Annotated in this window: 428 protein-coding genes, 2 tRNA genes, 3 other RNA genes, 2 pseudogenes and 1 other annotated feature (2 of these 436 cut by a window edge); of the genes and pseudogenes, 221 read left to right on the forward strand and 214 right to left on the reverse strand. The window is 55.5% G+C overall.

Features of this window, described 5'->3' with window-relative positions; translation table 11 throughout:
• From rsxB to ydgT, 4 genes are all read right to left on the reverse strand, one after another.
• On the reverse strand, window positions 1-169 hold the 5' end (the start) of the coding sequence (rsxB, locus tag GVJ63_RS02985) for an electron transport complex subunit RsxB (protein ID WP_010245386.1). Its footprint begins 410 nt before the window's first position; only the first 169 of its 579 coding nucleotides appear in the window; its start codon is at window positions 167-169; the stop codon falls past the left edge of the window.
• Window positions 169-750 carry an electron transport complex subunit RsxA gene (gene rsxA, locus GVJ63_RS02990; protein ID WP_003853423.1) on the reverse strand — a complete coding sequence of 194 codons (582 nt, stop codon included), beginning with the start codon at window positions 748-750 and terminating at the stop codon, window positions 169-171. The genes rsxB and rsxA overlap by 1 nt, the downstream gene beginning before the upstream one ends.
• Before the next feature lie 123 nt (window positions 751-873).
• Complete coding sequence (locus GVJ63_RS02995; RefSeq protein WP_010245382.1) at window positions 874-1,317, reverse strand: DUF2569 domain-containing protein; 444 nt, start codon at window positions 1,315-1,317, stop codon at window positions 874-876.
• Window positions 1,318-1,427: 110 nt separating this feature from the next.
• Window positions 1,428-1,643: a transcription modulator YdgT gene (gene ydgT, locus GVJ63_RS03000; protein ID WP_003853427.1), complete on the reverse strand. Its 216-nt coding sequence runs from the start codon at window positions 1,641-1,643 to the stop codon at window positions 1,428-1,430.
• A 685-nt stretch (window positions 1,644-2,328) separates the two neighbouring features.
• Here ydgT and ytfQ point away from each other — a divergent pair.
• The 4 genes from ytfQ (at window position 2,329) to yjfF (ending at window position 6,874) form a co-directional block, all read left to right on the forward strand.
• The gene (gene ytfQ / locus GVJ63_RS03005) at window positions 2,329-3,285 is read left to right on the forward strand and encodes a galactofuranose ABC transporter, galactofuranose-binding protein YtfQ (RefSeq protein ID WP_010245380.1); all 957 of its coding nucleotides are present in this window, start codon (window positions 2,329-2,331) and stop codon (window positions 3,283-3,285) included.
• A gap of 76 nt (window positions 3,286-3,361) precedes the next feature.
• Entirely contained in the window at window positions 3,362-4,882 is a 1,521-nt protein-coding gene (locus GVJ63_RS03010; protein ID WP_010245377.1) for a sugar ABC transporter ATP-binding protein, read from the forward strand.
• A complete protein-coding gene (ytfT, locus tag GVJ63_RS03015; RefSeq protein ID WP_010245375.1) occupies window positions 4,875-5,891 on the forward strand; it encodes a galactofuranose ABC transporter, ATP-binding protein YtfT in 1,017 nt (338 codons plus the stop codon). Before GVJ63_RS03010 ends, ytfT begins: the two co-directional genes overlap by 8 nt.
• Entirely contained in the window at window positions 5,888-6,874 is a 987-nt protein-coding gene (gene yjfF / locus GVJ63_RS03020) for a galactofuranose ABC transporter, permease protein YjfF (RefSeq protein WP_010670080.1), read from the forward strand. Before ytfT ends, yjfF begins: the two co-directional genes overlap by 4 nt.
• Window positions 6,875-6,918: 44 nt before the next feature.
• Here the strand turns inward: yjfF and GVJ63_RS03025 are convergent, their stop codons facing one another.
• The 3 genes from GVJ63_RS03025 to GVJ63_RS03035 form a co-directional block, all read right to left on the reverse strand.
• Window positions 6,919-7,386 (reverse strand): GNAT family N-acetyltransferase, encoded by a 468-nt coding sequence (locus GVJ63_RS03025; protein WP_159226398.1) that lies wholly within the window; start codon window positions 7,384-7,386, stop codon window positions 6,919-6,921.
• Window positions 7,387-8,413: 1,027 nt separating this feature from the next.
• Window positions 8,414-9,913, reverse strand: a complete 1,500-nt coding sequence (gene araA, locus GVJ63_RS03030; RefSeq protein WP_010670082.1) for an L-arabinose isomerase — start codon at window positions 9,911-9,913, stop codon at window positions 8,414-8,416.
• A 202-nt stretch (window positions 9,914-10,115) separates the two neighbouring features.
• Window positions 10,116-11,819: a ribulokinase gene (locus GVJ63_RS03035; RefSeq protein WP_061703991.1), complete on the reverse strand. Its 1,704-nt coding sequence runs from the start codon at window positions 11,817-11,819 to the stop codon at window positions 10,116-10,118.
• A gap of 365 nt (window positions 11,820-12,184) precedes the next feature.
• On the opposite strand from GVJ63_RS03035, the gene GVJ63_RS03040 reads away from it, so the two are divergent.
• The 5 genes from GVJ63_RS03040 (at window position 12,185) to GVJ63_RS03060 (ending at window position 17,927) form a co-directional block, all read left to right on the forward strand.
• Window positions 12,185-13,168, forward strand: coding sequence for an arabinose ABC transporter substrate-binding protein (locus GVJ63_RS03040; RefSeq protein ID WP_010245365.1), 984 nt, complete (start codon window positions 12,185-12,187; stop codon window positions 13,166-13,168).
• 99 nt (window positions 13,169-13,267) lie between these two features.
• Complete coding sequence (gene araG, locus GVJ63_RS03045; protein ID WP_010245364.1) at window positions 13,268-14,788, forward strand: L-arabinose ABC transporter ATP-binding protein AraG; 1,521 nt, start codon at window positions 13,268-13,270, stop codon at window positions 14,786-14,788.
• Between the two features lie 12 nt (window positions 14,789-14,800).
• Complete coding sequence (araH, locus tag GVJ63_RS03050; protein ID WP_010245363.1) at window positions 14,801-15,784, forward strand: L-arabinose ABC transporter permease AraH; 984 nt, start codon at window positions 14,801-14,803, stop codon at window positions 15,782-15,784.
• Between the two features lie 76 nt (window positions 15,785-15,860).
• Window positions 15,861-16,778: an arabinose operon transcriptional regulator AraC gene (gene araC, locus GVJ63_RS03055; RefSeq protein ID WP_003853440.1), complete on the forward strand. Its 918-nt coding sequence runs from the start codon at window positions 15,861-15,863 to the stop codon at window positions 16,776-16,778.
• Between the two features lie 102 nt (window positions 16,779-16,880).
• Window positions 16,881-17,927: an oxidoreductase gene (locus tag GVJ63_RS03060; protein ID WP_010670085.1), complete on the forward strand. Its 1,047-nt coding sequence runs from the start codon at window positions 16,881-16,883 to the stop codon at window positions 17,925-17,927.
• Between the two features lie 82 nt (window positions 17,928-18,009).
• On the opposite strand, the gene add is transcribed toward GVJ63_RS03060, so the two are convergent.
• From add to malX, 3 genes are all read right to left on the reverse strand, one after another.
• A complete protein-coding gene (add, locus tag GVJ63_RS03065; RefSeq protein WP_064691285.1) occupies window positions 18,010-19,005 on the reverse strand; it encodes an adenosine deaminase in 996 nt (331 codons plus the stop codon).
• Between the two features lie 143 nt (window positions 19,006-19,148).
• Entirely contained in the window at window positions 19,149-20,321 is a 1,173-nt protein-coding gene (locus GVJ63_RS03070; RefSeq protein ID WP_159226399.1) for a MalY/PatB family protein, read from the reverse strand.
• Window positions 20,322-20,337: 16 nt separating this feature from the next.
• Complete coding sequence (gene malX / locus GVJ63_RS03075) at window positions 20,338-21,927, reverse strand: maltose/glucose-specific PTS transporter subunit IIBC (RefSeq protein WP_159226400.1); 1,590 nt, start codon at window positions 21,925-21,927, stop codon at window positions 20,338-20,340.
• Window positions 21,928-22,101: 174 nt separating this feature from the next.
• On the opposite strand from malX, the gene malI reads away from it, so the two are divergent.
• Window positions 22,102-23,127: a Mal regulon transcriptional regulator MalI gene (malI, locus tag GVJ63_RS03080; RefSeq protein ID WP_010245345.1), complete on the forward strand. Its 1,026-nt coding sequence runs from the start codon at window positions 22,102-22,104 to the stop codon at window positions 23,125-23,127.
• A 42-nt stretch (window positions 23,128-23,169) separates the two neighbouring features.
• Here the strand turns inward: malI and GVJ63_RS03085 are convergent, their stop codons facing one another.
• Together GVJ63_RS03085 and manA are read right to left on the reverse strand one after the other, a co-directional pair.
• On the reverse strand, window positions 23,170-24,669 hold the full coding sequence (locus GVJ63_RS03085) for a YdgA family protein (protein ID WP_010245343.1): 1,500 nt from the start codon (window positions 24,667-24,669) through the stop codon (window positions 23,170-23,172).
• A gap of 132 nt (window positions 24,670-24,801) precedes the next feature.
• Window positions 24,802-25,977: a mannose-6-phosphate isomerase gene (gene manA, locus GVJ63_RS03090; protein WP_159226401.1), complete on the reverse strand. Its 1,176-nt coding sequence runs from the start codon at window positions 25,975-25,977 to the stop codon at window positions 24,802-24,804.
• A gap of 199 nt (window positions 25,978-26,176) precedes the next feature.
• On the opposite strand from manA, the gene fumC reads away from it, so the two are divergent.
• A complete protein-coding gene (gene fumC / locus GVJ63_RS03095; RefSeq protein WP_010670092.1) occupies window positions 26,177-27,574 on the forward strand; it encodes a class II fumarate hydratase in 1,398 nt (465 codons plus the stop codon).
• A gap of 43 nt (window positions 27,575-27,617) precedes the next feature.
• Here fumC and tus read toward each other — a convergent pair whose 3' ends face one another.
• Entirely contained in the window at window positions 27,618-28,547 is a 930-nt protein-coding gene (gene tus / locus GVJ63_RS03100; protein ID WP_159226402.1) for a DNA replication terminus site-binding protein, read from the reverse strand.
• 202 nt (window positions 28,548-28,749) lie between these two features.
• Here tus and GVJ63_RS03105 point away from each other — a divergent pair, with 202 nt between their 5' ends.
• The 4 genes from GVJ63_RS03105 (at window position 28,750) to GVJ63_RS03120 (ending at window position 32,027) form a co-directional block, all read left to right on the forward strand.
• Window positions 28,750-29,934, forward strand: a complete 1,185-nt coding sequence (locus GVJ63_RS03105; RefSeq protein WP_010245326.1) for an MFS transporter — start codon at window positions 28,750-28,752, stop codon at window positions 29,932-29,934.
• A 207-nt stretch (window positions 29,935-30,141) separates the two neighbouring features.
• The gene (locus GVJ63_RS03110) at window positions 30,142-30,636 is read left to right on the forward strand and encodes an Rrf2 family transcriptional regulator (RefSeq protein ID WP_010245324.1); all 495 of its coding nucleotides are present in this window, start codon (window positions 30,142-30,144) and stop codon (window positions 30,634-30,636) included.
• 270 nt (window positions 30,637-30,906) lie between these two features.
• Entirely contained in the window at window positions 30,907-31,725 is an 819-nt protein-coding gene (locus GVJ63_RS03115; protein ID WP_010670095.1) for an RNase A-like domain-containing protein, read from the forward strand.
• A gap of 8 nt (window positions 31,726-31,733) precedes the next feature.
• The gene (locus tag GVJ63_RS03120; protein ID WP_045140382.1) at window positions 31,734-32,027 is read left to right on the forward strand and encodes a contact-dependent growth inhibition system immunity protein; all 294 of its coding nucleotides are present in this window, start codon (window positions 31,734-31,736) and stop codon (window positions 32,025-32,027) included.
• A gap of 362 nt (window positions 32,028-32,389) precedes the next feature.
• On the opposite strand, the gene oqxB is transcribed toward GVJ63_RS03120, so the two are convergent.
• On the reverse strand, window positions 32,390-35,542 hold the full coding sequence (gene oqxB / locus GVJ63_RS03125; RefSeq protein ID WP_159226403.1) for a multidrug efflux RND transporter permease subunit OqxB: 3,153 nt from the start codon (window positions 35,540-35,542) through the stop codon (window positions 32,390-32,392).
• 12 nt (window positions 35,543-35,554) lie between these two features.
• A complete protein-coding gene (locus GVJ63_RS03130) occupies window positions 35,555-36,709 on the reverse strand; it encodes an efflux RND transporter periplasmic adaptor subunit (protein ID WP_010245312.1) in 1,155 nt (384 codons plus the stop codon).
• Window positions 36,710-37,011: 302 nt separating this feature from the next.
• Here GVJ63_RS03130 and GVJ63_RS03135 point away from each other — a divergent pair, with 302 nt between their 5' ends.
• The 3 genes from GVJ63_RS03135 (at window position 37,012) to GVJ63_RS03145 (ending at window position 38,140) form a co-directional block, all read left to right on the forward strand.
• The gene (locus GVJ63_RS03135; protein WP_009090299.1) at window positions 37,012-37,353 is read left to right on the forward strand and encodes a helix-turn-helix domain-containing protein; all 342 of its coding nucleotides are present in this window, start codon (window positions 37,012-37,014) and stop codon (window positions 37,351-37,353) included.
• An 86-nt stretch (window positions 37,354-37,439) separates the two neighbouring features.
• The gene (locus tag GVJ63_RS03140; RefSeq protein WP_010670098.1) at window positions 37,440-37,874 is read left to right on the forward strand and encodes a ribonuclease domain-containing protein; all 435 of its coding nucleotides are present in this window, start codon (window positions 37,440-37,442) and stop codon (window positions 37,872-37,874) included.
• 2 nt (window positions 37,875-37,876) lie between these two features.
• The gene (locus tag GVJ63_RS03145; RefSeq protein WP_010670099.1) at window positions 37,877-38,140 is read left to right on the forward strand and encodes a barstar family protein; all 264 of its coding nucleotides are present in this window, start codon (window positions 37,877-37,879) and stop codon (window positions 38,138-38,140) included.
• Here GVJ63_RS03145 and GVJ63_RS03150 read toward each other — a convergent pair.
• The 4 genes from GVJ63_RS03150 to GVJ63_RS03165 form a co-directional block, all read right to left on the reverse strand.
• Window positions 38,137-40,503 (reverse strand): virulence factor SrfC family protein, encoded by a 2,367-nt coding sequence (locus tag GVJ63_RS03150; RefSeq protein ID WP_159226404.1) that lies wholly within the window; start codon window positions 40,501-40,503, stop codon window positions 38,137-38,139. The two genes, GVJ63_RS03145 and GVJ63_RS03150, sit on opposite strands and share 4 nt — an antisense overlap.
• The gene (locus GVJ63_RS03155; protein WP_010670101.1) at window positions 40,500-43,463 is read right to left on the reverse strand and encodes a virulence factor SrfB; all 2,964 of its coding nucleotides are present in this window, start codon (window positions 43,461-43,463) and stop codon (window positions 40,500-40,502) included. The genes GVJ63_RS03150 and GVJ63_RS03155 overlap by 4 nt, the downstream gene beginning before the upstream one ends.
• Before the next feature lie 2 nt (window positions 43,464-43,465).
• Window positions 43,466-44,833, reverse strand: a complete 1,368-nt coding sequence (locus tag GVJ63_RS03160) for an SrfA family protein (RefSeq protein WP_159226405.1) — start codon at window positions 44,831-44,833, stop codon at window positions 43,466-43,468.
• A gap of 172 nt (window positions 44,834-45,005) precedes the next feature.
• Entirely contained in the window at window positions 45,006-46,217 is a 1,212-nt protein-coding gene (locus GVJ63_RS03165) for a benzoate/H(+) symporter BenE family transporter (RefSeq protein ID WP_159226406.1), read from the reverse strand.
• Between the two features lie 84 nt (window positions 46,218-46,301).
• Here GVJ63_RS03165 and GVJ63_RS03170 point away from each other — a divergent pair, with 84 nt between their 5' ends.
• From GVJ63_RS03170 to GVJ63_RS03180, 3 genes are all read left to right on the forward strand, one after another.
• On the forward strand, window positions 46,302-46,859 hold the full coding sequence (locus tag GVJ63_RS03170; RefSeq protein WP_045140377.1) for a helix-turn-helix domain-containing protein: 558 nt from the start codon (window positions 46,302-46,304) through the stop codon (window positions 46,857-46,859).
• Window positions 46,860-46,925: 66 nt separating this feature from the next.
• The gene (locus GVJ63_RS03175) at window positions 46,926-47,351 is read left to right on the forward strand and encodes a MarR family winged helix-turn-helix transcriptional regulator (protein ID WP_010670105.1); all 426 of its coding nucleotides are present in this window, start codon (window positions 46,926-46,928) and stop codon (window positions 47,349-47,351) included.
• 15 nt (window positions 47,352-47,366) lie between these two features.
• Window positions 47,367-47,927: an isochorismatase family protein gene (locus GVJ63_RS03180; RefSeq protein ID WP_010245270.1), complete on the forward strand. Its 561-nt coding sequence runs from the start codon at window positions 47,367-47,369 to the stop codon at window positions 47,925-47,927.
• 13 nt (window positions 47,928-47,940) lie between these two features.
• Here the strand turns inward: GVJ63_RS03180 and GVJ63_RS03185 are convergent, their stop codons facing one another.
• From GVJ63_RS03185 to pqqU, 3 genes are all read right to left on the reverse strand, one after another.
• Window positions 47,941-48,282, reverse strand: a complete 342-nt coding sequence (locus tag GVJ63_RS03185; RefSeq protein WP_132498585.1) for a contact-dependent growth inhibition system immunity protein — start codon at window positions 48,280-48,282, stop codon at window positions 47,941-47,943.
• Window positions 48,251-49,075, reverse strand: coding sequence for an RNase A-like domain-containing protein (locus tag GVJ63_RS03190; protein ID WP_010245254.1), 825 nt, complete (start codon window positions 49,073-49,075; stop codon window positions 48,251-48,253). Before GVJ63_RS03190 ends, GVJ63_RS03185 begins: the two co-directional genes overlap by 32 nt.
• Before the next feature lie 91 nt (window positions 49,076-49,166).
• Window positions 49,167-51,287, reverse strand: coding sequence for a TonB-dependent receptor PqqU (pqqU, locus tag GVJ63_RS03195; protein ID WP_200843102.1), 2,121 nt, complete (start codon window positions 51,285-51,287; stop codon window positions 49,167-49,169).
• Window positions 51,288-51,453: 166 nt separating this feature from the next.
• Here pqqU and GVJ63_RS03200 point away from each other — a divergent pair, with 166 nt between their 5' ends.
• Together GVJ63_RS03200 and GVJ63_RS03205 are read left to right on the forward strand one after the other, a co-directional pair.
• Complete coding sequence (locus GVJ63_RS03200) at window positions 51,454-52,344, forward strand: NAD(P)-dependent oxidoreductase (protein WP_158131716.1); 891 nt, start codon at window positions 51,454-51,456, stop codon at window positions 52,342-52,344.
• A complete protein-coding gene (locus tag GVJ63_RS03205) occupies window positions 52,341-53,120 on the forward strand; it encodes a helix-turn-helix domain-containing protein (RefSeq protein WP_033771733.1) in 780 nt (259 codons plus the stop codon). The genes GVJ63_RS03200 and GVJ63_RS03205 overlap by 4 nt, the downstream gene beginning before the upstream one ends.
• On the opposite strand, the gene leuA is transcribed toward GVJ63_RS03205, so the two are convergent.
• Complete coding sequence (gene leuA / locus GVJ63_RS03210; RefSeq protein ID WP_159226407.1) at window positions 53,041-54,756, reverse strand: 2-isopropylmalate synthase; 1,716 nt, start codon at window positions 54,754-54,756, stop codon at window positions 53,041-53,043. The two genes, GVJ63_RS03205 and leuA, sit on opposite strands and share 80 nt — an antisense overlap.
• Before the next feature lie 213 nt (window positions 54,757-54,969).
• On the opposite strand from leuA, the gene GVJ63_RS03215 reads away from it, so the two are divergent.
• The 18 genes from GVJ63_RS03215 (at window position 54,970) to GVJ63_RS03300 (ending at window position 70,179) form a co-directional block, all read left to right on the forward strand.
• Complete coding sequence (locus GVJ63_RS03215) at window positions 54,970-55,986, forward strand: dipeptidase (RefSeq protein WP_159226408.1); 1,017 nt, start codon at window positions 54,970-54,972, stop codon at window positions 55,984-55,986.
• Window positions 55,987-56,129: 143 nt separating this feature from the next.
• Window positions 56,130-56,201 (forward strand): pyrroloquinoline quinone precursor peptide PqqA, encoded by a 72-nt coding sequence (gene pqqA, locus GVJ63_RS03220; RefSeq protein WP_010245082.1) that lies wholly within the window; start codon window positions 56,130-56,132, stop codon window positions 56,199-56,201.
• Between the two features lie 54 nt (window positions 56,202-56,255).
• The gene (gene pqqB / locus GVJ63_RS03225; protein WP_159226409.1) at window positions 56,256-57,173 is read left to right on the forward strand and encodes a pyrroloquinoline quinone biosynthesis protein PqqB; all 918 of its coding nucleotides are present in this window, start codon (window positions 56,256-56,258) and stop codon (window positions 57,171-57,173) included.
• Window positions 57,174-57,176: 3 nt separating this feature from the next.
• Window positions 57,177-57,932: a pyrroloquinoline-quinone synthase PqqC gene (gene pqqC / locus GVJ63_RS03230; RefSeq protein ID WP_010245074.1), complete on the forward strand. Its 756-nt coding sequence runs from the start codon at window positions 57,177-57,179 to the stop codon at window positions 57,930-57,932.
• A 3-nt stretch (window positions 57,933-57,935) separates the two neighbouring features.
• Entirely contained in the window at window positions 57,936-58,214 is a 279-nt protein-coding gene (gene pqqD, locus GVJ63_RS03235) for a pyrroloquinoline quinone biosynthesis peptide chaperone PqqD (RefSeq protein WP_010245072.1), read from the forward strand.
• Window positions 58,177-59,343, forward strand: coding sequence for a pyrroloquinoline quinone biosynthesis protein PqqE (pqqE, locus tag GVJ63_RS03240; RefSeq protein WP_165588085.1), 1,167 nt, complete (start codon window positions 58,177-58,179; stop codon window positions 59,341-59,343). Before pqqD ends, pqqE begins: the two co-directional genes overlap by 38 nt.
• Window positions 59,343-61,619 (forward strand): pyrroloquinoline quinone biosynthesis protein PqqF, encoded by a 2,277-nt coding sequence (gene pqqF, locus GVJ63_RS03245; RefSeq protein ID WP_159226410.1) that lies wholly within the window; start codon window positions 59,343-59,345, stop codon window positions 61,617-61,619. Before pqqE ends, pqqF begins: the two co-directional genes overlap by 1 nt.
• Window positions 61,620-61,733: 114 nt before the next feature.
• Window positions 61,734-62,318, forward strand: a complete 585-nt coding sequence (locus GVJ63_RS03250) for a YceI family protein (RefSeq protein ID WP_010245067.1) — start codon at window positions 61,734-61,736, stop codon at window positions 62,316-62,318.
• Between the two features lie 457 nt (window positions 62,319-62,775).
• Entirely contained in the window at window positions 62,776-63,756 is a 981-nt protein-coding gene (locus tag GVJ63_RS03255) for a 6-phosphofructokinase (protein ID WP_159226411.1), read from the forward strand.
• Between the two features lie 10 nt (window positions 63,757-63,766).
• On the forward strand, window positions 63,767-64,081 hold the full coding sequence (locus GVJ63_RS03260) for a PTS sugar transporter subunit IIB (protein ID WP_010245062.1): 315 nt from the start codon (window positions 63,767-63,769) through the stop codon (window positions 64,079-64,081).
• Window positions 64,074-65,441: a PTS sugar transporter subunit IIC gene (locus GVJ63_RS03265; protein ID WP_008925155.1), complete on the forward strand. Its 1,368-nt coding sequence runs from the start codon at window positions 64,074-64,076 to the stop codon at window positions 65,439-65,441. The genes GVJ63_RS03260 and GVJ63_RS03265 overlap by 8 nt, the downstream gene beginning before the upstream one ends.
• Window positions 65,428-66,270: a class II fructose-bisphosphate aldolase gene (locus GVJ63_RS03270; RefSeq protein WP_010670115.1), complete on the forward strand. Its 843-nt coding sequence runs from the start codon at window positions 65,428-65,430 to the stop codon at window positions 66,268-66,270. The genes GVJ63_RS03265 and GVJ63_RS03270 overlap by 14 nt, the downstream gene beginning before the upstream one ends.
• A 95-nt stretch (window positions 66,271-66,365) precedes the next feature.
• Entirely contained in the window at window positions 66,366-66,635 is a 270-nt protein-coding gene (locus GVJ63_RS03275) for a hypothetical protein (protein WP_010245053.1), read from the forward strand.
• Window positions 66,636-66,644: 9 nt separating this feature from the next.
• On the forward strand, window positions 66,645-67,082 hold the full coding sequence (locus GVJ63_RS03280) for a PTS sugar transporter subunit IIA (RefSeq protein ID WP_010245049.1): 438 nt from the start codon (window positions 66,645-66,647) through the stop codon (window positions 67,080-67,082).
• On the forward strand, window positions 67,079-67,702 hold the full coding sequence (locus GVJ63_RS03285; RefSeq protein ID WP_159226412.1) for a glucokinase: 624 nt from the start codon (window positions 67,079-67,081) through the stop codon (window positions 67,700-67,702). The genes GVJ63_RS03280 and GVJ63_RS03285 overlap by 4 nt, the downstream gene beginning before the upstream one ends.
• Window positions 67,671-68,123 carry a thiol-disulfide oxidoreductase DCC family protein gene (locus tag GVJ63_RS03290; protein WP_159226413.1) on the forward strand — a complete coding sequence of 151 codons (453 nt, stop codon included), beginning with the start codon at window positions 67,671-67,673 and terminating at the stop codon, window positions 68,121-68,123. The genes GVJ63_RS03285 and GVJ63_RS03290 overlap by 32 nt, the downstream gene beginning before the upstream one ends.
• A 463-nt stretch (window positions 68,124-68,586) precedes the next feature.
• On the forward strand, window positions 68,587-68,922 hold the full coding sequence (locus GVJ63_RS03295) for a hypothetical protein (protein ID WP_159061595.1): 336 nt from the start codon (window positions 68,587-68,589) through the stop codon (window positions 68,920-68,922).
• A 357-nt stretch (window positions 68,923-69,279) separates the two neighbouring features.
• Window positions 69,280-70,179 carry a LysR family transcriptional regulator gene (locus GVJ63_RS03300; RefSeq protein ID WP_033767197.1) on the forward strand — a complete coding sequence of 300 codons (900 nt, stop codon included), beginning with the start codon at window positions 69,280-69,282 and terminating at the stop codon, window positions 70,177-70,179.
• Here the strand turns inward: GVJ63_RS03300 and GVJ63_RS03305 are convergent.
• The 5 genes from GVJ63_RS03305 to GVJ63_RS03325 form a co-directional block, all read right to left on the reverse strand.
• Entirely contained in the window at window positions 70,154-70,963 is an 810-nt protein-coding gene (locus GVJ63_RS03305) for a substrate-binding domain-containing protein (protein WP_159226414.1), read from the reverse strand. The genes GVJ63_RS03300 and GVJ63_RS03305 overlap by 26 nt on opposite strands.
• Window positions 70,964-70,973: 10 nt before the next feature.
• Complete coding sequence (locus tag GVJ63_RS03310; protein WP_122458509.1) at window positions 70,974-72,281, reverse strand: MFS transporter; 1,308 nt, start codon at window positions 72,279-72,281, stop codon at window positions 70,974-70,976.
• A gap of 323 nt (window positions 72,282-72,604) precedes the next feature.
• Entirely contained in the window at window positions 72,605-73,315 is a 711-nt protein-coding gene (locus GVJ63_RS03315; protein ID WP_159226415.1) for a helix-turn-helix transcriptional regulator, read from the reverse strand.
• Window positions 73,316-73,319: 4 nt separating this feature from the next.
• Window positions 73,320-73,703 carry an amino acid-binding protein gene (locus GVJ63_RS03320; protein ID WP_159226416.1) on the reverse strand — a complete coding sequence of 128 codons (384 nt, stop codon included), beginning with the start codon at window positions 73,701-73,703 and terminating at the stop codon, window positions 73,320-73,322.
• 1 nt (window position 73,704) lies between these two features.
• Window positions 73,705-74,019, reverse strand: coding sequence for an antibiotic biosynthesis monooxygenase (locus GVJ63_RS03325; RefSeq protein ID WP_010245030.1), 315 nt, complete (start codon window positions 74,017-74,019; stop codon window positions 73,705-73,707).
• A 125-nt stretch (window positions 74,020-74,144) separates the two neighbouring features.
• On the opposite strand from GVJ63_RS03325, the gene GVJ63_RS03330 reads away from it, so the two are divergent.
• A complete protein-coding gene (locus GVJ63_RS03330; RefSeq protein ID WP_159226417.1) occupies window positions 74,145-75,038 on the forward strand; it encodes a dihydrodipicolinate synthase family protein in 894 nt (297 codons plus the stop codon).
• 19 nt (window positions 75,039-75,057) lie between these two features.
• On the opposite strand, the gene GVJ63_RS03335 is transcribed toward GVJ63_RS03330, so the two are convergent.
• The 3 genes from GVJ63_RS03335 to GVJ63_RS03345 all read right to left on the reverse strand — a co-directional run bounded on the left by GVJ63_RS03335 (window position 75,058) and on the right by GVJ63_RS03345 (window position 76,710).
• Window positions 75,058-75,552 (reverse strand): ATP-binding protein, encoded by a 495-nt coding sequence (locus GVJ63_RS03335; protein WP_061901454.1) that lies wholly within the window; start codon window positions 75,550-75,552, stop codon window positions 75,058-75,060.
• Between the two features lie 322 nt (window positions 75,553-75,874).
• A complete protein-coding gene (locus tag GVJ63_RS03340) occupies window positions 75,875-76,114 on the reverse strand; it encodes a hypothetical protein (RefSeq protein ID WP_064691309.1) in 240 nt (79 codons plus the stop codon).
• 266 nt (window positions 76,115-76,380) lie between these two features.
• The gene (locus GVJ63_RS03345; RefSeq protein ID WP_159226418.1) at window positions 76,381-76,710 is read right to left on the reverse strand and encodes a cupin domain-containing protein; all 330 of its coding nucleotides are present in this window, start codon (window positions 76,708-76,710) and stop codon (window positions 76,381-76,383) included.
• A 139-nt stretch (window positions 76,711-76,849) separates the two neighbouring features.
• Between GVJ63_RS03345 and GVJ63_RS03350 the strand changes: the two genes are divergently transcribed.
• Entirely contained in the window at window positions 76,850-77,488 is a 639-nt protein-coding gene (locus GVJ63_RS03350; protein WP_033767204.1) for an RpiB/LacA/LacB family sugar-phosphate isomerase, read from the forward strand.
• 70 nt (window positions 77,489-77,558) lie between these two features.
• Here GVJ63_RS03350 and GVJ63_RS03355 read toward each other — a convergent pair whose 3' ends face one another.
• The 6 genes from GVJ63_RS03355 to GVJ63_RS03380 all read right to left on the reverse strand — a co-directional run bounded on the left by GVJ63_RS03355 (window position 77,559) and on the right by GVJ63_RS03380 (window position 84,010).
• Window positions 77,559-78,323 (reverse strand): ABC transporter ATP-binding protein, encoded by a 765-nt coding sequence (locus GVJ63_RS03355; RefSeq protein WP_010245009.1) that lies wholly within the window; start codon window positions 78,321-78,323, stop codon window positions 77,559-77,561.
• Between the two features lie 9 nt (window positions 78,324-78,332).
• Complete coding sequence (locus tag GVJ63_RS03360) at window positions 78,333-79,199, reverse strand: ABC transporter ATP-binding protein (protein ID WP_159226610.1); 867 nt, start codon at window positions 79,197-79,199, stop codon at window positions 78,333-78,335.
• A complete protein-coding gene (locus GVJ63_RS03365; RefSeq protein ID WP_159226419.1) occupies window positions 79,171-80,076 on the reverse strand; it encodes an ABC transporter permease in 906 nt (301 codons plus the stop codon). Before GVJ63_RS03365 ends, GVJ63_RS03360 begins: the two co-directional genes overlap by 29 nt.
• A complete protein-coding gene (locus GVJ63_RS03370; protein ID WP_159226420.1) occupies window positions 80,073-81,104 on the reverse strand; it encodes an ABC transporter permease in 1,032 nt (343 codons plus the stop codon). Before GVJ63_RS03370 ends, GVJ63_RS03365 begins: the two co-directional genes overlap by 4 nt.
• Window positions 81,101-82,732 (reverse strand): ABC transporter substrate-binding protein, encoded by a 1,632-nt coding sequence (locus GVJ63_RS03375; RefSeq protein ID WP_159226421.1) that lies wholly within the window; start codon window positions 82,730-82,732, stop codon window positions 81,101-81,103. The genes GVJ63_RS03370 and GVJ63_RS03375 overlap by 4 nt, the downstream gene beginning before the upstream one ends.
• Window positions 82,733-82,855: 123 nt before the next feature.
• Window positions 82,856-84,010 carry a mandelate racemase family protein gene (locus GVJ63_RS03380; RefSeq protein ID WP_010244993.1) on the reverse strand — a complete coding sequence of 385 codons (1,155 nt, stop codon included), beginning with the start codon at window positions 84,008-84,010 and terminating at the stop codon, window positions 82,856-82,858.
• A gap of 346 nt (window positions 84,011-84,356) precedes the next feature.
• Here GVJ63_RS03380 and GVJ63_RS03385 point away from each other — a divergent pair, with 346 nt between their 5' ends.
• The 4 genes from GVJ63_RS03385 to GVJ63_RS03400 all read left to right on the forward strand — a co-directional run bounded on the left by GVJ63_RS03385 (window position 84,357) and on the right by GVJ63_RS03400 (window position 88,618).
• Window positions 84,357-85,472, forward strand: coding sequence for an ABC transporter substrate-binding protein (locus GVJ63_RS03385; RefSeq protein WP_022625670.1), 1,116 nt, complete (start codon window positions 84,357-84,359; stop codon window positions 85,470-85,472).
• Window positions 85,473-85,637: 165 nt separating this feature from the next.
• Window positions 85,638-86,045, forward strand: a complete 408-nt coding sequence (locus tag GVJ63_RS03390; RefSeq protein WP_010244987.1) for a hypothetical protein — start codon at window positions 85,638-85,640, stop codon at window positions 86,043-86,045.
• A 12-nt stretch (window positions 86,046-86,057) separates the two neighbouring features.
• The gene (locus tag GVJ63_RS03395; protein ID WP_010670132.1) at window positions 86,058-87,359 is read left to right on the forward strand and encodes a sorbosone dehydrogenase family protein; all 1,302 of its coding nucleotides are present in this window, start codon (window positions 86,058-86,060) and stop codon (window positions 87,357-87,359) included.
• A gap of 626 nt (window positions 87,360-87,985) precedes the next feature.
• A complete protein-coding gene (locus GVJ63_RS03400) occupies window positions 87,986-88,618 on the forward strand; it encodes a DapH/DapD/GlmU-related protein (protein ID WP_010244979.1) in 633 nt (210 codons plus the stop codon).
• A gap of 16 nt (window positions 88,619-88,634) precedes the next feature.
• On the opposite strand, the gene GVJ63_RS03405 is transcribed toward GVJ63_RS03400, so the two are convergent.
• Complete coding sequence (locus tag GVJ63_RS03405) at window positions 88,635-89,519, reverse strand: EamA family transporter (RefSeq protein ID WP_159226422.1); 885 nt, start codon at window positions 89,517-89,519, stop codon at window positions 88,635-88,637.
• Window positions 89,516-90,727 (reverse strand): MFS transporter, encoded by a 1,212-nt coding sequence (locus GVJ63_RS03410; RefSeq protein ID WP_159226423.1) that lies wholly within the window; start codon window positions 90,725-90,727, stop codon window positions 89,516-89,518. Before GVJ63_RS03410 ends, GVJ63_RS03405 begins: the two co-directional genes overlap by 4 nt.
• Before the next feature lie 129 nt (window positions 90,728-90,856).
• Between GVJ63_RS03410 and GVJ63_RS03415 the strand changes: the two genes are divergently transcribed.
• Together GVJ63_RS03415 and GVJ63_RS03420 are read left to right on the forward strand one after the other, a co-directional pair.
• Complete coding sequence (locus GVJ63_RS03415) at window positions 90,857-91,312, forward strand: helix-turn-helix domain-containing protein (RefSeq protein WP_159226424.1); 456 nt, start codon at window positions 90,857-90,859, stop codon at window positions 91,310-91,312.
• 356 nt (window positions 91,313-91,668) lie between these two features.
• Entirely contained in the window at window positions 91,669-93,099 is a 1,431-nt protein-coding gene (locus GVJ63_RS03420) for a cytosine permease (RefSeq protein ID WP_158131705.1), read from the forward strand.
• Between the two features lie 92 nt (window positions 93,100-93,191).
• On the opposite strand, the gene GVJ63_RS03425 is transcribed toward GVJ63_RS03420, so the two are convergent.
• On the reverse strand, window positions 93,192-94,514 hold the full coding sequence (locus tag GVJ63_RS03425) for an MFS transporter (RefSeq protein ID WP_010670137.1): 1,323 nt from the start codon (window positions 94,512-94,514) through the stop codon (window positions 93,192-93,194).
• A 191-nt stretch (window positions 94,515-94,705) separates the two neighbouring features.
• Window positions 94,706-95,719, reverse strand: coding sequence for a GT-D fold domain-containing glycosyltransferase (locus GVJ63_RS03430; RefSeq protein WP_159226425.1), 1,014 nt, complete (start codon window positions 95,717-95,719; stop codon window positions 94,706-94,708).
• 668 nt (window positions 95,720-96,387) lie between these two features.
• Between GVJ63_RS03430 and GVJ63_RS03435 the strand changes: the two genes are divergently transcribed.
• The 7 genes from GVJ63_RS03435 to GVJ63_RS03465 all read left to right on the forward strand — a co-directional run bounded on the left by GVJ63_RS03435 (window position 96,388) and on the right by GVJ63_RS03465 (window position 105,372).
• Window positions 96,388-98,745 carry a membrane-bound PQQ-dependent dehydrogenase, glucose/quinate/shikimate family gene (locus GVJ63_RS03435; RefSeq protein WP_010670139.1) on the forward strand — a complete coding sequence of 786 codons (2,358 nt, stop codon included), beginning with the start codon at window positions 96,388-96,390 and terminating at the stop codon, window positions 98,743-98,745.
• A 307-nt stretch (window positions 98,746-99,052) separates the two neighbouring features.
• Window positions 99,053-100,033: a TIM barrel protein gene (locus tag GVJ63_RS03440; protein WP_022625661.1), complete on the forward strand. Its 981-nt coding sequence runs from the start codon at window positions 99,053-99,055 to the stop codon at window positions 100,031-100,033.
• Between the two features lie 55 nt (window positions 100,034-100,088).
• The gene (locus GVJ63_RS03445; RefSeq protein ID WP_033767235.1) at window positions 100,089-101,129 is read left to right on the forward strand and encodes a substrate-binding domain-containing protein; all 1,041 of its coding nucleotides are present in this window, start codon (window positions 100,089-100,091) and stop codon (window positions 101,127-101,129) included.
• Window positions 101,130-101,145: 16 nt separating this feature from the next.
• Window positions 101,146-102,648: a sugar ABC transporter ATP-binding protein gene (locus GVJ63_RS03450; protein ID WP_010244949.1), complete on the forward strand. Its 1,503-nt coding sequence runs from the start codon at window positions 101,146-101,148 to the stop codon at window positions 102,646-102,648.
• A 32-nt stretch (window positions 102,649-102,680) separates the two neighbouring features.
• Window positions 102,681-103,652, forward strand: coding sequence for an ABC transporter permease (locus GVJ63_RS03455; RefSeq protein ID WP_010244946.1), 972 nt, complete (start codon window positions 102,681-102,683; stop codon window positions 103,650-103,652).
• The gene (locus tag GVJ63_RS03460; RefSeq protein ID WP_033787869.1) at window positions 103,652-104,509 is read left to right on the forward strand and encodes a MurR/RpiR family transcriptional regulator; all 858 of its coding nucleotides are present in this window, start codon (window positions 103,652-103,654) and stop codon (window positions 104,507-104,509) included. The genes GVJ63_RS03455 and GVJ63_RS03460 overlap by 1 nt, the downstream gene beginning before the upstream one ends.
• A gap of 2 nt (window positions 104,510-104,511) precedes the next feature.
• Complete coding sequence (locus GVJ63_RS03465) at window positions 104,512-105,372, forward strand: PfkB family carbohydrate kinase (protein WP_124889969.1); 861 nt, start codon at window positions 104,512-104,514, stop codon at window positions 105,370-105,372.
• Window positions 105,373-105,413: 41 nt separating this feature from the next.
• On the opposite strand, the gene GVJ63_RS03470 is transcribed toward GVJ63_RS03465, so the two are convergent.
• Window positions 105,414-106,445: an NADP-dependent oxidoreductase gene (locus GVJ63_RS03470; protein ID WP_010244937.1), complete on the reverse strand. Its 1,032-nt coding sequence runs from the start codon at window positions 106,443-106,445 to the stop codon at window positions 105,414-105,416.
• 319 nt (window positions 106,446-106,764) lie between these two features.
• Between GVJ63_RS03470 and GVJ63_RS03475 the strand changes: the two genes are divergently transcribed.
• Together GVJ63_RS03475 and GVJ63_RS03480 are read left to right on the forward strand one after the other, a co-directional pair.
• Window positions 106,765-107,163: a VOC family protein gene (locus GVJ63_RS03475; protein WP_010244934.1), complete on the forward strand. Its 399-nt coding sequence runs from the start codon at window positions 106,765-106,767 to the stop codon at window positions 107,161-107,163.
• Between the two features lie 120 nt (window positions 107,164-107,283).
• A complete protein-coding gene (locus GVJ63_RS03480) occupies window positions 107,284-107,802 on the forward strand; it encodes a hypothetical protein (protein WP_060680204.1) in 519 nt (172 codons plus the stop codon).
• Here the strand turns inward: GVJ63_RS03480 and GVJ63_RS03485 are convergent.
• Window positions 107,795-108,544, reverse strand: a complete 750-nt coding sequence (locus GVJ63_RS03485) for a DeoR/GlpR family DNA-binding transcription regulator (RefSeq protein WP_033771771.1) — start codon at window positions 108,542-108,544, stop codon at window positions 107,795-107,797. The two genes, GVJ63_RS03480 and GVJ63_RS03485, sit on opposite strands and share 8 nt — an antisense overlap.
• Window positions 108,545-108,627: 83 nt before the next feature.
• Here GVJ63_RS03485 and GVJ63_RS03490 point away from each other — a divergent pair, with 83 nt between their 5' ends.
• Window positions 108,628-109,212, forward strand: coding sequence for an NUDIX domain-containing protein (locus GVJ63_RS03490; RefSeq protein ID WP_022625654.1), 585 nt, complete (start codon window positions 108,628-108,630; stop codon window positions 109,210-109,212).
• 45 nt (window positions 109,213-109,257) lie between these two features.
• Here the strand turns inward: GVJ63_RS03490 and GVJ63_RS03495 are convergent, their stop codons facing one another.
• Together GVJ63_RS03495 and GVJ63_RS03500 are read right to left on the reverse strand one after the other, a co-directional pair.
• A complete protein-coding gene (locus GVJ63_RS03495; RefSeq protein ID WP_010670145.1) occupies window positions 109,258-110,358 on the reverse strand; it encodes an NADH:flavin oxidoreductase/NADH oxidase in 1,101 nt (366 codons plus the stop codon).
• A 263-nt stretch (window positions 110,359-110,621) separates the two neighbouring features.
• Window positions 110,622-111,371: a glucose 1-dehydrogenase gene (locus GVJ63_RS03500; protein WP_033787857.1), complete on the reverse strand. Its 750-nt coding sequence runs from the start codon at window positions 111,369-111,371 to the stop codon at window positions 110,622-110,624.
• A gap of 152 nt (window positions 111,372-111,523) precedes the next feature.
• Between GVJ63_RS03500 and GVJ63_RS03505 the strand changes: the two genes are divergently transcribed.
• A complete protein-coding gene (locus tag GVJ63_RS03505; RefSeq protein WP_033757648.1) occupies window positions 111,524-112,447 on the forward strand; it encodes a LysR family transcriptional regulator in 924 nt (307 codons plus the stop codon).
• Window positions 112,448-112,461: 14 nt separating this feature from the next.
• Here GVJ63_RS03505 and uraH read toward each other — a convergent pair whose 3' ends face one another.
• Window positions 112,462-112,884, reverse strand: coding sequence for a hydroxyisourate hydrolase (gene uraH, locus GVJ63_RS03510; protein WP_010244915.1), 423 nt, complete (start codon window positions 112,882-112,884; stop codon window positions 112,462-112,464).
• Between the two features lie 759 nt (window positions 112,885-113,643).
• On the opposite strand from uraH, the gene GVJ63_RS03515 reads away from it, so the two are divergent.
• The 8 genes from GVJ63_RS03515 to GVJ63_RS03550 all read left to right on the forward strand — a co-directional run bounded on the left by GVJ63_RS03515 (window position 113,644) and on the right by GVJ63_RS03550 (window position 123,393).
• Window positions 113,644-114,663: an alpha/beta hydrolase gene (locus GVJ63_RS03515; protein ID WP_159226426.1), complete on the forward strand. Its 1,020-nt coding sequence runs from the start codon at window positions 113,644-113,646 to the stop codon at window positions 114,661-114,663.
• 1,736 nt (window positions 114,664-116,399) lie between these two features.
• Window positions 116,400-116,918: a LuxR family transcriptional regulator gene (locus tag GVJ63_RS22300; RefSeq protein WP_227028290.1), complete on the forward strand. Its 519-nt coding sequence runs from the start codon at window positions 116,400-116,402 to the stop codon at window positions 116,916-116,918.
• A 20-nt stretch (window positions 116,919-116,938) separates the two neighbouring features.
• Window positions 116,939-117,484 (forward strand): fimbrial protein, encoded by a 546-nt coding sequence (locus GVJ63_RS03525; protein WP_010670150.1) that lies wholly within the window; start codon window positions 116,939-116,941, stop codon window positions 117,482-117,484.
• A 57-nt stretch (window positions 117,485-117,541) separates the two neighbouring features.
• Window positions 117,542-118,288, forward strand: a complete 747-nt coding sequence (locus GVJ63_RS03530) for a fimbria/pilus periplasmic chaperone (protein WP_159226427.1) — start codon at window positions 117,542-117,544, stop codon at window positions 118,286-118,288.
• Window positions 118,260-120,821, forward strand: coding sequence for a fimbrial outer membrane usher protein (locus GVJ63_RS03535; RefSeq protein WP_235038330.1), 2,562 nt, complete (start codon window positions 118,260-118,262; stop codon window positions 120,819-120,821). The genes GVJ63_RS03530 and GVJ63_RS03535 overlap by 29 nt, the downstream gene beginning before the upstream one ends.
• Window positions 120,799-122,151 (forward strand): fimbrial usher protein StbD, encoded by a 1,353-nt coding sequence (stbD, locus tag GVJ63_RS03540; RefSeq protein WP_050498533.1) that lies wholly within the window; start codon window positions 120,799-120,801, stop codon window positions 122,149-122,151. The genes GVJ63_RS03535 and stbD overlap by 23 nt, the downstream gene beginning before the upstream one ends.
• Window positions 122,117-122,833, forward strand: coding sequence for a fimbrial assembly chaperone (locus GVJ63_RS03545; protein ID WP_159226612.1), 717 nt, complete (start codon window positions 122,117-122,119; stop codon window positions 122,831-122,833). The genes stbD and GVJ63_RS03545 overlap by 35 nt, the downstream gene beginning before the upstream one ends.
• A 224-nt stretch (window positions 122,834-123,057) precedes the next feature.
• Window positions 123,058-123,393, forward strand: coding sequence for a gamma-glutamylcyclotransferase family protein (locus tag GVJ63_RS03550; protein ID WP_022625647.1), 336 nt, complete (start codon window positions 123,058-123,060; stop codon window positions 123,391-123,393).
• A gap of 232 nt (window positions 123,394-123,625) precedes the next feature.
• On the opposite strand, the gene GVJ63_RS03555 is transcribed toward GVJ63_RS03550, so the two are convergent.
• The 5 genes from GVJ63_RS03555 to hipB all read right to left on the reverse strand — a co-directional run bounded on the left by GVJ63_RS03555 (window position 123,626) and on the right by hipB (window position 129,212).
• Window positions 123,626-125,671 (reverse strand): FUSC family protein, encoded by a 2,046-nt coding sequence (locus GVJ63_RS03555; RefSeq protein ID WP_159226428.1) that lies wholly within the window; start codon window positions 125,669-125,671, stop codon window positions 123,626-123,628.
• Window positions 125,672-125,746: 75 nt separating this feature from the next.
• Complete coding sequence (locus GVJ63_RS03560; RefSeq protein ID WP_159226429.1) at window positions 125,747-127,168, reverse strand: Xaa-Pro peptidase family protein; 1,422 nt, start codon at window positions 127,166-127,168, stop codon at window positions 125,747-125,749.
• Window positions 127,169-127,339: 171 nt separating this feature from the next.
• Window positions 127,340-127,546 carry a type II toxin-antitoxin system MqsA family antitoxin gene (locus GVJ63_RS03565; RefSeq protein WP_010244885.1) on the reverse strand — a complete coding sequence of 69 codons (207 nt, stop codon included), beginning with the start codon at window positions 127,544-127,546 and terminating at the stop codon, window positions 127,340-127,342.
• 104 nt (window positions 127,547-127,650) lie between these two features.
• Window positions 127,651-128,964 carry a type II toxin-antitoxin system HipA family toxin gene (locus GVJ63_RS03570; RefSeq protein WP_159226430.1) on the reverse strand — a complete coding sequence of 438 codons (1,314 nt, stop codon included), beginning with the start codon at window positions 128,962-128,964 and terminating at the stop codon, window positions 127,651-127,653.
• The gene (gene hipB, locus GVJ63_RS03575) at window positions 128,964-129,212 is read right to left on the reverse strand and encodes a type II toxin-antitoxin system antitoxin HipB (protein ID WP_010670157.1); all 249 of its coding nucleotides are present in this window, start codon (window positions 129,210-129,212) and stop codon (window positions 128,964-128,966) included. Before hipB ends, GVJ63_RS03570 begins: the two co-directional genes overlap by 1 nt.
• A 180-nt stretch (window positions 129,213-129,392) precedes the next feature.
• Here hipB and GVJ63_RS03580 point away from each other — a divergent pair, with 180 nt between their 5' ends.
• Complete coding sequence (locus GVJ63_RS03580) at window positions 129,393-129,830, forward strand: GNAT family N-acetyltransferase (RefSeq protein WP_033787851.1); 438 nt, start codon at window positions 129,393-129,395, stop codon at window positions 129,828-129,830.
• A 33-nt stretch (window positions 129,831-129,863) separates the two neighbouring features.
• Here the strand turns inward: GVJ63_RS03580 and GVJ63_RS03585 are convergent, their stop codons facing one another.
• The 4 genes from GVJ63_RS03585 to GVJ63_RS03600 form a co-directional block, all read right to left on the reverse strand.
• Window positions 129,864-130,658: an inositol monophosphatase family protein gene (locus tag GVJ63_RS03585; RefSeq protein ID WP_159226431.1), complete on the reverse strand. Its 795-nt coding sequence runs from the start codon at window positions 130,656-130,658 to the stop codon at window positions 129,864-129,866.
• A 23-nt stretch (window positions 130,659-130,681) separates the two neighbouring features.
• On the reverse strand, window positions 130,682-131,743 hold the full coding sequence (locus tag GVJ63_RS03590) for an ABC transporter ATP-binding protein (RefSeq protein ID WP_061901438.1): 1,062 nt from the start codon (window positions 131,741-131,743) through the stop codon (window positions 130,682-130,684).
• Entirely contained in the window at window positions 131,740-133,965 is a 2,226-nt protein-coding gene (locus GVJ63_RS03595; RefSeq protein ID WP_159226432.1) for an iron ABC transporter permease, read from the reverse strand. Before GVJ63_RS03595 ends, GVJ63_RS03590 begins: the two co-directional genes overlap by 4 nt.
• Window positions 133,966-134,053: 88 nt before the next feature.
• Complete coding sequence (locus tag GVJ63_RS03600; RefSeq protein WP_022625639.1) at window positions 134,054-135,079, reverse strand: ABC transporter substrate-binding protein; 1,026 nt, start codon at window positions 135,077-135,079, stop codon at window positions 134,054-134,056.
• Between the two features lie 221 nt (window positions 135,080-135,300).
• Between GVJ63_RS03600 and GVJ63_RS03605 the strand changes: the two genes are divergently transcribed.
• The 3 genes from GVJ63_RS03605 (at window position 135,301) to GVJ63_RS03615 (ending at window position 139,410) form a co-directional block, all read left to right on the forward strand.
• Window positions 135,301-136,335 (forward strand): LacI family DNA-binding transcriptional regulator, encoded by a 1,035-nt coding sequence (locus GVJ63_RS03605; protein WP_159226433.1) that lies wholly within the window; start codon window positions 135,301-135,303, stop codon window positions 136,333-136,335.
• Between the two features lie 264 nt (window positions 136,336-136,599).
• Window positions 136,600-137,493 (forward strand): SDR family oxidoreductase, encoded by an 894-nt coding sequence (locus GVJ63_RS03610; RefSeq protein ID WP_010670164.1) that lies wholly within the window; start codon window positions 136,600-136,602, stop codon window positions 137,491-137,493.
• 93 nt (window positions 137,494-137,586) lie between these two features.
• Entirely contained in the window at window positions 137,587-139,410 is a 1,824-nt protein-coding gene (locus GVJ63_RS03615) for a glycoside hydrolase family 15 protein (RefSeq protein WP_033767271.1), read from the forward strand.
• Window positions 139,411-139,450: 40 nt separating this feature from the next.
• Here the strand turns inward: GVJ63_RS03615 and GVJ63_RS03620 are convergent, their stop codons facing one another.
• From GVJ63_RS03620 to GVJ63_RS03640, 5 genes are all read right to left on the reverse strand, one after another.
• On the reverse strand, window positions 139,451-139,921 hold the full coding sequence (locus tag GVJ63_RS03620) for an RES family NAD+ phosphorylase (protein WP_010244853.1): 471 nt from the start codon (window positions 139,919-139,921) through the stop codon (window positions 139,451-139,453).
• The gene (locus GVJ63_RS03625) at window positions 139,921-140,373 is read right to left on the reverse strand and encodes an antitoxin Xre/MbcA/ParS toxin-binding domain-containing protein (RefSeq protein WP_010244850.1); all 453 of its coding nucleotides are present in this window, start codon (window positions 140,371-140,373) and stop codon (window positions 139,921-139,923) included. The genes GVJ63_RS03620 and GVJ63_RS03625 overlap by 1 nt, the downstream gene beginning before the upstream one ends.
• Before the next feature lie 89 nt (window positions 140,374-140,462).
• Window positions 140,463-141,617 (reverse strand): class C beta-lactamase, encoded by a 1,155-nt coding sequence (gene ampC / locus GVJ63_RS03630; protein WP_159226434.1) that lies wholly within the window; start codon window positions 141,615-141,617, stop codon window positions 140,463-140,465.
• Between the two features lie 31 nt (window positions 141,618-141,648).
• Window positions 141,649-141,894 (reverse strand): hypothetical protein, encoded by a 246-nt coding sequence (locus GVJ63_RS03635; RefSeq protein WP_010670167.1) that lies wholly within the window; start codon window positions 141,892-141,894, stop codon window positions 141,649-141,651.
• A 67-nt stretch (window positions 141,895-141,961) separates the two neighbouring features.
• Entirely contained in the window at window positions 141,962-143,143 is a 1,182-nt protein-coding gene (locus tag GVJ63_RS03640; protein ID WP_159226435.1) for a glycosyltransferase family 4 protein, read from the reverse strand.
• 619 nt (window positions 143,144-143,762) lie between these two features.
• Here GVJ63_RS03640 and hpxO point away from each other — a divergent pair.
• Window positions 143,763-144,920, forward strand: a complete 1,158-nt coding sequence (hpxO, locus tag GVJ63_RS03645; protein WP_033779156.1) for an FAD-dependent urate hydroxylase HpxO — start codon at window positions 143,763-143,765, stop codon at window positions 144,918-144,920.
• Window positions 144,921-144,971: 51 nt separating this feature from the next.
• On the opposite strand, the gene dcp is transcribed toward hpxO, so the two are convergent.
• The 5 genes from dcp to guaD all read right to left on the reverse strand — a co-directional run bounded on the left by dcp (window position 144,972) and on the right by guaD (window position 152,965).
• Entirely contained in the window at window positions 144,972-147,017 is a 2,046-nt protein-coding gene (dcp, locus tag GVJ63_RS03650; protein WP_158131688.1) for a peptidyl-dipeptidase Dcp, read from the reverse strand.
• A 61-nt stretch (window positions 147,018-147,078) separates the two neighbouring features.
• Window positions 147,079-147,855 carry a xanthine dehydrogenase accessory protein XdhC gene (gene xdhC, locus GVJ63_RS03655; RefSeq protein WP_159226436.1) on the reverse strand — a complete coding sequence of 259 codons (777 nt, stop codon included), beginning with the start codon at window positions 147,853-147,855 and terminating at the stop codon, window positions 147,079-147,081.
• A complete protein-coding gene (xdhB, locus tag GVJ63_RS03660; RefSeq protein ID WP_159226437.1) occupies window positions 147,842-150,208 on the reverse strand; it encodes a xanthine dehydrogenase molybdopterin binding subunit in 2,367 nt (788 codons plus the stop codon). Before xdhB ends, xdhC begins: the two co-directional genes overlap by 14 nt.
• On the reverse strand, window positions 150,198-151,640 hold the full coding sequence (gene xdhA / locus GVJ63_RS03665; RefSeq protein WP_159226438.1) for a xanthine dehydrogenase small subunit: 1,443 nt from the start codon (window positions 151,638-151,640) through the stop codon (window positions 150,198-150,200). The genes xdhB and xdhA overlap by 11 nt, the downstream gene beginning before the upstream one ends.
• Window positions 151,637-152,965, reverse strand: coding sequence for a guanine deaminase (gene guaD / locus GVJ63_RS03670; protein ID WP_159226439.1), 1,329 nt, complete (start codon window positions 152,963-152,965; stop codon window positions 151,637-151,639). The genes xdhA and guaD overlap by 4 nt, the downstream gene beginning before the upstream one ends.
• Before the next feature lie 401 nt (window positions 152,966-153,366).
• On the opposite strand from guaD, the gene ydfG reads away from it, so the two are divergent.
• Complete coding sequence (ydfG, locus tag GVJ63_RS03675; RefSeq protein ID WP_033757999.1) at window positions 153,367-154,113, forward strand: bifunctional NADP-dependent 3-hydroxy acid dehydrogenase/3-hydroxypropionate dehydrogenase YdfG; 747 nt, start codon at window positions 153,367-153,369, stop codon at window positions 154,111-154,113.
• A gap of 31 nt (window positions 154,114-154,144) precedes the next feature.
• Here ydfG and GVJ63_RS03680 read toward each other — a convergent pair whose 3' ends face one another.
• Window positions 154,145-154,471 carry a YnfA family protein gene (locus tag GVJ63_RS03680; RefSeq protein WP_159226613.1) on the reverse strand — a complete coding sequence of 109 codons (327 nt, stop codon included), beginning with the start codon at window positions 154,469-154,471 and terminating at the stop codon, window positions 154,145-154,147.
• Between the two features lie 280 nt (window positions 154,472-154,751).
• Here GVJ63_RS03680 and GVJ63_RS03685 point away from each other — a divergent pair, with 280 nt between their 5' ends.
• Together GVJ63_RS03685 and GVJ63_RS03690 are read left to right on the forward strand one after the other, a co-directional pair.
• Window positions 154,752-155,075: a DUF1283 family protein gene (locus GVJ63_RS03685; protein ID WP_010244816.1), complete on the forward strand. Its 324-nt coding sequence runs from the start codon at window positions 154,752-154,754 to the stop codon at window positions 155,073-155,075.
• A 44-nt stretch (window positions 155,076-155,119) separates the two neighbouring features.
• Window positions 155,120-155,416: a DUF1161 domain-containing protein gene (locus GVJ63_RS03690; RefSeq protein WP_010244813.1), complete on the forward strand. Its 297-nt coding sequence runs from the start codon at window positions 155,120-155,122 to the stop codon at window positions 155,414-155,416.
• 39 nt (window positions 155,417-155,455) lie between these two features.
• Here the strand turns inward: GVJ63_RS03690 and GVJ63_RS03695 are convergent, their stop codons facing one another.
• The gene (locus tag GVJ63_RS03695) at window positions 155,456-156,922 is read right to left on the reverse strand and encodes an MDR family MFS transporter (RefSeq protein ID WP_159226440.1); all 1,467 of its coding nucleotides are present in this window, start codon (window positions 156,920-156,922) and stop codon (window positions 155,456-155,458) included.
• Between the two features lie 392 nt (window positions 156,923-157,314).
• Here GVJ63_RS03695 and GVJ63_RS03700 point away from each other — a divergent pair, with 392 nt between their 5' ends.
• The 4 genes from GVJ63_RS03700 to osmV are packed head-to-tail and all read left to right on the forward strand — an operon-like array spanning window position 157,315 to window position 160,753.
• Window positions 157,315-158,031: an ABC transporter permease gene (locus GVJ63_RS03700; RefSeq protein WP_010244807.1), complete on the forward strand. Its 717-nt coding sequence runs from the start codon at window positions 157,315-157,317 to the stop codon at window positions 158,029-158,031.
• 17 nt (window positions 158,032-158,048) lie between these two features.
• Window positions 158,049-158,960, forward strand: coding sequence for a glycine betaine ABC transporter substrate-binding protein (locus GVJ63_RS03705; protein ID WP_010670177.1), 912 nt, complete (start codon window positions 158,049-158,051; stop codon window positions 158,958-158,960).
• 9 nt (window positions 158,961-158,969) lie between these two features.
• Window positions 158,970-159,617 carry an osmoprotectant ABC transporter permease OsmW gene (osmW, locus tag GVJ63_RS03710; protein WP_010244802.1) on the forward strand — a complete coding sequence of 216 codons (648 nt, stop codon included), beginning with the start codon at window positions 158,970-158,972 and terminating at the stop codon, window positions 159,615-159,617.
• Entirely contained in the window at window positions 159,617-160,753 is a 1,137-nt protein-coding gene (gene osmV / locus GVJ63_RS03715) for an osmoprotectant ABC transporter ATP-binding protein OsmV (protein ID WP_010244799.1), read from the forward strand. Before osmW ends, osmV begins: the two co-directional genes overlap by 1 nt.
• Window positions 160,754-161,261: 508 nt before the next feature.
• Here the strand turns inward: osmV and GVJ63_RS03720 are convergent.
• The 4 genes from GVJ63_RS03720 to GVJ63_RS03735 all read right to left on the reverse strand — a co-directional run bounded on the left by GVJ63_RS03720 (window position 161,262) and on the right by GVJ63_RS03735 (window position 165,872).
• The gene (locus GVJ63_RS03720) at window positions 161,262-162,638 is read right to left on the reverse strand and encodes a nucleobase:cation symporter-2 family protein (protein ID WP_064691330.1); all 1,377 of its coding nucleotides are present in this window, start codon (window positions 162,636-162,638) and stop codon (window positions 161,262-161,264) included.
• Window positions 162,639-162,818: 180 nt separating this feature from the next.
• Window positions 162,819-163,517 carry a dethiobiotin synthase gene (gene bioD, locus GVJ63_RS03725; RefSeq protein ID WP_010670179.1) on the reverse strand — a complete coding sequence of 233 codons (699 nt, stop codon included), beginning with the start codon at window positions 163,515-163,517 and terminating at the stop codon, window positions 162,819-162,821.
• 113 nt (window positions 163,518-163,630) lie between these two features.
• Complete coding sequence (locus GVJ63_RS03730) at window positions 163,631-164,848, reverse strand: ROK family transcriptional regulator (RefSeq protein WP_010244790.1); 1,218 nt, start codon at window positions 164,846-164,848, stop codon at window positions 163,631-163,633.
• A 130-nt stretch (window positions 164,849-164,978) separates the two neighbouring features.
• Window positions 164,979-165,872, reverse strand: coding sequence for a LysR family transcriptional regulator (locus GVJ63_RS03735; RefSeq protein WP_033771811.1), 894 nt, complete (start codon window positions 165,870-165,872; stop codon window positions 164,979-164,981).
• Between the two features lie 95 nt (window positions 165,873-165,967).
• Between GVJ63_RS03735 and GVJ63_RS03740 the strand changes: the two genes are divergently transcribed.
• The 4 genes from GVJ63_RS03740 (at window position 165,968) to GVJ63_RS03755 (ending at window position 169,665) form a co-directional block, all read left to right on the forward strand.
• The gene (locus tag GVJ63_RS03740; RefSeq protein ID WP_033771812.1) at window positions 165,968-167,221 is read left to right on the forward strand and encodes an MFS transporter; all 1,254 of its coding nucleotides are present in this window, start codon (window positions 165,968-165,970) and stop codon (window positions 167,219-167,221) included.
• Window positions 167,222-167,388: 167 nt separating this feature from the next.
• On the forward strand, window positions 167,389-167,649 hold the full coding sequence (locus GVJ63_RS03745; RefSeq protein ID WP_010244780.1) for a hypothetical protein: 261 nt from the start codon (window positions 167,389-167,391) through the stop codon (window positions 167,647-167,649).
• 114 nt (window positions 167,650-167,763) lie between these two features.
• Complete coding sequence (cybB, locus tag GVJ63_RS03750; RefSeq protein ID WP_010244777.1) at window positions 167,764-168,306, forward strand: cytochrome b561; 543 nt, start codon at window positions 167,764-167,766, stop codon at window positions 168,304-168,306.
• A gap of 174 nt (window positions 168,307-168,480) precedes the next feature.
• The gene (locus GVJ63_RS03755) at window positions 168,481-169,665 is read left to right on the forward strand and encodes a sugar transporter (protein WP_010244774.1); all 1,185 of its coding nucleotides are present in this window, start codon (window positions 168,481-168,483) and stop codon (window positions 169,663-169,665) included.
• A gap of 61 nt (window positions 169,666-169,726) precedes the next feature.
• Here GVJ63_RS03755 and GVJ63_RS03760 read toward each other — a convergent pair whose 3' ends face one another.
• Window positions 169,727-169,984, reverse strand: a complete 258-nt coding sequence (locus GVJ63_RS03760; protein ID WP_010670183.1) for a YdgH/BhsA/McbA-like domain containing protein — start codon at window positions 169,982-169,984, stop codon at window positions 169,727-169,729.
• A 39-nt stretch (window positions 169,985-170,023) separates the two neighbouring features.
• Entirely contained in the window at window positions 170,024-170,281 is a 258-nt protein-coding gene (locus tag GVJ63_RS03765) for a DUF1471 domain-containing protein (protein WP_010244768.1), read from the reverse strand.
• Between the two features lie 307 nt (window positions 170,282-170,588).
• Here GVJ63_RS03765 and GVJ63_RS03770 point away from each other — a divergent pair, with 307 nt between their 5' ends.
• Window positions 170,589-171,239: a TetR/AcrR family transcriptional regulator gene (locus GVJ63_RS03770; protein ID WP_159226441.1), complete on the forward strand. Its 651-nt coding sequence runs from the start codon at window positions 170,589-170,591 to the stop codon at window positions 171,237-171,239.
• A gap of 47 nt (window positions 171,240-171,286) precedes the next feature.
• On the opposite strand, the gene rhaM is transcribed toward GVJ63_RS03770, so the two are convergent.
• Genes rhaM through rhaB form a run of 4 tightly spaced genes read right to left on the reverse strand, consistent with a single transcriptional unit; the run spans window position 171,287 to window position 175,165 of the window.
• A complete protein-coding gene (gene rhaM, locus GVJ63_RS03775) occupies window positions 171,287-171,601 on the reverse strand; it encodes an L-rhamnose mutarotase (RefSeq protein ID WP_033767307.1) in 315 nt (104 codons plus the stop codon).
• The gene (gene rhaD / locus GVJ63_RS03780; protein WP_045140329.1) at window positions 171,591-172,433 is read right to left on the reverse strand and encodes a rhamnulose-1-phosphate aldolase; all 843 of its coding nucleotides are present in this window, start codon (window positions 172,431-172,433) and stop codon (window positions 171,591-171,593) included. The genes rhaM and rhaD overlap by 11 nt, the downstream gene beginning before the upstream one ends.
• 10 nt (window positions 172,434-172,443) lie before the next feature.
• Window positions 172,444-173,700 (reverse strand): L-rhamnose isomerase, encoded by a 1,257-nt coding sequence (locus tag GVJ63_RS03785; protein ID WP_159226442.1) that lies wholly within the window; start codon window positions 173,698-173,700, stop codon window positions 172,444-172,446.
• Window positions 173,693-175,165 (reverse strand): rhamnulokinase, encoded by a 1,473-nt coding sequence (rhaB, locus tag GVJ63_RS03790; RefSeq protein ID WP_159226443.1) that lies wholly within the window; start codon window positions 175,163-175,165, stop codon window positions 173,693-173,695. Before rhaB ends, GVJ63_RS03785 begins: the two co-directional genes overlap by 8 nt.
• 291 nt (window positions 175,166-175,456) lie before the next feature.
• Between rhaB and rhaS the strand changes: the two genes are divergently transcribed.
• Window positions 175,457-176,278 carry an HTH-type transcriptional activator RhaS gene (gene rhaS / locus GVJ63_RS03795; RefSeq protein WP_029519526.1) on the forward strand — a complete coding sequence of 274 codons (822 nt, stop codon included), beginning with the start codon at window positions 175,457-175,459 and terminating at the stop codon, window positions 176,276-176,278.
• A gap of 11 nt (window positions 176,279-176,289) precedes the next feature.
• Window positions 176,290-177,153, forward strand: a complete 864-nt coding sequence (gene rhaR, locus GVJ63_RS03800; protein ID WP_062757684.1) for an HTH-type transcriptional activator RhaR — start codon at window positions 176,290-176,292, stop codon at window positions 177,151-177,153.
• A gap of 347 nt (window positions 177,154-177,500) precedes the next feature.
• On the opposite strand, the gene rhaT is transcribed toward rhaR, so the two are convergent.
• A complete protein-coding gene (rhaT, locus tag GVJ63_RS03805) occupies window positions 177,501-178,535 on the reverse strand; it encodes an L-rhamnose/proton symporter RhaT (protein ID WP_010670192.1) in 1,035 nt (344 codons plus the stop codon).
• 359 nt (window positions 178,536-178,894) lie between these two features.
• On the opposite strand from rhaT, the gene GVJ63_RS03810 reads away from it, so the two are divergent.
• Entirely contained in the window at window positions 178,895-179,218 is a 324-nt protein-coding gene (locus tag GVJ63_RS03810; protein WP_010244743.1) for a hypothetical protein, read from the forward strand.
• Between the two features lie 43 nt (window positions 179,219-179,261).
• Window positions 179,262-179,360, forward strand: a complete 99-nt coding sequence (locus tag GVJ63_RS03815) for a YoaK family small membrane protein (protein ID WP_008925225.1) — start codon at window positions 179,262-179,264, stop codon at window positions 179,358-179,360.
• 3 nt (window positions 179,361-179,363) lie between these two features.
• Here GVJ63_RS03815 and GVJ63_RS03820 read toward each other — a convergent pair whose 3' ends face one another.
• Window positions 179,364-179,630, reverse strand: a complete 267-nt coding sequence (locus GVJ63_RS03820; protein WP_010244737.1) for a DksA/TraR family C4-type zinc finger protein — start codon at window positions 179,628-179,630, stop codon at window positions 179,364-179,366.
• Window positions 179,631-179,826: 196 nt separating this feature from the next.
• Between GVJ63_RS03820 and aldA the strand changes: the two genes are divergently transcribed.
• A complete protein-coding gene (aldA, locus tag GVJ63_RS03825) occupies window positions 179,827-181,263 on the forward strand; it encodes an aldehyde dehydrogenase (RefSeq protein ID WP_010244734.1) in 1,437 nt (478 codons plus the stop codon).
• Window positions 181,264-181,338: 75 nt separating this feature from the next.
• Here aldA and GVJ63_RS03830 read toward each other — a convergent pair whose 3' ends face one another.
• Both GVJ63_RS03830 and GVJ63_RS03835 read right to left on the reverse strand, forming a co-directional pair.
• Window positions 181,339-182,607: an MFS transporter gene (locus GVJ63_RS03830; protein WP_159226444.1), complete on the reverse strand. Its 1,269-nt coding sequence runs from the start codon at window positions 182,605-182,607 to the stop codon at window positions 181,339-181,341.
• Window positions 182,604-184,025 carry a M20 family metallopeptidase gene (locus tag GVJ63_RS03835; protein ID WP_129062942.1) on the reverse strand — a complete coding sequence of 474 codons (1,422 nt, stop codon included), beginning with the start codon at window positions 184,023-184,025 and terminating at the stop codon, window positions 182,604-182,606. The genes GVJ63_RS03830 and GVJ63_RS03835 overlap by 4 nt, the downstream gene beginning before the upstream one ends.
• A 140-nt stretch (window positions 184,026-184,165) precedes the next feature.
• Here GVJ63_RS03835 and GVJ63_RS03840 point away from each other — a divergent pair, with 140 nt between their 5' ends.
• Window positions 184,166-185,080, forward strand: coding sequence for a LysR family transcriptional regulator (locus GVJ63_RS03840; protein WP_010670195.1), 915 nt, complete (start codon window positions 184,166-184,168; stop codon window positions 185,078-185,080).
• A 348-nt stretch (window positions 185,081-185,428) separates the two neighbouring features.
• On the opposite strand, the gene GVJ63_RS03845 is transcribed toward GVJ63_RS03840, so the two are convergent.
• Window positions 185,429-187,024: an ABC transporter substrate-binding protein gene (locus GVJ63_RS03845; RefSeq protein WP_083067978.1), complete on the reverse strand. Its 1,596-nt coding sequence runs from the start codon at window positions 187,022-187,024 to the stop codon at window positions 185,429-185,431.
• Window positions 187,025-187,151: 127 nt separating this feature from the next.
• On the opposite strand from GVJ63_RS03845, the gene pepT reads away from it, so the two are divergent.
• Window positions 187,152-188,378 (forward strand): peptidase T, encoded by a 1,227-nt coding sequence (pepT, locus tag GVJ63_RS03850; protein ID WP_159226445.1) that lies wholly within the window; start codon window positions 187,152-187,154, stop codon window positions 188,376-188,378.
• Between the two features lie 36 nt (window positions 188,379-188,414).
• Here the strand turns inward: pepT and GVJ63_RS03855 are convergent, their stop codons facing one another.
• The gene (locus tag GVJ63_RS03855; protein ID WP_010670199.1) at window positions 188,415-189,191 is read right to left on the reverse strand and encodes a transporter substrate-binding domain-containing protein; all 777 of its coding nucleotides are present in this window, start codon (window positions 189,189-189,191) and stop codon (window positions 188,415-188,417) included.
• A 65-nt stretch (window positions 189,192-189,256) separates the two neighbouring features.
• Complete coding sequence (locus GVJ63_RS03860; RefSeq protein WP_159226446.1) at window positions 189,257-190,423, reverse strand: methionine aminotransferase; 1,167 nt, start codon at window positions 190,421-190,423, stop codon at window positions 189,257-189,259.
• 125 nt (window positions 190,424-190,548) lie between these two features.
• On the opposite strand from GVJ63_RS03860, the gene GVJ63_RS03865 reads away from it, so the two are divergent.
• Window positions 190,549-191,430, forward strand: coding sequence for a LysR substrate-binding domain-containing protein (locus GVJ63_RS03865; RefSeq protein ID WP_159226447.1), 882 nt, complete (start codon window positions 190,549-190,551; stop codon window positions 191,428-191,430).
• Here the strand turns inward: GVJ63_RS03865 and GVJ63_RS03870 are convergent.
• The 4 genes from GVJ63_RS03870 to GVJ63_RS03885 all read right to left on the reverse strand — a co-directional run bounded on the left by GVJ63_RS03870 (window position 191,388) and on the right by GVJ63_RS03885 (window position 197,967).
• Window positions 191,388-193,052 carry a methyl-accepting chemotaxis protein gene (locus tag GVJ63_RS03870; RefSeq protein ID WP_010244706.1) on the reverse strand — a complete coding sequence of 555 codons (1,665 nt, stop codon included), beginning with the start codon at window positions 193,050-193,052 and terminating at the stop codon, window positions 191,388-191,390. The two genes, GVJ63_RS03865 and GVJ63_RS03870, sit on opposite strands and share 43 nt — an antisense overlap.
• Window positions 193,053-193,269: 217 nt before the next feature.
• The gene (locus tag GVJ63_RS03875; protein WP_033787790.1) at window positions 193,270-194,790 is read right to left on the reverse strand and encodes a carboxylesterase/lipase family protein; all 1,521 of its coding nucleotides are present in this window, start codon (window positions 194,788-194,790) and stop codon (window positions 193,270-193,272) included.
• 431 nt (window positions 194,791-195,221) lie between these two features.
• Window positions 195,222-196,565: a VOC family protein gene (locus GVJ63_RS03880; protein ID WP_159226448.1), complete on the reverse strand. Its 1,344-nt coding sequence runs from the start codon at window positions 196,563-196,565 to the stop codon at window positions 195,222-195,224.
• 67 nt (window positions 196,566-196,632) lie between these two features.
• Entirely contained in the window at window positions 196,633-197,967 is a 1,335-nt protein-coding gene (locus GVJ63_RS03885; protein WP_159226449.1) for an aromatic acid/H+ symport family MFS transporter, read from the reverse strand.
• Between the two features lie 322 nt (window positions 197,968-198,289).
• Here GVJ63_RS03885 and GVJ63_RS03890 point away from each other — a divergent pair, with 322 nt between their 5' ends.
• Entirely contained in the window at window positions 198,290-199,210 is a 921-nt protein-coding gene (locus GVJ63_RS03890; protein ID WP_010670205.1) for a LysR substrate-binding domain-containing protein, read from the forward strand.
• On the opposite strand, the gene smrA is transcribed toward GVJ63_RS03890, so the two are convergent.
• Window positions 199,207-199,773, reverse strand: coding sequence for a DNA endonuclease SmrA (gene smrA, locus GVJ63_RS03895; protein WP_159226450.1), 567 nt, complete (start codon window positions 199,771-199,773; stop codon window positions 199,207-199,209). The two genes, GVJ63_RS03890 and smrA, sit on opposite strands and share 4 nt — an antisense overlap.
• A 317-nt stretch (window positions 199,774-200,090) precedes the next feature.
• On the opposite strand from smrA, the gene GVJ63_RS03900 reads away from it, so the two are divergent.
• Window positions 200,091-200,843, forward strand: a complete 753-nt coding sequence (locus GVJ63_RS03900; RefSeq protein ID WP_010244686.1) for an FNR family transcription factor — start codon at window positions 200,091-200,093, stop codon at window positions 200,841-200,843.
• Between the two features lie 117 nt (window positions 200,844-200,960).
• The gene (gene uspE / locus GVJ63_RS03905) at window positions 200,961-201,917 is read left to right on the forward strand and encodes a universal stress protein UspE (protein WP_010244683.1); all 957 of its coding nucleotides are present in this window, start codon (window positions 200,961-200,963) and stop codon (window positions 201,915-201,917) included.
• A gap of 625 nt (window positions 201,918-202,542) precedes the next feature.
• Here the strand turns inward: uspE and pntB are convergent.
• Window positions 202,543-203,931 (reverse strand): Re/Si-specific NAD(P)(+) transhydrogenase subunit beta, encoded by a 1,389-nt coding sequence (gene pntB / locus GVJ63_RS03910; protein ID WP_010670206.1) that lies wholly within the window; start codon window positions 203,929-203,931, stop codon window positions 202,543-202,545.
• A 3-nt stretch (window positions 203,932-203,934) separates the two neighbouring features.
• Entirely contained in the window at window positions 203,935-205,467 is a 1,533-nt protein-coding gene (gene pntA / locus GVJ63_RS03915) for a Re/Si-specific NAD(P)(+) transhydrogenase subunit alpha (RefSeq protein ID WP_010670207.1), read from the reverse strand.
• 540 nt (window positions 205,468-206,007) lie between these two features.
• Between pntA and ydgH the strand changes: the two genes are divergently transcribed.
• Both ydgH and GVJ63_RS03925 read left to right on the forward strand, forming a co-directional pair.
• Window positions 206,008-206,961, forward strand: a complete 954-nt coding sequence (gene ydgH, locus GVJ63_RS03920; RefSeq protein WP_010244673.1) for a DUF1471 family protein YdgH — start codon at window positions 206,008-206,010, stop codon at window positions 206,959-206,961.
• Between the two features lie 206 nt (window positions 206,962-207,167).
• On the forward strand, window positions 207,168-208,559 hold the full coding sequence (locus GVJ63_RS03925) for a basic amino acid/polyamine antiporter (protein ID WP_159226451.1): 1,392 nt from the start codon (window positions 207,168-207,170) through the stop codon (window positions 208,557-208,559).
• Window positions 208,560-208,686: 127 nt separating this feature from the next.
• Here GVJ63_RS03925 and GVJ63_RS03930 read toward each other — a convergent pair whose 3' ends face one another.
• Window positions 208,687-209,100, reverse strand: a complete 414-nt coding sequence (locus tag GVJ63_RS03930) for a hypothetical protein (protein WP_010244668.1) — start codon at window positions 209,098-209,100, stop codon at window positions 208,687-208,689.
• Window positions 209,101-209,278: 178 nt separating this feature from the next.
• On the opposite strand from GVJ63_RS03930, the gene rstA reads away from it, so the two are divergent.
• The 5 genes from rstA to GVJ63_RS03955 all read left to right on the forward strand — a co-directional run bounded on the left by rstA (window position 209,279) and on the right by GVJ63_RS03955 (window position 214,583).
• Complete coding sequence (rstA, locus tag GVJ63_RS03935; RefSeq protein ID WP_010244666.1) at window positions 209,279-210,004, forward strand: two-component system response regulator RstA; 726 nt, start codon at window positions 209,279-209,281, stop codon at window positions 210,002-210,004.
• Entirely contained in the window at window positions 210,001-211,302 is a 1,302-nt protein-coding gene (gene rstB / locus GVJ63_RS03940) for a two-component system sensor histidine kinase RstB (RefSeq protein ID WP_031594283.1), read from the forward strand. The genes rstA and rstB overlap by 4 nt, the downstream gene beginning before the upstream one ends.
• 19 nt (window positions 211,303-211,321) lie before the next feature.
• The gene (locus GVJ63_RS03945; protein ID WP_159226452.1) at window positions 211,322-212,809 is read left to right on the forward strand and encodes a carboxypeptidase M32; all 1,488 of its coding nucleotides are present in this window, start codon (window positions 211,322-211,324) and stop codon (window positions 212,807-212,809) included.
• A gap of 159 nt (window positions 212,810-212,968) precedes the next feature.
• On the forward strand, window positions 212,969-213,496 hold the full coding sequence (gene asr / locus GVJ63_RS03950) for an acid resistance repetitive basic protein Asr (protein ID WP_072014592.1): 528 nt from the start codon (window positions 212,969-212,971) through the stop codon (window positions 213,494-213,496).
• Between the two features lie 277 nt (window positions 213,497-213,773).
• Complete coding sequence (locus GVJ63_RS03955; RefSeq protein ID WP_010670211.1) at window positions 213,774-214,583, forward strand: serine protease; 810 nt, start codon at window positions 213,774-213,776, stop codon at window positions 214,581-214,583.
• 58 nt (window positions 214,584-214,641) lie between these two features.
• On the opposite strand, the gene hrpA is transcribed toward GVJ63_RS03955, so the two are convergent.
• A complete protein-coding gene (gene hrpA / locus GVJ63_RS03960; RefSeq protein ID WP_033767334.1) occupies window positions 214,642-218,544 on the reverse strand; it encodes an ATP-dependent RNA helicase HrpA in 3,903 nt (1,300 codons plus the stop codon).
• 257 nt (window positions 218,545-218,801) lie between these two features.
• On the opposite strand from hrpA, the gene azoR reads away from it, so the two are divergent.
• Window positions 218,802-219,401, forward strand: a complete 600-nt coding sequence (gene azoR, locus GVJ63_RS03965) for an FMN-dependent NADH-azoreductase (RefSeq protein ID WP_010244651.1) — start codon at window positions 218,802-218,804, stop codon at window positions 219,399-219,401.
• A 64-nt stretch (window positions 219,402-219,465) separates the two neighbouring features.
• Here the strand turns inward: azoR and GVJ63_RS03970 are convergent, their stop codons facing one another.
• Genes GVJ63_RS03970 through GVJ63_RS03980 form a run of 3 tightly spaced genes read right to left on the reverse strand, consistent with a single transcriptional unit; the run spans window position 219,466 to window position 222,631 of the window.
• Complete coding sequence (locus GVJ63_RS03970; RefSeq protein WP_033767337.1) at window positions 219,466-219,804, reverse strand: YdbL family protein; 339 nt, start codon at window positions 219,802-219,804, stop codon at window positions 219,466-219,468.
• Window positions 219,805-219,815: 11 nt separating this feature from the next.
• A complete protein-coding gene (locus GVJ63_RS03975) occupies window positions 219,816-220,004 on the reverse strand; it encodes a YnbE family lipoprotein (RefSeq protein ID WP_009090058.1) in 189 nt (62 codons plus the stop codon).
• Complete coding sequence (locus tag GVJ63_RS03980) at window positions 220,001-222,631, reverse strand: YdbH family protein (protein ID WP_159226453.1); 2,631 nt, start codon at window positions 222,629-222,631, stop codon at window positions 220,001-220,003. The genes GVJ63_RS03975 and GVJ63_RS03980 overlap by 4 nt, the downstream gene beginning before the upstream one ends.
• Window positions 222,632-222,777: 146 nt before the next feature.
• Between GVJ63_RS03980 and GVJ63_RS03985 the strand changes: the two genes are divergently transcribed.
• Complete coding sequence (locus GVJ63_RS03985) at window positions 222,778-223,770, forward strand: 2-hydroxyacid dehydrogenase (protein ID WP_010244644.1); 993 nt, start codon at window positions 222,778-222,780, stop codon at window positions 223,768-223,770.
• Between the two features lie 31 nt (window positions 223,771-223,801).
• Here the strand turns inward: GVJ63_RS03985 and GVJ63_RS03990 are convergent, their stop codons facing one another.
• Window positions 223,802-224,077, reverse strand: coding sequence for a DUF333 domain-containing protein (locus GVJ63_RS03990; RefSeq protein ID WP_003853763.1), 276 nt, complete (start codon window positions 224,075-224,077; stop codon window positions 223,802-223,804).
• Window positions 224,078-224,261: 184 nt separating this feature from the next.
• Here GVJ63_RS03990 and GVJ63_RS03995 point away from each other — a divergent pair, with 184 nt between their 5' ends.
• From GVJ63_RS03995 to ttcA, 3 genes are all read left to right on the forward strand, one after another.
• Window positions 224,262-224,918 (forward strand): MgtC/SapB family protein, encoded by a 657-nt coding sequence (locus tag GVJ63_RS03995; protein ID WP_010244641.1) that lies wholly within the window; start codon window positions 224,262-224,264, stop codon window positions 224,916-224,918.
• Window positions 224,919-225,131: 213 nt separating this feature from the next.
• A complete protein-coding gene (locus GVJ63_RS04000; RefSeq protein WP_022625602.1) occupies window positions 225,132-225,392 on the forward strand; it encodes a hypothetical protein in 261 nt (86 codons plus the stop codon).
• 1,154 nt (window positions 225,393-226,546) lie between these two features.
• Window positions 226,547-227,482, forward strand: coding sequence for a tRNA 2-thiocytidine(32) synthetase TtcA (ttcA, locus tag GVJ63_RS04005; protein WP_022625601.1), 936 nt, complete (start codon window positions 226,547-226,549; stop codon window positions 227,480-227,482).
• Window positions 227,483-227,968: 486 nt separating this feature from the next.
• Here the strand turns inward: ttcA and zntB are convergent, their stop codons facing one another.
• Both zntB and GVJ63_RS04015 read right to left on the reverse strand, forming a co-directional pair.
• A complete protein-coding gene (zntB, locus tag GVJ63_RS04010; protein WP_010244630.1) occupies window positions 227,969-228,952 on the reverse strand; it encodes a zinc transporter ZntB in 984 nt (327 codons plus the stop codon).
• Window positions 228,953-229,069: 117 nt separating this feature from the next.
• Complete coding sequence (locus GVJ63_RS04015) at window positions 229,070-230,689, reverse strand: ABC transporter substrate-binding protein (RefSeq protein ID WP_159226454.1); 1,620 nt, start codon at window positions 230,687-230,689, stop codon at window positions 229,070-229,072.
• A 152-nt stretch (window positions 230,690-230,841) separates the two neighbouring features.
• On the opposite strand from GVJ63_RS04015, the gene mpaA reads away from it, so the two are divergent.
• Entirely contained in the window at window positions 230,842-231,549 is a 708-nt protein-coding gene (gene mpaA, locus GVJ63_RS04020) for a murein tripeptide amidase MpaA (protein WP_033757784.1), read from the forward strand.
• Here mpaA and ycjG read toward each other — a convergent pair.
• Window positions 231,524-232,507 carry an L-Ala-D/L-Glu epimerase gene (ycjG, locus tag GVJ63_RS04025; protein ID WP_062757722.1) on the reverse strand — a complete coding sequence of 328 codons (984 nt, stop codon included), beginning with the start codon at window positions 232,505-232,507 and terminating at the stop codon, window positions 231,524-231,526. The genes mpaA and ycjG overlap by 26 nt on opposite strands.
• Window positions 232,508-232,653: 146 nt before the next feature.
• Between ycjG and tpx the strand changes: the two genes are divergently transcribed.
• Entirely contained in the window at window positions 232,654-233,157 is a 504-nt protein-coding gene (gene tpx, locus GVJ63_RS04030) for a thiol peroxidase (RefSeq protein WP_010244619.1), read from the forward strand.
• Window positions 233,158-233,447: 290 nt separating this feature from the next.
• Here tpx and tyrR read toward each other — a convergent pair whose 3' ends face one another.
• On the reverse strand, window positions 233,448-235,013 hold the full coding sequence (tyrR, locus tag GVJ63_RS04035) for a transcriptional regulator TyrR (protein WP_010244616.1): 1,566 nt from the start codon (window positions 235,011-235,013) through the stop codon (window positions 233,448-233,450).
• A gap of 80 nt (window positions 235,014-235,093) precedes the next feature.
• Here tyrR and GVJ63_RS04040 point away from each other — a divergent pair, with 80 nt between their 5' ends.
• Window positions 235,094-235,306: a hypothetical protein gene (locus GVJ63_RS04040; protein WP_153020891.1), complete on the forward strand. Its 213-nt coding sequence runs from the start codon at window positions 235,094-235,096 to the stop codon at window positions 235,304-235,306.
• Window positions 235,307-235,349: 43 nt separating this feature from the next.
• Here GVJ63_RS04040 and GVJ63_RS04045 read toward each other — a convergent pair whose 3' ends face one another.
• The 6 genes from GVJ63_RS04045 to pspA all read right to left on the reverse strand — a co-directional run bounded on the left by GVJ63_RS04045 (window position 235,350) and on the right by pspA (window position 239,371).
• Window positions 235,350-236,411 (reverse strand): YcjF family protein, encoded by a 1,062-nt coding sequence (locus GVJ63_RS04045; protein ID WP_033787738.1) that lies wholly within the window; start codon window positions 236,409-236,411, stop codon window positions 235,350-235,352.
• Window positions 236,408-237,805, reverse strand: a complete 1,398-nt coding sequence (locus GVJ63_RS04050; protein WP_010244602.1) for a YcjX family protein — start codon at window positions 237,803-237,805, stop codon at window positions 236,408-236,410. Before GVJ63_RS04050 ends, GVJ63_RS04045 begins: the two co-directional genes overlap by 4 nt.
• Window positions 237,786-238,034: a phage shock protein PspD gene (pspD, locus tag GVJ63_RS04055; RefSeq protein WP_010670225.1), complete on the reverse strand. Its 249-nt coding sequence runs from the start codon at window positions 238,032-238,034 to the stop codon at window positions 237,786-237,788. Before pspD ends, GVJ63_RS04050 begins: the two co-directional genes overlap by 20 nt.
• 61 nt (window positions 238,035-238,095) lie before the next feature.
• The gene (gene pspC, locus GVJ63_RS04060) at window positions 238,096-238,446 is read right to left on the reverse strand and encodes an envelope stress response membrane protein PspC (RefSeq protein WP_010244595.1); all 351 of its coding nucleotides are present in this window, start codon (window positions 238,444-238,446) and stop codon (window positions 238,096-238,098) included.
• The gene (pspB, locus tag GVJ63_RS04065; RefSeq protein ID WP_010244592.1) at window positions 238,443-238,670 is read right to left on the reverse strand and encodes an envelope stress response membrane protein PspB; all 228 of its coding nucleotides are present in this window, start codon (window positions 238,668-238,670) and stop codon (window positions 238,443-238,445) included. Before pspB ends, pspC begins: the two co-directional genes overlap by 4 nt.
• Window positions 238,671-238,705: 35 nt before the next feature.
• Window positions 238,706-239,371: a phage shock protein PspA gene (gene pspA / locus GVJ63_RS04070; RefSeq protein ID WP_010244588.1), complete on the reverse strand. Its 666-nt coding sequence runs from the start codon at window positions 239,369-239,371 to the stop codon at window positions 238,706-238,708.
• A gap of 164 nt (window positions 239,372-239,535) precedes the next feature.
• On the opposite strand from pspA, the gene pspF reads away from it, so the two are divergent.
• A complete protein-coding gene (pspF, locus tag GVJ63_RS04075; protein ID WP_010670227.1) occupies window positions 239,536-240,537 on the forward strand; it encodes a phage shock protein operon transcriptional activator in 1,002 nt (333 codons plus the stop codon).
• A gap of 92 nt (window positions 240,538-240,629) precedes the next feature.
• Here the strand turns inward: pspF and GVJ63_RS04080 are convergent, their stop codons facing one another.
• Window positions 240,630-241,865, reverse strand: a complete 1,236-nt coding sequence (locus tag GVJ63_RS04080) for an MFS transporter (RefSeq protein ID WP_033757793.1) — start codon at window positions 241,863-241,865, stop codon at window positions 240,630-240,632.
• A 424-nt stretch (window positions 241,866-242,289) separates the two neighbouring features.
• Here GVJ63_RS04080 and GVJ63_RS04085 point away from each other — a divergent pair, with 424 nt between their 5' ends.
• From GVJ63_RS04085 to GVJ63_RS04095, 3 genes are read left to right on the forward strand one after another with little or no spacing between them, the layout of a single operon-like run.
• Complete coding sequence (locus GVJ63_RS04085) at window positions 242,290-242,775, forward strand: Hcp family type VI secretion system effector (protein ID WP_033757795.1); 486 nt, start codon at window positions 242,290-242,292, stop codon at window positions 242,773-242,775.
• Window positions 242,776-242,778: 3 nt separating this feature from the next.
• Entirely contained in the window at window positions 242,779-243,195 is a 417-nt protein-coding gene (locus GVJ63_RS04090; protein ID WP_072101287.1) for a polymorphic toxin type 44 domain-containing protein, read from the forward strand.
• Complete coding sequence (locus tag GVJ63_RS04095) at window positions 243,173-243,601, forward strand: hypothetical protein (RefSeq protein WP_159226455.1); 429 nt, start codon at window positions 243,173-243,175, stop codon at window positions 243,599-243,601. The genes GVJ63_RS04090 and GVJ63_RS04095 overlap by 23 nt, the downstream gene beginning before the upstream one ends.
• On the opposite strand, the gene GVJ63_RS04100 is transcribed toward GVJ63_RS04095, so the two are convergent.
• Window positions 243,598-243,765: a hypothetical protein gene (locus GVJ63_RS04100; RefSeq protein WP_187496263.1), complete on the reverse strand. Its 168-nt coding sequence runs from the start codon at window positions 243,763-243,765 to the stop codon at window positions 243,598-243,600. The genes GVJ63_RS04095 and GVJ63_RS04100 overlap by 4 nt on opposite strands.
• Window positions 243,766-243,936: 171 nt before the next feature.
• On the opposite strand from GVJ63_RS04100, the gene sapA reads away from it, so the two are divergent.
• From sapA to GVJ63_RS04120, 4 genes are all read left to right on the forward strand, one after another.
• A complete protein-coding gene (sapA, locus tag GVJ63_RS04105) occupies window positions 243,937-245,559 on the forward strand; it encodes an ABC transporter substrate-binding protein SapA (protein ID WP_159226457.1) in 1,623 nt (540 codons plus the stop codon).
• A complete protein-coding gene (sapB, locus tag GVJ63_RS04110; RefSeq protein WP_159226458.1) occupies window positions 245,560-246,525 on the forward strand; it encodes a putrescine export ABC transporter permease SapB in 966 nt (321 codons plus the stop codon).
• Window positions 246,526-246,676: 151 nt separating this feature from the next.
• Entirely contained in the window at window positions 246,677-246,883 is a 207-nt protein-coding gene (locus GVJ63_RS04115; RefSeq protein WP_010244571.1) for a hypothetical protein, read from the forward strand.
• Window positions 246,884-247,178: 295 nt separating this feature from the next.
• Window positions 247,179-248,069: a hypothetical protein gene (locus GVJ63_RS04120; protein WP_159226459.1), complete on the forward strand. Its 891-nt coding sequence runs from the start codon at window positions 247,179-247,181 to the stop codon at window positions 248,067-248,069.
• Window positions 248,070-248,274: 205 nt separating this feature from the next.
• Here the strand turns inward: GVJ63_RS04120 and GVJ63_RS04125 are convergent, their stop codons facing one another.
• A complete protein-coding gene (locus tag GVJ63_RS04125) occupies window positions 248,275-248,685 on the reverse strand; it encodes a helix-turn-helix domain-containing protein (protein ID WP_064691356.1) in 411 nt (136 codons plus the stop codon).
• 304 nt (window positions 248,686-248,989) lie between these two features.
• A complete protein-coding gene (locus tag GVJ63_RS22465) occupies window positions 248,990-249,112 on the reverse strand; it encodes a hypothetical protein (RefSeq protein WP_255265339.1) in 123 nt (40 codons plus the stop codon).
• Window positions 249,113-249,268: 156 nt separating this feature from the next.
• On the opposite strand from GVJ63_RS22465, the gene GVJ63_RS04130 reads away from it, so the two are divergent.
• Complete coding sequence (locus GVJ63_RS04130) at window positions 249,269-249,472, forward strand: hypothetical protein (RefSeq protein ID WP_010244562.1); 204 nt, start codon at window positions 249,269-249,271, stop codon at window positions 249,470-249,472.
• Between the two features lie 68 nt (window positions 249,473-249,540).
• Here GVJ63_RS04130 and GVJ63_RS04135 read toward each other — a convergent pair.
• Window positions 249,541-249,830 (reverse strand): annotated as a pseudogene (locus tag GVJ63_RS04135) (Arm DNA-binding domain-containing protein); the annotation flags it as partial.
• Between the two features lie 173 nt (window positions 249,831-250,003).
• On the opposite strand from GVJ63_RS04135, the gene sapC reads away from it, so the two are divergent.
• From sapC to GVJ63_RS04160, 5 genes are all read left to right on the forward strand, one after another.
• On the forward strand, window positions 250,004-250,894 hold the full coding sequence (gene sapC, locus GVJ63_RS04140) for a putrescine export ABC transporter permease SapC (RefSeq protein WP_010670235.1): 891 nt from the start codon (window positions 250,004-250,006) through the stop codon (window positions 250,892-250,894).
• Complete coding sequence (gene sapD / locus GVJ63_RS04145) at window positions 250,895-251,890, forward strand: putrescine export ABC transporter ATP-binding protein SapD (RefSeq protein ID WP_159226460.1); 996 nt, start codon at window positions 250,895-250,897, stop codon at window positions 251,888-251,890. It begins immediately after the preceding gene.
• A gap of 1 nt (window position 251,891) precedes the next feature.
• Window positions 251,892-252,695, forward strand: coding sequence for a putrescine export ABC transporter ATP-binding protein SapF (gene sapF, locus GVJ63_RS04150; RefSeq protein ID WP_010244550.1), 804 nt, complete (start codon window positions 251,892-251,894; stop codon window positions 252,693-252,695).
• Window positions 252,696-252,836: 141 nt separating this feature from the next.
• A complete protein-coding gene (fabI, locus tag GVJ63_RS04155) occupies window positions 252,837-253,625 on the forward strand; it encodes an enoyl-ACP reductase FabI (RefSeq protein WP_010244547.1) in 789 nt (262 codons plus the stop codon).
• A gap of 217 nt (window positions 253,626-253,842) precedes the next feature.
• Window positions 253,843-254,955 (forward strand): oxidoreductase, encoded by a 1,113-nt coding sequence (locus GVJ63_RS04160; RefSeq protein ID WP_159226461.1) that lies wholly within the window; start codon window positions 253,843-253,845, stop codon window positions 254,953-254,955.
• A gap of 5 nt (window positions 254,956-254,960) precedes the next feature.
• On the opposite strand, the gene GVJ63_RS04165 is transcribed toward GVJ63_RS04160, so the two are convergent.
• The 4 genes from GVJ63_RS04165 to GVJ63_RS04180 form a co-directional block, all read right to left on the reverse strand.
• Window positions 254,961-255,857, reverse strand: coding sequence for a LysR family transcriptional regulator (locus GVJ63_RS04165; RefSeq protein WP_029519092.1), 897 nt, complete (start codon window positions 255,855-255,857; stop codon window positions 254,961-254,963).
• A 191-nt stretch (window positions 255,858-256,048) separates the two neighbouring features.
• The gene (locus GVJ63_RS04170) at window positions 256,049-256,780 is read right to left on the reverse strand and encodes a YoaK family protein (protein ID WP_033779094.1); all 732 of its coding nucleotides are present in this window, start codon (window positions 256,778-256,780) and stop codon (window positions 256,049-256,051) included.
• 151 nt (window positions 256,781-256,931) lie between these two features.
• Window positions 256,932-258,476, reverse strand: a complete 1,545-nt coding sequence (locus GVJ63_RS04175) for a methyl-accepting chemotaxis protein (RefSeq protein ID WP_033757823.1) — start codon at window positions 258,474-258,476, stop codon at window positions 256,932-256,934.
• Window positions 258,477-258,662: 186 nt separating this feature from the next.
• Window positions 258,663-260,249, reverse strand: coding sequence for a PTS transporter subunit EIIC (locus GVJ63_RS04180; RefSeq protein ID WP_010244533.1), 1,587 nt, complete (start codon window positions 260,247-260,249; stop codon window positions 258,663-258,665).
• 260 nt (window positions 260,250-260,509) lie between these two features.
• Here GVJ63_RS04180 and GVJ63_RS04185 point away from each other — a divergent pair, with 260 nt between their 5' ends.
• The 5 genes from GVJ63_RS04185 to pdeR all read left to right on the forward strand — a co-directional run bounded on the left by GVJ63_RS04185 (window position 260,510) and on the right by pdeR (window position 269,559).
• Complete coding sequence (locus GVJ63_RS04185; protein ID WP_159226462.1) at window positions 260,510-262,813, forward strand: FdhF/YdeP family oxidoreductase; 2,304 nt, start codon at window positions 260,510-260,512, stop codon at window positions 262,811-262,813.
• Window positions 262,814-262,925: 112 nt separating this feature from the next.
• Complete coding sequence (locus GVJ63_RS04190; RefSeq protein ID WP_124890010.1) at window positions 262,926-264,860, forward strand: exoribonuclease II; 1,935 nt, start codon at window positions 262,926-262,928, stop codon at window positions 264,858-264,860.
• Window positions 264,861-265,061: 201 nt separating this feature from the next.
• Entirely contained in the window at window positions 265,062-267,131 is a 2,070-nt protein-coding gene (locus GVJ63_RS04195) for a carbon starvation CstA family protein (RefSeq protein WP_010244523.1), read from the forward strand.
• The gene (locus GVJ63_RS04200) at window positions 267,124-267,414 is read left to right on the forward strand and encodes a YbdD/YjiX family protein (protein ID WP_159226463.1); all 291 of its coding nucleotides are present in this window, start codon (window positions 267,124-267,126) and stop codon (window positions 267,412-267,414) included. Before GVJ63_RS04195 ends, GVJ63_RS04200 begins: the two co-directional genes overlap by 8 nt.
• A gap of 159 nt (window positions 267,415-267,573) precedes the next feature.
• On the forward strand, window positions 267,574-269,559 hold the full coding sequence (pdeR, locus tag GVJ63_RS04205; protein WP_010244518.1) for a cyclic di-GMP phosphodiesterase: 1,986 nt from the start codon (window positions 267,574-267,576) through the stop codon (window positions 269,557-269,559).
• Window positions 269,560-269,571: 12 nt separating this feature from the next.
• On the opposite strand, the gene GVJ63_RS04210 is transcribed toward pdeR, so the two are convergent.
• The 3 genes from GVJ63_RS04210 to araD form a co-directional block, all read right to left on the reverse strand.
• A complete protein-coding gene (locus GVJ63_RS04210; protein ID WP_003853843.1) occupies window positions 269,572-270,438 on the reverse strand; it encodes a crotonase/enoyl-CoA hydratase family protein in 867 nt (288 codons plus the stop codon).
• Between the two features lie 144 nt (window positions 270,439-270,582).
• The gene (kdgT, locus tag GVJ63_RS04215; protein ID WP_010244511.1) at window positions 270,583-271,566 is read right to left on the reverse strand and encodes a 2-keto-3-deoxygluconate transporter; all 984 of its coding nucleotides are present in this window, start codon (window positions 271,564-271,566) and stop codon (window positions 270,583-270,585) included.
• Between the two features lie 218 nt (window positions 271,567-271,784).
• On the reverse strand, window positions 271,785-272,483 hold the full coding sequence (gene araD, locus GVJ63_RS04220; RefSeq protein WP_010244508.1) for an L-ribulose-5-phosphate 4-epimerase: 699 nt from the start codon (window positions 272,481-272,483) through the stop codon (window positions 271,785-271,787).
• Window positions 272,484-272,830: 347 nt separating this feature from the next.
• On the opposite strand from araD, the gene osmB reads away from it, so the two are divergent.
• On the forward strand, window positions 272,831-273,046 hold the full coding sequence (osmB, locus tag GVJ63_RS04225) for an osmotically-inducible lipoprotein OsmB (protein ID WP_159226464.1): 216 nt from the start codon (window positions 272,831-272,833) through the stop codon (window positions 273,044-273,046).
• A gap of 77 nt (window positions 273,047-273,123) precedes the next feature.
• Here osmB and yciH read toward each other — a convergent pair whose 3' ends face one another.
• From yciH to pgpB, 5 genes are all read right to left on the reverse strand, one after another.
• A complete protein-coding gene (gene yciH / locus GVJ63_RS04230) occupies window positions 273,124-273,447 on the reverse strand; it encodes a stress response translation initiation inhibitor YciH (RefSeq protein ID WP_010244495.1) in 324 nt (107 codons plus the stop codon).
• On the reverse strand, window positions 273,447-274,166 hold the full coding sequence (pyrF, locus tag GVJ63_RS04235; RefSeq protein ID WP_022625580.1) for an orotidine-5'-phosphate decarboxylase: 720 nt from the start codon (window positions 274,164-274,166) through the stop codon (window positions 273,447-273,449). Before pyrF ends, yciH begins: the two co-directional genes overlap by 1 nt.
• A 198-nt stretch (window positions 274,167-274,364) precedes the next feature.
• Window positions 274,365-275,534, reverse strand: coding sequence for a lipopolysaccharide assembly protein LapB (gene lapB, locus GVJ63_RS04240; RefSeq protein WP_010244490.1), 1,170 nt, complete (start codon window positions 275,532-275,534; stop codon window positions 274,365-274,367).
• A 6-nt stretch (window positions 275,535-275,540) separates the two neighbouring features.
• A complete protein-coding gene (locus tag GVJ63_RS04245) occupies window positions 275,541-275,849 on the reverse strand; it encodes a LapA family protein (RefSeq protein ID WP_010244487.1) in 309 nt (102 codons plus the stop codon).
• Window positions 275,850-275,983: 134 nt separating this feature from the next.
• Window positions 275,984-276,742, reverse strand: coding sequence for a phosphatidylglycerophosphatase B (pgpB, locus tag GVJ63_RS04250; RefSeq protein ID WP_159226465.1), 759 nt, complete (start codon window positions 276,740-276,742; stop codon window positions 275,984-275,986).
• 227 nt (window positions 276,743-276,969) lie between these two features.
• Between pgpB and ribA the strand changes: the two genes are divergently transcribed.
• Window positions 276,970-277,563 carry a GTP cyclohydrolase II gene (gene ribA / locus GVJ63_RS04255; RefSeq protein WP_010244482.1) on the forward strand — a complete coding sequence of 198 codons (594 nt, stop codon included), beginning with the start codon at window positions 276,970-276,972 and terminating at the stop codon, window positions 277,561-277,563.
• A 344-nt stretch (window positions 277,564-277,907) separates the two neighbouring features.
• On the opposite strand, the gene acnA is transcribed toward ribA, so the two are convergent.
• The 4 genes from acnA to topA form a co-directional block, all read right to left on the reverse strand.
• Complete coding sequence (gene acnA / locus GVJ63_RS04260; RefSeq protein ID WP_010670248.1) at window positions 277,908-280,589, reverse strand: aconitate hydratase AcnA; 2,682 nt, start codon at window positions 280,587-280,589, stop codon at window positions 277,908-277,910.
• A gap of 601 nt (window positions 280,590-281,190) precedes the next feature.
• On the reverse strand, window positions 281,191-281,349 hold the full coding sequence (locus GVJ63_RS04265) for a YmiA family putative membrane protein (RefSeq protein ID WP_071778593.1): 159 nt from the start codon (window positions 281,347-281,349) through the stop codon (window positions 281,191-281,193).
• Window positions 281,350-281,845: 496 nt separating this feature from the next.
• A complete protein-coding gene (gene cysB, locus GVJ63_RS04270) occupies window positions 281,846-282,820 on the reverse strand; it encodes an HTH-type transcriptional regulator CysB (RefSeq protein ID WP_003853865.1) in 975 nt (324 codons plus the stop codon).
• A gap of 184 nt (window positions 282,821-283,004) precedes the next feature.
• Window positions 283,005-285,629: a type I DNA topoisomerase gene (gene topA / locus GVJ63_RS04275; RefSeq protein ID WP_010244475.1), complete on the reverse strand. Its 2,625-nt coding sequence runs from the start codon at window positions 285,627-285,629 to the stop codon at window positions 283,005-283,007.
• 371 nt (window positions 285,630-286,000) lie between these two features.
• On the opposite strand from topA, the gene GVJ63_RS04280 reads away from it, so the two are divergent.
• Window positions 286,001-286,249, forward strand: coding sequence for a YciN family protein (locus tag GVJ63_RS04280; RefSeq protein ID WP_033757844.1), 249 nt, complete (start codon window positions 286,001-286,003; stop codon window positions 286,247-286,249).
• A gap of 39 nt (window positions 286,250-286,288) precedes the next feature.
• Here the strand turns inward: GVJ63_RS04280 and sohB are convergent, their stop codons facing one another.
• Window positions 286,289-287,335, reverse strand: coding sequence for a protease SohB (gene sohB, locus GVJ63_RS04285; protein ID WP_010244469.1), 1,047 nt, complete (start codon window positions 287,333-287,335; stop codon window positions 286,289-286,291).
• 173 nt (window positions 287,336-287,508) lie between these two features.
• Here sohB and GVJ63_RS04290 point away from each other — a divergent pair, with 173 nt between their 5' ends.
• Both GVJ63_RS04290 and cobO read left to right on the forward strand, forming a co-directional pair.
• Window positions 287,509-288,270, forward strand: a complete 762-nt coding sequence (locus tag GVJ63_RS04290) for a YciK family oxidoreductase (RefSeq protein ID WP_010670249.1) — start codon at window positions 287,509-287,511, stop codon at window positions 288,268-288,270.
• Window positions 288,270-288,860 (forward strand): cob(I)yrinic acid a,c-diamide adenosyltransferase, encoded by a 591-nt coding sequence (gene cobO, locus GVJ63_RS04295; RefSeq protein WP_010670250.1) that lies wholly within the window; start codon window positions 288,270-288,272, stop codon window positions 288,858-288,860. Before GVJ63_RS04290 ends, cobO begins: the two co-directional genes overlap by 1 nt.
• Before the next feature lie 53 nt (window positions 288,861-288,913).
• On the opposite strand, the gene rluB is transcribed toward cobO, so the two are convergent.
• A complete protein-coding gene (gene rluB, locus GVJ63_RS04300) occupies window positions 288,914-289,804 on the reverse strand; it encodes a 23S rRNA pseudouridine(2605) synthase RluB (RefSeq protein ID WP_010670251.1) in 891 nt (296 codons plus the stop codon).
• A gap of 779 nt (window positions 289,805-290,583) precedes the next feature.
• Here rluB and GVJ63_RS04305 point away from each other — a divergent pair.
• A complete protein-coding gene (locus GVJ63_RS04305; protein ID WP_010244455.1) occupies window positions 290,584-291,231 on the forward strand; it encodes a hypothetical protein in 648 nt (215 codons plus the stop codon).
• Between the two features lie 10 nt (window positions 291,232-291,241).
• On the opposite strand, the gene GVJ63_RS04310 is transcribed toward GVJ63_RS04305, so the two are convergent.
• Complete coding sequence (locus GVJ63_RS04310) at window positions 291,242-291,862, reverse strand: L-threonylcarbamoyladenylate synthase (protein WP_003853883.1); 621 nt, start codon at window positions 291,860-291,862, stop codon at window positions 291,242-291,244.
• A 12-nt stretch (window positions 291,863-291,874) separates the two neighbouring features.
• Window positions 291,875-292,792, reverse strand: coding sequence for a PHP domain-containing protein (locus GVJ63_RS04315; protein ID WP_191919374.1), 918 nt, complete (start codon window positions 292,790-292,792; stop codon window positions 291,875-291,877).
• A gap of 120 nt (window positions 292,793-292,912) precedes the next feature.
• Window positions 292,913-293,014: a sequence feature (Trp leader region), on the forward strand.
• A gap of 23 nt (window positions 293,015-293,037) precedes the next feature.
• Between GVJ63_RS04315 and GVJ63_RS04320 the strand changes: the two genes are divergently transcribed.
• From GVJ63_RS04320 to GVJ63_RS04350, 6 genes and pseudogenes are all read left to right on the forward strand, one after another.
• Window positions 293,038-294,603, forward strand: a complete 1,566-nt coding sequence (locus tag GVJ63_RS04320; RefSeq protein WP_159226467.1) for an anthranilate synthase component 1 — start codon at window positions 293,038-293,040, stop codon at window positions 294,601-294,603.
• A pseudogene (gene trpD / locus GVJ63_RS22305) lies at window positions 294,603-296,197 on the forward strand (bifunctional anthranilate synthase glutamate amidotransferase component TrpG/anthranilate phosphoribosyltransferase TrpD). The gene GVJ63_RS04320 and the pseudogene trpD overlap by 1 nt, the downstream one beginning before the upstream one ends.
• A gap of 2 nt (window positions 296,198-296,199) precedes the next feature.
• A complete protein-coding gene (gene trpCF, locus GVJ63_RS04335) occupies window positions 296,200-297,561 on the forward strand; it encodes a bifunctional indole-3-glycerol-phosphate synthase TrpC/phosphoribosylanthranilate isomerase TrpF (protein ID WP_124890014.1) in 1,362 nt (453 codons plus the stop codon).
• A gap of 46 nt (window positions 297,562-297,607) precedes the next feature.
• Window positions 297,608-298,798, forward strand: a complete 1,191-nt coding sequence (trpB, locus tag GVJ63_RS04340; protein WP_010244436.1) for a tryptophan synthase subunit beta — start codon at window positions 297,608-297,610, stop codon at window positions 298,796-298,798.
• Window positions 298,798-299,601: a tryptophan synthase subunit alpha gene (gene trpA / locus GVJ63_RS04345; protein WP_159226468.1), complete on the forward strand. Its 804-nt coding sequence runs from the start codon at window positions 298,798-298,800 to the stop codon at window positions 299,599-299,601. Before trpB ends, trpA begins: the two co-directional genes overlap by 1 nt.
• Before the next feature lie 149 nt (window positions 299,602-299,750).
• Window positions 299,751-300,065 (forward strand): BON domain-containing protein, encoded by a 315-nt coding sequence (locus tag GVJ63_RS04350; protein ID WP_010244430.1) that lies wholly within the window; start codon window positions 299,751-299,753, stop codon window positions 300,063-300,065.
• Between the two features lie 56 nt (window positions 300,066-300,121).
• Here GVJ63_RS04350 and ompW read toward each other — a convergent pair whose 3' ends face one another.
• Window positions 300,122-300,793 carry an outer membrane protein OmpW gene (ompW, locus tag GVJ63_RS04355; RefSeq protein ID WP_108912490.1) on the reverse strand — a complete coding sequence of 224 codons (672 nt, stop codon included), beginning with the start codon at window positions 300,791-300,793 and terminating at the stop codon, window positions 300,122-300,124.
• Between the two features lie 213 nt (window positions 300,794-301,006).
• Here ompW and GVJ63_RS04360 point away from each other — a divergent pair, with 213 nt between their 5' ends.
• The 4 genes from GVJ63_RS04360 to yciA are packed head-to-tail and all read left to right on the forward strand — an operon-like array spanning window position 301,007 to window position 303,257.
• Window positions 301,007-301,423: a YkgJ family cysteine cluster protein gene (locus GVJ63_RS04360; protein ID WP_010244424.1), complete on the forward strand. Its 417-nt coding sequence runs from the start codon at window positions 301,007-301,009 to the stop codon at window positions 301,421-301,423.
• A 27-nt stretch (window positions 301,424-301,450) separates the two neighbouring features.
• On the forward strand, window positions 301,451-302,185 hold the full coding sequence (locus GVJ63_RS04365; protein ID WP_010244420.1) for a YciC family protein: 735 nt from the start codon (window positions 301,451-301,453) through the stop codon (window positions 302,183-302,185).
• Between the two features lie 51 nt (window positions 302,186-302,236).
• A complete protein-coding gene (locus GVJ63_RS04370; RefSeq protein ID WP_010244416.1) occupies window positions 302,237-302,776 on the forward strand; it encodes a septation protein A in 540 nt (179 codons plus the stop codon).
• 58 nt (window positions 302,777-302,834) lie between these two features.
• Window positions 302,835-303,257 carry an acyl-CoA thioester hydrolase YciA gene (gene yciA / locus GVJ63_RS04375; protein WP_010244413.1) on the forward strand — a complete coding sequence of 141 codons (423 nt, stop codon included), beginning with the start codon at window positions 302,835-302,837 and terminating at the stop codon, window positions 303,255-303,257.
• Between the two features lie 36 nt (window positions 303,258-303,293).
• Here the strand turns inward: yciA and tonB are convergent, their stop codons facing one another.
• Entirely contained in the window at window positions 303,294-304,049 is a 756-nt protein-coding gene (tonB, locus tag GVJ63_RS04380) for a TonB system transport protein TonB (protein ID WP_159226469.1), read from the reverse strand.
• Window positions 304,050-304,246: 197 nt separating this feature from the next.
• Here tonB and GVJ63_RS04385 point away from each other — a divergent pair, with 197 nt between their 5' ends.
• Window positions 304,247-304,543, forward strand: a complete 297-nt coding sequence (locus tag GVJ63_RS04385) for a YciI family protein (protein WP_010244407.1) — start codon at window positions 304,247-304,249, stop codon at window positions 304,541-304,543.
• Between the two features lie 77 nt (window positions 304,544-304,620).
• The gene (locus GVJ63_RS04390) at window positions 304,621-304,806 is read left to right on the forward strand and encodes a hypothetical protein (protein WP_010670260.1); all 186 of its coding nucleotides are present in this window, start codon (window positions 304,621-304,623) and stop codon (window positions 304,804-304,806) included.
• Window positions 304,807-305,031: 225 nt separating this feature from the next.
• Here the strand turns inward: GVJ63_RS04390 and ycgZ are convergent, their stop codons facing one another.
• Complete coding sequence (gene ycgZ, locus GVJ63_RS04395; protein WP_010244401.1) at window positions 305,032-305,274, reverse strand: regulatory protein YcgZ; 243 nt, start codon at window positions 305,272-305,274, stop codon at window positions 305,032-305,034.
• A 448-nt stretch (window positions 305,275-305,722) separates the two neighbouring features.
• Here ycgZ and GVJ63_RS22310 point away from each other — a divergent pair, with 448 nt between their 5' ends.
• Window positions 305,723-305,950, forward strand: coding sequence for a hypothetical protein (locus GVJ63_RS22310; RefSeq protein ID WP_223565405.1), 228 nt, complete (start codon window positions 305,723-305,725; stop codon window positions 305,948-305,950).
• Between the two features lie 54 nt (window positions 305,951-306,004).
• Here the strand turns inward: GVJ63_RS22310 and GVJ63_RS04400 are convergent, their stop codons facing one another.
• Window positions 306,005-306,178, reverse strand: coding sequence for a YciY family protein (locus tag GVJ63_RS04400; RefSeq protein ID WP_003853917.1), 174 nt, complete (start codon window positions 306,176-306,178; stop codon window positions 306,005-306,007).
• Window positions 306,179-306,348: 170 nt separating this feature from the next.
• Between GVJ63_RS04400 and cls the strand changes: the two genes are divergently transcribed.
• Both cls and GVJ63_RS04410 read left to right on the forward strand, forming a co-directional pair.
• Entirely contained in the window at window positions 306,349-307,809 is a 1,461-nt protein-coding gene (gene cls, locus GVJ63_RS04405) for a cardiolipin synthase (RefSeq protein ID WP_010244396.1), read from the forward strand.
• 45 nt (window positions 307,810-307,854) lie between these two features.
• Window positions 307,855-308,178 carry an HI1450 family dsDNA-mimic protein gene (locus GVJ63_RS04410; RefSeq protein ID WP_003853921.1) on the forward strand — a complete coding sequence of 108 codons (324 nt, stop codon included), beginning with the start codon at window positions 307,855-307,857 and terminating at the stop codon, window positions 308,176-308,178.
• Between the two features lie 48 nt (window positions 308,179-308,226).
• Here the strand turns inward: GVJ63_RS04410 and oppF are convergent, their stop codons facing one another.
• The 7 genes from oppF to GVJ63_RS04445 all read right to left on the reverse strand — a co-directional run bounded on the left by oppF (window position 308,227) and on the right by GVJ63_RS04445 (window position 316,838).
• The gene (gene oppF / locus GVJ63_RS04415; protein WP_010244389.1) at window positions 308,227-309,228 is read right to left on the reverse strand and encodes a murein tripeptide/oligopeptide ABC transporter ATP binding protein OppF; all 1,002 of its coding nucleotides are present in this window, start codon (window positions 309,226-309,228) and stop codon (window positions 308,227-308,229) included.
• Window positions 309,225-310,238 carry an ABC transporter ATP-binding protein gene (locus GVJ63_RS04420; protein WP_010244386.1) on the reverse strand — a complete coding sequence of 338 codons (1,014 nt, stop codon included), beginning with the start codon at window positions 310,236-310,238 and terminating at the stop codon, window positions 309,225-309,227. The genes oppF and GVJ63_RS04420 overlap by 4 nt, the downstream gene beginning before the upstream one ends.
• 11 nt (window positions 310,239-310,249) lie before the next feature.
• Window positions 310,250-311,158 carry an oligopeptide ABC transporter permease OppC gene (gene oppC / locus GVJ63_RS04425; protein ID WP_010244382.1) on the reverse strand — a complete coding sequence of 303 codons (909 nt, stop codon included), beginning with the start codon at window positions 311,156-311,158 and terminating at the stop codon, window positions 310,250-310,252.
• A gap of 14 nt (window positions 311,159-311,172) precedes the next feature.
• Window positions 311,173-312,093, reverse strand: coding sequence for an oligopeptide ABC transporter permease OppB (oppB, locus tag GVJ63_RS04430; RefSeq protein WP_010244379.1), 921 nt, complete (start codon window positions 312,091-312,093; stop codon window positions 311,173-311,175).
• Between the two features lie 92 nt (window positions 312,094-312,185).
• Entirely contained in the window at window positions 312,186-313,826 is a 1,641-nt protein-coding gene (oppA, locus tag GVJ63_RS04435; protein ID WP_010244375.1) for an oligopeptide ABC transporter substrate-binding protein OppA, read from the reverse strand.
• Window positions 313,827-313,982: 156 nt separating this feature from the next.
• On the reverse strand, window positions 313,983-315,608 hold the full coding sequence (locus tag GVJ63_RS04440; protein ID WP_159226470.1) for an ABC transporter substrate-binding protein: 1,626 nt from the start codon (window positions 315,606-315,608) through the stop codon (window positions 313,983-313,985).
• Window positions 315,609-316,190: 582 nt separating this feature from the next.
• Entirely contained in the window at window positions 316,191-316,838 is a 648-nt protein-coding gene (locus GVJ63_RS04445; protein ID WP_010244367.1) for a YchE family NAAT transporter, read from the reverse strand.
• A 460-nt stretch (window positions 316,839-317,298) separates the two neighbouring features.
• Between GVJ63_RS04445 and adhE the strand changes: the two genes are divergently transcribed.
• Complete coding sequence (adhE, locus tag GVJ63_RS04450; RefSeq protein ID WP_010670264.1) at window positions 317,299-319,986, forward strand: bifunctional acetaldehyde-CoA/alcohol dehydrogenase; 2,688 nt, start codon at window positions 317,299-317,301, stop codon at window positions 319,984-319,986.
• 68 nt (window positions 319,987-320,054) lie between these two features.
• Here adhE and tdk read toward each other — a convergent pair whose 3' ends face one another.
• Window positions 320,055-320,675 carry a thymidine kinase gene (gene tdk / locus GVJ63_RS04455; RefSeq protein WP_010244362.1) on the reverse strand — a complete coding sequence of 207 codons (621 nt, stop codon included), beginning with the start codon at window positions 320,673-320,675 and terminating at the stop codon, window positions 320,055-320,057.
• Between the two features lie 409 nt (window positions 320,676-321,084).
• Here tdk and hns point away from each other — a divergent pair, with 409 nt between their 5' ends.
• Window positions 321,085-321,492 (forward strand): histone-like nucleoid-structuring protein H-NS, encoded by a 408-nt coding sequence (hns, locus tag GVJ63_RS04460; protein ID WP_010244359.1) that lies wholly within the window; start codon window positions 321,085-321,087, stop codon window positions 321,490-321,492.
• A gap of 86 nt (window positions 321,493-321,578) precedes the next feature.
• Here hns and GVJ63_RS04465 read toward each other — a convergent pair whose 3' ends face one another.
• The 5 genes from GVJ63_RS04465 to rssA form a co-directional block, all read right to left on the reverse strand.
• On the reverse strand, window positions 321,579-322,586 hold the full coding sequence (locus GVJ63_RS04465) for an NAD-dependent epimerase (protein ID WP_010244357.1): 1,008 nt from the start codon (window positions 322,584-322,586) through the stop codon (window positions 321,579-321,581).
• Window positions 322,587-322,600: 14 nt separating this feature from the next.
• Window positions 322,601-323,941: a UDP-glucose/GDP-mannose dehydrogenase family protein gene (locus GVJ63_RS04470; protein ID WP_159226471.1), complete on the reverse strand. Its 1,341-nt coding sequence runs from the start codon at window positions 323,939-323,941 to the stop codon at window positions 322,601-322,603.
• 22 nt (window positions 323,942-323,963) lie between these two features.
• Window positions 323,964-324,872 carry a UTP--glucose-1-phosphate uridylyltransferase GalU gene (galU, locus tag GVJ63_RS04475; RefSeq protein ID WP_008925296.1) on the reverse strand — a complete coding sequence of 303 codons (909 nt, stop codon included), beginning with the start codon at window positions 324,870-324,872 and terminating at the stop codon, window positions 323,964-323,966.
• Window positions 324,873-325,065: 193 nt separating this feature from the next.
• Window positions 325,066-326,082, reverse strand: a complete 1,017-nt coding sequence (gene rssB / locus GVJ63_RS04480) for a two-component system response regulator RssB (protein WP_010244345.1) — start codon at window positions 326,080-326,082, stop codon at window positions 325,066-325,068.
• A gap of 99 nt (window positions 326,083-326,181) precedes the next feature.
• Window positions 326,182-327,087 carry a patatin-like phospholipase RssA gene (gene rssA / locus GVJ63_RS04485; RefSeq protein WP_159226472.1) on the reverse strand — a complete coding sequence of 302 codons (906 nt, stop codon included), beginning with the start codon at window positions 327,085-327,087 and terminating at the stop codon, window positions 326,182-326,184.
• A 96-nt stretch (window positions 327,088-327,183) separates the two neighbouring features.
• Between rssA and GVJ63_RS04490 the strand changes: the two genes are divergently transcribed.
• The 8 genes from GVJ63_RS04490 (at window position 327,184) to xthA (ending at window position 330,369) form a co-directional block, all read left to right on the forward strand.
• Window positions 327,184-327,639, forward strand: coding sequence for a YchJ family protein (locus tag GVJ63_RS04490; RefSeq protein ID WP_159226473.1), 456 nt, complete (start codon window positions 327,184-327,186; stop codon window positions 327,637-327,639).
• A gap of 56 nt (window positions 327,640-327,695) precedes the next feature.
• Complete coding sequence (gene purU, locus GVJ63_RS04495) at window positions 327,696-328,544, forward strand: formyltetrahydrofolate deformylase (RefSeq protein ID WP_003852258.1); 849 nt, start codon at window positions 327,696-327,698, stop codon at window positions 328,542-328,544.
• Between the two features lie 144 nt (window positions 328,545-328,688).
• Window positions 328,689-328,773, forward strand: a tRNA-Tyr gene (locus GVJ63_RS04500).
• 38 nt (window positions 328,774-328,811) lie between these two features.
• Window positions 328,812-328,896 (forward strand) — tRNA-Tyr (locus GVJ63_RS04505).
• Window positions 328,897-328,937: 41 nt separating this feature from the next.
• A non-coding RNA gene (locus tag GVJ63_RS04510) (RtT sRNA) lies at window positions 328,938-329,065 on the forward strand.
• Window positions 329,066-329,106: 41 nt separating this feature from the next.
• Window positions 329,107-329,234: non-coding RNA, RtT sRNA (locus GVJ63_RS04515), on the forward strand.
• A gap of 41 nt (window positions 329,235-329,275) precedes the next feature.
• Window positions 329,276-329,403, forward strand: a non-coding RNA gene (locus tag GVJ63_RS04520) — RtT sRNA.
• A 159-nt stretch (window positions 329,404-329,562) separates the two neighbouring features.
• A complete protein-coding gene (xthA, locus tag GVJ63_RS04525) occupies window positions 329,563-330,369 on the forward strand; it encodes an exodeoxyribonuclease III (RefSeq protein ID WP_033779071.1) in 807 nt (268 codons plus the stop codon).
• A 33-nt stretch (window positions 330,370-330,402) separates the two neighbouring features.
• Here xthA and GVJ63_RS04530 read toward each other — a convergent pair whose 3' ends face one another.
• The 3 genes from GVJ63_RS04530 to GVJ63_RS04540 all read right to left on the reverse strand — a co-directional run bounded on the left by GVJ63_RS04530 (window position 330,403) and on the right by GVJ63_RS04540 (window position 333,376).
• The gene (locus GVJ63_RS04530) at window positions 330,403-330,714 is read right to left on the reverse strand and encodes a DUF1496 domain-containing protein (protein ID WP_010260638.1); all 312 of its coding nucleotides are present in this window, start codon (window positions 330,712-330,714) and stop codon (window positions 330,403-330,405) included.
• Window positions 330,711-332,627: a DNA topoisomerase III gene (locus GVJ63_RS04535; protein ID WP_010260636.1), complete on the reverse strand. Its 1,917-nt coding sequence runs from the start codon at window positions 332,625-332,627 to the stop codon at window positions 330,711-330,713. The genes GVJ63_RS04530 and GVJ63_RS04535 overlap by 4 nt, the downstream gene beginning before the upstream one ends.
• A 197-nt stretch (window positions 332,628-332,824) precedes the next feature.
• Window positions 332,825-333,376 carry an NAD(P)H nitroreductase gene (locus GVJ63_RS04540; RefSeq protein WP_010260634.1) on the reverse strand — a complete coding sequence of 184 codons (552 nt, stop codon included), beginning with the start codon at window positions 333,374-333,376 and terminating at the stop codon, window positions 332,825-332,827.
• A gap of 173 nt (window positions 333,377-333,549) precedes the next feature.
• On the opposite strand from GVJ63_RS04540, the gene sppA reads away from it, so the two are divergent.
• The 3 genes from sppA (at window position 333,550) to pncA (ending at window position 337,136) form a co-directional block, all read left to right on the forward strand.
• Window positions 333,550-335,412 (forward strand): signal peptide peptidase SppA, encoded by a 1,863-nt coding sequence (sppA, locus tag GVJ63_RS04545; RefSeq protein WP_010260631.1) that lies wholly within the window; start codon window positions 333,550-333,552, stop codon window positions 335,410-335,412.
• Window positions 335,413-335,497: 85 nt separating this feature from the next.
• Entirely contained in the window at window positions 335,498-336,511 is a 1,014-nt protein-coding gene (gene ansA, locus GVJ63_RS04550; RefSeq protein ID WP_010260629.1) for an asparaginase, read from the forward strand.
• Between the two features lie 16 nt (window positions 336,512-336,527).
• On the forward strand, window positions 336,528-337,136 hold the full coding sequence (gene pncA, locus GVJ63_RS04555; protein WP_010670268.1) for a bifunctional nicotinamidase/pyrazinamidase: 609 nt from the start codon (window positions 336,528-336,530) through the stop codon (window positions 337,134-337,136).
• 29 nt (window positions 337,137-337,165) lie between these two features.
• Here pncA and GVJ63_RS04560 read toward each other — a convergent pair whose 3' ends face one another.
• Window positions 337,166-337,447, reverse strand: coding sequence for a YeaC family protein (locus GVJ63_RS04560; protein WP_003852750.1), 282 nt, complete (start codon window positions 337,445-337,447; stop codon window positions 337,166-337,168).
• Between the two features lie 5 nt (window positions 337,448-337,452).
• Window positions 337,453-337,863: a peptide-methionine (R)-S-oxide reductase MsrB gene (gene msrB / locus GVJ63_RS04565; RefSeq protein WP_010670269.1), complete on the reverse strand. Its 411-nt coding sequence runs from the start codon at window positions 337,861-337,863 to the stop codon at window positions 337,453-337,455.
• Between the two features lie 342 nt (window positions 337,864-338,205).
• On the opposite strand from msrB, the gene gapA reads away from it, so the two are divergent.
• Both gapA and GVJ63_RS04575 read left to right on the forward strand, forming a co-directional pair.
• The gene (gene gapA / locus GVJ63_RS04570) at window positions 338,206-339,204 is read left to right on the forward strand and encodes a glyceraldehyde-3-phosphate dehydrogenase (RefSeq protein WP_003852747.1); all 999 of its coding nucleotides are present in this window, start codon (window positions 338,206-338,208) and stop codon (window positions 339,202-339,204) included.
• A gap of 74 nt (window positions 339,205-339,278) precedes the next feature.
• Window positions 339,279-340,178, forward strand: a complete 900-nt coding sequence (locus GVJ63_RS04575) for a D-hexose-6-phosphate mutarotase (protein ID WP_045140301.1) — start codon at window positions 339,279-339,281, stop codon at window positions 340,176-340,178.
• Here GVJ63_RS04575 and GVJ63_RS04580 read toward each other — a convergent pair.
• Together GVJ63_RS04580 and GVJ63_RS04585 are read right to left on the reverse strand one after the other, a co-directional pair.
• Window positions 340,175-341,026, reverse strand: a complete 852-nt coding sequence (locus tag GVJ63_RS04580; RefSeq protein WP_159226474.1) for an aldo/keto reductase — start codon at window positions 341,024-341,026, stop codon at window positions 340,175-340,177. The genes GVJ63_RS04575 and GVJ63_RS04580 overlap by 4 nt on opposite strands.
• A 72-nt stretch (window positions 341,027-341,098) precedes the next feature.
• The gene (locus GVJ63_RS04585) at window positions 341,099-341,848 is read right to left on the reverse strand and encodes a MipA/OmpV family protein (RefSeq protein ID WP_010260609.1); all 750 of its coding nucleotides are present in this window, start codon (window positions 341,846-341,848) and stop codon (window positions 341,099-341,101) included.
• Between the two features lie 419 nt (window positions 341,849-342,267).
• Between GVJ63_RS04585 and yeaG the strand changes: the two genes are divergently transcribed.
• The 6 genes from yeaG (at window position 342,268) to GVJ63_RS04615 (ending at window position 351,019) form a co-directional block, all read left to right on the forward strand.
• A complete protein-coding gene (gene yeaG / locus GVJ63_RS04590) occupies window positions 342,268-344,202 on the forward strand; it encodes a protein kinase YeaG (RefSeq protein WP_010260606.1) in 1,935 nt (644 codons plus the stop codon).
• Between the two features lie 89 nt (window positions 344,203-344,291).
• Window positions 344,292-345,566 (forward strand): YeaH/YhbH family protein, encoded by a 1,275-nt coding sequence (locus GVJ63_RS04595; protein WP_010260603.1) that lies wholly within the window; start codon window positions 344,292-344,294, stop codon window positions 345,564-345,566.
• Window positions 345,567-345,814: 248 nt separating this feature from the next.
• Window positions 345,815-347,542, forward strand: a complete 1,728-nt coding sequence (locus GVJ63_RS04600; RefSeq protein ID WP_010670274.1) for a potassium/proton antiporter — start codon at window positions 345,815-345,817, stop codon at window positions 347,540-347,542.
• Between the two features lie 78 nt (window positions 347,543-347,620).
• The gene (locus GVJ63_RS04605) at window positions 347,621-347,854 is read left to right on the forward strand and encodes a DUF1480 family protein (protein ID WP_010260598.1); all 234 of its coding nucleotides are present in this window, start codon (window positions 347,621-347,623) and stop codon (window positions 347,852-347,854) included.
• A gap of 377 nt (window positions 347,855-348,231) precedes the next feature.
• Entirely contained in the window at window positions 348,232-349,698 is a 1,467-nt protein-coding gene (wbaP, locus tag GVJ63_RS04610) for an undecaprenyl-phosphate galactose phosphotransferase WbaP (RefSeq protein ID WP_029519111.1), read from the forward strand.
• A gap of 127 nt (window positions 349,699-349,825) precedes the next feature.
• Window positions 349,826-351,019 carry a multidrug effflux MFS transporter gene (locus GVJ63_RS04615; protein ID WP_159226475.1) on the forward strand — a complete coding sequence of 398 codons (1,194 nt, stop codon included), beginning with the start codon at window positions 349,826-349,828 and terminating at the stop codon, window positions 351,017-351,019.
• Here the strand turns inward: GVJ63_RS04615 and dadX are convergent.
• Together dadX and GVJ63_RS04625 are read right to left on the reverse strand one after the other, a co-directional pair.
• Complete coding sequence (gene dadX / locus GVJ63_RS04620) at window positions 351,012-352,082, reverse strand: catabolic alanine racemase DadX (RefSeq protein ID WP_010670275.1); 1,071 nt, start codon at window positions 352,080-352,082, stop codon at window positions 351,012-351,014. The genes GVJ63_RS04615 and dadX overlap by 8 nt on opposite strands.
• A gap of 19 nt (window positions 352,083-352,101) precedes the next feature.
• Window positions 352,102-353,403 (reverse strand): D-amino acid dehydrogenase, encoded by a 1,302-nt coding sequence (locus GVJ63_RS04625; protein ID WP_010260588.1) that lies wholly within the window; start codon window positions 353,401-353,403, stop codon window positions 352,102-352,104.
• A gap of 504 nt (window positions 353,404-353,907) precedes the next feature.
• Here GVJ63_RS04625 and GVJ63_RS04630 point away from each other — a divergent pair.
• Window positions 353,908-355,443 (forward strand): SpoVR family protein, encoded by a 1,536-nt coding sequence (locus tag GVJ63_RS04630; protein ID WP_159226476.1) that lies wholly within the window; start codon window positions 353,908-353,910, stop codon window positions 355,441-355,443.
• 41 nt (window positions 355,444-355,484) lie between these two features.
• Here GVJ63_RS04630 and fadR read toward each other — a convergent pair whose 3' ends face one another.
• Entirely contained in the window at window positions 355,485-356,204 is a 720-nt protein-coding gene (fadR, locus tag GVJ63_RS04635) for a fatty acid metabolism transcriptional regulator FadR (RefSeq protein WP_010670276.1), read from the reverse strand.
• 483 nt (window positions 356,205-356,687) lie between these two features.
• On the opposite strand from fadR, the gene dsbB reads away from it, so the two are divergent.
• Window positions 356,688-357,218 carry a disulfide bond formation protein DsbB gene (gene dsbB / locus GVJ63_RS04640; protein ID WP_045140298.1) on the forward strand — a complete coding sequence of 177 codons (531 nt, stop codon included), beginning with the start codon at window positions 356,688-356,690 and terminating at the stop codon, window positions 357,216-357,218.
• 632 nt (window positions 357,219-357,850) lie between these two features.
• On the opposite strand, the gene GVJ63_RS04645 is transcribed toward dsbB, so the two are convergent.
• From GVJ63_RS04645 to GVJ63_RS04655, 3 genes are all read right to left on the reverse strand, one after another.
• Window positions 357,851-358,297: a YcgN family cysteine cluster protein gene (locus GVJ63_RS04645; RefSeq protein WP_010260578.1), complete on the reverse strand. Its 447-nt coding sequence runs from the start codon at window positions 358,295-358,297 to the stop codon at window positions 357,851-357,853.
• Between the two features lie 65 nt (window positions 358,298-358,362).
• Entirely contained in the window at window positions 358,363-359,022 is a 660-nt protein-coding gene (locus tag GVJ63_RS04650; RefSeq protein ID WP_033757876.1) for a fumarylacetoacetate hydrolase family protein, read from the reverse strand.
• Between the two features lie 316 nt (window positions 359,023-359,338).
• Window positions 359,339-359,614, reverse strand: coding sequence for a YcgL domain-containing protein (locus GVJ63_RS04655; RefSeq protein WP_010260572.1), 276 nt, complete (start codon window positions 359,612-359,614; stop codon window positions 359,339-359,341).
• Window positions 359,615-359,769: 155 nt separating this feature from the next.
• Between GVJ63_RS04655 and minC the strand changes: the two genes are divergently transcribed.
• From minC to minE, 3 genes are read left to right on the forward strand one after another with little or no spacing between them, the layout of a single operon-like run.
• The gene (gene minC, locus GVJ63_RS04660) at window positions 359,770-360,477 is read left to right on the forward strand and encodes a septum site-determining protein MinC (protein ID WP_010260571.1); all 708 of its coding nucleotides are present in this window, start codon (window positions 359,770-359,772) and stop codon (window positions 360,475-360,477) included.
• Between the two features lie 33 nt (window positions 360,478-360,510).
• Window positions 360,511-361,323: a septum site-determining protein MinD gene (gene minD, locus GVJ63_RS04665; protein ID WP_010260569.1), complete on the forward strand. Its 813-nt coding sequence runs from the start codon at window positions 360,511-360,513 to the stop codon at window positions 361,321-361,323.
• 3 nt (window positions 361,324-361,326) lie between these two features.
• Window positions 361,327-361,596 (forward strand): cell division topological specificity factor MinE, encoded by a 270-nt coding sequence (gene minE, locus GVJ63_RS04670; protein ID WP_008925314.1) that lies wholly within the window; start codon window positions 361,327-361,329, stop codon window positions 361,594-361,596.
• Between the two features lie 53 nt (window positions 361,597-361,649).
• Here the strand turns inward: minE and rnd are convergent, their stop codons facing one another.
• From rnd to GVJ63_RS04700, 6 genes are all read right to left on the reverse strand, one after another.
• Window positions 361,650-362,771, reverse strand: a complete 1,122-nt coding sequence (gene rnd / locus GVJ63_RS04675; RefSeq protein ID WP_159226477.1) for a ribonuclease D — start codon at window positions 362,769-362,771, stop codon at window positions 361,650-361,652.
• 98 nt (window positions 362,772-362,869) lie between these two features.
• A complete protein-coding gene (gene fadD, locus GVJ63_RS04680) occupies window positions 362,870-364,546 on the reverse strand; it encodes a long-chain-fatty-acid--CoA ligase FadD (RefSeq protein WP_159226478.1) in 1,677 nt (558 codons plus the stop codon).
• A gap of 209 nt (window positions 364,547-364,755) precedes the next feature.
• Window positions 364,756-365,352, reverse strand: coding sequence for a Slp family lipoprotein (locus GVJ63_RS04685; RefSeq protein ID WP_010260563.1), 597 nt, complete (start codon window positions 365,350-365,352; stop codon window positions 364,756-364,758).
• Window positions 365,353-365,412: 60 nt separating this feature from the next.
• A complete protein-coding gene (tsaB, locus tag GVJ63_RS04690) occupies window positions 365,413-366,111 on the reverse strand; it encodes a tRNA (adenosine(37)-N6)-threonylcarbamoyltransferase complex dimerization subunit type 1 TsaB (RefSeq protein WP_033779043.1) in 699 nt (232 codons plus the stop codon).
• Between the two features lie 44 nt (window positions 366,112-366,155).
• The gene (locus GVJ63_RS04695) at window positions 366,156-368,072 is read right to left on the reverse strand and encodes an ATP-dependent DNA helicase (RefSeq protein WP_010260556.1); all 1,917 of its coding nucleotides are present in this window, start codon (window positions 368,070-368,072) and stop codon (window positions 366,156-366,158) included.
• A gap of 243 nt (window positions 368,073-368,315) precedes the next feature.
• Complete coding sequence (locus GVJ63_RS04700; RefSeq protein ID WP_033771955.1) at window positions 368,316-369,053, reverse strand: carbonic anhydrase; 738 nt, start codon at window positions 369,051-369,053, stop codon at window positions 368,316-368,318.
• A 1,856-nt stretch (window positions 369,054-370,909) separates the two neighbouring features.
• On the opposite strand from GVJ63_RS04700, the gene GVJ63_RS04705 reads away from it, so the two are divergent.
• Complete coding sequence (locus GVJ63_RS04705) at window positions 370,910-371,584, forward strand: ATP-dependent Clp protease proteolytic subunit (RefSeq protein ID WP_010670761.1); 675 nt, start codon at window positions 370,910-370,912, stop codon at window positions 371,582-371,584.
• A gap of 381 nt (window positions 371,585-371,965) precedes the next feature.
• Here GVJ63_RS04705 and GVJ63_RS22170 read toward each other — a convergent pair whose 3' ends face one another.
• Complete coding sequence (locus GVJ63_RS22170) at window positions 371,966-372,133, reverse strand: hypothetical protein (protein WP_167432858.1); 168 nt, start codon at window positions 372,131-372,133, stop codon at window positions 371,966-371,968.
• A gap of 350 nt (window positions 372,134-372,483) precedes the next feature.
• On the opposite strand from GVJ63_RS22170, the gene GVJ63_RS04710 reads away from it, so the two are divergent.
• Both GVJ63_RS04710 and GVJ63_RS04715 read left to right on the forward strand, forming a co-directional pair.
• Entirely contained in the window at window positions 372,484-372,843 is a 360-nt protein-coding gene (locus tag GVJ63_RS04710) for a hypothetical protein (RefSeq protein ID WP_010260549.1), read from the forward strand.
• Between the two features lie 67 nt (window positions 372,844-372,910).
• Window positions 372,911-373,255, forward strand: coding sequence for a RidA family protein (locus tag GVJ63_RS04715; RefSeq protein WP_003852699.1), 345 nt, complete (start codon window positions 372,911-372,913; stop codon window positions 373,253-373,255).
• An 11-nt stretch (window positions 373,256-373,266) separates the two neighbouring features.
• On the opposite strand, the gene GVJ63_RS04720 is transcribed toward GVJ63_RS04715, so the two are convergent.
• Window positions 373,267-373,461 carry a YoaH family protein gene (locus tag GVJ63_RS04720; protein WP_010260545.1) on the reverse strand — a complete coding sequence of 65 codons (195 nt, stop codon included), beginning with the start codon at window positions 373,459-373,461 and terminating at the stop codon, window positions 373,267-373,269.
• A 110-nt stretch (window positions 373,462-373,571) separates the two neighbouring features.
• On the opposite strand from GVJ63_RS04720, the gene pabB reads away from it, so the two are divergent.
• From pabB to GVJ63_RS04740, 4 genes are all read left to right on the forward strand, one after another.
• Window positions 373,572-374,951, forward strand: coding sequence for an aminodeoxychorismate synthase component 1 (gene pabB, locus GVJ63_RS04725; RefSeq protein WP_159226479.1), 1,380 nt, complete (start codon window positions 373,572-373,574; stop codon window positions 374,949-374,951).
• Entirely contained in the window at window positions 374,935-375,498 is a 564-nt protein-coding gene (locus tag GVJ63_RS04730) for a CoA pyrophosphatase (protein WP_159226480.1), read from the forward strand. The genes pabB and GVJ63_RS04730 overlap by 17 nt, the downstream gene beginning before the upstream one ends.
• 184 nt (window positions 375,499-375,682) lie before the next feature.
• The gene (locus GVJ63_RS04735; protein WP_010260538.1) at window positions 375,683-377,047 is read left to right on the forward strand and encodes an L-serine ammonia-lyase; all 1,365 of its coding nucleotides are present in this window, start codon (window positions 375,683-375,685) and stop codon (window positions 377,045-377,047) included.
• Window positions 377,048-377,272: 225 nt separating this feature from the next.
• Entirely contained in the window at window positions 377,273-378,835 is a 1,563-nt protein-coding gene (locus GVJ63_RS04740; protein ID WP_159226481.1) for an EAL domain-containing protein, read from the forward strand.
• 140 nt (window positions 378,836-378,975) lie between these two features.
• On the opposite strand, the gene GVJ63_RS04745 is transcribed toward GVJ63_RS04740, so the two are convergent.
• Window positions 378,976-380,556, reverse strand: a complete 1,581-nt coding sequence (locus GVJ63_RS04745) for a TerC family protein (protein ID WP_010260533.1) — start codon at window positions 380,554-380,556, stop codon at window positions 378,976-378,978.
• 507 nt (window positions 380,557-381,063) lie between these two features.
• Between GVJ63_RS04745 and manX the strand changes: the two genes are divergently transcribed.
• The 4 genes from manX to GVJ63_RS04765 all read left to right on the forward strand — a co-directional run bounded on the left by manX (window position 381,064) and on the right by GVJ63_RS04765 (window position 384,301).
• On the forward strand, window positions 381,064-382,026 hold the full coding sequence (manX, locus tag GVJ63_RS04750) for a PTS mannose transporter subunit IIAB (RefSeq protein WP_159226482.1): 963 nt from the start codon (window positions 381,064-381,066) through the stop codon (window positions 382,024-382,026).
• 63 nt (window positions 382,027-382,089) lie between these two features.
• Complete coding sequence (locus GVJ63_RS04755; protein WP_010670765.1) at window positions 382,090-382,890, forward strand: PTS mannose/fructose/sorbose transporter subunit IIC; 801 nt, start codon at window positions 382,090-382,092, stop codon at window positions 382,888-382,890.
• A 15-nt stretch (window positions 382,891-382,905) separates the two neighbouring features.
• A complete protein-coding gene (locus GVJ63_RS04760; RefSeq protein WP_010260523.1) occupies window positions 382,906-383,751 on the forward strand; it encodes a PTS mannose transporter subunit IID in 846 nt (281 codons plus the stop codon).
• Between the two features lie 91 nt (window positions 383,752-383,842).
• Window positions 383,843-384,301, forward strand: a complete 459-nt coding sequence (locus GVJ63_RS04765; protein WP_022625541.1) for a DUF986 family protein — start codon at window positions 383,843-383,845, stop codon at window positions 384,299-384,301.
• Here GVJ63_RS04765 and rlmA read toward each other — a convergent pair.
• The 4 genes from rlmA to GVJ63_RS04790 all read right to left on the reverse strand — a co-directional run bounded on the left by rlmA (window position 384,298) and on the right by GVJ63_RS04790 (window position 387,412).
• Window positions 384,298-385,107 (reverse strand): 23S rRNA (guanine(745)-N(1))-methyltransferase, encoded by an 810-nt coding sequence (gene rlmA, locus GVJ63_RS04770; protein WP_159226483.1) that lies wholly within the window; start codon window positions 385,105-385,107, stop codon window positions 384,298-384,300. The two genes, GVJ63_RS04765 and rlmA, sit on opposite strands and share 4 nt — an antisense overlap.
• 137 nt (window positions 385,108-385,244) lie before the next feature.
• A complete protein-coding gene (gene cspE, locus GVJ63_RS04775; protein ID WP_003852684.1) occupies window positions 385,245-385,454 on the reverse strand; it encodes a transcription antiterminator/RNA stability regulator CspE in 210 nt (69 codons plus the stop codon).
• A gap of 656 nt (window positions 385,455-386,110) precedes the next feature.
• A complete protein-coding gene (locus GVJ63_RS04785) occupies window positions 386,111-387,121 on the reverse strand; it encodes an MBL fold metallo-hydrolase (RefSeq protein ID WP_154210022.1) in 1,011 nt (336 codons plus the stop codon).
• An 18-nt stretch (window positions 387,122-387,139) separates the two neighbouring features.
• Window positions 387,140-387,412 carry a YebO family protein gene (locus GVJ63_RS04790; RefSeq protein WP_010258793.1) on the reverse strand — a complete coding sequence of 91 codons (273 nt, stop codon included), beginning with the start codon at window positions 387,410-387,412 and terminating at the stop codon, window positions 387,140-387,142.
• 212 nt (window positions 387,413-387,624) lie between these two features.
• Between GVJ63_RS04790 and GVJ63_RS04795 the strand changes: the two genes are divergently transcribed.
• The gene (locus GVJ63_RS04795; RefSeq protein ID WP_010258788.1) at window positions 387,625-387,861 is read left to right on the forward strand and encodes a YobH family protein; all 237 of its coding nucleotides are present in this window, start codon (window positions 387,625-387,627) and stop codon (window positions 387,859-387,861) included.
• Window positions 387,862-387,891: 30 nt separating this feature from the next.
• Here the strand turns inward: GVJ63_RS04795 and kdgR are convergent, their stop codons facing one another.
• Complete coding sequence (gene kdgR / locus GVJ63_RS04800) at window positions 387,892-388,683, reverse strand: DNA-binding transcriptional regulator KdgR (RefSeq protein ID WP_010670769.1); 792 nt, start codon at window positions 388,681-388,683, stop codon at window positions 387,892-387,894.
• A 187-nt stretch (window positions 388,684-388,870) separates the two neighbouring features.
• Between kdgR and GVJ63_RS04805 the strand changes: the two genes are divergently transcribed.
• Complete coding sequence (locus tag GVJ63_RS04805; RefSeq protein ID WP_022625538.1) at window positions 388,871-390,241, forward strand: MFS transporter; 1,371 nt, start codon at window positions 388,871-388,873, stop codon at window positions 390,239-390,241.
• A gap of 586 nt (window positions 390,242-390,827) precedes the next feature.
• Here the strand turns inward: GVJ63_RS04805 and htpX are convergent.
• The 4 genes from htpX to GVJ63_RS04825 all read right to left on the reverse strand — a co-directional run bounded on the left by htpX (window position 390,828) and on the right by GVJ63_RS04825 (window position 395,311).
• A complete protein-coding gene (gene htpX / locus GVJ63_RS04810) occupies window positions 390,828-391,709 on the reverse strand; it encodes a protease HtpX (RefSeq protein ID WP_003852678.1) in 882 nt (293 codons plus the stop codon).
• Window positions 391,710-391,953: 244 nt separating this feature from the next.
• A complete protein-coding gene (prc, locus tag GVJ63_RS04815) occupies window positions 391,954-393,993 on the reverse strand; it encodes a carboxy terminal-processing peptidase (RefSeq protein ID WP_159226484.1) in 2,040 nt (679 codons plus the stop codon).
• A 19-nt stretch (window positions 393,994-394,012) separates the two neighbouring features.
• Window positions 394,013-394,714, reverse strand: a complete 702-nt coding sequence (proQ, locus tag GVJ63_RS04820) for an RNA chaperone ProQ (RefSeq protein ID WP_010258776.1) — start codon at window positions 394,712-394,714, stop codon at window positions 394,013-394,015.
• Between the two features lie 96 nt (window positions 394,715-394,810).
• Entirely contained in the window at window positions 394,811-395,311 is a 501-nt protein-coding gene (locus GVJ63_RS04825; protein WP_010258773.1) for a GAF domain-containing protein, read from the reverse strand.
• A 214-nt stretch (window positions 395,312-395,525) separates the two neighbouring features.
• On the opposite strand from GVJ63_RS04825, the gene yebS reads away from it, so the two are divergent.
• From yebS to rsmF, 3 genes are all read left to right on the forward strand, one after another.
• Entirely contained in the window at window positions 395,526-396,770 is a 1,245-nt protein-coding gene (yebS, locus tag GVJ63_RS04830) for a membrane integrity lipid transport subunit YebS (protein WP_031591392.1), read from the forward strand.
• Entirely contained in the window at window positions 396,739-399,372 is a 2,634-nt protein-coding gene (locus GVJ63_RS04835; protein ID WP_010258767.1) for a PqiB family protein, read from the forward strand. The genes yebS and GVJ63_RS04835 overlap by 32 nt, the downstream gene beginning before the upstream one ends.
• A 162-nt stretch (window positions 399,373-399,534) precedes the next feature.
• Window positions 399,535-400,962 (forward strand): 16S rRNA (cytosine(1407)-C(5))-methyltransferase RsmF, encoded by a 1,428-nt coding sequence (rsmF, locus tag GVJ63_RS04840; RefSeq protein WP_200843103.1) that lies wholly within the window; start codon window positions 399,535-399,537, stop codon window positions 400,960-400,962.
• 1 nt (window position 400,963) lies between these two features.
• Here rsmF and GVJ63_RS04845 read toward each other — a convergent pair whose 3' ends face one another.
• From GVJ63_RS04845 to GVJ63_RS04860, 4 genes are all read right to left on the reverse strand, one after another.
• Window positions 400,964-401,611, reverse strand: coding sequence for a metallophosphoesterase (locus tag GVJ63_RS04845; protein WP_045139898.1), 648 nt, complete (start codon window positions 401,609-401,611; stop codon window positions 400,964-400,966).
• Between the two features lie 297 nt (window positions 401,612-401,908).
• Complete coding sequence (locus GVJ63_RS04850; protein WP_010258758.1) at window positions 401,909-402,121, reverse strand: DUF1272 domain-containing protein; 213 nt, start codon at window positions 402,119-402,121, stop codon at window positions 401,909-401,911.
• A gap of 135 nt (window positions 402,122-402,256) precedes the next feature.
• Window positions 402,257-403,606 carry an MFS transporter gene (locus tag GVJ63_RS04855; protein ID WP_159226486.1) on the reverse strand — a complete coding sequence of 450 codons (1,350 nt, stop codon included), beginning with the start codon at window positions 403,604-403,606 and terminating at the stop codon, window positions 402,257-402,259.
• Window positions 403,607-403,747: 141 nt separating this feature from the next.
• On the reverse strand, window positions 403,748-405,778 hold the full coding sequence (locus GVJ63_RS04860; RefSeq protein WP_010258753.1) for a choline transporter: 2,031 nt from the start codon (window positions 405,776-405,778) through the stop codon (window positions 403,748-403,750).
• 255 nt (window positions 405,779-406,033) lie between these two features.
• Here GVJ63_RS04860 and betI point away from each other — a divergent pair, with 255 nt between their 5' ends.
• The 8 genes from betI (at window position 406,034) to GVJ63_RS04900 (ending at window position 412,988) form a co-directional block, all read left to right on the forward strand.
• Window positions 406,034-406,627, forward strand: a complete 594-nt coding sequence (gene betI / locus GVJ63_RS04865; protein ID WP_010258750.1) for a transcriptional regulator BetI — start codon at window positions 406,034-406,036, stop codon at window positions 406,625-406,627.
• A gap of 14 nt (window positions 406,628-406,641) precedes the next feature.
• Window positions 406,642-408,114 carry a betaine-aldehyde dehydrogenase gene (gene betB, locus GVJ63_RS04870; RefSeq protein WP_010258746.1) on the forward strand — a complete coding sequence of 491 codons (1,473 nt, stop codon included), beginning with the start codon at window positions 406,642-406,644 and terminating at the stop codon, window positions 408,112-408,114.
• A gap of 23 nt (window positions 408,115-408,137) precedes the next feature.
• A complete protein-coding gene (gene betA, locus GVJ63_RS04875) occupies window positions 408,138-409,820 on the forward strand; it encodes a choline dehydrogenase (RefSeq protein WP_010258743.1) in 1,683 nt (560 codons plus the stop codon).
• Window positions 409,821-410,249: 429 nt separating this feature from the next.
• The gene (mdtJ, locus tag GVJ63_RS04880; protein ID WP_010258741.1) at window positions 410,250-410,600 is read left to right on the forward strand and encodes a multidrug/spermidine efflux SMR transporter subunit MdtJ; all 351 of its coding nucleotides are present in this window, start codon (window positions 410,250-410,252) and stop codon (window positions 410,598-410,600) included.
• Window positions 410,587-410,916, forward strand: coding sequence for a multidrug/spermidine efflux SMR transporter subunit MdtI (gene mdtI, locus GVJ63_RS04885; protein ID WP_010258739.1), 330 nt, complete (start codon window positions 410,587-410,589; stop codon window positions 410,914-410,916). The genes mdtJ and mdtI overlap by 14 nt, the downstream gene beginning before the upstream one ends.
• A gap of 200 nt (window positions 410,917-411,116) precedes the next feature.
• Window positions 411,117-412,259: an acyltransferase gene (locus tag GVJ63_RS04890; protein WP_010258734.1), complete on the forward strand. Its 1,143-nt coding sequence runs from the start codon at window positions 411,117-411,119 to the stop codon at window positions 412,257-412,259.
• 180 nt (window positions 412,260-412,439) lie between these two features.
• Complete coding sequence (locus GVJ63_RS04895; RefSeq protein ID WP_010258727.1) at window positions 412,440-412,700, forward strand: hypothetical protein; 261 nt, start codon at window positions 412,440-412,442, stop codon at window positions 412,698-412,700.
• 102 nt (window positions 412,701-412,802) lie between these two features.
• Window positions 412,803-412,988, forward strand: coding sequence for a hypothetical protein (locus tag GVJ63_RS04900; protein WP_159226487.1), 186 nt, complete (start codon window positions 412,803-412,805; stop codon window positions 412,986-412,988).
• A 97-nt stretch (window positions 412,989-413,085) separates the two neighbouring features.
• Here GVJ63_RS04900 and GVJ63_RS22175 read toward each other — a convergent pair whose 3' ends face one another.
• From GVJ63_RS22175 to copC, 7 genes are all read right to left on the reverse strand, one after another.
• Window positions 413,086-413,223, reverse strand: a complete 138-nt coding sequence (locus tag GVJ63_RS22175) for a hypothetical protein (protein ID WP_010258717.1) — start codon at window positions 413,221-413,223, stop codon at window positions 413,086-413,088.
• Window positions 413,224-413,436: 213 nt separating this feature from the next.
• Entirely contained in the window at window positions 413,437-414,459 is a 1,023-nt protein-coding gene (gene adhP / locus GVJ63_RS04905; protein WP_159226488.1) for an alcohol dehydrogenase AdhP, read from the reverse strand.
• A 552-nt stretch (window positions 414,460-415,011) separates the two neighbouring features.
• A complete protein-coding gene (locus GVJ63_RS04910) occupies window positions 415,012-415,452 on the reverse strand; it encodes a hypothetical protein (protein WP_159226489.1) in 441 nt (146 codons plus the stop codon).
• A gap of 17 nt (window positions 415,453-415,469) precedes the next feature.
• Window positions 415,470-416,144, reverse strand: a complete 675-nt coding sequence (locus GVJ63_RS04915; RefSeq protein ID WP_235038331.1) for a hypothetical protein — start codon at window positions 416,142-416,144, stop codon at window positions 415,470-415,472.
• Window positions 416,145-416,903: 759 nt separating this feature from the next.
• Window positions 416,904-417,251 (reverse strand): YebY family protein, encoded by a 348-nt coding sequence (locus GVJ63_RS04920; protein ID WP_010670792.1) that lies wholly within the window; start codon window positions 417,249-417,251, stop codon window positions 416,904-416,906.
• 28 nt (window positions 417,252-417,279) lie between these two features.
• Complete coding sequence (gene copD / locus GVJ63_RS04925) at window positions 417,280-418,155, reverse strand: copper homeostasis membrane protein CopD (RefSeq protein ID WP_159226490.1); 876 nt, start codon at window positions 418,153-418,155, stop codon at window positions 417,280-417,282.
• Window positions 418,156-418,160: 5 nt separating this feature from the next.
• Window positions 418,161-418,538, reverse strand: a complete 378-nt coding sequence (gene copC / locus GVJ63_RS04930; RefSeq protein WP_022625524.1) for a copper homeostasis periplasmic binding protein CopC — start codon at window positions 418,536-418,538, stop codon at window positions 418,161-418,163.
• Window positions 418,539-418,689: 151 nt separating this feature from the next.
• Between copC and GVJ63_RS04935 the strand changes: the two genes are divergently transcribed.
• Entirely contained in the window at window positions 418,690-418,923 is a 234-nt protein-coding gene (locus GVJ63_RS04935; RefSeq protein WP_010258692.1) for a DNA polymerase III subunit theta, read from the forward strand.
• On the forward strand, window positions 418,920-419,591 hold the full coding sequence (exoX, locus tag GVJ63_RS04940; protein ID WP_022625523.1) for an exodeoxyribonuclease X: 672 nt from the start codon (window positions 418,920-418,922) through the stop codon (window positions 419,589-419,591). The genes GVJ63_RS04935 and exoX overlap by 4 nt, the downstream gene beginning before the upstream one ends.
• On the opposite strand, the gene GVJ63_RS04945 is transcribed toward exoX, so the two are convergent.
• Both GVJ63_RS04945 and GVJ63_RS04950 read right to left on the reverse strand, forming a co-directional pair.
• Window positions 419,585-421,648 (reverse strand): prolyl oligopeptidase family serine peptidase, encoded by a 2,064-nt coding sequence (locus GVJ63_RS04945; protein WP_159226491.1) that lies wholly within the window; start codon window positions 421,646-421,648, stop codon window positions 419,585-419,587. The two genes, exoX and GVJ63_RS04945, sit on opposite strands and share 7 nt — an antisense overlap.
• A 126-nt stretch (window positions 421,649-421,774) precedes the next feature.
• A complete protein-coding gene (locus GVJ63_RS04950) occupies window positions 421,775-422,431 on the reverse strand; it encodes a tellurite resistance TerB family protein (protein ID WP_010258682.1) in 657 nt (218 codons plus the stop codon).
• A 166-nt stretch (window positions 422,432-422,597) separates the two neighbouring features.
• Between GVJ63_RS04950 and purT the strand changes: the two genes are divergently transcribed.
• Window positions 422,598-423,776, forward strand: a complete 1,179-nt coding sequence (purT, locus tag GVJ63_RS04955) for a formate-dependent phosphoribosylglycinamide formyltransferase (protein ID WP_158131629.1) — start codon at window positions 422,598-422,600, stop codon at window positions 423,774-423,776.
• 34 nt (window positions 423,777-423,810) lie between these two features.
• Here the strand turns inward: purT and GVJ63_RS04960 are convergent, their stop codons facing one another.
• On the reverse strand, window positions 423,811-424,449 hold the full coding sequence (locus tag GVJ63_RS04960) for a bifunctional 4-hydroxy-2-oxoglutarate aldolase/2-dehydro-3-deoxy-phosphogluconate aldolase (RefSeq protein WP_010258674.1): 639 nt from the start codon (window positions 424,447-424,449) through the stop codon (window positions 423,811-423,813).
• Between the two features lie 214 nt (window positions 424,450-424,663).
• The gene (zwf, locus tag GVJ63_RS04965) at window positions 424,664-426,139 is read right to left on the reverse strand and encodes a glucose-6-phosphate dehydrogenase (RefSeq protein WP_010258671.1); all 1,476 of its coding nucleotides are present in this window, start codon (window positions 426,137-426,139) and stop codon (window positions 424,664-424,666) included.
• A gap of 364 nt (window positions 426,140-426,503) precedes the next feature.
• Here zwf and GVJ63_RS04970 point away from each other — a divergent pair, with 364 nt between their 5' ends.
• The 3 genes from GVJ63_RS04970 to GVJ63_RS04980 all read left to right on the forward strand — a co-directional run bounded on the left by GVJ63_RS04970 (window position 426,504) and on the right by GVJ63_RS04980 (window position 430,249).
• The gene (locus GVJ63_RS04970) at window positions 426,504-427,382 is read left to right on the forward strand and encodes a MurR/RpiR family transcriptional regulator (RefSeq protein WP_200843104.1); all 879 of its coding nucleotides are present in this window, start codon (window positions 426,504-426,506) and stop codon (window positions 427,380-427,382) included.
• A 107-nt stretch (window positions 427,383-427,489) separates the two neighbouring features.
• The gene (pyk, locus tag GVJ63_RS04975; protein WP_033757915.1) at window positions 427,490-428,932 is read left to right on the forward strand and encodes a pyruvate kinase; all 1,443 of its coding nucleotides are present in this window, start codon (window positions 427,490-427,492) and stop codon (window positions 428,930-428,932) included.
• Window positions 428,933-429,016: 84 nt separating this feature from the next.
• On the forward strand, window positions 429,017-430,249 hold the full coding sequence (locus GVJ63_RS04980) for an MFS transporter (RefSeq protein WP_022625519.1): 1,233 nt from the start codon (window positions 429,017-429,019) through the stop codon (window positions 430,247-430,249).
• A gap of 119 nt (window positions 430,250-430,368) precedes the next feature.
• On the opposite strand, the gene lpxM is transcribed toward GVJ63_RS04980, so the two are convergent.
• From lpxM to znuA, 3 genes are all read right to left on the reverse strand, one after another.
• Window positions 430,369-431,343, reverse strand: a complete 975-nt coding sequence (gene lpxM, locus GVJ63_RS04985) for a lauroyl-Kdo(2)-lipid IV(A) myristoyltransferase (RefSeq protein WP_045139891.1) — start codon at window positions 431,341-431,343, stop codon at window positions 430,369-430,371.
• A 125-nt stretch (window positions 431,344-431,468) separates the two neighbouring features.
• On the reverse strand, window positions 431,469-432,800 hold the full coding sequence (mepM, locus tag GVJ63_RS04990) for a murein DD-endopeptidase MepM (RefSeq protein WP_010258653.1): 1,332 nt from the start codon (window positions 432,798-432,800) through the stop codon (window positions 431,469-431,471).
• A 13-nt stretch (window positions 432,801-432,813) separates the two neighbouring features.
• Entirely contained in the window at window positions 432,814-433,761 is a 948-nt protein-coding gene (gene znuA / locus GVJ63_RS04995; RefSeq protein WP_010670802.1) for a zinc ABC transporter substrate-binding protein ZnuA, read from the reverse strand.
• 77 nt (window positions 433,762-433,838) lie between these two features.
• Here znuA and znuC point away from each other — a divergent pair, with 77 nt between their 5' ends.
• Together znuC and znuB are read left to right on the forward strand one after the other, a co-directional pair.
• On the forward strand, window positions 433,839-434,594 hold the full coding sequence (gene znuC / locus GVJ63_RS05000) for a zinc ABC transporter ATP-binding protein ZnuC (protein ID WP_010258646.1): 756 nt from the start codon (window positions 433,839-433,841) through the stop codon (window positions 434,592-434,594).
• Window positions 434,591-435,376, forward strand: coding sequence for a zinc ABC transporter permease subunit ZnuB (gene znuB, locus GVJ63_RS05005; RefSeq protein WP_010258643.1), 786 nt, complete (start codon window positions 434,591-434,593; stop codon window positions 435,374-435,376). Before znuC ends, znuB begins: the two co-directional genes overlap by 4 nt.
• Here znuB and ruvB read toward each other — a convergent pair whose 3' ends face one another.
• The 6 genes from ruvB to aspS all read right to left on the reverse strand — a co-directional run bounded on the left by ruvB (window position 435,377) and on the right by aspS (window position 440,903).
• Window positions 435,377-436,381: a Holliday junction branch migration DNA helicase RuvB gene (ruvB, locus tag GVJ63_RS05010; RefSeq protein ID WP_010258640.1), complete on the reverse strand. Its 1,005-nt coding sequence runs from the start codon at window positions 436,379-436,381 to the stop codon at window positions 435,377-435,379.
• Window positions 436,382-436,389: 8 nt separating this feature from the next.
• On the reverse strand, window positions 436,390-437,004 hold the full coding sequence (gene ruvA, locus GVJ63_RS05015) for a Holliday junction branch migration protein RuvA (protein ID WP_010670803.1): 615 nt from the start codon (window positions 437,002-437,004) through the stop codon (window positions 436,390-436,392).
• Between the two features lie 96 nt (window positions 437,005-437,100).
• On the reverse strand, window positions 437,101-437,628 hold the full coding sequence (ruvC, locus tag GVJ63_RS05020; RefSeq protein WP_003849205.1) for a crossover junction endodeoxyribonuclease RuvC: 528 nt from the start codon (window positions 437,626-437,628) through the stop codon (window positions 437,101-437,103).
• Window positions 437,629-437,665: 37 nt separating this feature from the next.
• On the reverse strand, window positions 437,666-438,409 hold the full coding sequence (locus GVJ63_RS05025; protein WP_010258633.1) for a YebC/PmpR family DNA-binding transcriptional regulator: 744 nt from the start codon (window positions 438,407-438,409) through the stop codon (window positions 437,666-437,668).
• A 284-nt stretch (window positions 438,410-438,693) separates the two neighbouring features.
• Window positions 438,694-439,125, reverse strand: coding sequence for a dihydroneopterin triphosphate diphosphatase (gene nudB, locus GVJ63_RS05030; RefSeq protein ID WP_010258628.1), 432 nt, complete (start codon window positions 439,123-439,125; stop codon window positions 438,694-438,696).
• On the reverse strand, window positions 439,125-440,903 hold the full coding sequence (gene aspS, locus GVJ63_RS05035; RefSeq protein ID WP_159226492.1) for an aspartate--tRNA ligase: 1,779 nt from the start codon (window positions 440,901-440,903) through the stop codon (window positions 439,125-439,127). Before aspS ends, nudB begins: the two co-directional genes overlap by 1 nt.
• 211 nt (window positions 440,904-441,114) lie before the next feature.
• Between aspS and GVJ63_RS05040 the strand changes: the two genes are divergently transcribed.
• The 4 genes from GVJ63_RS05040 (at window position 441,115) to cmoB (ending at window position 444,176) form a co-directional block, all read left to right on the forward strand.
• Complete coding sequence (locus GVJ63_RS05040) at window positions 441,115-441,936, forward strand: DUF72 domain-containing protein (protein WP_061703863.1); 822 nt, start codon at window positions 441,115-441,117, stop codon at window positions 441,934-441,936.
• A gap of 69 nt (window positions 441,937-442,005) precedes the next feature.
• Window positions 442,006-442,401, forward strand: a complete 396-nt coding sequence (locus tag GVJ63_RS05045; RefSeq protein WP_010258617.1) for an MAPEG family protein — start codon at window positions 442,006-442,008, stop codon at window positions 442,399-442,401.
• An 81-nt stretch (window positions 442,402-442,482) separates the two neighbouring features.
• Window positions 442,483-443,211: a carboxy-S-adenosyl-L-methionine synthase CmoA gene (cmoA, locus tag GVJ63_RS05050; RefSeq protein WP_010258614.1), complete on the forward strand. Its 729-nt coding sequence runs from the start codon at window positions 442,483-442,485 to the stop codon at window positions 443,209-443,211.
• Window positions 443,208-444,176, forward strand: a complete 969-nt coding sequence (cmoB, locus tag GVJ63_RS05055) for a tRNA 5-methoxyuridine(34)/uridine 5-oxyacetic acid(34) synthase CmoB (RefSeq protein WP_010258611.1) — start codon at window positions 443,208-443,210, stop codon at window positions 444,174-444,176. The genes cmoA and cmoB overlap by 4 nt, the downstream gene beginning before the upstream one ends.
• Before the next feature lie 4 nt (window positions 444,177-444,180).
• Here cmoB and GVJ63_RS05060 read toward each other — a convergent pair whose 3' ends face one another.
• Window positions 444,181-444,801, reverse strand: a complete 621-nt coding sequence (locus GVJ63_RS05060) for a LysE family translocator (RefSeq protein WP_033757930.1) — start codon at window positions 444,799-444,801, stop codon at window positions 444,181-444,183.
• Between the two features lie 154 nt (window positions 444,802-444,955).
• Between GVJ63_RS05060 and GVJ63_RS05065 the strand changes: the two genes are divergently transcribed.
• A complete protein-coding gene (locus GVJ63_RS05065; protein WP_033778995.1) occupies window positions 444,956-446,053 on the forward strand; it encodes a glycerol dehydrogenase in 1,098 nt (365 codons plus the stop codon).
• A 30-nt stretch (window positions 446,054-446,083) separates the two neighbouring features.
• On the opposite strand, the gene GVJ63_RS05070 is transcribed toward GVJ63_RS05065, so the two are convergent.
• Both GVJ63_RS05070 and cutC read right to left on the reverse strand, forming a co-directional pair.
• The gene (locus GVJ63_RS05070; RefSeq protein ID WP_010258604.1) at window positions 446,084-446,932 is read right to left on the reverse strand and encodes a hypothetical protein; all 849 of its coding nucleotides are present in this window, start codon (window positions 446,930-446,932) and stop codon (window positions 446,084-446,086) included.
• A gap of 423 nt (window positions 446,933-447,355) precedes the next feature.
• Window positions 447,356-448,108 carry a copper homeostasis protein CutC gene (gene cutC, locus GVJ63_RS05075; RefSeq protein ID WP_159226493.1) on the reverse strand — a complete coding sequence of 251 codons (753 nt, stop codon included), beginning with the start codon at window positions 448,106-448,108 and terminating at the stop codon, window positions 447,356-447,358.
• An 85-nt stretch (window positions 448,109-448,193) separates the two neighbouring features.
• On the opposite strand from cutC, the gene GVJ63_RS05080 reads away from it, so the two are divergent.
• Window positions 448,194-449,339, forward strand: coding sequence for a MalY/PatB family protein (locus GVJ63_RS05080; protein WP_159226494.1), 1,146 nt, complete (start codon window positions 448,194-448,196; stop codon window positions 449,337-449,339).
• Here the strand turns inward: GVJ63_RS05080 and GVJ63_RS05085 are convergent.
• Window positions 449,336-449,926, reverse strand: a complete 591-nt coding sequence (locus GVJ63_RS05085; protein ID WP_370516261.1) for a VOC family protein — start codon at window positions 449,924-449,926, stop codon at window positions 449,336-449,338. The two genes, GVJ63_RS05080 and GVJ63_RS05085, sit on opposite strands and share 4 nt — an antisense overlap.
• Before the next feature lie 284 nt (window positions 449,927-450,210).
• Between GVJ63_RS05085 and GVJ63_RS22470 the strand changes: the two genes are divergently transcribed.
• From GVJ63_RS22470 to GVJ63_RS05110, 6 genes are all read left to right on the forward strand, one after another.
• Complete coding sequence (locus GVJ63_RS22470) at window positions 450,211-450,333, forward strand: hypothetical protein (protein WP_009089698.1); 123 nt, start codon at window positions 450,211-450,213, stop codon at window positions 450,331-450,333.
• A 209-nt stretch (window positions 450,334-450,542) separates the two neighbouring features.
• Entirely contained in the window at window positions 450,543-452,273 is a 1,731-nt protein-coding gene (argS, locus tag GVJ63_RS05090; RefSeq protein ID WP_010258588.1) for an arginine--tRNA ligase, read from the forward strand.
• 87 nt (window positions 452,274-452,360) lie between these two features.
• Window positions 452,361-453,296, forward strand: a complete 936-nt coding sequence (locus GVJ63_RS05095) for a LysR family transcriptional regulator (protein WP_159226495.1) — start codon at window positions 452,361-452,363, stop codon at window positions 453,294-453,296.
• Between the two features lie 212 nt (window positions 453,297-453,508).
• Complete coding sequence (locus tag GVJ63_RS05100) at window positions 453,509-454,507, forward strand: aldo/keto reductase (protein WP_159226496.1); 999 nt, start codon at window positions 453,509-453,511, stop codon at window positions 454,505-454,507.
• A 74-nt stretch (window positions 454,508-454,581) separates the two neighbouring features.
• Complete coding sequence (locus GVJ63_RS05105; RefSeq protein ID WP_010258579.1) at window positions 454,582-454,899, forward strand: type II toxin-antitoxin system RelE/ParE family toxin; 318 nt, start codon at window positions 454,582-454,584, stop codon at window positions 454,897-454,899.
• 80 nt (window positions 454,900-454,979) lie between these two features.
• Window positions 454,980-455,312 (forward strand): HigA family addiction module antitoxin, encoded by a 333-nt coding sequence (locus GVJ63_RS05110; RefSeq protein WP_010258577.1) that lies wholly within the window; start codon window positions 454,980-454,982, stop codon window positions 455,310-455,312.
• A 162-nt stretch (window positions 455,313-455,474) separates the two neighbouring features.
• Here GVJ63_RS05110 and GVJ63_RS05115 read toward each other — a convergent pair whose 3' ends face one another.
• The 6 genes from GVJ63_RS05115 to GVJ63_RS05140 form a co-directional block, all read right to left on the reverse strand.
• On the reverse strand, window positions 455,475-455,867 hold the full coding sequence (locus GVJ63_RS05115) for a flagellar protein FlhE (protein WP_045139882.1): 393 nt from the start codon (window positions 455,865-455,867) through the stop codon (window positions 455,475-455,477).
• Window positions 455,867-457,960, reverse strand: coding sequence for a flagellar biosynthesis protein FlhA (flhA, locus tag GVJ63_RS05120; protein ID WP_010258569.1), 2,094 nt, complete (start codon window positions 457,958-457,960; stop codon window positions 455,867-455,869). The genes GVJ63_RS05115 and flhA overlap by 1 nt, the downstream gene beginning before the upstream one ends.
• Entirely contained in the window at window positions 457,953-459,104 is a 1,152-nt protein-coding gene (gene flhB, locus GVJ63_RS05125) for a flagellar biosynthesis protein FlhB (protein WP_033772015.1), read from the reverse strand. The genes flhA and flhB overlap by 8 nt, the downstream gene beginning before the upstream one ends.
• A 188-nt stretch (window positions 459,105-459,292) precedes the next feature.
• Window positions 459,293-459,934, reverse strand: coding sequence for a protein phosphatase CheZ (gene cheZ, locus GVJ63_RS05130; protein WP_003849160.1), 642 nt, complete (start codon window positions 459,932-459,934; stop codon window positions 459,293-459,295).
• Window positions 459,935-459,943: 9 nt separating this feature from the next.
• Window positions 459,944-460,333 carry a chemotaxis response regulator CheY gene (cheY, locus tag GVJ63_RS05135; protein ID WP_010258559.1) on the reverse strand — a complete coding sequence of 130 codons (390 nt, stop codon included), beginning with the start codon at window positions 460,331-460,333 and terminating at the stop codon, window positions 459,944-459,946.
• A gap of 39 nt (window positions 460,334-460,372) precedes the next feature.
• Window positions 460,373-461,373: the 3' portion of a chemotaxis response regulator protein-glutamate methylesterase gene (locus GVJ63_RS05140; protein WP_010258555.1), read on the reverse strand. It continues 49 nt past the right edge of the window; only the last 1,001 of its 1,050 coding nucleotides appear in the window; its start codon lies off the right edge, out of view; its stop codon occupies window positions 460,373-460,375.

Consider the following 461,373-nt stretch of genomic DNA (forward strand, 5'->3'; position numbering starts at 1 on the left):
AACCCGGATAGCCACACTGACCGCACTGGCTCTGCGGCAGGATGGCATCAATCTGCTCAACGATAGGATCTTCTTCGACCTCAAAGCGGCGCGAGGCGTAACCCAGCAGCGCGCCGAACACCAGGCTCAGCGCACTTAATACGGCAACAGCAATCCAGATCGCGGTCATCAGAATTTCACCAGACCGCTGAAGCCCATAAACGCCAGCGCCATCAGGCCCGCGGTAATCAGGGCGATGGAGTTGCCTTTAAACGGGGCAGGAACATTAGCCAGCACCAGCCGCTCGCGCATACCGGCGAACAGCACCATCACCAGCGAGAAGCCGATAGAGGCACTGAAACCATACAGCGCGGCCTGCATAAAGGTGTGGTTAAGGTTGACGCTCAGCAGAGGTACGCCCAGCACCGCACAGTTGGTGGTGATCAGCGGCAGAAAGATACCCAGCAGACGATAGAGCGACGGGCTGGTTTTACGCACCACCATTTCGGTGAACTGCACCACGACGGCGATCACCAGGATATAGGCCATGGTACGCAGATAGACCAGATCCAGCGGCAGCAGGATCAGATGGTTGACCAGCCAGGCGCAGATCGAGGCCAGGGTAATGACGAATGTCGTGGCGAGGCCCATGCCAATCGCCGTTTCCAGTTTTTTGGAAACGCCCATAAAAGGACACAGGCCGAGAAACTTCACTAAGACGAAGTTATTCACCAGCACGGTGCCAACAAAGAGAAGCAGATAATCGGTCATTTTTTCGCCTGGGAGCCAGAAAGCGGCTTATTATCATTGATAGCGCGGCGTATCTCAACACCTGCGCCATCCGCTGAGCGGCAGACCGCACTCAGAATTAAATTCCTGACATAACTCACAGCGTTATGGCGCGATAAAGGTCGTTTTTACCCGTTTTGAGCGTTTGAAGTAGGGCGCAAACACCGCAGCGGCCAGCAGCGACAGCAGTAATGTCTGGAGGGCACGGCTATCGGTAACCGGCGTAAAGGCAAAGGTTTTCAGCGCCAGCAGCACGGTAATCAGCAGCCAGAGCAGGTAGTGACGCGGCAGGCGGCGGGAGCGCTTAAAGAACAGCCAGCTGATCCAGAGACTATAAGCCCAGACCGCCACGGCGGTGAGCAGGGAAATAGCCCAGTAAGAGAAGAGTGTGCTGCCGTGAGAAAACAGCGCCACACGCCATTCCGGATTAAACAGTGGTGTCAGATACATCGCCAGCACCAGAACGGTGGTTAACAGGGTCATTATCAGCCAGGCCAGCGGCAGCAAAAGCCAGCCACCAATACGCGGCGCAGCAACCTGTTCATTCATCGTGGTTATTCCTGTCTCGGGGAGTCGAAGCGCAGCAGAATAACATGTCCAGAGGGGCACGCCCATCCGGACAAGATCAGCGGGATAAACAGCGATAAATTAGCCGAAAATCAGACCACGTAGCGCCACACCGTTTTAGGGACACAGCCGAGATCATATAACCGTCCGCCAGAGACCAGTTCAGCACGTCGGTGATCGGCAGCCCGGTACATATTGATGATTTCCAGATCATTCGTCAGGGAGTAATTAAGATGATCGAAAAGCTTTTCCAGACTGTCTGAATTATTTACTTTGCGGAATTTAAGCAGGTAATCGTGCGCAGTCATCATTGCCATAACAGATAGAAGTAACAAAGGAGTGCTCAGTATAGGGGGCAAGCTTATGCTGTCCAGATCATGCGGCTTAAAAAAGGCGAAAATCAGATAAAAGCACCTTATTAGTCATTAAAACTCCATATCTGGCTTTTTTACTATTGTCTGAGCCAGCAACTCAGCGTCTCTATCTTAAACACCTCACTAACTTATTACGGACAGAGCCGGCATAAAGCGTTTAAAAGCAGAGGTTAAATATTATTTTTTTCTTATTCAGCGCTGACAATGCATTAGTGGCTTCTTTCTCACCCTTTTAGCCCAAAAAAATTAACCATTCTGCACTTAGTGCCAGAGAAACGTTTCGCCCCTGACTCAGGCCAGCGATCTACTGTGCGGACTATCACAAATCCCATTTTTTGTTCATCGCAGGCCGGATAACCCGTTTTGTACGCCTGGCTGTAATCGTTTCCAGTGGCAGTAAGCATAAGCGATTCTGTTTATTACAATTATTTAACGAGCAGATTTTTCTACTCAGCCGTTTTATCCATAACTCCCTCGTCAGCCAAACCGTGTGACTACACGTAACCCCTTTAAATTGCTCTGTTTTGTGAAGTGTGTCGCCATTATGCACGCTTTTTTAGTCCAGTCTAAGCAGGCTCTCTACCCTAAACAGCAAACGCCTTTCAGAGGATTAAAAACTATGTGGAAACGTTTACTTCTGACCACGCTGGTCAGCGCCGCGTTAACCGGCCCGGTACTCGCTGCAGATATGACGGTCGGCTTCTCGCAGGTAGGTTCGGAATCTGGCTGGCGTTCGGCGGAAACCAACGTAGCGAAAAGCGAAGCCAAAAAACGCGGAATCACCCTGAAAATCGCCGACGGACAGCAGAAACAAGAGAATCAGATCAAGGCGGTACGTTCGTTCATCGCTCAGGGCGTTGATGCCATCTTCATCGCACCGGTGGTGCAGACCGGCTGGGAGCCGGTACTGGAAGAAGCCAAAGATGCCAAAATCCCGGTTTACCTGCTGGACCGCGCCATTGTGGTAAAAGACAAATCGCTCTATCAGGCGGTGGTGACGGCTGACAACGTGCTGGAAGGCAAGCTGATTGGCGACTGGCTGGTGAAAACCGTGGGCGACAAGCAGTGTAACGTGGTGGAACTGCAGGGCACGGTGGGTGCCAGCGTGGCAATCGATCGTAAGAAAGGCTTTGCTGAAGCGATCAGCAACCATCCAAACATTAAAGTGATCCGCTCGCAGTCGGGTGACTTTACCCGCAGTAAGGGTAAAGAGGTGATGGAGAGCTTTATCAAGGCGGAGAACAACGGCAAAAACATCTGCATGGTTTACGCGCATAACGATGATATGGCGATCGGTGCCATTCAGGCGATTAAAGAAGCTGGCCTGAAACCGGGCAAAGATATTCTGACCGGCTCGATTGATGGTGTACCGGATATCTATAAAGCGATGCTGGCGGGTGAGGCTAACGCCAACGTGGAGCTGACGCCAAACATGGCTGGCCCGGCGTTTGATGCGCTGGAAAAATTCAAGAAAGATGGCACGCTGCCGCCAAAAGTGATCAAGACCGAATCTAAGCTGTTCCTGCCTGCCGACGCGCAGAAGGAGCTGGATACCAAAAAAGGCATGGGTTACTGATTCACCGATCAGCCGCAGACCAGCCGCAGACCGCCCTACGGGGCGGTTTTTCATGACGTGAGGCGGAGTGAGCAGAATGACCACGCAAAATGAAACACCGCTGTTATCCATCAGCGGCGTCAGCAAAGGTTTTCCCGGCGTCAAAGCGCTGAATAATGTTTCCTTTGATATCCGTAAAGGGGAGATCATGGCGCTGCTGGGGGAGAACGGTGCCGGCAAATCCACCCTGATTAAAGTGCTGACCGGTGTTTACAGCCGTGATGCAGGGACTATCACCCTGAATGGTGAGCCGATTACGCCGCATAATACGGCGCAGGCGCAGGAGATGGGCATCGGCACCGTTTATCAGGAAGTAAATATGCTGCCGAACATGTCGGTGGCAGATAACCTTTATATTGGCCGCGAACCGCGCCGCTTTGGCATGATTGACCGTCGCCGGATGGTGCGGGAGGCCGATGCGCTGATGCGGAACTATGGTTTTTCCCTTGATGTGACACGTCCGCTGGGCCACTACTCGGTGGCGATGCAGCAGATTATCGCCATCTGCCGCGCGGTCGATCTTTCCGCCCAGGTTTTGATCCTGGATGAGCCGACAGCCAGTCTGGATGCCAGCGAGGTTGAGATGCTGTTTACCCTGATGGCGCAGTTAAAAGCCAAAGGGATGAGCCTGATTTTTGTGACGCACTTTCTCGACCAGGTGTACCGCATTACTGACCGGATTACCGTGCTGCGTAATGGGCAGTTTATCGCCACCCGCGATACCGCCACGCTGCCGCAGATTGAGCTGATTAAGCTGATGCTGGGTCGCGAACTGCTGGAGACGGCGCTGCAGCGGCAGGGCAGCACGCTGCGCAGCAATCAGCCGGTGGTGTCGTTTGAGGATTACGGCAGGAAAGGCACCATCGAGCCCTTTAACCTGGAAGTTCGTCCAGGCGAGGTAGTGGGACTGGCGGGGCTGCTGGGTTCGGGCCGCACCGAAACCGCCGAGGTGTTGTTTGGTATTCGTCGTGCCGACCGAGGAACAGCGAAGATCAAAGGCAAGGTGCAGCGCATTACTAATCCGGCGAAAGCCTCACAGCTGGGCATGGGTTTTTGCCCGGAAGACCGTAAGACTGACGGGATTATCGGCGCGGCCTCGGTTCGTGAAAATATTATTCTGGCGTTGCAGGCGCAGCGCGGCTGGCTACGGCCAATTAAGAAGCGTGAGCAGCAGGCGATTGCCGATCGTTTTATCAAGAGTCTGGGTATTCGTACGCCGCATGCAGAGCAGCCTGTGGAGCTGTTATCGGGCGGCAACCAGCAGAAGGTGCTGCTGTCGCGCTGGCTGGTGACCAAACCGCAGTTTTTAATCCTCGACGAACCGACGCGCGGCATTGATGTGGGCGCGCACGCCGAGATTATCCGTTTAATTGAATCCCTGTGCGCTGATGGTCTGGCGCTGCTGGTGATCTCCTCTGAACTCGAAGAGCTGGTCGGTTATGCCGATCGGGTGTTGATTATGCGCGATCTGAAGCAGGTGGCAGAAATTCCGCTGGAGCAGCTTTCGGTAGCGTCGATCGTCAATGCTATCGCGGACGGAGGGGTAAAACATGCTTGAGTCCCCTATGACATCTGAAAAAACGCCACGTCGTAAGCTGAAACTCCCGCCAGGGATGCCGCAAATCGCCGCGCTGCTGCTGGTGCTGTTGATTGACAGTCTGGTGGCCAATAACTTTTTTGCCGTGCATCTGCAGGATGGGCGTCTGTTCGGCAGTCCGATCGATATTCTTAACCGTGCGGCACCGGTTGCCCTGCTGGCGATCGGGATGACGCTGGTGATCGCCACCGGCGGCATCGATCTTTCCGTGGGTGCGGTGATGGCGATCGCAGGCGCGACGGCTGCGACATTGACCGTAGCCGGACATGGTGTGCCATTTATTATTCTCTGCACGCTGGGAACCGGTTTAGCCTGTGGCGTATGGAATGGTGTGCTGGTGGCGCTGCTGCGTATTCAGCCATTTGTTGCCACGCTGATTCTGATGGTTGCCGGGCGCGGTATCGCTCAGCTGATTACGCAGGGGCAGATTGTGACGTTCGACAGTGACAGTCTTGGCTGGTTTGGTAACGGCTCGCTGTGGATGTTGCCGGTCCCGGTCTGGATCACGCTGGTGGTAGCGCTGGCGGTCTGGTTGCTGACGCGCAAAACCGCGCTGGGTCTGTTTATCGAAGCCGTGGGGATTAACCTGCGCGCGGCCCGTAATGCGGGGGTGACAGGCTGGCTGGTGGTAATGTCAACCTACGCCATAAGTGGCGTTTGTGCCGCAGTTGCGGGGCTGATCGTCGCGGCGGATATTCGCGGTGCGGATGCTAATAACGCCGGATTATGGCTGGAGCTGGATGCGATTCTCGCCGTGGTGATTGGCGGTGCGTCGCTGATGGGTGGCCGCTTTAATCTGGTGTTGTCGCTGATCGGCGCGCTTATTATTCAGTCGATGAATACCGGGATTTTGCTCTCCGGCTTCCCGCCTGAGCTGAATCAGGTGGTGAAAGCGGTGGTGGTGATGTGCGTGCTGTTGCTGCAGTCACCACGGTTTATTGCGATGTTGAAACGGAGACGCCCGACATGATTAAACGTCATCTTCCGCTGATGATCACCTTGCTGGTGTTTGTGGCGGGTTACCTGTTTTGTCTGAGTCAGTTTCCGGGCTTTGCCTCCACCCGTGTAATCTGCAATATCCTGACCGATAATGCTTTCCTCGGGATTATCGCCGTCGGCATGACCTTCGTGATTTTATCGGGCGGTATCGATCTGTCTGTGGGTGCAGTGATCGCCTTTACCGGCGTGTTTCTTGCCCGGGCGATCGGTGATTTTCATATCGATCCCTTGCTGGCCTTTGCGCTGATTCTGTCGCTGGGCGCGCTGTTCGGGGCCATGATGGGCTGGCTGATCGATGCGCTGAAGATTCCGGCATTTATCATTACGCTGGCGGGGATGTTTTTCCTGCGCGGATGCAGTTATCTGGTGTCGGAGAACTCAATTCCTATCGATCATCCGTTCTACAGCATGCTTTCCAGTCTGGCGTGGAAAGTGCCGGGCGGTGGGCGTCTCAGCCTGCTGGCGGTGATTATGCTGGTAGTGGTGTTTGGCGGGATTATTCTGGCGCACCGCACGCGCTTTGGTAACCGGGTTTACGCCATCGGTGGCAATATGACATCCGCCCAGCTGATGGGTGTTTCGACCCGCGCGACCACCATTAAGATTTATATGCTTTCCACCACGCTGGCGACGCTGGCCGGGATCGTGTTCTCGATTTATACCTCGGCAGGTTATGCGCTGGCAGGGCTGGGTGTGGAGCTGGATGCGATCGCGTCAGTGGTGATTGGCGGCACGCTGCTGTCGGGTGGTGTGGGTACAGTTTTGGGCACGCTGTTCGGTGTGTTGATTCAGGGGCTGATTCAGACCTGGATTAACTTCGACGGTACGCTGAGTTCCTGGTGGACCAAGATCGCCATCGGAATTCTGCTGTTTGCGTTTATCGCCCTGCAGCGGTTGCTGACGGTCATCTGGGATCGTCAGCAGAACGCGCCCGTTAAGCGATTACCTTCCTGAGTTCTTCAGTACTCCGGTCAATGGCGGCTCGCAGGAGCCGCCTTTTACTGCGCCAGAGGCAGCACCATTACCGTAACTTCTTCACCCGCGATTTGCCGCTGTTCCACCGCCTGCCATCCTGAACGCTGATAGTACGCCTGTTGATCGGGTGTATAGAGCCACAGTTCACCCATCTGCTGTTGTCTGGCTCGCGCAATCGCCTGCTGTATTAACGCTTTTGCCACGCCCTGACCCCGGAATGCCTTGTCCGTCACCACCTCACCAATCCAGAATTCTCGTGCCGGAATGTCATCCAGTTCATAGCGAATGACGCTGCAGGTCGCGACCACCGTTTCGCCATCCGGTGTGGCAATAAGAGTAATTTCTGCCGAAGGTTTCTGATTGCGCTGTTTTAAACGCTCAAGGATGGCAGGCGGGTGAGACCATGCAGGAAGGTGTGACCATTCAGTGTGCAACAGTTGTGCAGTTTGTCCGGCGAAGCCGGGATGTTGGTTTAGCTCGGCAATGTGCATGGCGCTGGCGACCTTTGTTTTTGTCAGGCTACAAGCAATACAGGCTGGTGGGGGAAAGTACAAGTTCAAGAAAGGGTTAAGTTATAGCAAAGACTTAGGTTCTCTTTTGTATGACAGGAAAAACAATCGCTATTGGATTTAGGTGCAAGGTCAGGAAAGATATGCCTGATCGCAAAGGATTCCCGCATCCATGCGGATCGGCCGCGTCATCCCTGGCGCGGACGCTTTGCTCTTCAGGCATATCTTTCCTTCCCGGTTGGGCTGATGCATCGCTTTAAGAAGCAGGACAGTGGATATTTCTATTGATGGTGGATTAATTCAAATTGCTGTTGGCTGATGAGAAAGGTCAGGAAAGGTATGCCTGATCGCAAAGGATTCCCGCATCCATGCGGATCGGCCGCGCCTTCCCTGGCACGGACGCTTTGCTTTTCAGGCATACCATTCCTTCCCGGTTGGGCTGATGCATCGCTTTAAGAAGCAGGACAGTGGATATTTCTATTGATGGCGGATTAATACAAATTGCTGTTGGCTGATGAGAAAGGTCAGGAAAGGTATGCCTGAACGCAAAGGATTCCCGCATCCATGCGGATCGGCCGCGCCATCCCTGGCGCGGACGCTTTGCTTTTCAGGCATACCTTTCTTTCCCGGTTGGGCTGATGCATCGCTTTAAGAAGCAGGACAGTGGATATTTCTATTGATGGTGGATTAATACAAATTGCTGTTGGCTGATGAGAAAGGTCAGGAAAGGTATGCCTGAACGCAAAGGATTCCCGCATCCATGCGGATCGGCCGCGCCTTCCCTGGCACGGACGCTTTGCTTTTCAGGCATACCTTTCCTTCCCGGTTGGGCTTGATCATGGCTTTAAAAACATGCGCTGAACTATCAAAATTACGGAACGCCCGTCATTCCCGACTGAATAGCACAGTCTTTATAAAAAAACTGATGCCGCATAATCCTGCGTCGGCCGTTTCATTAACTTACTTAAGAGCGCTGTTAATTAAAAAATTGAACAGCGCCCTTTAGTTATTAACGTTTCAAACGGTAATACGCTTCGTTCCAGCGCAGTGCGTCTTTAAACGCAGGTAAACGCGTGTGCTCATCAATCACCAGCACTTCGATATCGTTCATCTCACCGTACAGATACATATCATCCAGCGTCAGCGCCTGGCTGAACACCGTATGGTGCGCGCCGCCGCCCAGAATCCACGCTTCGGATGCCGTTGCCAGTGACGGCTGGGCTTTCCACAGTGCGCGCGCAACCGGCAACTTCGGCAGCGGTTTCGGCTGTTCGATAGCATCCACCACGTTAACCAACAGACGGAAACGATCACCCATATCAATTACGCTGGCGTTAATCGCGCGACCCGCTGGCGTGGAGAAAATCATGCGCGCCGGGTCGGCTTTATCACCAATACCCAGGAACTGCACATCGATCAATGGCTTCTCTTCAATGGCAATTGACGGGCAGACCTCCAGCATATGCGAGCCGAGGACCAGATCGTTACCGGGTGAGAAGTGATAGGTGTAATCCTCCATAAAGGAGGTGCCACCTTTGCGATCGCCAGCCAGCACTTTGAAAATACGCAGCAGCGCAGCGGTCTTCCAGTCACCTTCACCTGCGAAGCCATAACCCTGACCCATAAGACGCTGAACCGCCAGACCTGGCAACTGCGTCATGCCGTGCAGCGTCTGGAAGTTGGTGGTGAAAGCGTGACAACCTTCCGCTTCCAGGAAACGTTTCAGACCCAGCTCAATGCGTGCGGCATCCAGCACGTTCTGACGCTTTTCGCCGCCGGAAGCGGCAACATCGGTAAAGCGATACAGGCTTTCATACTCGTCGACCAGCGCATTCACGTCGCCATCGCTGACGCCATTGATCACCTCAACCAGATCGCCGACGCCCCAGCCATTCACCGAATAACCGAACTGAATCTGCGCGGCGACTTTATCGCCTTCGGTCACGGCCACTTCACGCATGTTGTCGCCGAAACGCGCGACTTTCAGCTGCTGACTGGCCTGTTTGGTCAGTGCTGCACGCATCCAGTTGCCGAGGCGCTGCTGGCTGGCGCTATCCTGCCAGTGACCGGTCACCACGCTGTGCTGCAGGCCCATACGTGCGCCGATGAAACCGAACTCGCGGCCGCCGTGTGCGGTCTGGTTCAGGTTCATAAAGTCCATGTCCATGCTGTCCCACGGAATCTCCGCATTGAACTGGGTATGGAATTGCAGCAGCGGCTTATTCAGCACGCTCAGACCACCGATCCACATTTTGGCCGGGGAGAAGGTGTGCAGCCAGGTAATGATACCGACGCACTCCTTGTCATAATTGGCATCGCGACACAGAGCCAGCGCTTCATCCGGTGACTTAACCAGCGGTTTCAGCTCCAGACGCAGCGGTAAACCGGCCTGATTTAAACCCTCGACCACCTGACGTGCATTCTGTTCAACCTGGCGTAACGTCTCCGCCCCGTAGAGGTGCTGCGTGCCGATGACAAACCACACGCTGTAGCTGTTTGACTGTTCCATAAAACCACTCCTTTACTTTGAGCCTACCTCAATAGGCTATTTTATTTGTCAGTCTGAACCTGGGCAGTGCTCACACAGGCTGCTTTAGCAACCTGAACGCCCGTCAGGGCGGCCCTGAAAGGGCGAGCGTAGCGAGTAATCCTCACGTACTCCGTGTACTACGGATTGTTCCGCGCTGTCCGTGTCCAGACTGCCTGCAACATTACGCCTGCTGAGATAGGCTCTTAGCGGAAGCGGGGCGTGCGGCGTATTGCGGTTCAGCCGCCACGCACCATTGTTGATAGCGTTGATAAAGTTGTTGATAGCGTGCGACGCGCGCCGGATCGGGCTGCAGCGTCACGGCAATCGGGCTGGCCATCACCTGCTGGGCGTCGGGAACGCTGGCATGCACACCGGCGGCGACGGCGGCGAAAATGGCCGCACCCAGCGCACAGCACTCGTCAGAGGCGACGATATCCAGTGGGCGGTTCATCACATCGCAGCAGGCCTGCATAATCGCCGGGGATTTCCGCGCGATGCCGCCCAGGGTCAGAATGCTCTCGACCGGGATCTGCTGTTGCTCGAAGCACTCCATAATTGCGCGTGCGCCAAATGCGGTGGCGGCGACCAGACCACCAAACAGCGCGGGGGCATCGGTGCCCAGATTGAGGTCGGTAATTACCCCTTTCAGCCGCTGATTGGCATTTGGCGTGCGGCGACCGTTAAACCAGTCCAGCACCACCGGCAGATGGTCGAGCTGCGGGTTTGCGGCCCAGGCCTCGGTCAAATCTTTAATCAGACTCTTTTGCATCTCAGCCAGCTGAGGCTTCAGCTCCGGATGCTGCTGCGCCGCCAGCTGCAGCGGCCAGCCCAGTAAACGGCTGAACCAGGCGTAGATATCACCAAAGGCAGACTGACCCGCCTCCAGCCCGATAGCGCCTGGCATTACGCTGCCATCGACCTGACCACAGATTCCTTTGATGTCGCGATCGCCGACCTTTTCACTATCCGCAATCAGGATGTCGCAGGTCGAGGTGCCGATTACTTTCACCAGGGTATAGGGTTTGGCACCGCCACCGACCGCGCCCATATGGCAGTCAAATGCGCCACCCGAAAGCGTCACGGTTTGCGTCAGGCCAAGACGCTGCGCCCATTCAGGGCTAAGCGTGCCCACAGGCAGATCAGCGGTCCAGGTATCGGTAAACAGGGGAGAGTCGAGCTGCTGCGTTAACAGCGGGTCCAGCGCATTGAGAAAATCGACATCGGGCAGGCCGTTCCAGTCGCCGTGCCACAGCGCCTTGTGCCCGGCCGCACAGCGCCCCCGACGCAATTTGTCAGGTGCAGTGGTGCCGCTTAACAAGGCTGGCACCCAGTCGCACAGTTCGACCCAGGAGACAGCGGCGTCACGCACGGCCGCATCTTCACGCGACACGTGCAGAATCTTCGCCCAGAACCACTCTGAGGAGTAAATTCCGCCAATATAGCGGCTGTAATCCTGGAAGCGGCCGCTGTGGCACAGCTGATTGATCTCTTCCGCTTCTTCTATAGCGGTGTGATCTTTCCACAACACAAACATCGCGTTGGGGTTGTCGGCGAACTCCGGACGCAGCGCCAGCACGTTGCCGTCGCGGTCAATAGGGGCAGGGGTCGAACCGGTGCTGTCAACACCAATGCCGACCACGGCGTTGCGCTGATCTTCACTCAGTGCATTCAGCACGCCGAGCAGCGCCTGCTCCATGGCGTCGATGTAATCCTGTGGATGGTGACGAAAACGGTTAGTGTGCGGATCGCTGTATAAGCCCTGTTGCCAGCGCGGATAGCTGAACACCGCACTCTGCAGCTCTTTGCCGCTATGACAATCCACGGCCAGCGCACGCACCGAATCACTACCAAAGTCCAGCCCAAGGGTGATGGCTCCAGCACGCATCGGAATCTCCTGTAGTTAGTTAACTCCTGTATCCTGGGTTCGGCGCGCCAAATCAGTTAGTCATCGCTGGCTGACAATATGCACTTTTCTGTCATCGGCAGTGATTTTGTGATCCATTGCAAAAGTTAAGGTCCGGTTAAATTTGCTGAATATATGGATCATTTTGTCGTGATTTTAAGATGTGATACCGCTCTACATTTTTCTTCGCTAATACCGCTAAAACTAGCCCAGCGTCTGGACAGTCTGTCAGCACATGCCAGCCTAACGCACTGATTTATGGCTGTACCCACAAAACAAAACAAACTGGTAGCGTTTACACCGATTCGTTATTAGCAGCGAAAAATAACCTGGTACCGGAGAGCATCATGCATAAATTCACTAAAGCGTTCGCGGCCATCGGCCTGGCAGCGGTTATGTCACAATCCGCTATCGCCGAGACCATGAAGCTGGGATTCTTAGTCAAGCAACCAGAGGAACCCTGGTTCCAGACTGAATGGAAATTCGCCGATAAAGCGGGCAAAGATCTTGGCTTTGATGTCATTAAAATTGCCGTGCCGGATGGTGAAAAAACCTTGAATGCCATCGACAGCCTGGCGGCTAACGGCGCGAAAGGTTTTGTTATCTGTACGCCCGATCCGAAACTCGGCTCTGCCATCATGGCAAAAGCGCGTGGCTACGGTCTGAAAGTCATCGCGGTCGATGACCAGTTCGTCACCGCCAAAGGCAAACCAATGGATACCGTGCCGCTGGTGATGATGGCCGCGACCAAAATTGGTGAGCGTCAGGGTCAGGAACTCTATAAAGAGATGCAGAAACGCGGCTGGGATGTGAAAACCACCGGCGTGATGGCGATTACCGCCAACGAACTCGACACCGCTCGTCGTCGTACCGGCGGCTCCATGGACGCCATCAAAGCCGCTGGCTTCCCGGCAGCGCAGATCTACCAGGTCCCCACCAAATCTAACGACATCCCTGGCGCGTTCGACGCCGGTAACTCTCTGCTGGTTCAGCATCCTGAAGTCAAACACTGGCTGATTGTCGGCATGAACGACAACACCGTGCTGGGCGGCGTGCGCGCGACCGAAGGTCAGGGCTTTAAAGCGGCTGACGTCATCGGTATCGGCATCAACGGCGTGGATGCCATCAGTGAACTGTCGAAAGAGAAGGCAACCGGCTTCTACGGCTCGCTGCTGCCAAGCCCGGATATCCACGGCTACAAAAGCAGCCAGATGCTCTACAACTGGGTCAGCAAAGGTGAAGAGCCACCGAAATTCACCGAAGTTACCGATGTGGTGCTGATCACCCGTGACAACTTCAAAACTGAACTGGCGAAAAAAGGACTGATGTAACCCTGAGCCTGCCAGGCAGTTTGTCGCCTGGCATCCTTAATAGCCAATTTCGCGCCGCCCGCCATAACCGGCCGGTGGCGCGAAAGAGTGAGGAAAAACATGAACACTGATTCAGCATTTCTGTCGTTTCATGGCATCAGTAAAACCTTCCCTGGCGTCAAAGCGTTGCAGGATATCTCCTTCGACTGCCGTGGCGGTGAAGTCCATGCTCTGATGGGCGAGAACGGCGCAGGCAAATCGACGCTGTTAAAAATACTCAGCGGCAGTTATCAGCCGAGCGGCGGTGAGATTCGTATTAAAGGCCAGCCGATGAGCTTTCAGCGCACCACCGATGCGCTGGACGCGGGCGTCGCCATTATTTACCAGGAACTGCATCTGGTGCCGGAAATGAGCGTGGCAGAGAACATCTATCTCGGTCAGATCCCGCACAAACATGGGCTGGTCAACCGTAAGCTGATGCGTTTTGAGGCGGGCCTGCAACTGAAAAATCTCGGCATGGATATCGATCCCGATATGCCGCTGAAATATCTGTCGCTGGGGCAGTGGCAGATGGTGGAGATTGCCAAAGCGCTGGCGCGTAACGCGCGTATTATCGCCTTTGATGAGCCAACCAGCTCCCTGTCGGCGCGTGAAATCGACAACCTGTTCCGCGTCATCCGTCAGCTCCGTGAGGAGGGCCGGGTGGTGCTCTACGTTTCACACCGCATGGAGGAGATCTTCGCCCTCAGCGATGCCATCACCGTCTTTAAAGATGGCCGCTACGTGCGGACGTTTACCGATATGGCTAACACCCATCACGACGATCTGGTGCAGGCGATGGTGGGACGAAACCTTGGTGATATCTATGGCTATTCACCGCGTGCCAAAGGCGCGGTGCGGCTGGAGCTGGACAAGGTCGAAGCGAAGGGCGTGCGGACGCCGATTTCGCTGAAAGTCCATGCCGGTGAAATCGTCGGCCTGTTTGGCCTGGTCGGTGCCGGTCGCAGTGAACTGCTGAAAGGGCTGTTTGGCGGCACGCGTCTGCGCGGCGGTCAGGTGATTCTGGACGGCAAACCGCTGCCGCTGCGGGAGCCGATCGATGCCATCCGTGCGGGCATCATGCTCTGCCCGGAAGATCGCAAAGCCGAGGGCATTATTCCGGTGCATTCGGTGCGCGACAACATCAACATCAGCGCCCGTCGTCATAACCTTACTGCGGGCTGCCTGATTAAAAACGGCTGGGAAAATAAAAATGCCGACAGCCATATCCGCTCGCTAAACATCAAAACGCCCAGCGCCGATCAGCTGATCATGAACCTTTCCGGCGGCAACCAGCAGAAGGCGATTCTGGGACGCTGGCTGTCAGAGGATATGAAGGTGATCCTGCTGGATGAGCCAACGCGCGGTATCGATGTCGGTGCCAAACATGAAATCTATAACCTGATTTATCAGCTGGCGAACCGGGGCATTGCGGTGCTGTTCGCCTCCAGCGATTTACCGGAAGTGATGGGCCTGGCCGATCGCATCGTGGTGATGCGCGAAGGTGCCATTGCCGGTGAACTGCTACACGACGACGCCACGGAACAGCAGACGCTGAGCCTGGCGATGCCCAAAACCACTCAAGCGGCCGCCGTGGCCTGACAGGAGATCATCATGGCTTCATCCACGACCTCAAATACGCCGCAGCCCGCTTCACGCGGCGGCCTGCAGTTAGGTCGCATCTGGGACAACTTCGGCATGCTGGTGGTATTTGCACTGCTGTTTATTGTCTGTGCGATCTTTGTGCCGAACTTCGGCTCGTTTATCAATATGAAAGGCTTAGGGCTGGCAATGTCGATGTCCGGCATGGTCGCCTGCGGCATGCTGTTCTGTCTGGCTTCCGGTGATTTTGACCTGTCGGTCGCTTCCGTCATCGCCTGTGCGGGTGTGGTTACCGCCGTGGTGATTAACATGACCGAAAGCCTGTGGATTGGCGTGGGTGCCGGCCTGGTTCTCGGTATGATCACCGGCTTTATCAACGGCTTTGTGATTGCCCGCCTCAAGATCAATGCGCTGATCACCACGCTGGCGACCATGCAGATTGTCCGCGGCCTGGCCTATATCTTCTCTGACGGTAAAGCGGTCGGTATCGAAGATGAGCGTTTCTTCGAACTGGGCTTTGCCAACTGGCTTGGCGTGCCCGCTCCCATCTGGCTGACTCTGGCCACCATGCTGATCTTCGGCTTCCTGCTCAACAAAACCACCTTTGGCCGTAACACCCTGGCGATTGGCGGCAATGAAGAAGCAGCACGTCTGGCCGGTGTGCCGGTGGTGCGCACCCGCATCATCATCTTTATCCTCTCCGGTCTGGTTTCAGCGGCGGCGGGCATCATCCTGGCGTCACGTATGACCAGCGGCCAGCCAATGACCTCCATCGGCTATGAGCTGGTGGTGATTTCTGCCTGCGTGCTGGGTGGCGTTTCGCTGAAGGGTGGCATCGGTAAAATTTCCTATGTGGTGGCAGGGGTGCTGATCCTCGGCACGGTAGAGAATGCGATGAATTTATTGAATATCTCGCCATTCTCACAGTATGTGGTACGCGGTCTGATACTGTTAGCTGCGGTGATTTTTGACCGTTACAAACAGAAAAAAGCCTGATTGAGCGAGCCGTTGGTCCGCAGAGGCAGAAGCCTCTGCGGGCTATCCGAACAATAACAGACTGAGTGAGGACGCTATGTATCACCGTGAATTACCGGCCGAGCAGCAAAACCCCTTGTTGCCGGGCTATTCATTCAATGCCTGGCTGGTGGCGGGGCTGACGCCCATTACCGCAGATGGCCCGCTCGATTTCTTTATCGATCGCCCGCACGGCATGAAAGGTTACATTCTGAATCTCACTATTAAAGGTAAAGGGCGGGTATTTGACGGCGAGCGGGCATTTGACTGCGAACCTGGCGAAATGCTGCTGTTTCAGCCGAAAACGGCTCACTATTATGGTCGCGCGCCGGACAGCCCGCAGTGGTTTCACCGCTGGGTCTATTTCCGTCCGCGCGCCTACTGGCACGACTGGCTGCGCTGGCAGGATGAGCAGGAGGGCGTGGGACGTCTGCTGCTGCCTGAATCGCTGCGCGGCGAATTTGATCGTCTGTTTGCCAGTATCGAACAGACCCACAATTCGGGCCGTCGCTTTGCGGAAGAGCTGGCGATGAACCTGCTGGAACGGCTGCTGCTGCGCGCCGTTGAAGAAGATCCACGCAGCCATCAGTTAATTCGTGATCCGCGCGTGATTGAAGCCTGCCAGTACGTCACCAACCATCTCGCCAGCGAGGTTAAGATTGAAGAGGTGGCGCGCCACGTCTGTCTTTCACCGTCGCGGCTGGCGCACCTGTTCCGCGAGCAGATGGGCGTGAACCTGCTGCGCTGGCGTGAAGATCAGCGCGTAATCCGCGCGAAACTGCTGCTGCAGACCACCCAGGAGCCGATCGCCTCGGTAGGACGTGAAGTGGGCTATGACGATCAGCTCTACTTCTCGCGGGTGTTCCGCAAGCGGGTCGGCGTCAGTCCCAGCGACTTCCGCCGCCGTAATCAGGATGCGCACGACAGTCTGGCCGCTCAGACCGCCTGGCCGCTGGCGCGAAGTGCTATCTCTTAGTTTTTTCGGGGAATTCCGGCTTGTCGTCATTTGGTTAATAGTCTTAAATCAATCAGGTTATCAACTAAGAGCCTGGTCAATCAGGCTCTGAGAGGAATCCAAATGAGCGATAAATTACGTGTTGGTCTGATCGGCTACGGTTTTGCCAGTAAAACGTTTCATGCTCCGCTGATTGCGGGGACGCCGGACGTCGAGCTGGCAGCCATTTCCAGTAGCGACGCCAGCAAAGTCCACGCCGACTGGCCTGCCGTTAAGGTGGTGGCTGACCCTCAGGCGCTGCTGGACGACCCGACGCTGCAACTGATTGTTATTCCTACCCCCAACGACACGCACTTCCCGCTGGCAAAAGCAGCGCTGAACGCCGGTAAACATGTGGTGGTCGATAAGCCGTTCACCGTGACGTTGTCACAGGCACGTGAACTGGATGCGCTGGCGAAAGCCAAGGGGCTGCTGCTGTCGGTGTTCCACAACCGCCGCTGGGACAGTGACTTCCTGACGCTGAAATCCCTGATTGAGGCCGGTACGCTGGGTGAAGTGCGCTACTTCGAATCGCACTTTGACCGCTTCCGTCTGGAAGTGCGTAATCGCTGGCGTGAAATGAAAGGCGCAGGCAGCGGAATCTGGTATGACCTGGGGCCGCATCTGCTGGACCAGGCGCTGCAGCTGTTTGGCCCGCCGGTCGCTATCACGGTTGATCTGGCCGAGATGCGTCCGGGCGCGCAGACTACCGACTACTTCCACGCGACGCTGACTTATCCGCAGCGCCGTGTCGTGCTGCACGCCAGCATGCTGGTCGCGGCAGAATCTGCCCGTTATACCGTCCACGGCACGCGCGGCAGTTACGTCAAATATGGTCTTGATCCACAGGAAGATCGCCTGAAGTCAGGTGATTTCCCGCCGCAGGAAGACTGGGGCTATGACATGCGTGATGGCACTCTGACGCTGGTTGACGGAGATTCCCTGACCGAAACGACCCAGCTGACCCAGCCAGGCAACTATCCCGCTTACTATGCGGGCATCCGCGATGCGATTGCCGGACGTGGTAACAATCCGGTGACAGCGGAAGAGGCGATTCATGTGATGGAGCTGATCGAGTTAGGTCTGCAATCTGCCGAGAAACGCCAGACGATGTCGCTGAAGCGCGTTTAATCGGTCGGTGCTTAAAACGCAATAAGTAAAAAAGCGAAACGGGCCGGATATCCGGCCCGTTTTTTGTCGCTACGCTTCAGGATTACTGCACCCGGGCGCGAAGAGCCGCTTTCTCTTCTTCGCTAAGGAACGCAATCGTCAGACCATTTTCCTGCGCCTGACGGATCTGCGCCGCGCTCAGACCGGCAGCCGGAGCGGCGTGATGATACTCATGCGCCAGTTCAATGCCCTGAACCGCCGGATCATCCGTGTTAATCGTCGCCAGAATGCCATGCTCCAGGAAGGTCTTCAGCGGATGCTGCGCCAGTGATGGCACGGTGCTGGTCTGGATATTGGAGGTCAGGCAGGATTCAATACCAATACGGTGCTCCGCCAGGAAATCCATCAGCGCGCGATCTTCAATCGCTTTCACGCCGTGACCGATACGTTCTGCACCCAGCTCCCGAATCGCCTGCCAGATGCTCTCGGGTCCGGCCGCTTCGCCCGCATGGACGGTCACGCGGAAACCGGCATCGCGCGCCTGGGTAAAGTGGCTCAGGAACTCGCTGCCCGGGAAGCCCAGCTCATCACCCGCCAGATCGACCGCGGTGATGTGATCACGATGGGCAAGCAAACCTTCCAGTTCGCTGAGGCAGGCATCTTCGCCAAAGGTACGACTCATGATACCGATCAGACGCACGTCGATATCGTGCTGCTGACGGCCTGCGCGCACGCCCTCAATTACCGCTTCAACCACACCGGCAATCGGCAGGTTGTGGGTCATCGCCATATAACCAGGGGAAAAACGCAGTTCAGCATAGTGAATGCCCGCGCGGGCGGCATCTTCGACATTCTCCTGCGCGATCCGGCGGCAGGCATCCAGATCACCCAGCACTTTTACACCCCAGTCGAGCTTCTGCAGGAAGCTCACCAGGTCAGGCTCATTCTGGCCGACCTGCACATGCGGACGCAGCGTCTCCAGCGTGGAAGCAGGCAGGGCGAGGTTAAACTGGCGACCTAAATCGAGAATGGTTTGTGCACGGATGTTGCCATCAAGGTGGCGGTGAATATCAGTCAGAGGAATTTTAGAATCGATCATGGCGCACTCGCTCAGTTGTCGGTGAAGTGCAGAGCATTATAAAAATATCTTGCGCAACAGCGCCAGCTATTTGCGCAACAGCTGCGCCGGATGCTGCTTAATTACGCATAACCGGCGAGCAATGGTTGCCTCGCCGGTTAATGTCAGCCCTGCAACTGATGGATCGCCGCAATCAGGCGTGAAACGCCCTCATCAACTTTGCTGCGCGGACAGCCAACGTTAAGACGCAAAAACCCTTTGCCTGCATCACCGTAGGTCGATCCGGGCATCATTGCGACCCGTTGCTGGATCAGCGCCTGTTGCAGGGCTTCTTCAGGAATGCCCAGCGGATTGATATCGAGCCAGGCGAGATAGGTCGCCTCGGGAATGTGCCAGTTCAGTGCGGGAAACTCAGCGTTAAGCCGATTGGCAACCAGTATGAAATTACCATAAAGATAGCTGCGCAGGGCATCCAGCCAGGGTGCGCCTTGTTGGTAGGCGGCAACGTGTGCCGTGACGGCCAGCACGGCCGGAGAAGAAAGGCCGTCAGCATTTTTCAGCGCCTGAAACCAGGCGGCTCTGTCTGCCGCATCCGGGATGATTCCCCACGCACCGGTCAGTCCCGGCACGTTGAAGCTTTTCGACGCCGAGGTAAACAGCGCCCAGTCACTGCGCGCCACGCTGGCCCACGGAGTATGGGGCTGATTACCCACTATCATATCCATATGGATTTCATCGCTGATCACCCGCACGCCGTGACGATCGCAGAGCGCCGCCATCTGTTGCAGCTCAGCTGCTGTCCACACTTTGCCGGTGGGATTGTGAGGGCTGCAGAGCAACAGGATTTTGCAGCGCGGGCGCGCCAGCCGCGTCTCCAGCGCGGCCATATCACATCGCCAGCTACCGTTATCCCGCTGCAGCGGCATCTCCAGCACCTGTCGCTGATTGCCGCGTACCGTTTTGTAAAAAGCATCGTAGGCGGGAGTGTGGAGCACCACTTCATCATCCGGGCTGCTCCAGCGGCGCAGCATCTGCGCCACCATATAGATCACCGAGGGTCCATAAACCAGCGTGTCAGCATCGGGCTGGTAGCCGAAACGGCTGGACATCCAGTGGCAGCAGGCGGAAAGAAAATCGTCATGCTGCCAGCGACTGTAACCCAACACGCCGTGTGCTACGCGCTGTGCCAGCGCCTGCTGAACCGCTGGCGCGGTTCTGAAGTCCATATCCGAAATGGTAAACGGCAGCAGATCGGGGACGCCAAAGCGGTCAGCCACGAAATCCCACTGGGTCGACCAGCTGCCGCGGCGATCGATGACTTCGTCAAAGTTAAACATTATCGGCTCCGGCACTTCAGGCAGGGACATTCATCAGGTGTGACAGTTCATCTTTCACCGACTGCACCTGTGGACCAATAACCACCTGCAAGCTGGTCTGATTAAGATGGACCACACCTATCGCGCCGTTGGCTTTCAGCGCCGCATCATCCACTTTACTCATATCCGCCAGGGTCAGACGCAGACGCGTCAGACAATTATCCAGCGAGGTAATATTCTCCACGCCGCCAAGTGCCGCCAGAATAGCCGGTGAGTTATAGCCAGATTTACCTTTACTGGCATTGCTGACCTGCTGCGCAACCGCACTGGCACTTTCCACTTCGCGTCCCGGTGTTTTGATATTGAAGTGCAGAATGGCGAATCGGAAAATCAGGTAGTAACCAACAAACCATATCGCTGCAACAACGGGTACCCAGTACCATTTGGTCGACAGCCCGTGCAGCACACCAAACACCACAAAGTCGATGATATTGCCGTCTGTATTGCCGATAGTGACGCCCAGTATCGCCATGATGCTGAAGCCAACGCCGGTCAGCAGGGCGTGGATCAGATAGAGGAACGGGGCGACAAACAGAAACAGGAATTCGATAGGTTCGGTGGTGCCGCCGACCACGCAGGCCACCACACCGGAGATCAACAGGCCTTTGATCTTATGACGATTCTCCGGGCGGGCGCAGTGATAGATGGCCAGGGCAGCACCTGGCAGACCACCCAGGAACGCAGGCATTTTACCCTGTGACAGGAAGCGGGTCGCGCTTTCAGCAAAACCGTGGGTTTCCGGGCAGGCGAGCTGCGCCTGGAAAATGGTTAAGGCACCGCTCACGCTCTTGCCACACACATCCAGTGTGCCGCCTGCATCGGTAAAGCGCATGATGGCGACCAGAATATGCTGCAGGCCAAACGGCAGCAGCAGACGTTCGCCGGTTCCAAAGATCATCGGGCCAAAATCACCCGCGCTGTTAATCATCCAGCCTAATCCGGTGATACCCCGCGCGAAAAAAGGCCAGATCAGCGGGACGACCAGTCCCAGTAAACCAATCACCAGCGTGGTGATAATCGGCACAAACCGGGTGCCGCCAAAGAAAGCCAGCGCATCGGGCAGTCGGATGTTATGAAAGCGCTCATGCAGCCAGAACACCACAATACCCACAATGACCGCGCCCAGAATGCCGGTATCGATCGACGGGATCCCCAGGATCGGCTGAACGTTGTTAGCTTTCAGCACGGCGGCATCGGTGGTTGGCAGAATGCCGTGGATATTGAGCCAGAAGTTGATGCTGAGGTTTAGCACGGCATAACCCACAAAGCCGGCAAACGCTGCCACGCCCTTGTTCTCGCGCGCCATACCCAGCGGAATCGCAATAGCGAACATCACCGGCAGATAGCTAAAGGCGAAAGATCCGAGTTTGGCCATCCAGAGAAACAGATATTGCAGCCAGGGGTGATCCAGCACAGGTAACAGGGTCAGGACATCACGACTGCTCAGCGAACTGCCAATCCCGAGCATGATGCCGCAGAAGGAAAGCAGGGCAACCGGCAGCATAAAGGTTTTCCCCAGACTCTGGAAAAATTCCCAGACGGACATTTTTTGGTGAGAGGGTGACATGAACGCTCCTGGATAAACGGACCACTGAGTGAAGTGGCGGGATGATAAAACGTTTTACCTGGATCTTATGCGCGCTGAATCACACTCTTCAGGTCATGGACGATATAATTCTGACGTCATAAGGTGTAACGTTTTACCTTGTTTTCTAATGCTGTAGTTCAGTTGAGTAATCTGATGAGTAAAATCACCATCAATGATGTTGCGGCGGCGGCGGGCGTGTCGGTGACCACGGTATCGCTGGTGTTATCCGGCAAAGGACGGATCTCTGCGGCCACCATGGCGCGCGTGAACGAGGCCATTGAGCAACTCGGTTTCGTGCGCAACCGTTCGGCAACCATGCTGCGCGGGGGTGAGAGTGGCGTGATTGGCTTGATCGTCCGCGATCTCAGCCAGCCATTTTATGCCGAAATGACGGCAGGTCTGAGTGAAGCGCTGGAGAAGCAGGGCAAATTGCTGTTCCTGACGCAGAGCGGCGCCCAGGGACAGCATCTGCATCGCTGCTTTGAGTCACTGGTCGCTCAGGGAGTGGATGGCGTGGTGCTGGGAGGCGGTGCCGATAAGGCCAGCCAGATTGTGACACGGGCCAGAGAGGTGAATATGGCCTTAGTCTGTGCCGCGCGCGCCAGTAGCCTGGAGGAGGTGGACGCTATCCGCCCCGATAATGCTCAGGCTGCGCGTCTGGCCACAGAATACCTGATTCGTCAGGGGCATCAGCGCATTGCCTGGCTGGGCGGTCATAGCGCATCACTGACCCGGGCAGAACGTCTTGGCGGCTACTGCGCCACCCTGCTGCAATATGGGCTGCCGTTCCGGCCGGAGTGGATTATTGAATGCGGTAACACGCAAAAAGAGGCGGCTGAAGCAGCGGTACAGCTGTTTCAGCACCATCCGCGGCTGACTGCCGTGCTGGCCTATAACGCCACTACCGCGCTGGGATGCTATTTTGGGCTGTTGCGCACCGGGCGAACATTCGCCCGGGGTGCAGTCGACAGCTATTACGATCAGCAACTGGCTCTGATGGGCTTTGGCGATGAACCGCAGGCGGAACTGACCGATCCGCCGCTGACGTTTGTCACCAGTTCAGCCCGGGAGATTGGTCGTGTGGCAGCTGAGCGTATCCTGCAACGGATAGCGCAACCCGATGCCGCCCGGCAGAACGTGATTATGCCGCCGCAGCTGGTTATTCGCGGCTCGGCATAAAAAAGGCGACCCGGAGGTCGCCTTTAAAAGAAAAGTAGAGAATTACTGCGGCATCCCTTCGCTGGTCGGCATACCCAGCATATAGCGGGAGAGGAACTGCTCCAGCGTCATTTTGTCGCCGTTCATGTTCACCTGACCGTTGGTATACTGCAGGCTGGTGACGATATTGTTATCCTGCTGCTGGGTCAGGCGGAACATCTGACCCATCGCCGCCAGTCCTTTCACCTGCTGATCTGCCAGCTTCTGTGCGTCATCGGCCTGATATCCTTCAGCCAGTCCCACTTTATGCATGGTTTCGGTCGCCATTGGCATATTGATGACCAGCTTGCTGTCCAGACTCTTCAGTACCCGATCAACCATGGCGCTGAGTGTCTGGGCTTCGCCGGTCACCGCAGAGGGATCGTTGAAATTAGCGTTCAGGTTAAAGGTGCTTTCACCTTTATCATTTTTCCAGCTCAGCGGGGCGATACTGATCGCAGGTGAGCCCTTCAGCAGCATCGGCAGGTTGCTCATCAGAATCTGATGCACACCCGCCTGGTAGCGGATAGGATCTTCCGCGACGCCAGGCTGGCTCAGCAGTTCCTGCATCTGCGCGTTGTAACGATCGGAGAAGGCTTTTACCGCCTGCGCATCAAACTGTGACAGTTTCATCTTCAGCGCTGCCTGACCAAAATCCTGCTTCTGCAGCTGAATGCCTTCAACTTTGTAGTCGATATTGCCGCCAATCTTACCGGCACTGTTATCGAAAGAGGAGGTGCCTTTCATTTTGTGCAGCGTCAGGGCGTCCTGACCATTGATGCTGGCATTGACCTTCTCAATATCCACTGACTGGTCACCAATACGCACGCCTTCCGGGCTGAGATGGGTGTTACCGCTCAGCTTCAGACCATTAATGGTGAACAGCACCGGCTGGCCCATCTCATTTTTACTGGTCAGCGCGAGGCTATCAACGTCACTGTCCAGCGACACTTTGTCGCCTTTGTTATCCGCGCTGACGTTGAAGGTGCCCCCATTGGTGGCAAGACGCTCGCCGCTTTGCGCATTCTGATAATCAACCGGCAGAACGCGCAGCGCCGTATCGGTGGCACCGCTGTAGCCGATACGGGTATCGGCGTTAATCAGCGACTTGTTGCCGGTCAGCTCAAACAGCTTTTTCACCGCATCGGTGTTAGCCAGTTCGGTATGAACCGACGCCATGCTCGGGATCAGATTGAAATGCTTCAGCTGAGCAAACGGGAAAGGGCCATGATCGATGGTTTCGTTCAGGATGATGCTCTGGCCTGGTTTCAGCAGGGGATTATCTTCCGTCTGCGAGTTGGCCTGAATCACCAGATTCACTTTGCTGCTGAACACGCCGCGCTGATAGTCCTGATAGCTGATCTTCAGTCGGCTGTTAGGGGCATAAGCATTCAGCTGGGCATTGGCGTTCTGCACCAGCTCATCCCTGTGGCTTTCAATCTGCTTGCCGGTGAACCATGCCGCGCCAGTCCAGACTACGCCCAGTGCGATGATGACACCTACGGCAACATTGGTCTTTTTCATTGCTGATTCGTCCTTATCCTTGAGTCCGCTTATGCCGCAGGTTTACCCCAGCGACTGAAGAAAAACGCCCGCAGGCGTTTAAAAGCTAATAGGTTGAAATAATAGCAGTTAACAGGCACTCCGTCAGCCGCTTCACCCTAAGTCGTTAAATACCCGCGCCAGTCGGCCCGTGCCTGCGACCGTTACGGGGGATTCGCTGGCGGCAATGAAGCAGGATTCACCTGGTTTCAGCGTTACCTGCTGCTCGCCTTTGGCGATCACCGTCTGGCCTTCAATGCAGAAAAGCACTGTGGCGCTCTGCTGCGCCAGCGGCTGTGGCTCTGCGTTCAGGGTATGAATGGCAAAGGCAAAATCCTCCACCGGAATCGGGAAGCGCAGCGCGTTGCCCTGTTGCTCCGGCTCAGTCAGCAGGGTGCTGGCAGGCTTCTCTTCAAACTTCAGGTTCGCCATCAGCTCGGCGATATCGATATATTTCGGGGTTAAACCGGCCCGCAACACGTTATCAGAGTTTGCCATCACCTCCAGCGCCACGCCTTTCAGATAAGCGTGCGGGGTCTCCGCGTAGAGGAACATCGCCTCGCCCGGTTGCAGCGTGATTACGTTCAGCAGCAACGGCGAAAACAGGCCGCTGTCGTCAGGATACTCTGCCGCAATCATGCGAATGGTCTGCCACGGCTCACCCTGTTGTGCATCAACCGCGGATTTCAGGATGCCCAGCGCCAGCGATTTCGCCTCACCCTCCAGTGACAGCAGGGTAGAGAAGAGCGCGGCCAGCGTATCCTGATCGGGATGCTGCAGAAAATGGGCTATCTGTGGATGTGCGCCCGCAACCGGCTCCAGCAGTGAGACCATCTCCGTCAGGGTGCGAAAGCCATTCATCGCCTGGAAGGGCGTCAGCGCGTAGACCAGCTCCGGCTTGTGGTTGGCATCTTTATAATTACGCTCAGCAGCTGTCAGCGGAATACCCGCCGCATTCTCACGGGCAAAGCCCACTTCGGCCGCGCGTTTGCTGGGATGGACCTGAATCGACAGCGGCTGATCGGCAGACAACACTTTGAACAGGAAGGGCAGTTCACCAAAACGCTGTGCCACCGCTTCGCCCAGCATGGCGGCAGGCGCGGCATCAATCACGTCACGCAGCGAACGCTCGCTGCCCTGGTCAATCACGGTGGAGGGGCTTTTCGGATGTGCGCCCATCCAGAGTTCCGCCATCGGCAGCCCCTGTGGATTAGCGATTCCGTAAAGCTCAGTCAACGCAGTTTTGCTGCCCCATGCGTAGTTTTGCAGCGTATTGTTCATTTTTTGCATTGTATAACCCTTTATCACGGGAAATTATTGCCAGTATTAAAGCAGAAACTGCCGGTAAAAATACATCTCCAGCGCAAAAGGACGCTAAGCTCTGATAATGTTAAATTATTGTGTATTACTATCCTGACCGCCCGGCAGTCGATCGTAATGACGTACCGGGCGGTCATTCTTTTAAAAACCAGATGAAGGAGACGTATTCATGGCAGCCAATCGCATTGAGAAAGATTCAATGGGCCCCATCGACGTACCGGCAGACAAACTGTGGGGCGCGCAGACACAGCGCTCACTGGAACACTTCCGCATCTCAACCGAAAAAATGCCGACCGCGCTGGTGCATGCACTGGCATTGACCAAGCGCGCCGCGGCCAGCGTTAACCGCGATCTGGGACTGCTGCCCGCTGACCGCGCCGAGGCGATTGTCAGCGCGGCCGATGAGGTGCTGGCTGACAAGCATGCGGATGAATTCCCGCTGGCGATCTGGCAGACCGGTTCCGGCACCCAGACCAATATGAACATGAATGAAGTGCTGGCGAACCGCGCCAGTGAAATCCTTGGCGGCGAGCGCGGAATGGCGCGGCTGGTTCATCCCAACGACGATGTGAACAAGAGCCAGAGTTCCAACGATGTCTTCCCGACGGCGATGCACGTTGCCGCCGTTATCGCCTTGCGCGAACAGCTGATCCCTCAGATTCAGGTACTGAAGAAGACCTTAAGCCAGAAGTCCGACGCCTTCAAAGATATCGTCAAGATTGGCCGTACTCACCTGCAGGATGCCACGCCGCTGACTCTGGGCCAGGAGATTTCCGGCTGGGTGGCGATGCTGGAGCATAACCTGAAGCATATTGAGCTGAGCATTCCGCACGTGGCGGAACTGGCGCTGGGCGGCACGGCAGTAGGTACGGGCCTGAACACCCATCCGGAATATGCGGTGCGCGTGGCGAAGGCGCTGGCCGATCTCACGCAGCAGCCATTTGTCACTGCGCCAAACAAGTTTGAGGCGCTGGCAACCTGTGATGCGCTGGTGCATGCGCATGGCGCGCTGAAAGGGCTGGCCGCCTCGCTGATGAAAATCGCGAACGACGTGCGCTGGCTCTCTTCCGGCCCGCGTTGCGGCATCGGCGAAATCGCCATCCCGGAAAATGAGCCAGGCAGTTCCATCATGCCGGGTAAAGTTAACCCGACCCAGTGCGAAGCGATGACCATGCTCTGCTGTCAGGTGATGGGTAACGATGTGGCGATCAATATGGGCGGCGCATCCGGTAACTTTGAGCTTAACGTGTTCCGTCCTATGGTAATCCATAACTTTCTGCAATCGATTCGTCTGCTGGCGGATGGCATGGATAGCTTTAATCATCACTGCGCGGTCGGCATTGAGCCGGTGCGTGAGCGCATCGATCAACTGCTTAACGAATCGCTGATGCTGGTGACGGCGCTGAATACCCATATTGGCTATGACAAAGCGGCAGAAATTGCCAAGAAGGCGCACAAAGAGGGGCTGACGCTGAAAGGCTCGGCGCTGAAGCTGGGTTATCTTACCGAAGAGGAGTTTGATGCCTGGGTTCGTCCGGAAGAGATGGTCGGCAGCATGAAGTCGTAAGGTTTGAGTGAGTCAGAGGCCAGCGAAAGCTGGCCTTTATTATTTATATCGGACAATCGACCCACAGATGCAGTCTGGGGATCAAAAGATTCAGCGGTTCAGCGGCAGGTTTATAACGATGGTTAATATTATCGGCATCGTAGTTAAGCAATTCGCCCAGAACCGGAACCTGGCTGCGATCGCGACAGATAGCCAGAATCGGTGAAGGACAGGCCAGCTGAGTTTGTTTTTGTTCATCCGCGCGCCAGACGCGTGCAACCGGCTGGACTTTCACCGGGCGCTTGATTTTCAGCCGTGCCGAGGCGGGCAGGGCGCGCACGCTTGCCAGCTCCTCCTGCACTTTTTCCGCCCACTGTTCACGTGACCACGGCGCTTTTGCACGTCCCGACTTCAGGCTTTTTTCCAGCTGGGCGATCACCTCTTCACGCTTGAGATTCTTGATAATGTGCTTGTTGGCCCAGCCGAAACGCAGGCTGTCGGGTGCGCTCAGCAGGGTGATAGTGCGATAGGCATTCAGGGTAATCAGCCCGCGCAAATGCTGGTGGACGAACTCAAAACGCGCCTCACTCGGCAGGCCTGAGTCCACCGTAATCAGCTGCTCCAGCCGTGCTTTCAGCTGATTGATGACGTCGACCAGCGAGCCGATCTCCGCCTCCTGCTGCGCGTCGCATTCGATACAGAGCGCGCCAGGTAAGCGCACGGCAGCCTTGGTGCTCAGCTGTTCTGACTGATGCTGCATAAACAGGCGGCAGTAGTGATCAAGCGCCATCTTTAACGCGCTCTCCCCGAGATGCTGCTCGACAGCAATCCGGGTGATCGCTTCATGTTCGCGGCCTTTAACCACCGGCGGCAGGCTGAAGACGCGGGCGATCAGCAGAGGCTGCGCTTCAATCTGCTGACGCAATTCACCCAGCGCCAGTTCCAGGTCATTTACACATTGATGCATATCAGCCACTAAGTCGTAGCGCGTCATGTTGTGCCTCCATAGTTACAACGTCCACAATGTGGCAGAAGCCTGGCGAGGATGCAAGCACCATATAGTTACAACATACTATAGGTGGTTTACTCAAAACCGTGCGGCCTGCATGGCTATCCAGTCAAAAGAGCATCACGCATTTTGGCTTATTGCAGAACATGTTATAAAAACGGTTCGCCTGCTAACCAGGAGATTGCCTGTGAATCAGAACAACAAACCCGGCATCGCCGCCATTATTACCCTGGGCTGGGTGCAGATCCTGTCATGGGGCGGGTCGTTCTACCTGATGGCGGTGATGGCGAATCCGATTGCGGCTGAGACAGGCTGGTCACAGCAGTGGATTTATGGCGCACTCTCGACCGGGATTCTGGTATCGGGCCTGCTGTCACCGCTGGCAGGCAGGATTATCGCCCGCACCGGTGGCCGCCTGTTGCTGGCACTAAGTGGCATGGTGATGGCGGTGGGGCTGGTGATCATGGCTTATAGCCACTCTCTGCCGCTGTTTCTGTTTGCCTGGGTAATTATTGGCATCGGCATGGCGATGGGCCTTTATGACGCACTGTTTGCCACACTCGGCACCTGCTATGGCGGTCAGGCGCGTGCAGCGATCACCGGTATCACCCTGATATCTGGCTTCTGCACCACGCTGGTCTGGCCGGGAACGGCGTTGTTAATCCACGGATTCGGCTGGCGAAACGCGTCGCTGATTATTGCGGCACTGATGGTCGTCTGCGTGCTGCCCGCCTATCTGTTTGCCTTACCCGACAGTCATGCTAAGCGGCCGGTGAAGCGACTGAGTCCGCAGTCTGGCACGGCGGAGATTGCGCCTGCGCTGTTCTGGCTGCTGTGTGCCATTTTTACCCTGGCGTCCGTGATCATGACGGCTATTTCCGTGCAGCTTATCGCCTTGTTGCAGGCCAGTGGCCATACGCTGACCTCGGCGCTGGCGATCAGCGCCGTACTTGGCCCGTGTCAGGTGGGATCCCGACTCGTCGATATCGCCTTTAAACGCAGTCATCCCATCCGTACCACCTTTTTTTCCGTCGGGCTGGTGGCACTGGGCTTGCTGTTACTGGCACTGTTTCCGCAGATGGCGTTGCTGAGCATGGTGTTGTATGGCGCAGGAAATGGCTTACGTGCCATCGTGCGCGGAACTTTACCGCTGGCGATGGTCAAACCAGAGTCCTATGCGATTGTGGTGGGTAAAATGGCCCGCCCGGCGTTGATGGGGCAGGCACTGACGCCGTTGATAGGTGGATATGTGTTTGAAAAGATGGGAGCATCGGCGACGCTGTGGTTGCTTTGCGCCCTGGCAATCTTTAACGTGGTACTGGTTATTGCGCTGAAGCAGCGATTACCGGCGACAGCGGCCACCACGGCATAACGGAACGGTTCTCCTTGCTCCGCAGGAAGAGGGCCGTTAGCAGGCTAAGCACCTTGTGCTATCGGGCCTCAGCCTTTGGTGAATACGTGCCTTGTCACCGCCGGTTTGCTTCAAAAAAGCAACAGTGTTTGTTATATTTATTGCTCATTGATTGTTCACTTATGCGGCAATAAAACAATAAGATGCACCGCAACTCAGGATAAAGAAATGCTTGATTACCGCTTCCCGACAGCTTTGCAAATGGTTCTGAGCGTAGCGATGGCGGAGCAAATGGGAAAACGCTCTACCAGCGCGATTCTGGCCTACGGGCTGGAAGCGAATCCCAGTTTCATACGAAAATTAATGGTCCCGCTGACCCGTGACGGCATTATCGTCTCCACGCTGGGCCGTACCGGTTCGATTCATCTGGGCCGTCCTGCTGCAGAAATTACTCTGCGGGATATCTATGTCTCAGTGATCGAAGACAAAAAAATCTGGGCCGCGCGTCCTGACGTCGCGCCGCGCTGTCTGGTCAGTGCCAACCTCTGCTGGTACTTCAAGTCGATAGCCGATGAAGCCGAGCAGGCGTCGCTGGATGTGCTGGCAAAACGCACCGTGGCAGACGCACTGAACGAACTGAAGAAACGCGACACCAGCAACTGCACCGCCGTGCCGGAACCTGAACCCGAAGAGATTGATGATCTCTGCAAAAAGAGCCGCTGATTAGCGGCTTTTTTATGCCTGCTGGTCACTAACTTCCTGCCTCAAATCTGCCATAAGCCAATAACTCACTTTCCTGGGGTCGGTTATCACGCTGAACCTGATAAACATTTGAAAATTCAGCATCCTTAACAACATTAATGTTTTTTTCGTTTTCTGAAATGACAGGTGAACACATTCATGTAAAATCTATTTTCTGGTTTTTAGTGGATCTAAAATCTGAAAAGAAGAGACTATTTAGCCACGTATCTACTGCTCACATGAGGCTTCATTATGGATGATGATATAAAAATCATGATGTCCCCGGTTCAGCTCACTGCTGCTCTCTCGGATGAAACGGTTACTGAAGGTGAATCACTCAGTAACCGCTTATACGGTGGGTTGAATCTTGCATTAGGGACACTTGAATTAACCGGAGCAACCGCGCTGTGCATAGCGCCAGATCCATCCGGACTGACAAAAGCGGCATGCGTTGTCGTTGGCGTACATAGTCTGGATAGCATTCATGCTGCGGCTAATCAGGTACTGACAGGCAGAAATACGCGTACAGCAACTTTCCAGTTGGCCACAGCGACGGCTAAAAAGCTTGGCGCCGATAATAAGAGCGCAATGAATATAGGTTTAATGGTCGATATTTCTGTTCCGACGGCCTTTGCCTTTGCTGCCGGAGCGGCACGTGTCGCCTCTGTACGCTTCGGTAAGTTAAAGCTGGCTGAGCATGAAGCCGTTAAAGGTATTAAGGCTGGCGGACATACTATTGCTAAGCATGTAAATATTTCCGAAGCGGATTTGCTCGCGCGTCTTGCGCGAAGTCCTAAAACGCCGCTTGCAAGTTCATTTGTTAATATTGAGCAGGCAGAGCGATTCATAAGCGCCGGTTTGAAAGCGAACCGCTGGAAGATCATCTATTGGGCTGCCGCCAAAAGCGAAAGCATACTGGAATTAAGCTGGCAGTCCCGAACCGTAGTCGGTTATGGTTTCAGGCAAGGCAGTACAACTCGTCTGGAAGCGTATGCTGTCAGGATTGTTTTGCACCGTAAAGTGTTTAACGGCAAACCCTATTATCTTCTGACTTCATATCCTTCTTTCTGAGGCTATCAATGAATAAAAGTTATAAAAATACTGGAACGCTTATTCGGGTTTTTTTTGGTCAGGATTATGATCTTTTTGGGGAAACGGTAGAAGAAGTACTGGACAGTTATTTAGAAACTGAGAACCCAAAAACAGCAGCAAAGGTCTGTCAGGAAGCAGGGTATTTACTGTCCTTAAATGATCAAGCACTTACAGAGGCGTTTGAATCCATCAGTCAGGGAGAGTTCTATCCTGAACCCTGGGGAGAAACAGTACGGACTTTTTTGGAAAAGATAAAAAGTCATTTAAGTGCCAGACTTTAACTTAAAGGATTAACGGGTCATACGGTTAATGACTGTGAGTGGAGTTTTGGCTTAGTGAATAGCAGATGAGGAGAGGGAGCGTAAGACGTGTCAGGACCAGGTTCGCTTTCACTGAAGAGTACCGATGTATGTGGTATGAATTTTAAATTTTATATTATTAATCAATTTATTATTTGGAAAATTCATTCCTGATATCCAGATAAGCAGAACGCTGAAGATCAAAGATGAATAATGATTCAGAGAAACGCTGAATGAAAGATTGAAGCGGCGCTAACCTGCAAGGCAGAATCTGCCGGCATCTGTGAATCACAGGCAAAAAAAGGGGGGCGATCCTATGATCGCCCCCTTTTAACTTTTACGGTTTACGCCGTCACGGACGATGCACTACCTGACCGACGCGTCACCAGCTTGCGCAGGGCCACATAGAACACCGGCGTCAGGAACAGGCCGAACAGCGTCACGCCGAGCATGCCGGAGAAGACCGTAATACCGGTAACGCCGCGCACCTCTGCACCCGCGCCTTCACCCAGAATCAACGGTATTGTACCGGCGATAAAGGCGATGGAGGTCATCACAATCGGACGCAGACGCAGGCGACACGCTTCCAGCGCCGCTTCCACAATCCCTTTGCCCTGAATCTCCAGCTCCCGCGCAAACTCGACGATCAGAATCGCGTTCTTACAGGCCAGCCCCATCAGCACCACCAGTCCGACCTGCACGAAGACGTTGTTGTCACCGCCAGTCAGCCAGACGCCAAACAGCGCAGAGAGCATGGTCATCGGCACAATCAGGATCACCGCCAGCGGCAGCGTCCAGCTCTCATACAGCGCGGCCAGCACCAGGAACGCCAGCAACACGGCCATCGAGAAGACAATCAGCGCGGTATTGCCCTGCGTTGACTGCTGATAACTCAGATCGGTCCACTCGATGTTCATGCCGTTTGGCAATAGCTGACCGGACATCGCTTCGAGCTGACTCATTGCCTGCGCCGAGGAGAGCACGCGTGGGTCGGCATCACCAATCAAATCCGCCGCCGGATAGCCGTTATAGCGGATCACCGGGTCGGGACCGTAGGTAGTGGTAATGTTGACCATGCTGCCAATCGGCACCATCTCACCTCGATCGTTTCGGGTCCGCAGGTTAGCGATATCTTCGATGCTGTCGCGGAAATCCCCGTCAGCCTGCGCCATCACCCGCCAGGTGCGGCCAAAGCGGTTAAAGTCATTCACATACGACGAGCCGAGATAGGTCTGGAGCGTGCTGAACAGCGCGGTCAGCGATACTCCCTGCGCTTTGGCTTTATCCCGGTCTACCTTCACATCAAGCTGCGGAACGTTGGCCTGATAAGAGGAGATGGGGAAGTGCATCCCTGGCGTCTGCATGATGCTGCCTGACAGCGTATTAATCGCCGTCTGCAGTGCGCCATAACCCAGACCCGCGCGGTCCTGCACATAGAGCGAATAGCCCGAGCCCTGGCCCAGCCCCAGAATCGGCGGTGGCATAATCGAGAAGCCAAAGCCCTGCTGGATTTGAGCGATCTTCGCATTGATCTCAGCGTTGATCTCCGCCGCCGTATGTTTGCGCTCATTAAACGGCTTAAGACCGAAGAACACCGTGCCGCTGTTCGGCGTATTGGTGAACTGCAATGCATTCAGGCCAGGGAACGCGACCGCATAGGCGACGCCTTCGGTCTGCATACCGATTTCGCTCATCTTACGAATCACAGCATCCGTGCGCGCCAGAGAGGAACCTTCCGGCATCTTCACGCCACCAATCAGGTAGAGCTTATCCTGCGTCGGAATAAATCCACCTGGAACGGTGTGGAACATAAATCCGGCACCCGCCAGCAGCAGAATATAGACGCCAAACACGGCGCCACGGCGACGCAGCGTACGGCCCACCAGCGATTCATAACCATGGGCACTGCGCTGGAAGAAGCGGTTAAACGGCCGGAATAGCCAGCCAAACAGCGCATCAATGATCCGCGTCAGCCGGTCTTTCGGCGCGTGATGATCTTTCAGCAGCATCGCCGCCAGCGCAGGCGAGAGCGTCAGCGAGTTAATGGCAGAGATCACTGTAGAGATGGCGATGGTAGTGGCGAACTGCTTATAGAACTGCCCGGTGACGCCAGAGAGAAACGCCATCGGCACAAACACCGCGCACAGCACCAGCGCAATGGCGATGATCGGCCCGGAGACTTCACGCATCGCCCGATGTGCAGCGGCGCGCGGCGACAGCCCCATCTCAATGTTACGTTCGACGTTCTCCACCACCACAATGGCGTCATCCACCACGATACCAATCGCCAGCACCAGCCCGAACAGGCTCAGCGTATTCAGCGAGAAGCCAAGCAGATAGAGCACGCTAAAGGTACCAACTATCGAAACCGGCACCGCCAGCAGGGGAATGATCGAGGCGCGCCAGGTCTGGAGGAACAGAATCACCACCAGCACGACCAGAATGACCGCTTCCAGCAGAGTCTGCACCACGGCTTTAATCGAGTCGCGGACAAACACCGTCGGATCGTAAGGCGCGGCCCATTTCACGTCGTTGGGAAAGCGGGTCGCCAGCTCATCCATTTTGGCGCGAACCGCATTGGAGAGGTCGATGGCGTTGGCGCCAGGCGCCTGGAAGATGCCGATACCGACCGCATCTTTGTTATTCAGCTGCGAGCGCAGCGCATAGCTGCCCGAGCCCATCTCAATCCGCGCCACATCGCGCAGCCGCACCAGCGAACCATCTTCCGAGGTTTTCAGGATGATATCGCCAAACTGTTGCTCGCTCTCCAGTCGTCCCTGGGTGTTGATTGACAGCAGAAAATCGCTCTGTTTTTTCAGCGGCTCGGCACCCAGCTGACCGGCAGAGACCTGCACGTTCTGCTCCTGCATCGCCGTTACCACGTCAGAGGCGGTCAGACCACGCGCCGCCACTTTATTAGGATCAAGCCAGACGCGCATCGCATACTCGCCTGCGCCGAAAATCTGGATCTGACCGACACCCGGCAGGCGGGCCAGCTCATCTTTCACCTTGAGGGTGGCGTAGTTACGCAGGTAGAGCGAATCGTAGGTATTGTTCGGTGAGAACATGTGGACGACCAGCGTCAGGGTCGGCGACATCTTCTGGGTGGTGATCCCCAGCCGACGCACATCTTCCGGCAGACGGGCTTCCGCCTGCGCTACGCGGTTCTGCACCTGCACCTGCGCCTGATCAGGATCGGTGCCTGGACGGAAGGTGACGGTGGTCACCAGCACGCCGTCAGAACCGGCCACTGACTTCATGTACATCATGTTTTCGACGCCGTTGATTGCCTCTTCCAGCGGCGTCGCCACGGAATCCGCAATCACTTTCGGGTTAGCGCCTGGATACTCGGCGCGCACCTGCACGCTGGGTGGCACCACGTCGGGATATTCACTGACTGGCAGCAGCGGGATTGCAATCACCCCGGTCACAAAAATCAGGATCGACAGCACCGCAGCAAAAATGGGCCGGTCGATAAAAAAGCGGGAAAAGTCCATAGCGGCCTCGGGTTATTGAGCGGCTGCCGCACGCATGGCGACCGGCTGAGCAGTGACCGGCATGCCGGGCATAAATACTTTTTGCAGACCGGCGATGATGACCTTGTCGCCAGATTGCAGACCCGATTTAACGATGCGCAAACCATCCACCATCGCGCCAGGCTGGATATCGCGCCGCTGCGCTTTACCTTCGCCATCCACCACGTAGACATATTTGCGATCCTGGTCGGTCAATACCGCTTTATCATCGATCAGCACCGCCTCGAACTGCGCGCTGCCGGGCAGACGCACGCGGGCAAACAGGCCAGGCGTAAACTGCCGCTGTTGATTGTCGAGCAGGGCGCGCATACGAATGGTGCCGGTGCTGGCGGTCAGCTGGTTATCCAGGAAGTCAATTTTGCCCTGGTGCGGGAAACCCTGTTCGCCGACCAGCGCAATCTCAACCGGCAGCGCATGGCGCTGCTGGCCCTGACGCGCCATCGCCTGATAGTTCAGGAAGGTGTTCTCATCGACATCGAAATAGACATACATCTGCTGCTGCGACACCAGCGTGGTTAACACACTGGCGCTGTCGCCGGCGGTCACCAGGTTACCGGCGGTGATCATCGCCCGGCTGGCGCGGCCATCAATCGGCGCGGTAACGCGGGTGAAGTCGAGGTTCAGCTGCGCCATATCGACCGCGGCCTCTGCGGCCAGCACATCCGCCTGCGCCTGACTGGCGGCAGAACGACGCTGCTCCCACGCTTCGCGGGAAATCGCCTGCGTGCCGATCAGCTTCTCGCTGCGGCCCGATTCGCTGCGGGCCAGACTCGCCTGACTGCGCGCCCGGGCCAGTTCCGCTTTGGCCTGCTCCAGCGCCGCGCGGTAACTCCGGTCATCAATGGTAAACAGTACCTGACCTTTTCTGACCTCATCGCCTTCACGATAGTTAACGGCATCAATGTAGCCAGAGACGCGCGGACGCAACTGCACGCTCTGCACCGCTTCAACCCGGCCATTGAAATTGTCCCATTGACTGACCGGTTTGATCAGCACGGGTGCGGCACTTACTTCAGGCGGCGGGGGAGCGGCGTTTTGCGCCACACCTTTATCGCAGCCGCTCAGTTGCGTGATGAGCAGTACCATCCCTAAGAGGGTTAAACCCTGACGAACCCGGTTCGTAATCATTGTTGTTATTCCGCGATAGATATAAACAGGCGGCCTGCAGGCCAATATTTGCAACTTTTAAGATTGCAATTAATCGCGGTGAGTGTAGGCTTGCGTGGCTGGCAACTGCAAGAATAACAGATACACTTTATGTGCGGTTTAGGGCAGGGCGATGAAAGCCTGAACAACTTAGCTAAAACCCCACAAATAGTGCGGCATTTAATGTACTAATAAAACTTGCATTAAATGGCATAGTCAGCCACCCTTAAGTGTAACTGCAACTGATACTAATACTTTTCGCCACGGCGACAGGAGAGACTGGAATGATGAGTGATGCTTTTATTCACGATTTAATCGACTGGATTGATAACAACATCGAAGCACGTCTGGATCTGGATACCGTTTCAGAGCGCGCGGGCTACTCCAAATGGCACCTGCAGCGCATGTTTAAAGAGCACACCGGTTATCCACTGGGTGAATACATCCGGGTTAAGAAGCTGAAGAAATCAGCCGACCGCCTGACCAGCACAGATGAACCGATTCTCAATGTGGCTATCTCGTTAGGTTTCGACTCTCAGCAATCCTTTAACCGCAGCTTCAAACGCCAGTATGGCGTCGCGCCGGGTGCATGGCGTCGGCACAGCGGGGATTCGCACGCAGCATAACCTCGCCAGGGCCAGCTTGTCTGGCCCGCGCTTTTCTCTGCGCGCAAAACTGGTATCATCTGCGTCCTGTCGTCACGGATGCCATCATGTCAAAAAAACTCTGGATTGGACTTTTTCTCGTCCTCGCGGCCTGTTTCTACGGCCTTAAACCCTATCTGAATTCCGTTTCAGCCCCTGCCCAGGCCGATATCGCCACCCTGACTGACGCCCATACCGTGGCGCGCTGGGTGCTGCAGCATCAGCAACTGCCGGACTACTACCTCACCAAAAACGACGCGCGCAAGCGTGGCTGGAATCCGGCCAAAGGCAACCTGTGTGACGTGTTGCCAGGCAGAGCCATTGGCGGCGATCGCTTTACGAACCGTGAAAAGCGTCTGCCCGCGCGTGCGGGCCGTCAGTGGTATGAAGCGGATGTGAATTATCGCTGCGGGCATCGCGACGCCGATCGCCTGGTTTACTCCTCTGACGGGCTGGTGTTTCTCTCCACCGATCACTACCGCAGTTTCAGGCAGGTGCCCTGATCATGCTTAATCTGACCTTTGACCTGCGTCAGCTCACCACGCGCGCGGCGTTTTATCAGCAGTTTGCTGAGCAGAGCGGCTGTCCGCAGACCTTTGGACATAATCTGGATGCGTTATGGGACTGGCTGACGGGCGGGATGGCGCTGCCTGCGACAATGTGGTTGCAGCACTATGCCGCACATCAGGCCGATTTAGCGCCTGTGCTGGCGCTGCTGGAAGAGGCGGCGCAGTCGCTGGAGGGCGAACTGCGCCTGATCATTGATTAAGCGCGTAGCGGCTTGAGCAGCGCTACCAGCGCTTCGCGGGCTGCCAGTGGCAGATCGCCGCCGCCAGTGTAACCATTGTTCTCAATGATGACCTGGTTCAGCCCCACCAGCCAGTCGTAGATATAGTAGGCCGTGTGGTTGGCCGGGGCGGCAGAGAGTCTGGTCAGACGCTGACCGGAACTGAAGCTGACGCTGGGAGCCGGAGGACGCGAGAAAATCACCTGACCCCGGTTAACGCGGCTGGCAGGGCGTTCATTTTCAGGACGCTGTAAAAAGCCGAGCCAGGCCACAAAATCCCCCAGCACCGTCATCGCCCGCGTCACCTGACGATCCGCGCGTGATTCATGGCTGACGCTCTGCGTATCGGGCTCATGCAGCGCCTGCTGCAGCTTTTGCGCGATATCGGTGCGGAATCCGGCCGTGATCAGCTCTTCAACCAGCCACTCCATCGTTGGCTTATCCACGTTCAGCAACGCCAGCAGGCTGCGGTTTTCCGGCAGCTGACGCAGATGATCCAGCCACAGCAGCAGCACCTGACGCGGATAGTGCTGCGCGCTCTGCAGACTCTGACGCGGCTGAACCGGCGCTTCAGCCGGGCTCTCACTGAACAGGTCAAATTCAAACCCGATGCCAAACTGATTTTCCGGGGCCTGAATACTGGCCGGTTTGCTGCCTTGCAAGGCCGACTGATTGAGCCACAGCTGACGCAGCGCCTCACGCGGCGGCTGCAGGCGTTCCAGCAGCTCGCCATGCAGGCCGGTCCGATGCTGTAAACACTTCAGTAGCGTATCGGCGATATTCTGTTTGCGTGCCGCCTGTTCCGGGCTGGCACCCGCTTCGGTCCAGGGCAATAAACGCCGCTCCACCACAGTGTGCTGAATCTGCGCCAGCTGAGCCAGCAGCATGTCGCGGCGCGCTTCCGGCTGCATCTCATCCTGCAACCAGCTCGCCATGCGGTCGACGCCCGCGCGATCCAGTGCCAGCATCGATCCCCAGTGCTGACCGGGCTGTCCCATCTGACGCTGCACCGCTTCATCCACATTGACCTGCTGATGGCGGGCGTCGAAAGGGGTAATCGCCCAGATCAGACGCGGTTTCTCTGCGGATTCCTGTGCAGGCTGCTGACGCTGCCATTCGCGCAGCGTTTCGCTGGCGAGGTCGGCATCCTGACGCTGGCTGGCTGCGGTACAGACCAGCAGCAGATCAATTGCCTGACGCGCGGCGTAAAAACCGGGCAGCAGGGCACGTTTCTGTTCCAGCAGTTGGGCACGCAGCGGATCCTGCTGCTGCAGGCGCTGACGATCTTCCTGGGTTGCCGCGTCACCGGACTGGCCTGGCGCGGGCAGTTCCAGCATATCAGCATCATCATAGAGCGCGGTTCGCGGTGTGGAACTCAGCGGGACCAGCACTTCCAGCGTCAGCAGCGCCAGTAATCCCAGTGGCACGTTCTGCGCCTTACCGATGCGGTTACCATTCAGCGGGCAGACTTCCACCAGCTGCTGTTGATCCTGCTCACTGGCCGGCACAATCAGCTGCTCGGCCGGCAGCAGTGATGTGTCGGTCAGCAGGCTCAGTGGAGCAAGCACCCGGCTGCTGTTACGGAGCTGGTGACGCAGATGCAGCAGGGTGCGCAGCATCTCATTCAGTTCAGGCTGACCAGGCCACAGCAGTGAAAAAAGCTGTACCCGGTCGTCAACGCTGAGCCAGGGCGCCAGCTCAACCGCCTGCGGCCAGAAATGACGATCAAGCCGCGCATCGTGGTGCGCACGGCGACGGCACCAGGACCAGAGTGTCACCAGCGCATCGCCTTCCAGACCCGCCAGCGGCGTGGCGAGGCGATGACGCTGCAGGCGCTGCAGTGCGCTGTCGATCTGTGCGGTGTCGGGCGTTGTCGCGCCGGCACAGGCGACCATCAGCCGTACGATCTCCGCTTCACTCAGCAGCGTCAGTTCAACCGGCCACTCGTTTGAAAGTGGCTCGCGCTGATGGCTGAAACGGGTGGCGGTAGCAAAATCGAGGTTGCCGGGATTGATATGCTGAAACCAGTTCAGCAGTTTATCACCCATGCGGGTCACTAACTGGCCCTGTGCATCGGCCACCATTTCGTTCAGCAGCCAGGCCTTACCCGCCTGCGACTGGCCAAACAGCGCCAGCGTCACCGGACGCGCCACCTGCTGCGCCAGCGCCTGAGTCTGCACGCGCGCCTGGCGCAGTTGCAGCGTCAGGGTTTCTGCTTCCAGCGCCAGACGCGGCGACTGCTCACGGCTGCTCTCAATCCAGGCCAGACTGTTATTCAGGGCGTCCTGCAACAGGCCAAGACGTTTTGCCAGCGTTTGCGGCTGACGGGGTTTCAGGGCTTTCATCGTTTACACACGCTCCCGCTGTCAATCCAGTATTGCGCATTGGCATTGCCGGTCGCCGACAGGGTATTCAGCTTAAGACTCAACTGCTCCAGCGGCACGCGGGTGCCATCATCCAGGCGGGCATCGCTCAGCACCAGACTTTCCGGGCCGGACGCGTCGGGTCCGGCTTTTACCGCCAGCCGGATGCGCAGCACGCTCTCACCGGCCACTTTACGCGCCAGGGTCGCGTCGTTCAGCGTCAGGCTATAGAGTGGTGAGGCGGGCCAGCGATCGTTATCAAGCTGGCGGAAGCCGAGACAGACGTTGCCGCGAATACGGAAACTGCGCTTTTTATCCAGCACATAGCCGGGATCGTCGAGGTCAATTTCGCTGTAGCAGAGGTTCTCGTCCGTCAGCGCCTGGTTTTCGTCGAGCATGCCAAGATAGCGAATCGTCGAGTAGGGTTCAAAATCGCCTGCGCGGAACCAGAAGCTGCTGAGGCGCAGATCCAGCGCCAGCAGGCAGAGCATCGCGCCGACCGCCGCGGTCGATTTTGGATTGTCGATGCGGCCATGTTTGTTAAACGGATACCAGTCGCTGGTGTGATAGCCTTCCAGCGACAAAATACGGCTGCCCGGCAGCGGTTGCAGATGACGCACCAGCGCCTGAATGCCCGGGAAGCGCGACGGGCGACCGGTCAGCAGCAGCACGTCACACTGATAGAGCGACACCACTTCACACATTGAGCGCAGCGCCGGGATAATCGCCATCCGGTGCTGCATAAATTCGCCGTGCAGCTGGGACAGGCTCACCACCAGCGGCACCTGCAGCAGGTCAAAGCGGCTGTTACCGCCCAGCTCGCGCTGAATCTCGCCGTTGACGAACGCCAGTACCGCTTCGCCCGGAGGCTGATCGACCAGCTCGCCAAACAGTGCGTTGATCTCCGCGTGGCTCTCCAGCGGATCCCAGTTTTCGTAGCGTTCCAGTACCGCCTGCGCCAGCGGAATAAACAGTTGTAAGGTGATCTGCTGACGCAGCGTGGCCTGACCGTCCATGCGGCTGTCGTGACCAAACAGCTTGTTCATCAGCGGTTCCGCCAGCGTCAGGCCCGCTTTCTGCAGATGCTGCTGCAGCGCCGGTAAAATCCACAGCTGAATCACATCCAGCAGGATATCGTCGCCCGCGACTTTAAAGCCTTCGCGGAACAGCAGTCGCGGCGTGATTTTGACGTTGTTGCCCTGACCATCATCCAGACGATACTGGGTGATGGCGAGGTCAGTAGTGCCGCCGCCGATATCAATCGAGGCGATGCGCAGGCTCTTGCCTGGCAGTTCGTCAGCATCGCGCGGGCGATCCGGACGGGCCATGCTGCTGAAAAAGTCTTCGGCGCGACCGGCAAAGTTGACCTGGGTTTCATTAAACAGCCAGACCATCTGACCACAGGTCGCTTCATCCCACTCCATCTGCACATCCGGCAGCGGTTTCGGGTTCTGACGTGGCAGTGCTGGTGAAAGGTCATCTTCGTCAGCCAGCCAGCCTTCCGCTTTCCAGACCAGCGCCAGCGCTTCCTGCATCCGGCGGCGGAAAATTTCACGCTCCGGCTTCGGCATCGCTGACGGCAGCGTCAGGATCACATGGCGCAGCTGACGCGGCGCGTGGCTCTGTGGCATCCGCTGACGCTGTGCCGCGCTGTTCATCTGCATCAGCGCCTGAGCCAGCAGCTCACACAGCATAAAGGTCATCAGCGAACTGCGGCTGTAGTGCGGAGAAAAGACCGGCAGACGATCGTCGGGTGCCAGCGTCGAGAGCGGCTGGCCTTCGTCGTTGAGCAGGGTGGTAAAGGGTGCGGCATAGGCCAGCGGTTCAGCCTGCTCGCCGGGCGTGTTAAAACGCCAGCCTGGCTGATAGCGCGCCTCATCCCACAGATAACGGCGCGGGCTGGAGAGGCCGGTGCTGCCTTCCAGTCCCACACGCTGCAGGGCCAGACGGCTCGCTTCACGGCCGACGCGCGTCAGAGAAGGCCACATAAAGGCCTGCTCACGACCGCTCTCCAGCGAGAAGTTCGCTTTGCCAAAACGGGTCTCGGCAAACTCCAGACGGCTGTCAAACAGCTCGTTGTAAACCTGATGCGGCTGCGACAGATCGCGCAGCTGCAGCTCATAGGTCTGTTTCAGGCCGTTGCTCTCTTCCGGGTGATCTTCAACCAGAATGCCGCAGGTATGGGAGTTACCGACATCCAGAATGATATCGACATTGACCGCCGGGGTCTGCAGCGTGGCGGCCTGAATATGGATCTCGCTGAGGTCGAGCTGTTCGCCCAGCAGTTCCAGCAGATTGAGGTAGTGCGCCTGATACTCAAACTCTCGCAGCGCCTGATTAATCGCCTGTTCGCGGCGATCGGAGACGCGGTCGGTAAAGGATTCGCGCAGCCAGCCGTCAACCCAGGTCAGGTCAAGAAAATCACCCAGCTCGTAGTTGTGCCAGGCGAGCGCAAAGGTCACACCGTTCTGTGCATCAGCCGTGCTGAGGCCGAGCTGTTCACCGCCATCCTGTTCCGCCACGCAGCGGGTATCAAAGGCCAGGCTGACGCGATGGGTATTGCCCGCTGCATCGGGCGCGGGCAGCGCAACCAGACGCATCCGCGCCCAGTTTTCAGGACCGCCGATAAAACGACGTCCGCTGGCACAGCGCAGCATCGGCAGCGGCAGCCAGCAGGCTGACAGCAGGGACAGTGAGTCCGCCAGCGCGATATCAGACTCCGGGCGCACCACTTCCGCAGCGCCGCCATCTTCCGGATAGAGCAGGAACTTACCGCTGTTGCCATCGACGTTCAGGCGCAGCAGCGGGCCGTTGGCGGTCTGGCGCACAAACTGGCGGCGCGCCGGGGTATCTGAGAGTTGCAGGCCGAAATCCAGAAACTGCACGCCGCTGTTTTCAATCAGCGAAATTTTTTGTTTGTCATCGATCAGGGGAGCCAGCATCGTTATTTACTCTCACGCTTAATCGTCATCGGGAAGACCCGGTCATCAGCATACTGCGCTTCACATACTGCGGCGCCGATACTCGCATGGCAGACCAGCAGCGGCATACGGTAGCGCGAACTGTTCTGGCACTTCGCCGTGTAGCGGCTTTCAATCACCAGGTTACCGGCGCTGGTCATGGCCGCGCTGACATCCGCTTTACAGGTGGTATTGCCCTGGGCGATCTGCACGCTGCCTTTGCCGTTTTTAAACTGGAAGCGCATCACCGGAGGCTTACCGGTTGGCGTCGGCATCTGGTCGATAGTGACACGCCAGCGGCCATCAATCACCCGTACCTGGCCATCGCGCACCGCATCCGGCGTCACGATCAGGTCATCGGGTTTGGCCGGAACCGGCGCCGTCACCGTTGTGGCAAGGGTAGCAGATGAGGTTGCCGGTGCGGTATCGGTGGTGGTGTTGGCCGGTTTCTGCGGCTGCGATTCGGGAAGTTTTTCCGGTGCTGCCTGCTCGGCAGGTGGGGTGACGGACGGTGTCGCCGCAACCGGTGCCGGAGTCGCAGCCGGGGCCGGAATGGATACCGTTGCCGGGACTGACGCTGGCTTCCCAGTGGCAACCGGTGTTTTTACGGGTTCAGAACGATGCAGCAACACGGCCACCGTCACGGCAGCAGCAATCGCCACCGCCGGTAACAGATACCAGACGCGGAAACGGCGGCGAGCCGCTACAGGCGTCGCTGGCTGAGCTTCAACGGTGGCCGCAACCGGCAGCGGTTCAGCCACAGGCTCAGGTTCAGGTTCGGGCTCAGCGATCATCACTGGTTCAGCGATGACCGGCGCGGCAGGCAGCTCAGGCAGCGGTTCAACCAGCGCCACCGGCAGGTTCTCTTCCAGCGTGTCACGCAGGCAGGCCAGCGCGTCATCGCGGCTGCGCGCCTGGGCATCGACAAAGCCCCAGAAGGTGATGACCGGTTTGCCATCAACCAGATAGACATACTGCTGGTCGGGGAATTGCAGGGTTTTGCTTAGCAGCGCACCAAACAGCCGCATTGATGGATTCTCTGCCGCGCGCGCGCGCGTACTGAGATCCTGCATATCCTGCTGACAGGCGGTGAGCTGTTGCAGCGCCGCGCGACGTTCATGATCGCTGGCACCCAGCCAGGATTTCACCCGGCCGCTAAAAGGGGCATACCAGTCGAGGCGATCGCCCCGTTCATTGGCCTGAGGAATGGCCAGGCAATCTGCCAGTGCGCTCTGACGGCGCAGGCGCAGGGTTTCACGAATTTGCAGTGCTGAAGCGTAGACCGGCTGGCCATTTTCACCTAACGCCAGAACTGCATCTAAATTACCGCTGCGCAGAAAAGTTTTTGCCACCTGTTGGGCCCTTATCGGTCGTTGTCTGAGGCAGAAAATCGCGTGTTATCGACGATTGGGTTGATTTTACGCGGGGCAATGACAAATCAAACGGCAGAAAAAGGGGGTAAATCCACTGTTTTTTTCACCGGCTGACGGAAAAACCACCGCTATTTCAGAGAGTATGACGCAATCAGCCGGATTTGCGCACCAGCAGCAGGTGGGCGATGATGCCGCCCGCCAGTCCCCAGAAGGCCGGACCAATGCCCAGCAGCGAAACGCCGGAAGCGGTGATCAGAAAGGTGATCAGCGCGCTGTCGCGTTCGGCAGGCAGATCCAGTGCGCGGTGGAGGCTGCCACCCAGCGTGGCAAGGAGTGCCAGACCTGCCAGCGCCTCAATCAGCACCGCAGGCAGGGCACTAAACAGCACGGCGATCAGCGCACCGGACGCGCCCGCCAGCAGATAGAAGATCCCCGCCAGCGCCGCCGCGCGCCAGCGTTGCTGAGGATTTGGGTCGACCTCATTGCTCATGCAGATGGCCGCCGTAATCGCCGCCACGCAGACCGAAAACCCCCCTAATGGCGACAGCAGCAGCGCAATTAATCCGGTCCAGCTCATCAGTGAAGAGACGGGTGGACGGTAGCCGTGCGCCTGCAGCGTGGCGATGCCGGGGGCGTTCTGTGACGCCATCGTCACCAGGAAATAGGGCACGCCGATCCCCAGCAGCGTGGTGAGGGTAAAGTGCGGCATCACGACTTCCGGCATTGTCAGCCTAATCGGCTGCGGCGGAAAGTGGATGGCGTGCTGTGCCAGCGCGACGGCAACACCCACCAGCAGCGTGACCAGAATTGCATAGCGGGCCAGCCAGCGGCGGGCCAGCAGCCAGGCCAGGCACATGCTGCCGCACAGTACAAAGTTACTTTGCAAATCGGCAAAGGTCTGCAGCCCGAAGCGCAGCAGAATACCTGCCAGCATCGCCGCTGCCAGCGAGGCAGGAATGTAGTTCATCAGCCGGGCAAACAGGCCGGTGACGCCGCACAATACGATCAGCAGGTTGGCGAAAACAAAGACGCCTACCGCCTCATTCAGCGAAATGCCGTGAAAACTGGTCGCCAGCAGCGCAGCGCCGGGCGTTGACCAGGCAGCCAGCACCGGCATGCGGTAGCGCAGTGACAGGCTCAGCGAAGCGATCCCCTGCGCAATGCCCAGCACCGACAGCCAGCCGCCAATCTGCGCGGGCGTGGCGCCCGCCGCCTGAAACATCTGATAGATAATCGCGCCACTGCTGCTGTAGCCCACCAGCACAGCCACGAAGCCGGAAACCAGCATCGGCAGGGCAAAACGGGGAGGTTCCGCTCTCGTCATGGTCAGACTCTTTATGAGATTGTGCGTTATAGCGCACATGGTCGCATGATGCGCTATAACGCACAAGTGTTACACTATTGCCATAACGTCACTCACCAGGATGACGAGAAAGCAGGAGAAAAAATGGCGGATTTTCAGCAACACCTGAGCAGCGCGCTCAGACAGTTGCGGCAGGCCAATGGCTGGAGCCTGACGCTGACGGCGGAGCGAACCGGCGTCAGTAAAGCGATGCTGGGCCAGATTGAGCGCGGTGAATCGAGTCCCACCGTGGCGACGCTGTGGAAGATTGCCACCGGTTTCAACGTTCCGTTTTCCTTTTTTATCGACGGCAGCGTACTGCCTTCAGGCGCCGCGCCTGGATTCAGTCAGCCCAATGCCGACATGTCGGTACGGTCGCTGCTGCCTTACGATCCGCAACTGCGTTTTGATCTGCTGGCGGTGGAGCTGGCAGCGGGCGCGCAGAGTCATTCTTCGCCCCATGAAGCGGGCTGTGTGGAGCAGGTGGTGATCATCGAGGGCGAACTATTGCTGGGCGTCGGGGATCTCTGGCGACGTCTGCTCGCCGGGGAGGCGTTCCAGTTCAGGGCCGATGTGCTGCACAGCTACCGTAACCCGCTCAGCACGCCGCTGCGCTTCCACAGTCTGATCCACTATCTGCAGCGCCCGGACGTTACAAATTGATACCTGAGCAAACTACACAGTTTACCTTCGTATCTTTATACTTTCGCTTATCGATGGAGACGTGTAATGAGCGATCTGACTGAATCCGCTGCAATGCTGCGCATGCTGGTGGGCAAGCTGGGCCGCCGGTTGCGCGAGTCAGCACCGCCTGGCGAATTAACCTGGTCGCAGGTCGCGGTGCTGGGTCATCTGGTTCGCGATGGGGCGATGACGGTAACGCAACTGGCGGCGGCCGAGGGCGTACGCACCCAGTCAATGGGCGCGACCGTCGCCGGGTTACTGGCGGCAGAACTGGTGACGGGCGAGCCGGATCCCCATGATGGCCGTAAAACCCGCTATCTTCCCACGACGTCCAGCCTGGCGGTGATTACGTCGAGTCGCGCGATGCGCGATGACTGGCTGGTCCGGATGCTGGAAGCGCGACTGAGTCCGGCAGAACAGCAGCAACTGACCGACGTTCTCCCTCTGCTGCAACGACTCACTGACTATTAAATCTGAGGATTCAACATGGCTGTAACCACACTTGATGCAAAAACTGCGCTGATTGTTATCGACCTGCAACATGGCATTGTGGCGCTGCCGCTGGTTCATGAACCGCAGCCGGTGATCGAACGCTGTGCCGGACTGGCTGAGGCGTTTCGCGCGCACGATCTGCCGGTTGTGCTGGTTAACGTGGCTGGTGGGGCGCCGGGCCGCAATGAGCAGGCACGTCACAGCGGCGAATTGCCCGCCGACTGGGCCACGCTGGTTCCGGCGATGACCCCACAGCAAAATGACCTTACGGTCACCAAGAAAACCTGGGGTGCGTTTCACGCCACGGCGTTGCACGATGAGCTGCAAAAGCGCGGCATTACTCAGGTAGTGATTTGTGGTATCGCGACCAGTATCGGCGTGGAATCCACCGCACGACAGGCGTATGAGCTGGGTTACAACGTCACGCTGGCGACCGATGCGATGACCGATCTCAACCTCGATACGCACAACAATAGCGTGAACCTGATCTTCCCGCGCCTGGGTGAAACCGGCAGCTGTGAGGATATTAAGGCGCAGCTGAATTCGCGCGCATGATTGGCGTGTGACGTTAAGCGTCGGGCCACCGCGACGGTGGCCCGTTGAGGGCAGACACAGCTCTTATCAAAAAACTGCGCCATGTTTCTCCCCAGGGGGCCGGACGAAACTCTTCATCAGCAATCGCTGACATAATGACATTCAAATCGTCATCCTCATTCTGAAGCAGGATGTTTATTTCATTCCGCGCTTCAATAACAGGCATGTCATGATCAATATAGCTCTGGAGCATTTCTTCGAGGGTACTGCCAAAGTCGTCATGATGGCAGCTTAAAAACACTCTTAACATGCCGGTTAGCGCAGGGTATTGTTTCTCGGGTTTATCACCCCATCCACGGATAAGACGTGAGAACATAGTAAGGTTTCCCGTTATAAGTTTGCTTAAGCAGCACCACGCGCACAGCGTAACAGGTTTCTTTTGCCGCTTTACCCTGCCTGAATCCATAACCCACAGCAGCCCTGCTACGATATACCAGTTCCAGAGGACTGGCGTTATTCCCCCAGTTCGCCCAATGAATGATCCGTAGTCGGTTAGCTTTCAGGGCTGAGCTGATCGCTTTTTCTGCAATCTGAACTGAATAATATGATGATACTGAGTGCATATTTGGGCTGAGGGCCAGCCTGGCGAGTAAATCATTATCAGAAATTGCGACGTGCTTAGCAATGGTGTGGCCGCCAGCCCTTACTGAGCTGACAGCCTCATGCTCAGCAATTTTAAACGTACCCGCCCGGACGTATACAACACGGGCTGCACTAACAGTAAGTCCAAAGGCAGCTGGAACACCCACATCTATGGCCAGACCGATATTCCATGCTGCTGTGTCGTCAGCGCCAAATTTCTTTGCGAGAGCAACAGCCGTCTGGTAGGTGGCAGTTCGGGTATTCTGGCCGGTCAGCACCCGGTTAGCTGCAGCATTAATGCTATCCATACTGTGAGCACCAACGACAATACATGCTGCCTTGGTTATCCCGGTGGGTTCGGGAGCCATACACAATGCGGTTGCACCAGCCAACTCCAGACTACCCATGAGCAGGTCAAGACCACCCATAAGACGGTTGCTCATTCCCTCGGATTCAGTAACTGACTTATCGGAAAGCACCGCAGCAAGATGTACCGGAGACATTGCAATTTGTAGCTCGTTGTCCATAACAATCAATCCTTAAAAGAAATTCAATTCGCGCGCCTGATTCGCGTGTGAAGGTAATATCCGGGCCACCACAGCCGTGGCCCGAATTGTTTTAGCGGAAGGCGTAACCCAGCGTTAAACCGACGCTGTAATTGCGGCCCGGCGCGGATTCGAAGTAGCGTCCATTACTCTCATTCACAATCACTGAACCCACATAGTGCCGGTCAAACAGGTTATCGACCCGGCCAAACAGATCCAGTGTCCAGTTCTCAACCAGCCACTTATAGCCACTGTTAACCGCTGCAACGGTGTAGGACGGGGTGTTCACGCTATTCTGATCTTCAGCGGCGATCTGGCTCAGATAACGTACCTCACTGCCTGCATAAAAGCCCTGTTCCGGCAGATAACCGAGTCCGGCGTAAGCCATGTTACGGGCAATACCAGGAATGCGGTTGCCGTCACAGCTGTCGCTGCCGCAGGCGTTAGTGCGATAGCGCGCATCCAGCAGGGTGTAGGCCATCTTCAGCCGCCAGTCCCAGGCAAACTGCTGATCCAGGCTTAACTCCAGACCGCGACGGCGGGTCTGACCGGCATTTTTATAGGTAGTGCGTCCGCCACTGCTGGCATCCGCCACAATCTCATCCTGGGTATCGGTCTGGAACAGCGCCGCGCTGATCAAGCCATTGCCGATGCGTTTCTTACTACCAATCTCCAGCGTATCGCTGGTGGCCGGTTTCAGCCCCAGATTCAGACCGGTCGCGCCGTCTGAACGGTAAGAGAGCTCATTAATGGTCGGGGTTTCAAAGCCGCGACCGGCGGAGATCCACGCGTTCCAGCCTGGGTCAAAGGCATACTTCAGTGCCGCAACGGGCAGCCATTTGTGATAGCGCGCATCACCGCTGTCGTCGCCGTTACCAGGCTGAATATAGAAGTCATTAGAGTCAAAGTTAACGGTGCTGAACCGCACACCCGCATCCAGCGACAGCTTATCGGTCAGTTGCCAGGCGGTCTGCAGATAGGGATCGAGCGTCCACATCAGGTTGCGTTCGTTGCGGCGCAGATTGCCCTGTTCGCCCAGCTGTGTCACCCCGTTGCTGACCGTGAAGTTTTCATAGCCCTTGCGGCGCTCGGTCATGGTTTCGTAGTCGAGTCCGCCAGTCAGCGCCACCGGAATCGACAGCAGCGTGTCGCGATGGGTCCAGCGGGTATCGACGCCCTGATAGTGGCGGGTCAGGGCGATCACGCCACCGGGATGAGACGGGTTGCGCTGCACGGCTGCGGGGATCGACTGGAACTGGGTAGTTTCGCGCATGCCCGCATAGAGCATCACGCTGAGGTCGTCATTTTCACTCATCTGGCGCTGATAACGCAGGCCGCCCTGAGTCTGATCGACAGTCTTACGGGTGTTATAAAGCGGGACGTTGCTGACCACCTGACGTGGATTCTCACGCCACTGCGTCTCGGTTAAGCCGCCGGGATCCTGCGCGTCAATGTGAACGCTGTTAAACAGCAGCGTGAGGGTGCTGACATCATCAATACGCACGCCCAGTCGGGCGTTGCCGAGGTTCTTCTGCGCAGCGCTGTGATCACGATAGCCGTGAGTGGTGAAGCGTGAGGCGGAGACGGTGTAGTTAACATCCCCGGCATGGCTGCCGTCACCGGTCGCACCGCTGGCTTTCACGCTGTTGCGCCAGCTGCCGTAACTGCCATACCAGCTGCTGGCTTCAAGCGTGGTCGGCTGTTGTCCTTGCTGGGTAGTGACATTGATTACGCCACCCGAAGCGTTGCCATACAGCGCAGAAAACGGGCCGCGCAGTACCTCAACATGATCAATCGAGCCGATATCGATATTGGAGGTCTGCGCCTGACCATCCGGCATGGTGGCCGGGATGCCATCCACATAGATGCGCAGCCCGCGTACGCCGTAGGTTGAGCGGGAGCCAAAGCCACGCATCGACAGCTGCAGGTCCTGCGCGTAATTTTGCCTGTTCTGGATCTGCAGACCCGGCACGCTGCTGAGGTTTTCCGACAGGTTAACGCGCGGCGCTGCCTGGCGCATATCGTCACCACTGACCACGCTCAGGGCCGCAGGCGTATCAAGTTCGTTAAGGCCCGTTTCCGGCGGTGCAGCCGTGACGACCAGGGTATTGTCATTATCCGCCGCCAGCAGCGGCAGTGGCAAAATGGCAGGCAACATCAACAGCGTCGCCTGGCGCAGAGAGATTATTTTCATTATATGTGGCCTGAAAAAAAGAGAGGATATGAACCAGGTGGAACAATTTCCGCATATGGTAAGGGTTTGATGCGCTGGGGTACATCGTTTCGGGCTGGATTTTTTCTCTGTTTACCGCCAGGCTGAAATCCATCTTTTGCAGTGATATGGCGTCCGGTTCACCCGGATGCAGACAAAAAAACTCACGGGAGTCAGCATGAAACAACCTGAAGTGGCGGTTCTGGGATTAGGCGCAATGGGGCACGCATTTGCCGCCAACCTGCTGAAAAAAGGCTTTCACGTTCATGGCTGGAACCGCACCCGCGCGCGCGGCGAAGATCTGCTGGATGCGGGTTTGCAGCTGGCTGACTCGCCAGCCGAGGCGGTGCGTCAGGCGGATGTCGTGATCGCCATGCTGTCTGATGGCGACACCACTGAGCAGGTGCTGCATCAGGTCAAAGAGGCGTTTAAGCAGGGCGCGACGCTCTGCCAGATGGGCACCATCGGCGTAGAAAAAACCGACGCGCTGATCGCCTTTTTCGCAGAAAAACGCCCCGATTTGTTACTGATCGACGCGCCGGTCTCCGGCACCAAAGCACCAGCAGAGAATGCGCAGATTCTGGTGCTGGCCAGCGGCGATCAGAGCCGGGCGCAGGCGGCAGAAGCGGTGTTTGCTGCCATCAGTAAAGGCACCCAGTGGCTGGGCGAGGCGGGAAAAAGCACCCGGATGAAGCTGGTCATCAACAGCTGGCTGATTGGCATGATGCAAAGCCTGGCGGAGAGTACCCGGCTGGCAGAGCAGTTCGGCTTTTCCACCGACGATCTCTGGCAGGTGCTGGAGGGCGGTCCGCTGGCCGCACCGTATGCAAAAATGAAGCTCGGGATGATCGCCAGCGACGACTTCACGCCGCAGATGCATCTGGTCTGGGCGCTGAAAGATGCCCGCCTGGCGCTGGATGCCGCAGAGACGCCGCTGCCGGCGCTGGAGAATATCGCACAACTCTGGCAGCAGGCGGTGGAGGCCGGACACGGTGAAGAGGATCTGGCGGTGATCTACCGCTACCTGAAGGCGCAATGAGTCAGCAGCATTTTGACTTCAGCACGCGTCCGCTGGTGCCGCTGGCGCACGATTACCTGCACGGTGCCAGCGAACCCTGGCACCAGCACGCCTGTGCCCAGTTGATCCACACCCTGAGCGGCGTGGTACGGGTGGAGACGGAGTATGGCAGCTGGATTGTGCCGCCGAGTCGCGGCGTCTGGCTGCCCGCATTTACCCGTCATGCGCTGCAGATTACCGGCAGTGTGGCGGCGCGCACGCTGTTTATCGATCCGCTGGCGCGCGCCGATCTGCCCGCCAGTTGTCAGGTGGTGCAAATCTCACCGCTGCTGCGCGAACTGATTGTCACGGCGCTGAGCCTGCCAGAGCGTTACGCCGCAGGCAGTCGGGCCGAGCGGGTGATGGAGTTGATTCTGGATGAAATCCGCGGCATGGACGTGCTGCCCTTTGCGCTGCCGACGCCCGACAGCCCCCGTTTACAGGCGCTGTGCGAGCTGATTCAGCAGACGCCCGGTGAGAGCTGGACGCTGCTGCGCGCCAGCGCCTACCTGAATGTCTCGGGCCGCACTCTGGCCCGCCATTTTATGCGCGAAACCGGCCTGCAGTTCAGCGACTGGGTGCGGCGTGCCCGACTGGCTATCGCCCTGACGCGACTGGCTCAGGGCGACTCCGTGCTGCGGGTGGCGCTGGAACTGGGCTATGAAAGCCCCAGCGCGTTTAGTGCGATGTTTCGTCGTCTGCTGGGCGTCTCTCCGACTGACTATTTTCCGCCTGCAGAAACTGGCCTGCCGCGCTGAGCAGCGCCTGCAGGGCGGCGCGGGCGGTGTCATTGTCGATACTCACTCCCCAGGCTCGCGCGCCACGGGCATCCACGCAGCTGATATAGGCCACCGAGCGGCTGTCACTGCGTCGTCCCAGCGTATGCTCGTGATAGTCCTCAATGGTCAGATGCAGATCAAACGCGCTGCGCAGGGCATTGACCGCCGCCGACAGCCAGCCGTTGCCGCTGCCGGTCAGCGTCAGCGATTGCGTCTGATACACCACGCTGGCGCTAATCTGCGTCTGCCCGCCGCTGTCACTCTGGCTGTCAGCCCGCTGTAATGCCACCGCGGGCTGCGTGACGCCATACTGGCGGCAGAAGAGCTGCCACAGCGCGTAGTGCGTCATCTCTCCGCCGTGCCGGTCAGTCTCCTGCTGTACACAGCGGCTGAAATCCTGCTGCAGCGCTCGCGGCATTTGTAACCCGTGATTCTGCTCCAGCAGCCAGGCAGCCCCGCTTTTTCCCGACTGGCTGTTAACGCGGATAACCGCCTCATAGCTACAGCCAATGTCGGCCGGGTCCAGCGGCAGGTAAGGCATCTGCCACTCTGTTTCCTGCTGTTCGGCGCGGATGGCGAACCCTTTTTTAATCGCATCCTGATGAGAACCGGAGAAGGCGGTGAAGACCAGCTCGCCCGCATAGGGATGGCGCGGATGAACCGGCAGCTGGTTGCAGCGGGTTACCACTTCAATTACCTCATGCATCTGGCTGAAATCGAGCTGGGGCGAAACGCCCTGGGTATAGAGATTCAGCGCCAGCGTCACCAGGTCCACATTGCCGGTGCGTTCACCGTTACCAAACAGACAGCCCTCGACCCGGTCAGCGCCCGCCAGCAGCGCCAGTTCTGCGCAGGCAACGCCGGTGCCGCGATCGTTGTGCGGATGCACGCTGATGCAGACGGCATCACGGCGGCTGAAGTGACGGCAGAAAAACTCAATCTGATCGGCATAAACGTTGGGTGTGTTCACCTCCACCGTGGCGGGAAGGTTAATGATCATCGGGCGCTGCGCGTCCGGTTGCCAGACATCGGCTACCGCCTCGCAGATCTCCAGCACAAACTCCGGCTCGGTAAAGCAGAAGGTCTCTGGCGAATATTCAAAGGTCCATTGAGTTTCCGGCTGGGCCTCGCATTCGGCGCGGATCTGCCGTGCACCAGCGGTGGCCAGCGCCACGATTTCCGCTTTGCTCTGTTTAAATACCCGCTCGCGAAACAGCGGCGCGGTGGCGTTATAGAGATGTACGATGGCGCGGGGCACACCCTGCAGCGCCACAAACGTGCGGGAAATCAGGTCCTCCCGCGCCTGAGTCAGTACCTGTAACGTCACATCCTCCGGGATACGCTGCTGCTCAATCAGGTCGCGGACGAAATCGAAATCCGTCTGCGACGCCGAGGGAAAGGCGACCTCGATCTCCCGGAACCCGCAGCGCAGCAGCAGATCCCAGAAGGCCATTTTGCGTTCCCGATCCATCGGTTCTGCCAGCGCCTGATTGCCGTCACGCAAATCGGTGGAGAGCCAGCGTGGCGCCTGGGTCAGCTGGCGTGAGGGCCACTGGCGATCGGGCAGGGTGATTAGCGGGGAGGGACGATATTTATCAGCGGGTCGGGTCAGCATAGGAGTCTCCTGTGGTTTTTTTACCAGTCTGCCGACACGCCTCCGGGTCCGCGCGCGCAGGGCTGACAACCTGACGCGCAAAAGTGACAATACCCAGCATGACCAGCATGACCAGCATGACCAGCATGACCTGCATGGCCCTGCGTGCGCTCCGGTTTGGTGAATCCGCCGGGCAGGGTTAGCATGGTCGCCTGTTTATTTGGGTGGACTCTTATGCTGATTTTCGACGGTCACAACGATCTGTTGCTTAACCTCTGGCTGCATCATCGTGATGCGCCCGCGCAGGCGTTTTATCAGGGGATTGAACAGGGCCACCTCGATTTTCCGCGCATTCAGCAGGGCGGGCTCGGCGGCGGGCTGTTTGCGATCTTTGTGCCCCCGCAGGAGTACATTGCCCGCACCGTTCCGGCACGTGCCGACGAGCCGTTTCAACCGCTTCAGATCATGTGGCAACAGCTTGAGATCCTGCAGCAGCTGGCCGATGCGTCAGGCGGACGGGCGCGACTCTGCCGCAGCCATGACGAAATTGCCGCCTGCCGCGCCGCAGGCGTACTGGCGATGGTGGCACACATCGAAGGTGCTGATGCGCTGGATGAGGAGGGCGAGCAACTGCACGCCTTCTGGCAGGCGGGGGTGCGCAGCATCGGGCCATTCTGGAATTTGGCCAGCCGCTTTGGTGAAGGCGTCAGCGGCACCTTTCCTGGCTCGCCCGACACCGGGCCAGGCCTGACCCGCGCCGGAGAGAAGCTGATTCAGCAGGCGAGTGACCTGAAGATGATGATTGACGTGTCGCATATGAATGCAAAAGCCTTTTGGGACACCGCCCGGCTCTCCAGCGCGCCGCTGGTCGCCAGCCACTCCAACGCGCATGCTCTCTGTCCGCAGCCGCGTAATCTGACGGATGACCAGCTGGTGGCAATCCGCGACAGCGGCGGTCTGGTCGGCATTAATTTCGGCAACGCTTTTCTGCGCGCCGACGGTAAACGCGACGCTGACACGCCATTAACAGAAATTGTTAAGCATTGTGATCACATGTTGAAGATAATGGGCAGCGACCATGTAGCCTTTGGCTCTGATTTCGACGGGATTACCCCACCGGCTGCGCTGGGCGATGTCAGCGGATTGCCGCGATTGCTCGCCGCTTTTCAGGAAGCGGGCTATGATCAGACACTGACAGAGAAACTGGCATGGGGAAACTGGCAGCGGGTTTTACATCTGACCGGGCTGTGATAACAATTTCCTGATGTTCCGGGCTTGATCCCGACGCGCCATTGGCGCAACATCTGCCTGGAAATTGTGACGGCGGTATCATTCAATGCCGGTCACACTGATTTCAGGCAGCTCATTTACTGTTAACCAAGAGGAAGTAACTCATGTGGAAAAAACCAACTTTCGTTGATATGCGTCTCGGTCTGGAAGTGACTCTCTACATCTCCAACCGTTAATCGTTCTGCCCGCCCTCTGAGCGGGCATTTTTTTTCAACTTCTGGTTTTCCTCTATGTTTATCAAAATCCTCGGTTCAGCCGCGGGCGGCGGGTTTCCGCAGTGGAACTGTAACTGCGCCAACTGCCACGGCGTGCGTAACGGCACGATTCAGGCCCAGGCACGCACGCAATCGTCGATTATCCTCAGCGATAACGGCGAAGATTGGGTGTTATGCAACGCTTCACCCGACATCAGCCAGCAGATCCTGCATACGCCAGAACTGACCCGCAAAGGGGTGTTACGCGGCACGGCGATCGGCGCGATTATCCTTACCGACAGCCAGATCGATCACACCACCGGGCTGCTGAGCCTGCGTGAGGGCTGTCCGCATCAGGTGTGGTGCACGGCGGAAGTGCATGGTGACCTCAGCACCGGCTTCCCGATATTTCCTATGCTCACCCACTGGAATGGCGGATTACAGCACCGTCCCATTGCGCCACTGACGCCGTTCAGCGTCGATGTCTGTGGTGATCTTCAGTTCACCGCGATTCCGATTATCAGTAATGCACCGCCTTACTCGCCGTATCGCGACCGGCCGCTGCCGGGCCATAACGTGGCGCTGTTTATTGAAAACCGTGCGAATGGCCAGACGCTGCTTTACGCGCCAGGCCTGGGCGAGCCGGATGCGGTGATCCTGCCGTGGCTGCAAAAAGCGGATTGCCTGCTGATTGATGGTACCGTCTGGCAGGATGATGAGCTGCTGACTACTGGCGTGGGTCATAACACCGGCAAGGCGATGGGCCATCTGGCACTGGCGGAAGAGCAGGGGCTGATGGCACTGCTGGCGTCGCTGTCGGCAAAACGCAAAATTCTGATCCACATTAACAACACCAATCCGATCCTTAACGAGCAATCACCGCAGCGTCAGTTTCTGACGGAGCAGGGAATAGAGGTGAGCTGGGACGGAATGGCGATCCACCTTCAGGGCTAAAACATGCAGATCACTGACACGCTGTCGCCGCAGGCTTTTGAACAGGCCCTGCGCGACAAAGGCGCTTACTACCATATCCATCACCCGTATCACATCGCGATGCATAACGGTCAGGCCACGCGCGAGCAGATTCAGGGCTGGGTGGCGAATCGCTTCTATTACCAGACCACCATTCCGCTGAAAGATGCGGCGATCATGGCCAACTGCCCCGATCCGGCTACCCGCCGTAAATGGGTGCAGCGCATCCTCGACCACGACGGCAGCAACGGCGAAGAGGGCGGCATTGAAGCCTGGCTGCGGCTGGGCGAGGCGGTCGGGCTGACGCGCGAAGAACTACTTTCAGAGCAGCATGTGCTGCCGGGCGTGCGCTTCGCGGTGGATGCATATATTAACTTTGCCCGCCGTGCCAACTGGCAGGAGGCGGCCTGCAGCTCACTCACCGAGCTGTTCGCCCCGCAGATCCACCAGTCACGGCTCGACAGCTGGCCGCAGCACTATCCGTGGATCAAAGAAGAGGGCTATTTCTACTTCCGCAGTCGCCTGGGTCAGGCGAACCGCGATGTGGAACATGGCCTGGCGCTGGCGCTGGAATATTTCACCACCGCTGAGACGCAAAACCGCATGCTGGAAATTTTGCAGTTTAAGCTCGATATTTTATGGAGCATGCTGGACGCCATGACCATGGCATACGAGCTGAAACGTCCGCCTTATCACACCGTGACTGATAAAGCGGCGTGGCACACCACCCGACTGGTATAACAGATGAATGAAAACTCGATTGCCGCGTTTCGTCGCGGCTACCGTATGCAGTGGGAAGCCGCCCAGGATACTCATGTGGTGCTCTATCCCGAAGGCATGGCGAAGCTGAACGAAACCGCCGCCGCCATCCTTGAACTGGTGGATGGCAAGCAGGATATCGCCGCGATTATCGCAACGCTGGATAGCCGTTTTCCGGAAGCGGGCGGCGTGGGTGCAGATGTTTTAGAGTTCCTGCAATCAGCCTATGAACAGAAGTGGATACAGTTCCGTGACCCCGCATAAGCCTGACGTGAATCCGCCGCTCTGGCTGCTTGCCGAGCTGACCTATCGCTGTCCGCTGCAGTGTCCCTACTGCTCCAACCCGCTGGATTTCGCCCAGCAGGAGAAGGAGCTGACCACCGAGCAGTGGATTGAGGTGTTTCGTCAGGCGCGGGCGATGGGCAGCGTGCAGCTCGGATTCTCGGGCGGCGAGCCGCTGGTCCGTAAAGATCTGCCGGAGCTCATCAAAGCGGCGCGCGACCTCGGCTTCTACACCAACCTGATCACCTCGGGCATCGGCCTGACGGAGAAGAAGCTGGATGCGTTCAGCGAGGCGGGTCTGGATCATATCCAGATCAGCTTCCAGGCGAGTGACGAAACCCTGAATGCGGCGCTGGCCGGTTCGAAAAAAGCGTTTCAGCAGAAGCTGGAGATGGCGAAAGCGGTGAAAGCCCACGGCTATCCGATGGTGCTGAACTTTGTTCTGCATCGCCATAACATCGACCAGATCGACAGGATCATCGATCTCTGCATTGAGCTGGACGCGGATGACGTAGAACTGGCGACCTGTCAGTTCTACGGCTGGGCGCAGCTTAACCGTGAAGGCCTGCTGCCCACCCGCGAGCAGATCGCCCGCGCAGAGGCGGTGGTGAAAACCTACCGCGAGCGGATGAGCACCACCGGCAATCTGACCAACCTGCTGTTTGTGACGCCAGACTACTACGAAGAGCGCCCTAAGCCCTGCATGGGTGGCTGGGGCGCCATCTTCCTCAGCGTTACGCCAGAGGGCACCGCGCTGCCGTGTCACAGTGCGCGTCAGCTCCCGGTAGAATTTCCCTCAGTGCTGACGCAAAGTCTGGACGATATCTGGTATAACTCATTCGGCTTCAACCGTTATCGCGGTTTTGACTGGATGCCAGAGCCATGCCGCTCCTGTGATGAGAAAGAGAAAGATTTTGGCGGCTGTCGCTGTCAGGCTTACATGCTGACCGGCAATGCCGACAACACCGATCCGGTCTGCAGCAAATCACCGCATCACGGCAAAATCCTTGACGCCCGGCGTGAGGCGGATTGCAGCGACATTAAAATTGGTCAGCTGCAGTTCCGTAACCGCAGCAACTCACAACTGATCTATAAAACACGGAACCTCTGATGAAAACGCGTTGCCTGGAGATAAACGGTCTGACGGTTGAACTGGTGCATCAGCCCGATGCCAGCCAGGCCGCCGCCCTGATTCAGGTGGGCGCGGGGAGTCACGACGAACCCGATCGCTGGCCCGGACTGGCGCATCTGCTGGAACATCTGCTGTTCACCGGCAGCACCGGCTGGCCTGATGAGGGCCGGTTGATGAGCTGGATTCAGACGCAGGGTGGCAGGGTTAACGCCACCACGCTGGCCCGGCGCAGCGCGTTCTTTTTTGAGGTCACGCCGTCGCTGCTGGCTGACGGGCTGGCGCGGCTGCAGGATATGGTCTGCCATCCGCTGCTTGATAATCAGGCAATCGGTCAGGAAGTGGCGGTGATTGATGCGGAATATCAGCTATTGCAGCGTCATCAGCCGTCACGCATTGAAGCGGCACTGCTGCACGCCGCCGCGTCACCTGCGGAATTCCACCGGTTCCATATTGGCAGCCGGGCGAGTTTTGGCGATGAGCTCTCTGCACTGCAGCGGGCGTTGCGCCAGTTCCACCAGCGCTACTACTTCGCCAGCAATATGCGGCTCTGGCTGCAGGGGCCACTCTCACTGGATGAGCTGGAACAGCTGGCGCGTAACGTTGCTGCCGCGCTGCCCTCCGGTCAGTGGCGACAGGATCTGCCACCGCCGCAGCTGACCAGCGATACCTGCTGGCAGCTGGCAGAGACCGCACCTGGGGCGCTATGGCGCAGCTGGATACTGGATAAGAGTGACGGTGTCACGTTATGGCGTGAATTTCTGCTGGATGAAGCACCCGGATCGCTGCTGGCTACCCTTCGTGAGCAGGGGCTGGCGGAGTCGCTGGAGCTGAAGTGGATCTATCAGGCGGGAGGCGCGCTCTGGCTGGCGCTGGGCGTTGAAACGCATCAACCCGAAACCGTTAATGTCTTGATCGACCGTTATCTGGATGCACTGCGCCAGACGAATGAGCCACAACATCAACACTATCACCAGCTGGCAAAGCAGCGATTTGTGACAATGTCACCGATGGAGCAGTTACGCCAGCGCGCAATCGGCTTTGCGCCAGATGAAGCCGTGCCTGCGTTACAGCCGCTGCTGGCGCGTCTCACCGACGCGCCGGGCACGCTGCTGTTCTGCACGTCGCACCCGGCTGAGGAAACCCTTCAGACGCAGGGATTCAGCCTTGCGCTGACCGCCTGGCAGCCAGCCCCGTCTGAGGCGCTACCTCCGGCGCATTTCACATTCTACCCGTTCGAGACTGCCTTAACGTCTGAGCCGCTGCCCGCACAGGCGGTGGCATTGCCGCATCATCAGCCTGATGACCTGCAGGCGACGCTGATCCTGCGACCAGAGTTCTGGTCAACGTTCACCGAAGCGGCAGGCGAAGCGCTGGGCCGGCGGTTACGTCCGCTGTTTGCCGCGTTGCGTCATCAGGGCGGCAACGGCAGCTGGCAGGAAGTGGAGGGCGTGTGGCAACTGACGCTACAACTGACGCCGGATGAGGCGGTGGCTGACCGGGCGCTGAGCCAGATTGTCGCCGCACTGACGCTGCCGGTTGAGGCGGCGCAGCCTTCTTCGGGGGAAAGCATCGCGATCCGTGCACTGCTGCGGCAGTTGCCCTGGCAGCTGGCCGCCACTATTACGCCACATTGCTGGCGGGCGGCGCTGAAAGGCGGCAACGCGGCACTGCATTCACTGATTGCCCGGCGGCTGAGCGCACTGTCGCTACCGGTTAATCCTGACACGCCGCCAAAGCGCATGACGACACAAACCGGTATGACGCGCCTGCCACACAGCAGCGCGGACAATGCTCTGCTGCTGTTTATCCCGCTGCATCGACCTGAACAGCTGGCGGCGCTACGCGCGCTGGCGCTGATCTACGAGCCGCGCTTTTTCCAGCGCTATCGCGTTGAGCAGCCTATCGGTTATGTGGTCAGCAGTCGCTATATGCGCTGTGCCGATGAAGATGGGGTGCTGTTTGCGCTGCAGTCGCCCGATTACAGCGCGCTGTCACTGCTGCGCTACTGCCGCAACTTCCTGCGGTCACTGAACGAGACGCTGGCGGGTTACGATCTGGCGGCACTGAAAGCGCGTCTTCTGAGCCGGGAAGTGGATCAGCCACTGGCGTGCTTACGCGCTGACAATGGCCTGGCAGAACCGGATGCGGCGCAGATTGAGGCGCTGACACTTGCGGATCTGCAACAGCTTCACCGCACGCTGATTCAGGATCGCCGCCGCTGGCGGGTGCTGTTCACCGGCGGCGAGAATGTGTAGCGCCCGGTATAAAGTTGCTGAATTTATTTGAAAATTACCGACAAATCTCTTCACTGTCTATTCCGGGCGAACTGGACCACACTCAATTCACTTTGTCCGCATAAGGAATTGACCGTGAAAAACTTCAAACGTATTGCACTGCCCCTGTTAGCCGCTGCCACCCTCTACGCCCCGTTGTCTCAGGCTGAGGCGATGCACTACCAGCTGAATCCTGAGCATACGTCGGTAATTGTTGCCTGGAACCACTTCGGCTTCTCAAACCCTACCGCTGATATCCCTGATGCAACCGGTAACCTGGTGTTTGATAAAGATCATCCAGAGGCATCACGCGTTGACGTGACCCTGCCAGTCAGCAAAATCGACAGCCACGTGGCTGCGCTGACCAAAGAATTCAAAGGCGCTGAGTACTTCGACACCGCTAAATATCCGACTGCGACCTTCCACAGCACCAAAGTGGTGGCGAAGGGCGACAACAAATTTGATGTTGAAGGCAACCTGACCCTGAAAGGGATCACCAAGCCAGTTACGCTGCACGCGACGCTGAACAAGCAGGGCGAGCATCCGATGGTGAAAAAGCAGGCGATTGGTTTTGATGCCACCGGCACCATCAAGCGTTCTGACTTTAAGCTGGACAAATATGTCCCAGCGGTAAGCGACGAGGTCACTCTGACTCTGTCTACTGAAGCCTACGCCAAGTAAGCTTTTTGGGACGTAGCGGCTTGCTGCTACGCCCCTTATTCGTTTTTTCTGCGCCTTCTTCCCCTCTGAAATCTATTCTGCCCGCCTGTTTCTCTGCCATAAAATAATCCGGATATCTCCTCATCAACTATTTTCTGAACGCTTTATCTGGCCCGGAACCGGGAAAATGAGGCGAAAGTCACAAATTTGCAACAGCACGGAATAAGCCACTCAGTGCCGCTGTGTGGCGAAATAAAATTCAGATGCCTTCTGAACTAACCCTTTGATTTATATCGTTTCGCTCTAATCTGCCTTCCCGCAAATAGTGTGATTTTGATCTCATAAACCGCCGTTCAGACACCCCTGTCAATAACCCCGCCCAAAAAATACCGCTCGTAACTGTGATCTCCTCTGCAAATAGCAACCCCACGAACCGGAAGAATGGCCCTCAGCAGATTAAGACAGCGAGGTGAGGGAAATGCGAATTGGAATGGTGATTAGTGGCGGTGATGTAACCGGCATTAATAATTTTGTCTTCCAGTTAGGGCGTCTGACGCAGGCGGAGATCGTGATATTTGATGGTGGTATTCCCGGCCTGCTGGCAAATAACCATCGTGATATCAGCCAGCGTGATCTGCTCGACTTTTCCATCGCCCCGATTCCGGTTATGCAATCGGGACGCACGCAAAAGAAACTGGTGCGCAGCGAATATGAATGTATTGCCCGCCAGCTGAAAATCGCCCGTATTGAAGTGTTAATTATGGCGGGCGGTGACGGGTCGCTGCAATTTCTCCATACCCTGTCGGAGTCTGGCGTTAATTGTTTCGGTGTCGGCATGACTATCGATAATGATGTCTTCGGCAGTGATTACACCCTGGGTTTTTCCACCGCCTGCGAGCAGGTATTAAAAGAGGTCGCGAAACTGCGGAATACCGGGCGCGCCTTACCTGGCCGGGTATTTATGCTGGAGTTACTCGGCGGTTACTGCGGCGAATTAACCCTGCAGTCGGCGATTAAATCCAACGCGGACATTGCGCTGATCCCGGAGTGCCAGATTCCTTTGCCACAGCTGGCGCAGCGCATCACCCAGCGACTGGCAGAACAGAACAGCGTGATCATTCTCTGTTCAGAAGGCTACACCCGCGAATATTCGCCCGGTTTTCAGGGGGCTATCGACACCTTAATCAAACAGCTTGAGCCGCTTATTGGCGTACGCGTCCGTAAAACTATCCTCGGTTACGGGCTGCGGAATGGTGATCCCACCTGCGAAGAGATTTATCAGGGCACCATTATGGCCAGTGAAGTGGTGCGTTGTATTCAGTCAGGCATGCGGAATAAAGCGGTCATTATTAACGGCAGCAATAAACCGATTCCGATTGATTTAATAAGCATGCAAAAACGCCTGGTCGATATTGACGGGCACCATTACAAACTCGCTAAACAACTCAATATATTGTGAGGAGAAAACCATGCTGAAAATATTATGTGTCTGTGGTTGTGGCTTAGGATCCAGTTTTGCGATTGAGATGAGCGCAAAAGCGGTTTTAAAAAAACTGGAGATTGAGGCCGATATCGATCACACCACCATTTCAGAAGCGAATGCCTTTAAGTCGGACATGATTCTGACGCAAAAAGCCTTTGCCGATGTGTTAAATGCCGACGCCAGTCCGGAACAGATTAAGCGGGTCATTATTCTTAACCGACTCACCGATAAAGCGGAAATAGAGCAGAAGATCCTGGCCTTTTTAAAAGAACGCAACGTAAAGGTCGCCGCCCATGAATAGTGTGATCGACTTCCTGGTAAAAGATCTGCTGGGGCAGGCGTCTATTCTGATCGCCTTTATTGCCCTGATTGGTCTGCTGCTGCAAAAGAAATCCGCAGGCAAGGTGGTGGAAGGCACCTTTAAAACCCTGCTCGGTTTTTTAATTATGATGGCGGGTATCAATATTATTGTGGGAACCCTGACGTTCCTCAATACCATTTTTACCCACGGCTTTGGCATGCGCGGCTATATCACCGATGTTGCCGCCATTGCCGGGCTGGCTAACCGTGAGCTGGGGTCTGAAGTGGCACTGACGCTGCTGGTGATCTTTATCGTCAATATCATCATCGCGCGACTGACGCCCTTTAAGTACATCTTCCTCACCGGCCAGGCCCTGCTGTGGATGGCGACGATTGGCGCGGTGATTGGCTATAAAGCGGGGCTGACCGGTCTGCCGCTGATCCTGACCGGCGGTATCTTTGGCGGGATCATGGCCGTGGTGATGCCTGCGCTGGCGCAGCCGGTGGTACGGCGTATTACCGATTCGGACGACGTTGCCCTGGGTCACTTCTGCACCATTGGTTATCTGGTCACTGCGGCGGTCGCCAAAGTGGTCGGCAAAGGATCGCGATCCACTGAAGATCTTAAGCTGCCCGATAACTTCAAGTTTCTGCAGGATACCTATCTGTCGATGGCGCTGGTGATGGTGCCGATGTACCTGATCCCCGCCGTGGCGGCCGGTCCGGCGTTTATCGCCCAGTACAGCAACGGCATGAACTACCTGATGTACGCCTTTATGCAGTCGATTCAGTTCGTAGCCGGAGTCTTTGTGCTCTACAGCGGCGTTCGTCTATTGCTGAACGAGCTGGTGCCTGCCTTCCGCGGTATCGCCATGCGTGTCGTGCCGGATGCCAAACCGGCGCTGGACTGCCCGGTGATGTTTCCCTATGCCCCGAACGCGGTGATTGTTGGCTTTCTCGCCACCACGCTCGGCTCAATTGTCGGCATGCTCGTCTTCCCGATGTTTGGTCTGGCGATGATCCTGCCTGGCCTGCTGACCAACTTCTTTGCCGGTGGCACCGCCGGGGTATTTGGTAATGCCATGGGCGGACGGCGCGGCGCGATGATCGGCGGCTTCGTCCACGGCCTCTTTATCACCATTCTGCCCGCCATCCTGGTGCCGATGCTGGAGAGCTATGGCTTCACCGGTGTGACCTTCAGTGACTCAGATGTCATCAGTACCGGCCTGGTGCTCGGCCACGCCTTCCAGAATAACTGGCTGTTCGTCGCCCTGTTTATTGCCTTTGTTACCGCGCTTGCCTGGTTTGTTAATGGCAAATCCACAAAACCTCAAGAGGAAAAAATCCATGAAACTTTATAACTTCGCCGATCTGTTACAGCTGGCTAAACAGCGCGACTTTAAAGCGGTGGGTTCTTTTAATCTTCACTGCCTGGAGATGCTGCCCGCCTATTTTAAAGCGGCAGAGAAAACCAATAGTCCGTTAATGATTCAGATCTCCACCGGTACGGCAAAATATCTCGGTCATAAATTACTGGTCGATGCCATTAAATCGCTGTCAGAGAGTATGAATGTCCCGACCTGTCTGCATCTCGATCACTGTTCCGATTTAGCGGCGATTCAGACCGCGATTGATGCCGGATTCAGTTCCGTGATGTATGACGGGTCCCATCTGTCAATTGAGGAGAATATTGCCAATACCCGCCGGGTGATTGATATGGCGCGTCCGCACAATGTTTCGGTAGAAGCGGAGCTGGGCGCGATTGGCGGCTCGGAAGATGGTAAATGTGTGGAGATGGAGGCGATTGCGTTTACGCCGGTGGAAGATGCGCGCCGCTTTGTCGAAGAGACCGGCGTCGATATGCTGGCGATCTCCATCGGCACCGTGCATGGACTTTACACCGGCAAAGCGCATATTCAGCATCAGCGGCTGGCAGATATCACGGCGGCAACCCACACGCCACTGGTGCTGCACGGCGGCACCGGCGTCAGCGATGAAGATATGCGGCTGGCGGTCAGCAGCGGTATTGAGAAGGTCAATGTCGGCACCGAAATGAATGTTCAGTGGGTGGCGCAGTGCAAATCGACCTTTGAAAAAGGCAAGGTCAATGACAGCGTGCGTAATTTCCTGGTGCCGGCCAATGATGCGGTAACCAGTGTGCTGGTAGAGAAGATGCAGTTATTCCGGTAATCGCCCGTTTCGCCATCACCGGCTTATTGCGTCAAACCTTTTATAATTACCTATTAATCTGAGCCACCCCGACATGCTACGGGGCAGGAGAGCCTATGTTTGGATTCTTAAAAAAGTCTCCGGCTGTGGAACAACCCAGCGAGCAGCAGCAGGATCATCTGGCGGAATTAAGTCGCGAAAAAATAACGCAACTGGAGCAGCAGCTGGCTATTAATCCGCGTGATGGCGAAACGCAAAAACAATTAATGCTGGAATATAACCGGGCATTAAGCTTATTTGCGAAAAGCCGTCGCTATCGCAATGAAATTGATGCGCTGTTTGTCAAAATCGATGAATTACGCAATGTGGTTCGCCAGTCGATTTAAGGAGAGCTGATGACGATTAAGCAGTTATTGCAAGAGGCAAACGCTATTCAGATTGGTATCGACGCCACGGACTGGCGTCAGGTTATCGCGCTGGCTGCCGAACCCCTGGTCAGTGGCGGCTATCTCGATGCTTCTTATCCTGATGCGGTCATTGCCAATACGCTGGCCCATGGCGCTTACTACGTGTTTGAGGAGGGGATCGCCATTCCCCATGCGCGACCGGACGCGGGGGTGATCCGCGACTGTTTCAGTATGATTCTGTTGAATGAACCGATCTCGTTCGAGGGCAGTGATAAAGCGGACATTGTGATTATGTTTGGCGCGCGTGACAGCAATGCGCATATAGAAGAGGGGATCCGCGCGATTGTGTCGCTGCTGGAGGATGAGGAGACGCTGGTCCGGTTACGTCAGGCCAGCAGTGTCGCGGAGGTCATCGATATCTTATGACGCAAAACATCCCCCCTAAACGCGTGGTGCTGGTTAACGGTATTCCGGCATCGGGTAAAAGCACCCTGACGCGCGTGCTGTCACAACACTTTGGCTGGCCGGTGCTGACGCTCGACTGCCTGAAAGAGCCGTTTATGCACGCTTTTGCGCCGGTCGATCGCCAGCGTAACCGGCAACTGGGCTGCGCGGCCTATCAGGCGATCTGGAACATCGTCGCGCAGGCTCCCGCCAGTCAGATCTGGCTGATCGACGCCTGGTTTGGGTTCCAGCCCCGTACGCTGCTGGAGCAGGGACTGAAACAGGCGGGCGTGGAAGAGGCGCTGGAGCTATGGCTCAAGATTGAACCGGAAGCGGCGGTGGCGCGCTATCAGGCGCGGCTGTCACAGCGGCTGCCGGGCCATCCGGGTGCGGAGTATTTGCCGGAGCTGCGCCAGCTGGCACAACAGGCCACTCCGATGGCGCTGGGCCAGGTGTATGAGGTTGATGCCTGCGCCCAGGATCACGCTGCCGTCATTCACTGGCTGCAGCAGCAACTGACCAGAACCCGCTACACTTCAGTTCATCATCAGAGGAGTGAGGTGTTGCAGGATGTCGTCGCCTCCGTATCTGCAAACCGGTGAAAGCGCCGTGCTCTATGACGGTGTCTGTAAGTTGTGCAACGGCTGGGTTCAGTTCCTGCTGCGTCACCATCTGGCGCGGCAGGTCCGTTTTGCCTCGGTGCAGAGCGAGCAGGGCAAAGCGCTGCTGCGCTGGGCCGGACTGCCGGAAGAGAACATCAGCTCCATTGTCTACATTGCCGATAACCAGCACTGGCTGCGGGCGCAGGCGGTGTTCCGCGTGATGCAGCACCTGCCGGCACCCTGGCGCGGGCTGGCGGTGCTGCGCCACTTTCCCGACGCGATCAGTAACTTTGCCTACGACCGTATCGCGTTAAACCGCTATAAGCTGTTTGGGCGTTACAGCGCCCAGCACGCTATCCAACCCGATTATCCTGGTCGATTTCTGCATGAGGTTGAGCAGCCCGTTACGCCGGAAGGGTAAATACCGTCCGGCAACGGCTGTTTTGAATCAGTGCTCGTCAGATAAACACGTCCTGAAACCTGCAACTATGAGGGAATACTCCCTGACTTTTTTAGAATTATAGGCTGAATTCTTTTTGTTTTAATAACTGTGCAAACAAAAATGTGAATAAGATTCGCGAGTTGATTTTAATCGAATCGCAATGGAGGTTGCTTTAAAATGGTTATTGAGAAGCTAACGTCAGGTTTGAAAAAATAATGACTATACGTGCGGCGTCTCTTTTTGCACGATTTCTGATGTTTGATTTATTATTGATGTTTTCATTCTTATTTACTGTTTCAATTAAATAAACTCCTTTATGCTTTTATTTAACATTTGATTAATGAACGGATTGGTTTGATCTTCTTTTCTGTGAGTGTTATAAAAAATCAGCAGCGCTGTTCATTACGACTTAAGAGTAAAAATTTAACTTGAGGGTTTTGAAATGGAATTTTTATATGAAGAGCACTTAAAAATAGTTGCAGGTGCAAGTGGTGCATATGATCCAGCTTATGCCGGTGCTGGCGCCCGTCAAAGCCAGCATGGCTATGGTGGACAGGCGAATGGTTTTGTAGGTACACAATCAAACTGTCTGGATTTAGGGTCTATCATCAGAGATAACCCATGTGCATCAAGTTTAGTTACAGGCATTATATCAGGTTCAAATTCATGGGGTGGTGTGGTAAGAGGCGTTGTCACAGGGGCAATAGCCTGCGCTGCCACCGGTAATGGAAATGGTGGAGGGGCAGGGAATAACTATGGCGGACAATGCACGTGGTAGGGAAAAAAGGGTAAAAAACGCCTGTATAATGCCTGGGATATTATCAGCTACTGTTTTTTTAACCTCAGTGAATATATTTCCTCAGGATGGATGGCTGGGTTTTCTGCCGTGTGGAATTGCAAAGTTTTTTGTGATTTTATTTTGTTCTTATGGAGGGGTTTCAATTCTGAAAGACCTGGTTCTCTATTTGATGTCAGGTTCACAGGAGTGAATATCACCCGCACAGGCTCGCTTCGGCGGGCCTTTTCAATAAAGCTAAAACAGAATCTCTTGATTTTAATCTATTTTAACAACTTCGCTACAAAATTCGAGTATCCTGAAGGCTGGCTAAATCACCAATAGTTTATAAGAGGGGCTATGCCGGTTAATTTCGATCTCAACGATCTCTATGCGTTTCGCGCGCTGGTGGAGTTTGGAAATTTTCGCCTGGCGGCGGAATCGATCTGTCTCTCACAGTCGGCGCTGAGCCGCCGGATAGATAAGCTGGAAACCTCGCTGGGGATCAAACTGTTTGAGCGTACCACGCGCCGCGTCACGCTGACGCTGAAGGGGCATGCGTTTGCTCAGCGCTCGGATAAGTTGCTGGCTGATTTTGAGGAGGTCATGGCCGATCTCAGTGAGGTGAGCTTAGCCCGCACCGGCCTGATTACCGTAGCCTGCGTGCCGTCAGCCGCCTACTACTTTATGCCCAACATTATCCGGCTGTTTCAGGCGCGCTATCCCCGCGTACGAGTCAAACTGATCGACAGCAGTGCGGCTAACGTTTATGACGCGGTGATTGGCGGTCAGGCCGACTTTGGCATCAGTTTTTCCAGCCGCTCGCAGCCGGATGTGCATTTCCAGCCGCTGATGGATGATCCCTACGTGGCGGCCTGTCGGCGTGACCATCCTGTAGCTGGCAAAAAGAGTCTGAGCTGGCAGGCGTTTTATCAGTATGAATGGGTCGGGCTGGATAAAACCTCCGGCAATCGCAACCTGCTGGATCAGGCGCTGCAGGCGATCATGCCGGAGAAACCCTGTATCTGTGAAACCCGGCACGTCACCACCATGCTGGGGATGGTTGAGGCGGGGCTGGGCATTGCTGCCGTCCCCGCCATGTCGATGCCTGGCTACGATCACGCCCTGCTGATGGCGGTTCCATTGACCGATCCGCAGGTGAAACGCACCGTGGGTCTGCTACGTAAAAATGGCCGGACGCTGTCGCACATTGCGGGCGAACTGGAGAACCTGATTATTGAACAGTATCAGCGTCTCTGACCGGTTTAGACGCTTTCACGGTGTGCAGTCCGCTGGCGTGCACTGTCTGTTGTGCCTCAGAGGAGGCGAGCCAGCGCAGCAGCTTAGCCGCCTCATCCGGCTGCGCTGACTTGCGCACCACGGCACCTGCGAAGCGGGTGGTGTATTGCAGCTTGTCCGGCAGTTCGCCAATAAAAGTGACGCCCGGCACCGGCAGCAGCTCACTGACCTGCTGAAAGCCGATAGCGTATTTACCGGCCGCGACCTCTGAGGCCACCGGGATGCGCTCAACCTTCACCGCTTTCCCCTTAACCTGATCTTCAATGCCCAGGCGGCTGAACAGCTGGCTGCTGACATATTTACCGCTGGCGCTGTCAGAGTAGGCGATGGAGCTGGCGTTCAGCAGAGCAGTTCGCAGCGCGCTTTCGCTGCCGATCTTAACCGGCGTTGCACCCTGTCTGATCACCGCGCCGATGCGGGAGTCCGCCAGCTCAACCCGTGAACCCGGCAGCGTCTCGCCCTGCTTTTGCAGATCGCTTAGCGCATCGCCGACCATAATCACCACATCGGCCGGTTCACCGCGCGCCAGTCGTGCCGGAATGGCCTGCGGGGTTTTGCCCATAGACGGACCGGCGACGGTGTTGATAGTGATCCCTTCACGCTGGGCGAAGCGGGGCGAGAGTGTATCCCACGCGGCTTTAAACCCGCCGGAGATCATCACCGTCAGCTCTTTTGCCTGCGCCGTGGCGCTGCCCGCCACGCTGAACAGCAGAGCAGCGTAAAGCGACATCGTTTTCAGTTTCATTTTACGTTCCTCAGCTAACGGTTTCATGGGCAGGTGATACGGCACTGCGTGTACGACGATAGAGATAAAGTGTTGCCCCCAGGGCGCAGACTGCGGCAAAACTCATCCAGTAGCCTGGCGAGGCTTTATCGCCGGTCATCTCAATCAGGCCGGTTGACATCACCGGCGTAAATCCGCCAAACAGCGCAGTTGCCAGGCTATAGGCCAGCGAGAAGCCCGCCACGCGCACTTCCGCTGGCATGATTTCAGTCAGCGCCGGGATCATCGCGCCGTTGTAGAGACCATAGATCATTGAAAGCCACAGCAGCACGCCCAGCATCATCGAGAAGCCCGGTGCGGCGGCCAGCATGCTCAGAGCCGGATAGGTGGTGACTATTGCCAGCAGGGTCATGGCGACCAGCACAGGCTTGCGACCAAAGCGGTCGGAGATCGCACCGCCAATCGGCAGCCAGATAAAGTTCGATACCGCCACCAGCAACGTCACCAGCAGGCTGTCAGAGGCGCTGAGCAGCAGCACTTTCTTGCCAAAGGTCGGCGCGTAAACCGTAATCAGGTAAAACGCTGTCGTGGTCATTGCTACCATCAGCATCCCGGCAATCACCACCTGCCAGTTGGCGAGCAGGATGCGGAACACCTGCTTCACATCGGGATGGCTGCGACGGTTGTTGAACTCCTGGGTCTCTTCCAGCTTGCGACGCAGCAGGAAGATAAACGGCACGATCAGGCAGCCAAACAGGAACGGAATGCGCCAGCCCCATTCACGGATGGCACTCTCTTCCAGCACCGCGTTGAGGATAAAGCCCATCGCCGCCGCCACCATAATCGCGACCTGCTGACTGCCCGACTGCCAGCTTGTGTAGAAGCCCTTGCGGCCTGGTGTGGCGATCTCTGCCAGATAGACCGACACGCCGCCCAGCTCCGCACCGGCGGAAAAGCCCTGCAGCAGCCGACCAATCAGCACCAGCAGCGGCGCCCACAGACCAATACTCTGGTAAGAGGGGATCAGCACGATCATAAAGGTGCCCGCCGCCATGATGGAGAGCGTGACGATCAGCCCTTTACGACGACCGACCTTATCGATGTACGCCCCCAGCACTACCGCGCCAATCGGGCGCATCAGGAACCCTGCGCCAAACACGGCAAAGGTCATCATCAGTGAGGCGAACTCACTGCTGGCCGGGAAAAAGGTATGGGCGATATAGGTGGCATAGAAACCGAACAGGAAGAAGTCGAACTGTTCGAGAAAGTTGCCTGAGGTAACACGGAATATTGCGCCAATCCTGGCGCGGTGAGTCATGGGTGAGGTTGTCTGCATCAGTAACTCCAGTAAGGTTTGACGCTTTTTGCCGCGCCTGTCACTGAAGAGTGGATCAGCGCCCGGCGCTAAATAAGTGCAAAAAGGGCATCGATTAATGTGCCAGCCGCATGATTGCCAGGCGTTATCACTTAAAATTATTTTGATTCAATGGGTTAAGTGGCGGGGTGGTTTTTTTGTGCCTGTTAGTGGGTTTGAGATGAGTTTGCGAAAATGTGACAGATTTCATAAGCGTGTTGCAGGCGAATAGGGGGAATCTGGCTTGTCTGAGGCCATCAGCGCAGAGTCTGGCGGCAAAAAGGGTTCAGAACGCAGGCAGCAAGGCGTCAGGGAAAGGTTATGCCAAAAACCTGATGTAAATGTCGGACGCCCGCTACGGTAAACACCACTTCACGGTAGCCAGGCTGCCGGGTTAGCCAGCCCTGCGTTTCAAAGGCACTCAGCAGCGCTGCACCCGCGTAGCCGCCGAGATGGAACCGGCGCTCACTCCAGTCGAGACAGCCACAGCAGGCTCTGCGGCGTCCGGGCTGTGACAGATCAATCTGCAACGCCGCAAACTGCTGCAGACCCAACAGGGTGACAGCGCTGCCTTCCGGCGTGATCCAGCCCTGTTGCGCCATTACAGCATAAATCTGCACCGCAATATCACCGGCCAGATGGTCGTAACAGGTGCGGGCGGTGCGAAGCGATGTTGGGGTGGTGCTCGCCGGCGCGGCAATCCGTCGCCAGGACACGCCCATCATGTTCTCAATCAGCGTAGCGATGTCACTGCCGGTCAGTCGGTAATAACGGTGACGCCCCTGCGCCACGCAGACGATCAAGCCGCTGGTGATCAACCGGTTCAGATGGGCGCTGGCGGTTGAGGGCGCCACGTCGGTGACGGCACTGAGTTCAGTGGCGGTCCAGGCGCGCCCATCCATCAGCGCGGACAGCATCTTCACCCGTGACGGATCGGCCATTGCGGCGGCGACGCCCACAATCGCATTCTCAAGTGCTTCGCTATCGTCAGGTGCGTTGTGCGGTTGTGGTGTTGCCATCAGATTAGCGTGCCCATTCTGTGGTCAGCCCGGCGGCTGATCGATTGTTATCGGTGATCAGGATCAGCTGGTTAGCGTGATCGCTGTATTGCACCAGGATGTTGATTCCGGCATCGGCAAGGCGTGCAGTGATCGCCCCCAGTTCGCCGGGACGCTGTTGCGGTAACCTGCGAATAAGCGGGACTTTAACTGCCTCGACGGCGATACCCCCGGCTTCCAGCACGGCCCGCGCCCGTTCGCCTTCCTCGACCAGAAAATGAGCGTGGCTCTGCTCACCAAAGGAGAACAGGCCGCCGCCTTCCAGTCCAATCCCATGACGGCCCAGCAGCGTGGTGAGCCGGGAAAGTGTGCCTGGACTATTTTGCAGGATGACATGAATATCGAACATGTTAATTTACTCCCTGTTGTGAGGCATATTCTCTGATCAGCGTGACGATGCGAAGACGGTAACCGGCAAAAAGGGTCTCGCGGCCTTCACGCTGTGCGGCCTGGTGACAGAGGTTGCGCTTCCAGGCCAGCACCGATTCTTCATCGCGCCACCAGGAGAGCGAGAGAATTTTTTTCTCATCGGTCAGGCTTTGAAAGCGCTCAAGAGAGATAAACCCGCTGTTTTGCATCAGCAGCGGTTTAAGGTCGGCAGCCAGTTGCAGGTAACGCATCTGGTGTTCGGGTCGGGCTTCGGCTTCAAATAGTACGGCAATCATCGCTATCCTCCTTTGGGTGATAGCGCAAAAATAGCGGGCGGGGCGGGTTGATGCTTCGTCCGGTAACGAAATATGGCTGCAGGGGCGACCTCCAGCCGGTGCAATCTTGTAATGGAGCAGATGATATGTTCAGCGGACTCAGTGCGTTCCCCCTTACTCCCTTTGCGGCAGGCAAGCCCGATGAGGCGGCTTTTTTGCGGCTGCTGCGCAGGCTGACTGATGCAAAAGTCGATTCCCTTGGCGTGCTGGGGTCCACCGGCAGCTACGCCTATCTCACCCGCGCGCAGCGCAGGCGTATCGCAGAACTGGCGGTGGAACATGCAGAGTCGATTCCAGTGATGATCTGCATTGGTGCGGTGGGCACTGACGAGGTGCTGGCGCTGGCGGAGGACGCGCAACAGGCGGGCGCGGCCGCGTTATTGCTGCCGCCGCTGGGTTATCAGGCGTTGAATGAAGATGAGGTGTTCACGCTTTTCGAGACCGTAACGCGACACGCCTCGGTGCCAGTCTGTATCTATGACAATCCCGGCACCACCCATTTTACGTTTTCCGATGCGCTGCTGAGCCGGATCGCCGCACTTTCCGGTGTCGGGTCAGTGAAAATTCCTGGGGTACCGGCGGAGCAATCTGCGGCTAACGATCGCCTCGCTCAGCTGCGCGGCACGCTGCCAGATTCCGTGTCGATTGGCGTCAGCGGCGATGCTTCTGCCGCCAACGGGCTGATTGCGGGCTGTGATGGCTGGTATTCGGTGTGCGGCGGACTGTTTCCGCGCGTTGCAAAAGCGATGACCGAAGCGGCGGCCGCAGGTGACTATCAGAGCGTCAGGGCGCAGTCCGATCGCCTGCAGCCGTTATGGGCGCTGTTCCGCCAGCATGGCGGCAGTTTCCGGGTGATCAGCGCCGCGGCGGGGCTGCTGGGACTGACCGAACGCGACTGCCTGCCGCGCCCGCTGCAGCCGCTCTCCGATGCGCACTGCCAGCAGATTGCTGACGTGCTCGCGGCACTCGACCTCTCTTAAGATCCCGCGCCAGAAGGCATTAACCGTGGCGCACCAGGTTAAAGCCTTCTTCCTCCTGCGGCGCTTCGAAATAGCGGGTAATCAGCGCGAACTGCTCGTCCGTTGCGGCAAAGGCGTGTTCGCCGCCCTGATTTCGGGCGTGCAGGCGCGATTTACACAGCGCATCCGGTACGTCCAGATAATGCAGGCGATGGTCGGCAGAGGATGCCTTAATCACCGACATCATCCAGTCGCGATTCGTCCGGGTGTTGGCAGGAAAATCGAGCACCACCGACACCCCTGCGTTAAGCAGCGCGACCAGATGAGGCGTCATCGCCTTTCTGAGTTTTGCCGCATAGCGCACGTAATCGGCCACCGACTGCATCTCGTCCTTATAGAGCGCGGCGAGCCACTGATCCTCGCTGATCACCACGCAACCGGGGGCGGCACTCAGCTTCGCCGCCAGCGTCGATTTCCCGGAGGCAATTTTTCCACACAGCAGATGCAGCGTGGCGGGGGCAAAGGTCATGGTCATATCACTCCTGTGTCAGCCTGATAGTGAACCGCGCGCATTACGCGAAGGGAAAGTAAAGCAGGTCTCGCCGAAGCGGGATTCAGGCTAACAAAACAGGGGAGAGATAAGCAATGAGAGGCATAAAGTTGCTGGTGAGTAAAACCCGGATTTACCGCGCGTAACAGTCTCTGCTGCTGCGGGCATTACTGCATTCAGAAAAAACCGCAGCTTTCGCTGGGCATGTTGACACGCCTGAACGGGGAAGTGCGCTCAGGCGTTGAGTGCAATATCAGATACGCTTTCAGAAAGGGATGAATCGGCGCTGAACAGCTGGCAACTGACTTCATTTTTGTGCCATCAGCAACGTCAGCAGTTCGCGGCAGCATGCCTCTTCTTCTGCACTGTCTGCGGATGCCAGGTGGCGCAGCAGTTCCATACAGCTTTTTTCCTTGCCCGCTTCCAGTAACTCTTCGATCAGAAAGTTGAGTTTGTCCTGTTCAGACACGGCAAAGGATGAACTAAACTCATTTTTGATCGGGCCACTGTGATTCACCGGCAACGTGAGGGTGTTTTGCATTGGCATAATATTGTCCTGTTTCGGGTTAAAAAATGTTCGGCGATTGCTATTAAACTTATACAACGATCCGGAATTTGTACAGAAATCTGCCCGATTGATTTTCAGGACGAAGCTAAGCGCAGCGCGGTTGCGGCGTAAATGTCAGCTAATCATTAAGTTAGCGGGATAAGGAATTTCAGAAAAATTCTGCGGGCCTGAAGCCGGATGCGGAGGCGGGAAAAACCAGGTCAGTCCTGCGTCAGGTCAACAGGCGGCCCACCGGGCCGCATGCACTATTTAGCGGTCAGGAAATCTTCGCGCTGCGGTGTAAACGTATCCAGTAATGTGCCCGCCTCAAGACAGACACAGCCATGAACCACATTGGGCGCTTTATAGAGCGTATCTCCTGCGCCCACCTCACGCGTTTCACCATTGATGGTGAAGGCAAAACGTCCGCTCAGCACATAGGTCAGCTGCTCGTGGGGATGGTGATGCAGCGGGCCGACAGCCTCTTTCTCAAAAATCACTTCTACCGCCATCATGGTGCCGCCGTACGCCAGCACGCGGCGGGTCACGCCGTTGCCCAGATCTTTCAGTGGTCGCTCTTTATGGTAGATAAACATCGCAATCCTCCTGCGGTTGCCCCTGCTGCGGTGACCGTTTTGTGATGGATCTCACAGCACTCGGGTGAATTAGTTTATGCACTTTAGTGGTTTTTCACTAAAATGAAACGGTGTTTCAATTAATTTATAAGGGTAGATCATGAAAATCGCGTTAATGATGGAAAACAGCCAGGCCGCTAAAAACGTTACCGTGCTGAAAGAACTGGAAGGCGTCGCACAGCCACTGGGCCATCAGGTCTTCAACGTCGGTATGAGCGATGAGCAGGATCACCACCTGACCTATATTCACCTCGGCATTCAGGCCAGCGTGTTGCTCAACAGCCAGGCCGTGGATTTCGTGGTCGCGGGTTGCGGCACCGGGCAGGGCGCGCTGATGTCGCTTAACATTCACCCGGGCGTCGTCTGCGGCTACTGTATCGATCCGGCGGATGCCTACCTGTTTGCCCAGATCAACAACGGTAATGCCTTATCTCTGCCGTTCGCCAAAGGCTTTGGCTGGGGCGCTGAACTTAACCTGCGCTTTATCTTTGAAAAAGCCTTCACCGGCGAGAAGGGCAATGGCTATCCGCCAGAGCGTAAAGAGCCGCAGGTGCGTAATGCCGGTCTGCTGAATCAGGTCAAAGCTGCCGTGATCAAAGAGAACTACCTCGACACACTGCGCGCCATCGAACCTGAACTGGTGCGTACTGCCGTTAGTGGCCCACGCTTCCAGCAGTGTCTGTTTGAGCATGGCAAAAATCAGGAAATCGTCGCTTTTGTGCGTCAGCTGACCCACTAACGCATCCGGGGTCATAAGGCCGGTCTGACCGGCCTTTTTTTATTCTCTCTTTCCCGACATCAGCTGAACGTCAGCTCTGCTGCGCCAGCGCCGGATTGTAATGACGACTCGCCTCTACCAGCATCCGGGTGTAGGGCATCGCGGCGCGGTCGGCCACCAGCGTCGGCACATCCAGCGTCTCCAGCACCTTGCCCTGTTGCATAACCGCCACGCGATGGCAGAGGTGCGCCACCACGCCGAGATCGTGCGTCACCATCAGATAGGTCAGGTTCTCCTGCTGCTGCAGATCGCTGAGCAGATTGAGGATCTCCGCCTGCACCGAAACATCCAGTGCGGAGGTCGGCTCATCCAGCAGCAGCACGCGCGGCTCTAAAATCAGCGCACGGGCAATCGCCACGCGCTGACGCTGACCACCGGAAAGCTGGTGCGGATAACGCGTCTGCCAGGCGCGATTCAGCCCGACCTTATCCAGCATCGCCACGACGCGCTGCTGGCGCTGCCCGATACCCTGAATCTGTAATGGCTCTTCAAGGATATCGCCCAGCGTATGACGCGGATGCAGGGAGCCATAAGGGTCCTGAAACACCATCTGCACCTGACGGCAGCGCGCCCGATCGATGCGGTGCGCCAGCGGCTGGCCATCAATGGTCAGCTCTCCCTGCCAGTGATTAAACAGGCCCGCCAGACACTTCAGCACCGTGGTTTTACCCGAGCCTGACTCACCGACCAGCCCGAAGATTTCACCCTGTTTAACCTGCAGGCTGACGTCGAACAGCACCTGATTACGGCGACCCTCTTCACCAAAACTCAGGTTGAGATTTTTCACCTCAATCATCGTAACTCCTTAGTCAGTTAGCCAGCTGGCGTGACGTTGTAACACAGGCAGACGCGTGCGCCGCCGATCAAGGTCGGGCAGTGCTGCCAGCAGTCCCTGGGTGTAGGGATGCTGCGCGCGATCAAGTTCGCTGGCGTCCAGCGACTCCACCACGCGCCCGGCATACATCACCAGCACCCGATCGCAGAAGCTGCGCACCAGATTGATATCGTGACTGATAAAAATCAGTCCCAGACCGCGCGCTTTCACCAGATCATCCAGCAGCGCCAGCACCTGCAGGCGAACCGAGACATCCAGCGCAGACGTGGGCTCATCGGCAATCACCAGTTCCGGCTCGGTGATCAGCATCATGGCGATCATGACGCGCTGCCCCTGGCCGCCGGAAATCTCATGGGGATAGAGCTGATATACCCGTTCAGGATCGCGGATCTGCACCTCCTCCAGCATCGCCAGCGCCCGCTGACGTGCCGCCGATTTCTGGCCGCGATGGTGACTGCGCCAGGCTTCGGCAATCTGTTCGCCAACCCGGATCACTGGATTCAGCGAATATTTCGGGTCCTGCATAATCATCGAGATACGTTTGCCACGAATAGCGCGCATCTCTGCCGGGCTGGCGTGCAGCAGGTCGATATCGCCAAACTGCATCCGGCTCGCCTCAATGCGCGCCTTAGCTGGATGCAGCTGCAGCAGGGCGCGACCCACGGTCGATTTACCGGAGCCGGACTCACCGACAATCGCCAGCTTCTCCTGACCGAGCTGAAAGGAGACGCCACGCACCGCCGGCGTAATCTGGCGTCCGTTAACAAAGTTCACGTGCAAATCGCGCACGTCGAGCAACGGCGAGGCGTTACTCACTGCGGGGATCGAGCAGGTCACGTAGGCCATCTCCTAAGAAGTTAAATGCCAGGCTATTAATCAGGATCGCCAGACCGGGAACGGTCACCACCCACCAGCACTCCAGCATGTAGGTGCGGCCACTGGCAATCATCGCGCCCCATTCCGGATCCGGCGGCTGCGCGCCCAGCCCGAGAAACCCCAGCCCGGCGGCGGTGAGAATAATGCCCGCCATGTTCATGGTGATGCGGATAATCACCGACGGCAGGCAGAGGGGAATAATGTGCTTCCAGAGCACCCGCAGCGGCGACGCGCCCTGTAAGCGCACCGCCGAGATAAAGTCCGCCTGACGCAGCGACAGCGTTTCAGCGCGGGCCAGACGGGCTATGGGTGGCCAGGCAGTGAGTGTAATCGCGATCACCACATGCTCCAGACCCGGCCCCAGCGCGGCAACAAAGGCCAGCGCCAGTACCAGGCTCGGGAAGGAGATAAAGATATCGGTGACGCGCATCAGCACGCCGTCGACTTTGCCGCCAAAATAACCGGCGGTGACGCCCAGCAGCAGGCCCAGCGGCCCGACGGTGACCGATACCAGCAGCACGATGTAGAGCGTGATGCGTGCGCCCCACACCAGACGACTGAAGATATCCCGGCCAAACTCGTCGGTGCCAAACCAGTGGGCCGCGCCGGGAGGCGTCAGCGCATTGTTCAGATCCTGAACCAGCGGGTGATACGGCGCGATCCAGGGCGCGAACAGCGCCACGATGCAGAGCACCAGCACTATGCCACCACCAATCGCGGTCAGGGGATTACAGGCCATGCGCCAGAGGAAATAGCCGCAGCGGGCAGCAAAACGCTGACAGCGCACCAGCCGCTCACGGGAATGACTCACAGACCCAGCGTCAAAAGAGATCGTCATACTTTGGTCCTCGGATCGAACACCAGATAGAGCAGGTCGGAGATCAGGTTAAGCAGCACAAAAATCAGGCCCACCACCAGCACACAGCCCATCACCGCATTCATATCGCCCAGCATCAGGCTGCCGGTGAGGTAGGAGCCAAAGCCGGGCCAGGAGAAGACGGTTTCAATCAGCACCGCGCCCTCCAGCAGCGAGCCATAGGCCAGCGCCACCACGGTCAGCAGCTGCACCAGGATATTGCGGAAGGCGTGCTGCCAGATCACCTGCCATTCAGTCAGCCCTTTGACCCGCGCGGTCAGAATGAACTCCTGCGACAGCTGCGCGAGCATAAAGCTGCGCGTCATGCGGCTGATATAGGCCATGGAGTGAAAGCCGAGCAGCGAGGCGGGCAGCACCAGATGATTCAGCGCATTCCAGAACACCTGACTGTTGCCCGCCAGCAGGGCGTCAATCAGCATAAAGCCGGTGCGACGTGGCACGATGCCATCCAGGCTGAAGTCCACCCGACCTGCGCCGCCGACCCAGCCGAGATGGGCATAGAACAGCAGCAGGCCAATCATGCCGACCCAGAAGATTGGGGTGGAGTAACCGGCCAGGCTGAGCATCCGCACCACATAGTCGATGACGCTGTTGCGACGCGCCGCCGCCAGCACACCCAGCGGCACGCCCAGTCCTGCGCCAATCACAATCGCCAGCGTGGCCAGCTCTACGGTTGCCGGAAAGACGCGCACAATGTCATGCACCACCGGCTGACCGGTGAGCAGCGCATGGCCGAGATCGCCATGCAGCAGCGCGTTAAGGTAGATGCCAAACTGCACCCACAGCGGTTTATCAAAGCCGAGCTGGTGATAAACCTGCTGATAGGTGGCCTGATCGGCGTCGGGGCCGACAATCGCCAGCACCGGATCCAGCGGCATTACCCGGCCAATAAAAAAGGTCAGTAGCAGCAGGCCGAACAGGGTAATCACTACCTGCACCGCGCGATGGCTGATGCGGCGGCACTGAGTTCGGGTCAGGGTCAGGATCATAGGGTGCCTCCCGCTTTGGCTTCAGGGGTTTTCCAGACATCGCGGAGGAAGGTGGTCGCTGAGGGATGCGGCTGATAAGCCTGCACCCGGTTGCTGACCACCACGGAGTCGAGCATTTGTGAAATCGGCATCAGTGCAGGTACCAGCTGGTCATAGCGCTGCTGGATGGCGTAATAGGCCTGCTGCTGGCGGGTTTTGTCGCGCTCCACCAGCGCCTGATCGATCATGCTGTTGAGCTGCGCGTCGTAGAAACCGGTGCGCCAGCCCTGGAAGTTGGTCAGCCGGGCGCTGTCAGCATTATTCGGGTTATAGACCAGCGCACGCAGGCTGGAGTGGGGATGCGGCTCCACGCCGCTGCCACCGCGCCCGACCAGCAGACTGAACTGGCGATCGCGCATCGCGCCATAGATCTGGTTACCGGTGCCGGTGATGATTTTTGCGCGGATCCCGCCCTGGAGCAGCGTCGACTGCACGGCGATGGCGATGTTCAGAAATGGCTGATCGGCCAGCACCCGCAGCGTGGTGTCGAAGCCGTCCGGATAACCCGCTTCAGCCAGCAGTGCGCGGGCGCGCGGCACATCGAGCCGGTAACCGGGATTGGGCAGCGTGGCGGGCATGCCAGCCTGAATCGGGCGCTGATGCAGCTCGCCATAGCCGGTCATCAGGCTTTTATTGATGCCCTGATAATCGACCAGGTAGCGTACCGCCTCCCGCACTTTGATATTGTCGAAGTGCGGATCTTTCATGCTCATCGCCAGGTAGTAGATCGTTCCTTTTCTTACCGCATCAATGGTGAGATCGGGGTCGTGCCGCAGGGCGCGCACGTCGGGGATCGCCATGTTACTGGCGATATCCAGATCGCCTTTCTCCATCATCAGCCGCAGGGTCTGCGACTCCTGCAGATGGCGGAACACCACCCGCGACATCTTCGCCTCGCCGCGCCAGTAATCGGTCGCACGACTCATGCGCAGCACATCTTTTGCCTGCCATACATCCAGCCGGAACGGGCCGGAGCCCGCTTCATGGGTGGTGAGCCAGCGGTTGCCCCAGTCGCCATCCACCTCATGCTGCTGCACGGTTTTGCTATCCAGCACCACCATGCTGCCCAGCGCCGCCAGCGAGTAGATCACCAGTTGCGGATCGTTAGGTCTGGGCAGGGTGATCACCAGCGTGCGGTCGTCGGGTGCGGTAATCATCTGGTCAACGTTGTCACGGCTGAAGCCGTACGATTTCCACACCGACGCCTGCGCCAGGTTCAGATGCAGCACCCGCCGCATCGACCAGACTGCATCGGCGCTGGTCAGCGGATTGCCGGAGTGAAACCTGACGTTGTCGCGCAGGTGAAAAGTCAGGGTGCGGTTATCCGGACTGACTGACCAGCGTTCCGCCAGCGCCGGGCGCACCTCGGTGAGTTGCTGCGGGTTCAGCTCGACCAGTCCGTCATAGAGATTCACGACAATGCCGACCACTTCGTTGCCGGTCATAGCGGCCGGATCCAGGGTGAGCAGGTTATTCATATTCATGCCGACGATCAGCTGGTCATCCGGGGTCTTTGCCTGGATTGACGCGCTGCCCGTCAGCACCAGCAGCGTGATCAGCCACGCGCCACATCGTTGTGTCAGGGTCATAGGTAAAGTCCAGCAGGTCAGAGGTTTTCCCGTTTACGACTCTGCCTGCTGCTGGCCACCGGGATGGCAGGCAGCAGGCGGGCGACGGGGTTATTATTGTTTGCCGTACTTCGGTAGTGCGATTTACCAGCGGTTCAGCGTGTGCGTCTCAATCCAGCTGAAGTTAATATCCTCACCCAGCCCGCTGCGGGTGGGCAGGGTGACAAATCCCTGATCGTCCATCGGGTCGATCAGGCTGTTGAGGTAGGCGGGCGGTGTTTCATAATCCAGGAAGGGATGCAGCAGGCCGCGCTCATACCAGCGGCAGTTACGGATCGCCCCGACCACCGCCAGGCTGGCCGCACCGTTGCCGTGCACTTCGCAATCCATGCCAAAGGCTTCAGCCAGATTCGCCACTTTCAGGGTGGGCGAGATGCCGCCTACGCCGTTGGCTCCGGCTCGCAGAATGTCGCAGGCTCCGGCACGCACCCAGTCGGCGCGGCTGTGATGTTTACCGCCCAGGCTCTCCGGACCAAGCACGTCGATAGAGAGGTTTTCGGCCAGCCAGGCGTAAGAGGCCATGCTCTCTTCCTCCATCGGCTCCTCGAACCAGGCGAAATTAAGCTTTTCCAGCGCCTTGCCGATGGTCAGCGCGTCACTGCGGCTGTACCAGTGGTAGCCATCCAGCATCAGCGCGATATCGGGGCCCACCGCTTCACGCACAGCCGCGCAGGCTTTGATATCCATCGCCGGGCTGGGTGCGAAGGAGACCGGCGGCATCCAGGTGTGCAGCTTGATCGCCTGATACCCGCGCGCCACCAGCTTTTCCGCGAACTGCGCATACTCATCCGGCGTTGATAATCCACCGCTCAGCTCGTCACCACACATGGTGCTGCCGTAAGCCGGGATCTTCTCGCGATAGCCGCCCAGCAGTTTGTGGACAGGCTGTTTCAGCTTCCGTCCAATCAGATCCCACAATGCCTGCTCCACAGCGGAGAGCGCCCGCTCGGTGAGCTGATGGGCGCTGCCGCGCTGCCAGTGCACCAGATCCTGCCACAGACGCTCCCGGTCAAAGGCGTTCTGACCGATCAGCACTTTGCGGAAAAAGGCATTAACCACATGGGATCGCACCACTTCCGGCGGCGCAAAGGCGTAACCACAGTCGCCTTCCTCGCTGGTCAGGGTCAGTAGCGCCATCTGCGCATCATTTTCCGGGCCAGGGTGGGAGTGCCCGGCGCTGTCGGCGCAACGCTGGGTGGGATAGGTAAAAAGGGTGACATCAATGGCGCTGATCTTCACGGTTAAGCTCCTGTGGCAGTCTGTCCTGATGAATTATTAAAACGCTGTTTCATTTTCAATCTAGCCTTCACAATTCATTAACGCATTAGCCAAAACGATACGATTAATGGCTAATATGTGTGCAACTGCCCAGGGTGTTGTGAACATATTCACGAAAGCTGACCGTTTTGTGAGCAGCGACACGCTGCGCTTTTTCCTCTTAAGAGATCTCTTTGAGCGAAACTCCGCCAGTTAACCCCGCCGCAAAAAACATTTAACCGGATGACTTCCCCTGACCACTGTTTTAGGTGATAGTAACGCCGCTTTACATTAATAATTCTCATTATCATTTGTGCGGGTTTTTACAATGAAAAAATGGTTTTTAGCGCTGGGGCTGCTCACGCTGGCAGGGACGGCTTCGGCCAAATTGATTACCGATGTCGCAGGCCGTCAGGTCGAGGTGCCGCAGGAGGCAAAACGCATCATTCTGGGTGAGGGCCGTCAGATGTATCTGCTGGCGGCATTTGATACTGATGCCCCATTTAAACGGGTGATTGGCTGGCGTGACGACTTCCCGAAAGCGGACTGGGACGGTTATCAGGCTTACGAAAAACGCTATCCGGAAATTAAAAAATTACCGACCTTTGGCGGGGCGAAAGATGGCACTTTCAACGTCGAGCAGGCGTTAACCCTGAAGCCCGATCTGGTGCTGATGAATCTGGAATCCAAAGCCGCCACCGATGAAGGCAAGCTGATTGAAAAACTGCAGGCAGTAGGCGTGCCGGTGGTGTTTATCGATTTCCGCGAAGCGCCGATGGTGAATGCGGAGAAAAGTATCCGCATCATGGGCGAACTGGTGAACAAACCGGCGCGTGCCCAGGAAATTATCACCTTCCGCCAGCAGCAGATTGACCTTGTCACCTCGCGTCTGAAGAACTTCACCGGCTACCGCCCGAAAGTGATGATTGACCGTGCAGGCGGCTACAGCGACGAGTGCTGCATGTCGTTTGGCAATGAAAACTTTGGTCAGATGGTCGAGATCGCGGGCGGTCGTAACATCGCTAAAGATCTGATCCCTGGCACCTTCGGCACCGTTAACCCGGAACAGATTATCGCCAGCCAGCCGGATGTGGTGGTGGTGACCGGCGCTAACTGGAAGAATTACAACACCGTGGGCAAATGGGTCGGCGTCGGTCCGGGTGCCAATGTCACCGAGGCTACCGCGCGTCTTAAGGGGCTGATGATGCGCGATGCTTTTAAAACCCTGCCGGTGGCGCACAACGGCAATGTCCACGCCATCTGGCATCAGTTCTACGACAGCCCTTACCAGTTTGTGGCTATCCAGGCGCTGGCGAAATGGCTGCATCCCGATCTGTTTGCCGATCTGGATCCGGACGCCACCTTCCGCACGTTCCACGAGAGATTCCTGCCGCTGCCTTATCAGCCAGGATACTGGGTCACTTTACCCGCTGATAAACCCTGACTGACCGGCGATGACAGGGACGTCATCCGCCTGATTTGCAATTCCTCCCGAATAAACCCTCTGTTTCTCTTCAGATTTACTAATCTTTTACAGGCGCGGAGTCAGTTGCTCTGAGCAGCGCGACGTCTGACGCGGTCCGCATTCACGTTAAAAATGGAGAGAAACATGCGCAATACCCTGGGAAGATCGGCCTTTGCCGTGACGCTGTACGCTCTGCTGGAGCCGGTGCCGCTGGGCTTTTTTGTCGCGGCCTGGCTGTTCGATATTCTCTATAGCCAGACCTTTGTGCTGTTCTGGACGGATGCCGCAGGCTGGCTGATTGCGCTGGGACTGATACTGGCGATTGTGCCGCGACTCATCGCGCTGGTTTATCTGTTCCGCGGCAGTGACAGTGCGGAAAAGAGTCATTTCTGGCTCTGGCTGGTGGCGATTGTGATCGCTATCGTCAATGCGTTTATTCACAGCCGTGATGCCGCCGCTGTCATCCCGCTGGGCGTGACGCTTTCGACGCTGGTGGTAGCGCTGCTGCTGCTGGCGAATGTGCAACTTGCGTTACGTCAGCGTAGCGCTTAAGGAGGAGCCACCATGAAGATACCGCATAAAACGTTGCTCGCGCTTACCCTGACAGCACTGCTGGCAGGCTGTGATGATGGTGCGCTTGTCGATCCGCAAAAGCAGATCGGACCGAATCCTGAACTGCCGCAGGCACAGAACTTCTTTATGCCGCCGATGCAGGTGCCGGAAGGCACGCCGTGGAAAGCGGGCGAAATGCCAAAAGTGGCTGACGGGCTGAAAATCGAAAAGATCGCTGACAATCTGCAGCATCCGCGTCAGGTTTATGTGCTGCCGAATAACGATGTGCTGGTGGCGGAATCCAACGGCCCGGCCAAACCCACTACCCGGCCTAAACAGCTGATTATGGGCATTGTGCAGAAAGCGTCAGGTAAGGGCGGCGCTGGCGGCAACCGGATTACGCTGCTGCGCAACGTCAATGGCAAATGGGAGCAGCACCGCTTTATTGAGAATCTGCACTCGCCGTTTGGTATGCAGCTGATTGGCAATACGCTTTACGTCGCGAATGCTGACAGCCTGGTGAAGTTCCCCTATCGCGAAGGGGAGACGGAGATCCGCACCGCGCCTGAAGAGGTGACGGAACTGCCGGGCGGGCCGATTAACCACCACTGGACCAAAGCGCTGTTGGCCAGCCCCGATGGCAGCAAGCTCTATGTGGGTGTCGGCTCCAACAGTAACGTCACCGAGAACGGCATTGGCGCAGAGTATCGCCGCGCCGCGGTGCTGGAAGTGGACGCGGCCAGCGGTGCCAGCCGGATCTACGCCAGCGGATTGCGCAATCCGACCGGCTTACAGTGGGAACCGCAGAGCGGAAAACTGTGGGCCATCGTCAATGAACGTGATGAAATCGGCTCCGATCTGGTGCCAGACTACATGACCTCAGTGCAGGACAAAGGCTTCTATGGCTGGCCCTACAGCTACTTTGGTCAGCATGTGGATACCCGTGCCGAACCGCAGCGTCCCGATCTGGTTGAGAAAGCGATTAAGCCTGATTATGCCCTGAGTTCGCATGTCGCTCCGCTGGGGCTGCTGTTCTACGGCGCAGATAACATGCCGCAATACCAGGGCGGTGCGTTTATCAGTGAACATGGCAGCTGGAACCGTACGCCGCTGAATGGCTACAAAGTGGTGTGGGTGAAATTTGAAAACGGCAAGCCGGTGGGTCAGCCGCAGACGGTGGTCTCGGGCTTCCTGACGGATGATGAAAAGCAGGTACGTGGATTACCGGTCGGTCTGGCCAGCGACAAACAGGGCGGTGTCCTGATTGCTGACGATGCGGGTAATACCGTCTGGCGAATCAGCGCCGCAAAGTAAGCATTGCGCTGCTTTTTTAAGCAGAAAGCAGGCATAAAAAAAGGATTTGGCATTTCGCCAAATCCTTTATTTTTTGTTCGCTACCCGGCTGGTAACCGCGCTGCGAACGAGGTGCTCAGCACTCTCCACAAACAAGATTGTAAAATGTGCGGCTAAGGATTTCAAGTTTCGCCAAAATGCTGTATGTTTGTACAGGTGTTGAGTGTTGAGCATCGCCTCATTGTCGACTGGCCGCTCCCAGGGGCACGGTTTTAAAATCCCGGCAGGCATCAGGTGGTGCTGGCCTGTGGCTTTAACCATGAGTGCCGCTCAGCTCTCTCCACAAAGATGTGCTTAGGCGCCCGGCGGGTAGAGTCAAAGCCCTGGTTGCCGAACAGCGCGCTCCTGTAAAAGGAGAAGGAAAGTGATGGAACTGACTAAGCTGATTCTGGATCTTATCCGGGTCATCTTGCAGATCATCGTTGCCCTTATGCAACTGACCGGTCACGCAGGTTAACCGGAACTTGAAACAAGGCGGAGCTAACCACTCCGCCTTTTTTCTTTGTCAATTCTCTGTCATCGGAGGCGGGTAAGGTGGTGCGGCAAAGCACGCCGCCGGGGCGCTGCTTATCCAGACCGGGAGTTTTATGTCCATTGCCGCCGTTATGCCCGCCCGATTAGCGCACACCTGGATTGATGAGAGTGTGAAGATGCGCGAAACCACTGTGGGTCAGCAGTGTGAGATCCTGGCGCACAGCACGCTGGAATATAGCGAGCTGGGTGACTTCTCCTATGTCGGTGAACACTGCTGCCTGGCCGATACTCAGGTGGGGCGCTTCTGCGCCATTGCTAATCAGGTACGCATTGGCGCGCCGAATCATCCCATGGACCGCGCCTCCCAGCATCGCTTTACCTACTGCCCGGAGTATTACCACCCCGACGCCCGACGCGATCAGGGCTTCTTTTCCGCCCGTCGCGCCGATAGGGTGATAATCGGTCACGATGTGTGGATAGGTCACGGCGTAATTGTGCTGCCTGGCGTCACCATTGGTGATGGTGCGGTGCTGGCTGCGGGTGCAGTCGTGACGAAAAACGTCGCGCCCTACAGCGTCGTGGGCGGTGTTCCGGCCAGGCCACTGCGGGTTCGCTTTACACCGGCTATCGCCGCACGTCTCCAGCGCATTGCCTGGTGGAACTGGCCGCTGGAGAAACTGCTGGCGAATCTGCCCGATTTTCAGCACGGTGACATCGAAGCGTTCTGCCAGCGGCACGGTGCATAGCCACCCCACGGCGCCGTCAGCCGGTTTGTACGCCGAAATAGCGCACAACCCGCTGGCCATAGAGCCCGACGGCCAGTCCGGCGATGATCAGCAGCAGCGCGGCGATTTTCTGAGGTGAAACCGTTTCGCCAAATATCGCCACTGAACCCAGGATGCCGAACACCGGTACCAGCAGCGACAGTGGCGCGACCGTTGAAACCGGATAGTGTTTCAGCAGCCAGTTCCACACCCAGTAGCCCAGCAGGGTATTGGGATAGACCTGAAACAGTATCGACAACACCGCCTTCACATCCAACTGAGTGAAGAGTGCGTGATAGCCCGCGCTGCCATTGACCAGCCCGTCCAGCAGGAAGAGTGGAATGGGTGCAAAGGCGCTCGACCAGACCAGAAAAGCAAAAACCTGCCGGGTGCCCGCTTTTTTATTGATGATATTGGCAATACTCCATGCGACCGCGCCTGCCAGCACCAGCAGCATGCCGGAAAACGTCACCGAGCCATCGGTAATGAAAAAAATGCTCAGCAGACCGGCGCAGGCCAGCGCACACCCGGCGATCTGATAGCGGCTGAGACGCTCTTTAAATACCCAGCCACCGAGCAGCAGCGTGAAGAAGGCGCTGAACTGCAGCAGCAGCGAGGCGATGCCCGCCGACAGTCCGGTTTTAATTCCCAGATTTACCAGACCCCACAGGCCAATCCCGAAGACCAGGCCATAGCTGATCAGGTAGCGCCACGGCACGTCCGGTTTTTTAATAAAGAACAGCGCTGGCAGGGCGCAGAGCGTAAAGCGGATAGCTGCCAGGATAAACGGGTCGATCGCCTGCAGGCCGAGCTTGATAACGGAAAAGTTAACCCCCCAGATGGCGGTGATCATGACGGCGAGCAGCAGATGCGTTAATTTCATGAGTGACGTACTCCGGACCAGCAGAGAAAGGCAGAGGCACTGACCGCTGCACCGGCATAGCAGACAGCCTGCCATCCCCAGTGCGTATAAAGCTGAGTGGCGGCGATGGCCCCCAGCGCACTGCCCAGCGAGTAAAAGCACATATAGGCACCCACCAGACGACTTGCCGCCTCGGGTCGGGCGGCCACGATCAGGCTCTGATTAATCACATGTACCGTCTGGACGGCGAAATCGAGCAGGATCACCCCGAAAATCAGCAACAGTAACGAGATGTGAAGCGCGGCTATCGGCAGCCAGGAGAAGGTCAGCAACGCCAGGGCTAAGCCGGTGGCACGCTGCCCCTGGCCCAGGTCAGCCCATGCGCCTGCTCTGGAGGCCGCCAGCGCACCGGCAATTCCGGCCAGGCCGAACATCCCGGTCTGGGTGTGTGACAGTGACAGGGCGGTAAGTGGCAGTACCATCGAAGACCAGAGCATACTGAAGGCTGCAAAAATCAGCAGCGCCAGGATCCCTCGTCTGCGCAGCTGCGGTTCCGTGAGGAAGAGACGGAAAACGGACAGTAAGAGGTGAGGATAAGATGTGCGCCGCGTCTGACCTGCTGTGGCGGGCAGCACTTTCGCCAGGATGAGCGAGATCAGGAGTAACAGGCAGGCAGCCGTCAGATAGACCGCCCGCCAGCCCGCCAGGTCAGCAATCATTCCGGAAACAAACCGCGCCAGCAGGATGCCGATCACGATGCCGCTGGTTACGCTGCCCACCACCTGTCCGCGCTGTTCTGGTGATGCCAGCATGGCGGCCCACGCCACCATTAGCTGCGTGACCACCGCCATTAATCCCACCAGCAGCATTGCGCAGAGCAGCGTCATCAGGTCTGGCGCAACCGCAGCAGTGATTAACGCCACTACGGAAAGCAGCAACTGGGTAATCACCAGTTTTTTGCGGTTCACGCAGTCGCCCAGCGGCACCAGAAAGATCAGCCCGAGGGCGTAGCCGCTCTGCGTGGCCGTTACCACTGTGCCAATGGTGCCGGTGGAAACCTGCAGGCTGGCGGCGATCGACTCCAGAAGAGGCTGTGCCGAGTAAACATTGGCGACCGCCAGCGCAGAGGTGAGTGAGAAAAAAAAGATCATCCGGGACGAGAGCACCGGGATCGCGGCTGGGGGCGAATCGGCTTCAGGATCACGCGCCTTGCCAATCGTACAGGTCATGTTGCTTTCCTTTCTGGTTTTTATTTGAAACTGGATTGGCGATATCTTTAACCGGGCTGGTTTTTTTTTGCAACTTCTTTTCGGAGTGGCTAAACTGCCATCATGAGACAGGCAGCGTGAGAGAAGAGCATGGCTAAGCAGGAATACCTGAGAACCAGCGAGTGTCCGGTCGCCAGAACCCTGGAGTCGATAGGTGAGCGCTGGTGCATGATGATCGTGCGTGAAGCCTTTGATGACGTCCGCAGATTCAGTGACTTCCAGCGGAATTTGGGGCTGGCGAAAAATATCCTGGCGTCACGCCTGAAGCAGCTGGTGGAGATAGGGGTGTTTGAGGTTGCGCCGGCCTCCGACGGCAGCGCCTACAGCGAATATGTCCTGACCGAAAGAGGCCGTTCGCTGTTTCCGGTTGTGGTCGCGATGCGCCAGTGGGGCGAGCGTTACCTGTTTGAGAAGGGCGAAACCCACTCCGTGCTGCTGGATAATGCGGAAGGAAAGCCGCTGCCGCGCCTGGAGGTTATCTCTTCACAGGGGCAAAAACTGGAACCGGCCGACTGTCATCGTCAGCGGGTGGTTGCTGAAGGGTAACCGTCAGGGTTTTTCCTCTTCCGCACACTCTGAGACTGGCAGGCCTGACATCGCACGCGTTACCCGATCATCGCTGTCGCCTGTGGCGGTGATCGACCAAAATACATCACTCCCGTTTTACGCCCCGCCATAAGGGCGTTATCCCCCGGAAACAGGTCCGCGCGCTTCCTCATCCTTTCCTGCCCCGCATCATGACAGGTCTGTCGATATCATCACATTTTCCAATGACCGGTTGCCTTGTAACTTCCCAATGCGCATGACAATATCGCTGCTTGTATAGACATGTACTCTCAACCCTGGATTGGGCAAATCACGCTTTCAGTCATCACGTCTCTCACTGTTCCAGCGAGGAATCTATGTCGGTCAAATCATCTGTATCAGATTATTCAGGCTCAGAGAAACAGAGCCTGTCAGAAACCCGCTCCATTGATTACATCCCGCTGGGTGAACGTCATGGTCATCCCTTTAACCAGTTCACGCTCTGGTTTGGTGGCAATCTGCAAATCACGGCTATTGTCACGGGTGCGCTGGCCGTGGTGCTGGGTGGAGACGTCGTGTGGTCTCTTATCGGCTTACTGGTGGGGCAGATTCTGGGTGCAGCGATCATGTCTTTGCATGCGATCCAGGGCCCGCGCCTGGGTTTACCGCAGATGATCACCAGCCGTATGCAGTTTGGCGTGTTTGGTGCTGTTATTCCTCTGGTGCTGGTGTGCATTATGTATGTGGGATTTTCAGCCAGCGGGACAGTATTAGCCGGGCAGGCGCTGGCTAAACTTATCCATGTCAGTCATTCAACCGGGATGATCCTGTTCAGCACCCTCATCGTGATCATTGCGGTGCTGGGCTATCGCGTGATTCATCAACTGGGCAAGCTGGCGAGCGTCATTGGCGTTTTAGCCTTTGCTTATCTGTTTATCACGCTGTTCTCTGCACATGACTTATCAGCCGTGTGGCAGAATCAGCACTTTACCCCGGCAAATTTCCTGCTGGCGGTCTCACTGTCTTCATCCTGGCAAATTGCCTTCTGTCCTTATGTCTCTGACTATTCACGCTATCTGCCAGCTGATGTCTCTGCGAAGAAACTCTTCAGTTCAGTCTTTTTTGGCACCGTACTTGGCACGCAGGCTTCAATGACGCTGGGGGTGATTGTCGCTGCCATTGCCGGAAGTGCGTTTGCAGGCAATGAGGTCGGGTACATCGTGAGCATGGGTAGCACGGCGACCATGGCCATGGTGATTTATTTCGCCATTTGCTTTGGAAAAATCACGTTTACCACGCTGAACGCCTACGGCAGTTTTATGTCACTGACCACCATTGTCTCTGGCTTCCGGCAGAAAACCACGCTGAGTCGGGGTGGGCGCATTCTGTTTGTGGTGCTTATGGTTACGCTGGCCTGCGTCATTGCTCTTCTCAGTGAACCGGCCTTTCTGAAATCCTTCACCCACTTCTTGCTGTTTCTGCTGGCTTTCTTTGTGCCGTGGAGCGCGATCAGCCTGACCGATTTCTATCTGATCACCAGGGGCAGGGTTGATGTCCCGGCACTGTCGCAGCCGGACGGACGCTATGGACGCTGGAACTTGGCCGGCATTACCGTCTATTTTCTGGGCGTGCTGGTGCAACTGCCGTTTATCGATAATCCGCTGCACCATGGATCGCTGACCTGGATTTTTGCCGGTAATGATGTCTCGTGGATCATCGGATGGTTTGCGACGGCACTGTTATGGCTGATCGCCAGCCGCTGGGATCGTCGGGGCATCCCCGAACAGTCAATTTATCCCGCCCAATAACAAGGTCAGGCCGCCTGAGCGGCAGCCTTTCAGGGAGTGTCACTCTTCGCGGGTGTGTGATCACCCGCGTGTCAGGAAATCCTCTTTTAAGATCAGGCGGCAGAAACGTCCGCTGCGCCGGTCTGCGCCTCGGCCACCAGCGGCTTCTCCGGTTGCAGCAGTGTCATTGCCAGCATACTGCCAAAGGCGATCAGTGCGGTGACGGTAAACATCGCGTTATAGCCGTAATATTCCGCCAGCCAGCCGCAGAGCATCGGAGAGATAATCGCTGCCAGATTGGCTATCGCCAGCGTCATGCCGCTGTAGGTACCCACCGACGCTTTAGGGGTGACATCAATCACCACCGACCAGTAGACATTGTTTACCAGTGCATTCAGCGCATTGCCCAGGGTCATCAGTGCAATAATCCCGGCAGCCGACTGCACATAGGGGATCGCCATAAAGCAGCAGGCGGTGCCGCACAGCGTGACGGCGGCAAACAAGTTGCGCGCCAGACGCAGATTACGGAAGCGAGCCAGCAGGGCATCGGCAATGCGACCGCCCAGCAGCACCGTAATACAGGCGCCGCTCCACGGGATCATCGCGACGTACCACAGTGAGTGCAGGTCGTAATGGAAATTATCCTGCAGATATTTCGGCATCCAGGTCACCAGGGTAAAGGTGATGTAGAGGAATGAGAAGTAGCCCAGCGCGTTGCAGACCAGGGTGCGGCTGGTAAAGAAGCGCCACCAGGGCAGTGGTACGCTGTCGCCCGCGCTGCGGCGCTGACCGGTCTGGATAAGCTGACGTTCTGCGGCATTGGTATGTGGACTTTTCTCCGGGCTGTCGCTGAAGGTGCGGGCAAACAGCGCCATCGCCAGCAGGGAGAAAACACCGAGCAGGATAAACATCATGCGCCAGTCATGGGTCAGCAGCAGCAGGCCCACCGCAATCGGGGCGGTCAGCAGCGCGCCAACCTGGGTCGAGAGCAGGCCGATGCCCAGCGCAAAGCCGCGCTCATTATCGGGTGCCCAGTGGGCAATCGCCTTGTTCATCAGCGCATAGGCCGGGCCTTCGGAAAAACCAAACATAATGCGAAGGGCAGCAAAGCCCATAATGGCGGATCCGCCAAACAGCGCCATGCCCAGTTCCCCCGCCCAGGCGGTGGCGATCTCCAGCAGCGACCAGAGTACGCCTGCCAGCAGCCAGACTTTTTTCGTGCCGATACGGTCGGCAAGAAAGCCGCCACACAGCGAACCAAACAGATAGCCAAAGCCAAAGTAGCCCAGCACGGCTCCGAGCTGGACTTTGCTGAAGTGGTATTCCGCCGCAATAGCGTTGGCCGCAAACGACAGGGCACCGCGATCGATGTAGTTGATCAGGGCGATCAGGAACAGCAGTGAAAATATGGTGTAACGGTAACGGCTGGTTGTCATCTCACTTCTCCTGATTAAATGTCTCAGGAGAGCAGAAGCAAAATTGATGCCGGAAAGGGCATTTATCCGGCAAACAGCGGACAAGCACAGAATTCGGGCCCCTGAGCCCGCTCCGAAGGGGGTTAACCGATCCCGCTAATAATTCGCCTGCGCTTCAATGCGGTGCAGCCGCTGCCTGTCGGTGGTGAGGCTCAGGCGGCGTTATGATGGTTGGGGCTGACGTGTGGCAGCGGGATAACCACGGCTTCCGTGACTGCTTCTGTATCAGCCGTCCCGACCTGGGGTATTTCGCCAACGTGTTGTAAAATCTGCTGCTGATAAGTCGCATCTGCCACCGTAGTCAGTTCACTCAGCAGTACGCCCGCCTCATTGACGTTTTTTCCGTCCACTTTTATTTTACTGGTGGCACTGGCCAGCATCCACTCATATTCAATATCGACGTGGCCGCTATCAATACAGCGGATACCGTGCTGACTTAAATCATATGCCAGCACGGTTGCGGTCGGCCCTAATGAAATCAAGACCAGGTCAAAGTTGACGGCATTCTTTAAAATGGTATCAAACAGACGATCATAGACGGAAAAGGCATTACGGTTCAGCGTCGTAATACGTTTCACTTCGCTGGCTCCCTCCAGTAAATCATTGCCTAATCCCAGGCGCGTTCCACTGCCTTCCACAATTAATACCCGGCGGCCCTGATAGAGCTGTTTAAACTTATCAAATATCGTCCGGGATAATTGCTTGCCTTTATAATCGTGATAGGGACGGGTCACCGAGGTATTTCCATACTGGTACTGTTTATTCAGCAGACCCTCATAATATTTAAAATAAAATGATTTATGGAAGAACCAGAACAGGGCCGACCCGCCCCGCATATTACGGGTGGTGCGAAAGGCATCCGGCAGACAGATCAGACAGTTCGGGTTGGCTCCTGAATCCTGCTGCAGCAAGGCTTTGAGCCGTGCAGAGAGATTCGGGTCAAATGGCTGAAAACCGATATTTTTATACCAGGTCATTTCCAGTTCACCGTCGCCATAACGGGCCAGAGATAATTGTGGGTTACGTAATAACAGATCGACAGTCTCTTCTATCGACATGACGGAATAACGCTTTACCCGTGCCTGCGCGGCAGGATAGCGAATGGCAGCATTAAGAAACTTAAAAGGGAAACGAAACTTGCGATAAATAGCATGAAGTGCGGTCATAGTTAACCTGCCTGGTTTATTGCTGCCAGAAAAATCCCGCCTGCTGGCCGGATAAACGAATATAAGAGAGCTGATATATATCACAGATAAAATAAGCGTCATGCTACGGAATATCTGAAATCGGTTTCATCGGCAAAATCCCTTTGTTCATTAATCTATTTCCTGAGTGTTATTTTTCAGGAAAATAATAAAAAACGCGTTCAGGCTGGCACAATTAAATCATTTGAACAGCAGCGACACCGCACCAGCGTTGATGAAGCCGCCAATAATAACAGCAGGGCAGTAACATTCCCGATTTCAGCAATAAGAGTTATTTCAGAGCAGAGTTAATAAACCATTATGATTATTTGACTCTGAAAAACTTTCGTCGGGCACACTTTAGCTGGCGTTACAGAAGGGCGGCTTGTCTGTTAATTAATCGCCTTTGAACAAAAGGTGCGGTCGTTAGCAGCCTATGGTTAATTTTTTGTGATGGATATCCCGTAATCAGCCCTTCAGAAAGTAAAAAAAGCGGCCTGACCGCATTAACAGGTGACATTTATAATAAATATTTCTAATGATTAACGCTTATACACGTTTTTACATATTTCGTGCGTAAGTTAAAATCTCGTTGAATTTATGTTTCCAGCTTAACCTTTCAATTGCCGCTAATGACCCGAGGATGGATCATGATCAATAAAATAACCAGTATAATCATGGTGATATTTGCTATCGCCCTGATTTACATGGGAGGACAACTCCTGCTTGCAGGAGGCAGCGCGTTCTATGCGCTGATGGGCGTGGGCGTTCTGCTCAGCGCGATTCTGCTGTTGATGAACAAACGCAGTGCACTGACGCTTTATGCGTTGCTGATGTGGATCACTCTGTTCTGGACTATCTGGGAAGTGGGCTTCGACAAATGGCAGTGGATCCCGCGCGGCGACCTGTTTGGCGTGCTGGGTCTCTGGCTGGCGCTGCCGTGGGTGGTGCGTCCGCTCTATCAGGGGCAGCGTCGTTTCCATCCTTTCCTCGGGGGTTCCGTCGTCCTGATGGTGCTGCTGGTCATCGGTCTCTGCTTCTACGATCCGCTGCCGCAGCAGGGCGCCATTAATACGCCGCGCAACGCCTCTGCGACCGGCGGTGCCGCTGAAGAGTGGAGCGCCTATGGCGGAACCACAGATGGCCAGCGCTTTTCGGCGCTGAAGCAGATCACTAAAGATAACGTGAAAGATCTTGAAGTGGCCTGGACCTATCACACCGGCGACCTGCGTCAGGGTGATGATGCGACCGAATACACCTTTGAAGCGACACCGCTGAAAGCCAACGGCATGCTCTACTTCTGTACGCCGCACAACGAAGTCCATGCTCTTGACCCGGAAACCGGTGCGGTGAAGTGGAAAACGACGCCGGATAAAAACCGCTCTTATCTGCAGCAGCACCAGACCTGTCGTGGCGTGAGCTACTTCGATGCCGGTCAGCAGGCGCAGGCGCAGACGGGCGCATCGCCGGCCATCTGCCGCAAGCGTATCTTCAATGCCACCACCGATGCCCGCCTGCTGGCGCTGGATGCCGATACCGGTAAAGCCTGTGCTGACTTTGGTGACAACGGTGTGGTGAATCTGCGCGCCAACATGGGCGAGGTGCGTCCGCACGCGCTGATGCAGACTGCCGCGCCACTGGTGGCGGGCAACCTGGTGATTGTCGGCGGTTCGGTGATGGATAACGGCTTCAACAGCGGTAACCCATCAGGTGTGATCCGTGCCTATGATGCCGTCAGCGGTCGTCTGGTGTGGAACTTCGATCCGGCTAACCCGGATAACACCGCACCGGTCGCTGAAGGGGCAACCTATCCGCAGGATACCCCGGTCGCCTGGGCCACCCTGAGCGCCGATCTGAAAAACGGCCTGGTCTATGTGCCGTTTGGTAACGCCTCGCCGGATGAAGTGGGACTTGAACGCGATCCCGCCAGCAACACTGAAAAATTCCGTGATGCGCTGGTGGCACTGGATCTGAAAACCGGTGCGTTCAAATGGCGTTATCAGAGTTCGAACCACGACCTCTGGGATCGCGATAATCCGTCACAGCCGTCGCTGGTGGACATCAACTATCAGGGCAAACCGCAACCGGCGGTGATCCTGCCGACCAAAACCGGCAACCTGTTTGTGCTGAACCGCCTGACCGGCGAACCGGTTTATCCGGTAGAGCAGGTTAAGGTCTCCACGGATGGTATTAAAGGCGAGCAGTATGCGGCGACCCAGCCGGTCTCCAGCCTGAACTTCATTCCGCAGCCGCTGACTGAGAAATCAATGTGGGGCATTACGCCGTTTGACCAGATGGCCTGCCGCACCACGTTCCGTGAGCTGCGCTATGACGGTAACCCGTGGACGCCACCAACGGAGAAAGGCTCGCTGATCTTCCCGGGCAACATCGGGGTGTTTAACTGGGGTTCTGTAGCGGTTGATCCACAGCGTCAGATGCTGATTGCGGCACCGGTGCGCCTGGCTTACAAATACAACCTCATCAGACGCACGCCGGAAACCGAAACCCAGCGTACCTTCACCAAAGATGGTACGCCGTACTGGAATGAGAACTTCCACGGTGACTACGCTATCCACATCCAGCAGATGGCGTCGGGTCTGGGTATTCCCTGCATCGCGCCACCGTGGGGACGGATGGTCGGTGTGGATCTGACCACCGGCAAAACCGAATGGCTGCGTCGCGTCGGCACCACCAAAAACCTCAAGACCAGCTTCCTGCCTGGCCGCTTCCCGCTCGGTTTCCCGATGGGTATGGTGGCGCACGGCGGACCGCTGCTGACGGCGGGTGATCTGGTGTTCCACGGCGCAACGGCAGATAACTTCTTCCGTGCTTACGACAGCACCACCGGCGAACTGCTGTGGCAGACTGAACTGAGCGCGGGTGCGCAGGCCACGCCATCCACCTTTATGGGCAAAGATGGCAAGCAGTATGTGGTAATTGCCGCGGGCGGCCACGGCTCGCTCGGCACCACGGCGGGCGACAGCGTTGTCGCGTTCCGTCTGAAGTGATTTTTTAAAAAACCGACCCGCTGAGCGCCGCCCTGGCGCTCAGCTTTTTTCACACCTCTACCTGCCAGATCTCACACCCGGCTTCGCGCGACAACCTGTTGTATTTCATCTCAATTCTTTCATCTCCGCATTCACATCATCTGATAACGCATCGAAACCATTTCGTGACAGCGCTCCCGCTTTAACGATTTCTCCTGCCTGACAGACTTGCGCATTAAGCCGCGAGGCGTAGATTAATATATGACTTCACAATTAATCGTGAATACGAAAAGTACTTCACAATACGCACTCTGAAGGATTGATGCTCATGTCGGAACTGAAATTTGCTACCCGTCTTAACTCTTTCGCCTCGGGGGCGCACCTCTACTGGCCCGATCAGCAGGGCAAGCCCTCTGTGCTGCAGATGGTTGCCCGTGCAGGCAAGGTCAAAGGCTTAACGCATCTCGACCTCAACTTTCCGCAACATCTCACCAGCGATATCCCCACACTGCGCCAGGCGATCAGTGATGCGGGTCTGGCCGTTAACGGTATGCAGATGCGCTGGGACGCGCCACAGTTCAAAATCGGCGCGTTTACGCATCCCGACGCGAAAGTGCGTCGCGAAGCGATTGAGCTGACCAAACGGGGCATTGACGCGGGTCGGGAATTTGGTTCACGGCTGATGACGCTGTGGATGGGGCAGGACGGTTTCGATTACTGCTTCCAGGCGGACTATAAGAAGATCTGGGAGGATGCGGTCAGCGCCGTGCGTGAAGTGGCGGAGTATGCACCGGACGTTGACGTCAGCATCGAATATAAACCCAATGAGCCACGTGCCTACAGCATCTTTCCCAACGCCACCACCTGTCTGCTGGCCGTGGAAGAGGCGGGCTGCGCCAACCTGGGGATCACACTGGATTTTGCTCATGTACTGTTTGCCAATGAGATCCCGGCTTACGCCGCCGCTATGGTGGCGCGCCGCTCACGGCTGCTGGGGCTGGACCTTAACGACGGCTGGGGCAAGCGTGATGACGGCCTGATGGTCGGCTCAGTCAACCCTCGCGCCACGCTGGAGTTTCTCTGGCAGATGCAGCGTGATGGTTATCGCGGTGCCTACTACTTCGATACCTTCCCGGATGCCAGCGGTCTTGACCCGATCCGTGAAGCAGAAAGCAATATTGCGACCGTGACTCGTCTGCTGAGGCTGTGTGACCAGCTGCACGACAACGCGGCGTTACTGGCGGCCATCGGGCGCCAGGATGCGGTGGCCTCTCAGCAGATCGTCAATGACATCATGCTGGCGCGCTGACAGCCGATTAATCATAAAAACATCACACCTCTACCCAACACCCTGAGAATAAAAAATGAAAAAACGCCTGCTTGCTCTTATCGCCTCCTCACTGCTCTGCAGCACGGTTTATGCGGCAGAACTGGCACCGCTGCAATCCGATACCGAACCGGATCGCACCGACTGGACCCAGCTCGACACCAAATATGGCGCACTGCCAAAAGTCGATAAGTCGCTGAAGATTGGCGGGGTATCGAAAACCCTGACCAATGAGTACTGGCGCTCACTCGGCCAGGGCTACCAGAACGCGGCGAAAAAGTATGGTTTCACTGTCGCTTATCAGGCGGCGGCCAATGAAGACGATCAGCTTGGTCAGCTCTCCATTGCGGAAACCCTGATCTCGCAGGGCTTTAACGGCCTGCTGGTTTCGCCGCAGACCGATATCAACCTGGAGCCTGCACTGGAGAGTGCCAACAGTAAAAATATCCCGGTGGTGAACGTTAATGATGCGGTAATGCCGAATGCGCGCTACTACGTCGGCAACGTCCAGAAAGACAATGGCGTGCGGGTGGCGAAATGGTTTATTCAGCACCATCCGCAGGGCGGCAAAGTGGCGGTGATTGAAGGGCAGCCAGGGGTTTATGCCGCCGGACAGCGCACCCGTGGCTTTAAAGAGACGCTGGACAGCGCCGGGAAGTTCAGCATCGTGGCCAGCGTGCCCGCTAACTGGAGTCGCGAGCAGGCCTTTAACGCCGCATCGACCATTCTGCAGCAGCATCCTGATTTGATCGGCTTCTACGCCAACAACGACACCATGGCGCTGGGCGTGGTGGAGGCGGTACGCGCGCAGAACAAAGCGTCACAGGTGGCCATCTTTGGCACTGACGGTATTTCCGATGCCTACGCCTCGATTAAGCGCGGCGAGCTGACCGGCACGGTCGACAGTTTCCCGGTGCTGACCGGTGAAGTGGCGATGGACGTCATTATCCGGCTGATCAACGGACAGAAACTGTCGCGCGTTGTTTCGACACCCCAGGCGCTGATCACCAAAGAGAATGTCGAGGCGTTCTCAACCAAAGACAACAACCGGTTGCGTCAGCTGCTGGCTCAACAATAAGTCAGCGGGAGCGGGTATGGAACAGTTTCGCTTAATGATGCGTGGCATCAGCAAAAGTTACGGTAACGCCGCCGCGCTGCAGGATGTCGATTTCTCAGTGCGGCCCGGCGAGGTGCACGCGCTGATTGGGGAAAACGGCGCGGGTAAGTCGACGCTGCTGAATATCCTCTCCGGCGTTCGCGGCGCGGACAGTGGGGAGATCAGCGTCAACGGAAACCGGGTGCAGATCCGCAGTCCGCTCAGCGCCCGTCAGGCCGGGATCGCGATGATCCACCAGGAGTTACAGCATGTGCCTGAGCTTTCCGTGGCGCAGAACATGTTTCTGGGTCGCCCGCTGACCCGCGCCGGAGGCTGGTGGGTGGATAAAAAGGCCCAGCTGGCGCGGGCTACCCTGATTCTGAAGACGCTGGATCCCACTATCGATCCCGATACGCCGATCAGGAACCTCAAGGTATCGCAGCAGCAGATCGTTGAGATTGCCCGGGCGCTGCTGGATGACGCCAAAATCATCGCCATGGATGAACCGACCTCCAGCCTGACGCCACGCGAATTTGACCGGCTGGCAGAGCTGATTGGCGATCTGAAGTCGACCGGCGTCTCGCTGATCTATGTCTCGCACAAGATGAATGAGATTTTCCGGGTGTGCGACCGCGCCACCATTATGCGTGATGGAAAGCAGGTTGGGGTGGTCAATATCAATGATGAGGATGAGGAGAGCATCGTCGCCAAAATGGTCGGACGGAAGATCGACAAACTCGACCATCAGGCGTTTGTCACCGATCGCGAAGTGCTGCGGGTAGAGGATCTGACGCGTGGCAATGAGGTGGTGGCGGCAAACTTCAGCGTTCGTGCGGGCGAAGTGCTGGGGATTGCCGGTCTGGTCGGCGCGGGGCGCACCGAACTGCTGAAGCTGATTGCCGGTATCGACAGGCGCACCCGTGGCACGGTGAGCGTCAACGGTGCCGCGGTGAAGAACCACAACGTGCGTGCGGCGATCAAGGCGGGCATTGGCCTGGTACCAGAAGACCGCAAAAAAGAGGGCATTATCAAAGAGCGGGCGGTGAAGATGAATATGGCGCTGCCGTCGATGCACCGCTTCACGTCGGCGGGGCTGATGAACCAGGCCCGGCTGGACCGCGAGGCGCTGAGGGTCATGGGCGACCTGAAACTGCGCCCGCTCGACATTGAGAAAACCATCGGCACGCTGAGCGGCGGCAATCAGCAAAAAGTGATCATCGGCCGCTGGGTTGCGGCGGATGCCAATGTGTTTCTGTTTGATGAACCGACGCGCGGTATCGATATTGGTGCCAAGTCTGAAATCTATCACCTGATTGAAAAACTGGCCCAGGCGGGCAAAGCCATTGTGGTGGTGTCGTCAGAAATGACCGAGATCATGCGCATCTCCGATCGGGTGTTGGTGATGCGCGAGGGCCGGATAACCAAAGAGTTAACCGGCAGCGCGATCACCGAAGAGAACATTGCCCGTTATGCCATCAAAGATATCGACCAGACCGCCTGACCGCTTACCTGACACTATTTAAGGTTATAACTATGACAACTCAGACATCTACCGGGCCGGGTACCCGACCTGCGCTGCGGCTTAAATTTAATCTGCGTGATGCCGGTACCTTAATTGGCTTACTGATTATCGTGGTGACATTTTCGTTTCTGTCGCCGGTCTTTTTCACGCTGCCTAATCTGCTGAATATTCTGCAGCAGTCCTCAATCAACGCCCTGATTGCACTGGGCATGACGCTGGTGATTATCTCCGGCGGGATTGACCTCTCGGTCGGCCCCACGGCGGCGCTCTCTGCGGTGCTGGGTGCAACCCTGATGGCATCGGGCGTGCCGGTGCCGCTGGCGATCCTCGCGACGCTGGGTGTGGGCGCGATGTGCGGGCTGTTCAGCGGCACACTGATCGCCTATGCCGGGCTGCAGCCGTTTATTGTGACGCTGGGCGGCCTGTCGCTGTTCCGGGCCATTGCGCTGATCTACACCGGCGGCAATCCCATCTTCGGTATTCCGCTGGAATTTCGCAGCCTGATTAACAGTACGCTTTTCGGTATCCCGACGCCGATTGTGATTGTGGCAGTGATTGCGCTGCTGCTGTGGACGGTGATGAATAAGACCCCGCTGGGGGAATATATTCTGGCGATTGGCGGCAATGAAGAGGCGGCGCGGGTCGCGGGTGTGCCGGTTAAGCGCACCAAGGTCACGGTCTATATCTTCTCCGGCCTGCTTGCCTCACTGGCCTCGCTGATTCTGATTGGTCGTCTGGGGGCTGCCGAACCGACCATCGGCAACCTGTGGGAACTGGATGCGATTGCGGCGGCGGCCATTGGCGGTGCGTCGTTAATGGGCGGCAAGGGCAGTATCTTCGGAACGCTGATCGGCGTGGTTATCCTTGGTGCATTACGTAATGGCTTGACCTTACTGAACATTCAGGCCTTTTACCAATTGCTCGCTACCGGCCTTATTATTATCATAGCGATGTTGATTGACCGGGCGACCCGAGGCAAGTAATGAAGCAAGATCCGCGAGCCATTGGCGCTCAGATTCGTATGCGTTTGCCCCAGCTGACGCCGTTAGAACGTCGGGTAGCTGAGGCGATAATTGCCCGAACCGACATTACCGAGCAATCCTCATTAAAGGAGATTGCGCGGGAGAATAATGTCTCTGAAGCGATGATCGTTAAGATTACCAAAAAACTTAACTTCACCGGCTTCAGGCATTTCAGAAGTGGCCTGATCTATTACAACCAGTCTGAAGTGGCAGGGCTGCATGCGGAAATTGAGCCGGATGATTCGTCGGAGCAGTTGCTGGCCAAAGTTTTCAGAACCTCTATCCAGGCGATTGAAGAGACCTTATCGATTCTGGATGTTTCTGAATTCAATCGTGCGGCGGACATTATCTTTAAAGCGCGTCATATCGATCTCTACGCCGTGGGCGGTTCTGCCGCCGTGGCGCGGGACCTGTCACACAAGATGCTGAAGATTGGCATTAAGTCGACTGCCTATGACGACGCCCACATCATGCTGATGTCAGCCGCCGTGTTATCTGATGACGATGTGGTTATCGCCATCAGCCATTCGGGTGCTACGCGTGCGGTGAACGATCCGGTGAAACTGGCGGGGAGGAATGGCGCGAAAGTTATCGCCATTACCAACTATGCCGAATCCCCGATCGCGAAGAGTGCGCATGTGGTCCTCAATTCAACCTCTCAGGGATCGCATCTGCTGGGTGAAAACGCCGCGTCACGCATCGCCCAGCTCAATATTCTGGATGCGCTGTTTGTCGCTATCGCCAAGAAAGATCTGAAGCGGGCGGAGAAGAACCTGATGAAAACCCAGCATGCGGTTCAGGATCTGCGGGAATTCTAGCTATGAGCAAAATTGCAGTCACCGGCAGTCTTCACTACGACATTATGCTGGATGCACACCATCGCCCGGAAAAAGGCGAAACGGTGATGGGCAGCGCCTGTCACTATAAGTTTGGTGGCAAGGGCGGTAATCAGGCCGTCGCAGCGGCACGCGCGGGTGCCGCAGTGCGCTTCGCCGGTTCAGTGGGGCGCGATCAGCAGGGACAATTCCTGCTGGATCATTTGCAGCAGGCCGGGGTCGATTGCACCGCCGTCAGCATCATTGATGCGCTTCCCTCCGGGATGAGCGTGGCGATTACCGATGCCGAAGGAGATTACGGTGCGGTGGTGGTCTCCAATGCTAATCAGCAGATCCCGCTGGAGACCTTTGAGCAACCCGGCTTCTGGCAGGAGGTGTCGCTGCTGGTGCTGCAAAATGAAGTCCCTGAAGCGGTGAACCTCTGTGCGGCCCGGGCAGCACAGCAGCGGGGGATTACGGTCTGCGTCAATGCCGCGCCCGCCCGGCCGTTGTCAGCCGCGTTTGAAAACTGTATTGATCTGCTGGTGGTGAACGCCATTGAAGCGCGCGATATGTGCGGGATTAGCGTGCAGGATCTGACGTCGGCGCGCTCAGCGGCAGAATCGCTGGCCAGCCGGTTTGCCAGAGTGGTGGTTACCGCTGGTGAACATGGTGTGGCTTACAGCGAGGCGGGAGAGACGCATACACTGGCGGCTCAGAAGGTGACACTGGTGAGCACCCACGGTGCCGGGGATTGTTTTGTCGGCGTGTTGTGTCAGCGCCTGAGTAGCGGGGTAACGCTGGCAGAAGCGGTGAGTGCGGCAAATCGTGCAGCTGCCGAACACGTTTCCCGGCAGCCGCACTGATTAATGGCGTGCCACGTCAGTGACGCGGCACGCTAACGTCATCAGGCGCCGACGTTCACCACGGTTTTACCAAAGTTTTTGCCATTCAGCATATCGATAAACGCCTGTGGCGCGTTCTCTAATCCTTCAATCATGTGCTCGCGATAGTGGATTTTTTTGTTCTCCACCAGCGGACGCATCGCCTCCAGGAACTCAGGGTAACGGTCACCATAATCCTGGAAGATGATAAAGCCCTGCATACGGATACGGCGTTTCAGAATGCCCGCCATGATCAGAGAGGTTCTGTCCGGGCCTTGCGGCAGCTCACGCTGGCTGTAAGCCGAGACCAGACCACAGACCGGCACGCGCGCAGCGGTGTTCAGCAGCGGGAATACGGCATCAAACACTTTGCCGCCGACGTTTTCGAAGTAGATATCGATGCCATCCGGGCAGGCGTTTTTCAGCTGCTCTTCAAAGTCGGCGCTGTGGTGATCGAGGCAGGCATCAAAGCCCAGCGTATCGACCGCGTAACGGCATTTCTCTTCACCGCCCGCCACACCAACGACACGGCAGCCTTTCTGTTTACCCAGCTGGCCGACCGTTGCGCCCACCGGACCGGTTGCGGCGGCAACGACCAGGGTTTCACCCGCTTTCGGCTGACCAATATCCATCAGACCCATATAGGCGGTAAAGCCTGGCATACCGAGAATACCCAGCGCCCATGAGGGATGAGGCAGATCGTTGCCCAGCTTCGCAATCTCTTTGCCATCGGAGACGGCATATTCCTGCCAGCCGCTCTGCGCCAGCACCCAGTCACCGGTCTTGAAGTCACTGTTTTTCGATTCGGCGACCTGACAGACGGTGCCTCCCACCATCGGCTGATCCAGCTCTGCCGGCGCGGCGTAGGATTTACCCTCGTCCATCCGCCCACGCATGTAGGGGTCAAGCGAGAGATAGATGGTTTTCAGCAGTACTTCACCCTCTTTGATTTCCGGGACGGGCTGCGCCACATGGCGGAAATTCTCTTTGGTCGGCTCACCGTGTGGGCGTGAAGCCAGTAACCAGGCATGGTTCTGGGTTGCTTGTTCAGTCATATTGTCATCCTTTTATAGCCGGGCAATGCTCAGGGCATCACCTTATGAATACCGGTAAAGTGTAGATGACAGCGGCGGGAATGCGTTTAGCGCTGTGAGCGGTAACCTGATTTACCGATAACAGGGCATAGGGTGCTAACCACGGGGACACAGCGGATGCAGGACCATTCGCGTCACGGATTCAGGCTGATGGCTGTTCACATCCGCTTGCAAAAAACGGGCAGGCGAGTCAACAGCAGTGCGGCATGACACGCATCCGGCGTCACGGGAAGCTCTGAAGATTGTGATAAATATCAGTGAACTCTACAGGGAGAGAACCATGATTATCCAGCATCTGCGTATTGCCCGACCGGTGACAGACCTGACGCAAAGCAGTCAGAACTATTGTGACGGGCTGGGGTTGCAAGAAATCGGTGAGTTTACTGATCATCAGGGGTTCAGTGGCGTGATGCTGGGCGCTGAAGGGCTGGCCTGGCATCTCGAATTCACGCTCTGTCACACGCATCCCGTCCGGCCATCGCCAACAGATGAGGACCTGCTGGTGCTCTACATTCCGCAACGGCCTGACTGGCTGGCCCGATGTGCCTGTATGGATGAGGCAGGATTTATGCGGTTGAATTCATTTAATCCCTATTGGGACCAACGGGGCGTGACATTTATCGACAGGGATGGTTATCGTGTTGTTATCCAGCATGCAGCCTGGCAATCCGCAATCTGACCTGTACCGGAGTTCACCCTGAACATTCTTTGCTTTCACACCGCGGCCAGTAATATCGCGATATTTGATGATGCCGCCCGCGCACTGGCGCGTGACAATCCACCGCTGAATCATCTGGTGATGCCTGCGCTGCTGGCAGAAGCGGAACGCAGCGGCGGGATGACGATTGCTTTACGCCGCCGTATTGCCCAAATGATTGAAACGTTGCTGCCGCAGTTCGATGCGGTGCTGATCACCTGCTCGACGCTGGGGCCGGTTGCCGGTGATTTCAGCGCGCAGGATCGGGTCATGCGCACCGACGAAATGCTAGCGGAGGCACTGCAGCGTCAGGCAGGGCGCAAGGTTGCGCTCTGTGCGGCAGAATCAACGCTGGCGGCGACGCGGGCACTTTTCTGCCAGCCCGGCAGCCAGGTGGAGGTCGTGCTGGTGGAGGGAGCATGGGCGGCGTTTAAAGCGGGGGAGACAACACGCTATTTTGCACTGATTGCAGCAGCAGCAGAGCAGGCTTATCAGCAGGGAGCCGTTACGGTGGCCCTGGCGCAAAGCTCAATGATGCCAGTAGCACAGCAGTTTCCTGACACACAGCGACCATTGACCGGTCCGCATCTTGCGCTGCAGGCCTGCTACGAACTCAAATGACCGTCACACCCTGCTGGCTCAGTGCCTGTCGCAGCGCCTCGTCCGGCTGCGTTTCCACGACCAGCGTGCTGGCCAGCGACAGGTCGCCAATGGCAAATGCCGAGGCGGAGTTCAGCTTTTCCGCTGACGCCAGCACCACGGTTTCCGCTGCACGTCCTGCCAGCGCACGCTTGACCGTCGCCTCTTCGAAATTACCGGTGGTCAGGCCCGCCGCAGGATGCACGCCGGTGACACCCATAAAAAAGAGATCGGCATTGATGCGGTTGATCGACTCCAGCATCGCTGCGCCCACCGTCACCACTGAATGTTTATAGAGCTGCCCGCCAATCAGTATGATCTCCACGAGTGGATGATCGGCTAACGCCAGCGCCACGCTGGGACTGTGCGTAACCGCGGTAAAGCTCAGCGTGGCGGGTAACCGTCGCACCAGTTCCGCGCTGGTGGTCCCGCCATCAATCAGTACGATCTGTCCCGGCTGGATCAGTGAAACGGCTTTTTGCGCAATAACCTGTTTGGAAGCAGTCTGCACGCTTTTGCGCGTTTCAAAGGTGGCCAGCGCAGCGGAAACCGGCAGCGCGCCGCCATGTACCCGCTGCAACAATCCTTCAGCCGCCAGTTCACGCAGGTCGCGGCGGATAGAGTCTTCGGATAGGCCAAAGCGCTGGCTGAGGTCCCGCGACTGCACCTGTTTTTCCTGGGCGAGCAGGGCAAGAATCGTCTGTTTTCGCTGGCTGGATAGCATAACTGGCCTTTGCATGTTTTTTCTTGAATTTGCACGATTGTGCATGATAGCGTGATGGCTGTCTACCTATCCTGGAGAGCATCATGCAGCAGAACCATCCCCGCGTGCGCATCATCAATGAGCAGTTGCTGTCAGACAACTGGTATACCCTGAAGAAATATACGTTCTCGCTGCTGCGCCGTGACGGCCGCTGGCAGGAGCAGAGCCGTGAAGCCTATGACCGCGGTAACGGCGCAGTGATCCTGCTCTACAACCGTGACAAACGTACGGTGGTACTGACCCGTCAGTTTCGCTTTCCGATTTTCCTGAACGGACATGATGGCTTTCTGATTGAAGCGGCCGCCGGTTTGCTGGATAACGCCTCGCCGGAAGCGCGTATTGTTGCCGAAGCCGAAGAGGAAACCGGTTTTCGTGTCAGCCATGTGCAGAAGGTGTTTGAAGCCTTTATGAGCCCCGGTTCGGTTACTGAAAAACTCTACTTTTTTATTGCCGAGTATGGCGATCAGCAGCGTAGCGGTGAAGGCGGCGGAATAGCGGAAGAGGGTGAGGATATTGAGGTGCTTGAGATCGGTTTCGACCAGGCGTTACAGGCGATTGACCAGGGTGAGATTGTGGATGCCAAGACCATCATGCTGCTGCAGCATCTGCGGCTGAAAGGCGTTTTATAAGAGAAAATGGGCAGACCGCCGTTAATGCGGTCTGCCCGTTAAAGCTTACTGATCCTGGGTCAGGATGCCTTTTACATCGTGCGGTTCAGAACGCAGATACTGTGGCGGAACCTGGACTTTACCATCCAGCGCAGCGGCTGCGTGCCACGGCCAGCGCGGATCGTAGAGAATACCGCGCGCCAGCGCCACCAGATCAGCTTCACCCTGTTGCAGCAGATCTTCTGCCTGCTGCGGCTCAGTGATTAAGCCGACCGCAATCACCGGAATCGACACCTGCTCACGAATATCGCGGGCGAACGGCACCTGATAGTTGGGTCCGACGCTGATTTTCTGGTCTTCTGACAAACCACCACTTGAGACATGAATATAGGCACTGTTCAGCGCTTCCAGCTCACGCGAGAAGGCGATTGACTGATTGATCTCCCAGCCGCCTTCGACCCAGTCAGTGGCGGAAATGCGCACGCCTACCGGCACGGAAGCGGGTACGGCATCGCGAACGGCTTTGAAGACCTCCAGTGGGAAGCGCATACGGTTTTCCAGCGAGCCGCCATATTCATCACTGCGCTGATTCGACAGCGGCGACAGGAACTGATGCAGCAGGTAGCCGTGTGCGGCATGCACTTCGATGAGCTGAATTCCCAGACGCACCGCACGCAGGGCGCTGTCGACAAAGGCCTGTTTTACCCTCGCCAGATCGTCAGTGTGCATGGCAACCGGTTTCACTTCATCCGCGCTGTAGCTCAGTGCGGACGGAGCCACGGTTTGCCAGCCGCCGGCTTCAGGCGCAATCTGCTTACCGCCTTCCCAGGGTACGGCACACGACGCTTTGCGTCCCGCATGGCCCAGCTGAATACCAACCGGAATAGAGGAGTAGCGGCGGACATCTTCCAGAACCGTTTTCAGCGCAGCTTCATTATCATCATTCCACAAACCGAGATCGCCTGGGGAGATGCGACCAATATCCTCTACGGCGGTGGCTTCAATAATCATCAGACCTGCGCCGGAAAAGGCCAGCTGGCCAAGATGGATACGGTGCCAGGCGGTCGCATTGCCCGCCTCAGCGGAGTACTGGCACATCGGCGCAATCACAATGCGGTTATCCAGCGTAAGTTCGCCCAGCGAGACAGTGGAAAAAAGTTGGCTCATGTTATCTCCATGGTTTTTATGACTGACGTGACAGGCAATAACTATAGCGGGGGATTTGCCAGGCGGGTGTTTCTTCAACGTGACATTTTATGACGGCGTGCCGTATTCAGGTTACAGATCAACGCAGCCTGATGTCTCAGGCAGGCATTGATACGTTAACGGTTCAGCCTGGCGCGCTTTGCTGCTCACGCCCGGCGAACCGGGATTTTACGTAACGGGTAAGGACAATCACCAGGGTCTGATTTTCAGCTACAGGGTGAGTCTCAGACCTGTGCCATTCCGCCATCAACAAACAGTTCTGCCGCATTGATAAAGCTGGCGGCATCCGAGGCGAGAAACGCAACGGTGCGGGCAACCTCCTGCGGTTCACCCAGGCGGCCAAGCGGTATTTGTGCTGCCAGCGCATCAAACAAGCCCTGACGCTGATCTTCACTGACCAGATCACCCAGCCCAGGCGTACGGACAGGGCCGGGGCTCACGACATTGACCCGGATTCCGCGATCTTTCAGATCCAGCGCCCACGAACGGGCAAAATTGCGCACTGCCGCTTTACTGGCGCTGTAGACGCTAAAAGCCGCAGTACCCTGCGCTCCGGCAGTCGATCCGGTCAGAATTACCGATGCGCCATCAACCAGCAGAGGCAGGGCTTTCTGGACGGTAAACAGCACGCCGCGTACGTTAGTGCCAAAGATACGGTCAAAATGCTCTTCAGTAATCGCCCCCAGCGGCAGCATGTCGCCGCCCCCGGCGTTGGCAAAGAGAATATCGAGGCGTCCCGCCTGCGCTGCAATTCGCGAGTAAACCTCATCGAGATCGTGCAGTTGTGAGGCGTCTGCGCGGATGCCGCTGACGGTTCCGCCGATTTCAGCGACGGCGGCATCCAGCTCCGCCTGACGACGGCCGGTTATAAAAACCTGTGCGCCCTGTGCCGCCAGCTCCCGGGCGGTAGCCAGGCCAATTCCGCTTGTTCCGCCCGTAACCAGTGCAATTTTTCCTGCGAGTGATGCGTTCATAAGTTCTTCTCCGGATAGTCTCTTAGACAGTTTGGGTTATTCCCGGTCAGCGGGGCTGCCGGACTGATTGCTACTGTAAGAGAGGAGGATTGACTGATAAATCCGCTAAAATGAAAATGACTATCCACACGGGTGGATAATAGGGGGATGGAATGGATCAGCTGCTGGCGATAAAAGCCTTTTCACGGGTGGTGGAAAGCGGCAGTTTTACCCGGGCGGCGGACTCGCTGAATATGCCGAAGGCGACGCTGAGTAAGCTGGTTCAGGAGCTGGAGGCGCATCTTTCCGTCAGGCTACTGCAGCGCACCACCCGACGCGTGACCGTCACCGCAGAAGGGCGTGAATACTATGAGAAAGCGCTGCGCATCCTTCACGATCTCGAAGATATTGATGCCTGTTTCAATTCACTGCGCAGTAAGCCGCGTGGGCAGTTACGCATCGATGTCGGCGGATCTACCGCCAGGGACGTTCTGATTCCGCTGCTGCCCGATTTCTTTGCCCGCTATCCTGATATTACGCTGGATCTGGGCGTATCCGATCGCCCGGTCAATCTTATTAGCGACAACGTTGATTGTGTGATCCGCGGCGGTCCGCTGGTCGATTCCTCACTGATTGCCCGTCTGATAGGGCACGCTACGCTCATTACCTGCGCGACACCCGCCTACCTTAAAGCGTTTGGTGTGCCCGCCTATCCTGATGAACTGCGCAACGGACACCGGCTGGTGAGTTATCTCTCGCCGCAAACCGGCAAGCCATTTCCGCTTCGGTTCGAACGTCAGGGAGAGAAAATTGAGATCACCAGTGCGCATCGCATAGGCGTCAATGAAAGCAACGCGCATCTGGCCGCGGGACTGGCAGGGCTTGGGATCATTCAGACATTTAATTATTCGCTGTCGTCGATTCTGCGGCAGGGAGAAATGGTTGAGATCCTGCACGACTGGCGTCCGGCGGGTTATCCGTTTCATCTGGTTTATCCGCAAAACCGGCACGTAACGCAACGGCTACGGGTATTTATCGACTGGCTGGTGGAGTGCTTTCCGGCGCGGGTAGCGGGAGAGGGGAGATCCGGCACCTGAGTGCCGGATCGGGATCAGTTGCCGCGATAGGTAGAGTAACCAAACGGGCTCAGCAGCAACGGGATATGGTAGTGCTCACCGCTGGCTTCCATGTTGAACTCAACCGGGATCTCCGGGAAGAAGGTTTTCTGGTTGTTCTTTTTATAGAAGTCACCGGTTTTAAACACCACGCGGTAGCTACCCGCACTGGCTGTTTTGTCCTGCGGGAACAGGGCGCTGATGCGACCATTGTTATCGGTGACGCCTGATGCCAGTTTCACCCAGTTATCCTGCTGCTTCTGATCCAGTTCAACTTCGATGCCTGCCGTTGGCTGGCCAGTTTGCAGGTTAAGAACGTGCACGCTCAGTGGGTTTTTAGCGGTAGCAGGCTGAGCAGCGATAGCGGATGCGCCAGAGGTCATCAGTAATGTTGCGATCAAGGCATATGAAGTTTTCATCAATGTTTCCTTTATTGATTGTCTGAAGTCGGGTGACAGTGCAGAGAGAGTAATGCGCCTGAGGGCAAAGAGATATTTAGCCGCAGGAAATGTGAAATTTCTGAGAAAGAAGGAAAATCTCTTTAGTTACATCATACAAAGTTTCTGCTTAATCATAGTCCAGCACCTGTGCAGTCATAGCTAATCAGGGAACAGAGGCACCAGATGAAATCCTCTCTGAATTCAGCAATAAAACAAAGCCTGGCCCCTGGCGGGCAACGTAGCGATAGCAATCCTCTGATCTATCCACAGAATCGTCTCGTCAGTTATCAACTACCGGACATGTATCGACTCGTGGGCGGGCTGCTTTCCGTCGCGAATGACGTGAGAATGTGAATCCGGCACGTCTGGTCAGCGAGCCGGATACGTACAAAGGTCTGACCGAGACAGGGTGTATAACCGAACGGACTCAGCAGCGGCAGCGGCAGCGGCAGCGGCAGCGGGATAGGGTAGCGAGCACCGTTGGCGTCCATGCTGAACTTAACCAGAAAAAAACTCTATGCTTTTAACTTTTTTCAGGTGCTCAGGCGCAGTGCTTAATTGCTGAAAATCGATACAGATAGCGGCAAAGTAGTCTGTTAATGACGAAAATAGTCAGAGAGGGTAAAAGCTTGAGATAAATAGTGTGCTATTTAGTAGTTTACAATCCAGGTTCGCCGTGTCATTGTCCTGCCAACCAGATAGCACACTACTTAATAGCAAGTTAATTGGAACCCTGTGATGAAAATGAAACTGATCGCCAGTGCATTATTGTTAGCCAGCCAGATGAGTACCGCGTTTGCTGCACCCACTGAAAACAGTCCGCAACCGACCGCAGGCGTGGCCGCTTTCCTGAAGGCGCTCAACAGCGGGAGTGGTAAACCGATTGAGCAACTCTCCGTCAAAGATGCCCGAGCGGTGTTGACGGGGGCGCAGAAGGGCGCAGAACTGCCGCCGGCACAGATTTCACAGAAGATCATTACCGTACAGGGCAAGCCTCTGACGCTGACCATCGTTAAGCCCGAGCACGCCAGCAGCACCTTGCCGGTGTTTATGTTCTTCCACGGCGGTGGCTGGGTGCTGGGTGATTTTCCGACCCATGAGCGACTGGTACGTCACATGGTGAATGCATCCGGCGCTGCTGCGGTATTTGTCAATTATCAACCATCGCCAGAAGCCCATTTCCCGGTGGCAATTACTCAGGCTTATGAAGCCACTAAATGGGTCGCCGAACATGGCGCTGAAATTGGCGTTGACGGAAAACGTCTGGCGCTGGTTGGTAATAGCGTTGGCGGTAACATGGTGGCGGCGGTTGCCTTGCAGGCGAAGCAGTTTAAAACGCCGGCCATCCGTTATGATGTGATGCTGTGGCCGGTTACCGATGCGCGTTTCGACACCGCGTCGTATAATCAATTTGCTGACGGACATTTCCTGACGAAGAACATGATGAAGTGGTTCTGGGATAACTATACCGTTTCGGAAAAAGATCGTAATAACATCCTGGCATCACCGTTGCGTGCCACCACTGAACAGCTGAAGGGGCTGCCGCCAACATTGATTCAGACTGCAGAGCTGGATGTGTTACGTGATGAAGGTGAAGCGTTCGGTCGTAAGCTGGATGCAGCAGGCGTGCCGGTTACCGTAACGCGCTACAATGGCATGATTCATGATTACGGTTTGCTGAACGCGTTAAGTCAGGAACCCACGGTCAGAACAGCTATTAATCAGGCGGGTGAAGAGTTGCATTCGCATCTCAAATAACTGACCGGTCATGAAACCAACCCCGGACCGAATCGTCGTCCGGGGTTTTTCTGACGGTGAGTTTGACGGGATGAGTGAAAGCGCAGGGCAGTGCGATTGCCGGAACACCAGGAAAGAACGAAGCAGTATCGAAGCGATAAGTGCGCTGTTAATATCACATTTAACATAATATACATTATGCGCATATTGATTATGATCGGGAGCGTGATGCTCTATTGTATGGTCTGCTCACCTTTTTGGGCTGATCCTGACTGTTTTCCTCTGTACAGCAAAATCTGTCAGAAACGATCACAACGTCTGCCTGACCTTGTTACTGTCGCTTACGCTGTTCCGAAACTGAAATAATGTGATGCTACGTTATTCAGCATGGCTTTCCCTGCGGGACATCTTCTTCAGCGACTCTACACGCTATCCTCTCATCAACAAACCTGATATCGGAGATTTGCAGCCGGACGATGCAATGACGACTTCGCCCTTTGCGGCTGGCTGGATGCACTGCTGCGCATTCTGACCGTTTCTCTGCTCAGGTGCTTTGCACAACTTAAGCAGTGACGTCGCTACGTGAAAATTAGCGCATTCATCAGGGCTGTCGGCCACAAAAATGCTGTAGAGGCGTCTATGTGCATCACCGCTTTATGTTCATCCTCGTTGTCTGCCTTGCGTACCATTAAATTGTCGTAAACGCGTACACGTGTAACTACGCTTTCTTCACTCCGTTCCTTGCCAGGTTAATCCTGTAATGATCAAGAAAGCCTGAGTCAGCTTTCTGCTGGCTGTCTGGTCAGCCGGACTCATACCGGCTATTCGCATTGCGATTGCAAGGCAGTCACCGCAGCGCAGTGATGCTTTTGCCCTGAGCATTGAAAATAAGAGTCAGTGACATCCGGTCGTTTTCAGCACTATCAGCGACACGCAAAATGAGGTGTAACGTCCCTGCTCTGTCCTGTCATCCAATAACTATCTCGTATAATCTGACAAAAAAGCAGAACGTAAATTTCGCACAGCAAGAATGATTCTTCGTATACAAAATCTGAATGATAACGCCCGGGAAAGAAATAAATATAGATCTCTTTTCTTTTAATGACACTGACCAAAATAGTGATGTTTCCATGCACTAAATAACTGATTTAGATCAATATTTATAGCAAGTGCGTCAATTAACATCTTTGTTACCAGGAGTATTCTTAATAAAATGGGATGTGAGCTATAAATATCGTCGCTAATTTTTTTATAAAAGCCATTTAAAATGCAGATCGTTTCAATGAAGTAAGGGAGAAAGCAATAATAGAGTCAGTAAAAAATCATTTATCAATGCCATCATAGTGGCCGTTATATACAAAATTGATTACTGAACAAAATTCGCTCATATTTAGCATTGAGTGCGGAATTTTTATTGATCAAAGTGGCGTTATTTGCGAAATATTCCTAACGGACGTAAAAAAATCCTGGTCTCTCAGCACTGCTGAGGGCGTCGTCGCCCTTTTTGTCCCGAATTTTCAACAAATATTACTCCCGCCCGTGGAGGTGACCCCTTAAGAAAAATCCGAATGAAGAAAATAGCGGATAATTTTCATCGCCTTGAAACGCGGAGATTTTTATCGATAAAATAATCACAACTCTCGCAACAACGCCAAAATATTATGATAAAGATAACCAGAGAGGAAATTCGCTGCGCCAGTTGTAAATATGGCTGTGATCTCACCCATCGCGCATCAGACATTTATAACAGATGTCCGTTGCAAAAAATTACCACCTGGCCTGGAGGGAATCATTTTTTCTCTTCATCCATACTCAGCATGGTCGCTGGAAAATATGAAAGCCTCTTTTGCAGAGGATGTGTATTCGTTGACTTCTCCAGGGAAAATGTCAGGTATTTTACCAATAGCAACTGGATTGAGTATTTGAAACATACGGGATTAATGCTGATTATCGTCAGTGATCGCCATATGGAGCCGCTTGCGGCGTACTGGCAAAAAGAGGACCTGCGTATACAAACTGTGATTTATGCCGATTTGTCCCTGGAGGAGATAAACAGACAAATCCAGGGCTGTTATTTCGGTTTAAAAGGCGAGGTCAGGAAAAAAGTGAATGCACTTAAACAGGATGAAGTTCGGTTCCTTGATCTGGCGATGAACGGACTGTCACTACCGATTATTGCCAGAGAAATGGGAGTTGAAGTCAAGCGTGTTTATAACATCAAAGATGCCATTCGCCGGAAAATGGGCATCAGCCTCAATCAGTTATTTTCCGCATAATTATGATAAAGGAGTATTAAATGAACACCAAATTCAGAACGCTTAATCTTGCTGTGTTAATCAGTGCCGGGCTGGTGTCAGCCAGCGTGTTTGCAGCTTCAGATAACACCATCAACTTTCAGGGAGAAGTGACCACTGAAACCTGTTCTGTTTCCGTAAATGGCAACAATGCGTCCCCTGTCGTGCTGCTGCCAACGGTCAGTACTTCGGACCTTGCTGCCTCTGGTGCAACTGCGGGTGATACCACCTTCACCGTGGGCGTTAGCGGCTGCGCCGGGGACAGTACCTCGGCCACCAAAATCTCGACGGTGTTTGTGGGGAATAACGTTAGCGCTGCCGGTAATTTATCTAACACCGGAACCGCAAAAAATGTTGAGGTACAAATCCTCGATCCGAAAGATGCGGTGGTTAATCTGACCAGTGGTTATACCGGCAGCGGTGATCTGACACTGCAGACCGGTGAAACTTCTGGCTCTGCCACCTACTCTGCCCGTTATTACGCATCCGGCACGCCAACGGCGGGTACCGTTACCGCATCACTGCAATATGCCGTGACTTACCAGTAATATTTTTCGTGCGTATCTGGATAGCCAGATACGCACGCCACGCTTGAGATATCCGACATGTATTCGCGCATTATGCTGTTCCCATTAAAAATGGTAATACTGATTTTTTTGATGACGTTTATTTCGGATAACGTCCAGGCAAGCGTCACTATTCTTGGCAGCCGAATTATTTATCCGGGTAATGCTCTCTCCGTCGATGTTCAGTTAAAGAACAACGATAATATTCCTTATGTCATTCAGGCCTGGCTTGATAATGGCAATATGGATTCGCAACCTGGCGATAAGAGTGACGTGCCTTTTATTATCACGCCACCGCTGTTTCGGATCCAGCCTCTGACCGGCCAGGTTTTAAGAATCCGATTCATACCTAATGTCTCATTACCACAGGATCGCGAGACGATTTACTGGTTCAACTCCCTGCAGATCCCCCCCGGTAATATTCAGGCGGAATCAGGCCGTAACAGTATTGTTTTAATGTTACGTAACCGCATGAAACTCTTTTATCGTCCTAAAGCGATTGGTCAGCCGGTTAATGTTTTCGACGGTGTAAAGGTAACGATGCAAAAAGAGGGGGTTGAAATCAACAACACTCAACCCTGGTATCTCTCACTTACAGAGGTTGCAATAAAAACAGCAGGCAAAAAAACAGCCTGCGAAGCCGAAATGATTGTGCCCTTTGCCAAAAAAATAGTCAGGTGTAAACCGGCAACGCACTCTTTATCAGCTAATAGCGTGATTTCTATTTCAGCAATGAATGACCAGGGAGCTAAAGTCAGTGAAGACTATCCGATTGCAGGCAGGTAATATCCGCATCTTTTTTTTGCCTCTCTGTGCATCATTTACTTTTTCACCGTATGGACACGCTGATGAGTACTATTTCGATCCTTCGCTGTTTAAAGGTTCCGCCTTTGGCCAGAATATTGATCAGTTTAATCATCAGACTATCGCCCCCGGAAACTATTATGTCGATATCTATGTTAACAATAAGCTGGTTAAAAGCGGCGTCACCCTGAACTTTCTGTCAGCAGAGAAAGGTCAGCCGATAGAACCTTGTCTCCCGCTGACGGTGGCTGAATCATTAAGCCTTAAGTCACTGAATAAATCCTCAACCAGCGAGGGCTGTCAGCCCTTGCGTCACTGGTCATCAGCGGCCCGCTGGCAATTTGATCAGGCTTCACTGCGGCTGCAGTTCACCATTCCGGATGCGGAGTTAATTCATCTGCCCAGGGGAAATATTCCCGTCGCCGAATGGGATAAAGGGATCTCCGCCCTTTTCATCCGGCATAACACCAATTATAGCTGGACGGAAAATAGCGCTTCCGGTTACAGATACCAGTATCTCTGGAGTGGCATCACGGCGGGCACTAATATTGATAACTGGCAGCTGCGCCATCAGGGCAATCTGCGGTTTATCGACAATAACGTTACCGGCAGTGACGTTCGCTACACAACGGTCAGAACCTGGCTTCAGCGCCCCATTGAACCGCTGAACAGTCTGCTGACACTGGGCGACAGCTATACAGAAAGTTCGCAGTTTGGCAGCCTTTCTTATAATGGCATTAAGCTCACTACTGATGAAAGGATGCGTCCGCAAAGCCGGCGTGGTTATGCGCCCGAAATTCGCGGTGTGGCCTCCTCCAGTGCCCGGGTTATCGTCAGACAACTGAATCGCGTTATTTATGAGACCAGCGTGGCGCCTGGTCCCTTCGTGATCAACGATTTGTACAATACCCGTAGCCAGGGCGATCTCGATGTTGAGATTATTGAAGCCAATGGCAAAACGTCCTCGTTTACCGTTCCTTATGCCTCTGTGCCTGATTCGGTCAGGCCGGGAAACTGGCATTACTCGGTTGCACTGGGTCGGGTACGGCAATTCTACTCAGTTAATAACACCTTCTTTGAAGGGCTGTTGCAGCGCGGTATCAGTAACCGACTGACCGCTACGGCAGGATCGCGGCTGGCTCAGGACTATCAGGCCTGGCTGCTTGGCGGTGTCTGGACTTCGGCAGCGGGCGCAGTGGGATTAAACACCACCTTTTCTGATGCAAAGGTCGCACAGAACAGAAATGCCTCGGGATGGCGCGCCGAGCTGAGCTACAGCAAAACCTTTGCTACCGGCACCAACCTGGTCCTGGCCGCCTATCGTTACTCAACCAGCGGTTATCGCGACCTGCAGGATGTGCTGGGCGTTCGGCGCCAGCAGGACAATGGCATCAGTTACTATTCAGATACGCTGCATCAGCGTAATAATTTTTCTGTGACCCTGAGTCAGTCAATGGCCGATTATGGCTTAATCAGCCTGAGCGGCAGCACGGCGGATTACTATAATAACCGGTCACGTATTACTCAGCTTCAGTTAGGTTACAGCAACAGCTGGAATAACATCAGTTACAGTCTCAACGTTGCCCGTCAGCGTACTACCTGGAATTATGATCGTTTCGGGCTGAACCTGGACGATGGTGATAACGCATACCGCGAGAAATATACCGAAAATACCGTTTCACTGAATGTCTCGGTTCCGCTGAACTGGGGCAATCACACTACCTCTGTGGCCTATAACTACAACCAGTCTAAAGAAACGCGCAATTCGACGCTCTCACTGACCGGTTCATCTGGCGAGAACAATCAGCGATCCTGGTCCCTGTATGGCGGAACCGAAAATACGCAAAGTAACAGCGGCCACCGTGTCTCGTTCGGCGGAAATATTCAGCAGAATACGCGCGCAGGCGCGGTCAGAGCGAATTATGGTCAGGGGGATAATTATCGCCAGGCTGGATTAGGGCTTTCTGGTACGTTGCTGATTCATCGCGGCGGCGTCACCGCCGGACCTTATACCAGCGACACTTTTGCGCTTATCCATGCGGATGGTGCCCAGGGCGCCAGCGTACGCAATGGTCAGGGTGCCGTCATTGATCATTTTGGTTACGCTATCCTGCCGTCGCTGACGCCATATCAGGCCAACACCGTCAGCCTTGATACACGCTATATGAATGCTGATGCCGAATTAAGCGGTGGAAGCCAGCGCGTTGTGCCCTATGCCGGTTCCGTTACCCGAATTAATTTTGCCACGCTGCAGGGTAAGGCCGTCTTAATCGCGCTCAAAAATGAAGATCATGAAATCCCGCCAATGGGCACCGAGGTCCGTGATGCTGATAATACCGTGATAGGTATTGTGGGCCAGGGTGGTCAATTATATGCACGTGTACCGCATGACTCTGGAACCTTAAAGGTAAACTGGGAATATAAGGGCAATAAAACATGTTTTGTTAATTATCAAATAACCGGTCGCGTGAATGAGAATATTGTTCGCCTGGATGCTGTCTGCCATAAGGGTTAATCGTGTGAGAATCGAAAAATATTTCCTGTATATCTTATTATTGCTGTTCAATGTGCCCGCCTGGGCTAATTGCAGTGTTGTTACCGCCACATCCTCGTTGTCTCAAAGCGCGATTGCAGCAGGCTATACCGCCGCCTACTGGACCGGCGCTTGCGACACCTGCTCAGGGAATGTGGGCCTGCCATCTGTGATCAGCATCAATAGCGGAAAGACCTTCCAGCCCTCTGGCACACTGCTGGCCAGCTCGGTAGGCAGCTTTCTGTCATCGGCCAGCAATGTTTCCTACTCAGCTAACCAGATTCTTTACCGCTGCGCCGTGGCAGATGCAGACAGTTTGTATGAGATGTATGCCACCAATGGCGACAGCCCCTATGCCGGTCAATATATTACCTCTGAAGTGGACGGCGCCTATTATGATGTCGCTGCAAATGTTGCCGTCAGGCTAACTAACCTGACAACCGGCGAATATTACAGTCGCTACTGGAAAGCCCGACAGCTGACAGCCAGTGACTGGTATTCTGATGGCACCTATATTTATATTCCGGCCAGTGCTTTCAGCAATGTGCTGTATGAAATGTTTAAAATAGACTCTACGCGCTATTACGCCAGCAACAGCAATCGCTATGTGGACAACTGGACACAACCTCGCGGATATATTGCTTTTAAAGGACCCGGGCTGGATACCAATAATCTGAAAGTGGGCCAGGATAGTCTCTCTTACTGGTATGGTTTTTACCGTAACTGGCCCGCTGCCTGGAGCACCTTCTCAAATGTCACCTATGTGCGTGGCGCGCTATGCGAAGTCCAGGATTATCCTTCGGTGGTGCTGCTGCCTACCGTAAGCGTGAATACCCTTGCCGCGGGCGGGAAAAGTCAGGCTCCTTTTACTATCACTATCCAGTGCGAGTCCGGTGCCATCTCCGGCACCAGTACATCGACGATCACGTCAGCAAATGTCGCTATGGGCTTTCTCGTTAACCAGTCAAATGCGGTAACGCAGGCAAGAAATCTGGGGCTGACTACAGCTGGCGGCGGGTTAACCTGGCTGCTGGATACCCACTATGGTAGCAGCGCTGCCGCCTCCGGCGTCGGTATAAAAATTTATGACAGTCATAATATGGCGCTCAATTTACTGCCTGACAGAACAGTGACGGGCACGGGCAACAGCCGTGGCTGGTATGCCTATAAAGATTTAACGTCGCAAATCTCCTCAGGAGGCGCTGATATTTACAGTGGTGATTTCACCGCCTCTCTTGAAGCGCTCAGCGGGCAAACTATTACAGCAGGAACAGTCAATGCGCAGTTACAGGTTGTGGTCAGTTTTCAGTAACGTCGTCGTATTATCTGGCGTCCTGCTCTCATTCAGCGTCTGGGCGGTAGTCAATGTGGATAAAACCCGGATCGTTTTCAATCAATCGGATCTGAGCCAGTCTGTTAACGTCGTCAACAGCGGCGGAAACGAAACGTATTTGCAAATCTGGACAGATGACGGTGACCTGACTCTCTCACCCGACGCCAGCATCACGCCCGTCATAGTCATACCGCCGGTGGTAAAAATGTATCCGGGAGAAATGCGATCGTTGCGTCTGGTACTCACTTCACGTCAGGCGCTGCCCGCGGACAAAGAGAGCCTCTACTGGTTAAATATTTATCAGATCCCTGCGCTGAAAAAAGAGCTTAACGCGGCTGAACGTAAAGTGGTGTTACCGCTGCGAATCCGGCTAAAAATCTTTATACGGCCTGAGGGACTAAACGCCCCGCTGACCACCGATCCGGAAAAGCTCCGTTTCGCGGTAAAGGGAAATAAAATCGCCATAACCAACCCTACTCCCTGGTTCATGAGCATGAATGTCTATTCTGAAGGTCAGCCATCAATAAAAAATCTCACTCTTGCCCCACAATCTGATGCTTACATTGACAGTCACGCTCCGCCGAAACCCGGTGAGTCAGTGAGTTATGCGGTGATCAATGATCAGGGGGTTCCGGTTAACTACACGACAACCTTGAAGTAACCGGACGGGAGTGCCCTCTGCCGACAGGCAGAGTGCACATAAAACCGACCTTTTGCGGCAGTCCAGGGCGTCGCTACATGAATTCTGCGCATCTGATGGGGCTGGCAGTACGCAGAATTTACCTACGCATGGCGTTTTGAGAGGCTGAAGAGGCAGTTCCGCAAGACAATCCATTTTAGCCGCGCTAGAGTTGCTGGCTTCCACTGTTTCAACGACGAGAAAAAATGAAGCGCTTATTTGTCTATGGCACGCTCTGTCCGGGCCGCGAGAATGCCCATATCCTGGAAAATATTGGCGGAGAATGGCTGGCCGGTTCGGTGAACGGTACCTTCTATCAGCGCGGCTGGGGCGCAGCGGCTGATTTTCCGGGCATCGTTCTGGATGAGCATGGGCCCGACGTGCCGGGTTATCTGTTTCTCTCCGACCAGCTGGACGCCCACTGGCCGATGCTGGATGCGTTTGAAGATGGCTACGATCGCGTTGAGGTTCGCGTTTCTGCCGAGGATAATCGGCAATACAGTGCGTGGATTTATCAGCTTCAGCCGCAGGAAAGCCGCTGAGCTATTACCGCTGAACTTTTCCTGCATCAACCCTGCTTTCCTGCATTGGGATGCGCGCGCCCTGCTCTTATTGTCTGCTGACCTTATTTTCCTGTCAGACAATATATACGGGCACGTTGCCTGATTCTCAATTTAATTAAAATTTAATGTATGATGTAACTAAAATGAGTTCGTCCGCTTTGGTCCCGCTTTACGCTATCTTAAATCCACCAGCCAGCCTTGTTATATCGGGTTAATCTGGCCAGCGCTGATGTGGAAACAGTGATACCCGAATATTAAACAGATGGATTAAGGGCGCAACAGCCACACTCTCCTCTCGGGCGATCGGCTCCAGTTTTAGCAGCAACAGATCCAGCTCTTCCAGCAGATCCTGATGTGGCGCTAACTGCAGCGATTTCATCTTGCGCTTCAGGTATAGCGCCAGCTCGTGAAACATCTGACCACTATCAATCTGATGACTCTCCAGCACCTCACGATAACGTGCGTAGAAGTCATAACAGTTGGCGCCCAGCCAGGTTTCAGTAATCAGATACCCCCCCACCACGATATCCGGCACCGGATCGAGCCTTTTACGCGGCAGAATGATATTCACCCGGTCGAGCATCCGCGCAATAAATTGCTGCCGTGACAATAGCGTGGCGGAATTGCGCTCCACCATTTTAATAAACCCTAACAGATCGCGCAGTCCCCGTTGCACCGCTCTTCTGGCGATCCATGACGGCCGTTTGTTGCGGATCAACGCCGTCAGCACCACCGCAAACATAATCCCCACCATCGAGGAGATGGCCGCATTCAGCGTGACGATCAGATTGGGGACATAGTGATGGCTTAAGCCGATAAAACCGGGGATTTGAATGGCGACACTCAGCCCTACCAGATTGGTCGCCGGATTGGCAATAACCAGGCTCAGCAGCATCAGACCGGGCAGCAGTATGATCATCAGCGCCTGTAAGGTATTGGCCTGCGGGATCAGAAAAGCGATGTAGAACAGGCTGACCACCAGCGCAATCATCACCCCTTTCACGAACAGCTTCATCGGCGTTACCGGGGAATCGACACCAGCAAAAAATGAACTGATAATCGCCGCCATTAGAGGTGCATTCGCCCCATCGGCCCAGCCGCTGCCGATCCAGAACAGGCTGGAGAGGAAGGTCGCCAGAAATGCCGTCAGCGCGGACAGCCGTAACAGTCCCTTGTCGATATGCCGGTGTTCCCGGATATTGCGGATCGCCGCCCCATCCCCGTGGCTGTAGAGATCCCCTGCGCGCGCACTGACATTCTCATAAGCATCGGCAATGCGCACAAAGTTAGCCAGCCGCTCCAGCAGCCCAATCAGCAGCAGGCTCTCTTCGGTTGCCAGCAGCCCTGCCCGCCATTCGTGTTCCAGAGTTGCCTGACTGCCAGCAATCGCTTCACGCAGTCCGGCAATATCGTTAATCCGATCGTGATGCAGCCACAACAGGAACTGCTGAAACACGTCGGTGACGCACGGCGGAAAACGAATATTCAGTTCGGCCAGCACACCCAGCCGTGATTCAATCGCCGTCAGTGTCGGCAGCAGATAAGTCAGATGCTGATACTGTACGCTGACCAGACGGATGACATTACGCGCCGCTTCGCCCTCATAGACGCAGTGGGTCAGCAGCGTTTCAACATTCAACGGATATCCCGCCATCTGAATCAGGATATCTTCGCGCTCCAGCGATTTGTTCTTTGCCATTCCGCTGATCAGTTCATCACAGAGTTTGCGCGCGTTCTGAAACCAGAGATTAACGCTCTGCCCCAGCAGATGATGCATCGAAACCGGAAACACCAGCCGGTGAACCAGCGTGCTGCAAAGGATGCCCAGCGTAATCTCCTCAATACGTGAAACTACGGTGTTGATGATTGCCAACGGTGACTCAACGTCTGGAAATCCCATAATCGCTGCGCTGTAGCCGGCCAGCATAAAGATATAGCTCTTCGGCGTGCGGTCATGCAGAGAGAGCCAGAGGCAAACCGTTACCCATAGCGATACGCACAGGCTGAACAACACTGGCGACTGCACCGTTTCGGGGTAGATCAGCAGAATAAAGATGCCGCCCAGCAGCGTGCCCAGCAGGCGAAACAGCGATTTCGAGACGGTCGATGCTGCATAGAGTTGCGAGGTGACAAACACCGTGGTCAGCGCCCAGGCGGGTTTTTCGAAGTTAAGAACGAGCGCCACAGAGAGTGCGATAAACGCGGCAAAGGAGGTTTTGCAGGCAAACAAAACCGCGTTTTTGGTAAACCATTTCATCGAATGAGAGCAACCAGGAACTTTCTGAGGCGCGTATCCTGACAGATGCGCCTGCGTTTTACTCTCAGTTAAATTTTACAAATTATTACCGGCCGCATCAGGCCGGTTAAGCCCCTGCTGGCGCACCAGCGCACGGCGCTTATCCAGTAAAAAAGGGCGCAGATAGCCTACCGTGTTCGAGAGCAAAATCACCTCTTCGGCAAGCTCAATCCTCAGCACATCTGTCAGGTACGCTTTGCGCTGAGTCATTCGCTGCCAGAGATCGGGAAAACGACGCGCCAGCTCATGACGTAACGCCGCGTCCGCCAGTCCGACCGTATCCTCGATACTGCAGCCGCCATAACCCGGCACCGACGGGATAATATCGATCTGCAGCAGCATACCGCTTTTCAGTGTCACGGCTGAATCGGGATAGATGGGCGAGCTTAGCCACTCCTCGTCAGCCACCAGATGCCCCGGATTAAGATGCCAGCCATACTGCGCTTTCGGCAGCACCGTTTCGATAAGCGAATAGAGTTCGCCGCCGGTGATCCCGATCCGCAACTGCTCCAGCCAGCTGACCACCGCATGATAATAGGGGATCGCCAGCCGGGTCAGCCAGTCGGAGACGTTACACTGTAACTCAGAGGCTTCACTGACCACGTAAGCCGAGCGGCTGGTCAGCCCGCCTTTGTAGCCGGTGGTAAGAGAAAGCTTATCACCACGCGCAATCCGTTTATCAGACGGATAGAGCCGGGCCTGGGCGAAACGATCGCCGGTCGCGGCAATCGTCACCACCGTGTTTGGCTGCCCTTCTGCGTTCAGACGTGCGCCTAACGCCTTCTCTGTGACGCCCGGCGCTACGCTATCCAGCGCAGCCAGCATCGCGGTTGAAGCAAGATTGGCCCCCGCCTCATAAAACGCCACTTCATCGGCGCCGTTAACGCAGCGTGCACCGTTGTCAGGCGAGATAAACAATCCGGTGGCGTTTACCAGTTGTGCATCGCCGCCCGCTGCCTGCGCCGCCGCGGCATAGATGAACTGCGGCAGATCAAACATCCCTTGCTGCCTGCCGGTAAATAACTTCCAGCCCACCAGCCCGGAGCGTTCTCCCGCCACTATCCCTGCCTCTGTTAACAGCTGATCCAGGGGCTGCTCCCCGCGCATAGGCTGGTTGGGCAGAGAAAAGACCGCCGCATGCAGACAGCGTCCCGGATTGCGGGCAAACGGCACCAGCTTGAGGTTCTCATTACCCATGATATAGGTGAGCTCGCCCTGCTGAGTCACCACCAGCAGCGCCTCCTCGAAGCGCGGAATGAATCCCGCCAGATACTCAAAATTGCTGCCGTGCTCTTTGTCGGCATAGATAATCAGTTGCGCAATCTGCTGCTGCTGCATCCGCTCAATAATGGCGGCCAGACGGCGATGCAGTGTTTCATCAGATATTACAGGGCAGGCAGCACCGGGAAATGCCGGCGGTGACGGGATTGTTTCCAGGGCATAGCGATTGGCATCCATAACGCACTCCAGTGGCCAGATTGACGGGGTTTGATTTCCATTCCCAGGGTAAACCTGAGGTTTAACCTGTAGGGTGCCACAATCACACAACTTACTCGTTGCGTGTTATCAAAAGAGGGACATTCACCTGTAACAGAGACAAAGAAGCCCGCGCTAAACGGGCTCTCTGTGTTATTTGATGGGCACGCCTGCATTCTCCAGCGCTTCAGCCTTTTCGGGATATAACTCCGACGTTCCGGCATTCATAATCACCGCTCCACAGCGGATGCAGTGATCGCCCTTTACATCTGGCACAACGTCCTCCGGATTACCCGTATTAAGACTGACGTCGCGCGTGGCGTACACAAACGCCTCTCCTTCACATCCCGGACACTTCATACCATGACTCTCCTGTTAAGCCTGTCAGATAAGCATAGCCGACAGGCTTTTAGCCATACACAGGAGGAGAGGTTTTTCAGGATATTGCCAGCTCATAAGCGCCATCACTCTTTGTGCCGCAGCCGCTCCAGCATAATCAGTGAATGACTAAAAATGGCGTCGGCGATGTGCTGCGGGAAATCGGGCGGCAAGGCATCGCGCACCGAGACCACTGCCTGGGGAAAGGCCTTAATAAAGAAGTCGAAGATCTGCTGCAAACTGTCACGATCAAAACTGACGCTTTTTGCCGTGGCGATAAAATGGCGCGGGAAGATTTTGTCGATCTCTGTCTTCTTCCCCTTAGTGGCACGCAGACCCATCGCCAGTTTCAGCGCTCGCTTGTTCAGACCGGTGCCGCCCAGTACCGGATAAGCGGAGATCACATCATAAAAGGGAGTCAGTCGATAACTGCCGCCGCGCTCAATAAACAGTGAGAAGTTCTTGGCGTGACCGTCGGTTGCGCCAATCAGCCACTGAAAAACCTGGAACATCATAAAGCGATGGCGATCTTCGATGGCGTTGCTCGATCCCATCAGTATCTGCATGATTTCGGCAATGCCCGGCCCGCCATCCGACTCATATTTGGTTGAAGATGGCAGTCCCAGCGCCTGACAGAAATCCTCCTGCGGCAGGCGAATCAACCGGGTTTTATCGCGTGACCAGCGGCGGTCAAAACGTTCTACCGCCAGGGCGCGCATCTGTCCGGCACGAATAATCGTTGCCTGCGGCACGTCGATACCGAGTGCACGGGCCAGCGCCAGACAGAGATACTCATTCTCCACACTTTCACGCATATCCAGCGTCGCGGCCGGCTGTTTAATCTCTCCGATCGGCAGCTTAATGATGTGCGAGGTGGGCGTGGCACCGGCAGGAATGCTCCAGCCTTCATCGGTCAGCAGCAGTGCGGTTTTCTCCTGCGCCCCCGCGACCGAGATACGGAAATCGGTCTCTTCACGCAGCATCCCCAGCGGGATATCTGACTGATAGGCCGACAGCACGCTTTCCAGCCGGGTTTCATCCAGCACTTCATAGCGGGCCTGCAGTGCGGGCAGTGGCATATCGGGCGGCAGCAGCATGGTTGCCCCGACGCTGTCACGTCCCACTTCCTGCAACAGATCAAAGGGCTGACGGGATTTAATCTGGTAACGCGCCACGATTCTGTCGCGAATCAATGGGCTATCCGGCAGCAGGTTATCGAAGAAGTTAATCACGGCGTGTGAGGTGAGAGCCTTAACCTGCAACGGCATCGAAAGTGACAGCGGCCTGGAGAGCGGATTACTCAGCCAGCCGGTATCATACTGAAACTCATGAGCGCCGTTTCGCTGGCGGGTGAGTACGCCTACCCGCTCGCCGTTCATCCACGCAATCAGCCTTTGCATTACCACTCATCCTCATCATGCACCTGAGGCGCACCGGCCTCCTCTTTCTCCTGAACTTCCAGACTCAGCTCCAGCGACTGTAACAGCTTAAACAGCGTTGCCAGCGAGGTACTGTCAGGGGCATTTTCAAAGTGAGAGATGGTGGCCTGTTTCAGGCCGACCTTTTTCGCCAGCTCACTCTGGGTCCAGCCATTGCGCTGACGAATGAGCTTTAGCCGGTTTGCCAGCTGTAGCGGGCTGTATATCATGGGGTGACTCCTTCTGGATCACAGGCTGTAAGCATAGCGCAGGCGTGTTATCCCCGACAGGGTATAAAATAGCATTTACCCCCTGAAGAGGATAATAATTACTTTATACCCTATAGCGGATAATCGCACAATTATCCTTTGCGGGGGATAAACAGGAACCACGATTACAAGAGGACGAGGATGAGCACATTTACCCTTACCCATCAGGTCAACGACGACGATCGGGAAGAGTTGCTGGCAGGACTGGGGGCTTACAACCGGCAGTTCATCAGCCGCGATAACTGGGGACCGCTGTCGGTTTCTCACAGGGACGAACAGGGAACGTTGCGCGGGGGAGTGATCGCCGCACGCAAAGGAAACTGGCTCTGTATCGATTATCTCTGGGTGGACGAAACGCTCCGTGGCAGTGGTCTGGGCAGCGCACTGCTGGAAGCCGCAGAGCAGGAGGCGGGAAAGATGGGATGTCTCTATGCGCTGGTGGATACCTTTAGTTTTCAGGCCCTGCCGTTTTATCAGAAACAGGGTTATCAGCCGCAGATGTCCCTGCCCGATTTTCCGCAAACCGGTATGCAGCGTCACTATCTGACCAAAACGCTACGGCCAAGGGCATCACGCTGACCGCAGCGCAATCAGCGTGACAGGGTCACATAATTATAAACCGGCAATGCGCCGCAGATCTGCTTCGGCACCCGGTGCCACGGCCAGAACCTGCGCGCCTTTAGTGATGCGATCGCCTTCGGTGTTAAACGGGTGGTACCAGCCGCCCGCCTCTTTCACCAGGCAGTAACCCGCCAGGCAATCCCAGGCGTGCATATAGGGTTCGTAGTAACCCACGACCCGACCGGCGGCAACCCAGGCCAGCATCAGTGCGCCGGAACCAATGCGGATAAAGTTACCGCCCGCCGACAGCAGCGCTGCCACAATCTCACCTACCTGCTGCGGGCTGACATAGCTGTTGGCACCAAAACCGGTAACGTGGTTTTGCAGCGTGCGTGTGGGATCGACCTGCAGACGATGACCGTTGAGCGTGGCACCCTGCCCCAGTGCCGCCACGTAGCACTCCTGATAGGTCGGCGCGAAAATCACCCCGATGACCGGCACATCGCCGCGCAGTACCGCGACGGAAACACACCAGCTCGGCATCCCATTGAGAAATGGGCTGGTGCCATCGATCGGATCAACCACCCAGGTGTAGTCAGACTCTCCCGCCTGCAGTCCCGACTCCTCACCCAGAAAGCCATCATCGGGAAACGCATCCCGTATACGGCTGGCGAGCAGCTGCTCCACTTCACGGTCGGCAATCGACACCACATCCTGCAAATCGTACTTGGTCTCCACCACCAGCGTCTCGCGACGGTTGAAGTAAGATAACGCCGTCGCGCCACCTTCACGGGCAACGGCTTCCGCTAAAGCCAGACGCGCCATTATTTCATCATGCGATTCCATGCGAACTCCTTGAGTTAGTCAGATTAACGGGCAATCAGGGCAAGGCCCTGCGGCTTGAAGTTGACGCCGACCATGGCGGCGAGCGGCAGACGCTGTTCCATCTGCGGATCGATAATGAACAGCGCGCCCAGTTCGGTGGCGACTTCATATTCGATATGGTCACCCAGCCAGGTGCTGTGAATGACCTCCCCCTGCAGCGCCCCCTGACCGTCGCCGGACAACGTAATAAACTGCGGTCGCACCGCCAGCTGAGCACTGCCGGTTTTTGCTCCGGCACCTCGCACCCGGAAGCGCTGATTACCCAGGCGGACCAGCGCGTCATCCGCATCCGCCTCTTCCACTTCACAGGGCAGAATATTCGCCTCCCCCATAAAGTCCGCGATAAAGACCGAATTGGGCGAATGGTAAAGCGTCTCCGGCGCACCCTGCTGGGCAATATCCCCCTCTTTCATGACAATAATCTTATCGGAGACCGCCAGCGCCTCCTCCTGGTCATGGGTCACATAAACCGCCGTAAACCCGAGCCGCTGCTGCAGATCGCGGATGTCGGTGCGCACCCGACGGCGCAGACGCTCATCAAGGTTCGATAGCGGCTCATCAAGCAGCAGCACCTGCGGTTCCAGCACCAGCGCGCGGGCGACCGCAATACGCTGCTGCTGTCCGCCAGAAAGCTCCGACGGCAACCGCTGCCCCTGACTCTCCAGACCCACCAGCTTCAGCCCCTCGCGCGCCCTGTCCTGCGCCTCGCGTTTGTTCATGCCCGAGGAAAGCAGCCCGTAGAGAATATTGTCGATGGCATTCATATGGGGAAACAGCGCGTAGGACTGAAACACCATCGCCACGTCGCGCTCGTTGGCGGGCAGATGGGTGACATCTTTGCCGCCAATCAGAATCCGCCCTGCGGTGGGATGCTCCAGCCCGGCCAGCAGTCGCAGCGTAGTGGTCTTGCCGCAGCCGGACGGCCCGAGCAGCGTCACCAGCGTACCCGGCTCTACGGTGAGCGACAGATCCGGCACGGCAGTAAAACCGGCAAAACGCTTTGCGACATGTTCAAACACCACCGATCCGGCGTTAATGGTCGTCATACGGCTCTCTCCTGAGTCAGAGTGGATGCAGAGGGTGCGGCAATAATCACCGCCGGTTGGATTGCACGACGCAGGCGACGTTCGCCCACCAGCAGCTGGAAAAGGCCAATGATCAGCAGCATCACCACTATCAATACCGAGGAGTAGGCAATCGCCACGCCATACTCACCGTTCTCCACCAGCCCGACAATGTACGAGGTCGCCATGTTGTACTGGGCGCTGACCAGGAAAATCACCGCGCTGATAGAGGTAATGGCCCGCACAAAGGCGTACACCAGCGCGGCGCTGATGGCCGGTTTCAGCAGCGGCAGCACCACTTTGCGCAGGGTACGGAAACTGTTTGCGCCCAGCGTCAGTGAAGCTTCATCCAGGCTTTTATCCAGCTGGCTCATCGCCGCAATACCGCCACGCACGCCGACCGGCATATTACGGAAGACAAAGCAGGCGATCAGGATCATCGCGGTACCGGTGATCTCCAGCGGCGGCAGGTTATACGCCATCACATAGCTCACACCAATCACCGTGCCGGGAATGGCAAAGCTCAGCATCAGCATGAACTCAAAGGTCTGACGACCGGCAAACTTCTGTCGCACAATCAGCCAGGCGGTCAGCAGTCCGACAATGGCCGTGAGGGGCGCGGCGATCAGGGCGATCTCCAGCGTGGTCCAGAAAGAGCTCCAGGCAACGCCGCTCCAGACCAGTTGCCCCTGATTAACGCTGACGTTAAAGGCGCGAATGTAGTGATCCAGCGTCAGGTCGTTATTCAGCCCCCAGGACTGCACAAAGCCGCCAATCATGATCATGCCGTAGATCACCAGGGTGAACAGACCCCAGGGTATCACCATGCCATAGACGCTGTAGCGCACCGGACGCGGCAGCATCACATGACGGCCGCCATCGCCTTTGCCGGTGACAGTGGCGAAGCTTTTGCCGGAGAGCCAGACGCGCTGCACCAGAAAAGCGGCCAGGGTGAAGCCCAGCAGGATCATCGCCAGCACCGCCGCGCGACTCGGGTCGTTCTGTGCGCCAACCACGGAGAAGAAGATCTCCGTCGACAGTACGCCGTGACTCCCGCCCAGCACCATCGGGTTACCGAAATCGGCCATGCTTTCGATAAAGCTGATTAAGAAGGCGTTGGCCAGCCCCGGCGCCATCAGCGGCAGCGAGATGCGGGAGAAAGTGCGCCAGCGGCTGGCACGCAGGGTCTGTGACGCCTCTTCCAGTGACGGACTGACGCCCTCGACCACCCCAATCAGCACCAGAAAGGCGATGGGGGTAAAGGAGAGCACCTGGGCAATCCAGATGCCGGTCATGCCATAGAGCCAGCGGCCCGGCTCGATGCCGAACAGCGTCGCCAGCGATTCGGTGACCACGCCGGAGCGGCCAAACAGCAGGATCAGCGCCAGACCGATGACAAACGGCGGCGTGATAATCGGCAGAATGGTCAGCATCCGCAGCGCTTTTTTACACGGCAGCGAGGTGCGCGTCGCCGCCAGTGCAAACGCCAGTCCCAGCAGCGTAGCGCCACTGGCCGTCATCAGCGCCAGTCCCAGCGTGCGCCAGGCGGTGCCGCAGGTGCCACCGGTAAAACAGCCGAGGCTCCAGATGGCGGGATCCTGCATATTGGCAATCAGTCCGTCAGGTTTAAAACTGCCATCAATATCCTGCACCGAGGCGACAAACAGGCTCAGCACCGGATAGAGCACAAAGGTCGTGACCAGCGCCACCAGCAGCACAATCGACGCCACCACAAAGGCATCGCCTTTCAGCACGCCGCGCTCCGCCAGGGCAAAGGCGAAAATCAGCAAAAATATGGTCAGCAGCAGCAGCGCGCCCGCGCCCATCGCCGGTTGCCCCTGCGCCAGCGGGCCGGTGAGGTTCTCCAGCCATAACCAGTTCCAGCCACTGAAACCGATGGCATGCCCTTCCAGCACCAGAAACAGAATGCCGCAGGTGCTGAACAGCAGCAGCAGCGTGCTGCGGGTGCGGCCCGGGGGCAGAAAGGCGCTGCCAGCACAGAGCAGCCACAGCGCCACGGCGATGCCCAGCCAGCTGTGTAACGCGAGCTGCCCCAGCGCAGGCGCATTGTTCTCATCACCCCATAAGCTGAACAGCCAGTCACCCGAGAAGAAGCCCTGCTCCAGGCTATACCAGGGCAGCAGCGTCAGTGCGATGGCGCCCGCCAGCAGCGCGCCGGTTAAGCGACGATTGTGCGCATTCATAAATCACCTCGATCAGGAAGCGGACATCAGGCTTACGCCACCGCGGTCTGGCACAGACCCGGCTCAGGTGGCCGGGGGCGCACCACCGTTATTGTGCGCTGGCACCAATCTCTTTATCCCAGCGGCCCAGCAGCGCTTTGCGTTTTGCTGAGTCACCATAGGTTTTAAAGTCATAATCGATCAGCCTGATGTTCTCGAAGCGCGGTGCATATTCAGAGATCTCCGCCTTGCGGTTAGAGGGCAGCTGGAACGATTTCGCCTCTTTCATATGCGACTGTGCTTCAGCGCTGAGCGCCCAGTCATACCAGGCTTTGGCATTGGCCAGGTTTCGTGCCCCTTTGATGATCGACATCGAACCAATCTCATAGCCAGTGCCTTCACAGGGCGCGACGGGCTTAATCGGGAAGCCATCCACTTCCATTGCGACGGCATCATGCATAAAGACAATGCCGATGGTGGTTTCACCGCGCGCGGCGGCTTTGACCGGAGCAGAGCCGGACTTGGTATATTGCGAGATGTTGGCGTTGAGCTTCTTCAGGTAGTCAAAGGCTTTGTCTTCGCCCATGATCTGCACCAGCGTCGCCAGGGTGTTATAGGCCGTGCCGGAAGAGTTGGGATTGGCGATCTGAATCTCGCCTTTAAAGCCAGGGTCGAGTAAATCCGCCCAGCAGGCGGGCACTTTCTGCTTTTTCTCCGCCAGCAGTCTGGTGTTATAGCCCCAGCCCAGCGCACCGGCATAAACGCCCACGGTGCGATAACCGGAGATCTCCGCCACTTTTTGTGACCAGGGCTGTTGCTGATCGAGCAGTGGCGATTTATAGGCCTGGGTCAGCCCCTCTTCGGCGGCCTGCATATGCGGATCGCCGGTACCGGCCCACCAGATATCGGTACGGGGATTGCGTGCCTCGCTGCGGATACGGGCATAGGCTTCACCGGCAGAGAGCCGCACCATGCTGAGTTTAATATCGGGATGGGAGTGGCTGAACAGCGTGGTCATCTGTTCGCACACCACCACATCGGCTGAGCAGATCATATTAAGATTGCCCGCCGCCGAGGCAGCAAACGGCACTATAGGGCAGACGATTACAGCAGCGAGCAGAGAGGAATAACGCATGGTGTTCTCCTGGGCTGGATGACGCAGGCGCGCCAGCTTTTGCACATGTGTGCAAACATATGTGCAGATTAGTACGGCGGCCCTGCTGCAGTGTCAATTTAGTTGTTAAGCAATTGTCAGTCGCTGTCACAAATTTGAAACCTTTCGCCCATCTGTATTTTTTGCACAGCCTTGCAACTTCAGGCAAACTCAGTGCAGACAATGTCAGGCGAGGAGAGAACATGCAGCAGCTAAAGGCGGTGGTGAGTGCGCAGGATGTGGCTGACCGGGCGGGCGTCTCCCGCTCAGCAGTCTCCCGCACCTTTACACCGGGGGCCAGCGTGTCAGATGCTACCCGTCAGCGGGTGATGAAAGCGGCGGAGGAACTGGGCTATCACGTCAATCATCTGGCGCGCGGCCTGGTGCGCAACCGCAGCGGCATCGTCTGCTTAATTGCCTCCGAGGTGGACACGCCCTACCGTGCCAGCCTGGTGCGCTGGATCACCCAGTATCTGCAGGAAGCGGGAAAAGTGGCGATGCTGATTAACACTGACCGATCCGATGCGCGCGTTTCCGCCGCGCTGCAGCAGGCGATTAATTTTCGCGCCGACGCTTCGATTATTCTCTCCGGCATGCCGGACAGCGGCATCACCCGGCTCTGCTACAAACATGGTCAGCATCTGGTGCTGATTAACCGCGACGAGTCCCTGCCCGGCACGCTCAGTATCAATCTCGACTCCCGCCCCGCCGCAGAAATGGCGGTTAACGCGTTTGTGCGGGCGGGATGCAGCCGCATCGCCTTTGTCAATTCACTGGCGGGAACGCCGAGTCTGCTGAAGCGCGAAGCGGATTTTCTGGCCGCCGCGCAGAAAGTGGGCGTCACGGTCCAGGTGGAGCGGTTCGGCACCACCTCTTACGAAAGCGGCCAGATTCTGGCGCAGCGTCTGCTGACGCGTAAAGTTCGCCCTGATGCGGTTTACTGTGCCACCGACCTGCTCGCCTGCGGCTTTATGGATGAGGCGCGTCACCGCTTTGCGCTGCGTATTCCGGACGATCTCTGCATCATCGGACACGATAATATCGCGCAATCGGGCTGGGCCTCTTACAACCTCACGACCTTTGCACAGCCGGTGGAGCAATTCGCCCGCGATGCCATTGCCTGGCTGGTGGAGACGGAAGCGCAACCGGAGACGCTGATGCCAAAAAATGAACAGCAGCAGGAGCGGAGAATATATCCGGTAGATGTGGTCTGGCGCGGTTCGGTACGCGGCGGTTAACCGCCCTTTTTTATTTTCTTCCGCTATGTAATTACGCCCTGAAATAATTCACAACCGATCTTACGCTTCGCTTTAAATATCCCGCCCCTGCACTGAAAAATAATCGGACGCTACTGCACAGTGTTCCGATTTTCTGTCTACGCTTTATCTGCATTATTAAGTTCTTCTGGTTTTAACTGCTCAATGAATCAGCAGTCAGATGTGACAAATATCACATTTGTGCCAGGCTTAATGTCTCAGATAACTCTGTTCAAGGAGCATACAATGGCTACACCAACTAACAAGACGCTCGATCTGGATCAATTTCCTAAACCTCCTTTTGAGGACCAGCCACAACAGGCGCCAGGCCTGGCCAGCAAAATGATCCCGGTTCCCGACCACGGTGAAACCAGCTATCGCGGCACGGGCCGACTGACCGGCCGCAAGGCGCTGATCACCGGCGGTGACTCCGGTATTGGCCGCGCGGTGGCTATCGCTTATGCCCGTGAAGGCGCAGATGTGGTGATTAACTACCTGCCGGAAGAACAACCCGACGCCGATGAAGTGATTAAATTAATCGAAGCGGAAGGCCGTAAAGTTTTTGCTATTCCGGGCGACATTCGTTCTGAAGAATTCTGTCAGCAGCTGGTCAAAGAGGCAGCCGATAAATTAGGTGGCCTGGATATTCTGGTTAATAACGCCGGTCGTCAGCAATTTAATGAGTCCATCCGGACCCTGAGTACGGAAGATTTTGACGCGACGTTTAAAACCAACGTTTATGCGATGTTCTGGATCACCAAAGCAGCGCTGGAATATCTGCCACGCGGTGCGTCCATTATTAATACTTCGTCCGTACAGGCGTTTAAACCCAGCGATATTCTGCTCGACTATGCACAGACCAAAGCGGCCATCGTCGCCTTTACCAAATCCCTGGCGAAGCAGCTGGGTGGTGACGGTATCCGGGTCAACGCCGTTGCACCAGGGCCGTACTGGACCGTGCTGCAGTCCAGCGGCGGCCAGCCAATGGAGAAAGTGAAGCAGTTTGGCGCCGACTCACCGATGGGCCGTCCGGGCCAGCCGGTTGAGATCGCCCCACTCTACGTTACCCTGGCCTCAACCGAGAGCAGTTACTCATCCGGGCAGGTCTGGTGTTCTGATGGCGGCACCGGTACGCTGTAATCTCACTCAGGTGGCCGCATAACGCGGCCATTTTTTTGTCCCGCTTTTGCCCCGCTTAAGAAACCTCGCCACCGTGATATAAGGAAGCAGATTATGGAAAACCCGATCTTTCATTCGCCGGTCAGAAAAGAGGGCTTTGCGGGCCTGGGTGATTATGCCGCCATTGGTGAAGGCCGTTCTGTTGCGCTGATTGCGCCGGACGGTTCCATTGACTGGTGGTGCGCGCCCAATCTCGACGCAAAGCCCCTGTTTGATCGCCTGCTTGATGCCGGACTCGGTGGTTACTTCCAGATTGTCCCGCGTGCGCCTTATCAGGTCTCACGCCGCTACCGCGATAACAGCAATGTGCTGGAGACCCGCTTCGAAACCCGTGACGGCACCGTGCTGCTGACCGAATCGATTAACAGCACGCTGGCGGGCCGTCTGCCCTGGTGCGAACTGGCTCGCCGCATAGAGGGTGTCAGCGGTGAAGTGGAATTAGCGATCACCCTGCGCTTCGGCACCGCCGCCGAAACCCGTTCACCGTGGGTGGCCGATAATGAGAAAGGCAAGGTGTTTCACATCGCGGAGATCATGGCGATGTTGCGCACCAGCGAAGATATTCAGATCACAGAGCTGGATGACGAGCAGGTCTGCGCTACGCTGCGTACCTATGCCGGTTCCCGCTCGCTCTGCGCGCTGCTGGTGACCGAGAAAGAGCCACTGGCGGTGCCGCCGCTGGAGGCTATCGATCAGCGGATTGAAACCAGCCACACCGGCTGGACCAGCTGGGTGGAGAGCCTGAGTTATGAGGGCCGCTACCCGACGCTGGTGAAGCGCTCAGCCCTGTCGCTGAAGTTTCTCTGGTACTCCCCGACCGGCGCACTGGCTGCTGCTGCCACCACCTCCCTGCCGGAGGGGATCGGCGGCGAGAAAAATTATGATTACCGCTACGCCTGGGTGCGCGACGCCTGCCTGATTATTAAAGCCTTCGTCTATCTCGGGGCGCTGGAAGATTGTAAGGCGGCCTTTTCCTGGCTGTCGCAGACTATCATGCGCCATGGCGTCAGGCTGCGCGCCTGCTATGCCCTGAATGGTGATGAGGTCCCCGCTGAGCGTTATCCGCCGCTGAGCGGCTATCAGAACTCTCAGCCCGTGCGGGTCGGCAATAATGCCCGTGACCAGCTGCAGCTCAGTATGTATGGCGACATGCTGGTCACCGCGCAGCATTTTATCGAGGCGGGACACGTGCTGGATATCACCACCTCGCGCATGCTGGGCGAGCTGGCGAACTGCTGCGCCGATCACTGGCGGCAGAAGGATTGCGGCATCTGGGAGCTGCCGGAGTTGCAACACTACACCCACTCCAAAATGGCCTGCTGGATGGCGCTGGATCGGGCGGTGGCGCTGGCAGAAAGCCAGCATATCGAACCGACCTGGCTGGGACGCTGGCAGCGGGAACGTGACCGTATCCGCGACTGGATTGAGTCGCACTGCTGGTCAGAGCAACAGCAGGCTTATCTCTTTTACGCCGGCAGTGACGATCGCCTCGACGCGTCGCTGGCGCTGGTTCACAGCTACGGCAACGCGGTCAATCCGCAGCGGATGCTCTCGACCTACCGTGCTATCCGGCAAAAACTGGGTGACGGCAGCGCCATGCTCTATCGCTACAGCGGGGTAAGAGAAGAAGAAAGTACCTTTCTCGCCTGCGCCTTCTGGCTGGTGGAAGCCTGGGCAGAGATGGGTGAGGCGGATGAGGCAGAACAGGCGATGCAGGAGATCCTGGCTACACTGAACGGCCACGGTAATGTCGATATCTTCAATGAGATGTATGACGTCCGCAGCCAGAGCTGGCGCGGCAATATGCCACAGGGGCTGAGTCATCTGGCGCTGATCTGCGCGGCGCAGGCGCTATCGGAATCGCAGGCGCCTGCGTGATGTGAGATGTTGCGGTGAGAAAAGTGGCGAATCCGGCGCCCTATTGCAGCCTGAAACGCGGGTCGAAGAAAAATGGCTCCACCACCACCTTACTGATGATGCCAGCCGCTGCCGGATGACGGGGATTGAACAGCGCGTTCCACTCACCGGTCAGCGTGCTCGGTACCTTCAGCACCAGGCCGTTATCCGGGCTGGCAAGCCAGTCGTCACCAATTTGCCGCGTGGACGATGGCGCAGGATCGGCCTGCCAGTCATCGGGGAGTGCCGCCAGCGAGAGCTCGGTAATCAGCGATTCAGGGACGCTAATCGACAGCATTGAGTAGTCGTGTGACAGATCCTGAATGGTGAGATGAACCAGCGCCTCAAGTACACAGAGCGCCCGGCTTGATCCCATATAGACACAGACCGTTCCCACGGAATTCCAGCGCCCCCCGTAAGTGCGGGCACCAAAACCATCAAAGGCGCTCATCGCATACTCACTCTTCACCAGGCGAAAGAAACGTACTGCCATCAGGTAATCACGCCATGCTCAAGCTGGCCAATCAGGTTAATCACCGCTTCTGCACCCGCCACCGTGGTGGTCATCTCCGCCGGTTTCTTACCGCCCAGCGCTTTGGCGGGCGTTTCCAGCCACTGCACCAGACGCTGCCTGTCGTCGCGGAACAGTTTGCTGGCGGCAGAGAGGACGCGGATCAGCATGTAGATCCGTCCGCTCTGATCGGGCGAAAAGGTCTGCTGCGGATCTTTGACTTTGCGGTTGTAGGTGGTGCGATCAATGCCCGCCAGACGGCACAGCCAGCCCTCGTCAAAGGTGGACAACGACGCCGTGCGTTTCAGCACGCCGCTGCTGAACCCTACCGCAATACGCTGGTGCGCATCAGGCAGTGTTTCCGGCAGATTCAGGGCATGCAGCAGCGAATTGTCGCGACGATGCTGAGCGGGTGTGTAGATGGCGATAGACATAGCAGCCTCCTGTTCATTTGATTTTTATTTTAGCGCAAATGAACAGGCGGTGCCAGCTTTACCCCGTCGCTGAGCAAGCGTGATGCCTGTTACTCAGGCTTCTCCTGCTGTAACGCCTGCAGAATCTGCCACGCCGCCTTTATACGCAGCGGATTAGGGTAATTCTTGTTGGCGAGTATCACGATGCCGCTGTTCCTCTCAGGAATAAAGGCGATATAGGCACCAAATCCATTGGTTGCACCGGTTTTATGCACCCAGCTGGCGCTCTGCGACGGCCCGACCGGATTGAGCAGCGTTGCCGGGCGGGGTTGCAGCGCAACACCATTATCGCTGTCACCCATCAGCGTGTCGGCAGTCACCGGCCAGTCGTAGATCTCCCAGCCCAGTCCCTGAAACAGGGTGCCGACTTTGAAGTAGCGCGCCTGCGCGGTGCGAATGGCATTACGCAGCACGGCATTCCCCGAAGAGAGGCGGTTAGGATCCACATTTGCCTGCATAAAGGTGAGCATGTCACGCGCGGTGGATTTAACGCCGTAGGCTTCTGCATCCAGCATGCCGGGTGAGACCCGTACCGGCTGGCCATTTTTATAGCCCCAGGCGTAGTCCAGCATCATCGAGGGCGGCACGGTGATATAGGTACGCGTCAGACGCAGTGGCTGAAACACATTTCGCGCCATCGCCTGCTCATAATCCCCTTTCACCATCAGCGAACCAAACAGACCGATGCTGGCGTTAGAGTACTGCCGGAGCGTGCCGGGCGCTGCCTCTGGCTGCCATTCCTGATAGAAACGCAGCAGCGAAGCCTGATCGGTGACGTCATCCGGCAACTGTAAAGGCAGGCCGCCCGCGGTATAGGTCGCCAGATGCAGCATCCGCACCGGACGCCACTGCTCACCGGTCAGCTGCGGCCAGTACTTCTGCACCGGATCGTTAAGGCGTATTTCGCCGTTGCGGATCATGACGCCAGCCAGGGTGCCGGTAAAGGTTTTGCTCACTGAACCCAGCTCAAACAGCGTGTTTTCCGTGACCCGGCGGCGTGATTCGAGATCGGCCACGCCGAAGTTCACAAACTGCGCCCGGCCTTTGTAAAGCACCGCCACCGACATGCCGGGGATCTCCTGCTGCTCCATCAGCGGTTCGATCGCGGCTTTAACCAGAGAAGTAACCTGCTGTGAAGAGAGATCGGCGGCGACACAGCTGGCAGAAAGAGAGAATAACGCGACATAAAACAAAGACTTTTTCATTGGCAACTAAGGGATTCTTCACTGAATTAAATTATTTACACTGGTCGGCACAGGCCTGCACGCACATCTGAGCCTGAGAACTGCAGCCACCGTTTTCCCGGGTGTTGCAGTGCGATTGTTCTGTGTAGCAGTTGGTCTGACAGGCGGAGACATCGCAGCGGGCAGCGACGGGCGTCAGCTGTGCCAGGGGCGCGCGGGCCGGAAAAAGCGGTGCGGGCTGAGCGAAGGCGCTGCTGCCCAGTAATCCGGACAGCAGCAGGCTGATGATCATTTTCATAAGAGTTCTCCAGAGGGACGCTGCACTAAGTATGGCCAGTCTGGCGCGCCCCGTCAGAGAAATCTAATCAAATTGAGACCACAGGGGGATGTTGAGTGACATTAATCACGCCACGGCTGTAGATATCGTTGAGCCGGGCAATATAACGCTGGGTGTCATGCTGATCTTTGATGCGCAGAATCGCCGCCTCACCTTTCTCCTGCAGCATCTCGGGACGGTCGATAATAGCGAGCAGTATCGATTTCAGCCCCTCCACCAGCGACTGACGCAACTGCGTTTTCTGCTCTGGCGAGGTAATACTGTATTCACGGTCAGCGTTCAGCGGACTCGCAATCACCCAGCCTGCACTGGCGGGATTAATCTCTGGCAATGCGCGCACGTTGCTGGTAATCACCGGGCAGCCGTTAGCCTGCATCTCCAGCACTGAGAAACCGTACGTCTCCTGCCAGGTTGGTAGCAGTCCGGCATCGCTCTGGCGGAACAGCTGCATCAGGGCGCCGTTATCCATCTGTGAATGATGCGTGAAGCAGCGATAGCGTTTGATGCGGTTCTCAATGCCACTATAGAAGGTCTCATCATCCTGGAACTGGCGGTGCGCCACATTACGACGCTTGGCGAGATCGCCAATCAGCTGCACATCCAGCTGGGACTCTTCCAGTTTGCGCTCTTCAATCAGCTCACTGATCGCCAGCACGACTTCAGCCCCGCCTTTGCGGTAGAACTCGTTACCGGCAAAGGTCAGTTTCAGAATACCGGTCTGACGCGGCGTTTTCTGCTGGACAAACAGCTTCTGCGGCGGATGCAGCACCAGGGTTTTACGGCGGATTTGCTGGGCAATATCCGGCCTGAACAGTTTCATCTGAATGTTCAGGGTGGCATCTGAGATGGCAATCAACCCCAGGCAGTTATCTTTTAAAAGATAAGGAATGAGGCGTTTCAGCTCGGGGTTGTCCTGCTTGGCGACGCCCGCCACCGGCAGCACACGCGGCAGCTCCGTTTCAAACGACGCGACCCACTTCTGAGGGGTTATCGCCACTTCATTGAACAGATGCAGGATGTCAGCCCGCGATGCCCCTGAAAAAGGCACAGGCTGAAAGACAAAGGTTTTATTTTTTTTGAGCAATCGGGTTCGTAACGGATTAATAAAGTAGAACAGATTGCTCTTTTTCAGATTGATATATTCGTTATCCGGATTAACTAAGATATTACGCTGCTCCGGATACTGGTTATTCGTGATTCCAATTTTCATGTTCGCCTTCCAGAGTCCTTGTGTCCGGAGTGATCTATATCACGTGATCGTGACTGGCGGGTCTGAGCAATATCCTAAAAGCCCGTAATGACGCGGCCTGAACGCTTTTGCTAATGATTGCGCACGGTGCTAAAACAGACACAGTTGTGTCTGGTTATGAATTTGCATTTTTTATTAACAGGTGTGTTTAACTGTGTCAGGCTAACCCCTTATTGAATATAACGATTATTTCCCGGGAAATATTCGCGCCAGTTGTTATGTAAATGTTTAATTAATTGTCAGGAATATTAGCGAAGCGGATGAGGATTTTAGTTAATAACTTTTAAAGTAATAAGAATGACCATGCTGAAAAGTGCCCGGCGCGTTCCACTGGCTGATGATTGACACAGACACAGACGGGCGATAATGAAACAAATGATGCAGTACGGTTATAGCCGCACCCTTTTTGCACGCCTGTTTGCCACAATTCAGTGCAACTGCTTAAGAGGCAAGCGGGTGCCATGCGCCTCCTATAATTAATTAAGCCTATGATTTACATCATTATTTAAATGAGGCGCCCTACAACCCCCTCTCTGGTACAAAAGTTGCAGGAACTGACGTATGCAGACAGGAGAGCATTATGAAAGCAATCGTGATTGGTGGCGGTATAGGCGGCATGAGTAGTGCCATTGCGCTGGAGAAATCCGGAATTGACGTTGAGGTCTTTGAAGCCGTAAAGGAGATGAAGCCCGTCGGCGCGGCGATTTCCATCTGGCCCAACGGTGTTAAATGCCTGAATGCGCTGGGCATGAAAACCGCGCTGCGTGAGCTGGGCGGGAACATGGCCTATATGGCCTATCACGATGGCACCACCGGCGCGCCCCTGACCCGCTTCAGTATGGCACCGCTGGTGCAACAGGTTGGCGAATATCCCTGTCCGGTGGCGCGGGCAGAACTGCAGGCGATGCTGATTGATACCTTCGGGCGTGAACGGGTGCAGTTTGGTAAGCGGGTGATCCAGGTCGAGCAGACCGGCAGTGGCGTGATTGCCACCTTTTCCGACAACACTCAGGCCACCGGCGATTTCCTGATTGCCGCCGATGGCACCCATTCGGTGATCCGCGAGTATGTGCTGGAGCAGAAGCTGGAACGACGTTACGCCGGTTACGTTAACTGGAATGGCCTGGTCACTATAGATGAGAGGATTGCGCCCGCCGATCAGTGGACCACCTTTGTCGGTGACGGCAAGCGGGTGTCGCTGATGCCGGTCAGCGGCAATCGATTCTACTTCTTCTTTGATGTGCCGCTGCCGAAAGGGCTGCCGCAGGATCGCAGCACGGTGAAAGCGGACTTAACCGGCTATTTTAAGGGCTGGGCGGAGCCGGTACAGCAGCTGATCGCGGCAATCAATCCTGACACCACCAATCGGGTTGAGATCCACGACATCGAACCTTTCAGCCGCTTTGTTAAAGGACGTGTGGCCCTGCTGGGCGATGCTGCCCACAGCACCACGCCCGATATCGGCCAGGGCGGCTGCGCGGCGATGGAGGATGCCGTGGTACTGGCCTCAACGCTGGCTTCTCATTCACTGGGTATTGAAGATGCACTGCTGCGCTATCAGGCGCGACGGGTTGAACGGGTAAAAGATCTGGTACTGAAAGCGCGCAAACGCTGTGACGTCACGCATGCGCGCGATCCGGCAATCACGGCAGAATGGTATGACTCTCTGAAAAGCGAAACCGGTGAACGGGTGCTGGCCGGAATGTGCGAAACCATTGAAGGTGGCCCACTGGGTTAACACTAATAAAACCGGGCTGTCAGCGCGACCAGCGCGTGACAGCCCGTTCTGCTATGACTCCGCCAGACCACGATTTTTCAGCATGGGCTCCAGCTGCGGAGGCCCGCCCCGCCAGCTTTCATACAGTGTTTTGAGATCGCTGCTGTTCCCCCGGGACAGAATTTTCTGTCGGAAGAGGTCGCCGTTCTCACGCGTCAGTCCGCCCTGTTCCGCAAACCACTGATAGCCATCGTCGGCGAGCATCTGCGTCCAGATATAGGCGTAATAACCTGCTGCATAGCCACCGCCCCAGATGTGCTGGAAATAGCTGGAACGATAGCGCGGCGGCACCGCCGTTAGCGCCAGATTATCGCTCTGTAACGCCTGCTGCTCGAATCCCTCCACGCTTTGCGGGGCGGAATCACGGTTAAGGCTGTGCCAGTGCAGATCCAGCAGCGCGGCAGCCAGCAGCTCGCTCATCTCGTAGCCTTTGTTGAACGTGGCGGCCCGGACGATCTTTTCATGCAGCTCAGCGGGCATCAGCGCCTGAGTCTGATAGTGGCGAGCGTAGTTGCGGAACACCGCTGGCTCGCTGGCCCAGTGCTCGTTGATCTGCGAAGGAAACTCGACGAAATCGCGCGGGGTTTCCGTTCCCGACAGGCTCGGATAGCGCTGGCTGGCAAACAGACCGTGCAGCGTGTGACCGAACTCGTGAAACATCGTGATAACGTCGTCCCAGCTCAGCAGCGCCGGTTCACCGGCTGGCGGTTTGGTGTAGTTACAGACGTTGTAGATCACCGGTTTGCTGTCGAGCAGCGTAGACTGGTTGACGAAGTTGCTCATCCAGGCGCCGCCGCCTTTGCTGTCGCGCTTAAAGAAGTCGGTGTAAAACAGCGCCAGCGGGGTCTCATCGGCGTCAAAAATCTCATAGACCTGGACGTCGGGATGGTAAACCGGCAGATCCTGTCGCGGCGTGAAACGGATGCCATAGAGCTGCGTCGCCGCCCAGAACACGCCATTCTGCAACACCGAATTCAGTTCAAAGTAGGGCTTAATCTGGCTCTCATCCAGATCGTAACGGGCACGCCGCACCTGTTCGGCATAAAAACGCCAGTCCCAGGCCTGCAGGGTAAAATCGCCCTGCTGCTGATCGATAGTCTGCTGGATAGCCGCCGCTTCACGCTCCGCACGACCGCGCGCGGCAGGCACGATGTTATGCATAAACGCCAGCGCCGCCTTAGGCGTTTTGGCCATCTGATCCTGTAGCTTCCACTCGGCATAGCTGGCAAATCCCAGCAGCCGCGCCTGCTCGGCCCTGACCTGCGCCAGACGTAATACCAGCTCGCGGGTGTCGTTCTCATCGCCTTTTTCAGTGCGCGTCACGCCCGCCTTAAACAGCGCTTCACGGGTTGCGCGATCGGCCAGGCTCTGTAGTGCGGGTTGCTGGGTGGTGTTTTGCAGCACCAGCAGCCAGTGCTTTTCCAGTCCGCGTGCCTGCGCTTCCGCCTGCGCCACCGCCAGATCGGCCGGTGAGAGTCCCGCCAGCTTCTGCAGATCATCGACGACCAGCCCGCCCGCTTTAGTGGCGGCCAGCAATTTGTTGGTGAAGCGGGTACCGAGGCGGGCCGCTTCCTGATTCAGTGTCTTGAGCTGCTGTTTCTGCGCTTCCGGCAGATTAGCCCCCGCCAGTTGAAAGCGCTGCCAGATCACCTCGACCAGCCGTTTTGATTCGGCATCCAGTTTAGCGCGCTGCAGATAGACCGCATCGAGCCGCGAAAACAGCGGGCGATTAAGCATGATGTCATCGTTGAGCGCGGTGAGCTGAGGCGCAATCTCCTCATCCACCTGCTGCAGATACGGGCTGGTATGCGCCGAGGTCATGGCACTGAACACCAGATTCACCCGGTTGAGCAGTTGTCCGCTCCTCTCCAGCGCCTCATAAGTGTTGAAAAAGCTGGGCGCGTCGCTGTTCAGTGCGATCGCCTCGATCTCCTGACGCTTCTCCTCAATGCCCGCCTGCAGCGCGGGCAGAAAATCCTGCTCCTCAATCTGGTCAAAAGGAGGAGTCTGGTAAGGCAGTGTGCTGACGCTAAAGAAGGGATTCTGACGGGCGTTCATGGTTCGCTCCTGGTGGGCATCGCAAAGTCTTATCCTGACAGGTTGCCGCGCAGGCGACAACTCAGGCGACGTGCTGCTGATAAACGCTGATGATTTCACCGGCAATCGCCACCGCAATCTCGGCGGGCAGCTTGCCTTTGACGTCCGGCAGGCCAATCGGACAGCGCAGGCGCGCCAGCGCTTCGCTCGCGACGCCCTTGCCCGCCAGCCTGTAGCGGAAACGCTGGTTTTTCGTTTCAGAACCGATCACCCCGGCATAGCGGAAATCGCCGCGCTTCAGCACCGCCTCGCACAGTTCAAAGTCGAGGGGATGATGATGGGTCATGATGATGAAGTAGCTGCCTGCGGGTGCCTGTGCTACGCAGTCGAGCGGATCGTCCGGCTGCAGCGTCACCACGCCAGCGGGAACGTGGCTGAACTGCGCCGGACGGCTATCGATCCAGTTTATGTGACAGGGTAACGTTGACAGCAGATTGACCAGGGCCTGTCCCACATGGCCTGCGCCAAAAAGGTAGATCTCTGGCTGCGCCTGCAGCAGCGGCTCAAACAGCAGCGTGGTTTTGCCGCCACAGCACTGGCCAAGCCGAGCGCCCAGGCTGAAATCCTCGGTGTGTGGCGCAGTCGCCCCGCTCTGCAACAACGCCCTGGCCTGGGCGATGCACTCAAACTCCAGATGACCGCCACCGATGGTGAGATAACTCTCCTGCTGCGTCACCACCATTTTGCTGCCACTGTCGCGCGGCACCGAACCGTGCTCACTGAGCACGGTGATTAATACGCAGCTCTGACGTTTTTCACGCAGCTGATGCAGCACGCCAATCCAGTCATGATAAATCATCAACCCCTCCCGTCAGGCGTTGCACGCCCCAGAAGATGCGCTCCGGCGTGGCGGGCGCATCCAGCAGTGGGTGCTGCCGGTAATCGGAGACGCTGGCGACCGCATCCTGCAGGGCACACCAGGCGGCGATGCCCAGCATAAACGGCGGTTCACCTACGGCCTTGGAGTGGAACACCGTGTCTTTAGGGTTTTTACGGTTCTCCACCAGCGTGACCCGCAGGTCCGCCGGAACGTCGCTGATGGCGGGAATTTTGTAGCTCGCCGGTCCATCGGTCAGCAGCTGGCCTTTATCACTCCACACCAGCTCTTCGCAGGTAAGCCAGCCGACGCCCTGAATAAAGCCACCTTCAACCTGGCCGATGTCGATGGCCGGATTCAGCGACGCCCCGACGTCATGCAGAATGTCGGCGCGCAGCAGGCGGGATTCGCCGGTTAAGGTATCAATCACCACTTCACAGCAGGCTGCACCGTAAGCGTAGTAATAGAACGGCGTCCCGCGACCCGCGACCCGGTCGTAATGAATCCCCGGCACGCGGTAGTAGCCGGTGGCGGAGAGCGGCACCTGATTCAGCCACGCCAGCTTCGCCACCTCGGCGAAGGTGTAATGTTTATCTCCGGCGCGCACTACCCCGTTGCGGAAGCTCACCGCCGCCGCGTCGCACTGGTGTAGCTCGCAGAGCATGGCGGTCATGCGGTCGCGCAGGATCTCTGCACCATTCTGCGCCGCTTTGCCATTGAGGTCAGCCCCGCTGGAGGCCGCGGTTGGCGAGGTGTTGGGCACTTTGCCGGTGTCGGTGGCGGTGATCTGAATTTTATCGATCTCAATCTGCAGCACTTCGGCGACAATCTGAATCACCTTGGTGTTCAGGCCCTGGCCCATCTCGGTGCCGCCGTGGTTAAGCTGCACCGTGCCGTCGGTGTAGATCAGAATCAGCGCCCCCGCCTGATTGAGAAAGCTGGAGGTAAAGGAGATGCCGAATTTTACCGGCGTCAGCGCCAGACCGCGTTTCAGCAGCGGACTGCGGGCATTAAACGCCTTAATCTCCGCGCGGCGAGCCTGATAGTCGCTGCTCTGCTCCAGCTGTTCGGTAATCTCATCCAGCAGATTATCCTCTACCTGCTGGTGGTAATGGGTGATGTTGCGATCCTGCTTGCCATAGTAGTTACGCTTGCGCAGCGCCAGCGGATCCAGCCCGCGCTCACGGGCGATATGATCCATGATCTGTTCAATCGCCACCATGCCCTGTGGCCCGCCAAAACCCCGATAGGCGGTGTTCGAGGCGGTGTTCGTGCGGCAGCGATAGCCGGTTACCCGTGCATCCCCGAGGTAATAGGCGTTATCGGCGTGGAACATGGCGCGATCGACAATCGATCCGCTAAGATCCAGCGAATAACCGCAGTTTCCGGCCAGATCGATTTTGATGCCGCACAGACGCCCATCCTCTTCAACGCCCGCTTCGTAGCGCACAAAGAACGGATGGCGTTTGCCGGTGACGCGCATATCGTCGCGACGTGAAAGCCGCATCTTCGCCGCCCGGCCGGTCTGGCGCGCCACGATGGCACAGAGACAGGCGACACCGGCCGCCTGCGTCTCTTTACCACCAAAGCCTCCGCCCATCCGGCGCATATCTATCGTCACCTGATTCAGGCTGATGCCCATCACTTCCGCCACCAGTTTCTGCACTTCGGTGGGGTTCTGGGTTGAGGAGAAGACCTGCAACTGCTGATCTTCACCGGGGATGACCATTGCCGTCTGGGTTTCCAGATAGAAATGCTCCTGGCCGCCAATGTGAAACGCCCCGCTGACCCGATGCGGCGCACGCGCCAGGGCCGCTTCCACATCACCGCGCTGGTGAATGTGAGGTTCCTGCACAAAGCTGCCCTGTGCCAGCGCCTGTTCCACATCCAGCAGCGGTTCCAGCACCTCATATTCAATTACCGCAGCGGCCGCGCCAAGACGGGCAGCTTCGGGGGATTCCGCCGCCACCGCGATCACGATCTGTCCCAGATACTCTACTTTGTCATGGGCCAGCAGCGGGTCGCCCGGCTCCAGCGGCCCGACATCATTGATGCCCGGCACATCCTGCCAGGTCAGGACGCTGACGACGCCGGGAACGGCATAACAGGGCTGAACATCAATATGCAGGATGCGCGCATGAGCATACTCACTCAGGCGCGGACAGAGATGCAGCAGACCCGGCAGCTCCGGCTTATCGTCGATAAAACGCGCCTCCCCGGAGACATGTTTTTCCGCGCTCTCATGGCGGTTACTGCGACCGACGCCGCTCTGTAAATCAGCGGCATACTGCGCCTTAATGACCTCTTCGTTGAGTTCAGGACGGTTATGAGACATAGCGGGCCACCTCGATACAGGTTATTTCGCCGTTGTGGCGATGCCAGTAGCGGCGCAGCAGGTTGCGTGCGACCTGCAGACGATAGTCACTGCTGGCGCGGAAATCGGAGAGCGGCTGGAAATCCTCTGCCAGCGCCGCGGCTGCGCGTGACACTGTCACGGCATTCAGCGTCTGACCGATGAATGCCTGTTCACAGTGACGGGCACGCTGCGGTGTTGCCGCCATGCCGCCAAAGGCGATGCGGGCACTGCTGACTACGCCCTGTTCAATCTGCAGATTAAAAGCGGCGAACACGGCGGAGATATCATCGTCCAGCCGTTTGGACACTTTCCAGGCCACAAGATCAGGTGACACCGTCACTTTATCGATGCGAATGGCGTGAATAAACTCCCCTTTTTCGAGCCGGGTCTGGCGATAGCCGGTAAAGAACTGATCCAGCGGCAGGCTGCGCTGCTGCTCACCGCGCTGTAACAACAGGCTGGCGTTCAGGGCCAGCAGCACCGGCGAGGCGTCGCCAATGGGGGAAGCGTTGCCGATGTTGCCGCCTAATGTGCCCTGCAGACGGATTTGCAGCGAGGCAAAGCGTTGCAGCATCTCGCTGACGCCGGGAATGCGGCTGGCAAGAAATTCGCTGACCTGCTGCAGCGAAGCTCCTGCGCCCAGCAGGTAGTGGTCATCAAATTCGCTGCAGACTTTGAGCGCGGCAACCTGCTCCAGCGCAATCAGCAACGGTATTCTTTTATGCTGCTGGGTAATCTGCAGGCTGAGATCGGTGCCACCGGCAATCAGCCTCGCCTCGGGATGTGCCAGATAGATCGCCGCCAGCTGAGCCGGGGTTTTGGGCAGGAAGCAACGGCGGCCCTCACCCCCTAATTCCTGCATCTCCGGGGTTGCCAGCGCCTCAAGCCGCTGCACGGTTGCGGCGGCACCTTGATCGAACTGGTCTGTCACCGGCTGCGAGCAGAGCTGTTCGGCGGCGGCCATAATCGGCCGGTAACCGGTACAGCGGCAGAGGTTGCCCGCCAGCGCAGTTTCCGCCTGATGGCGATCCCAGCCCGAAGCGGTTTTTTGCAGGCTGAACAGCGACATCACAAAGCCTGGCGTGCAGAATCCGCATTGCGAACCGTGGCAGTCGACCATCGCCTGCTGCGCCGGATGCAGTGCGCGGCCGTGACGCAGATCCTCAACCGTAATCAGCTGCTTGCCCTGTAACGCGGAGACCAGCGTCAGGCAGCTGTTGACCGTTTCATACTGCATTGTTCCCCCTACGGCTTTGCCCAGAGTCACACTGCAGGCGCCACAGTCGCCAGATGCACAGCCCTCTTTGGTGCCAGGGCGTTGCTGACGGGTGCGCAGGTAGTTGAGCACCGTGAGGTTGGGGTCGAGCGCGTCCTCGCTGACCAGCTGGTTATTTAACAGAAACTGGATCATGCGGCTTGCTCCTGTGCGTCGCGCTGCCAGACCGGACGACCGGCTACCCAGGTCTGGGCAATATTGCGGTCGTCGCCGAGCGTCATTAATACAAACAGTTTTTCCCAGATATCTTTGCTGTTGCCGATGCGCAGTTGCTGCAGGGCAGAAACCGCCGGGTCAAGCACCACAAAATCCGCTTCTTTACCGATGTTGAAATTTCCGATGACGTGGTCGAGATCCAGCGCGCGCGCCCCGCCCAGCGTGGCGTGATAAAAGGCTTCGGCCGCGCTGAGCCGGTAGTGCTGCAGCTGGCCCACCTTGTAGGCTTCGCCCAGGGTCTGCAGCATATTAAAGGTGGTGCCCGCCCCAACATCGGTGCCGATCCCCACTTTTACCCCCTGCTGCCAGCTGCGTTTCAGGTTAAACAGGCCGCTGCCGAGAAACAGGTTTGAGGTGGGACAGAAAGCAATGGATGAATCGGTATCGTGCAGACACTGCCATTCGTTCTCTTCCAGATGCAGACAGTGAGCAAAGACGCTGCGGCGGCCGGTCAGCTGGTGATGATGATAAACATCCAGATAGCCTTCACGCTCCGGGAACAGTTCTTTGACCCAGGCGACCTCCTGCGGGTTTTCGCTGAGATGGGTATGCAGCCAGGTATCCGGGAACTCCTGACGCAGCTGCTGCACTTTTTCCAGCAGCTGTGGGGATGAGGTCGGCGCAAAGCGCGGCGTCAGGGCGTAGCTCAGGCGTCCGCGCTGGTGCCAGCGCTCAATCAGCGCCCGGGTCTGCTGGTAGCTCTGTTCAGGGGTTTCGATCAGGTTGTCGGGCGCATTGCGATCCATCATCACCTTCCCGGCAATCAGCCGCATGTTCAGCGCTTCGGCGGCGCTGAACAGCGCCTCCACCGATTGCGGATGGACGGTGCCAAACACCAGCGCGCTGGTGGTGCCGTTGGAAAGCAGCTGATGCAGGAAGAAGGCGGACATCCGCGCAGCATGATCGGGACAGTGATACTGCGCTTCAACCGGGAAGGTGTAGTGATTCAGCCACTCCAGCAGCTGCTCGCCAAATGCGCCAATCATCTCTGTCTGCGGATAGTGAATGTGGGTATCGACAAAACCCGGCACGATCAGTCTACCGCGCAGGTCGATGACCGGATGCCCCGTCAGCATCGCCTCGCTATTCTCCCAGCTATCCAGCCCCACTACGCATCCATCACGCAGCAGCAGCACCGCATCCTCAAGATAGCGGGCCTGGCCGGCCAGGTCGTCGGGACAATCCACCACGCCGGTAAAGTCAAAGAAGCTGGCGCGTATCGCCGTGTCGGTTGCTGAAAGCATGGGTAGTCCTTTCTGAAAGCGCGATGTTATATCTGCAGATGATTATCTGAATAATCTTGTGCAACCTGCGTGCCAGAATTGAAATTGAATAAATTCTTTAAATATCAGTTAAATAAGCTAAAAAAGGGAAGTTGCGCAACAAATAAGGACTGAGATGGCGTAGCAACCGTTTGCGGAACGGATGCAAACGGTTGCTACGCAATATTGCGCGCCCTGAACATTTTGAGTATGGCCGGTTACCCGCAAACCTGCCCTTTAACGGTGCAATCTGCCCTGAAAAGGCGCAGCTGGCTACCCGTTAAAATCCGTTTACAGGTCAGGCAGTTTTTCCACGCGCAGAAGCGGAAATGAAATGCTATGGTGAAGCCATCGACTCTGAAAATGGCATAAGGAACAGTGAGATGATTATTTTTGTCACCGGTGCGACCGCCGGTTTTGGTCAAAGCATCACCCGTCGCTTTATTGAGAATGGTCATAAAGTGATTGCCACTGGACGACGGGCTGAACGTTTAAAAGCGCTGAAGGAAGAACTGGGCGAGAATATTTATACGGTACAGCTCGATGTGCGTAACCGTGCCGCCATTGAAGAGGCGGTGGCGCAGTTACCGGCGGAATGGCGCAATATCGACGTGCTGGTCAACAACGCCGGTCTGGCGCTGGGCGTCGAACCGGCGCACAAGGCCAACGTCGAAGACTGGGAAAACATGATCGACACCAACACCAAAGGCCTGGTCTATATGACCCGCGCCCTGCTGCCACAGATGGTGGAGCGTGATGTCGGTCATATCATTAATATCGGATCGATTGCCGGCAGCTGGCCCTATGCCGGCGGCAACGTCTACGGCGCCACCAAAGCCTTTGTGCGCCAGTTCAGCCTGAATCTGCGAACCGATTTACACGGCACCGCGCTGCGCGTGACCGACATTGAACCGGGTCTGGTCGGCGGCACAGAGTTTTCCAACGTGCGCTTTAAGGGCGATGATGACAAGGCGGGTCAGGTCTACGAAGGGGCTACCGCCTTAACGCCGGAAGATGTGACAGAAGCCGTATACTGGGTGGCCACACTGCCTAAACATGTCAACATCAATAGCCTTGAGATGATGCCGGTCAGCCAGACGCTGGCGGGGCTGAAAGTGCATAAACCTTAACTCCCTGCAGCGCCAGCCCTCACGGCTGGCGTTACCCGCGTCCCCAGCCTATCACGATAATCAGCATGCCGCTGAATGCGATCAGTGCCCCGCTCCAGTCCCACACACTTAACTTCACGCCATCCACCACCCGCAACCAGAGCAGCGCGGTAAGCACATAGACGCCACCGTAGGCGGCATAAACCCGTCCGCTGGCAGCGGGATGCAGCGTCAGCAGCCAGACAAACAGCGCCAGACTTGCTGCCGCAGGGAGTAGCAACCAGACTGAGCCGCCTTTTTTCAGCCATAACCACGGCAGAAAGCAGCCGGTAATCTCCGCCAGCGCGGTAATAAAAAACAGCACGGCGGTTTTAATCAGCATCCTTACCTCTCCTTAACGTAAACAAACGACTCACTGCTGGTGAGCAAAGAAACGGCGATGATATACTAAGAACCAGGCCCATCAGGCTGTTTTATTTGTCCGTCTGAACCTGGGCAGTGCTCATCCTCCTCACGTACACCCTGTACGCGCCGGTTGTCATGCGCTGTCTGTGTCCAGACTGTCTGCCTCAATGACCCCTGATGAGCCAGGCTCTAAGCATGCCCGCTGCAACCGCTGTCGTGGATGGCGATGTTTGCGTTAACTAAAGGATAGTGTGATGAAAAAAATGATCCCTGCCGTGCTGATGGTTCTCCTCTCCACTGCGGCATTCACTGCCACTGCGAATACTAATCGTCTGATTATCGAAGATGGCAGTTCCGCGCTGAGCAATGAAGCGGCGCGCCAGGATAAAGAGCAATGGAATGACACGCGCATGCTGCGCAACAAAGTGAACACCCGCGTCGAAAAAGAGTTTGATAAAACCGATCGTGCGTTTGATACCCGCGACAAGTGCGAGCAGAGCCTCAATCTCAACGCCTACTGGGAGCCCAACACCCTGCGTTGTCTGGATCGCCGTTCCGGTCGCCCGGTAGCGCCGTAAATTTGAGCTATAGTAATGACGACGACTAACATAAGGAAGACGTGATGAAGCTACAGAGGGTTTTGTTAAGCGCGGCGTTATTTGCTCTGCCGCTGATGGCGCAGGCATCCTGTGAATCGGTAAAAACCGAAATCAGCCAGAAAATTATTCAGAACGGTGTGCCTGAGTCGGGTTTTAGTCTCGACATCGTCGCCAACGATCAGGTTGATCAGGCGGGTGGTCAGGTCGTCGGACATTGTGAGAACGACACACAAAAAATTGTTTATAAGCGCTCAGGCAGTGACAACGAAGCCAGCGTACCTGCCAGTGCCGGCAGTTCGCAGGACTCACCTGCCCAGTAGTTCTGTTCAAATCAGGGCGACATCCTGTCGCCCTGCCTGTTAGTCCGCCTGTTCCGGCCGCTGACGCGGCATCATCCATGCCACACCCACCGCAAACAGCGCAATCACCAGTGCCACCACGAACACCCAGTGCAGTGAGACGGCAATCGACCCTACCATCTGCTGCAGGATTTCCGGCTGTAACTGCTGACGACTGGGTTCGGACATAATCTTCTGCACCGGATCCTCGACCTGCGGCAAACGCCACTGCAGATTGAGATTCAGCACCGCGCCCATGATCGCCGTCCCTACCGCCGACCCGATCATCCGGCTGAACATAATTGAAGCGGTACAGATGCCGCGAATCTGGTAATCCGCCTGATTTTGCACTGATACCAGGAACGTGGTGCTGGTCATCCCCATGCCGGTACCGATCAGAAACGCCGTAAAGCCCGCCTGATAGAGTGAGCTTGCGGGCTGTAAAAACAGCAGCAAGGCACTGCCGGTCACCAGCAACAGCGCTCCAAGCTGGGCAGTGAAGCGGTAGGAGGTGCGCAGCATCAGTCTGCCGCTGAGGGTGCTGGCCAGCGGCCAGCCAATCGACATCATCGCCAGCACACTGCCCGCCTGTAACGGTGAACCGCCGCTGATCCCCTGAATCCAGGTGGGCAGAAAAGCGCTGATGCCCATCATGGCCGCCCCGATGATGAGGTTGCCCGCATTGCCCGCCACGATAAGCCGGCTGCGCCAGATTATCAGCGGAAACAGCGGTGCCGCTGAATGCAGCTCGTGGCGTCTGAGCTGCCAGCCAGCGAACAGTGAGAAGAGCAGAAACGGCACCAGCCAGACGCCCAGCTGTTCCGCCTGCAACAGCGCAATCAGCAAGGCCGTCACGCAGAGCATCAGCCAGCCGCTGCCCGCCAGGTTCAGCGGCTGCGATTTCTCCTCCTTCTGGTGCGACGGTAGCCAGCGCCACAGCATCAGCATGCTGATAAGGCCGATGGGCAGATTGACCCAGAAAATCACCGACCAGCTAAAGTGCTGTACCAGCCACGCGCCGGTCAGCGGTCCCACTATCGCCGCTACACCCCAGACACTGGAGAGCCAGCCCTGCACGCTGGCGCGTTCGCGCGGCGAATAGATATCCGCCACGATGGTGGAGCTGAGCGGCATGATCGCCCCCGCCCCCAGGCCCTGAAACGCCCGGAACAGGATCAGCCAGGTCATGGTATGGGCAAAGCCACACAGCACCGACCCCACCAGGAAAATCGACGTGCCGACAAAAAACATCGTTTTGCGACCCACCATATCCGCCAGCCGCCCATAGAGCGGCACGCTGACCGCCTGGGTCAGCAGATAGATCGAGAAGACCCAGCCAAACTGCGAAAAACCGCCGAGGTCAGCAATGATGGTGGGCATCGCGGTGGCCACAATAGTGACTTCAATGGCCGCCATAAACATCGCCAGCATGCAGGCGATTAAGATCCAGTGGCGATGTCCGGTCCGGATTTGTGCGCTTTCAGTCATAGGGTTCCTTTTTTAATCTGCAAGGCTAGCTGAAAAACAGACAATGCAGTTTCCCGCGCGTGCGCATTTTCTGCGCCCTCTGTGACAGTGTCACCAGAAGTCGATGAAAATTTTTTATTGTCGCATTAGCCCAGCGGCTACGCGGCTTTAACACCATTTTAACCTGTTTCTATCTCTCTGATTTGTGGCTTAAAAGCTGGCTTGTGCAATAAAGGGCTGCTATAGCATTACACCATCTTATTCAGTATTCACTGAAAAAGAGTGGGTAAACAGTCATTTTATCTACATTTTATCGCAGTTTCGGTATTGGGCGCGGCGGCATTTTTTGCCGTACCTGTCGGGCTGTTTATGGTTGTTATAACAATTGAGATCGTAATCAGGGAGATTCTCCTATGCAAAATGCTTCACTGGCCCGACGCGCCGGTCTGGCACTGCTTGCAGTGGTCGCGGTGATCGCGGTGCTGATCTGGGGCCTTGGCTGGGATCAGCTGGTCGCACGTAAAGTCGATCTGCTTTATCTCGGGCAACAACACCTCTTCTTAGTCTTCTGGTCAATGCTGTTCGCTTTGCTGGTCGGTATCCCCAGCGGCATCCTGCTAAGTCGCCCGTTTGCACGTCGCTGGGCAGAGTACGTGATGCAGATTTTCAATGTCGGTAACACCCTGCCACCACTGGCGGTACTGGCTCTGGCGATGGTTATTATCGGGATTGGCGACCGTCCGGCGCTGATTGCGCTGTTTCTGGCTTCGCTGCTGCCTATCGTCCGCAACACCTTCTCTGGTCTGAGCGCAGTTCCCCCGTCGCTGATTGAAGCGGCCAACGGCATCGGTATGACCAAATGGCAGCGTCTGCGTCAGGTAGAGCTGCCGAATGCCTTGCCGGTCATCCTCTCTGGCGTGCGCATCGCCACCGCCATCAATGTCGGCACCGCCCCACTGGCGTTCCTGATTGGCGCCAGCAGCTTTGGCGAGCTGATCTTCCCGGGCATCTATCTGAATGACTTTCCGACGCTGATACTCGGCGCCGTCGCCACTGCACTGGTGGCACTGGTACTGGATATGATGCTGGCCGCGCTGGGCCGCTTTCTGAGTCCGCACGCCGCGGCCTGACCACAAGGAGCTTTGCAATGCTAACGCGTTGGATTAAGAAAAGCGTTGTCGCGCTGACCGCGACACTGCTGTTAAGCCAGACGGCACAGGCTGCTGCACCGCTGGTGATGGCGACCAAAAGTTTTACCGAGCAGCATATCCTGTCAGCAATGACGGTGCTCTGGCTGCAGAAGAAAGGCTTCGAGGTGGTGCCTAAACGCAATATCGCCACCACCATTGGCCGTAATGCGCTGCTGAATAAGCAGATTGATATGGTCTGGGAATATACCGGCACCTCGCTGATCATCTTTAACCATATCAACCAACCGATGTCTTCACAGCAGGCATATGAGACGGTGAAAAAGCTGGATGCCAGACTGGGGCTGGTCTGGCTTAACCCGGCACCAATGAACAACACCTATGCCTTTGCCATGACCCGTGAACGGGCCGAAAAAGAGGGCATCAGCACCATGTCGCAGCTGGTTGCGAAGATTGAACAGGTGCGTAAAACCGACCCGGATCATAACTGGCGACTGGGTCTGGACCTGGAGTTCTCGGGTCGTTCAGACGGCATGAAGCCGCTGCAGAAAACCTACAACCTGACGCTGGATCGCCCGCAGATCCGCCAGATGGACCCCGGTCTGGTCTATAACGCGATTCGCGACGGATTCGTGGATGCCGGTCTGATCTACACCACTGATGGCCGGGTTAAGGGCTTCAACATGAAAGTACTGGAGGATGATAAGCACTTCTTCCCAAGCTACAACGTGACGCCGGTCGTGCGTCAGGATGTGCTGGCGAGTCATCCGGGGCTGGATACCGCGCTTAATCAGCTTTCTGCGCAGATCACCGATGAGGCGATTACGGAGCTGAACAAGCGGGTCGATATCGATCATCAGTCACCGGAAACCGTGGCGCGTGATTTCCTTAAATCCAAAAACATGCTGTAAGGAGGCACTGTGGATACCCTTCACTACATCATGGATAACTGGAGCACCCTGCTCACCCTGAGCTGGCAGCACAGCTGGCTGGTGCTGGTCGCGGTCGGACTGGCAATTGTGATTGGCGTGCCGCTTGGCATTCTGATCGTGCGTGTAAGATGGCTGGCAACGCCGATTCTCGGTATCGCCACCGTAGTGCTGACTATTCCCACCATTGCGCTGTTTGGTCTGATGATCCCGCTGTTTTCACTCATCGGTCAGGGCATTGGCGCGCTGCCGGCGATTACCGCCGTGTTCCTCTACTCGCTGCTGCCGATTGTTCGCAACACCCACACCGCGCTGGAGAATCTGCCGGACGGCCTGCGTGAGGCGGGGCGTGGTATCGGCATGACGTTCTGGCAGCGCCTGCGCTGGGTTGAAATCCCGATGGCGCTGCCGGTGATCTTCGGTGGCATCCGTACCGCCGTGGTAATGAACGTTGGCGTAATGGCGATTGCCGCCGTGATTGGCGCGGGCGGTCTGGGCCAGCTGCTGCTGGATGGTATCAGCGGCAGTGATATTCGTATGTTGATTGCCGGGGCATTGATGATCTGTCTGCTGGCTATTTTTCTTGACTGGCTGCTGCACCGTTTGCAGCAGGCGCTGACTCCAAAGGGGATTCGATAATGATTACGCTGGAAAACCTGACGAAAACCTTTACCCAGAAAAACGGCACGACCAATAAAGCCGTCGATAACGTCAGCCTGCACGTGCCAGCCGGTGAGATGTGCGTGCTGCTGGGACCCTCGGGCTGCGGGAAAACCACCACGCTGAAGATGATTAACCGCCTGATTCCCGCCACCAGTGGCCGGATCCTGATTAATGGTGAAGATACCAGTACACAGGACACCACCACCCTGCGCCGCAACATTGGCTATGTTATCCAGCAGATTGGTCTGTTTCCCAACATGACCATCGAGGAGAACATTACCGTGGTGCCACGCATGCTGGGCTGGAACAAAAAGCAGTGCCACGAGCGGGCTACCGAGCTGATGAGCATGGTAGCGCTGGATCCCACCAAATTCCTGCATCGCTATCCGCGAGAGATGTCCGGCGGTCAGCAGCAGCGTATCGGGGTGATTCGTGCCCTGGCGGCGGATCCACCGGTGCTGCTGATGGATGAGCCGTTTGGCGCCGTTGACCCAATTAACCGCGAAGTGATCCAGAATGAGTTTCTCGACATGCAGCGTCAGTTGAAAAAAACCGTAATGCTGGTGAGCCACGATATTGACGAGGCGCTGAAGCTCGGCGATCGCATTGCGGTATTTGGTCAGGGTAAAATCGTGCAGTGCGCCAGCCCGGATGAACTGCTGGCGACCCCTGCCAATGAGTTCGTCGGCTCGTTTGTGGGTCAGGACCGTACGCTTAAGCGCCTGTTACTGGTGCAGGCGGGCGATGTGACTGACCAGCAGCCGACCATCACCGTCCGCCGCTCTACTCCGTTGGAAGAAGCCTTTGGCACCATGGATGAGAACGATATGCGGTCGATTACCGTGGTCGATGAGGATGGCAAACCGCTGGGCTTCGTGAAGCGTCGCGAGGCGCGTAACGTCAGTGGCCGCTGTGAAGAGCGACTGCACACCTTTAAGGTCACCGGTAAAGCGGAAGAGAACCTGCGCGTGGTGCTGTCAAAACTCTATGAGCACAACACGGTCTGGATGCCGATTGTCGATGAAGAGGGTCGCTACAGCGGTGAGATTTCGCAGGATTATATTGCGGATTACCTCAGTTCTGGTCGTACCCGCCGTCGTCTGAATCCATAATTTCGTCACCTAAATGGGTCTTACCGGCCCATTAAAACAGCAGATATAAGCAGATATACCCAAGCCTGGGTAAATCAGACAGCAACAAACAAGCTTAACGCGCAGGGAACCGGGTCAGAGGAGGAAAGCGTCCCGCGCCATGGACAAAAACGCCGGGAGCGTTTTTGAACAACGCAACGCGTTGGCCCGGTACGGGCGCACCTCAGGGATGAGGTGCGTAATTGCGCGGGCCGAGCGTGCCACGGATGGCGGCTTTTGCGACTTTCCGATCTGACCCTGTTCCCTTCGCAGACTCCATCTTAAAGCCAGTTAAGTCACGGCCTGTCCTGTCTGTCAATTCAGGTAGTAGCTCAGGGAGCATATGCCTGTAGCAAAGACGCAAAAGATGCCATCCATGGCATGCTCAGCGCGGCCCATCCCTGGTCCGCGATGCTTTGATACAGGCATATGCTCCCATCGCTTTGGATTTTTGAGCCGTATGTGAGAGATACATCGGCTCTTCTGCTTTTTAGCTCTCCGTCAGCGTTTCCGCCTCCACCTCTTCCACCACAGGCGCCTCGTCCGGCAGCACCATGTTCAGCACAATCGCCAGAATGCCGCCGGTCGTCACCGCATGACCAAACAGACTGTTAATCAGCGGCGGGAACTGCTTCAGCACATCCGGCACCGCCTCCACACCCAGACCAATACCAAAAGCGATCGCCACAATCAGCATCTCGCGGCGACCCAGCGGCGTCTGGGTCATCACACGGATGCCCGCAGCAACCACGCTGCCAAACATCACGATTGTCGCCCCGCCCAGCACCGGCGGCGGGATCTGCTGCAACAGGGAGCCAATAAAGGGAAAGAGCCCCAGCAGCGCCAGCATGATTCCCAGCAGCATACCGACGTAACGGCTGGCGACGCCGGTCATCTGGATAACGCCATTGTTCTGCGCAAACGTGGTGTTGGGAAAGGCGGATAAGACCGCTGCCAGCACACAGCTCAGGCCGTCGGCGACAATGCCACCCTGCAACCGCTGCTGAAAAGGTTTACCGGTGATCGGCTGCTGTGAAATCAGGCAGTTAGCGGTAAGGTCGCCGACGGCTTCAATTACCGCGATCACTGACACCAGCGCGATCGGCAGGAAAATGGTCCAGTCAAAGGCAAAACCAAACCGGAAGAACGCGGGCAGCACCAGCCAGTTGCTCTCCGGCGCAACATTAAGTTGCAGATGACCGGTCAAGGCCGCGGCAACGCATCCCACCGCGATTCCGGCCACCACCGCCACCAGCCGCGCCCAGCGATTTCGCGAGCGGTTCAGCGCCACGATCACCAGCAACGTCAGCGCCCCCAGCGCCAGATTTCCCGGCGATCCAAAATCTGTGGCGTTGTGCCCGCCCGCCCAGTCGGTAATGCTGACTTTTATCAGGCTGATGCCAATCAGGGTGATCACCGTGCCGGTCACCACCGGCGTCAGAACTTTGCGCAGCGAGCCAACGCAGCGGCTGATCAGAATCGGAATCAACGCCGCCACCAGGTTACAGCCAAACAGCATCGCCATAATCTCTTCCGGCGAACCACCGCGCCCTTTCACCATCAGACCACCCGAGAGGATCACCCCCAGAAACGCGAAGCTGGTGCCCTGCAGACAGATCATGCCCGCCCCGATGCCATAAAAGCGTCTGGCCTGCATAAACGTGCCTAAGCCGGAAACGAACAATGACATGCTGATCAGATAAGGAATATAGGCCTGCAACCCCAGAACGGAGCCAATAATCAGCGGCGGCGTGATGATTCCCACCACGCTGGCCAGCAGATGTTGCAGTGCGGCGAAAAACGCCGGGGCGGGGCCGATGCGGGCTTCAAGCCCATATAACAAACCTTTCTCGTGCGAGTGCGACATGATGGGGCTCCAGCTCAGTGTGATAAGCGGAGTTAATGCATTTTCTGCGCCATGACGCCACGATTTCGCGATATCCGATCCAGGTCTTTCAATTCTAAATGGAAATAGTTAAAGACAGCCGACAACAAGCCTGAAACTTTAGGCTCATTGCCGACTCAGATGACTTAGTTTGTTTCATAATCAGGCGATCTTTGCACTCACAGCGTGCAGATTGTTCTGCTCCAGCAGAGAAATATCGATGTAAGGCGTCAAATCACGCTGTTCTGCACGCGGCAGATAAGGCAGCTCGCCCAGCAGCGGCGCACTAATTTTTTCACGCAGAATCTCAATAATATCGCTGTACTGCGCCAGTCCCGGATTGATGCGATTGGCCACCCAGCCCACCAGTGGCAGTCCATCCTGCGCTATCGCTTCTGCTGTTAACAGGGCGTGACTGATACAGCCCGACTGGATACCGACCACCAGCACCACCGGCAGCTGCTGCTCAACGACCCAGCAGGAGAGCGCACGTCCGTCGTTCATCAGGCTGCGCCAGCCGCCGGTGCCCTCCACGACCACGCGATCGGCCTGCTGCGTCAGACTGCTTAAGCCCTGTGTCAGCAATGCGTAATCAATGATCTGGCTCGGATGGGTGCAGATCTCCTCTTCCTGAAAGGCCAGCGGATTGATCGCCTGATAGGGCAAATCGATGGATGAAGCGCTTTGCAGAACCTGTGCATCTTTGTTACGCAGGCCGTCAGCGGTTTTGACCGCGCAGCGCGCGACGGGCTTGTACCCGACGGCACTGAGCCTGGCCTGGATAAAACTTTGTAACAGGGCGCGTGACACCACCGTTTTGCCCACTGCGGTGTCAGTGCCGGTAACAAATAGTCTGTTCACTCAACTTCTCCTCTCGAACCGTTGCGGTTAATCGGTGATTAACCTTGCTGCGAACCGGCATTTTAAGGAATGGAGGATGAGAACAGATTGCGTTAGCGCAAGATTAGGCCCGCTTAACCTTGCAACAGTTTCACTAACAGGTGTCCGTTATAGAGCGCGTCTTTGATCAGGGCTGCGCCGCCTAACGTTCCCGGCTCGCTAAATTCGGTAGGTGCCAGCTGGATACTCGCGCTGTAGGCCGGGAGTGATTGCTGCAGAATGGTGTTGCTCACGGCCGGAAACAGCACATCCGCGGCGGCATTCAGGGGGGAACCGATAAGAATATGTTGAGGATTGAAGATGTTGACCATCATCGCCAGAATCCGGCCAACATGATGACCCACGCTGGCGATGGTGTCGCGCGCCAGACGGTCGCCAGACTGCGCCGCCGCGCACAGCGACTCCAGCGTCAGCGGCTGATTATTGAGCAGGCTGTCGGGCTGGGCCGGCAGACGCTGCGCCGCCAGCGCCAGCAGACTGCCGGTGCTGGCTACGGTCTCCAGACAGCCATGATTACCGCAGTAGCACTGCTGACCATACGGGTCGATCTGGGTATGCCCGATCTCGACCAGCGCCCTGCCACTTTTATGCAACAGCTGACCGCCACTGATCACCCCGGCTCCCACGGTTTCATCAATCACAATCTGAATCACATCCTGCGCCCCACGTGAGGCACCAAACAGCGACTCCGCCAGCGTCCAGGCTGAAATATCGTGCTGCACAAACACCGGTAAGCCGGTTCGCGCCGCCAGCGCATCGCCCAGCGGCATATCGCGCACCTCATAACCCGGTAGCCGATGCACCACACCTGACGCGGCGTTGATCAGCCCTGGCAATGTAATGGCAATGGCCGTGAGGCGTTCCAGTTTCTTCTGATGACGGATAAAGAAGGCATCAACCTGTTCAATCAGCGCGGTAAGTAACGGCTGAGCAGACTCATCAGGCAGCGGCAGGCTCTCTTCCACCAGTTCCTTGCTGCTGAGATCGCGCAGCGTAAACGTCATGGCGCCGCGATGCAGGCGAATAGCCAGATAGTGCCAGGCGTCGGTATCCAGTATCAGGCCTATCGCCGGACGACCACGACTGCCGGGATCCTGAAACTCGGTCTCCTGCACTAAATGTGCGTCCAGCATTTCACGCACAATTTTGGTAATGCTGGCCGGAGCAAGCTGGGCACGGCGGGAAAGTTCGATACGCGAAATGGGACCATAACGGTCAATTAATCGATATACGACACCTGCATTAGTCTGCTTGATCTGGTCAATGTGGCCAGGTTGACTGTCCGGATTCACAACCCTGCTCCCGGTTATTTTCGCGCTTCTAAATAAACATGCGCCATGGTGAGCCAGATCCGGCGACAGCGTCAAATATTTGATTAGAAATGTGATTTATCGCACAGATTGATGCGGTGTTGCCCGCGCATCAGTGCCGGTTTCGCCGCAGCAACGCCATCATGTTTTCCATCTGCGCATTTATTTCGCGTCCGGCTGACCAGACCAGCCACAGCTCTGAAATGGCATCCTCTTCCGTTAAGGGCAACCAGACCAGATCGGCCAGCCGCGCCCGACGAAATGAGGCAGGCAGAATGGAGACGCCTAACCCGGTTGCCACCAGCCCAAGGATGGTCATCGCCTCACCCACTTCCTGAGTAATAAAGGGCTTGATATGGTAGCGGTGCAGCAGCGCCAGAATATCGCTGTAGAGCGCGGTTCCGCCCTGAGGGTCAAAGAAGACAAAGGGTTCCGCCGCCAGGGCAGTGACAGAGATTTTATCGGCGTCAGCCAACGGATGCGCCTTATGCACCACGGCATAAAGCGGCTCACTCAGCAGCAGCTGATGACGCAGATCGGCGGGCAGCGGCGTGTTGCGCATCACGCCAAGATCGAGCCGTCCATCATGAAGCGGTGCGAGCTGCTGGCGGGTATTAATCTCCTGCATCTGAATATGTACCTGCGGCCAGCGCTGACGAAACCGGAATAGCGCGTCAGAGACCACGGCGGTAAACGGGGCCGAGGAGGTAAAGCCAATCCGCAGCTCCCCCTCTTCACCACGATGCAGCCGGGCGGCGCGATCGGCCGCCTGCTCGACCTGCAACAGAATCGCGCGGGCGTCACTCAGCAGTTGCTGTCCGGCAGCGGTAAGCTGCACGCTGCGGTTAGTGCGATTGAACAGCCTTGCGCCCGTTTCTGTTTCCAGCTGAATAATCTGCTGGCTGAGCGGCGGCTGAGAAATGTTCAGTCGCTGGGCCGCCCGCCCGAAATGTAATTCTTCCGCCACCGCAACAAAGTAGCGCAGATGACGCAGTTCGATATTCATATCTTAAACGTCTCATTTGAGATTATTAATATATTAGACATCATAATGCCGCTTTCCTAAGCTGACGACAGGTTTTCTAAATTTGAGGAAGATGTGTGAGTCGCTCAACACATGCTGTCACAGTGGATGAGAATGCGGTCTCTGCGCCGCCAGAGTCAGTTGCCGCTTCAGGTCATATCCGCCGGGATTCGCCACAGTTTATGCGCGTGACGCTGGCGCTTTTCTCCGCCGGGCTGGCGACCTTTGCCCTGCTCTACTGTGTGCAGCCGATTCTGCCGGTGCTGTCACAGCAGTTTGGTATCTCTCCGGCAACCAGCAGCCTGTCACTCTCCATCTCGACCGGCCTGATGGCGCTGGGCCTGCTGGTCACCGGGCCGCTCTCTGATGCTATCGGTCGTAAATCGGTGATGGTCACAGCCCTGATGCTGGCCGCCATCTGCACGCTGGTCTCGGCCACCATGACCAGCTGGCACGGCATTCTGATTATGCGGGCGCTGATGGGGTTGTCGCTGAGTGGCGTGGCGGCGGTCGGCATGACCTACCTCAGCGAGGAGATGGATGCACGGGTCGTCGCCTTTTCCATGGGGTTATATATCAGCGGTAACTCGATAGGCGGGATGAGCGGTCGACTGCTGAGCGGCGTGCTGACTGACCTCTTCTCATGGCGACTCGCCGTGGCGGTAATCGGCTGTTTTTCGCTGGCCTCGGCGCTGATGTTCTGGAAGATTCTGCCTGCGTCGCGCCATTTCCGACCCATTACGCTGCGTCCGCGTAATCTGCTGATTAACTTCCGGCTGCACTGGCGCGATCCGGGCCTTCCCTGGCTGTTTGCCGAAGGATTCCTGCTGATGGGAGCCTTTGTCACCCTGTTTAACTATATTGGCTACCGTTTACTGGATGCGCCCTGGCATCTCAGCCAGGCCGTGGTCGGACTGTTATCAGTGGTCTACCTCACCGGCTCCTGGAGTTCGCCTAAAGCGGGCGCGCTGACCAACCGGTTGGGTCGGGGTCCTGTGATGCTGGGTGCTACCGCCATCATGCTGCTGGGTTTGCTGATTACCGCCTTCAACTCCCTCTGGCTGATCCTGCCAGGGATGATGCTGTTCACCGCCGGTTTTTTTGCAGCCCATGCGGTTGCCAGCGGCTGGATTGGCCCCCGGGCCCGCCGGGCAAGAGGCCAGGCTTCTTCGCTCTATCTGTTCAGCTACTACGTGGGTTCCAGCGTCGCGGGTACACTGGGTGGCGTGTTCTGGCATAACTTTGGCTGGAGCGGGATTACGCTGTTTATCAGCGTCCTGCTGATCCTGGCGTTACTGGTTGCCTGGCGTCTGCACAGTAAAAAACTCTGAGAATGTCTTCTCATGCCAGGCCTGGCTTCTCCTGCGGGCCTGGCGGTTTATCACAATAAACGCGCTATTCAGAGCCACAGCAAACAAAATGCAGGTTTCCCGCTATAATCGTTTTTATTGTAATAATTCATCTGCTTTGCCTTTTAACACGGCAACAAGGAACGCCTGTGGCTCTCTACTACTACGTCAATAAACAATCAGGATATAACAATAATCATGTGGTTCATGCCGCAGGCTGCCCCCATCTTCCCGACATCGATAACCGTATGTTTCTGGGCAGTTTTTACCATGTGAATGCCGCCATCCTGCAGGCTAAAAAATATTATGCTGGCGCAATCGGCTGTGAAAATTGTTGTCCTCTCAAAAATGTTGACCAGCAGGCCACCCAGCTCAGCGTGGCCCTGAAGCACACCCCGGCTTCGCGTTAATCTGATCCACCTGGTAAGGTGGAAAAAATTTTTCCCGCTGCGCTAATTTGTTAAGAATTACCGCGCTGTTTTCCGTTATGTTAATCTTTCTGATTCTCTTTAATGGAATGCACAATGCGGGATAAGTTTGCGCGCGCTCAGATAGCCCTTCACTGGCTCACCTTTTTACTGGTGGTGACGGCCTACGCCACCATTGAACTGCGCGGTTTTGCACAGCGCGGATCCTGGCAGGGTTATGCCATGATCATTACCCATTTCAGCGCCGGCGCGACCATCCTGGTACTGATGCTTGCCCGCCTCTTTTTACGCACCCGGCATCGCACACCGCCCATTACTCCCGCTCCGCCGCGCTGGCAAACCGGGCTGGCACATCTGACCCATACCCTGCTCTATGCCCTGTTTATCACTCTGCCGATCCTCGGCCTGACATCGCGTTATCTTAAAGGTCGGGAATGGTGGCTGTTTGGCATCAGCATGCCGGTCGCGCCTGAACCTGACTTTGATATGGCGGATATGCTGATTGGCTGGCATGAAACCCTGGCACCGCTGGGTTACTGGCTGATCGGACTGCATGCTGCTGCCGCACTGTTCCATCACTATCTGCTGAAAGACAACACTCTGCTGCGAATGATGCCCGCCCGGCGTCGCGGTCAATAACCTCAGGCTATCGCCCTGTGATGGGGCGATAAAAAAATTTCAGCATTAAAAGGCGTTTATAAGGTTTCTCTTCCCGCTTTATTCACTACAATGGTCAGTAATTTGTGACGCAGGTCACTTTCGCTGGATGTTTCTGCCACATCCGATTCGCTGTACTGACTGACTTGACTCCTCATGCAACCAACTACTGTTTCACGTAAAACTGCCTGGCTACGCGTGGTATTGCTGGCCATCGCCGCCTTTGTATTTAATACCACCGAATTTGTGCCGGTTGGCCTGTTATCTGACATCGCTGCTGACTTTTCAATGCAGACGGCTGACGTCGGGATCATGCTGACCATCTATGCCTGGGTGGTTGCACTGCTCTCACTGCCGCTGATGCTGCTGACCCGCAATATTGAGCGACGACTGCTGCTGGGTGTGCTGTTCCTGATCTTTATCGTCAGCCACGTTCTTTCTACCGTTGCCTGGGATTTCCGTTCGCTGATGGTGTCACGCGTGGGTATCGCCTTGTCTCACGCGGTGTTCTGGTCGATCACCGCCTCGCTGGCGATTCGCGTCGCTCCGGCCGGTAAGAAAACTCAGGCGCTAAGTATGCTGGCAACCGGTACCGCGCTGGCGATGGTGCTGGGCGTGCCGATTGGCCGTGTGGTGGGTCAGTATCTTGGCTGGCGTACGACCTTCGGCGCGATTGGCCTTTCGGCACTGGTGCTGATGATTATGCTGGTGCGCATCCTGCCGCGTCTGCCGAGTGAACATACCGGCTCGCTGAGCAGTGTGCCGATGCTGTTTCGCCGTCCGGCGCTGGTCAGCATGTATCTGCTGGTGACGCTGGTCGTTACCGCGCATTACACCGCTTACAGCTATATCGAGCCCTTTATGCAAACCGTGGCCCATTCCAGTGGCAACTTCACTACCCTGCTACTGCTGCTGTTTGGCTCTGCGGGCATTGTGGGTAGCGTACTGTTCAGCACACTCGGTAATAAGTTTCCCTCCGGACTGCTGATTGCGGCCATCGCCCTGATCACCCTGTGCATGGGCCTGCTGATTTTTGCTGCCGTTCGCCCTGCGGCTATTTCAACGCTATGCGTTGTCTGGGGAATGGCGATGATGATGATCGGACTGGGTATGCAGGTGCGGGTGCTGTCGCTGGCACCGGATGCCACGGATGTGGCGATGTCGCTGATGTCCGGTATCTACAATATCGGTATCGGCGCGGGTGCGCTGCTGGGTAATCAGGTCAGCCTGCATCTGAGCATGGCGGAAGTTGGCAATGTCGGCGGGATGATTGGCCTGGTGGCGTTACTCTGGTGTGTTTATATCTTCCGTCGTTATCCACAGTTACGCAGTAACGGATAATAAAAAAGGCTTCAGATAAGCGGGTTATCTGAAGCCTGTTCAGGGTTATTTACCGCTCACTTTATCTATAAAGAACGGCTGTGCCATGCAGGTTGTTGCTGCCAGAGGTCGAAGTGATGCGGAAAGACTTTGCCCCTGCATCGCTGGCCTTTTCTGACAGTTGCTGCTCCAGCGAAAGCAGATTAGTACTGCCCGTTGCGCTGATGACACCGATTTTTTGCTGATCCAGCGGTGTGCTGCTGACCTGCTGGGCCGCTACGCTGGCAAATGACAGACCGCTTAGCACAGCCGCCACGACCATCATATTGATACTTTTCATAACGAACCCCTTCTCACTTATTCTGTTGAAAAACCAAAATTACTGATAAATCACTGCCGTGCCGTGCAGTTTGTTCTGGCCGCTGGTTGAGGTGATGCGGAACGATTTCGCACCCGCTTCATCCGCTTTAGCACTCAGCTGCGCTTCAACAGAAGACAGATTGGTGCCGCCCAGTACAGAGATGGTGCCAACTGGCTGCTGATTAACAGGTTCGCTGGTCACCAGGTCAGCGGCAGATGCGCCAAAAGTCAGAGTAGTCAGTGCCAGTGCTGCCAGGGTGATTTTGATGTTTTTCATAATAATCTCTCTATTCAATATTGAAATTCGGTTGGTCTGAATGGGTTGTCACTATTTAATTAATGACCGTTAAACAAATGATAGACCCCGATACGGTTTGTCGTCAACATTTATTTAATGAGCGTTATTTTATTCGCGGAGTGGCGTGATTATGGGCTTCAGCCTCTTTTCTGACTTAACCTAAGGGGCTGTAATAATGCGCTGGCGCACAAAATGGCAACCCCTGCCGGCGACATCCACGCCAGGCCTTGCACATTTTTATAATGATCGGTAATTTAATAGGGTGTTTTACTGTCAGTGAGGGTGTATGAGTCAGGTTCAGGATTGCGATGTAAAGAAATGCCGCGGCCGACCAAAAGTGTTCGATCGCGAAGCAGCGCTCGATAAAGCTCTGACCCTGTTCTGGACGCACGGTTACGAGGGAACTTCTCTGGCCGATCTGGTGGCCGCAACCGGCGCGAAAGCGCCAACCCTCTACGCCGAGTTTGTTAATAAAGAGGGACTGTTTCGCGCGGCGATGGAGCGCTACGTGGAGAAGTTCAGTGCATGGCGTGAAGCGGCATTGGGCGATGACCAGTTACCGGTGGATCGGGCTATTGAAGCCTATTTCCGCGCCACCGCGGCCTGTTTTACCGAACGCGACTCTCCCGGCGGCTGTTTCTTTATCTGCACCTCAACCGCCCTGTCGGCGGCTTCAGCAGAGATTGCCACCATGCTGCAACAGCAGCATCAGTCGCAGGAGCATGTGTTAAAAGATTTTCTGCTGGCGCGTCAGCAGCGTGGTGAACTGAGTGCGTCAGTAAACATTTCCGCGCTGTCACGTTATCTGAGTTGTATGCTGCAGGGCATGTCGGTGCGGGCGCGTGAAGGCGTTGAGCGTGACGATCTGGAGAGCATTATTGATACGCTGATGGCGATGTGGCCGACACTCACCGGCCTGTGTCAGGCTAAGCGTTAAAAATATCAGGGCGGCGATGCCGCCCTTTTCATCTTTTATTCCCGATTTTATTCCAGAAAGAAAACCGGTTTTAACGGCTCACTGATCGGGCTGTTATCTGCATTAGACGGCATCAGATCTTTCATTGATGCCCACCAGCGCTGACAGACCTCCGTTTCCGCCACCGCGTTCCAGCGCTCCTCAGATTCAATCTCAACACTGGCGAACAGCAGATGCCGCTCGGCGTCCAGCCAGATGGCATAGTTATGCGCGCCGTGCGCTTTCAGGGTTTCGGCCAGTTCTGGCCAGATCGGTGAGTGCCGACGCTCATACTCTGCATGGCAATAAGGATTCACCTGCATCACAAAGGCTTTACGCGGCATTAGCAGGCCCTGCATCCAGCGCCGGTTGCCACGGCTTCACACCAAATCGCTCACCCAATGCAACCAGCTGTTCTGTGGTGATACTCTGACGAATACCGCCCATCGACAGCACTTTGACGATCACTTCTGACGATTTCTCCGCCGTATCAATCAGACCAAAAGTCTCATCGAGTGTCGGGCCCGTGCCAAAGACACCGTGGAATGGCCACATCACCAGGGTATGTGACTGCATCTGTCCGGCGGTCGCGGTGCCGATTTCATCGGTGCCGGGTACCATCCAGGGTAAAACACCCACACCGTCCGGGAACACCACCAGACATTCGGTACTCCCTTCCCACAGCAGGCGGGTAAAGCGGGCGGAATCCATCTCAATCACATAGCTTAAGGCCATAAAGTTGGTGGCGTGACAGTGCATGATCACCCGGTCTGCACCCTTGCTGACCGCTTTACGCACCGCATGAGACTGAAAGTGTGACGCCAGTTCAGAGGTCGGCAAACCGCCATTCGACAGGCCCCAGTGAATTTTATAAGAGAGCCCTTTGTCATCGACCTGCAGCAGTGCCAGACAATCCGCCGGATCAAGCTGGACATTACGCATGAATTTTCCTGACCCGGTCACCAGAAACCAGTCGTTCGCCAGCGCCGGCGCGGGTTGTGTCAGCTCAATACAGCGCGGTTGCAGGCAGAAATCAGCGGCAAAAGGTTTAACCTCCTCTTCCAGCAGACGCAGGCTGACGTTGCCGCCGTTACGTTCGTCCCAGCCCTTCAGCCACATATCGCTGGTTGCTTTGACCATTCCCTTAACAAACCCGGAAGAAAGAATGCTTTGCATAGTGAAATCCTTAACGTTGGCTCAAAATCTGTTGTTCATAATGGCGGACGTCGCCTAACCAGCTGGCATCAGCCGGGACGTCATGGCGCAGGCACCAGGCTTCCCATACCGCCTGCCACGGCAATGATTTTTGCTCTTCCAGCAGCGTCAGCCGCGCGGTGTAATCACCCTCGTTCTCGGCCTGGCGCAGACGATCGGTTGGCTCCAGCAGGGCACGCAGCAGCGCTTTTTTGGTGTTACGGGTGCCGATAACCCAGGCGGCAATCCGGTTGATAGAGGCGTCGAAGAAATCGAGTCCGATATGCACTTTGTCGAACAGTTGATGGCGGACGATCTCGCTGGCGATCGCCTGAGTTTCATCATCCAGCAGCACCACATGGTCGCTGTCCCAGCGCACCGGGCGGCTGACGTGCAGCAGCAGACGCGGCACATAGAGCATCGCGGCAGAAATTTTGTCGGAGATCACTTCGGTGGGATGAAAATGTCCCGCATCCAGGCATAGTGCCGTCTGGCGGCTGGCGGCGTAACCAAGATAAAACTCATTGGAGCCCACGGTGTAGCTCTCTGCGCCAATGCCAAACAGCTTGCTCTCAACCGCGTCGATATGGTGCTGCGGATTCAGTTTTTCTGAGATGACCTCATCCAGTGCGCTCATCAGACGCTGACGCGGGGCCAGGCGATCCACGGTAATATCTTTCATGCCGTCCGGCACCCAGATATTCATCACTGACGGCGTGCCAAGCTGCTCACCAAACGAAGCGGAGATGCGGCGACTCGCTTTGCAGTGATCGATCCAGAACTGACGCACGGTTTTATCACTGTGTGACAGCGTAAAACCGTCGGCACTCATCGAATGCGAGAAGCAGCTGGGGTTAAAATCCAGCCCTAAGTTGTGCTCTTTCGCCCAGGCGACCCAGTTGGCGAAATGGGCAGGTTCAATGGCATCCCGATCGACTGGCTTGTCACTTTCCAGATAGATAGCGTGCAGGTTCAGACGTTTTGCGCCTGGGATCAGAGACATGGCCTTGTCGATATCGCTGCGTAATTCACTGGCATTGCGTGCTCGTCCCGGATAGTTGCCGGTCGCCTGGATGCCGCCGGTCAATGCGCCCTGTGGGTTCTCAAACCCCCGGACATCGTCCCCCTGCCAGCAGTGCATCGAGACAGGAATGCCGTCCAGCTGGCGAATGGCCTGTTCAACATCAACTCCATTGTCAGCGTAGCGTTGTTTAGCCAGTTCAAAAGCCTGTTCAATCTGCTTAGTCATAAGCGGGTTCCTTAGCGGGTTGACTCAGCGTCGCGAAGCGTGCCTGACTGGCACTGAAGACGCTGTGAGTTTGTGGTTCGAATTTTTCCAGTGGGAAGTTGTTGATGACACTGCAGCGGAAATCAGCCACATCGATCAGTTCGCCAAGTGCAATCAGCTGGCAACCAACGTTACCCAGCGTGGAGGCTTCAACCGGACCTGCCAGCACCGGAATCTGGCAGGCATCGGCACAGAGCTGGTTAAGAAAACGGTTCTGACTGCCGCCCCCTACCACGTGAAGCTGGCTGAAAGGTTTGCCTCGCAGCTCTGCCAGCTCCTGGATCACCTCGCGATAGAGCAGTGCCAGGCTGTCAAATATGCAGCGGGCCAGCGCGGCGGCAGATTGTGGCACCGGCATTCCCTGCTCTGCGCAGGCGTTCTGAATCTCGTTAACCATGCTGTCGGGATTGATGAAGCGCGCATCGTTGGGACTAATCAGTGAAACACAGGCGGGCTGCCGTGCCGTCTGATCAATCAGTGCGCTGAGATCGTCAATCTGAAGTTCGCCGCAGATGCGCTGCAACAGCCATAAGCCCATGATATTTTTCAGTACGCGGTAGCCTTCTGCGCCGCCCTCATTGGTGATATTGGCGCGTAACGCGCCATCGCAGGCATAAGGCTGCAAACTTTCAAAGCCCATCAGCGACCAGGTTCCGGAACTGAGATAGGCGGCATAGTCCTGCATTAGCGGCGTTGCCAGAACCGCGCTGGCGGTGTCGTGGGTGGCGACAGCAATAACCGGGACCGGGACACCTGCGCTATTGACCCAGTGGCCGACGGTGTTGCCCGGTGCCTGCGGCTGGCCGAACCATTCAGGAGCAACGCCCGCCCAGGCGAGCAGATCACGATCCCATTCGCCGCTGTGAATATTGAGCATTTGCGTAGTGGTGGCGTTGGTGTATTCCCAGTTGAGATTACCGGTCAGGCGATAATGCAGATAGTCCGGCATCATCAGCGCATGCGCCACGCGGGCCTGCCAGTCGGGCTGCTGCTGATGCAGGGCGCGCATCTGATAGAGCGTATTGAATGGCAGAAACTGAATGCCGGTTCGGGCGTAGATGGCACTGCGGCTCAGTTCGTGCTGCGCCTGCTCCATCAGGCCGTGGGTGCGCGCATCGCGGTAGCTGACCGCCTCACCCACCGGCTCGCCCTCTGCATCCAGCAGCACCATATCAACGCCCCAGGTGTCGATACCGATACTGTCTGGCACAATCTTCTCTTCATCTAACTGAGCCAGCCCGGCGCGTATCTCCTGCTCAAGCATCGTCAGATCCCAGCAGTCATAACCGGCACGACGCTGGCGCTTATTTTTAAAGCGCCGGACCTCACGAAGCGCGAGCTGGCGCTGCGCAGCATCCCAGCTTGCGAGCATGACGCGCCCGCTGGATGCCCCGAGATCAATAGCAACAATGTTTCTCCTGGTCATGGCGACTTTTCCCTGTGATTGAGTGGTCACAGAGTAAAAACCTGGCCGGTTAAAGACCTTCCCCGGAGTGCCAGCGGCTGATAAGCCCTGGCAGACTTGCAAAGAACTTCGTGAGAGAGATCACAGAGGCGAAAGGCAGGAGGATGTGACCCCTGCCGCAAATCTGTTAACTGCTGAGGATTTCTTGAAAAATCAGCATGATTCCTGCTGAGTCAGGCTGAAAATTCAAGGTAAGGTTAGAGCGTGCTGATTAGACTGCGTTACGGTTTTGTTAAGCAGCGAGAGATGACCATGACCATATTGCACAGTGCGGATTTTTTCCCCGAAGGCGATTACGCCATTGCGATTGAACCCCGCGTACCCCAGGCCGCCTTCCCGGAACATCATCATGATTTCCATGAAATTGTGCTGGTTGAGCAAGGCTCTGGCATTCATGTGTTTAATGGTCAGCCACAAACGCTGTGCGCCGGTTGCGTCTGCTTTGTGCGCGATCACGATCGTCATCTTTATGAGCAGACCGACAACCTTTGTCTGACCAACGTGCTTTATCGCAGCCCCGGCGCGTTTCGCTTTCTCTCCGGGTTACAGGCTTTACTGCCCTGCGATCAGGACGGGCAATATGCTTCCCACTGGCGCATCAATCAAAAAGTGATGACGCAGGCGCTGAGTGTGGCGGCGCAGATGCAGCCGGATGATACCTGGTCGATGGAAAAACAGGCGCGTCAGGAACAGCTCTTTTTACAGTTGCTGGTGCTGTTGCGTGAGGCGTGCATTGATGGACAGAGTCAGGATCAGGAGGCGCGGCTGCATCGTCTGCTCGACTGGCTGGGTGAGCATTACAGTGATGAGATTATCTGGGATGAACTGGCGGATCGCTTCTCCCTGTCGCTGCGTACCCTGCATCGGCAAATGAAGCAGCAAACCGGCAGCACGCCGCAGCGCTACCTGAACCGTGTGCGGCTGTTGCAGGCCCGTCATCTGCTGCGTCACAGTGATATGCGAATTACCGATATCGCCTTCCAGTGTGGATTTGGGGACAGCAACCATTTCTCAACCCTGTTCAGGCGCGAATTTGGCTGCGCACCGCGAGCGGAGCGCCAGCAGATGATGTAAAGGAGCCAATCATGGCATTGATACTCAGTCGGGATGACTATTTTCCCGCCACTACTCTACCGGTGGCGGTCGCCGAAAGGATGCCACAACCCTCTTTCCCGCCGCATCGACACGAGTTCAGTGAAATCGTGATTGTCTGGCGCGGCAATGGCCTGCACGTCCTCAACGATCGCCCCTGGCTGATTACCTGTGGCGACGTTTTTTATATCCGCGACAGTGACTGCCACAGCTACGACAGCGTTAACGATCTGGTGCTGGATAATATCCTCTACTGTCGTGACCGCTTTGGCCTTGCTCTTGACTGGAATCAGCTGCTGCCGCAACAGGGACCGGATGCGCCAGGCGGCTGGCGGCTGACCACGCGAGGGATGGCGCTGGCCCGGGGAGTGATCAGCCAGCTGGAGCGTGAAAGCCGCAAAAGCGACCCCCTTTCAGTTCAGCTCTCGGAGGCGCTGTTTTTACAGCTGGCGCTGATTCTGCGCCGCCACGGCTACGCGGCCGACCGCCCTTGGGCGTTGCCGGAGGGGGAACAGCTCGATCTGCTGATGTCAGCGTTACAGGGTGCGATTGCCCGCCCCTTTGATCTCGCGGAGTTTTGTCAGCTGAACCAGCTCAGCGAACGGGCGCTGAGGCAGCTTTTCCGTCAGCAGACCGGGATGACTATCGGTCATTACCTGCGTCAGCTGCAGCTCTGTCAGGCAAAATATCTGCTGCGCACCCAGGATTGTCTGATTAGCGAGGTTGCCGCCCGCTGCGGCTTTGATGACAGTAACTATTTTTCGGTGGTCTTCACCCGTGACACCGGTTTACCTCCCAGCGCCTGGCGACAGCAATTTATCGCGCCACGCCAGGCGCTGAAAAGTGCCACGTCTTAATAAAACGGGCCTTCATTGAACGCTGTCGAGCAATTTACTGCACAAAAGCAGCAATAAATCAGCTAAAAGGCGCAGGGAACACGCTCAGAAGAGGAAAGCGTCCCGCACCATGGACAAAAACGCCGGGAGCGTTTTTGAACAACGCAACGCGTTGGCCCGGCTACGGGCGCATTTCAGGGATGAGGTGCGTAATCGTGCGGGCCGGGCATGCCATGGATGGCGGCTTTTGCGTCTTTCCGATCTGACCGTGTTCCCTGAGCGGGCACGATCTGACCGCCATTCTGCTAACGCTAAGGGCCTGCATAGCAGGCCCGTTCTGTATTAAAACAGCGTCTCTGTATTCGCGATCAGGCCGCCATGCCAAGTCCCACAATATTAGCGGCAATGATAATCACCACACAGCCGATTGATAACACGCTGACCGGGCGGCGTCCCGCAGACTTCCACTCCTTCATCAGCAGCCCCACCAGACCACCACACAGGACGTATAGACTCATGTGCAGCATCCAGCTGACATAGTCATACTGCGCCGGGATTCTGGCATGGCCCCAGGCATAGAAGAAGAACTGCAGATACCACATTGTGCCGCCGAGCACCGCAAAAGCGGTATTGGTAATCAGCAGCGACTTCCCGACCGAGAAGTCTTTACGCACCGACAGCTCTGGCCGGGTGGCCAGCCGCCAGAAACAGAAGGCCAGATTAACCAGTGCCCCGCCGCCCATAATGATCACGTAGCTGGGCAGAGCTACATACAGCGGATCGATGCCAAGATTAGCGGCGGCCTGATGCATGGGTTTAGCCGCATCCATGGCAAAGGACATACCCGCCGAGAAGATGCCGCACATCACCGCCAGCACCAGTCCTTTTCTGAGATTAAACTCTTCTGCGTTAATCCCCAGCGCCCGCTCCTTTAACAGCCCGGCACGCGACACAATCCCGACGCCAATCAGTGCCACCAGTACGCCCAGCAGGGTTAACCGGCCACCCGCCGACGCGAAGAGCTCACCAAAGCGCCCCTGCAGAAGCGGTGTCATCAGCGTGCCGACCACCAGGGTAATGCCAATCGCGATACCGATTCCCATCGACATGCCGAGATAACGCATGGTCAGGCCGTAGTTGATATTGCCTATGCCCCACATCGCGCCAAACAGAAATACCGGCGTCAGTTGCGAAAGCGAGAAGCTGCTGTAATAGGCCATAAAATCTGGCAGTAAAATGGCACTTACCGCCCACGGCAGGATCAGCCACGACATCAGGCCACCGATCGACCACATGGTTTCCCATGACCATCTTTTCACCTGTTTAAAAGGCGCGTAGAAACACGCGGCGCTGGCAGCTCCGACAAAATGCCAGAAGATACCCGCAATAATGGCACTGTTCATTGTTATTCCCCGGTTAGGTTGAGGCCTGTCGGAAACCTGTCTGCTTCCGCTCAGCAGGCAGTCTACGTTCAGCAGGAATTCTTCAGCCTTTGGATAAATGCCGGAAGCCACAGTGAAGTGGCAATATTTACCCGTTGTGCCCATCAGGGATCACAATTTCACCGTTGTCAGAAAACCGGACGATTAGTTAAGTAAGTAACTTATTATTCAATGTTTTTTTCATTTTTGCTGTGTGGCGCAGCACAATTCTGATCTGACTGCCATTCACAAGGGAAGGTTGGCAAATGTGCAAAGAAGCCTTTCATTAACGCGGGCAAGGTCGTATAAACTGGGGAAAATTGATCGGATCAGGGAATGGGATGACGACAAAGTGGTTAACGCTGTTTCTTTCGCAGTCAGTCAGCCAGGTCATGCTGGATGATCTGCGCGCGATATTACCTGCAGATGCGATAAAGGTGTTTGTGAATGGCCTGGATGAAACCCACTATGCCACCCTTGAGTGTGTGCAGGCGGATCAGCATTGCGCCCTGATCGCCTCAGCGATAGTGGTCTGGCGTCAGCTCGGACATGTTCACCATATTCTCTATAAAAAAGGTGAGGTGTTGCGGGAGGAAAATGATGCAACGCAGTTCCAGCTGTTCACTCTGCTGAAAACCCACCGCGCCGTATTGCAGATCTCATGATAAGATCGCAGCCCCTGAAATCTCTGTTTGCAGCAGGTAAATTATGAGAATTGGAATTCTGTTTCCGATCGCCATCATTGTGGCGGGCGTGGGCTTTCTGGCGTGGTTTATTGGCAGTGGCCTGGCGATGCCAGGCTCCTGAAGGTCAGCGCAACTGACTGTCTTTACTGCCCCGACGGTTATATAAACTGCTGGTCTGCTGCTGCTTGTCGATTTTTTCCTGACACGCCACACAATAGTGCACGCCTTTAAGCGCCTGACGACGCGCTTCGGGAATCGGCTCGCCGCAGAGCTCGCATTCGGTGGCGCTTTCGCCCTGTCCAATCGACTGTCTTACCCGCTCAATGCCGTCATTGACGGTGCTATCGATCTGTTCCTGTACTGCGCCTTCTGACGCCCATCCATTTGCCATGATTTAACCCCTTTATTACCACTTCACTCCTTTAAATCTACAACATATTGACGTTTTTGCCGCAGAACTCACCGATATCTGTGATTGGCTGCCAGCCGCTCCTGGCAGCTGGCAATCAGCTAAAGGTAGACCTGAGCAATCTGTTTCACCCTGCCATCACATTACTGCAACGTATCGATAGCGGAGAGCTAAGCGAATGACAACACATCATCAACATTTCATTAATGGCGAATTTGTAGCCCATCAGGGTGACCGTTGGATTGAGGTGATCAATCCGTCCACGGAGGCGTTGCTGTCCCGTATTCCCCAGGGCAGTCGTCAGGATGCCAGCCTTGCCATCAGCGCCGCAGAAGTGGCTCAGCCTGGATGGGAAGCGCTGCCTGCAGTAGAGCGCGGCGTCTGGCTGCACAAAATTGCCACCGCCATCCGCCAGCGTGAGCCTGAACTGACGGCAACCATTGTGGCTGAGGGTGGAAAAACCCAGGGGCTGGCGAAGACCGAAGTGATGTTCACCGCCGACTACCTCGATTACATGGCGGAGTGGGCGCGCCGCTATGAAGGTGAGATCATCAACAGTGACCGCCCCAACGAAAACATCTTCCTGTTCAAAAAAGCGATCGGCGTCACTACCGGAATACTGCCGTGGAATTTCCCCTTCTTCCTTATTGCCCGCAAAGCGGCACCGGCCCTGATCACCGGAAACACCATCGTGATCAAACCCAGTGAGCTGACACCGAATAATGCGGCACTTTTTGCCGACATCATACAAAAGCTGGGTCTGCCTGCTGGCGTCATTAACTTTGTTTATGGTCTGGGACCGGAAGTGGGACAGGAGCTGGCGGCAAATCCTAAGGTCGGTCTGGTGAGTCTGACCGGAAGCGTCGGTGCGGGCATTGCCACCATGGAAGCCGCGGCTAAAAATGTCACCAAAGTGTCGCTGGAACTGGGTGGCAAAGCCCCTGCCATCGTGATGGATGATGCCGACCTCGAGCTGGCTGTGCGGGCGGTCGTCAGCTCGCGGATCATTAACAGCGGACAGGTCTGCAATTGCGTAGAGCGGCTCTATGTGCAGGAAGGCATTTACGATCGTTTTATCAGCGCACTGACCGCCGCGTTTCAGCAGGTGACATTTGGCGACCCGGCCGAACGCAGCGATATCGATATGGGTCCGCTGATTAATGCCGCAGCACGGGATCGGGTGGAACAGAAGGTGGCAGAGGCCGTCGCCGCAGGGGCGAAAGTGGTGCTGGGCGGCAAGCGCGCCGGAGACAGAGGCTTCTTTTTCCAACCCACCTTGCTGACTGAGGTGCGCCAGGAGATGGCGATTATGCAGGAGGAGATTTTTGGCCCGGTTCTGCCGGTGATGAGTTTTAAAACGCTTGACGAGGCGATTACGCTGGCCAACGACTGCGAGTATGGGCTGACCTCCTCGATTTATACGCAGAATCTGAATACCACCATGACCGCGCTGCGAAAGCTGAAGTTCGGCGAAACCTATGTTAACCGTGAAAACTTCGAAGCGATGCAGGGATTTCATGCCGGGTGGCGTAAATCGGGTGTCGGCGGTGCCGATGGAAAACATGGTCTGGAGGAGTATCTGCAGACCCATGTTGCCTATTTACAGTTCAGTTAATCACTGGCTCGATCTTACCTCCTCCCGTACCTGACGTTGTCAGTACCAGAGTGGGCCAGTAATTGGCCCACTCTTTTATGCCACCCGCTTACTGCAGCGCAGCAGCGCGATGCCACTCAGCACCGCCACAGCCATCAGGTAGTATCCAGGCGCCAGACTGCTGCCGGTGGCGGCAATCAGCATGCTGCAAATCAGCGGTGCAAACCCGCCAAATACCGTCACGGCCACGTTGTAGCTGATCGCCATGCCGCTGGCGCGCGTGGTCGCCGGGAAGAGATCGGCCATCACCGACGGCACCGTGGAGAAATAGACCGACTTGAGTAGCGCCATCCACGCCACCAGCAGGACCAGCGTGGTGGGCGTAGTGTGATCGACCATCCATTTGAAGGCGGGATAGATCGTGACCATCAACAGCAGCAGCGATCCCCACATCAGCGGCAATCGGCCTATCCGCTCCGCCCACAATCCCATTATGGGCGTCACCACCGTCAGGATAATCCCTGCGACCAGCGTGGCGGTGAAGGCCACCGATCCCGGCAGATGCAGCGTTTTGGTGGCGTAGGTCGGAATGTAATTGAGCATGTAGTTGACCGCGGTCGAGATCACCATCACCCCAATCGCCAGGGTGATCAGCGCTTTCTGCCGCCCGAACAGCGTTTTCAGCGGTGCGGCTTCCTTCTCCTGCGTCGCAAAGCTGGCGGGCTCCTGCACGTGACGGCGAATGTAGATCCCCAGCGGTCCAATCAGTAAGCCGAAAGCAAACGGGATACGCCAGCCCCACGCCTGAATCTCGCTTTCGCTCAGCCAGTGTGTCAGCCCGAGGCCGAACGCCGATGCCATCAGAGTACTGGCGCCCTGGGTGGCGAACTGCCAGCTGGCGATAAAGGCTTTGCGCTCGGGAAAATGCTCTACCAGGAAAGCGGTGGAACTGCCAAATTCGCCCCCGGCAGAGAAGCCCTGAATCAGACGCGCCAGAATAATCAGCAGCGGCGCCGCCAGACCAATAGTGGCGTAACCCGGCATAAAGGTAATGATCGCCCCGCCCAGCATCATCAGATTGATTGAGAGCAGCAGCGCTTTTTTACGGCCATGACGGTCGGCATAGTTGCCCAGCACGATGGCACCCAGCGGACGGATCAGGAATGAGATGCCGAAGCTGCCGAAGGTCAGCAGTAGCGACACCGACGGATCGCTGACCGGAAAGAAGACGTGCGCGATGTAGCTGGCGAAGAAGCCATACACCGCGATGTCGAACCACTCCAGCGCGTTACCAATGCAGGTAGCGAACAGCGTTTTGTGCAGGCTCGGTTTCACCTGCGGAGTACTCTGTGCGATGCTGCTCATTGTTCACCTCTCCGCCACTGATGGTGGCGCGACATCAGTTGTTCGCCCTCTTCACCCAGTTGCCAGAAAAGGCGGGTCATGATCGCCAGCCCTTCACGTGCAACAGAGGTGAGCATGTGTTCGTTAACGCCGTGCTGGCCGCAGGCCGGATAGGAATGGGGCACCCACAGCGTCGGGAGGCCGAGGATATCGGCAAATACCTCATTGGGCAGTGAACCGCCGAGATTGGGCAACAGCGCCGGTTTTTTACCGCTGCTGCGGGCCAGCGTGTCCAGCGCCCAGGCCACCAGCGGATCCTGCGGATCGAGTCGCGTTGCAGGTGAACCGCGCATAAACTCCACGCTGACGTTATCGAAGCCGTGCTGATGCAGGTGACTTTCGACATGCCGGACCAGATTTTCCCAGTCGGTGCCGACCACAAATCGCAGCTGACACACCGCCGTGGCGCTGCCGGGAATGGCGTTCATCGGACGTGCCGGGTTACCGGTTTCAAACGCCAGCACCTCCAGCGTGTTCCAGCCATAAAGACGCTCCGCAGGCGTCAGGCCCGGTTCTCCCCAGCCGTCGGCCAGCGCCGGATCGCCCGGCATTCCGCCCACCTCGATATCACTGAGGATGGCGCGCACCGCATCGGTCAGGGAGTCCGGTTTCAGCGCAGCGACCTGCAATACACCCTGTGCATTCACCAGGCAGGCGAGCGCATTCGCCAGCTGGGTGCCGGGATTGCTCAGCAATCCGCCCCAGTTGCCGGAGTGATAGGCGTTGTCGCGCGCCCTGATAGTCAGACGAAAGTTCGCCGCGCCACGTGAACCCAGGAACAGTGTCGGCCGCACCGCGTTCAGTCGCGGGCCATCAGAGGCGATAAAGAGGTCGGCCTGTAGCAGCGCCCGCTGCTGCTGACAAATCTCCGCCAGCCCCGGCGAGCTGATCTCTTCACCCATTTCAAACAGGATTTTGCAGTTGAAGCCCAGTGCGCCACCGCGTGCCTGCCACACCTGCTCCAGCGCCGCGAGATTGATGCAGTGCTGGCCTTTATTGTCCGCACTGCCGCGTCCGTACAGGCGGTCATCTTCAGCCGTGAGTCGCCACGGTGATAAACCGTCGCGCCAGTTCTCATCGTCGCCGAACACCACATCGCCGTGGCCATAGCAGAGCAGCGTCGGTCTGGAGGGATCTTCAATGAGCGTGGCGATCAGAAACGGCGGGCTGCCGGGCTGCGGATTCTCAAACGGGTGCAGCGTAAAGCCCATCGCCGCCAGCTGCGGGCCAATCTCCTGCTGCAGATAGCTCTCAAGCTCCACCTGCCTGCTGGCGTGCTGGCTTTCGGTCACGCAGGAAATTCGTCGTGCCAGCAGCTGCTGAAACTCGCCACTGTCGAAATAGTGCATCGCCTGGTCAACGGTCTGTTGCTCTGTCATGTTTGCCCTGTCTGTTCTTTTTATCGTGCTTTATCTTTGACAAACTTCTCTCTTTGCCACAATTATTAATTTATCGAGTGAGCCTTGCTTTTAAAGCAAGCCACGCCTGCCCTTTTATGATGCGTTTTGCCGGAGTGGCCATGTTAAGCAGTGAGATCCGCTATTTCCTGGCGGTCGTACAGTGCGGATCGCTCAGCGCCGCCAGCGAGCAACTCTTTGTGGCCGTGTCGGCGATTAGTCGCCAGATTCAGCGTCTGGAGACGCAGGTGGGTGTGCCGCTGTTTGAGCGGCATGCACGCGGCATGGTATTGAACGAAGCGGGTGAAATATTCGCGCATCATGTGCGCAAGAGTCAGCTCGATATGGAATATGCGCTGGCGGAGATTAAGGGGCTGAAAGCAATACGGCGCAGCCTGATCCGCATCGCCTGTACCGACGGAATGGCGTTCAGTCTGCTGCCGGGTCTGCTGGCGGAGTTCCGTCAGGCCAACCCTGGCGTGCTGTTTGCGCTTAATGTGACGCACTCGCAGGGCGTGGCGGCATGCGTCAGAGCTGGGGAATGCGATGTTGCGCTGCAGTTCAGTCTGCAACCGGAGCGCAGCGTTGAGGTGCTCGGCTCTTGGCCGGCGCCGGTGTTACTGGCGATGCATCAGTCGCATCCGCTGGCGTCGCGTCAGGTGACGCTGGCCGATCTGCATGGCTGGCCGCTGGCGTTGCCAGGTCAGCATACTACCGTGCGGCAGTTGTTTGACCTCTCCTGTCAGATGAACGACTGCGTGGTCGAGCCGGTGCTGACCTGCGACTATTTCGCTACGCTCTACCACTTTTTGCTGCGTACCCCGCAGGCAGTAACCATTTGCAGTGCGTTTACCCTGTTGTTTGAACGCGACACGCAAAATCTGGTGTTGCGTTCGATGGGGGTGGATCAGCTGAGTCAGCGTACGTTGCAGCTTCAGACGGTGTCCGGCCGCCAGCGGAATGCGGCGCTGACGCTGTTTCTGCAGTTTTTGCAACAGCGGCTGACGGAGATGGATCAGCAGGTGAGGATGGGATGAGTGATACAGGCTTAAAGGAGTTTGGTTGTTAAAGTCTGCGCTGGATGGCTGTCAGATAGTGCTGGCTTAGGGAACACGACCCGATCGGAAAGTCGCAACAGCCGCCCTCCATGGCATGCTCGGCCCACGCGATTACGCACTTCATCCCTGAGGTGCGCCCGTAGCCGGGCCAACGCTTTGCGTTGTTCAAAAACGCTCCCGGCGTTTTTATCCGGGCGGCGGGACGCTTTCCTCTTCGGGGCATGTTCCCTTCGCATTGAACTTATTTATTGCTGTCAGTTCTTTTTAAGCTGAGCCAGACAGCAGAGGCCCACATGTGTATGCGCCCCTGCTGATAGCTGTTACCGTTTACTGCTTAATATCAACCTGATAGAAGATGTGTTTGCCGAACGGATCGACCTGATAGCCGCTGACCGATTTGCGCACCGGCTCAAAGATGGTGGAGTGCGCAATCATCACCGCAGGCATCTGGTCATGCATCATCTGCTGTGCCTGCAGATAGAGCGCGGTGCGTTTGCCCTGATCCGGCTCGGCGCGGGCTTCGGTGATTAACTTCTCAAATGGCTGATAGCACCATTTTGAGGAGTTGGAACCGCCCTGTGCCGAGGTACAGCTGTAAAGCGGGCCAAAAAAGTTGTCCGGATCGCCGGTGGCGGTGGTCCAGCCCATCAGTGCCGCCTGATGCTCGCCGCTGCGCACGCGTTTCAGGTATTCGCCCCACTCATAGCTGACGATATTGGCTTTGATGCCCACTTTAGCCCAGTCCGACTGAATCATCTCCGCCATGCGGCGCGCATTCGGGTTGTAAGGCCGCTGAACCGGCATCGCCCAGAGCGCAATTTCGGTACCCGGTTTCACACCCGCCTGTTGCAACAGGGCTTTGGCCTTCTCTGGATCGTAGTCGTAATCTTTCAGATCTTTGTCGGCGCTCCAGACGCCCGGTGGCAGGATATTTTTCGCAACCGTGCCGGTGCCTTTAAAAATCGCATCAATGATCGCCGGTTTGTTGATCGCCATCGCCAGCGCCTGGCGCACTTTGACGTTATCGGTTGGCGCTTTAGTAGTGTTAAACGCCAGGAAGCCGGTATTCAGACCCGCCTTCTGTTCCAGGGTGATATCCGGGTTAGCGCGCATCTTTTCAAGATCGGCGGGATTAGGGAAAGGCATCACCTGACACTCGTTCTTCTCCAGCTTGGCGTAGCGCACGGAGGCATCCGGCGTGATGCTGAACACCAGCCGATCGAGTTTCGCCTTGCCCTGCCAGTAGTCCGGGAACGCTTTGTAGAGAATGCGGGAATCTTTCTGATACTGCACCAGCTCAAACGGTCCGGTGCCGATCGGGTTCATATCGACCTTCTCCGGCGTCCCCGCTTTCAGCATCGCGTCTGCATATTCCGCCGAGTGGATCGAGGCGAAGTACCAGGCGAGATCGGCAAGGAACGGCGCTTCCGGATGGGACAGCGTAAAACGCACGGTGTGGTCATCAACCCGGTCGATACTTTTAATCAGCGTGGAGAGTTCCAGGCTTTCGAAGTTGGAATAAGTGCCGCCAGAGACATTGTGGTAGGGATTTTTAGGGTCCATCTGGCGCATAAACGAGAAGATCACATCGTCGGCGTTGAAGTCGCGGCTGGGTTTGAAGGCTTTATTGCTCTGAAACTTCACATTCTTGCGCAGATGGAAGGTGTAAACCGTGCCATCCGGGCTGATTTCCCAGCGTTCCGCCAGGCTGGGCACCAGGTTGGTGGTGCCAGGCGTAAAGTCCACCAGCCGGTTGAAAACCGGCACCGCACTGGCGTCAACGCTGGTCCCGGAGGTATAGAGCTGCGGGTTAAAGTTCTCTGGCGATCCCTCAGAACAGAAGACCAGCGTTTTGGCGTTAACGCTGCCAGCCAGCGCTATCCCAGCCGTAACAAGCGCTAAGGTGGCTATCTTGATTTTCATTATTATCCTCGCTTTGTATTGACTTCCGGTGATCACAATATCTAAATGAATCATTCAGATGCTTCATTGATAGCACGATTCGGCACCATAACGAACCCCGCCGGTGGCTGACTAATAAGGAATAGTGATGACAGACAAACTTGAGTCGCAGCTCACAGAACGTTTTTTCCGTTACCTCGCCATCAGCAGTCAGAGCGATGCCAAATCCACCACCCTGCCCAGCACGCCGAGCCAGCACGCCATGGCGGAACTGCTGGCGGATGAGCTGCGCGCGTCAGGGCTGGATGAGGTGGTGATTGATGAGCATGCCACGGTGACGGCGGTGAAACGCGGCAACCGGCCTGACGCGCCGCGCATCGGGTTTATTACGCATATCGATACCGTTGATGTCGGTTTGTCGCCCGATATCCACCCGCAGATCCTCACCTGGCAGGGCGAAGATCTCTGTCTGAATGCAGAGCAGGATATCTGGCTGCGCCGCGATGAACATCCGGAGATCGTGCCCTACGTCGGTCAGCAGGTGATCTTCAGCGACGGCACCAGCGTGCTGGGCGCGGACAACAAAGCGGCGGTCACCGTGGTGATGACGCTGATGCAGAACCTTAACGGCGACCACGGCGACATCGTGGTGGCCTTTGTGCCGGACGAAGAGATTGGGCTGCGCGGCGCGAAAGCGCTGGATCTGGAAACGCGCTTTAATGTTGATTTCGCCTGGACCATCGACTGCTGCGAACTGGGCGAAGTGGTGTATGAAAACTTCAATGCTGCCGCTGCAGAAATTGTGTTTACCGGTGTACCCGCCCATCCGATGTCGGGCAAAGGGGTGCTGGTCAATCCGCTGCTGATGGCGCATGACTATATCAGCCTGTTTGATCGGCAGCAGACCCCGGAGCATACCGAAGGCCGTGAAGGCTATATCTGGTTCAATGAGATTCAGGCCAACGCCAGCAAGGCGACGCTGAAGGCCTCAATCCGTGATTTTGATCTGACCAGCTTTGCGGCACGTAAGCAGCAGTTGCAGCAGGCAGCAGAGGATCTCGCAGCGCGTTACCCCACCGGCAAGGTGAACGTGAGTATCAGCGATACTTACAGCAATATCAGCAATGCCCTGGGCGAGGATCGTCGTGCGATTGACCTGATCTTCAGTGCTTTTGCCGCGCTGGAGATTGAGCCGAAGGTGATTCCGATGCGTGGCGGTACAGACGGTGCCGCACTGTCAGCCAAAGGTCTGCTGACGCCGAACTTCTTTACCGGCGCGCACAACTTCCATTCACGCTTTGAATTTCTGCCGGTAACGTCGTTTGTGAAGTCCTATCAGGTGGCGGAAAAACTCTGTTATCTGGCGGCAAAATAAGCGGAGGAATCGGGCGCAGAACGCGCCCGATTGCCATTATGGCTTCGCGCTGACATCAATGCCTGGGAAATATTTTTCAGCCAGCTTTTTGATGGTGCCATCACCCTGCACTTTAGCAATCGCCGCATCCAGTGACTGCTTCAGCTGCGCATCATCTTTGCGCAGGCCGTAGCCGATGCCTGAACCAAGAATCGCGTCATCTTCGACTGGCTTGCCAACAAAACCAAAGCCTTTGCCCTGCGGTTTATCGAGGAAGCCAGACTGACCGGCAGCGGACATCACCAGTGTGCCATCCAGACGGCCCGCGACCATGTCGTTGTAAACCTGGTTTTGATCCTGATACGAGGTCACGGTCACACCCTGCGGCTCCCAGTGCTTCTTCGCATAGGTTTCCTGGATGGATCCCTGTAATACACCGATGTTCTTGCCCTTCAGACCTTCGGCGGTCGGTGCCAGATTTTCACCGGTCTTCGCCACTAACATGGTCGGAATACGGTAGATCGGCTGCGTAAACGCAATGCTTCTGGCGCGCGCTTCGGTGATGTTCATCGCCGAGTTAATGGCGTCGAACTTTTTCGCCTGCAGTGCCGGGATCAGCGCATCAAAGCTGCTCTCAACCCAGTGGCAGCTGAAGTTGCCCGCCTTACAGATGGCATTGCCCAGCTCGATATCAAAGCCTTCCAGTTCCCCTTTAGCATTGCGGCTTTCAAAAGGCGGATATTGTGACTCCACGCCGTAGCGTAAATCCTGTGCCAGTGCCTGTACCGATGTCATCATGCCCAGAGCGAGAAAAAGCGCGTTCAGTTTCTTCATTATGTTATTTACCCCGAAAAGTCCTGGTTACCTGTTCCCCGAGCTGCCTCACGCGGTGGCGTGAATCAGTGAGAAAAAGCACATAGCGCAGCCGCGCCAGCCTCAAGTGTCGCCTCGTCTTTAGCAAAAGAGAGCCGAATCAGTTTGTTATCTGTGCCATCCATATAAAACGCCGACAGCGGTATGGTCGCCACACCGTGATCGACGATAAGACGTTTTACCATTTCACTGTCCGGTTCGTCACTGAAATGTCCATAGCTGGCGAGCATAAAGAACGAACCAGCACTCGGCAGCAGCCGGAACGGGGAGTTCTGCATCAGGGCAATCAGCCGATCGCGCTTCTGCTGATAGAAGGCACTGAGCGACAGATAGTTCTCTGGCGTCTGCAGATAGTGTGCGAAACCGACCTGCATCGGTGTATCGGCGGCGTACATCATAAACTGATGCACTTTCACCAGCTCAGTCATCAGCTCTGCCGGTGCCAGACAGTAGCCTACCCGCCAGCCGGTGACGTGGAAGGTTTTGCCAAACGAAGAGACAATGACGCTGCGGGCTGCCAGCTCCGGATGCGTCGCCATCCCACAATGCGGTCGCCCATCAAACAGAATATGCTCGTAAACCTCATCGGAGAGCACCACGATATCGGTGTTGCGGATTAAGGCTGCCAGCTGATTCAGGTCGTAGGGGGTCAGCACCTGCGCGCTGGGGTTATGCGGCGTATTAATAATGATCATCCGGGTGCGCGGCGTGATTGCTGCCCGCAACTGATCCCAGTCGATAGCAAATGACGGCACCTGCAACTTCAGGCCAATCGGTTTACCGCCCTGCAACCGCACCACCGGCGCGTAGCTGTCAAACGCCGGTTCAAAGAAGATCACCTCATCGCCCTGATGAACCAGCGCGGTAATCGCCATATAGAGCCCCTGGCTGGCGCTGCCGGTGATCAGCACTTCACTGGCGGCATCATATTGTTGTCCATAGAGCGCCTGCACTTTGCTGGCAAGCGCGTCGCGTAAGGCGGGCAAGCCCATCATGGCGGCATACTGATTATGTCCTTCCTGCATCGCGCGGCTGACTGAGTCGACCAGCGCCGGATCACAGGGGAAATTGGGCGCGCCCTGCGACAGGTTAATCGCCTGATGCTGCGCCGAAAGCTGGCCAATCACGCTGAAAATAGTGGTGCCGACGTCCGGCAATTTTGAGTGGATAGCGACAGGCGTTTTCAGGGACATACTCTCTCCGTCAGGGGCATAACCGCTCAGATGCGGTAAATAGCTATTCAACGGGCTGCGACTTGAGTCGGCAAGCGAAATGTCGTCATAATAGCCATGACAAAAATGCATAGCTGAGGTTCACCGTGTCACGCTTATCGCTGCCGCTTAATAGCATTCACGCCTTTCTGGTGACCGCCCGACATCTCAATCTGACTCACGCTGCCCGCGAGCTGTGCCTGACGCAGGGCGCCGTCAGTCGTAAGATTGCCGCCCTGGAGCAGTGGCTGGGCGTGACGCTGTTTGACCGCCACGCGCGCGGTCTGCGCCTGACCCCTCAGGGCGCGGCGCTGCTGCCCGACTTACAGCAGGGTTTTGAGCTGATGGTTCAGGCCAGCGAGAAGGTCCGCCGTAGTCAGGTCAGCATTCGCCTGAAAGCGCCAACCTGTGCGATGCGCTGGCTGGTGCCCCGGCTGATGGCGCTGGAGCATCATCGTCCTGAACTGCATGTGGCCCTGACCACCACGCTGGATCATGCCGCGCAGCTGGAGAACTTCGATGTGGCGATTGTCTATGGTAAGCCGCACCCTGACGGAATTTGCCTGTTCAGTGAGTCGCTGACGCCAGTGATGGCAGCCGATCAACCCCGCCCGGACTCCCCGGCGGCACTGGCCACAATGACCTTTTTGCATCCGACGGCAGATACGCGTGACTGGCAGTGCTGGCTGCAGGCGCAGCAGGTGACACTGAACATGAAGCGGAACCAGCATTTTGCCACCATGGACTTAGCGATCAGTGCAGCGATTCAGGGGTTTGGTGTGGCGATGGCCGACAGCAATCTGGTGGAGAGTGATATAGCCAGCGGCAGGCTGATTAAGCCGTTCGCTGGCGAGGCAAAAACCGGTGCGGTTTACAGTTTACTGCAACGGCCCGCGCAGGATGCGCCACCGTTCCTGGCGGAGCTGGTGGCGTGGCTGTGCAGGGATCAGAAGGTGACCCAGTCGCCGTTATCCGCCGGTTTAGCCTGAGGCGCATTCAGCACGGTTGCTTTCGGCGCGGCAGGTTTATTCGTGATGACCGGTGCGGTCTGGCGGTTGCTGGAGAGACGGAACTTCGACACAGAAGCCTGCAGCGCTTCCGTCTGCAATGCCAGTGCGCTCGCCGCGGCAGAAACCTCTTCAACCAGTGAGGCGTTCTGCTGGGTCACGCTATCCATTTCGGTTACCGCAGCACCCACCTGAGAGATGCCTTTGCTCTGCTCTTCTGAGGCGGAAGCAATCTGTTTCATGATCGCATCAACATCCTGCACCGATTTCAGAATATTGTTCATGGTGCCGCCGGTGGTGCTGACCAGCTCGGCGCCTTTACCTACACGCTGAACCGAATCTTCAATCAGCGTCGCAATCTCTTTCGCGGCATTGGCGCTGCGCTGTGCAAGGTTACGCACTTCAGAGGCAACGACCGCAAAACCCCGCCCCTGTTCGCCAGCACGTGCCGCTTCGACGGCGGCGTTCAGCGCCAGAATATTGGTCTGGAAAGCGATGCCGTTGATCACGTTAGTGATTTCAGCGATTTTCTTCGAGCTGCCTGAGATGCCATCCATAGTGCTGACGACTTCACTGACCAGCTGACCGCCACGTTGTGCCGTGGTGGTGGCGGTTTCTGCCAGCAGGCTGGCCTGGCGGGCATTATCGGCGTTGAATTTTACCGTGGCCGTCAACTGCTCCATGCTGGCCGCAGTCTGTTCGAGCGCAGCGGCCTGCTCTTCGGTACGTGAAGAGAGGTCGTTGTTACCGGCAGAAATCTCTGCGGCACCGCGCGAGATATTCTCAGTGCCGCTGCGAATGGCGCTGACCGCTTCACGCAGGCTATCCTGCATGGCGCTCAGCAGCGGCACCAGTTTACCGACGCAGTTGCGTCCGAAATCGGATACCGGCTGACTCAGGTCGCCCGTGGCAATGACCGCGAAGTGGGTACGGATACTTTCCAGCGGACGGACCAGCATCGCCACCAGATAGCGGTCGGTAAACAGCAGAATAAACAGGCCGATAATTACCGTGATGGTAATAATCGTTTTGGTCATCGCGGTGAGGTGATCCACTTCAACCCGGGTTGCATCCAGCTTTTCAGCTGCGCCCTGGCTGAATTTCTCTGCGCTGATGCCAAAGGCACGACTGAGTGGCGGCGTAACGTTATTTGCCTGCTGACGATAAGCATCAGGCGAGGCCTGACGGGCCAGCTGCAACTGTGGCGTGACGCCCGCATCCAGCAGCTTTTGCCAGCTCTGAATCACCCCATCCACTACGTCCGGGTTCATCGGGCCGGGTGCCAGTTGTTTAAAGCGCGCCAGTTGCTGGGTCATGCTGTCCAGCGCCTGCTGCACCGGAGCATAAGCCTCATCGTTCAGGGTCTGACCTGCGGCTTTGCTTTCCATCACGCGGGATAAGCGCGTGATGACACGAAAATATTGATCGTTGCCTTTGCTCAGCACCGTCATTTGCTCAACCAGATGACGGTCCACATCATTCCCTTCGCTGAGCGCGCCAAGAGAGTGAATGCTATACAGCCCGACGCCGCTCCACAGTAAACAAAACAGTCCCAGAATAGAGAGCATCACTGCGCGAATGGTAAAATTTTTGAGCATTCCCATACCAAAATCCTATACACGTTGACCCGCAAGCGTCGGGCATAGGAGGTTTATCGGCATGCAATTGTGAAGATGTAACTGTTTTGTTACCTAATATTTTACAGCGTCCCTAAGGCAAATTTCACTTTATAGCCCTTTTATTCAGCAGGTTAACCTTTAAAAAGCAGATTAATTCCATTCGCGCAATTTGATGGTTAGCAGGCTAACCATGAGCCGCCGCTTAAAGCCTGACCATACGAGTCATTAATAGCCGGAAAAGCCGCATACGGGCGCGCATAAAGTTCCGCTTCAGAACCAGCCCGCTCTTCCGATTATCACCGAGTGACATTGTCACGTCAGAGCCTGGGTGCCAGGCTGGCCACACGACTTCCCCCTCCAGCTGATGCTTATATTCCGTAGCATCACGGGCAAAGGTAAACCAGTATTCGCTGACCCGTGCCGCAAACGCCCGATCGGCCTCACTGAAGGGTCGTTCTTCGTTGGGATCCGGCATCTGACTCAGCGTGTTCAGCACATAAGGCACTTCGTTGCCGTGCCAGGTGCCGTGCGGATAGAGGTCACGGGCATGTTCAGAGACATAATCAAACCAGTAGCGCCAGCCTGGCATTCCGGCATTGTGCTGCGCCCGCATCACCAGCCACGGCACCAGGCTGAATGCCATATCGCGCGCCACGGCACGTCCCAGCCGCTGATCGTCATGAATGTCATACATCCATTTAAGCGTCCGGTAAGTGAGACGATTTTTATCGCGTAACTGATGCAACACCGCGGTGGCATCCACGCCAAAATATTCCAGCACGCTGGCTTCATCGCTGTTGCTGCCCGCCATCAGCGGCAGACGGTGCTGTTTTGCAGCCATAAAGGTTTTCAGCATCGGCTCAGGCAGAACAGCATCACCCGCAATCGGCACCGGCGGAATCGCCAGCGGCCCTTCCAGCGACCAGAAGGCATCGGCAGGCAGTGCGCGCAGGTCATCAGCGCTGGCATCGGGCGGCAGACCGAAATGGCGGGCCACCGCCATACCCTGCTGACGCGCTTTTTTCAGCGGCGTGTCAGGCAGGCTGTAGGCGCTCTGCACGATCCCTTTATGAAACAGCCCTTCGGCCAGCGGCGAACAGCAAAGTGACAGTACGCTGCGTGCGCCTGAGGATTCACCGAAAAGTGTCACATTGCGGCGGTCGCCGCCAAAGGCAGGGATGTTGCGCTGCACCCACTGCAGTGCGGCAATCTGATCCAGCAGGCCAAAATTGTTCACCGTGCTGGCAACAGGATATTCAGCATCCAGGGCCGGATGAGAGAAGAAACCGAGATGGCCTAGCCGGTAGTTGAGCGTCACCACCACCGCGCCGCGTGAAGCCATCGGCTTGCCGTTGTAAGGTGCCAGCCCGCCAGCACCAATGGTGTAGCCACCACCGTGCAGCCATACCATTACCGGCAGGGGTTTCACGGGCGCGACATCGGGCGTCCAGACATTAAGGTAGAGGCAATCTTCGCTGAACTCACCCGGATCGCCACCGCCCACGGCCTGGCAGTAAGTGCGATTTTGCCAGCCGGAAGCCCCAAACGCGGTGGCGTCGCGCACCTGCTGCCAGGGCGTAACCGGCTGTGGAGGACGCCAGCGCAGTGCGCCAAGCGGTGCCGCCGCATAAGGTATGCCTTTGAATACGAAAAGGTCATCGTCCATGCATCCACGTAACTCCCCCTCAGCAGTCATGATCCTCAGACCTGTTTCGTTTTTCATTCCTGTTTCCCTGTTCAAACGTCCCTCCATTATTTGCAGGCCCGCCAGCATTGTCCAGGTACGGAAGGGATTTGCAGAATATGCCGAAGCGTGAGGGGCAGGCGTGAACATGCTCATCAACAGGTTCAGAGAGTCAGTTACGGTTATGATTCAACGTTGTTAATCTTTTCGCAATTGGTCAATGACGCTGCCAGCGCCGGAGTGGCGCGTCGTTGCTCTGTTATCACGTGCGGTTGTGCTGCTATTAATCAGTCAGTCTGCTAATAGATTAAGATACTCACGCGGGTAAACCTGCGCTGAGCGGTAAAGCGTTGTTTTTCCCCAGTCCTGTCAGCATATTACCCGCGTTGCCCCACTTCAGGTCCACTGGCCTTAGCAGGGCGGGTGCGGAGAAAGCGTTGCGGGCAACGCGCCTGTTGCCTGCAGAGGCGTCAGTCTGGCCGTAAGCCGCACTGCGCCAGCGAGCGCTGCTGCCGCTCTTCGTATAGCGCCATCTCATCCAGCACGACAGCGCCCAGCGCGGCTTCAAATGCCTGGCGGCTCGCCTGTCCCGCCGAACGAACCTGCGTCCGATCGCCGAGGTTGGACTGAAAAATGCCCGCCGCGCTGACGGGCAGAAAATCTTCATAGATGATAGGGTCTGCCAGCACACGACCTTCTTCGATGAGAGTCTCCAGCGATTCACCCTGAGCCGGCGGCGTCGCGATGCCCTTTTCACTCAGGCGATAATGGAACCAGGCCAGCTCCTGCTGGCGCAGCGTGGTTTCGTCGTCGGGGAATTCACGGAAAATCGCCGCCAGATGTTGCTGATGCTGCTGATTATCCTGACCGCTGCCCGCCTCGCTGAGCAGCCGATCGTAGAGCGCACGGCCCTGAGGCGTCAGCGCCACGCCGCGCTGCTCAATTTCACCGAAGCGTGCAGTATGAGTTCCCTGATGCCCATCCTGAAAGATGATCGGCTCTTCCAGCGCTTTGAAGCTGGTCTGACGTAACAGGATCGGCACCTGGCGACGCGGTGGTCCCTCGATTAGGGTTTTCGGATCGATACCGCGCGACGGCATCAGTTGCTGTACGCGGTCAATATCGAGCGTGCGCGGCGTGAGATGGTTGATGTGGCAGCCGGGAAAGCAGACCACGTCAGCGATCAGCCGATGCTGCTGGTTCAGCGCCTGATAGGTCTGACTGTCCACGCTGCTATGGGCATGCCAGCGGAAGGTTTCCAGTGCTTCGGTAACAAACTCAGTGGCCTGCTCGTCGGTTAATCCGCCCTGCTGCTGATGCAGTTCCAGAAGCGCCCGGCAACGGGGGGTGAAAATGTCGCGCGCGGCAAGAATCTCCGCCGCTTTTTCACGCAGCGCGTGGTCGTCGATTAGTTCAGGGCGTAACAGCGAGGTAAAGACCCGAAAGGGATTGCGCCGCAGCGCCGCATCGGTGACCGGCCGGAACGCCGTGGAGTGCACCGGCACACCAGCCTGAGAGAGATCGTAATAGCCAACCGGGTGCATTCCCATCACCGCAAACAGCTGCCGCAGTGTGGCTAATTCGTCTGCCGTGCCCACACGGATCGCACCGTGACGCTCCAGGTTGAGTCGGTCGATCTCATCGGCTGCGGTGAGACGATCTTTCAGCGCGATATCCGCTTCCAGCGCGCGGTCGTTGACGGTCGCCACCAGTTGCATCAGCGTGCCATATTGCGGCACTTCCTGCTGATACATAGCTGACATCGCCTGAGAGAAACGGGTGCGGATGAGATCCGCACTGAGAAAGTTGTCCATGTTATCCACCTGACACCGTTAGCGTTGCTGCTAATGTAATGCAACACGCTGGCCTCAGCGGAAAAAATCACGAATCTGTGATCGGCTTAAAGCCGTAGCGGTTTTTTAACAGCAGCATCAGGGTGGTGATCACAGCCGGTATTGCCAGCAGCAGAAAGATAACGCTGAAAGACCATCCAAGAGACATCATCTCTGCGCCAACGAAGGCGCTTAAAATCGCGCCGATGCGGCCCACTCCATGCATCCAGCTGGAACCGGTAGCGCGGGCGTGGGTAGGATAATAGCTGGCGGATAAGGCATTCATACCAGTATTGGCCCCGTTGAAACAGAAGCCACTGCAAAAGGCGATCGCACTCATCATACCCACTTCCGCGGGTGAAAAGCCCAGTGCCACAATAAACAGCCCGCCGCAGCCGTAGATCGCCGCCAGGGCCAGGTTAGCGTTGAAGCGATCCATCATCCAGCCCGCAAACAGGGAGCCCAGCGTCCCGCCCGCCTGATACATCGCGGTGATAATCGCCGCTTCGGTCACTGACATGCCCAGGGTGTTGACCAGCGACGGCAGCCAGCTGCCAATCAGGTAAACCATGAACAGCCCCATAAAGTAGCCGCCCCACAGCATGGTGCTGCCAAACAGATAGCGGCGTGAAAGTACGGTGCCTATCGCGCCGCTCACCGGCACGGTGGCCTCAGGCGCGTGAAACGCACAGTCGGGCGCGGTTTTGCCCGGCATCATCCGGTCGAGGATGGCGTGAATGCGGGCAGCCGGTGCGCCACGGCTGATAAGAAATCGCACCGACTCCGGCAGGCCGCGGATCAGTAATGGCAACACCAGCAGCGGCAGAATACCGCCCAGCAGCAGCACGGAGTGCCAGTCATAGCGCGGTAGCAGCCAGGAGGCAGCAAATCCCCCGCTGGCGGCACCAAAGGTAAAGCCGCAGAACACCACCGTGATGATAAAAGCCCGCCGCCGCTCAGGTGCATATTCCGCCACCAGCGTGCCGATGTTGGGCATCGCCGCACCCAGCCCCAGCCCCGTCAGGAAACGGAACAGCATCATCTGCTCAATGTTCTGTGACAGCGCCGTTGCCAGCGTCCAGAGACCGAAAAAGAAGACGCTGAGGATAATCATCATGCGACGGCCATAGCGGTCAGCCAGCGGCCCTGCCACCATGGCACCCAGCGCCAGCCCGATTAACGCTGCGCTGATGACGACCCCGAGCTGATGATTGCTCACCCCCCACGCGGCTTTCAGTGTCGGCGCAATAAATCCCATGATCGCAATGTCCATGCCATCGAGTGCCACCACGATAAAACAGAGCGCAATGAGCCGCTTTTGCCAGTGGCTCAGCCCCTGCTGGTTGATAAGCTGGCGGACATCTACCGCCTCGACGCTGGTCAATGAACACTCCTCTGGAGTAACGAAATCTGACATCAGTTTAAGTAAAAAAAACGGCGCTAATGATAGCCGATCGTTAACCTTAAGCGGTCAGATTTTTATATGATATTGAGAATTATTCAACTTTAAGCTGTTAAGTTATTGATATACCGTAGTCAGAGGATGGCGTATTTCAGCGGCATACCCGGCTGAGCGCTTTTTTATCAGAGAGTTAAAGGGTAACGCGGTCATTTCGACTCGTTTGTTAAAATAAATTTGCAGCTAAGTTAACAGAATTCATTTTAAACAGTTGCCTGAAGCCGGTCATTCTCATTAAGTTTAGGATATGGAAAAAAATATCCTTTTCAATCAGCGCATTCGCTTGCGCCATCTACATACCTTTGTTGCGGTTGCGCAGCAAGGCACACTGGGCCGGGCGGCAGAGACGCTTAGCCTCAGCCAGCCTGCCCTCTCCAAGACCCTGAATGAGCTGGAGGAGCTGACTGGCGTTCGTCTGTTTGAACGTGGCCGGCTGGGCGCGCAGCTGACCACCATGGGAGAGCAGTTTTTGACCCATGCGGTACGGGTACTCGACGCACTGAACCATGCCGGACAAAGTTTTAATGAGCAGCCGGGCGATGCGCCGGTGATTATCCGGCTGGGGGCATTGACCACTGCTGCGATGGGGATGCTGCCACGCATCCTGGATCGTTTTCATCAATTGCAGCCCAACACCACCATTCAGGTGGCGACACTTCACAATAATGTGCTGCTGGCGGGCTTGCGCGGCGGTGAGTTCGACATCGGCATTGGCCGGATGGCGGACAGCGCCATGATGACCGGGCTGACCTATGAATTGCTATTTCTGGAATCGCTCAAGCTGGTGGTCAGGCCGGAACACCCGCTTTTAAGTGACAACGTCACGCTTTCGCGTGCTATGCAGTGGCCGGTGGTGATATCGCCCGAGGGCACAGCTCCGCGCCGGATTGCCCAGCAGATGCTGGATGAACAGGGCTGCACCCTTCCGCCTCACTGCATTGAGACCTCTTCGACTTCACTGGCACGCCAGCTGGCTCTTCGCTACGACTACATCTGGTTCGTCCCTTCCGGGGCGATTAAAGAGGATCTGAGCCACAACGCGGTTTGTGCGCTGCCGATCGCCTCTTCCGGGCCGGGCGAACCGGTGGGCATCATTACCCGCACCGGCGCAGAACTGAGCCTGAGTGCTGAAGTGCTGATGTCCACCATCCGTAAGTTTCACAGTTAGCGGCTGCGTTTCGCATGCCGCTCGCGGTTTTCAAGCCGGGCTTTATCGGTTTTGCGCAATCCGACATAAAGCGCCCCGGCCCCGCCATGCCGGGTCTGGGCCACGCAAAAGGTCTGTACGTCATCAAACTGCTTTAGCCAGCGCGCCAGATAGCTGCGCACAATGTTGGCATGAGATTCTTCATCACGACCTTTACCGTGGATGATCAGCAGATTGCGCAATCCCTGTTTGTGCGCCTGCATCATAAAGTTAAAGAGCGCCTGACGACAGGTTTCGACCGGTTGCCGCAACAGATTGAGGCTGGCATCCAGCTGATACTCTCCTCTGCGCAGTTTATACAGAATACCCTGCTGAATGCCGTCGGCTTTGTATTCCAGCGGGGTATTGAGTGGAACGATCTCCAGATCGCCCCGGGTCAGGAAATTTTCCTCCTCCGATTCACCTGGCGGTTTTCGTGGCGCCTTCGTTGAGGGTGCTTTAAGCCATAAGGTTGTGGTGGTGTCTTTTAACGGCGTGACATCGCCCATGGCATCCCGAAAGAGATCATTATCATCAAGGTTCATGGTTTTCTCACACCTGGTTAAAATTGATGGAATGTGCAAATCACGCTTTACCCGTTAGCGTAGCAAAAGCTGGAATTACCGGCCCACCCCACTTTTTCGAAAGTCACTGCCAGTGCAGAAGCGTGTGACAGATCACATAAGCGGAAAGTTTTCTTGACAGTCGGCCCTGTCGGGATTCTGAGAAGCCCGTCACATCAGCGTTTGTCGTTGTGTGCTTAGTCCATAATATTTGTAAGTGTAAAACTGCTCGGATGAGTTCCCTTCAGCACAAAAAATGTTAAAATTGACCCCAGTCAATAATCGTCGAGCAAACCATTATGATCCCTGAAAAACGCAGCATTCGTCGTATTCAGTCGGGCGGTTGTGCCATTCACTGCCAGGATTGCAGCATCAGTCAGCTCTGCATCCCCTTTACGCTAAATGAACATGAGCTGGATCAGCTCGACAATATCATTGAGCGTAAAAAACCCATTCAGAAAGGGCAAACGCTTTTCAAAGCAGGCGATGAACTCAAGTCTCTGTATGCGATTCGCTCCGGCACCATTAAAAGCTACACCATTACTGAACAGGGTGATGAGCAGATCACCGGTTTCCATCTGGCGGGCGATTTAGTCGGCTTTGACGCGATTATGGGCTCCAGCCATCCCAGCTTTGCGCAGGCGCTGGAAACGGCAATGGTGTGTGAGATCCCTTTTGAAACGCTTGATGATTTGTCCGGCAAAATGCCGGCCCTGCGTCAGCAGATGATGCGTCTGATGAGCGGTGAAATCAAAGGCGATCAGGACATGATCCTGCTGCTGTCGAAGAAAAATGCTGAAGAGCGCCTGGCGGCGTTTATCTGGAACCTTTCCCGTCGTTTTGGCCAGCGCGGCTTTTCACAGCGCGAATTCCGCCTCACTATGACGCGTGGCGATATCGGTAATTACCTGGGCCTGACGGTTGAAACCATCAGCCGCCTGCTGGGGCGTTTTCAGAAGTCCGGTATGCTGGCCGTGAAAGGCAAGTACATCACGATTGAAAACCACGCCCTGCTGGAAGAGCTCGCCGGTCAGAGCCATCAGGCCGCCTGATCCTCAGCCGGATCAATAAATCTTATTTTGTTGATCCGGCAGTAACTTTTTCACTTCTTCCGCTGTGCAACATAGGCTATCTTTATTCCAGTCGCTCTGGTTTAAGGAGAACGCCTCATGTCCCAGTACCAAAATGTTCTGGTCGCCATTGATGCCCAGCAAGACGATCAGCCCGCGCTGCGACGTGCGGTCTATCTGAATCAACGTCTTGGCGGAAGAATTAAAGCCTTCCTGCCTATCTATGACTTCTCATATGAGATGACCACCCTGCTTTCGCCGGATGAGCGCGCGTCGATGCGCCAGGGCGTGATCAGCCAGCGTACCGAATGGATCCGCGAGCAGGCCCGCGCTTACCTTGATGCCGGTGTCGAAATTGACATCAAAGTGATCTGGCACAACCGTCCCTATGAAGCCATTATTCAGGAAGTGCTCGCCCATCAGCATGACCTGGTGCTGAAGATGGCGCATCAGCACGATCGCCTTGAGTCAGTGATTTTCACTCCAACCGACTGGCACCTGCTGCGTAAATGCCCGTGTCCGGTGTGGATGGTTAAAGATCAGCCGTGGCCGGAAGGCGGTAAAGCGATTGTCGCGGTCAATCTTGCCAGCGAAGAGCCGCATCACGATGGCCTGAATCAGAAGCTGATTCGTGAAACGGTGATCCTGGCGGAAAAGGTGAATCAGACCGAAGTGCATCTGGTCGGCGCCTACCCGATTACCCCTATCAATATTGCTATCGAACTGCCCGATTTTGATCCCAGCGTCTACAACGACGCGATCCGTGGTCAGCATCTGGTGGCAATGAAAGCGCTACGGCAGAAGTTCTCGATTGGTGAAGAGTTCACCCATGTGGCTAAGGGCCTGCCGGAAGAGGTCATCCCCGATCTGGCGGCACATCTGGGAGCCGGTGTGGTGGTGCTGGGCACGATTGGACGCACCGGCCTGTCGGCGGCATTCCTCGGTAATACGGCGGAACAGGTGATTGATCATCTGCGTTGCGATCTGCTGGCGCTTAAGCCGGACGATTTCAAATCGCCGATTGACCTGGATGATGAAGAGGATGAGGAGGATTAATCCTCCTCAGAAACAGAGAGGGCGGCTGATTAGCCGTAATGCCTGTCACAGTTAAGCGACAGGTGATAACGCAGTCTGGTGCCGCTCAGGGGCTGGCGGTCCTCGCGCCGCTGCGCGGTTCCTTCACTTCATTCCTCTGCCTGACGGACCGCCGGGGATGGCACATCCTGTGCCGCCCCGCCTTTCGCCCGCGTCCTGCGGGCTCTCCTGGCAGACTCATTCTGTTCAGCGCTGCGGATTGCCTGCTCCTGATCGCCACCGGCCTGCACTGAAGCTTCAGTGCCAGCTGTTAAAAAGGGCACGATAGTGAAGGCCTGAGCGCCTCTGCTGATGAAAGGGTTATCCGCAGCGCTGAGGCGTGACGGTGGGCCAGAAGTCCACGCCGGGAAGCGTGGACAGTTCGGGGCCGGCCAGGGAGGGCCGATCCCCGAACTGTTCGTCGGCACGACGTCAAAGCCGAAGGTACCGCGTGAGCGGCGCGAGGACGGCCCGGCAGCAGCAGAGGTGCTCTGGCCCGCACTGCGGCTCGCTCGCCCGGAAAAAAAGCTGCCACGTCTGACCGTGACAGCCTTTACAAATCTAATCTTAACTGACCAGCATTAGGCTGATTAGCCGCCCTTTTTTATTACAGCGCTTTGAGAATCGCTTCCACGCTGGCTTTGGCATCGCCAAACAGCATCTGGCTATTCTCTTTGAAGAACAGCGGATTCTGCACCCCGGCATAGCCAGTGTTCATTGAGCGTTTGAACACTATCACGTTGTGCGCCTTCCACACTTCCAGCACCGGCATGCCCGCAATCGGACTCCGGGGATCATCCTGCGCCGCCGGGTTGACCGTGTCGTTAGCACCAATGACCAGCACCGTGTCGGTGTCGCTGAAATCGTCGTTGATCTCATCCATCTCCAGCACCACGTCATAAGGCACTTTCGCCTCTGCCAGCAGCACGTTCATGTGACCCGGCAGACGCCCCGCCACCGGATGGATACCGAAGCGCACTTTGATGCCAAGCGCACGCAGTCGGGCAGTCATTTCCGCGACCGGATACTGCGCCTGCGCTACCGCCATGCCGTAGCCTGGGGTGATAATCACCGAGCTGGAAGCCTTGAGCATCTCAGCGGTCTCTTCAGCCGTAATCTCACGATGCTCCCCCGCTTCCTGACTTTCATCGCCACTGCTGGCTTCAGTACCAAAGCCGCCCGCTATCACGCTGATAAACGAACGGTTCATCGCTTTGCACATGATGTAGGAGAGGATCGCACCGGATGACCCCACCAGCGCACCGGTCACAATCAGCAGATCGTTGCTCAACATGAAACCAGCAGCGGCGGCGGCCCAGCCTGAATAGGAGTTAAGCATCGACACCACGACCGGCATATCCGCGCCGCCGATCGACGCGACCAGATGCCAGCCAAACGCCAGCGCAATCACCGTCATCAGCAAGAGTGCAAACACCTGCACAGCCGTGCTGCTGGTGTTAACAAACCACAACAGCAGCAGGAACGAAACCACCAGCGCCAGCAGATTCAGCTTGTGACGATGCGGTAACGCTAACGGCCGTGAAGAGATTTTGCCGCACAGTTTGCCAAACGCCACCAGCGAGCCGGTGAAGGTGACGGCACCGATAAAGATACCGATAAACACTTCACTGAGATGGATATTCTCCATCACCGCTGGCAGGCCAGGCGCATGGTCGATATAGCTGTTGATGCCCACCAGCACTGCGGCCAGACCAACAAAGCTGTGCAGAATCGCCACCAGCTCTGGCATTTCCGTCATTTCGACTTTCTTCGCCAGACGAATGCCGATAGCGCCGCCGATGACCATCGCCAGCAGGATCCAGACCACATTACCGCTGTCCGGGCCAAATATGGTGGCGATCAGCGCAATCGCCATACCGCTGATACCGAAAATATTACCCCGCTTAGAGGTCTCATGACGCGAAAGACCAGCAAGGCTACAGATGAACAGAATCGCAGCCACAATATAGGCTGCAGTGACTAATCCGCCAGACATGTGTTACCCCTTACGAAACATTTTCAGCATGCGCTGGGTGACGGTGAAGCCACCAAAGATATTGATGCTGGCAATCAGCACGGCAATAAAGGAGATAAAGGTGACCCAGCCACCGTGGCCCATCTGCAAGACCGCACCGATAACAATGATGCCGGAAATGGCATTGGTTACGGACATCAGCGGTGTATGCAGCGCATGACTGACGTTCCAGACCACGTAATACCCCACCACGCAGGCGAGCGCGAACACGGTAAAATGGGAGAGGAAGTCGGCCGGTGCCACGTTTGCCAGGCAGCCAAACAGCACAATAGCCAGGGCGATCAGCAGATATTTACGCCACGGTGAAACGGGCTTCGCCTCAATCTTTTCTGACGGCTTCGCGGCGGCAGCGGCAGCCTGTGGCGCGGCGGAGACCTGAATCGGCGGGGCTGGCCAGGTCACTTCGCCATCGCGTACCACGGTGACGCCACGCACCACCACATCTTCGAAATCGACCTGGATTTCGCCATTTTTCTCTTTACACAGCAGCTTGATCAGATTGACCAGATTGGTGCCGTAGAGCTGGGAGGATTGTGTCGCCAGACGGCTGGGCAGATCGGTGTAACCGATGATTTTCACACCATTCGGCGTGACGGTAACCTGGTCAGCGACGGTCAGCGCGCAGTTGCCGCCGGTCTGCGCCGCCAGATCAACAATGACGCTGCCCGGCTTCATGCTGGCGACCATCTCTTCGGTGATCAGTTTCGGAGCCGGTTTGCCTGGGATCAGCGCCGTGGTGACAATGATGTCCACGTCTCTGGCCTGACTGGCAAACAGTGCCATCTCAGCTTTGATAAAAGCCTCGGACATGACCTTGGCATAGCCGTCGCCGCTGCCCGCTTCCTCTTCAAAGTCGAGCTCAAGGAATTCGGCGCCCATACTCTGCACCTGCTCTTTGACTTCGGGACGGGTATCAAACGCCCGGACAATCGCGCCCAGGCTGCCCGCTGCGCCAATCGCGGCCAGCCCGGCAACACCGGCCCCAATCACCATCACTTTTGCCGGTGGCACTTTACCGGCTGCGGTGATCTGACCGGTAAAGAAGCGACCAAATTCATGGGCGGCTTCGACAATGGCGCGATAACCGGCAATGTTCGCCATAGAACTCAGGGCATCCAGTGACTGCGCCCGTGAGATACGCGGCACTGAATCCATTGCCATTACCGTGACCTGACGTGCGGCCAGTTTTGACAGCAGTTCGGGATTCTGTGCGGGCCAGATAAAACTGACCAGCGTGCTGCCCGCACGCGTCAGCGCAATCTCTTCGTCATCCGGCGCATTCACCTTCAGCACGATATCGGACTGCCAGACCTGCTCTCTGTCGCTGAGTGTGGCACCGGCTGCGATATAGCTTTCATCATCGAAGCTGGCGCGTTTACCGGCGTCATGCTCAAGGGTGACGCTGAAACCCAGCTTGATGAGTTGTTCCACGGTCTTAGGCGTGGCGGCCACGCGCGACTCGTTTGGCAACCTTTCCTTGGGTATTCCAATTAACATAGTGTTTCCTTTCATCGGTTAAAGGATGATGGCCCGAACCTGCACCACGAGAGCGCGACTGAAACGCGATTTCAGCCGCTTTTAGACGAAACGCAGGTATTTCAAAGTGTTTATAACCTACTGAAAATGTGACGAGCGATCTACAGCGACTAGGCAGAGTGATGACATTCACCCAATTATGCAGTGTTCTGTTAAGAAACCTGCGTTATCCCACTGCAAAATAGTCTCACAGGCAGATAATCTGCCAGAGATAATTGTACCCGGACGAATTAATCAACAACAAAAACCTTTATTTAACAATGCATTAACTATTTTATCGCTAACAGTTACCGCTTTTAGTGGTAACTATCACTAAAACTGGCCATAACTGCGTTTGATGACAAACAAATGAAAAAATCATGGTTGAATAACGCGATCTGACACAAAAAATCGCTGCGACAGTCTGTTTATAACATGCAATAATCAGCGGCTATTCTGTTATACATCAAGAGTCCAGCACGTTTTCGTACTCATTTTTGCGTAAGGCGAAGGATTATTTTTATGAAGCTGAAGAACACTATTCTGGCGACCACTCTGTTGTCCCTGCTGGCAGCCAACGCATTCGCTGCGCAGGAACTTACGCCAGAAAAAGCGGCCGCGTTGAAGCCATTCGAACGTATTAATATTACCGGCCGTTTCAACGCAATTGGCGACGCTGCCGATGCGGTATCTAAGCGTGCAGATCAGATGGGCGCGGCCTCTTATTACATCCAGGCGATCAACGACAGCAACGGTAACAGCGGTAACTGGCGCGTTACGGCTGACCTCTATAAAGCCGATGCCCCTGCAGCCACAGAGTCAACGACTTACCGTCGTTTCAACGGCGTAAACGAACTACCAAAAGCAGAAGCGTATAAACTCGAACCCTTCGATACCGTTTCGGTCAGCGGCTTCTTTGCCAGCCAGCCGGATGTAAACGACGCAATTTCGAAAGCCGCAAAACAGAAAGGCGCAGCCTCCTTCTTTATCGTTCGCCAGATCGATGCCAACAGCGGCGGCAATCAGTATGTCACCGCCTATGTCTATAAAGCGGATGCTAAAGAGCGCGCGGTGCAGACACCAAATGCGATTCCTGCCGATTCAGAAGCGGGTAAAGCCGCACTGGCAACCGGTGGCGCTGCGGCGGCTAACGTAGAGATTCCAGGCGTGGCCTCGTCTGAAACGCCAAGCAACAAAGTGGGTCGTTTCTTCGAAACCCAAAGCTCTACCGGCAAGCGCTATACCGTTAATCTGCCAAACGGCAAATCGGTGCAGGAAGTGAATGCCATTACTGCTGCTCAGATGCAGCCGTTCGATACCGTAACCTTCACCGGTCACTTCGGTACGCCAACTGAGATTTCAGAAGAAGTGGCGAAGCGTGCGGCGGATAAAGGTGCCAAGTTCTACCACGTTACCCGTCAGTGGCAGAACCAGAGTGGCGGTAACCTGACCGTCACGGCTGACCTGTTTAAGTAATCCTTCTCAGGGCGGCGCCTGCCGCCCTGCTGTTTGCATAATTCCTGCGCTGTTTTGCATAGTCACGCATTGCCATCCCCTGCCACACTCCGTAAAATCCTCCGCCTGTTTTACCGGATATTGTCCCTGTATTGTGCCTTTGGTGTGACATAACCCAGTGACAGAATCCGATTTACCCAGCCATATATGCTAGCGGGAAGGTTGTTTTGGAGAAAAAATTAGGTCTCGGTGCGCTGACGGCGCTGGTGCTCAGCTCTATGCTGGGCGCAGGCGTGTTCAGTCTGCCGCAAAATATGGCTGCAGTGGCCGGTCCGGCGGCGCTGCTGCTGGGCTGGCTGATTACCGGCGTCGGCATCATCTTTCTGTCGCTGGCGATGCTGCTGCTGACCCGCCTTAAACCCGAGCTGGATGGCGGCATCTTTACCTATGCCCGTGCCGGTTTCGGCGAGCTGATGGGCTTCTGCTCCGCCTGGGGCTACTGGCTGTGCGCCGTGATCGCCAACGTCTCCTATCTGGTGATTGTCTTCTCTGCCCTGAGCTTCTTCACCGATACGCCGGACCGGATTATCTTTGGCGATGGCAACACCTGGCAGGCGATGCTGGGTGCATCCGTGCTGCTGTGGCTGGTTCACTGGCTGGTGCTGCGCGGCGTGCAGACCGCTGCCAGCATTAATCTGATGGCGACGCTCGGCAAGCTGGTGCCGCTGCTGCTGTTTATTGTGCTGGCGGTGATGGCGTTCAACTATGATCGCTTCCGCTTTGATTTTTCCGGCGTCACGCTAGGGCAACCGCTATGGGAGCAGGTCAAGCAGACCATGCTGATTACCCTGTGGGTCTTTATCGGCGTCGAGGGAGCGGTGGTGGTTTCTGCACGCGCGCGCCAGAAAAAGGATGTGGGCCGGGCTACACTATTCGCCGTGCTGGCAGCGTTGCTGGTCTATCTGCTGGTGACACTGCTGTCGCTTGGCGTGGTTCCACGTGCTGAACTGGCTGAGATGCGTAACCCTTCCATGGCGGGATTGATGACCCGACTGATGGGCAACTGGGGCGATGCGGTGATTGCGGTGGGTCTGGTTATCTCTGTGTGCGGTGCCTATCTGAGCTGGACGATTATGGCCGCTGAAGTGCCGCTGATCGCTGCGCAACAGGGTGCATTTCCACGCAGTATCTCCCGGCAAAACCGCCATAACGCGCCAGCCGCCTCACTGTGGCTGACCAACGGCAGTATTCAGCTCTGCCTGATCCTGATTGCCCTGACTGGTGCGAACTACAACAACCTGCTGACCATCGCCTCTGAGATGATTCTGGTGCCCTATCTGCTGGTGGGGTTATATCTGATCAAAGTAGTACGCGGACAGCATAAACCGCTGGCGATGGCGGCCGGTATCGGTGCCAGCCTGTATGGCATCTGGCTGCTTTACGCCTCGGGGCCATTGCACCTGATGATGTCTGTGGTGCTCTATACACCGGGCCTGCTGCTGTTTCTGTTTGCACGACGCGGTGGCCGCGCAGAGTTTGCGTTGACTTCGCTGGAGCGGATTGCAATGGGATTGCTGATTGCCGCGACGCTCCCCGCCGTGTGGCAGCTGACGACTTAGCGCCTGGCCCGGCAGGCGTAATGGTTGCAGGCAGTGCGAACCCGGCCAGCGCGGAGCAACCAGGCGTACAGATAGTACGTGAGGATGGTGAGCACTGCCCAGGTTCAGAGCCTGATGGGAGAGGTTCTCAGTGCGACTGCACAGGTATTGAGACACACAGCAGGTCATCCTGCTGTGTCAGATTCAGCGGCCTGGAATATTCATGATGGATCGCGTCCAGCTGCTCCGCCGAAAGCGGATAAGGAAGCTGAATATCGAAGCGACTAATCTGCTGTTGTTCCGCAAGGGTAATCAGGCGCGCGATATTAATTTCGTCGCTGACCTGAGTAGAAATGATTTGTAATGCTAATTCTTTTAACGGGTCGTCACTGCCCTGTAAGCGGTGTGCCGATTTACGTGTCACCATGCCAAATATCGGCATCACACCATAAATAGCATCGACGAAGCTCCAGCGTTTTTTGCAGGAAGCGGAGAGAAAGTCACTGTAATTGAAGCAGATGCGGTCGGGGTATATGGCTGATGCCAGCTCTTTATCAGACACACTAACGCTCCTCATGATAATCATCAATATCCCAAACCTGGCGCAAAAAGGCCGCGCTAATGATTGCACATTTTGCCGGTTATATACCAGCAAGCCACGGATATTTCGTGCGGTAACGTAGAGCTCAGGACCAGGAAAAGATATGCTTCCGTCCATCCCTGTCTCTGCTTTGTGAACTATGAACAAAATTGTTTATGTAGAAGATGAACCCGAAGTGGGCTCACTGATTGCGGCCTATCTGGGTCGTCATGATATTGAGGTGATTGTCGAGATGCGCGGCGACCGTGCTGAAGCGGTCATTGCCGAACAGCAGCCCGATCTGGTGATGCTGGATATCATGTTACCAGGCAAAGATGGCATGACTATCTGCCGTGACCTGCGGGCCAACTGGCAGGGGCCGATCGTGCTGCTCACCTCACTGGACAGCGACATGAACCATATTCTGGCCCTGGAGATGGGTGCGCAGGATTACATTCTGAAAACCACGCCGCCGGCGGTACTGCTGGCCCGCCTGCGCCTTCATCTGCGTCAGTCGCAGCAGGGACAGCCGGACGATGCGCCCAGCGCACCCGCCGCCAACCGTATGCTGCGTTTTGGCTCGCTGACCATCGATGCGCTGAACCGCCAGGTCACGCTGTTTGACGAGCAGATCGCCCTTTCTACCGCGGATTTCGATCTGCTGTGGGTACTCGCCAGCCATGCGGGCCAGACGCTTAACCGTGATGCGCTGCTGAAAACGTTGCGCGGGGTCAGCTATGACGGCCTTGACCGCAGCATCGACGTGGCCATCTCCCGGTTGCGCAAAAAGCTGCACGACAGCGCCACCGAGCCATTCCGCATTAAAACCATTCGTAACAAAGGCTATCTTTTTGCGCCCCAGGCCTGGGATACCCGCGGACTATGAGAAAGCTTTTTATTCAGTTTTATCTGCTGCTGTTTGTCTGCTTTCTGGTGATGGCGCTGCTGGTGGGACTGGTCTACAAGTTCACCGCTGAACGTGCGGGCCGCCAGTCGATGAATGACCTGATGGCCAGTTCGCTCTACCTGATCCGCAGCGAACTGCGCGAGATCCCGCCGCGTGACTGGAATAAAACCATCAAGAGTCTCGATCTCGGCCTGTCGTTCGACCTGCACATCGAGCCGATGAATAAATATCAGCTTGATGAAGGCAACATGCGTCGGTTGCGCGCCGGAGAGATCGTGGCGCTCGACGATCAATACACCTTTTTGCAGCACATTCCGCGCAGCCACTACGTGTTGTCAGTCGGGCCGATTCCCTATCTCTTCTATCTGCATCAGATGCGACTACTGGATATTGCCCTGCTGATCTTTATAGGGATGTCGCTGGCGCTGCCGGTGTTTATCTGGCTGCGCCCCCACTGGCAGGAGATGCAGCGACTGGAAAAAGCGGCTCAGCGCTTTGGCCGTGGCGAGCTGGACGTGCGCACCCATTTTGACAGCACCTCCAGCCTGTTCCGGCTCGGCATCGCCTTTAACCAGATGGCTGAGAACATCAATACGCTGGTTGCCAGTAAGAAGCAGCTGATAGACGGTATTGCGCATGAGCTACGCACACCGCTGGTGCGCCTGCGTTACCGGCTGGAGATGAGCGACAACCTCACTGATAGCGAACGGGTGGCGCTGAATCGCGATATCGGCCAGCTCGAAAGCCTGATTGAGGAGCTGCTTACCTATGCGCGTCTTGACCGGCCGCGCGTCGATCTCAATCTGAAATCGCTGGATCTGGCCAACTGGCTGCGCGAACGGCTTGACGATTTCCGCACTATCAATCCCGACGTGCGGCTCGACCTTGAGCTGCCGCAGCGTGAAAACATCGGCATTTCTGATACCCGCCTGATGGAGCGGGTACTGGATAACCTGGTCAACAATGCACTGCGTTATGCGCAACAGCGGCTGCGCGTCAGTTTGTGGTTCGACGGTCCGATAGGGTGTCTGCAGGTGGAAGATGACGGTCCCGGCATTCCGCCTGAAGAGCGTGAACGGGTTTTCGAACCCTTTGTCCGGCTGGACCCCAGCCGCGATCGCGCTACAGGCGGCTGCGGACTGGGACTTGCGATTGTGCACTCTATTGCCCAGGCGCTGAGCGGCAATGTGACTATTGAATCCAGTCCGCTGGGCGGCGCCAGCGTTCGCTTTTGCTGGCCGGTTGATCTAACCTTGCGGGAAATTCCGCTGCGTTAAAAACCACAAGGAGTCTTACGTGACCTCAGCGTATCAACAACTTACCAAGACGTTCCTGCGCCTTTCCCGTTTCAGCCACGTCACGGCCATCGCCGGATGTGACATGCAAACCACCATGCCGCCGGGCGGCAGTCAGGCGCGTGGTGAAGCGCTGGCCGAAATGAGCGTGTTGCAGCACCAGATCCTCACTGCCCCTCAGGTTGGTGAGTGGCTCAGGGCCGCAGAGCAGCAGTCACTCAACGATGTTGAGCGGGCCAATCTTAACGAGATGCAGCGCGCTTACCAGCAGGCCACCCTGCTGCCTGATGATTTTGTTGAAGCCAAATCAATCGCCGGCTCGGTATGTGAACATGCATGGCGCACTCAGCGTCCCGCCAACGACTGGCAGGGCTTCGCCGCCAATCTCAAAGAGGTGGTGCGTCTGAGCCGCGAAGAGGCCCAGCGCCGCGCCGACGCCACTGGCTGCTCGCGTTACGATGCGCTGCTGGATCTTTATGAACCGGGGATGACCCGCGCCCGGCTGGATGAAACCTTTGGCGAACTGAAAACCTGGCTGCCCGATCTGTTACAGCAGGTCGTGGAAAAACAGGCGCAACAGACTGTTGTCACGCCGCAGGGGCCGTTCGCCCTGCCTGCTCAGCGTCAGCTCGGCCTGAGCATCATGGAAACGCTGGGTTTCGACTTCAACCATGGCCGGCTGGATATCAGTGCGCATCCCTTCTGCGGTGGCGTGCCGGAAGATGTGCGTATTACCACCCGTTACAACGAGAATGAGTTTCTCAGCGCCCTGATGGGCGTGATCCACGAAACCGGCCACGCCCGCTATGAGCAAAATCTGCCGCAGCAGTGGCGCGGTCAGCCGGTGGCGCTGGCGCGCTCCACCGCTATCCACGAATCACAAAGCCTGTTTATGGAGATGCAGCTTGGTCGCAGCCGCGAATTCCTGCAGCGCATTCTGCCGCAGGTGATCGCCACCTTTGGCGACCAGCCTGCCCTGCAGGCGGATAATTTTGTACGCCTGACCCAGCAGGTTAAGCCTGGCCTGATCCGGGTTGACGCCGATGAGCTCAGCTATCCGGCGCATGTCATTCTGCGTTATGAAATCGAGCAGGCGCTGATTGAAGGCGAGATTGAGGTTGAGGATATCCCGGCGCTGTGGGATGAGAAAATGATGCAGTCGCTGGGTCTGGATACCCGGGGTAACTACCGCGATGGCTGTATGCAGGATATCCACTGGACCGACGGCGCCTTTGGCTACTTCCCGACCTATACGCTGGGCGCGATGTACGCCGCACAGCTGTTCCGCTCGGTACATCTTGCGATTCCTCAGCTCAGCGAGCTGATTCAGCACGGTGAGCTGCAGCCGGTATTCGACTGGCCGCAACAGAACATCTGGCAGCACGGCAGCCGTTTCTCTACCGATCAGCTGCTGATCAACGCCACCGGCGAAGCGCTGAATCCGGCTTTCTTCCGCCAGCACCTTGAACAACGTTACCTGAATAGCTAAGCTCTCGGGCGGTCAGCTGACCGCCCTTTCCCGCCTTTGTACAATCGGTTACACGCCGATACCAAACACCCACGGACACCGTTCATTGATATCCCTATAGTCTCTTCACCGGCCCCGCAGTGGGCTACACATGAAAAAATAGTCTTCGAGGGATTTGCAATGAAAAAATTATTTGCACTGGTTGTCGCCGCTGCTATGGGTATGTCTTCTGTTGCTTTCGCTGCTGACACCACAGCTGCTCCAGCTGCTGCGCCAGCCGCAACAACCACTACTACCGCTGCAGCACCGGCTAAAACCGTTCACAAAACTGCGCACAAGAAACACCATAAAGCGGCTCAGAAAGCGCAGGCTGCTAAGAAACACCACAAAAAAGCTGTGAAAAAAGATGCCGCGCAGAAAGCGCAGGCTGCTAAAAAAGTTCACCACAAAAAAGCCACTAAACCAGCTGCTCAGAAAGCCCAGGCCGCTAAAAAAGTTCACCACAAAAAAGCCACTAAACCAGCTGCTCAGAAAGCCCAGGCCGCTAAAAAAGTTCACCACAAAAAAGCCACTCAGCCAGCCGCTCAGAAAGCCCAGGCTGCTAAAAAAGTTCACCACAAAAAAGTAGCTAAACCAGCTGCACAGAAAGCTCAGGCTGCTAAAAAAGTTCACCACAAAAAAGTTGTGAAACCAGCAGCTAAAAACTAAGGTCGCCTTCAGCGCACGGCCACGAGATGATGATTAAAAACACCCGGTTCTGCCGGGTGTTTCTTTACTGGAGTGGATGATATGGTGCGTCGCTATCGCTTCGAAATTATTCTGCTGGTGATGATCCTGTGTGGCATTGTTGCAGCAAGCTTTTTTGTTTAACCGCTGTAGCGTACTGATTAACCAATAAAACTCCCTTTTTCAACGCTCACCGACTATAGTTACCGTACTTACGTAATAACAATAACGTTAATTTTTTCTCGCCATTGAGATTTCTATGCGCCTGGCTACCCTGTTAATGGTTGGACTCTTCAGCTTTGCCACCACGGTTCATGCCGATGATGACGATGACTCGCCTACTCCTGCTGAAATTAAGATGCTGTTTTTCGGTAAGGATCATCGCCAGGCAATCACCGATATTACCGCTGCCCCCTGGGATGCCATTGGTCAGCTGGAAACCGAAAGCGGCAACCTCTGTACTGCCACACTCATCTCTCCGCATCTGGCGCTGACCGCCGGACACTGCCTGCTTGCCCCGCCGGGTAATTTCGATAAGCCGGTTGCGCTGCGATTTATGGCCAGCGATAAAGGCTGGCGCTACGAGCTTCATGATATTGATGCGCGGGTTGAACCCTCGCTGGCGTCAAAGTTAAAAGCGGATGGTGAAGGCTGGATCGTGCCGAGCAGTGCAGCCCCCTATGATTACGGCATCGTGATTTTACGCAATCCGCCCTCAGCGATTACGCCTATTCCGCTGTTCGATGGCTCACGCAGCGATCTCACTGCGGCGCTGAAGCTGACCGGACGCAAAGTGACGCAGGCAGGCTATCCGGCTGATCATCTGGACACGCTTTACTCCCACAGCGATTGCCTGATCACCGGCTGGGCGCAGCGCGCCGTGCTGTCGCATCAGTGTGACACCCTGCCAGGTGACAGTGGTTCGCCACTGCTGCTCAACAGCGATAAAGGCTGGCAGTTAATCGCGGTACAAAGCTCAGCACCGGCTGCGAAAGATCGCTACCTGGCTGATAACCGCGCGATTTCGGTCACCTCGTTTAAAGATAAGCTGGAATCCCTGGCGCAGTAGTCCGCACTCTCACTCCCCATCATCGGATGCGCGCCGGTTACGGCGCGCATCCCGGCGTTTAACCCGCTATCTGCTCCATCATCTGCAGAATACGCTTATCTGAGATGGGATAAGGCGTACCCAGCTGCTGAGCAAAGTAACTGATACGCAGCTCTTCGATCATCCAGCGGATATTTTGCACCTCTTCATCATCCTGACGCTGCGGCGGCAACTTGTTGCGCCACGCCTGATAAGCCTGTTCCACTGCCTGTACTTTTAACATCCGCGCACGATCGCTGTGCGGATCGGCAGGCAGTTTTTCCAGTCGGCGCTCAATCCCATGCAGATAACGCAGCGTATCGGCCAGTCGCTGCCAGCCGTTGCCGGTGACAAAGCCGCGATAAACCAGGCCACTTAACTGCGCTTTGATGTCAGATAACGCCAGCGCCATGGTCATATCGACCCGGCCCTTCAGACGCTTATTAATGTTGAAGACTGCCGTCAGGATCTGCTCGACCTGCTTCGCGATGGTCACCACGGTTTCGTTAAGTTCGCCGCGCACTTTGTCACGCAACTGCTCAAAAGAGGTTTGATCCCAGGCCGGTCCGCCCGCTTCCCCCATCAGCTTGTCGATGCCACAGGCGATGCAGTCGTCAATCAGCTCCAGCACTTTGCCATAAGGGTTAAAGTAAAGTCCGAGCTTGGCTTTGTTCGGCAGCTTCTCGTGCAGATACTTAACCGGTGACGGCACATTCAGCAGCAGCAGACGACGCTGACCGCGCCACATCATTTTTTGCTGCTCCTGCTCGCTGTCAAACAGACGAATGGCGACGCTCTCTTTCTCGTCGACCAGCGCAGGCCAGGCTTTAACCTGGTAGCTGCCGCGCTTCTGTTCATAACTGCGTGGCAGATCGCCAAAACTCCAGATATGCAGCCCGCTCTGCTCCAGCCCGTCATCCGCCACTTTCGACAGCGTTTCCTGCACTTTGTCTTTCAGCTGTGCCTTAAGCGCAGTGAGATCTTTGCCTTCCAGCAGTTTACGGTTGTGCTCGTCGACTACCCGGAACGTCATTTTCAGATGATCGGGCACCTGTTCCCACTGCCAGCTTTCCCGCTCCAGCGTGACGCCGGTCATGCGGCGAAATTCCCGCGCCAGCGCATCAGGCAGCGGCATCTCCATCGCTTTCACTCTTCCTAAGAACGCTTCGGCGTAGTTGGGCGCCGGCACCAGGTTGCGTCGCAGCGGCTTGGGCAGCGACTTAATCAGTGCGATGATTAGTTCACGGCGTACACCGGGGATCTGCCACTCAAAACCGCTATCCTCTACCTGGTTCAGCAGCGGCAGCGGAATATGTACCGTCACGCCATCCGCATCTGCGCCAGGCTCAAACTGATAACTCAGCTTAAGTTTGAGGTTGCCCTGATGCCAGAAGTTGGGGTAGTCGAGCTGACTGACTTTATCCGCGCCCTCTTTGATCAGCATCTGCTTGTCGAAATTCAGCAGTTCTGCGTTTTCGCGACTGGCCTGTTTCCACCAGCTGTCGAAATGCTTCGCCGAGACCACCTCTTTGCCAATGCGCTGGTCATAAAAAGCAAACAGCGTTTCGTCATCAACCAGAATGTCGCGGCGACGGGATTTGTGTTCCAGATCTTCCACTTCGCTGCGCAGCTTCTGGTTTGCGCGGAAGAAGGCGTGCCGGGTCTGCCAGTCGCCCTCCACCAGCGCGTGACGAATAAACAGTTCACGGCTCAGGGTGGGATCGATGCTGCCATAGTTAACTTTACGGGCGGCGACAATCGGCAGGCCATAGAGCGTGACTTTTTCGGTGGCCATCACCGCGCCCTGCGATTTCTCCCAGTGCGGTTCACTGTAGCTGCGCTTGATCAGATGCTGTGCCAGCGGCTCAATCCACTCCGGTTCAATACGGCCCGCCGTGCGGCCCCACAGGCGGCTGGTCTCGACCAGTTCCGCCACCATGGTCCACTTCGGCGGCTTTTTAAACAGCCCGGAGCCAGGGAAGATCGCGAAGCGGGTATTGCGCGCGCCGGTATACTCCTGCTTATCGGTGTCTTTCTGCCCGATATGCGACAGCAGACCGCTTAACAGCGCGCAGTGGACGGGCTGCAGCTCAGCCGGTTCACTGTTAACCGGAATGCCCAGTTCACGCACCACCTGCCGCAACTGGGTGTAGATATCCTGCCATTCCCGCACGCGCAGATAGTTAAGGAAATCGCTTTTGCACTGGCGGCGGAAAACATTCCCGGACAGCGCTTTCTGCTGCTCCGCCAGGTAGTTCCAGAGATTCACATAGGCGAGGAAGTCGGAGTCTTTGTCGGCAAAGCGCCGGTGCTTCTCATCGGACGCCTGCTTTTTATCTGCCGGACGCTCACGCGGGTCCTGAATCGACAGGCCAGCGGTGATAATCATCACTTCGCGCACGCAGCCAAATTTCTGCGCTTCCAGCACCATCCGCGCCAGGCGGGGATCCACCGGCAACTGCGCCAGCTGACGCCCGGAACCGGTGAGCTTGTAGTGACCGGTCTCTTCGTTCAGGGTCAGCGCGCCCAGCTCTTCCAGCAGGCGGACGCCATCCTGGATATTGCGCTTATCGGGCGCTTCCACAAACGGGAAGGCGGCGATATCGCCGAGGCCCAGCGAGGTCATCTGCAGGATCACTGACGCCAGGTTGGTGCGCAGGATTTCAGGATCGGTAAAGGCCGGACGACTCAGGAAGTCATCTTCCGCGTAGAGACGGATACAGATACCGTCTGATACGCGGCCGCAACGCCCTTTACGCTGGTTGGCAGACGCCTGTGATATCGGTTCAATCGGCAGGCGCTGCACTTTGGTACGGAAACTGTAACGACTGATACGCGCCGTACCGGGATCGATCACATATTTAATCCCAGGCACCGTCAGCGAGGTTTCCGCGACGTTGGTCGCCAGCACGATACGACGGCCACTGTGCGACTGAAACACCCGGTTCTGTTCAGCGTTCGACAGCCGTGCATAGAGCGGCAGCACTTCGGTGTGTGGCAGATCGCGTTTGTTCAGCGCGTCGGCGGTATCACGTATTTCACGCTCACCACTCATGAAGATCAGGATATCGCCCCGACTTTCCCGGCCCAGCTCATCTACGGCATCAAAAATCGCCTGCAGCTGGTCACGATCGCCATCATCCGCCTCTTCGATCACCGGCCGATAGCGCACTTCAACCGGATAGGTCCGGCCTGAGACTTCAATCACCGGCGCATTATTGAAATGACGCGAGAAACGCTGTGGATCGATGGTGGCGGAAGTGATAATCACTTTCAGATCGGGCCGACGCGGCAGCAGCTCACGCAGATAACCGAGCAGGAAATCGATATTCAGGCTGCGTTCGTGCGCTTCATCAATAATGATGGTGTCATATTGCATCAGCAGACGATCCTGCTGGATCTCCGCCAGCAGAATCCCGTCGGTCATCAGTTTAATCTGCGTCAGGTCACTGACCTGGTCGTTAAACCGTACTTTATAGCCGACGCAGCCGCCCAGCGAAGTGCTGAGTTCATCGGCAATGCGATTCGCCACGGTACGTGCGGCCAGACGGCGCGGCTGCGTATGACCAATCAGACCCGTCACACCACGTCCCAGCGCCAGACAGATTTTCGGCAGCTGCGTGGTTTTGCCCGAGCCGGTTTCACCGGCGACAATCACTACCTGGTGATCGCGAATCGCCTCAGCAATATCCTGCTGCTTCTGACTGACCGGCAGATTGTCCGGGAAGGTAATGGCTGGCGTGGCCGCACGGCGCTGGGCCACGCGCTGCTCGGCAGCGATAAAGTCCTGCTCAAGCTCGCTGGCAATGCCCTGCTGTGCCTCGGGGTTTTTAGCTTTTCTGGCACCCTGTAAACGGCGCTGTAACCGCTGGCGATCGCGCAGCATTACACCGTCGAGGCGTGACCAGAGCGCTGCCAGTGGGGAAGTATCGGGAGATGACATAATAGTGACGTACCTTACTCAGACGGTGTCGCTGCCTGAAGCAGCGCCCTGCAAGCCGGGATAACCAGCTGATTCAATAAAAATAATTGCGCGCATCATAGCACATTCTGAACTGTTCCGGCGGATGGCCCCGGTTACGCTTATTCAATAAATTCGAACATGGGTCTCGAAATATTGCGCTTTCACCGCGCCATCGATAACCGTAGAGTGTAAACCATTGAGCGGAAAGTCTTCCGCGTAACAGACAGGAAACCACCATGAGCAAAGTTTTAGTTCTGAAATCAAGCATTCTTGCAGGCTACTCACAATCAAGCCAGCTCGCTGACTTCTACATCGAACAGGCAAAGGCCCAGGGTAAAGAGGTTACCGTACGTGACCTGGCGGCTAACCCGATCCCGGTACTGGATGGCGAGTTAGTGGGTGCAATGCGTCCCTCTGATACCCCGCTGTCACCTCGTCAGCAGGAGGCTCTGGACCTGTCTGATGAACTGATTGCAGAACTGCAGGCTCATGATGAAGTGGTGATTGCCGCGCCGATGTACAACTTCAACATCCCGACGCAGCTGAAAAACTATTTCGACCTGATTGCTCGTGCTGGCGTAACGTTCCGTTACACCGAAGCAGGCCCGGAAGGTCTGGTTAAAGGCAAAACGGCAGTCGTTATCTCCAGCCGTGGCGGCATTCACAAAGATACCCCAACTGACCTGCTGACCCCTTACGTCAAGCTGTTCCTGGGCTTCATCGGCATCACTGACGTTGAGTTCGTGTTTGCTGAAGGCATCGCTTACGGTCCGGAAGTGGCCAGCAAAGCGACCGCTGAAGCGAAAGACGCTATCAAGCAGATCGTGACGGCATAAGTCTCACTCATCTCAGGATGACGCTGTAAAAGACCGGGCCATGCGCCCGGTTTTTTTTCGCCGGTTACTGACTGCTCTCTGCCGTTTTTCTCAGCCACTGACCGTTAATGCCGCGCACATACTCCCCCCCTGCCGCACGGCTCACCAGCTTCTGTCCGGCAATACTGGCGACATCGGCCGTGGAGAGATTATTCTGTTCTGCCAGTCGCTGATACTCCTGCTGACGTCCGGCATTAATACGCTGCACCAGCGCCAGCGTTTCACTATCCTGCGCACGTGCCGCCAGATAGCCGGAGAGCGTTTCACCTGCCCGCCCCGATTGCCGCGCCTGATCCAGCGTCAGTGCCCAGGCAGGCTGCGCCATCGTCAGAGCGAGGAACAGCACCGCGCTTATGCGTTTCATCGTAGCTCTCCTCAGAACAGACCGCTCTGGTTTTTCAATAGCGCTTCCACGTCTTTATCGACTTTGATGTGGATCTCATGTTCGATTTTCACGTTCATGTTGATGGTGATGGGATCTTTAGGTGCCGTGACTTCAATGCGCGGCACGCAGCCGATACTCAGCAGTCCGGCTGCCAGAACCAGTAATGCCCTCAGGCTCATGGTGAAGTGTCCTTGTTGGATGGCAAATTCGCATGTTGCTCTAACCAGGATTGCAAATTATCGCCAAAGCGCAGGCTGCGCCAGAGCTGAAACAGGTTTTCCTGATGATGATAGTTGAGATTAACCGTCTGACGACGGTTACTGAACTGGCTGACGCCCTGCACCTGCGCCTCCATGGTGAGGTCGCCAAGATTATCCAGATTGATCGTGGCCCAGCTGCGGGAGACTTCCATATAACGTAACCAGTCCAGCGCGGCGCCCGTCGCCACGTTATTGCGGGTAATCGCATCCGCCATATCTTTATCCAGCCGGAAGGTCAGCGGACCGCTGTTGGCAATCCACCCTTTCTCCACCAGCCAGTGTGGATTATTGAGCCACAGCGGCAGCTCACCGTTGACCTTGCCCGACATGGCAAACTGTTTAGGTTTCAGCGCCGTCACCAGCTCGCTGAGGCTGATATTGCGCAGCGACACCCGGGCTGGCTCATGCTGCGGCATGCGCAAAGCGGGCAGCGTAATTTGTCCGCCCAGCAGATCAAGGCTGACATCCTGCAACGTCAGCGGCGCCTGTTCGGACCACGGCCAGTTACCCTGCAGGTCAGCGCGAATATTCTGCATCGCAAACTGGTTCTTAACCTCGGCAATGCGCAGTGATACCGGGCCATGCTGACCAAACTGCCATTGCTGCTCATGGAATCTGAACGGCAGCGAGAAGTCGATACCGTTAACCTGGCTGTCAGGCGTCCAGATGCTGCCCTGTTTTACCGTCCAGTGGCCTCCCGCCTGGAAACCCTGTTCACTTGCGGCGGAAAAAGCGACCTGTGCCTGCAAACGGCCGCCCTGGATCTGCATTTTCATGTCGGGGCTGAGCAACGGCTGAAACACCGTCAGCGACTGTGCCGGCCACCAGGCCTGGCCGCGCAGCCGTTCGCCATCCCAGCGGCCGTTAACCCGCAGCGGGCCAACCTTGCCCGCCTGTAAACTGCCTCGCCAGATAAAATAGCCGGGATCACGACCTTTAGCCTCAAAGTCGAGCGTGGAGTCTGCCAGATGTCCGCCATAGCTGAAGCGGGTCTCTCCTGCCTGCAGGCGGAAATGCCCATTGAACGCCGGATGCGCCGCATCACGCTGCCAGTTTACCGGTTTAGTTAGTGTCAGACGCGGTTTTGCAACGTTGACACTGCCATACGCCAGCTGATTAAAACCGGTGGACAAGGTATCCAGATGGATCAGGGTGTCGTGCCAGCCGCCCGTGCCTTTAACATCCCAGCGCGCCTGCAGCGGCAGCATCTCGCCACCTCCCCAGTAGCGCCAGTTCCATTCGCCCTTATCGGGCCAGAAATCATTGGCGCGGCCATTGAGATGCAACCGGAAGCGGCCAAAACTGGCATCGTGCGTATTCAGAATGGCCTGCAGGCGGCCATCAATACCCTGCGAGGAGAGTCGTACGCCCGCCAGCGGCCAGCGCGCTTCGTCCACTTCCAGCGTTGACAGCAACCGGCCCCGCAGGCGCAGCAGCGATTTAGGTTGCAGCACCAGTTGAGGATCGAGGATCGAGCCGCTGAGCACGCCCGGAATGGAGCCGTAAAGTTGCAGGTCGGCCAGCTTGCTTTCGCCGGTTAGCTGAAACGGCAGGTTGCTGTTGGTCAGGCTGAGGTTGCCGGGACCAACGCCGAGCACCACGTTACCCTTGCCGCCGCGTCCCTGGGTCAGCAGGTTAACGCGACCGCTAATCTGGCTACTTTCAAGGCCAGACTGCCAGTTATCCAGCGTCAGGTTAACAAACCCTGATAGCGGCTGAGCCTCCAGCGGCCAGAAGTATTCGCCCTTTTCAATCCGAATCTGATCGCGGCTGATCTGCCACGGCAGTCTGAGAAGCGGCCTGGTCACTTCGGCCATTGCCACGCGTAACTCGCCCTGCTGCTGCTGCCAGTTAAGCGTCAGCTTCAGGGGATGCGGCAGCGCGTCCAGCGCCAGCTGTCCGGTCACCTCGCCATTCACTGGCAGATCAGTGGCAAAAGTGGGTAACGCCAGATGACCACTCAGCGTGACGGGTTCAGGAAGTGCGGGATGGGTGAGCGTCAGGCGACTGATAGCGAGCTGCTGACCAGTCAGCGTTGCCGCCAGCTGCAGATTATCGCCCTGATAACTGAGTTGCTGACGATCTTTTTCCAGCGTCAGATCCAGCGCGCCCGCATACGTCTGCCACGGCGTAACAATTAATTTGCCCAGATGAACGTCGGCGCCAGGCAGCATTGCCTGCCATTCGGCCAGCGTTTTGGGGGCTGCCGTGCTGCCATCACTGGCCGGTAATTTTTGCAGGCAGGTGCTATCCAGCGTCAGCTCTGACGCATTCAGTTTCCAGCGCGACTGATGCCAGCCCAGCGATACCCCCTTTACCGTTGCCAGGGAGCAATCCCCTGCGAGATAACGAAGTTGTGGCAACCACAGGCCACCCTCCCGCCAGCGCGGTGCGCCCGACAGCTCAATGCGGGTATCTTCAGGTAGCCAGATGCCGACCAGCCGCGGCAGCCATTGCGTGACAGTCAAGATCAGGCCGAGCAGCAGCAGAATCAGCGCCAGAATGGCGGCCAGCCGTCGCCGGAACATCCGTGGCATAAAAGCCATAATCCTTTTCCTTACAGTATCCTGACAACGATGATGGCATGTAATCTGCCAGAGGTGAAGGTCTGCGTCGGACACAAGTCAGCTGTTTCAGCAAAGTCAGTCAGAAAACGTTATCCTTGCTCTATCACCTCTGCAGGAGCACAACGATGAAAATCGCGGTTTACAGCACCAAACATTACGATCAGAAATACCTTGAGCAGGTCAATCAGCAGTTCGGCTTTGAACTAGTTTTTTTTGACTTTTTACTCTCTGAAAGCACCGCCAAAACCGCTGTGGGTTGCGATGCCGTCTGTATCTTTGTAAACGATGACGGCAGTCGCCCGGTGCTGGAAGAGCTGGCCGGGCTGGGTGTGAAATATATCGCGCTGCGCTGTGCCGGTTTCAATAATGTTGATCTGGCTGCTGCAAAAGAGCTGGGTCTGGAAGTGGTGCGCGTGCCGGCCTACTCACCGGAAGCGGTCGCTGAACATACTATCGGCCTGATGATGACCCTGAATCGCCGTATTCATCGCGCTTATCAGCGTACCCGTGACGCAAACTTTTCGCTCGACGGCCTGACCGGTTTCAACATGCATAACAAAACCGCGGGTGTTATCGGTACCGGTAAAATCGGGATTGCGACGATGCGGATTCTGAAAGGTTTTGGTATGCGGCTGCTGGCGTATGATCCCTACCCGAGTGAGCAGGCGCTGGAACTGGGCGCGGAATATGTCGATCTGAAGACGCTGTTTGCTGAATCCCACGTCATTACCCTGCACTGTCCGCTGACGCCGGAGAATCATCATCTGCTCAACGCCGACGCGTTTAAACAGATGCGTGATGGGGTGATGGTTATCAACACCAGTCGTGGTGGTCTGATTGATTCACAGGCGGCGATTGACGCGCTGAAACAGCAGAAAATCGGCGCGCTCGGCATGGATGTTTATGAGAATGAACGTGATCTGTTCTTTGAAGATAAGTCGAATGATGTGATTCAGGACGATGTGTTCCGCCGTCTGTCGGCGTGCCATAACGTGTTGTTCACCGGCCATCAGGCGTTTTTAACCGCCGAAGCGCTGACCGCCATTTCTGAAACGACACTGAATAATCTCAGCCAGCTCGACCGGGGTGAAAACTGCCCGAACCGGCTCTCTGCCTGACTGTGCGGGCCGGAGCAATCCGGCCTGATCATCAGCGCGCGCAATTCCCGCCAATTAACGCCTGCTCATCACAGCGACGTCCATTGACTAACTGACACATCCCCACTCTTGAGCCATCCAGCTGATGCGAAAATGCCAGCGTTCCACCCGCATTTGAACAGGTGCTTTCTGCCAGGGAAGACATCACCACCCGTGGCTGGATGTGGGCGGCGGTGGCTTGTTGCGGTGGCTCGTTATCATCACTGTTGCTGCTGCAGGCAGAGAGTAATAATGCGGCACCGGCCAGCAAAAAGGTGGCTGCTTTCATCAGTCGGACTCCGGGAAGTGGGGGAAAAGGCTGGCTCAGCATATGTCAGGCAGCACAACGGGTCGAGAGGTGAAACAGCTTTTTACAAAATTCTCCGGCGTCATTTGCAAGCAGAATTATCTTGTTTACCTGTTATCGCTGAACTGTCACCCTTTTTCGGCCCTTATTAATTCGGAGTAAAGCCATGTTAATGGATATGTTAATTCGCATAGCGCTGGCCGGTATTCTCGGCGGCCTGATCGGCATGGAGCGCCAGATGCGGGCCAAAGAAGCGGGACTGCGTACCCATATTCTGGTCGGTATCGGCAGTGCGATGTTTATGCTGGTATCGAAATATGGCTTCGCCGATATGCTCAATAGTGACCATGTGGCACTGGATCCCAGCCGTATTGCTGCCCAGGTAGTCAGCGGCATGGGTTTCCTTGGCGCAGGCACCATTATGATTCAGAAGCAGGTGGTGAAAGGCTTAACCACGGCGGCCGGATTATGGGTGACTGCGGCGATTGGTCTGGTGATTGGCAGCGGCATGTATGAGATCGGCATTTATGGCACGGTGCTGGCGCTGGTGGTGCTGGAAGTGTTCCGCCGCCTGAGCCATTTTCTCATCGGTAAACATCATACGCTGCTGGTTTTTCTTAAGCCCAAAAGTGTGCCGCTGGTGCTGCTGGTCATGCAGCGGGAAGGCATTCGCTACGGCAATGTGACGGTGATTAACCGGGATGAGGAGAGTGGTCTGTGTGAGCTCAGTGTTCAGGTGACGCTGTCCCGCAAGTCAAACGATGCTCACCTCTACGATAAGGTCATGGAGATCAAAGGAGTTCAGTCGCTGGAGATGATGTAAATTCCTTTCCATAAAGATCATTCCTGCTGAACACAGGCCGGTCAGCGCCAGGACGTTGCAGAAGGGAGTTATCGGTACGCACTGCCTTCTGCCCTCTCCATCAGATTCATCTATTATCATAATCATGCAGCCTGACCTGAGATATAGAGCCCGCCGGGAATTAATGTCATAATCCGTGATTGTTTATTAAGGTAACCATTTATCCGGTGAAAAATGCGCCAGAACTCTGACCATCGTGACGAAACCCTGTCCGCTTCTGTACGTAAAAGTAGCTGGCCGGTACTAAGCATGCTTATCTTTACGCTGATTGCGGGCGCTATGGCCATCATGATGATCCTGGATCATCGTAATTCCGTAAATAATGCGCTTGAGACCGGACAGTGTCTGGTGGGGGAAGGCGCTGAAAGTTTGCTGGAAATGCTCAGACATTTTTTACATCATGCTTATCGCTGGATTTTTAAAGCCTGTGGCTAGCAATAATAAATTCAGTGCAGCAGGAAATGCAGTAATCCGTGTCGGTTTACCAGCAACAAAACGCCGCAATACATGACTGCAACATAGCAGAGTAAAAAGAGTATCAGCGTCAATATAAATCGGACACCATAATTTTTTATATCGTGAGTGTTTACCGGATGTCTCATTGAATTTAAAGTTTGCTCCGTCCTTATTCACCTATATAGCCAGCAATTTAACGATTTGTTACGCTGCCCGCATTACCATGATGTGCGGAACGATGAAGTCACAGCTGGTCTCTCAGGAAAAACAGTTATGAGTGTAAAATTAAAGCCGCCCTTTTTAACTTTCACATTCACTTTAATGGCTTTAATTTCACCCGTCTGCTTTGAAAAGCAACAGTTTTGGACGTGGCGATATGTGCCAGTAAAATCGATTCAGATTTAATGGGATACAAAAAAACAGTGATGCCTGTGCATCTTACGTATTCCCAATTATAACCCGGCAGTGTCAACGCATATTCAACAGCAGCGTTTTTCAGATTCAGGCGCTAATAAAATTAACAGTGCATCAGGATATTTAACTCACTGCGAATTTATAGCAACAATTCGAAGGAAATTCTCAAATCAGATAAGCATAAAAAGAACGCCGTTTATGCATGATTGATTAATAGCGGTGCATTCTCTTTTTTTTGTTAACGGGTCGCTCTGATGAAATATCTGTTAATTATCACAATCATTTTTATGACTGCGGGTTGTGCGGCAAAAAAAGAGAATGCGCGGGCTGATGCTTACCAGGCATCACTGCCATCCTGTTCTGCGCACAATGATGAAATCGATTGCCAGTGGAAAGATGTGCCAGCCAGCTGATATCGCATAGTTGAACGCTATCCGTGACACATCAGCCCGCAATTTTTGGGTAATGACCTGGTAAGGCCTGCCCTCATTTTTCACTGAGTACCGCCGCATCGATTTATGTCGCTGCCCCCTTAACGGGTAGTCTCTGCCGGACTCCCCGGGCGGCTATCCGCTGATTACTTCACTCCAGTACTGGCATTCGCGGCAACAATCCGTACCATACGCTGCATATTCGTGACACCGCAGTGAAGTGTCTGGCTGAACGCGCACGGCAATTTGCCCTTTAGCTACGCTTTCTGGATTTTGAGATAGGTAAAAATGCAATATAATCAAACGGTTGACAAGAAAGAACAGTACAACCTCAATAAACTGCAAAAACGTCTGCGTCGTAACGTCGGCGAAGCCATTGCAGATTTTAATATGATTGAAGAAGGCGACCGCATCATGGTCTGCCTGTCGGGCGGCAAAGACAGCTACACCATGCTGGAAATTTTGCGCAGTCTGCAAAAAAGTGCGCCGGTCAACTTCAGTCTTATTGCCGTTAACCTCGACCAGAAACAGCCGGGCTTCCCTGAGCATATCCTGCCGGAATATCTTGAGTCGCAGGGCGTTGAGTATCGGATTATCGAAGAAGATACCTACTCCATCGTCAAAGATAAGATCCCGGAAGGCAAAACCACCTGCTCACTCTGCTCGCGCCTGCGCCGTGGCATTCTCTATCGCGTCGCAACTGAGCTGGGCTGTACTAAAATTGCGCTGGGCCACCATCGCGATGACATTCTGCAGACGCTGTTCCTGAACATGTTTTACGGCGGAAAAATGAAAGGCATGCCACCAAAGCTGATGAGCGACGATGGCAAGCAGATTGTGATCCGTCCGCTGGCTTACTGCCGCGAGAAAGATATCATCCGCTTCTCAGAAGCGCGTCAGTTCCCGATTATTCCGTGTAACCTCTGCGGTTCTCAGCCGAACCTGCAGCGTCAGGTGGTAGCCGATATGCTGCGTGACTGGGATAAGCGCTATCCTGGCCGTATCGAAACCATGTTCAGCGCGATGCAGAATGTGGTGCCGTCACATATGGCGGATATCAACCTGTTCGATTTTAAAGGCATTAAGCATGGCGATGCGGTGGTTGACGGCGGGGATCTCGCCTTTGACCGGGAATCTCTGCCGCTGCAGCCTGTTGGCTGGCGGGCTGATGAAGAGGATGCCCCGGATACCAGCGCGCGTCTGGATGTGATTCAGATTAAATAAGTGCTGGAAGCGTTAAGGGCGTGCTGCTGGCAGCACGCCCTTTTTTTATATGTTGCGATGCGGTGGTGGATCCATTATCGGCGGAAATTCCGGATCTGTCGGCGGATCAGGCTGGGGTTGTGGCTGAGGAATAGGCTCAGGAATCGGGATCGGATCCGTGGGGATCGGCTCGCTGTTAAGAATCGCGCTCATGCCGTACTCCTTTTGTTGCGAATGGACTTTAAGCTTAGGTAAGGAACGGCGTTACAGCCAGGCGGGCAAAAAAAAAGCCGGCACACGGGCCGGCATGTTTCGAATTAAATGTGCTATGCATTAATTCTAAATTAGGAAGTAAGACAATATGGAGCGCAACGCCCATCGCTTGACGTTGCATTCACCTGCGGGAGAGAGTTTGCGTCAGCAGCGACAATGGGTTCTTGATGTCGATCAGCTTTTGCGTCCTTTACGGGATTTTCAGCGCAGATAACCGATACGCTACGCATAACGTTAGAGCCAGCGCCGCTTGCGCAGGTATCCCGCTACCCCGACGGCCAGTGCCACCAGCAGCAGACAGAAGATAGAGAAACCGTATCGCCATTCGCCGCCTGGAATACCCCCCAGGTTGACGCCAAACAGGCCGGTCAGGAAGGTGGCTGGCAGAAAAATCATCGCCATCAGTGACATGGTATAGGTACGACGGTTCATCGACTCCGCCATCGCAGAAGCAACCTCATCAGCCAGAATCGCGGTACGCGCCACCCCCGCATCCAGATCATCCAGCCCGCGTCCCAGCCGATCGGCGATTTCCTGCATCCGGCGGCGTTCGGTGTCATCCATCCAGGCCAGTTTTTCACTGGCCAGCCGCGCATAGACATCACGCTGCGGCGCCATATACCGCCGCATCACAATCAGCTGTTTGCGCAGCAGGCCGAGTTCGCCTCGTGCCGGCATCCGCTGGTCAAGCAGCGCATCTTCCAGCTCAATGATTTTGTCATGTAAATCTTCGATAAACTCGCTGGTGTGATCGGTCAGGGCATCACAGATATCGACCAGCCAGCTGCCGCAGTCAATCGGGCCGTTACCATTCTGCAAATCCGTGAGAACTTCATCGACAGCAGAAACTTTACGCCGCCGGGTCGAGACGATGAGCTTATCGTTGATAAATACCCGCATCACCACCAGCTGGTCGCGACGCGCATCGCTGTTGTGGTTGACGCTGCGCAGCACGATCATAAAGCCGTCGCCCAGCCGGCTGACGCGTGGACGCATACTGTCGCCCGCTAAGGCGTCACGCACGGCATCAGGGATTTGTGTCGTCGACTGCAGCCATTCCGCGCTCTTACGGTGGGTATAGTTCAGATGGAGCCAGCAGGGCTGCTCACACTGGATGACTTCATCTTCAGCAATCGGGATCATCCCGCCCTTGCCATCCAGCTGGCAGGAAATTATGGCATCTGAAACCTGTAACGCTTTTCCTTCAATTACGTCCACACCGTCGCCTCACTACTAAAATCAATACGATACAGTCTAGCGTGACGGTGTTGAGTTGCAATCTCCGGGCTGTGTAGAAAGATGTCAGAGGGTGGCCGGTTGACCGGCCACCTGCACTCAGTGCTTTTCAATCCACAGTTCGCGACTGTAGGCGACATCTTCAGGGTTAGTGATGGGATAGCCTTTGACCCAGGGTTTAATCAGGCGGCCATTGGTGTACTGATAGATGGGGGCGATCGGAGCCTGCTCAGCCAGGATCTGCTCGGCACGGTTGTAATCGCTGTTACGTACCTGATCGCTGGTCTCCCGGCTGGCTTTGGCGATAACCGCATCATAATCCGCGTTGTTAAAGCGCGCGATGTTGCTGCTGTTGCCCGACGTCAGCAGATTCAGGAAAGTGGAGGGTTCATTGTAGTCACCGACCCACGAGGCGCGGATCACATCGAAGTTTCCGCTGTTACGGCTGTCGATATAGGTTTTCCACTCCTGGTTCTCCAGCGTGACATCCACACCGAGGTTCTTTTTCCACATTGAGGCCACAGCAATCGCAATCTTCTGGTGGCTCTCAGAGGTGTTGTAGAGCAGTTTGAGTTTCAGCGGCTTGCCGGGACCGTAACCGGCAGCAGCGAGCAGCGATTTGGCCTGTGCATTCAGGCTGTTCTGATCGTGCTGTTGCATGAACGTGGGCAGTGGCTTAAAGCCTGCTGTCACATCTGGCGTAAAGTGCCACGCCGGTTTCTCACCGGTTCCCAGCACTTTTTCAGCAATCACTTTCCGGTCGATAGACCAGGAGAGCGCTTTGCGAACCCGCACATCGGCCGTCGGCCCTTTCTGCGTGTTAAACGCGTAGTAATAGGTGCCTAACTGGTCAGGTGTGTAGACCTCTCCGGGCAGAGTTTTCTTCAGTAGCGCATACATGTTTTTCGGGAAGGATTCGGTGATATCAATATCGTTGGATCGATAACGTTTAGTGGCGCTCGACTCTTCATTAATCGGCACGAAAGTCACTTTCGTCAGCACCGAATGGGCATCATCCCAGTAGTGAGGATTACGTGTCAGTACGATTTTTTCGTTCACTACGCGTTCGCTAAGCTGAAAGGCCCCGTTGCCCACCAGTTTGCCGAGTGACGTCCAGCTGTCACCCTGTTGCGCAATAATTTTCTGCGGCACCGGGAAAAGCGCCACGTTAGCCACCAGCGCCGGGAACCACGGCACCGGACGATCCAGCGTCACCTTAAGCTGGTTTTTACTCTGTGCGACCACACCCAGCTTGTCGGGCGTCATTTCACCTTTGGTTATCGCTGCCGCATTTTGAATACCGCTTAAGCCCGCGAACCAGGCAAAGGCTGAACTGTTTTTCGGATCGACCAGGCGCTGCCAGCTGTAGACAAAATCCTGAGCCGTGACCGGATCACCGTTCGACCAGCGCGCGTTATTACGCAGCGTAAAGACCCAGGTTTTGTTATCACTGCTGCTCCAGCTCTGCGCCACGCCCGGCACGATTTTGCCCTGCGCATCCTGATTGGTCAGTCCTTCAAACAGATCGCGTATCACCTGAATTTCAGGCAGGCCTACCGCTTTAAGCGGATCGAGCGAAGCGGGTTCATCTTTAATATGGCGAACGATCTGCTGCTGTTCAGCCAGCTGTGCGCCAGCGGGTGGATTCGCCGCGATGGCGGGTGTGATGATGCTGCTCAGGCTGATTGCTGCCAGCGTCATGCGAAAGGTCTTGACCATTATCACTCCTTTACCCCAAAGAAGCGCTGCATCAGTCTGTTGCCGATGCAACTTGTGCAGGGCACTTTAGCGCAAATGGCTGACAGATAAATAGCTATTTTCCGCGCACGGCTTTTCCGCTACTTTTAGTAAAACCCTTTGAGGAAATAACTATGTCGCCACTCCATCCACGTCCCCTGCGCGGCAAACTGGACGTCCCCTATCAGCAGTATGGCCGCTCAGTGCTGGGTGCGCCGCTGCTCTGGTTTCCGGCGCCGCTGGGCGATCCCGAGAGCGGGTTGATTCTGGCAGGCACTCACGGTGATGAGAATGCGGCCATCGCCACCCTCTCCGCCGCATTACGGACGCTGCCTGATGGAATGCGACGGCACCACGTGGTGTTAGCAGTCAATCCTGATGGCTGTCAGCTCGGGCTGCGCGCGAACGCTAACGGCGTTGATCTCAACCGCAACTTTCCGGCGGCGAACTGGCAGTCAGGCGAGACGGTGTATCGCTGGAACAGCGCTGCCGATGATCGTGATGTGGCGCTCTCGACCGGCACTCATCCGGCTTCTGAACCGGAAACCCAGGCGCTCTGCGCGCTGATTCATCAGCTGAAACCACGCTGGATCGTCTCATGGCATGAACCGCTGGGCTGTATTGACGACCCGCATCAGGCAGAGATTGGTGGCTGGCTGGCCAGCCACACCGGCCTTCCGCGGGTCAGCAGCGTTGGTTATGACACGCCAGGCTCATTCGGCAGCTGGTGTAAAGATCTCAGCCTGCCCTGCGTCACTGCTGAAATGCCGGTGATTTCAGTGGATGAAGCCACTGAAACCTACCTGGAGATGATGGTTAATCTGCTGCGCTGGCAGCAATGATCAGCTGACCGTTGCGCACTTTAATCGCCGGTTCTGCATCCACCGCCAGCCAGGTCGGCCCGTCGAGATCGGCAAAGCGAGTCTGCGGCACCAGCGGCAGTGCGGCGCGTATAGCCCGCGAGGTGCAGAGCATGCAGCCGAGCATGACCGCAAACCCCTGCTGCTGAGCCGCATCGGCCAGCGCCAGCGCCTCGGTCAGCCCGCCCGCTTTATCCAGCTTGATATTGACCATCTCATAACGGCCTCGCAGCGACGCCAGGCTGTCACGGGTGTGACAGCTCTCATCGGCGCAGATCGGTAATGGATGGATAAAGTTCTCCAGCGCCGCATCCTCACCCGCTGGCAGGGGCTGTTCCAGCATCGCCACATTGATGTCCGCCAGCAGCTGACAGCGCGCCGCCAGACCTTCAGCGTGCCAGGATTCATTGGCATCCACAATCAGGGTCGCGTCCGGCACGGCGGCGCGAATCGCCATCAGCCGTTCGGTAATGAAATTATTATCCAGCTTAATCTTCAGTAGTGTTGCCCCATGCTGCCACAGCGCCAGCGCGCTGCTGGCCATCGCCTCGGGAGTATCAATGCTGACGGTCTGCGCGGTCACCACATCCTCAGGTGCGGTTACGCCGCTAAGCTGCCAGAGGCTGCTCTGCTGCTGGTGTGAGGCGAGATCCCATAGTGCGCTGTCAATGGCGTTGCGCGCCGCCCCGGCGGGCAGCGCCTGTTGTAACGCCTCGCGCGTCATGCCCTGTTGCAGCGCGGGCAGCAGCGCGGCGATTTGCGCCAGCACCGACGCCTCGCTTTCACCATAGCGCGCATAAGGCGTCGCTTCGCCAACGCCTTTTACTCCGTCTTCCTCAATTTCAACCACCACCACTTTGACTTCAGTCCGGGTTCCACGGGCAATGACAAACGGCGTGTGCAACGGCCAGGCTTCGGGATAACTTTTTACCGTTCTCATTTCCACTCCACAATGTGCGACGCAGTGGCAGACCGCCACGTTAAATTCCACAATTGAACTCGTAAACCCTTAACATTTATGTCATAAACAACGGCTATCTTTAGCCGTTTTGTGTCAGATCTTTTTTATCATTAAAAGGAATCACTATGTCTCAGACTGTTCATTTTCAGGGTAACGCCGTACCGGTTGCTGGTCAGTTTCCTCAGGCTGGCGATAAAGCCAAAGCTTTCACGCTGGTAGCGAAAAACCTGGTCAACGTCGCGCTCTCTGAGTATGCAGGAAAACGCAAAATTCTGAACATTTTCCCGAGCGTAGATACCGGTGTCTGTGCTTCATCGGTGCGCAAGTTCAATCAGGCTGCAAGCGAACTGAATAACACCGTGGTGTTATGCATCTCTGCCGATCTGCCGTTTGCCCAGTCGCGCTTCTGTGGCGCAGAAAACCTGAACAACGTGGTGACGTTGTCGACGCTGCGCGGCTCAGAGTTTAAATATGATTATGGCGTGGAAATTGCCGATGGTGCGCTGGAAGGTCTGACCGCACGTGCCGTAATTGTGCTGGATGAGAACGATAAAGTGATCTACAGCCAGCTGGTTGATGAAATCACCACTGAGCCTGATTATGACGCTGCGCTGACCGCGCTGAAGTAATAAAAAAAGCGGATAACCAGGTTATCCGCTTCAAACTGCTGGCAAGCCCGTATCAGGGTGGTTCTGGCAGCAACGAAGAAGCTCAACGCACAGGGAACCGGGTCAGAAGAGGAAAGCGTCACGCGCCAGGGAAGGCGCGTGCCGAGCGTGTCAGGGATGACGCCTTTTGCGTCTTTCCGATCTGACCCGGTTCCCTGAGCAGGCTCAACCTCAAAGCCAGATGGGCCAGACTCTATCGACCATATCCAACGGATAATCAGCTTACCCACTTCTCACCTGCAGTCCGTCCCTTATTCGCTTTCGGTGCGCTTCTGCCCCAGACCATACTCCCGCAATTTATTCGCAATCGCCGTATGCGACACACCAAGCCGTTTTGCCAGTTTTCGGGTGCTGGGATAGGAGAGATAGAGCCGCGTCAGAATCGACCGTTCGAAACGACTGGTGATCTGATCCAGCGTCCCTTCCAGCGCCTCATCGCCCAGTGACACATCCAGTGCCTGTTCAGGCAACACGATATCCTGCGGACGCAGTTCGTAACCTTCCAGTTGGGTTAACGCCCGATAAAGCGCATTTTTAAGCTGACGCACGTTACCAGGCCAGGCGTAGCGAGTCAGAAAAGCGTTAAGTTGCGGCGAGAGTCGCGGACGCGCCATCCCCTGCTCATCCGCAAAGCGGGCAACAAACATCTCGGTCAGCGGCAGAATATCCTGCGGACGATCGCGCAGAGGCGGCAGTTGCAGCGTCAGCACATTGAGCCGGTAAAAGAGATCCTCGCGGAACTCCCCGCGCTGCACCAGCTCAATCAGGTTTTTCTGCGTAGCGCAGATTACCCGCACATTGACATGCACTTCATGCTCTTCACCGACGCGGCGGAAGGTGCCATCATTGAGAAAACGCAGCAGCTTGGTCTGCATTCTCGGCGACATCTCACCAATCTCATCCAGCAGCACAGAGCCGCCGTTAGCCTGCTCAAAAAAGCCCTTCTTACCTTCCAGCGCATTCGGATAGGCTCCGGCGGCATGACCAAACAGCTCGCTTTCAGCGACGTCATCTGGAAGTGAGGCACAGTTGAGCGCCAAAAAGGGATTCTTACCGCGGGCACTGCGCAGATGGCAGGCACGTGCCAGCATATCTTTCCCGGTGCCGGTGTCGCCAACAATCAGTAAAGGTGCATCAAGCATCGCCAGTTTACGCGCCTGATCCACCACCTGACGCATCTTCGGCGTGACAGCAATGATATGGTCAAACTCCGATTCATCGGTGACCACCAGATTCTGCAACTGACGACCCATGCGGGCTGTCGACTTCAGCATCACCATCGCCCCCACTGGCCTGTTGATCTGGCCCTCTTCGCCCGGCAGATAAATAGGACGCGCTTCCATCAGAAAATCGCGGCCCTCAATGACCACATGCTGCGCCTGCGCTTCAACCCGATCGCTCTCCAGCCAGCGCATGAAGTTGAAGCCGTTAATCAGATTACCGGCGCTAAAGTTGCGCATCTTCTCTTCATCGAGATTAAACAGGTTCTGTGCGGCCGGATTAGCCAGTTCAACCTTGCTTTTCAGATCGATGGAGAAAACCGGATCCGGCATCGCCACCAGCAGGGCGCTCAGCGCACGATGCTCGCGTTCAGAGGGCATGTACGCTACCGTGCGCACATCTGTTACGCCCGGTGTACGCCGGATTTCAGCCATCAGATTGCTGAAGGCATCAAACTCCAGTGCAGAAAAGTTCAGGTAGATGCGGCCCAGCGCCGTGATTTCGATACCGCGTAAATCAATGTTGCGTGCCACCAGCAGATCGAGCAGTTCACGCGTCAGACCGAGTCGGTCCTGACAGAACACTTCCAGACGCATTGCGTTCGCCTTAATCAGGTTCAGATAAGACAATAATACGCTAAGTCGCGCACCTGCAGAAAGGGATGTGTCAGGAAAAGTTGACAGCTCCGGCGCGTATGGCGGACTTTTGTACTGCCGGAGAAAATCCTGATGAGTGGTCACAAATGTTTGCCGGGATGGCGCATTTTATCAGGGAGAAAAATGGAATGGCCTACACGCTGCCAGCGGATCCGGTGATCACTGATGAGTCGGGCTGTCCGGGTGAGTGTCTGGTCATCGACTCCCGACAGGTGCTGCGCCAGCCACACTAAAGAATAAAGGCGGCAATGCCGCCTTTAATTTGTCACGAGAGCGTCAGGCTGACTTATTGCCGCCCTTCTGCAACGCCTCTTTCAACTGGCCCAGCAGCTCACGACGGAAATCGCCAAGCCGTGGTTTATCCTGCTCCAGCCACGGCAGTGGACGGCACAGCTCCATCGCTTTGATGCCCAGTCTTGCGGTCAGCAAACCCGCGCCAATGCCCTGCGCGGCGCGCGTGGAAAGCCGGGCGGCGATATCCTGCGACATCCAGTCCATACCCACTTCCCGCACCAGTTCGGAAGCCCCGGCAAAGGCCATGTTGAGCAGCACCAGACGGAACAGCCGGATGCGGCTGAAGTAGCCCAGCTCAATGCCGTAAATAGCCGCAATGCGATTGACCAGCCGCAGATTACGCCAGGCGATAAACGCCATATCCACCAGCGCCAGCGGGCTGACCGCAATCATCAGCGTGGCTTCAGCAGCATGACGGCTGATTTCGCGCCGCGCCTGCCGATCCAGCACCGGCTGCACCAGTTGCGCATATAAGCGGACAATTTCACTATCATTGTGGGTTTCGTGCAGCGAGGCATGCCAGCGCTGCAGGGCCGGATGCGCCTGATCCAGCTCTGCCTGCTGCGCCAGTTTTTCGCAGAAGGCCCGGCCTTTGCCGATGCCATGACTGTGCAGCAACTCACGGCCCACATCCCGCTCCTCGGCGCGCTGACGCAACTGATAGAGACGACGCCACTCGGTGGTCAGCGCACCCACACCCGCCAGGATGATCAGACCACCCGCCACGCCGCTGCCCAGTGAAAACCAGTCGCGGGTCAGCCAGGCGTCATGTGTCCACTGGACACCCTGCGCAATCACGCTGACGCCAAACAGCAGCACGCCAGCGGTCACCAGTTTGCGCCACAGGCTGCGCTTAGGTTTCAGCGCAGCCTCCACCGCCCGTTCACCTGCGCCCTCCTCTTCGACAGCGACTTCTTCATCCTGCACCGCCAGAAACGCCGCCTGCGCTTCCGCTTCAAAAGTCTGCGCCGGGCGCAGCGGCGTGGTGCTGCTCTCATCCAGCGGACGGGCAAAATCGATACGCGGCTTCAGCGGATCACTCATCGCAATTTATCTCCCAATAAAAATTCCAGCGCGGCATCCATGCGGATATGTGGCAGCGGGCGATCGACGTCAAGCTGCTGCGGCCGGAACTGTTCAAACTGAAAACCCTGCTGCTGCCAGAAGGCATTACCAGGCAGACGCGGCGGGACTTCACCCGGATAGACGGTGAGCGGCTCACCATCATCCAGCCGGTTTCCGCGCAGGGCCGGGATCTTCTCGCCCCGGTGATCGACCAGCCCGCTCTGCGTCGCCTGCACCGACGCCAGCCCGATGCAATCCATGCTAATCCCCTCAAACGCCGCGTTCTGCCAGGCATCCTGCACCAGCTGCTGCAACAGTGACACCATATTGCCGTGCTGATCGCTGGTGATGTGATCGGCCTTGGTGGCGGCAAACAGCAATTTGTCGATTACCGGTGAAAAGAGCCGACGAAACAGGGTTCGCTGACCGTAATGAAAACTCTGCATCAGCTGCGTCAGTGCCAGCCGCATATCGTTAAACGCCTGGGGTCCGCTGTTAAGTGGTTGCAGGCAGTCAACCAGCACAATCTGGCGGTCAAAACGCAGGAAATGATTTTTATAGAAACCTTTCACCACATGCTGACAGTAGTAGTTAAACCGCTGCTGCAGCATGCTGAAGTTACTGCCCTTGTCCGCCTGTGCCAGCTTAGTGAGTTGCGCTTCATCAGCCGTCGGCCAGGGGAAGAACTGCAGCGCGGGGGCGCCTGCCATATCGCCAGGCAGCACGAAGCGACCGGGCTGAATAAAGTGTAAGCCTTCAGATTTACAGCGATGCAGATAGTCGGTCCAGGCAGCGGCAATCTCTGCCAGCTGGGTTTCATCGGCGGGTGCAAGCGGGTCGAGTTTTTCGCAGAGGGTTCGCCAGGGCTTTGCCCACTCAGCACGATCGCCCTGCAGCAGACCGTTCATCTGCCGGGACCAGGCGAGATAATCCTGCGCCAGCATCGGCAGATCCAGCAGCCATTCGCCGGGATAGTCGACAATCTCCAGATAGAGTGTCGCAGTCTCTTTCAGGTGACGCAGCAGCGAATCATTGGGACGATAACGCAGCGCCAGTCGCATTTCGCTGACGCCGCGGGTGGGTGTGGGCCAGGCAGGCGGCGTGCTGTAGAGCTGTGCCAGCCCTTCGTCATAGGTGAAACGGGCCGTGCCCATGTCACGCTGGGGTACCCGCTTTACGCCTAACAGGCGCTCATCCCGCACCACGGAAAACAGCGGCAAACGCGCGCCGCTGTGAACGGTTAAAAGCTGATTAACCAGTGAGGTGATAAAGGCGGTTTTGCCGCTGCGGCTTAATCCGGTTACCGCCAGCCGCAGGTGGCGATCAACGCCACGGTTCATCAACGCCATCAATTCAGTTTGCAGTCTTTTCATCTTTCTCCCTGATGAAGCGCGATGCCACCCGGTTCATCACGCGTTTCAGCAATGGCTCAAGCGCCACAGCCAGCAGCAGACGTAACGGGCGTCGCGCTACCGATTTCACTGCCCAGCCAGTGACACCGGCGGGACCGTAGGTAACAGCATTAATAATGATGAATTTAGCGGCCGACTTCAATGCAGGTGCCGCGCGGTGACGAAAAGCAGTGGATCGCGAAAAAGACATCAACACCTCCATTGAGTGAGCGAACGGGCCTGAAACAGGCCCGGCAATAACAGTAGCAGAATCAAATCTGGCGGAAGCGGCTGCGCACGCTGAAGGTTTCAGACGTCACATAGCGTTCCAGGTCGCGCACGCTACGCTCATCCCGTTGCAGGGTGCTCTCCAGCTGATCCAGCAGTTCACTGGCGCTGGGCTGGCGCTCAGTCTGGGAGGCAGAGGCGGGTTTCACATCCAGTACAAAACCCAGCACAAAGTAGGCGATCACCGTAAAGAGAAACAGGCCAAAGAACAGTGATAACACCACGATGACACGCAGCAGACGAACCGGAATATCGAGATACTCTGCCAGGCCTGCGCAGACACCCATAAATTTCCCTTCATCTGGCTTGCGCCACAACTTGCGTCCTTTAATCATGGCTGCCTCCAGTTTGGATGTTCGGCGTCCAGAATCGCTTCCAGCGCGTCAATACGTTCGCGCATCCGCTGCGCGTCCTGGGTCACGCGCTGCAGGCGCTGGATTTCGCTTTGCGACAGTTCCGAACCGCCGTTGCGTTTGTTGTTGTAATGCAGCCATAACCAGATCGGTGCGACAAATAACACGAAGATCGTTAACGGTATGGCGAAAAAAAGTGCGCTCATTGACTCTCCTTAATCACTTATCGCAACGTCGATGATTACTCACTGCGGTTCATTTTGGCTTTCAGCGCATTAAGCTGCTCGCTGATTTCATCGTCCGCTTTCAGGTCAGTAAACTCCTGGTTCAGCGTCTTTGGTTTACCAAAACCGTGGCTTTCTGCTTCCGCTTCCATATGGTCGATGCGACGTTCAAAAGATTCAAACCGTGCCATTGCTTCGTCGATCTTACCGCTGTCCAGCTGACGACGAACATCGCGTGATGAAGAAGCCGCCTGATGACGCAGCGTCAACGCCTGCTGGCGGGCACGTGTCTCACTCAGTTTTTTCTCCAGCTCGCTGATTTCGCCTTTCATGCGCTCCAGCGTCTCTTCAACATGACCCACTTCCTGTTTCAGGGAGGCGATAAGATCGGTGAGTTTCTGTTTTTCAATCAGCGCTGATCGGGCCAGATCATCTTTATCTTTGCGCAGCGCCAGCTCCGCTTTTTCCTGCCACTCAGCCTGCTGAATCTCCGCCTGATCAATACGGCGTGACAACTGTTTCTTTTCAGCCAGTGCGCGTGCAGAGGTGGAGCGCACTTCAACTAAGGTGTCTTCCATTTCCTGAATCATCAGCCGGACCAGTTTCTGCGGATCTTCCGCACGCTCCAGCAGGGAATTAATGTTGGCATTAACGATGTCGGCGAAACGAGAAAAAATACCCATAATGATGTTCCTCTTTTAATGTTTTAAAACGTGAAGTCCTGCTGAGTTAATACAAAATGCGTGCCAATTTTATAATTTATTGATTTTTATCATATTTTAAATTTTACAGCCCTTCCCGCTTGTTTTAAGATAGTCAAAATGATTAAGGGGTGGCGAAATTCATCATGACAGGCACTAGCGATAATCTCCTGGGAGAGTCGAACAATTTTCTTGAGGTGCTGGAGCAGGTTTCCAAACTGGCTCCCCTTGAGAAACCGGTACTGGTGATTGGTGAGCGTGGAACGGGCAAAGAGCTGATCGCCAGCCGACTGCACTATCTCTCTGACCGCTGGCAGGGGCCGTTTATCTCGCTGAACTGTGCCGCGCTGAATGAAAATCTGCTCGATTCTGAACTGTTTGGTCATGAGGCTGGCGCCTTTACCGGCGCGCAGAAGCGCCATCTTGGCCGTTTTGAACGTGCTGACGGCGGCACGCTGTTCCTGGATGAGCTGGCAACGGCACCGATGCTGGTTCAGGAAAAGCTGCTCAGGGTAATTGAATATGGACAGCTGGAGCGGGTCGGCGGCAATCACTCCCTGCAGGTAAATGTGCGACTGGTCTGTGCGACCAACGAAGACCTGCCCGCGCTGGCGGCGGCGGGAAAATTCCGCGCCGATTTGCTGGATCGTCTGGCCTTTGATGTGGTGCAGTTACCGCCACTGCGCGAACGACGCAGCGATATACTGGTGATGGCCGATCATTTCGCTATCCAGATGTGTCGCGAGCTCGGCCTGTTACTTTTTCCCGGCTTTACCCCACGGGCACAGCAGGCTCTGCTTGATTACCACTGGCCCGGCAACGTTCGCGAACTTAAAAATGTGGTGGAGCGCTCGGTCTATCGTCATAACAGCAGCGAGCAGCCGCTGGATAATGTGATTATCAACCCGTTTGCTTCACGCCCTGAACCGATTGCTGTCATCCGGACCAGTCAGGAGGCGGATAGCAGCGCGCTGCCTGCCCTGCCGCTGGATCTGCGTCAATGGCAGAATCAGCAGGAGCGGGATCTGGTGGAAGCCAGCCTGCAACAGGCACGTTATAACCAACGCCGTGCGGCTGGCTTATTAGGCGTCACCTATCATCAGTTGCGCGCAATGATGAAGAAGCACGATATAAAAGCAGAGAGTTAATTAACGCCGCCCCAACCTATGATTTTTCTCTGCTTTGTGAATTAACAACCCGGTATAAACCGGGCTGTTTTTCACGTTGAGCCACCTATCCATTATGTGTTGTGCGACTTAGTCCCCATTTTTTCAGGTTGCCTGATGGCAGGAACCAGACCGACGCCAGCGGTAGCCATCACCACGGCCAGCGCTGACATCAGCAATACAGCACTCATACCAAAGTGTGTTGCCAGCGGCCCCGCGACCAGTTGTCCAAAGGGAATGGCGATAAAGGAACCCATCGCATCATAAGCGTACACGCGAGCCAGCTTATCCGGTGGGATATGAGTCTGTAATGAGTGCGCCCAGGTTACGCCGAACAGGCCCAATGACATGCCAGCAATGAAGAATCCCACTATCAGCAGTGCTGCTGACGCATCCTGGCTCAGCATAAATATTGGAAGTGCGCAAAGACCCGCCAGCATCGCGCCAATCAGAAGGTCACGACGTGGATGCCATTTCATGGCCAGAAATGAACCTGCAATTAAACCTACGCTATGAGCAGCCACAATAATTCCCCATCGCGCCCGCCCGAAAGAGGCGTCGGCAATCATCGGGCCAAATACCTCTACAATTCCATTGAACGCGACGTTGATAATGGCGAACTGAAGGACTATCGACCAAATCCAGCTTCGTCCGGCGAACTCTGCCCAGCCTTCTTTGATATCGAGCAGGATATTGCCTTGCGAAGCCGCGGCTTTATTCGATTTCACACGGATCAGGAAATAGAGCGGCGCGGAAACGGCAAAACCCAGCGCATCAATTGCCAGCCCCCAGCCCGGCCCGACAGCGCTGGTGATAATTCCCCCCATCGATGCCCCCATTACCGTACCGCCATAAATACCCAGCTGAATTAACGCGTTAGCCTGACGCAAATCCGTTGCAGGAACTACCTGCGGAACCAGCGCAGACGATGCAGGCAGTGCGATGCCTGCCGCCGCACCATTCAGGGCACCCAGCAAAGTCAGGCTAATGACAGTTGCTGAGCCATCGAGTACAGACCAGGCGACGATAGCCTGAGAAACAGCGGCAACTACTGCCGATGAAACTAATACCCGACTGCGTGAGTAGCGATCGGCGACAACACCGCCCACCAGCAGGAAAAGCACGTTACACAGTGAACGGGACGCAACCACTATCCCTAAATCAGAGGCAGAGCCGCCAATATCCAGTACCGCAAAGGCCAGCGCAATGGGTGCAATCCCATTGCCCAGCACGGTGAACAGGCGTCCAAAAAAGAGATAGCGAAAGGATGTATGCTGAAAAGCCTGAACGTTTTTTTGGAATTTATTCATTGCCAGGAAGTGGGTGACCAGAAGATGAGCTTATAGTACCTGCGTTTTTGTAAAAGTTAAGCGCGATATTACACTTTCCAGCGTCAGATACATCGAATGCATGCGGATATAAACACAATCTATAATTTAAGGGATTACATGATTTACTCTTCTGAGTTTGAATCTTAACTAAATTAATGATACCAATACCCATTAATAGTTGAAGTGGCTTTTTAATCAGATTTACAGCAATTAATTGAATAATCCATTTCGCACTACATAACCATGGTGTGGAAAGACCCCAGCCATTACATATGAAATTATTAAATATTGATCTTTATCATTATGCCTTCGATTTTTTTAATATGCACTTGAGGTTTATGCGAAGCCAGCATTAACTATCCTCCAAAAGGAATATAACTTAACCCATTAAAGGATTTTTAATATGGCTATTCCAGCATATCTTTGGCTGAAAGATGATGGTGGTGCGAGCATCAATGGTTCAGTAGATGTTAAAGACCGAGAGGGAAGTATTGAAGTAACGGGTTTTTCTCATAACTTAAGACTGCCGACTGATTCTATGACAGGCAAACCCACAGGGACAAGAAAACATGCACCCATCATCGTTCAAAAAGAATTCGATTCATCTTCGCCCTACCTTTATAAAGCAGTGGCAACTGGACAAACATTAAGGTCAGCCGAGTTCAGATGGTACAATATCAACTACGCAGGTCAGGAAGAAGAATACTTCAACATACTACTTGAAAATGTCAGAATTGTCGGTATTTCGCCTATTATGCATGACACTAAAGACCCTGAAAAAGAAAAACATAATCATCTTGAATGCGTTGAGTTTGCTTACGAGAAAATAACCTGGAAGCATTGTGATGGTAACATTATTTTTTCAGATAGCTGGAATGAAAAGGCATAAATCATGAGATATCCTGCCTTAGCGGCATCTCCCTCTCCTCCTTATGATATTCTATCATTTACTCCAGCTGGAGTTTCGTTGATAAACAATATGATGGTTGCACGTTTTCACAGGGGACCCTCAGCCCTGACATATGTCTGGTTTTATAACCAGGTTAAAGGACATGGCCCATGGGATTATAAATTTCAACATGGGAGCCAATATGAACATTTTGGTAATTTTCATTATGGTGCTGTGGGGCATGCCGCTGGAATAAAAGACGCTGTTCTTCTTCGCGCAGCCGGTTGGGCGCAAAACCGGGCCGGAACCCGCAGAGAGGAATTTGATGTCTGGTATGGCGCAGCGCCTTTTGGAGATGACCCTGACGATCAATACTGGATAAGAGCAGGGATAGATTATGCAAAACGTTCCGGTTTTTAAAAAGCGCACGCTGATGCTGATGCTGATGCTGATGACTATTGTCTTTGCAGGCTGGCGACTTTCGCAGATATCACCGCTTGAACAGTCGATCATCAGGAAAGTTAACGTCAGCAGCCGGATTAACCTTTACATCACCGAAGCCAGTGCGGGTGCCACAACTGCCTTCTCATACCGTTTTTATCTTTATGATGCATCCCGAAGCGATGAATCTTTTAAAGAAAGTCTGAACGACGACCTAAAGCCTTTCCTGATCACCTCAGATGGTGACGTCTTTCCTCGGGTTCGTGATAAGGCGGTATATTTGACGATAAACGGCGAGATTTTCGCTTTCCACAATTTGCCTGGTATTCGCATCAACGAGGAGCCCTATTCCGTCCCGGTCTTCCTCACCGCTTCACCACTTTAATCCCCTTTGCTTGCAATCCCTTCCCCGTCCAGGCAGGCATGCCACTCTATAAAAACCAAAAAAAAGCCCGCCAACAGGCGGGCAACGATACTGGAAGCAATGTGAGCAATGTCGTGCTCTTCTACGGCAGAGCCACCGTCGAAGCGCAGATGAATAATAATCATTCTTATTATCATCTGTAAACAAGTTATTGAGAATTTTTCTCATTACCACACCTTCTGTGCGCTCTTTTTACCGCCGCGATGATGAAAATCAGTCTGGCAGCGGTTGCAGGTTTTGGGACAATGCCCGCTTTGCGATACACTCTGTTTAATGCCTCAAAATCGTTGAGTTCTATGTCAAAACTAATATGTTCGCTGTTGCTGAGTCTCAGCGTGTTGAGTGCCCCTGCGTGGTCAGCGCCTGCGGGTGATATCCGCCAGACCGGCTTCGTCTATTGCGTCAGCGGCACGCTGAACACCTTTAATCCGCAGATGGCCAGCAGCGGGCTGACTGTCGATACGCTGGCGGCACAACTCTATGACCGCCTGCTGGATGTCGATCCTTACACCTATCGTCTCAAGCCCGATCTGGCGTCCAGCTGGGAAGTGCGCGATAACGGCGCAACGTATCGCTTTCATCTGCGCAGCGGCGTGCAGTTTCAGCAGACGAATCAGTTCCGCCCCACCCGGGCGCTAAACGCCGACGATGTCGTGTTCAGCTTCGCCCGGATGTTTGACCGCAATCACCCCTGGCACAACGTCAACGGCGGCAACTATCCCTACTTTGACAGTCTGCAATTTTCAGACTCCGTGCAGAGCGTGAAGAAAATCGATAACAGAACGGTTGAGTTCAGGTTAAACAGCCCGGATGCGTCGTTCCTGTGGCACATGGCGACCCACTATGCACCAGTGCTGTCGAAAGAGTATGCCGACCAGCTTACCGGGCAGGGCCGGCAGGAAGAGATGGACAGACAACCGGTTGGCACCGGTCCTTATCAGCTCAGTGAATACCGCACCGGTCAGTACATCCGCCTGGCGCGCAATCCTCACTACTGGAAAGGGGTGCCGCGTCTGCAACAGGCGGTGATCGATCTCGGCTCGGGCGGCACCGGGCGGCTTTCCAAGCTTCTGACCGGTGAATGTGACGTGCTTGCCTATCCCGCGGCCAGCCAGCTCACCATCCTGCGCGATGACCCGCGCCTGCGGATGACGCTGCGTCCCGGCATGAACATCGCCTATCTGGCCTTTAATACCCGTAAGCCGCCGCTTGACCGCCCTGAGGTGCGTCACGCGCTGGCGCTGGCGATCAACAATGAGCGGTTGATGGAGTCAATCTATTACGGCACCGCCGAAACCGCCGCCTCGATATTACCTCGCGCCTCATGGGCATATGATAATGATGCGCGCATCACCAGCTATGATCCGGAGAAGTCCCGTGCCGCGCTGGCGGCTCTGGGCATCAGCGATCTGCATCTGCGGCTGGTGGTGCCTGCCGCGTCGCAGTCGTGGAATCCCAGCCCGCTGAAAACCGCCGAACTGTTGCAGGCGGATCTGGCGCAGGTTGGCGTCCGGCTGACCATTGTGCCGGTAGAGGGGCGTTTTCAGGAGGCGCAGCTGATGGCGATGAATCATGATCTGACACTGTCAGGCTGGGCCACCGACAGTAACGATCCAGACAGTTTCTTCCGGCCGCTGCTCAGTTGTGCGGCGATTCGCTCGCAGACCAATTACGCGCACTGGTGCTCGCCGGCCTTTGACGAAACGCTGCAGAATGCGCTGTTATCACAACAACTCTCTGGCCGCATCGACAGTTATGACAAAGCGCAGCAGATTCTGGCGCAGGAGTTGCCGGTGCTGCCGCTGGCATCCTCTCTGCGACTGCAGGCGTTTCGTCATGATATTAAAGGGCTGGTCCTGAGTCCGTTTGGCAACGCCTCGTTTGCCGGGGTTTATCGTGAAAGCGATAAGGAAAAGTAAGTGATTATCTATATTTTGCGGCGCCTGCTGCTACTGATCATTACCCTGTTTCTGCTGTCGCTGGTGAGCTTCAGTCTGAGCTACTTTACACCTGACGCCCCGCTGGAAGGCGCGGCGCTCTCGGACGCCTGGTGGTTCTGGTTTAAAGGGATGCTGCAGTTTGATTTCGGCGTCTCCAGCACCAACGGTCAGGAGATTGGCCTGCAACTGCGTGAGGTTTTCCCGGCCACCATGGAGTTGTGCATCCTGGCGTTTCTGTTCGCGCTGCTGGTCGGGATCCCGCTGGGGATCTGTGCCGGCGTGATGCGCAATAAATGGCAGGACAAAACCATCAGTGCACTGGCGCTGATCGGCTTTTCTGCGCCAATTTTCTGGCTGGCGCTGCTGCTGACGCTGTTCTTCTCGCTGACGCTGGGCTGGCTGCCGGTGTCCGGTCGTCACGACCTGCTCTATCCGGTGCAGAGTGTCACGGGCTTTGCGCTGATTGATGCCTGGATGAGTCCTTCGCCCTGGCGACATGAGATGATAATCAGCGCCCTGAACCACCTGATTTTACCGGTGCTGGTGCTGGCGATGGCGCCGACGACGGAAGTGATCCGCCTGCTGCGCAACAGCACCAGCGACGTGATGGACAAAAATTATGTCAAAGCGGCGGCCACGCGGGGTCTTTCGCCGTTTACCGTGATCCGCCGCCACGTGCTGCATAATGCGCTGCCGCCGGTGATCCCGCGTCTGGGTCTGCAATTTTCCACCATGCTGACGCTGGCGATGATCACCGAGATGGTCTTTAACTGGCCGGGTCTGGGGCGCTGGCTGATCAACGCGATTCGCCAGCAGGATTACGCGGCGATCTCCGCTGGCGTGATGGTGATTGGCGGGCTGGTGATTCTGGTCAATGTGATTTCTGACGTGATTGGTGCGGCCATGAATCCGCTGAAACATAAGGAATGGTATGCGCTGCGCTAACGCTCAGGGCGCTAAGGCAAACATAGAATAAACATATGAATTTTGTCGTTCAGAAGTCGTGCTGCAAGCAGGCATTGATGTACACGAATATTGTTCCTGCAGAAACCGATTTAAGTTCGAAGCGTAATAATTAATGAGGAGATGAACATTTATGGATGAAGTTGATCTGGCACAGGAGCGTGAAGAAGCGCATCTCGCTGCCTCTCTGGCAGCTCGTAAGGCCAAACTTAAAAGCCCAAACGGCTTATGCATCTGGTGCAAAGATGAGCCCGTAGTGGCTGAAACTGCTTTCTGTTCAAGCGAGTGTGATGAGGATTATCATAAGCATCGCCGGGAGCAGAGCCAGCGGATTGTTTGAAAGAGAATGAAGTCACCCGGTCAGGCTATTACGCGGGTGACTCAGATAAACTTGATATAAATGTCAGGCAGCCCTCACAAATATAAAGCAATAAAACGACATCGCTTGATAGATTCTTGATATTTCCTTGCCTTTACGTTGATAAAAAAAATACATAATGCCCTGATTAAAATGTCACAGCAGAGACCATCTGTCCGGAGTTAGTGACAGGAAAAGATAGCATAGGGTGGCTGACATTCAGGAGCCATCTTTTTAACTCGATTTATCAGAACAACTATCAGGTTTAACATTTTATATGAGCCACTTCAAAAGAATGCTTTACGGCTGGGAAAAATCCGACGCTGGCATTTATGAGCACTGTTTTAACCGTTTTGGCGGGAGTGTTAATATGCATCCTGACGTGATCAGGTTTTTCTCATCTCGCACAGGTCATGAGGCAACGTATTTTCATAAAGTAAAGCAAGGTGGCTATATTGCCGCATATGCCCTGCTGGATCATTCGCGGATAGGTGTCGATCAATGGAAAAAATTCCCGCTATCTTATGATGAGATCATGGTGCCGGCGGCTAAAAATGCCTCGATGCTTTTCCCTGAAAAAACCAATAAAATGTCACATTTCAACAAGCACAACTTCATAAATTTTAACTTTTCTTTTGCCCGAAAAAATAAAGTGTGCTTTGTAAAAGAGAGCTATTCAGTTAAAACAGAAAAGAATCGCCGCAACGAATACAACCGGTTCACACGTGCGGGTGGCCGCTGCTGTGATATGAATCAATTCAGCCCTGAAGAGCTGGCAGACTATTATATCTTCCTTTTTAAATCCCGTTTCTCTGACAGCATAACCTGTTATTCCAGAGAGAACCTGATCACGCTTATTATTGCCATGGAAAGGATGCTCTTCGGCTATATTCTTTTTGTTGGGAACGAGCCATGCGCGATGGATCTGCTCTTCATGGCTGAGAGTGAACATATTATCTATTTTGATGTGCCAAACGGCGGCGTTAACATGAAATATTCGGACCTTAGCCCGGGTAGTTTGCTTATGTGGAAAAACATTGGTGCGGCACGGGACTACTGTAAGCAGACGGGCAAGGAGATGAGGCTTTCAATCGGTTCACTTGATAAAGAATGGACGTATAAGCTTCGCTGGGCGGATGCGCACTCCACGGGGAAAACAATTTTTTAATCTTTCTTAGGAATCAGGCTTATTTTCTGCAACAACGCGGCTGAAAATTAGCAAAACACCGCGCGTTCCTGAATTGCCAGGCACCAATGAAGGGTGTTTAAAGATAAAACGTTTAATCTCAGGGCCGATTTTAATTTTTTATGCATCGCGGTCCTTCCCCGCCGTCCTGTAGATAATAATTTGCTGCGGATGCAATCAGGTAAACCTACGGCATTACGTAAGCTATTAACCTCTGCCTGAAAATGGTGTCATCGCTGGGGAAGCAGAGAGAGTTCTTATCTGATTTTTTTGCAGCATCAGTGATTCGCCAGATGCCGGGAGGCATACCAAAATGTCGTGAGAAGGCGCGAGTGAACGTTTGCTGTGAGTCGTAGTTGAACTGATCAGCTACCTCTGCAATAGTGGCTTCAGTAAACCTTAAACTCAGCGAGGCCGCCTGCATTCTGGTGTTATTAATATATTTCCCGAGGCTGACTCCGCAATGCTTTGTGAACATTCTGTTAAGGTGCCATTTTGAATATCCACTTTTTTTAGCCACTTTATCCAGGCTTATTTTTTCATCCGCATGATCATCAATCCATTCTGTTAATGCATTAAAGAAGTTTTTATCTGTCATGCCATCCCCCTTTTGCGTTTTTTGCGGTCTCTTTTAATTCAAATCCATTGTCACACAAAATTTAATTCTATATTGATCGTTTGCAATTCCCTTGTCTAAGCTCCTTTCATTTTATTCTCGCCACCGATTTATCTCCTTTAGTAAAGAGTTCACTCTCAGGACGCGACTATCCCCTAAAGTCATCAATGAACAATCAGGAAATGATGAAGAATCTGTCAATGTTGCACAAAAAGTGATCTCTGTTGAGGCGAACGTCTTAGGTGTTGGATTATCCGTCTTCCGTGGAAGATTTACGGTGTATTACTCATGCAGCATCATGAACGATTTCCTGTGCGGGTTCCGGCAGGGTTTCAGTAGTGAGCCATTCGCGTAGCGCGTCTGCACCTGAAACCGCCAGGCGGGCATGCTTCCACAGCGGTCTGAACACCGGGACACCTGAAGCCAGCCGGTAATCGCGCGTAATATCGGAATCAGGTAATTCACTGAGATGCCTGATATTTTCAGGATAGTCTAAAATTCTTTAAGTAGGCGTCCGCAACAAACCTCGCGGTAACGACGCGGTTTATCAGAAAGAGGACGAAAAATGAAATTCGCTGTAATTTTTGAAGATACCGGCGTTGAAGAGGAACATGAGTTTGACACCAAACCTGTTGCCGGAGATTTAGTGACGTTAACGCGCGATGGGATAGGTAAAGATTATATCGTGATCATTGAGCCGGATCCTGACCACACCCATGACGATGGGCCTGACGGACACCCGACAAAGGCCAGGGTCCGGCCAGCGTAGCCTCCGCTAAGATCTAATCCGCCGCCCAACAGGGCGGTTTTTATTGCCTGTTATCCGGAGGTGAATATAACTTTTTTCAGGCTGTTCAGGATGATATGCCGACGCGGATCATAACCCTTTGCAATCCAGAGCCGAAATTGCTGACGCCGTTTCCTTGCCTGTAACAGGGATATCGACGGATAATCCCCTGTAGACAGCTGACGGGTTAACCCTCCCAGCGATAACGGTAGAAAAATGTCACGCCGCCTCGAATGGAGAGCCTGACATTCAGTCCGGACGAGTTGAAGATAACCTCTGCTTTGTCGCGGCGCTTACCCAGCGCTTTCCTGAGCTTAGTGTCTGTCTGCAATGTGTACATCTTCTTTGCTTCTTTACGTCTACGCAGAGGCGTACACAAAACACATAAATTAACGCTACTCAGAGTCAGCCATGATAAAGAAACATAAAGCATGTCCTCAGGATAACCCTCTGATATGAGTAATTTTTATAAAGAAATGTTGTCCGAACTCAAGCACAATAAAGTGAAAGCGTATGCCCTCCGATAATATCTACGCCGAAAAACGCCTGCCCAGCGCGTTTCGTCAGAGCTGGCACCATTTCTATGGCAACCCGATTTCGATGGTCGGGCTGTATGGCTTTGGCGCACTGCTGCTGCTCTGTCTGTTTGGCGGGCTGATAGCGCCATACGATATCGATCAGCAGTTCCTGGGTTATCAGTTGCTGCCGCCATCCTGGTCACATTATGGCGATGTTTCCTTCTTTCTCGGCACTGACGATCTGGGTCGGGATGTGCTGAGCCGCCTGCTGAGCGGTGCGGGCCCGACGGTGGGTTCGGCGATTCTGGTGACGCTGTTCGCCACGCTTGGCGCGCTGGTGCTGGGCGTACTGGCGGGCATGACGCATGGCATACGCTCGGCGGTGATGAACCACGTGCTGGACACCCTGCTCTCTATTCCGTCGCTGTTACTGGCGATTATCGTGGTGGCGTTTCTCGGACCGCGACTCGAGCATGCATTGCTGGCAGTCTGGCTGGCGCTGATTCCACGTCTGGTGCGCGAGATTTACAGTGCCGTGCATGATGAGCTGGAAAAAGAGTATGTGGTGGCGGCACGTCTTGACGGTGCCAGAGGCCGCAACATCCTGCGCTACGCCATTTTGCCTAACATTTTACCGTTGCTGATCACCGAAATTACCCGCGCGCTGTCGATGGCGATTCTGGATATTGCCGCACTCGGATTTCTCGATCTGGGCGCGCAGCTGCCTTCGCCCGAATGGGGAGCGATGCTGGGTGATTCGCTGGAGCTGATCTACGTCGCCCCCTGGACCGTTATGCTGCCGGGTGTGGCGCTGATGGTCAGCGTATTAATTGTTAACCTGCTCGGTGACGGCATCCGTCGCGCCGTCGAAGCGGGAGTGGAATAAATGCCGTTACTCGATATCCGTAATCTGACCATTGAATTTATGACCGCTGACGGACCGGTCAAAGCGGTCGATCGCGTCAATCTGATGCTGGGCGAAGGTGAAATCCGTGGCCTGGTCGGTGAGTCCGGCTCCGGTAAGAGTCTGGTTGCCAAGGCGATCTGCGGCGTAACTAACGATAACTGGCGTGTCACCGCCGATCGCATGGTATTTGATGATGTCGACCTGCTGCGCCTGTCGTCGCGCGAGCGCCGCCGCATTATCGGACATAACGTCTCGATGATTTTTCAGGAGCCGCAATCCTGTCTGGATCCCTCTGAAAGCATCGGTCGTCAGCTGATGCAGGTGATCCCGCGCTGGACGTATAAAGGTCCGTGGCTGAAACGCTTCTGGTTCTGGCGCAAAACCCGCGCCATCGAACTGCTGCATCGCGTCGGCATTAAAGATCACAAAGATATTATGCGCAGCTTCCCCTATGAGCTGACCGAAGGCGAATGCCAGAAAGTCATGATCGCGATTGCGCTGGCTAATCAGCCGCGTCTGCTGATTGCCGATGAGCCGACGAATGCCATGGAACCCACTACGCAGGCGCAGATTTTCCGCCTGCTGAGCCGTCTGAACCAGAATAACAACACCACCATTCTGTTGATCAGTCATGACCTGCGCACCATGAGCCAGTGGGCGGACCGTATCAACGTGATGTACTGTGGTCAGACGGTAGAAACCGCCCAGAGCGAAGATTTAATGAGTACGCCGCACCATCCTTATACTCAGGCGCTGATTCGGGCGATGCCCGATTTTGGACGATCCCTGCCGCACAAAAGCCGTCTCAATACCCTGTCAGGGGCGATCCCGTCGCTGGAGAGCCTGCCGATTGGCTGTCGTCTGGGGCCACGTTGCCCTTATGCGCAGCGCAAATGTATTGAAACGCCACGGCTCACCGGCAGCAAAACGCATCTTTATGCCTGTCATTTCCCGCTGAATATGGAGGGCCAGTAGCATGGAGACCCTGCTGGAAGTGCGCAACCTGAGTAAAACCTTTCGCTATCGCACGGGCCTGTTCCGCCGTCAGCACGTTGAGGCGGTGAAGTCGGTCAGTTTTACCCTACGCGAGAGGCAGACGCTGGCGATAATCGGCGAAAACGGCTCCGGCAAGTCCACGCTGGCGAAGATGCTCAGCGGCATGGTCGCCCCTACCGAAGGTGAGATTCTGATAGACGATCATCCGCTGACATTCGGCGATTATGGCTATCGCAGTCAGCGCATCCGCATGATTTTCCAGGATCCCTCAACCTCCCTGAATCCGCGTCAGCGTATCAGCCAGATTCTGGAGTTCCCGCTGCGGCTTAATACCGATCTCAGCGCGGAGGATCGAGAGAAACGCATTATCGCCACCCTGCGTCAGGTGGGATTACTGCGCGATCACGCCGGCTATTATCCGCACATGCTGGCACCCGGTCAGAAGCAGCGTCTGGGGCTGGCCCGCGCGTTGATTTTGCAACCCAAAGTGATTGTGGCTGATGAAGCGCTGGCCTCGCTGGATATGACCATGCGTTCCCAGCTGGTGAATCTGATGCTGGAACTGCAGGAGAAGCATGGGATCGCTTACATTTATGTTACCCAGCATCTGGGAATGATGAAGCACATCAGCGATAAGGTGCTGGTGATGCATCAGGGCGAAGTGGTCGAGCGCGGCGGCACCGCTGATGTACTGGCCTCCCCGCTGCACGATCTGACCCGACGACTGATCAGCAGCCACTTTGGCGAAGCATTGAGTGCCGAAGCCTGGCGGCGAGAGCGTTGATTTTTGCTGCATATCGCGGAAATTGCGGGCCGATTTACCTGATTTATGAGAGACGTGCTAGAATCCGCACGTCGATTAACGTCGGTCGCTTACTTTTTAACCATGCGGCCGCCAACTACAATGACCATAAGGATTACAGCTATGGGTTTTCTTTCCGGTAAGCGCATTCTGATTACTGGCGTTGCCAGTAAACTTTCCATCGCCTACGGTATTGCACAGGCGATGCACAAACAGGGCGCAGAACTGGCTTTCACCTACCAGAACGACAAATTAAAAGGTCGTGTGGAAGAGTTTGCCAAAGATTTGGGTTCAGACATCGTGCTGCCATGTGACGTAGCCGAAGATGAGAGCATCAAATCTCTGTTCACTGAACTGGCAAAAACCTGGCCGAAATTTGACGGTTTCGTTCACTCTATCGGTTTCGCCCCTGGCGAGCAGCTGGTTGGCGACTACGTGAACGCCGTTACCCGCGAAGGCTTTAAAATCGCGCATGACATCAGTGCTTACAGCTTCGTCGCGATGGCCAAAGAGTGCCGCGAGATGCTGAATCCACACTCTGCGCTGCTGACCCTCTCTTACCTGGGTGCTGAGCGCGCGATCCCGAACTACAACGTGATGGGTCTGGCGAAAGCGTCGCTGGAAGCCAACGTGCGCTACATGGCAAACGCCATGGGCCCGGAAGGCGTGCGTGTTAACGCCGTTTCTGCCGGTCCAATTCGCACCCTGGCAGCATCAGGCATCAAAGATTTCCGTAAGATGCTGGCACACTGCGAAGCGGTCACCCCGATTCGCCGTACCGTTACCATCGAAGATGTCGGCAACTCAGCAGCATTCCTCTGCTCTGACCTGGCTGGCGGCATCACCGGTGAAGTGGTACACGTTGATGGCGGCTTCAGCATCGCCGCAATGAACGAACTGGAACTGAAATAAGTTCTGCAAGGGCGAGCCTGGCTCGCCCTTCTCTTTGCTCCCGCCTCGCCCTTCCTGCCTGATTTCGCTGCCGTTATACCGTAACGCTATTAATTATCACCGATCAATCTTTTGCCCCGGACTGGCCATCAGCGACGATAAGCCTGCCCTTCGGTTTATGCACATTTTCAGATTCTGCCGCCTGCATACCGAACCCGAATTTGCAAAAGGATTGATCATGGAACAACGCCGCTATCCGGGCCATAACCACTGGTTTTACGAGAGCCAGACCAGTCCACGTACCTCACAGGCCGCACCGCTGGTGCCCGAGGCCGCCCATATTGATGACCGTTTTTTGCTGGGATGTTACGCCGATGACAACGTGGTGCAGTCACTGCTGCGCACCAATCAGCCCGCCCTGCTGGCGGCGCGCGATCTGGCACAGCTGCTGTTCCCCGACCGCGTCGTCACCACGCTCACGCACACCTTAACGCTTTACGATCGCCTCAGCACGGCGCTGACGGTGGCGCAGGTGGCGGGTGTACAGCGGCTGTGTAATCACTACTCTGCCCGCCTCAATCCGTTGCCCGGGCCCGACTCCTCACGTGAAAGTAATAATCGCCTCACCCAGATTACGCAGTATGCACGCCAGCTGGCGATGCAGCCTGAGCTGATCAGCGCCAGCGCAATCACCGCCCTGGATGCGGTCGGCCTGACAGAGCCCGATATTGTGACGCTGAATCAGGTGATCGGCTTTGTCAGTTATCAGGCGCGGGTGGTCGCCGGTTTACAGGCGCTGCAGGCCCAGCCGGTACGCTGGCTGCCTGGCAGCACTGCACCACCGGATGCTGAGGCCGCAGGTTTTGATCAGCCTGCCCGCTGGCAGCCCGTGCTGAAACCGCTGGAGTTGCGGTATGCCAGTGCTGAGCAGCTCGCTGCCATTACCCGCTGTCAGTCGCTGCCGGGAATGCAGGACGCGGTATGGTTGCTGGCCCACGATCCCTCAGTGCTCTATGGCTGGGCGCAACTGCGTCAGCATCTCACTCAGGACAATACTCTGGCAGAGGCGACGGCCGCCCGTATTCTGGGCAGTCGCTGGGCGTTCCGGCTGCTGGCCGGAAATGAGATCTTAATTGAGGGCGTGGATGACGCGGCGGCAAAAGACCAGGAGCAGCAGATTATTGCGCTGGCAGCGCAGCTGACCCGTTCGCCAGAGCGTTTCAGCGCGGCCCATCTGCAGCCGCTAATGGAGGCGGGCTGGGAGGCTGATGCGCTGTTCACGCTGATACAGAGTGTCGCCATAGGCAACTGGAACAGCCGCCTGTTTTACGCCCTGGGCGAATCGCAGTAACCGCGTTAAACCGGCAGCAGACCGCGCGCTTCGTCGAAAAAGTGCTGTGCCAGCGGTGTGGCACGGCCAGGCTCAGCGATGACCAGCGCCGCCTGGCGCGCCATCGGCGGCAGCGTAATGGCGCGCTGCTGCAGCCCCTGTAATGAAGCGGACAGCAGATGACCGACCGGCGACACCAGCAGCCCGAGGCCAACCTGCGCGCACTGCATCAGCTGCATGACAGAGGCGCTCTCCACGATCACCCGGGGTACCAGCGCCGCCTCGCGAAAAGCCATATCAAGATAACGCCGGAAATAACGCGTCGGCTCCGCCAGGCAGAGCGGCTGTTGTGCCACTTCATCAAGCGTCAGCGCGGTTTCCCCCACCAGCTCAGGAAAATGGTCGGGATGGAATATGGCTTCAACGCCCCGGTCTGCCAGCATCTCGGTCTGAAAATGGAGTTCACGCAGTGTTGCCATCTCGAAAAAACCGATCCCGACATCCACGGTGTGGCTGTTGAGCGCTTCCAGCAACTGGTCAGCACTCAGCACCGCAATGCGATAGTCGAGCTGAGGATAACGCGCCTGCACCGCTTTCAGCAGCAGCGGCAGTGCCATGCTGCACTGCGGCACCACGCCAACCCGCAGCGTACCGTTCACCCCATGCTTCAGCGATTCCACTTCAAGCTTCAGCCCCTGATAGACCGAAACAATTTCCCGCGCCCACGCCAGCACACGGTCGCCCTCTGGGGTAAATCCGGCAAAGTTATTGCTGCGGTTAATCAGCGGCAGGCCCAGCTCGCGCTCAAGATTCTTCAGGCGCATAGAGAGGGTTGGCTGTGTAACAAAACTGGCTTCCGCGGCCCGCCCGAAATGGCGTTCACGTTCCAGGTTACACAAGTAAATGAGTTGTTTAATGTCGATGTTAATTATCCATCAGCAGGTTGAAGGCTGTTCGCATTACTGTCTCGTTCGCAGGATCAACCAGAGTATAAGGCTGAATGTTACCCCGCGCAGGCTAGGATGTTTTAACCGCACAGTTCATTTGCGCAGGCGGATCGATGAAATCAGGACTCCGCGCCGCCCTGGTTTACGCATCAGTGAGGGTTGCGCACTTAAATCATCGCGCCCTGTTGTTTTGCTGGCTTAGTAAAGATGGCATTCAGCGCCAGACAGATTAACCCGAACCCTACTGGCAGCAGGAAATCGTAGCTAAGCAGCCGGTAAAGCCCGATTCCGGCTATCCCTCCTGCAAGGAAAGAAAGCAGGGTCAGACAGTGCAGTCGCAGCCGGCTCAGATAGAGCGGCGCCTCTTTCGGTGACGCTGTGCGCCGCAGCACCTCAAACAGCATTGCCAGCTCAATCCCGATATCGGTCGCCGTGCCGGAGATATGGGTGGTGCGAACGCGGGCATTGGAGATCCGCGTCACCACCGCATTCTGCAGCCCCATTAAAAAGCTCAGGCTCATGATTAACACCACACCGGGCGACTGCGGCGGAAAGTGATTTTCAATCACCCCCAGTGCAATCAGCGCGCTGCCCTCAATCAGGATGACAAAGGCATAGATGGTGCGGATATTTCTGCGGTGCCCGGCATTAATGATCAGCGTTGAACACATGGAACCCGCAATAAACAGAAGCACGATCGACAGAAAAAACAGGCCAGGCCCCAGATTCGCTTTTGCCAGGTGATCGGACAGCAGCGAGACATTCCCGGTCATGTTGGCTGAAAAAAAACCGACGATCTCAAAAGCTGCGGTATTCAGTGCGCCTGCGGCAGCGGCAAGCGTGCAGGCCAGTCGGGTATCCGCGCTGTTGCTGCGGGCACTTTCCGTGCTGATTAGCATGACCACCCCATATTTACTGGAAAGCCTTATAATCCGCCGATTAGCCCTGCGCCACAAGGCACTGAATCAAACTCTCCCTTCTCTGTCGGGCATTACTCAGCATCGGGGCTCCGGACTCCGCGCTGTATAAACTCAGCGCGGAGAGCCCTGATTAACTGTTTGCCAGACGGAAGGTGGAGACCGACTGCGTCAGATACTGCACCTGCTCTTCCAGCGAGGCAGATGCTGCGGCAGACTCCTGCACCAGCGCCGAGTTCTGCTGTGTAACGCTGTCCATCTCGGTAACCGCCTGCTCAATCTGACCGATACCGCGACTCTGTTCATCAGAAGCGGTTGAGATGTGCTCCATCAGCAGATTCACGCGGCTGACAGAGGAGATAATGGCGCTCATCGCCTCACCGGTCCGGCTGACCTGATCGGAACCGGCGTGGATGATCGAAACAGATTCCGCAATCAGCCCCTCAATCTCTTTGGCTGCGGTAGCGCTACGCTGGGCCAGATTACGGACTTCCCCTGCCACCACCGCAAAACCGCGACCCTGTTCACCCGCCCTGGCGGCTTCGACTGCCGCGTTCAGCGCCAGAATATTGGTCTGGAAGGCGATGCTGTCGATCACGGTGGTGATCTCCTCGATCTTCTTCGAGCTGGCATTAATCAGCGCCATCGATGTCACCACTTCCTGCGAGACCTTTTCGCCGCTTTCCGCGTTTTTCACCGCTTCACTAGTCAGGCGGCAGGCTTCAAAGACGTTTTCAGTGTTCTGTTTCACCGTTGCGCCCAGCTGCTCCATGCTGGCAGCGGTTTCCGTCAGTGCGGCGGCCTGCTGTTCGGTTCGCGAGGCAAGATCGATGTTGCCCGCCGCAATCTCCTGAGAGGCGGTGGAGACTGAGCGGGTTGAATCGCGCACCTGGAGAATAATGGCGGTCAGCGCGCTGCGCATCTGCTCCAGCGAGCCCATCAGCAACTGAATCTCACTGCGCGAACCGGCTTTGACCGGCACCGTGGTATCCAGGACGCCCGCCGCAATCAGCTTGCAGTGTTCCTGCGCATCATTGATCGGCGAAAGCACATAGCGCTTCATGAAGATGTAAATGGCGACGATGATGGCGAAAAACAGCACCCCAAACAGCCCCAGCAGGGTAATGCCGGAGGTAAAGTGACTCTGTGCATCGCTGTTAAGCTTTTTGGCATAGGTTTCATGCTGAGCCAGCACCCGGTCCAGAATGATTTCATACTGACGATCAAGGCGAACCACGGTGGCGATCTGATTTTTAAAGCGCACCTGATCGTGCGCCTCTGCCGCCTCAATCAACGGCTGTAAACCCTGCTGACGATAGGCCTGATAAGCCTGGCTATAGGCGTCGGCTTCCGCCTCTTCGCCCGGCAGACGCGGCGCGTTCATATAGGCCTGAAATGCAGCATCCGCTTTGCTGGCCACGGTCCGAACGCTGTCCAGCGTGGCGGGATTGTTTGCGTCACTGCCCTCAATCTCCTTCATGTACTCCATCAGACGCACACGCAGCGTGCGGCTGTGGTTAATGGGGTCAATCACCGAGAGCACCACACGGATCTCTTTGTTAACCGCATTCAGCGAGTGATTGCTCTGGATCAGCAGCCAGGTGCTGATTGCCACGCTGGTGAGAAACAGCGCCAGCAGGAAGGAGAAGATAATCAGGGAGGATTTTTTTAACGACATCGCGGTGTTCCGAAAAGTAAGAGGATTAGTCGCTATATCGGCAGAAAGGTACGGCCCATTAGGGCTGGGCTTTTTTTAGTTACAATAAGCGGGACGGCAGCGGGCGGAGCGCTCCGGGGAACAGGGGCTAACCGCCCACGGGCGTCGGGCGGTTAGCGTCGTCACTAAGAGTGAAACAGGCTGCCGTTAAGCGACGCCCAGCGCCATTTTTACCTCGTTGGCGATCTTCTCGACCTGCGGGCCGTAGATCACCTGAATGTCGTGCTCGCTGACGCGATTGACTCCGTTGGCACCGGTGCTCATCAGCGTCTGATCGACCACCTGATTCATCTCTTTGACCCGCACGCGCAGCCGGGTAAAGCAGCAATCGACATCCTCGATATTGGCCTGCCCGCCCAGCCCGCTGATAATGACCTGAGTCCGTTCATCCGCGGCGACCTGTTGCGGTTTCTCATCCTCCGATTCACGGCCCGGCGTTTCAACATTCATCCGGGTGATCACCAGCCGGAAAGCGTAGTAGTAGATCGGCGCATAGATCACGCCCAGCGCCAGCGTCCACCACCAGTGGGTTTTTGCCCCGCCCAGCATGCCGAACACCACCAGGTCGATAACACCGCCCTGCACGTTGCCAATCATCAGATGCAGCATCGACATCAGCATAAACGACAGGCCGGTCAGGAAAGCGTGCAGCAGATAGAGCACCGGCGAGACAAAGATAAAGCAGAACTCCAGCGGTTCGGTGATGCCGGTGGTGAAGGAGGTCAGCGCCCCCGCCATGACCAGTGCTTTCACCCGCTGTTTATGCTCGGGTCGGGCGGTGTGATAGATCGCCAGCGCCGCGGCGGGCAGGCCGAACATCATCACCGGAATCTTGCCCTGCGCCAGAAACTGCGTGGCCGTGCGCAGCGTCTCATCGGGAATCGATCCCGGATGAGTCAGCGACGCGTTGAAGATGTTCAGTGCACCAACCACGGTCTGGCCATCGACCACCGCCATGCCGCCAATAGGCGTGAAACGCACGGTTTCGTTAAGGATGTGATGCAAGCCGGTGGGGATCAGGATGCGCTCAAAGGCTCCCAGCAGAAAAGCGCCATACTGCCCGCTTTTGCCAATCATCTGTCCAATCCAGGCGATACCGTCACCAATGGTCGGCCAGATCAACGCCAGCAAGACCCCAATCAGTGGCAGACAGACCACGGTCACAATCGGCACAAAACGCCGTCCGCCAAAGAAGCTGATCGCGGTAGGTAATTGCTGGGTATAAAAGCGATTGTGCAGCGCCACCGTTACCAGTCCGGCAATCACCCCGCCCAGTACGCTCATGTTGTAGGTAAAGACGCCCAGCATGTTGATATATTCCGCCGAGGTCATCATGGCGGTGGTCTGATCCATCCCCGCCTGCTGCAGGGCTGCAGGCGTGGTGGTGGTGGCGGTGATCCCCTTGGCCGCCAGCGTCGCGCTGATACCGACGTTCATCACGATATAGCCAATCACCGCGGCAAAGGCGGCGGTAGGTTTTTCCGCTTTCGCCAGTCCGATGGCACTCGCTACCGCAAAGAAGACCGGCAGATTAGCGAATAGCGCTCCGGCAACCTTGCGAATAAAACCGATAATTAACTGCGGCACCTGCATCTGCGCAAAGGCATCGCCGGTGACCGCCGGGTTCTGCATGGCCGCCGCCAGCCCAAGGAAGATACCTGCGGCAGCGATGACCGAGATTGGCATCATCAACGCTTTGCCAAATGCATGAATCTGGCTGGTCAGCTGTTTCATGGAGTCGCGCCCTTTCTGATTGTGAACAGCAAGTATTAGCCTGTTGTCGGGAGAACTCCCGTTATCAGCAGGTTAAAGGCGGGTAAAATCTGACCAGCATCACATTTCTGGCTTATGCACGATAAACGCCAGCTATCGCACCATTAAGTCAATCAATTAGACAAGGTATGAGGATAGCTGCAGACTTCCTTTCACCATCAGGCTATAACCTGATAACAAACACCAAACAATAATTCCTACTATAAAAGCCTGCACTCAATATGAAATTTAAACGCCAAATCAAACCCTATCGCGCGGCAGCGGGCGGCTGGGGTTCACTGGAAGCCACCACGCGTTTCGTTCTTGACAGCAAAGCGGCCCTGAAAAATATGCGCAACCTGATGCGCATGAACAAAGCACGCGGTTTTGACTGTCCGGGCTGCGCCTGGGGTGATGACAATAAAAGTACCTTCAGCTTCTGCGAGAATGGCGCCAAAGCGGTGACCTGGGAAGCGACACGCCGGATGGTCGACACCGACTTTTTCGCTAAACACAGCGTAACCACGCTCTATACCCAGAGTGACTACTTCCTGGAGTATCAGGGACGTCTGACCCATCCGCTGCGCTACAACGCGGAAACCGACCACTACGAGCCCATCAGCTGGGATGATGCGTTTGCGCTGATCGCGCAGCACATTAAGGCGATGGATCATCCGGATCAGATGGAGCTCTACACCTCCGGTCGCGCCAGCAATGAAGCCTCATGGCTCTATCAGCTGTTTGGTCGCCTGATGGGGACCAATAACTTCCCTGACTGCTCCAATATGTGCCACGAAGCCAGCGGCACCGGCCTGAAGCGCAGCATTGGCGTCGGTAAAGGCACCATTCGTCTGGATGATTTCGACCACGCAGATGCCATTTTTGTCTTCGGTCAGAATCCCGGCACTAACCATCCGCGTATGCTGCACAGCCTGCGTCACGCTGCCGATCACGGTGCGAAAATCGTCACCTTTAATACCCTGCGTGAACGCGGTCTGGAACGTTTTGCCGATCCGCAGAAACCGCTGGAAGTGGTGACTTCGAAAGCGGGCAACATCAGCTCCTCCTATTACCAGCCGAACCTGGGCGGTGATATGGCGGCGGTGCGCGGCATGGTGAAATCCCTGCTGGAAACCCACCGCGCGCGTCTGGCGGCTGGCGAAAGCGGCCTGTTCGATCAGACCTTTATCAATGCTAAAACCAACGGCATTGAAGCGTATCTCGACGCCGTGGATAACACCAGCTGGATGCAGATTGTGGCGCAGTCGGGCCTGACGCAGGCGCAGATCCGTGAAGCCGCGGCGATCTACCAGAGCGCTGACCGGGTGATCTGTACCTGGGCGATGGGCATCACCCAGCACAAACACTCTGTCGACACGGTGCGCGAGATCACCAACCTGCAGTTGCTGTTTGGCCAGCTGGGTAAAAAAGGCGCAGGCCTCTGCCCGGTTCGTGGTCACAGTAATGTGCAGGGCAACCGCACCATGGGCATCGATGAGAAACCGGTGAAAGCCTTCCTGGATGCGCTGGGGAATCATTTCAATTTCGAGCCCCCGCGTGCGGCAGGCCACAACACCGTGGAAGCGCTGAACGCCATGCTGCGTGATGAAGTGAAAGTGCTGATCGCGCTGGGTGGCAACCTGGCGGCCGCCGCACCCGACTCACCGCGCACCGAAGAGGCGATGTCACGCTGTGGTCTGACCGTGCATATCAGCACCAAACTGAACCGCAGCCATCTGGTGCCGGGTCACGATGGGCTGATTCTGCCGACGCTGGGCCGCACCGAGCGCGATCTGCAGGCCACCGGCAATCAGTTTATTACCGTGGAAGACTCTTTCAGCATGGTGCACGCCTCTGAAGGGATCGGTATTCCGCTGGCGGAAACACAGCGTTCTGAGACCTGGATTGTTGCCGGTATCGCCGAGGCGGTGCTGGGTGATGAAAAAGTGAAATGGCGCGAGCTGGCGGGTGATTACAACCTGATCCGTGAGCACATCGCCGCGACGATCCCTGGCTTTGCCGACTTTAACGCCAAATGTGACATCCCGGGCGGTTTCTATCTGGGCAACGCAGCAGCCGAGTTGCGCTTCAATACCCCGAGCCAGAAAGCGGAATTTAACGCCTCAGCGCTGCCGACCTCACTGTTCCCGAATCTTGATCAGGACGTGCCTTTTACCCTGCAGACACTGCGTTCGCACGACCAGTACAACACTACCATTTACGGCCTCGATGACCGTTACCGTGGCGTGTTTGGTCAGCGTGAAGTGGTGTTCATCAACCCGGACGATATGGCAGACCTGGGCTTTACCGAAGGCCAGAATGTCGATATCGAAACGCTGTGGAATGATGGCATTACCCGTCGCGTCAGCGGATTCAAACTGGTTCCCTACAATATTCCGCGCGGTAACCTGGCGGCCTATTATCCGGAAACCAACCCGCTGGTGCCGCTGAACAGCTTTGGTGATGACAGTGGTACACCGACCTCAAAATCGGTGCCGGTGAAGCTGGAACTCTCTGAGGCACTGGCCGATCAGCGCATCGCCTGACAGCCCTTTCACTCCCCCCTAAAAAGCCGGCTCGTCCGGCTTTTTGCCTTGCCGCGCGACGTCGATTCGCGTAAAACTGTCAGCCGCAATCAGCCAACGAAACGTAAAAATTATGTTCCAGGATAACCCGCTGCTCGCGCAGCTGAAAGAGAAGCTCCATTCGCAAACGCCTCGTGCTGAAGGCGTCGTAAAAGGCACTGAAAAAGGCTTCGGCTTTCTGGAAGTCGATGCGCAAAAAAGTTACTTCATTCCGCCACCGCAGATGAAGAAAGTGATGCACGGCGATCGCATCACCGCCGTGATCCACAGCGATAAAGATCGCGAAAGCGCTGAGCCGGAAACCCTGGTTGAGCCGTTCCTGAGCCGCTTTGTTGGCCGGGTACAGAAGAAAGACGATCGCCTGTCGATTGTGCCGGATCATCCCCTGCTGAAGGATGCCATCCAGTGTCGCCCTGCGCGCGATGTCAGCCATGAGTTTGAAAACGGTGACTGGGCCGTGGCGGAGATGCGTCGCCATCCGCTGAAAGGCGATCGCGGCTTTTATGCCGAACTTACCGATTTTATTGTCAAAGCTGATGACCATCTGGCGCCGTGGTGGGTGACGCTGTCGCGTCATAACCTTGAGCGTGAAGCGCCCGATGTCAGTTTTGGCGAGATGCTGGATGAAAATCTGACGCGTGAAGATCTGACCGCGCTGGATTTTGTTACCATCGACAGCGCCAGCACCCAGGATATGGATGATGCGCTCTTTGCGGAAGCCCTGGACGATGGCGCCCTGCGTCTGACTATCGCTATCGCCGACCCTACCGCCTATGTGCCGGAAGGCAGTCAGCTCGATAAGCTGGCGGCGCAGCGTGCGTTTACCAACTACCTGCCGGGCTTTAACATCCCGATGCTGCCGCGCGAACTCTCTGATGATGTCTGCTCGCTGCGTCCGAATGTGCGCCGTCCGGCCCTGGCCTGCCGCGTAACCGTGGCAGCCGATGGCAGCTTAGGTGATGACGTTGAGTTCTTTGCCGCCTGGATCGAATCCAAAGCCAAGCTGGCGTATGACGACGTCTCTGACTGGCTGGAAAACAGCGGCGCATGGCAGCCGGAAAGTGAGGAGATTGCTGAACAGATTCGCCTGCTGCATCGCCTCTGCCTGGCGCGCAGCGAATGGCGTCAGACCCACGCGCTGGTGTTTAAAGATCGCCCGGATTACCGCTTCCTGCTGGGTGAAAAAGGTGAAGTGCTGGAGATCGTGGCTGAACCGCGCCGCATCGCTAACCGCATTGTTGAAGAGTCTATGATTCTGGCCAACGTCTGCGCGGCGAAAGTGCTGCGTGACCGTCTCGGTTTTGGTATCTACAACGTCCATGCCGGTTTCGATGCCACCAATGCTGAACAGGCCGCGGCCGTGCTGGCCAACCATGGTATTACCGTGGATGCGCACGCGATCACTACGCTGGAAGGTTTCCGCGTGCTGCGTCGTGAGCTTGATGCCCAGCCGACCCAGTTCCTCGACAGCCGGATCCGTCGCTTCCAGACCTTCGCTGAGATCAGCACCGAGCCTGGCCCGCACTTTGGCCTGGGACTTGAGGCTTACGCCACATGGACCTCACCGATTCGTAAGTTCGGTGACATGGTCAACCATCGTCTGCTGAAAGCGATTATTCGCGGTGAGCAGATCGCTCGTCCGGATGATGCGCTGACGGTGACGATGAGTGAGCGCCGCCGCCTGAACCGCATGGCGGAACGTGATGTTGGCGACTGGCTCTACGCCCGTTATCTGGCGCCGTTTGCAGCAACCGACCGTCGCTTCAGCGCCGAGATTATCGATGTGTCACGTGGTGGCATGCGTGTTCGCCTGCTGGAGTTTGGCGCGGTCGCCTTTATCCCGGCGCCGTTCATTCACGCGGTGCGTGATGAGCTGGTCTGCAGCCAGGAAAATGGCAGCGTTCAGATCAAAGGCGAAGTGGTTTACCGTGTGACCGATGTGATTGATGTCACCATCGCCGAAGTCCGCATGGAAACCCGCAGCGTCGTGGCGCGTCCCGCCGTCTGAGTAGTGATGTTCTGAGCAGTCAATCGGGCGGGATAACTCCGGTTATCCCGCCTGTTTCCGCCCCGCCCGCATTGCAAAAAAGTTAAATTTGTACCCCGCTTCACACTTCTCCACTGATTAACTTTCACTTACATTCCATTACATTAAGTTTGACTCGTTGTTTTCGATCGCTTTCCTCTCGGTCCTCACAAGGAGTTAGTCATGAAAAACGTCAAAACCAGTGCGATCTGGTTAGTGGTGGCGTTAATCGGCGCGGGCGCTTTCGCCATGCTGGCCCTCAGCCGCGGCGAACACGTCAACGCAGTCTGGCTGGTGATAGCCGCTGTCGCCTGTTACAGCATCGCTTATCGCTTCTACAGCCTGTTTATCGCCCGCAATATTTTCGAACTGGACGACCGCCGGATGACGCCTGCCGAGCGGCTGAGCGACGGGCTCGATTATGTCCCGACCAATAAATGGGTGCTGTTTGGCCACCACTTCGCGGCTATAGCCGGTGCCGGCCCGCTGGTGGGTCCGATTCTGGCGGCGCAGATGGGCTTTCTGCCTGGCACCATCTGGATCCTGGTCGGGGTGATGCTGGCGGGTGCGGTACAGGATTTCCTGATCCTGTTTATCTCAACCCGTCGTGATGGCCGTTCACTGGGCGAGATGGCGCGGCAGGAGCTGGGTGCGTTTGCCGGTGTGGTGACCATGCTCGGCGCGCTGGGCGTCATGATCATTATCCTGTCGGCGCTGGCGCTGGTGGTGGTCAAGGCGCTGGCGAACAGTCCGTGGGGACTGTTTACCATCGCGGCCACCATTCCGATTGCGCTGTTTATGGGCGTCTACATGCGCTTTATCCGGCCCGGTAAAATCGCCGAAGTTTCACTGATTGGCTTTGTGCTGATGATGGCGGCGATTATCTATGGTGGTGACGTAGCCCAGCATCCTTACTGGGGGCCCTTCTTTACCCTGAAAGGCACCTCACTGACCTGGGTGCTGGTGATCTACGGCTTTATTGCCTCCGTGCTGCCGGTCTGGCTGCTGCTGGCTCCGCGTGACTACCTTTCGACCTTTCTTAAAATCGGCGTGATTGTCGGGCTGGCGGTGGGGATTGTTTTTGCCATGCCAGAGATGAAAATGCCGGCGGTCACCAAATTTATCGACGGCACCGGCCCGGTCTTCTCCGGCGCGATGTTCCCGTTCCTGTTTATTACTATTGCCTGCGGCGCCATCTCCGGCTTCCATGCGCTGGTCTCCAGCGGCACCACGCCAAAACTGGTGGAGCGGGAAAGTCATATCCGCTTTATTGGCTATGGCGCGATGCTGATGGAATCCTTTGTGGCGATCATGGCGCTGATTTGTGCCTCGGTGCTCGATCCGGGCGTCTACTTTGCCATGAACTCCCCGGCTGCGCTGATTGGTACCACCGTTGAAAGCGCCTCTCAGGTGATCAACGGCTGGGGCTTTGTCGTCACGCCGGAAATGCTGAGCGGCATCGCCCGTGACGTGGGTGAAGGCTCGATCCTGTCCCGCGCAGGCGGCGCGCCAACCTTCGCGGTGGGAATGGCCCACATCATTACCGAGATCTTTAACAGCCGGGCGATGATGGCGTTCTGGTATCACTTCGCCATTCTGTTTGAAGCGCTGTTCATTCTGACGGCGGTCGATGCCGGTACCCGCGCCTGCCGCTTTATGGTGCAGGATCTGGCAGGCACCGTGGTGCCTTCTATGGCGAATAACCGCTCCTGGCTGGGCAATATGGCCGGCACGACCGTGGCGGTAGCGGGCTGGGGCTTCTTTGTCTATCAGGGCGTGGTCGATCCGCTCGGCGGCATTAACACTCTGTGGCCGCTGTTTGGTATCGGCAATCAGATGCTGGCGTCCATGGCGCTGATCCTCGGCACCGTGGTGCTGTTTAAAATGAAAAAGCAGCGTTACGCCTGGGTGACTATCCTGCCAACTGTCTGGCTGTTTATCACCTCGATGACTGCAGGCTGGCAGAAAATCTTCCATGAAAAACCGTCGATTGGCTTCCTGGCGCAGGCGAATAAGTTCCGCAAAGGGCTGGATGAAGGCGTGATCATCGCCCCGGCAAAAAGCGTGGCAGATATGCAGACCATCGTCTTCAGCAATCAGATTAACGCGGCCCTGTGCGCCTTCTTTATGCTGGTGGCGGTCACGATGCTCATCTCTGCGTTCTTTGTCATTCGCCGGGCGCTGCGCAGCGATCTTCCTACTACGCATGAGTCCGTTGTGACGCTGCGCAACAAGGAGGTGCGTCATGTCTGATGCTATTCATCAGTCCCGGCGTCCGCAGGGAGAGTGGCAGATTATCCGCTGTCAGCCTGCCGCCGCCCCACAGCCGCAGGCATTCAGCTGGCGGGGATTCTGGCGCGGCCTGCAACAGTGCTTTCGCTTAATGGTCGGGGTGCAGGATTATCAAAAATATCTGCAGCATATGCGACTGCATCATCCCGATCAGTCGCCGATGAATGAGCGCGATTTCCACCGTTACTGTCTGGATGCCCGCTTCCCCAGCCAGGCAGGCAAACTGGGTAAATGTCCCTGCTGACCGCACTAAACAGCCCCGCAATGTCGGGGCTTTTTTGTGCCATTCTTATCTGGATGGGAAAATATATTCGGTTTGCATCTTGTGCTGGCGTCAGATGATGAATACTGTTGCTAAAATAATGAGATAACGCCTGCAGAGCACTTCCCGGAGGAAGTTTCCATGACCGATGAACAAGGGCAAACGTTGTTGTACACCCTTTTCGGTACAACCAGCCCTCATTGGCGTCTGACCGCGGACAGCGATGCGTTGCATTTTGCCGAAGATGAGTCGTCACAAACTAATATCGCCCTGCCGTTAACCCCCGGCCAGGCAGCCATGATACGCGCGATGCCGGTCATCACTTCAAGCATCAATCTGACTATGACGCTGCAGGGCATTGATGTTCCGATGCATTTTGTCGGACGCAAAGTGAACCAGGCGACCTGGGCAGGAACCGCTTCTGCCTGGGGCGATACCTCAGCGGTCGCCCGCGACTTAACCCTGGGTCTTTCATTCGCCGAACAGGTGGTTTCTGAAGCCAACTCGGTGATTGTGATCCTCGATCAGCGCGGCAATATTCAGCGTTTTAACCGTCTTAGTGAAGAATACACCGGTCTGAATGAGCATGAGGTTATCGGCCGTAACGTCTTTCAGCTCTTTATGACCAAACAGGAGGCCTCTCAGTCACGACGCAACATTGCGGGCTTCTTCCGTGACGGTAACTCCTATGAGGTGGAGCGCTGGGTTAAAACCAAAAAAGGTCAGCGACTGTTTCTGTTTCGTAATAAGTTTGTTCACAGCGGCAGTGGCAAAAATGAAATTTTCCTCATCTGTTCTGGCACCGACATAACCGAGGAGCGACGCGCCCAGGAACGCCTGCGGGTGCTGGCAAACACCGATACGGTGACCGGATTGCCTAATCGCAACGCAATTCACCAACAGATTAGCCTGGCGCTGGAGCGATCTGAGCGCGATGAGACCGGCGTGGTCTACCTCGATCTCGATAATTTCAAAAAAGTGAACGACGCCTACGGTCATATGTTCGGCGATCAGTTACTGCAGGCGGTTTCACTGGCGATTCTTAGCTGTCTGGGTAAAGACCAGACTCTGGGCCGGCTGGGTGGCGATGAGTTTGTGGTGCTGGCTGAGCACACCAGCCAGGCTGCGCTGGAGGCGATGTCCTCCCGCATTCTTGAGCGCCTGCGTCAGCCTTTCCGTATCGGACTAATCGAAGTGTACAGCGGCTGCTCTATCGGGATCGCTTTCGCGCCGCTGCATGGTGAAGATCGCGAGAGCCTTATTCGCAATGCTGACACCGCGATGTATCACGCCAAAGAGAACGGTCGTGGCAAGTTCTGTGTCTTCGCGGCAGAGATGAACCAGCGGGTCTTTGAGTACCTGTGGCTGGACACCAATCTGCGTAAGGCGCTGGAGCTGGATCACCTGCTGGTGCATTACCAGCCGAAAATCGACAGTGATGGTGAAGTCCGCAGCGCCGAAGCGCTGGTACGCTGGAACTCACCCGAGCGCGGCCTGGTCTCCCCTGCTGATTTCATTCCCTATGCCGAAGAGTCGGGACTGATTGTGCCGCTGGGACGCTGGGTCATGCTCAATGTGCTGAAACAGATTATCGTCTGGCGACAGCAGGGCATTTTTCTGCGCGTCGCCGTCAACGTGTCGGCACGTCAGCTGATTGATCAAAGCATCTATACTGACCTGAAACAGGCACTGCATGAGGCGAATATCACCGACTGTCCTATCGATATTGAGCTCACAGAAAGCTGCCTGATTGAGAATGAAGCTGAAGCCCTGCGGCTGATGAAGCAGTTTCAGGAGCTGGGCGCACAGGTTCATCTGGATGACTTCGGCACGGGTTACTCATCGCTTTCTCAGCTCGCACGAGTGCCGATCAATGCCATCAAGCTCGACCAAAGCTTTATCCGCGATATTAATAAACAGCCCGTCTCACAATCGCTGGTACGAGCTATTGTCGCCGTCGCCAAGGCGCTCGATTTGCAGGTGATTGCAGAGGGTATTGAGACCCCGGATGAAGAGAAGTTTGTCCTTAACAGTGGTGTCGATGGGCGTCAGGGCTACTACTACGCAAAACCAATGCCCGCGGAACAGTTTGGGCATTGGCTGGCTAAGCATCCTGCCCGCGTTTAACGCTAATTCAGATTAACCCGCTTTACGCAGTGATGCGCTGTGGCGGTTTTGTAACTGAACCAGGCGTTCCATGTAAGCAATGTCTTTAGGTTCGATGGTAAAGGCGTAATCGACCCAATCTTCGGTAATATCCATCAGCTCAGCGCGTGACAATTGCAGCACGCGCTGACGCGCTTTCAGCATTGCCCGCACGCCGTTGAGTTTAGGACGTAACGTATCGATAAAGGTGCGGGTGGCGCGGTAGCTGTCGCCGGGCTGGAAGACTTTATCCACCAGTCCGCGCGTTTCATACCACTCTGCGCTGTGGGACTCCCCTTCACAAATCAACTCCTCTGCCAGTTTCATGCCGGAACGACGCGCGACCAGTGAGTAGCCGCCCATGCCGGGAAAGAGGTTAAAAGCAATTTCCGGAAAGCCCATCCGCGCGTTGTTCTGCGCCAGAATGAAGTGATGCGCCAGCGCCGCTTCGAATCCGCCGCCTAACGCACTGCCCTCAATCATCGCCAGCGTCACCGCGCCGGTATCAAATCCCCGTGCTGCCGAATGGATGCAGTCAACGCAGGCACGGGCATAGGCCCGCAGCGCCTCACGGCGGTTATTGCGAATGCACTCGACAAAGAAGCGCAGATCGCCACCGGCGTTGAACATCTGTGGCACCAGAGAGCCGGTAACCCAGAAGTCGATCGGCAGACCGGAACGCTGAGCGGCGTAGCTCAGATTCATGATCTCCTCAATCAGTTCATGGTTGAAGCTCGGACGGGGCTGTGCACGCAACATCATCCACATAGTACGACGCCCTTCTTCGTAATAGGCGACTAACTGCGTGGTGTTGCCGACTTCGGTAAATAATCTGCACGTTGCTTGGTTAATAACTGTCATTGTCTCATCCTCTGTTTATATTTGATGCGTTAAATACGCCACATCAGCGTAATGCAGAGTGAGGCCAGACCAAATGAGAGATTGATTTACAACACAAAATCCAGAGAGATCCCCGACTCGCGCGTCGGGGATTGATTAGGCGGGTTACTTAATAGCGGCACGCTGCTCTACGGCAACATGAAGACGCTTAACACGTTTTGAATAGATGGCCGTGATGATCGGCACCAGCACGGAGGTCACAATCACGGACGTTGCCACCAGCGCCGTGGCAGCAGGGGCAATCGGTTTAAACTGCGGCAGCATCTCGGCAATCAGCACCGGTGTCGCCACCGCTGCGCCTGCCGTACTGGATGCAGCTATGCCAGCCGTGCCATCCCCGCCCCCAATCAGCCGATCGGTCAGAATGAGTGGGATACCGGTAATGATGATCACCGACACGCCCAGCATGATGCCCAGCAGTCCGGTTTCCGCAATGACACCCAGGTTAATGGTGTTACCCAGAGCAAAGGCGAAGAAAGGAATCAGCGTATGGACCGCTTTTCCGAAGAAGTCGCGCAGCTCCGGATCAAGATTCCCTAATGCAAACCCCACAATAAACGGCAGGACCGCCCCCACAAACACGTGCGGCTCGAATGAGGCGATGCCGGCGGTGCCCAGGATAACCATGGTCATTAATGGCCCGGACTCCAGAGACATCAGCACAAACGCACCCGCCTCCTCTTTGGAACCATATTGCTGCATGATCGAGGCATAAAGGCCGCCATTGGTCATATCCATGGCAGCCACCAGCGCCAGCGTCGATAACCCGGCAAACATCCCTACTTCTACGCCATTCTCCGGCATCACCCGTGAGGCGATGGCAGCCACAACCCAGGCGACGGCAATCTTGGTAAGCACCAGCGTGCCCGATTTACGCAGTACCGTCCCGGTGGCGCTGAGTTTAATCGACGCGCCCATACAGAAAAACCAGACGGCCAGAATGGGTACCGTGCCGGTCATCAGGCCGTTGGTGAAAGAACCGAAATATTTCCCGGCGCCTGGAGAAAACGTATGACAGAGTGCGCCGATAAAGAGCGGAATGAGCATCATACCGCCCGGAATTTTGTCTATTGCACGTTTGATATGCATATGGATGTCACCTTTGCTATGCCAGAGGGTGGAGCAGGAAGTGCCCGAAGGCGATGCAAGCAAAGTAGTGACTTGGGGTAATCAAAACAGTGATCGATTCGATAAAATGAAACGCTGTTTTATTTTTAATGACCTGTTGTTTTGATAACTATGATGGAGATCGCCATACCAGTCTCAGATGAGACTAAAAAAAACGGGACGCCATCGCGTCCCGCTCGCTATTTTTGCCCGTACCAGGCATTCTCGCCATGCTTTCGCAGGTAGTGCAGGTCAAGCAGTGTCTGGTTAATCGGCGGCAGATTAGCGGTCAGCTGCTGGCTGAACAGGCCCATATACGCCACCTCCTCCAGCACAACCGCGCTGTGTACCGCAGCATGAGCGTCTTTCCCCCAGGCAAACGGGCCATGAGAGTTGACCAGTACCGCCGGGATCGCAGAAGGAGACAACCCACGTTGCGCAAAAGTCTCGATAATCACCTCACCGGTGTTCCACTCGTAGTCGTGCTGAATCTCTTCATTGCGCATCGACCGGGTACAGGGGATCTCACCATAGAAGTCATCGGCGTGGGTGGTTCCCCAGGCAGGAATCGGTCGTCCTGCCTGGGCCCAGATGGTCGCATGCCGCGAATGGGTATGGACAATGCCACCCACCTCCGGCCAGGCGAGGTAAAGCGCGCGGTGTGTCGCCGTGTCCGAGGAGGGGCGTTTATCCCCTTCCACCACGTCGCCACTCGCCAGATCGACCACGACCATGTCGTCGCGCTTCATCACTTCATAGCGCACGCCGGAAGGTTTAATCACCAGCAAACCCTGTTCGCGATCAACAGCGCTGACATTGCCCCAGGTGAAGGTCACCAGGTTGTATTTGGGTAGATCCAGATTCGCTTCCAGAACCTGTTGTTTCAGGTGTTCCAGCATCTATTTTCTCCTGCTGACAATCGTCCCTGAATTTTGCGGAGTCGGACGCGAAAGAGTTATGGAGCAAATGGCTATAAACGCAGAAGGAATGGCTGTGAATGCAAAAATGTGTCGTGATTTCAGAATTTTCTATCTTCGGAATTTAACCAGAACGCTTAGAATCCTCTCAGGCAATGCGTGGCCCTGTCGGGTTTACATTGCGACTCTCCCGCTACAAACGGTTTGTCCATGGTGATCACATTTCCATGCCGACACGGATGCGGCAATGATGCGACACAAGCGGGCTGAGGAAATATCGGAGCTATACTAAGAGTGTTGCCTCTGTGAGCACATCAAAGGAGAAGTGTATGACAACAACAATGAAACGAATCACTGCCATTGTACTGGCAACCACGTTAGCTGTTGCACTGAGCGGCTGTTCTAACTGGTCTAAACGTGACCGCAACACCGCTATTGGCGCGGGCGCGGGTGCGATTGGGGGTTCAGTATTGACTAATGGTAGCGCACTCGGCACAGTCGGTGGCGCCGCTGTCGGTGGTATTATCGGTCATCAGGTCCACTAAAGACCTTATTAAAAAAATAATCGGCTACGCTAAGCATCTACACAACAATCGGGCTACTTCGGTAGCCCGATTTTTTTTCAGCCACCCGCCAGTTTGACCTTCATGCCTTTGGCTTCCAGCAGGCTTTTCAGTAAATCGCGCTTATCCCCCTGAATCTCGATAACGCCCTCTTTCACCGAACCCCCACAGCCGCACTTCTTTTTGAGTTCGGCCGCCAGCAGCGTCAATGCCGCGTCGTCCAGGTCGATACCGGTAATCAGGCAGACGCCTTTTCCCTTGCGACCACTGGTCTGGCGCTGGATGCGCACAATGCCATCCCCTTTTGGCCGCTCCTTCGCCGGCTCCGGCTGGGTAATGCGCCCGCTGTCGGTTGAGTAAACCAGTGGATTATCCTTCGCCATTATTGTGTCTCCAGACTGTGCAGGATCGCCTGCAGAGTGGCGGCGGGATCGGCGGATTGGGTGATCGGACGCCCGATAACCATATAGTCCACGCCCGCCTGCTTCGCCTGCTCAGGTGTCATGATGCGACGCTGATCGCCTGCATCACTGCCTGCCGGGCGAATCCCCGGCGTGACCAGCGCAAACTCCTGACCTAAAACCTGTTTGAAGCGGACAGCCTCATGGGCGGAACAGACCACACCATCCAGCCCGCACGACAGTGTCAGCTTCGCCAGTCGCTCTGCCTGTTCGGCAGGAGAAAGCGTAATGCCCAGCCCTTTGAGATCCTCTGCATCCATACTGGTCAGTACAGTCACCGCAATAAGCAGGGGCGCCTCTTTACCAAAGGGAAGCAGCGCTTCACGCGCCGCGTTCATCATCCGAGCCCCACCACTGGCATGGACGTTGACCATCCAGACCCCGAGATCGGCAGCGGCCGCCACGGCATGAGCGGTGGTGTTGGGAATATCGTGGAATTTAAGATCGAGGAAGATTTCAAAGCCGCGCTGCTGCAGAGTGTTAACCAGCGAGGGGCCAAATAGCGTAAACATCTCTTTGCCTACTTTAAGGCGGCAACTGCGGGGATCGATCTGGTCGACGAAACGCAGTGCGCTGTCGAGGTCATGATAATCCAGCGCTACCAGAATCGGCGAAGCGGTCACGTTGTGGGGTGAAGGCATGGCATTTCCTCTGCAACAGGCGCCCGCAGGCGCAATAGACAAACGGCAAGCATTCTACCTGCGGTGTCTGACCATCACAATCGCCATTGCCCTTCTGCCTGGCAAATTCTGCTCTGTTGCTGAGGGCTGTAAGCTAATTCAACCTATAGTATGTTGTAACTATAATGAGCTATTAATGGTGCGGCTGCAGCGGCCGGTTTACTGGCCGTCGAGGCCACGGATGGGCTTTACTGAAGACCAGGTGCGGCAGGATGGGCAATGCCAGTAGAGTGCGTGGGCGGTGAAGCCACACTTCTGGCAGCGATAGCGCGGCTTGGTGCGGATCTGTTCGCCGACCATGTCACGCAACACCATCAGGCTCTCTTTCGCGCGGCCATCTTCCGCCTCATGCAGATTCAAATCCATCAGGCGGTGGAACACACGCATGGTAGGATGACGCTGCAGCTGACGGCTGATGTAATTCTGGGCCGCTTCGGGCCCCTGCTGCTGCTCAAGGATGTCAGACAGATAGAGCTCCGCCGCTGCGCCGGTGTTCTCTTCAACACAGCGATGAAGAAACTCTGACCAGGCGTCTGGCTGATTGAGCTGCTGGAAACAGGTCTCCAGCATCCCCAGCGTTTCACTCACCAGCTCTTTATCCTGATCCAGCACCCGCTGCAGATGGCCCACCGCTTTGGCGTAATCCCCTTTTTCCATCAGGATACGGCCCATCATGATCGAGATGCGTGCGCTGTTGCGATCGGCCGACTCCCCTTTCTTCAGCAGGCTCATGGCACGATCGAGATCGTCGCTGCTCATCGCCTGCAGAGCCAGTTCGCAGTAGAAGTGGGCTATTTCGCCTTTCTGCTTCTCTTTGCCAAGCTTAACCAGCCGCTCTGCGACTTCAATCGCCTGCTGCCAGTCGCTGGTTGCCTGGTGGATCAGCAGCAGTTGCTGCAGCGCACCCACCCGAAAGTCAGTTTCATCGGTGAGCTGCTTAAACATATCTTCCGCGCGGTCATATAAGCCCGCCGCCATATAGTCGCGGCCCAGTTGCTGTACGGCGAGCAGTCGCTGCTCATAGCTCAGGGAGGCGCTTTCCATTAAAGCCTGATGGATGCGGATGGCGCGGTCGACCTCCCCGCGCGAACGGAACAGATTGCCCAGCGTCAGGTGTGCTTCAACCGTGCCGCTGTCCTCTTTCAGCATCTCAAGGAAGAGGTCGACCGCTTTGTCCTGCTGATTGGAGAGCAGGAAGTTTACGCCAGCGACATATTCACGTGACAGTCGGTTGGCTTCCTGTTGCTTATCCTGATGCGCGCTGCGACGGCCCATATACCAGCCATACGCTGCCGCCACCGGCAGTAACAGAAACAGCAATTCATGCATCAGGGATTATTCCCGGCCAGCCGGAGAAGATGGCGTGGTCGCCAGGGCAGTACTCTGCTCGATTTGGGTCTGCATACGCTTAATTTTCCGGTTGGCATTCGCCAGGGAGACGCGGGTCCGTAACCAGAACAGACCGCAGATGATCCAGCCAAGCACGAAACCTGCGCCAAACAGGGATGCCAGTAAGGTCGAGATGCTGAACTCACCCTGCGCCAGCAGATAGTTAAAAGTAATGACCTGATCGTTATGCGCACCCAGGGTGACGGAAATAATGAAAATGACCAGTACCACTAAAAAAATCAGCAAATATTTCACAGTGCATCCTGTTGTGAGGTTGTTGGGTAGAATTATGCCAAAACTCCAGCAAAAATGCTGCTCCCAGCAGCATCGGGCGGGTCGCTTTTACGCAGGCCCGTCTAATAATATGGGGTCTTACGGGTGAATTACAATCAGGGCTCCCGCTGCGCCACCTCTTTTTGCTCTTCCGGCGGCAGCGTCAGCGGGCCACAGAATCGCTGCGCCAGCCAGGTGGCAATGGTGACCAGTAGCCAGGAGAGTATGGTTGCCATCGCCAGATCCCGTGGCCAGTGCATGCCCAGCAGCAGACGACTCGCCATTACGCTGGTGGCCCACAGAAAGATCACCACCACGGTTTTATAGTGCCGACGCGGCCAGAGCAGACCCAATGCCAGCAGCGCCCAGCTGGCGGCAAACATAGTATGTCCCGACGGGAACGCGAAACCGGTTTCAAACGCCCAGTGCCGTTTCAGCCAGTCTGGGATCTGCGTCTCATCGGCAATCAGTGAGGTTACCATCTCGCCACGCTGTTTGCGCTTCAGCTCGTAGAAGGTCTTTTCATCCAGCCCGTGATGCTGTTCCAGCCAGATCACATAGGGACGCGGCTCCTGAATCTGCTCTTTGATATAGGATTTGGTGTATTGCCCGGCCAGAATGGTGGCGTTCATGATCAGCAGCAGTAAGATAGCTGGCTTCAGCCGAAAGCGCAGGCACCAGAGCATCCAGGCACTCAGCACGACGCTGGTAACAATGCCCCAGGGGTTGGTGACGGTCTCGGTCATCCAGAAGAGACCTTTCAGCAGCGCATTGCTTTCGCCTGGTTGCCAGCGCCAGCCGCTCAGCCAGACTGCAACCGGCATGATCAGCAGCAGCAGCATTCCAAAGGTGGTACGACGTGAAATCTTAAACATCCTCTTCCCTTATCCCGGCGTCAAAAGAGAGCAATTGCATAACTTTAGCTTAAAAAAGAATAACATAACCGTTGCCGATTGGATAATTGTGCTTTATCACTGCAATTGGTATCAGAGATTACCAGCCCGCTTGCGGGTTGTGGCACAATATTGCACGTTTGTCGGGCCACACTGGCCTGTGCACTATCATGATGATAGTGCATCCTCTGAAGGTTCTGGAGAGTCACATGCAGCTTAAACGGGTGGCAGAAGCCAAACTGCCCACGCCATGGGGAGATTTCCTGATGGTTGGTTTTGAAGAACTGGCAACCGGACATGACCACGTTGCACTGGTTTTTGGCGATATTAATGATAACGAGCCGGTACTGGCGCGCGTTCACTCTGAATGCCTGACCGGCGATGCACTCTTCAGCCTGCGTTGCGACTGTGGTTTTCAGCTGGAAGCCGCCCTCAATGCCATCGCAGAAGAGGGTCGCGGCGCACTGCTCTATCACCGTCAGGAAGGCCGTAACATCGGTCTGCTGAATAAGATCCGCGCCTATGCGTTGCAGGACAAAGGGTATGACACGGTAGAAGCGAACCATCAGCTGGGCTTTGCCGCCGATGAGCGCGACTTCACGCTGTGCGCCGATATGTTCAAACTGCTGGGCGTCAATGAAGTGCGACTGCTGACCAATAACCCGCGTAAAGTGGAGATCCTCAGCGAAGCCGGGATCAACATTGTTGAACGCGTGCCGCTGGTCGTGGGACGTAATCCGAAGAATGCGCACTATCTGGATACGAAAGCGGAAAAGATGGGGCATCTGCTGCCGAAGTCATAAATAAGCTGGGACTCACTGGCATCTGACCCTTGAAGAAGCCCAATCTGAGAGAATCCTCAAGCAACGGATTAGCTCAACGCGCAGGGGGCAGGGTCAGAAGAGTAAAGCGTCCCGCCGCCCGGATAAAAACGCCGGGAGCGTTTTTGAACAACGCAAAGCGTTGGCCCGGTACGGGCGCACCTCAGGGATGAGGTGCGTAATTGCGCGGGCCGGGCATGTCATGGATCACGGCTTTTGCGTCTTTCCGATCTGACCGTGCTCCCTGTGCAGCCACGGTCTCACAGCTTCTTATTACAGACGTTGTAAGCTACATAAAAAAAGCCGGGTTTCCCCGGCTTTTTTTATCAGTCCAGCATATTGCGGATAACGTAGTGCAGGATGCCGTCATTGCGGTAATAGGTCAGCTCATTACCGGTATCGATGCGACAGCGGGTGTCCAGCTCTTCCTTACTGCCGTCGGCACGGGTCAGCGTCACTTTAACGCTGCAGCCAGGCGTCAGTGCCTGAAGATTTTCCACGTCAATGCGCTCCTCACCGGTCAGCCCCAGGCTTTTGCGGGTCACGCCCTGCGGAAACTCCAGTGGCAGAATGCCCATCCCAATCAGGTTTGAGCGGTGAATACGCTCAAAAGATTCCGCAATTACTACCCTGACCCCCTGCAGACGTGGTCCTTTCGCCGCCCAGTCGCGACTTGAACCAGAGCCATACTCAAGACCCGCGATGACCGCCAGCGGCACGCCTTCCGCCTGATATTTCATTGCCGCATCATAGATGGCCAGCTGTTCGCCACTTGGGTAGTGTCGGGTATAACCGCCCTCCACGCCGGGCACCATTTCATTGCGGATACGGATGTTGGCGAACGTACCGCGCATCATCACTTCATGGTTACCGCGACGCGAACCATAGGAGTTAAAGTCTGTACGCTCCACGCCGTGTGACAGCAGATACCGTCCGGCCGGACTTTCCGCTTTGATGCTGCCCGCCGGTGAAATATGGTCAGTGGTGACCGAGTCGCCCAGCATGGCGAGCACTCGCGCACCGCGAATATCCTGCACCGGCTTAGGCTCTTTCTCCATATCGTCAAAGAAAGGCGACAGACGAATATAAGTCGATCCCTCATCCCAGTCGTAAGTCGCGGCTTCACTCACCTTAATCTCCTGCCACTCTGGCGTACCGTCGAAGACTTCAGCGTACTCTTTGTGGAACATGTCGCTGGTGACCTGCTGCACGGCCGTAGCGATCTCTTCCGGTGAAGGCCAGATATCTTTCAGGTAGACCGGCTGGCCCTGACGATCGTGGCCCAGCGGCTCGGTCTGCAGGTTGATCTTCATGTTACCCGCCAGCGCATAGGCCACCACCAGCGGCGGCGACGCCAGCCAGTTGGTTTTAATCAGCGGATGAATACGGCCTTCAAAGTTGCGGTTGCCGGACAGCACAGCACCCACCGTAAGGTCGCCTGCTTTGATCGCAGACTCGATCTCATCTTTCAGCGGGCCGGAGTTACCGATACAGGTGGTGCAGCCATAACCAACCAGATTAAAGCCCAGCTCGTCGAGATAAGAGGTCAGTTGCGCGACGGCCAGGTAGTCTGAAACCACTTTAGAACCGGGTGCCAGCGAGGCTTTGACCCACGGCTGACGTTTCAGCCCCCGCTCGACCGCTTTCTTCGCCAGTAAACCGGCCGCCATTAAGACGCTGGGGTTGGAAGTGTTAGTACAGGAGGTAATCGCACTGATCACCACCGCTCCATCGGTCAGCTTATGCGTCAGCCCGGTATCACTGTCGGTATACTCAACGATTTTATGGGGTTTCTGCGCCTGATTCACTTCCAGCTCATTGCTGGCATCAAACGCGGCGGGCACATCGCCCAGCGACACCCGATCCTGCGGACGTTTTGGTCCCGCGAGACTCGATTCCACCTCATTCATATCCAGCGCCAGTGTGCTGGTAAAACGCGGCTCATCGCCAGGATTGCGCCACAGCCCCTGCGCTTTGGCATAGGCTTCCACTAACGCTACCTGCTCGGCATCGCGTCCGGTCAGGGTCATGTAGCTCAGCGTGACGTCATCAACCGGGAAGAATCCGCAGGTCGCGCCATATTCCGGTGCCATATTGGCGATGGTTGCGCGGTCTGCCAGCGGCAAATCGGCCAGGCCATCACCATAAAACTCAACGAATTTACCGACGACGCCATGCTTACGCAGCATCTGGGTGACGGTCAACACAAGGTCGGTTGCCGTAATACCCGCCCGCAGTTTGCCGGTAAGTTTGAAACCCACCACATCCGGGATAAGCATTGAGACAGGCTGACCGAGCATGGCGGCTTCGGCTTCGATTCCCCCTACTCCCCACCCCAGCACGCCAAGCGCGTTGATCATGGTGGTGTGAGAGTCCGTACCGACCAGGGTATCGGGCCAGGCGTACTCTTCACCATTCACGGTTTCATGCCAGATCGCCTTGCCGAGATATTCCAGGTTCACCTGATGGCAAATACCGGTGCCCGGCGGCACCACGCGGAATTTATCAAACGCCTTCTGGCCCCAGCGGAGAAAGACGTAGCGCTCATGGTTTCGCTCCATCTCCAGCCGGACGTTCTCTTCAAAGGCGTCATCATTGCCAAAATGGTCGACAGTCACCGAGTGGTCGATAACCAGATCAACCGGTGACAGCGGATTGACTTTCGCCACATCGCCGCCTAGCCGATTCACTGCTTCTCGCATCGCAGCAAGGTCGACTACCGCAGGCACGCCAGTAAAGTCCTGCATTAATACACGGGCTGGCCGGTAGGCAATTTCACGATCGGCGTGGGCATCTTTTTGCCAGTCAACCAGCGCCTGGATGTCCTCCGTCGTAACAGAGTCACCATCCTGATAGCGCAGTAAATTTTCCAGCAGGACCTTGAGGGATTTTGGCAGGCGATCGATATTGCCAAGGTGTTGAGCAGCATGGGGAAGACTGAAGATGTGATATTTTTTGGTGTCGACCTGCAGTACTTCCTGACTCTGCTCGCGTAGGGTAGACGACATAGCTCCTCCTTTCATTCATGGTCTTTAAACCTCAGAGAGACAAAGGTTTATGTTAAAGATAGACCACAATTTCGTTAACGTTTTGATTACAACACAAATTGCTACAATCGATCGCAAACGAAAATGCCCCGTGAAGTCACGAGGCATCATGAAAAGGTGATTTTAATTCAAATTACAGGGTTATCCACACCGCCGCAGACCAGAACGCAAAGGAGAATGCATACGCGCTGAGCCAGGACATTTTAATAATATTCATTTGGTTCACTCCTTCGCCGGAATCGGGCGTAAAAGTTTTTGCGGTCACCTTATAGAAAGAGGCGACACCCTTTGGTCGTACAGGATGTGGTAAGGGCATTTATAGGCCCACCGGAAATTCCGGTTTTAAAAGAACAGTGACGAAGAAATGGTCTGACAACGTTATTTGTTTTTAGGGTCCAGAAACGACTCAATAAAAAGTCTCTGGTTATCACTCAAATCCCATGAATCGGGGATAGACACTTTTTCGTCCTTTGCAAGGGGTTCTTTTCCTTTACAGGAGACCGTCTTGTGCTGACCCGAGGTCAGGGAACGTTTATGGCTGAGTGTATTTGCCCACATGGCTTTAGCCCCAGATACGCCAAATCATTAACGCGACAACTACCCAAAACAGCGCAGAGGCAGCGAATACGGTTAACCAGGCTTTGCGACGAGTGTTGCCGGTACGCTCAACCTTGGTGCTTTTTGCCGGGAAACCCGGTTGTACAGTCAGTCGTGTATTCATAGTTTTTGATAATCACTCTCAACAAAATGATTGATAACATCGATTAAGATTTAGGAGGAATCCTAAACGCGTTAAGGCCAAAAATCCAGTTATTTTTATTGAGTACAACGATTAACGGTATTAATCAATGAGCTCAGGTAACGTAAGAAATCATTAATACCGGAACTAATATTTAATTAAAAAACCCGCTAAAAAATTTGAGTTAATTTAAAAACAGATCCACTCAAAACTATAGATAACACTTAAGAACCTTATGTTTACTGGCTTTCCACGTTAGCTCTTAACTGGAGTATGGGAATATTCCTGGCAAGCCGCAAAGTGACATAGTTAAAAATGTGTTGTAATTCGCATTTAAGAAAGCCCGATGAGGAAACATGTGATCAATGTTTCATTTACAAAAAAATCATAAAAACTTTTGAGTCTCATTTGGCGCTAAAGCCAGGAGACAAAAAAGGCTGCACCAGGCAGCCTTATGTTTACGCGGGGAGGTTAAATTCTATTTAAACGGCAGTTTGATATCTTTAAACATCGCTTCAATGTCTTCATTGGAGCGCAACGCAACCGCAGTATCTACCACATCGCGCGTCAGGTGCGGCGCAAAACGTTGGATAAAATCATACATATAGCTGCGCAGGAAGGTGCTGCGGCGGAATCCAATCTTAGTGGTGCTGTTGGTAAAGATATCGGCGGCTTCAATGCGAATCAGGTCAGGATCGGCCACCGGATCTACTGCCATGCTGGCGATAACGCCAACCCCCAGACCTAAGCGGACATAAGTTTTGATTACGTCGGCGTCGGTCGCGGTAAAGACGATGCGTGGCGTTAAACCTGCACGATTGAAAGCCGTATCCAGTTCTGAACGCCCGGTAAAGCCAAAGGTGTAGGTCACCAGCGGATATTCGGCCAGCTCCTCAATGGTGACCTGCCCTTTTCCGGCCAGCGGATGGTCGGCAGTCACCACAATCGCCCGATTCCAGTGGTAGCACGGCAGCATGATTAAATCGTCATAGAGATGCAGGGCTTCGGTGGCGATGGCAAAATCCGCATTACCTTTGGAGACGGCTTCGGCGATCTGGGTTGGAGAACCCTGATGCATATGCAAAGAGACGCGAGGATAGCGCTCAATAAATCCTTTGATCACACCAGGCAGCGCGTAGCGAGCTTGGGTGTGCGTGGTTGCGACATAGAGCGAGCCTTTATCAGGCCAGGTGTGTTCACCGGCTACCGATTTAATCGCATCCACTTTGGAGAGTACTTCACGCGCTATACGGATGATCTCTTCCCCTGCAGGCGTGACCTGGGTGAGATGTTTACCGCTGCGGGCAAAGATTTGCACGCCCAGTTCATCTTCCAGCATACGCACCTGTTTACTGATGCCGGGTTGAGAGGTGTAGAGACCTTCCGCCGTCGAAGAGACGTTGAGATTGTGATTGACCACTTCAACGATATAGCGCAACTGCTGTAATTTCATATCTATTCCATCCCGGTAAGTTACAGAGTCGCATCCCCGGTTGACGTATAGTCGCGAGGGTAAAAAGATGCTATGCATCAGGAAAGGTCGGAAATGCTATAACAACTATATCAGTTTAAGTGAGAGAGTAGAACGGATTGATATAAGGCTCAGAAAAAGGCCAGCGAGCGCTGGCCTTCAGGGATTACTTTTTCGCTTCCTGCCATTTGCCATCTATATAGAAGGCGGACCAGCCGGTTGCCTTGCCCTCTTTTTCTGAGGAGACATACTGCTGTTTGGTCTTGCGGCTGAAACGCACCAGCGTTTTGTTGCCTTCCGGATCGGCTGCTGGCGCATCGGCCAGATATTTCAGCTTCTCAGGCAGACGATCTTTGAAGCGCTGAAGCTCTTCCACCAGCGGCGCACGCGTCTCGCGTGATTTCGGGAAGGTGTTGGCCGCGAGGAAAACGCCCGCCGCACCGTCACGCAACACGAAGTAAGCATCTGACTTCTCACACGCCAGCTCTGGCAGCGGAACCGGATCCTCTTTCGGCGGTGCAACTTCACCACTGCGCAGGATCTTGCGGGTGTTTTTGCACTCTTCATTGGTACACGCCATGTACTTACCAAAGCGTCCCATCTTCAGGTGCATCTCCGAACCACACTTCTCGCACTCCACTACCGGGCCGTCATAGCCTTTGATGCGGAATTCGCCCTTCTCAATCTCGTAACCATCACACTCCGGGTTATTACCACAGACATGCAGTTTACGTTCGTTATCGATCAGGTAGCTGTCCATGGCCGTGCCACACTTCTGGCAGCGACGACGGGCACGCAGGGCGTTGGTTTCAGCATCATCCCCTTCCAGAATATTGAGAACTTCATTTTCCGGGATCAGGTTGATGGTCTGTTTGCAGCGCTCTTTAGGCGGCAGCGCATAGCCGGAACAGCCCAGGAAGACGCCGGTACTGGCAGTTCGAATCCCCATCGGACGGCTACAGGTCGGGCAGTCAATCGAGGTCAGCACCATCTGGTTCGGCTGCATCCCGCCCTCTTCAGGATCTTTCTCAGCCAGTTCAAGCTGCTGGGTAAAATCGGTGAAGAAGTGGTCGAGTACCGCTTTCCATTGCGCCTGGTTATTGGCAACCTGGTCAAGGTTGCTCTCCATGCGGGCGGTGAAATCATAATTCATCAGTTCGCGGAAGTTCTCTTCCAGACGATCGGTGACGATTTCACCCATTTTTTCCGCATAAAAACGGCGGTTTTCAACCCGTACATAGCCACGATCCTGAATCGTCGAGGTAATGGCCGCATAAGTGGATGGACGACCAATTCCGCGCTTCTCCAGCTCGCGCACCAGTGACGCTTCGCTGAAGCGCGCCGGTGGCTTGGTGAAGTGCTGACCGGGCAGCAGTTGCTGCAGGTCCAGAACATCACCCACGCTTACCGCAGGCAGCGTACGATCTTCATCATTCTTACGCAGCGCAGGCATCACTTTGGTCCAGCCGTCGAAACGCAGAATACGGCCTTTCGCTTTGAGCCGGAAATCACCGGCGGCGGCAGTAATGGTGCTGGAGTCATATTTTGCTGGTGTCATCTGACAGGCAACAAACTGACGCCAGATCAGCTGATAGAGTTTCTGCGCATCCGCTTCCATATCTTTCAGCTTTTCCGCCACCACTTCCACATCAGAAGGACGAATCGCTTCGTGCGCTTCCTGGGAGTTCTCTTTGCTGGCGTAAGTTATGGCGTTTTCAGGCAGATACTTTTTACCGAAATTACTTTCGATATAGCCACGCGCCATGGCGACCGCATCCTGACTCAGGTTGGTCGAATCGGTACGCATATAAGTAATGTGGCCCGCTTCGTACAGCCGCTGAGCCATCATCATGGTCTTCTTGACGCCAAAGCCGAGACGGGTGCTGGCAGCCTGCTGCAGTGTCGAGGTGATATAAGGCGCGCCCGGCTTGCTGCTGGTCGGCTTATCTTCACGATCCACGATCTCATAGCGCGCTTTTTCCAGCAGCGCGACGGCGGCATACGTCTCGTCGCGGTTGACCGGACGGAAGGCTTTATCGCCTTTGTGCGTCACGTCCATCGACAGCTCATCGCCTTTCGGCGTGGTCAGCGCGGCATTAACTTCCCAGTACTCTTCGGGAACAAAAGCTTTAATCTCACGTTCACGTTCCACCACCAGGCGAACGGCAACGGATTGCACACGTCCGGCAGAGAGACCACGAGCGATCTTTTTCCACAGCAGTGGCGAGACCATGTAGCCCACCACGCGGTCCATAAAGCGACGCGCCTGCTGAGCATTAACCCGATCAATATTCAGTTCGCCCGGCTTTTCAAACGCCTGACGAATCGCATTCTTGGTTATTTCGTTAAACACGACGCGGCTGAAGCGCGAGTCATCACCACCAATCACTTCCCGCAGGTGCCAGGCAATGGCTTCCCCTTCGCGGTCAAGGTCGGTTGCGAGATAGATGTGGTCAGCATTGGCGGCTAACGCCTTCAGTTCGGCGACCACTTTCTCTTTGCCGGGCAGAATCTGATAGTCCGCTTCCCAGCCGTGATAGGGGTCAACACCCATGCGGCTGACGAGTGCGGCCTTCTCATCTTTTTTAACTTTTTTGACTTTTTTGTCAGTCGAAGCGTCTTTGACTTTCTTATCTGTCGAGGCGTCAGCACTTTTTTTCGCGGTTGAACCACTGGTCGGCAGATCCCGGATATGACCCACGCTGGATTTAACCACGTAATCACTACCCAGGTATTTATTGATTGTTTTAGCCTTTGCCGGGGACTCAACAATAACGAGTGCTTTACCCATATTTACCTTTACCTAATGAAAACATCCTGCTTAACGGGAGAGGATTGGATGCCCAAAAACCCAATGGGTTCAATATTGCTGCGCCTGTTTAACATTTCAAGGCGGAGGGGTCAATCTCAGATCAGATGATGTGGCGTTATGCAACTGCATGATAAAGAGTGCTTTTTCTATCTGAACTCATCGCACATCCTGGTGCAAAATCCCTGAAATCGGAATCGCCCACACTCTACCTGATAAAATCTGTTACGCAACTTAATTAGCACTCAGCCCGGACTTACGCCAGGTTTTCATCGATTACACCGATTTGTCACACCCTGTGACTCGCCAGTAATATAGAAAGGATTGGAGTACTGTCAAACAGGAGTGAATAAATGCAGAGTTCAACTCAGGCTATTTCCCGCCAGGCGTTGCTGGAAAAGGCCAATGCGCTGATCAAAGAACATGATGATTATTTAGCGGGAATGCAGGCGGATGAGGTGATTCAGCAGGGTGAAGTGCTGGTATTTCGCGGACCGTTTTTTCTCGATGCCGATGGAGTGCCGACGGCTAAAACCACGGCGGTGTTTAACGTGTTCAAACACCTTGCCGTGGTGCTGTCGCCGCTCTACCACCTGGAATGAAAAAACCCGGCGCAGGCCGGGTTTAGCATCATCAGATCATCAGAGCAGTGGCTTTTCGCCGCGCTGCCAGAGTTTCAGCAGCAGGCGCTCTGCCACCGAGCCGGCGCTCTGCGTAAAGCGATCCATCACCTTACGGCGGCGGGCATAATGCACGCCGAGCACGCTGAACTTATCCATCTGACGGATGATCAGATCATCGCTGGTGCCGATTTCGTCAACCAGGCCGAGGTCCAGCGCCTGGCGGCCATACCAGTGTTCACCGGTTGCCACCTGATCGATGTCGAGTGACGGGCGCATCTGGTGGACAAACTGCTTGAACAGCAGGTGCGTTTCGTCGAGATCTTCCTGGAATTTCTCACGTCCCTCTTCGGTGTTTTCACCAAACAGCGTCAGCGTGCGCTTGTACTGTCCGGCGGTATGCAGCTCAATATCAATATCGTTCCGTTTCAGCAAGCGGTTGAAATTGGGGATCTGCGCGACCACGCCGATGGAGCCAATAATCGAGAAAGGTGCCGCCACAATACGATCGGCTACGCAGGCCATCATGTAACCGCCGCTGGCCGCCACTTTATCCACGGCCGCCGTGATGCGCAGACCCTGATCGCGCAGACGCTGCAGCTGCGAGGCTGCCAGGCCATAGCCATGAACCACGCCACCAGGGCTTTCAAGACGCAGCAGCACTTCATCGCCAGGCTGTTTCACAGCCAGCACGGCTGAAATCTCTTCACGTAGTGAGGTCACCTCATGGGCGTCCATGCTGCCTTTGAAATCGAGTACATAGAGCGTGGGCTTCGCACTGTCTGTCTGCCCCTGCTTCGCCGCCTGCTTTTCCGCTTTGGCTTTCAGCTTTTCACTTTTCTTATGATTTTTCAGCCAGACTTTTTGTGCCTGAGGCTTCATTTTTGCCAGTTGCAAATCCTCTTTCATCTGTTGATAGTCATCATCCAGATGAGTCAGTCGAAGCTGACCGTTTTGTGCCCGTTTGCGTAATGCGGCATTCATCACAATCATGACAATCACAGCGACGGCAACCACCAGTGTCACCACTTTCGCTAAAAACAGTCCATACGTTGAAATAAAATCCATAGGTCGCCTTAGTAAACAGAGAATCAAAAACAGTTCGCCAGTTTAGCCGTTTTGCCCCGCTTCGTCGCCTGAAATGCCAGCAGCTGGCACAGAATGGGTGGGTTGGCGATTGCGCCCATTCGTAAATTCAGGCATAAAACGGAATCATGCTGTTTTCGCTGGAGGACCCCGCTGTGCATTATCAACCGAAAAGCGACCTGCTCAATCATCGCATTATCCTGGTCACTGGCGCTTCAGATGGCATTGGCCGGGAAGCGGCGCTGACTTATGCCCGCTATGGCGCAGAAGTGATCCTGATGGGCCGTAACCCTGAGAAGCTTCAGCAGGTCGAACAGGCGATCAATCAACTCAATCTCTGTCCTGCTCACACTGTGGTGTTCGATCTGGCCGAAGCGACACCGGAACGTTGCCAGCAGGTGGCAGAACAGCTGGCACAGCAGTTTCCGCGTCTTGACGGCGTGCTGCATAACGCCGGTATCCTCGGTGAGATTGTGCCGCTGGCTGAACTCGACCCACAGGTCTGGCAGCAGGTGATGAACATCAACCTGGACGCCACCTTCTTCCTGACGCAGGCGCTGTTGCCGCTGCTGTTAAAATCGGATGCCGGTTCACTGGTGTTTACCACCTCCAGCGTGGGCCGTACCGGTCGCGCGGGCTGGGGGGCTTACGCCGTCTCTAAATTTGCTACCGAAGGCATGATGCAGGTACTGGCTGATGAGTATAAGAACCAGTCGCTGCGGGTGAACTGTATTAATCCGGGCGGGACGCGAACCAAAATGCGTGCCAGCGCGTTCCCGCAGGAAGATGCCAATAAGCTGAAAACCCCTGCCGATTTGATGCCGCTCTACCTTTATCTGATGGGTGATGACAGCCGTCGTAAAACCGGGATCAGCTTTGATGCCCAGCCAGGCAGAAAACCGGGAGCCGCTGAATAATGGCTGACGATCGTCATCAACAGCGTCAGCAGCGGTTAAAAGAACAGGTAGATGCGCGTATTGCTGCAGCCACGGAGGTTCGTGGCATCCTGATGGTCTTTACCGGCAATGGCAAAGGCAAAACGACTGCGGCCTTTGGCACCGCACTCCGCGCCACCGGTCATGGCAAACGCGTGGCGGCTATCCAGTTCATTAAAGGTGACTGGCCGAATGGCGAGCGAAACCTGCTGGAACAGCACGGTGTTGAATTTCAGGTGATGGCAACCGGCTTTACCTGGGATACGCAGAACCGCGAAACGGATACCGCTGCCTGTCTGGCGGTGTGGCAGCATGCAAAACGGATGCTGGCCGATGAGCAGCTGGATCTGGTGGTGCTCGACGAAATCACCTATATGGTCAGCATGGATTATCTGCCACTGGAAGAGCTGATAGCGGCCCTGCAACAGCGCCCGGCGCATCAGAGCGTCATCATTACCGGACGTGGCTGTCATCGCAGCCTGACTGAGATGGCGGATACGGTGACTGAGATGCGGCCGGTTAAGCACGCTTTTGATGCCGGGATACAGGCTCAGCAGGGAATTGACTGGTAACAGAAAAAGAAAACGCAGCCCTGGGCTGCGTTTTTAGCGATCGGGCAACGTGATTAACCGGAGTTACGTTTGCTGCCCGGATTGCGGCGTGGTGCACGTGGGGTGCTGCTCACTTTACTGTGACGTTTCACGGCACGACGAATCTGGTTCGCTTTGGTGCGACGACGATCTTTTTCGACCACCAGTTTGGTAACCGTTTCATCATCCATCTCCACCAGGTTACGCAGGTAGTTAACCGCAGGCAGATCCAGTTCGGTCCAGCCACCGCGTGGCAGGCCTTTTGGTAAGGTGATATCGCCGTAGCGAACACGCATCAGACGACTGACCTGCACGCCGACCGCTTCCCATAAACGACGCACTTCACGGTTGCGTCCTTCGGTCAGGGTCACGTTGTACCACTGGTTGATCCCTTCTCCACCGCCAAATTTCAGGGTTTTAAAGGCAGCCGGGCCATCTTCCAGCTGAACGCCCTTGCTCAGCTGACGAATTTTATCATCGTCGACCTGACCAAAGACGCGCACCGCATATTCACGTTCCACTTCACGGCTCGGATGCATCAGGCGGTTCGCCAGTTCACCGTCAGTGGTGAAGAGCATCAGACCACAGGTGTTCACATCCAGACGGCCAACGGCAATCCAGCGTGAACCGCGCAGACGAGGCAGACGATCAAATACCGTTGGGCGCCCTTCAGGATCGCTGCGGGTACAGAGTTCACCTTCTGGTTTGTAGTAAGCCAGCACGCGGCAAACTTCGGTTGCTGATTCAGCAATCGAGACCAGATGGCCATCAATACGGATTTTCAGAGATTTGCTGCTTTCAACGCGGTCGCCCAGGGTGGCGATCTTGCCGTCGACGCTGACACGGCCAGCGGCAATCATTGATTCGATTTCACGACGCGAGCCATGACCGGCACGCGCTAAGACTTTCTGTAACTTTTCGCTCATTGAGCTTCCTCTTTGTCGCCTTCCCAGGCGTCACGGTAGGGTGATAATTCTTTCTGAATCAACAGGTTAACCTATTAATTCGGCCCCATTATACAGGCATTTACCCCTGAAGTAACGCGCTTTATGAGTGGGTCTGAAGCGAATTAAGAAGGGTCAGCCTCTGATAGTTTTAGATCTGATAATATCTGACGCTGATTTAAATAATCCCCGTGCATCTGACAGGAATAAGATTAATAAAATGCATGTATTAAAAACTTTATAGCTGATGACAATTAAATTTTCTAACCACTTCAGTTTCATCAACGTAATGTTCTGGTGATAAAAACCTTAACACTATCTTACACTTTCGCTGGTTTTCCCTTGCTTTTATTCTTCTTAAAAAAACACCAAAGTCAGCACAAACAACTGTTTTAATGATTTAATCCATTATAACCGCTCGGTAAACACAAAAAAGCCAGATTTTTCTTAACGCAGATTTATTTAAGGCCTTATTTTCAAGGACATTTGATTCTTATTAGCTTTAATAAATTGCACGACACTATTAAGCTGATATAATTTATTCCTGTAGCACAATAAAAAGCAGGACTCACGACAGAGGGGTCCTGCAACAATGAAGTCCGGCTTTTGTTATTCGTATATAAAAATAGTCTTTTTAGATTAATCCAATAAACCGGCGCATCCGGAGTTGTTGCGTTAATACGGTTCAGTGATGAACCTTGCTTGCATGTCAAAAATCTTCACCAGGGATTTCCCGACATGCCTGAATAAAGAAACCCATCATGAAAAACCTGTTGCTGTGCCCGGTGCTTGCTGCACTGGTGCTGAGCGGGTGTTCTGTGGGCCATACTGAGTACAGTCGTACGGCGATGCAGCACGTAGATATGAGCGTGACTGGCATTCCGACGATCCTCGGTCTCGGCACACTGGGCACCAGCATTCCTCTGACGCCTGAATATAGCCTGACAGCTGCGCACGTTGCCAAAACTGCCGTGCAGCGCGTCAAGTCTTATCACCCTTATTGCGACCTTGCGATTATTTATCACAAGAATGACGCCAGCACGCTGACTAAGTTCCGCAGCAGCGACATCGGCGATCCGGTTAAAATGTATGGCTACAGTTTTATTTCAGCGATGCCGGTTGAATCGACCGGAGTTAATTTAGCCCGTACGGCTATTCGGAATAACTGGAATAAAAGTCCCTGTATAGCCATGGCCTCCAATGCAGGTGTTGTTCAGGGGATGTCGGGCGGCGGCGTTTATAACCGTGATGATACGCTGGGCGGCGTGATTGTTGGCTATTCTGACTCGATTAAAAATGGGCGTAATAACAAAGTGATCCTGAAAGATGTGTCACTTTATATTCCTTACGGCCAGTTCAAAAGCTGGTTAGAGTCGAATCTGGCCCAGACACCGACACGCGGTGCCTGAGCCTGAGGGCTTACAGGAACGGGCGGGTATCGCCCACCCCTTCACGCACAATTTCCGGCGCATCGGTGGTCAGATCGACCACCGTGGTCGGCTGCTGGCCCAGCGTGCCGCCGTCGATAATCAGATCGACCAGCTTGCCGATGCTGTGCTGGATCTCTTCCGGATCGGACTCGGTGAAATCGTTGCCCGGCAGAATTAATGAGGTCGACATCATCGGCTGATTCAGTGCTTCCAGCAGCGCCAGCGCCACGGGATTAGAGGGCACGCGCAGACCAATGGTCTTACGTTTTTCATTCATCAGGCGGCGCGGCACCTCTTTGGTCGCCTTGAGAATAAAGGTGTAGTTGCCTGGCGTGTTGTTTTTCAGCAGGCGAAACGCTGAGTTGCCCACCTGCGAATAGACCGACAGCTCAGAGAGATCCCGGCACATCAGGGTAAAGTTGTGGTGCCCGTCGAGCTGACGGATACGACAGATACGCTCCATCGCGCCCTTCTCCTCCAGCCGACAGCCCAGCGCATAGCCGGAATCGGTTGGATAAACAATGACGCTGCCTTTGTTCAGGTAGTCAACCGCCTGATTAATCAGGCGGGGCTGTGGGTTGTCCGGATGAATATGAAACAATTGACTCATAGAAACCTCGTGTCACCTTTCCGTGATTGCCAGTCTGGGAGCCAGATCCGGGAAGCGTTCCCAGACCGGCTCAACCGCCGCGGGCAGCCAGAGTTTGCGGCCCAGTTCAATCCACGGACAGGGTTGATGAAAATCAGAACCTTGTGATGCGGCCAGTTCATTATCTCTGGCGTATTGCGCCAGCGTCGTGCGCTCATTAGGCGGCTGCTGGCACTGCGCGACTTCCATCGCATCGCCGCCCGCTTCGCGGAAATGGGCGACGAGCCGTTTGAGCCACTTTGCCGATAAACCGTAACGGCCAGGATGCGCCAGCACGGCGCAGCCACCAGAATGATGAATAGCATCAATAGCTTGTTTAATTGTACACCATTGTGGCGGCACGTAACCGGTTTTGCCACGCGCCAGATAATTTTTGAACACCTGCGCCATATTCTCTGCTTTACCCTGCTCAATCAGGAAGCGGGCAAAGTGACCGCGGGTAATGATGCCGCCATCAGCCAGTCGCGTCGCTCCCGCCAGCGCATCCGGGATACGTGCCTTCGCCAGTCGCTCACCAATCTCTTCTGCACGTGCTTGCCGACAGGCATGTTGTCCGGCCAGAAACGCCACCATCGCCGGATGGCGGATATCAATGTTCAGTCCCACGATGTGAATCTCATGGTTTTCCCACAGGGTGGAGATTTCTGCGCCCGCCAGCACTTTTATCGGTAAATCGTAATCGATTGCCGTTTGCTGCGCTTCATCAACCCCTGCAACGCTGTCGTGATCGGTGATCGCCAGTACGCCGACGCGCATCTCAACCGCTCGCTGCACCAGGGCGGCTGGGGTCAGTAAGCCATCGGAGGCACGCGTGTGGCTGTGTAAATCATAAACCGGGAAACGGGCGATATCGCTCAAGAGAACTCCTGCAAAAACTAAACCGGCCAGCATGATAACGATTTTCACGGTCAGTGAAAAAGTGTATTGACATTTCCGCTCTGAACCCGTTAACTAGTACACAAGTTCACACGTAACGGGTATTCAATCATGGCTGTTGTAATCACGCATTTAAACGGTTGGCGCAATGTTCCCGAAAACGGGCGACAGGGTCGTGCACACTTTGCGTAAACGCTGTGCTAATACCTGAGCCCGCCACCGAGCGGGCTTTTTTTTGAGCGAAATTCAGAGAAATCATCATGCCAAATGCGAAACCTACAGTGAAGTTGATTACCGGCACCGCACCCTACCGCGAAGATCCGGCCGCAGTGTTTCACCAGCTGTGCGGCGCACGTCCGGCAACCCTGCTGCTTGAATCCGCTGACATCGACAGCAAACGCAACTTAAAAAGCCTGCTGATTGTCGACAGCGCGCTGCGCGTCAGCGCAATGGGCAACAATGTCACCGTTCAGGCGTTGTCAGAAAATGGCCGCGCCCTGCTGCCGCTGCTGGATGAGGCCCTGCCTGCGTCGGTCAGCAATCAGGTTCGTCCCGATGGACGTGAACTGACTTTCCCGCAGAGCACCGACCATCAGCAGGATGAAGATTCCCGCCTCAAGGCACTGTCGGTGTTTGATGCTTTGCGTCTGATTCCACAACTGGTCAACTCCCCTGCCGATGAGCGCGAAGCCGTGCTGCTGGGTGGCCTGTTTGCTTATGATCTGGTTGCCGGTTTTGAAACCCTGCCGGAGCTGGATAATCAGCAACGCTGCCCCGACTACTGTTTTTACCTGGCAGAAACCTTACTGGTAATCGATCACCAGACCCGCAGTGCGCGTCTTCAGGCCAGCCTGTTCTGCCCGTCCACCAGCGAGTTCCAGCGCCTGCAGCGCCGCATCAAGCAGTTGCACGGCCAGATGCTGCAGCCGGCACCGGCTCTGCCGGTCCAGCCGGTTGAACAGATGACGCTGACCACCAGCCAAAGTGATGAAGAGTATTGCGACGTAGTACGCACCCTTCAGCAGGCGGTTCGCATCGGCGAAATTTTCCAGGTCGTGCCGTCACGTCGCTTCTCGCTGCCGTGCCCGTCGCCGCTGGCTGCTTATGAGACACTGAAAAACAGCAATCCCAGCCCCTATATGTTTTTCATGCAGGATCAGGATTTCTCCCTGTTTGGCGCGTCGCCGGAGAGTTCGCTGAAGTATGACGCCACCTCCCGTCAGATTGAGATCTACCCGATTGCCGGTACCCGCCCGCGTGGCCGCCATGCTGATGGCTCACTGGACCGCGATCTCGACAGCCGCATTGAGCTGGAGATGCGTACCGACCATAAAGAGCTGGCTGAGCATCTGATGCTGGTGGATCTGGCGCGTAACGATCTGGCGCGTATCTGCGTGCCCGGCAGCCGTTACGTGGCTGACCTGACCAAAGTCGACCGCTACTCGTTTGTGATGCATCTGGTTTCCCGCGTGGTGGGTACGCTGCGCGCGGATCTCGATGTGCTGCACGCTTATCGTGCCTGTATGAACATGGGCACGCTGAGCGGAGCACCAAAAGTTCGCGCCATGCAGTTGATTGCCGGGGCTGAACGCACCCGTCGCGGCAGCTACGGCGGCGCGGTGGGCTACTTCACCGCCCAGGGCGATCTCGATACCTGTATCGTTATCCGCTCCGCCTATGTAGAAGATGGCGTCGCCACCGTTCAGGCGGGCGCTGGTGTGGTGCTGGATTCTAATCCGCAGGCTGAAGCTGATGAAAGCCGCAACAAAGCGCGCGCCGTACTGCGCGCTATCGCGACTGCCCATCACTGCAAGGAGATCTTCTGATGGCCGATATTCTGCTGCTCGATAACATCGACTCTTTTACCTATAACCTGGTTGATCAGCTGCGGACCTTTGGTCACAACGTGGTGATTTACCGCAACAACCTGCCCGCCGAACTGCTTATTGAACAGCTGCAGCGGATGGAGAACCCGGTGCTGATGCTCTCTCCCGGTCCCGGCGCGCCAAAAGATGCTGGCTGTATGCCGGAGCTGCTGCGGGTGCTGCGTGGTCGTCTGCCAATTATCGGTATCTGTCTGGGTCACCAGGCGATTGTCGAAGCCTATGGCGGCCATGTGGGCCAGGCAGGCGAGATCCTGCACGGCAAAGCCTCTTCAATCGACCATGACGGCGAGGCGATGTTTGCCGGTCTGAGCAATCCGCTGCCGGTGGCGCGCTATCACTCGCTGGTGGGCAGCAACACGCCGGAAGAGCTGACGGTGAACGCCAGTTACAACGGGATGGTGATGGCCGTTCGCCATGAAACCGATCGCGTATGCGGGTTTCAGTTCCATCCTGAATCGATTTTGACTTCTCAGGGTGCGCGCCTGCTTGAGCAGACGCTGGCCTGGGCACTGGCAAAGTAACAGGGAGAATAAACATGCAACAGACACTGGAAAAACTTTACCAGGCGCAGACGCTGAATCAGGCTGAGAGTCATCAGCTGTTCAGCGCCATCATTACCGGACAGCTGGAGCCAACGCAGCTCGCTGCCGCGCTGATCGCCATGAAGGTGCGCGGTGAAACGCCGGAAGAGATCGCCGGAGCCGCCACCGCACTGCTGGAAGATGCCAAACCTTTTCCCCGCCCTGATTATGCGTTTGCCGACATTGTGGGCACCGGCGGCGATGGCAGTAACAGCATTAATATTTCGACTGCCAGCGCCTTTGTCGCCGCGACCTGCGGTCTGAAAGTGGCGAAGCACGGCAACCGCAGCGTCTCCAGCAAATCGGGCTCCTCCGATCTGCTGGCCGCCTTTGGCATCAATCTCGATATGCCTGCTGACCGGGCGCGCCAGGCGCTGGACGATCTCAATGTCTGCTTCCTGTTTGCGCCGCAGTATCACACCGGTTTTCGCCACGCGATGCCGGTCCGCCAGCAGCTTAAGACCCGTACGCTGTTTAACGTGCTGGGTCCGCTGATCAACCCGGCACGCCCGCCACTGGCGGTGATTGGCGTCTACAGCCCGGAACTGGTGATGCCGATTGCTCAGACGCTGAAAGTGCTGGGTTATCAGCGCGCGGCGGTGGTTCACGGTGGCGGAATGGATGAGGTGGCGCTGCACGACGTGACCCATGTGGCCGAACTGCGTGAAGGTGAAATTACGCGCTATCAGCTCTCGCCAGAGGACTTTGGTTTTGGCTTCCATCCCAAAGAGGCGCTGGCGGGCGGCACGCCGGAAGAAAATCGTGACATTCTGACCTCTTTACTCCAGGGTAATGGCCAGCAGGCCCATGAGGAGGCCGTCGCCGTCAACGTGGCGATGTTGCTTAAAGTATTCGGTCAGGAAGATCTGCGTGAAAACGCACAGCAGGCGCTTAACGCCATCCGCAGCGGACAGGCTTATGAGCGTGTCGTCGCACTGGCAGCAAGAGGATAATCATGAAAGGCACCGTGTTAGAAAAAATTGTTCAGGACAAAGCGATTTGGGTTGAAGCCCGTCAGCAGCAGCAGCCTCTCTCTACCTTTCAGAACAGCATTGAACCTGCCAGCCGTCATTTCTACGACGCGCTGCAGGGTGCAAGAACCGCGTTTATCCTGGAGTGTAAAAAGGCCTCTCCCTCGAAAGGCATTATTCGTGAGGATTTCGATCCAGCCGCCATTGCCGGGGTCTACCGCCACTACGCTTCCGCGGTATCTGTACTGACCGATGAGAAATATTTTCAGGGCGACTTCGCCTTTCTGCCGATTGTCAGCGCGGCCATCACCCAGCCGGTGCTGTGCAAAGATTTTATCATCGACCCCTATCAGATCTATCTGGCCCGTTACTACCAGGCGGATGCGATTCTGCTGATGCTGTCAGTGCTGGATGACGAGCAGTATCGTCAGCTGGCCGCTGTGGCGCACAGCCTGAAGATGGGCATTCTGACTGAAGTAAGCAATGAAGAGGAACTGGAGCGGGCTATCGCGCTGCAGGCCAAAGTCGTGGGTATCAACAACCGCGATCTGCGTGACCTCTCTATCGATCTTAACCGCACCCGTCAGCTGGCACCGCGCCTGTCACACGGCGTCACGGTAATCAGCGAATCAGGCATTAACAGCTATGCCGATATTCGCGAGCTGAGCCATTTTGCCAACGGCTTCCTGATTGGTTCTGCACTGATGGAGGAGGCCGACCTGACCGCAGCGGTGCGTCGGGTCACGCTGGGCAGCAATAAAGTGTGCGGCCTGACCCGTGCCGAAGATGCGCGCGCCGCCTATGAAGCCGGGGCAATCTATGGCGGGCTGATCTTTGCGGAAGGTTCCCCACGCCAGATTGACACCGCTAAGGCGCAGACCGTTATCGCTGCGGCCCCGCTGCGCTACGTCGGCGTGTTCCGCAATGCCGCTATGAGTGACATTGTCACGCAAGCCGGTGCGCTTTCACTCTCTGCGGTGCAGCTGCATGGCAACGAGACGCCGGCGTTTGTGGCTGAACTGCGTGCGGCTCTGCCAGCAGAGATTCAAATCTGGAAGGCGCTGCGCATTGAAGGCACCTTGCCGGCGCGCGACTGGCCTCATGTTGACCGTTATGTGTTTGATAATGGCGACGGTGGAACCGGACAGCGTTTCGACTGGTCGCTGTTGCAGGGACAGACGCTCAACAATGTTCTGCTGGCCGGTGGCCTGAGCGCGGATAACTGTGTTGAAGCCGCGCAGCTCGGCTGTGCCGGCCTGGACTTCAACTCTGGCGTGGAAAGCGCGCCTGGCATCAAAGATGCCCGTAAAATTGCCGCTGTGTTTCAGACACTGCGAGCCTACTGATTTGCCTGGCCTGCTCAACGGCGGGCCCGAGAAAGGAAGATAAAAAATGACGTTACTTAATCCCTACTTTGGCGAATTTGGCGGAATGTATGTTCCGCAAATCCTGATGCCAGCCCTGCGCCAGCTGGAACAGGCGTTTGTCGACGCCCAGAAAGATCCTGAGTTTCAGGCCGAGTTTACCGACCTGCTGAAGAACTATGCGGGTCGGCCTACCGCCCTGACGCTGTGCAAAAACCTGACTAAAGGCACCAAAACCCGCCTCTATCTTAAGCGTGAAGATCTGCTGCACGGTGGCGCGCACAAGACCAACCAGGTGCTGGGTCAGGCGTTGTTAGCCAAACGCATGGGCAAAAACGAAATCATTGCCGAAACCGGTGCGGGTCAGCACGGCGTGGCTTCAGCGCTGGCCTGTGCGCTGCTGGGCATGAAATGCCGCATCTATATGGGCGCAAAAGATGTGGAGCGTCAGTCACCCAACGTCTTCCGTATGCGTCTGATGGGCGCAGAAGTGATCCCGGTGCACAGCGGCTCCGCCACGCTGAAAGATGCCTGTAATGAAGCGCTGCGTGACTGGTCTGGCAGCTACGAGACATCACACTATATGCTCGGCACCGCGGCGGGTCCGCATCCCTTCCCGACGATTGTGCGTGAGTTCCAGCGCATGATTGGCGAAGAGACTAAAAAGCAGATTCTGGAAAGAGAGGGTCGCCTGCCCGATGCGATCCTCGCCTGTGTGGGCGGCGGCTCCAACGCCATCGGCATGTTTGCCGACTTTATCGATGAGACCAGCGTGAAGCTGATCGGCGTAGAGCCTGCGGGCCACGGCATTGAGACCGGCGAGCATGGCGCGCCGCTCAAGCACGGTCGCGTCGGCATCTACTTCGGTATGAAATCGCCGATGATGCAGACCCATGATGGCCAGATTGAGGAGTCTTACTCGATCTCTGCCGGCCTCGACTTCCCGTCGGTAGGCCCGCAGCATGCGCACCTGAACAGCATCGGTCGTGCGGAATATGTCTCTATCACCGATAACGAAGCGCTGGCCGCCTTTAAACAGCTCTGTCGCGATGAAGGTATCATTCCGGCGCTGGAGTCATCCCACGCCCTGGCGCACGCTATGAAGATGATTCAGGCTGAGCCGGAAAAAGAGCAGTTGATTGTGGTCAACCTCTCTGGCCGCGGCGACAAAGATATTTTCACCGTTCATGACATTTTGACAGCGCAGGGAGAAATCTGATGGAACGTTACAATCAACTGTTTACGCGTCTGTCAGCGAATAACGAAGGGGCTTTCGTGCCTTTTGTTACGCTGGGCGATCCGTCACCGGAGCTTTCACTGCGCGTGATTGATGCCCTGGTTGAAGGAGGCGCGGATGCACTGGAGCTGGGTATTCCCTTTTCCGATCCCCTTGCAGATGGCCCGACCATCCAGAATGCGACGTTACGCGCCTTTGCGGCGGGCACCAACACCAGCCAATGCTTTGAAATGCTGGCCACTATCCGCCGTAAGTATCCGGATCTGCCGATTGGATTGCTGATGTACGCCAATCTGGTCTTCACCAACGGTGTGGATGAGTTCTATGCCCGTTGTGCAGAGGCGGGTGTGGATTCGGTGCTGGTGGCGGATGTGCCCGTTGAAGAGTCCGCGCCCTTCCGTCAGGCTGCGCTGCGTCATGGCGTGGCACCCATCTTCATCTGTCCGCCTAACGCCAGCGATGAGCTGCTGCGCGAGATCGCTTCACACGGACGGGGTTACACCTACCTGCTGTCGCGCGCAGGCGTGACCGGTGCTGAAAACCGTGCCAGCCTGCCGTTGCAGCATCTGATCGACAAGCTGCGTGAATACCATGCAGCCCCGCCGCTGCAGGGCTTTGGTATCTCTGAGCCTGACCAGGTGAAGGAAGCGATCGCCGCGGGCGCTGCGGGTGCGATCTCCGGCTCTGCGATTGTCAGAATCATCGAAAAACATCATTCAGAGCCTGAGGTGATGCTGAGCGAGCTGAAGAACTTTGTCAGCCGCCTTAAAGCCGCCAGCCGTTAATCCTGCCAGCATGCCTTATCGCGCGATAAGGCATGATTTGTTTCCTTTTTTTTCATTCCCCCATTTGCCCTTTTTGCAAAATCTGCACCACAATGACAATGCGCCGTTACGGTAACGTCGCATCCATTTTGTGACAGGGAGAGAAAGCAATGAAATTCGTTAAACTGCTGACAGGTGCTGTACTGGCGGGCGTGGTTGCGCTGACACTGAGCGCCTGTGCGCCAACCGCAACCAAAGAGGGAACCGGTGGCTATATTGATGACACTGTGGTGACCACAAAAGTTAAAGGTGAACTGCTGAAAGATGACTCGCTGAAATCAACTGAAATCAACGTAGAAACCTTTAAAGGTAAAGTTCAGCTGAGCGGTTTTGTTTCATCACCACAGATGGCTAACCGTGCCGTTCAGGTTACGCGCAGCGTGGCGGGCGTGAAGTCCGTTGTTAACAATATGCAGATCAAATAACGTCTTAACAGACAAAAAAGGCCGCTGATTCAGCGGCCTTTTTATCATCTTTATCATCAGAAACGGTAACCCGCTCCGAAGAAGAAGACCCAGGGATCGATGCGCATATTGATATTCTGCTGCTCGCCACCCGCTTTAAACTTCACTTCCGTATCAATATCCATGTACCACACCGACGCATTCAGCATCCAGTCACGGTTAATCTGATAATCCAGACCGACCTGACCCGCCACACCCCAGGAATCCTTCACGCTGAGATCGGTCAGGCCCGCATCGCGGCCCGTTTGATTGAAATCGGCATCGTAAAAGGTGGTGTAGTTGATACCTACGCCAACGTAAGGACGCGCTTTGCTCTTGCTGTCAAAGAAGTAGTACTGCGCCATCAGCGTAGGCGGTAACTGGCGTACTGTTGCCAGTGTTCCGGTCGGGCCCAGGCCCACTTTGTGACGGAACGGTGTGGCGGCCAGTAATTCAACACCAATGTTGTCCGTTGCCATGTAAGTAAAGGTCAGGCCCAGCTGCGTGTCGTTGGATGCGCTGAACTCGCCCATCCCTAACACATTATCGGAACCTTCGGTGGGCCGGACGGTGGCACTACCGGCACGCATAAAGAAGTCGCCTGCTTCGTGGGCCATCGACAGTTGCGGAAAAGCCAGAGCCAGCAGCATCGCGCATTTTGCCAGTTTCATCATCACTCCTTTGCTTAATGTTAATGTCGCGAACGTCATCGCTTTTTGCTGGCAAATATTTAACGTGATTTACAGAAAATTGCACTCTGTACCCTTCAGATAAATTACTTAAAAAACAATGAATTGATTTAGATCAATTTCGGCTCTGGCTGGCGCAGCAAAATTCCCCTTGCTGAATAATTTCGCCAGGCCTATTTTGCTTATCTTCTCTGGTGATTTTGGTTCGATGCCCTGGGAGGGGCGGGTGATCAAATGAGTGAAATAACTAACCCTTGTGTCAGCTGTGGCGCCTGCTGCGCCCATTTCCGCGTCTCATTTTACTGGGCTGAAGCCGATGATGCCGGCGGCCCGGTGCCGACCGCATTAACCGAACCGCTCAGCCTGTTAATGCGCAATATGCGTGGAACGAACGATCGCGCGCCGCGCTGCGTTGCCCTTGAGGGCGACATTGGCGGCTGTGTCTCCTGCGGAATCTACGAACAACGTCCGACGCCCTGTCGGGAATTTTCGATGTCGGGCGAAGCGGGTATCCACAATGAAGCCTGCGATCGCGCCCGCGCCAGATATGGTCTTCCCGCCCTTTTTTCCCCATCTTTACCTGTCATGACAGAAAGTTATGCCGCAGCGGGTGCCAGCGAGCTACCAGAACATGTACAATCGCCGGGTTAATTAACCCGGTTCCTCAAAGGAGTGTACATGTCTATCACGGCAAGCTCGTTATACCGTGACACAGGAAATTTCGCGCGCCATCAACTGGCTACGGTGCTGTTGATGTCGCTGCTGGCCGCTTTTATCACCGTCATGCTGGTGCATGTGCTGACGCCGGGTGCCGATCAGATGGCCCTCCTGCAACAGGGTGACGATAGCGCCGGTTCGCTGTTTGAGATGGTGCAGAATATGTCACCGGAACAGCAGCAGGTGCTGCTGCGCGCCTCGGCGGCCAGCACCTTCGCTGCGCTGATGGGGAACACGCTGCTGCTTGGCGGAATGCTCTATCTGATCCCGATGGTCTCTTCCGGCCAGCGTGTCAGTGCGTTGCGGGCGATTGGTGCTTCAGCGCCGCTGCTGCCAAAGCTGCTGCTGCTCACCTTCCTGATGACGCTGGTGGCGCAACTGGGCTTTATGGTGCTGGTGGTGCCAGGCATTCTGCTGACGATTCTGCTGTCGCTGGCTCCGGTGATGGTGGCCAGTGAGAAGATGGGTGTCTTTGCCGCCATGCGGGCCAGCATGCGGATGGCGTGGAAGAATGTGAAGCTGATTGCCCCCGCTATTCTGCTCTGGCTGCTGGCCAAAGTGGTGGTGATGCTGTTCTTCTCTTCGCTGACGGTTTTACCGCTGAATGTCTCGTCGGTGATTTTCACCGCGGCAGGCAATGTGGTTTCGGCGATGTTGATTATCTATCTTTATCGGCTCTATATGCTGTTACGTTGATTGACGATGTGCCTTCGGGCACATTTGCAGCCAACTCTGAATGGAAAAACTATGAAGCAGCTACTCGACTTTCTTCCCCTGGTGGTCTTTTTCATCTTCTACAAGCTGTATGACATTTTTGTCGCCTCGGGCGCGCTGATTGTCGCGACCGGTCTGGCGCTGGTTGTCAGCTGGGTGCTCTATCGCAAGCTGGAAAAGATGACGATTTTCACCTTTGTGCTGGTGGCGGTTTTTGGCACCCTGACGCTGGTGTTCCACAACGATGAGTTCATTAAGTGGAAAGTCACGGTTATCTACAGCCTGTTTGCCGCCGCCCTGCTCTACAGCCAGTGGTTTATGGAGCAGACGCTGATTCAGCGCATGCTGGGTAAAGAGCTGCAGCTGCCCGACGCGGTCTGGCGCCGGCTCAACGTTGCCTGGGCGCTGTTCTTCTTTATCTGCGGCCTGGTAAACATCTATGTCGCCTTTTGGTTATCTCAGGCGTTTTGGGTTAACTTTAAAGTGTTCGGTCTCTCCGGTCTGACCTTACTGTTTACCCTGCTCAGCGGGCTTTACATCTGGCGACAGATGCCGCAGCAGGAACAAAAATAATCATCTGCCCGGTCCGCCGGGCATTTTTTTAGCATTCACCTGCATAGAAGTGGAAGCAATGGGCGAAAAACATACATTGCCGAAAGGCGAAATGGTGCTGCGTACGCTCGCCATGCCAGCAGATACCAACGCCAACGGCGATATTTTTGGTGGCTGGCTGATGTCACAGATGGATATGGGTGGCGCTATCCTGGCGAAAGAGATCGCTGAAGGACGCGTGGTGACGGTTCGCGTCGACGGCATGTCATTTATGAAGCCCGTCGCGGTGGGCGATGTGGTGAGCTGCCATGCGAGCTGTCTTCGTACCGGCAACAGTTCCATGACGATTAATGTGGAAGTGTGGATCAAAAAAGTGTCGTCTGAGCCGATTGGACAAACTTACATTGCGACGGAAGCGGTGTTTATTTATGTGGCGGTCGACAATGAGGGTAATTCCCGTCCTCTGCCAGCCGGTCGTGCCAACCAGCAACCCGGCGAATGAAAAACAGGTCAGGCTGTTTCAGCCTGACCTGACGCTTTATTCCAGGCTGGCCCCACCATTAATCTTAAACACGATATTCATGGTCAGACCCTGCCCTGGCCGTCCGCTCTGATAGCGCCACTTTTTCATCGCCTGCTTAACTTCACGCTCAAACATATTGCGCGGCTCAGCAGAGAGGATCTGGATGTTATCCACCCGTCCCTCACTATCCACATCAAACTTCACCCGTACCCGCCCCTCTACACGCAGTGCAAATGCGCGTTGTGGATAGCCAGGCTTACTGACGTTCAGTGCTTTTGGGCCGGTTGAGGCCGATGAGATGGGTGACGGCGTAGATTTTGGCGCCGTGGTCGGTTTGTTCTGCGTCGCCGGGGCTTCCTGCTTAAACGGATCGGCCTGCGGTTTGCTTTCCTGACGCGGCTTCACCTCGCGTTTAGGCTGCTCCCGCTTGTGCTCTGGTTTCGGTTTGGGCTTTGGCTTAGGCTCAGGTTTGGGAATCGGCACCGGCTCCGCTTTCGGCGGTTCGGGCACGGGCTGAGGTTCCGGCACCGGTTCAGGTTCTGGCTGAGGTTCTGGCTGTGGTGCAGGCGGCTCCACGATGGCCGGTGCAGGCTCAGGCTGGACTTCAGGGGCGACCATGGTAACGCTGATGGGCTGCGACGCTTTGGGCACCTCAATCACCTGCTGGAATGAAGCATACAGAATTCCGGCTATCACGGCCCCATGCAAAGCAACAGACAACAACATGGAGACAGACGTGCGTTTAGGTAATGGCATAGTCAGCGTGGTCATAACAGTCGCAGTGATTGAATGAAGCAGCGATTTTAAATGCAAATAGCAATCAGTTTCAATAACTCCCGCCATCCCGCCTGAAGAAAAGCGCTTTTTAGCCCTTTATGCTGAGCCTTTCACCACTCTGAGGTTTCGTTTGCACTCTGAGGGGCAATCCCTTAACGTGTTGCGAAATTCTGGTTAATGGGAGTTCCTTAGTGCTTTACGTCATTTATGCAGAAGATACTGCAGATTCACTGGAAAAACGTAACGCCGTGCGCCCTGCCCATCTGGCACGGCTCAAACTGCTGCAGGAAGAGGGACGCCTGATCATTGCAGGCCCGATGCCTGCTGTCGACAGCAACGATCCTGGTGTAGCGGGCTTTACCGGCTCAACCGTGATTGCTGAATTCCCGTCATTAGAAGAAGCACAATCCTGGGCACAGGATGATCCCTACTTCGCCGCGGGCGTCTATAAGCAGGTTTCGGTTAAGCCGTTTAAACGCGTCTTCTGATCGTGACTCAGCATTGAAAATGGCTTCTGTGCCAGGCACAGAAGCCATTTTTATTTTGATCGTTCAAGAGAGGAAAGATGCAGATAATCATTCTGGGGCTATTGGCCATTATCGCTTTACTGATCGGCAGCGCGGTTTATCTCTGGCGAACTCAGGGCTGGCGTAATAAAAAGCAGTGGATTGTCATGCTGATCGTGCTGGCGGCGGCACTGCAGCTGGTGAACGTAACGCTGATGATGACGACACAACGTCTCGCTGGTTAATCAGACCTGAGGTTTCATTGCGACAGAGCAGCACATCACTCTCTGTCGCAGCAACCGGCCGGTCTGAATATTCTGCCTCGCGAATAAACGCAGCGACCAATTGATCTTAATAAATTAAAGCGTTGTTCTGAACGACATTGATAATAAACCGGCAGTACACCGGCCTGGTCTTTCAGTAATACACGCTCTCTTTATTTTCCCGCCACAGCTATTTTCAGCGATGAGTTAACCGCGATCCAGAATCAGGCCAATCAGCGCATGATAGTGCTGTTCTTCTTCCGGACTGGTGACATGCTGTAAACGGCCGATCAGTTTTGAGCAGATCGCTTTACGATTCAGACTACGGCCAGAACTGATAATTTCTGTCACGACGGAGCCAAGAATGGCCTGTTGTGAGGGCTGCGCGGCGCTGTGTAAATACGCGGAGATGTCAGAGACTGAAGCGGGAATACGAACGTTAGTCTGCATGGTTGACCCTCATAGGATTCATTTAAGATTAATAACCGATGCGATAAAGTTATACAACAACGAGCTATCTGTACAGATATTTAGCTTAAAAAATCAGATCGTCACGTTTTAATGACAATAAACTCATAAATAACAGCACATTACAAAATTGTAAAGTTGTACAACTTGTTAGCCTGCGGTTTTTATCCTGTTAATATTCCCTCTTTAGTCCGCGCCTGAATGACCTGTTTTACTATTAAAATATGATCTTTCCGCCCTTTTTTTAGTATTAAAGAGGAATTATCTCGCAGAGCTGTCTACATTTACCCCTTGTGAGTTGAACCTCTGAATGGATGCACAGCACAGTCGCGGGCACATTATGCATAAAACTTATTCTGGCCAGTCCCTTACATTGCTCGACCCGCTGTTATCCCGGCTCCTTTCTATTGTTGACCCCAAAATAGAAGTAATGAGTGGTTACCCTGCTAATTGCTCAGTGTGGCTCACTGTTTATTATCAGCGTAAATCGCGTAAGTGGTCTTACGAATGGTACGATCGTGTGGGTTACCACAGGCCGACTGAGCTGGGCAGCTCAATGGAATGTCTGATGCGCGAAGTCAGCGATCGTGGCGCGTCGCATCAGGAGCACCTGATAGCGCGACGGGCGATGGCAGAATCGGTTTTTTTTGAAGCCTGATTTGAAGTCTGAATAGCCTGCTTTGTCCGACAGGCTGAATTCACCGGGCTTTCGCTATATTATCTGCGTAATAAACAGAATCGAACGACGCTGCTGTTGTGCCAGCTGATGGCGAATGCAGTGGATACGCTTATACCGCCGCGACTGCCCTTCCAGCCAGCGTGAGCGGCGGCGATGCACCTGCCGTAACATTCTCCAGCGCGCCACTTCATTTCTGCTTCGTTTCATCACTTCCTCTCTGACGTCATACACACGAGATATACGCGAGGGCATTATAGAGATCTCTGCGGTAATACCAAATCGGATCCTTCATCGAGGATGTCCGGGATAAAGGGTTCCGTTAGCCGTCATCTGCACGTAAACTTGCCGGACGAAAGCGCGAACGGGATGTCCACTTTATGACCACTTTTTATACCCTGATCAGCTGGTTGCTGGTGTTTGGTTACTGGCTGCTGATCGCCGGGGTTACGCTGCGCGTGTTGATGAAGCGACGGGCAGTGACATCCGCGATGGCCTGGCTACTGGTTATCTATATTCTGCCGCTGGTAGGGATTATCGCTTATCTCTCTTTTGGCGAACTCCATCTGGGTAAACGTCGTGCGGAGCGCGCCCGCACCATGTGGCCATCCACTGCCCGCTGGCTTACTGACCTTAAGCAGTGCCGTGAAATTTTTGCCACCGAACACAGCGACGTTGCGCGTTCGCTGTTTGAGCTTTGCTACCATCGTCAGGGCATCGCCGGGGTCAAGGGCAACCAGCTGCAGCTGCTCACCAGCGCCGACGACGTGATGCAGGCGTTGATTCGTGATATCCAGCTGGCCCGCCACAACATTGAGATGGTGTTCTATATATGGCATCCCGGCGGTCTGGCGGATGAAGTGGCGGAATCGCTGATGGCGGCATCACGCCGTGGCGTTCATTGCCGTCTGCTGCTCGACTCTGCGGGCAGTGTTACCTTTTTCCGCAGCCCCTGGGTCGGCATGATGCGCAATGCCGGAATCGATGTGGTGGAAGCGTTGCAGGTCAGCCTGCTGCGCGTCTTCCTGCGACGGATGGATCTGCGTCAGCACCGCAAAATCGTACTCATTGATAACTACATCGCTTATACCGGCAGCATGAACCTGGTCGATCCGCGCTTCTTCAAACAGAGCGCGGGTGTCGGTCAGTGGATTGACCTGATGGCGCGAATGGAAGGCCCGGTTGCCACCGCGATGGGGATTGTTTTCAGCTGCGACTGGGAGATAGAGACCGGCAAACGCATTTTACCGCCGCCGCCCGATCGCAACATTATGCCGTTTGAACAGGAGAGCGGCCACACCGTGCAGGTGATCGCCTCCGGTCCCGGCTTCCCGGAAGATATGATCCATCAGGCGCTGCTGACTGCGGTCTATTCGGCACGTGAACAGTTGATCATGACCACGCCCTACTTAGTGCCGAGCGACGATCTGCTGCATGCTATCTGTACGGCGGCGCAGCGTGGCGTCAATGTCAGCGTGATTGTGCCTCGTCACAATGACTCGCTGCTGGTTGGCTGGGCCAGCCGCTCCTTCTTCAGTGAGTTGCTGGAAGCGGGCGTGAAAATTTATCAGTTTGAAGATGGCCTGCTGCACACCAAAAGCGTGCTGGTCGACGGACAACTGAGCCTGGTGGGAACCGTGAATCTCGATATGCGCAGTTTATGGCTGAATTTTGAAGTGACGCTGGTGGTTGATGATGCGGGTTTTGGCAGCGATCTCGCCTGTGTGCAGGATGACTATATCGCCCGTTCCCGCCTGCTGGATGGCAAGCGCTGGGCAAAACGTGCCTGGTGGCAACGCATCGTCGAACGACTGTTTTACTTCTTCAGTCCTTTACTGTAAAACGAGCCAGATTGTGTAAATGGCCGCAGGCCGACAGGACAGACTATGGATTTAAATAATCGCCTTACCGAAGATGAAACGCTGGAACAAGCCTACGATATTTTTCTCGAACTGGCAGTCGACAATCTTGATCCGGCAGACGTCATTCTCTTCAATCTGCAGTTCGAAGAGCGCGGTGGCGCAGAGCTGTTCGATCCCTCTGAAGACTGGAAAGATCATGTCGATTTCGATCTGAACCCGGACTTCTTCGCCGAGGTGGTGATTGGGCTGGGTGAAGCGGACGGTGAACCGATCACCGACGTCTTTGCTCGCGTGCTGCTGTGCCGCGAGAAAGACCACAAGCTTTGTCATATCCTGTGGCGTGAGTAAGCGTCAGATTTGATAAGAAAACGCCGGGCGATTGCCCGGCGTTTTGCATTATAGCGGGTCGACTTTCAGACAGGAGACCGCGTGATTGAAGCTGCCTTCCAGCAGCGGCCGGGTTTTCGCACACTCCGGACCGGCAATCGGACAACGGGTGCGGAACACGCAGCCTGATGGCGGATTGATCGGCGACGGCAGCTCCCCTTCCAGCAGCTGAATCTGCTTGTTCTTCTCCTTGTCCGGATCGGGAATCGGCACCGCGGACATCAGCGCACGGGTATAAGGATGCTGAGGATTGCTGTAGACCTCTTTGTAGGTGCCCAGCTCCACCGCGTGCCCCAGATACATTACCAGCACCCGGTCAGAGATATGTTTCACCACCGCCAGATCGTGCGCAATGAAGATCAGCGATAAGCCCATTTCACGCTGCAGTTGCTGCAACAGGTTAACCACCTGGGCCTGAATTGAGACGTCCAGTGCGGAGACCGGCTCATCACAGATAATCAGCTTTGGCTCCAGAATCAGCGCGCGGGCAATACCGATACGCTGACACTGACCGCCCGAGAACTCGTGCGGATAGCGGTTAATCAGGTTAGGCAGCAGCCCCACTTTCATCATCATATTTTTGACGCGGTCTTTCACTTCCTGACGCGCCATTTTTGGATGATAGGTACGCAGTGGCTCTGCGATGATATCGCCGATGGTCATACGCGGATTCAGCGACGCCAGCGGATCCTGGAATATCATCTGGATATCGCTTCGCGCCTTGCGCCACTCCTCTTCACTTTGCCCCAGCAGATCACGGCCTAACCAGGCGACCCGACCTTCGGTCGCCTTCACCAGCCCGATAATGGCGCGCGCCAGGGTCGATTTACCACAGCCAGACTCGCCTACCACGCCCAGGGTTTCCCCCTCATACAGACGCAGGCTGACACCATCGACTGCTTTCAGGGTTTTTGATGGCTGCCAGAACCACTGCCTGCCATCTTTAATGTCGAAATGCACCTTGAGGTCGGCGATTTCCAGTAACACTCTTTTTTCAGCTACGGTGCTCATACTAACTCCTCCACCGGCTTAAAGCAGGCGCGCAGACGGCCTTCGCCAAAGGGTTCCAGCGGTGGTGCCTGGGTGCAGATATCCATAGCGTGCGGACAACGCGGCTGGAACGGGCAGCCCTGCGGCAGACGCAGCAGGTTGGGTGGATTACCCGGTATCGTCGTCAGACTTTCCCCTTCCGCATCCAGACGCGGCACCGCATTAAGCAGACCAATCGAGTAAGGATGTGACGGCTGATAAAAGACATCGCGGGCACGGCCATACTCCATGGTGCGTCCGGCATACATCACCAGCACTTTGTCGCAGATCCCCGCCACCACACCCAGATCGTGGGTGATCATGATAATGGCGGTGTTGAACTCGCGCTTGAGGTCGTTGAGCAGCGTCATAATCTGCGCCTGGACGGTAACATCCAGCGCAGTGGTCGGCTCGTCGGCAATCAGCAGTTTGGGACGGCACAGCAGCGCCATGGCGATCATGACGCGCTGACGCATACCGCCGGAGAACTCATGCGGATACATCTTCATCCGCTTGCGCGCTTCCGGCATTTTCACCGCATCCAGCATTCTCACCGACTCTTCAAACGCCTGCGCGTTGTTCATCCCTTTATGCAGCTTAAGCACTTCCATCAGCTGCTCGCCCACCCGCATATAGGGGTTCAGCGAGGTCATCGGGTCCTGGAAAATCATCGCAATCTGTTCGGCGCGCAGTTTATTGAGCTTGTTCTCGGGCAGATTCAGGATCTCTTTGCCATTGAACATCGCCGAACCGCCAATGCGGCCATTTTTCGCCAGCAGCCCCATCAGGGCAAAGGCGGTTTGTGATTTGCCGGAACCGGACTCACCGACAATGCCCAGCGTCTCACCGGCGCGCAGCGAGAAGTTCAGGTCGTTAACGGCGGTAACATCACCATCGTGCGTGCCAAAGGTAACGCGTAAATCTTTGACCGTAAGTAGCTGTTCGCTTCCCGCGCGGGCCGCCATTGCTGGCTGGAATTCATGAATAGTCATCGGGAAACTCCTTAACGATCTTTCGGGTCGAGGGCATCACGCAGGCCATCGCCGATAAAGTTGAAACAGAACAGCGTGACTACCAGGAAACCTGCCGGATAGAGCAGCAGCCACGGCGACACTTCCATCGAGTTTGCCCCGTCGCTGAGGAGTGCGCCCCAGCTACTCAGCGGCTCCTGCGTACCCAGGCCCAGGAAGCTCAGGAAGGATTCAAACAGGATCATGCTCGGCACCAGCAGCGAGGCGTAAACCACCACCACGCCCAGCACGTTCGGCACGATGTGGCGCACCACGATTTTCCAGGTCGATACCCCGCCCACATGGGCCGCTTCGATAAACTCTTTGCGCTTCAGGCTCAGCGTCTGGCCGCGCACAATACGCGCCATATCGAGCCACGAAACCATACCGATGGCGGCAAAAATCAGCAGGATATTGCGACCAAAGAAGGTCACCAGCAGGATCACGAAGAACATAAACGGGAAGGAGTTAAGGATTTCCAGAATACGCATCATCACCGAGTCTGTTTTACCGCCGAGATAGCCAGCAATCGAGCCATAGAGCGTCCCGACAATCACCGCGATCAGCGCAGAAGCCACGCCCACCATCAGCGAGATCCGGCCACCGATAGCCACACGCACCAGCAGGTCACGACCCGAAGAATCGGTGCCGAACCAGTGACCAGAGGTGGTATCGGGCGGCGAGGACATCATAGCCCAGTCGGTATCGTCGTAAGTGAACTGCGCCAGCATCGGCGCAAAGATCACGAACAGGGTGATCAGGAACAGCACCAGCAGGCTGATGGAGGCAGCGCGGTTATGAATAAAACGACGACGCGCGTCCTGCCAGAGACTACGCCCTTCTACTTCCAGCTTCTCACTGAACGCATCAAGAGCTTCGCTGTTTTTCTTACTTAACATCATGGCGAACTCCGCAATCAGTAACGAATTTTGGGATCGATAACGGCATAGAGCACGTCAACAATCGCGTTGAATACGATGGTCAGCAAACCCACCAGAATGGTCAGGCTCATCACCAGTGAGTAGTCACGGTTCAGCGCGCCGTTCACAAACAGCTGACCGATGCCCGGCAGACCGTAGATCGACTCAATCACCATCGACCCGGTGATGATGCCCACAAATGCCGGTCCCATGTAGGAGATCACCGGCAGCAACGCCGGTTTCAGTGCATGACGCATTACAATGCGGCGCAGCGGTAAGCCTTTGGCGCGCGCGGTGCGGATAAAGTTGGAGTGCATCACTTCAATCATCGATCCACGGGTGATACGCGCGATACTGGCGATGTAAGCCAGCGACAGCGCCACCATCGGCAGCAGCATGTAGTTCCACTGCCCACCATTCCAGCCGCCGCCCGGCAGCCACTTCAGGGTGATGGCGAACAGCAGAACCAGCAAAGGCGCGACCACGAAACTGGGTATCACCACGCCGGTCATTGCCACCCCCATCACCGCAAAATCCCACAAGCTGTTCTGTTTGAGCGCAGCGATAACTCCGGCCGTGACGCCAAGTACCACCGCCAGCAGAAACGCGGCCAGGCCAAGTTTGGCCGAGACCGGGAACGCATGCGCGACCAGGTAGTTGACCGAATAATCTTTGTATTTAAAGGATGGGCCGAAGTCGCCGTGCGCCAGCTGCACCAGGTAATCGACATACTGCTTACCGATAGGATCGTTGAGGTGATATTTCGCCTCAATGTTGGCCATCACTTCCGGTGCCAGGGTGCGCTCGCCGGTAAACGGGCTGCCGGGTGCCAGTCGCATCATAAAGAAGGAGATGGTAATCAGGACGAACAGCGTCGGGAGCGCTTCAAGCAAGCGACGCAGGATGAATTTTAACATTGCCGTACCTACCAGGCTGTTGCTTCACAACATATAAAAAAAATTAAAAGGCGGCGCCAGACGCGCCGCCACTGCTGATAGCCTGAATGCTATTAGTGTTTGATGATGTAGAAGTTTTTATCGAGCGTTTTATCCAGTGGATCTTTACCGGTATAACCGCCGACATAAGGTTTCACCAGACGGGTGTTCACGTAGTAGTAAACCGGGACGATGGTGCTGTCTTTATCCATGATCTGCTCGGCCTGCTGATAGTCAGCTGCACGGGCTTTAGCATCCGGGGCCTTAATCGCGTCGCGAATCACTTTGTCAAACGCATCGCTCTTATAGTGCGAGGTGTTACTGCTGCTGTTGGACAGCATGGTGTTCAGGAAGGAAGTCGGTTCATTGTAGTCCGCACACCATGCCGCACGGGAAACATCGTAGTTACCCTGATGACGGGTATCCAGGAAGGTTTTCCACTCCTGGTTTTCCAGCTTGATGTTCACGCCGATATTTTTCTTCCAGATCGACGAGGCGGCAATTGCCAGCTTCTTGTGCAGATCGGAGGTGTTATAGAGCAGGTTAAAGGTCAGCGGTTTGTCGGCGGTGTAGCCCGCTTCGGCCAGCAGCTTTTTCGCCTCGGCATTACGCTTGTCCTGTGACCATTTGAACCAGTCTGGCGGCAGAATGTCCATGCCGTCGGTCGCTGGTGGCGTGTAGCTATAGGCAGGTTTCTGGCCCTGCGCCAGCACTTTATTCACCATGATGTCACGATCCAGGCCCAGCTTCAGGGCAGCGCGCACGCGCGGATCGGTGAATGGCGCTTTCTGGTTGTTGATTTCGTAATAATAGGTGCAGAGATATGGATCGACGTGCAGCTCTTTACCGTTGTCACGTTGCAGCTTTTTAAACAGCTCAATCGGCAGGTTGTTATAGGTCATGTCGCTGCCGTTCTCGGAGAAGTAGCGGTTAACGTCACTGACTTCTGAACTGATCGGCAGGAAGGTGACTTTGTTCAGCACCGTATGCTCATTGTCCCAGTAGTTCGGGTTACGCACCAGGGTGATACGTTCGTTAATCACGTGCGCTTCAAGCTTAAAGGCACCGTTGCCGACCCAGTTCTGCGGCTGCGTCCACTGATCGCCAAATTTCTCAATCGCCGGTTTGTAAACCGGTGACATGACGGAGTTAATCAGCAGCTTATCAAAATAGGGAACCGGCTCACTCAGGGTGACTTCCAGCGTGTGGTCATCAATAGCTTTTACGCCCAGATCGGTAACTGGTTTTTTACCGGCGATGATGTCATCGACGTTCAGGATATGACCATACTGCGGATAGCTGGCATACGGTGAGGCGGTTTTAGGATCGACCAGACGCTCCCAGCTGTAGACGAAGTCCTGCGCGGTGACCGGCTCGCCATTGGACCATTTGGCATTTTTACGTAAGTGGAAAGTCCACACTTTGAAATCTTTATTTTCATAGCTTTCCGCTACGGCCGGGATCGGTTTACCGTTGCTGTCATTGACCAGCAGACCTTCGTAAAGATCACGCGCTACGTTGTCTTCCGGCACACCTTCAATTTTGTGCGGATCGAGCGACTGCACTTCATCGCCATTGCCGCGAACCAACTCCTGTTTTGCGGCCAGCTCAACGCCCGCAGGCACCGTTGCTGCGAAAGCCGCATTCCCTGCCAGGGCACTCACTGCGGCGAAAACGCCCGCTGCAATCAGGCTTTTTTTCGTGATGTTGTTCATTATTACACTCCAGTTTTATTATCGTCACCGTGGCGATGCTCTGCCCCGGCGTCCCCCGTCTACGGGCTCCCTGGCCTGTTACCAGGGAGATTGACCCCAAAAAGTGGTCTGTTTGCTGATGCGCTTTCCGACTGTCTCGCCGAACAGGCGATCAGATCAGTGTTTTTTGATGAAATAGTACTTCAGGTCTGTCATGTCCTGCGGGTCTTTGCCCGTGAAGCCGCCAACCCAGGGCTTCACCAGGCGCACACTTACGCGGTAGTAAACTGGCACAATTGGTGAGTCTTTGTCGAGTTGTGTTTCAGCCTGCTGATACAGGCTGGCGCGCTGCGCCTCGCTGCCCGCCGTCAGCGTCTCCGCCATCAGACGATCAAAGGTCGCGCTGCTGTAAAACGCGGTGTTGATCGAGGCGTTGCTGATCAGCATGTTCAGGAAGGTTGAGGGTTCATTGTAGTCAGCACACCAGGTGGCGCGCACCACGTCATACTGCGCCTGATGACGGGTCTCCAGCATGGTTTTCCACTCCTGATTCTGCAGCGTCACCTTAGCACCCAGGTTTTTCTGCCACATCGACGCGGCCGCAATCGCCTGCCGTTTGTTCTGATCGGAAGTGTTGTAGAGCAGCGTAAAGGTCAGCGGATGGGCAGCATCAAAGCCGGCCTCTGCCAGCAGCTTCTTCGCGGCTTCATTACGCTGCGCCTGCGTCCAGGTGAACCAGGCAGGTGGAGTGAGTTTGATACCGGCGGTGAAAGGCGGCGTCAGGCTGTAAGCCGGAATCTGCCCCTGGGCCATGATCTTATTGGCAATGACCTCGCGATCGAGGGTCATCTTCAGTGCGGCACGCACCCGCGCATCGGTAAACGGCGGCTTTTTGTTATTAATCTCGTAGTAGAAGGTGCAGAGCAGCGGGCTGACCTTCACTTCATCGCCCAGCTCTTTGCGCAGCTTGCCAAACATCTCTGGTGGCACCGCACTGTTGGTAATATCCGTGCCGCCGCTGCGGTAGCGATTGATATCGCTGTTTTCAGAAGCGATCGGCAGGAATGTGCCCTGCTCAATCACCGTGTGCGCATTATCCCAGTAGCGAGGATTGCGCTTCACGACAATTTTTTCATTCACTACCCAGCCGCTCAGCGTGTAGGCGCCGTTGCCGATGTAATGACCCGGGCGGGTCCAGGCTTCGCCCCACTGCTTAATGGCTGGCGCATAAACCGGCTTCATCGCCGTATGCGCTAACATCGCCACCAGGTAAGGCACCGGCTCACTCAGGGTAATTTGCAGCCGATGGGCATCCAGCGCCTTCACGCCCAGCTGATCGGGTGACGCTTTGCCGGCAAGGATGGCATTGATATTGGCAAAATGGGCTGCCTGCAGATAGCTGGAGTAAGGCGACGCGGTTGTCGGGTCCACCAGACGGCGCCAGCTGTAGACGAAATCAGCGGCGGTAACCGGCTCACCGTTGCTCCACTTCGCATCCTCCCGCAGATTAAAAATCCAGACGGTGGGTTGCGGGTTTTCCCAGCTTTTAGCGACGCCAGGAACGACCTGTCCGCTGTTATCGGTATTGACCAGGCCGTCCAGCAGGTTGTGAATAATATTGGATTCCGGCACGCCTTCGGTTTTATGCGGATCCAGCGAGGAGACTTCACTGCCGTTATTGATCACAATCTGTTGCTGCGCGGCCAGTGTTGTACCCGGCGGCACCGTGGCGGCATAGGCCGGAGAAAATGCCATTAACAAAACGACTGCGAGTGTTGACCGCTGCTGCTGCAAATTCTTCATCCCAATCATGCGAAACGCCAACCTTAAATTAAGTATCCCGACAGGCTTAAGCAAAAAGCGTTCTCACTTTGGGCTTTCGGAGAAAAAATTTTACGTTGGGCCAAAAATTATCAGAAGCCGCGAAGGCGCGCCAAAGCAAAATAGCTAAAATGTTAACTAATTCTCTTTTATCATGAGAAGTCAGGCAGCGGAAGTGTTAATTTTCGTCCTGAAAATATCATATCGATATGAAAAATAGACTATTTAGCTGGAAACCCCTCTTAAGAGCGGAAAGCAGCGACAAACAGCCTCTTTTTTGGCACTTATATTGGATAATATGGCTTCAGCGTGATGAAATTTAAGATAGCGTGATTATTCTGGCAGTTTGTGAGGCTTACACGAAAATAGAGAGCAGAATATCGTGTGAAAATAGTGACATTATTTTGCAGAAAAAAGTCTGTGAGCCAGCGCGCAGTAATGAAATTTATAATTGCCTGATTCTGTTAAGCACAACGAATAATTGCATCGTAATGGTGCATAAAATGCCCCTCCTGCACCATTACGGATCATTATTTCACTTCACTCTCTGAAATAAGTAGGCGTCTAATTGAGTAAGCCGGGAAAAATGGACTTCATGCCGGTGACAACAAATTCGATGCCCAGCGCCATCAGTAACAGACCCATAATACGCGTAATGACGTTGATACCGGTCTGGCCAAGAATACGCACCATTAACGGCGCGGCCCGAAAGAGTAACCAGCAGCAGAATGCAAAAATGGCAATCGCCAGGGTGAACCCCAGCAGATTTATCCAGCTGTGGTAGCGGGTGCTCCAGACAATGGTCGAGCTGATAGCACCCGGCCCCGCCATCAGAGGCAACGCCAGCGGTACAACCCCCACACTTTCACGAATCGCCGTTTCTGACTTCTCCTGCTTATTCTGCTTATCTTCGCCCAGCTTACCGCTGATCATCGACATCGCAATGGTGACGACCAGGATCCCACCCGCGATGCGGAAGGAGTCAATCGAGATGCCAAACACATGCAGAATCGCATCACCAAGGAACAGTGACGTCCAGAGAATAATAGCAACCGCCAGATTGGCAGTGAGGTTGGTTTTGTTACGCTCAGCCACCCCCTGATAACGGGTCATGCTGATGAAGACCGGAATAATTCCCACCGGATTGACCAGCGCAAAGAGCCCGACAAAAAATTTTATATAGCCTGATAAATCTAACAGCGCAGGGTTCACGACTTTACTCCGTACCACAGGGGGGGAAAACGCGCCTAATGTATGTGAAAACAGGCACGGACGCCAGATGCTGACTCAGCTATTTATACTGTTGAATGACGGCGCATCCAGCGCGTTACCCCAGAGATTAAAAAGTGACTGGATTTAGCCGCTACCAGGCAGATGACGTGAAGAGGTAACCAATTTGATAAACAAAGGGCGTAAAGGGGAGCTGAAAGGTGTCAGCTTGCGGTTAAATTGATCTGCATCAAAATTGCCCTACCCCAAACCAGGTAATCTTTTCGCAACGGAAGTATTAGCGGCAGCGAAGAAAATCTCACTGACTGCAACAGAAGACTAGTTCAGTAAACAGTTGAAAATCCGGGCGTTCTGACCCAGTCCAACGCCTTATGGCAACGTGACTATACTCAGGGCGCAGGATTGTTTACTAAAAAAGTTTAACTTCCTTCAGGAGAACACCATGGCCGTAACCAATGTCGCCGAACTTAATGCACTGGTTGAACGTGTAAAAAAAGCCCAGCGTGAATATGCCAACTTTTCTCAACAACAGGTCGACGCCATCTTCCGTGCCGCCGCCCTCGCCGCCGCAGACGCCCGAATCCCGCTTGCCAAGATGGCCGTTGCCGAATCCGGTATGGGCATCGTCGAAGACAAAGTGATCAAAAACCATTTTGCTTCAGAATATATCTACAACGCTTATAAAGATGAAAAAACCTGTGGTGTGTTAGCCACGGATGATACTTTCGGCACCATTACCATCGCCGAACCTATTGGCCTGATTTGCGGTATCGTCCCGACGACCAACCCCACTTCAACCGCCATCTTCAAAGCATTAATCAGTCTTAAAACCCGTAACGGCATCATCTTCTCTCCTCACCCACGCGCCAAAGATGCGACCAACAGAGCGGCAGATATCGTGCTGCAGGCGGCGGTGGCTGCCGGTGCGCCAAAAGATATTATCGGCTGGATCGACGCACCTTCCGTTGAGCTGTCCAATCAACTGATGCACCACCCTGACATCAACCTGATTCTCGCCACTGGCGGTCCGGGCATGGTGAAAGCGGCTTACAGCTCCGGTAAACCTGCGATTGGTGTCGGTGCGGGTAATACGCCTGTCGTGATTGATGAAACCGCCGATCTTAAACGTGCGGTTGCGTCGATTCTGATGTCGAAAACCTTTGATAACGGGGTTATCTGCGCCTCTGAACAGTCGGTGATTGTGGTCGATTCAGTCTATGACGCGGTGCGTGAACGTTTCGCCAGCCACGGCGGTTATATGCTGCAGGGTGCCGAACTGAGTGCGGTGCAGAATATTATTCTGAAAAACGGCGGCCTGAATGCGGCTATCGTAGGCCAGCCAGCGTTCAAAATTGCGGAGATGGCCGGTATCAGCGTGCCACCGAGCACTAAGATTCTGATTGGCGAAGTGAAGCTGGTGGATGAGTCTGAGCCGTTCGCCCATGAAAAACTCTCACCAACCCTTGCGATGTATCGGGCGAAAGATTTCCAGGATGCGGTCGCGAAAGCAGAAAAACTGGTCGCCATGGGCGGTATCGGCCACACCTCCTGTCTCTATACCGATCAGGACAATCAGACCGAACGCGTTCACTACTTCGGCGACAAAATGAAAACCGCGCGTATTCTGATCAACACCCCCGCCTCGCAGGGTGGTATCGGCGACCTCTACAACTTTAAACTGGCGCCGTCTCTGACGCTGGGTTGTGGTTCGTGGGGCGGAAACTCTATTTCAGAGAACGTCGGTCCAAAACATCTGATCAATACCAAAACTGTCGCCAAGCGAGCTGAGAATATGTTGTGGCATAAACTTCCAAAATCCATCTACTTCCGTCGGGGTTCACTGCCAATTGCGCTGGAAGAAGTGGCAACGGATGGCGCGAAACGTGCCTTTATCGTCACTGACCGCTTCCTGTTCAATAACGGCTATGCCGACCAGGTGACCCGCGTGCTGAAATCACACGGCATTGAAACGGAAGTGTTCTTCGAAGTTGAAGCTGACCCGACGCTGAGCATCGTGCGTAAAGGTGCTGAGCAGATGAACAGCTTCAAACCGGATGTCATCATCGCGCTGGGCGGTGGCTCACCGATGGATGCCGCGAAAATCATGTGGGTGATGTACGAACATCCGGAAACTCACTTCGAGGAGCTGGCGTTACGTTTCATGGATATCCGTAAACGTATCTACAAGTTCCCGAAAATGGGTGTCAAAGCGCGCATGATTGCCATCACCACCACGTCCGGTACCGGTTCTGAAGTCACGCCGTTTGCTGTAGTGACCGATGATGCGACGGGTCAGAAATATCCGCTCGCTGACTACGCACTGACGCCTGATATGGCGATTGTCGATGCCAACCTGGTGATGGATATGCCGCGTTCACTCTGCGCCTTCGGCGGTCTGGATGCCGTGACCCACGCGCTGGAAGCTTATGTTTCAGTACTGGCGAATGAATACTCTGACGGACAGGCGCTGCAGGCACTGAAACTGCTGAAAGAGAATCTGCCAGCCAGCTATGCCGAAGGCGCCAAAAATCCGGTGGCGCGTGAGCGCGTACACAATGCCGCCACTATCGCCGGTATTGCGTTTGCCAACGCCTTCCTCGGGGTTTGTCACTCAATGGCGCATAAGCTGGGTTCAGAGTTCCATATCCCACACGGCCTGGCCAACGCCCTGTTAATCTCTAACGTTATTCGCTACAACGCGAATGACAACCCGACTAAACAGACCGCTTTCAGCCAGTACGATCGCCCTCAGGCGCGCCGTCGCTACGCCGAGATTGCTGACCATCTGGGTCTGAGCGCACCAGGCGACCGCACCGCGCAGAAAATTGAGAAGCTGCTCGCCTGGCTGGATGAGATTAAAACTGAACTTGGTATTCCAACCTCTATCCGTGAGGCGGGTGTGCAGGAAGCGGACTTCCTGGCGAAAGTCGATAAACTGGCCGATGATGCGTTTGATGACCAGTGTACCGGCGCTAACCCACGTTATCCGCTGATTGCTGAACTGAAACAGATTATGCTTGATACCTACTACGGTCGTGAATTTGTCGAACCGTTCTCAAGCGTAGCCGAAGCCATTGCTGAGCAGCCGGTAAAAGGTATTAAGCTTGAGAAGAAAGCCAAAAAAGTCTGATAGCGCCATTCTGACTGTCTGATAAAAAAACCCGCCTCGGCGGGTTTTTTATTGCCTGAACAATAGGGTTAATTCAGCGGAGTCTGAGCGCCATGGATCGCCTGCAACGATCCCTGCTCTATCGCCTGTTTATAATGCTTACGGCAGACTGAGATATAACGTTCGTTACCGCCAATCACCACCTGCTCACCCTCACTGAAAGGTTTGCCCTCGCTATCCAGTCGCAGAACCATACTGGCCTTGCGCCCACAGTGACAAATAGTTTTGAGTTCAACCAGCTTATCTGCCCACGCCAGCAGATACTGACTGCCAACAAACAGTTCACCGCGAAAATCCGTTCGCAGACCATAACAGAGCACCGGAATATCAAGGTCGTCTACGACATCTGACAGCGCTTTAACCTGCTCACGGGTCAGGAACTGACTCTCATCAACCAGCACGCAGTGGACAGGCTGAACGGCATGTTCAGCAGCGATATCGCTGTAGAGTGATGTCTCTGCGTTGTATAGCAACGCCGGTGACGATAGTCCGATACGGGAACTCACCTGCCCGGCACCAAAGCGATTATCGATTTCAGCGGTGTAAACCAGTGAACGCATGCCGCGCTCATGATAGTTATATGAGGATTGTAGCAGTGCGGTTGATTTCCCTGCATTCATGGCAGAGTAATAGAAATAGAGTTGAGCCATCGGCGCGTATCTTCATCAGGACTGAATGGAATGGCGCGCATATTACCACAAAGCGGCGGCAATACGTTGCGGTTGATGAGTGAATAAAGTGTAACGACTGGCCGTTTATTCCTCTGCATACCGTTTCCAGCGCCTGTTATGTGCAGTGACGAACGGGATAAGTTTTGCTTATTTTACCCGCAACAAAAGCAATGACATTTTTGTTGCTGACCTGAATACATTAAATTTATTTGATATCGGACTAAAGGAAAATATTTTTATTCTGCACAACTGTGCAATTTTCTGGTGAAAATTATTTTTAGTCACCTGGGTAATTAGTGATATACATATTTTTATGATTGCAGTTATTTTATGTCGCCACTACTATTAGCGGGCAACACAACTTTTCCCTTATTCAGAGACCAGGACAATGAGCGAAGCACTAAAAGTTCTTAATAATATCCGTACGCTGCGCGCCCAGGCCAGAGAGTATTCCGTTGAAATACTGGAAGAGATGCTGGAAAAGCTGGACGTAGTAGTAAAAGAGCGCCGCGAAGAAGAGTCTCATTTTCAGGCAGAAAATGAAGAACGCACACGTAAACTTAATCAGTATCGTGAAATGCTACTGGCTGATGGTATTGACCCGAATGAACTGATTAACACGCTGACCGACACACGGACTGCGGCAAAAGGTAAACGCTCAGTACGTCCGGCTAAATATGGTTACACCGATGAAAAAGGCGAGTCAAGAACCTGGACCGGTCAGGGACGCACACCGGCCGTGATTAAAAAAGCGCTGGAAGAACAGGGTAAAAAGCTGGACGATTTTTTACTGTAAAAACCCGCAGTGTGACTGCCTTCCTGGCAGCCTGATGCGCAATAAAAAAGGAAGCCGGAGCTTCCTTTTTTCTTTTAATCAGATACTCAGACGCGGTAAAAGTCGCGGTACCAGTCCACAAAGTTTTTAACGCCCTCTTCGACCCCGGTCTGCGGTTTGAATCCAATTGCCTTAAACAAGGCTTCGGTATCCGCGCTGGTTTCCAGTACATCTCCAGGCTGCATTGGCATCAGATTTTTCTTCGCAGTAATGCCCAGGGCTTTTTCAATCGCTTCGATATAGTTCATCAACGTGACAGGTTGACTGTTTCCAATATTATAAACACGATAAGGCGCTGAACTGGTTGCCGGCGATCCGGTTTCAACCGTCCAGTTGTCGTCCTGTTGTGGAATAACATCCTGCAGGCGAACAATGGCTTCAGCAATATCGTCAATATAGGTAAAGTCGCGTTTCATCTGGCCCTGGTTATAAACGTCAATCGCCTCACCGGCAATCATTGCTCGGGTGAATTTGAATAACGCCATATCCGGACGGCCCCACGGGCCATAGACCGTAAAGAAGCGCAATCCAGTGGTCGGCAGCTGATAGAGATGCGAGTAAGTGTGTGACATTAACTCGTTGGCTTTTTTGGTCGCTGCATATAAAGAAACCGGATGATCAACGCTATCTTCGGTTGAGAACGGCATCTTGCGATTCAGACCATAGACTGAACTGGATGAGGCGTAGAGCAGATGTTCAATTTTATGATGACGGCAACCTTCAAGGATATTGAGGTGACCCGTCAGATTGGAGTCTGCGTAGGCATGAGGATTTTCAATGGAATACCGGACACCAGCCTGAGCACCAAGATGGATAACGCGCTGGAATTTTTGCTGATCGAACAGTGACGCCATTGCGTCACGGTCCGCCAGGTCCATCTCAATAAAAGTAAAACCAGGATCGGCCTTAATTAAATTGAGACGGGCATGCTTGAGATTTACGTCGTAATAATCATTCAGGTTGTCGATACCGACAACCTGGTGACCGGCGGCCAGCAGACGCTGGCTGACATGAAAACCAATAAAACCTGCGGCGCCGGTGACCAGAAAGTTCATAAATCCCTCGTTAATTATGCAGTTTCAATAGACGCTCCGCGGCCGATTGCATAATAAACGAAACCGCGTTTGCTGATACGCTCTGGATCATACAGGTTACGACCATCAAAAATCACGGCTTCTTTCAGTGCATTTTTGATGATGTCGAAGTCAGGTGCACGGAAGTTTTGCCACTCCGTACAGATGACCAGACCGTCAGCGCCCTGCAGTGCTGCTTCTTTGGTACCCATCAGCTTAAGATCGCTGCGGTGACCGTAGATACGCTGTGCTTCATCCATCGCTTCAGGGTCAAACGCCTGAACAGATGCGCCAGCTTCCCACAGCGTTTCCATCAGCACACGGCTGGAGGCTTCACGCATGTCGTCAGTGTTCGGCTTAAATGACAGGCCCCAGAGCGCAAACGTTTTACCTTTCAGATCGTCACCAAAATGACGTTTGATAAAGGTTGGCAGTTTGTTTTTCTGGTTGTCATTCACATCTTCCACGGCCTGCAACAGACGTGGCTGATAGCCAATTGACTCAGCGGTACGGATTAACGCCTGCACATCTTTCGGGAAGCAGGAGCCGCCGTAACCACAGCCAGGATAGATAAAGTGGTAGCCAATGCGGGGATCGGAACCGATGCCCTGGCGTACTTTTTCAATATCCGCGCCTAAACGTTCAGCCAGGTTAGACATCTCATTCATAAAGCTGATTTTGGTGGCCAGCATGCAGTTTGCTGCATACTTGGTCAGCTCTGCGCTGCGGATATCCATCATGATCATACGATCGTGGTTACGGTTAAACGGCTCATAGAGCTCGCGTAACAGTTCTACCACGTCGTCGTTGTCAGTACCGACAACGATACGTTCTGGACGCATACAGTCATTAACTGCAGCACCTTCTTTGAGGAATTCCGGGTTAGATACCACATCAAAGGTGATGTTGGCGTCACGCGCTTTCAGCGCTTCCGTCATTACCGCACGAACTTTGTCTGCTGTGCCAACCGGAACGGTTGATTTGTCGATAACCACTTTGTGATCGTTCATATGCTGCGCAATGGTGCGCGCTACGGCGGTCACATATTTCAGATCGGCAGAGCCGTCTTCATCTGGTGGAGTACCAACTGCAATAAACTGCATAACACCATGGTTTACGCCCAGCTCGGCATCAGTGCTGAACTTCAGACGACCCGCTTCGTAATTGGACATTACCAGCGGCGTTAAACCTGGTTCGAAAATAGGAATGATGCCTTTTTTCAGATTTTCGACTTTGTTTTCGTCGACATCAATGCAGAGAACGTCATGTCCGACTTCGGCTAACACCGCAGCCTGAACCAGACCGACATAGCCGATACCAAATACAGTGACTTTCATCGAGTTATCCTGTGTTTATGAATTACTTTTTGTTGCCAACTGCGCCATCGAGCCATTCAGAAAAATCTTTGCCCAATACCGGATGACGAACACCGTACTCAACGAAAGCCTGCATGTAGCCCAGTTTGTTACCACAGTCATGGCTGACGCCTTTCAGGTGATATGCTTCAACTGTCTCTTTTTCCATCAGCATCGCAATGGAGTCAGTCAGCTGAACTTCGCCGCCTGCACCTGGAGGCGTTTTAGCCAGCAGTGGCCAGATCTCTGAAGAGAGAACATAACGACCTACAACGGCCAGGTTTGATGGGGATTCTGACGCTTTAGGCTTCTCAACCACACCGACCATCGGTGCGCTGTCGCCTGGGTTCAGTTCTGCGCCCTGACAATCGACAACACCGTATGCAGTCACATCGGCAACCGGCTCAACCATGATCTGGCTGCGGCCAGACTCTTCATAACGGCTCAGCATCTCTGCCAGGTTATCTTTGGTTGGGTTAGATTCATATTCGTCGATGATGACGTCTGGCAGGATAACCGCAAACGGCTCATCACCGATCAGTGGGTGTGCACACATTACAGCGTGACCCAGACCTTTAGCGATGCCCTGACGAACCTGCATGATGGTGACGTGTGGCGGGCAGATGGACTGGATTTCATCCAGCAGCTGACGCTTAACGCGTTTTTCCAGCATTGATTCCAGTTCGAAGCTGGTATCAAAGTGGTTTTCGATGGCATTTTTTGATGAATGCGTTACCAGCACAATTTCGTTGATGCCAGCAGCGATACACTCGTTAACGACATACTGGATTAACGGCTTATCAACCAGCGGTAACATTTCTTTAGGAATCGCTTTGGTAGCCGGGAGCATACGCGTACCCAAACCCGCTACCGGGATTACCGCTTTTTTTACTTTGGTATTATTGGCAGACATTAAGATACCTCTCTTATAGGCCGTTCAAGTTAATACTTGATATGTCGGTTTAAAATCGGAAATGAGTATATCAGTTAGTATCGAACGGATTTATCCTGGAAGGCACCAAACCGTCGAAATTAAGACTATTACCCAACTGTAAAGCTAAACTCTGGCCCTGTCCTCAGCGCCAGAATTCCTCTGTTTTTACGGCTTATTCTTCCGTCGATAGCATCAGCCGAATGCGCCCGCCCGCGCCCCAGACGTGGCATTGCCAGTTTTCTGCGCGCTGACTGATCTGGTTAAGATGGGTGCTGCCCATAGTGCCAAGGGGGACACCATTGCTGAGCTGAATCTGATGGGCATGAACATGGAGTGTGGCGTTCAATCCGGCCGAAACCAGAATTAAGTTCTTTAATCCGCGATGATAGTACCCAACCAGTAACGGGAACTGGCCGCTCAGGTTCGCCTGGCGCAGTAAAAGATTGACCTGTCTGAGCAGCCCATTGAGTTCCGGCAGACGCTGTTTCTGCCCGGTCAGTTGCTCCTGCAGCAGGCCATTGAACAGCGCCCGCAGCAGCAACGCTGCCAGCACGCCATTATCACCGGCACGGGTCACGTCCAGACAGTAGAACGCCAGATCTTTATCGGAGAGCGCCGCGATATCAAGCACCAGCCCAGGCTGCTCGGCCATCGTCAGCTGACGATAGTTAACCCGGCAGTTGGCAATAGTCTGCTGCACCGGTGGCTGGAGTTGCTTGAGCAGCTTGGCAGCCGCTTTAGGATCACGAACCAGCGCATCCCAGTCCTGGAACAGTTGTTCATCCTCTTCCACTTTCGAAGTGAACATAGAGGGATAGAGACACTCATAGACCGCTTCACGGAAGCGCTCAAAGTTTTTAAGTGGTTTAAGCAGCACATCCTGCACCCCAAGACGCAATACATGCGCAATATCCGACATGTTCTCGGTAGCTGAGATGATTAAAATCGGCACGATGTTGCCGCGGGTACGAATGTGCTCAACGAACTGGATGCCGCTCATGCGGGGCATTTCCAGATCGCAGATAATCAGGTCGACAGTATGCTGTTGTAGTTGTGCAATTGCTTCCAGACCATCTTCCGCTTGTAACGTCACAGCACCCATCGATAACAAAAATTGGTCCAGCAACGAACGGAAAACAGCCTCATCTTCGACAATGAGTATCTTTTTGCCGAGTAGTGGTTTTTCCATTCTTTCCCCCTGCGTACCAGATATTTCAATAGTGGTTCATAAAACGCAGTTGCGCCTTTAAGAATTGGCTGAAGTCACCGCTTTGAATGAACAACCTGATTATCTGCCACGGACCAGTGGTAATAGTTCATCCATTTTCTTCTCTACGGCGGCCTTGCCTGCTTCAATGGCTTCCTCAGCACGATGAAAGTCCAGCGTCGAAATTTGCGGACAGAACGGCTGAATCAAAACATCGGGCGGATCGCCTGCCATGCGATTCCGCTTCAGGCGATTTTCCAGCACCTGGATAGAGGTGGACATAATCTCCATCGCGCCAGGTGACTGAGACGCACGGCGCTGGCTGAAATTCACCAGACGCTGACGCAGCTTCCCACCCCAACTCAATGCCGCTGCGGCGGCTTCTTCTTCGCTATTCTGTGGTGTCACGGAAAAGAGATCCTGCTGCATTAAATGCGCGTCATGCTGCAAGTCAACGGCGATAACAATGTCTGCCCCCAGGGCACGGGTAAGTGAAATCGGTACCGGGTTGACTACGGCACCATCCACCAGCCAATACCCATTGTAGCCCACCGGCGGTAATAAACCTGGCATACTGCATGAAGCGCGTACTGCCTGATGCAGATCGCCCTCTGTCAGCCAGAGTTCACGACCGGTACTGAGGTTAGTCGCCACCACGCCAAAGGGTTTATGACAATGCTCTATCGTGTCATTGGGGATCAGCTGACGAACATGGCTAAAGACCCGCTCACCGCGCAGCAGTCCGCCACGCTGCCAGGAGACATCCATCAGGCGAATAACATCCCAGTAGCGAAATGCACTGACCCATTTTTCCATCAGCGGCAGGCGGTTATTCACATAGGCAGATCCGACTAATGCTCCGACAGAGCAGCCCGCAACGACGTCGATCTCAATACCTGCACGCTCCAGCGCGTTGATCACGCCGATGTGCGCCCATCCTTTGGCCGCTCCAGAACCCAGAGCCAATCCAATTTTTACCTTTCTCATTTCTGTCTGGTCCTGCCGTCAATACGTAGCATCACAACACGGGGTCAGCTAACATAGCGCGCTTGTAAAACCGACCCATCATTCCCGGGAGATAATGTGTCAGAAACCTGCCCATGTTGTAGCGGAGAGCAGTATAGCGTATGTTGCGAGCCCTTTCTTCAGGGTAACCAGATTCCTGTTACAGCTGAACAACTTATGCGATCCCGTTATTGCGCTTATGTGCAGCATAATGCGGACTATCTGGTTGCGACCTGGCATCCTGAGAAGCGTCATCCGGCGCTGTCAGGGCTTTTATCTGAAAGTTTTCCAGGAACCAACTGGCTCAGCCTGAATGTAACCCGTTGTAATCATGGAAGCCATGAGAACGAAGCTTTCGTTACCTTTTTTGCGCGATACCGCGAGAAAACCAACATTCAGGCCATTCATGAATGTTCACGCTTTCTTCGCGAGGATCAACGCTGGTACTATGTTGACGGTACAGCACCGCCCGTGGGGCGTAACGATCGCTGCCCGTGTGGCAGTGAAAAAAAATACAAAAAATGTTGTGGTTAAGCTGACGGCTACCCCAGCGGTTTTACCCCTAATGCTTTGACAGGACTCTGATTGAGATGCAAGCGCAAACCATGCAAAGAAAAGTTTTACGAACCATTTGTCCCGATGCAAAAGGTCTGATCGCCAAAATCACCAATATTTGTTACAAGCACGAACTTAATATCGTGCAGAACAATGAGTTTGTTGATCATCGCACCGGGCGTTTTTTCATGCGTACCGAACTGGAAGGGATCTTCAACGACAATACCCTGCTCGCCGATCTCGACAGCGCCCTGCCCCAGGGTTCAGTACGGGAACTGCACAGCGCCGGTCGTCGCCGCGTGGTGATTCTGGTCACTAAAGAGGCGCATTGTCTGGGCGATCTGTTAATGAAGAGCGCGTTTGGCGGCCTGGATATGGAAATTGCGGCGGTAGTGGGTAACCACGACACCCTGCGTTCGCTGGTTGAGCGTTTTGACATTCCCTTTGTGCTGGTGAGCCATGAGGGACTGACGCGGGAAGAGCACGATAACCGCATGGTGGAAGAGATTGACCGCTATCAGCCCGATTACGTGGTGCTGGCAAAATATATGCGCGTCCTGACGCCTGCTTTTGTGCAGCGTTATCCGAACCAGATTATCAATATTCACCACTCCTTCCTGCCCGCCTTTATCGGTGCCCGTCCCTATCATCAGGCTTATGAACGTGGCGTGAAGATCATCGGTGCCACCGCGCACTATGTGAATGACAATCTCGATGAAGGCCCAATCATCATGCAGGATGTGATAAACGTTGATCACAGCTACACCGCCGATGAGATGATGCGCGCCGGTCGCGACGTAGAAAAGAATGTCCTGAGCAATGCACTGTATAAAGTGCTGGGGCAACGCGTGTTTGTTTACGGCAACCGCACGATTATTCTTTAATCAGCCAGTGCGCTGAATTGTCTGCAGATTCAGCGCTACGCGTAAAAAGTGGGCAAACAGTTGCGGTTTTGCCAGTGGGCGCTTTACACCCTTATCGCATTTGGTATGATGCGCCCCGCTTTAAGAGAGAAAGATTCAGGCCATGGTGGGATTCCCGAGCGGCCAAAGGGAGCAGACTGTAAATCTGCCGTCACAGACTTCGAAGGTTCGAATCCTTCTCCCACCACCATCTGAATCTGAATCATCTTAAGCCACATCACTATCCCAGGTGGGATTCCCGAGCGGCCAAAGGGAGCAGACTGTAAATCTGCCGTCACAGACTTCGAAGGTTCGAATCCTTCTCCCACCACCATCTCGCATGTTGCACACCATCCCAAAAATAATACCTAAGCTTCCTGTTCTGCGGGGAGAGGGATGAGAACCTTCGATTAAGGTTCGGGTCGAGCATCGCGAGACAACGCGCTTCAGCGCGGCCCGCAGGGTGAGGCGCAACGCGCCGAATAATCCTTCTCCCACCACCATCTCGTATGTTGCACATCATCCCCAAAATAATACCTAAGCTTCCTGTTCTGCGGGGAGAGGGATGAGAACCTTCGATTAAGGTTCGGGTCGAGCATCGCGAGACAACGCGCTTCAGCGCGGCCCGCAGGGTGAGGCGCAGCGCGCCGAATAATCCTTCTCCCACCACCATCTCGTATGTTGCACACCATCCCCAAAATAATACCTAAGCTTCCTGTTCTGCGGGGAGAGGGATGAGAACCTTCGATTAAGGTTCGGGTCGAGCATCGCGAGACAACGCGCTTCAGCGCGGCCCGCAGGGTGAGGCGCAACGCGCCGAATAATCCTTCTCCCACCACCATCTCGTATGTTGCACATCATCCCCAAAATAATACCTAAGCTTCCTGTTCGCCCCCACACTCCTGCCCGCTTTCACACAATCTCAGCCTGTTCCGCCATGACTTTTTCAGCAAAAATCGCTACCATCTCCGCCTGACATTTCTGAACAATGGTCGATCTCATGAAATTTGTTTCATTTAACATCAATGGGTTGCGTGCCCGCCCGCATCAGCTTCAGGCACTTGTCGAACAGCATCAGCCCGATGTTATCGGTCTGCAGGAAACCAAGGTCCATGACGACATGTTCCCGCTGGAAGAGGTGTTAAAGCTCGGCTATCACGTCTTCTATCATGGACAGAAAGGTCACTACGGTGTTGCCCTGTTAACCAAAGCAGAGCCAGTGTCAGTGAGCCGGGGTTTCCCGGGTGATGACGAAGAATCCCAGCGCCGCCTGATCATCGCGGAACTTCCCAGCCCGATTGGCGATATCACGGTAATTAACGGCTATTTTCCGCAGGGTGAAAGCCGCGACCATCCCACCAAGTTTCCGGCTAAAGAGAAATTCTATCGCGATCTGCAACGTCTGCTGACCGAAGACCTGCCTGCTGATAAGCCGGTTCTGATTATGGGCGACATGAATATCAGCAGCACCGATCGGGATATTGGTATTGGTGAGGAGAGCCGCAAGCGCTGGCTGCGCACCGGCAAATGCTCCTTCCTGCCGGAAGAGCGCGAGTGGATGGACCGCCTGCTGGGCTGGGGACTGGTTGATACCTGGCGTGAGCACAATCCGGAGGTGGCGGATCGCTTTTCCTGGTTCGATTACCGTTCGAAAGGGTTTGATGATAATCGCGGGTTACGCATCGATCTGGTGCTGGCGAGCAAAACCCTGGCGTCGCACTGCGTTGAGACCGGCATTGATTATGAGATCCGGGGCATGGAAAAACCGTCTGACCACGCGCCCATCTGGTCAACCTTCCGCTTTTAACTGACGGTCGCGTGGCAGAGCGCCACGCGACGGCTATTTCACTATTTTCCAGATCAGGTTATTGGTGCCGATGGAGTGTTCATCACGGGTACATTGCAGCAACACCCCTTCTGATTTCACCACCGCGCCTTCCGTGTAGTTACGGTTTTCAAAGATACAGCAGCGGAGACAGTCTGGCTGACGTCTCTCTGCCTGTGTCCATGCCTCGGGTGGCATATCCACCACGACATCGGTGTTGCCACCGTTGCTGCCCTGCTGTGGCATCGACTGATAACGACTGTTGGCCTGCGCCACGCTGGTTGCCAGCGACAGGGCCACGACCAGTAATACTGAATAACGCCTCATTCCGTCTCCTTCACTTTACGCCTGGTTTTGCGCACCGGACGTTTCTGTCCGGTGGACGGTAATCCCCGAAATGCATGCGCCGCAGGCTGCTGTCGCGCCTGCTGGATCAGACCGGTTAAGGTCTGCACCAGCGGCTGCATGAACTCATCATAGCGGCAGGCCTTTTCGCTGATACGCGTCAGTGTCGATTCCCACTGCGCCGTCATATCCGGGCGTGCTGCCAGATCGGGCAGGGAGTGAATCAGGGCGCGTCCGGCATCCGTAGAATTGATATAACGGCCCTTCTTCACCAGGAAGCCACGACGAAACAGTAATTCGATAATGCCGGCGCGTGTGGCTTCCGTTCCTAAACCATCGGTCGCACGCAGTACTTTCTTTAATTCTTTATCCTGAACGAAACGGGCAATGCCGGTCATTGCAGAAAGAATGGTGGCATCGGTAAACGGGCGTGGCGGCTGGGTTTGCTTCGCCAGCACCTCTCCGCGCTCACACAGCAGCTCATCCCCTTTCGCTACCACAGGCAACGGCATGCCGTCGTTCTCTTCATCCCGCTCTTTGTTGCCCAGCAGCGCACGCCAGCCCGCTTCCGCCAGGAAGCGCGCTTTCGCCACGAATTTTCCGCCGGCAATATCGAGATCGATGACACATTTGCGGAATACCGCATCCGGGCAGAACTGCATCAGATACTGGCGCGCCACCAGTTCATAGATATGCTGCTCGTTTTCACTGAGTTTCACCGCGCTGGCACGGGCCGTTGGAATAATGGCGTGGTGGGCATCCACTTTTTTATCATCCCAGCAGCGATTTCTGCGATCGGCATCGAAATCTGCCGGTGGGGTCAGCTGTGACTGATGCGCCTGTATCGCCTTTAACACCGCATGACGACCGGCAAAATGCTCTTCAGGCAGATAGCGGCTGTCCGAACGGGGATAGGTAATCAGTTTATGGGTTTCGTAAAGCCGCTGGCAGGTATCCAGCACCGTCTGCGCACTCAGCCCGTAACGTTTAGCGGCCTCAATCTGCAGGCTGGATAAGGAAAAGGGCAGCGGCGCCACCTCATTTTCGCGCTTATCGCTGTAAGCAGTGACGATCGCCGGCTGGCCCGTGATACGCGCCACCACATGCTCGGCCAGTGCGCGTTTGAGCAGGCGGCCCTCTTCATCCTGCCACGGTTCACAGGCTTCACTGGGGATCCAGCTGGCGATAAATCGGGCGCCGTCAGGCGTGAGGATGTGCGCTTTCACTTCGAAGTAATCTTTCGGCACGAAGTTCTCGATCTCTTCATCGCGCCGGACCACCAGCCCAAGCACCGGCGTCTGCACCCGGCCCACCGACAGTACGCCATCATAGCCTGCATTGCGTCCCAGCAGCGTCCAGGCGCGGGTCATGTTAATGCCATAGAGCCAGTCCGCCCGGGCGCGGGCAAGCGCCGAGACGCACAACGGAATAAACTCGCGATTTTCACGCAGGCGGTTCACTGCCCGATCCACCGCCTGAGGATTGAGGTCGTTAATCAGACAGCGCTGCACCTTGCTGCGTTTTTCAGCCGGCAGGTTCAGGTAGTCGAGCACCTCATCCACCAGCAACTGCCCTTCCCGATCCGGGTCACCGGCATGCACCACTTCATTCGCCTGCGCCAGCAAGCCCTCAACCACTTTCAGTTGCTTAGCGACCGAGGGACGCGGTTTTAGCTGCCATTTTTCCGGAATGATGGGTAAATCCGCCAGCGACCAGCGCGCATAACGGCTGTCATAACTGTCGGGTTGCGCCTGCTCCAGAAGATGGCCTACACACCAGGTGACGATCTGATCGTTGCCGCAGGCAATGAATCCATCACCGCGTCGATGCGGTTTCGGCAGCACATCTGCGATAGCACGCCCCAGGCTCGGTTTTTCCGCAATAAACAAACGCATTGAATCAGGTAATCCTTAACATCAGGGGGAACGCAGTGATAACCGGTTGTCCGCTGTCGGTTTGAATACTGGGGCTATGTTAGCCTGGCAGGCCCGCTGGCGTAAGTGTGATGCGCGGCGTTAGCGATCGTTCGCACAGGAACCGTGCAAAAAGCAGGGCTGAAATGCACCCTGCCGGAACCGGACAAGCATTGTAGTCAGAAGTAACGGACGAAAGGCGCCGTGTCAGGTGGGAGCACCGTGGTGCTGGATTTCAGTTGCGGGGTGCCCAGATAGAGAAAGCCGACGATGGCATCCTGTTCGCGGCAGCCAAACCCCTGGCGTACCTGCTCGTCATCGGTCCAGGGACCACTGCGCCAGATACCGTTGTAACCCTGAGCGACGGCCGCCATCTGCATGGCCATCACTGCACAGCTTGCCGAGGCGATCTGCTCCCAGCGCGGCACTTTGTGGTGCGCTTCACAATGTGCCACCACCGTAATGATCATCGGTGCCCGAAAAGGTGACTGGCTCGCTTTGTTAATCGCCTTTTCATCCAGCTGTTTATCGCGTGCTGCCTGCTCCAGCAGCTGGCTCAGACGGTCGCGCCCCTCATTTTCCACAATGATAAAGCGCCAGGGTTGCAGCGTGCCGTGATCCGGGGCGCGCATACCAGCCCGCAGGATATTTTCCAGTGCGTCACCCGCAGGTGCCGGCTCAGTCAGGCGTGAGGCCGAACGTCGGTTGACCAGTAACTCCAGTGCGTCCATGTTTCTCTCCCGATCTCTGTAATGTTGCAGTTATCCTGGCACAGGCAGATTTTTTGTAACAGTGCGCAGTGATTTCCTGCTGACTTTTAACACGCCGCTCTTTAGGATGAGCTCGTCGGGGAAGTCTGGTCCGCGCGGCGGCCACTTCCTGCTACATATTTATGGAGAGTCTGATGCGCACATTGTGGCGAATAATTGCAGGTCTGTTCCGCTGGAGCTGGCGGGTACTGAATTTTATCAGGGAATTTATTCTGAATATTTTCCTGATTTTGTTGATTGTGGTGGGTGTAGGGATCTGGCTGCAGGTCAGCGGGTCGGGCGGCAGTTCAGCGCCGATTCAGCAAGGCGCACTGAAAGTGGATCTCAGCGGCGTGCTGGTGGATAAACCGTCGGTAAGCAATCGTCTGAGCAAAATTGGCCGCCAGCTGCTGGGTGCCAGCAGTGACCGCTTACAGGAAAATTCGCTGTTTGATGTGGTCGACGCTATTCGTCAGGCAAAAGATGACAGCAACATTAAAGGCATGGTGCTCGATTTACGCGAATTTGCCGGTGGCGATCAGCCTTCACTGCAATATGTGGGTAAAGCGCTGCGCGAATTCCGCGACAGCGGCAAGCCGATTTATGCACTCGGCGACAGCTACAGCCAGGCGCAGTATTACCTTGCCAGCTACGCCACCAAAATCTATCTGTCGCCACAGGGCACCGTAGATCTGCATGGTTTCGCCACCAACGGACTCTATTACAAAACCCTGCTGGAGAAGCTGAAAGTCACCTCCCACGTCTTCCGTGTCGGGACCTACAAATCAGCGGTTGAGCCGTTCCTGCGTGACGACATGTCCCCTGCCGCACGGGATGCAGACAGCCGCTGGGTCGGTCAGCTGTGGCAGAACTACCTGAACACCGTGGCAGCGAACCGCCAGATTACGCCGGAGCAACTCTTCCCCGGTGCTGCTGCGATTATTGCCGGATTAAACGCCGTGAAAGGCGATACCGCGCAATATGCGCTGGATAACAAGCTGGTCGATGCCCTGGGTTCACGTGCGGCAGCCGATCAGGAGCTGGTAAAAACCTTTGGTCTGGATAAGCAGAGCAACGATTACCGTAGCGTCAGCATCTATGACTACAGCGTGAAAACCACCTCCACGCAGCAGGATGGCAACATCGCGGTAGTCATGGCCAGCGGTGCCATCATGGATGGTGAAGAGACGCCGGGCAACGTCGGTGGCGACACGACGGCGGCACAGATCCGCGATGCGCGTCTCGATCCGAAAATCAAAGCGATTATTCTGCGGGTGAACAGCCCGGGTGGCAGCGTCACCGCCTCGGAAGCGATTCGTGAAGAGCTGGCGGCAGCGCAGGCGGCCGGTAAGCCGATTGTGGTCTCGATGGGAGGCATGGCGGCGTCCGGCGGTTACTGGATCTCAACGCCTGCCAGCTACATTGTGGCGAATCCCAGCACGCTGACTGGCTCGATTGGCATCTTCGGCGTGATCAATACGCTGGAGAACAGCCTGGACAGTATTGGCGTGCACACCGACGGTGTTGCGACCTCACCGCTGGCGGATATCTCGACCACCAAAGCGCTGCCAACAGAAGTTCAGCAGCTGATGCAGCTGACCATCGAAAATGGCTACCGCAACTTTGTCGGTCTGGTGGCGAAGTCACGTCATAAAACGCCAGAGCAGATTGATGCCATTGCTCAGGGCCACGTCTGGACCGGCAGCGATGCGAAAGCCAATGGTCTGGTTGATGCACTGGGTGACTTCGATGATGCCGTGAAGAAGGCGGGCGAGCTGGCGAAAGTCAGTAATCCGCAGCTGAGCTGGTATCAGGATGACCCAAGCTTCCTGGATATGATGCTGAGCCAGATGAACGCGTCGGTGCAGGCGGTCCTGCCTGATACGCTGAAAGCCTGGCTACCAGCACCGATGCTGGATGTGATGAGTGCTATGAAAGCCCAGCCTGGTCTGTTCGACAAGCAGAACGATCCTCAGAACCGTTATGCATTCTGCCTGAACTGCGGCGAAGTGCGATAAACCTCGCAGCCCGGCCGCTGGTCGGGCTGCTTTTCCCCGCTATTCCCCTTATACTGCGCGTTTTATGGCGAGTCTGAGTTCTCTAATGCAAAAGAAAAACATCTACGTAGCCTACACTGGCGGGACGATCGGTATGCAGCGTTCGGCGCAGGGTTATATTCCCGTCTCCGGACACCTGCAGCAACAGCTGGCTAACATGCCGGAGTTCCACCGCCCTGAGATGCCTGATTTCACCATTCATGAGTATCAGCCGCTGATCGACTCTTCCGACATGACCCCGCAGGACTGGCAGTCTATCGCAGAAGATATCCGTCAGAACTACGATCGCTATGATGGTTTTGTGATCCTGCATGGCACCGACACCATGGCATTTACCGCCTCAGCACTCTCCTTTATGCTGGAAAATCTGGCCAAGCCGGTTATCGTCACGGGCTCGCAGATTCCGTTAGCGGAATTACGTTCAGATGGTCAGCAGAATCTCTTAAATTCGCTCTATGTGGCGGCCAACTATCCGATCAGCGAAGTGTCGCTGTTTTTCAATAACACGCTCTATCGCGGTAACCGGACCACCAAGGCACATGCAGACGGCTTCAACGCCTTTGCTTCGCCCAACCTCTCTGCGCTGCTGGAAGCGGGCATTCATATTCGTCGCCTCAATACACCGCCAGCCCCAGCCGGTCAGGGCGAACTGAAGGTTCACACCATTACGCCTCAGCCCATTGGCGTGGTCACCATCTATCCCGGCATTTCAGCCGACGTTGTTCGTAACTTTCTGCGTCAGCCAGTCAAAGCATTGATCCTGCGCTCCTATGGTGTGGGTAATGCACCGCAGAACAAGGAATTTCTGGCAGAATTGCAGCAGGCCAGCGAGCGTGGCATCGTGGTGGTAAATCTCACCCAGTGTATTTCCGGCAAAGTGAATATGGGCGGATACGCTACCGGCAATGCGCTGGAACATGCTGGTGTCATCAGCGGATTTGACCTCACCGTGGAAGCGGCGCTGACAAAGCTACACTTTTTACTCAGCCAGGATCTTTCGGCCGATCAAATCCGAGCCAGAATGCAGCAGAATTTGCGCGGCGAACTGACTGAAGACTGAAACGGAGCGATATGTAATGAAGCGGGCACTCATCATTATTGATATTCAGAACGATTTTTGCCCCGGCGGCCCGATGGCAGTCCATGAGGGCGACCATACGGTCGAGGTGGCGAATCGTTATGCGCGACTGTTCCGTGAAAACGGTGAATGCGTACTGGCGCTGCAGGACTGGCATCCGGCCAATCACGGCAGTTTTGCCTCGGTTTCCGGCGAGCCGGTTTACACGCTGGGCGAGCTAAATGGTCTGGCCCAGATCTGGTGGCCCGATCACGGCATTCAGGGCTCAACTGGCGCTGATTTTCATCCGGGTCTCGATCGCTCACTGTTCGATGCGACGTTCCATAAGGGCCAGGATCAGGATGTCGACAGCTATAGCGCCTTTTTTGACAATGGCCATCGCCGTAAGACCGAGCTGGACAGCTGGCTGCGTGAGCGTGGGATCACCCATCTGGTGATGCTGGGGCTGGCGACGGATTACTGCGTAAAATATAGCGTGCTGGATGCGCTGGAGCTGGGTTATCACGTTGAGGTGGTTAAAGAGGGCTGCCGGGGCGTCAATCTGAATCCCGAGGACAGCGAAATTGCCTTTGCCCAGATGACCGCTCAGGGCGCGATTCTGATTTAAAATGGAGCTGGCATGACGCCAGCTTTTTTTTAATGCAGATGGATGCGGGTCACGTCAGGGTCAATTCCAAACTCTTCTTTGAGCTCTTTTTTCGACTTCATCACCATTTCGCCACCTTTGCCGATGGTCATGTGCTGCGGCGCGTCGTTGTGCCGCGCCTGCCACATCATGACCAGCTGCAGGCAATTGTCGCGCTGCTCCTGGGTCAGTGCCACGCCATCCGGCCATTTACCAATCTCAACCGCCGTGGCAAGACGCTGATAGACTTCAGGCGTCATCGATGCAAGCATTGCTTCAAGCTGTTCCTTCATCGCCATTACCCTTTGGTCTGTTCGCCCTGCTCGTCGGTAAAATTCAGCGAGGCGGAGTTAACACAATAGCGTTCGCCAGTCGGCTGCGGGCCGTCAGGGAAGACATGTCCCAGGTGCGCATCGCAACTGCCACAGCGGATCTCAATACGCTGCATGCCGTGTGAATCATCTTCAATATAGCGAATTGCATCATCACTGACCGGCTGATAGAAACTGGGCCAGCCACAGCCAGAGTCATACTTCGTCTCAGAGAGAAAAAGTGGCGCTTCACAGATCAGACAGTGGTAGATCCCTTCCTGCTTGTTGTGCAGCAATGCGCCGCTGTAAGGCGGTTCCGTTCCGCGTTGCTGAGTGACGTAGCGTTGCATTTCAGTCAACTGTGCAATTTTTGCTTCGGGTGCGGTGTCTTTAGCCATTTTAGGATTCCGGGCAGTGCCATTCTGAAAAATTCAGACTATTATTCTAACAAATGATCAACATAACCCGGGTCTTTTTTTGTGCTCACCCTTTCAGCCTGCTCTCTGCTAAGCGGATTTGTGACATCGATCACCTTTTATCCGGAGCATCCCTATATATTCGGCGATTGATTCAACGAAGCGCGATATCATTGGCGGCGCGCAAGCGGTTGCGCATCGAATAATTCCTCTCAGGCGAATTGATTTGTCGCAACAATTGACACGATTCCGCTTGACGCCTGGTAAGGTTTTTGTAATTTTACAGGCAACCTTTTATTCACTAACCAATAGCTGGTGGAATATATGACTATCAAAGTAGGTATCAACGGTTTCGGCCGTATCGGTCGCATCGTTTTCCGTGCTGCTCAAAAGCGTTCTGACATCGAAATCGTTGCTATCAACGACCTGCTGGACGCGGATTACATGGCGTACATGCTGAAGTATGACTCTACTCACGGTCGTTTCGACGGCACAGTAGAAGTTCAGGATGGCGCACTGGTGGTTAACGGTAAAAAAATCCGTGTTACCGCTGAACGTGATCCGGCCAACCTGAAGTGGGATGAAGTAGGCGTTGACGTTGTTGCTGAAGCAACCGGTATCTTCCTGACCGACGAAACCGCGCGTAAACACATCACCGCAGGTGCTAAGAAAGTCGTTCTGACCGGTCCATCTAAAGATGACACCCCAATGTTTGTTCGTGGTGCAAACTTCGACAAATATGATGGCCAGGATATCGTGTCTAACGCATCCTGTACCACTAACTGCCTGGCACCGCTGGCAAAAGTGATCAACGACAAATTTGGCATCGTTGAAGGTCTGATGACGACCGTTCACGCCACCACTGCTACTCAGAAAACCGTTGATGGCCCGTCTCATAAAGACTGGCGCGGCGGCCGCGGCGCATCGCAGAACATCATTCCTTCATCAACTGGCGCAGCTAAAGCCGTTGGTAAAGTTCTGCCAGAGCTGAACGGCAAACTGACCGGTATGGCATTCCGCGTACCAACCCCTAACGTTTCCGTTGTTGACCTGACCGTGCGTCTGGAAAAAGCGGCTTCTTACAAAGAAATCTGTGCTGCAATTAAAGCGGCTGCAGAAGGTGAGATGAAAGACGTTCTGGGCTACGTTGAAGATGACGTGGTTTCTACCGACTTCAACGGCGAAATCCTGACTTCAGTGTTTGACGCTAAAGCCGGTATCGCGCTGAACGACAACTTTGTGAAACTGGTTTCCTGGTACGACAACGAAACTGGCTACTCAAACAAAGTTCTCGACCTGATTGCACTGGTTTCTGCTAAATAAGGCAGCCAGACATCATTGAGAATAAGGGCGACTTCGGTCGCCCTTTTTTTGATCCGCACAGGAAGGAATCGAACATGCAAGATAAACTGTTTTCTCTGCCGGTGGTCACGCAGATCTCCCCTTACCTCACCCAGCGCCAGATAGGTGAACTCCCCGCCATTGTGGTGAGTCACCCTAAAGTGCGGGCAGCCATTACGCTTCAGGGCGCGCACCTCATCGCCTGGCAACCCAGCGGCGAAAAGCCGGTACTCTGGCTGAGTGATAAGAGTCTCTTTGCACCGGGTAAGGCGATTCGTGGCGGTGTACCGATCTGCTGGCCGTGGTTCGGCCCGGCGGGCGAACCGGCACACGGCTTTGCGCGGGTTCAGCCGTGGAAACTCACGGCGCATGATGAAAATGAAGAGGGCGTCATGCTGACGCTGGTGCTGGAGAGCAACGCCCAGACGCTGAAGCTCTGGCCGCATGAATTCACCCTGATTGCCCGCTTCCGGCTGGGCCAGCATTGTGAGATTGAGCTGGAAGCCTATGGTGACTTTGAAGCGACGGCGGCTCTGCACAGCTACTTTACCGTCAGCGACATCAACGGTGTGGAAGTCTCGGGTCTGGGCAATAGCTATATCGACAAAGTGAATAACGGCGAGGTGGCCAGCAGCGACGGCAAACAGCGTTATCCAGGACGCATCGACCGTATCTTTACCGCAGCAGAAGATTGCTCAGTAATTAATGATACTGCGGGCGAGCGGCAGATCGAGGTGTACCACCATCATCATAGTGACGTTGTCACGTGGAATCCGGGTGTGGAACTCTCCTGCAGCATGACGGATATGGCGAATGAGGGCTATAAGACCATGGTCTGTGTGGAGACGGCGCGTATCAGCAAACCGTTACGCAGCGCGGGTGAAAAGCCAGCACGACTGGCCACGACGTTCCGCCTCAAAAAGAAAGCCGCAGCCAGCGATAACGTTAACGGCTAAACAATATCCAGCGGTAACTTATGCTGTGGCGCTGGCCAGGCGCGATCGATGAGCTGCAAATCCTCATCGGTCAGTTTCACCTCCAGCGCCGCCGCATTTTCCTGAACGTGGGCCACTGAACTGGCTTTAGGAATGGCAATCACCCCTGGCTGACGAATCACCCAGGCCAGCAGTAATTGCGCCACGCTGATGCCCTTCTGCTGTGCAATCTGAGTCAGCTGCGGATCGGTGAAGAGTGAGTCACGTAGCCGTCCGGCCTGGGCCAGCGGACAGTAGGCCATGACCGGTACGCCACGCTGCTGACATGCCGGCAGCAGATCAAATTCAATGCCGCGTGAAGCCAGATGATAGAGCACCTGATTGGTCGCGCAGGCCTCGCCCTTCTCTTCATCCCACAGTTCGGCCATATCATCGGTGTCAAAATTCGATACGCCCCAGTGCCGAATTTTGCCCTGCTGCTGCAGGCGTTCCATGGCGCGCAGTGTCTCTTCCAGCGGAATATTGCCGCGCCAGTGCAACAGGTAGAGATCGAGATAATCGGTTTGCAGACGGCGCAGGCTGCGCTCACAGGCTGCAATGGCATCCACTTCGCCCGCATTCCACGGATAAACTTTGGAGACCAGCAGCGCCCGGTCGCGACGGCCCAGCAGTGCCTGTCCGACCACCTCTTCAGCTCCGCCATCTGCATACATTTCTGCAGTATCGATAAGCTGTAAGCCGCACTCAAGACCCGCCTGCAATGCAGCGACTTCATCAGCCCGCTGCGCCGGGTTTTCACCCATATACCAGGTGCCCTGACCGATCACCGGCAGATCGCCAAAACCGGCAAAGTTAATCGTGTTACGCATTCTGCTCTCCCGCCCCATTCTGAGGCCCTGTAAAAGAACAGAGGGCAATAAATGCCCTCTTTTGGTGCGTTATCAGAAGGTATAGCTGACACCCGTCCAGATTAACGCCTGCCCGCTTTTATCAATCATCGGGCTGTCTTTGATTTCGCTGTCGAAACGGATATAACGCCCCATAACGCTGGCATTCCACTGCGGCGCAATCTGATAGCTGGCGCTCAGTTCCACATAAGGTGACCAGCTGTCATCCGGGTTGTAACGGCTGATGCCGGTACGGGCGCTTTCATGCCCGGATACCCCATAGTAATAACGGTTTTGATTGGCGCTGTTCCATGTGGCCCCGATGCCCGGCGTCAGGCTGAAGTCACCCATCTGGAAGCGATAGAGGTATGTCAGGTCCCAGATCATCCCGTTGCTGTTATTGAGCACATCCCCCAGCAATGAGGTACGGACAATCCCCCAGTCAGCGGTGTGACGATAGGTTGCGCCCCCCATCAGCGTCATGCGGCGTTTATCCAGCCCTTTCATGTCGCCCAGGTCATTGTCGCTGGGTTTGTACTCCTGTGGTGAACCCAGCAGCGTCAGTGACAGCTGGTTCTGAGGATCTTTCCACAGGTAGTAGCCGCCCTGCAGGCTGCGGAACCAGAAGTCTTCACCCTCGTAATTGATAACCGGAAGCGGGATATACCGGTCCTGGCCGCCGCGATAAGGTGAATCGGCATAGATGACCGATGCGCCAATGGAAAGCGGTGCGGCATTCGCGTGCGTGGCCAGTAAATAACAGGGCAGAAGTGCAACAAGCGTCTTAAATTTGAATTGGTTCACAATTTATTCATTCCACAAATATAACAATCAAACAGGAAGTCTAACGTTTTTTCACGGCTGGATTAACTTATATCGAAATCCTTTAAGTGACTGATCGATGAAAGTGGCATTAAAGGTTAAAAACACGTTAAGTTAAAGCATCACCCATAAGAACGCATCTCACAACAGACCCCTGTACAGTTGATCTTCCCCTCATTAACCCAAACCCGTGGAGGAAATTTCCTAGAAGCCATCTACAGTTAGAAGTAACAGCAGACATTTTGTACGAGCAGAGTAACCATAAAAGTTGTGTATCCCGATAAGAAAGATCAGGTTGGCATAAGGGTTGCTGTACTCAACAGAGAATATCTTCCGGGAGCTGCTATAAGCCTCTAATTACGCTCCTTACCTGTGCTAAAAACGAAAGGACGGGCATCGCTATGAATATATTCGATCACTATCGTCAGCGTTATGAAGCTGCCAAGGACGAAGAGTTCACACTGCAGGAATTTCTTGCTATCTGTAAGCAGGATCGCAGTGCATACGCCAACGCTGCAGAGCGACTGTTAATGGCTATCGGAGAGCCGGTAATGGTCGATACTGCTCAGGAGCCACGCCTTTCCAGAATATTCTCCAACCGTGTGATGGGACGCTATCCGGCGTTCGAGGAGTTTTACGGCATGGAGGAAGCGATTGAACAGATCGTCTCCTACCTGAAACATGCCGCTCAGGGACTGGAAGAGAAGAAACAGATCCTCTATTTACTGGGGCCGGTAGGTGGCGGTAAATCCTCACTGGCGGAACGGCTTAAGTCGCTGATGCAGCGGGTACCCATCTATGTACTGAGCGCCGACGGGGAACGCAGCCCGGTTAATGACCACCCTCTCTGCCTGTTTAACCCGCAGGAAGATGCGCATATTCTCGAAAAAGAGTATGGCGTGCCGCGCCGTTATCTCGGCACGATCATGTCGCCGTGGGCCGCTAAGCGACTGCACGACTTTGGCGGCGATATCTCGCGTTTCAAAGTGGTGAAAGTCTGGCCGTCAATCCTGGAACAGCTGGCGATTGCCAAAACTGAACCGGGTGATGAGAACAACCAGGATATCTCTGCGCTGGTCGGTAAAGTGGATATCCGTAAACTGGAAAACCACGCGCAAAACGATCCTGATGCTTACGGTTACTCCGGCGCACTCTGCCGTGCGAACCAGGGCATCATGGAATTCGTTGAGATGTTCAAAGCGCCTATCAAGGTGCTGCACCCCTTACTGACGGCGACGCAGGAAGGGAACTACAACGGCACCGAGGGGATTTCGGCGCTGCCGTTTAACGGCATTATTCTGGCGCACTCCAACGAATCAGAGTGGGTGACGTTCCGTAATAACAAGAATAATGAGGCGTTCCTTGACCGTGTCTATATCGTCAAGGTGCCCTACTGCCTGCGGGTCTCTGAAGAGATCAAAATCTACGACAAGTTACTTAATCACAGTGAGCTGGCGACCTCGCCCTGCGCACCGGGTACGCTGGAAACGCTGGCACGCTTCTCTATCCTGTCACGTCTCAAGGATCCGGATAACTCCAGCATCTATTCCAAAATGCGGGTCTACGATGGTGAAAGCCTGAAAGATACCGACCCTAAGGCGAAGTCATGGCAGGAGTATCATGATTACGCCGGTGTGGATGAGGGGATGAACGGCCTTTCAACCCGCTTTGCCTTTAAGATTCTGTCGCGGGTATTTAACTTTGACCACGCCGAAGTGGCGGCCAACCCGGTGCATCTGTTCTACGTGCTGGAGCAGCAGATTGAGCGCGAACAGTTCCCGCAGGATCAGGCTGAGAAATACCTTGAGCACCTCAAAGGCTATCTGATCCCCAAATATGCTGAGTTTATCGGCAAAGAGATTCAGACCGCCTATCTGGAATCTTACTCTGAATATGGTCAGAACATCTTTGACCGCTATGTGACCTATGCCGACTTCTGGATTCAGGATCAGGAGTATCGCGATCCCGATACCGGACAGCTGTTTGATCGTGAATCGCTCAACGCGGAACTGGAGAAAATCGAGAAACCCGCTGGCATCAGTAACCCGAAAGATTTCCGTAATGAGATCGTCAACTTCGTGCTGCGCGCCAGGGCACACAATAACGGTCGCAACCCGAACTGGACCAGTTACGAGAAATTACGCACCGTGATCGAGAAGAAAATGTTCTCAAATACGGAAGAGTTGCTGCCGGTGATTTCGTTTAATACCAAGACCTCTACCGATGAGCAGAAAAAGCATGATGATTTTGTCGATCGCATGATGGAAAAAGGCTATACCCGCAAACAGGTTCGCCTGCTGTGTGAATGGTATTTGCGTGTGCGTAAATCGTCCTGATAAGAGTCTGTAAGCTTGCCGGTAAGTGATACCGGTCTGACAAGGTCGGGTTCGCCCGGCCTGCTTACAATGTAGTTTGGGGGAATACCATGGCCTATTTCATCGATCGCCGACTCAACGGCAAAAACAAGAGCGCGGTAAACCGCCAGCGCTTCTTGCGCCGTTATAAGTCGCAAATTAAGCAGTCGATCTCCGAGGCCATCAATAAACGCTCGGTGACCGATGTAAGCAGCGGTGAGTCTGTCTCTATCCCGATTGACGACATCAATGAGCCAATTTTCCATCAGGGACGCGGCGGCAACCGCCATCGGGTCCATCCGGGCAACGATCATTTTGTGCAGAATGACCGGGTCGAGCGCCCGCAGGGTGGCGGTGGCGGCGGCAGTGGCCAGGGCAATGCCAGTCAGGATGGTGAAGGTCAGGATGAATTTGTCTTTCAGATATCGAAAGATGAGTATCTGGACCTGCTGTTTGAAGATCTCGCCCTGCCTAACCTGCGCCGGAACCAGCATCGTCAGTTGAATGAGTATAAGACCCACCGTGCCGGCTTCACCTCCAACGGTGTGCCTGCCAATATCAGCGTCGTACGTTCGTTGCAGAACTCGCTGGCGCGTCGTACGGCGATGACGGCGGGTAAACGCCGGATGCTGCACGAACTGGAAGAAACGCTGCTGGAGATTGAGAACTCTGAACCGGCTCAGCTTCTGGAGGAGGAGCGGCTGCGCAAAGAGATCGCCGAGTTGCGGGCGCGTATCGAACGGGTGCCTTTTATCGACACCTTCGACCTGCGCTACAAAAACTTTGAGAAACGGCCGGAGCCTTCCAGCCAGGCAGTGATGTTCTGTCTGATGGATGTATCCGGATCCATGGATCAGGCCACCAAGGATATGGCGAAACGCTTCTATATCCTGCTTTACCTGTTCCTGAGCCGCACCTACAAGAATGTTGATGTGGTTTACATTCGTCATCACACGCAGGCCAAAGAGGTGGATGAACAGGAGTTCTTCTACTCCCAGGAGACCGGTGGCACCATCGTTTCGAGTGCACTGAAACTCATGGATGAGGTGGTGAAAGAGCGCTATGACCCGGCGCAGTGGAACATCTATGCTGCGCAGGCGTCGGATGGCGATAACTGGGCCGACGATTCACCGCTCTGTCACGAGATCCTGGCGAAGCATATTCTGCCAGTGGTGCGTTATTACAGTTATATCGAGATTACCCGCCGTGCACATCAGACGCTGTGGCGAGAGTATGAGCATCTGCAGTCGACGTTCGATAACTTTGCTATCGAACACATTCGTGAGCCGGAAGATATCTACCCGGTGTTCCGATCGCTGTTCCATAAACAGGCAACGGAAGCCTGATGCACTAAGCCGGCTCATCGCCGGCTTTTTTTATCTTCCGAATAACCTGCTAAAACAGTCTGTTTTCTACCGCTTGCCTGCCAACCCCCTCATTCTTCACATTAATCTGATTCCATACGCTGTTAAGCAATTCGTATAATGATCATTTTCACAATGACAACTCCTTGATAAAACATTATCTTTCAGAGATAGCATGGATATTTGTCACCAGTCGCTGCACCGCACTGTCATATCTCAGGAGATCGGGTTTGAACCACACTATTGTCTACAGTCTGTTTATCATCGGTTCCGTGCTGGTCGCATCGAGCATTCTGCTCAGCTCTTTCTCATCCAGACTGGGCATCCCCATTCTGGTGATCTTCCTTGCCCTGGGCATGCTGACCGGGGTTGATGGTATCGGCGGCATCGCCTTTGATAACTATCCGGCGGCTTACTTAATCTCGAACCTGGCGCTGGCGATTATCCTGCTGGATGGCGGCATGCGGACCAAAGCCAGCTCATTTAAAGTTGCCCTGGGGCCAGCGCTGTCGCTGGCGACCGTCGGGGTCATGATTACCGCAGGCTTAACCGGTGTGGTCGCCGCCTGGTTGTTTAACCTGGATATGATGCAGGGCTTCCTGATTGGCGCGATCATCGGCTCCACGGATGCCGCCGCCGTCTTCTCCCTGCTGGGTGACAAAGGCCTGAATGAGCGCGTCAGCTCCACGCTGGAGATTGAATCGGGCAGTAACGATCCGATGGCGGTGTTCCTGACCATTACGCTGATTGAAATGATCGAGCAGGGCCGCAGCGGCCTTGACTGGATGTTCCTGGTGCATCTGGTGCAGCAGTTTGGTCTGGGTATCGTGCTGGGCCTGGGCGGCGGCTGGGCGCTGCAGCAGCTGATTAACCGTATCAGTCTGGCCGGTGGGCTCTATCCGCTGCTGGCGTTGAGTGGCGGCATTCTGGTGTTCGCCCTGACCACAGTATTAGAGGGCAGCGGCATCCTGGCGGTCTATCTGTGCGGCTTTTTACTGGGCAACAGGCCGATTCGCAACCGTCACGGCATTCTGCAGACCTTTGACGGCATGGCGTGGCTGAGTCAGATTGGCATGTTCATCGTGCTGGGACTGCTGGTAACCCCGTCTGATTTGTGGCATATCGCAGTTCCGGCGATGATCCTCTCACTGTGGCTGATTCTGGTGGCGCGCCCTCTGTCGGTGTTTATTGGTCTGCTGCCGTTTCGCAGTTTTACCACCCGCGAACGCGTCTTTATCAGTTGGGTCGGTTTACGCGGCGCGGTGCCGATTATCCTTGCGGTCTTCCCGATGATGGCCGGATTAGAAAACGCGTCGCTCTATTTTAATATCGCCTTCTTTGTGGTGCTGGTCTCCCTGATGTTGCAGGGCACCTCGCTGGGCTTTGCAGCGAAAAAAGCCAAAGTGGTGGTGCCGCCTACCGCATCGCCTATCAGCCGTATCGGTCTGGATATCCACCCCGAAAATCCGTGGGAGCAGTTTGTCTACCAGCTCAGCGCTGACAAGTGGTGCATCGGTGCCGCACTGCGTGACCTGCAGATGCCGCGTGAGACCCGCATCGCCGCCCTGTTCCGTGACAATGTGCTGATGCATCCGAATGATGGGACGCGTCTCAGGGAGAACGACGTCATCTGCGTGATTGGCCGTGAGCGCGATCTGCCGGCGCTGGGTAAGATGTTCAGCCAGTCGCCGCCGGTTTCCCTCGACCAGCGTTTCTTTGGTGACTTTATTCTGGATGCTGAAGCTCGCCTGCGCGATATTGCGCAGATTTACGGACTGGAACTGGATGAGAACACCAACGATCAGCAGTCGCTGGGACAACTGGTGCTGAGTATGCTGGGCGGCGCGCCGGTGGTTGGCGATCAGGTTGAGTGGAATCAGCTGACGTGGACCGTCGCGGAGAAAGAGGATAACCGTATTGTGAAGATTGGTGTCCGTCCGGCTGAAGAGAAGGAATAATCCTAATCATTCAGCCACGTTATTTTCTGTCGATACGCTAAGCTTAAAAGTCTATGCCAGCAAAAACGGGAGAAATGAATGGGACACGTGGTTAAAATTGGTCGTTATGAGATTGTTGATGCCGATCTTGACAGTGAGAACCTCGACACCGTCAGCATCCCCTGTCACACCAATCCCGGCTTAATTACCCAACTTGATGGCTGGGATCGCGATACCAGCGTCCCGGCATGGATTGACGGAGAACCGGTGGATCTGCAGATTGGTCATTACGATAAACAGCAGGACCGCTGGATTTTAAAAAAACCTGCCTGAGTCCATTATCACTACCGCCAGTCGTAAGATTTGGCGGTAATTCCTAAAAAGCGTCTTAAACAGTTTGGTTATAACCAACTCCCGCCTTATTTTATCCAGTAAAAACCATGAGTTAGCTATTTAAAACTTTAATCACTTTTGATGTTTTCAGATTTTTTCCGTATTAACTCTGTCAAATAACTCCTGCATACTCATTCTCAATGCTGCAACATTTCGTGAGTACTATCACGCTTTAGCCGTTATCTTTTTTGCAGCTGCACTGGCTTTACTGACTGCAACAGACTGAAAATTATTTTTTAATTTTTCAGAAGCCCACCCCTGAGCGCGTACATGATTCTGGTCAGGCCATCTTTTACTTGAGAAAGAGAGCAGGTTTTATGGCAAGTACATTGATAATGAATAGCCCGAGCCGCTCGTGGAGCGGCACGCGTAAAAATATCATCGTGAAATTCGCCCTGAGCTTTTCCGATCTGATTGCACTTAACCTCGCACTGTTTTTATCTGCCGCGACGATACAGGGTATTTGGGGCGAGCTGGATACCTTTATTCCACCTCATCAAATTGAATATCGTTTTGTGGCACAGTTTATTATGTCAGTCATGTGTACCGGCTGGTTCTGGGTACGCCTGCGTCACTATACCTATCGCAAACCCTTCTGGTTTGAGCTGAAAGAGATCATTAAAACATTATTTGTTTTCTCGCTGCTCGACCTCGCGTTGATCGCCTTCTCTAAATGGGATTTCTCCCGCATGGTGTGGGTCTTCAGCTGGACTTATGCCCTGCTGCTGCTGCCGCTGATGCGTGCTCTGGTTAAACGTGCCATTCACAAGGCGGGTCAGTGGCAGAAAGAGACCATCATTATTGGCTCCGGCAGAAACGCCACCGAAGCTTACGCGGCGCTGCAGAGTGAAGAGATTCTGGGCTACAACGTACAGGCCTTTATCTCGGTCGATGATGTTCCGGCTCAGCAGAGCGTGAATGGCGTGCCGGTGATCACCTGGAAAGATATCAACTGGCAGACCATTGACCGTGACAACGTGCAGTTTATTGTGGCTATGGAGTATGAGCAGCAGCCGATGCGCGATCGCTGGCTGAAATTCCTGTCGAAGATGAACTGCCGTTCAGTTTCAGTGATCCCGACGCTGCGCGGCGTGCCGCTTTACGGCACCGACATGTCCTTTATCTTCAGCCATGAAGTGATGATTCTGCGTGTCAGCAACAACCTGGCGAAACACTCCTCCCGTTTCATGAAGCGCGCCTTTGATATCGTGGTGGCGTCGATGTTGCTGCTGTTCCTCGGCCCAATCTTCGCCCTGCTCTGTTATATGGTAAAACGTGATGGCGGCAATGCCATTTATGGTCACGAGCGTGTGGGCCAGAATGGCAAAAAATTCAAATGTCTGAAATTCCGTTCCATGGTGACCAATTCCAAAGAGGTGCTGGAGAAATTACTGGCAACCAGCGAAGAGGCACGAATTGAGTGGGACAAAGATTTCAAACTGAAGAATGACCCGCGCGTGACCCGGATTGGTAGTTTCCTGCGTAAAACCAGCCTCGACGAGTTGCCGCAGCTGTGGAACGTGATTCGTGGCGAGATGAGCCTGGTTGGCCCGCGTCCGGTGATTGAAGCTGAGCTGGAGCGTTATGCCGGTGATGTCGACTACTACCTGATGGCCAAGCCGGGTATGACCGGTCTGTGGCAGGTCAGCGGACGTAACGATATCGACTACGACACCCGCGTCTATTTTGACTCCTGGTATGTCAAAAACTGGGCGCTCTGGACCGATATCGCGATCCTGTTCAAAACCGCAGGCGTGGTGTTACGCCGCGACGGCGCTTACTAATCAGACCTCTGCGATGCCTGTTTACAGCAGGCATCGCACTTTCCGCACGACTTCCTCTATCTTTTTTGCCGCTGAATCATTACCCTCTGCGATCGTTTTTTAACAGAACGCTTACCCTCTGGTTGTTATGCAAAAATTTACTCTGCTGTTATTAAGCCTGGTGCTGCTGGCACCCTTAGGCATCGATCTCTATTTGCCCACGCTGCCACAAATCGCAGAAGGGCTGGATACGCCGGTTAATCTGGTGCAGACCACCATTCCCCTGTTTCTGCTGGTCATGGGACTGGGACAGCTGGTGACCGGCCCGCTGGTGGACAACTATGGCCGTAAGCCGATTGCCCTGCTGGGCCTTGCGCTTTACATCACGGGGAGTGCCATCGCCGCCACCGCCACCTCATTCCCGCTGTTCGTCCTTGCCCGCCTGGTGCAGGGCTGTGGCGTCTGCTGCAGCGCGGTCGTGGCCTTTAGCGGCGTGCGTGACCGCCTGAGCGGTGATGATGCCGCCCGTGCATATGGCTTCCTGAATGGCGCATTAAACATCGTCCCGGCCCTGGCTCCGCTGCTGGGCGGTTTGCTGGCCAGCGCCTTTGACTGGCGCGCACCCTTCTGGTTTCTCTGCGCCTACGGCGTGCTGATTACGCTGCTGGTGATTATCTGGCTGCCAGAGACGCGCCCGGCGGATACCCTGCGGGTGAAAGGATTACCGATTAAACAGTATGCCGCGATCCTGCGTCAGCCGCGCTTTCTGGCGTTCGCGTTCGCCAATGCCGGTGCGCTGGGCATGGTGCTGACCTACGTGTCGCTGGCACCGCAGGTATTAATGACCGAAGGCGGGCTGACGCCAATCCAGTTCTCTTTTGCTTTTGGCGCCAACGGTTTCTGGATCATGTTTGTCAGCATGTTCGTCAATAAAGCGATTCGCAAAGCGGGTCGCCCTTTCTGCCTGGCGATGGGATTCTTCACTATGCTGCTGGGCGCGGTGCTGCTGGTAGCGGGGATGCAGATCTTCCCGGCGGAGATGCAGACGCACTGGGCGCTTTACATGTTCCCGGTGGCCGTTTCAGTTGCCGGGCTGGCCTTTACGGTGGGACCGGCCACCAGCTATGCGCTGGAGCCCTATCAGCAACAGGCGGGCGTGGCATCCGCCTTGCAGGGATTCATTCAGATGGCCGGTGGCGCGTCAGGCAGCCTGTTCATTGTGGCGCTGCCGGTGGCGGAGAAGCTGTCGCTGAGTCTGATGATGCTGCTGGGTGCAGCGCTGGCCTTTATCGCCTGGCGCTGCAGCAGAAAGATGCGCGGCAGCCTGACCGCGCTTAAATAACGGTTACCGGAACGCGGGGTGCCAGCGCACACATCAGCTCGTACCCTACCGTTCCGGCCGCTTTTGCCACCTGATCGATTTTCACCTGCTCACCCCACAGCTCCACGGCTGAGCCAATACCGGCCTGGGGACAGGGGGTCAAGTCGACGGTGATCATATCCATCGAAACCGCACCAACCACCTGAGTCATTACACCATCGACACAGACGGGCGTACCCGTCGGGGCATGCCGTGGATAGCCATCCGCGTAGCCACAGGCCACCACGCCAATTCGCTGCGCTGCACTGGCGTGATAGCGGTAGCCGTAACCCACTCCATCGCCCGCCTGTAGCTGCTGGACCGCAATAATCTCACTGCTTAAGGTCATCACTGGCTTCAGGCCACTGCCTGCAATGTCCTGCCAGTCACCGCTGGGCGACGCGCCATACAGAATGATGCCGGGACGGACCCAGTCAAAGTGCGCTTCAGGATGCCACAGGGTGCAGGCGGAGTTGGAGAGCGATCGCGGACAGTTCAGTCCCTCAGCCGCCTGCTCTACGCGCTGCAGTGGCGCAATCAGACCCTGCGGATTTTCCGCATCGGCAAAATGGGCCATCAGCGTCATCTCACCTACCGTGCTCAGCGCCCGCAGCTTTTGCCATGCACCGTTGACCTGTTCCGGGCGAAAACCCAGTCGGTTCATCCCGCTGTTCATTTTGAGATAGATATCAACCGGTGCTGCGAGTCTGGCACTGGCCAGCGCGTTGATTTGCCAGTTACTGTGTACGCTGGTGGTGAGACGATAACGGTCAATCAGTTGCAGATCCTCTGGCTGGAAGAAACCTTCCAGCAGCAGAATCGGCTTTTTCCAGCCCTGCTCACGCAGCTGGATCGCCTCTTCCATATTAAGAAGCGCGAAGCCGTCAGTGGCAGATAACGCCTCGCGCACGCGATCAATGCCATGGCCATAAGCATTAGCTTTCACCACTGACCAGACGCGGGAGGCGGGTGCCGCCTGGCGAACAACAGTCAGGTTATGACGTAACGCCTGCTGGTTGATGGTAGCGACAATCGGACGTGACATCCTCTCTCTCCCTGAATACTTAACGAGTTGCGTTGGCGTTACGCAGCGGCGATGAGGTCGCCGCGAAACCGGGTAAGTAGCGGAACACCGCTAAGTCATCCGCCGCAATGGCCGGCTTTTTACCGGAGATGAGATCGGCCAGCAACTGACCAGAACCACACGCCATCGTCCAGCCCAGCGTACCGTGACCGGTATTGAGCCAGAGATTAGAGATCGGTGTGGCGCCCACAATCGGCGTACCGTCTGGCGTCATCGGACGCAGACCGGTCCAGAAACTCGCCTGCGCGAGATGACCGCCTTCAGGATAGAGATCACTGACCACCATCTCCAGCGTTTCCCGCCGCGCTTCGGTGAGTTTGGTGTTAAAACCAACAATTTCTGCCATCCCGCCGACACGAATACGATCGTCAAACCGGGTCACAGCCACTTTGTAGGTCTCATCCAGAATAGTTGAAACCGGTGCGGCGTCAGGATTTTTAATCGGAATAGTGAGTGAATAGCCTTTCAGCGGATAGACCGGAATATCGATGACATTTTTTAACAGCGCGGTCGAGTAGGAACCAAACGCCACCACATAGCTGTCTGCCTTGATAATCTCATCGCCGCACTTCACGCCATAGATGCGATTGCCATCGCGCAACAGGTGGTCGACCGGAGTGTTAAAACGGAAGACCACGCCCGCCTCTTCGGCCATTTTTGCCAGCCGCTGAGTAAAGAGCTGACAGTCGCCGGTTTCATCATTGGGCAGGCGTAATCCGCCGGTGAGTTTATGCTGGGTTGCCGCCAGTGCCGGTTCAACGCGAGACAGTTCATGCGCCTGCAGCAGCTCATAGGGCACACCCGCGTCGCGCAGCACCGCAATATCTTTGCTGGCGCTGTCGAACTGCTGCTGGGTACGGAACAGTTGCAGCGTCCCGCCCTGACGGCCCTCATAGGCGATGCCGGTTTCACTGCGCAACGCTTTCAGACAGTCACGGCTATATTCAGCAATCCGCACCATGCGGCTTTTGTTCTGCTGATAGTGATTGATGTCGCAGTTGCGCAGCATGTGCCACATCCACTCCAGCTGAAAACTACTGCCATCCAGCCGGATAGCCAGCGGCGCGTGGCGCTGAAACATCCACTTCACCGCTTTCAATGGCACGCCGGGCGCTGCCCAGGGTGCGGCATAACCCGGAGAGATCTGACCGGCATTCCCTGCACTGGTCTCCATCGCTGCGGCGGGCTGACGATCAATGACCGTCACCTGATGTCCGGCACGTGCCAGATACCAGGCACTTGCCACCCCGACCACACCACTTCCAAGAATTACAACGTGCATAGCTCCCCCACCCGACCTGTAAAAGCATAATTCACTGTTCAACTGATGATAGTCAGCGGATTTACACAGCAGACACCACCACAGAATTTCACCATCCATTTCACATCTTTTTTACTTTTCAGGTAACTAAAATCTTGTCGCACGGCCAATTTCAGCGCTTTATGCGTCTTAATCCTTAAACACAGAAATAAATGACAACGAAGGCAGTTAAATCTGCCTGTTGCAGGAGATTCATTCAACCCCATACATTCCGCTTATAAACAGGATTTGATTCCGCAATTTATAATAAGACCAGTATTAAAGGCTGTTAAATTCTCTGCCGCACCACTCTTAATGATTTTGTGCCAAAGAATTCGTTTGAGTTCGCATTTCGGATAAGCGACAGTGGGCTATCATTGTTGTGTTCGCTCAGTTTTTTTCGGGTTCCCTTTTTCAGGATGAAGCCTTAAATAACCAGAACGGGTTGTCTTTCGGGTCAGCCGGTTTGCAAAAAAGAGGTGCGCTATGACGACAATCTTTGACGAAGCCATCAGAGACAGCAAACGACTCAATGACGGACCAGACTGGACATTCGAACTGCTTGATGTCTACTTAGCCGAGATCGACCGGGTGGCTAAACTCTACCGGCTTGATACCTACCCGCACCAAATCGAAGTGATTACCTCTGAACAGATGATGGATGCCTACTCCAGCGTCGGCATGCCAATCAACTATTCACACTGGTCATTCGGCAAAAAGTTTATCGAGACCGAGCAGCGCTATAAGCATGGTCAGCAGGGTCTGGCCTATGAGATTGTCATCAACTCCAATCCCTGCATCGCCTACCTGATGGAAGAGAACACCATGACCATGCAGGCGCTGGTGATGGCGCATGCCTGCTATGGCCACAACTCTTTCTTTAAAAATAACTATCTGTTCCGCAGCTGGACGGATGCCGGGTCGATTGTCGATTACCTGTTATTTGCCAAAAACTATATCAGTGACTGCGAAGAGCGCTATGGCGTCGAAGAGGTAGAGCGGTTGCTCGACTCCTGCCATGCCTTAATGAATTATGGCGTCGATCGCTATAAGCGCCCGCAGAAGATCTCTCTGCAGGAGGAGAAGGCGCGGCAGAAAAGCCGTGAGGAGTATCTGCAAAGTCAGGTGAACACCCTGTGGCGAACGCTGCCACGGCGTGAGAAAGAGGCCGTGACCTTTGAAGCCGCGCGCTACCCCTCTGAGCCGCAGGAAAACCTGCTCTATTTTATGGAGAAAAACGCCCCGCTGCTGGAGTCATGGCAGCGTGAGATCCTGCGCATTGTGCGCAAGGTAAGCCAGTATTTCTATCCGCAGAAACAGACCCAGGTAATGAATGAAGGCTGGGCGACATTCTGGCACTACACCATCCTCAATCACCTCTATGATGAAGGCAAAGTGTCGGAACGCTTTATGATGGAGTTCCTGCACAGCCACACCAACGTCGTGTTTCAGCCGCCCTATAACAGTCAGTGGTATAACGGCATCAACCCCTATGCTTTAGGGTTCGCGATGATGCAGGATATCAAGCGTATCTGTCAGTCGCCGACCGAGGAGGATCGCTACTGGTTCCCGGATATCGCCGGTTCCGACTGGCTGGAAACGCTGCATTTTGCGATGCGCGAGTTCAAGGATGAGAGTTTTATCAGCCAGTTCCTGTCGCCGAAAGTCATGCGTGATTTCCGTCTGTTTACCGTACTGGATGATGACCGCAACAACTATCTCGAAATCGCCGCGATCCACGATGAGGCGGGCTACCGGGCAATTCGCCAGCAGCTCTCTGCGCAGTACAACCTGAGTAATCTCGAACCGAATATTCAGGTCTATAACGTCGATCTGCGCGGTGACCGTTCGCTGACTCTGCGCTATGTGCCGCAGAGCCGCATGCCGCTGGATAAGAGCCGTCGCGAGGTGCTGAAGCATGTGCATCGTCTGTGGGGATTTGATGTGATTCTGGAACAGCAGAACGAGGATGGCAGCGTAGAGTTGCTGGATCGTAATCCACCACGCGGTTCATCACTCTGATGGGTTAAAACAAAAAACCGGACGCGATGTCCGGTTTTTTTTTAACGCTTACTGCCGAGATCGTCGGGCAGATTCTTCTGCATACTGTGCCAGATTTCACCGCTGCGGCGGCCGTAGTTGCGCACCACGTCCACAATCTCATCCTGTCCTGGCTCTTTGTCGCACAGTTCCAGCAGTTTGAGATAGAAATCGCGCGCGACCTGACGGGCTTCCGGATTAGAGAAGTAGTGGCGGCCAACGCGGGTATAGAGCCCTTTCAGGCCATTCAGGATCAGACCGTAAATCGGGTTACCTGACGCAAACGCCAGACCGCGGAACACCCGGTAGTCAAGCTCGGTATAGGCATCAGCCTGATCGGCAGCCGCGCTGACCGTTTCCAGCACTTCGCGCGCTTTGTCCGGATGATGGCGCAGCGCCCGGCTGATAAAGATCGATGAAATGTTGCTGCGTACCGACAGCAGGTTGTCGATCAGCACCGGAACGCTGTCGTGATCGAGACGGGCCAGCGTTTCCAGAATATTCAGGCCGGACGTCTCCCAGAAATCGTTCACCCGCGTCGGTTTACCGTGCTGAATAGTCAGCCAGCCATCGCGCGCCAGGCGCTGCAGCACTTCACGCAAGGTGGTGCGCGTCACCCCAATCAATTCAGAAAGCTCACGCTCAGCAGGAAGAATCGACCCTGGCGGAAAGCGACTGTTCCAGATGCTTTCAATAATATACTCTTCAGCAAATCCCGCTGGACTCTGAGCCTTTATAACCATAGCAATGTGTTCTCGTTGCTTTTCTAATCATGATGGGCACTCATCATACCAGACGCCCTATAGCGGATATAGCCTGCGTAACCATTAAAACCGGGTGCAGGCGCATATTTCAGCATGGCTGACCGCAGTATCAGCGGCTTCGGGATCACGGGCGGGCTGAATGGCTTTCTGCGCTGAAATGGCGCGTGCCACAGCACCGCTGAGTGTCAGCGTTCAGCCACCCTGAAAGCGCAGGACTTTGACAGCATATAACCCGCGCCTGCCGTTTCGCCTCCTGCCGCATGCGATCGCCTCTGTCGCCACTGCGGCTCTCCCCGCTCTTCACTGACCGGCGTTCTGCCGATAAGGTCTGGCTTATCCTCATTTAACCTGCTCTGGATCAGAATCAGGTCATGTTTGCACACGATTTTTCCCTGTCCCTGGCTGGTTTGCAAACGCTTTTGGTTTACACTGCGTGGCATTAACGTTTACAGGGAATGCAATATGTTGCGATATCTGAATCAATGCTCACGTGGTCGCGGAGCCTGGTTACTACTGGCACTGACTGCACTTGCACTGGAATTAACAGCACTCTTTTTTCAGCACGTAATGGGCCTGAAGCCCTGCGTGATGTGTATTTATGAGCGCAATGCGCTGTTTGGTGTGCTGGGCGCGGGTCTGGTTGGTGCGATTGCGCCAAAATCGCCGTTGCGTCTGGCGGCGCTGGCGTTGTGGATCTACAGTGCCTGGGAAGGTCTGCGTCTCTCTTATGAACATACCATGATTCAGCTGCACCCTAACCCCTTCACCACCTGTGATTTTGCTGCCCGCTTCCCCAGCGGCTTACCGCTGGATAAGTGGCTGCCGTCGGTGTTTCTTGCCAGCGGTGACTGTGCAGAACGCAGCTGGACTTTCCTGACGCTCAGCATGCCGCAGTGGATGATTGTGGTGTTCGCCGGTTATCTGCTGGTCGCGGCGCTGGTGCTGATATCCCAGCCGCTGAAACCTAAACGCCGCGATCTCTTTGGTCGCTGAGATCAAAAAAGGCTGCCACTGGCATAATGCTGGTCAGTTAAGCGACAGGTGATAACGCAGTCTGGTGCCGGGCAGGGGCTGGCGGTCCTCGCGCCGCTGCGCGGTTCCTTCACTTCATTCCTCTGCCTGACGGACCGCCGGGGATGGCACATCCTGTGCCGCCCCGCCTTTCGCCCGCGTCCTGCGGGCTCTCCTGGCAGACTCATTCTGTTCAGCGCTGCGGATTGCCTGCCCCTGCCCGGCACCAGCCTGCTCTGAAACTTCAGTGTGTATTGTTAAAAAGGGCACGAGAGTGGAGGCCTGAGCGCCTCTGCTGCTGAAAGGGCTATCCGCAGCGCTGAGGCGTGACGGTGGGCCAGAAGTCCACGCCGGGAAGCGTGGACAGTTCGGGGCCGGCCAGGGAGGGCCGATCCCCGAACGGTTCGTCGGCACGACGTCAAAGCCGAAGGTACCGCGTGAGCGGCGCGAGGACGGCCCGGCAGCAGCAGAGGTGCGCAGGCACGCGCTGCGGCTTGCTCGCCCGGAAAATAAGCTGCCACGTTTGACCGTGACAGCCTTTACAAATCTAATCTTAACTGACCAGCATTATGCCACTGGCAGCCTTTTTTCTGTTCCGATTGATAGCGCGGCACTCAGCCGTTGCGATCGGGGCGATCAATGATGTGATCTTCCCAGTCCCGCACTTCACTCTCACGCACCGCAATATAACGCACCGAAATACGCTGCGCATGCATCGCTGTTTTCGAACCGGCCCGCAGCGGATGCCATACGGGTAAATCTTTGCCCTCACCCAGCAGCCGGTAGGCGCAGGTGCGCGGCAGCCAGTTGAAGGTCGTCAGATTTTCGCGCGTTAACTTGATGCAATCCTCTTCAAGCTCGAAGCGGCGCTCATAGTTACGGCACTGGCAGGTTTTAATATTGAGCTGATCACAGGCGACATTGGTGAAGTAGATCTCATCGGTGTCGGCGTCCTGCAATTTGTTCAGGCAACACTGTCCACAACCATCACACAAGGATTCCCATTCCTCATCGCTCATTTGTGCCAGGCGTTTTTGTTGCCAGAAAGGGGTGTCAGTCATGATGATTTGTCCGGATTGTGCCTAAACCGCACCTTATAAAGCCTATGCGGCGGTGATGCAAGTTTTTAGAGTACGCGCGTGCTGATGCCATGACCCGCCAGTGAAACTTCCAGCTGATCACCCGAGCGCATTGGGCCTACCCCTTCTGGCGTACCGGTCAGAATCACATCGCCTGCACGCAGGGTGAAGTAGTGGCTCATATGGGCAATCAGCGGCAGGATTTTATGAATCATGTCTTCGGTATTGCCGTGCTGACGCACTTCACCGTTCACCAGCAATTTAAGCTCGACGTTCTGTGGATCGCCACTGAATTCCGTCACCGGGATAAAACCGGAGACAGGACAGGCGTTATCAAAGCCTTTGGATTTTTCCCACGGCTGGCCCGCTTTTTTCAGCCCGGACTGCAGGTCACGCAGTGTCAGATCCAGCGCCACGCCATAACCTGCAATCGCCTTAGCCACATGTGCATCGGTCGCCTGCTTCAGTGTCGCGCCGATCAGCACCGCCAGTTCAACTTCATGATGGACCTCGCCAAACGCGTCGGGAATAGAGAGCGGCTGACGCAAATCACACAGCGCCGTTTCCGGCTTGATAAAGATCACCGGTTCGGTTGGGGTTGCGCTGCCCATCTCTTTAATGTGCTTTGCATAATTACTCCCGACGCAAACCACTTTGCTGACCGGAAAATCTAACAGAGCGCCTTGCCAGTTACGATGCTGATACATGCTCATCCCCTGTTCAGGTTAGGTGTGATGCCAGCGCTGCTGGCGGGTTGATGTTTGCTCATGCGTTGATCGAAATGCCAACCTCATAGCGTGATAATAAGATCCTTTTAACGGTCCGGGGTGCGTAATTTGTCAGAAAGCGTAAATGCAGGCGTTGAAGTGCTGAATAATCGTACAAATCAGGAGAAAAAATTGAGCAGGGAATTTAAAAAGGGGTGAAACAGATAAGCTGCACCGTTAATTTTGCGCAGCATCAGGGCAATATTATCCTGCCAGGATCGCACCGACAGGATTTATATTTACAGAAGAATCCGAGTTAAAGTTTTTTATCGGCCTGTAAATGAATGTTGAGGAGACTTTCAATCGGCGGAGGGAGCTGTAAATAATAGCCCTGCTCGCTCAATCCCTGCTTAACTTTATTGATATCCGCATTAGCCAGCCTGTCCCGCCCCGCCAGCTTAAGCACCATCGCCAGCTGCGGCTTGCCAAAGCCTTTCAGCAATTCTTCCGGAACGCGCGAGAAATCGTCCTTTTTTTCAACATAGAGATAAGTCTGGTCACGTAACGGGCTTCTGTAGATCACACAAAACATATTTTTTACTCGAATTAACCGGCGTTGAGGCTTGTCTGAATATAGCTGTAACTATAACATGCTTGCAGAACTTCGAATATTCACCGTTAGCGCTTCCACGATGATTTTATCATCGCCAGGCTTTCGGTAGTGAAAACAGGACTGAGTCGGGACAGATGTCGCAAACGCCAATCGAATTCAAAGGTAGCAGTTTCACCCTGTCTGTCGTCCATTTGCATCACCATGACCCTGCGGTGATTCGCAAGGCACTCCAGGACAAGATTGACCAGGCTCCAGATTTCCTGAAAAACGCGCCGGTGGTACTTAACGTCTCGACATTAAGTGCCGATGTTAACTGGAAACTGTTGCAACAGGCGGTTCTCGCCACCGGTTTACGCATTGTCGGCGTAAGCGGCTGCAAAGACGAAGCGCTGAAACGTATGATCGCCCGTGCCGGCCTGCCCGTGCTGGCAGAAGGTAAAGAGGCCAGACCGCAAGCCGCCGCGCCGCAGCCGATACCTGAACCTCTGCCGGCTGTAACCGAAACGGTAGCAACGAAAACCCGCATCGTGAACACCCCGGTGCGCTCGGGCCAGCAGATTTATGCGCGTGATGCCGATTTGATCATCACCAGCAGCGTCAGCGCCGGCGCTGAACTGGTCGCCGATGGCAATATTCACATTTACGGCATGATGCGCGGTCGCGCCCTGGCGGGTGCCAGCGGTGACCGCAACTGCCAGATTTTTTGTACCAACCTGGCTGCCGAGCTGGTCTCGATTGCCGGAGAGTACTGGATCATGGATCAGATCCCGCAAGAATTTTTTGGTAAAGCTGCGCGCCTGTGCCTGCAGGATGGCGCGCTGACTATCCAGACACTTAATTAGGCCCCTTTTCTTTTGTTAAGGAAATCAACATTTATGGCACGCATTATTGTAGTTACATCCGGTAAAGGGGGCGTTGGTAAGACCACGTCAAGCGCGGCCATCGCCACCGGTTTAGCGCAGAAAGGCAAAAAGACAGTTGTGATCGATTTTGATATCGGTCTGCGTAACCTGGATTTGATCATGGGCTGTGAGCGCCGTGTGGTCTACGACTTCGTTAATGTAATCCAGGGCGATGCCACACTGAACCAGGCGCTGATTCGCGACAAACGCACGGAGCAGCTCTACATTCTGCCTGCGTCGCAGACCCGTGATAAAGATGCGCTGACCCGTGAGGGTGTTGAAAAAGTTCTGAACGATTTGGCTAAGATGGAGTTCGATTTCATCGTCTGTGACTCACCGGCAGGGATTGAAACGGGCGCACTGATGGCGCTCTACTTTGCCGATGAAGCCATTATTACCACCAACCCGGAAGTCTCTTCTGTCCGCGACTCCGACCGCATTCTCGGCATCATCTCATCGAAATCCCGTCGCGCTGAAAACAGTCAGGACCCGGTGAAGGAGCATCTGCTGCTGACCCGCTATAACCCTGGCCGGGTGAACCGTGGCGATATGCTGAGCATGGAAGATGTGCTGGAGATCCTGCGCATTCCTCTGGTCGGCGTGATCCCTGAAGATCAATCGGTGTTACGTGCCTCTAACCAGGGCGAACCGGTGATTCTTGACGGCGAATCTGATGCTGGCAAAGCCTATGCCGATACCGTTGAACGGTTGCTCGGTGAAGTACGCCCCTTCCGCTTTATCGAAGAAGAGAAGAAGGGTTTCCTGAAACGCCTGTTCGGGGGATAAACCATGGCATTACTTGATTTCTTTTTATCCCGGAAGAAGAACACTGCCAACATAGCCAAGGAAAGGCTGCAGATTATCGTGGCAGAACGGAGAAGGGGCGACAGTGAGCCCCACTATCTTCCGCAACTTAAGCGCGACATTCTGGAAGTGATTTGCAGATATGTGAAGATCGATCCAGAAATGGTAACGGTTCAGCTCGACCAGAAAGGTGATGATATCTCGATTCTGGAGCTGAACGTGACGCTGCCGGAAACGGATGAAGTGACTAAATGACGCTGACCGTTTGCTGAATTTCCCCTGCGCTCTGGCAGGGGAAATTTAACCGGTTAACAACCCGCCAGAATCTCCTCAATGCCGGGTTTCAGCAGTTCGCCCCGCCATCCGGTGAGTAACTCCGGCTGACGTCCCTGTGGCTTCAGGCCCCAGTGCTGACTTAATACCTGATTAATCTGACGTCGTGACGCCAGCAGCTCCTGACTGAATCCACTCTGCTCACTCACCTGCTGCACCAGCGCTTTCATCGCTTTAAACACTGGCTTGTAGTGCGGATGGTCAATTAGATTGCCCAGCGGAGCCGGCAGTTCGCTCTCATCCAGCGCCTCAGCTTCTGCCACCAGCGCCACCAGCGCTTTGCCGTGGAAACGAATTTCGTGGCCTGACAGCCCCAGATGATCCAGCTCGCCCAGCGAGCCGGGCATAAAGCGCGCCACTTTCCACAGGTGCTCTTCGCGCACCACAAAGTTAACGGCCATATCTTTTTCACGCGCCAGCTTCAGACGCCAGGCCGCCAGCCGCTGCAACGCCGCCAGCTGACGCGGGCGCAACTGCCAGGCATTGGTAATATCCCGCCAGGCTTCTTCCGGCGACAGGCTATCCAGACGACGCTGACACAGGTTATCGCACTCACTGAGGGCCGCCGCCATATTGCCGGCCTCTTCCGTATTGATCATCAGCTGACGCGCAATTGGCAACAGATAGTGAACGTCCGCCGCCGCATACTCGCACTGACGCTGGGTCAGAGGGCGTGCCAGCCAGTCCGTGCGTGATTCACTTTTATCGAGTTCGACCTGAGTGAAATGCGCCACCATTGAGGCAAAACCCCAGGAGAGCGGCTGGCCTGAGAATGCCGCCAGAATCTGGGTATCGATCATGGGCGTCGGCAGCACGCCGAAACGGTGCAGGAAGACTTCCAGATCTTCACCCCCGGCATGCAGGAATTTGGTGACGCTGGTGTCGGTCAGCAAGGCAATAAAGGGTGACCAGTCACGGATATTCAGCGGGTCAATCAGCACCAGTTGCTGATCGTCGAACAGCTGGATCAGGCCAAGCTGAGGGTAGTAAGTGCGGGTGCGGACAAATTCGGTATCCAGGGCCACCGCCGCGTGCTGGCGCGCTTTCTGACACACGTCTGCCAGTTGATCATCCTGGTCGATAAGGGAATAGTTCACGTCTGATTTCCACCGCAGCCAACAACGCGCGGCGCTCCATGTTAAAAACAATAAAAACGCCGGACATGCCGGCGTTCAACCTCAATTTCTGCCCGGATTCAGCTCGCGCCGGGTTTCGCCTCGTCGCGCAGCTCACGCCGCAGGATCTTGCCGACGTTGGTTTTAGGCAACTCATCACGAAACTCAATGATTTTCGGCACCTTGTAACCGGTCAGCTGACGGCGACAGTGATCGAGCACCTCTTCTTTGGTCAGCGACGCATCTTTTTTCACGATGCAGACTTTTACCGCTTCGCCAGAAAGATCGCTGGGGACACCGATAGCCGCGGCTTCACGCACTTTAGGATGCTGCATCAGCACGTCTTCGATTTCATTCGGATAGACATTAAAACCTGATACCAGAATCATATCTTTTTTGCGGTCAACGATGCGAATAAAGCCTTCCTGGTCAACGGTAACAATATCACCGCTGTGGAGCCAGCCATTTTTCAGCACTTCCGCTGTCGCTTCCGGATGCTGCCAGTAGCCCAGCATCACCTGCGGGCCGCTGATGCAAAGTTCGCCCGGTTCACCCGGAGCAACTTCATTGCCGTCGTCATCCAGAATCAGCACATCGGTCGAGGGCACCGGCAGACCGATACTGCCGGTATGACAGCTGATGTCATAGGGATTGACCGACACCAGCGGAGAACACTCTGTCAGGCCATAGCCTTCCAGCAGATAGTGTCCGGTCAGTTTTTCCCAGCGCTCAGCCACCACTTTCTGCACCGCCATTCCGCCACCGGCGGAAAGACGCAGCGTTGAAAAATCGAGTTTATTAAACTGCTCATCGTTGAGTAGCGCATTAAACAGCGTGTTCACGCCGGTAATGGCGGTAAACGGAAATTTCCCCAGCTCTTTAACAAAACCGGGAATATCGCGCGGATTGGTGATCAACAGATTCTGACCGCCCAGCTCCAGGAACAGCAGGCCATTCACCGTTAAGGCGAAGATGTGATAAAGCGGCAGCGCGGTGACGACACACTCTTTACCGTCACGCAGCAGCTTGCCGTAGGTCGCGCGGGTCTGCTCAAGATTCGCCTGCATGTTGCGATGGGTCAGCATCGCCCCTTTGGCCACGCCAGTGGTGCCCCCGGTGTATTGCAGGAAGGCGAGATCGTCATTGGAGACCGTCGGGCGTTGATAATTGAGCGTTTCGCCGACTTCCAGTACGTGGCGAAATGAGATTGCCCCCGGCAGATGGTATTTGGGCACCAGCTTCTTCACATACTTAACGACAAAGTTAACCAGTGTCGCTTTTATCGGCGCCAGCTGATCGCCCATCCGGGTCAGGATGACGTGCCGCACAGCAGTTTTCGCCACCACTTTTTCCAGCGTGTGCGCAAAATTCGAGACAATGACAATCGCACTGGCCCCACTGTCATTGAGCTGATGCTGCAGCTCGCGCGGCGTATAGAGCGGATTCACATTGACCACGACCATACCTGCACGCAGCACACCAAACAGGGCCACCGGATACTGCAGTAAATTCGGCATCATCAGTGCCACCCGGTCACCCGCTTTCAGGCCCAGCTGTTGCTGAAGATAGGCGGCAAAAGCGCGGCTCTTCTCTTCCAGCTGACGATAACTCATCTTCTGACCCATGTTCAGGAACGCGGGTTGATCGGCGTAGCGTTTTGCGGCCTGCTCAAACAGATCCACCAGCGAGGTGTAACGATCTGCACTTATTTCGGCAGGCACATCTGCCGGGTAGCGTTTCAGCCAAACCTTATTCAAGGATCCACCCCGATAATTTTGTTGTATTTCCATCGCTGCCTCAGCCAATCTGGTTTGTTAACAATATTTTAACTGATTGTACCAGTTTGCCTGTTTTGGCATGTTGAGGTTGCGAAGTGCATCACTAAATTTCGTGCTGATAAAACAGGCAAATAAAAAGCCCGGCAGCGAGCACCGCGACCGGGCTGATACTTAAATGTTTTTTGCACTTACTCAGTCAGAATGGTCTGCACCTCTGCCGGCCCACTGTTCATCATTCCCCAGTAGGGATTCGGGCCCCAGTATCCACCGCGATGGCGGGTCGGACCATACCAGATCCAGGGATCCATCGGCTGAGGTGGAGCTGTCACCTGCTGGGTAAGTCGCCAGCGCTGATAACCGCGCACATCGATGACCGCAAATTTATAATCCGCTTCACCAATTTTGCCCTGCTCTGTCCCCTTAAGGGTACCCAGCACCGTCACATACTGATTTCTGACATCCACCGGATCAACGAAACCGCGGATATCGGCATAAATCCGACCGACCGAGGCCGCACCCAGACGCGGTCTGGCGCTATCATCCAGCGGCTGCGCAGCAATCTCAAGCCGGGTTTTGCCGTTCAGGTTAGTGACATTCACTACCTTGCCGCCAAAGCGAGATTCCTGCCCGACAAAGAGCGAAGGATTGCTCATGACCCGCAACAGATCCTGCTGCGGCTGAGGTGAGCTGCCCTGCAGCGTGTCAGGAATTGAGACACAACCGGTTAACGCCAGTACACAGGTCAGCAGCAGACCTGAAAGCCCTTTACCACACATTGACGACATAGACGTTCTCCCGTTAGGTAAAGAGTTAGACTGGACGCATAACAATAAGTTGCGTGCATTTTACCGGCCAGGTAATTTTTTCCAGGCGACTTCATTACGCAGATAAGTGGGCTCCGCTATTTCCGGCAGCAGCGTCTTCCCCTGCGCCAGCGCAAGGGTCGCCAGCGGCAGCATATCTTCTGCAGCGGGCAGCGTAACGTCACTTGCGTTCAGGGTAAGTTCGTGTCCCTGCTGCAGGGCAGGATAAGCCTGCCAGCCGGTGCCTGCGGTCATCCATTCGCCAGAAAGCGCCTGCATCCGAGCCAGTGCCGCTTCGGGCGACAGCACGCTTTCGCTGGCCTCACCCTGCCAGGCACCCTGTTCATCACGCTGATATTCGGCCCAGTAGACCTCGCCCATCCGCGCATCAATAGCGGTTAATACGCGGGTAGCACCGTGCAGACGCCACGCGCCTTCCGCCAGCGTGGCAAGCGTGGAGACCGCGATCATCGGCAGTGAAGCGCCCAGTGCCAGTCCCTGCGCAATACCAATGCCAATCCGCACGCCGGTAAAACTGCCAGGGCCGCGACCAAAGGCGAGCGCGTCCAGGTCGGTCAGTTCCAGCTGCTGTGCCAGCAGTAGCTCTTCGATCAGCGGTAAAATACGCTGGGTGTGATCGCGCGGGGCAATTTCGAATCGGGCATCAATCTGTTGCTGATTCAGCAAGGCGGCTGAACAGGCTTCTGTCGCCGTATCCAGCGCTAAAATTCGGGCTGACATGACTACCTCAGAAGAAAGAAAACGGCGCGCATCTTAGCATAAAATTACGCGTCTGGTTCGGGTTGCTGGCGGATAAAGGCGATGGCGCGGGCAATGTCCCGGGTGCGCGGCGTCGGTGGCAGGCTATTGAGAAACAGCGCGCCATAAGGACGAGAAACCAGACGCTGATCGCAAATCACCAGTACGCCACGATCGTCGGTATCGCGGATTAAACGTCCCACGCCCTGCTTCAGGGTGATCACCGCATCCGGCAGCTGCACATCCGTAAAGGGATCGCCGCCACGAATCCGGCAATCTTCCATTCTGGCTTTCAACAGCGGATCTTCCGGTGAGGTGAACGGCAGTTTATCGATGATCACCAGCGACAGCGCATCACCCCGCACATCCACGCCTTCCCAGAAACTGCTGGTCGCCACCAGCAGGGCATTGCCCTTATCGATGAACTGTTTCAGCAACTGACCCTTGCTGGTTTCACCCTGCACCAGCACGGGCAGCGTCATTGAGGCGCGAAATTCTGCGGCCAGCTCACGCATCATCAGGTGCGACGTGCAGAGAAAGAAACAGCGGCCTTTATTGGCATCAATCAGCGGCTTCATCATTGCGGCCAGCTGGCGTGCACCACCCGGACGGTTAGGCTCCGGCAGATTGCGCGGAACGCAGAGCAGCGCCTGCTTCGCAAAATCGAACGGGCTGTTCAGAATCAGGCTTTTTGCTGCATTCACACCCAGCCGTTCGGCGAAGTGTGCCATTTTCTCATCCACCGCCAGGGTGGCTGAGGTGAAGATCCAGGCAGCCTTACGATTATCCATTACTTCACGGAAGCGTTCTGCCACCGAGAGCGGCGTCAGCGCCAGGATAAAGTGACGTGAGGTACATTCATACCAGTAGCTGTAGCCCGGCTCGTTAATCGCCCGCAGCCGTTTTAACCGGCCACGGTAGAGCGCGGCTCGCTCGAAGGCGGCATCCAGCAGGGCTGAACGGCCCAGTGAGAGTTTGATAACGTCGTAACAGAGCTCAAGCGCATCATCCAGCAGCGTAAACATCCGCAGGATGTTGTTATCGCTCAGCAGTTCACGCAGGTTACCGCGATAGCCGGGATCGCCTAATGACAGGCGAAAATCCTGCGCGCACTGCGCCAGGCGGTCAGCGGATTTCTGCAGCTGCTGAGCATCACGCACCTCGGTGCGGTAGGCGGTAATAATATCTTTGGCGAGATCGAGTAACTGGCGGCTGGAGAGCTGCTGACCAAAATACTGACTGGCGATATCGGGCAGCTGATGGGCTTCATCGAAGATCATCACATCAGCTTCGGGAATAAGTTCGCCAAAGCCGCCCTCTTTCACCACCAGATCGGCAAGAAAGAGATGGTGGTTCACGACCACCACATCGGCGTCCATCGCGCGCTTACGCGCTTTGACCACAAAGCACTCTTTATAGCGCGGGCAGTCAGTGCCGAGGCAGTTATCGTTGGTGCTGGTGACCAGCGGCCAGACCGGGCTGTCTTCGGTCACGCCCGCACAGCTGCTGATGTCGCCATCTTCCGTCTGCGATGACCAGCTGCGCAGCGTCACCAGATCGGTCAGCCCCTGCGCGGTGAGATCGCCGCCCGCCATCGATTGCTGTTCCATGCGTTCCAGGCAAAGGTAGTTGGAGCGTCCTTTCAGCAAAGCCGTTTTACCTTTGAAATCCAGCGCCTTGATCATCGTAGGCAGATCGCGGCCATAGAGCTGATCCTGCAGCGCCTTGGATCCGGTGGAGACAATTACTTTTTTACCGGCCCGCAGAGCGGGAGCCAGGTAGGCATAGGTTTTTCCGGTGCCGGTACCGGCCTCGACCACCAGTTCACCCTGCTGTTTTACGGCTTCAGATACCGCCTGCGCCATCTCACGCTGTGCTTCACGCGGCTTAAAGCCTGCGATCGCCAGCGCCAGCGCGCCATCCACTGCAAAATCGTCTGCCACATACCCTCACTAAGAACGGCAAAAACACTGTAATTATGTCAGTATTGGATCAACAAAGCAAAATTGATAATTATCAATAGCTTATCTATTTCCAACCGTTGGGGGCGTGGCAGCTAAAGACTCTGGATCGCGTCTGAAAGATGGGGAAAAAGGCGGCAGGTGGCCGCCTGAAGAGAAGCGCTCGCAGCACCGGGATGCCTGATGGAAAAGTTGCACCGCGAAAGGCAGCAGAAATCGCTGTGACTACTCTACAATCATGCGCCCATTGAGATGCTGCAACGGACGATTATTGGTGGTTTTCAGCGCCTGTTTAAAGGCGTCGAGCTGCGCCTGAGAGAGCGAAACCGGCTGTTTCAGCACCAGCCAGCGAATCCCTTCGCTGCAGGGTGGCGTCGTCAGGGAGCCGCTGAAACGATAATAGTGCAGATCTTCCGGGAAGAGATCGCGTAAATTTACCTGGCGATTAATGGTTACCTGCTGGTTTTCCTGTTTCGGCATAGCGTCGATCAACGGTGCCAGCGCCGGATTCTCTTCACCGACCTTAAACATCACCGCGACCACGGCCAGATCGCCATCCTCTTTGCTGTGTACAAAGTGGGCTTCAAGGGGAAAGGTGTGCCCATTGATCTGGTTCTCACTCGGCGTATGGAAGTGATACTGACGCAGCGTGAACTTTTCCCGATCCAGTACAAAATCATCTTCTTCATCAACGGTCACCTGAATCGTGTGGCCATTGTTGATCACCTTCTCAGCCGACGTATGGTAGGCCAGATCGAGTGCCTGTAAATGTCCCTCAATCGGATCTTTAATATTGATAGGCGACTGGGACTTACCTTCGTGGCAGATGTGGAAGTCGCTGGTCAGTTCGCTCCAGTGTTCCGGGCCAGCTTTGCCTTCGTACGTCCAGTGCGGTTCCGCCGCACCGGCTACGTTGAGGGTAGAAAGCGCCACAACCAGACTTAACATTTTTGGTAATTTCATTTTTATCCCTGCTTTATAAGCTTATTTGCGGCAGGGATACTATTCCGCTGACTACTGAATCAGCAAGGTGACAAAATGCGTTAAATCAAAATCAGAACGAATAAAGAGTTTATAATTACAATCAATGTTAATTTAATTAACAAACATCACGATGTGACGTTTTTAAGCACTTCAGGAAAGGGTTGATATCAATCTCTCTGAATAAAAGAGTTTCATTTTCCTGTATTTATCATTTTGATAGTCGAAACGAGCCGGGAGGGAAATTTTGCACTAAATTCAGGCGACGTAAGAAACCGCAAAACTGCACGCAGGCGGTTTTGCGGTGCAACGCGATAACGCGTCATAAAAGATTATGCAGGTGACGCTAGACATCCTTTTCTAATGGTTCCTCTTCTTCATCTTCTTCCTCATCTTCAGGATAAATCTCAGCGTCATCGGGCAGCGGCTCATCGTAATCAGGGCGTTCAGACATAATTTCCTCCGGTGTCAGATAGCAATTTTGCTATGCCCTTTGAGTGTAGCTTACTCCTGCCATCTGTTTTGCAAGGCTCGCAAAAGATATCAGAAATGCGGGCGCTGCCGAAGACTCTGCTTCGCCACTGCGTGAAACAGCCTTGCGTCACAGCCGGTGCTGATAGCGTACCGGTTAATCGGATGCCCATTCGCCTCCTCCAGCCGCGTTATCATTGACGTCAGTCGGATAGCGGGTTTGATAATTCGCCGCTGAAAAAACTGTGCTTTCAAAAAAACCTGTTACTCGTTTAATGAATAAAAGGCCGGAACTTAACTACCTATAATATAGGGACACGAAAAGTTAATGATGCGATTCAAAGCACAATCATGCACAAAGAAAGGTAACATTAAATAAAAACTCAACAGGAGTAGCATTAAACATCGTTATGTTGTTATAAGAAAAAATTCCTGATATAAAAGAGACAGAATTTAAACGCAATCTGTGAGCATTAGCGGATTGAATATTTCCTCTGATGCAGCCACGCTGACTTAACAGATGGTAGAGAGGTAATTAAAATTCAGGAATTCTGTTATCTCTCACAGGCAATAAAAACTTGTCGCCGGATGAGTCACATCACAATAGAAACCATGCCTCACGGCATCCGTCCTCTTTAAAAGGCCGTTTAAGACTATCTCGCTAAAGATATCCGTTAATGTAAATGAAGTGGGGTTTTATATTATAAGTTAAGTGGGATGTAATCTGGCTGTTGCTGCCCTGTTGCATCCATCTGTCAGTCAGGACACAATTAAATCAATAAGGAGAAATATCATTGTTCCCTAAATTACCCCGGTATAGCTTAGTGATTCTGACGCTGAGCGGTTGTGTTACCAACGATGAGGTCAAACTTAACCCAGTTGGTCAACATAGTGAACCTGTCATGCCGCATATAAACCAGGGGATCAGCCCTGCACAGCGGCGCGCGATTATGTCCGGCGAACAACCAGACTGGTCTGACGTTTATCCTCAGCGAATCAATAAAAACTCGTCAGCAGTCAGGAAATGATCTGCACGTCGTAGCAGTTAACGTCGTTACTCCACCACTCACATAGCGTAAAAAACACTGTGGAAAATAATCAACACGTCGATGATGTCTCCCTATGGGATTGGATTGTCACATTAATTTTAACCGGCATACCCGTATTAAATTTTTTCATGCTGCTTTACTGGTCCTTAAACCGAAGGACTAAACGTTCAAAGAAAAACTACGCCAGAGCGAGTTTATTATTGATATTCGTCGTACTTATCTTCTATATCATCACCCTGGAAGTTACAACGGGCTATTTTCTTTTTAAACATTACTGATCCTTAAACTGACAGCGTCACACCCTTAAATGGAGTTTTTATGGTGCGTTATTTCACTTTTCTGTTATTGGGCGTCACTTCCGCTTGCTGCATAGCAAAAACGTCAGTGGTGATAAATAACACCCTGAAAGCGCAAGAGATAAAATCGGCAAAAATCGTTTACATTGGCGAGGTTAATGGCACTAAAGTGGCAGAATTGATGGCAGGCATCGATGATATTAATGCAAGTTACCCTGCTGTAAAAGAAATATCGCTTTATATAAACAGCTTTGGCGGCGACATGGAAGCCGGCTATATGGGCGGTCAGGCCGTCAGGGGGTCAAGGATTCCGATAAAAACCATCAATGCCGCAATGACGGGTTCGGCGGCTACCCTGATTTATTGCTCAGGGGCGCAAAGGGAAACATTACCCAGCGCAACGTTTTTAATCCACCCTGCAGCGAGTCAAAACATTCAGAGCAACTATCTGAAAAAAAATGAAGTCATTTTACTCAGCAGAGATATCGATAATGTCAGTAAAATATTCAGGGACACCTATGCATCCTGTTTCAAAGATGACGGGATAGAGATAGATAAAGCCTTATTCAGTGAAGACAACCGTATTTACCTGCGTTTTCCAGAATCTGTAAAACAGGGTATTGCACAAAAACGTGTTGAAGGAATCGCCCCCGCTGATGTCGCTTATTACATTTTCACTTCAGAGGCCAGCGGCTAGCAAAAATAACGTTATTTATGCCTGCTGGACGAATACTTTTTATCAGATATGCGCCGCCTGGACAGATGGGCGTGCTGGCGGGGAGACATATCGAGCCGTTAGCGGGTAATCCAGAGAAGAACATAACGCAGACGACGTTCAGATGGGACGCCGCAGGATCTCACCATCAATATCACGGTGGATTTTCGCAGTAAGCGCTACCCTTGCATGGTGAGTTTTTTGAGCAGCAATAGCAGGGTTGATTCAACACTGGCCGATAAAAAGCGGCAAATAAAGCAGGCCGCTCAGCCAGATACGGCTCATTCTGGTACAGGGCGTTTATCTGTTTCTGGCTGGTGACCTGATATCACGATTATTGGCGACGCTGCTCTTGCGACCTGCTTATAAGCGGACGTACAACGCGCCCGCCAGCATAACGATGAACAGAATAGCGAAGGTAATAAAGCCCTGCTTAGTGCCACGGGACAATCCAACAAACGCCGAAACCACAATAAACAGCAGCGTCAGTGCGCCGACCATCACCCAAAAAAGATACTGCGTATTCGCCATGCCTGAATCCTCATCCGTAGCGCGATTTATCTGCTGTTTTATAACATTTTTATGCCGCGCGTGCCCTCACTTCTCCCGCTCTTTCGACGCTTTATGCTGCTTTAGTGCAGCAGGGCTGCAACAGTGACAACGTCCGCGGCTCATGATCATGATGCAGACAGTGTGATGCAGTTAGCAAATGCAGAGGAACGCAGCGAGTAAACAAACGCGCGGATTATAATGATTAAATCAGCTTACCGTTGGGATGTGGCACCCGTAGGCTGACGTGCTGAGACTGGTTTAACATTGCCGTTCAGGCGGTGTAAAACAGATGGCCTTAACCCGACTGCCTGACTCAGGCGGAGGAATGTATGAACTGTTTCCGCATCGGCTCTCTGGCTGGCGTGCTGCTGCTCTGCGGCTGCCAGGCACCCACGCCTGATCAGGCTCGTCTGCAGCAGCCTGTTTTTCAGGGTCAAAGCACCCGCACCGTCCCTCAGCTCAGCGACTGTATTTATCGCGGCTGGTCCACCACCAGCGTCATTGCCAGAGATAACACCACCCACACCCAGCCCAACGGCAGCGAGATCAGCGTTTTTACCTGGGAAGATTCGATTTTTGCGGATGTGTCGCCCCGCCGAAAAGGGGCTGAGGTGAAATATTTCACGACTTTCCGGATGGCGCCTCAGGTGATGGCGGACAGACAGGCGATTGTTGAGCGCTGCCTGTAAAGCGTAAGGGGTGACAGCGATGTCGGGAGTGTGCCAGGCTAATGCGCAATTAACCAGGGAGAAACCGATGAGTATTACCCGCATTGACCCGGAACACCGTATGTCCGAAGCCGTGATCCACAACGACACAATCTATTACACCAGTGTGCCTGAGAATCTGGATGCCGACGCAGAAGCGCAGACAGCCAATGCGCTGGCAGTGATTGATGCGATTCTGACACGGCTCGGTAGCGATAAAAGCAAAATCCTTGATGCGACACTGTTTCTGGTGGATAAGGCCGATTTCCCTGCGATGAACCGCGCATGGGACGCATGGGTCTCCCCAGGTAATGCGCCGGTGCGCTGCACGGTACAGGCCGGTCTGTTGAATCCGAAGTACAAAATCGAAATTAAAATTATCGCTGCACGTTAAAACGCCGGGCGTTATTCCTCTTCGTTTTCTTCATCTTCGTCTTCGAATAGCGCCCGAATCCGTTCGCCCTTGAAATTTTGTCGGATCTCCTGCGCCACCTGGGTGATCGCTTCACCGCTCGACAAACCTCCCGCCATCAATTCCTGAATACGTTCGACGGCCTGCTGCTGCTGCTCATGAGAGAGAGCCGGTATTCCTATAAACATGTTTCACTCCTGCGTTGGGGCAGACAGTATCCCACGCGGAACTAACAGGTGCCAGTCAGGAAAAAATATGGCAGTCTGACCGCCTCTTTGCTCTCTGATTTCTCTGCCCGATGATTGTTGAAACCCTCAGTCTTGATTATACCCCGGATGCGCTGACTCAGCGTTTTGCCCCGATTGCCCATCTGCCCTGGGCGATGCTGCTTTCCTCCGCGCAGGCGAACCACAGTGACAACCGCTTTGATATTCTGACCGCCGATCCCCGCGCCACCCTGGTGACCCGCGGTGCGATGACTACGCTCAGCGACCCGACCGGCACGACCGAATCAACCGCCGATCCCCTGCTGCTGGTGCAGCAGCAGTGTGATGCGCTGGGCGTGACGCCGGCTGCCAGCGATGCCCTGCCGTTTCAGGGCGGTGCGCTGGGCCTGTTTGGTTATGATCTGGGCCGCCGGTTTGAGTCCCTGCCTCAGCAGGCCGCAGCCGATCTCACCACGCCTGACATGGCGGTGGGTATCTATGACTGGGCATTGATTGCCGATCATCATCAGCAGACCCTGACGCTGGTGGCGTTAAAGAACGCGGAAGAACGCGCCGCCTGGCTGGCGCAATGGCCCGCGCGCGAGGCCCTGCCCTTTTCACTGACCAGCCGCTGGCGCTCCAACCTGAGCTATGCAGATTACGCTGCGCGTTTTGCGGCGGTTCAGGCCTATATTCAGGCGGGTGACTGTTATCAGGTTAATCTGGCGCAGCGCTTTCAGGCCAGTTACCAGGGTGATGAGTGGCAGGCATTCAGTATACTCAATGCGGCTAACCGCGCGCCGTTCAGCGCTTTTCTGCGTCTGCCGGAGAGCGCAATCCTGAGCCTGTCGCCGGAGCGCTTTCTGTCGCTAAATAATAAACAGATCGAAACCCGACCGATCAAAGGTACCCGGCCACGCTGTGACGATCCGATTGCTGATGCTCAACAGGCTGAGTCGCTGCGCCATGCGGAAAAAGATCGGGCCGAAAACCTGATGATTGTCGATTTGCTGCGCAACGATATTGGCCGCGTGGCGCTACCCGGCTCGGTCACGGTGCCGCAACTGTTTGTGGTTGAACCCTTCCCCGCCGTGCACCACCTGGTGAGCACGGTGCGGGCGCAGCTACCTGACACCCTGCAGGCCACCGATCTGCTGCGCGCCTGTTTTCCGGGCGGCTCGATTACCGGTGCGCCCAAGATTCGGGCGATGGAGATTATTGATGAACTGGAGCCGCAGCGGCGCAATGCCTGGTGCGGCAGCATCGGTTATCTCAGCCTGTGTGGCCGGATGGATACCAGCATCACCATTCGCACGCTGATTGCTGAAGGTCAGCAGCTCTACTGTGCGGCGGGCGGCGGGCTTGTTGCAGACAGCGATTCCGAAGCGGAGTATCAGGAAACACTCGACAAAGTCAGCCGGATCTTACCGGCACTGGAACAAACCGGAGGTTCAGTTGGCCCTGACGCTTGATGATTTTCGCAGCCGTTTTCTGTTGCAGCAGCCTGCCCGCAGCACACAATTGCTATCCGGGCGCCATGCGGCGGTGCTGGTGCCGATTGTGGCACGGCCTGAACCCGGCCTGTTGCTGACGCAGCGCTCACATGCCCTGCGCAAACATGCCGGACAGGTCGCCTTTCCCGGCGGGATGCAGGATGACACTGACGCATCGCTCATCGCCACAGCACTGCGTGAAACACAGGAAGAGGTTGGCATTGAGCCGCATCAGGTCGAGGTATTAGGCGCACTGCCCGCCGTGACCAGCAGCACCGGTTTTCAGGTGACGCCGGTACTGGGGATCATTCCTGCCGATCTGCGGTTAACGATTAATCCGGATGAGGTGAGCAGCGCCTTTGAGATGCCGCTGGCCGAGGCTTTGCAGCTCAGCCGCTACAGTGCGCTGGAAGTGCATCGGGCTGGCGTTCGCCATCCGGTCTGGCTGTCGCGCTATCAGGATTATCTGGTGTGGGGCATGACCGCGGGAATTATCCGATCACTGAGTGCTCAGATCGCATTCTGAGACCTTTCTCGTTTTTTCCTCTCTCCGGCCCGTCAGGTTACTGGCGCGCTGCGCTATAATTTTTTCTATCCGTTTTGATAAGTTTATTTCATGCGAAAAGCTGCTCTTTCCTGGTGCATGACCATTACTATGGGCGCCATAAACTGCCCCGGCAGACTGAGAATAATTGTGAGGAGTGTCACCTGTGATTAGTGTTTTCGACATGTTCAAAGTGGGCATCGGCCCCTCAAGTTCGCATACTGTCGGCCCGATGAAAGCAGGTAAACAGTTTGTGGATTTGCTGTGCGAACAGGAAAAGCTGCAGGAGGTCACCCGGATCGCCGTGGATGTTTACGGTTCTCTCTCTCTGACCGGCAAAGGCCATCACACTGATATCGCCATTATTATGGGTCTGGCGGGCGAATCGCCGGATACGGTGGATATCGATGCGATCCCCGCCTTTATTAAAGATGTTGAGCAGCGTGAGCGACTGCTGCTGGCGAAAGGCGCACACGAAGTGGATTTCCCGCGCGAAGGCGGCATGGTATTTCGCAGTGAGAACCTCTCGCTGCATGAAAATGGCCTGCGCCTGCTCGCGTTTGCGGGCGACCTGCTGATCCTGTCAAAGACCTATTACTCCGTTGGCGGCGGCTTCATTGTTGATGAAGAGCACTTCGGGCAGTCGGCACTGGATGAAGTCTCTGTGCCCTGGCCGTTCCACTCCGCCAAAGATCTGCTGGCTCACTGTCGTGAAACCGGCCTGTCACTCTCAGGTCTGGTGATGAAAAATGAGCTGGCGCTGCACAGCCGCGATGAGATCCATGCCTATTTCACTAACATCTGGCAGACGATGCAGGCCTGTATCGATCGCGGTCTGAATACCGAAGGCGTGTTGCCAGGGCCACTGCGCGTGCCGCGTCGCGCCGCCTCCCTGCGTCGTCTGCTGACCTCCTCTGACAAGCACTCAAGCGATCCGATGATTGTAATCGACTGGATCAATATGTATGCGCTGGCCGTTAACGAAGAGAACGCCGCGGGAGGCCGCGTGGTGACCGCGCCAACTAACGGTGCCTGCGGTATCGTGCCTGCGGTGCTGGCTTACTACGATCACTTCATTGAACCAGTGACACCCGACATTTTCCTGCGCTATTTCCTCGCCTCTGGCGCCATCGGCGTGCTGTACAAAATGAACGCCTCTATTTCAGGCGCGGAAGTGGGCTGTCAGGGTGAAGTGGGTGTCGCCTGTTCTATGGCGGCGGCCGGTCTGGCTGAACTGCTGGGCGGCAGTCCGGAGCAGGTCTGCGTGGCGGCTGAAATCGGCATGGAACATAACCTTGGTCTGACCTGTGACCCGGTAGCCGGTCAGGTTCAGGTGCCCTGCATTGAGCGCAATGCTATCGCCTCGGTTAAAGCGATTAACGCGGCGCGCATGGCACTTAGACGCACCAGCGAACCCCGCGTCTCGCTGGACAAGGTTATCGAGACAATGTATGAAACCGGCAAAGATATGAACGCCAAATACCGTGAAACTTCGCGTGGCGGTCTGGCGATTAAAGTTCAGTGTGATTAAGCGAAACGATTAACTGACTAAAAAACGTGCAAACGTAATAAAATCCGCATCCTGCGCTATCTCAGCGCAGGTTAAACCGGTAGAGTGATTTCCGCGCAGCCGTCCGGCTTACGCAACTTTCCAGACCCGCTTTTCTGCATTCCGGCCTCAATGTTGATCTGACCGTGCCGATACTCACCCCGTTGTGTTTTGCTTTTTACTGGCTTTTTGGGAAGGTGAATACAGATGTTTATGGCCCAGCAATCTGTTGGACAATTCAGACGCAAGCGTGTGCTGATAGCGCTGTCGATCGCCACCGTGGTGCTGATATTAACCCTGGCCTTTCGCTATATCGAAGAGAAGTCACGTATCGAGCAGCAGGCGATGGATTTCGCCGATAAAGCGATTATGCGGTTTGACCGGATGTTTTCACCGCTGGAGGTTTCAGCCAATAATACGCTGGGTCTGGTCGGCGTTCCCTGTCAGGATGTTCGCTTTCCACTCATCGAAAAAATTTCTTCCCTGCAGACGGTCCGGGCGATTCTGCTGGTGGATAACGACGTGCTCTACTGCTCCAGTATTTATGGGCCGCGCACCATCCCCTTTAGCCAGACTTACCCTGACTTAGCCTTTAACAGTCAGCGTATGACGCTGGCAACCGATGAGTATCTGCTGAAAGGCTCGCCCATTTTACTGCTGTGGACGCCAAAGAGCCTGGATAACCGCTCCGGGATTTTGCAGGTGATCAACATCGAAATGATGAGCAATTATCTGCTGGAGCCGCAGTTGCCATGGGTGGAACGCGCTGTCTTTAACGTCAACGGGGAGAGCCTGGAGTATGGCAATCCACTGATCGAGCCCACGGTGCCGGCAGATGATGAAGTGAGCTATGAGCAGGGCTCGCTGCGCTATCCGTTTACGCTTACCCTCTATGGCCCCTCTCCGACCCGCCTGGCGCTGGCGACGCTTCCCTCACAGCTCCCGCTGGCGCTGCTGCTGAGCCTGCTTATGGGTTACATCATCTGGCTGGCGACCGCAAATCGTATGAGCCTGAGCTGGCAAATCAGTTATGGCATTACGGCCCGTGAATTTATGGTTTATTGCCAGCCGCTGATCAACACTAAAAGCGGTGAGTGCGACGGTATTGAGTTACTGCTGCGCTGGCATAATCCCCGTCAGGGCTGGATTGCACCGGATGTCTTTATTCCCCTGGCCGAGCGACAGAACCTGATCAAACCGCTGACGCGCTTTGTACTGAATGAGGTGGTGAGACAGTTACCGCAGCTACCCGACGATCCCGCGTTCCATATCGCCATTAACGTTGCCGCCAGCCACTTCCGCGACCACGCCATTCTGGAAGATCTGCACAACCTGTGGTGGCCTGCCAATCCGGTGCCGAAACTGGTAGTAGAGCTCACCGAGCGCGATGCCCTGCCGGTCGTGGACCAGTCGGTGATTGCGCAACTGCATGACATCGGTGTCCGGCTGGCGATTGATGATTTTGGCACCGGTCACAGCTCGCTCTCCTACCTGAAAGATCTGCAGCCAGATGTGCTGAAAATCGACAAGATTTTCACCGCAGCCATCGGCACTGACGCGATTAATGCCACGGTGACGGATATGGTGATTTCGCTGGCCCAGCGCCTGAATATCAGTCTGGTGGCCGAAGGCGTGGAGACGGCTGAGCAGGCGGCCTATCTGCGCGAACGCGGCGTGGATCATCTGCAGGGCTACTATTTTGCCCGCCCGATGCCGCTGCAGGATTTCCCGGCGTGGCTGGCGCAGCATCAGGCTGATGCCCGCAGGTGACAATCGCCTGAGCCCCGTTTCGCCCTGCCTGATGACCTTACGCCACAGACAAAAAAACAGCCGCGGCAATGAGCCAGCGGCTGTCGGAGAATTCAGCGCGGCCGGTAAGCCCGGCAGCGCCTCTGCATCAACGAGAACGATTAGCCCTCTTCATCCTCATCATGCGGTTTATCTTTAGTGACACGCACCAGATCGATACGGTAGTCGGTCGCTTCGATAATCTGGAAGTGCAGCGGAGTAATATCAATTACATCGCCAGGAAGCGGTAACTGCCCTTTCTGCTCAATCAGCAGGCCCGCCAGCGAGGCGTGGTCTTCTGTCGGGTCGACCAGCTCATGGAAGTCGAGCAACTGCTGCAGCGAGTGCAGATCGGTCCCCCCTTTCACTAACCAGCCATCACCATCCGCAATGATATCGGGCGTTTCATCTTCATCCGGGAATTCACCCGCAATCGCTTCCAGCACGTCCAGCGGCGTAATCAGACCCTGAACCACACCAAACTCATTGGTGACAATCACGAAGCTGCCCTTGGCACGACGCAGCACGCCAAGCAGGTTTATCGGATCCAGCGTCTCCGGCACCACGATGGTGGGTGTATTGGCCGCAAAGGTCGCCACATCCACACCGTGCTCCAGCGCCACCAGTAGCTCTTTGGCTCGCACTACCCCGACAATTTCATCCAGTTCACCCCGACAGACCGGGAACAGGCTGTGTGGGGTATCAAGCAGCTGACCGCGAATCTCATCTACCGGACGATTCGCATCGACCCAGGAGATTTCACCTCGCGGCGTCATGATGCTGCGAATCGAGCGGGAAGCCAGCGTCAGCACGCCATTAATCATATAGCGCTCTTCATCTTTAAACGCTTCCTGCGGCATCGCTTCCGCCAGCGCAGCCTCTTCGCTGCTGCTGGTGTTGCCATTGCTGGCAGTCTGGGCACGGTTGCGGCCCCCCATCAGGCGTAAAATCGCTTCGGCGGTGCGTTCACGCATCGGGCGATTTGACTGATGGCGGATAAAGTTACGACGTGCAACCTGGTTGAACAGCTCAATCAGAATCGAGAAGCCAATCGCCGCATAGAGGTAGCCTTTAGGAATATGGAAACCAAAGCCTTCTGCCACCAGCGACAGACCGATCATCAGCAGGAAGCTCAGACAGAGCACCACTACAGTCGGATGCGCGTTAACAAAATTGGTTAACGGCTTAGATGCCAGCAGCATCACACCCATCGCAATCACCACGGCGGTCATCATCACCGGCAGGTGGTTCACCATACCTACGGCGGTAATCACAGCATCCAGCGAGAAGACGGCGTCCAGTACCACAATCTGCGTCACGACAGCCCAGAAACTGGCATATCCCCGATTACCGGATCCGTCGAGCTGCCGGTTCTCCAGCCGCTCGTGCAGCTCCATGGTCGCCTTAAACAACAGGAACAGACCACCCGCCAGCAGAATTAAATCACGACCGGCAAAGCTGAAACCGCCTACGCTAAAGAGAGGCGTCGTCAGCGTCACCATCCAGGAGATCAGCGACAGCAGACCCAGACGCATGACCAGCGCCAGTGACAGGCCAATCAGGCGTGCTTTATCACGCTGCTTCGGCGGCAGTTTGTCGGCCAGGATGGCAATAAAGACCAGGTTATCAATGCCGAGTACGATTTCCAGCACCACGAGCGTCAGTAAACCCGCCCAGATTGAGGGGTCGAATAAAAATTCCATTATTTATGACTCCAGAACAGGGAACAGATCGCGGTGCCGCTTATCAGCGCAGCAATGCGTGACATGCAGGTAGTCGGGAAAGCGGTGAAAACGCCGTGAGGCGAAGGGTGACGCGCCAGCAGGCGCAAAGAACAGATTAAGCGACGTCGGTGACGATCCATAAAGGTGGGCTGAAGCCCGTTACTCCTGAGTAATAAACAGAACGTTAATGTATCAGGTCGGCGAATTGCGTCAAAAAATTTTCTTATTTTTACAATCTGCCTGACGGATGATCAGGCGCATAAAAAGGGTTACTGGTCACTTCACAGGATGAATAGCTGACAGACATCACATAATTTATTTTTTCGATCACTAAAATAAATCGCGACTTTACCGCCTTGACGTAGTTAACCCATGTTTTTTCGACGCTATACCGATAATTCGAATCATCCGGTTAAACAGATCATCAAAGCAATTCAATACAGTTCATTGACTCAGATGAGCATCTCTAGCGAACGGAGGTAGCACGTGACCATTGCGATAGTAATTGGTACACACGGCTGGGCAGCGGAACAACTGCTGAAAACAGCAGAAATGCTGTTGGGCGAGCAGGACAATGTCGGCTGGATAGATTTTGTCCCCGGTGAAAATGCAGAAACGCTGATTGAAAAATATCAGGCACGACTGGCAGAACTTGATACGACGCAGGGAGTCCTGTTTTTAGTTGATACCTGGGGTGGCAGTCCGTTTAATGCGGCCAGTCGCATCGTGGTCGACAAACCGCAGTATGAGGTCATCGCCGGGGTCAATATCCCGATGCTGGTCGAAACCCTGATGGCGCGCGATGACAATCCCGGTTTTGACGAGCTGGTCGCCGTGGCGGTGGAGACCGGCCGTGAAGGCGTCAAAGCCCTGAAAGCCAAAGAAGAAGCGCCGGCGCCAGTGGCGGTGAAACCGGCCGCTGCGGTGCAACCGGCTAAGCCGATGGCGCCTGGTGACCACATGAAAATCGGGCTGACACGCATTGATGACCGTCTGATTCATGGGCAGGTGGCAACGCGCTGGACCAAAGAGACCAACGTTCAGCGCATTATCGTAGTCAGCGATGAAGTGGCCAACGATCATGTGCGCAAAACCCTGCTGACACAGGTTGCTCCGCCCGGCGTCACGGCCCATGTGGTGGATGTCGATAAGATGGTGCGGGTGTGGAATAACCCGAAGTATGGTCAGGATCGCGTGATGCTGCTGTTTACCAACCCCACCGATGTACTGCGCGTGGTGGAACAGGGTGTCGATATTAAAACCGTCAACATCGGCGGTATGGCGTTCCGCCAGGGGAAAACTCAGGTCAATAATGCGGTCTCGGTCGATGAAAAAGATATTGCCGCATTCCGCAAACTCCATGAACGCAATATTGAACTGGAAGTGCGTAAAGTTTCCAGTGACCAGAAACTGAAAATGATGGATCTGATCGCGAAAGTTAACGCGTAACAGAAGCACTTATGCGCCTGCGTTTCCGGGCTCCTGGTTATCCTGCTGAGGACAAGAAGTATGATGGAAATAACCTCGCTACAAATTATTTTGATTTTTATTGTCGCCTGTATTGCCGGTATGGGGTCGATTCTGGATGAGTTCCAGTTTCACCGTCCCCTGGTGGCCTGTACCCTGATTGGTATGGTGCTGGGTGATATGAAAACCGGCATTATTATCGGCGGTACGCTGGAGATGATTGCGCTGGGCTGGATGAACATCGGTGCCGCCGTTGCGCCTGATGCCGCCCTCGCCTCCATTATCTCGACCATCCTGGTTATCGCTGGCGGTCAAAGTGTGGGTGCCGGTATTGCGCTGGCGATTCCGCTGGCCGCCGCCGGACAGGTACTGACCATTATCGTGCGTACGCTGACCGTCGCCTTCCAGCATGCGGCTGACAAAGCCGCAGAGAAAGGCAACCTTACGGCTATCTCCTGGATCCACGTCTCTGCCCTGCTGTTACAGGCGATGCGTATCGCCATCCCGGCGCTGATTGTGGCGATTTCGGTCGGCACCAGTGCGGTTCACGCCTTACTCAGCTCTATTCCGGACGTGGTGACCAACGGCCTGAATATCGCCGGTGGCATGATTGTGGTGGTCGGTTATGCGATGGTCATCAACATGATGCGCGCAGGCTACCTGATGCCGTTCTTTTACCTGGGCTTCGTCACCGCGGCCTTCACCAACTTTAACCTGGTGGCGCTGGGCGTCATTGGCGTGGTCATGGCGGTGCTCTACATTCAGCTCAGCCCGAAATACAACCGTGTGGCGGGAGCACCAACAGGTGCTGCGACCGCAAACGATCTTGATAACGAACTCGATTAAGGAACAGGTGAGCACATGGTTGATATTACGAAAGTCGAAAAGAAACTGACACCCGGTGATGTTCGCGCCGTCTTTCTGCGCTCTAATCTGTTCCAGGGTTCATGGAACTTTGAACGCATGCAGGCGCTGGGCTTCTGCTTCTCAATGGTGCCGGTGATCCGCCGTCTCTATCCTGAGAACAATGATGATCGTAAGCAGGCGATTAAGCGTCATCTGGAGTTCTTTAATACCCATCCTTATGTGGCCGCGCCGGTTCTGGGCGTGACTATGGCGATGGAAGAGCAGCGTGCTAACGGCGCACCGATCGACGATGGCGCGATTAACGGCCTTAAAGTCGGCCTGATGGGACCGCTGGCCGGTGTTGGCGACCCGATCTTCTGGGGTACGGTGCGCCCGGTGTTTGCCGCACTGGGAGCCGGTATCGCCATGAGTGGCAGTCTGCTGGGTCCGCTGCTCTTCTTTGTGCTGTTTAACCTGGCACGTCTGCTGACCCGCTACTACGGCGTGGCCTATGGCTATCGCAAAGGGATCGATATCGTCAGTGATATGGGCGGCGGTTTCCTGCAGAAACTCACGGAGGGGGCGTCGATTCTCGGCCTGTTTGTCATGGGGGCGCTGGTCAACAAGTGGACACACGTAAACATCCCGCTGGTGGTGTCACGTATTACCGACTCGACCGGTAAAACCACCGTCACCACCGTACAGTCGATCCTCGATCAGCTGATGCCGGGCGTGGTGCCGCTGCTGCTGACCTTTGGCTGTATGTGGCTGTTACGCCGTAAAGTGAACGCGCTGTGGATTATCGTCGGCTTCTTTGCTATCGGTATCTTTGGTTACTGGATCGGCCTGCTCGGTCTGTAATTTCACCCGGCCGGGAGCCTGCGCTCCCGGCTTTTAAGCGTGGTGAGCTGAGCCACAACCGGCTGAGCTCACCCTGTTTGAGGTAGCTGTGATGTCATTAACCGATGCGCTGATTGCGTGTTGTATTGCCGCCCTGATGGGGTTTGCCATTTATCATGAGGCGATTCTGCCGCGTCGCCACGGCCCGACCCGCTTACGGGTTGCGCTGCGCAGGCAGCATAAGCTGGATAGCCTGATTTTCATCGGCCTGCTGCTGATCCTGCTGTGGAACAACGTCAGCCATCACGGCCCGCAGCTCACCACCTCACTGCTGATGGTGCTGAGTTTTCTGGCGTTCTGGCTATTCTGGCTGCGAAAGCCAACGCTGCTGATGAAAAGTGAGGGGCTGTTTTACGCCGGTGTCTGGATCGATTACCGGCGAATTCAGGGCATGAATCTCTCTGAGGATGGCATTCTGGTGATTCAGCTGGAACAGCGTCGGCTGCTGATCGCGGTACAGCAACTCGACGATCTGGAGCGCATCTATAACACCCTGGTCGAGGCGCGCTAGTCGCGCTGCCACACAGTCAGGGTAAAGTCTGCGTCGCAGCTGAACTGCTCGCTCTGCTGCAGGGTCTGCCAGACCTCTTCACGCGCCCGCCAGGCGAACGGCGTCATCTGAAGCAGGGTCGTCGCGGCTGCGCCGGTTAATGCCATCGGGTAACGCAGCGCATGCTGCGCCACCTGCCGGAATCCGGGATACGCTTTCTGCTCCGACACATGCAACTGCACTTCGCGGTAAATCAGCGCCTTGAACTGCTGCAGATGATGCGGGCCCGGTGTCACGGTCAGTACCAGGCCACCCGGCTTCAGCACGCGCGCCAGTTCCGCTTCATTGCAGGGTGCGTAGATTCGGACAACCGCATCCAGGGCGTGATCGGCAAAGGGTAAGCGCTGGCTGGAGGCGACGCAGAAGCGCACGGCCGGATAGCGCTTTGCTGCCAGCCGGATCGCCATTCTGGCGACATCCAGCCCATAGACCTGCCCATCCTCGCCTGCTGCGTCAGCCAGTGCGGCGGTGTAGTAACCTTCGCCACAGCCGATATCAAGGATTTTGCACTCCGGCTGGCTCAGCGCGGGCGCAAGCAGGCTGACGACCCGATCACGCAGCGGCTGGTAGTAGCCTGCCTCAAGAAATTCGCGTCGTGCCTGCATCATCTCTGCACTGTCACCCGGTTCACGTGACCGTTTATGCTGAACGGGCAGCAGATTGACATACCCTTCTTTTGCCTGATCAAACTGATGGCGATTCTCGCAGCACCAGCTGCGCGCAGTAAAGGCGAGAGGAGAATGACAAAGAGGGCAAATCAGGGACATAGGGTGCTCCGGCATCAGATAACGCGGCGCAGTGTAACCTTAACGTTTACGCATCGGAAGCATAAAGAAAGCCCCGGCTGAGAAGCCAGGGCTTTGAGATTTCATGTCAGGGTGCAATGCACCGAGGCGGAGTTGAATCAGATAGCCGTAACGTTAACGGCTGCCGGGCCTTTCTGGCCGTCCTGAATTTCGAACTCAACGCTCTGGCCTTCAGCCAGGGTTTTGAAACCATTGCCCTGAATAGCGGAGAAGTGAACGAACACATCTTTGCTACCGTCAGCAGGGGTGATAAAACCAAAACCTTTAGACTCGTTGAACCACTTAACCTGACCTTTAATCTTTGCCATTTTGCAAATTCCTTTAGATGTTTATTTAGCCCGAAGGCTGTCGTACAGAAAAACCAGAGACATTACTGCATGAGGCACTAATTAAGGTTCGGCAAGGAAGCGGTATTCAACGTCAACGTCTTTACTCGTTCTTCTTTACAGACTTCTTTACAGAAGATGCCATGCATAAACAGAACTGTACCTCGTTTAACTCAGGATTTGTTATCACATATCCTAAAAACAATGGCAAGCCATTTTTAAGGGCCTCAGCCAGCCTGCGCACATAATTGCCAGAAGGCTCACATTGCCTGTTCTGTGGCGCTTACAAATGCCGATGCAAATTAAGCACGCTCTCCGGCCAGACCCCTCTCCGGCCTCTGTTGTCGGGTCTAACCCAATGGATACCATAAGAAATTAATATTTCACAAATATGGCAATAACAGAATGAATAAGCGAAGCGCGAAAAGTTGAAAATATCAATAATCCGGCTTCAATCCTGTACAGCGCCTTTTATTTCGTACAGATAACACTTTTTTTGCACCAAAAGCAGGAGCCAGACAGTCGTCCTGCTCCAAATAAAAGCATTGAGCCCGATTTTACTTATTAAGAATTTAACTTTTGATTTGAAAAATTGATATCAGATAATAAAAACGGGCTTTTGTTTTAACTTTGAGGTTTTAGGATAATTCCTGGGTATCCTTATTCAGCCCGCGGCTTTCGCCTATTCGCCACGGTGCGAAACCGCCCTTTTGCTCGTTTGCCCGCAGCAGCGCATCCGCCAGTTCTTTGGGTGGTGCATCAAGCGACTCATCGGCCAGTTCGAACACGCCCCAGTGGATGGGCAGCGTCAGTGGCCTGCCTGCTGCCTGCCATAGCGCCACCGCCTGATCGGGATTCATATGTTGGCCCGCCATGAACCATTCAGGTGCATAAGCGCCAATCGGCAAAGCCGCCAGGCTGAACGGGCCGAGTCGGGCAGCAATCTCCGGCAGGCTATCGCTGTAGCCGCTGTCGCCTGAGAACCAGAAACGCACGGAGGCAGAACGCACGACCCAGCCGCACCAGAGCGAACGGTTTCGATCGCGCGGCGTTCGCATACTCCAGTGACGTGCCGGCACCGCATCAAAACAGAGGTCGCCGACAGTAAACTGTTGCCACCAGTCGAGCTGATGGACCTGTTTCACGCCCCGCGCCCTGCACCATTTTTCCAGGCCCAGCGGCACAATGAAGGTCGCCTGCGGAAAACGCCGGACGATCGCTTTAACCGTCGGCCGATCAAGATGATCGTAATGGTTATGTGAAATAAGCACGACATCCAGACGCGGCAGATCAGCGATGCTAAGCGGTGCTGGCGTTTTTCGCTGCGGCCCGGCAAAAGAGAGTGGCGAGGCGCGTGACGAGAGTGCGGGATCGATCAGAATATAGTGCTGGTTCAGTCGCAGCAGCACGGCGGCATGTCCCAGCCACCAGATGCGATCGTCACTGCCGCTGATATCAGCGGGCTGCCACCACTGTTCGGTGAAAGCCCTGTAGCCCTGCTGCGGTGGCAGCGGCAGCCCCTGCGCTTTGCGATCCCTGCGCCAGCGCTGCAGATCGCCCGGCTTGCGCCGTTCCGGTTCAGGATTGCAGAATCCCTCGGGCGTGTGATGCGCTTTGCTGCTGTCATACCACGGATTTTTCCAGACCATCCCGCCTCTCTGCTGTGATTATCGTTCCGGAATCAACCGGATAAAGTCGCGTTTCTCGCGATCGTCATCGGTTTTTTTACTCTCTGCCCCTGGCTGCATCTCAATCAGACGGCGCAGCAGCTGATTCTGTTTCTTCTGCTCTTCCAGCAAAGATTCCAGTAAGCGGATTTGCTCACCGGCGCGCACACTGGCGCGGTTGACAAAGAACCAGGCGATAAACGCCACAATCAAAATAATGACCAGCAAGCCATAGCTGACCAGTGGGCCCGAATTTGCGGCTAACTCATTCATAACTGCCTCGTAAAACTCAGTGGAAACGCCAGAACATGGCAACCGCCCATTCTACCTGTCGCCATCGCAAAAGATAATGGGGTTAACATCAATGCAGAATTTGCCGTTTCAGTTATCTCTGATCGATCCCACCAGAAAAGCGAGGCATGCTGATATCATCATAACCGGCGGCACCAGGTGGAGCGCTGAGTTATCTTTCACAAGGAGACATAATGAAACTGTTTATTCGTACGGTAGGCTTGCTGGCGGTGATCTGGCTGGCGATGCTGTTTACCGGCTATGGCGTATTAACCGGCAGTACTAAAAATGCAGCCGGCCTTGGCCTGCAGTGCAGCTATCTGACCGCTCGCGGTGTGATCAGTGCGCAGTATCTGCATACTGACAGTGGCGTGGTGGGCGTGACTGATTGTCCGTTGCTGAAGAAAAGCGGAGAAGTGATCGATAATTAACAAAACAGCGGGCCACATGGCCCGCTGTTTTCAGAACGGATAGTCGTGATAGCCCATCTCTGAGGAGAGCGTGCGCGCCGCCCGATGCAACATGGCCACGTAATCCTGGCGGGCATCTTCTGAAAAGCGAATGGTGGGAAAAGAGATACTCAGTCCCGCAATCACCACGCCAAAACGGTCAAATACCGGCACAGCGAGGCAGCGTAAACCCTCTTCCTGCTCTTCGTTATCTTCACCATAGCCCTGCGTTCTTACCTGATCCAGCGCCGTAATTAACGCCTCCGCGCTTAACAGCGTATTGGCCGTGCTCCGTTTGAACTCGACGTCCCGCAGGATCTCCTCAACCTCGCTGCGATCGCGCCAGGCGAGCAGAACTTTCCCAATTGCGGTGGTATGCAGCGGATTACGACGGCCAATGCGCGAATACATACGCAGGTTGTAGAGGGAGTCTATTTTGTGGATGTAGACAATACTGTCCTCTTCCAGCGCCCCCAGATGAATGGTCTCTTTGGTCAGACGCGAAAGCTCACGCATCTGCACATCCGCACTGCGGATTAAATCGACGTTCTGCAGCGCTTTAGCTCCCAGCTCAAACAGCTTCAGTGTCAGTGAGTACTTCTCGCTCTCACCTTCCTGCGTGACATAACCCAGCGACTTCATGGTCTGCAGGAAACGGTAAACGGTGCTTTTTGACATCATCACGCGCTGCGCGAGCTCAGTAATACCGTGATCGCGCTCTTCACCCAGCGCCTGCAGAATGCCGAACACTTTAAGTACCGAAGAGACGGAATCGGGCTGTTTATCATTTTCAGCAGAGGACATCGCGCACCTTGTTAAACCTGTTTCAAAAAAAATGGAACGGACTGTCAGTATAGAGTGAGGCATACGAAGGCAGCAATGCTTTAACCATTACGTCATATTTAAAGACAGTTTTTTATCCGTCCGATCGCTGCATTTCAGCGTTAATTTCATTAGCATGATGATATTCACCCTCTTTAGTAATTTACTTATGACACTCTCTCCTCCTCAGGATGGATTACCCGCGCGTCAGCGCTATATGGCAATCGTCACCATCGCGCTGGGTCTGACCATGGCGGTGCTGGATGGCGCGATTGCCAATGTTGCCCTGCCCACTATCTCACGCGAACTGAATGCCAGCCCGGCGCAGTCGATCTGGATAGTGAATGCCTATCAGATTGCGATTATCGTCTCGCTGCTGTCGCTCTCCTTTCTGGGCGACATGCTGGGTTATCGCCGCGTCTATCAGGCGGGCCTGGCGCTGTTTATTGCCACTTCGCTGTTCTGCGCCTTCTCCACCACCCTGACCATGCTGACTTTCGCCCGCGTGCTGCAGGGGTTAGGGGGTGCAGCGCTGATGAGTGTGAATACCGCGCTGATACGCATTATCTATCCGCAGCGTCATCTGGGACGCGGCATGGCGATCAACTCGCTGGTCGTGGCGGTTTCAACCGCGGCAGGCCCGACGGTCGCCGCAGCGATTCTTTCGGTGGCAAGCTGGAAGTGGCTGTTTCTGATTAATGTCCCGCTGGGTGCCATTGCGCTCTGGCTGGCGCTGCGCACGCTGCCTGATAATCCGCAGAAAGCGACGGCGCAGAAATTTGATGTCCCCAGCGCGATCATGAACGCCCTGTTCTTTGGTCTGATCATCTCTGCGCTGAGCGGGTTTGCACAGGGACAGAGTCATCTGCTGGTGCTGTCGGAGGTCATTGCTCTGCTGGTTGTGGGCTGGTTCTTTATTCGTCGTCAGTTAAACATGGCGGTGCCGCTGCTGCCGGTTGATCTGCTGCGTATCCCGATTTTCAGCCTGTCGATGGGAACGTCGGTCTGTTCGTTCTGCGCGCAGATGCTGGCGATGGTGTCGCTGCCCTTCTTTCTGCAAAACGTCCTGCAGCGTGATGAGGTGGCAACCGGTTTACTGCTGACGCCCTGGCCGCTGGCAACCATGGTATTTGCGCCGATTGCCGGCCGGCTGATTGAACGGGTGCATGCCGGGCTGCTGGGCGGCATCGGGCTGGCCATGTTCGCCCTGGGGCTGTTTCTGCTCGCCTGGCTGCCGGCCAACCCGGGTGATGGCGACATTATCTGGCGTATGATGCTGTGCGGTGCCGGTTTTGGACTGTTTCAGTCACCCAACAACCACACTATTGTCACCTCTGCTCCGCGTCATCGCAGCGGCGGCGCCAGCGGCATGCTGGGCACCGCGCGCCTGCTGGGCCAGAGTATGGGTGCTGCACTGGTCGCGCTGATGTTTAATCTGTTTGATGAACGCGGGACGCACGCTTCGCTGCTGCTGGCGGGCAGCTTTGCCGCCGTGGCCGCGCTGGTCAGTGTGTCACGGATGACGCAGACCCGCGCCTGATGGCAGAAACAGAAAAGGCGACACAGGGTTAATGCCAGTCAGTTAAGCGACAGGTGATAACGCAGTCTGGCACCGTGCAGGGGCTGGCGGTCCTCGCGCCGCTGCGCGGTTCCTTCACGTCATTCCTCTGCCTGACGGACCGCCGGGGATGGCACATCCTGTGCCGCCCCGCCTTTCGCCCGCGTCCTGCGGGCTCTCCTGGCAGACTCATTCTGTTCAGCGCTGCGGATTGCCTGCCCCTGCCCGGCCCCAGCCTGCTCTGAAACTTCAGTGTGTATTGTCAGAAAGGGCACGAAAGTGGAAGCCTGAGCGCCGCTGCTGCTAAAAGGGCTATCCGCAGCACTGAGGCGTGACGGTAGGCCAGGGAGGGCCGATTCCCGAACGGTTCGTCGGCACGACGTCTAAAGCCGAAGGTACCGCGTGAGCGGCGCGAGGACGGCCCGGCAGCAGCAGAGGTGCGCTGGCCCGCACTGCGGCTCGTTCGCCCATAAAAAAAGCTGCCACGTTTGACCGTGACAGCCTTTACAAATCTAATCTTAACTGACCAGCATTAGACCCAGGGTCGCCTTTTCTGCTCTGCTTAACGCTACTTCAGATACTGACCGCTACGCAGTGCTTCAATACGCTTATCTAACGGCGGATGCGACATAAATAGCTCGCTGAACGATTTGCCCTTACCATTGATACAGAACGCCATCATGCTGCTCGGCTCCTGCGGTTCGTAGCTGGTTTTCAGGCGCTGTAGCGCCGCAATCATCTTCTCACGACCTACCAGCTTCGCTGAACCGGCATCGGCATGGAACTCACGGTGACGCGAGAACCACATGGTGATGATGCTGGCGAGAATACCAAACACCAGTTCCAGCACCATCGACACCGCAAAGTAGACCAGCGGGTTGCCGTTGCTGCTCTCCTCACCATCGCGGTTGCCGGACATAAAGCCCGCCGCGATCTGCGCCAGAATACGAGAAACGAAAATCACAAAGGTGTTCACCACACCCTGAATCAGCGTCATGGTGATCATGTCGCCGTTGGCGATGTGTGACACTTCGTGTGCCAGCACCGCTTCCGCTTCATCACGGCTCATGTTCTGCAGCAGACCGGTTGAGACAGCAACCAGTGAGGCGTTACGCCGTGCGCCAGTCGCAAAGGCGTTGATGTCAGGTGCGTGATAGATCGCCACCTGTGGCATCGCAATACCCGCCTGTTGTGCCTGACGGCCAATTGTATCCACCAGCCAGCGCTCGGTTTCGTTGCGTGGCTGTTCAATCACTTCACCGCCAACCGATCGCAGTGCCATCCACTTCGACATCAGCAGTGAAACAAACGCACCGCCGAAGCCAAACAGGCCTGCCATGATCATCAGGCCCTGAACACTGCTTGACTGGATCCCTGTCAGGCTGAGAATCAGCCCGAATACCAACATCACAGCCAGGTTGGTCATCAGGAAAAGAGCAATACGCATCATTTTTGTTAATCTTCCTCAGTAGTTCACGCGCCTATACGCGGATCCATATCCTATGGGCATTGGGCTGCTTTTCAAGCAACCTTAACGTTTAAGTGCCTAAAAAGACATAACTTTACATTCTGACACGCCTGATGAGGAGCCCAGCCTTCAGGCACCTTCACCAGCGCTAATCATTGCTTACTGGAAACTTTTCTGAGTACAAAAAAAAGCACCGCTGAGCGGTGCTTTTTCTGGCAACAGCGGATTATTTAGCCGCTGGCGCCTCTGGCTGGGATTTCTCCAGCTGCGCAAGATCGTTAGCGATCTTCACCGTCTCATCAAGATAGGGATCCGGCTCTTTATAATCTTTCGGCAACTCATCCAGATTTTTCAGCGGTTTTTTGCCTTCGGCCTGATAGCGCGCGTTGATCCGCTCCAGACGAGACGCATCATCTTCGTGGTTCTCTTTCTCGCGCTGAGCGAGATTAAGCGACACGATGTTGCGCTTATCTTTCAGGGCATTGTAACGAGCAATGTCCTTCATGATGTACTGGAACTCGCGATCCTGAGCGATGCGGTCAGCATGCTGCTTAGTCAGCTGCACTACCAGCGGTTTCACATCACCTGTTTTGACATAGGTCGCCGCTTTGATGCTGTCCCACGGCAGTGCGTTATCTTCAAATTTCTCACCGGTTTCAGCCGCTTCAACGCCGGTTGGCATCAGCAGATCCGGCGTGACGCCTTTACGCTGTGTACTGCCGCCGTTAATGCGATAGAACTTCTGAATGGTGTAAGAAACGGAGCCTAACGCAGGCCACTCCGGACGCAGCATCTGATCGTAAATGCGGTTCAGAGAGCGATACTGCTGAACGGTGCCTTTACCAAAGGTTGGCTCGCCAACAATCACCGCGCGACCGTAATCCTGCATCGCGGCAGCAAAGATCTCAGAAGCTGAGGCGCTGAAGCGATCGACCAGCACCACCAGCGGTCCTTTGTAGTAGACAACGCCGTCGTTATCGCTGTCTTCACGAATCCGACCATTGTTGTCGCGTACCTGAACTACCGGACCACTCGGAATAAACAGACCGGAAAGCGAGACTGCTTCGGTCAGCGCGCCGCCGCCGTTGGTACGCAGATCGATCACCACACTGTCGACGTTCTGTTTCTGCAGTTTCTGCAGCTGTACTTTCACGTCGTCGGTGAGGCCGACATAGAAACCAGGAATATCGAGCACGCCCACTTTCTGCTTGCCGACATTTTTGATGGTCAATTTAACCGCGCGATCTTCCAGACGGATTTTCTCACGCGTCAGCGTCACAGTACGGGTTTTGGTACCCTTACCGGCTGGCAGAACTTCCAGGCGCACTTTGCTGCCCTTAGGTCCTTTAATTTTTGCCACGACATCATCCAGACGCCAGCCGATCACATCTTCCATCGGCTTGCCTGGCTGACCCACACCGACGATGCGATCGCCAACGGTAATGGCTTTGCTCTTCGCGGCCGGGCCGCCTGCGACCATCGAGTTGATCACCGTATAGTCGTCATCCATCTGCAGAACCGCACCGATGCCTTCCAGTGACAGGCTCATCTCGGTGTTGAACTGCTCGGTGTTACGCGGCGACAGATAACTGGTGTGCGGATCGATTTCGCGGGCAAAAGCGTTCATCACCAGCTGGAAAACATCTTCACCGTTGCTCTGGGCCAGACGACGGATAGCGAAGTTGTAACGCTTGGTCAGAACGTCGCGGATCTCGTTATCATCTTTACCCGCCAGCTTCAGACTCAGCTGATCATATTTGACCTTGGCATCCCACAGCGCATTCAGTTCAGACTGATCTTTTGGCCAGGGTGCTTTCGCGCGGTCAATGTCGATAGTGTCATTGCCGCTGAAATTCATCGGACGAGCCAGCACCGTCAGCGCATATTGATAGCGCTCAAAACGGCGTTTCTGCGCCAGATTATAAATATCGTAAAAGAGATCCAGCTTGCCACTGCGCAGCTCATCGCCGACGGTGGTTTTTTTGCTGGCAAACTTCGCCACATCTGACGCCAGCAGCACATTGTGGCTGTAGTCGAGCATGTTCAGATAGCGATCAAAAATTTTCGCTGAAAAGTTCTGATCCAGGTCGAACTGGCGATAGTGGGAACGGGTAAAGCGCGAGGTTACGCGCTCACTGACCGTCGGATCTTGCGGATCTTCGTGAAGCTGGGGAATCTGATCGGCGCGGGTAATGTTCTCCGCGCCGAAGGTTGGGCCTGCTAATAGCAGGCCCGCAATAAGTCCAACTTTAAAAAGGGTGTTCATGCCGGGGTTAGCCTCCGTTTCAGAACTGCAAGTGTTCTGCGCGCACAATCATTGCCATGCCGGAAGCGAGCTGGACCCGAACGCCGTCTTTTGATACTTCAAGAACGGTAGCGTCCATCGCACTTTTGCCTGCTTTAACTTTAATACTCTGGCCGGGTTGCAAAGTTGAGGTATCAGTGATGGGTCGGGCTTCCTGCTCCGGACGTGGGGCTGGCTTGCGATGCTGTGAGGCGGTCGCACGCGGTGCAGTGGTCTGCGGACGCGGTTTACGCGCGGCTTCGCCTTCTGCAGGCTTACGTGCCGCGGGCTTGCGTGGACGACGCGGTGCCGCGCCCTCTTCGCTTTCGCCTGCTTCACGACGCGCGGCGCGCTGCTGGTCACGCTGCGCCTGGACGCGTGCTTTCGCTTCTTCCAGTTGCTTGCGTGCATGCTCAACGTGTTGCTCATCCAGCACGCCACAGGCGTTACCGTCGAGATCGACACGGATAGCACCGGCTTTGATGCCGTACAGATAACGCCAGCTTGACGTATAGAGACGCAGCGCGGAACGCAGCTGTGTTTTGCTCAGACCCATTTCGCCCTGAACACGCTCGACCAGATCCTGAAAGATACCGATTTTGAGCGGACGCGCTTCACCTTCAGCGCTAAAGCAGTGCGGAAAGCGCTCCGCCAGAAAAGTGATGACTTCTTTACTGCTATTCAACTTAGGTTGATTTTCCATGAAATTTCCTGATTACAACGGGTTTGCCGACCAGCGCAGGCATGAACAGGCGACATTATAATGACAACATCGCTAAATGCCATGTGATCCAGTCGATTAGCTGCGCGTCAGCTGCAGATATTTTTCTAAGTCGCTGTTCGCAAGCACTTCACAAAGCCCATCAGTCAGTGTGACCAGCCCCGATTCGTCGTCGCTGTCAAAGCGATTGTACGCCACGCTGTCGATGTCCAGCACCCCAACCACAGTGCCATTCACTTTCAGAGGAATCACAATCTCAGCATTGCTGGCAGCGTCACAGGCGATGTGGCCCGGGAAGGCATGCACATCATCTACGCGTTGCACTTTTTCTTCTGCCAGCGCCGTGCCACACACACCTTTACCGACCGGAATGCGCACACAGGCGATTTTGCCCTGGAACGGGCCCAGCACCAGCGTATCCGCTTCCGTCAGCAGGTAGAAACCTGCCCAGTTCACGCCATCGAGACGTTCGTACAGCAGCGCGCTAAAGTTTCCCATCGCGGCGAGGAACGCCGTTTCTCCCGCCAGTAAGGCGCGCATATCGCGATTCAAATCGGCGTAAAAGGCAGTTTTGTTCATTATTTAACCGTTACCAATGACATCTGAACGGGGCATTAAAGACCGTTCGTTAAAAATAAGTTTTAAATATCCAGAGCCACAAGGTGAATCATAGCGTTAGTTGCTATACCCTTAGCATTCTGTGGATCGAAGCGTGATGCCCGAGACAGGCACACAGACAATGTCTTTATGACCGATATCTGTTACTTCTGAAGAGCGAAGATTGCATCACCCTATGAAAATTCACGCTATCAGCCAGACATTGCCTCACGCACGTTATCAGCGTTGCCCGCAATGCGATACCCTTTTTTCCTTACCGGATGTGAAATCTCATCAGTCGGCACATTGCCCACGCTGTAACGCCGAAATTCTCAGTGGTCGCGACTGGCCGATGACCCGTCTTATGGCGATGGCCGCCACCATGATTGTGTTAATGCCCTTTGCTTTCTCCCTGCCGCTGGTAGATATCCGGCTGCTTGGCATGCGCATCAATGCCAGCGTACTGGAAGGCATCATACAGATGACCCAGCAGGGTGATGTACTGACGGCCTCAATGGTGGCGTTCTGCACCATCGGCGCGCCGGTGACGCTGGTGGCGGGTATCTGTTATCTCGGTATCGGCCACCGGCTGGGCATGAACCTGCGTCCCGTGCTGCTGATGCTGGAGAAGCTGAAAGAGTGGGTGATGCTCGATATCTATCTGATCGGCATCGCCGTGGCGTCGATTAAAGTGCAGGACTATGCTTCGCTTGAGATTGGCTACGGGCTGGCGGCTTACATCTCCCTGACGGTGCTGAGCGTGCTGACACTGATCCATCTGAATATGGAGCAGCTGTGGGAGCATTTCTACCCACAGACGCCAGGCAATATGGCCCGTGACGATATGCAGGTCTGCCTGAACTGTCACAACACCAGCATACCCGATGAACGGGGCCGCTGCCCGCGCTGCCACACGCCGCTCGACTTCCGACGCCGCCACAGCCTGCAGAAATCCTGGGCCGCGCTCATCGCATCGATTGTGCTGTTGATCCCCGCGAATCTGATGCCGATCTCCGTGGTCTACCTTAATGGTTCACGGCGTGAGGACACCATCTTCTCCGGTATCCTGGGTCTGGGCGAAGGCAATATTCCGGTGGCGGCGATTGTTTTTATCGCCAGTATTCTGGTGCCGTTTATCAAGGTGCTGGTGATGCTGACGCTGCTGCTCAGCATTCATTTTCGCTGTGAACAGGGGCTGAGAACCCGCATCCGGTTACTGCGGTTTGTCACCTGGGTTGGCCGCTGGTCAATGCTCGATCTGTTTGTCATTTCGTTAACCATGTCGCTGGTCAACCGTGATCAGCTGCTGGCTTTTACCATGGGACCGGCGGCACTATTTTTTGGCGCGGCCGTCATCCTGACCATTATGTCTGTTGAGTGGCTGGACAGCCGCCTGCTCTGGGATGCACATGCAACAGGAAACGCCGACTACACCGACTAACGCAACGCTGCGCAATAAGCGCAAAATTTCGCCCTTCTGGCTGCTGCCGATTATTGCGATGCTGATCGCCTGCTGGCTGCTCTGGACCAATTATCAGGAGCGCGGCACCACCATCACCATCAATTTCCAGACGGCGGATGGTATCGTGCCGGGTCGCACCCCGATCCGCTATCAGGGCGTGGAAGTGGGCACCGTGCAGGGCATTAATCTCAGTGATGATTATCGCAGCATTCAGATTAAAGCCAGCATAAAGAGCGACATGCGCGATGCGCTGCGTGAAGATACGCAGTTCTGGCTGGTGACGCCTAAAGCCTCGCTGGCGGGTGTGTCGGGGCTGGATGCGCTGGTCGGTGGTAACTACATCGGGATGATGCCAGGTAAAGGTAAACCCAGCGAGTCATTTACCGCGCTGGATACGCAGCCCAAATATCGGGTGAATACCGGCGAATTGATGATCCATCTGCATGCGCCCGATCTCGGCTCGCTCAACACCGGCTCGCTGGTCTATTACCGCAAAATTCCGGTTGGCCGGGTCTATGACTACAGCATTAACAGCAAATCCGATGGCGTGTCGATTGATGTGCTGATTGACCGTCGCTTTATCAATCTGGTGAAAACCAACAGCCGTTTCTGGAATGTGTCAGGCATGAATGCTGACGTCAGCCTGAGCGGGGCTAAAGTGCAGCTGGAGAGTCTGGCGGCGCTGGTCAATGGCGCGATCGCGTTTGACTCGCCACAGGGTGCGGAAACGGCCAAAGCTGAGCAGAATTACCGGCTCTATCCCGATCTGGCACATAGTCAGCGCGGCGTGCAGATCACACTGGATCTGCCTAACGGCAACAATCTCAAGGCGGGCAGCACTCCGCTGATGTATCAGGGACTGGAGGTCGGCACGCTGACCAAACTGAACCTGCAGGATGGCGGCAAGGTCACCGGCGAGCTGACCATCGATCCCTCTGTTGTCGGTCTGATGCGCAGCGGCACCCGCATTGAGATGCACAGTCCGAAAATCAGCCTGACGGATACCAGCCTCAGCGCGCTACTGACCGGCAACACGCTGGAACTGGTGCCGGGTGAAGGCGAGCCGCAGCAGCACTACACCGTGCTGGCGTCCAATGAGACTCTGCTGCAGAAGCCCAATGTGCTGACGGTAAAACTCAGCGCGCCAGAGAGCTATGGTATCGATCAGGGCCAGCCGCTGATGCTGCACGGCATGCAGATTGGTCAGGTGATGTCGCGTACGCTGGATGAAAATGGCGTGAATTTCGTGGTGGCAGTCAATCCTGAAAATCGCAATCTGGTGCATGGCGACAGTAAATTTATCGTTAACAGTCGGCTGGATGTGAAGTTCGGTCTTGATGGCATGCAGGTATTAGGTGCCAGCGCCCGTGAATGGGTGGATGGCGGTATCCGGCTGGATCCGGGCAAAAAGGGTGAGCCAAAAAGTGCTTACCCGCTGTTTGCGGATGCTGAAAAAGCGGAAGAAGGCATTACCGGCGATGGCCCTTCTACCACGCTGATGCTGACCGCCAACAGTCTGCCTGACGTGCAGGCCGGCTCTGTCGTGCTTTACCGCAAATTTCAGGTGGGTGAGATTGTCAAAGTCACGCCACGCGCTGACGCGTTTGATATTGCGGTACATATTCAGCCGGAGTATCGCAAGCTGCTGACCAGCGAAAGCGTGTTCTGGGCTGAGGGTGGCGCACGCGTCAGCCTTAACGGCAGCGGCCTGACGGTGCAGGCATCGCCGCTTAACCGCGCGCTGAAAGGCGCGATCAGTTTCGACAATATGAGTGGTGCGCAGTCGGCCAAAGGGGCCAAACGCGTCCTCTATCCGTCTGAAACCGCCGCCCGCGCGGTGGGTAGCCAGATTACGCTGCACACCTATGACGCCAGCAAGCTCTCTGCCGGGATGCCGATTCGTTACCTGGGTATTAATGTCGGCCAGGTGGAGTCACTGTCGTTAAGCAAAGATAACAATCAGGTGGTGGCGAAAGCGGTACTCTATCCGGAGTATGTCAACGATTTCGCCCGTCTCGGCAGCCGTTTCTCGGTGGTCTCACCGGAGATTTCCGCTACCGGCGTGAATCATCTGGAAACCCTGTTGCAGCCTTACGTCAACGTGGATCCAGGTAAAGGCGGCGCCGCGCGCACGTTTGAGCTGCAGGAGAGCACCATTACCGACTCCCGCTACCTTAATGGCCTGAACATTTATGTTGATGCCACTGAGGCCGGTTCACTGTCGCTGGGTACGCCGGTGCTGTTCCGTGGTGTGGAAGTGGGTACCGTGACCGGCACCTCACTGGGTAATATGGCGGATCGTGTGCAGATCGCCCTGCGCATCAGTAAGAAGTACCAGCATCTGGTGCGTAATAACTCGGTGTTCTGGCTGGCATCCGGCTATAACCTGGACTTCGGTCTGGTGGGTGGCGTAGTGAAAACCGGGACCTTCCAGCAGTTTATTCGCGGTGGCATTCAGTTTGCGACGCCGCCGACGGTGCCGCTGGCGCCGCAGGCGAATCCGGATAAACACTTCCTGCTGCAGGATGAAGCACCGAAAGATTGGCGTAACTGGGGAACGGCGATCCCGTCTCCGCGCTAAAGGCTATCTCAAACGGGCAGACTGTTCTGCCCTTTTGAGTGTTTAAAGTCAGCACCGGCTCAGGGATCATACGCCTTATTCACTTCCTCAAACGGGCAGCCTGGCTGCCCGTTTCCTTTCCTCATGATACACTGCCGCCTTTGCCTTAACTGGAATGTGCCCGTGTCAGATGCTTCTTCGCTTTTCCCCGCCGATTTTCTCTCGTTAATTCGCCAGAGCCTGCCCGATGAGGCGAGCTTCGCGCAATTTATTGCGTATAGTCAGCAACCCCTGCGCCGCAGTATTCGCGTCAATACCCTGAAGATCAGCGTGGCTGACTTTCTGAGTCAGACGGCTAATTATGACTGGAAGCTGACGCCGGTGCCGTGGTGCGAAGAGGGATTCTGGATCAGCCGGGAAGATGAGAGCCTGCCGCTGGGCAGCGTGGCTGAGCATCTCAGCGGCCTGTTCTACATTCAGGAGGCCAGCTCCATGCTGCCGGTCACCGCGCTGTTTGACGCCCAGCCAGAAGTCAGCGCCGTGATGGATATGGCGGCGGCACCGGGTTCTAAAACGACCCAGATTGCTGCGCGGATGGGCAATCAGGGCGTTATCCTCGCTAACGAATTCTCCTCCAGCCGGGTAAAAGTATTGCACGCCAATATCAGCCGCTGCGGCGTCAGCAACAGTGCCTTAACGCACTTTGACGCACGGGTCTTCGGGCCAGCCCTGCCGGAACAGTTCGACGCCATCCTGCTCGACGCTCCCTGCTCAGGCGAAGGGGTGATTCGCAAAGATGCTGATGCGCTGAAAAACTGGTCGCTGGCAAGTACGCATGAGATCGCATCGACCCAGCGCGATCTGCTCGACAGTGCCTTCCACGCCCTCAAACCCGGCGGCACGCTGGTTTACTCCACCTGCACCCTGAATCAGATTGAGAATCAGCAGGTCATTGCCTGGCTGCTGGAGCGCTATCCGGACGCTGTTGAGGTTGTAGCGCTCGATGGGCTGTTTGAGGGTGCCGGACAGGCCGCGACGCCCGAGGGCTATCTGCATGTCTTCCCGCAGATGTTCGACAGCGAAGGCTTTTTCGTTGCGCGGCTGCGTAAAACTGCGTCGGTCGAGCCCTTACCGCTGCCGGGCTACAAAGTGGGTAAACTGCCCTTCTCCCACCTCAGCCGCAAGCTGGAAAGTGAGATAGCCCAGGCCGCCGCCGCTGTCTCTCTTAAATGGGATGCGTCGCTGGAGCTGTGGCAGCGTGATAAAGAGATCTGGCTGTTCCCGAAGGCCGTCACCCCGCTGCTGGGCAAAGTGCGGTTCTCGCGCATCGGCCTGAAGCTGGCAGAAACCTTTGCTAAAGGCTATCGCTGGCAGCATGAAGCGGTAATTGCGCTGGCAAAACCGGATGCGGCGCAGACTTTTGAGCTCACCGCAGCAGAGGCGGAAGAGTGGTATCGCGGCCGGGATATCTACCCGGAAACGGAACCCACCCGTAATGAGATGATTGTCACTTATCAGCAGCAGCCGCTGGGGCTGGCTAAAAAAGTCGGCAGCCGTATCAAGAACAGCTATCCGCGGGAGCTGGTGCGCGACGGACGCCTGTTCCGCTGAGTCACTTTATTTGCAGCATCGTCAGATGATTGCCAAACACTGCGCCGGTATCGATGTAGTGCAGATTGGCAATCGTCAGCGACCGTTTCAGCGGCGTGTGTCCGAAGTAAAAGGCGTCTGCGCCACGGATGCCCGCCCGTTCGCCTGACTCCATCGCCTCCAGCCGCTGACGGCTCCAGACCACCTGCTGCCAGTCGAGTGGCTTATTCAACGCATATTCCCGGGCCGGATAATCAGCATGAGCAATCACAATAATTCGCTCATCGAGCTGCAGATGGAGAATCAGCGGCAGCTCACGGCAACGCTGCAACGCGTGACGCGCCGCAATCAACGCTGCACCACGCAGCCGAAAGAACCAGTCGCCACCGTTCATCTGCCAGAGCGCCATTTCCTGCCCCTGTAGTGCTGAAAGCGCCATCTCCTCATGATTCCCCCGCACGCAGCGAAACCAGGGCTCCTCCAGCAGCGCCAGACAACCCAGGCTGTCGGGACCGCGATCGATGATGTCACCCACCGAAATCAGTAAGTCCAGCTGCGGGTCAAACTGATGCTGCTGCAACAGCGCATCCAGTTCGCGGCGGCAGCCATGCAGATCGCCGACCACCCAGATCCGTCGCCACGCTGCGCCATTCAGGGATTGGTAATACATCGCTACACCCGGCCTTTGTCTGCTGAAAACATCTTCAGAGTATAGTCAGGGCCGACACTGTACTTGCATGACGCGCTGGCAAGCAGAATGCAAATGAGGCTGGCTGAAAGGGTGCAAGGGAGCAAGGGAGCAAGGAGGCCGGGCGAAGCGATTAAAGAGAGGTGAAAGGTACGTCCCTCCCGGCGCTTATCTCCGGCACTCAGTAAAGGTGGTAGCTCTGTCAGGGACGAAATACATCATAATGCGATCAGGCGCGCCAGGCTATTCTGCCCCAACCATATCTGTAGTCATTTGGGATCAGCTACGCATTTTAGCCGGATATTTCTGCAGTTTCTCTGCCGGACGCACCGGGCGGCGCACCAGCTCACCGCCGCAGTTAGGGCAAAGATGAGTGAGATGCTCAGCACAGTCAGCGCAGAAAGTGCATTCAAACGAGCAGATGCGTGCCGCCAGAGAAGATGGCGGCAGATCAACGTCGCAGCGTTCACAATTGGGGCGAAGTTCCAGCATGGTGTGACTCCTCAAAAAAGCGGTATGCGCCAGCTTCGCGGTTGCTGACCCGAATGTCGAGCCAGCAACCGGACAAGAGTGTGTCAGATCCGGACATCCTGCTTTAACGGTGCAGTCAGCGGTGCTTTGCCGCTGCTATTTGTGCCGCTGATCCTCAGGAAGGTCATCGGGCAAATCCTCTTCGTCAGCTGTGTCATCGAACTCAGCACTCTCCTCTTCCGGCTCCTGACCGCCCATTGACGCATGAATCACCTCCTCTTCCAGCGTCGGGATCAGCGCGGCACCCAATGGCGAGGTCGCCAGACTGTCAGGCATCACCACATGCGGTAACGGCACTTCGGTCGTCGGAAGCGGACCCGGCACACGCACATAACTCAGTCCGCCAATCACCAGCGCACAGAGCATAAAGAAGAGATAGAGCATATTGCTGCCCAGCGGCTGCATCAGCGCACCGACCACCAGCGGGCCGATACTGGCGCCAATACCAAACGCCATCAGCAGACAGGCAGTTAACGAGACACGACGATCGGCGGCGACCTGATCGTTGGCCAGCGCCACCTGCAATGGATAGAGCGCAAACTGCATCATGCTGGCGGCAAAGGCGATGCCAATCATCCAGTGGAAGGTCAGATGCGGCAGTACCACCAGCGGCACGCAGGCCACGGCAAAGAGCATGGCAATAATGAATAACAGCCGCTGGCGGTCATAGCGGTCAGAGAGCCAGCTCAGCGGAAACTGCGACACCAGCCCGGCAAAAATCGTGAGACTCATAAAATAACCGGTCTGGCTGGTGGTGAAGCCTTTGCTGCTGCCATAAACCGGTGCCAGGCCATAGAACGCGCCAATCGCCATGCCGGTCACCAGGGTGGTGCCGAGCAGTTTGGGAATAGTGCGGATAAAATAGCCCAGCTCCATCGGTGCCGGTGTCATGGGCCTGACGTGAGTGCGGGTGGTCAGCGCAATCGGCACCAGACAGAGCGCGAAACAGAGCGCCACAATCAGCAGCGTGCTCACCCCAAACCCCGATTGCAGGCTCAGTATCACCTGTCCGCCACTGAGTCCAAGGTAGGTGGCGACCATATAGAGGCCGAAAATCATGCCGCGCTGGGAAGATTCCGCCTGATCGTTGAGCCAGCTCTCCAGCACCATGTACTGGCACATCATGCAGAGCCCGATAATCAGACGCAGAAAGACCCACAGCGGAATAAAGTCTGTCAGCCCGTGACCTACAACCGAGGCGGTAATGATCCCGGCACAGGCCACGTAGGCACGGATATGGCCGACGCGGGCAATCAGGTTGTGCCCCACTTTGCCGCCAATCACCAGCCCGATATAGTTGGCCGCAATAATCGCGCCGATCAGCGCACCATTAACCTGTTCACTGGCCAGCCGTAACGAGACGTAGGTAGTCAGTAAACCGGAACCCAGCAGCATCAGAAGCGTAGTGGTATAGAGCGGCAGAAACGTACTGAATATTTTTCCCATATGACTCCCTGTCTACGCTTTTCAGGCATCAGGCCAGCAAAGCCCTAAAGATAGTCGATTTCGGCAGGTGAAGCGGTATTGTTCATAACGACGGTAGCGAAAAAAAAGCCCGCCAGCAATTGCTCACTGACGGGCCCTGATTTAAGCGCTTGGGAAGCTGATGTTGCTGCCCGGCGCTTCACGGTTGAGATGGATGAAGTTCAGGTGTCGCTCATACTGATCCAGTATGTCGATGATCACCTGCTCTTTGCTGTAATCCATTAAGTCGTTACCCTGGCTGCCCTCCATCAGGAAGGTTTCCAGCCGGTAGTAGGTCGACTTACCGCTGCGGGCGCGATAGGTAAAGCCCGGAATCGAATATTGCTGCGGCCAGACCTGATAGATAAAGTCCTGCTCCTCGCCCAGATGGACGCGCAGATCCAGATAGCCAATCGGGTTGCTTTCATCCGCCTCAACGCTCTCAAGCGTGACCCGGCCATCCCGCAGCTCCAGCTCTTTCGCCACTTCCTGCATCGCCGGATAGATGGTTTTTTCCATCATTTGCTGGGTATAACGCGAGCCAGGGTAGTTCATCAGGCGCGACAGACGCTTCTTCCAGGTCAGGCGATCGGTCGCATGAGCCAGATAGGGCGCGGTGTCGCGCGTGGCGCTGGCCCGACGGTGATCTTCAATCTTCAGGGATTTAAACAGCCCCGCCATGACAAAGAAGATAACAAAGCTGAACGGCAGCCCCATGATCACCGTGGTGTTCTGCAAGGCAGTGATACCGTTGGTCATCAGCATGCTCAGGGTCAGTACCCCAATCGCCACAGACCAGAAGATACGCAGCCAGTTCGGTGCATCACTGTTGATATCTTTCAGGCGCGAGGTGAAGTTACCCAGCACCAGCGAGCCGGAATCCGCCGAGGTGACGTAGAACAGCATACCAGTGATCGTCGCGACCGAGGCGCTGAGTTTAAACGCCGGATACTGCGCCAGCAGGCTGTAGAAGCCGCGCTCCGCATGGTTCATCACTTCCTGCGCAAACTCCGTATTGCCGTGAATGATCTGATACAGCGCGGCATTACCGAACACTGACAGCCACAACAGCGTAAAGGTGAACGGAATAATCAGCGTGCCCAGCACGAACTCACGGATGGTACGACCGCGTGAGATACGCGCCAGGAACAGGCCGACAAATGGCGACCAGGCCACCCACCACGCCCAGAAGAAGAGCGTCCAGCTGTTCATCCACTGGGTCGGACGATCAAAGGCAAAGGTATTGAGCGTCATGCCCATGAAGCGATTGATGTAATCCCCAACGTTCAGCACCAGCGCATTCAGCAGGAACTCGGTGTTGCCGAAGAACAGCACAAACAGAATCAGGCCCAGCGCCATCACCACGTTCAGCTCAGAGAGAATACGGATCCCTTTATCGACGCCCGACGTGACAGAAATGGTGGCGATCACCACGGAGAGGACAATCAGCGCGGCCTGCGCGGTCAGGCCTTCCGGGATATCAAACAGCACTTTGAGGCCATAGTTAAGCTGCACGACCCCGATGCCGAGCGTGGTGGCGATACCAAAGATGGTGCCGACCACGGCGGCGATATCTACGGTGTGGCCAATCGGGCCATAGATGCGTTTACCAAAGATAGGATAGAGCGCGGAACGGATGGTGAGCGGCAGGTTATAGCGATAGCTGAAGTAGCCCAGCGCGATGCCCATCAACGCATACATTGACCAGCCGGTCAGTCCGTAGTGGAACAGCGTCCAGACCATCGCCTGGCGGGCCGCTTCCATCGTCTGCCCTGCCCCCTCCGGCGGCTGCATATACTGCGTCACCGGTTCGGCGACCGAGAAGAACATCAGGTCGATGCCGATGCCGGCGGCGAACAGCATGGCAGACCAGCTAAGGACGCTGAACTCGGGTTTGGAGTGCTCCGGCCCGAGCTTGATCGAACCAAAGCGTGAGCAGGCCATATACAACACAAAAACAATATAGAGCGTGGCAGCCAGCATGTAGTACCAGCCGAAGGTGGCGGAAACCCAGTTTACCGCCTTGAGGATCCAGCTCGCGGCCAGTTCACTGTAGAGAATCGTCACAAGTGAAAACGTCAGAATCAATCCGGCAGAGGTATAAAATACAACGGGATTGAGTCTGTCTTTTTCACCGGCAGGTGGATTATTCATCGGTTACCTCTGGTTAATGTCCTGAAAATACGCAATGGATAAGTCTTGCCGTCCACGGTTTTCCGGCCGTGCGGCCCTGTTTCGTTCTGTCACTTCCTGTTAATCGCTCAGGCAAAGCAGCCTATTTTAGCACTCATTGCCGTTTCGCTTTCGCTACATTTAAAGAACAGCATCCTAACAAAGTTTCTTTTTATATTGAACGTGCAATCAAAAAAAGTTTAAATAGGGGCTCGATTTGAGGGTGGAGCTGGAGCTATGCCAAAGGTAGGGATGCAGCCGATACGTCGTCGGCAACTGATTGATGCGACCCTGAGCACGATTAATGAAGTGGGGATTAATGATGCCACTATCGCCCAGATCGCCCGTCGGGCGGGGGTATCCACCGGCATCATCAGTCACTATTTCAAGGATAAGAACGGCTTACTGGAAGCCACGATGCGTGATGTGACGCGTCAACTGCGGGAGGCGGTGCTGTCGCGGTTAGAACCGCTGGCCGGTGCCTCTGCAGAACAGCGGTTGTGTGCCATCGTTGAGGGGAATTTTGATGATACCCAGGTGCACACGGCAGTGATGAAAGCCTGGCTCGACTTCTGGTCGAGCAGCATGCATCAGCCCCAGCTTAATCGCCTGGAGCGGGTCAGCAGCCGGCGGCTCTACTCAACGCTGGTGGTCGAATTCCGGCGTGAACTGCCGCTGGAAAAAGCACGTCTGGCCGCACATGGGCTGGCTGCCCTGATAGATGGTCTGTGGCTGCGCGCCGCGCTGAGCGGTAAGCCGTTTAATCCGGTCATCGCCCTCACACTGACCACCCAATTCATCCGTCAGCAACTGGCTGGCGAGCACGAATAACGGAAGGAGAAAACATGTCCCGATTCACCGAGCAGAAACTCTACATCGATGGCGCTTATGTTGCCGCAACGTCTGGCGAAACGTTCCAGACGATTAACCCGGTCAACGGCGAAGTGCTGGCAGAGGTTCATGCCGCCGGCCAGGAAGATGTCAATCGCGCCGTTGCTGCCGCCAGAAAAGGCCAGAAAGTCTGGGCCGCGATGACCGCCATGGAGCGCTCGCGCATCCTGCGTCGCGCCGTCGATATTCTGCGTGAGCGTAATGATGAGCTGGCAGAGCTGGAAATGCTCGATACCGGTAAGCCTTACAGCGAAACCTCAGCGGTCGATATTGTCACCGGCGCAGACGTACTGGAGTATTACGCCGGTCTGGTTCCGGCGCTGGAAGGTCAGCAGATCCCACTGCGTGAAACCTCCTTTGTTTACACCCGCCGCGAACCGCTGGGCGTGGTAGCTGGTATCGGTGCCTGGAACTACCCGATTCAGATCGCCCTGTGGAAATCCGCGCCTGCGCTGGCAGCGGGTAACGCGATGATTTTCAAACCGAGTGAAATGACCCCGCTCACTGCCCTGAAGCTGGCGGAAATTTACACCGAGGCGGGCCTGCCGGATGGCGTATTCAACGTGCTGCCGGGCATCGGTTCGGTCACCGGTCAGTTGCTCACTGAGCATCCTGGCATCGACAAAGTCTCCTTTACCGGTGGCGTCGTCAGCGGCAAAAAAGTGATGGCCAATGCAGCAGGTTCAACGCTGAAAGAGGTCACCATGGAACTGGGTGGTAAATCACCGCTGATCATCTTTGATGATGCCGATCTCGACCTGGCCGCCGACATCGCCATGATGGCGAACTTCTACAGCTCCGGTCAGGTCTGCACCAACGGCACTCGCGTCTTTATTCCTGCAAAACTGCAGGCCGCATTCGAGGCGAAAATCAGCGAGCGCGTTGCCCGCATTCAGGCAGGCGATCTGCGTGACCCGGCGACCAACTTTGGTCCGCTGGTCAGCTTCAGCCATCGCGATAATGTGATGCGTTATATCGAATCCGGCATCGCTGAAGGCGCACGCGTACTGTGCGGCGGCAAACGTCTGACCGGTGGCGATTTCGACCAGGGTGCCTGGGTTGCACCAACCGTATTCACCGACTGCCGTGATGAGATGAAGATTGTGCGTGAAGAGATCTTCGGACCGGTCATGTCGATCCTGAGCTATGAAAGTGAAGAAGAAGTGATCCGCCGCGCCAATGACACCGAATTTGGTCTGGCCGCCGGCCTGGTGACGCAGGATCTCAATAAGGCGCACCGCGTGATTCATCAGATCGAAGCAGGTATCTGCTGGATTAATACCTGGGGCGAATCAGCCGCAGAGATGCCAGTGGGTGGTTACAAGCACTCCGGCATTGGCCGTGAGAATGGCCTGATGACGCTGCAGAGCTACACCCAGGTGAAGTCCGTGCAGGTTGAGCTGACGCGTTTTCAGTCAGTCTTTTAATCACTTAACCTGAGGAACGATGAATGGAATTTGATTACATTATTATTGGAGCCGGATCCGCAGGAAACGTTCTGGCTACCCGTCTGACCGAAGAGAGCAACGTGAGCGTCCTGTTGCTGGAAGCGGGCGGCCCGGATTACCGCTTTGATTTTCGCACCCAGATGCCTGCGGCCCTCGCCTTCCCGTTACAGGGCAAACGCTATAACTGGGCTTATGAAACCGAGCCAGAGCCTTACATGAACAATCGCCGCATGGAGTGTGGTCGCGGTAAAGGTCTGGGCGGTTCATCACTGATTAACGGCATGTGTTATATCCGCGGCAATGCGATGGATCTCGATAACTGGGCCAGCGAACCTGGGCTGGAGAACTGGAGCTATCTGGACTGCCTGCCCTACTACCGTAAAGCGGAAACCCGCGATATCGGCCCGAACGATTTCCACGGCGGCGACGGCCCGGTGTGTGTTGCGACGCCTAAAGCGGGCAATAACGTGCTGTTTGAAGCGATGATTGAGGCGGGCGTGCAGGCAGGTTATCCGCGCACTGACGACCTTAATGGCTATCAGCAGGAAGGTTTCGGTCCGATGGATCGTACCGTCACACCAAATGGTCGTCGCTCCAGCACCGCGCGTGGCTATCTCGATATGGCCAAAGGCCGCGCCAACCTGAAGATCATCACGCACGCCACCACCGATCGCATCATCTTCGATGGCAAGCGTGCGGTCGGCGTGGAGTACCTGCAGGGCGACAGCAACACCATCAACAAAGTGACCGCGCGCCGTGAAGTGCTGCTGTGTGCCGGCGCTATCGCCTCGCCGCAGATCCTGCAGCGTTCTGGCGTGGGTTCTCCTGAGCTGCTGAAACAGTTCGACATCCCGCTGGTTCACGACCTGCCGGGCGTGGGTGAAAACCTGCAGGACCATCTGGAGATGTATCTTCAGTATGAGTGTAAAGAACCGGTCTCAATCTATCCGGCTCTGAAGTGGTGGAATCAGCCGAAAATTGGTGCGGAGTGGATGTTTAACGGCACCGGTATCGGCGCCAGCAACCAGTTTGAAGCGGGTGGCTTTATCCGCAGCCGCGAAGAGTTCAGCTGGCCGAACATCCAGTATCACTTCCTGCCGGTGGCGATTAACTACAACGGTTCCAACGCGGTTGATGCCCACGGCTTCCAGTGTCACGTCGGCTCGATGCGTTCTCCAAGCCGCGGTCATGTACGCCTGAAGTCGCGCGACCCGCGTCGTCATCCGGCCATTCTGTTTAACTACATGTCGCATGAGCAGGACTGGCATGAGTTCCGCGATGCAATTCGCATCACGCGCCAGATCATTAATCAGCCGGCGCTGGACAAGTACCGTGGCCGTGAAATCAGTCCGGGACTGGATTGCCAGACAGATGAGCAACTGGATGAGTTCGTGCGTAACCACGGCGAAACCGCTTATCACCCGTGCGGCACCTGTAAGATGGGTAACGACCCGATGTCCGTCGTTGATGGCGAAGGTCGTGTGCATGGACTGGAAGGCTTACGCGTAGTGGATGCGTCGATTATGCCGCTGATCATCACCGGTAACCTGAACGCCACCACTATCATGATTGGCGAGAAGATTGCCGATAAGATTCGTGGACGCGATCCGTTGCCGCGCAGCACCGCCGCTTACTATGTTGCGGGTGATGCGCCCGTTCGCACGGTTCCGCAGCGCGCTGAATGATACGTGACAGCGTCACTTAATAATAGCTGGGCACTTCTGTTGCCCGGCTATTTTTTTCACTACGGTTTACCACACATCCTTTCCCACACGTCACCCTTTTCAAATCATCAAACCTTAACAGACATCAAACAAAGCAGCATCTGCTGTTGATTTGGTGATGTGCAGAATGCTATAAATCCAGCGTCTATTTAACCGGAGGCACTATCCGTCCACTGATGAGAAGCAACAATGTGGATGTGTTGTAAATTTTATGAGCAGAATGTTCATGTCAAACCCCCTGCATTCCCCCTCTTGCCTTTCTGGCTGGAACGCCGCCGATCAGCACTGGCGTAACGCCCTGTAGTCCCCTCACCACTTCGAACTGTTCTGAGTCTGCCCGCACATTGTGCGTTGTTGCAGGTCGTCCTTTATCGTTGCTGGAGAGCACCCATGCGCGCCTGGGTTTTATTATCACTCGCTATTGTTACTGAAATTATTGGTACCCTTTTTATGAAATGGTCCAGCCTCAATGGCAGCCATTCCGGCTACCTGATGATGCTGGGCATGATTGCCTGTTCTTATATTCTGCTGAGTTTCGCCATTAAACGTATCGCCCTGGGCGTGGCTTATGCGCTGTGGGAAGGTATCGGCATCATGCTGATTACGTTATTCAGCGTGCAGCTGTTTGGTGAAACGCTGTCAGCGCTGAAAATCTGTGGGCTGGTGACGCTGATCGTCGGAATTGTGTTGATCAAAACCGGCACCCAATCATCAGCGGAGGTTAATCATGCTCATCGCTGATCTTGTTCATGCGTCCTGGCTGGCGCTGGCTATCGTGCTGGAGATTGCCGCTAACATATTCCTTAAATATTCTGATGGATTTAAGAAACCGCTATACGGTCTGCTTTCACTTTGCTGTGTCCTGCTCGCGTTCAGCGCACTCGCTCAGGCGGTCAAAGGTATCGATCTCTCGATCGCCTATGCGGTCTGGGGCGGTTTTGGGATTATCGCCACTGTCGCGGCCGGATGGGTGTTGTTTGGCCAGCGGCTGAACCGCAAAGGCTGGGCCGGCCTGACCCTGTTGCTGGCCGGTATGATCCTGTTAAAACTGGCCTGATCCACCATTTCAATCAGTGATATTGATTAAGGGTGTGCCACTGCACGCCCTTAACTTCCTGTGCTTTCCCGCCCTGTTTGGGTTGATTTCCCCCACTTACCTGTGCTCGGAATCTTCTTACTTTTGTAAAGGCCCGTTTACATATCTGTTGCCTTGAGGCTTAGTGAGCGCCGAAGGTCGGATAAAAACGAGGAATAGTTATGTCTGCAACACGAGGTTGGTCTACGGAGCTGGAGGGATTACGCGGCATCGCTTCTCTCTGGGTATTAGTTGGCCATATCAGCTTACTGGTTCATTGCCATATCACGCTTATTTCATCCCCTGGCATCGGGGTCGATCTGTTTATTCTGTTATCGGGTTATCTGATGGCGAAAAACTACGTCGAGCGTCAGCAGAAAGAGCCGTGGCAGAGCACAGAGACCATCAAGAAGTTCTGGATCCGGCGCTTCTTCCGCATCGCCCCGCTCTACTATCTGCTGTTAATCATCGCCCTGATTTATGGCCCGTGGTTTGGCGAGATGCGTGACACCATTGCTCATTTCTATTCCGGCACCGCCACAGAGTCGTCGCGTTACAACGACCAGTCGCTGGCAAACATCCTGACCCACTTCAGTTTCCTGTTCGGCCTGCTGCCCGAATATGGTTTTAATACTGTGCTGCCTGACTGGAGCATCGGGCTGGAGATGCAGTTCTATCTGCTGTTCCCGTTCATCATGCTGGTGACGCTGCGCTTTGGTTATGCCGCCTCGCTGATTGGCATCATGGCGCTCTGCTGCGCTGGCCGATATGTGCTGGCAGATTATTATGAGGCGTTTGAGATGCCTTCAATGATCCTGATAAAGCTGAATATGTTCCTGTCGGGGATGCTGCTGGCCGAGGCGATTCGCCGTAAATCCCTGCTCTACGTCGCCTTTGCGCTGCTCGGCCCGGTTGCCAGCGTGGCGATGGGCCTGGGCGCGATTAAGCTGCAGGTGATTATGGAGGCGCTGATGATCGTCGGTATGACGGCGATTCTGTGGCAATACCCGCAGGGCAGCCTGATGGCAACGCTGATTGCTCTGCCGCGTAAGCTGCTGAACAACCGTCTCAGCACCTGGCTGGGCGACGTGTCGTTTTCGGTCTACCTGCTGCATCTGCTGATTGTAATCCCGCTGATCGCACTGCTGCTCAATCACACCGACATCGAGTTTAAGAGCGACATGATGCGTTTCCTGATTGTCTGCGTCTCTGCTATCCCGGTGACCTATGCGCTGGCCTCTTTACTCTATAAGTATGTTGAGAAGCCCGGCATTCAGATTGGTAAGCGCGTGCTGAAGCCGAAGCTGGCCGATCAGACCAGCTGAGTTTTTAAGGCAGGCCCTTCTGTTTTTAAAAGCCCCGACTTCGGGGCTTTTTTTATGCCAGGAAAAGCGCAATTGGCTGTGATAACGAGCCTGCTCAGGCATTGATTAAGCTCGTCGCCAGCACACCCGCTGAGGTGAACTACACTTTGCCGGTTAGCAATCTGACTCAGAGGAGAGAACATGAGCATTCAGCATCTGCTGCTATCCACCGACGGTGGCGCAGTGATCATTGAAGCAGAACAACTCGAAAGTGAGCTGGTTATCCCGCCCCACCTGCAGACTCTGACCGGCGGTGAAGCTGATAGCGATACCGGCCATCGGGTGGCGGTAACAAAGCACTACTGCAAGGGACGCTACTATGCGGTTGCCCTTGATCGCCATGCGGCCAGCAATGAAATTGACGACGTGATCGACCTGCTGCATCCGGCCCCGCTCGATTAGTCTTTGTCAGACCGAACCCGTACATGTTCCGCTGAACTGCTGGCGTGAAAGCTCAGTATTGCCGGTGTGCGGCATTTACCTATTCAGAAGAGGATAAGCATTATGCAAAAGAAGAAGTGGTTTGTTTCTTACGTGATTAAGCCCAAAGGTGAAAATCATGTCACGACTCACGCCTTTATCGAGGGCGACGATGTCGAGGAGGCGCTGGAAGCCTTTATGTTCGAAACCAAAAAAAGCCTGGCGCTGGAAACCGAAGAGCTGACTCTGCTTTCGGTGAGCCTGGTGTAGACTCTGATTAACCTCGCGATTGCGGGGTTTTTTATGTCCTGTATCAGGATCGGTTATCTATTTATATTATTTATAATTTCCCTGGTGCGGCACTCAGTTACTTACTGGGATACGGCCAGGCGTGATCAACGCCTGTTGATGACAGCAGACCGGTAACCGCCAGATACGCCAGTATCAGGACAAACAGCACAATCGCTGCAATTTCAATGGATTTGAGTAAGTGATGCTTAGCCATAAATAACCCTCCTTCAGATGTGTGTAATCAGACTTCACCCCATAAACTATAATGTTACCGGTAAAGTTCAAGTGAAAATCACATCATGAAACATAAAGCCGCGCTTATTAATGCTTTAACGGAATGTGCGCTTACGCATTCAGAGGGAGGGAGCTGGCCTTACAGGCATAAAAAAGCCCGCACGGCGCGGGCTTCTGCGATTATCAGCACGGATTATTCAGCAGACTGACCGCTAAAGTCGATTACCATCCTGCCGCGGATCTTGCCCTGAATCATCTCATCGAAGATGGCATTGACCTCACTAATCTTCCTTTTGGTCACCTTCGGCACCACCTTCCCTTCTGCCGCAAACTGGAAAGCTTCCGCCAGATCGTTACGCGTCCCGACCAGCGATCCTACTACCTGAATGCCATCGAGCACCAGACGTGGAATATTCAGGCTCATCGCTTCCGGCGGCAGTCCGACAGCCACCACCCGACCACCGGCCCTGACCGCATCGACAGCAGAGTTAAACGCTGCTTTGGCAACCGCCGTTACCACAGCCGCATGCGCCCCACCGGTTTGTTCCTGAATAAAACGAGCCGCATCTTCGCTGGCCGAGTTTACGACCAGGTCGGCGCCCATCTCTTTCGCCAGTGCCAGTTGCCCATCACTCACATCAACCGCGATCACTTTGGCGTTAAAGACATTTTTCGCATACTGCAGAGCGAGGTTTCCCAGCCCGCCAAGACCGTAAATCGCCAGCCACTGACCCGGTTTTACCTCGGACACTTTCACCGCTTTATAGGTGGTGACACCGGCGCAGGTGACACTACTGGCGGCGTAAGGATCAAGCCCGTCGGGGACTTTGACCGAATAGTCTGCAACGACGATACACTCTTCAGCCATACCGCCATCGACGGTATAACCGGCATTAACGACCTCTCTGCAGAGCGTTTCGTTACCGGAGTTGCAGTATTGGCAGTGCCCGCAGCCCTTAAAGAACCATGCCACGCTGGCACGATCGCCAGGCTTGAGTGAGGTGACATCTGGCGCGACTTCCTCAACAATACCGATACCTTCATGACCCAGCGTCACGCCGGTTTTATCACCGAAATCCCCGTTCTTCACATGCAGATCGGTATGGCATACGCCACAGCATTCCATCCTGAGCCGTGCTTCGCCCGTTTTGAGAGGACGTAGCGTCTTCTCAACCACTTCAACCTTGTGTTCATTGTTAGCAATTGCCGCTTTCATAAACGATGCTCCTTTTGATTGAAGCTTTAAGGATAAGCCAAACCGCGGTGATGACAAGATGACAGGTAAGCTTTGGGTGCGAGGATGGCAGGGTTGTTTCTGCTTTTGCAGAGTGGAGTGGGTTTTTGGGATGGAGACCGGGCACCTTAAACTAGTAGGGTTATTTTGCGTTCGCTTTTCCACTCAAATTTTCAGCTCACTAATATGTCAGGATTTTATCAACACCATCGGTTAAATTTAATATACACATAAGAAACTATGATAACCCATGCAAAACTAAGAAGTGCTGCATACTGCGGAACAAAGCAGATGAAGATATACACGCCAGCCACAATAACTGCAGCAGGAACTAAATATAAAAATGACTGAATCAGCCATAAAATAGCACGCTTCATTTATTCATAATCTCATAAAGAGCGTCAGCAATTTCCCCCTGTTTGGCAGTACAGGTGCTGATACTACCGCATCGAATATTGCATGGACGGAAAAACCTGAATAAATACCCATTTTATGCCCAAAGCTTTCAGTTAAAACTTTTCAATGGCTAAATGTTTAATTCTGCCATTGAATCATTTCATCCAGCCTCTTCAGAATGTCGGGGAAATAGCTTTCATCAAGGCCAAAGCTGCCTTTAACCTGAACGCTGTCGGCATGAGGCTCCGGTCGAAGGATAAAATCAATAGTTACGCTATCAATAGTATTTTCATTTGTCAGTATCATATCAAGCTGATGAATATCGCTCTGATATTTAAACGACTTTAACTTTTTCTGAGCAATTATCGCCTGATGAAAAGCTGAAAATTCTTTCTTCAACATTTTCAACTCTCCAACAGTGAACTCAGTCTTAAACGCCACCTTCAGGCCGCTTACCGAGAATTCTATCCAGGACTGTATCCAATCCCAGTTATGGTTAACAGGATCGGCTTCGTTATCCACTATGCGTTCAAAAGGTGCGATTGCGAAAGTAAATTCTTCACTCCTGATATCAAACATGGAAATGTTCCTGTTAATTAATGAAAATATTGAAAATGAGATATTGTCCAGTCCGATTCTCTGACAATCACCTCTAATTTGTACTTCTGATAGACATACTCTTGAAGCTGCTTATCGAAGCGCAGTTTATAAATGTCCGTTTCGTATCGGAACATTTCCTTACCTTCACGAGGATCTGGCATGCGCTTGCCATAACGAATAGCCCTTTCCTGAATTTGCAAAGGAACATATCGAGCGGGTTCGTACATATGGCTTGCGGCTGTTTGCGTCATTTTAAGTTTGCGCGCATGTAGCCCGAATTTCAGCCGCCCACGCAAAATAGATACCGTACCCTGACTAATTTTTGCTGAGATTGCCGCACGTGAGCCAGCTTCAAATAGTACCCGTCCGGTACGAAGAATACGAAAAACACCTAACGCCAATAATGCAATATCAGTTGGATCAATTAGCGGTGTTTCAAGCGGTGCTTCTTCAAGGTGAAGAAAATGCCCCTGAACATCATAAATCTGCCACAAACCCGGAGCCTGTGCGACCGAGTAACCGATACACATACCGCTGGTTTCATCTGTTACGGGCTTTGCATTTCCTGGCAAATGGCTGGGGCGAATCTCAAAAAAAACGCCCTGAGGCAATCTCGACTCAAATGTGTAGTAACGTCCAGGCTCCTGTTTTGCTGCTGTTCCTGATATCATTCTCAATCCCTCGTTCATGATAATGGCTGTATTATAGTGCCACACTAAGATAAAACGATCACTCTCCGAAATTTACCCATCCGTCCGTCAGAGAACTATAAATACGTGAATCCCTCGGCACGAGCTGTGTCCCCTAACATACCTTCAATCAATGGACATCAGATGAATGATTAACGTCACTGTTTCTGCGTTATCGATATCAATAACGCCATACTTACCATGAAGACCTGATCCAACGTAACGCCCCAGATGCATTAATGAGAGTATTAGTCGAAGCGCGCGAAATGAGAGGTATTAAGATTGGGCCAGACCTGCCGAATTTTCATGAGATGAGACGCGCTGAAAGTCGACTATTTGATGTGAGAAGCGAAGAGGTTTTTTGTAAAGGCCATTCGACCATAAAAAACTTTTCTATGAAGAAAAACAATCGTGATTCAAGCGATCAGGAATATGTGATGGCATAGATTAAATATTGTGATTTCGGGTTATTTCGTAAAAGTCACAGAAAAATCTTTATAAATCATAGAACAAAAAAAGACCGAATACGATTCCTATATTCGGTCCAGGGAAATGGCTCTCAAGGAGCCGTGCGCTAAAAGTTGGCATTTATGAAGGCGATGTCGCCTTGCCATTTAACATTAGAACAGCGCGGTGGAATTGCCAGCAAACGGGAGCCGCAGGGGCATAAACCGGATCAGTTTGTGATCGCAACGGCAAAAAAGAGGGGTTGGGCGCAGCGCGATGCTGCACCCGACAGGTTTATTTACCGCACAGCGCCTGGGTGCGCTCAACAATCGGCTGCAGACTCATCATCTGGCCCGGATGCGCTTTGTCTTCGGCCTGGATCACGCTGATCGGCTGCGCTTTCACCTGTTTGTTTTTGAACAGTGTGTCGGCGATATCGTTCAGGGGGTATGTCATCAGCGTGCTCGGATTGATGGCAAACATCGCACCATCTTTCTCACAGGTCAGCATCACCTCTTCACGGTTAAACGGCCACTTCTCTTTACCGATCTCAAAGCGGCTGACGGTAATGATTTGTGCCGCCAGCGCCTGGCCGCATACGGATAACAACAGGATTGCGGGGATCACTTTCTTCAGCAACATAACTACCCTTTTCTCTCTTAAACCACATTCAGGCTGGCGACAGCGTGGCAAATACGCTGACCAGCCCAACCACTCCGCACGCCAGCAGCAGTTCAAGCTGCGTCATGCGAATAAATTTTTGCTGCGTCCCGCTGCCCGCCAGGCGGAATCGCGGCACCAGCCAGTATCGGTTAATCAGCGCCACCAGCACCATCAGGGCAACCAGCAACACTTTACACAGCAACAATACAATGTAGCGTGAATCGTGCCACGTCAGCGGCCAGCCCGCGATCATCACGCTGTTTATCAGGCCACTCAGCAGCGTTAACGCCACCGCCAGATGACCATAGCGCGAAAAGCGCATCATGGTACGGATAGCGTCAGTACGCCGATCGATCTGGCGCGCCTCCCGCATCAACAGCAACAGAGGCAGTAATCCGCCCGTCCAGAACGCCGCGGCAATCAGATGTAGTGCATGATTGAGCTGCTGAAACAATCCCGGCCAGCCATCGCGCATCGCGGCATGACCAATCAGAGCCATGCAGGCCAGTTGCAGAACGCCCGCCAGCAGTAACACCTGCTGACGCAGCCGCCCGGTCAGTAACAAACCGGCAACGGCCAGCAGGCTAAACAGGATTTCCCACAGCCACACGCCACCGAAGTGCGTGCCAATCACCGCCAGCCAGATATCGACATCAGCCAGATTGGCGCTGTCGCCGCTCATCAATACATTCTGGCAGGCCAGCATCGCCAGCGCACTCAGCAGCGCCAGCCAGGCGCTCCCTTTCACCAGCGGGTTTAATCGTAGCGCCAGTAGTGGTCGATAGCGTCCGGGTGCCAGCAGCGCACTGTAACAGGCGCTGCCGGTCAGCAGCATCACGGCGGCAAAATGCAGCGCGCGTAACAGGATCCAGAGGGTGGTCACCGGAGTTACTTCACGCTAAAGCGATAGCTTCCTGCGGTTTTATGTCCATCCACCGACAGCACATGCCAGTTAACCTGATAGCTGCCCGCTTGCAGCGGCTGAGACAGGCCCACAATCAGCCGGTTTTTCTGGCCAGATTCAACGCGGGCTTTAGCGGTGGCGACGGGCTTCTGTGCACTATCCAGCAGCGTGACGCCGCTGAATGCCGCTTCAATATCTTCACTGAAGTTCAGCGTCAGCGCATCGGTGGATGTCATTACCTGCGCTTTGGCCGCCGGGATAGAAGACTGGAGATGCGCATGCGCCGCTGCCAGCGAACTGAATGTCATCAGTCCGGCTGCCGCCAGCGCAATAACCATGCGGGAAATCAGTTTTTTATGCATAAGATCATCCTTTTAACCACCGCCAGGGCGATAAACGTGGCAAAAGGATACGCTGCTGTATTTGCACTGTCGAGGCCAGCGATGCGATCCTTTATCCTTGATTCAGACCGCCGAAAACATTACTTTTGCCCGCTATCGTCAGGAGAATATTATGAGCCATAACCTTGCCCTGCTGTCCCAGGAAGAGAAAGACAAGATTAATGTCGATTTGGCGGCAGCAGGTGTGGCGTTTAAAGAGCGCTATAACATGCCGATCGTCGCCGAAATGGTGGCGCAGGAGCAGCCCGAAGCGCTGCGTGACTGGTTTCGTCAGCGTCTGATGCACTACCGCCAGGCCTCGCTCAGCCTGTCGCGCCTTCCTTATGAACCGAAGATGAAGCAATGATATTTCGCGTTATTGATACCGAAACCTGCGGCCTGCAGGGTGGCGTAGTCGAAGTGGCGTCCGTGGATGTGGTCAACGGCCAGATTGTGAATCCGATGAGCGATCTCACCCTGCCCGACCGCCCTATCAGCCGTCAGGCAATGGCCGTGCATCGCATCACCGAAGCGATGGTCGCCGGTAAGCCGACCATTGAAGAGGCGATCCCTCGCTATCACGGCAGTGCTTTTTACGTGGCGCACAACGCCAGTTTTGATCGCCGGATGCTGCCGGAGATGTACGGAGAGTGGATCTGCACCATGCAGCTGGCGCGTCAGCTCTGGCCGGGCATTAAATATGGCAACCAGGCACTGCGTCATTCGCTGAAGCTGGATGTCACGCCGCCCGCCGACCTGCATGCTCACCGCGCGCTCTATGACTGCTATGTTACGGCAGCACTGCTGATCCGTATTATGGAGACCTCCGGCTGGAGTGCCTCCGAGATGATTGTGCGGTCACAACCTGCGGCCCAGCGCGACGACGTTCTGCCGTTTGGCAAATACCGCGGCCAGGCGATCGCGGTCGTTGCGCGCAAGGATCCGGGCTATCTGAAGTGGATGCTGGATAACGTCAGCGATCTGCGCCCGCCATTGCGGCAGGCGCTGCGTAAGTACCTGACCGAATCTCAGTAATCCTGGGCTGGCGGTAAGGTGCCCTGCGCCAGTCCCAGCAGGAAGGTGTATTCCATCGCGATCCCTTCATAGGCTTTGTAGCGCCCCGACTTGCCGCCGTGACCCGCATCCATGTCGGTGCAGAGCAGCAGCAGGTTATTGTCGGTTTTCATCGATCTCAGCTTCGCCACCCACTTGGCTGGTTCCCAGTACTGCACCTGCGAATCATGCAGGCCGGTGGTGACCAGCAGGTGGGGATAGGCTTTCGCCTCGATGTTGTCATAAGGGCTGTACTGGCGGATATAGCGATAGTACTCCGGATCGTTGGGGTTGCCCCACTCGTCATACTCGCCGGTGGTCAGCGGAATCGACTCATCCAGCATCGTGGTGACCACATCCACAAACGGCACCTGGGCAACCACGCCGTGGAACCGCTGCGGTGCCAGGTTAATCACCCCGCCCATGAGTAAGCCACCCGCGCTGCCACCCATGGCATAGAGTCGTTCCGGGTGTCCGATGCCACGCGCCACCAGCGCGTTAGTGACATCGATAAAATCGGTGAAGCTGTTCATTTTGTTCAGCAGGCGACCGCCGTCATACCATTGCTGCCCCAGCTCACCGCCGCCGCGCACCTGTATCAGCGCATAGACAAATCCGCGATCCAGCAGGCTCAGGCGGCTGACGCTGAAGTCGGCATCCATACTGCTGCCGTAGGCACCGTAGCCATACACCAGCATCGGATTCTGACCGGGTTGATAATGTTTGCGGTGATAGACCAGCGATACCGGCACTTCGGTGCCATCGCTGACTTTGATCCAGTGATGTTCGCTTTTGTAATCTTCCGCGTTAAAGCCTTTCACCGCGCTCTGCTTCAGGATGCGGCGTTCGCCGGTATCCATATCCAGTTCAAACAGCGTGGTCGGCGTGGTCATCGACGAATAGCCGTAACGCAGTTTGCTGGTGCGCGGCGTCGGATTGTAGGCCAGCCAGGTCACATAGGTCGGATCGTCAAAGGCGATGCCGCTGGTTTCACCGCTGGCCCAGTTGATCTGCCGCAGGCTGGTCAAGCCGCGCTGGCGCTCCTCGACCACCAGCCAGTCCCGAAACAGCTGAAAATCTTCCATCACTACCTGTTCACGTGCCGGGATCAGGGTTTCCCAGCGTGACTCGTCCAGATAGCGGCTGCGGTACAGCCCGAAGTTTTCGCCTTCCCGGTTGGATCGAATGAAGAACTGATGATCGTAGTGGTCGATGCTGTACTCATGATCGCGGCGGCGCGGCAAAAACACATGGGGCTGCGCGTCGGGGAAGTTCGCATCAATCAGCTGAATTTCGCTGGTGTTGGTGCTGTAGAGGGCAATCATGATGAACTGCTTGGAGGTGGTCTTATGTACGCTGAGATGATAAGTGTCATCCTGCTCTTCATAGACCAGCTGGTCGTCGAACTGCGGCGTGCCCAGTTCGTGTCGCCACACCTGATAAGAAAGCAGCGTCTGCGGGTGTTTTCGCACATAGTAGAGGGTGCGCGAGTCATTACCCCACGCGAAACTGGAAGAGGCGTTGCTCAGCACTTCAGGGTACCAGCTGCCACTCTCCAGGTTACGGAAGCGGATTCCATATTGCCGGCGAGACAGGAAATCTTCAGCCAGCGCCATGACCCGGTTATCCGGACTGATATGCAGCGCGCCCATGGTATAGAAATCACTGTGCGAGGCGCGCTGGTTGGCATCCAGCAGCAGGCTCCACTCGCCAGACTCATCGCTCGCGGCGGGCTGGCGGTAATAGGCCGGGTATTCGTTACCGCTCTGATAACGGCTCTGATAACGGTAGCCATTTTTCACATAGGGCACTGAGTGATCTTCAGGCGGCAGCCGATCGATAATCTCTTTTAATACCCGGTCCTGCAGTGGCTGCTGTGACGACATGATTTTTTTGCCGTAGTTGTTTTCGGCACGCAGGTAATCAAGGACCTCGCTGTTTTCGCGCTTGTCGTCGCGCAGCCAGTAGTAGTCGTCAACGCGCATCTCGCCGTGCAGCGTCATCTCATGGGGTATTTTTTTTGCGATGGGTGCTTTCATCCATCCGTCTCCGTGAACGTAATGATCTGTAAGCGTAACACTTCAGCAGCGGGAAGCCAGGTATAGGTTGAGAAGCAGCCGCTGGCGGATCACATCCTGTGACCCGCCAGCGGAATATCAGAGGGATTAACTGGCGGGTAAACGGGCTTTCTCAGCCTCAAGATCCTGCTGGATACCGTCGCGAACATCCTGGGGGATTTTCAGCGCGTCGCCCAGCGCGGAGAGATAACTGCGCTCCATGAAGTGATCAACGTCGATGGCGGCACAGCTCAGGAAGTAGAGTTCCAGCGCCTCCTCCTCGTTTTTCACATCGGCGGCCAGCCACTGCGGATCCAGCGGGCGGTTCATCGCTTTCTGGATCAGCTGTTCCGCTTCCTGACCGTAACCGGACTGATGAATATTCTGCTCAATGGCTGCCCGTTCCTGATCGTCAATGTGCCCGTCGCTTTTGGCGGCAAACACCAGCGCCGTCACCAGACGTTCGGCCCGCAGGTTAACCGGCGTCTGCGCCACGCCAAAGTCAGGTTCATTCTGGTGCGCTTCGCTGACCCGCTGCTTGTATTTGTTCCATAACACCGCGCCCGCAGCCGCACCGCCACCGATAATCAGCGCCTTGCCGCCATATTTTGTCAGCAGTTTTCGCGACGATTTACTGGCAATCAGCATACCGGCCAGGCCGCCCAGCGCACCCGGCGCCAGCATGTCGCTTAAGCCGCCGCCCGATTTGCCCTCACCGCCCTTCTTCGTCAGTACCGACTGAATTTGTTGCAACCAGTTATTCATCATCCACTCCTTTTAAGATGTCAGTCCGCTATCCTGACGAAAAGGATGTCAGGAAACGTCAGAGCGGGAAAAGTAAGGCAAAAGGTCGTGCCAGATGGACGAAAGATGAGAACGCAAACGTTTTCGTTTATACTTGCGCGCGAATTTTGACTGCTTAGGTGAAGAAATGACGACTCTCGGAACAGCGCTGCGTCCGGCAGCAACGCGTGTGATGCTATTGGGTTCAGGTGAACTGGGTAAAGAGGTGGCGCTGGAGTGTCAGCGTCTGGGTGTGGAAGTGATCGCGGTTGATCGTTACGCCGATGCCCCGGCGATGCACGTCGCCCATCGCAGCCATGTGATTAACATGCTGGATGGCGCGGCGCTGGCTGCGCTAATCGCTGAAGAGAAGCCTGATTTTGTCGTACCGGAAATCGAAGCTATCGCCACGGAGACGCTGGTTGAACTGGAGCAGCAAGGCCAGCGCGTGGTGCCGACTGCCCGTGCCGCCCGGCTGACCATGAACCGCGAAGGCATTCGTCGGCTGGCGGCTGAAGAGCTCTCTCTGCCGACCTCCCGCTATCGCTTTGCCGACAGCAAGGCGCGCTTTGATGAAGCGGCTACCGAAATCGGCTTTCCCTGCATTGTGAAGCCGGTGATGAGTTCATCCGGCAAAGGTCAGAGCTTTATCCGCAACGCCAGCCAGCTCGATAACGCCTGGGACTATGCGCAACAGGGTGGCCGCGCGGGTGCCGGACGCGTCATTGTCGAAGGGGTTGTCGACTTCGATTTCGAGATCACCCTGCTCACCATCAGTGCAGTCGATGGCATTCATTTCTGTGCGCCGATTGGTCACCGTCAGGAGGATGGCGATTACCGTGAATCCTGGCAGCCGCAGCAGATGAGTGATGTGGCGCTGCAGCGGGCGCAGGATGTTGCCGCGCAGGTGGTTAAGGCGCTGGGTGGCTATGGCTTGTTTGGCGTTGAGCTGTTTGTCTGCGGTGATGAGGTGGTATTCAGCGAAGTTTCGCCGCGTCCACACGACACCGGCATGGTGACGCTGATTTCGCAGGATCTGTCAGAGTTTGCGCTGCATGTGCGGGCGTTTCTCGGTCTGCCGATTGGCGCGATTCGCCAGTACGGTCCGTCAGCGTCCGCCGTTATTCTGCCGCAACTGACCAGCCAGAATGTGCAGTTTGTGAATGTCGAAGCGGCGCTGGGTGCCGGTCTGCAACTGCGCCTGTTCGGCAAGCCGGAAATCAGCGGTCAGCGTCGTCTGGGCGTGGCGCTCGCCAGCGGTGACAGCACCGATCAGGCGATTGCGCGTGCCGTTGCCAGCGCAGCAGCAGTCACGGTTCAGGGGTAAACGTGTGCGGTGAGCAGACGCTCACCGCCATAACTTACTTCGCGCCTTCGACAGCTTCGCGTGCCAGGCGGGTGATGCGATCCCAGTCGCCCGCTTCCAGCGCGTCGTTGGGCACCAGCCAGGAGCCGCCGATGCACAGCACGCTTTTCAGCGCCAGATAGTCACGGTAGTTCGCCGGAGAGATGCCGCCGGTCGGGCAGAATCGCACCTGCGGGAAGGGTCCGCCAATCGCCTGCAGCGCTTTAACGCCGCCGTTCGCTTCTGCCGGGAAAAACTTGAACTCGCGCAGACCGTAGTCCATACCGGTCATTAGCTCAGAAACGGTGCTGATGCCGGGAATCAATGGCACCGGCCCTTCAACGGCCGCTTTCAGCAGCGACTCGGTGACGCCAGGACTGATCACAAACTGCGCACCGGCATCGGTCACTTCCTGTAACTGCTGCGGATTAATCACCGTTCCCGCACCAACGATCGCATCCGGCACTTCTTTAATCATCGCACGTAAGGCATCCATCGCCACTGGCGTGCGCAGCGTCACTTCCAGCACTCTGACACCGCCTGCCACCAGCGCTTTTGCCATCGGCACGGCGTGTTCCAGTTTGTTCACAACGATGACCGGCACCACAGGTCCGGTGGTCAGAATCTGTTCTGCACTCGTTTTCCAGTTTTTCATCAGTTCCCCTTGCTTGATAACACCGGGATTGCGACCCGGTCATGGAGCATCGGCTCCTGCCCTGTAAATTGCGTCACTACCATACATGATCAACTTCCTGAGCGTCTATCATCCTGCGACCATTTTGAAACGGCAGTTCAATTTTATTCGTGTTGACTGGCCCGGTTTAAGGGCGAAAAAAAAGCCCGCGTTGCGGGCTTCATCATCACTTCCGTTATTCGAATTCGTTCCACGAACGGCCATCGCGGGTAATCATCGCCACTGAGGCCACCGGGCCCCAGGTGCCCGCCTGATACGGCTTGGAAGAGTCGCCGTCCGCAGCCCAGGCGTCGATAATGGAATCGACATAGGTCCACGCGGCTTCAACTTCATCGCGGCGCACAAACAGCGCCTGGATACCGCGCATGCTCTCCAGCAGCAGACGCTCGTAAGCATCGGCAAGGTGCGACTGGTTAAAGGTCTCGGAGTAGCTCAGATCCAGCTTGGTGGTCTGCAGTTTGTGCTTGTGATCGAGGCCCGGCACTTTATTCAGGATCTCGATATCCACCCCTTCGTCCGGCTGCAGACGAATCGTCAGCTTGTTCTGCGGCAACTCTGAGTAGGAGTCTTTAAACAGGTTCATCTCCGGGTTTTTGAAGTAGACCACGACTTCTGAACACTTGGTCGGCAAACGCTTACCGGTGCGCAGGTAGAACGGCACGCCCGCCCAGCGCCAGTTGTCGATATCGACACGAATTGCCACGAAGGTCTCTGTGGCGCTCGACTTATTGGCACCCTCTTCTTCCAGGTAGCCAGGCACTTTTTTGCCCTGCACAAAGCCAGCGGTGTACTGGCCGCGAACGGTTTTCTCACGCACGTTGGTCTGATCGATGCGGCGCAGCGAGCGCAGCACTTTAACTTTTTCGTCACGGATGCTGTCGGCGCTGAGGTCGGACGGCGGTGACATGGCGATCATGGTCAGAATCTGCAGCAGGTGGTTCTGGATCATGTCGCGCATCTGGCCCGCTTTATCGAAGTAACCCCAGCGGCCTTCGATACCCACTTCTTCGGCCACGGTAATCTGGACGTGGTCGATGGTGCGGTTATCCCAGTTATTCACGAAGATAGAGTTGGCAAAGCGCAGCGCCAGCAGGTTAAGCACCGTCTCTTTGCCGAGATAGTGGTCAATACGGAATACCTGGCTCTCATCAAAGTACTCACCAACGCTGTCGTTGATCTCCTGCGAGGTTTCCAGTGAGGTGCCCAGCGGCTTCTCCATCACTACGCGCGCCGGTTTAGCATTCAGCTTCGCGGTGCCCAGACCCTGACAGATGGCGCCAAAGGTGCTGGGTGGCATGGCGAAGTAGTTGATGGTGGTGCGATTTTTCTGGTCCAGCATCTTGCCCAGTTTCGGGAAGTGCGTGGTGTCGTTGACATCGAGGTTGCAGAAGTCGAGACGATTGCTGAGTTTGTCCCACAGCGCTTCGTCAATCTTCTCCTTCATGAAGGTTTCCAGCGCTTCACGTACCACTTTGGTGTATTCCGCTTTATCCCACTCGGCACGGCCGACACCAATAATGCGGGTTTCCTCGTGGATCTGCCCCGCTTTCTCTAACTGGTACAGTGAAGGCAACAGTTTACGGCGTGCAAGATCGCCTTTGGCACCGAAAATCACCAGATCGCATGCCTGGGCTGTTTGTGTTACCGCCATTTTCCTCTCCTCGTTGCAGGATAGTCCGGTGGTGATGCATCCTCTGCCACCGGGTCCAGGTTATTATTTTCTTTGACCACAATGTACTTTTTTCCCCGCGCCAGGTAAACCGACTCGCCGGGTTAACCGCATTAACTCTGTACCGGATGTGCTAAGCGCGTGTGATGACACGTGCGGATTGCCGGTTTTTTCTGTGTCTGTTGGTGTCAGGAAAATCAGGCACCGGTCAAAGTATCCCAAAAAAAAGGGCAATCGACTTGTCCGCCGTTGCGCCTGGCAGGTGCTGACACGATATAGTCTCTGTTAATCGACTCTGACGACAGGGATAATTGAAATTGGTAAAAGTGATTATGGTCATCGGCTTATGAATATGCTGGAAAAAATTGACGCGCAGTTTGCCGCGCTCAGCAATGCGGAACAGAAAGTCGCCCGGCAGATTCTGGCTGCGCCTCAGGCGGCGATGCACTCCAGCATCGCCACCCTGGCGCGCGAAGCCTGCGTCAGTGAACCCACGGTGAATCGCTTCTGTCATCGACTGGGCGCGCGCGGCTTTCCCGACTTTAAGCTGCAACTGGCGCAGAGCCTGGTAAAAAGCAGCAACTGGGTCAGCCGGGGCGTGGAGGACGATGACAGTGTGGAGAACTACAGCCACAAAATCTTTGACTCGGCGCTGGCAGGGCTGCAGCGGGTACGGGATCAACTGGATAGCACCCATCTGCAGCAGGCCGTCACCTTGCTTACTCAGGCTGACAAACTCGCCTTTTTCGGGCTGGGTGCTTCCGCTGTGGTGGCGCATGACGCCTTTACCAAATTTCTGCGCTTTAATCTGCCGGTCATCTGGTCAGACGATATTGTGATCCAGCGCATGAGTTGCATAAATAGTCGAGCCGGTGACGTTTTTGTTCTCATTTCGCATACTGGACGCACAAAAAATATGGTAGAACTGGCTCGCCTGGCCCGTGTAAACGGTTCCACCGTTATAGCCATCACCTCTGCCGATTCTCCCCTTGCCCATGAAGCAGCGATAGCTTTAGTGCTTGATGTACCGGAAGATACGGATATCTATTTGCCGATGGTATCGCGCCTGGCGCAGTTGACCGTGATCGATGTGTTGGCGACCGGTTTCACCCTGGAACGGGGTGCGCCCTTCCGGGAAAACCTGAAACGCGTGAAAGAGGCGTTGAAAGCGTCGCGTTACGAAAAGCACACCATTCGGGAAAAGGATGATCAGCAAAAAAATTAACATCACATTTACAATGTGAGTCGTATCACAACCCGTCGATCATATAGAATAGATAACCATGCTGTGTCCACAGACCAGGGCACGCTTAAATGTTTACGGAGTCCTCGATGTCAAGACGTCTCAGAAGAACCAAAATCGTTACAACTCTCGGCCCGGCCACCGATCGTGATAATAATTTAGAAAAAATCATCGCTGCCGGCGCGAACGTTGTACGACTCAACTTCTCTCACGGCACGCCAGAAGATCACCAGATCCGTGCCGATAAAGTGCGTGAGATTGCCGCAAAACTGGGTCGCCACGTGGCCATCCTCGGTGACCTCCAGGGTCCAAAAATTCGTGTTTCAACCTTCAAAGAAGGCAAAGTTTTCCTGAATATCGGTGACCGTTTCCTGCTGGATGCCAATCTGGGTAAAGGCGAAGGCGATAAAGAGCGCGTCGGTATCGACTACAAAGGCCTGCCTGCAGATGTGGTGCCGGGCGATATCCTGCTGCTGGATGATGGTCGCGTGCAGCTGAAAGTGCTGGAAGTTCAGGATATGAAGGTGTTCACCGAAGTCACCGTGGGTGGCCCGCTGTCGAACAACAAAGGCATTAACAAACTGGGCGGCGGACTCTCAGCTGAAGCGCTGACCGAAAAAGATAAAGCGGATATCATCACCGCCGCCAAAATACGCGTCGACTATCTGGCCGTCTCTTTCCCACGCTGTGGTGAAGATATGAATCTGGCACGTCGTCTGGCACGCGAAGCGGGTTGTGACGCCAAACTGGTCGCAAAAGTGGAACGTGCTGAAGCGGTCGCCAGCCAGGAAGCGATGGATGACATCATTCTGGCCTCTGATGTGGTGATGGTGGCGCGTGGCGATCTGGGCGTTGAGATTGGCGATCCGGAACTGGTCGGCATTCAGAAAGCATTGATTCGTCGTGCCCGCCAGCTTAACCGCACCATCATTACCGCGACCCAGATGATGGAGTCGATGATCACTAACCCGATGCCGACCCGCGCAGAAGTGATGGACGTGGCGAACGCCGTGCTGGATGGCACCGATGCCGTGATGCTCTCTGCGGAAACCGCAGCGGGTCAGTATCCGGCTGAAACTGTCTCAGCGATGGCGAAGGTCTGCCTGGGCGCGGAGAAGATCCCGAGCGTCAACGTCTCCAAGCATCGTCTGGACGTGCAGTTCGACAATGTCGAAGAAGCGATTGCTATGTCATCCATGTACGCCGCGAACCACCTGCAGGGCGTCACCGCGATCATCACCATGACCGAGTCGGGCCGTACCCCGCTGATGACCTCACGTATCACCTCAGGCCTGCCGATTTTTGCCATGTCACGCCATGAACGCACACTGAATCTCACCGCGCTCTATCGCGGCGTAACGCCGGTGTTCTTCGACAGCAATAACGACGGTGTGGCTGCCGCACACGATGCGGTTAACCTGCTGCGCGACAAAGGCTTCCTGGTCTCTGGCGATCTGGTCATTGTGACGCAGGGCGATGTGATGGGCGCCACCGGCACCACCAATACCACACGTGTGCTGCGCGTGGATTAATTGAGCCCGGGTTTACATTGTCGGTGTAGAATAAACGACGCGACTGCCTGGCAGTCGCGTTTTCTTTTCTGACAAGGAGGCCAGATGGCCCGTTTCCACCCCATCAGCCAGCTTACCGGCCGAATTTTACTCTTTCCTCTGGCGTTAGTGCTGTTCGAGTTTGCCACCTATATTGCTCATGACATGATCCAGCCTGGCATGCTGATCGTCACCAGTGAATTTTCCGTCGGCCCTGAATGGGTCTCCACCTCCCTGACCGCTTACCTGATTGGCGGCGTGGTGCTGCAATGGCTGCTGGGTCCTCTCTCTGATAAGTTTGGCCGGCGACCGGTGATGCTCTTCGGCATCCTGTTTTTTGCCGTCGCCTGCATGCTGATGCACTGGGTCAGCTCGATTGAGGAATTTGTCAGCCTGCGCTTTATTCAGGGCATCAGCCTCTGCTTTATCGGCGCGGTCGGCTATGCCGCAATTCAGGAAGCCTTCGATGAGGCGCTGGCGGTGCGCATGATGGCGCTGATGGCCAACGTGGCGCTGCTGGCTCCGCTGGCGGGTCCGCTTGCTGGTGCAGCCTGGCTCACCATTGGCAGCTGGCGCAGCATGTTCTGGCTGTTTGCCGCCTGCAGCCTGGTCGCCTTTGTGGTGCTGTGGCGTGTGATGCCCGAAACCGCAGGTGACCGCAGTCATTCCATCGCCCTGCCCAATCTTGCACGCAACTATGGCCGGCTGATGAAAGACCGGCTGGTGATGTTTGGTTCCTTCGCTATCGGGCTGGTGTTTATCCCGATCCTCACCTGGGTTGCTCTTTCGCCGGTGATCCTGATGCACGACGAAGGTCTGTCACGCATGCAGTACGCCCTGCTGCAGCTGCCGGTGTTTCTGGCGATGATCGCCGGTAACCTGACGCTGAGTAAGCTGGCGGGACGCGTGCCGATTGAACAGCCGGTGAAGTTCGCCGCCTGGCCGATTCTGATTGGTCTGAGCCTGGCGCTGGTGGCGAGCCTGATGAACAGCCACGGTTATCTGCTGATAACCGCTGGCCTGAGTCTCTACGCCTTTGGTGCTGGCATGGTCAATGCCGGACTGTATCGCCTGACGCTCTACGCCAGCAACGAAGGCAAAGGCAGCGTGGCAGCGATGCTGGGAATGATCAGTATTATGACGCTGGCGGTAGGAATTGAGCTGGCGAAAAGCGGCTACTTCAGCGGCGGCACGCTGTGGTTCTGCCTGGTCAACTTTATCAGCGGCGTGCTCTGGTTTGGCCTGGTGATCCTGTTTATGCGCGAGCGTAAACGTCGCAGCAGGCTGGAGGCGTTATAAAAAGGCAGCCCAGCCACAGGTGTGTCCTGAGCAGGCAGCTCAGAAGCTCAAAGCAAGGGAGCACACACCTGTAGCCAGTGATTAGGAGATAAGAAAAGGCCGCTTTCGCGGCCTTTTTGCTATTTGCGCGGATAGAGATCTTTGCGCGAATAGGGCTCGATGTCACCCTCTTTGCGGGTCTTCAGCAGCTTGAGGATCCAGGTGTACTGCTCGGGATGCGGGCGGACAAACACTTCCACTTCTTCATTCATCCGGCGAGCCAGCTGGTGATCGTCAGCTTCCAGCAGATCGTCCATCGGCGGACGCACATAAATCTCAAGCTTGTGCGTTTCGCTGTTATAAACCGGAAACAGCGGCACCACGCGCGCGCGGCAGACTTTCATCAGTCGCCCTACCGCAGGCAGCGTCGCTTTATAGGTGGCAAAGAAATCGACGAACTCGCTGTGCTCCGGGCCATGATCCTGATCGGGCAGGTAGTAGCCCCAGTAGCCCTGGCGGATTGAACTGATAAAAGGTTTGATTCCGTCGTTGCGCGCATGGAGTCGTCCGCCATAACCGCGGCGTGCGGTGTTCCACGCATAGTCCATCAGCGGATCGCTCTGGTTATGGAACATCGCCGCCATCTTTTGACCTTCTGACGCCAGCAGCATGGCGGGGATATCCACCGCCCAGCCGTGCGGCACCAGGAAAATCACATTCTGCTGCTCCGCTTTCATCTGGTCGATAATTTCACGACCATGCCACTCTACACGTTCACGGATACGTGCCGGATCGCGCAGCACCAGCTCGGTCATCATTGCCATCGCCTGCGGTGCCGTCGCAAACATCTCATCGACCAGCGTCGCACGCTGCGCCTCGCTGAGTTCCGGCAGACAGTAATAGAGGTTAATCAGCGCACGGCGACGTGCGCCCTTTGCCAGCTTACCGGCGAATTTACCTAACCGACCCAGCAGCGGATCGCGCACTTTCGGCGGTAGCATCGCCATCGCGGCCAGACCACCAATCGCCAGCCAGCTGCCCCAGTATTTAGGTTTGAGAAAAGAACGTTCAAAAACGGGAATAAATTCAGTGTTATTTTTTTTACGGGTTTCCATGCACTCGCCTCAAGCAATGACCGGCTAATGATAGTGACGACCTGAAAATTTGCAATCATCCTGCGCCATATAGCAAAAAACCGACGGGAAACCCGTCGGTTTTTGCGCGATTTGACGAAATTCGCTTACTTCAGCCCCAGCTGAGGCAGCCAGGATTTAACCTGTGCCATGTAATCGCTGCGATCTTTACCCGTCAGGCCTTCCATGCGCGGCAGTTTCGCCGTTAATGGGTTGACCGCCTGATTATTGATCCAGATTTCAAAATGCAGATGCGGCCCGGTGGAACGTCCGGTGTTGCCTGACAGTCCAATACGGTCGCCACGCTTCACTTTCTGACCTGGCTTCACCAGCACTTTCTTCATGTGCATATAGCGCGTCATATACTGACGGCCATGACGAATGGCGACGTAGTTACCCGCGGCACCGCCGTTCTTCGCCACCACTATTTCACCATCACCCACTGCCAGCACCGGCGTACCGATCGGCAGCGCAAAGTCGACGCCTTTATGAGGCGCAATGCGGCCGGTAACCGGGTTGAGACGACGCGGATTAAAGTTAGAGGAGACACGATACTGCTTAACCGTCGGGAAGCGCATAAAGCCGCGCGCCAGACCGGAGCCGCTGCGATCGTAGAACTTGCCATCTTCGGCGCGGAAAGCGTAATAGTCTTTACCCCCGCTGCGCAGGCGCACACCCAGCAACTGACTCTGCGCACTCTTGCCATCCAGCATTTCGCGTGACATCAGTACACTGAACTGGTCACCTGCACGCAGCTTACGGAAGTCCATCTGCCACTGCAGCGCTTTGATTACGGCGCTGGCTTCGGCACTGCTCAGCCCGGCACGCTGGGCGCTGGCGGCAAAACTGCCGCGTACTTCGCCCTGCATCACGCTGTTGCGCCATTCGCCCTTCTGCATCTCCGCATCCATCTTAAAGCCACCTTTAGGGGTGCGCTCATAGGTGCGGGTTTCACGGCGGGAAATTTCCCAGCTCAGGGTTTTCAGGCCGCCATCATCATCCAGCGTCCAGCTCAGCTGCTGACCAACCTGCAGATTACGCAGATCGCGGTCGCTCATCACCAGCGCATTAATGTCACTGATGTCGATGCCATACTGATTCAGGGCACTGCTCAGAGTATCGCCGGATGAAACGGTGTAGTCGTGAACACCGGCCGTTTCGGGCACGTCGGTGTCCACATCGTCCGCAGGCAATTCTTCTTCCGGTTCCGGTGTGCTCTGATCGATAGGCTCACTGGCTTCCGGCAACAGCGTGCGGAACGTGTTCTTATCCAGTTCAATGTTTTTGACGATGGGCGTCACATCATCCGAAGGATGATAAACGTAAGGCCGCCAGACAGCGACGGCCAGAGTGACTACAGTTAAAGAACCCAGCATTACGCGGTGGGGGCGCGGCAAATTATTAAATGCGAGGGCGACAGAGCGGGCTATCTGCTGCACTTTTACCTATTCCTCATGCTCCATTCAGGCAGCTTTCATACTGGCTCGACAGTTGTGAGAGGAATTTCACATAGCTGTCTTTGGCTAAGCTGATGTCTGTTCCCAGGGGATCGAGCGTGCCTTTACGCACCTGCGTTCCGCGGGCGACAGCATCGATGACTGCTGGCCTGAATTGTGGCTCAGCAAAGACGCAGACCGCCTTTTGCTCAACCAACTGTGTTCGTATCTGATGTAAACGCTGAGCGCCCGGTTGAATTTCAGGATTGACGGTAAAGTGCCCGGTGGGCGAGAGACCGTATTGTTTTTCAAAGTACGTGTAAGCGTCGTGAAAAACGAAATATCCTTTATTTCTGACCGGAGCGAGTTGTGCGCTAACGCGTTTGTCCGTGTCCGCCAAAGCTACCTCAAACTGCTGGAGGTTGGCGTCAAGTTTGGCTTTATCTTGCGGCATAAGTTCCAATAATTTTCCATGGATTGCAACCGCGGTCTTGCGCGCAATCTCTGGCGACAACCACAGGTGCATATTAAACTCGCCGTGATGATGGTGATGGGCATCGGCGTCCTGTTCTTCGGATTTTTCCGCTGTGTGTTCATCTTCATCTTCACCACCGCTAATCAATAACGGTTTTACCCCGTCGATGTTCACCATCGCGAGGTTTTTTTGGGCCGGAAGTTCAGCCGCAGACTTCGCCATAAAGGCTTCCATTTCAGGCCCGACCCATACGACTAAGTCCGCGTTTTTTAAGCGTTTTGCATCTGAGGGCCGCAGGGAATAATCGTGTTCAGAGGCACCGTCCGGTAGCAGAACGTCAACCGGTGTGACACCATCGGCAATGGCCGCAGCGATAAACCCTACCGGTTTGAGTGAAGCCACGACATTCGCCTGAGCTGGAAGGGTTAACGAAGCTGTAACGGAGAAAGCAGTTAAGGCGAAAATTGCGCCCTTTTTATTATGTAACATATTGCGTCATTCCATCGTGACCATGAGGTGGAATGTGATATTATAACATTCGAAATTCTGTGCAACCTGTAAATACTATGACCTCACTTGTCACACTCGATAATGTTTCGATAAAGTTTAACCAGCGCAATGTGTTATCCGGTGTCAGCCTGGCACTGCAGCCTGGCCGCATCCTCACCCTGCTGGGTCCTAACGGTGCCGGAAAATCAACGCTGGTGCGTGTGGTGCTGGGACTGCTCGCTCCCACCACCGGTTCCGTTCAGCGTGATCCCGGACTGCGAATTGGCTATGTGCCACAGAAGCTGCACATCGACCCGACCCTGCCAGTGACCGTTGAACGCTTTATGCGTCTGACCCGTGGCAGCAAAAACGCCGAGATCCTGCCAGCACTGAAACGCGTGCAGGCGGGTCACCTGCTCAACGCCCCTCTGCAAAAGCTTTCCGGTGGTGAAACCCAGCGTGTGCTGCTGGCGCGCGCCCTGCTGAATCAGCCTCAGTTGCTGGTACTCGATGAGCCTACTCAGGGTGTGGATGTGAATGGTCAGGTGTCACTCTATGACCTTATCAATCAGTTACGCGTCGAACTGAACTGCGGCGTACTGATGGTCTCCCACGATCTGCATCTGGTGATGGCCAAAACCGACGAAGTGCTGTGCCTTAACCATCACATCTGTTGTTCCGGCACCCCGGAAGCGGTATCGCAGCATCCGGAATTTATCGCCATGTTTGGTCCGCGCGGCGCGGAGGAGCTGGCGATTTATCGTCATCATCATAATCACCGTCACGACCTTCAGGGACGTATCGTTTTACGCAAAGGACAGGGTCCATCATGATTGAGTTGTTATTACCGGGCTGGATAGGCGGTGTGATGTTAGCGCTGGCTGCCGGTCCGCTGGGATCGTTTGTTGTCTGGCGCAAGATGTCCTATTTCGGCGATACTCTGGCACATGCCTCTCTGCTGGGCGTGGCATTTGGCCTGCTGTTTAACGTGAATCCTTACTACGCGGTGATTCTGGTTACGGTCTGCCTGGCGCTGGGACTGGTCTGGCTGGAGCGTCGTCCACATCTGGCTATCGATACCCTGCTGGGGATTATGGCGCACAGCGCGCTGTCGCTGGGCCTGGTGGTGGTCAGCCTGATGAAGAACGTTCGCGTCGATCTGATGGCTTATCTGTTTGGCGATCTGCTGGCGGTGACGCCAGACGACCTCTGGATGATGGGTGGCGGCGTGGTGATCGTGCTGCTGGTGATGGCGTGGCAGTGGCGGTCGCTGCTGTCGATGACCATCAGCCCGGAACTGGCACAGGTGGACGGCGTCAATATCCAGCGTACCCGTCTGATCCTGATGCTGGTCACGGCACTGACTATCGGAGTGGCAATGAAGTTCGTGGGTGCGCTGATAATCACCTCACTGCTGATTATCCCCGCTGCGACCGCTCGTCGCTTTGTGCGTTCACCGGAAGGCATGGCGGCCGTCGCCGTAGTCATCGGGGTGATTGCCGTCACCGGCGGCCTGACCTTCTCCGCCTTCTACGACACCCCTGCCGGGCCGTCAGTGGTGCTCTGCGCCGCCATCCTGTTTATTTTCAGCATGGTCCGGAAACCAGCAGTCTAGTTACTCTTCACGCGTAATGCCGAAGTGACGATAAGCGTGCTGCGTGGCCATCCGGCCACGCGGTGTGCGCTGAATGAAGCCCTGCTGAATCAGGAAGGGTTCAATCACATCTTCGATGGTTTCGCGCTCTTCACCAATGGCAGCAGCCAGGTTATCCAGCCCCACCGGCCCACCCATAAATTTGTCGATGATCGCCAGCAGCAGTTTACGGTCCATATAATCGAACCCTTCGCTGTCTACGTTAAGCATATCCAGCGCGCTGCAGGAGACTTCACCGCTCAGGTCACCATTTGCCCGCACTTCGGCGAAGTCACGAACGCGGCGCAGCAGGCGGTTGGCGATACGCGGTGTGCCGCGGGCGCGACGGGCGATCTCTAACGCCCCTTCGTCACTCAGCGCCAGACCCAGACAGGCGGCGCTGCGGCCTACGATGTGCTGCAAATCTTTAACCTGGTAGAACTCAAGCCGCTGCACAATGCCAAAACGATCGCGCAGCGGCGAGGTCAGCGAGCCAGCACGCGTAGTGGCGCCAATCAGGGTAAACGGCGGCAGATCGAGCTTGATTGAGCGCGCAGCCGGGCCTTCGCCGATCATGATATCCAGCTGATAATCTTCCATCGCCGGGTAGAGTATCTCTTCCACCACCGGTGAGAGGCGATGGATTTCATCGATAAACAGGACGTCATGCGGTTCAAGGTTGGTCAGCATCGCCGCCAGGTCGCCCGCCTTTTCCAGCACCGGACCTGAAGTAGTGCGAAGATTAACGCCCATCTCGTTGGCCACGATGTTCGCCAGGGTGGTTTTACCCAGTCCCGGCGGACCGAAGATCAGCAGATGATCGAGCGCATCGCCGCGCAGTTGCGCTGCCTTGATGAAAATCTCCATCTGCTCACGCACCTGCGGCTGACCGACATACTCGGTCAGCATCTTCGGGCGAATAGCGCGGTCAATAACCTCTTCTTCGCTGATACTGGCAGCGGAGATCAGGCGGTCGGCTTCTATCATGACTTACCTCAAATGGCGGCGCGTAGCGCTTCGCGGATCAGGGTTTCGCAATCCGCATCCGGTCGACCGACTTTACTGATCATACGGCTCGCTTCCTGCGGTTTATAACCCAGTGATACCAGCGCTGCAACCGCTTCGGCTTCCGCATCATTGGTTTCCGGCTCGGCGCTCGGCGTGGTCAGCGTAAAGGCAGAATCGCCGCCAAACAGGTCGCCGTGCATTCCTTTGAAGCGGTCCTTCATTTCGACCACCAGACGCTCAGCCGTCTTTTTGCCCACGCCTGGCAGTTTCACCAGTGACGCGATCTCCTCTTTCTCGACAGCGGTCACAAACTGCTGCGCCGACATGCCGGAGAGGATCGCCAGCGCCAGCTTAGGTCCGACGCCATTCACTTTAATCAGTTCGCGAAACAGCGCGCGCTCCTGCTTGCTGTTAAAACCAAACAGCAGTTGCGCATCTTCACGCACCACGAAGTGGGTAAAAATCACCGCTTCGTGCTGAAGTTCAGGCAACTCATAAAAACAGGTCATGGGCATATAAATTTCATAGCCTACGCCGTGTGCCTCAAGCAGCACCAGTGGCGGCTGCTTTTCCAGAATATTGCCCCGTAAACGACCTATCACCTGAACGCTTCCTTAACTAACGAATGTGGCGGATTTTATAACATAAAAAAGGCTGGATGAATATCCAGCCTGAGAGTGAGACCTGAGCGATGACGGCTAACCTGAGCGTAACCGTCCGCGCGTCAGCACCAGCTTGCTGTCACTCATGCGAGCCGCATTCTGAGCCACATGACAGTGCGTAATGGCAATCGCCAGCGCATCGGCGGCATCCGCCTGCGGGTTCGCCGGCAGCTTCAGCAGGGTTCGCACCATGTGCTGCACCTGACTTTTCTCGGCGCTGCCGATGCCAACCACGGTCTGTTTTACCTGACGGGCGGCATACTCAAACACCGGCAGATCGTGGTTTACCGCGGCAACAATCGCGGCACCGCGCGCCTGGCCGAGCTTCAGCGCGGAGTCTGCATTCTTCGCCATAAACACCTGTTCAATGGCGAAGAAGTCGGGTGAAAACTGCGTAATGATTTCACAGACGCCCGCATAAATCAGCTTCAGACGGGCGGGCAACTCGGTGGTATTAGTGCGGATACAGCCGCTGCCCAGATAAGTGAGCTGGCGGCCAGTCTGACGAATAACACCATAACCGGTGATGCGTGAGCCGGGATCAATACCCAGGATAATCGACATTACGCCTCTTTGGTTAAAGTGATTACGGCAGACGCCATTACAGCGTTTCCGCTACCTCGTCGGAGATTTCACCGTTGTGATAGACCTCCTGCACATCGTCGCAATCTTCCAGCATGTCGATCAGACGCAGCAGTTTAGGTGCGGTTTCCGCATCCATTTCGGCTTTGGTAGTCGGTATCATCGCCACTTCTGCAGTGTCCGCTTTCAGGCCGAGTGCTTCCAGTGCATCACGCACCGTACCCATCTCTTCCCATGCGGTGAAGACATCAATTGCGCCGTCGTCATAGCTGACCACATCTTCTGCGCCTGCTTCCAGAGCCGCTTCCATCACCGCATCTTCATCCTGACCTGGCGCATAGGAGATCACGCCTTTTTTGTTGAACAGGTAAGCCACGGAGCCGTCGGTGCCGAGATTCCCGCCGGTTTTGGTGAAGGCGTGACGCACTTCGCCCACGGTACGGTTACGGTTGTCACTCAGGCATTCAATCATGATGGCCGAGCCGCCAGGACCGTAGCCTTCATAGATGATGGTTTCCATGTTGGCATTGTCATCGCCGCCCACACCGCGCGCGATAGCGCGATCCATGGTGTCACGCGTCATATTGTTCGCCAGCGCTTTATCCATTGCTGCACGCAGACGCGGGTTTGAGCCCGGATCGCCGCCGCCCAGCTTGGCCGCCGTCACCAGCTCACGAATGATTTTGGTGAAGATTTTGCCGCGCTTGGCATCCTGCGCCGCTTTACGGTGTTTGGTGTTTGCCCACTTACTGTGTCCTGCCATTTTAAATTTTCTCCGATCTTTTACAGGGTGCAGGCTATCCTGCTTGCGAGCCTGTTTACCGTCCGTACGCATACAGGTGACTGACAACCTGAATGCCCCGAGGGCGAGCGTCGCGAAGCATCCTCACGTACAAGCGTACGCTGACGACGTCGCGCGGGCGGTGAACAACCTCACGGTGCCGATTACGCCTGACTGTTCAATATGTTGGTGAAGTCCTGTTAAAACTCACCAGATTCATAAAATTTAATCTATCCGCCGCCGGAATACCGGGCGATGGCGAGCATTCAGATAAATTCTTCAATTGCCTGGCGGTTACTCCATGATCGGGTTAATGCTGCAGCGTCAGCGGGTGCCAGCCAGCGAAACGCCAGATGCTCGGTGAGCATCACATCGCGCTCCGTCGGCAGTTGCAGGCGAAACCAGTGCTCGTGATTATGAGTGACATCAGGGGCGTAGCGATGGCGGAAATGGGGAAAGATTTCAAAGTCGATCTGACGCTGACAATCCTCCACCTCCAGCCGCTCGGCCAGCACGTCGATGCCGATTTCCTCATTCACTTCACGACACGCGGTCGCCAGCGGTGACTCTCCCGCCTCCAGGCTGCCGGTGACCGACTGCCAGAACGTGGGATCGTCACGCCGCTGCAGCATCAACACCCGGCCAGTATCGCGCGCCGAAATGACGACCAGCACTGAAACCGGGTGTTTATAGCCCATTATTTATTCTCAGGCTTTTCTTTTTTAACGACCTGAATGCCGAGCTCCAGCAGGGAAGCCGGATTGGCTTCGCTTGGCGCTTCGGTCATCATGCAGGCGGCCGCCGTGGTTTTCGGGAACGCAATGACGTCACGAATGTTATCGGTGCCGGTCAGCAGCATGGTCAGGCGATCCAGACCAAAGGCCAGGCCCGCATGCGGTGGCGTACCGAACTTCAGCGCATCCAGCAGGAAGCCAAACTTCTCACGCTGCTCATGCTCTTCGATACCCAGAATGCTGAACACCGTCTGCTGCATTTTGCCGTTGTGGATACGCACTGAACCGCCGCCCACTTCATAACCGTTGATCACCATGTCGTAGGCATTCGCCACGGCACGGGTTGGATCGGCGGCCAGCTCTTCTGCGCTCATCTCTTTTGGCGCCGTGAACGGATGGTGCATCGCAGCCAGACCGCCCTCCTCGTCCTCTTCGAACATCGGGAAGTCGATTACCCATAGCGGTGCCCAGGCTTTCTCATCAGTGATGTTCAGCTCGCGGCCCACTTTCAGACGCAGCGCACCCAGTGCATCAGCGACTACTTTGGCGCGATCGGCACCAAAGAAGATAATGTCGCCATCCTGAGCGCCGGTGCGGCACAGAATGCCTTCTACGATCTCTGCATTCAGGAATTTGGCAACCGGGCTCTGCACGCCTTCCAGGCCGTCAGCACGGACGTTAACCTTCATCCACGCCAGACCTTTGGCGCCGTAAATCTCCACGAACTTGCCATATTCATCAATCTGCTTACGGCTCAGCTGTGCGCCGGTCGGTACGCGCAGCGCGGCAACACGGCCCTTTTCATCATTAGCCGGGCCAGAGAAGACCTGGAACTCCACGTTTTTCAGCAGGTCGCCGACGTCCACCAGCTCCATCGGATTACGCAGATCCGGTTTATCAGAACCGTAGCGATGCATCGCCTCTGCAAAGGTCATCTGCGGGAACTCGCCGAGATCAACGCCCTGCACGTCCTGCCACAGATTGCGGATTAAACGCTCCATGATTTCACGCACCTGTGGCGCGGTCATAAAGGAGGTTTCCACGTCGATCTGGGTAAATTCTGGCTGACGATCGGCACGTAAATCTTCGTCGCGGAAGCATTTAACGATCTGATAGTAGCGGTCAAAACCGGACATCATCAGCAGCTGTTTGAAGAGCTGAGGTGACTGCGGCAGCGCATAGAATTTGCCTTTATGTACCCGGCTTGGCACCAGATAGTCACGCGCGCCTTCCGGCGTCGCTTTGGTCAGCATCGGGGTTTCGATATCCAGGAAACCTGCGTCATCCATAAAGCGACGAACGAAGCTGGTGATTTTTGCGCGGGTTTTCAGACGCGTCACCATCTCAGGGCGGCGCAGATCCAGATAGCGGTACTTCAGGCGCGCTTCTTCGCTGTTGGTCTGATTCGAGTCCAGCGGCAGTGGCTCAGAGCGGTTAATGATGGTCAGTGCCTGGGCAAACACTTCCACTTCACCGGTCGCCATGTCGCTGTTTTTGTTCTTCTCATCACGCGCACGTACGGTACCGGTGATCTGGATACAGAATTCGTTACGCAGTTCAGAAGCCAGCTTAAATGCGTCCTGGCGATCGGGATCAAAAAACACCTGCACGATGCCTTCACGGTCGCGCATATCGATAAAAATCAAACTGCCCAGATCGCGACGGCGGTTTACCCAGCCGCAAAGCGTGACTTGCTGACCCACATGAGACAGATTGAGCTGTCCGCAATATTCTGTACGCATAACACTATCCTTTTAACTTCGCCGCTGCATCTGACAGCATCCGGCCGCGTTACCTGTTGCGATGCTGTCGCAAAAATGGCGGTCATTATAATGGAAAAAGCCAGACAGGATAAGCAGATCCGCGCCAAAGCGCCGATTTCCTGTGTGCATTTGCCCCCCAGCCTGACCATAGCGGATAATGGGGTATCTTAATCTGCAGCCAGGAGCGCGCGTGACACTTCGTATTGGCCTGCCCCAGTGGCAGCATTCACACTGGAAACGCTGGGGCATCGAAAGCCTGGCGGACTATGCCCGCTATTTCCATTGTGTAGAGGGAAATACCACGCTCTATGCGCTGCCGAATCCGGAAACGGTGATGCGCTGGCGCGATATGACGCACGATGCGTTTCGCTTCTGCTTTAAATTTCCCAATACCATCAGCCATCAGGCGGCGCTGCAGCACAGCGACGACCTGCTGACCGATTTCCTGCGGCTGATGGAGCCGCTGGCCGATCGTATCGGTCAGTACTGGCTGCAACTGCCTGCCAGCTTCTCTCCGACGCAGCTCGACGACCTGTGGCGCTTTCTCGACAGCCTGCCGCGCCGTTTTCACTATGGCGTCGAAGTCCGCCATCCTGCTTTCTTCGCTAAAGGGGATGCTGAACGGGCGCTGAATCGCGGCCTGCTGGCGCGCGGCATCAATCGCGTGATGCTCGACAGCCGTCCGGTTCACGCCTCTACCTCGCAAAGTCCGGCCGCGCTGGTGGCCCGCGCGCAAAAACCCCGGGTGCCGCCTCATGCATTGCGAACCGGCTCGCAGCCGATGGTGCGGTTTATCGGCAGCGACAGTGTGGAAGAGAGCGTGCCGCTGTTTCAGATCTGGCGTGACAAACTGACAGATTGGCAGCAACAGGGCGACGCCATGCTGTTTCTGCACACGCCCGATATGGGTCAGGTCTTTCCGCTGGTGCAGGCGCTCTGGCCGCAGCTACAACAGATCGATCCCGGCATAGGTAGCGGACCGGACTGGCCGCAGCAGACGTCACTGTTTTGATTCCTGCCCAGGACAGCGGGCTGCACGCCCGTTAGAATAGAAGCATTATGGACAGTCGCAGGGGTGGCAATGGTTAGCGCGTTATATGTGGTGATGGGTGCATTACTGGTGATGAAATTCACGCTGGACGTGGTCCGCTATCGCCGATTCTACCGTGTGGCGTATGGCGATGGCGGCTACCATGACCTGAAAATGGCGATTCGCATTCACGGCAACGCCATCGAAACCATTCCGCTGGCGCTGTTCCTGCTGGTAATGATGGAGATGAACGGCGCCGATATCTGGATGGTGCATCTCACGGGTCTGCTGTTCTTTATCAGTCGCCTGCTGCACGCCTGGGGTTTGCGCAGCAGCGCAATGGCAGGCCGCAAATATGGCATGCTGCTGACGCTGTTTTCCCTCTGCGGCATGGTGATTTTTAACCTGATCTATATGCCGTGGGAACTGGTGCTGACGCTGCATTAAGCTGGCCTGGGTTAAGGGGTGCAGCCCGCCCCACTTTCTGCGAGAATAGCGCCCTTTCCGTCGTCTCTTCGGATTTTCGATATGTCTGACCGCGATCAACTCTTCTCAGCGCCCATTGCAAAACTGGGCGACTGGACTTTTGACGAGCGTGTAGCTGAAGTCTTTCCTGACATGATTCAGCGCTCGGTGCCGGGCTACTCCAACATCATTTCGATGATTGGCATGCTGGCAGAACGTTTTGTTACCCCGGACAGCAAGGTTTATGACCTGGGCTGCTCGCTGGGCGCGGCCACCCTGTCGGTGCGCCGCAATATTCAGGTGCCGGGTTGCCAGATCATCGCAGTGGATAACTCCCCGGCGATGGTGGAGCGCTGCCGTCGCCATCTTGATGCGTTTCGCGCGGACACACCGGTAACGGTGCTGGAAGCGGATATCCGCGACATTGAGATTGAGAACGCCTCTCTGGTGGTGCTCAACTTTACGCTGCAGTTTCTGGAACCGCCTGCGCGTCTGGCGCTGCTGGAAAAGATCTGGCAGGGACTGAAACCGGGCGGTGCGCTGGTACTGTCAGAGAAGTTCAGTTTTGAAGATGCCGAAGTCGGTGAACTGCTGTTTAACATGCATCACGACTTCAAGCGCGCCAACGGCTACAGCGAACTGGAAATCAGCCAGAAACGCAGCATGCTGGAAAATGTGATGCTGACTGACAGCGTTGAAGCTCATAAAGCCCGTCTGAAACAGGCCGGTTTCTCGCACGCCGAACTCTGGTTCCAGTGCTTTAATTTTGGATCTCTGGTGGCGTTGAAATGATCGACTTTGGCCGTTTTTATCAGCAAATTGCGGTGGGACCGCTGGCGAAGTGGCTGGAAGTCTTACCGGCGCAAATCAGCGAGTGGCAGCGTGAAAACCTGCATGGGCACTTCCGCGACTGGTACAAGTCGCTGGAGTATCTGCCGCTGCTGGAGCCTCAAAAACTTGACCTGCTGCACAGCGTTACTGCCGACCGCGATGACATCAGCGATCGCCATCGTCAGGGTATTGAGAAATTACTGCGCAACCTGATGCCGTGGCGTAAGGGGCCCTATTTCCTTTATGGCACCCACATCAACACCGAATGGCGATCTGACTGGAAGTGGGAGCGCGTGCTACCGCACATCTCTCCGCTGGCCGGCCGCACAGTGCTCGATGTGGGCTGCGGCAGTGGCTATCACATGTGGCGGATGATTGGCGCGGGTGCCCATCTGGTGGTTGGCATCGATCCAATGCAGCTGTTCCTGGTGCAGTTCGAAGCGGTGCGTAAGCTGCTGAACGACGATCGCCGGGCGCATATGCTGCCGCTGGGCATTGAGCAGTTACCGGTATTGCAGGCGTTCGATACCGTGTTCTCGATGGGCGTGCTCTATCACCGCCGTTCGCCGCTCGATCACCTGTTACAGCTTAAGAATCAGCTGGTCAGCGGTGGCGAACTGGTGCTGGAGACGCTGGTGATTGAGGGCGATGTGAATCAGGTGCTGGTGCCCGGTGAGCGATATGCGCAGATGCGCAATGTCTTCTTCATTCCGTCAGCTGAAGCGCTGAAAAGCTGGCTGGAAAAAAGCGGCTTTGTCGATGTCCGGATTGTCGATTTCGCCCTCACTACCACTGAAGAGCAACGCCGCACCGACTGGATGACCAGCGAGTCTCTGGCTGAATTCCTCGATCCCGATGACCCCAGCAAAACAGTCGAGGGCTATCCGGCGCCTCTGCGCGCCGTGCTGGTCGCCACCAAACCGTAATGCCCTAGCGGCGAGACAACGCCAGTTTCGCCGCAAATCCTATAAACACACAGCCGGTCAGGCGATCCATCACCTTCAGCACCCGCGGTTTGCGCAAATGACCGGCGAAATAGTGGCTGCCGCCAATCAGTACCGCATTCCAGATCAGCCCCAGCAGCATGTGTGCCAGCGCCATCAGACTACACCAGAGCGCCACCGACGCCCCTGCCGGGATAAACTGTGGCAAAAAACTCACATAGAAGATGCCCACTTTGGGGTTTAGCAGATTGCCCAGCAGCCCGCGGCTGAAACAGGCAAGATAGCCCTGTTGCAGCGCCGGTTGTTGCGAGTCGATTGCTGCCTGGCGGGGTTTCAGCAACAATTTCAGCCCCAGATAAAGTAACCAGGCGGCACCCAGCCACTTAAGCAGGTTATAGGCCATTTCGGAGGCCAGCAGCAGCGCGCCTAATCCGAATCCCACCGCAACACCCCAGACCAGACAGCCGAGCGTGATACCCAGTGCCGTCACGCTGGCGCGCTTTGCACCCTGAGCGACTGCAGAGCGCAGCACCAGCGCGGTATCAAAGCCCGGCGTCAGCGTCAGTATGGTGATGGCAAACAGAAATGAAAACAGCGTGGTGGTCATGGCGTTCTCCCTGGAGGTAACAGCCGGTCAGCAGCGTATGGGTGTCCTGCCAGCGTAACAGGCCCGTAGAATTATCTCACCCTGGACACTCTCCCTGTTCGTCAGCGTGTGCCAGGCTAAGGGCGGTTTAACTTCATATTAAGGAGCTGTGATTATGAGTAAATTTATCTTCTCTTCACCCCGTAAATATGTGCAGGGCGCGGGCGTGCTGGATGAGCTGGGTCCCTATGTGGCCGAACTGGGTGATAACGCTTTCCTGGTTGCGGATGATGTCGTCTGGAAATTGATCGGCGAACGCGCCCAACAGGCGCTGCAAAAGGCGGACGTTACCTTCAACTGGCACCCGTTCAACGGCGAGGCGTCGAGCAATGAGATCACCCGCCTGAGCCAGCTGGCGAAAAGTCAGGGCTGTAATGTGGTTGTCGGGCTGGGCGGCGGCAAAACGCTGGATACGGTTAAAGCGGTGGCGGATGAGCTGAAGCAGCCGGTAGCCATCGTGCCTACTATCGCCTCCACCGACGCCCCCTGTAGCGCCCTGTCGGTCATCTATTCTGACAGCGGCGTATTTGAGAGCTATCGCTTCTACAGCAAAAATCCTGATTTGGTGCTGGTGGACACCGCCGTCTGCGCCAGTGCGCCAGCACGACTCTTTGCCTCCGGCATTGCTGATGGACTGGCGACCTGGGTTGAAGCGCAGGCGGTAGCGCGTTCGCATTCAAAATCGATGGTCAATGGTGATCCGACAATTGCCGGACTGGCGATTGCCCGTGCCTGTGAAGAAACGCTGCTTACATGGGGTTACAGCGCCTATGTTGCCGTCACCCAAAAACGAGTGACGCCCGCCGTGGAAGCGGTGGTTGAGGCGAATACGCTGCTATCAGGGCTGGGTTTTGAAAACGGAGGGCTGGCAGCTGCGCACGCTATTCATAATGGGTTCACCGCGATTGATGGTGATATCCACCATCTGACCCATGGCGAGAAAGTCGCCTACGGCACACTGACGCAGATGGTCCTTGAGAAGCGTCCGGATGAGGAAATTGCGCGCTATATCCGCTTCTATCGCTCGATCAACATGCCGACCACGCTCCGGGAGCTGCATCTGGAAAATGAGAGCTGGGAGAATCTGGTCAAAGTGGGTGCACTGGCGAACAGTGAGGGCGACACGCTGAAAAACCTTAATCCAAACCTTTCACCGGAAGATATTGCAAACGCGCTGCTGGCGCTGGATGCCTTTAGTCAGACGGTTAAATAGTCACCCGACAGGCGATCATCCGATCGCCTTTTACTCCGCCGCCGCTGGCTGGTCCCAGTACTCATATTTGTAGGCGGAACTGAGATGGCGCTCAATAGTGCCGCGCGTGAAGATTTCGGTCTCGTGCAGATAACTCAGGGTACAGTTACCCACCTGATCCCAGGACTGACACTCATCTACTGACCGGATGGTGCTCAGCGGTGTGGTCGCCGTGCCGTTGAGCCGCACTTCACGCCATTGGGGATCGTAGGTATAACTGTCGGTGCTGCGGGCCGATGTGGTGCGGGTCACCAGACCTTGCGGATTCCAGTGATAATGATTTTCACCGTTGGTCAGGGGATCGCTGCCGCGTGCCACGCTCTTCTCCAGCCTGAACTGCCGATCATAACGGTAAGTCGTGTCGGTAAAGCCGCTTTTACCCATGCTGGTAAACCTGTCGGAGGCGCTGGTAATGTTGCCATGCTGACCTTTCTGCCAGTTAATAGTCCCCTGTCGGTTATCGACCACCACCTCTTTGCCCTCTTTCAGCACTTTTACCAGATACGCATATTCCGCCACCCAGCCGCCCTGCACGCGGGCAATGTGTTGCTCCATGCTGAGAATAACGTTGCGCTCACTTTTGTCATAGCTCACGTCGGCAACCGTCAGATCGCCACAGGCGTCAAACTGCCCCAACACCCGCTTTTGCGAGTTCACATCTTTGCCAAACTCACCCGCAACCACCTGCTTGACCGCGCCTTTCGCATTCCCGCCCAGCAAAATCAGGTTATTGCTGTTAGCCACAGCAGCGTTGTTTGGGCTGCATGCGCTGGCCGCAGCGCTGCCACTGCAGAGAGCAGTCAGGATCAGAGTCAGGACAGCAATCGGATTGGGTTTCATAGGATACTTTTCCAGGCGACGTTGCTTTCAGTGTAAACGCTGCGGTGATGAACAGCGGCAATCTGTGAAGATTTCAGCCTGCATCGCCTTTTAAGGTTTTAAGGACCGGAGAGGCGACACGGCATCAGCATAACGAAGAAAACGAATGATTACGTTGCTGCCGGGACGGGAAGTCCTGGATGACATGTAATGATTAATAAGGGGCAGGTCATTTTTATCGAGCCAGGCGAAAGAGTGATAACTTCGCTGCAGCCAGATTTCAGATCCCTCTGACATCAATAACATGCCAGAGAAAGCGCAAAAAGATTTAGCCGGGACGGCGTGTGCTTTACACAAAAAGAACCCCAGCAAGGATACTGGGGTTTGGTACTTGCAAACACCACGTCAATGATCGGCGTGCTGCGCGGCAAAATCTGTTGTGGTTCAGGCGACCCGAACGGTGCTCATCTGCATCACGCTTTTCATCGCCTCAACCACATCGCCGTCTACACAGTAGCGGCTGAACTCGTCAGTCTCGGCTTCTGAACACATGGAGACCCCCGCTTTGCGGTAGCGCATCGGCGACGCCACCAGGCGGCTGGCCGAGCTGTGAACTTCATCAATCCCCATGTCGAGAAACTTTTGCAGGTTGCTGAGACGTACCCCGGCACCCGCCATAATAATAGGACCGATGCTGGCCTCATTTAGTTCCCTGAGTAATGCAATTCCGTTTTCAGCGCTCTGCTGCTGACCGGATGTCAGAATACGCGCCACTCCCAAATCCGTTAGTTCTTCCAGCGCACGCTTAGGGCTGTGACAGAGATCGAAGGCGCGATGAAAGGTTACGGCCAGGCCGTCACACAGCGCCATAATCTGCCGCATCTGACCATGATGAATGTGAGCATCTTCATCCAGCATCCCAATCACCAGGCCAGGAAAACCGAGTTCACGGATTAACGCCACATCCGATTTCATCGCTTCAAATTCGCATGCGGTATAACAAAAATCCCCACCACGTGGCCGGACAATAGGATGAACCGGAATCGAAACTTCTTGCCGGGCGGCATTCAGCATCCCCGCTGATGGGGTCAGGCCGCCTTCACGCGGTGCGGCACAGAGTTCAACCCGATCGGCGCCCGCCTGTTGTGCGGTCACAGCGCAATCCACGCCATAGCAGCAAATTTCCAGTGTGGTCATTCTCTTCTCCTTTACATGACTCTGGTTCAAGGCAGATTCATCAGTTAGTCTGGCTGCTGGAATGAGTTTACCGGGAAAGTTAACTATGGCATTCAATTTCGACCAACGGATAGACCGTCGTCACAGCGATAGCCTTAAATGGAACAAATATGCGGACCAGGACATTCTGCCGTTGTGGGTGGCAGACACCGATTTCCGATCGCCTGACTGCGTCATCGATGCGATTAAAACCCGTGCCGAACATGGGATTTTTGGCTATGGCGACACGCCTGTTGAATTTATCGATAGCGCGATAGCCTGGCTCGCCTCGCGCTATCAGTGGCACGTTAATCCGGAATGGATTGTGGTTTTGCCGGGTGTCGTAAGCGGTCTGAATCTGGCAGTGCGCGCTTTCACCGCGCCTGACGAGCTGACGATTGCGCCAACGCCAATCTATCCACCGTTTCGCGGTGCAGCAAAACTGGCAGAGCGCGGTCAGATCACGCTGCCACTGACGCTGCAAGAGGGACGCTGGCTGCTGGATCTGGCTGCGCCGGAAGGTCAGCTGGACGATAAAGCGCGGCTGTTAATGCTGTGCAACCCGCAGAATCCGGGCGGCACCGTCTATCGCCGCGAAGAACTGCAGGCGCAACTGGAATTGGCGCAGAAGCACGATTTGATTGTCTGTTCCGACGAGATCCACAGCGATCTGCTGCTGGAACCCGGCGTTAAGCACATACCCTTTGCTTCACTGAGCGAAGATGCAGCCCAGCGTAGCGTGACGCTGATGTCGCCCTCAAAGTCCTTTAATATTGCCGGTCTGGGGGCTTCCATCGCCATCATCCCCAACGCCGGGCTGCGCGCGCGCTTTAACCGGGTACGACGCGGCATTGTCCCGGATGTTGATATTCTGGCACTCACGGCAGCAGCAGCGGCATGGGGCGAGGGTGAGCCCTGGCTGAATGCGCAGAATGCCTATCTGCGCAGTAACCGTGACTGGCTGGTGTCGCAGGTCAATAAGATGACCGGCCTGTCACTCGCCTCACCGGAAGCGACCTACCTGGCCTGGATCGACGCCAGCGCGCTGGGTGTGGCCAGTCCGGCGCTCTATTTTGAAAAGCACGGGCTGGGCTTAACCGCCGGACGTGAGTTTGGCAATGACCAGTTTGTCCGGCTCAATTTCGGCTGTACCCGCGCGCTGCTCGACGAAGCTGTTGCGCGCCTGAAGCGTGCGTTAGCCGCCCGCCTTTAGTTCTGTTCGCTGGCGACAATCTCCTCCAGTCGCCACGGATGGAACTTGATTGTCGTCTGCCCATCCGTAACCGCCAGGGTCGGATTGGGCAGGCGCTCATTCTCGCCCTGCGGTGAACTGGTTTTAAATGAGATACCCGGCTGCGTCAGTGCCTCATCTGACAGCAAGGCCATCGCACGCACGCCCAGCGTCTGATGATCGCCGCGTAACACCACCTCAATATGCTCCCAGCCTTCATGGCGATAACGCTTTTCACCCGGCCATGGCAGTTCAACCACATCAATCTGCCTGCCTGCGACAATCAGCGGGTCATGGAGTTTAAACAGGCAAATCTTCCTGCCATTGATCATCGCCGCCGAAAACTGCGTGCCAATCTGCTGCAAACCTTGCTGCCAGCGCATCGCCGTCGTGTCCTGATGGCAACGCACTGCGATATGGTCCACCTCCAGATCGGTAAGGCGCAAACCGAGCCGCTGCGCAAAACTTTGCAACGATTCTTCAAAACGTCCTAAATCTGTCTTTAAATCATCCAATTCTGCCGGAAAAGATCTCTTCACTACCCCACTTCCTCTCAATTTGTTTAGCATTTATAACCCGCCTGCCTTTTGGCGCGCCGCGTGCTGAGCATCACATAATGATAAGATTCATCTTATTTGGCCCGAAATTTAACGCTAATCCTCATAATAACATCTTTCATTTCGGATTTATCTCCTGTTTAGGACCATGAGTTCCTTGATGAAAGCATGTTAAATATTTGATTTATATCAACTTCTTTAATACAATAAGATAACTCTCATTTACCTGGCAAACAATTGCAGCCCACCCCGCCTTCCTATAAATTTGACCTAACACAACCAAAAGGAATGGCTCTATGTCTATGCTCATCGTTGTCGCTGTCCTGATCGCACTGATGGGATTTGCAATCTCCCGCCATTGGAAGGTGCGTGAAGATAAAAGCGTAAAGAACCCACGCCGTCATCTGCGACGTCGTTAATGCTTCAGGGAAACATCTATTAAGCTCTGTTTCCCCGCTTCATCCAACTGCTGACGCCCACTGACATTTCACGTATACTTTTCCCCTCATTTTTTTCCATTTTGTCTGCCCCATCCGTTTCTGCCTCTCCGTGACGCGATGCGCTCAGGCAAGATGATGACAGCCCGGCTTTCTGGTCCGGGCGTTGCTCAGCACATGAAGGTAACTCGGTGAATATTCAGGCACTTCTTTCCGCAAAAGTCAGTCAGGCAATGGTTTTAGCCGGCGCACCCGCCGATTGCGAACCCCAGGTTCGCCAATCCGCCCGGGTTCAGTTTGGAGACTATCAGGCCAACGGCATTATGGCCGTGGCGAAAAAGCTGGGACAGGCACCGCGACAATTAGCGGAAACGGTGATTCAGCACCTCGACCTGACCGGCATCGCCAGCAAAGTCGAAATTGCCGGGCCGGGCTTCATCAATATCTTCCTTGACCACAACTGGCTGGCCAGCCATGCCCGGGAAGCGCTGCGTCTGCCGCGCCTTGGCGTGCAGCTGGCCGAACCCCAGACTATCGTCGTCGACTACTCCGCGCCTAACGTTGCGAAAGAGATGCATGTGGGCCACGTCCGCTCCACCATCATTGGTGATGCGGCGGTGCGCACGCTGGAGTTTCTCGGCCATAAAGTGATCCGAGCGAACCACGTTGGCGACTGGGGAACGCAGTTCGGTATGCTGATCGCGTTCCTGGAAAAGCAGCAGAATGAAGATCATGCAGAGATGGCGCTGGCCGATCTCGAAGGCTTCTACCGTGAAGCCAAGCGCACTTATGATGAAGATCCTGAGTTTGCCGAGCGCGCGCGCAGTTATGTGGTGAAATTACAGGGCGGCGATGACTATTGCCGCCAGATGTGGAAGAAGCTGGTCGACATCACCATGAGTCAGAACCAGAAAATCTATGACCGCATGAACGTCACGCTGACGCGCAATGATGTTATGGGTGAAAGTCTCTATAACGATATGCTGCCTGGTATCGTCTCCGATCTGAAACAGAAAGGCTTAGCGGTAGAGAGTGAAGGTGCGACCGTGGTGTTCCTGGATGAATTCCAGAACAAAGAGGGTGAACCGATGGGCGTCATCATCCAGAAAAAGGATGGCGGCTACCTCTACACCACCACCGATATCGCCTGTGCGAAATATCGTTACGAAACGCTGAAAGCCGATCGTGTGCTCTATTACATCGACTCACGTCAGCATCAGCATCTGGTTCAGGCCTGGACTATCGTCCGTAAAGCGGGTTATGTGCCGGAATCAGTGCCGCTGGAGCACCATGCATTCGGCATGATGCTGGGCAAAGATGGCCGTCCGTTCAAAACCCGCAGCGGTGGCACCATCAAGCTCTCCGATCTGCTGGATGAAGCCTATCAGCGTGCCTACACGCTGGTGCGTGAGAAGAACCCGGAGATGAGCGAAGCGGAAGTGAAAACGCTAGCGGAAGTGGTTGGCATCAGCGCGGTAAAATACGCCGACCTGTCAAAAAGCCGTACCACCGATTACATTTTCGACTGGGACAACATGCTGGCGTTCGAAGGCAATACCGCGCCTTACATGCAGTATGCCTATACCCGCGTTCTCTCCGTGTTCCGCAAGGCGGGCATTGATGCCGATTCGCTGGATGCGGAGATTGTGATCAGCGAAGAGCGTGAAGCGCAGCTGGCCACCCGTCTGCTGCAGTTCGAAGAGGTCATTACTCAGGTCGCTCGTGACGGCACGCCACACGTGATGTGTGCCTATCTCTACGATCTGGCCGGTCTGTTCTCCGGATTCTACGAGCACTGCCCGATTCTCACCGCAGAATCAGACACAACACGTCTGAGCCGACTGCAGCTGGCCGCGCTGACCGCGAAGACGCTGAAGCAGGGTCTGGATACGCTGGGCATCGACACCGTCGAGCGCATGTAATCTCTGAAACGGAGAGGGGGTTCCCTCTCCGTTGCTGAATTCGTATATCCGCTCTGATCCCCCAAATCTTCGCAGCAGGATGGTGTTATGTCTGTAGCCGCGCACCTCATCAGCAGCCACCTTCCCACCATAAAACAGTTACAGTGCTTTCTGGCCGTTGCGCACGAGCTGAATTTTCGCCGGGCCGCAGAACGTCTCAGCATGACGCAACCGCCGCTTACTCGTCAGATTCAGAGTCTGGAAGATCTGCTGGGCCACTCGCTGTTCAGCCGCACGACCCATGAGGTAACGCTCACCGATTCTGGCCGTGCGCTGGTCGCGAAAGCGGAAGCGATCCTGACTGCGCTGAGTGCCCTGAAGCAGGATGCGCAGCCCGCCGCGGCACGGCTACGCATCGGGCTGACCCGCACGCTGAACTTTGAACTGATTTCGCCACTTAACCGGCAGCTCGCCGCTTTTCATGCCAGCGAAGAGATGGAGATGCCCCGCCTGACCTCCCCTCAGCTTTTGCAAAGCCTGGCCAAAAACAGTCTGGATTTAATACTCACCGGAGAAAAGGGGTCGGATACGGAAGACACCATTCAGTACGCCTGGGTTTACCGTGAGCCGCTGCTGATTGCCATACCGTCGGCGCATCCTGCCAGTGTGGCGGAACGGGTCTCGCTGGAAGCGCTGGCCGATCTGCCGCTGTTCTGGTTTGCCCGCAGCGCCAATCCGCTGTTTTACGATAAATGCGAGCGCTACTTCGCCACGCTCAGCGTCTCGCTGAAACGGGTGAGAGAGCCGGACGATTCCCTGCTGATGCTGTCACACATCGCCAGAGGAAAAGGATTCGCCCTGATGCCGCAGTCAAAATGCACTTTTAATCAGGCAGGTCTCTGTTACCGCCCGCTGACAGAAGATGCGGCACAGCAGCTGGCGATAGATGTTTACGCGGCTATTCGCGCCGATGAAAAAAATGAGGCGGTTCTTAATGCGCTGAGAGAACTCTCTCATCCCGGGAATGCGATAAAGTCCGCATGATGCCGCCCCGCTGAAACAGAGCGAAGCACCACCACACTCTTCTTCCTTGTTAATCCCCGCTCAGCCTGTTGCTGAGAGCTTACTGTGTCGACACGCCGGATGGATGTCTGAAGCCCTTTCATTCGCCTGATACCTTTTTTGCATGACGGAAAGAGCAATTCATTGCTTTCACGCGGAGTGAAACAATCGCGTCTCACATACGAGGAGCGACAATGAAAAAGCGAACGTTAACTCAGGGTCTGGACGTCAGCGCAATCGGCTATGGCGCGATGGGGCTCAGCGAATTTTATGGTCAGACCGATGACCGTCATTCCCTGCAACTGCTCAATAAGCTGCGCGATCTGGATATCACCTTTATCGATACCGCCGATCTTTACGGGCGCGGTCACAACGAGCAGTTGATAGGTCAGTTTCTTGCCGGGCTCAATCGGGCCGAACGGCTGAAGTTCACCGTTGCCACCAAATGTGGTATTGAACGCCCTGCTGATGCGGCCTATGCCCGCACCATCAACAATCAGCCGGACTACATTACCCGCTGCTGCCATGCATCACTGAAACGGCTGGGCGTGGAGCGTATCGATCTCTTTTATCTGCACCGGATCAGTCCGGCGACACCGATTGAGGAGAGCATGCAGTGTCTCAGCCGTCTGGTGCAGGAGGGAAAGATTGCCCGGATTGGGCTGTGTGAAGCATCGGCTTCAACGCTGAATCGGGCGCAGGCGATCCATCCGCTGGCCGCGCTGCAGACGGAGTATTCACTCTGGACGCGTGACATCGAAGAGGAGATTCTCCCTATGGTGAAAAAGCTCAGTATCGGACTGGTGCCCTACTCGCCGCTGGGCAGAGGATTCCTGACGGGTAAATACCGTAAAAACAGCGATTTTGCCGAGGGTGATTTCCGCAAAAATAATGACCGTTTCCGGCAGGAAAATATCGATCACAATCTCCAGCTTCTTAACGCGGTGACGCCACTTGCTGAGAAATATCACGCCACAACCGGGCAGATTGCGCTGGCCTGGCTACTGGCACAGTATGAAAAAATTGTGCCGATACCAGGCACCAAACAGATCGCTTACCTTACTGAAAACGCGCAGGCCGCAGATATCGAGCTGGAAGAGGAAGATATCGGGATGCTGAACGCTGTTCATCAGCAGATTGAAGTTAAAGGCGGTCGCTACTCTGAGGAGGGAATGAAGGGGGTGAACGCCTGAATACAAACTACGCACTTGCGCACTGTGCCTCGGTGCGTTAAATTGTTTTCAGTGTGATACAGGGAGGTAATGAGGTGGCGACGTTAAGGAATATTGAAAGTTTCAGGGATGACTGGCTTAAGGATTATTTTTTATATGGCAAATTTTCTAAAAGAATACCGTCAAGCCTCTCATCAGCGCTGGCGCGAAAGCTCGACATGATCAATGCGGCGATTAACTATAAGGATTTAAGGTCGCCGCCTGGCAATCGTTATGAGGAACTAAATCCGCCTCTCAAGGGATATGCTTCAATCAGGGTCAATGAGCAATATCGGCTGATCTTTAAATGGATAGAAGGTAAGGCCGTTGACCTTTATCTGGATGCTCATAGTTATAAAACGCACAAGCGATGAAAACTGAGCCTGGCTGCATCAGGCGCTGTAAGACAGCATGTAACACATCAACCTCTGTCAGTAATAAAGAGAGCAAGACTATGAACCAGGCGACCCGCAAACCGACCACTGTCGGTGATGTATTACTTTACGAATATCTGGAGCCAACCGGCCTGAAGATTCTCGACTTAGCGGAGATGCTCAAAGTGCACCGCAACACCGTCAGCGCTCTGGTCAACAATAACCGGAAGCTGACGCCGGATATGGCTTTCAGGCTGGCTGCAGCTTTCGAAACCAGCGTTGAGTTCTGGCTTAATCTGCAAAACAGTGTCGATATCTGGGAAGTGATGCATGATGCCAGGGCACAGGAGGAGATCAGTCGCGTAACACCGTTGAAGGATTTTCTGGTGCAGAAAGAGAATCAGCTGGCGTGAAAAGCTTTATAACGCACTGGTCATGACGGGATTTGAAACGGGTCAATTATCTGTCAGCCGCTGGGTCAGGGTTAGCATCGGTTTACAGCCAGGGTCATCACGTAACAAGGGAGCCAGGAGGCGATCTCCGGCTCGCCTTCAGTCAATTCAGCAACGATACCCTTACTCGTAATTGACCATTACTTCACTGCTCACCACCCGTAATCCGGGTGGCAGCGCCCCGCTTCCGGCAAAACCAAACACCATGTGCAGGGTCTCACCGGCGCTCAGATGTGCCAGCCCGCGCGTGGTGCCGCTGGCCCCCTCCAGGGAAGTGCAGCGCTGTTCGCCGCACAAGCGCACCTGCAGGCCGGACGGGGCCGGTCTGCTCAGCTGATAACGCCAGTTAATAACGCTGACCTCCCCGCCAATGTCGGCGGGCGGCGTCAGCGGCTGCGCCCGTTGCCAGCTGCCGCGGTTCGCCAGCAGCGGCCCATTGGCCGTGGCGCTCCAGGCACCACCGGCCGCCTGCGCCATCAGTGGCAACATCAGAAATGCCATCACCAGCCAGCGCATTATTTGCCTCCGATGGTGGCAGTCATACGGATCTGACGGTTGTCGCTCAGCTCCAGATTAGAGAGCACCACCAGCTGTGGCAGATTGCGGCGCAGGAAACGCGCCAGCAGCGCACGCAGCGGATGATTGACCAGCAGCACCGGCGGCGCGCCCAGCATCTCCTGACGCTGTAATGCCGCCTGTGCCTGACTTAACAGCCGATCGGCCAGACCCGGCTCCAGTCCGCCACCGCCCTGCAACGCCTGTAACAGCAGGCGCTCCAGCGTGGAATCGAGCCCGATAACCTGCACTTCGTCATTACCCGGGAACCACTGCTGAGTAATCGCACGGCCCAGCGCCACACGCACCACGCTGGTCAGCTCCTGCGGATCGCTCTGCACCGGCGCATGTTCCGCCAGCGTTTCGATAATGGTGCGCATATCGCGAATCGACACCCGCTCCACCAGCAGGTTCTGCAGCACCTTGTGCAGGGTGGTTAGCGAGATCACACCCGGCACCAGATCTTCGGTTAGCTTCGGCATCTCCTGAGTCACACGATCCAGCAGCTGCTGCGCTTCCTGACGGCCAAACAGCTCGCTGGCGAACTGGCCAATCAGATGGTTGAGGTGGGTTGCCACCACGGTACTGGCTTCAACTACGGTAAAGCCCTGAATCTGTGCCTGCTCTTTCAGCGCGCTATCAATCCAGACCGCCGCCAGTCCAAAGGCGGGATCAACGGTCGCTTCGCCCGGCAGACTTCCGGCAGCCGTGCCCGGGTTAATCGCCATCCAGCGGCCAGGATAGGCATCACCGCTGCCAATCTCCACCCCTTTCATCAGGATGCGATAGCGTGCCGGTGGCAGCTCCATGTTGTCGCGGATATGCACCACCGGCGGCAGGAAACCGACATCCTGAGCGACTTTCTTACGGATACTGCGGATACGTCCCAGCAGCTCACCGTTTTGCTGATGATCGACCATCGGAATCAGGCGATAGCCCACTTCCATGCCCAGCGTATCTTCCAGCTGCACATCGGTCCACGACGCTTCGGTGGCGGCTGGCGTGTCCGCCGTTTTGGCGATGCCGCCCGTGACTTCCACTTTCTTCTTCGGCTGCATTTCGCGGCCGCGCAGCCACCAGGCCAGACCCAGTAAGGCGGCGGTGAACAGCAGGAAGACGAAGTTCGGCATGCCCGGCACCAGACCCAGCAGACCAATCACGCCGGCGCTCAGCATCAGCACGCGCGGATCTTTGAACAGCTGAGTGACCATCTGTTCGCCGACATCCTGATCGGTGGCAACGCGCGTCACGATAACACCGGCTGCGGTAGAGATAACCAGCGCCGGGATCTGCGCGACCAGACCATCACCGATGGTCAGCAGCGTATAGGTCTCTGCGGCATGACCCACATCCATACCGTGCTGCACCACGCCCACCAGCAGGCCGCCGATGACGTTGATCACCATGATCATAATACCGGCGACGGCATCACCACGAACGAACTTACTGGCACCGTCCATCGAACCGTAGAAGTCCGCTTCCTGGGTCACTTCGGCACGGCGGCGTTTGGCGTCATCTTCACCGATCAGACCGGCGTTGAGGTCGGCATCGATCGCCATCTGCTTACCGGGCATCCCGTCCAGCACAAAGCGCGCGCCCACTTCGGCGATACGGCCAGCACCTTTGGTGATAACCATAAAGTTGATGATGACGAGGATGATAAACACCACGATACCGATGGCGAAGTTACCGCCCACCAGGAAGTGACCGAACGCTTCAACCACCTGTCCTGCCGCGGCGGCACCCGTATGCCCTTCCATCAGGATGATACGGGTTGAAGCCACGTTCAGCGCCAGACGCAGCAAGGTAGAGAACAGCAGAATGGTCGGGAACGCCGCAAACTCCAGGGTCCGCTGGGTGAACATCGCCACCAGCAGGATCATGATCGACAGCGCAATGTTAAAGGTGAACAGCAGATCGAGGATGAACGGCGGTAATGGCAGAACCATCATCGACAGGATCATCAGGATCAGTACCGGCCCGGCCAGCACCTGCCACTGCATATCTTTAAAGTTGCCCGGTAAACGTAGTTTTGCGGCCAGGTTATTAGCCATCGTTTTTGCTCTCTCCTGCAAAGTCCATCTCTGCCGGAACCGGCAGGTTTTTTGGTTTGGTTGGGATCAGGCCGCCTTCGCGCTTCCAGCGACGCGACTGCCAGACCCACGCCAGCACCTCGGCCACGGCGGCATAGAGCGCGCCGGGAATGTGCTGACCAATTTCAGTATGTCGGTATAACGCACGCGCCAGCGGCGGTGCTTCCAGAACCGGGATGCGGTGTTCGGCAGCCAGTTCACGAATTCTCAGGGCGATCTCACCTGCGCCTTTCGCCACCACTTTCGGCGCACTCATCTTCTTCTCGTTGTACTGCAGTGCCACCGAGTAGTGCGTCGGGTTGGTGACGATGACATCGGCTTTCGGCACATCCGCCATCATTCGGCGTCGCGCTGCGGCGCGCATCTGCTGCCGGATGCGCCCTTTAACGTGCGGGTCACCTTCCTGCTGCTTATGCTCGTCGCGGATCTCCTGCATCGACATTTTCAGCTTTTTAAAGTGGCTGTGCAGCTGCCAGAAGACGTCATACCCGACCATCGGGATCAGCCCCAGCATCACCAGCGAACAGCAGACTGCGATCATCTCCATGCCGTGAATCAGCGCGGTGACGGGCGCTTCGCTAATCAGCCGCAGCATCTCGGGCCAGTGGCTCCAGATGTACCACCAGCCCACCGAGCCGACCAGAATAGTCTTAAGGATGCCTTTAAACAGTTCGGTCCAGGCCTGCGCCGCAAACATTCGCTTGAACCCAGCCATCGGGCTCATCTTCTTCGGGTCGAACTTGATCGATTTACCGCTGAAAACGATACCGCCCAGCAGCATGGGCGCGGCGATTGCCACCAGCACCAGACCGCCCATCAATGGCAGCAGCGCCATCAGTGCCTGCGTGATCAGGCTGCCGATGTGGCTGACGATAATTTTGTCATCTCTGACCATGCCGTGATCAAAACGGAGTCCGGTGGCGACCATCGCCGCCAGCCGGTGCGCCATCATGTTGCCGCCCATCCACAGGATCATGATGCCGGCCAGCAGCATCAGTACGGATGTGAGTTCGCGTGAACGCGGAATCTGGCCCTCTTCACGCGCTTTCTCAAGTCGGTGGGCCGTGGGCGATTCTGTTTTGTCTTCGTCGCTATCTTCAGCCACGACAAACCTCGGTTGGCAGGAATTCTGAGCATAGGATGCCAAATCTGGCTTAAGTTAAAGCGGAGATAAGATGAAGAAAACAGGCGTTCTTTCGGGGATGGGTCTGACAATGCGGAACGGGGCCACCCGAAGGTGACCCTGTTTATTATAAGCTGCAGCTGTTTCACCCGCCCGCAGGCGGACGAAACCTAGAACCCTAAGCTGTCCAGCAGGTCATCAACCTGATCCTGGTTCGCCACCACGCCCGGTGCATCGGCGTGAATCTGCGGCCCGTTCAGCAGGCTGGTGCCTTCCTGACGCTTCTCAGCGCTGACTTCTGGCATATTCTCCAGCAGCACCATTAACAGCTGGCGCTCAATTTCCTGGATCACATCCATCATGCGCTTGATCACCTGACCGGTCAGGTCCTGGAAATCCTGCGCCATCATGATTTCAAGCAGCTGCTTGTTGGTAAAGGCGGTATGCTCTGGCACGGCGGTGAGGAATGCGCGCGTATCCGTCACCAACTCCCGCGCATCACCCAGTTCAATCGGGTTCTCAAACCACTCATCCCAACGCCCTTTCAGCTGGGTTGCCCCGGCTTCCATCTTATCCTGATGGGGTTGTGCTGCTTCAACACAGTTCAACGCACGGTCAGCGGCCTGCGCCGTCATCTGCACAACATAATCCAGACGGTCGCGGGCATCAGGAATGGCTTCAGCCGCATCGGCTATGGCTTTATCCAGCCCCAGCTCGCGCAGGCTGTCGCGCAGCATGCGCGTCAGAGAGCCAATACGTGAAATGATGTCGTGTGCCGCGGCATCCTCAGTTGGTTTCGGAAAGTCGCTCATCACATCCCCTTACATGCCCAGTTTTTCGAAAATTTTACCCAGCTTTTCTTCCAGGGTTGCCGCAGTGAATGGCTTCACGACATATCCGCTGGCACCGGCCTGGGCGGCGGCGATAATGTTCTCTTTCTTCGCTTCCGCGGTCACCATCAACACCGGCAGCGAACTCATTGCCGCGTCGGCACGAATGGTCTGCAGCAGCTGCAGGCCATCCATGTTTGGCATGTTCCAGTCGGAAATCACGAAGTCGAAACCACCCGCTTTCAGTTTGCCGAGGGCATCCACACCATCTTCCGCTTCTTCTACGTTATTGAAGCCCAGCTCTTTCAGCAGGTTACGCACAATACGACGCATCGTATTGAAGTCGTCTACTACCAAAAAGCGCATGTTTTTATCAGCCATATCTACTCCTGAGTTGTCTCGCCCGGCGGGACGGGCCTGTTAAATACGCAATGCCTGTCCGGCGCTAATTTTCGCCAGCATGTGCTGGCTGATGTTGCTTAAATCCACGACTTCGCTCACGCCGCCTGTGGCAATGGCCTCACGCGGCATGCCAAATACCACACAGCTGGCTTCGTTCTGGGCGATAGTCCAGGCGCCTGCCCGATGCATTTCCAGCATCCCGGCGGCACCGTCGTTGCCCATGCCGGTGAGGATGACCCCCACCGCATTTCGTCCGGCGTAAGTTGCCACCGATTTAAACAGCACATCCACAGAGGGTTTGTGCCGGTTAACCGGTGGCCCTTCATTCAGTTTCACCACATAGTTGGCGCCACTTCGGGCCAGCTCCATGTGCATTGCGCCTGGCGCGATATAGGCATGGCCTGGCAGAATACGCTCACCATCTTCAGCTTCTTTCACCGTGATCTGACACAACTTGTTCAGACGCTCGGCAAAAGAGCGGGTAAAGCCTGGCGGCATATGCTGGGTAATCAGCAGTGCCGGGCTGGTCGCCGGTAACGGCTGCAGCACATGGCGAATCGCCTCGGTACCCCCGGTTGAGGAGCCAATCGCAATCAGCTTCTCACTACTCAGTAGCGGACCCGCTTTCAGCGTCGCCGGCACCGGCATCGCTGCACGGTTGTGCAGTCGGGCACGGGAAGCTGCACGAATTTTGTCGCCAATCATCTGGCTGTAAGACAGCATTCCTTCGCGAATACCGAGCTGTGGCTTGGTGACGAAATCCACCGCTCCCAGCTCCAGCGCGCGCAGGGTAATTTCAGAGCCTTTCCCGGTCAGCGATGAAACCATCACCACCGGCATTGGCCGTAACCGCATCAGTTTTTCCAGGAAATCGAGGCCATCCATGCGCGGCATTTCCACATCCAGCGTCAGCACCTGCGGATTGAACTGCTTAATCAAATCGCGGGCGACCAGCGGATCGGGCGCCGTAGCGACCATCTCCATATCCGGATGGCTGTTGATGATTTCAGTCATCAACT

It is taken from the genome of Pantoea sp. 18059 (assembly GCF_902706165.1).
Lineage (GTDB): Bacteria > Pseudomonadota > Gammaproteobacteria > Enterobacterales > Enterobacteriaceae > Pantoea > Pantoea agglomerans.

Bases quoted from the DNA above. Each gene is read 5' to 3' on its own strand.
- GVJ63_RS03785 (WP_159226442.1), bottom strand. From the start codon at position 173,700: ATGACTAAGCAGATTGAACAGGCTTTTGAACTGGCTAAACAACGCTAC.
- GVJ63_RS04015 (WP_159226454.1), bottom strand. From the start codon at position 230,689: ATGGTCAAGACCTTTCGCATGACGCTGGCAGCAATCAGCCTGAGCAGC.
- GVJ63_RS04960 (WP_010258674.1), bottom strand. From the start codon at position 424,449: ATGAAAAACTGGAAAACGAGTGCAGAACAGATTCTGACCACCGGACCT.
- tonB (WP_159226469.1), bottom strand. From the start codon at position 304,049: ATGACCACGCTGACTATGCCATTACCTAAACGCACGTCTGTCTCCATG.
- GVJ63_RS03565 (WP_010244885.1), bottom strand. From the start codon at position 127,546: ATGAAGTGTCCGGGATGTGAAGGAGAGGCGTTTGTGTACGCCACGCGC.
- GVJ63_RS04790 (WP_010258793.1), bottom strand. From the start codon at position 387,412: ATGAATGAGTTAGCCGCAAATTCGGGCCCACTGGTCAGCTATGGCTTG.
- GVJ63_RS03200 (WP_158131716.1), top strand. From the start codon at position 51,454: ATGCAGACAAAAAAACTCACGGGAGTCAGCATGAAACAACCTGAAGTG.
- GVJ63_RS22470 (WP_009089698.1), top strand. From the start codon at position 450,211: ATGTCTATGCTCATCGTTGTCGCTGTCCTGATCGCACTGATGGGATTT.
- znuC (WP_010258646.1), top strand. From the start codon at position 433,839: ATGACCTCACTTGTCACACTCGATAATGTTTCGATAAAGTTTAACCAG.
- tyrR (WP_010244616.1), bottom strand. From the start codon at position 235,013: ATGCGTCTGGAAGTGTTCTGTCAGGACCGACTCGGTCTGACGCGTGAA.
- GVJ63_RS03455 (WP_010244946.1), top strand. From the start codon at position 102,681: ATGACAACTCAGACATCTACCGGGCCGGGTACCCGACCTGCGCTGCGG.
- cmoA (WP_010258614.1), top strand. From the start codon at position 442,483: ATGTCTGACCGCGATCAACTCTTCTCAGCGCCCATTGCAAAACTGGGC.
- mdtI (WP_010258739.1), top strand. From the start codon at position 410,587: ATGCTCATCGCTGATCTTGTTCATGCGTCCTGGCTGGCGCTGGCTATC.
- GVJ63_RS04130 (WP_010244562.1), top strand. From the start codon at position 249,269: ATGAAATTCGCTGTAATTTTTGAAGATACCGGCGTTGAAGAGGAACAT.
- stbD (WP_050498533.1), top strand. From the start codon at position 120,799: ATGCTGTCTGCCATAAGGGTTAATCGTGTGAGAATCGAAAAATATTTC.
- GVJ63_RS03845 (WP_083067978.1), bottom strand. From the start codon at position 187,024: ATGAAAATCAAGATAGCCACCTTAGCGCTTGTTACGGCTGGGATAGCG.
- pgpB (WP_159226465.1), bottom strand. From the start codon at position 276,742: ATGTTTAAGATTTCACGTCGTACCACCTTTGGAATGCTGCTGCTGCTG.
- GVJ63_RS03605 (WP_159226433.1), top strand. From the start codon at position 135,301: ATGCAGCAGCTAAAGGCGGTGGTGAGTGCGCAGGATGTGGCTGACCGG.
- GVJ63_RS04705 (WP_010670761.1), top strand. From the start codon at position 370,910: ATGGTGCGTTATTTCACTTTTCTGTTATTGGGCGTCACTTCCGCTTGC.
- GVJ63_RS03150 (WP_159226404.1), bottom strand. From the start codon at position 40,503: ATGAAAGCCCTGAAACCCCGTCAGCCGCAAACGCTGGCAAAACGTCTT.
- GVJ63_RS04825 (WP_010258773.1), bottom strand. From the start codon at position 395,311: ATGAACAAAACTGCCTTTTACGCCGATTTGAATCGCGATATGCGCGCC.
- GVJ63_RS03830 (WP_159226444.1), bottom strand. From the start codon at position 182,607: ATGAGCAGCATCGCACAGAGTACTCCGCAGGTGAAACCGAGCCTGCAC.
- GVJ63_RS03390 (WP_010244987.1), top strand. From the start codon at position 85,638: ATGCGCAATACCCTGGGAAGATCGGCCTTTGCCGTGACGCTGTACGCT.
- GVJ63_RS03530 (WP_159226427.1), top strand. From the start codon at position 117,542: ATGTATTCGCGCATTATGCTGTTCCCATTAAAAATGGTAATACTGATT.
- znuA (WP_010670802.1), bottom strand. From the start codon at position 433,761: ATGTTACATAATAAAAAGGGCGCAATTTTCGCCTTAACTGCTTTCTCC.
- GVJ63_RS05045 (WP_010258617.1), top strand. From the start codon at position 442,006: ATGGTTAGCGCGTTATATGTGGTGATGGGTGCATTACTGGTGATGAAA.
- GVJ63_RS03595 (WP_159226432.1), bottom strand. From the start codon at position 133,965: ATGAATGCGCACAATCGTCGCTTAACCGGCGCGCTGCTGGCGGGCGCC.
- gapA (WP_003852747.1), top strand. From the start codon at position 338,206: ATGACTATCAAAGTAGGTATCAACGGTTTCGGCCGTATCGGTCGCATC.
- pqqB (WP_159226409.1), top strand. From the start codon at position 56,256: ATGTTTATCAAAATCCTCGGTTCAGCCGCGGGCGGCGGGTTTCCGCAG.
- malI (WP_010245345.1), top strand. From the start codon at position 22,102: ATGAGTAAAATCACCATCAATGATGTTGCGGCGGCGGCGGGCGTGTCG.
- GVJ63_RS04835 (WP_010258767.1), top strand. From the start codon at position 396,739: ATGCAACAGGAAACGCCGACTACACCGACTAACGCAACGCTGCGCAAT.
- pdeR (WP_010244518.1), top strand. From the start codon at position 267,574: ATGACCGATGAACAAGGGCAAACGTTGTTGTACACCCTTTTCGGTACA.
- GVJ63_RS04860 (WP_010258753.1), bottom strand. From the start codon at position 405,778: ATGAATAATCCACCTGCCGGTGAAAAAGACAGACTCAATCCCGTTGTA.
- GVJ63_RS04350 (WP_010244430.1), top strand. From the start codon at position 299,751: ATGAAATTCGTTAAACTGCTGACAGGTGCTGTACTGGCGGGCGTGGTT.
- GVJ63_RS05080 (WP_159226494.1), top strand. From the start codon at position 448,194: ATGGCATTCAATTTCGACCAACGGATAGACCGTCGTCACAGCGATAGC.
- GVJ63_RS04365 (WP_010244420.1), top strand. From the start codon at position 301,451: ATGTCTATCACGGCAAGCTCGTTATACCGTGACACAGGAAATTTCGCG.
- GVJ63_RS03170 (WP_045140377.1), top strand. From the start codon at position 46,302: ATGGCGGATTTTCAGCAACACCTGAGCAGCGCGCTCAGACAGTTGCGG.
- msrB (WP_010670269.1), bottom strand. From the start codon at position 337,863: ATGGCTAAAGACACCGCACCCGAAGCAAAAATTGCACAGTTGACTGAA.
- ribA (WP_010244482.1), top strand. From the start codon at position 276,970: ATGCAGCTTAAACGGGTGGCAGAAGCCAAACTGCCCACGCCATGGGGA.
- GVJ63_RS04310 (WP_003853883.1), bottom strand. From the start codon at position 291,862: ATGAGTCAATTGTTTCATATTCATCCGGACAACCCACAGCCCCGCCTG.
- GVJ63_RS03335 (WP_061901454.1), bottom strand. From the start codon at position 75,552: ATGACCATGACCTTTGCCCCCGCCACGCTGCATCTGCTGTGTGGAAAA.
- GVJ63_RS03110 (WP_010245324.1), top strand. From the start codon at position 30,142: ATGCTTGATTACCGCTTCCCGACAGCTTTGCAAATGGTTCTGAGCGTA.
- malX (WP_159226400.1), bottom strand. From the start codon at position 21,927: ATGTCACCCTCTCACCAAAAAATGTCCGTCTGGGAATTTTTCCAGAGT.
- GVJ63_RS04945 (WP_159226491.1), bottom strand. From the start codon at position 421,648: ATGAAAGCACCCATCGCAAAAAAAATACCCCATGAGATGACGCTGCAC.
- lapB (WP_010244490.1), bottom strand. From the start codon at position 275,534: ATGCATGAATTGCTGTTTCTGTTACTGCCGGTGGCGGCAGCGTATGGC.
- GVJ63_RS03495 (WP_010670145.1), bottom strand. From the start codon at position 110,358: ATGAGCCAACTTTTTTCCACTGTCTCGCTGGGCGAACTTACGCTGGAT.
- GVJ63_RS03395 (WP_010670132.1), top strand. From the start codon at position 86,058: ATGAAGATACCGCATAAAACGTTGCTCGCGCTTACCCTGACAGCACTG.
- GVJ63_RS03290 (WP_159226413.1), top strand. From the start codon at position 67,671: ATGTCGTCGCCTCCGTATCTGCAAACCGGTGAAAGCGCCGTGCTCTAT.
- azoR (WP_010244651.1), top strand. From the start codon at position 218,802: ATGAGCAAAGTTTTAGTTCTGAAATCAAGCATTCTTGCAGGCTACTCA.
- GVJ63_RS04530 (WP_010260638.1), bottom strand. From the start codon at position 330,714: ATGAGGCGTTATTCAGTATTACTGGTCGTGGCCCTGTCGCTGGCAACC.
- GVJ63_RS03175 (WP_010670105.1), top strand. From the start codon at position 46,926: ATGAGCGATCTGACTGAATCCGCTGCAATGCTGCGCATGCTGGTGGGC.
- GVJ63_RS03165 (WP_159226406.1), bottom strand. From the start codon at position 46,217: ATGTGCGCTATAACGCACAATCTCATAAAGAGTCTGACCATGACGAGA.
- GVJ63_RS03590 (WP_061901438.1), bottom strand. From the start codon at position 131,743: ATGACGACCATTAACGCCGGATCGGTGGTGTTTGAACATGTCGCAAAG.
- GVJ63_RS03145 (WP_010670099.1), top strand. From the start codon at position 37,877: ATGCTTAATCTGACCTTTGACCTGCGTCAGCTCACCACGCGCGCGGCG.
- rhaD (WP_045140329.1), bottom strand. From the start codon at position 172,433: ATGCAAAGCATTCTTTCTTCCGGGTTTGTTAAGGGAATGGTCAAAGCA.
- GVJ63_RS04795 (WP_010258788.1), top strand. From the start codon at position 387,625: ATGAAACTGTTTATTCGTACGGTAGGCTTGCTGGCGGTGATCTGGCTG.
- GVJ63_RS03280 (WP_010245049.1), top strand. From the start codon at position 66,645: ATGACGATTAAGCAGTTATTGCAAGAGGCAAACGCTATTCAGATTGGT.
- GVJ63_RS04120 (WP_159226459.1), top strand. From the start codon at position 247,179: ATGAGCCACTTCAAAAGAATGCTTTACGGCTGGGAAAAATCCGACGCT.
- sohB (WP_010244469.1), bottom strand. From the start codon at position 287,335: ATGGATTTTATTTCAACGTATGGACTGTTTTTAGCGAAAGTGGTGACA.
- GVJ63_RS03770 (WP_159226441.1), top strand. From the start codon at position 170,589: ATGAGTCAGGTTCAGGATTGCGATGTAAAGAAATGCCGCGGCCGACCA.
- acnA (WP_010670248.1), bottom strand. From the start codon at position 280,589: ATGTCGTCTACCCTACGCGAGCAGAGTCAGGAAGTACTGCAGGTCGAC.
- cybB (WP_010244777.1), top strand. From the start codon at position 167,764: ATGCGGGATAAGTTTGCGCGCGCTCAGATAGCCCTTCACTGGCTCACC.
- cheY (WP_010258559.1), bottom strand. From the start codon at position 460,333: ATGGCTGATAAAAACATGCGCTTTTTGGTAGTAGACGACTTCAATACG.
- kdgR (WP_010670769.1), bottom strand. From the start codon at position 388,683: ATGTCCTCTGCTGAAAATGATAAACAGCCCGATTCCGTCTCTTCGGTA.
- rssA (WP_159226472.1), bottom strand. From the start codon at position 327,087: ATGAGAAAGGTAAAAATTGGATTGGCTCTGGGTTCTGGAGCGGCCAAA.
- cysB (WP_003853865.1), bottom strand. From the start codon at position 282,820: ATGAAATTACAGCAGTTGCGCTATATCGTTGAAGTGGTCAATCACAAT.
- nudB (WP_010258628.1), bottom strand. From the start codon at position 439,125: ATGGGCTATAAACACCCGGTTTCAGTGCTGGTCGTCATTTCGGCGCGC.
- GVJ63_RS04560 (WP_003852750.1), bottom strand. From the start codon at position 337,447: ATGAAGGAACAGCTTGAAGCAATGCTTGCATCGATGACGCCTGAAGTC.
- GVJ63_RS05060 (WP_033757930.1), bottom strand. From the start codon at position 444,801: ATGACCACCACGCTGTTTTCATTTCTGTTTGCCATCACCATACTGACG.
- GVJ63_RS04370 (WP_010244416.1), top strand. From the start codon at position 302,237: ATGAAGCAGCTACTCGACTTTCTTCCCCTGGTGGTCTTTTTCATCTTC.
- rstB (WP_031594283.1), top strand. From the start codon at position 210,001: ATGAGAAAGCTTTTTATTCAGTTTTATCTGCTGCTGTTTGTCTGCTTT.
- GVJ63_RS03460 (WP_033787869.1), top strand. From the start codon at position 103,652: ATGAAGCAAGATCCGCGAGCCATTGGCGCTCAGATTCGTATGCGTTTG.
- rhaM (WP_033767307.1), bottom strand. From the start codon at position 171,601: ATGCCGCGTAAAGCCTTTGTGATGCAGGTGAATCCTTATTGCCATGCA.
- manA (WP_159226401.1), bottom strand. From the start codon at position 25,977: ATGCAAAAAATGAACAATACGCTGCAAAACTACGCATGGGGCAGCAAA.
- leuA (WP_159226407.1), bottom strand. From the start codon at position 54,756: ATGCTGACCCGACCCGCTGATAAATATCGTCCCTCCCCGCTAATCACC.
- araH (WP_010245363.1), top strand. From the start codon at position 14,801: ATGGCTTCATCCACGACCTCAAATACGCCGCAGCCCGCTTCACGCGGC.
- pyrF (WP_022625580.1), bottom strand. From the start codon at position 274,166: ATGCCTTCACCCCACAACGTGACCGCTTCGCCGATTCTGGTAGCGCTG.
- ruvB (WP_010258640.1), bottom strand. From the start codon at position 436,381: ATGATAGAAGCCGACCGCCTGATCTCCGCTGCCAGTATCAGCGAAGAA.
- rhaB (WP_159226443.1), bottom strand. From the start codon at position 175,165: ATGACCAGGAGAAACATTGTTGCTATTGATCTCGGGGCATCCAGCGGG.
- galU (WP_008925296.1), bottom strand. From the start codon at position 324,872: ATGTCTGCCAATAATACCAAAGTAAAAAAAGCGGTAATCCCGGTAGCG.
- trpCF (WP_124890014.1), top strand. From the start codon at position 296,200: ATGAAAGGCACCGTGTTAGAAAAAATTGTTCAGGACAAAGCGATTTGG.
- GVJ63_RS03490 (WP_022625654.1), top strand. From the start codon at position 108,628: ATGCAGCAGAACCATCCCCGCGTGCGCATCATCAATGAGCAGTTGCTG.
- proQ (WP_010258776.1), bottom strand. From the start codon at position 394,714: ATGGAAAATCAACCTAAGTTGAATAGCAGTAAAGAAGTCATCACTTTT.
- copC (WP_022625524.1), bottom strand. From the start codon at position 418,538: ATGCATAAAAAACTGATTTCCCGCATGGTTATTGCGCTGGCGGCAGCC.
- GVJ63_RS04655 (WP_010260572.1), bottom strand. From the start codon at position 359,614: ATGTTTTGTGTGATCTACAGAAGCCCGTTACGTGACCAGACTTATCTC.
- GVJ63_RS03205 (WP_033771733.1), top strand. From the start codon at position 52,341: ATGAGTCAGCAGCATTTTGACTTCAGCACGCGTCCGCTGGTGCCGCTG.
- pspF (WP_010670227.1), top strand. From the start codon at position 239,536: ATGACAGGCACTAGCGATAATCTCCTGGGAGAGTCGAACAATTTTCTT.
- GVJ63_RS04605 (WP_010260598.1), top strand. From the start codon at position 347,621: ATGGGACACGTGGTTAAAATTGGTCGTTATGAGATTGTTGATGCCGAT.
- GVJ63_RS03995 (WP_010244641.1), top strand. From the start codon at position 224,262: ATGTTAATGGATATGTTAATTCGCATAGCGCTGGCCGGTATTCTCGGC.
- GVJ63_RS03470 (WP_010244937.1), bottom strand. From the start codon at position 106,445: ATGACTGAACAAGCAACCCAGAACCATGCCTGGTTACTGGCTTCACGC.
- pqqF (WP_159226410.1), top strand. From the start codon at position 59,343: ATGAAAACGCGTTGCCTGGAGATAAACGGTCTGACGGTTGAACTGGTG.
- betA (WP_010258743.1), top strand. From the start codon at position 408,138: ATGGAATTTGATTACATTATTATTGGAGCCGGATCCGCAGGAAACGTT.
- GVJ63_RS03485 (WP_033771771.1), bottom strand. From the start codon at position 108,544: ATGCTATCCAGCCAGCGAAAACAGACGATTCTTGCCCTGCTCGCCCAG.
- pabB (WP_159226479.1), top strand. From the start codon at position 373,572: ATGATTGTTGAAACCCTCAGTCTTGATTATACCCCGGATGCGCTGACT.
- pqqC (WP_010245074.1), top strand. From the start codon at position 57,177: ATGCAGATCACTGACACGCTGTCGCCGCAGGCTTTTGAACAGGCCCTG.
- GVJ63_RS03265 (WP_008925155.1), top strand. From the start codon at position 64,074: ATGAATAGTGTGATCGACTTCCTGGTAAAAGATCTGCTGGGGCAGGCG.
- GVJ63_RS03900 (WP_010244686.1), top strand. From the start codon at position 200,091: ATGATCCCTGAAAAACGCAGCATTCGTCGTATTCAGTCGGGCGGTTGT.
- GVJ63_RS03970 (WP_033767337.1), bottom strand. From the start codon at position 219,804: ATGAAACGCATAAGCGCGGTGCTGTTCCTCGCTCTGACGATGGCGCAG.
- sapA (WP_159226457.1), top strand. From the start codon at position 243,937: ATGTCAAAACTAATATGTTCGCTGTTGCTGAGTCTCAGCGTGTTGAGT.
- GVJ63_RS04420 (WP_010244386.1), bottom strand. From the start codon at position 310,238: ATGACTATTCATGAATTCCAGCCAGCAATGGCGGCCCGCGCGGGAAGC.
- uraH (WP_010244915.1), bottom strand. From the start codon at position 112,884: ATGAAAACTTCATATGCCTTGATCGCAACATTACTGATGACCTCTGGC.
- GVJ63_RS03570 (WP_159226430.1), bottom strand. From the start codon at position 128,964: ATGCAAAGGCTGATTGCGTGGATGAACGGCGAGCGGGTAGGCGTACTC.
- GVJ63_RS03720 (WP_064691330.1), bottom strand. From the start codon at position 162,638: ATGTCGCACTCGCACGAGAAAGGTTTGTTATATGGGCTTGAAGCCCGC.
- GVJ63_RS03880 (WP_159226448.1), bottom strand. From the start codon at position 196,565: ATGGACAACTTTCTCAGTGCGGATCTCATCCGCACCCGTTTCTCTCAG.
- GVJ63_RS03445 (WP_033767235.1), top strand. From the start codon at position 100,089: ATGAAAAAACGCCTGCTTGCTCTTATCGCCTCCTCACTGCTCTGCAGC.
- GVJ63_RS04745 (WP_010260533.1), bottom strand. From the start codon at position 380,556: ATGGAATTTTTATTCGACCCCTCAATCTGGGCGGGTTTACTGACGCTC.
- betB (WP_010258746.1), top strand. From the start codon at position 406,642: ATGTCCCGATTCACCGAGCAGAAACTCTACATCGATGGCGCTTATGTT.
- GVJ63_RS04970 (WP_200843104.1), top strand. From the start codon at position 426,504: ATGAATATGCTGGAAAAAATTGACGCGCAGTTTGCCGCGCTCAGCAAT.
- hpxO (WP_033779156.1), top strand. From the start codon at position 143,763: ATGAAAGCAATCGTGATTGGTGGCGGTATAGGCGGCATGAGTAGTGCC.
- pqqD (WP_010245072.1), top strand. From the start codon at position 57,936: ATGAATGAAAACTCGATTGCCGCGTTTCGTCGCGGCTACCGTATGCAG.
- GVJ63_RS03990 (WP_003853763.1), bottom strand. From the start codon at position 224,077: ATGAAAGCAGCCACCTTTTTGCTGGCCGGTGCCGCATTATTACTCTCT.
- rluB (WP_010670251.1), bottom strand. From the start codon at position 289,804: ATGAGCGAAAAGTTACAGAAAGTCTTAGCGCGTGCCGGTCATGGCTCG.
- GVJ63_RS04280 (WP_033757844.1), top strand. From the start codon at position 286,001: ATGCAGAGTTCAACTCAGGCTATTTCCCGCCAGGCGTTGCTGGAAAAG.
- GVJ63_RS03350 (WP_033767204.1), top strand. From the start codon at position 76,850: ATGAAAATCGCGTTAATGATGGAAAACAGCCAGGCCGCTAAAAACGTT.
- GVJ63_RS04710 (WP_010260549.1), top strand. From the start codon at position 372,484: ATGAACTGTTTCCGCATCGGCTCTCTGGCTGGCGTGCTGCTGCTCTGC.
- GVJ63_RS03815 (WP_008925225.1), top strand. From the start codon at position 179,262: ATGAGAATTGGAATTCTGTTTCCGATCGCCATCATTGTGGCGGGCGTG.
- GVJ63_RS03695 (WP_159226440.1), bottom strand. From the start codon at position 156,922: ATGACTGAAAGCGCACAAATCCGGACCGGACATCGCCACTGGATCTTA.
- GVJ63_RS04915 (WP_235038331.1), bottom strand. From the start codon at position 416,144: ATGATATCAGGAACAGCAGCAAAACAGGAGCCTGGACGTTACTACACA.
- GVJ63_RS03855 (WP_010670199.1), bottom strand. From the start codon at position 189,191: ATGAAGAAACTGAACGCGCTTTTTCTCGCTCTGGGCATGATGACATCG.
- xdhA (WP_159226438.1), bottom strand. From the start codon at position 151,640: ATGATCCAGTTTCTGTTAAATAACCAGCTGGTCAGCGAGGACGCGCTC.
- asr (WP_072014592.1), top strand. From the start codon at position 212,969: ATGAAAAAATTATTTGCACTGGTTGTCGCCGCTGCTATGGGTATGTCT.
- rstA (WP_010244666.1), top strand. From the start codon at position 209,279: ATGAACAAAATTGTTTATGTAGAAGATGAACCCGAAGTGGGCTCACTG.
- GVJ63_RS04265 (WP_071778593.1), bottom strand. From the start codon at position 281,349: ATGAATACACGACTGACTGTACAACCGGGTTTCCCGGCAAAAAGCACC.
- GVJ63_RS03985 (WP_010244644.1), top strand. From the start codon at position 222,778: ATGAAAATCGCGGTTTACAGCACCAAACATTACGATCAGAAATACCTT.
- oqxB (WP_159226403.1), bottom strand. From the start codon at position 35,542: ATGGACTTTTCCCGCTTTTTTATCGACCGGCCCATTTTTGCTGCGGTG.
- pspB (WP_010244592.1), bottom strand. From the start codon at position 238,670: ATGAGCGCACTTTTTTTCGCCATACCGTTAACGATCTTCGTGTTATTT.
- GVJ63_RS04190 (WP_124890010.1), top strand. From the start codon at position 262,926: ATGTTCCAGGATAACCCGCTGCTCGCGCAGCTGAAAGAGAAGCTCCAT.
- ruvC (WP_003849205.1), bottom strand. From the start codon at position 437,628: ATGTCGATTATCCTGGGTATTGATCCCGGCTCACGCATCACCGGTTAT.
- GVJ63_RS04115 (WP_010244571.1), top strand. From the start codon at position 246,677: ATGGATGAAGTTGATCTGGCACAGGAGCGTGAAGAAGCGCATCTCGCT.
- GVJ63_RS03980 (WP_159226453.1), bottom strand. From the start codon at position 222,631: ATGGCTTTTATGCCACGGATGTTCCGGCGACGGCTGGCCGCCATTCTG.
- GVJ63_RS04630 (WP_159226476.1), top strand. From the start codon at position 353,908: ATGACGACAATCTTTGACGAAGCCATCAGAGACAGCAAACGACTCAAT.
- rlmA (WP_159226483.1), bottom strand. From the start codon at position 385,107: ATGTCCCTGATTTGCCCTCTTTGTCATTCTCCTCTCGCCTTTACTGCG.
- GVJ63_RS04615 (WP_159226475.1), top strand. From the start codon at position 349,826: ATGCAAAAATTTACTCTGCTGTTATTAAGCCTGGTGCTGCTGGCACCC.
- GVJ63_RS04890 (WP_010258734.1), top strand. From the start codon at position 411,117: ATGTCTGCAACACGAGGTTGGTCTACGGAGCTGGAGGGATTACGCGGC.
- GVJ63_RS04100 (WP_187496263.1), bottom strand. From the start codon at position 243,765: ATGATTATTATTCATCTGCGCTTCGACGGTGGCTCTGCCGTAGAAGAG.
- purT (WP_158131629.1), top strand. From the start codon at position 422,598: ATGACGACTCTCGGAACAGCGCTGCGTCCGGCAGCAACGCGTGTGATG.
- mdtJ (WP_010258741.1), top strand. From the start codon at position 410,250: ATGCGCGCCTGGGTTTTATTATCACTCGCTATTGTTACTGAAATTATT.
- GVJ63_RS03405 (WP_159226422.1), bottom strand. From the start codon at position 89,519: ATGAAATTAACGCATCTGCTGCTCGCCGTCATGATCACCGCCATCTGG.
- hns (WP_010244359.1), top strand. From the start codon at position 321,085: ATGAGCGAAGCACTAAAAGTTCTTAATAATATCCGTACGCTGCGCGCC.
- wbaP (WP_029519111.1), top strand. From the start codon at position 348,232: ATGGCAAGTACATTGATAATGAATAGCCCGAGCCGCTCGTGGAGCGGC.
- GVJ63_RS03325 (WP_010245030.1), bottom strand. From the start codon at position 74,019: ATGATTGCCGTACTATTTGAAGCCGAAGCCCGACCCGAACACCAGATG.
- pspD (WP_010670225.1), bottom strand. From the start codon at position 238,034: ATGTCTTTTTCGCGATCCACTGCTTTTCGTCACCGCGCGGCACCTGCA.
- GVJ63_RS03070 (WP_159226399.1), bottom strand. From the start codon at position 20,321: ATGTTTAACTTTGACGAAGTCATCGATCGCCGCGGCAGCTGGTCGACC.
- GVJ63_RS03315 (WP_159226415.1), bottom strand. From the start codon at position 73,315: ATGGCAACACCACAACCGCACAACGCACCTGACGATAGCGAAGCACTT.
- GVJ63_RS03115 (WP_010670095.1), top strand. From the start codon at position 30,907: ATGGATGATGATATAAAAATCATGATGTCCCCGGTTCAGCTCACTGCT.
- GVJ63_RS03635 (WP_010670167.1), bottom strand. From the start codon at position 141,894: ATGAAAATGATCATCAGCCTGCTGCTGTCCGGATTACTGGGCAGCAGC.
- GVJ63_RS03585 (WP_159226431.1), bottom strand. From the start codon at position 130,658: ATGGAATCGCATGATGAAATAATGGCGCGTCTGGCTTTAGCGGAAGCC.
- sapF (WP_010244550.1), top strand. From the start codon at position 251,892: ATGGAGACCCTGCTGGAAGTGCGCAACCTGAGTAAAACCTTTCGCTAT.
- ytfT (WP_010245375.1), top strand. From the start codon at position 4,875: ATGCTTGAGTCCCCTATGACATCTGAAAAAACGCCACGTCGTAAGCTG.
- GVJ63_RS04085 (WP_033757795.1), top strand. From the start codon at position 242,290: ATGGCTATTCCAGCATATCTTTGGCTGAAAGATGATGGTGGTGCGAGC.
- GVJ63_RS03820 (WP_010244737.1), bottom strand. From the start codon at position 179,630: ATGGCAAATGGATGGGCGTCAGAAGGCGCAGTACAGGAACAGATCGAT.
- adhE (WP_010670264.1), top strand. From the start codon at position 317,299: ATGGCCGTAACCAATGTCGCCGAACTTAATGCACTGGTTGAACGTGTA.
- GVJ63_RS04740 (WP_159226481.1), top strand. From the start codon at position 377,273: ATGTTTATGGCCCAGCAATCTGTTGGACAATTCAGACGCAAGCGTGTG.
- araA (WP_010670082.1), bottom strand. From the start codon at position 9,913: ATGGAACAGTCAAACAGCTACAGCGTGTGGTTTGTCATCGGCACGCAG.
- lpxM (WP_045139891.1), bottom strand. From the start codon at position 431,343: ATGGAAACCCGTAAAAAAAATAACACTGAATTTATTCCCGTTTTTGAA.
- GVJ63_RS04575 (WP_045140301.1), top strand. From the start codon at position 339,279: ATGCAAGATAAACTGTTTTCTCTGCCGGTGGTCACGCAGATCTCCCCT.
- araC (WP_003853440.1), top strand. From the start codon at position 15,861: ATGTATCACCGTGAATTACCGGCCGAGCAGCAAAACCCCTTGTTGCCG.
- trpA (WP_159226468.1), top strand. From the start codon at position 298,798: ATGGAACGTTACAATCAACTGTTTACGCGTCTGTCAGCGAATAACGAA.
- pntA (WP_010670207.1), bottom strand. From the start codon at position 205,467: ATGTTAATTGGAATACCCAAGGAAAGGTTGCCAAACGAGTCGCGCGTG.
- GVJ63_RS04580 (WP_159226474.1), bottom strand. From the start codon at position 341,026: ATGCGTAACACGATTAACTTTGCCGGTTTTGGCGATCTGCCGGTGATC.
- GVJ63_RS05085 (WP_370516261.1), bottom strand. From the start codon at position 449,926: ATGCTAAACAAATTGAGAGGAAGTGGGGTAGTGAAGAGATCTTTTCCG.
- trpB (WP_010244436.1), top strand. From the start codon at position 297,608: ATGACGTTACTTAATCCCTACTTTGGCGAATTTGGCGGAATGTATGTT.
- GVJ63_RS04765 (WP_022625541.1), top strand. From the start codon at position 383,843: ATGTCATTAACCGATGCGCTGATTGCGTGTTGTATTGCCGCCCTGATG.
- pqqE (WP_165588085.1), top strand. From the start codon at position 58,177: ATGAACAGAAGTGGATACAGTTCCGTGACCCCGCATAAGCCTGACGTG.
- oppB (WP_010244379.1), bottom strand. From the start codon at position 312,093: ATGTTAAAATTCATCCTGCGTCGCTTGCTTGAAGCGCTCCCGACGCTG.
- GVJ63_RS04170 (WP_033779094.1), bottom strand. From the start codon at position 256,780: ATGCTAATCAGCACGGAAAGTGCCCGCAGCAACAGCGCGGATACCCGA.
- GVJ63_RS04080 (WP_033757793.1), bottom strand. From the start codon at position 241,865: ATGAATAAATTCCAAAAAAACGTTCAGGCTTTTCAGCATACATCCTTT.
- GVJ63_RS22170 (WP_167432858.1), bottom strand. From the start codon at position 372,133: ATGGCGAATACGCAGTATCTTTTTTGGGTGATGGTCGGCGCACTGACG.
- GVJ63_RS04000 (WP_022625602.1), top strand. From the start codon at position 225,132: ATGCGCCAGAACTCTGACCATCGTGACGAAACCCTGTCCGCTTCTGTA.
- GVJ63_RS04805 (WP_022625538.1), top strand. From the start codon at position 388,871: ATGACACTCTCTCCTCCTCAGGATGGATTACCCGCGCGTCAGCGCTAT.
- GVJ63_RS04700 (WP_033771955.1), bottom strand. From the start codon at position 369,053: ATGAAATTACCAAAAATGTTAAGTCTGGTTGTGGCGCTTTCTACCCTC.
- sppA (WP_010260631.1), top strand. From the start codon at position 333,550: ATGCGCACATTGTGGCGAATAATTGCAGGTCTGTTCCGCTGGAGCTGG.
- GVJ63_RS04390 (WP_010670260.1), top strand. From the start codon at position 304,621: ATGCAGATAATCATTCTGGGGCTATTGGCCATTATCGCTTTACTGATC.
- GVJ63_RS03735 (WP_033771811.1), bottom strand. From the start codon at position 165,872: ATGAATATCGAACTGCGTCATCTGCGCTACTTTGTTGCGGTGGCGGAA.
- GVJ63_RS04595 (WP_010260603.1), top strand. From the start codon at position 344,292: ATGGCCTATTTCATCGATCGCCGACTCAACGGCAAAAACAAGAGCGCG.
- sapD (WP_159226460.1), top strand. From the start codon at position 250,895: ATGCCGTTACTCGATATCCGTAATCTGACCATTGAATTTATGACCGCT.
- GVJ63_RS04715 (WP_003852699.1), top strand. From the start codon at position 372,911: ATGAGTATTACCCGCATTGACCCGGAACACCGTATGTCCGAAGCCGTG.
- ompW (WP_108912490.1), bottom strand. From the start codon at position 300,793: ATGACGTTCGCGACATTAACATTAAGCAAAGGAGTGATGATGAAACTG.
- ycjG (WP_062757722.1), bottom strand. From the start codon at position 232,507: ATGAGAACGGTAAAAAGTTATCCCGAAGCCTGGCCGTTGCACACGCCG.
- GVJ63_RS04315 (WP_191919374.1), bottom strand. From the start codon at position 292,792: ATGCTGGCCGGTTTAGTTTTTGCAGGAGTTCTCTTGAGCGATATCGCC.
- GVJ63_RS05025 (WP_010258633.1), bottom strand. From the start codon at position 438,409: ATGGCAGGACACAGTAAGTGGGCAAACACCAAACACCGTAAAGCGGCG.
- GVJ63_RS03385 (WP_022625670.1), top strand. From the start codon at position 84,357: ATGAAAAAATGGTTTTTAGCGCTGGGGCTGCTCACGCTGGCAGGGACG.
- GVJ63_RS03615 (WP_033767271.1), top strand. From the start codon at position 137,587: ATGGAAAACCCGATCTTTCATTCGCCGGTCAGAAAAGAGGGCTTTGCG.
- GVJ63_RS04950 (WP_010258682.1), bottom strand. From the start codon at position 422,431: ATGAATAACTGGTTGCAACAAATTCAGTCGGTACTGACGAAGAAGGGC.
- GVJ63_RS04465 (WP_010244357.1), bottom strand. From the start codon at position 322,586: ATGAACTTTCTGGTCACCGGCGCCGCAGGTTTTATTGGTTTTCATGTC.
- GVJ63_RS04850 (WP_010258758.1), bottom strand. From the start codon at position 402,121: ATGCTGGAACTTCGCCCCAATTGTGAACGCTGCGACGTTGATCTGCCG.
- GVJ63_RS03440 (WP_022625661.1), top strand. From the start codon at position 99,053: ATGTCGGAACTGAAATTTGCTACCCGTCTTAACTCTTTCGCCTCGGGG.
- GVJ63_RS05110 (WP_010258577.1), top strand. From the start codon at position 454,980: ATGAACCAGGCGACCCGCAAACCGACCACTGTCGGTGATGTATTACTT.
- ampC (WP_159226434.1), bottom strand. From the start codon at position 141,617: ATGAAAAAGTCTTTGTTTTATGTCGCGTTATTCTCTCTTTCTGCCAGC.
- GVJ63_RS03130 (WP_010245312.1), bottom strand. From the start codon at position 36,709: ATGATTACGAACCGGGTTCGTCAGGGTTTAACCCTCTTAGGGATGGTA.
- xdhC (WP_159226436.1), bottom strand. From the start codon at position 147,855: ATGATTTATCATGACTGGATTGGCGTGCTGCATCAGCTGCGTGAAAAA.
- aldA (WP_010244734.1), top strand. From the start codon at position 179,827: ATGACAACACATCATCAACATTTCATTAATGGCGAATTTGTAGCCCAT.
- GVJ63_RS03370 (WP_159226420.1), bottom strand. From the start codon at position 81,104: ATGATCCTGACCCTGACCCGAACTCAGTGCCGCCGCATCAGCCATCGC.
- ansA (WP_010260629.1), top strand. From the start codon at position 335,498: ATGCAAAAGAAAAACATCTACGTAGCCTACACTGGCGGGACGATCGGT.
- oppA (WP_010244375.1), bottom strand. From the start codon at position 313,826: ATGAACAACATCACGAAAAAAAGCCTGATTGCAGCGGGCGTTTTCGCC.
- GVJ63_RS03835 (WP_129062942.1), bottom strand. From the start codon at position 184,025: ATGACAGAGCAACAGACCGTTGACCAGGCGATGCACTATTTCGACAGT.
- yjfF (WP_010670080.1), top strand. From the start codon at position 5,888: ATGATTAAACGTCATCTTCCGCTGATGATCACCTTGCTGGTGTTTGTG.
- GVJ63_RS03155 (WP_010670101.1), bottom strand. From the start codon at position 43,463: ATGCTGGCTCCCCTGATCGATGACAAACAAAAAATTTCGCTGATTGAA.
- GVJ63_RS03560 (WP_159226429.1), bottom strand. From the start codon at position 127,168: ATGGATGCCAATCGCTATGCCCTGGAAACAATCCCGTCACCGCCGGCA.
- GVJ63_RS04535 (WP_010260636.1), bottom strand. From the start codon at position 332,627: ATGCGTTTGTTTATTGCGGAAAAACCGAGCCTGGGGCGTGCTATCGCA.
- GVJ63_RS03545 (WP_159226612.1), top strand. From the start codon at position 122,117: ATGCGCAGTTACAGGTTGTGGTCAGTTTTCAGTAACGTCGTCGTATTA.
- GVJ63_RS03840 (WP_010670195.1), top strand. From the start codon at position 184,166: ATGTTAAGCAGTGAGATCCGCTATTTCCTGGCGGTCGTACAGTGCGGA.
- GVJ63_RS04305 (WP_010244455.1), top strand. From the start codon at position 290,584: ATGAAAAACCTGTTGCTGTGCCCGGTGCTTGCTGCACTGGTGCTGAGC.
- GVJ63_RS03260 (WP_010245062.1), top strand. From the start codon at position 63,767: ATGCTGAAAATATTATGTGTCTGTGGTTGTGGCTTAGGATCCAGTTTT.
- GVJ63_RS03365 (WP_159226419.1), bottom strand. From the start codon at position 80,076: ATGACGATCTCTTTTGACGCTGGGTCTGTGAGTCATTCCCGTGAGCGG.
- xdhB (WP_159226437.1), bottom strand. From the start codon at position 150,208: ATGTCTCATAACCGTCCTGAACTCAACGAAGAGGTCATTAAGGCGCAG.
- GVJ63_RS03330 (WP_159226417.1), top strand. From the start codon at position 74,145: ATGTTCAGCGGACTCAGTGCGTTCCCCCTTACTCCCTTTGCGGCAGGC.
- GVJ63_RS03300 (WP_033767197.1), top strand. From the start codon at position 69,280: ATGCCGGTTAATTTCGATCTCAACGATCTCTATGCGTTTCGCGCGCTG.
- GVJ63_RS04935 (WP_010258692.1), top strand. From the start codon at position 418,690: ATGAGCCATAACCTTGCCCTGCTGTCCCAGGAAGAGAAAGACAAGATT.
- GVJ63_RS04900 (WP_159226487.1), top strand. From the start codon at position 412,803: ATGCAAAAGAAGAAGTGGTTTGTTTCTTACGTGATTAAGCCCAAAGGT.
- GVJ63_RS02995 (WP_010245382.1), bottom strand. From the start codon at position 1,317: ATGAATGAACAGGTTGCTGCGCCGCGTATTGGTGGCTGGCTTTTGCTG.
- GVJ63_RS03355 (WP_010245009.1), bottom strand. From the start codon at position 78,323: ATGATTGAGGTGAAAAATCTCAACCTGAGTTTTGGTGAAGAGGGTCGC.
- GVJ63_RS04410 (WP_003853921.1), top strand. From the start codon at position 307,855: ATGGATTTAAATAATCGCCTTACCGAAGATGAAACGCTGGAACAAGCC.
- GVJ63_RS03285 (WP_159226412.1), top strand. From the start codon at position 67,079: ATGACGCAAAACATCCCCCCTAAACGCGTGGTGCTGGTTAACGGTATT.
- prc (WP_159226484.1), bottom strand. From the start codon at position 393,993: ATGAACACCCTTTTTAAAGTTGGACTTATTGCGGGCCTGCTATTAGCA.
- yciH (WP_010244495.1), bottom strand. From the start codon at position 273,447: ATGGCGAAGGATAATCCACTGGTTTACTCAACCGACAGCGGGCGCATT.
- GVJ63_RS04540 (WP_010260634.1), bottom strand. From the start codon at position 333,376: ATGGACGCACTGGAGTTACTGGTCAACCGACGTTCGGCCTCACGCCTG.
- GVJ63_RS03550 (WP_022625647.1), top strand. From the start codon at position 123,058: ATGAAGCGCTTATTTGTCTATGGCACGCTCTGTCCGGGCCGCGAGAAT.
- GVJ63_RS04200 (WP_159226463.1), top strand. From the start codon at position 267,124: ATGTCTGATGCTATTCATCAGTCCCGGCGTCCGCAGGGAGAGTGGCAG.
- yebS (WP_031591392.1), top strand. From the start codon at position 395,526: ATGAAAATTCACGCTATCAGCCAGACATTGCCTCACGCACGTTATCAG.
- add (WP_064691285.1), bottom strand. From the start codon at position 19,005: ATGATCGATTCTAAAATTCCTCTGACTGATATTCACCGCCACCTTGAT.
- GVJ63_RS03700 (WP_010244807.1), top strand. From the start codon at position 157,315: ATGCAAAATGCTTCACTGGCCCGACGCGCCGGTCTGGCACTGCTTGCA.
- rssB (WP_010244345.1), bottom strand. From the start codon at position 326,082: ATGGAAAAACCACTACTCGGCAAAAAGATACTCATTGTCGAAGATGAG.
- sapC (WP_010670235.1), top strand. From the start codon at position 250,004: ATGCCCTCCGATAATATCTACGCCGAAAAACGCCTGCCCAGCGCGTTT.
- GVJ63_RS05070 (WP_010258604.1), bottom strand. From the start codon at position 446,932: ATGAAACCCAATCCGATTGCTGTCCTGACTCTGATCCTGACTGCTCTC.
- GVJ63_RS04625 (WP_010260588.1), bottom strand. From the start codon at position 353,403: ATGCACGTTGTAATTCTTGGAAGTGGTGTGGTCGGGGTGGCAAGTGCC.
- fadR (WP_010670276.1), bottom strand. From the start codon at position 356,204: ATGGTTATAAAGGCTCAGAGTCCAGCGGGATTTGCTGAAGAGTATATT.
- GVJ63_RS03270 (WP_010670115.1), top strand. From the start codon at position 65,428: ATGAAACTTTATAACTTCGCCGATCTGTTACAGCTGGCTAAACAGCGC.
- GVJ63_RS04400 (WP_003853917.1), bottom strand. From the start codon at position 306,178: ATGAAACGAAGCAGAAATGAAGTGGCGCGCTGGAGAATGTTACGGCAG.
- GVJ63_RS03625 (WP_010244850.1), bottom strand. From the start codon at position 140,373: ATGTCTATCGCCATCTACACACCCGCTCAGCATCGTCGCGACAATTCG.
- GVJ63_RS03135 (WP_009090299.1), top strand. From the start codon at position 37,012: ATGATGAGTGATGCTTTTATTCACGATTTAATCGACTGGATTGATAAC.
- cspE (WP_003852684.1), bottom strand. From the start codon at position 385,454: ATGGCAAAGATTAAAGGTCAGGTTAAGTGGTTCAACGAGTCTAAAGGT.
- GVJ63_RS04095 (WP_159226455.1), top strand. From the start codon at position 243,173: ATGCAAAACGTTCCGGTTTTTAAAAAGCGCACGCTGATGCTGATGCTG.
- GVJ63_RS22175 (WP_010258717.1), bottom strand. From the start codon at position 413,223: ATGGCTAAGCATCACTTACTCAAATCCATTGAAATTGCAGCGATTGTG.
- minD (WP_010260569.1), top strand. From the start codon at position 360,511: ATGGCACGCATTATTGTAGTTACATCCGGTAAAGGGGGCGTTGGTAAG.
- GVJ63_RS05095 (WP_159226495.1), top strand. From the start codon at position 452,361: ATGTCTGTAGCCGCGCACCTCATCAGCAGCCACCTTCCCACCATAAAA.
- minC (WP_010260571.1), top strand. From the start codon at position 359,770: ATGTCGCAAACGCCAATCGAATTCAAAGGTAGCAGTTTCACCCTGTCT.
- yciA (WP_010244413.1), top strand. From the start codon at position 302,835: ATGGGCGAAAAACATACATTGCCGAAAGGCGAAATGGTGCTGCGTACG.
- GVJ63_RS04470 (WP_159226471.1), bottom strand. From the start codon at position 323,941: ATGAAAGTCACTGTATTTGGTATCGGCTATGTCGGTCTGGTTCAGGCT.
- GVJ63_RS03810 (WP_010244743.1), top strand. From the start codon at position 178,895: ATGACGACAAAGTGGTTAACGCTGTTTCTTTCGCAGTCAGTCAGCCAG.
- GVJ63_RS04645 (WP_010260578.1), bottom strand. From the start codon at position 358,297: ATGACTGACACCCCTTTCTGGCAACAAAAACGCCTGGCACAAATGAGC.
- GVJ63_RS04910 (WP_159226489.1), bottom strand. From the start codon at position 415,452: ATGTTTGATATCAGGAGTGAAGAATTTACTTTCGCAATCGCACCTTTT.
- araG (WP_010245364.1), top strand. From the start codon at position 13,268: ATGAACACTGATTCAGCATTTCTGTCGTTTCATGGCATCAGTAAAACC.
- GVJ63_RS03465 (WP_124889969.1), top strand. From the start codon at position 104,512: ATGAGCAAAATTGCAGTCACCGGCAGTCTTCACTACGACATTATGCTG.
- purU (WP_003852258.1), top strand. From the start codon at position 327,696: ATGCAAGCGCAAACCATGCAAAGAAAAGTTTTACGAACCATTTGTCCC.
- GVJ63_RS03475 (WP_010244934.1), top strand. From the start codon at position 106,765: ATGATTATCCAGCATCTGCGTATTGCCCGACCGGTGACAGACCTGACG.
- hipB (WP_010670157.1), bottom strand. From the start codon at position 129,212: ATGATATACAGCCCGCTACAGCTGGCAAACCGGCTAAAGCTCATTCGT.
- ycgZ (WP_010244401.1), bottom strand. From the start codon at position 305,274: ATGCAGACTAACGTTCGTATTCCCGCTTCAGTCTCTGACATCTCCGCG.
- GVJ63_RS03555 (WP_159226428.1), bottom strand. From the start codon at position 125,671: ATGAAATGGTTTACCAAAAACGCGGTTTTGTTTGCCTGCAAAACCTCC.
- araD (WP_010244508.1), bottom strand. From the start codon at position 272,483: ATGCTGGAACACCTGAAACAACAGGTTCTGGAAGCGAATCTGGATCTA.
- GVJ63_RS03255 (WP_159226411.1), top strand. From the start codon at position 62,776: ATGCGAATTGGAATGGTGATTAGTGGCGGTGATGTAACCGGCATTAAT.
- rhaR (WP_062757684.1), top strand. From the start codon at position 176,290: ATGGCATTGATACTCAGTCGGGATGACTATTTTCCCGCCACTACTCTA.
- GVJ63_RS05100 (WP_159226496.1), top strand. From the start codon at position 453,509: ATGAAAAAGCGAACGTTAACTCAGGGTCTGGACGTCAGCGCAATCGGC.
- oppF (WP_010244389.1), bottom strand. From the start codon at position 309,228: ATGAGCACCGTAGCTGAAAAAAGAGTGTTACTGGAAATCGCCGACCTC.
- GVJ63_RS03425 (WP_010670137.1), bottom strand. From the start codon at position 94,514: ATGACAACCAGCCGTTACCGTTACACCATATTTTCACTGCTGTTCCTG.
- GVJ63_RS04920 (WP_010670792.1), bottom strand. From the start codon at position 417,251: ATGTTGCTGAAGAAAGTGATCCCCGCAATCCTGTTGTTATCCGTATGC.
- adhP (WP_159226488.1), bottom strand. From the start codon at position 414,459: ATGAAAGCGGCAATTGCTAACAATGAACACAAGGTTGAAGTGGTTGAG.
- GVJ63_RS03500 (WP_033787857.1), bottom strand. From the start codon at position 111,371: ATGAACGCATCACTCGCAGGAAAAATTGCACTGGTTACGGGCGGAACA.
- GVJ63_RS04980 (WP_022625519.1), top strand. From the start codon at position 429,017: ATGGCCCGTTTCCACCCCATCAGCCAGCTTACCGGCCGAATTTTACTC.
- GVJ63_RS03035 (WP_061703991.1), bottom strand. From the start codon at position 11,819: ATGCGTGCTGGAGCCATCACCCTTGGGCTGGACTTTGGTAGTGATTCG.
- GVJ63_RS04755 (WP_010670765.1), top strand. From the start codon at position 382,090: ATGGAAATAACCTCGCTACAAATTATTTTGATTTTTATTGTCGCCTGT.
- GVJ63_RS03295 (WP_159061595.1), top strand. From the start codon at position 68,587: ATGGAATTTTTATATGAAGAGCACTTAAAAATAGTTGCAGGTGCAAGT.
- pyk (WP_033757915.1), top strand. From the start codon at position 427,490: ATGTCAAGACGTCTCAGAAGAACCAAAATCGTTACAACTCTCGGCCCG.
- rhaS (WP_029519526.1), top strand. From the start codon at position 175,457: ATGACCATATTGCACAGTGCGGATTTTTTCCCCGAAGGCGATTACGCC.
- GVJ63_RS04855 (WP_159226486.1), bottom strand. From the start codon at position 403,606: ATGGGAAAAATATTCAGTACGTTTCTGCCGCTCTATACCACTACGCTT.
- GVJ63_RS03040 (WP_010245365.1), top strand. From the start codon at position 12,185: ATGCATAAATTCACTAAAGCGTTCGCGGCCATCGGCCTGGCAGCGGTT.
- rsxA (WP_003853423.1), bottom strand. From the start codon at position 750: ATGACCGATTATCTGCTTCTCTTTGTTGGCACCGTGCTGGTGAATAAC.
- GVJ63_RS03690 (WP_010244813.1), top strand. From the start codon at position 155,120: ATGAAGCTACAGAGGGTTTTGTTAAGCGCGGCGTTATTTGCTCTGCCG.
- GVJ63_RS04440 (WP_159226470.1), bottom strand. From the start codon at position 315,608: ATGAAGAATTTGCAGCAGCAGCGGTCAACACTCGCAGTCGTTTTGTTA.
- smrA (WP_159226450.1), bottom strand. From the start codon at position 199,773: ATGAACCTTGATGATAATGATCTCTTTCGGGATGCCATGGGCGATGTC.
- GVJ63_RS04160 (WP_159226461.1), top strand. From the start codon at position 253,843: ATGGAACAACGCCGCTATCCGGGCCATAACCACTGGTTTTACGAGAGC.
- GVJ63_RS04650 (WP_033757876.1), bottom strand. From the start codon at position 359,022: ATGTATCAGCATCGTAACTGGCAAGGCGCTCTGTTAGATTTTCCGGTC.
- pepT (WP_159226445.1), top strand. From the start codon at position 187,152: ATGACAGACAAACTTGAGTCGCAGCTCACAGAACGTTTTTTCCGTTAC.
- GVJ63_RS03430 (WP_159226425.1), bottom strand. From the start codon at position 95,719: ATGACCGCACTTCATGCTATTTATCGCAAGTTTCGTTTCCCTTTTAAG.
- flhA (WP_010258569.1), bottom strand. From the start codon at position 457,960: ATGGCTAATAACCTGGCCGCAAAACTACGTTTACCGGGCAACTTTAAA.
- fumC (WP_010670092.1), top strand. From the start codon at position 26,177: ATGGCAGCCAATCGCATTGAGAAAGATTCAATGGGCCCCATCGACGTA.
- GVJ63_RS04050 (WP_010244602.1), bottom strand. From the start codon at position 237,805: ATGAAAAGACTGCAAACTGAATTGATGGCGTTGATGAACCGTGGCGTT.
- GVJ63_RS04685 (WP_010260563.1), bottom strand. From the start codon at position 365,352: ATGTCGTCAATGTGTGGTAAAGGGCTTTCAGGTCTGCTGCTGACCTGT.
- GVJ63_RS04185 (WP_159226462.1), top strand. From the start codon at position 260,510: ATGAAATTTAAACGCCAAATCAAACCCTATCGCGCGGCAGCGGGCGGC.
- fabI (WP_010244547.1), top strand. From the start codon at position 252,837: ATGGGTTTTCTTTCCGGTAAGCGCATTCTGATTACTGGCGTTGCCAGT.
- guaD (WP_159226439.1), bottom strand. From the start codon at position 152,965: ATGCTTTCAGCAACCGACACGGCGATACGCGCCAGCTTCTTTGACTTT.
- mpaA (WP_033757784.1), top strand. From the start codon at position 230,842: ATGTCGCCACTCCATCCACGTCCCCTGCGCGGCAAACTGGACGTCCCC.
- GVJ63_RS04720 (WP_010260545.1), bottom strand. From the start codon at position 373,461: ATGTTTATAGGAATACCGGCTCTCTCTCATGAGCAGCAGCAGCAGGCC.
- tpx (WP_010244619.1), top strand. From the start codon at position 232,654: ATGTCTCAGACTGTTCATTTTCAGGGTAACGCCGTACCGGTTGCTGGT.
- GVJ63_RS03975 (WP_009090058.1), bottom strand. From the start codon at position 220,004: ATGAGCCTGAGGGCATTACTGGTTCTGGCAGCCGGACTGCTGAGTATC.
- GVJ63_RS04895 (WP_010258727.1), top strand. From the start codon at position 412,440: ATGAGCATTCAGCATCTGCTGCTATCCACCGACGGTGGCGCAGTGATC.
- htpX (WP_003852678.1), bottom strand. From the start codon at position 391,709: ATGATGCGTATTGCTCTTTTCCTGATGACCAACCTGGCTGTGATGTTG.
- GVJ63_RS03890 (WP_010670205.1), top strand. From the start codon at position 198,290: ATGGAAAAAAATATCCTTTTCAATCAGCGCATTCGCTTGCGCCATCTA.
- GVJ63_RS03420 (WP_158131705.1), top strand. From the start codon at position 91,669: ATGTCGGTCAAATCATCTGTATCAGATTATTCAGGCTCAGAGAAACAG.
- kdgT (WP_010244511.1), bottom strand. From the start codon at position 271,566: ATGCATATCAAACGTGCAATAGACAAAATTCCGGGCGGTATGATGCTC.
- tdk (WP_010244362.1), bottom strand. From the start codon at position 320,675: ATGGCTCAACTCTATTTCTATTACTCTGCCATGAATGCAGGGAAATCA.
- GVJ63_RS03870 (WP_010244706.1), bottom strand. From the start codon at position 193,052: ATGGGAATGCTCAAAAATTTTACCATTCGCGCAGTGATGCTCTCTATT.
- ytfQ (WP_010245380.1), top strand. From the start codon at position 2,329: ATGTGGAAACGTTTACTTCTGACCACGCTGGTCAGCGCCGCGTTAACC.
- znuB (WP_010258643.1), top strand. From the start codon at position 434,591: ATGATTGAGTTGTTATTACCGGGCTGGATAGGCGGTGTGATGTTAGCG.
- xthA (WP_033779071.1), top strand. From the start codon at position 329,563: ATGAAATTTGTTTCATTTAACATCAATGGGTTGCGTGCCCGCCCGCAT.
- GVJ63_RS03685 (WP_010244816.1), top strand. From the start codon at position 154,752: ATGAAAAAAATGATCCCTGCCGTGCTGATGGTTCTCCTCTCCACTGCG.
- GVJ63_RS04210 (WP_003853843.1), bottom strand. From the start codon at position 270,438: ATGACAGTTATTAACCAAGCAACGTGCAGATTATTTACCGAAGTCGGC.
- GVJ63_RS04360 (WP_010244424.1), top strand. From the start codon at position 301,007: ATGAGTGAAATAACTAACCCTTGTGTCAGCTGTGGCGCCTGCTGCGCC.
- GVJ63_RS03505 (WP_033757648.1), top strand. From the start codon at position 111,524: ATGGATCAGCTGCTGGCGATAAAAGCCTTTTCACGGGTGGTGGAAAGC.
- GVJ63_RS03580 (WP_033787851.1), top strand. From the start codon at position 129,393: ATGAGCACATTTACCCTTACCCATCAGGTCAACGACGACGATCGGGAA.
- GVJ63_RS03480 (WP_060680204.1), top strand. From the start codon at position 107,284: ATGCCTGCGCTGCTGGCAGAAGCGGAACGCAGCGGCGGGATGACGATT.
- dadX (WP_010670275.1), bottom strand. From the start codon at position 352,082: ATGTCACGTCCGATTGTCGCTACCATCAACCAGCAGGCGTTACGTCAT.
- cmoB (WP_010258611.1), top strand. From the start codon at position 443,208: ATGATCGACTTTGGCCGTTTTTATCAGCAAATTGCGGTGGGACCGCTG.
- GVJ63_RS03305 (WP_159226414.1), bottom strand. From the start codon at position 70,963: ATGAAACTGAAAACGATGTCGCTTTACGCTGCTCTGCTGTTCAGCGTG.
- oppC (WP_010244382.1), bottom strand. From the start codon at position 311,158: ATGATGTTAAGTAAGAAAAACAGCGAAGCTCTTGATGCGTTCAGTGAG.
- pntB (WP_010670206.1), bottom strand. From the start codon at position 203,931: ATGTCTGGCGGATTAGTCACTGCAGCCTATATTGTGGCTGCGATTCTG.
- GVJ63_RS03320 (WP_159226416.1), bottom strand. From the start codon at position 73,703: ATGTTCGATATTCATGTCATCCTGCAAAATAGTCCAGGCACACTTTCC.
- GVJ63_RS03375 (WP_159226421.1), bottom strand. From the start codon at position 82,732: ATGACCCTGACACAACGATGTGGCGCGTGGCTGATCACGCTGCTGGTG.
- GVJ63_RS03025 (WP_159226398.1), bottom strand. From the start codon at position 7,386: ATGCACATTGCCGAGCTAAACCAACATCCCGGCTTCGCCGGACAAACT.
- exoX (WP_022625523.1), top strand. From the start codon at position 418,920: ATGATATTTCGCGTTATTGATACCGAAACCTGCGGCCTGCAGGGTGGC.
- GVJ63_RS04175 (WP_033757823.1), bottom strand. From the start codon at position 258,476: ATGTCGTTAAAAAAATCCTCCCTGATTATCTTCTCCTTCCTGCTGGCG.
- topA (WP_010244475.1), bottom strand. From the start codon at position 285,629: ATGGGTAAAGCACTCGTTATTGTTGAGTCCCCGGCAAAGGCTAAAACA.
- ttcA (WP_022625601.1), top strand. From the start codon at position 226,547: ATGCAATATAATCAAACGGTTGACAAGAAAGAACAGTACAACCTCAAT.
- ydgH (WP_010244673.1), top strand. From the start codon at position 206,008: ATGAAGCTGAAGAACACTATTCTGGCGACCACTCTGTTGTCCCTGCTG.
- osmB (WP_159226464.1), top strand. From the start codon at position 272,831: ATGACAACAACAATGAAACGAATCACTGCCATTGTACTGGCAACCACG.
- GVJ63_RS04090 (WP_072101287.1), top strand. From the start codon at position 242,779: ATGAGATATCCTGCCTTAGCGGCATCTCCCTCTCCTCCTTATGATATT.
- GVJ63_RS03955 (WP_010670211.1), top strand. From the start codon at position 213,774: ATGCGCCTGGCTACCCTGTTAATGGTTGGACTCTTCAGCTTTGCCACC.
- GVJ63_RS03190 (WP_010245254.1), bottom strand. From the start codon at position 49,075: ATGGACAACGAGCTACAAATTGCAATGTCTCCGGTACATCTTGCTGCG.
- yeaG (WP_010260606.1), top strand. From the start codon at position 342,268: ATGAATATATTCGATCACTATCGTCAGCGTTATGAAGCTGCCAAGGAC.
- GVJ63_RS03345 (WP_159226418.1), bottom strand. From the start codon at position 76,710: ATGTTTATCTACCATAAAGAGCGACCACTGAAAGATCTGGGCAACGGC.
- uspE (WP_010244683.1), top strand. From the start codon at position 200,961: ATGTCCCAGTACCAAAATGTTCTGGTCGCCATTGATGCCCAGCAAGAC.
- GVJ63_RS03140 (WP_010670098.1), top strand. From the start codon at position 37,440: ATGTCAAAAAAACTCTGGATTGGACTTTTTCTCGTCCTCGCGGCCTGT.
- GVJ63_RS03410 (WP_159226423.1), bottom strand. From the start codon at position 90,727: ATGACCTGTACGATTGGCAAGGCGCGTGATCCTGAAGCCGATTCGCCC.
- pncA (WP_010670268.1), top strand. From the start codon at position 336,528: ATGAAGCGGGCACTCATCATTATTGATATTCAGAACGATTTTTGCCCC.
- cheZ (WP_003849160.1), bottom strand. From the start codon at position 459,934: ATGAGCGACTTTCCGAAACCAACTGAGGATGCCGCGGCACACGACATC.
- GVJ63_RS03760 (WP_010670183.1), bottom strand. From the start codon at position 169,984: ATGAAAAGTATCAATATGATGGTCGTGGCGGCTGTGCTAAGCGGTCTG.
- tsaB (WP_033779043.1), bottom strand. From the start codon at position 366,111: ATGTCAGCCCGAATTTTAGCGCTGGATACGGCGACAGAAGCCTGTTCA.
- GVJ63_RS03435 (WP_010670139.1), top strand. From the start codon at position 96,388: ATGATCAATAAAATAACCAGTATAATCATGGTGATATTTGCTATCGCC.
- GVJ63_RS04125 (WP_064691356.1), bottom strand. From the start codon at position 248,685: ATGACAGATAAAAACTTCTTTAATGCATTAACAGAATGGATTGATGAT.
- GVJ63_RS03765 (WP_010244768.1), bottom strand. From the start codon at position 170,281: ATGAAAAACATCAAAATCACCCTGGCAGCACTGGCACTGACTACTCTG.
- GVJ63_RS03705 (WP_010670177.1), top strand. From the start codon at position 158,049: ATGCTAACGCGTTGGATTAAGAAAAGCGTTGTCGCGCTGACCGCGACA.
- GVJ63_RS03600 (WP_022625639.1), bottom strand. From the start codon at position 135,079: ATGCGTTATTCCTCTCTGCTCGCTGCTGTAATCGTCTGCCCTATAGTG.
- GVJ63_RS03525 (WP_010670150.1), top strand. From the start codon at position 116,939: ATGAACACCAAATTCAGAACGCTTAATCTTGCTGTGTTAATCAGTGCC.
- GVJ63_RS03875 (WP_033787790.1), bottom strand. From the start codon at position 194,790: ATGAAAAACGAAACAGGTCTGAGGATCATGACTGCTGAGGGGGAGTTA.
- ydfG (WP_033757999.1), top strand. From the start codon at position 153,367: ATGATTATTTTTGTCACCGGTGCGACCGCCGGTTTTGGTCAAAGCATC.
- dcp (WP_158131688.1), bottom strand. From the start codon at position 147,017: ATGAACGCCCGTCAGAATCCCTTCTTTAGCGTCAGCACACTGCCTTAC.
- GVJ63_RS22310 (WP_223565405.1), top strand. From the start codon at position 305,723: ATGAGTGGTTACCCTGCTAATTGCTCAGTGTGGCTCACTGTTTATTAT.
- GVJ63_RS03620 (WP_010244853.1), bottom strand. From the start codon at position 139,921: ATGGCAGTACGTTTCTTTCGCCTGGTGAAGAGTGAGTATGCGATGAGC.
- GVJ63_RS03215 (WP_159226408.1), top strand. From the start codon at position 54,970: ATGCTGATTTTCGACGGTCACAACGATCTGTTGCTTAACCTCTGGCTG.
- GVJ63_RS03755 (WP_010244774.1), top strand. From the start codon at position 168,481: ATGCAACCAACTACTGTTTCACGTAAAACTGCCTGGCTACGCGTGGTA.
- minE (WP_008925314.1), top strand. From the start codon at position 361,327: ATGGCATTACTTGATTTCTTTTTATCCCGGAAGAAGAACACTGCCAAC.
- cutC (WP_159226493.1), bottom strand. From the start codon at position 448,108: ATGACCACACTGGAAATTTGCTGCTATGGCGTGGATTGCGCTGTGACC.
- GVJ63_RS05115 (WP_045139882.1), bottom strand. From the start codon at position 455,867: ATGCGCTGGCTGGTGATGGCATTTCTGATGTTGCCACTGATGGCGCAG.
- GVJ63_RS04180 (WP_010244533.1), bottom strand. From the start codon at position 260,249: ATGAAACAGCTGACCAGCCAGATTCATGCATTTGGCAAAGCGTTGATG.
- GVJ63_RS04195 (WP_010244523.1), top strand. From the start codon at position 265,062: ATGAAAAACGTCAAAACCAGTGCGATCTGGTTAGTGGTGGCGTTAATC.
- pspA (WP_010244588.1), bottom strand. From the start codon at position 239,371: ATGGGTATTTTTTCTCGTTTCGCCGACATCGTTAATGCCAACATTAAT.
- GVJ63_RS03515 (WP_159226426.1), top strand. From the start codon at position 113,644: ATGAAAATGAAACTGATCGCCAGTGCATTATTGTTAGCCAGCCAGATG.
- GVJ63_RS03185 (WP_132498585.1), bottom strand. From the start codon at position 48,282: ATGTTCTCACGTCTTATCCGTGGATGGGGTGATAAACCCGAGAAACAA.
- pspC (WP_010244595.1), bottom strand. From the start codon at position 238,446: ATGATTAAAGGACGCAAGTTGTGGCGCAAGCCAGATGAAGGGAAATTT.
- GVJ63_RS04320 (WP_159226467.1), top strand. From the start codon at position 293,038: ATGCCAAATGCGAAACCTACAGTGAAGTTGATTACCGGCACCGCACCC.
- tus (WP_159226402.1), bottom strand. From the start codon at position 28,547: ATGACGCGCTACGACTTAGTGGCTGATATGCATCAATGTGTAAATGAC.
- aspS (WP_159226492.1), bottom strand. From the start codon at position 440,903: ATGCGTACAGAATATTGCGGACAGCTCAATCTGTCTCATGTGGGTCAG.
- GVJ63_RS03340 (WP_064691309.1), bottom strand. From the start codon at position 76,114: ATGCCAATGCAAAACACCCTCACGTTGCCGGTGAATCACAGTGGCCCG.
- hrpA (WP_033767334.1), bottom strand. From the start codon at position 218,544: ATGTCATCTCCCGATACTTCCCCACTGGCAGCGCTCTGGTCACGCCTC.
- GVJ63_RS03610 (WP_010670164.1), top strand. From the start codon at position 136,600: ATGGCTACACCAACTAACAAGACGCTCGATCTGGATCAATTTCCTAAA.
- GVJ63_RS03085 (WP_010245343.1), bottom strand. From the start codon at position 24,669: ATGAAAAAGACCAATGTTGCCGTAGGTGTCATCATCGCACTGGGCGTA.
- dsbB (WP_045140298.1), top strand. From the start codon at position 356,688: ATGTTGCGATATCTGAATCAATGCTCACGTGGTCGCGGAGCCTGGTTA.
- GVJ63_RS04785 (WP_154210022.1), bottom strand. From the start codon at position 387,121: ATGGTCTGGAAAAATCCGTGGTATGACAGCAGCAAAGCGCATCACACG.
- GVJ63_RS04845 (WP_045139898.1), bottom strand. From the start codon at position 401,611: ATGTATTACCAATCCCTGAATGGCGCAGCGTGGCGACGGATCTGGGTG.
- osmV (WP_010244799.1), top strand. From the start codon at position 159,617: ATGATTACGCTGGAAAACCTGACGAAAACCTTTACCCAGAAAAACGGC.
- GVJ63_RS03640 (WP_159226435.1), bottom strand. From the start codon at position 143,143: ATGAAAATTGGAATCACGAATAACCAGTATCCGGAGCAGCGTAATATC.
- GVJ63_RS03415 (WP_159226424.1), top strand. From the start codon at position 90,857: ATGGCTAAGCAGGAATACCTGAGAACCAGCGAGTGTCCGGTCGCCAGA.
- GVJ63_RS03180 (WP_010245270.1), top strand. From the start codon at position 47,367: ATGGCTGTAACCACACTTGATGCAAAAACTGCGCTGATTGTTATCGAC.
- cls (WP_010244396.1), top strand. From the start codon at position 306,349: ATGACCACTTTTTATACCCTGATCAGCTGGTTGCTGGTGTTTGGTTAC.
- GVJ63_RS04760 (WP_010260523.1), top strand. From the start codon at position 382,906: ATGGTTGATATTACGAAAGTCGAAAAGAAACTGACACCCGGTGATGTT.
- GVJ63_RS03060 (WP_010670085.1), top strand. From the start codon at position 16,881: ATGAGCGATAAATTACGTGTTGGTCTGATCGGCTACGGTTTTGCCAGT.
- GVJ63_RS04045 (WP_033787738.1), bottom strand. From the start codon at position 236,411: ATGAGTGATCCGCTGAAGCCGCGTATCGATTTTGCCCGTCCGCTGGAT.
- ydgT (WP_003853427.1), bottom strand. From the start codon at position 1,643: ATGACTGCGCACGATTACCTGCTTAAATTCCGCAAAGTAAATAATTCA.
- GVJ63_RS03275 (WP_010245053.1), top strand. From the start codon at position 66,366: ATGTTTGGATTCTTAAAAAAGTCTCCGGCTGTGGAACAACCCAGCGAG.
- GVJ63_RS05065 (WP_033778995.1), top strand. From the start codon at position 444,956: ATGAGTAAATTTATCTTCTCTTCACCCCGTAAATATGTGCAGGGCGCG.
- zwf (WP_010258671.1), bottom strand. From the start codon at position 426,139: ATGGCGGTAACACAAACAGCCCAGGCATGCGATCTGGTGATTTTCGGT.
- GVJ63_RS03860 (WP_159226446.1), bottom strand. From the start codon at position 190,423: ATGTCCCTGAAAACGCCTGTCGCTATCCACTCAAAATTGCCGGACGTC.
- pqqU (WP_200843102.1), bottom strand. From the start codon at position 51,287: ATGAAAATAATCTCTCTGCGCCAGGCGACGCTGTTGATGTTGCCTGCC.
- GVJ63_RS03010 (WP_010245377.1), top strand. From the start codon at position 3,362: ATGACCACGCAAAATGAAACACCGCTGTTATCCATCAGCGGCGTCAGC.
- cobO (WP_010670250.1), top strand. From the start codon at position 288,270: ATGGCTGACGATCGTCATCAACAGCGTCAGCAGCGGTTAAAAGAACAG.
- rhaT (WP_010670192.1), bottom strand. From the start codon at position 178,535: ATGAACAGTGCCATTATTGCGGGTATCTTCTGGCATTTTGTCGGAGCT.
- GVJ63_RS03120 (WP_045140382.1), top strand. From the start codon at position 31,734: ATGAATAAAAGTTATAAAAATACTGGAACGCTTATTCGGGTTTTTTTT.
- betI (WP_010258750.1), top strand. From the start codon at position 406,034: ATGCCAAAGGTAGGGATGCAGCCGATACGTCGTCGGCAACTGATTGAT.
- GVJ63_RS03450 (WP_010244949.1), top strand. From the start codon at position 101,146: ATGGAACAGTTTCGCTTAATGATGCGTGGCATCAGCAAAAGTTACGGT.
- GVJ63_RS03400 (WP_010244979.1), top strand. From the start codon at position 87,986: ATGTCCATTGCCGCCGTTATGCCCGCCCGATTAGCGCACACCTGGATT.